Source organism: Pseudomonas putida, from assembly GCA_041879295.1.
Classification (GTDB): Bacteria; Pseudomonadota; Gammaproteobacteria; order Pseudomonadales; family Pseudomonadaceae; genus Aquipseudomonas; species Aquipseudomonas putida_Y.
In genome coordinates, this window is sequence record CP047152.1 from 1,371,267 (window position 1) to 1,832,639 (window position 461,373).

At 61.8% G+C, this 461,373-nt stretch carries 410 protein-coding genes, 10 tRNA genes, 2 other RNA genes and 2 pseudogenes (2 of these 424 running past the window's edge); 265 read left to right on the forward strand and 159 right to left on the reverse strand.

The window, feature by feature from the left end:
* The 4 genes from GST84_06330 to dctA form a co-directional block, all read left to right on the forward strand.
* Nucleotides 1–561 carry the 3' portion of an outer membrane beta-barrel protein gene (locus GST84_06330; GenBank protein ID XGB11997.1) on the forward strand. The gene continues 45 nt to the left of window position 1, outside the view, so 561 of the gene's 606 nt are visible here — the last part of the coding sequence; its start codon lies off the left edge, out of view; the stop codon is at nucleotides 559–561.
* A gap of 195 nt (nucleotides 562–756) precedes the next feature.
* Complete coding sequence (locus tag GST84_06335) at nucleotides 757–1,434, forward strand: response regulator (protein XGB11998.1); 678 nt, start codon at nucleotides 757–759, stop codon at nucleotides 1,432–1,434.
* Nucleotides 1,431–2,777, forward strand: a complete 1,347-nt coding sequence (locus GST84_06340; protein ID XGB11999.1) for a histidine kinase — start codon at nucleotides 1,431–1,433, stop codon at nucleotides 2,775–2,777. The genes GST84_06335 and GST84_06340 overlap by 4 nt, the downstream gene beginning before the upstream one ends.
* A 349-nt stretch (nucleotides 2,778–3,126) precedes the next feature.
* A complete protein-coding gene (dctA, locus tag GST84_06345; protein XGB12000.1) occupies nucleotides 3,127–4,449 on the forward strand; it encodes a C4-dicarboxylate transporter DctA in 1,323 nt (440 codons plus the stop codon).
* A 152-nt stretch (nucleotides 4,450–4,601) separates the two neighbouring features.
* Here the strand turns inward: dctA and tsaA are convergent, their stop codons facing one another.
* The 5 genes and pseudogenes from tsaA to GST84_06370 all read right to left on the reverse strand — a co-directional run bounded on the left by tsaA (nucleotide 4,602) and on the right by GST84_06370 (nucleotide 7,551).
* Entirely contained in the window at nucleotides 4,602–5,294 is a 693-nt protein-coding gene (gene tsaA / locus GST84_06350; GenBank protein XGB12001.1) for a tRNA (N6-threonylcarbamoyladenosine(37)-N6)-methyltransferase TrmO, read from the reverse strand.
* Nucleotides 5,295–5,300: 6 nt separating this feature from the next.
* Nucleotides 5,301–5,762 carry a DUF1456 family protein gene (locus GST84_06355; GenBank protein ID XGB12002.1) on the reverse strand — a complete coding sequence of 154 codons (462 nt, stop codon included), beginning with the start codon at nucleotides 5,760–5,762 and terminating at the stop codon, nucleotides 5,301–5,303.
* 49 nt (nucleotides 5,763–5,811) lie between these two features.
* The gene (locus tag GST84_06360; protein XGB12003.1) at nucleotides 5,812–6,522 is read right to left on the reverse strand and encodes an RNA-binding protein; all 711 of its coding nucleotides are present in this window, start codon (nucleotides 6,520–6,522) and stop codon (nucleotides 5,812–5,814) included.
* A gap of 119 nt (nucleotides 6,523–6,641) precedes the next feature.
* Nucleotides 6,642–7,097, reverse strand: coding sequence for a GNAT family N-acetyltransferase (locus GST84_06365; protein ID XGB12004.1), 456 nt, complete (start codon nucleotides 7,095–7,097; stop codon nucleotides 6,642–6,644).
* Nucleotides 7,098–7,443: 346 nt separating this feature from the next.
* Nucleotides 7,444–7,551 (reverse strand): annotated as a pseudogene (locus GST84_06370) (DUF2497 domain-containing protein).
* Between the two features lie 576 nt (nucleotides 7,552–8,127).
* Here GST84_06370 and GST84_06375 point away from each other — a divergent pair.
* The 3 genes from GST84_06375 to GST84_06385 are packed head-to-tail and all read left to right on the forward strand — an operon-like array spanning nucleotide 8,128 to nucleotide 11,393.
* Nucleotides 8,128–8,973: a hypothetical protein gene (locus GST84_06375; GenBank protein XGB12005.1), complete on the forward strand. Its 846-nt coding sequence runs from the start codon at nucleotides 8,128–8,130 to the stop codon at nucleotides 8,971–8,973.
* A complete protein-coding gene (locus tag GST84_06380) occupies nucleotides 8,970–10,589 on the forward strand; it encodes a hypothetical protein (GenBank protein XGB12006.1) in 1,620 nt (539 codons plus the stop codon). Before GST84_06375 ends, GST84_06380 begins: the two co-directional genes overlap by 4 nt.
* 54 nt (nucleotides 10,590–10,643) lie before the next feature.
* Nucleotides 10,644–11,393 carry a hypothetical protein gene (locus GST84_06385; protein ID XGB12007.1) on the forward strand — a complete coding sequence of 250 codons (750 nt, stop codon included), beginning with the start codon at nucleotides 10,644–10,646 and terminating at the stop codon, nucleotides 11,391–11,393.
* A 72-nt stretch (nucleotides 11,394–11,465) separates the two neighbouring features.
* Here the strand turns inward: GST84_06385 and rimO are convergent, their stop codons facing one another.
* On the reverse strand, nucleotides 11,466–12,797 hold the full coding sequence (gene rimO / locus GST84_06390) for a 30S ribosomal protein S12 methylthiotransferase RimO (GenBank protein ID XGB12008.1): 1,332 nt from the start codon (nucleotides 12,795–12,797) through the stop codon (nucleotides 11,466–11,468).
* Between the two features lie 235 nt (nucleotides 12,798–13,032).
* On the opposite strand from rimO, the gene GST84_06395 reads away from it, so the two are divergent.
* Entirely contained in the window at nucleotides 13,033–14,943 is a 1,911-nt protein-coding gene (locus GST84_06395; protein ID XGB12009.1) for a potassium transporter Kup, read from the forward strand.
* Between the two features lie 48 nt (nucleotides 14,944–14,991).
* Here GST84_06395 and GST84_06400 read toward each other — a convergent pair whose 3' ends face one another.
* The 5 genes from GST84_06400 to GST84_06420 all read right to left on the reverse strand — a co-directional run bounded on the left by GST84_06400 (nucleotide 14,992) and on the right by GST84_06420 (nucleotide 19,684).
* On the reverse strand, nucleotides 14,992–16,284 hold the full coding sequence (locus GST84_06400; GenBank protein ID XGB12010.1) for a virulence factor family protein: 1,293 nt from the start codon (nucleotides 16,282–16,284) through the stop codon (nucleotides 14,992–14,994).
* Entirely contained in the window at nucleotides 16,284–18,926 is a 2,643-nt protein-coding gene (gene mprF / locus GST84_06405; GenBank protein XGB12011.1) for a bifunctional lysylphosphatidylglycerol flippase/synthetase MprF, read from the reverse strand. Before mprF ends, GST84_06400 begins: the two co-directional genes overlap by 1 nt.
* 260 nt (nucleotides 18,927–19,186) lie before the next feature.
* Nucleotides 19,187–19,263 (reverse strand) — tRNA-Met (locus tag GST84_06410).
* A 134-nt stretch (nucleotides 19,264–19,397) separates the two neighbouring features.
* Nucleotides 19,398–19,474 (reverse strand) — tRNA-Met (locus tag GST84_06415).
* A gap of 133 nt (nucleotides 19,475–19,607) precedes the next feature.
* A tRNA-Met gene (locus GST84_06420) sits at nucleotides 19,608–19,684 on the reverse strand.
* A 215-nt stretch (nucleotides 19,685–19,899) separates the two neighbouring features.
* On the opposite strand from GST84_06420, the gene dinB reads away from it, so the two are divergent.
* Complete coding sequence (dinB, locus tag GST84_06425) at nucleotides 19,900–20,967, forward strand: DNA polymerase IV (GenBank protein XGB12012.1); 1,068 nt, start codon at nucleotides 19,900–19,902, stop codon at nucleotides 20,965–20,967.
* A 27-nt stretch (nucleotides 20,968–20,994) separates the two neighbouring features.
* On the opposite strand, the gene GST84_06430 is transcribed toward dinB, so the two are convergent.
* The 3 genes from GST84_06430 to GST84_06440 all read right to left on the reverse strand — a co-directional run bounded on the left by GST84_06430 (nucleotide 20,995) and on the right by GST84_06440 (nucleotide 25,125).
* Nucleotides 20,995–21,948, reverse strand: a complete 954-nt coding sequence (locus GST84_06430) for a hypothetical protein (GenBank protein XGB12013.1) — start codon at nucleotides 21,946–21,948, stop codon at nucleotides 20,995–20,997.
* Nucleotides 21,949–21,968: 20 nt separating this feature from the next.
* Nucleotides 21,969–23,684 (reverse strand): proline--tRNA ligase, encoded by a 1,716-nt coding sequence (locus GST84_06435; GenBank protein XGB12014.1) that lies wholly within the window; start codon nucleotides 23,682–23,684, stop codon nucleotides 21,969–21,971.
* Between the two features lie 160 nt (nucleotides 23,685–23,844).
* Nucleotides 23,845–25,125 carry an outer membrane porin, OprD family gene (locus GST84_06440; GenBank protein ID XGB12015.1) on the reverse strand — a complete coding sequence of 427 codons (1,281 nt, stop codon included), beginning with the start codon at nucleotides 25,123–25,125 and terminating at the stop codon, nucleotides 23,845–23,847.
* 690 nt (nucleotides 25,126–25,815) lie between these two features.
* On the opposite strand from GST84_06440, the gene GST84_06445 reads away from it, so the two are divergent.
* Complete coding sequence (locus tag GST84_06445) at nucleotides 25,816–26,235, forward strand: HIT domain-containing protein (GenBank protein XGB12016.1); 420 nt, start codon at nucleotides 25,816–25,818, stop codon at nucleotides 26,233–26,235.
* A gap of 1 nt (nucleotide 26,236) precedes the next feature.
* Nucleotides 26,237–26,443 carry a protein SlyX gene (locus GST84_06450; GenBank protein ID XGB12017.1) on the forward strand — a complete coding sequence of 69 codons (207 nt, stop codon included), beginning with the start codon at nucleotides 26,237–26,239 and terminating at the stop codon, nucleotides 26,441–26,443.
* Between the two features lie 110 nt (nucleotides 26,444–26,553).
* On the opposite strand, the gene GST84_06455 is transcribed toward GST84_06450, so the two are convergent.
* Entirely contained in the window at nucleotides 26,554–27,147 is a 594-nt protein-coding gene (locus GST84_06455) for a cold shock domain-containing protein (GenBank protein ID XGB12018.1), read from the reverse strand.
* A 281-nt stretch (nucleotides 27,148–27,428) separates the two neighbouring features.
* On the opposite strand from GST84_06455, the gene GST84_06460 reads away from it, so the two are divergent.
* From GST84_06460 to GST84_06545, 18 genes are all read left to right on the forward strand, one after another.
* Complete coding sequence (locus GST84_06460) at nucleotides 27,429–27,902, forward strand: DNA starvation/stationary phase protection protein (protein ID XGB12019.1); 474 nt, start codon at nucleotides 27,429–27,431, stop codon at nucleotides 27,900–27,902.
* A 211-nt stretch (nucleotides 27,903–28,113) separates the two neighbouring features.
* The gene (locus tag GST84_06465) at nucleotides 28,114–28,443 is read left to right on the forward strand and encodes an aryl-sulfate sulfotransferase (GenBank protein ID XGB12020.1); all 330 of its coding nucleotides are present in this window, start codon (nucleotides 28,114–28,116) and stop codon (nucleotides 28,441–28,443) included.
* A 92-nt stretch (nucleotides 28,444–28,535) separates the two neighbouring features.
* Nucleotides 28,536–28,757, forward strand: a complete 222-nt coding sequence (locus GST84_06470; GenBank protein XGB12021.1) for a zinc ribbon domain-containing protein — start codon at nucleotides 28,536–28,538, stop codon at nucleotides 28,755–28,757.
* A 93-nt stretch (nucleotides 28,758–28,850) separates the two neighbouring features.
* Nucleotides 28,851–30,626 carry an aspartate--tRNA ligase gene (gene aspS / locus GST84_06475; protein XGB12022.1) on the forward strand — a complete coding sequence of 592 codons (1,776 nt, stop codon included), beginning with the start codon at nucleotides 28,851–28,853 and terminating at the stop codon, nucleotides 30,624–30,626.
* 114 nt (nucleotides 30,627–30,740) lie between these two features.
* Nucleotides 30,741–31,487 (forward strand): YebC/PmpR family DNA-binding transcriptional regulator, encoded by a 747-nt coding sequence (locus tag GST84_06480; GenBank protein XGB12023.1) that lies wholly within the window; start codon nucleotides 30,741–30,743, stop codon nucleotides 31,485–31,487.
* Nucleotides 31,488–31,672: 185 nt separating this feature from the next.
* Complete coding sequence (gene ruvC, locus GST84_06485; GenBank protein ID XGB12024.1) at nucleotides 31,673–32,197, forward strand: crossover junction endodeoxyribonuclease RuvC; 525 nt, start codon at nucleotides 31,673–31,675, stop codon at nucleotides 32,195–32,197.
* A gap of 109 nt (nucleotides 32,198–32,306) precedes the next feature.
* Complete coding sequence (gene ruvA / locus GST84_06490; GenBank protein ID XGB12025.1) at nucleotides 32,307–32,924, forward strand: Holliday junction branch migration protein RuvA; 618 nt, start codon at nucleotides 32,307–32,309, stop codon at nucleotides 32,922–32,924.
* A complete protein-coding gene (ruvB, locus tag GST84_06495) occupies nucleotides 32,921–33,967 on the forward strand; it encodes a Holliday junction branch migration DNA helicase RuvB (protein XGB12026.1) in 1,047 nt (348 codons plus the stop codon). Before ruvA ends, ruvB begins: the two co-directional genes overlap by 4 nt.
* Before the next feature lie 125 nt (nucleotides 33,968–34,092).
* Nucleotides 34,093–34,545 (forward strand): tol-pal system-associated acyl-CoA thioesterase, encoded by a 453-nt coding sequence (gene ybgC / locus GST84_06500; GenBank protein ID XGB12027.1) that lies wholly within the window; start codon nucleotides 34,093–34,095, stop codon nucleotides 34,543–34,545.
* Between the two features lie 2 nt (nucleotides 34,546–34,547).
* Entirely contained in the window at nucleotides 34,548–35,243 is a 696-nt protein-coding gene (gene tolQ / locus GST84_06505; protein ID XGB12028.1) for a protein TolQ, read from the forward strand.
* Nucleotides 35,244–35,257: 14 nt separating this feature from the next.
* The gene (gene tolR, locus GST84_06510; protein XGB12029.1) at nucleotides 35,258–35,710 is read left to right on the forward strand and encodes a protein TolR; all 453 of its coding nucleotides are present in this window, start codon (nucleotides 35,258–35,260) and stop codon (nucleotides 35,708–35,710) included.
* On the forward strand, nucleotides 35,710–36,816 hold the full coding sequence (gene tolA / locus GST84_06515; protein XGB12030.1) for a cell envelope integrity protein TolA: 1,107 nt from the start codon (nucleotides 35,710–35,712) through the stop codon (nucleotides 36,814–36,816). Before tolR ends, tolA begins: the two co-directional genes overlap by 1 nt.
* Nucleotides 36,813–38,114 (forward strand): Tol-Pal system protein TolB, encoded by a 1,302-nt coding sequence (gene tolB / locus GST84_06520; GenBank protein XGB12031.1) that lies wholly within the window; start codon nucleotides 36,813–36,815, stop codon nucleotides 38,112–38,114. The genes tolA and tolB overlap by 4 nt, the downstream gene beginning before the upstream one ends.
* 54 nt (nucleotides 38,115–38,168) lie before the next feature.
* Nucleotides 38,169–38,669: a peptidoglycan-associated lipoprotein Pal gene (gene pal / locus GST84_06525; GenBank protein XGB12032.1), complete on the forward strand. Its 501-nt coding sequence runs from the start codon at nucleotides 38,169–38,171 to the stop codon at nucleotides 38,667–38,669.
* A gap of 6 nt (nucleotides 38,670–38,675) precedes the next feature.
* Nucleotides 38,676–39,482 (forward strand): tol-pal system protein YbgF, encoded by an 807-nt coding sequence (gene ybgF, locus GST84_06530; protein XGB12033.1) that lies wholly within the window; start codon nucleotides 38,676–38,678, stop codon nucleotides 39,480–39,482.
* 168 nt (nucleotides 39,483–39,650) lie between these two features.
* Nucleotides 39,651–40,298: a 7-carboxy-7-deazaguanine synthase QueE gene (gene queE / locus GST84_06535; protein ID XGB12034.1), complete on the forward strand. Its 648-nt coding sequence runs from the start codon at nucleotides 39,651–39,653 to the stop codon at nucleotides 40,296–40,298.
* A 17-nt stretch (nucleotides 40,299–40,315) separates the two neighbouring features.
* A complete protein-coding gene (queC, locus tag GST84_06540; GenBank protein XGB12035.1) occupies nucleotides 40,316–40,990 on the forward strand; it encodes a 7-cyano-7-deazaguanine synthase QueC in 675 nt (224 codons plus the stop codon).
* A gap of 60 nt (nucleotides 40,991–41,050) precedes the next feature.
* A tRNA-Lys gene (locus GST84_06545) sits at nucleotides 41,051–41,126 on the forward strand.
* A gap of 654 nt (nucleotides 41,127–41,780) precedes the next feature.
* Here GST84_06545 and GST84_06550 read toward each other — a convergent pair.
* From GST84_06550 to GST84_06565, 4 genes are all read right to left on the reverse strand, one after another.
* Nucleotides 41,781–42,146: a hypothetical protein gene (locus GST84_06550; GenBank protein XGB12036.1), complete on the reverse strand. Its 366-nt coding sequence runs from the start codon at nucleotides 42,144–42,146 to the stop codon at nucleotides 41,781–41,783.
* 1,351 nt (nucleotides 42,147–43,497) lie between these two features.
* Complete coding sequence (locus tag GST84_06555; GenBank protein XGB12037.1) at nucleotides 43,498–44,457, reverse strand: cation transporter; 960 nt, start codon at nucleotides 44,455–44,457, stop codon at nucleotides 43,498–43,500.
* A gap of 145 nt (nucleotides 44,458–44,602) precedes the next feature.
* Nucleotides 44,603–46,669, reverse strand: coding sequence for a HAMP domain-containing protein (locus GST84_06560; GenBank protein XGB12038.1), 2,067 nt, complete (start codon nucleotides 46,667–46,669; stop codon nucleotides 44,603–44,605).
* A 65-nt stretch (nucleotides 46,670–46,734) separates the two neighbouring features.
* Nucleotides 46,735–48,087 carry an amino acid permease gene (locus GST84_06565; protein ID XGB12039.1) on the reverse strand — a complete coding sequence of 451 codons (1,353 nt, stop codon included), beginning with the start codon at nucleotides 48,085–48,087 and terminating at the stop codon, nucleotides 46,735–46,737.
* Between the two features lie 446 nt (nucleotides 48,088–48,533).
* On the opposite strand from GST84_06565, the gene GST84_06570 reads away from it, so the two are divergent.
* The gene (locus GST84_06570; protein ID XGB12040.1) at nucleotides 48,534–50,042 is read left to right on the forward strand and encodes a DUF945 family protein; all 1,509 of its coding nucleotides are present in this window, start codon (nucleotides 48,534–48,536) and stop codon (nucleotides 50,040–50,042) included.
* Between the two features lie 274 nt (nucleotides 50,043–50,316).
* Complete coding sequence (gene nadA / locus GST84_06575) at nucleotides 50,317–51,375, forward strand: quinolinate synthase NadA (GenBank protein XGB12041.1); 1,059 nt, start codon at nucleotides 50,317–50,319, stop codon at nucleotides 51,373–51,375.
* Nucleotides 51,376–51,483: 108 nt separating this feature from the next.
* Here nadA and GST84_06580 read toward each other — a convergent pair whose 3' ends face one another.
* Nucleotides 51,484–52,920 (reverse strand): M48 family metalloprotease, encoded by a 1,437-nt coding sequence (locus GST84_06580; protein ID XGB12042.1) that lies wholly within the window; start codon nucleotides 52,918–52,920, stop codon nucleotides 51,484–51,486.
* Nucleotides 52,921–53,042: 122 nt separating this feature from the next.
* On the opposite strand from GST84_06580, the gene GST84_06585 reads away from it, so the two are divergent.
* Both GST84_06585 and GST84_06590 read left to right on the forward strand, forming a co-directional pair.
* Complete coding sequence (locus tag GST84_06585) at nucleotides 53,043–53,282, forward strand: sulfurtransferase TusA family protein (protein XGB12043.1); 240 nt, start codon at nucleotides 53,043–53,045, stop codon at nucleotides 53,280–53,282.
* Nucleotides 53,283–53,302: 20 nt separating this feature from the next.
* Nucleotides 53,303–54,373, forward strand: coding sequence for an AI-2E family transporter (locus GST84_06590; GenBank protein XGB12044.1), 1,071 nt, complete (start codon nucleotides 53,303–53,305; stop codon nucleotides 54,371–54,373).
* 117 nt (nucleotides 54,374–54,490) lie between these two features.
* On the opposite strand, the gene GST84_06595 is transcribed toward GST84_06590, so the two are convergent.
* Nucleotides 54,491–54,964 (reverse strand): redoxin domain-containing protein, encoded by a 474-nt coding sequence (locus GST84_06595; protein XGB12045.1) that lies wholly within the window; start codon nucleotides 54,962–54,964, stop codon nucleotides 54,491–54,493.
* An 11-nt stretch (nucleotides 54,965–54,975) separates the two neighbouring features.
* A complete protein-coding gene (locus tag GST84_06600; protein ID XGB12046.1) occupies nucleotides 54,976–55,536 on the reverse strand; it encodes a glycine cleavage system protein R in 561 nt (186 codons plus the stop codon).
* 259 nt (nucleotides 55,537–55,795) lie between these two features.
* Here GST84_06600 and GST84_06605 point away from each other — a divergent pair, with 259 nt between their 5' ends.
* From GST84_06605 to GST84_06625, 5 genes are all read left to right on the forward strand, one after another.
* Nucleotides 55,796–56,683 (forward strand): 4-hydroxy-tetrahydrodipicolinate synthase, encoded by an 888-nt coding sequence (locus GST84_06605; GenBank protein XGB12047.1) that lies wholly within the window; start codon nucleotides 55,796–55,798, stop codon nucleotides 56,681–56,683.
* A gap of 15 nt (nucleotides 56,684–56,698) precedes the next feature.
* A complete protein-coding gene (bamC, locus tag GST84_06610; GenBank protein XGB12048.1) occupies nucleotides 56,699–57,820 on the forward strand; it encodes an outer membrane protein assembly factor BamC in 1,122 nt (373 codons plus the stop codon).
* Nucleotides 57,821–58,579 carry an MBL fold metallo-hydrolase gene (locus GST84_06615; protein XGB12049.1) on the forward strand — a complete coding sequence of 253 codons (759 nt, stop codon included), beginning with the start codon at nucleotides 57,821–57,823 and terminating at the stop codon, nucleotides 58,577–58,579.
* Nucleotides 58,580–58,609: 30 nt separating this feature from the next.
* Entirely contained in the window at nucleotides 58,610–59,320 is a 711-nt protein-coding gene (purC, locus tag GST84_06620) for a phosphoribosylaminoimidazolesuccinocarboxamide synthase (protein ID XGB12050.1), read from the forward strand.
* Nucleotides 59,321–59,411: 91 nt separating this feature from the next.
* Nucleotides 59,412–59,501 (forward strand) — tRNA-Ser (locus GST84_06625).
* A 53-nt stretch (nucleotides 59,502–59,554) separates the two neighbouring features.
* Here GST84_06625 and GST84_06630 read toward each other — a convergent pair.
* The gene (locus tag GST84_06630; protein ID XGB12051.1) at nucleotides 59,555–59,827 is read right to left on the reverse strand and encodes a DUF3077 domain-containing protein; all 273 of its coding nucleotides are present in this window, start codon (nucleotides 59,825–59,827) and stop codon (nucleotides 59,555–59,557) included.
* A 136-nt stretch (nucleotides 59,828–59,963) separates the two neighbouring features.
* The gene (locus GST84_06635) at nucleotides 59,964–60,227 is read right to left on the reverse strand and encodes a hypothetical protein (protein XGB12052.1); all 264 of its coding nucleotides are present in this window, start codon (nucleotides 60,225–60,227) and stop codon (nucleotides 59,964–59,966) included.
* 640 nt (nucleotides 60,228–60,867) lie between these two features.
* Here GST84_06635 and GST84_06640 point away from each other — a divergent pair.
* The 3 genes from GST84_06640 to GST84_06650 are packed head-to-tail and all read left to right on the forward strand — an operon-like array spanning nucleotide 60,868 to nucleotide 64,836.
* Nucleotides 60,868–61,728, forward strand: a complete 861-nt coding sequence (locus tag GST84_06640) for an SH3 domain-containing protein (protein ID XGB12053.1) — start codon at nucleotides 60,868–60,870, stop codon at nucleotides 61,726–61,728.
* Nucleotides 61,729–61,736: 8 nt separating this feature from the next.
* The gene (locus GST84_06645) at nucleotides 61,737–63,617 is read left to right on the forward strand and encodes a hypothetical protein (GenBank protein ID XGB12054.1); all 1,881 of its coding nucleotides are present in this window, start codon (nucleotides 61,737–61,739) and stop codon (nucleotides 63,615–63,617) included.
* 10 nt (nucleotides 63,618–63,627) lie between these two features.
* On the forward strand, nucleotides 63,628–64,836 hold the full coding sequence (locus GST84_06650; GenBank protein XGB12055.1) for a hypothetical protein: 1,209 nt from the start codon (nucleotides 63,628–63,630) through the stop codon (nucleotides 64,834–64,836).
* 95 nt (nucleotides 64,837–64,931) lie between these two features.
* Here GST84_06650 and GST84_06655 read toward each other — a convergent pair whose 3' ends face one another.
* Nucleotides 64,932–65,549 (reverse strand): LysE family transporter, encoded by a 618-nt coding sequence (locus GST84_06655; GenBank protein XGB12056.1) that lies wholly within the window; start codon nucleotides 65,547–65,549, stop codon nucleotides 64,932–64,934.
* Between the two features lie 190 nt (nucleotides 65,550–65,739).
* Between GST84_06655 and GST84_06660 the strand changes: the two genes are divergently transcribed.
* A complete protein-coding gene (locus GST84_06660; GenBank protein ID XGB12057.1) occupies nucleotides 65,740–65,931 on the forward strand; it encodes a DUF4223 domain-containing protein in 192 nt (63 codons plus the stop codon).
* 328 nt (nucleotides 65,932–66,259) lie between these two features.
* Nucleotides 66,260–67,897, forward strand: a complete 1,638-nt coding sequence (gene mqo / locus GST84_06665; protein XGB12058.1) for a malate dehydrogenase (quinone) — start codon at nucleotides 66,260–66,262, stop codon at nucleotides 67,895–67,897.
* Between the two features lie 129 nt (nucleotides 67,898–68,026).
* Here mqo and GST84_06670 read toward each other — a convergent pair whose 3' ends face one another.
* A complete protein-coding gene (locus tag GST84_06670) occupies nucleotides 68,027–68,362 on the reverse strand; it encodes a helix-turn-helix domain-containing protein (protein ID XGB12059.1) in 336 nt (111 codons plus the stop codon).
* 49 nt (nucleotides 68,363–68,411) lie between these two features.
* On the opposite strand from GST84_06670, the gene GST84_06675 reads away from it, so the two are divergent.
* On the forward strand, nucleotides 68,412–69,503 hold the full coding sequence (locus GST84_06675; protein ID XGB12060.1) for an NADH:flavin oxidoreductase/NADH oxidase: 1,092 nt from the start codon (nucleotides 68,412–68,414) through the stop codon (nucleotides 69,501–69,503).
* Between the two features lie 123 nt (nucleotides 69,504–69,626).
* Here the strand turns inward: GST84_06675 and GST84_06680 are convergent, their stop codons facing one another.
* From GST84_06680 to GST84_06700, 5 genes are all read right to left on the reverse strand, one after another.
* Nucleotides 69,627–70,874 (reverse strand): FAD-dependent oxidoreductase, encoded by a 1,248-nt coding sequence (locus GST84_06680; protein ID XGB12061.1) that lies wholly within the window; start codon nucleotides 70,872–70,874, stop codon nucleotides 69,627–69,629.
* Nucleotides 70,875–70,876: 2 nt separating this feature from the next.
* Nucleotides 70,877–72,454, reverse strand: coding sequence for an aldehyde dehydrogenase family protein (locus GST84_06685; GenBank protein ID XGB12062.1), 1,578 nt, complete (start codon nucleotides 72,452–72,454; stop codon nucleotides 70,877–70,879).
* Between the two features lie 152 nt (nucleotides 72,455–72,606).
* Nucleotides 72,607–73,554: a dihydrodipicolinate synthase family protein gene (locus tag GST84_06690; GenBank protein ID XGB12063.1), complete on the reverse strand. Its 948-nt coding sequence runs from the start codon at nucleotides 73,552–73,554 to the stop codon at nucleotides 72,607–72,609.
* A gap of 41 nt (nucleotides 73,555–73,595) precedes the next feature.
* Nucleotides 73,596–74,522, reverse strand: a complete 927-nt coding sequence (locus GST84_06695; GenBank protein ID XGB12064.1) for a 4-hydroxyproline epimerase — start codon at nucleotides 74,520–74,522, stop codon at nucleotides 73,596–73,598.
* 23 nt (nucleotides 74,523–74,545) lie between these two features.
* Nucleotides 74,546–76,159, reverse strand: a complete 1,614-nt coding sequence (locus GST84_06700) for an amino acid permease (protein ID XGB12065.1) — start codon at nucleotides 76,157–76,159, stop codon at nucleotides 74,546–74,548.
* A gap of 377 nt (nucleotides 76,160–76,536) precedes the next feature.
* Between GST84_06700 and GST84_06705 the strand changes: the two genes are divergently transcribed.
* Nucleotides 76,537–77,319 carry a helix-turn-helix domain-containing protein gene (locus GST84_06705; protein ID XGB12066.1) on the forward strand — a complete coding sequence of 261 codons (783 nt, stop codon included), beginning with the start codon at nucleotides 76,537–76,539 and terminating at the stop codon, nucleotides 77,317–77,319.
* On the opposite strand, the gene GST84_06710 is transcribed toward GST84_06705, so the two are convergent.
* A complete protein-coding gene (locus tag GST84_06710) occupies nucleotides 77,307–78,194 on the reverse strand; it encodes a LysR family transcriptional regulator (GenBank protein XGB12067.1) in 888 nt (295 codons plus the stop codon). The genes GST84_06705 and GST84_06710 overlap by 13 nt on opposite strands.
* Nucleotides 78,195–78,335: 141 nt before the next feature.
* On the opposite strand from GST84_06710, the gene moaB reads away from it, so the two are divergent.
* The gene (gene moaB, locus GST84_06715; GenBank protein ID XGB12068.1) at nucleotides 78,336–78,875 is read left to right on the forward strand and encodes a molybdenum cofactor biosynthesis protein B; all 540 of its coding nucleotides are present in this window, start codon (nucleotides 78,336–78,338) and stop codon (nucleotides 78,873–78,875) included.
* A gap of 102 nt (nucleotides 78,876–78,977) precedes the next feature.
* Here moaB and GST84_06720 read toward each other — a convergent pair whose 3' ends face one another.
* A complete protein-coding gene (locus tag GST84_06720; protein XGB12069.1) occupies nucleotides 78,978–79,877 on the reverse strand; it encodes a bestrophin in 900 nt (299 codons plus the stop codon).
* Nucleotides 79,878–79,897: 20 nt separating this feature from the next.
* Nucleotides 79,898–80,902 carry a GTP 3',8-cyclase MoaA gene (gene moaA / locus GST84_06725; protein XGB12070.1) on the reverse strand — a complete coding sequence of 335 codons (1,005 nt, stop codon included), beginning with the start codon at nucleotides 80,900–80,902 and terminating at the stop codon, nucleotides 79,898–79,900.
* Between the two features lie 550 nt (nucleotides 80,903–81,452).
* On the opposite strand from moaA, the gene GST84_06730 reads away from it, so the two are divergent.
* Nucleotides 81,453–83,783 carry an FdhF/YdeP family oxidoreductase gene (locus tag GST84_06730; protein ID XGB12071.1) on the forward strand — a complete coding sequence of 777 codons (2,331 nt, stop codon included), beginning with the start codon at nucleotides 81,453–81,455 and terminating at the stop codon, nucleotides 83,781–83,783.
* 115 nt (nucleotides 83,784–83,898) lie between these two features.
* Here GST84_06730 and GST84_06735 read toward each other — a convergent pair whose 3' ends face one another.
* Nucleotides 83,899–84,360 carry a winged helix-turn-helix transcriptional regulator gene (locus tag GST84_06735; protein XGB12072.1) on the reverse strand — a complete coding sequence of 154 codons (462 nt, stop codon included), beginning with the start codon at nucleotides 84,358–84,360 and terminating at the stop codon, nucleotides 83,899–83,901.
* A gap of 92 nt (nucleotides 84,361–84,452) precedes the next feature.
* On the opposite strand from GST84_06735, the gene GST84_06740 reads away from it, so the two are divergent.
* Entirely contained in the window at nucleotides 84,453–85,634 is a 1,182-nt protein-coding gene (locus tag GST84_06740) for an aminotransferase class I/II-fold pyridoxal phosphate-dependent enzyme (GenBank protein ID XGB15717.1), read from the forward strand.
* A 104-nt stretch (nucleotides 85,635–85,738) separates the two neighbouring features.
* On the opposite strand, the gene GST84_06745 is transcribed toward GST84_06740, so the two are convergent.
* Nucleotides 85,739–85,975, reverse strand: coding sequence for a DUF465 domain-containing protein (locus GST84_06745; GenBank protein ID XGB12073.1), 237 nt, complete (start codon nucleotides 85,973–85,975; stop codon nucleotides 85,739–85,741).
* Between the two features lie 253 nt (nucleotides 85,976–86,228).
* Here GST84_06745 and GST84_06750 point away from each other — a divergent pair, with 253 nt between their 5' ends.
* The 7 genes from GST84_06750 to GST84_06780 all read left to right on the forward strand — a co-directional run bounded on the left by GST84_06750 (nucleotide 86,229) and on the right by GST84_06780 (nucleotide 92,534).
* Entirely contained in the window at nucleotides 86,229–87,866 is a 1,638-nt protein-coding gene (locus GST84_06750; protein XGB12074.1) for a phosphoethanolamine--lipid A transferase, read from the forward strand.
* Between the two features lie 207 nt (nucleotides 87,867–88,073).
* Nucleotides 88,074–89,207 carry a ribonuclease D gene (gene rnd / locus GST84_06755; GenBank protein XGB12075.1) on the forward strand — a complete coding sequence of 378 codons (1,134 nt, stop codon included), beginning with the start codon at nucleotides 88,074–88,076 and terminating at the stop codon, nucleotides 89,205–89,207.
* On the forward strand, nucleotides 89,204–89,497 hold the full coding sequence (locus GST84_06760; GenBank protein ID XGB12076.1) for a YcgL domain-containing protein: 294 nt from the start codon (nucleotides 89,204–89,206) through the stop codon (nucleotides 89,495–89,497). The genes rnd and GST84_06760 overlap by 4 nt, the downstream gene beginning before the upstream one ends.
* Before the next feature lie 2 nt (nucleotides 89,498–89,499).
* Entirely contained in the window at nucleotides 89,500–90,432 is a 933-nt protein-coding gene (locus tag GST84_06765; protein XGB12077.1) for a D-2-hydroxyacid dehydrogenase, read from the forward strand.
* Between the two features lie 181 nt (nucleotides 90,433–90,613).
* The gene (locus GST84_06770; protein ID XGB12078.1) at nucleotides 90,614–91,063 is read left to right on the forward strand and encodes a YcgN family cysteine cluster protein; all 450 of its coding nucleotides are present in this window, start codon (nucleotides 90,614–90,616) and stop codon (nucleotides 91,061–91,063) included.
* A 41-nt stretch (nucleotides 91,064–91,104) separates the two neighbouring features.
* Nucleotides 91,105–92,313, forward strand: a complete 1,209-nt coding sequence (locus GST84_06775) for a hypothetical protein (protein XGB12079.1) — start codon at nucleotides 91,105–91,107, stop codon at nucleotides 92,311–92,313.
* Nucleotides 92,314–92,315: 2 nt separating this feature from the next.
* Complete coding sequence (locus GST84_06780) at nucleotides 92,316–92,534, forward strand: aldehyde dehydrogenase family protein (GenBank protein ID XGB15718.1); 219 nt, start codon at nucleotides 92,316–92,318, stop codon at nucleotides 92,532–92,534.
* Between the two features lie 64 nt (nucleotides 92,535–92,598).
* Here GST84_06780 and GST84_06785 read toward each other — a convergent pair whose 3' ends face one another.
* Complete coding sequence (locus GST84_06785) at nucleotides 92,599–93,069, reverse strand: TrmH family RNA methyltransferase (GenBank protein XGB12080.1); 471 nt, start codon at nucleotides 93,067–93,069, stop codon at nucleotides 92,599–92,601.
* A gap of 72 nt (nucleotides 93,070–93,141) precedes the next feature.
* Nucleotides 93,142–93,513, reverse strand: a complete 372-nt coding sequence (locus GST84_06790) for an HNH nuclease family protein (protein ID XGB12081.1) — start codon at nucleotides 93,511–93,513, stop codon at nucleotides 93,142–93,144.
* A 132-nt stretch (nucleotides 93,514–93,645) separates the two neighbouring features.
* Here GST84_06790 and GST84_06795 point away from each other — a divergent pair, with 132 nt between their 5' ends.
* The gene (locus GST84_06795) at nucleotides 93,646–93,924 is read left to right on the forward strand and encodes a hypothetical protein (protein XGB12082.1); all 279 of its coding nucleotides are present in this window, start codon (nucleotides 93,646–93,648) and stop codon (nucleotides 93,922–93,924) included.
* Between the two features lie 181 nt (nucleotides 93,925–94,105).
* Here GST84_06795 and GST84_06800 read toward each other — a convergent pair whose 3' ends face one another.
* On the reverse strand, nucleotides 94,106–96,148 hold the full coding sequence (locus tag GST84_06800) for a prolyl oligopeptidase family serine peptidase (GenBank protein XGB12083.1): 2,043 nt from the start codon (nucleotides 96,146–96,148) through the stop codon (nucleotides 94,106–94,108).
* Nucleotides 96,149–96,235: 87 nt separating this feature from the next.
* Between GST84_06800 and GST84_06805 the strand changes: the two genes are divergently transcribed.
* The 3 genes from GST84_06805 to GST84_06815 are packed head-to-tail and all read left to right on the forward strand — an operon-like array spanning nucleotide 96,236 to nucleotide 98,053.
* Complete coding sequence (locus GST84_06805; GenBank protein ID XGB12084.1) at nucleotides 96,236–96,733, forward strand: MFS transporter; 498 nt, start codon at nucleotides 96,236–96,238, stop codon at nucleotides 96,731–96,733.
* Between the two features lie 14 nt (nucleotides 96,734–96,747).
* A complete protein-coding gene (locus tag GST84_06810; protein XGB12085.1) occupies nucleotides 96,748–97,521 on the forward strand; it encodes a class II glutamine amidotransferase in 774 nt (257 codons plus the stop codon).
* A gap of 10 nt (nucleotides 97,522–97,531) precedes the next feature.
* Nucleotides 97,532–98,053 (forward strand): DUF2937 family protein, encoded by a 522-nt coding sequence (locus GST84_06815; GenBank protein ID XGB12086.1) that lies wholly within the window; start codon nucleotides 97,532–97,534, stop codon nucleotides 98,051–98,053.
* Between the two features lie 122 nt (nucleotides 98,054–98,175).
* Here GST84_06815 and GST84_06820 read toward each other — a convergent pair whose 3' ends face one another.
* Nucleotides 98,176–99,087: a LysR family transcriptional regulator gene (locus tag GST84_06820; protein XGB12087.1), complete on the reverse strand. Its 912-nt coding sequence runs from the start codon at nucleotides 99,085–99,087 to the stop codon at nucleotides 98,176–98,178.
* Nucleotides 99,088–99,217: 130 nt separating this feature from the next.
* On the opposite strand from GST84_06820, the gene GST84_06825 reads away from it, so the two are divergent.
* Genes GST84_06825 through GST84_06840 form a run of 4 tightly spaced genes read left to right on the forward strand, consistent with a single transcriptional unit; the run spans nucleotide 99,218 to nucleotide 102,890 of the window.
* A complete protein-coding gene (locus tag GST84_06825; GenBank protein ID XGB12088.1) occupies nucleotides 99,218–100,504 on the forward strand; it encodes an MFS transporter in 1,287 nt (428 codons plus the stop codon).
* Nucleotides 100,505–100,513: 9 nt separating this feature from the next.
* Entirely contained in the window at nucleotides 100,514–101,290 is a 777-nt protein-coding gene (pxpA, locus tag GST84_06830) for a 5-oxoprolinase subunit PxpA (protein XGB12089.1), read from the forward strand.
* Nucleotides 101,290–101,976 carry a 5-oxoprolinase subunit PxpB gene (gene pxpB / locus GST84_06835; protein XGB12090.1) on the forward strand — a complete coding sequence of 229 codons (687 nt, stop codon included), beginning with the start codon at nucleotides 101,290–101,292 and terminating at the stop codon, nucleotides 101,974–101,976. Before pxpA ends, pxpB begins: the two co-directional genes overlap by 1 nt.
* Nucleotides 101,973–102,890, forward strand: coding sequence for a 5-oxoprolinase/urea amidolyase family protein (locus tag GST84_06840; protein ID XGB12091.1), 918 nt, complete (start codon nucleotides 101,973–101,975; stop codon nucleotides 102,888–102,890). Before pxpB ends, GST84_06840 begins: the two co-directional genes overlap by 4 nt.
* A gap of 118 nt (nucleotides 102,891–103,008) precedes the next feature.
* On the opposite strand, the gene GST84_06845 is transcribed toward GST84_06840, so the two are convergent.
* The 3 genes from GST84_06845 to GST84_06855 all read right to left on the reverse strand — a co-directional run bounded on the left by GST84_06845 (nucleotide 103,009) and on the right by GST84_06855 (nucleotide 106,239).
* The gene (locus GST84_06845; protein XGB12092.1) at nucleotides 103,009–104,187 is read right to left on the reverse strand and encodes a VWA domain-containing protein; all 1,179 of its coding nucleotides are present in this window, start codon (nucleotides 104,185–104,187) and stop codon (nucleotides 103,009–103,011) included.
* A gap of 13 nt (nucleotides 104,188–104,200) precedes the next feature.
* Nucleotides 104,201–105,046 carry an AAA family ATPase gene (locus tag GST84_06850; protein ID XGB12093.1) on the reverse strand — a complete coding sequence of 282 codons (846 nt, stop codon included), beginning with the start codon at nucleotides 105,044–105,046 and terminating at the stop codon, nucleotides 104,201–104,203.
* 119 nt (nucleotides 105,047–105,165) lie between these two features.
* Nucleotides 105,166–106,239, reverse strand: coding sequence for a DUF748 domain-containing protein (locus GST84_06855; GenBank protein XGB12094.1), 1,074 nt, complete (start codon nucleotides 106,237–106,239; stop codon nucleotides 105,166–105,168).
* Nucleotides 106,240–106,371: 132 nt separating this feature from the next.
* Between GST84_06855 and cysK the strand changes: the two genes are divergently transcribed.
* The 3 genes from cysK (at nucleotide 106,372) to GST84_06870 (ending at nucleotide 109,773) form a co-directional block, all read left to right on the forward strand.
* A complete protein-coding gene (gene cysK, locus GST84_06860) occupies nucleotides 106,372–107,346 on the forward strand; it encodes a cysteine synthase A (GenBank protein ID XGB12095.1) in 975 nt (324 codons plus the stop codon).
* A 173-nt stretch (nucleotides 107,347–107,519) separates the two neighbouring features.
* Nucleotides 107,520–108,455, forward strand: coding sequence for an aspartyl beta-hydroxylase (locus GST84_06865; protein ID XGB12096.1), 936 nt, complete (start codon nucleotides 107,520–107,522; stop codon nucleotides 108,453–108,455).
* A 436-nt stretch (nucleotides 108,456–108,891) separates the two neighbouring features.
* A complete protein-coding gene (locus GST84_06870) occupies nucleotides 108,892–109,773 on the forward strand; it encodes an EamA family transporter (protein XGB12097.1) in 882 nt (293 codons plus the stop codon).
* A 3-nt stretch (nucleotides 109,774–109,776) separates the two neighbouring features.
* On the opposite strand, the gene GST84_06875 is transcribed toward GST84_06870, so the two are convergent.
* Both GST84_06875 and GST84_06880 read right to left on the reverse strand, forming a co-directional pair.
* Nucleotides 109,777–110,235: a DUF4265 domain-containing protein gene (locus GST84_06875; GenBank protein XGB12098.1), complete on the reverse strand. Its 459-nt coding sequence runs from the start codon at nucleotides 110,233–110,235 to the stop codon at nucleotides 109,777–109,779.
* A gap of 13 nt (nucleotides 110,236–110,248) precedes the next feature.
* Nucleotides 110,249–111,124, reverse strand: coding sequence for an EamA family transporter (locus GST84_06880; protein XGB12099.1), 876 nt, complete (start codon nucleotides 111,122–111,124; stop codon nucleotides 110,249–110,251).
* Between the two features lie 204 nt (nucleotides 111,125–111,328).
* Here GST84_06880 and aceK point away from each other — a divergent pair, with 204 nt between their 5' ends.
* Complete coding sequence (aceK, locus tag GST84_06885; GenBank protein ID XGB12100.1) at nucleotides 111,329–113,044, forward strand: bifunctional isocitrate dehydrogenase kinase/phosphatase; 1,716 nt, start codon at nucleotides 111,329–111,331, stop codon at nucleotides 113,042–113,044.
* A gap of 19 nt (nucleotides 113,045–113,063) precedes the next feature.
* Here the strand turns inward: aceK and GST84_06890 are convergent, their stop codons facing one another.
* Nucleotides 113,064–113,924, reverse strand: a complete 861-nt coding sequence (locus tag GST84_06890) for a hypothetical protein (protein XGB12101.1) — start codon at nucleotides 113,922–113,924, stop codon at nucleotides 113,064–113,066.
* 130 nt (nucleotides 113,925–114,054) lie between these two features.
* On the opposite strand from GST84_06890, the gene GST84_06895 reads away from it, so the two are divergent.
* Nucleotides 114,055–114,891 (forward strand): GntR family transcriptional regulator, encoded by an 837-nt coding sequence (locus tag GST84_06895; protein ID XGB12102.1) that lies wholly within the window; start codon nucleotides 114,055–114,057, stop codon nucleotides 114,889–114,891.
* A gap of 5 nt (nucleotides 114,892–114,896) precedes the next feature.
* Here the strand turns inward: GST84_06895 and GST84_06900 are convergent, their stop codons facing one another.
* Nucleotides 114,897–115,277, reverse strand: coding sequence for a hypothetical protein (locus GST84_06900; GenBank protein ID XGB12103.1), 381 nt, complete (start codon nucleotides 115,275–115,277; stop codon nucleotides 114,897–114,899).
* A gap of 235 nt (nucleotides 115,278–115,512) precedes the next feature.
* On the opposite strand from GST84_06900, the gene GST84_06905 reads away from it, so the two are divergent.
* From GST84_06905 to GST84_06915, 3 genes are all read left to right on the forward strand, one after another.
* Nucleotides 115,513–115,692 carry a CsbD family protein gene (locus GST84_06905; GenBank protein XGB12104.1) on the forward strand — a complete coding sequence of 60 codons (180 nt, stop codon included), beginning with the start codon at nucleotides 115,513–115,515 and terminating at the stop codon, nucleotides 115,690–115,692.
* A gap of 157 nt (nucleotides 115,693–115,849) precedes the next feature.
* On the forward strand, nucleotides 115,850–116,806 hold the full coding sequence (locus GST84_06910) for a YihY family inner membrane protein (GenBank protein XGB12105.1): 957 nt from the start codon (nucleotides 115,850–115,852) through the stop codon (nucleotides 116,804–116,806).
* Nucleotides 116,806–117,342, forward strand: coding sequence for a peptide deformylase (locus GST84_06915; GenBank protein ID XGB12106.1), 537 nt, complete (start codon nucleotides 116,806–116,808; stop codon nucleotides 117,340–117,342). Before GST84_06910 ends, GST84_06915 begins: the two co-directional genes overlap by 1 nt.
* On the opposite strand, the gene GST84_06920 is transcribed toward GST84_06915, so the two are convergent.
* Nucleotides 117,297–117,701 carry a GNAT family N-acetyltransferase gene (locus tag GST84_06920; GenBank protein XGB12107.1) on the reverse strand — a complete coding sequence of 135 codons (405 nt, stop codon included), beginning with the start codon at nucleotides 117,699–117,701 and terminating at the stop codon, nucleotides 117,297–117,299. The genes GST84_06915 and GST84_06920 overlap by 46 nt on opposite strands.
* Nucleotides 117,702–118,019: 318 nt before the next feature.
* On the opposite strand from GST84_06920, the gene GST84_06925 reads away from it, so the two are divergent.
* From GST84_06925 to GST84_06945, 5 genes are all read left to right on the forward strand, one after another.
* Entirely contained in the window at nucleotides 118,020–118,277 is a 258-nt protein-coding gene (locus GST84_06925; GenBank protein ID XGB12108.1) for a DUF2790 domain-containing protein, read from the forward strand.
* Between the two features lie 410 nt (nucleotides 118,278–118,687).
* Nucleotides 118,688–119,113, forward strand: a complete 426-nt coding sequence (locus tag GST84_06930; GenBank protein ID XGB12109.1) for a DUF4440 domain-containing protein — start codon at nucleotides 118,688–118,690, stop codon at nucleotides 119,111–119,113.
* A 45-nt stretch (nucleotides 119,114–119,158) separates the two neighbouring features.
* Nucleotides 119,159–119,503 (forward strand): YciI family protein, encoded by a 345-nt coding sequence (locus GST84_06935; protein XGB12110.1) that lies wholly within the window; start codon nucleotides 119,159–119,161, stop codon nucleotides 119,501–119,503.
* Between the two features lie 21 nt (nucleotides 119,504–119,524).
* Entirely contained in the window at nucleotides 119,525–120,010 is a 486-nt protein-coding gene (locus GST84_06940) for a polyketide cyclase (protein XGB12111.1), read from the forward strand.
* Nucleotides 120,010–121,248 (forward strand): sigma-70 family RNA polymerase sigma factor, encoded by a 1,239-nt coding sequence (locus GST84_06945; protein XGB12112.1) that lies wholly within the window; start codon nucleotides 120,010–120,012, stop codon nucleotides 121,246–121,248. The genes GST84_06940 and GST84_06945 overlap by 1 nt, the downstream gene beginning before the upstream one ends.
* A 119-nt stretch (nucleotides 121,249–121,367) precedes the next feature.
* Here GST84_06945 and GST84_06950 read toward each other — a convergent pair whose 3' ends face one another.
* Both GST84_06950 and GST84_06955 read right to left on the reverse strand, forming a co-directional pair.
* Nucleotides 121,368–121,838 (reverse strand): 3-hydroxybutyryl-CoA dehydratase, encoded by a 471-nt coding sequence (locus GST84_06950; GenBank protein ID XGB12113.1) that lies wholly within the window; start codon nucleotides 121,836–121,838, stop codon nucleotides 121,368–121,370.
* 34 nt (nucleotides 121,839–121,872) lie between these two features.
* Nucleotides 121,873–122,817, reverse strand: coding sequence for an alpha/beta fold hydrolase (locus tag GST84_06955; protein ID XGB12114.1), 945 nt, complete (start codon nucleotides 122,815–122,817; stop codon nucleotides 121,873–121,875).
* Between the two features lie 218 nt (nucleotides 122,818–123,035).
* Between GST84_06955 and GST84_06960 the strand changes: the two genes are divergently transcribed.
* Together GST84_06960 and GST84_06965 are read left to right on the forward strand one after the other, a co-directional pair.
* Entirely contained in the window at nucleotides 123,036–124,724 is a 1,689-nt protein-coding gene (locus GST84_06960) for a long-chain-fatty-acid--CoA ligase (GenBank protein XGB12115.1), read from the forward strand.
* A 332-nt stretch (nucleotides 124,725–125,056) separates the two neighbouring features.
* The gene (locus GST84_06965; GenBank protein XGB12116.1) at nucleotides 125,057–126,754 is read left to right on the forward strand and encodes an AMP-binding protein; all 1,698 of its coding nucleotides are present in this window, start codon (nucleotides 125,057–125,059) and stop codon (nucleotides 126,752–126,754) included.
* A 286-nt stretch (nucleotides 126,755–127,040) separates the two neighbouring features.
* Here the strand turns inward: GST84_06965 and GST84_06970 are convergent, their stop codons facing one another.
* Nucleotides 127,041–128,348, reverse strand: a complete 1,308-nt coding sequence (locus GST84_06970; protein ID XGB12117.1) for an FAD-dependent oxidoreductase — start codon at nucleotides 128,346–128,348, stop codon at nucleotides 127,041–127,043.
* Between the two features lie 24 nt (nucleotides 128,349–128,372).
* Nucleotides 128,373–129,737, reverse strand: a complete 1,365-nt coding sequence (locus GST84_06975; GenBank protein ID XGB15719.1) for a glutamine synthetase — start codon at nucleotides 129,735–129,737, stop codon at nucleotides 128,373–128,375.
* 437 nt (nucleotides 129,738–130,174) lie between these two features.
* Here GST84_06975 and hrpA point away from each other — a divergent pair, with 437 nt between their 5' ends.
* Nucleotides 130,175–134,080, forward strand: coding sequence for an ATP-dependent RNA helicase HrpA (gene hrpA / locus GST84_06980; GenBank protein ID XGB12118.1), 3,906 nt, complete (start codon nucleotides 130,175–130,177; stop codon nucleotides 134,078–134,080).
* A gap of 174 nt (nucleotides 134,081–134,254) precedes the next feature.
* A complete protein-coding gene (locus tag GST84_06985; GenBank protein XGB12119.1) occupies nucleotides 134,255–135,376 on the forward strand; it encodes a beta-ketoacyl-ACP synthase III in 1,122 nt (373 codons plus the stop codon).
* Nucleotides 135,377–135,576: 200 nt separating this feature from the next.
* Here the strand turns inward: GST84_06985 and GST84_06990 are convergent, their stop codons facing one another.
* Nucleotides 135,577–136,821 (reverse strand): hypothetical protein, encoded by a 1,245-nt coding sequence (locus GST84_06990; protein XGB12120.1) that lies wholly within the window; start codon nucleotides 136,819–136,821, stop codon nucleotides 135,577–135,579.
* A gap of 262 nt (nucleotides 136,822–137,083) precedes the next feature.
* On the opposite strand from GST84_06990, the gene GST84_06995 reads away from it, so the two are divergent.
* A complete protein-coding gene (locus GST84_06995; GenBank protein ID XGB12121.1) occupies nucleotides 137,084–138,211 on the forward strand; it encodes a GNAT family N-acetyltransferase in 1,128 nt (375 codons plus the stop codon).
* Nucleotides 138,212–138,335: 124 nt separating this feature from the next.
* Here GST84_06995 and GST84_07000 read toward each other — a convergent pair whose 3' ends face one another.
* The 4 genes from GST84_07000 to GST84_07015 form a co-directional block, all read right to left on the reverse strand.
* Nucleotides 138,336–140,168 (reverse strand): ATP-binding cassette domain-containing protein, encoded by a 1,833-nt coding sequence (locus GST84_07000; GenBank protein ID XGB12122.1) that lies wholly within the window; start codon nucleotides 140,166–140,168, stop codon nucleotides 138,336–138,338.
* A gap of 62 nt (nucleotides 140,169–140,230) precedes the next feature.
* A complete protein-coding gene (locus tag GST84_07005) occupies nucleotides 140,231–140,788 on the reverse strand; it encodes a peptidylprolyl isomerase A (protein XGB12123.1) in 558 nt (185 codons plus the stop codon).
* Nucleotides 140,782–141,594, reverse strand: coding sequence for an alpha/beta fold hydrolase (locus tag GST84_07010; GenBank protein ID XGB12124.1), 813 nt, complete (start codon nucleotides 141,592–141,594; stop codon nucleotides 140,782–140,784). Before GST84_07010 ends, GST84_07005 begins: the two co-directional genes overlap by 7 nt.
* Nucleotides 141,595–141,607: 13 nt before the next feature.
* A complete protein-coding gene (locus GST84_07015; GenBank protein ID XGB12125.1) occupies nucleotides 141,608–142,531 on the reverse strand; it encodes a LysR family transcriptional regulator in 924 nt (307 codons plus the stop codon).
* Between the two features lie 48 nt (nucleotides 142,532–142,579).
* On the opposite strand from GST84_07015, the gene GST84_07020 reads away from it, so the two are divergent.
* From GST84_07020 to GST84_07030, 3 genes are all read left to right on the forward strand, one after another.
* Nucleotides 142,580–142,894 carry a 3-phosphoglycerate kinase gene (locus tag GST84_07020; GenBank protein XGB12126.1) on the forward strand — a complete coding sequence of 105 codons (315 nt, stop codon included), beginning with the start codon at nucleotides 142,580–142,582 and terminating at the stop codon, nucleotides 142,892–142,894.
* A gap of 109 nt (nucleotides 142,895–143,003) precedes the next feature.
* A complete protein-coding gene (locus tag GST84_07025) occupies nucleotides 143,004–143,603 on the forward strand; it encodes an FMN-dependent NADH-azoreductase (protein ID XGB12127.1) in 600 nt (199 codons plus the stop codon).
* A 285-nt stretch (nucleotides 143,604–143,888) separates the two neighbouring features.
* Entirely contained in the window at nucleotides 143,889–144,764 is an 876-nt protein-coding gene (locus GST84_07030; GenBank protein ID XGB12128.1) for an EamA family transporter, read from the forward strand.
* Nucleotides 144,765–144,805: 41 nt separating this feature from the next.
* Here GST84_07030 and GST84_07035 read toward each other — a convergent pair whose 3' ends face one another.
* Nucleotides 144,806–146,107, reverse strand: coding sequence for a mechanosensitive ion channel (locus GST84_07035; GenBank protein XGB12129.1), 1,302 nt, complete (start codon nucleotides 146,105–146,107; stop codon nucleotides 144,806–144,808).
* Nucleotides 146,108–146,210: 103 nt separating this feature from the next.
* On the opposite strand from GST84_07035, the gene GST84_07040 reads away from it, so the two are divergent.
* Nucleotides 146,211–147,572, forward strand: coding sequence for a DEAD/DEAH box helicase (locus GST84_07040; GenBank protein XGB12130.1), 1,362 nt, complete (start codon nucleotides 146,211–146,213; stop codon nucleotides 147,570–147,572).
* Between the two features lie 71 nt (nucleotides 147,573–147,643).
* Here GST84_07040 and GST84_07045 read toward each other — a convergent pair whose 3' ends face one another.
* Nucleotides 147,644–147,916: a hypothetical protein gene (locus GST84_07045; protein XGB12131.1), complete on the reverse strand. Its 273-nt coding sequence runs from the start codon at nucleotides 147,914–147,916 to the stop codon at nucleotides 147,644–147,646.
* Nucleotides 147,917–148,130: 214 nt separating this feature from the next.
* On the opposite strand from GST84_07045, the gene GST84_07050 reads away from it, so the two are divergent.
* The 4 genes from GST84_07050 (at nucleotide 148,131) to GST84_07065 (ending at nucleotide 150,145) form a co-directional block, all read left to right on the forward strand.
* Nucleotides 148,131–148,409, forward strand: a complete 279-nt coding sequence (locus GST84_07050) for a BrnT family toxin (GenBank protein XGB12132.1) — start codon at nucleotides 148,131–148,133, stop codon at nucleotides 148,407–148,409.
* Nucleotides 148,387–148,641: a 3-oxoacyl-ACP synthase gene (locus GST84_07055; GenBank protein ID XGB12133.1), complete on the forward strand. Its 255-nt coding sequence runs from the start codon at nucleotides 148,387–148,389 to the stop codon at nucleotides 148,639–148,641. Before GST84_07050 ends, GST84_07055 begins: the two co-directional genes overlap by 23 nt.
* Before the next feature lie 76 nt (nucleotides 148,642–148,717).
* Complete coding sequence (locus GST84_07060; protein XGB12134.1) at nucleotides 148,718–149,113, forward strand: transcriptional regulator; 396 nt, start codon at nucleotides 148,718–148,720, stop codon at nucleotides 149,111–149,113.
* A 105-nt stretch (nucleotides 149,114–149,218) separates the two neighbouring features.
* Nucleotides 149,219–150,145, forward strand: coding sequence for an EamA family transporter (locus tag GST84_07065; GenBank protein XGB12135.1), 927 nt, complete (start codon nucleotides 149,219–149,221; stop codon nucleotides 150,143–150,145).
* 52 nt (nucleotides 150,146–150,197) lie between these two features.
* Here the strand turns inward: GST84_07065 and GST84_07070 are convergent, their stop codons facing one another.
* Nucleotides 150,198–151,370 (reverse strand): YbfB/YjiJ family MFS transporter, encoded by a 1,173-nt coding sequence (locus tag GST84_07070; GenBank protein ID XGB12136.1) that lies wholly within the window; start codon nucleotides 151,368–151,370, stop codon nucleotides 150,198–150,200.
* 106 nt (nucleotides 151,371–151,476) lie between these two features.
* Here GST84_07070 and GST84_07075 point away from each other — a divergent pair, with 106 nt between their 5' ends.
* Nucleotides 151,477–152,370 carry a LysR family transcriptional regulator gene (locus GST84_07075; protein ID XGB12137.1) on the forward strand — a complete coding sequence of 298 codons (894 nt, stop codon included), beginning with the start codon at nucleotides 151,477–151,479 and terminating at the stop codon, nucleotides 152,368–152,370.
* Nucleotides 152,371–152,750: 380 nt separating this feature from the next.
* On the opposite strand, the gene GST84_07080 is transcribed toward GST84_07075, so the two are convergent.
* Nucleotides 152,751–154,130 carry a sodium:solute symporter gene (locus GST84_07080; protein ID XGB12138.1) on the reverse strand — a complete coding sequence of 460 codons (1,380 nt, stop codon included), beginning with the start codon at nucleotides 154,128–154,130 and terminating at the stop codon, nucleotides 152,751–152,753.
* Nucleotides 154,131–154,262: 132 nt separating this feature from the next.
* Nucleotides 154,263–155,213, reverse strand: coding sequence for an agmatinase (speB, locus tag GST84_07085; GenBank protein ID XGB12139.1), 951 nt, complete (start codon nucleotides 155,211–155,213; stop codon nucleotides 154,263–154,265).
* Nucleotides 155,214–155,437: 224 nt separating this feature from the next.
* On the opposite strand from speB, the gene GST84_07090 reads away from it, so the two are divergent.
* The 3 genes from GST84_07090 to GST84_07100 all read left to right on the forward strand — a co-directional run bounded on the left by GST84_07090 (nucleotide 155,438) and on the right by GST84_07100 (nucleotide 158,698).
* Complete coding sequence (locus tag GST84_07090; protein XGB12140.1) at nucleotides 155,438–156,331, forward strand: LysR family transcriptional regulator; 894 nt, start codon at nucleotides 155,438–155,440, stop codon at nucleotides 156,329–156,331.
* Between the two features lie 137 nt (nucleotides 156,332–156,468).
* Nucleotides 156,469–158,034, forward strand: a complete 1,566-nt coding sequence (locus tag GST84_07095) for a PAS domain-containing protein (protein ID XGB12141.1) — start codon at nucleotides 156,469–156,471, stop codon at nucleotides 158,032–158,034.
* 64 nt (nucleotides 158,035–158,098) lie between these two features.
* Entirely contained in the window at nucleotides 158,099–158,698 is a 600-nt protein-coding gene (locus GST84_07100) for a DTW domain-containing protein (protein ID XGB12142.1), read from the forward strand.
* A gap of 61 nt (nucleotides 158,699–158,759) precedes the next feature.
* Here the strand turns inward: GST84_07100 and GST84_07105 are convergent, their stop codons facing one another.
* The 3 genes from GST84_07105 to GST84_07115 form a co-directional block, all read right to left on the reverse strand.
* Complete coding sequence (locus tag GST84_07105; GenBank protein ID XGB12143.1) at nucleotides 158,760–160,118, reverse strand: TolC family outer membrane protein; 1,359 nt, start codon at nucleotides 160,116–160,118, stop codon at nucleotides 158,760–158,762.
* A 311-nt stretch (nucleotides 160,119–160,429) separates the two neighbouring features.
* On the reverse strand, nucleotides 160,430–160,795 hold the full coding sequence (locus GST84_07110) for a DUF454 family protein (protein ID XGB12144.1): 366 nt from the start codon (nucleotides 160,793–160,795) through the stop codon (nucleotides 160,430–160,432).
* A 7-nt stretch (nucleotides 160,796–160,802) separates the two neighbouring features.
* The gene (locus tag GST84_07115) at nucleotides 160,803–161,390 is read right to left on the reverse strand and encodes a UPF0149 family protein (protein XGB12145.1); all 588 of its coding nucleotides are present in this window, start codon (nucleotides 161,388–161,390) and stop codon (nucleotides 160,803–160,805) included.
* A 243-nt stretch (nucleotides 161,391–161,633) separates the two neighbouring features.
* Here GST84_07115 and recQ point away from each other — a divergent pair, with 243 nt between their 5' ends.
* Together recQ and GST84_07125 are read left to right on the forward strand one after the other, a co-directional pair.
* Nucleotides 161,634–163,781, forward strand: a complete 2,148-nt coding sequence (gene recQ, locus GST84_07120; GenBank protein XGB12146.1) for a DNA helicase RecQ — start codon at nucleotides 161,634–161,636, stop codon at nucleotides 163,779–163,781.
* Nucleotides 163,782–163,931: 150 nt separating this feature from the next.
* Nucleotides 163,932–164,369 carry a MarR family transcriptional regulator gene (locus GST84_07125; protein XGB12147.1) on the forward strand — a complete coding sequence of 146 codons (438 nt, stop codon included), beginning with the start codon at nucleotides 163,932–163,934 and terminating at the stop codon, nucleotides 164,367–164,369.
* Nucleotides 164,370–164,407: 38 nt separating this feature from the next.
* Here GST84_07125 and GST84_07130 read toward each other — a convergent pair whose 3' ends face one another.
* Nucleotides 164,408–166,594 (reverse strand): BamA/TamA family outer membrane protein, encoded by a 2,187-nt coding sequence (locus tag GST84_07130; protein XGB12148.1) that lies wholly within the window; start codon nucleotides 166,592–166,594, stop codon nucleotides 164,408–164,410.
* 67 nt (nucleotides 166,595–166,661) lie between these two features.
* Between GST84_07130 and GST84_07135 the strand changes: the two genes are divergently transcribed.
* The gene (locus GST84_07135; protein ID XGB12149.1) at nucleotides 166,662–166,943 is read left to right on the forward strand and encodes a SelT/SelW/SelH family protein; all 282 of its coding nucleotides are present in this window, start codon (nucleotides 166,662–166,664) and stop codon (nucleotides 166,941–166,943) included.
* Here GST84_07135 and GST84_07140 read toward each other — a convergent pair whose 3' ends face one another.
* Both GST84_07140 and GST84_07145 read right to left on the reverse strand, forming a co-directional pair.
* Entirely contained in the window at nucleotides 166,944–167,834 is an 891-nt protein-coding gene (locus GST84_07140) for an EamA family transporter (protein ID XGB12150.1), read from the reverse strand.
* A gap of 217 nt (nucleotides 167,835–168,051) precedes the next feature.
* Nucleotides 168,052–168,819 carry a helix-turn-helix domain-containing protein gene (locus GST84_07145; protein ID XGB12151.1) on the reverse strand — a complete coding sequence of 256 codons (768 nt, stop codon included), beginning with the start codon at nucleotides 168,817–168,819 and terminating at the stop codon, nucleotides 168,052–168,054.
* 127 nt (nucleotides 168,820–168,946) lie between these two features.
* Here GST84_07145 and GST84_07150 point away from each other — a divergent pair, with 127 nt between their 5' ends.
* The gene (locus GST84_07150) at nucleotides 168,947–169,744 is read left to right on the forward strand and encodes a UDP-2,3-diacylglucosamine diphosphatase (protein XGB12152.1); all 798 of its coding nucleotides are present in this window, start codon (nucleotides 168,947–168,949) and stop codon (nucleotides 169,742–169,744) included.
* 13 nt (nucleotides 169,745–169,757) lie between these two features.
* Here the strand turns inward: GST84_07150 and GST84_07155 are convergent, their stop codons facing one another.
* Nucleotides 169,758–170,069 (reverse strand): DUF962 domain-containing protein, encoded by a 312-nt coding sequence (locus tag GST84_07155; protein ID XGB12153.1) that lies wholly within the window; start codon nucleotides 170,067–170,069, stop codon nucleotides 169,758–169,760.
* Nucleotides 170,070–170,222: 153 nt separating this feature from the next.
* Here GST84_07155 and GST84_07160 point away from each other — a divergent pair, with 153 nt between their 5' ends.
* A complete protein-coding gene (locus tag GST84_07160) occupies nucleotides 170,223–171,284 on the forward strand; it encodes a helix-turn-helix domain-containing protein (GenBank protein XGB12154.1) in 1,062 nt (353 codons plus the stop codon).
* Here the strand turns inward: GST84_07160 and GST84_07165 are convergent.
* Entirely contained in the window at nucleotides 171,241–172,695 is a 1,455-nt protein-coding gene (locus GST84_07165) for a potassium transporter TrkH (protein ID XGB12155.1), read from the reverse strand. The two genes, GST84_07160 and GST84_07165, sit on opposite strands and share 44 nt — an antisense overlap.
* A 102-nt stretch (nucleotides 172,696–172,797) precedes the next feature.
* On the opposite strand from GST84_07165, the gene GST84_07170 reads away from it, so the two are divergent.
* Nucleotides 172,798–173,355: a nitroreductase gene (locus tag GST84_07170; GenBank protein ID XGB12156.1), complete on the forward strand. Its 558-nt coding sequence runs from the start codon at nucleotides 172,798–172,800 to the stop codon at nucleotides 173,353–173,355.
* A gap of 129 nt (nucleotides 173,356–173,484) precedes the next feature.
* On the opposite strand, the gene GST84_07175 is transcribed toward GST84_07170, so the two are convergent.
* The 5 genes from GST84_07175 to GST84_07195 form a co-directional block, all read right to left on the reverse strand.
* Entirely contained in the window at nucleotides 173,485–174,825 is a 1,341-nt protein-coding gene (locus GST84_07175; protein XGB12157.1) for a HAMP domain-containing protein, read from the reverse strand.
* 58 nt (nucleotides 174,826–174,883) lie between these two features.
* Nucleotides 174,884–175,300 (reverse strand): LTXXQ domain protein, encoded by a 417-nt coding sequence (locus tag GST84_07180; GenBank protein ID XGB12158.1) that lies wholly within the window; start codon nucleotides 175,298–175,300, stop codon nucleotides 174,884–174,886.
* Nucleotides 175,301–175,459: 159 nt separating this feature from the next.
* Entirely contained in the window at nucleotides 175,460–176,137 is a 678-nt protein-coding gene (locus GST84_07185; GenBank protein ID XGB12159.1) for a response regulator, read from the reverse strand.
* A gap of 143 nt (nucleotides 176,138–176,280) precedes the next feature.
* On the reverse strand, nucleotides 176,281–176,580 hold the full coding sequence (locus GST84_07190) for a YciI family protein (GenBank protein XGB12160.1): 300 nt from the start codon (nucleotides 176,578–176,580) through the stop codon (nucleotides 176,281–176,283).
* 1 nt (nucleotide 176,581) lies between these two features.
* Nucleotides 176,582–177,175, reverse strand: coding sequence for a septation protein A (locus GST84_07195; GenBank protein XGB12161.1), 594 nt, complete (start codon nucleotides 177,173–177,175; stop codon nucleotides 176,582–176,584).
* Between the two features lie 67 nt (nucleotides 177,176–177,242).
* Between GST84_07195 and GST84_07200 the strand changes: the two genes are divergently transcribed.
* From GST84_07200 to GST84_07225, 6 genes are all read left to right on the forward strand, one after another.
* Complete coding sequence (locus GST84_07200; GenBank protein XGB12162.1) at nucleotides 177,243–178,103, forward strand: PHP domain-containing protein; 861 nt, start codon at nucleotides 177,243–177,245, stop codon at nucleotides 178,101–178,103.
* A gap of 13 nt (nucleotides 178,104–178,116) precedes the next feature.
* Entirely contained in the window at nucleotides 178,117–178,746 is a 630-nt protein-coding gene (locus GST84_07205; GenBank protein ID XGB12163.1) for a threonylcarbamoyl-AMP synthase, read from the forward strand.
* Nucleotides 178,743–179,597, forward strand: coding sequence for a segregation/condensation protein A (locus GST84_07210; protein ID XGB12164.1), 855 nt, complete (start codon nucleotides 178,743–178,745; stop codon nucleotides 179,595–179,597). The genes GST84_07205 and GST84_07210 overlap by 4 nt, the downstream gene beginning before the upstream one ends.
* Nucleotides 179,584–180,351 carry an SMC-Scp complex subunit ScpB gene (gene scpB / locus GST84_07215; protein XGB12165.1) on the forward strand — a complete coding sequence of 256 codons (768 nt, stop codon included), beginning with the start codon at nucleotides 179,584–179,586 and terminating at the stop codon, nucleotides 180,349–180,351. Before GST84_07210 ends, scpB begins: the two co-directional genes overlap by 14 nt.
* Before the next feature lie 265 nt (nucleotides 180,352–180,616).
* On the forward strand, nucleotides 180,617–181,684 hold the full coding sequence (locus GST84_07220; GenBank protein ID XGB12166.1) for a pseudouridine synthase: 1,068 nt from the start codon (nucleotides 180,617–180,619) through the stop codon (nucleotides 181,682–181,684).
* A 654-nt stretch (nucleotides 181,685–182,338) separates the two neighbouring features.
* On the forward strand, nucleotides 182,339–183,742 hold the full coding sequence (locus GST84_07225; GenBank protein XGB15720.1) for an amino acid permease: 1,404 nt from the start codon (nucleotides 182,339–182,341) through the stop codon (nucleotides 183,740–183,742).
* Between the two features lie 138 nt (nucleotides 183,743–183,880).
* Here the strand turns inward: GST84_07225 and GST84_07230 are convergent, their stop codons facing one another.
* Nucleotides 183,881–184,765 (reverse strand): LysR family transcriptional regulator, encoded by an 885-nt coding sequence (locus GST84_07230; protein ID XGB12167.1) that lies wholly within the window; start codon nucleotides 184,763–184,765, stop codon nucleotides 183,881–183,883.
* A 152-nt stretch (nucleotides 184,766–184,917) separates the two neighbouring features.
* Between GST84_07230 and GST84_07235 the strand changes: the two genes are divergently transcribed.
* Nucleotides 184,918–187,938: an FAD-binding protein gene (locus GST84_07235; protein XGB12168.1), complete on the forward strand. Its 3,021-nt coding sequence runs from the start codon at nucleotides 184,918–184,920 to the stop codon at nucleotides 187,936–187,938.
* A gap of 98 nt (nucleotides 187,939–188,036) precedes the next feature.
* Here the strand turns inward: GST84_07235 and GST84_07240 are convergent, their stop codons facing one another.
* From GST84_07240 to GST84_07250, 3 genes are all read right to left on the reverse strand, one after another.
* Nucleotides 188,037–189,239, reverse strand: coding sequence for an MFS transporter (locus tag GST84_07240; GenBank protein ID XGB12169.1), 1,203 nt, complete (start codon nucleotides 189,237–189,239; stop codon nucleotides 188,037–188,039).
* A gap of 703 nt (nucleotides 189,240–189,942) precedes the next feature.
* Nucleotides 189,943–190,299: a 4a-hydroxytetrahydrobiopterin dehydratase gene (locus tag GST84_07245; GenBank protein XGB12170.1), complete on the reverse strand. Its 357-nt coding sequence runs from the start codon at nucleotides 190,297–190,299 to the stop codon at nucleotides 189,943–189,945.
* Nucleotides 190,300–190,338: 39 nt separating this feature from the next.
* Nucleotides 190,339–191,127: a phenylalanine 4-monooxygenase gene (locus GST84_07250; GenBank protein XGB12171.1), complete on the reverse strand. Its 789-nt coding sequence runs from the start codon at nucleotides 191,125–191,127 to the stop codon at nucleotides 190,339–190,341.
* Nucleotides 191,128–191,384: 257 nt separating this feature from the next.
* Here GST84_07250 and GST84_07255 point away from each other — a divergent pair, with 257 nt between their 5' ends.
* Entirely contained in the window at nucleotides 191,385–192,944 is a 1,560-nt protein-coding gene (locus tag GST84_07255; GenBank protein ID XGB12172.1) for a sigma-54-dependent phenylalanine hydroxylase transcriptional regulator PhhR, read from the forward strand.
* 154 nt (nucleotides 192,945–193,098) lie between these two features.
* On the opposite strand, the gene GST84_07260 is transcribed toward GST84_07255, so the two are convergent.
* Nucleotides 193,099–193,353, reverse strand: coding sequence for a DUF2790 domain-containing protein (locus GST84_07260; protein ID XGB12173.1), 255 nt, complete (start codon nucleotides 193,351–193,353; stop codon nucleotides 193,099–193,101).
* Nucleotides 193,354–193,750: 397 nt separating this feature from the next.
* Between GST84_07260 and acs the strand changes: the two genes are divergently transcribed.
* The 21 genes from acs (at nucleotide 193,751) to mgtE (ending at nucleotide 216,361) form a co-directional block, all read left to right on the forward strand.
* On the forward strand, nucleotides 193,751–195,712 hold the full coding sequence (gene acs, locus GST84_07265) for an acetate--CoA ligase (GenBank protein XGB12174.1): 1,962 nt from the start codon (nucleotides 193,751–193,753) through the stop codon (nucleotides 195,710–195,712).
* A gap of 535 nt (nucleotides 195,713–196,247) precedes the next feature.
* The gene (locus GST84_07270; protein ID XGB12175.1) at nucleotides 196,248–197,033 is read left to right on the forward strand and encodes a transporter substrate-binding domain-containing protein; all 786 of its coding nucleotides are present in this window, start codon (nucleotides 196,248–196,250) and stop codon (nucleotides 197,031–197,033) included.
* A gap of 88 nt (nucleotides 197,034–197,121) precedes the next feature.
* On the forward strand, nucleotides 197,122–197,811 hold the full coding sequence (locus tag GST84_07275) for an ABC transporter permease subunit (protein ID XGB12176.1): 690 nt from the start codon (nucleotides 197,122–197,124) through the stop codon (nucleotides 197,809–197,811).
* A complete protein-coding gene (locus tag GST84_07280; GenBank protein XGB12177.1) occupies nucleotides 197,808–198,506 on the forward strand; it encodes an ABC transporter permease subunit in 699 nt (232 codons plus the stop codon). The genes GST84_07275 and GST84_07280 overlap by 4 nt, the downstream gene beginning before the upstream one ends.
* A 22-nt stretch (nucleotides 198,507–198,528) precedes the next feature.
* Nucleotides 198,529–199,293: an ATP-binding cassette domain-containing protein gene (locus GST84_07285; protein ID XGB12178.1), complete on the forward strand. Its 765-nt coding sequence runs from the start codon at nucleotides 198,529–198,531 to the stop codon at nucleotides 199,291–199,293.
* A gap of 98 nt (nucleotides 199,294–199,391) precedes the next feature.
* A complete protein-coding gene (locus tag GST84_07290; protein ID XGB12179.1) occupies nucleotides 199,392–200,372 on the forward strand; it encodes a helix-turn-helix domain-containing protein in 981 nt (326 codons plus the stop codon).
* 1,234 nt (nucleotides 200,373–201,606) lie between these two features.
* On the forward strand, nucleotides 201,607–202,827 hold the full coding sequence (gene astC / locus GST84_07295; protein XGB12180.1) for an acetylornithine/succinylornithine family transaminase: 1,221 nt from the start codon (nucleotides 201,607–201,609) through the stop codon (nucleotides 202,825–202,827).
* Between the two features lie 147 nt (nucleotides 202,828–202,974).
* On the forward strand, nucleotides 202,975–203,994 hold the full coding sequence (gene aruF / locus GST84_07300; GenBank protein ID XGB12181.1) for an arginine/ornithine succinyltransferase subunit alpha: 1,020 nt from the start codon (nucleotides 202,975–202,977) through the stop codon (nucleotides 203,992–203,994).
* Nucleotides 203,995–204,072: 78 nt separating this feature from the next.
* Entirely contained in the window at nucleotides 204,073–205,101 is a 1,029-nt protein-coding gene (gene astA / locus GST84_07305; protein XGB12182.1) for an arginine N-succinyltransferase, read from the forward strand.
* Nucleotides 205,102–206,565, forward strand: coding sequence for a succinylglutamate-semialdehyde dehydrogenase (astD, locus tag GST84_07310; GenBank protein XGB12183.1), 1,464 nt, complete (start codon nucleotides 205,102–205,104; stop codon nucleotides 206,563–206,565).
* Nucleotides 206,566–206,587: 22 nt separating this feature from the next.
* Nucleotides 206,588–207,937 (forward strand): N-succinylarginine dihydrolase, encoded by a 1,350-nt coding sequence (astB, locus tag GST84_07315; GenBank protein XGB12184.1) that lies wholly within the window; start codon nucleotides 206,588–206,590, stop codon nucleotides 207,935–207,937.
* A 14-nt stretch (nucleotides 207,938–207,951) separates the two neighbouring features.
* Nucleotides 207,952–208,242, forward strand: a complete 291-nt coding sequence (locus tag GST84_07320) for a topoisomerase II (protein XGB12185.1) — start codon at nucleotides 207,952–207,954, stop codon at nucleotides 208,240–208,242.
* A gap of 10 nt (nucleotides 208,243–208,252) precedes the next feature.
* Nucleotides 208,253–209,260: a succinylglutamate desuccinylase gene (gene astE, locus GST84_07325; GenBank protein ID XGB15721.1), complete on the forward strand. Its 1,008-nt coding sequence runs from the start codon at nucleotides 208,253–208,255 to the stop codon at nucleotides 209,258–209,260.
* Nucleotides 209,261–209,560: 300 nt separating this feature from the next.
* Nucleotides 209,561–212,185: an alanine--tRNA ligase gene (alaS, locus tag GST84_07330; GenBank protein XGB12186.1), complete on the forward strand. Its 2,625-nt coding sequence runs from the start codon at nucleotides 209,561–209,563 to the stop codon at nucleotides 212,183–212,185.
* 102 nt (nucleotides 212,186–212,287) lie between these two features.
* Nucleotides 212,288–213,523 carry an aspartate kinase gene (locus tag GST84_07335; protein XGB12187.1) on the forward strand — a complete coding sequence of 412 codons (1,236 nt, stop codon included), beginning with the start codon at nucleotides 212,288–212,290 and terminating at the stop codon, nucleotides 213,521–213,523.
* Nucleotides 213,524–213,690: 167 nt separating this feature from the next.
* Nucleotides 213,691–213,879 (forward strand): carbon storage regulator CsrA, encoded by a 189-nt coding sequence (gene csrA, locus GST84_07340; GenBank protein XGB12188.1) that lies wholly within the window; start codon nucleotides 213,691–213,693, stop codon nucleotides 213,877–213,879.
* Between the two features lie 72 nt (nucleotides 213,880–213,951).
* A tRNA-Ser gene (locus GST84_07345) sits at nucleotides 213,952–214,042 on the forward strand.
* Nucleotides 214,043–214,148: 106 nt separating this feature from the next.
* Nucleotides 214,149–214,225 (forward strand) — tRNA-Arg (locus tag GST84_07350).
* Between the two features lie 71 nt (nucleotides 214,226–214,296).
* A tRNA-Arg gene (locus GST84_07355) sits at nucleotides 214,297–214,373 on the forward strand.
* 72 nt (nucleotides 214,374–214,445) lie between these two features.
* Nucleotides 214,446–214,522, forward strand: a tRNA-Arg gene (locus GST84_07360).
* 396 nt (nucleotides 214,523–214,918) lie between these two features.
* Complete coding sequence (mgtE, locus tag GST84_07365) at nucleotides 214,919–216,361, forward strand: magnesium transporter (GenBank protein ID XGB12189.1); 1,443 nt, start codon at nucleotides 214,919–214,921, stop codon at nucleotides 216,359–216,361.
* 106 nt (nucleotides 216,362–216,467) lie between these two features.
* Here the strand turns inward: mgtE and GST84_07370 are convergent, their stop codons facing one another.
* A complete protein-coding gene (locus tag GST84_07370; GenBank protein XGB12190.1) occupies nucleotides 216,468–216,794 on the reverse strand; it encodes an Arc family DNA-binding protein in 327 nt (108 codons plus the stop codon).
* A gap of 69 nt (nucleotides 216,795–216,863) precedes the next feature.
* Between GST84_07370 and GST84_07375 the strand changes: the two genes are divergently transcribed.
* From GST84_07375 to GST84_07385, 3 genes are all read left to right on the forward strand, one after another.
* Complete coding sequence (locus GST84_07375; protein ID XGB12191.1) at nucleotides 216,864–217,133, forward strand: hypothetical protein; 270 nt, start codon at nucleotides 216,864–216,866, stop codon at nucleotides 217,131–217,133.
* Nucleotides 217,134–217,138: 5 nt separating this feature from the next.
* On the forward strand, nucleotides 217,139–217,732 hold the full coding sequence (phnN, locus tag GST84_07380; GenBank protein XGB12192.1) for a phosphonate metabolism protein/1,5-bisphosphokinase (PRPP-forming) PhnN: 594 nt from the start codon (nucleotides 217,139–217,141) through the stop codon (nucleotides 217,730–217,732).
* Nucleotides 217,733–217,843: 111 nt separating this feature from the next.
* Nucleotides 217,844–217,920, forward strand: a tRNA-Arg gene (locus tag GST84_07385).
* Nucleotides 217,921–217,994: 74 nt separating this feature from the next.
* On the opposite strand, the gene GST84_07390 is transcribed toward GST84_07385, so the two are convergent.
* Complete coding sequence (locus GST84_07390) at nucleotides 217,995–218,522, reverse strand: hypothetical protein (GenBank protein ID XGB15722.1); 528 nt, start codon at nucleotides 218,520–218,522, stop codon at nucleotides 217,995–217,997.
* A 215-nt stretch (nucleotides 218,523–218,737) separates the two neighbouring features.
* Between GST84_07390 and GST84_07395 the strand changes: the two genes are divergently transcribed.
* The gene (locus GST84_07395) at nucleotides 218,738–219,736 is read left to right on the forward strand and encodes a diguanylate cyclase (protein XGB12193.1); all 999 of its coding nucleotides are present in this window, start codon (nucleotides 218,738–218,740) and stop codon (nucleotides 219,734–219,736) included.
* A 110-nt stretch (nucleotides 219,737–219,846) separates the two neighbouring features.
* Here GST84_07395 and lpdA read toward each other — a convergent pair whose 3' ends face one another.
* From lpdA to GST84_07415, 4 genes are read right to left on the reverse strand one after another with little or no spacing between them, the layout of a single operon-like run.
* On the reverse strand, nucleotides 219,847–221,226 hold the full coding sequence (lpdA, locus tag GST84_07400; protein ID XGB12194.1) for a dihydrolipoyl dehydrogenase: 1,380 nt from the start codon (nucleotides 221,224–221,226) through the stop codon (nucleotides 219,847–219,849).
* Between the two features lie 2 nt (nucleotides 221,227–221,228).
* Complete coding sequence (locus GST84_07405; GenBank protein XGB12195.1) at nucleotides 221,229–222,500, reverse strand: 2-oxo acid dehydrogenase subunit E2; 1,272 nt, start codon at nucleotides 222,498–222,500, stop codon at nucleotides 221,229–221,231.
* Entirely contained in the window at nucleotides 222,501–223,559 is a 1,059-nt protein-coding gene (locus GST84_07410) for an alpha-ketoacid dehydrogenase subunit beta (GenBank protein XGB12196.1), read from the reverse strand.
* 1 nt (nucleotide 223,560) lies between these two features.
* Entirely contained in the window at nucleotides 223,561–224,793 is a 1,233-nt protein-coding gene (locus GST84_07415) for a 3-methyl-2-oxobutanoate dehydrogenase (2-methylpropanoyl-transferring) subunit alpha (GenBank protein ID XGB12197.1), read from the reverse strand.
* 198 nt (nucleotides 224,794–224,991) lie between these two features.
* Here GST84_07415 and GST84_07420 point away from each other — a divergent pair, with 198 nt between their 5' ends.
* The 3 genes from GST84_07420 (at nucleotide 224,992) to GST84_07430 (ending at nucleotide 228,423) form a co-directional block, all read left to right on the forward strand.
* Nucleotides 224,992–225,477, forward strand: coding sequence for a winged helix-turn-helix transcriptional regulator (locus tag GST84_07420; protein XGB12198.1), 486 nt, complete (start codon nucleotides 224,992–224,994; stop codon nucleotides 225,475–225,477).
* 149 nt (nucleotides 225,478–225,626) lie between these two features.
* Nucleotides 225,627–226,949, forward strand: a complete 1,323-nt coding sequence (locus GST84_07425; protein XGB12199.1) for a glutamine synthetase — start codon at nucleotides 225,627–225,629, stop codon at nucleotides 226,947–226,949.
* A gap of 133 nt (nucleotides 226,950–227,082) precedes the next feature.
* On the forward strand, nucleotides 227,083–228,423 hold the full coding sequence (locus GST84_07430; GenBank protein XGB12200.1) for an MFS transporter: 1,341 nt from the start codon (nucleotides 227,083–227,085) through the stop codon (nucleotides 228,421–228,423).
* 93 nt (nucleotides 228,424–228,516) lie between these two features.
* Here the strand turns inward: GST84_07430 and GST84_07435 are convergent, their stop codons facing one another.
* From GST84_07435 to flgA, 4 genes are all read right to left on the reverse strand, one after another.
* Nucleotides 228,517–229,260 (reverse strand): pilus assembly protein PilZ, encoded by a 744-nt coding sequence (locus tag GST84_07435; protein XGB12201.1) that lies wholly within the window; start codon nucleotides 229,258–229,260, stop codon nucleotides 228,517–228,519.
* A 79-nt stretch (nucleotides 229,261–229,339) separates the two neighbouring features.
* A complete protein-coding gene (locus GST84_07440; protein ID XGB12202.1) occupies nucleotides 229,340–229,807 on the reverse strand; it encodes a flagellar protein FlgN in 468 nt (155 codons plus the stop codon).
* Between the two features lie 49 nt (nucleotides 229,808–229,856).
* The gene (gene flgM / locus GST84_07445) at nucleotides 229,857–230,171 is read right to left on the reverse strand and encodes a flagellar biosynthesis anti-sigma factor FlgM (GenBank protein ID XGB12203.1); all 315 of its coding nucleotides are present in this window, start codon (nucleotides 230,169–230,171) and stop codon (nucleotides 229,857–229,859) included.
* 164 nt (nucleotides 230,172–230,335) lie between these two features.
* Nucleotides 230,336–231,088, reverse strand: coding sequence for a flagellar basal body P-ring formation protein FlgA (gene flgA, locus GST84_07450; protein XGB12204.1), 753 nt, complete (start codon nucleotides 231,086–231,088; stop codon nucleotides 230,336–230,338).
* Between the two features lie 77 nt (nucleotides 231,089–231,165).
* Between flgA and GST84_07455 the strand changes: the two genes are divergently transcribed.
* From GST84_07455 to GST84_07765, 63 genes are all read left to right on the forward strand, one after another.
* Nucleotides 231,166–232,095: a response regulator gene (locus GST84_07455; protein ID XGB12205.1), complete on the forward strand. Its 930-nt coding sequence runs from the start codon at nucleotides 231,166–231,168 to the stop codon at nucleotides 232,093–232,095.
* A gap of 52 nt (nucleotides 232,096–232,147) precedes the next feature.
* Nucleotides 232,148–232,975, forward strand: coding sequence for a methyltransferase domain-containing protein (locus GST84_07460; protein ID XGB12206.1), 828 nt, complete (start codon nucleotides 232,148–232,150; stop codon nucleotides 232,973–232,975).
* Between the two features lie 489 nt (nucleotides 232,976–233,464).
* The gene (gene flgB, locus GST84_07465; protein ID XGB12207.1) at nucleotides 233,465–233,875 is read left to right on the forward strand and encodes a flagellar basal body rod protein FlgB; all 411 of its coding nucleotides are present in this window, start codon (nucleotides 233,465–233,467) and stop codon (nucleotides 233,873–233,875) included.
* A 2-nt stretch (nucleotides 233,876–233,877) separates the two neighbouring features.
* Nucleotides 233,878–234,321 carry a flagellar basal body rod protein FlgC gene (gene flgC / locus GST84_07470; protein XGB12208.1) on the forward strand — a complete coding sequence of 148 codons (444 nt, stop codon included), beginning with the start codon at nucleotides 233,878–233,880 and terminating at the stop codon, nucleotides 234,319–234,321.
* A 15-nt stretch (nucleotides 234,322–234,336) separates the two neighbouring features.
* A complete protein-coding gene (gene flgD, locus GST84_07475; GenBank protein ID XGB12209.1) occupies nucleotides 234,337–235,041 on the forward strand; it encodes a flagellar hook assembly protein FlgD in 705 nt (234 codons plus the stop codon).
* A 31-nt stretch (nucleotides 235,042–235,072) separates the two neighbouring features.
* Nucleotides 235,073–236,428, forward strand: a complete 1,356-nt coding sequence (locus tag GST84_07480) for a flagellar hook-basal body complex protein (protein XGB12210.1) — start codon at nucleotides 235,073–235,075, stop codon at nucleotides 236,426–236,428.
* A 70-nt stretch (nucleotides 236,429–236,498) separates the two neighbouring features.
* Nucleotides 236,499–236,684: a hypothetical protein gene (locus GST84_07485; protein XGB12211.1), complete on the forward strand. Its 186-nt coding sequence runs from the start codon at nucleotides 236,499–236,501 to the stop codon at nucleotides 236,682–236,684.
* 192 nt (nucleotides 236,685–236,876) lie between these two features.
* A complete protein-coding gene (locus tag GST84_07490; GenBank protein ID XGB12212.1) occupies nucleotides 236,877–237,617 on the forward strand; it encodes a flagellar hook-basal body complex protein in 741 nt (246 codons plus the stop codon).
* 48 nt (nucleotides 237,618–237,665) lie between these two features.
* Entirely contained in the window at nucleotides 237,666–238,451 is a 786-nt protein-coding gene (gene flgG / locus GST84_07495) for a flagellar basal-body rod protein FlgG (protein ID XGB12213.1), read from the forward strand.
* A 36-nt stretch (nucleotides 238,452–238,487) separates the two neighbouring features.
* Nucleotides 238,488–239,183 (forward strand): flagellar basal body L-ring protein FlgH, encoded by a 696-nt coding sequence (flgH, locus tag GST84_07500; GenBank protein ID XGB12214.1) that lies wholly within the window; start codon nucleotides 238,488–238,490, stop codon nucleotides 239,181–239,183.
* Between the two features lie 12 nt (nucleotides 239,184–239,195).
* Nucleotides 239,196–240,305, forward strand: a complete 1,110-nt coding sequence (flgI, locus tag GST84_07505; GenBank protein XGB12215.1) for a flagellar basal body P-ring protein FlgI — start codon at nucleotides 239,196–239,198, stop codon at nucleotides 240,303–240,305.
* A gap of 11 nt (nucleotides 240,306–240,316) precedes the next feature.
* Nucleotides 240,317–241,471, forward strand: coding sequence for a flagellar assembly peptidoglycan hydrolase FlgJ (flgJ, locus tag GST84_07510; protein XGB12216.1), 1,155 nt, complete (start codon nucleotides 240,317–240,319; stop codon nucleotides 241,469–241,471).
* Nucleotides 241,472–241,483: 12 nt separating this feature from the next.
* Nucleotides 241,484–243,514: a flagellar hook-associated protein FlgK gene (gene flgK / locus GST84_07515; protein ID XGB12217.1), complete on the forward strand. Its 2,031-nt coding sequence runs from the start codon at nucleotides 241,484–241,486 to the stop codon at nucleotides 243,512–243,514.
* 13 nt (nucleotides 243,515–243,527) lie between these two features.
* A complete protein-coding gene (locus GST84_07520; GenBank protein ID XGB12218.1) occupies nucleotides 243,528–245,111 on the forward strand; it encodes a flagellar hook-associated protein 3 in 1,584 nt (527 codons plus the stop codon).
* Nucleotides 245,112–245,188: 77 nt separating this feature from the next.
* Nucleotides 245,189–248,764 (forward strand): glycosyltransferase, encoded by a 3,576-nt coding sequence (locus tag GST84_07525; GenBank protein XGB12219.1) that lies wholly within the window; start codon nucleotides 245,189–245,191, stop codon nucleotides 248,762–248,764.
* A 140-nt stretch (nucleotides 248,765–248,904) separates the two neighbouring features.
* Nucleotides 248,905–251,556 carry a glycosyltransferase gene (locus GST84_07530; protein ID XGB15723.1) on the forward strand — a complete coding sequence of 884 codons (2,652 nt, stop codon included), beginning with the start codon at nucleotides 248,905–248,907 and terminating at the stop codon, nucleotides 251,554–251,556.
* 107 nt (nucleotides 251,557–251,663) lie between these two features.
* Nucleotides 251,664–252,362, forward strand: coding sequence for a hypothetical protein (locus GST84_07535; GenBank protein XGB12220.1), 699 nt, complete (start codon nucleotides 251,664–251,666; stop codon nucleotides 252,360–252,362).
* The gene (locus tag GST84_07540; protein ID XGB12221.1) at nucleotides 252,359–252,994 is read left to right on the forward strand and encodes a methyltransferase; all 636 of its coding nucleotides are present in this window, start codon (nucleotides 252,359–252,361) and stop codon (nucleotides 252,992–252,994) included. The genes GST84_07535 and GST84_07540 overlap by 4 nt, the downstream gene beginning before the upstream one ends.
* A gap of 36 nt (nucleotides 252,995–253,030) precedes the next feature.
* Nucleotides 253,031–253,798 (forward strand): hypothetical protein, encoded by a 768-nt coding sequence (locus GST84_07545; GenBank protein XGB12222.1) that lies wholly within the window; start codon nucleotides 253,031–253,033, stop codon nucleotides 253,796–253,798.
* Nucleotides 253,799–253,810: 12 nt separating this feature from the next.
* Nucleotides 253,811–255,190 carry an FAD-dependent oxidoreductase gene (locus tag GST84_07550; GenBank protein ID XGB12223.1) on the forward strand — a complete coding sequence of 460 codons (1,380 nt, stop codon included), beginning with the start codon at nucleotides 253,811–253,813 and terminating at the stop codon, nucleotides 255,188–255,190.
* Between the two features lie 8 nt (nucleotides 255,191–255,198).
* The gene (gene rffA / locus GST84_07555) at nucleotides 255,199–256,368 is read left to right on the forward strand and encodes a dTDP-4-amino-4,6-dideoxygalactose transaminase (protein ID XGB15724.1); all 1,170 of its coding nucleotides are present in this window, start codon (nucleotides 255,199–255,201) and stop codon (nucleotides 256,366–256,368) included.
* A gap of 44 nt (nucleotides 256,369–256,412) precedes the next feature.
* Nucleotides 256,413–259,955, forward strand: coding sequence for a glycosyltransferase (locus GST84_07560; protein ID XGB12224.1), 3,543 nt, complete (start codon nucleotides 256,413–256,415; stop codon nucleotides 259,953–259,955).
* A 247-nt stretch (nucleotides 259,956–260,202) separates the two neighbouring features.
* On the forward strand, nucleotides 260,203–261,138 hold the full coding sequence (locus GST84_07565) for a ketoacyl-ACP synthase III (protein ID XGB12225.1): 936 nt from the start codon (nucleotides 260,203–260,205) through the stop codon (nucleotides 261,136–261,138).
* A gap of 246 nt (nucleotides 261,139–261,384) precedes the next feature.
* A complete protein-coding gene (locus tag GST84_07570; GenBank protein ID XGB12226.1) occupies nucleotides 261,385–262,233 on the forward strand; it encodes a flagellin FliC in 849 nt (282 codons plus the stop codon).
* Between the two features lie 69 nt (nucleotides 262,234–262,302).
* Complete coding sequence (locus GST84_07575; protein ID XGB12227.1) at nucleotides 262,303–262,662, forward strand: flagellar biosynthesis protein FlaG; 360 nt, start codon at nucleotides 262,303–262,305, stop codon at nucleotides 262,660–262,662.
* A gap of 79 nt (nucleotides 262,663–262,741) precedes the next feature.
* Complete coding sequence (gene fliD / locus GST84_07580) at nucleotides 262,742–264,157, forward strand: flagellar filament capping protein FliD (GenBank protein ID XGB12228.1); 1,416 nt, start codon at nucleotides 262,742–262,744, stop codon at nucleotides 264,155–264,157.
* Between the two features lie 134 nt (nucleotides 264,158–264,291).
* Nucleotides 264,292–264,687, forward strand: coding sequence for a flagellar export chaperone FliS (fliS, locus tag GST84_07585; GenBank protein ID XGB12229.1), 396 nt, complete (start codon nucleotides 264,292–264,294; stop codon nucleotides 264,685–264,687).
* Between the two features lie 14 nt (nucleotides 264,688–264,701).
* The gene (locus GST84_07590) at nucleotides 264,702–264,998 is read left to right on the forward strand and encodes a flagellar protein FliT (protein XGB12230.1); all 297 of its coding nucleotides are present in this window, start codon (nucleotides 264,702–264,704) and stop codon (nucleotides 264,996–264,998) included.
* A gap of 169 nt (nucleotides 264,999–265,167) precedes the next feature.
* The gene (locus GST84_07595) at nucleotides 265,168–266,643 is read left to right on the forward strand and encodes an AAA domain-containing protein (GenBank protein XGB12231.1); all 1,476 of its coding nucleotides are present in this window, start codon (nucleotides 265,168–265,170) and stop codon (nucleotides 266,641–266,643) included.
* Nucleotides 266,644–267,483: 840 nt separating this feature from the next.
* Nucleotides 267,484–268,701 carry a PAS domain-containing protein gene (locus GST84_07600; GenBank protein XGB12232.1) on the forward strand — a complete coding sequence of 406 codons (1,218 nt, stop codon included), beginning with the start codon at nucleotides 267,484–267,486 and terminating at the stop codon, nucleotides 268,699–268,701.
* The gene (locus tag GST84_07605) at nucleotides 268,701–270,056 is read left to right on the forward strand and encodes a response regulator (GenBank protein XGB12233.1); all 1,356 of its coding nucleotides are present in this window, start codon (nucleotides 268,701–268,703) and stop codon (nucleotides 270,054–270,056) included. Before GST84_07600 ends, GST84_07605 begins: the two co-directional genes overlap by 1 nt.
* Nucleotides 270,057–270,289: 233 nt before the next feature.
* Entirely contained in the window at nucleotides 270,290–270,622 is a 333-nt protein-coding gene (gene fliE, locus GST84_07610) for a flagellar hook-basal body complex protein FliE (GenBank protein XGB12234.1), read from the forward strand.
* A gap of 15 nt (nucleotides 270,623–270,637) precedes the next feature.
* Nucleotides 270,638–272,416 carry a flagellar basal body M-ring protein FliF gene (gene fliF / locus GST84_07615; protein ID XGB12235.1) on the forward strand — a complete coding sequence of 593 codons (1,779 nt, stop codon included), beginning with the start codon at nucleotides 270,638–270,640 and terminating at the stop codon, nucleotides 272,414–272,416.
* A complete protein-coding gene (gene fliG, locus GST84_07620) occupies nucleotides 272,409–273,428 on the forward strand; it encodes a flagellar motor switch protein FliG (protein ID XGB12236.1) in 1,020 nt (339 codons plus the stop codon). Before fliF ends, fliG begins: the two co-directional genes overlap by 8 nt.
* A gap of 186 nt (nucleotides 273,429–273,614) precedes the next feature.
* On the forward strand, nucleotides 273,615–274,409 hold the full coding sequence (fliH, locus tag GST84_07625) for a flagellar assembly protein FliH (protein XGB12237.1): 795 nt from the start codon (nucleotides 273,615–273,617) through the stop codon (nucleotides 274,407–274,409).
* Entirely contained in the window at nucleotides 274,399–275,754 is a 1,356-nt protein-coding gene (fliI, locus tag GST84_07630) for a flagellar protein export ATPase FliI (protein ID XGB12238.1), read from the forward strand. Before fliH ends, fliI begins: the two co-directional genes overlap by 11 nt.
* A gap of 6 nt (nucleotides 275,755–275,760) precedes the next feature.
* The gene (gene fliJ, locus GST84_07635; protein ID XGB12239.1) at nucleotides 275,761–276,213 is read left to right on the forward strand and encodes a flagella biosynthesis chaperone FliJ; all 453 of its coding nucleotides are present in this window, start codon (nucleotides 275,761–275,763) and stop codon (nucleotides 276,211–276,213) included.
* A gap of 436 nt (nucleotides 276,214–276,649) precedes the next feature.
* Nucleotides 276,650–276,958: an STAS domain-containing protein gene (locus GST84_07640; GenBank protein ID XGB12240.1), complete on the forward strand. Its 309-nt coding sequence runs from the start codon at nucleotides 276,650–276,652 to the stop codon at nucleotides 276,956–276,958.
* A gap of 8 nt (nucleotides 276,959–276,966) precedes the next feature.
* The gene (locus GST84_07645) at nucleotides 276,967–278,658 is read left to right on the forward strand and encodes a SpoIIE family protein phosphatase (GenBank protein ID XGB12241.1); all 1,692 of its coding nucleotides are present in this window, start codon (nucleotides 276,967–276,969) and stop codon (nucleotides 278,656–278,658) included.
* 48 nt (nucleotides 278,659–278,706) lie between these two features.
* Nucleotides 278,707–279,054: an Hpt domain-containing protein gene (locus GST84_07650; protein XGB12242.1), complete on the forward strand. Its 348-nt coding sequence runs from the start codon at nucleotides 278,707–278,709 to the stop codon at nucleotides 279,052–279,054.
* Between the two features lie 70 nt (nucleotides 279,055–279,124).
* Nucleotides 279,125–280,393, forward strand: a complete 1,269-nt coding sequence (locus GST84_07655; GenBank protein XGB12243.1) for a flagellar hook-length control protein FliK — start codon at nucleotides 279,125–279,127, stop codon at nucleotides 280,391–280,393.
* 358 nt (nucleotides 280,394–280,751) lie between these two features.
* The gene (gene fliL / locus GST84_07660) at nucleotides 280,752–281,249 is read left to right on the forward strand and encodes a flagellar basal body-associated protein FliL (GenBank protein XGB12244.1); all 498 of its coding nucleotides are present in this window, start codon (nucleotides 280,752–280,754) and stop codon (nucleotides 281,247–281,249) included.
* A 9-nt stretch (nucleotides 281,250–281,258) separates the two neighbouring features.
* On the forward strand, nucleotides 281,259–282,227 hold the full coding sequence (gene fliM, locus GST84_07665) for a flagellar motor switch protein FliM (GenBank protein ID XGB12245.1): 969 nt from the start codon (nucleotides 281,259–281,261) through the stop codon (nucleotides 282,225–282,227).
* A gap of 47 nt (nucleotides 282,228–282,274) precedes the next feature.
* A complete protein-coding gene (fliN, locus tag GST84_07670) occupies nucleotides 282,275–282,739 on the forward strand; it encodes a flagellar motor switch protein FliN (GenBank protein XGB12246.1) in 465 nt (154 codons plus the stop codon).
* Complete coding sequence (gene fliO, locus GST84_07675; GenBank protein ID XGB12247.1) at nucleotides 282,740–283,186, forward strand: flagellar biosynthetic protein FliO; 447 nt, start codon at nucleotides 282,740–282,742, stop codon at nucleotides 283,184–283,186. It begins immediately after the preceding gene.
* A complete protein-coding gene (gene fliP, locus GST84_07680; protein ID XGB12248.1) occupies nucleotides 283,186–283,941 on the forward strand; it encodes a flagellar type III secretion system pore protein FliP in 756 nt (251 codons plus the stop codon). The genes fliO and fliP overlap by 1 nt, the downstream gene beginning before the upstream one ends.
* Nucleotides 283,942–283,962: 21 nt before the next feature.
* Nucleotides 283,963–284,232, forward strand: coding sequence for a flagellar biosynthesis protein FliQ (gene fliQ, locus GST84_07685; protein XGB12249.1), 270 nt, complete (start codon nucleotides 283,963–283,965; stop codon nucleotides 284,230–284,232).
* A 7-nt stretch (nucleotides 284,233–284,239) separates the two neighbouring features.
* Nucleotides 284,240–285,016 carry a flagellar type III secretion system protein FliR gene (fliR, locus tag GST84_07690; protein ID XGB12250.1) on the forward strand — a complete coding sequence of 259 codons (777 nt, stop codon included), beginning with the start codon at nucleotides 284,240–284,242 and terminating at the stop codon, nucleotides 285,014–285,016.
* 2 nt (nucleotides 285,017–285,018) lie between these two features.
* On the forward strand, nucleotides 285,019–286,161 hold the full coding sequence (gene flhB / locus GST84_07695; protein ID XGB12251.1) for a flagellar biosynthesis protein FlhB: 1,143 nt from the start codon (nucleotides 285,019–285,021) through the stop codon (nucleotides 286,159–286,161).
* A gap of 370 nt (nucleotides 286,162–286,531) precedes the next feature.
* A complete protein-coding gene (gene flhA / locus GST84_07700; GenBank protein XGB12252.1) occupies nucleotides 286,532–288,661 on the forward strand; it encodes a flagellar biosynthesis protein FlhA in 2,130 nt (709 codons plus the stop codon).
* A gap of 11 nt (nucleotides 288,662–288,672) precedes the next feature.
* Nucleotides 288,673–289,980 (forward strand): flagellar biosynthesis protein FlhF, encoded by a 1,308-nt coding sequence (gene flhF / locus GST84_07705; protein ID XGB12253.1) that lies wholly within the window; start codon nucleotides 288,673–288,675, stop codon nucleotides 289,978–289,980.
* 93 nt (nucleotides 289,981–290,073) lie between these two features.
* Nucleotides 290,074–290,907, forward strand: coding sequence for a P-loop NTPase (locus GST84_07710; GenBank protein ID XGB12254.1), 834 nt, complete (start codon nucleotides 290,074–290,076; stop codon nucleotides 290,905–290,907).
* Complete coding sequence (locus GST84_07715) at nucleotides 290,904–291,644, forward strand: FliA/WhiG family RNA polymerase sigma factor (GenBank protein ID XGB12255.1); 741 nt, start codon at nucleotides 290,904–290,906, stop codon at nucleotides 291,642–291,644. Before GST84_07710 ends, GST84_07715 begins: the two co-directional genes overlap by 4 nt.
* Before the next feature lie 95 nt (nucleotides 291,645–291,739).
* A complete protein-coding gene (locus GST84_07720; protein ID XGB12256.1) occupies nucleotides 291,740–292,126 on the forward strand; it encodes a response regulator in 387 nt (128 codons plus the stop codon).
* Between the two features lie 22 nt (nucleotides 292,127–292,148).
* Nucleotides 292,149–292,937, forward strand: coding sequence for a protein phosphatase (locus GST84_07725; GenBank protein XGB12257.1), 789 nt, complete (start codon nucleotides 292,149–292,151; stop codon nucleotides 292,935–292,937).
* 12 nt (nucleotides 292,938–292,949) lie between these two features.
* On the forward strand, nucleotides 292,950–295,187 hold the full coding sequence (locus GST84_07730; protein XGB12258.1) for a chemotaxis protein CheA: 2,238 nt from the start codon (nucleotides 292,950–292,952) through the stop codon (nucleotides 295,185–295,187).
* Nucleotides 295,188–295,233: 46 nt separating this feature from the next.
* Nucleotides 295,234–296,346: a chemotaxis-specific protein-glutamate methyltransferase CheB gene (gene cheB, locus GST84_07735; GenBank protein ID XGB12259.1), complete on the forward strand. Its 1,113-nt coding sequence runs from the start codon at nucleotides 295,234–295,236 to the stop codon at nucleotides 296,344–296,346.
* A complete protein-coding gene (locus GST84_07740; GenBank protein XGB12260.1) occupies nucleotides 296,346–297,086 on the forward strand; it encodes a flagellar motor protein in 741 nt (246 codons plus the stop codon). The genes cheB and GST84_07740 overlap by 1 nt, the downstream gene beginning before the upstream one ends.
* A gap of 3 nt (nucleotides 297,087–297,089) precedes the next feature.
* Entirely contained in the window at nucleotides 297,090–297,947 is an 858-nt protein-coding gene (motD, locus tag GST84_07745) for a flagellar motor protein MotD (protein XGB12261.1), read from the forward strand.
* Between the two features lie 223 nt (nucleotides 297,948–298,170).
* On the forward strand, nucleotides 298,171–298,959 hold the full coding sequence (locus GST84_07750) for an AAA family ATPase (protein ID XGB12262.1): 789 nt from the start codon (nucleotides 298,171–298,173) through the stop codon (nucleotides 298,957–298,959).
* Nucleotides 298,959–299,852: a chemotaxis protein CheW gene (locus GST84_07755; protein ID XGB12263.1), complete on the forward strand. Its 894-nt coding sequence runs from the start codon at nucleotides 298,959–298,961 to the stop codon at nucleotides 299,850–299,852. Before GST84_07750 ends, GST84_07755 begins: the two co-directional genes overlap by 1 nt.
* Before the next feature lie 41 nt (nucleotides 299,853–299,893).
* Nucleotides 299,894–300,373: a chemotaxis protein CheW gene (locus GST84_07760; protein ID XGB12264.1), complete on the forward strand. Its 480-nt coding sequence runs from the start codon at nucleotides 299,894–299,896 to the stop codon at nucleotides 300,371–300,373.
* A gap of 1 nt (nucleotide 300,374) precedes the next feature.
* The gene (locus GST84_07765; protein XGB12265.1) at nucleotides 300,375–300,770 is read left to right on the forward strand and encodes a DUF2802 domain-containing protein; all 396 of its coding nucleotides are present in this window, start codon (nucleotides 300,375–300,377) and stop codon (nucleotides 300,768–300,770) included.
* Nucleotides 300,771–300,879: 109 nt separating this feature from the next.
* Here GST84_07765 and GST84_07770 read toward each other — a convergent pair whose 3' ends face one another.
* The 3 genes from GST84_07770 to GST84_07780 form a co-directional block, all read right to left on the reverse strand.
* The gene (locus GST84_07770) at nucleotides 300,880–303,591 is read right to left on the reverse strand and encodes a mannosyltransferase (protein ID XGB12266.1); all 2,712 of its coding nucleotides are present in this window, start codon (nucleotides 303,589–303,591) and stop codon (nucleotides 300,880–300,882) included.
* Between the two features lie 67 nt (nucleotides 303,592–303,658).
* Nucleotides 303,659–303,997, reverse strand: a complete 339-nt coding sequence (locus tag GST84_07775) for a flagellar biosynthesis protein FlhB (GenBank protein ID XGB12267.1) — start codon at nucleotides 303,995–303,997, stop codon at nucleotides 303,659–303,661.
* A complete protein-coding gene (locus GST84_07780) occupies nucleotides 303,994–305,550 on the reverse strand; it encodes a flagellar hook-length control protein FliK (GenBank protein ID XGB12268.1) in 1,557 nt (518 codons plus the stop codon). Before GST84_07780 ends, GST84_07775 begins: the two co-directional genes overlap by 4 nt.
* A 267-nt stretch (nucleotides 305,551–305,817) precedes the next feature.
* Here GST84_07780 and ccmA point away from each other — a divergent pair, with 267 nt between their 5' ends.
* The 17 genes from ccmA to GST84_07865 all read left to right on the forward strand — a co-directional run bounded on the left by ccmA (nucleotide 305,818) and on the right by GST84_07865 (nucleotide 318,904).
* On the forward strand, nucleotides 305,818–306,450 hold the full coding sequence (ccmA, locus tag GST84_07785; protein ID XGB12269.1) for a cytochrome c biogenesis heme-transporting ATPase CcmA: 633 nt from the start codon (nucleotides 305,818–305,820) through the stop codon (nucleotides 306,448–306,450).
* Nucleotides 306,438–307,115: a heme exporter protein CcmB gene (gene ccmB, locus GST84_07790; protein ID XGB12270.1), complete on the forward strand. Its 678-nt coding sequence runs from the start codon at nucleotides 306,438–306,440 to the stop codon at nucleotides 307,113–307,115. Before ccmA ends, ccmB begins: the two co-directional genes overlap by 13 nt.
* Nucleotides 307,116–307,161: 46 nt before the next feature.
* A complete protein-coding gene (locus tag GST84_07795; protein XGB12271.1) occupies nucleotides 307,162–307,929 on the forward strand; it encodes a heme ABC transporter permease in 768 nt (255 codons plus the stop codon).
* Complete coding sequence (ccmD, locus tag GST84_07800; protein ID XGB12272.1) at nucleotides 307,926–308,102, forward strand: heme exporter protein CcmD; 177 nt, start codon at nucleotides 307,926–307,928, stop codon at nucleotides 308,100–308,102. Before GST84_07795 ends, ccmD begins: the two co-directional genes overlap by 4 nt.
* Nucleotides 308,099–308,554 (forward strand): cytochrome c maturation protein CcmE, encoded by a 456-nt coding sequence (gene ccmE, locus GST84_07805; GenBank protein XGB12273.1) that lies wholly within the window; start codon nucleotides 308,099–308,101, stop codon nucleotides 308,552–308,554. Before ccmD ends, ccmE begins: the two co-directional genes overlap by 4 nt.
* Complete coding sequence (locus GST84_07810; GenBank protein ID XGB12274.1) at nucleotides 308,551–310,539, forward strand: heme lyase CcmF/NrfE family subunit; 1,989 nt, start codon at nucleotides 308,551–308,553, stop codon at nucleotides 310,537–310,539. Before ccmE ends, GST84_07810 begins: the two co-directional genes overlap by 4 nt.
* Nucleotides 310,536–311,072: a DsbE family thiol:disulfide interchange protein gene (locus GST84_07815; protein ID XGB12275.1), complete on the forward strand. Its 537-nt coding sequence runs from the start codon at nucleotides 310,536–310,538 to the stop codon at nucleotides 311,070–311,072. Before GST84_07810 ends, GST84_07815 begins: the two co-directional genes overlap by 4 nt.
* Nucleotides 311,069–311,545 carry a cytochrome c-type biogenesis protein CcmH gene (locus tag GST84_07820; GenBank protein ID XGB12276.1) on the forward strand — a complete coding sequence of 159 codons (477 nt, stop codon included), beginning with the start codon at nucleotides 311,069–311,071 and terminating at the stop codon, nucleotides 311,543–311,545. Before GST84_07815 ends, GST84_07820 begins: the two co-directional genes overlap by 4 nt.
* Nucleotides 311,538–312,734, forward strand: a complete 1,197-nt coding sequence (ccmI, locus tag GST84_07825; protein ID XGB12277.1) for a c-type cytochrome biogenesis protein CcmI — start codon at nucleotides 311,538–311,540, stop codon at nucleotides 312,732–312,734. The genes GST84_07820 and ccmI overlap by 8 nt, the downstream gene beginning before the upstream one ends.
* A 12-nt stretch (nucleotides 312,735–312,746) precedes the next feature.
* Entirely contained in the window at nucleotides 312,747–313,163 is a 417-nt protein-coding gene (locus tag GST84_07830) for a hypothetical protein (protein ID XGB12278.1), read from the forward strand.
* A gap of 662 nt (nucleotides 313,164–313,825) precedes the next feature.
* Complete coding sequence (locus tag GST84_07835) at nucleotides 313,826–314,020, forward strand: hypothetical protein (GenBank protein XGB12279.1); 195 nt, start codon at nucleotides 313,826–313,828, stop codon at nucleotides 314,018–314,020.
* A 28-nt stretch (nucleotides 314,021–314,048) separates the two neighbouring features.
* Nucleotides 314,049–314,987 (forward strand): 2-hydroxyacid dehydrogenase, encoded by a 939-nt coding sequence (locus tag GST84_07840; GenBank protein XGB12280.1) that lies wholly within the window; start codon nucleotides 314,049–314,051, stop codon nucleotides 314,985–314,987.
* A 50-nt stretch (nucleotides 314,988–315,037) separates the two neighbouring features.
* The gene (locus GST84_07845; GenBank protein ID XGB12281.1) at nucleotides 315,038–315,826 is read left to right on the forward strand and encodes a PhzF family phenazine biosynthesis isomerase; all 789 of its coding nucleotides are present in this window, start codon (nucleotides 315,038–315,040) and stop codon (nucleotides 315,824–315,826) included.
* A gap of 67 nt (nucleotides 315,827–315,893) precedes the next feature.
* On the forward strand, nucleotides 315,894–316,301 hold the full coding sequence (locus GST84_07850; GenBank protein ID XGB12282.1) for a GFA family protein: 408 nt from the start codon (nucleotides 315,894–315,896) through the stop codon (nucleotides 316,299–316,301).
* Nucleotides 316,302–316,427: 126 nt separating this feature from the next.
* On the forward strand, nucleotides 316,428–316,766 hold the full coding sequence (locus tag GST84_07855) for an FKBP-type peptidyl-prolyl cis-trans isomerase (protein ID XGB12283.1): 339 nt from the start codon (nucleotides 316,428–316,430) through the stop codon (nucleotides 316,764–316,766).
* Between the two features lie 234 nt (nucleotides 316,767–317,000).
* The gene (locus GST84_07860) at nucleotides 317,001–317,663 is read left to right on the forward strand and encodes a histidine phosphatase family protein (GenBank protein ID XGB12284.1); all 663 of its coding nucleotides are present in this window, start codon (nucleotides 317,001–317,003) and stop codon (nucleotides 317,661–317,663) included.
* Nucleotides 317,664–317,707: 44 nt separating this feature from the next.
* Nucleotides 317,708–318,904, forward strand: coding sequence for an FAD-dependent oxidoreductase (locus tag GST84_07865; GenBank protein ID XGB12285.1), 1,197 nt, complete (start codon nucleotides 317,708–317,710; stop codon nucleotides 318,902–318,904).
* Between the two features lie 66 nt (nucleotides 318,905–318,970).
* Here the strand turns inward: GST84_07865 and GST84_07870 are convergent, their stop codons facing one another.
* From GST84_07870 to GST84_07885, 4 genes are all read right to left on the reverse strand, one after another.
* A complete protein-coding gene (locus GST84_07870) occupies nucleotides 318,971–320,299 on the reverse strand; it encodes an IS110 family transposase (protein XGB12286.1) in 1,329 nt (442 codons plus the stop codon).
* Between the two features lie 414 nt (nucleotides 320,300–320,713).
* Entirely contained in the window at nucleotides 320,714–321,442 is a 729-nt protein-coding gene (locus GST84_07875) for an Asp/Glu/hydantoin racemase (protein XGB12287.1), read from the reverse strand.
* Nucleotides 321,443–321,458: 16 nt separating this feature from the next.
* Nucleotides 321,459–322,991 (reverse strand): NCS1 family nucleobase:cation symporter-1, encoded by a 1,533-nt coding sequence (locus tag GST84_07880; protein XGB12288.1) that lies wholly within the window; start codon nucleotides 322,989–322,991, stop codon nucleotides 321,459–321,461.
* A gap of 496 nt (nucleotides 322,992–323,487) precedes the next feature.
* Nucleotides 323,488–323,925 carry an AsnC family transcriptional regulator gene (locus tag GST84_07885; GenBank protein ID XGB12289.1) on the reverse strand — a complete coding sequence of 146 codons (438 nt, stop codon included), beginning with the start codon at nucleotides 323,923–323,925 and terminating at the stop codon, nucleotides 323,488–323,490.
* A gap of 133 nt (nucleotides 323,926–324,058) precedes the next feature.
* Between GST84_07885 and GST84_07890 the strand changes: the two genes are divergently transcribed.
* Both GST84_07890 and GST84_07895 read left to right on the forward strand, forming a co-directional pair.
* The gene (locus GST84_07890) at nucleotides 324,059–324,982 is read left to right on the forward strand and encodes an EamA family transporter (GenBank protein ID XGB12290.1); all 924 of its coding nucleotides are present in this window, start codon (nucleotides 324,059–324,061) and stop codon (nucleotides 324,980–324,982) included.
* 1 nt (nucleotide 324,983) lies between these two features.
* The gene (locus GST84_07895) at nucleotides 324,984–325,940 is read left to right on the forward strand and encodes a methyltransferase (GenBank protein ID XGB12291.1); all 957 of its coding nucleotides are present in this window, start codon (nucleotides 324,984–324,986) and stop codon (nucleotides 325,938–325,940) included.
* Between the two features lie 13 nt (nucleotides 325,941–325,953).
* Here the strand turns inward: GST84_07895 and GST84_07900 are convergent, their stop codons facing one another.
* The 8 genes from GST84_07900 to gcl form a co-directional block, all read right to left on the reverse strand.
* The gene (locus GST84_07900) at nucleotides 325,954–326,952 is read right to left on the reverse strand and encodes a sulfate ABC transporter substrate-binding protein (GenBank protein ID XGB12292.1); all 999 of its coding nucleotides are present in this window, start codon (nucleotides 326,950–326,952) and stop codon (nucleotides 325,954–325,956) included.
* Between the two features lie 215 nt (nucleotides 326,953–327,167).
* Nucleotides 327,168–327,989 carry an ion transporter gene (locus GST84_07905; protein ID XGB12293.1) on the reverse strand — a complete coding sequence of 274 codons (822 nt, stop codon included), beginning with the start codon at nucleotides 327,987–327,989 and terminating at the stop codon, nucleotides 327,168–327,170.
* A gap of 45 nt (nucleotides 327,990–328,034) precedes the next feature.
* A complete protein-coding gene (locus tag GST84_07910) occupies nucleotides 328,035–328,907 on the reverse strand; it encodes an urea transporter (protein ID XGB12294.1) in 873 nt (290 codons plus the stop codon).
* Nucleotides 328,908–329,113: 206 nt separating this feature from the next.
* Nucleotides 329,114–330,529, reverse strand: coding sequence for a pyruvate kinase (pyk, locus tag GST84_07915; protein XGB12295.1), 1,416 nt, complete (start codon nucleotides 330,527–330,529; stop codon nucleotides 329,114–329,116).
* Complete coding sequence (locus GST84_07920; protein XGB12296.1) at nucleotides 330,526–331,800, reverse strand: DUF4147 domain-containing protein; 1,275 nt, start codon at nucleotides 331,798–331,800, stop codon at nucleotides 330,526–330,528. Before GST84_07920 ends, pyk begins: the two co-directional genes overlap by 4 nt.
* A gap of 223 nt (nucleotides 331,801–332,023) precedes the next feature.
* A complete protein-coding gene (locus tag GST84_07925) occupies nucleotides 332,024–332,917 on the reverse strand; it encodes a 2-hydroxy-3-oxopropionate reductase (protein ID XGB12297.1) in 894 nt (297 codons plus the stop codon).
* A 180-nt stretch (nucleotides 332,918–333,097) separates the two neighbouring features.
* Nucleotides 333,098–333,880 (reverse strand): hydroxypyruvate isomerase, encoded by a 783-nt coding sequence (hyi, locus tag GST84_07930; GenBank protein XGB12298.1) that lies wholly within the window; start codon nucleotides 333,878–333,880, stop codon nucleotides 333,098–333,100.
* 54 nt (nucleotides 333,881–333,934) lie between these two features.
* The gene (gene gcl / locus GST84_07935) at nucleotides 333,935–335,710 is read right to left on the reverse strand and encodes a glyoxylate carboligase (protein XGB12299.1); all 1,776 of its coding nucleotides are present in this window, start codon (nucleotides 335,708–335,710) and stop codon (nucleotides 333,935–333,937) included.
* 257 nt (nucleotides 335,711–335,967) lie between these two features.
* Here gcl and GST84_07940 point away from each other — a divergent pair, with 257 nt between their 5' ends.
* The gene (locus GST84_07940; protein XGB12300.1) at nucleotides 335,968–336,408 is read left to right on the forward strand and encodes a heme-binding protein; all 441 of its coding nucleotides are present in this window, start codon (nucleotides 335,968–335,970) and stop codon (nucleotides 336,406–336,408) included.
* A 122-nt stretch (nucleotides 336,409–336,530) separates the two neighbouring features.
* On the opposite strand, the gene GST84_07945 is transcribed toward GST84_07940, so the two are convergent.
* Nucleotides 336,531–337,142: a TetR family transcriptional regulator gene (locus tag GST84_07945; GenBank protein XGB12301.1), complete on the reverse strand. Its 612-nt coding sequence runs from the start codon at nucleotides 337,140–337,142 to the stop codon at nucleotides 336,531–336,533.
* A 132-nt stretch (nucleotides 337,143–337,274) separates the two neighbouring features.
* Between GST84_07945 and GST84_07950 the strand changes: the two genes are divergently transcribed.
* Entirely contained in the window at nucleotides 337,275–338,189 is a 915-nt protein-coding gene (locus GST84_07950; GenBank protein XGB12302.1) for a DUF808 family protein, read from the forward strand.
* 139 nt (nucleotides 338,190–338,328) lie between these two features.
* Here the strand turns inward: GST84_07950 and GST84_07955 are convergent, their stop codons facing one another.
* The 7 genes from GST84_07955 to puuE form a co-directional block, all read right to left on the reverse strand.
* Nucleotides 338,329–339,111 carry a hypothetical protein gene (locus tag GST84_07955; GenBank protein XGB12303.1) on the reverse strand — a complete coding sequence of 261 codons (783 nt, stop codon included), beginning with the start codon at nucleotides 339,109–339,111 and terminating at the stop codon, nucleotides 338,329–338,331.
* Between the two features lie 353 nt (nucleotides 339,112–339,464).
* Nucleotides 339,465–340,250 (reverse strand): hypothetical protein, encoded by a 786-nt coding sequence (locus tag GST84_07960; protein ID XGB12304.1) that lies wholly within the window; start codon nucleotides 340,248–340,250, stop codon nucleotides 339,465–339,467.
* A gap of 142 nt (nucleotides 340,251–340,392) precedes the next feature.
* Nucleotides 340,393–341,748 (reverse strand): purine permease, encoded by a 1,356-nt coding sequence (locus tag GST84_07965; protein XGB12305.1) that lies wholly within the window; start codon nucleotides 341,746–341,748, stop codon nucleotides 340,393–340,395.
* Nucleotides 341,749–341,932: 184 nt separating this feature from the next.
* Complete coding sequence (locus GST84_07970; GenBank protein ID XGB12306.1) at nucleotides 341,933–343,258, reverse strand: hypothetical protein; 1,326 nt, start codon at nucleotides 343,256–343,258, stop codon at nucleotides 341,933–341,935.
* A gap of 44 nt (nucleotides 343,259–343,302) precedes the next feature.
* Nucleotides 343,303–343,806 carry an ureidoglycolate lyase gene (locus GST84_07975; protein ID XGB12307.1) on the reverse strand — a complete coding sequence of 168 codons (504 nt, stop codon included), beginning with the start codon at nucleotides 343,804–343,806 and terminating at the stop codon, nucleotides 343,303–343,305.
* A gap of 49 nt (nucleotides 343,807–343,855) precedes the next feature.
* The gene (gene uraD, locus GST84_07980) at nucleotides 343,856–344,371 is read right to left on the reverse strand and encodes a 2-oxo-4-hydroxy-4-carboxy-5-ureidoimidazoline decarboxylase (GenBank protein ID XGB12308.1); all 516 of its coding nucleotides are present in this window, start codon (nucleotides 344,369–344,371) and stop codon (nucleotides 343,856–343,858) included.
* Nucleotides 344,371–345,297, reverse strand: coding sequence for an allantoinase PuuE (gene puuE / locus GST84_07985; GenBank protein XGB12309.1), 927 nt, complete (start codon nucleotides 345,295–345,297; stop codon nucleotides 344,371–344,373). Before puuE ends, uraD begins: the two co-directional genes overlap by 1 nt.
* Nucleotides 345,298–345,696: 399 nt before the next feature.
* Between puuE and uraH the strand changes: the two genes are divergently transcribed.
* Complete coding sequence (uraH, locus tag GST84_07990) at nucleotides 345,697–346,050, forward strand: hydroxyisourate hydrolase (GenBank protein ID XGB12310.1); 354 nt, start codon at nucleotides 345,697–345,699, stop codon at nucleotides 346,048–346,050.
* Between the two features lie 2,200 nt (nucleotides 346,051–348,250).
* Here the strand turns inward: uraH and GST84_07995 are convergent.
* Nucleotides 348,251–349,600, reverse strand: coding sequence for an NCS2 family permease (locus GST84_07995; protein XGB12311.1), 1,350 nt, complete (start codon nucleotides 349,598–349,600; stop codon nucleotides 348,251–348,253).
* A gap of 283 nt (nucleotides 349,601–349,883) precedes the next feature.
* On the opposite strand from GST84_07995, the gene GST84_08000 reads away from it, so the two are divergent.
* Both GST84_08000 and aqpZ read left to right on the forward strand, forming a co-directional pair.
* Entirely contained in the window at nucleotides 349,884–350,639 is a 756-nt protein-coding gene (locus tag GST84_08000; GenBank protein ID XGB12312.1) for an FCD domain-containing protein, read from the forward strand.
* A gap of 149 nt (nucleotides 350,640–350,788) precedes the next feature.
* On the forward strand, nucleotides 350,789–351,487 hold the full coding sequence (gene aqpZ, locus GST84_08005; GenBank protein ID XGB12313.1) for an aquaporin Z: 699 nt from the start codon (nucleotides 350,789–350,791) through the stop codon (nucleotides 351,485–351,487).
* Here aqpZ and guaD read toward each other — a convergent pair.
* The 4 genes from guaD to xdhA all read right to left on the reverse strand — a co-directional run bounded on the left by guaD (nucleotide 351,484) and on the right by xdhA (nucleotide 357,566).
* Complete coding sequence (gene guaD / locus GST84_08010; GenBank protein XGB12314.1) at nucleotides 351,484–352,788, reverse strand: guanine deaminase; 1,305 nt, start codon at nucleotides 352,786–352,788, stop codon at nucleotides 351,484–351,486. The two genes, aqpZ and guaD, sit on opposite strands and share 4 nt — an antisense overlap.
* A 10-nt stretch (nucleotides 352,789–352,798) precedes the next feature.
* Nucleotides 352,799–353,644, reverse strand: a complete 846-nt coding sequence (gene xdhC / locus GST84_08015) for a xanthine dehydrogenase accessory protein XdhC (GenBank protein XGB12315.1) — start codon at nucleotides 353,642–353,644, stop codon at nucleotides 352,799–352,801.
* 75 nt (nucleotides 353,645–353,719) lie between these two features.
* On the reverse strand, nucleotides 353,720–356,119 hold the full coding sequence (xdhB, locus tag GST84_08020; GenBank protein ID XGB12316.1) for a xanthine dehydrogenase molybdopterin binding subunit: 2,400 nt from the start codon (nucleotides 356,117–356,119) through the stop codon (nucleotides 353,720–353,722).
* Nucleotides 356,112–357,566, reverse strand: coding sequence for a xanthine dehydrogenase small subunit (xdhA, locus tag GST84_08025; protein XGB12317.1), 1,455 nt, complete (start codon nucleotides 357,564–357,566; stop codon nucleotides 356,112–356,114). The genes xdhB and xdhA overlap by 8 nt, the downstream gene beginning before the upstream one ends.
* 268 nt (nucleotides 357,567–357,834) lie before the next feature.
* Between xdhA and GST84_08030 the strand changes: the two genes are divergently transcribed.
* From GST84_08030 to GST84_08055, 6 genes are all read left to right on the forward strand, one after another.
* The gene (locus GST84_08030) at nucleotides 357,835–358,494 is read left to right on the forward strand and encodes a GntR family transcriptional regulator (GenBank protein XGB12318.1); all 660 of its coding nucleotides are present in this window, start codon (nucleotides 357,835–357,837) and stop codon (nucleotides 358,492–358,494) included.
* A 3-nt stretch (nucleotides 358,495–358,497) separates the two neighbouring features.
* Nucleotides 358,498–361,986: a chromosome segregation protein SMC gene (gene smc, locus GST84_08035; protein XGB12319.1), complete on the forward strand. Its 3,489-nt coding sequence runs from the start codon at nucleotides 358,498–358,500 to the stop codon at nucleotides 361,984–361,986.
* 205 nt (nucleotides 361,987–362,191) lie between these two features.
* On the forward strand, nucleotides 362,192–363,085 hold the full coding sequence (zipA, locus tag GST84_08040; protein XGB12320.1) for a cell division protein ZipA: 894 nt from the start codon (nucleotides 362,192–362,194) through the stop codon (nucleotides 363,083–363,085).
* 235 nt (nucleotides 363,086–363,320) lie between these two features.
* Nucleotides 363,321–365,651, forward strand: coding sequence for an NAD-dependent DNA ligase LigA (ligA, locus tag GST84_08045; GenBank protein XGB12321.1), 2,331 nt, complete (start codon nucleotides 363,321–363,323; stop codon nucleotides 365,649–365,651).
* Nucleotides 365,652–365,940: 289 nt separating this feature from the next.
* Nucleotides 365,941–366,037, forward strand: an RNA gene (gene ffs, locus GST84_08050) — signal recognition particle sRNA small type.
* A gap of 80 nt (nucleotides 366,038–366,117) precedes the next feature.
* Entirely contained in the window at nucleotides 366,118–367,593 is a 1,476-nt protein-coding gene (locus GST84_08055; GenBank protein XGB12322.1) for a tyrosine-type recombinase/integrase, read from the forward strand.
* A gap of 24 nt (nucleotides 367,594–367,617) precedes the next feature.
* On the opposite strand, the gene rnhA is transcribed toward GST84_08055, so the two are convergent.
* The 4 genes from rnhA to GST84_08075 form a co-directional block, all read right to left on the reverse strand.
* Nucleotides 367,618–368,100, reverse strand: a complete 483-nt coding sequence (rnhA, locus tag GST84_08060) for a ribonuclease HI (protein XGB12323.1) — start codon at nucleotides 368,098–368,100, stop codon at nucleotides 367,618–367,620.
* 146 nt (nucleotides 368,101–368,246) lie between these two features.
* A complete protein-coding gene (locus tag GST84_08065; protein ID XGB12324.1) occupies nucleotides 368,247–368,951 on the reverse strand; it encodes a phage antirepressor protein in 705 nt (234 codons plus the stop codon).
* 73 nt (nucleotides 368,952–369,024) lie between these two features.
* On the reverse strand, nucleotides 369,025–369,261 hold the full coding sequence (locus tag GST84_08070) for a hypothetical protein (protein ID XGB12325.1): 237 nt from the start codon (nucleotides 369,259–369,261) through the stop codon (nucleotides 369,025–369,027).
* A gap of 505 nt (nucleotides 369,262–369,766) precedes the next feature.
* On the reverse strand, nucleotides 369,767–370,486 hold the full coding sequence (locus GST84_08075) for a hypothetical protein (protein ID XGB15725.1): 720 nt from the start codon (nucleotides 370,484–370,486) through the stop codon (nucleotides 369,767–369,769).
* A 1,126-nt stretch (nucleotides 370,487–371,612) separates the two neighbouring features.
* Here GST84_08075 and GST84_08080 point away from each other — a divergent pair.
* Genes GST84_08080 through GST84_08090 form a run of 3 tightly spaced genes read left to right on the forward strand, consistent with a single transcriptional unit; the run spans nucleotide 371,613 to nucleotide 377,635 of the window.
* Nucleotides 371,613–373,175 (forward strand): N-6 DNA methylase, encoded by a 1,563-nt coding sequence (locus GST84_08080; protein ID XGB12326.1) that lies wholly within the window; start codon nucleotides 371,613–371,615, stop codon nucleotides 373,173–373,175.
* Nucleotides 373,172–374,437 carry a hypothetical protein gene (locus tag GST84_08085; protein ID XGB12327.1) on the forward strand — a complete coding sequence of 422 codons (1,266 nt, stop codon included), beginning with the start codon at nucleotides 373,172–373,174 and terminating at the stop codon, nucleotides 374,435–374,437. The genes GST84_08080 and GST84_08085 overlap by 4 nt, the downstream gene beginning before the upstream one ends.
* A gap of 15 nt (nucleotides 374,438–374,452) precedes the next feature.
* Nucleotides 374,453–377,635 carry an HsdR family type I site-specific deoxyribonuclease gene (locus tag GST84_08090; protein ID XGB12328.1) on the forward strand — a complete coding sequence of 1,061 codons (3,183 nt, stop codon included), beginning with the start codon at nucleotides 374,453–374,455 and terminating at the stop codon, nucleotides 377,633–377,635.
* Nucleotides 377,636–377,686: 51 nt separating this feature from the next.
* On the opposite strand, the gene GST84_08095 is transcribed toward GST84_08090, so the two are convergent.
* Nucleotides 377,687–378,271 carry a recombinase family protein gene (locus GST84_08095; GenBank protein XGB12329.1) on the reverse strand — a complete coding sequence of 195 codons (585 nt, stop codon included), beginning with the start codon at nucleotides 378,269–378,271 and terminating at the stop codon, nucleotides 377,687–377,689.
* 605 nt (nucleotides 378,272–378,876) lie between these two features.
* Between GST84_08095 and ffs (GST84_08100) the strand changes: the two genes are divergently transcribed.
* Nucleotides 378,877–378,973, forward strand: an RNA gene (gene ffs, locus GST84_08100) — signal recognition particle sRNA small type.
* Between the two features lie 272 nt (nucleotides 378,974–379,245).
* Entirely contained in the window at nucleotides 379,246–380,331 is a 1,086-nt protein-coding gene (locus GST84_08105; GenBank protein XGB12330.1) for a restriction endonuclease, read from the forward strand.
* A 432-nt stretch (nucleotides 380,332–380,763) separates the two neighbouring features.
* Here GST84_08105 and GST84_08110 read toward each other — a convergent pair whose 3' ends face one another.
* From GST84_08110 to GST84_08120, 3 genes are all read right to left on the reverse strand, one after another.
* Complete coding sequence (locus tag GST84_08110) at nucleotides 380,764–381,243, reverse strand: hypothetical protein (protein ID XGB15726.1); 480 nt, start codon at nucleotides 381,241–381,243, stop codon at nucleotides 380,764–380,766.
* Between the two features lie 223 nt (nucleotides 381,244–381,466).
* Nucleotides 381,467–381,892, reverse strand: a complete 426-nt coding sequence (locus GST84_08115; GenBank protein ID XGB12331.1) for a hypothetical protein — start codon at nucleotides 381,890–381,892, stop codon at nucleotides 381,467–381,469.
* Nucleotides 381,893–381,988: 96 nt separating this feature from the next.
* Nucleotides 381,989–382,399 (reverse strand): MerR family transcriptional regulator, encoded by a 411-nt coding sequence (locus GST84_08120; GenBank protein ID XGB12332.1) that lies wholly within the window; start codon nucleotides 382,397–382,399, stop codon nucleotides 381,989–381,991.
* An 82-nt stretch (nucleotides 382,400–382,481) separates the two neighbouring features.
* Between GST84_08120 and GST84_08125 the strand changes: the two genes are divergently transcribed.
* Both GST84_08125 and GST84_08130 read left to right on the forward strand, forming a co-directional pair.
* Nucleotides 382,482–382,970, forward strand: coding sequence for a DUF2938 family protein (locus tag GST84_08125; protein XGB12333.1), 489 nt, complete (start codon nucleotides 382,482–382,484; stop codon nucleotides 382,968–382,970).
* 447 nt (nucleotides 382,971–383,417) lie between these two features.
* Nucleotides 383,418–383,603, forward strand: coding sequence for a hypothetical protein (locus GST84_08130; GenBank protein ID XGB12334.1), 186 nt, complete (start codon nucleotides 383,418–383,420; stop codon nucleotides 383,601–383,603).
* 159 nt (nucleotides 383,604–383,762) lie between these two features.
* Here the strand turns inward: GST84_08130 and GST84_08135 are convergent, their stop codons facing one another.
* Together GST84_08135 and GST84_08140 are read right to left on the reverse strand one after the other, a co-directional pair.
* Nucleotides 383,763–385,091, reverse strand: coding sequence for an IS110 family transposase (locus tag GST84_08135; protein XGB12335.1), 1,329 nt, complete (start codon nucleotides 385,089–385,091; stop codon nucleotides 383,763–383,765).
* Nucleotides 385,092–385,509: 418 nt separating this feature from the next.
* On the reverse strand, nucleotides 385,510–386,316 hold the full coding sequence (locus tag GST84_08140) for a transporter substrate-binding domain-containing protein (GenBank protein ID XGB12336.1): 807 nt from the start codon (nucleotides 386,314–386,316) through the stop codon (nucleotides 385,510–385,512).
* Nucleotides 386,317–386,437: 121 nt separating this feature from the next.
* Between GST84_08140 and GST84_08145 the strand changes: the two genes are divergently transcribed.
* From GST84_08145 to recR, 3 genes are all read left to right on the forward strand, one after another.
* On the forward strand, nucleotides 386,438–388,513 hold the full coding sequence (locus GST84_08145; GenBank protein XGB12337.1) for a DNA polymerase III subunit gamma/tau: 2,076 nt from the start codon (nucleotides 386,438–386,440) through the stop codon (nucleotides 388,511–388,513).
* 63 nt (nucleotides 388,514–388,576) lie between these two features.
* A complete protein-coding gene (locus GST84_08150) occupies nucleotides 388,577–388,912 on the forward strand; it encodes a YbaB/EbfC family nucleoid-associated protein (protein XGB12338.1) in 336 nt (111 codons plus the stop codon).
* 304 nt (nucleotides 388,913–389,216) lie between these two features.
* Nucleotides 389,217–389,819 carry a recombination protein RecR gene (recR, locus tag GST84_08155; GenBank protein ID XGB12339.1) on the forward strand — a complete coding sequence of 201 codons (603 nt, stop codon included), beginning with the start codon at nucleotides 389,217–389,219 and terminating at the stop codon, nucleotides 389,817–389,819.
* Nucleotides 389,820–389,854: 35 nt separating this feature from the next.
* Here the strand turns inward: recR and GST84_08160 are convergent, their stop codons facing one another.
* The 16 genes from GST84_08160 to ccoN (GST84_08235) all read right to left on the reverse strand — a co-directional run bounded on the left by GST84_08160 (nucleotide 389,855) and on the right by ccoN (GST84_08235) (nucleotide 405,761).
* The gene (locus GST84_08160; protein XGB12340.1) at nucleotides 389,855–390,403 is read right to left on the reverse strand and encodes an adenine phosphoribosyltransferase; all 549 of its coding nucleotides are present in this window, start codon (nucleotides 390,401–390,403) and stop codon (nucleotides 389,855–389,857) included.
* Nucleotides 390,404–390,457: 54 nt separating this feature from the next.
* The gene (gene fnr, locus GST84_08165; GenBank protein XGB12341.1) at nucleotides 390,458–391,192 is read right to left on the reverse strand and encodes a fumarate/nitrate reduction transcriptional regulator Fnr; all 735 of its coding nucleotides are present in this window, start codon (nucleotides 391,190–391,192) and stop codon (nucleotides 390,458–390,460) included.
* Between the two features lie 185 nt (nucleotides 391,193–391,377).
* On the reverse strand, nucleotides 391,378–392,760 hold the full coding sequence (gene hemN / locus GST84_08170; GenBank protein XGB12342.1) for an oxygen-independent coproporphyrinogen III oxidase: 1,383 nt from the start codon (nucleotides 392,758–392,760) through the stop codon (nucleotides 391,378–391,380).
* A 105-nt stretch (nucleotides 392,761–392,865) separates the two neighbouring features.
* The gene (locus tag GST84_08175; GenBank protein ID XGB12343.1) at nucleotides 392,866–393,549 is read right to left on the reverse strand and encodes a sulfite exporter TauE/SafE family protein; all 684 of its coding nucleotides are present in this window, start codon (nucleotides 393,547–393,549) and stop codon (nucleotides 392,866–392,868) included.
* Entirely contained in the window at nucleotides 393,542–393,757 is a 216-nt protein-coding gene (ccoS, locus tag GST84_08180; GenBank protein ID XGB12344.1) for a cbb3-type cytochrome oxidase assembly protein CcoS, read from the reverse strand. The genes GST84_08175 and ccoS overlap by 8 nt, the downstream gene beginning before the upstream one ends.
* Nucleotides 393,736–396,177 (reverse strand): cadmium-translocating P-type ATPase, encoded by a 2,442-nt coding sequence (gene cadA / locus GST84_08185; protein ID XGB15727.1) that lies wholly within the window; start codon nucleotides 396,175–396,177, stop codon nucleotides 393,736–393,738. Before cadA ends, ccoS begins: the two co-directional genes overlap by 22 nt.
* 178 nt (nucleotides 396,178–396,355) lie before the next feature.
* Nucleotides 396,356–396,883, reverse strand: a complete 528-nt coding sequence (locus GST84_08190; protein XGB12345.1) for a hypothetical protein — start codon at nucleotides 396,881–396,883, stop codon at nucleotides 396,356–396,358.
* A 15-nt stretch (nucleotides 396,884–396,898) separates the two neighbouring features.
* Nucleotides 396,899–398,314 (reverse strand): cytochrome c oxidase accessory protein CcoG, encoded by a 1,416-nt coding sequence (ccoG, locus tag GST84_08195; protein ID XGB12346.1) that lies wholly within the window; start codon nucleotides 398,312–398,314, stop codon nucleotides 396,899–396,901.
* Between the two features lie 301 nt (nucleotides 398,315–398,615).
* Nucleotides 398,616–399,593, reverse strand: a complete 978-nt coding sequence (gene ccoP / locus GST84_08200) for a cytochrome-c oxidase, cbb3-type subunit III (GenBank protein ID XGB12347.1) — start codon at nucleotides 399,591–399,593, stop codon at nucleotides 398,616–398,618.
* Nucleotides 399,590–399,781, reverse strand: a complete 192-nt coding sequence (locus tag GST84_08205; GenBank protein XGB12348.1) for a CcoQ/FixQ family Cbb3-type cytochrome c oxidase assembly chaperone — start codon at nucleotides 399,779–399,781, stop codon at nucleotides 399,590–399,592. The genes ccoP (GST84_08200) and GST84_08205 overlap by 4 nt, the downstream gene beginning before the upstream one ends.
* Nucleotides 399,782–399,786: 5 nt before the next feature.
* On the reverse strand, nucleotides 399,787–400,395 hold the full coding sequence (gene ccoO, locus GST84_08210) for a cytochrome-c oxidase, cbb3-type subunit II (protein ID XGB12349.1): 609 nt from the start codon (nucleotides 400,393–400,395) through the stop codon (nucleotides 399,787–399,789).
* Entirely contained in the window at nucleotides 400,395–401,837 is a 1,443-nt protein-coding gene (ccoN, locus tag GST84_08215) for a cytochrome-c oxidase, cbb3-type subunit I (GenBank protein ID XGB12350.1), read from the reverse strand. The genes ccoO (GST84_08210) and ccoN (GST84_08215) overlap by 1 nt, the downstream gene beginning before the upstream one ends.
* Nucleotides 401,838–402,576: 739 nt before the next feature.
* Nucleotides 402,577–403,518: a cytochrome-c oxidase, cbb3-type subunit III gene (ccoP, locus tag GST84_08220; protein ID XGB12351.1), complete on the reverse strand. Its 942-nt coding sequence runs from the start codon at nucleotides 403,516–403,518 to the stop codon at nucleotides 402,577–402,579.
* Nucleotides 403,515–403,709, reverse strand: coding sequence for a CcoQ/FixQ family Cbb3-type cytochrome c oxidase assembly chaperone (locus tag GST84_08225; protein ID XGB12352.1), 195 nt, complete (start codon nucleotides 403,707–403,709; stop codon nucleotides 403,515–403,517). The genes ccoP (GST84_08220) and GST84_08225 overlap by 4 nt, the downstream gene beginning before the upstream one ends.
* 5 nt (nucleotides 403,710–403,714) lie before the next feature.
* Entirely contained in the window at nucleotides 403,715–404,323 is a 609-nt protein-coding gene (gene ccoO, locus GST84_08230) for a cytochrome-c oxidase, cbb3-type subunit II (protein XGB12353.1), read from the reverse strand.
* Nucleotides 404,324–404,336: 13 nt separating this feature from the next.
* Nucleotides 404,337–405,761 carry a cytochrome-c oxidase, cbb3-type subunit I gene (ccoN, locus tag GST84_08235; GenBank protein XGB12354.1) on the reverse strand — a complete coding sequence of 475 codons (1,425 nt, stop codon included), beginning with the start codon at nucleotides 405,759–405,761 and terminating at the stop codon, nucleotides 404,337–404,339.
* A gap of 50 nt (nucleotides 405,762–405,811) precedes the next feature.
* On the opposite strand from ccoN (GST84_08235), the gene GST84_08240 reads away from it, so the two are divergent.
* A complete protein-coding gene (locus tag GST84_08240) occupies nucleotides 405,812–406,504 on the forward strand; it encodes an alpha/beta hydrolase (GenBank protein ID XGB12355.1) in 693 nt (230 codons plus the stop codon).
* 113 nt (nucleotides 406,505–406,617) lie between these two features.
* Here the strand turns inward: GST84_08240 and GST84_08245 are convergent, their stop codons facing one another.
* A complete protein-coding gene (locus GST84_08245; protein ID XGB12356.1) occupies nucleotides 406,618–406,902 on the reverse strand; it encodes a DUF1255 family protein in 285 nt (94 codons plus the stop codon).
* Between the two features lie 74 nt (nucleotides 406,903–406,976).
* Entirely contained in the window at nucleotides 406,977–407,528 is a 552-nt protein-coding gene (locus GST84_08250) for an exonuclease (protein ID XGB12357.1), read from the reverse strand.
* A 171-nt stretch (nucleotides 407,529–407,699) separates the two neighbouring features.
* On the opposite strand from GST84_08250, the gene GST84_08255 reads away from it, so the two are divergent.
* Nucleotides 407,700–408,500: a transporter substrate-binding domain-containing protein gene (locus GST84_08255; protein ID XGB12358.1), complete on the forward strand. Its 801-nt coding sequence runs from the start codon at nucleotides 407,700–407,702 to the stop codon at nucleotides 408,498–408,500.
* 40 nt (nucleotides 408,501–408,540) lie between these two features.
* On the opposite strand, the gene GST84_08260 is transcribed toward GST84_08255, so the two are convergent.
* Nucleotides 408,541–409,071 (reverse strand): RNA polymerase factor sigma-70, encoded by a 531-nt coding sequence (locus GST84_08260; protein XGB12359.1) that lies wholly within the window; start codon nucleotides 409,069–409,071, stop codon nucleotides 408,541–408,543.
* 308 nt (nucleotides 409,072–409,379) lie between these two features.
* Between GST84_08260 and GST84_08265 the strand changes: the two genes are divergently transcribed.
* Together GST84_08265 and GST84_08270 are read left to right on the forward strand one after the other, a co-directional pair.
* On the forward strand, nucleotides 409,380–422,333 hold the full coding sequence (locus tag GST84_08265) for an amino acid adenylation domain-containing protein (protein ID XGB12360.1): 12,954 nt from the start codon (nucleotides 409,380–409,382) through the stop codon (nucleotides 422,331–422,333).
* 348 nt (nucleotides 422,334–422,681) lie between these two features.
* Nucleotides 422,682–423,686, forward strand: coding sequence for a hypothetical protein (locus GST84_08270; GenBank protein ID XGB15728.1), 1,005 nt, complete (start codon nucleotides 422,682–422,684; stop codon nucleotides 423,684–423,686).
* 109 nt (nucleotides 423,687–423,795) lie between these two features.
* Here GST84_08270 and dsbG read toward each other — a convergent pair whose 3' ends face one another.
* The 3 genes from dsbG to dsbD are packed head-to-tail and all read right to left on the reverse strand — an operon-like array spanning nucleotide 423,796 to nucleotide 427,107.
* The gene (gene dsbG / locus GST84_08275) at nucleotides 423,796–424,554 is read right to left on the reverse strand and encodes a thiol:disulfide interchange protein DsbG (GenBank protein ID XGB12361.1); all 759 of its coding nucleotides are present in this window, start codon (nucleotides 424,552–424,554) and stop codon (nucleotides 423,796–423,798) included.
* Nucleotide 424,555: 1 nt separating this feature from the next.
* Complete coding sequence (locus GST84_08280; GenBank protein XGB12362.1) at nucleotides 424,556–425,392, reverse strand: redoxin domain-containing protein; 837 nt, start codon at nucleotides 425,390–425,392, stop codon at nucleotides 424,556–424,558.
* Nucleotides 425,392–427,107, reverse strand: coding sequence for a protein-disulfide reductase DsbD (gene dsbD / locus GST84_08285; GenBank protein ID XGB12363.1), 1,716 nt, complete (start codon nucleotides 427,105–427,107; stop codon nucleotides 425,392–425,394). The genes GST84_08280 and dsbD overlap by 1 nt, the downstream gene beginning before the upstream one ends.
* A 571-nt stretch (nucleotides 427,108–427,678) precedes the next feature.
* On the opposite strand from dsbD, the gene GST84_08290 reads away from it, so the two are divergent.
* The 5 genes from GST84_08290 to GST84_08310 are packed head-to-tail and all read left to right on the forward strand — an operon-like array spanning nucleotide 427,679 to nucleotide 433,791.
* Entirely contained in the window at nucleotides 427,679–430,510 is a 2,832-nt protein-coding gene (locus tag GST84_08290; GenBank protein XGB12364.1) for a molybdopterin-dependent oxidoreductase, read from the forward strand.
* A complete protein-coding gene (locus GST84_08295; GenBank protein ID XGB12365.1) occupies nucleotides 430,503–431,039 on the forward strand; it encodes a 2Fe-2S iron-sulfur cluster binding domain-containing protein in 537 nt (178 codons plus the stop codon). The genes GST84_08290 and GST84_08295 overlap by 8 nt, the downstream gene beginning before the upstream one ends.
* Nucleotides 431,040–431,041: 2 nt before the next feature.
* A complete protein-coding gene (locus tag GST84_08300; protein ID XGB12366.1) occupies nucleotides 431,042–432,253 on the forward strand; it encodes a c-type cytochrome in 1,212 nt (403 codons plus the stop codon).
* Nucleotides 432,254–432,256: 3 nt separating this feature from the next.
* Entirely contained in the window at nucleotides 432,257–433,228 is a 972-nt protein-coding gene (locus GST84_08305) for an XdhC family protein (protein XGB12367.1), read from the forward strand.
* Nucleotides 433,225–433,791 carry an NTP transferase domain-containing protein gene (locus GST84_08310; GenBank protein XGB12368.1) on the forward strand — a complete coding sequence of 189 codons (567 nt, stop codon included), beginning with the start codon at nucleotides 433,225–433,227 and terminating at the stop codon, nucleotides 433,789–433,791. Before GST84_08305 ends, GST84_08310 begins: the two co-directional genes overlap by 4 nt.
* Nucleotides 433,792–433,807: 16 nt before the next feature.
* Here the strand turns inward: GST84_08310 and GST84_08315 are convergent, their stop codons facing one another.
* The 4 genes and pseudogenes from GST84_08315 to GST84_08330 form a co-directional block, all read right to left on the reverse strand.
* A complete protein-coding gene (locus tag GST84_08315) occupies nucleotides 433,808–434,434 on the reverse strand; it encodes a DUF1851 domain-containing protein (protein ID XGB12369.1) in 627 nt (208 codons plus the stop codon).
* A gap of 22 nt (nucleotides 434,435–434,456) precedes the next feature.
* A pseudogene (locus GST84_08320) lies at nucleotides 434,457–435,073 on the reverse strand (DUF1851 domain-containing protein).
* Nucleotides 435,074–435,126: 53 nt separating this feature from the next.
* Nucleotides 435,127–436,277 (reverse strand): IS3 family transposase gene (locus GST84_08325; protein ID XGB12370.1). Its coding sequence is split into 2 segments (ribosomal slippage): nucleotides 435,127–436,043 and nucleotides 436,043–436,277, totalling 1,152 coding nucleotides; the frame shifts between segments, so codons are not numbered across the junction.
* A gap of 22 nt (nucleotides 436,278–436,299) precedes the next feature.
* Entirely contained in the window at nucleotides 436,300–436,983 is a 684-nt protein-coding gene (locus GST84_08330; GenBank protein XGB12371.1) for a hypothetical protein, read from the reverse strand.
* 257 nt (nucleotides 436,984–437,240) lie between these two features.
* Between GST84_08330 and GST84_08335 the strand changes: the two genes are divergently transcribed.
* The 3 genes from GST84_08335 (at nucleotide 437,241) to GST84_08345 (ending at nucleotide 440,731) form a co-directional block, all read left to right on the forward strand.
* Complete coding sequence (locus GST84_08335; protein ID XGB12372.1) at nucleotides 437,241–437,924, forward strand: response regulator; 684 nt, start codon at nucleotides 437,241–437,243, stop codon at nucleotides 437,922–437,924.
* Nucleotides 437,921–439,252 carry a two-component sensor histidine kinase gene (locus tag GST84_08340; GenBank protein ID XGB12373.1) on the forward strand — a complete coding sequence of 444 codons (1,332 nt, stop codon included), beginning with the start codon at nucleotides 437,921–437,923 and terminating at the stop codon, nucleotides 439,250–439,252. Before GST84_08335 ends, GST84_08340 begins: the two co-directional genes overlap by 4 nt.
* An 87-nt stretch (nucleotides 439,253–439,339) precedes the next feature.
* Entirely contained in the window at nucleotides 439,340–440,731 is a 1,392-nt protein-coding gene (locus GST84_08345; protein XGB12374.1) for a diaminobutyrate--2-oxoglutarate transaminase family protein, read from the forward strand.
* Between the two features lie 74 nt (nucleotides 440,732–440,805).
* Here the strand turns inward: GST84_08345 and GST84_08350 are convergent, their stop codons facing one another.
* From GST84_08350 to GST84_08360, 3 genes are all read right to left on the reverse strand, one after another.
* On the reverse strand, nucleotides 440,806–441,927 hold the full coding sequence (locus tag GST84_08350) for a cupin (GenBank protein XGB12375.1): 1,122 nt from the start codon (nucleotides 441,925–441,927) through the stop codon (nucleotides 440,806–440,808).
* Between the two features lie 64 nt (nucleotides 441,928–441,991).
* Nucleotides 441,992–443,281, reverse strand: a complete 1,290-nt coding sequence (locus GST84_08355) for an aminotransferase class V-fold PLP-dependent enzyme (protein XGB12376.1) — start codon at nucleotides 443,279–443,281, stop codon at nucleotides 441,992–441,994.
* A 16-nt stretch (nucleotides 443,282–443,297) separates the two neighbouring features.
* On the reverse strand, nucleotides 443,298–444,644 hold the full coding sequence (locus GST84_08360; GenBank protein ID XGB12377.1) for a membrane dipeptidase: 1,347 nt from the start codon (nucleotides 444,642–444,644) through the stop codon (nucleotides 443,298–443,300).
* A 182-nt stretch (nucleotides 444,645–444,826) separates the two neighbouring features.
* Between GST84_08360 and GST84_08365 the strand changes: the two genes are divergently transcribed.
* The 4 genes from GST84_08365 (at nucleotide 444,827) to GST84_08380 (ending at nucleotide 449,097) form a co-directional block, all read left to right on the forward strand.
* Nucleotides 444,827–446,452, forward strand: a complete 1,626-nt coding sequence (locus GST84_08365) for a twin-arginine translocation signal domain-containing protein (GenBank protein XGB12378.1) — start codon at nucleotides 444,827–444,829, stop codon at nucleotides 446,450–446,452.
* A 122-nt stretch (nucleotides 446,453–446,574) separates the two neighbouring features.
* The gene (locus GST84_08370) at nucleotides 446,575–447,051 is read left to right on the forward strand and encodes a sigma-70 family RNA polymerase sigma factor (GenBank protein XGB12379.1); all 477 of its coding nucleotides are present in this window, start codon (nucleotides 446,575–446,577) and stop codon (nucleotides 447,049–447,051) included.
* Between the two features lie 168 nt (nucleotides 447,052–447,219).
* Nucleotides 447,220–447,699, forward strand: a complete 480-nt coding sequence (locus GST84_08375) for a histidine kinase (GenBank protein ID XGB12380.1) — start codon at nucleotides 447,220–447,222, stop codon at nucleotides 447,697–447,699.
* 72 nt (nucleotides 447,700–447,771) lie between these two features.
* Nucleotides 447,772–449,097, forward strand: a complete 1,326-nt coding sequence (locus GST84_08380; GenBank protein ID XGB12381.1) for an MFS transporter — start codon at nucleotides 447,772–447,774, stop codon at nucleotides 449,095–449,097.
* Nucleotides 449,098–449,788: 691 nt separating this feature from the next.
* Here GST84_08380 and GST84_08385 read toward each other — a convergent pair.
* Complete coding sequence (locus GST84_08385) at nucleotides 449,789–451,471, reverse strand: FAD-binding protein (GenBank protein XGB12382.1); 1,683 nt, start codon at nucleotides 451,469–451,471, stop codon at nucleotides 449,789–449,791.
* A 535-nt stretch (nucleotides 451,472–452,006) separates the two neighbouring features.
* On the opposite strand from GST84_08385, the gene GST84_08390 reads away from it, so the two are divergent.
* The 9 genes from GST84_08390 (at nucleotide 452,007) to GST84_08430 (ending at nucleotide 458,891) form a co-directional block, all read left to right on the forward strand.
* Complete coding sequence (locus tag GST84_08390) at nucleotides 452,007–452,756, forward strand: electron transfer flavoprotein subunit beta/FixA family protein (protein ID XGB12383.1); 750 nt, start codon at nucleotides 452,007–452,009, stop codon at nucleotides 452,754–452,756.
* Nucleotides 452,757–453,686, forward strand: coding sequence for an electron transfer flavoprotein subunit alpha/FixB family protein (locus GST84_08395; protein ID XGB12384.1), 930 nt, complete (start codon nucleotides 452,757–452,759; stop codon nucleotides 453,684–453,686).
* Between the two features lie 75 nt (nucleotides 453,687–453,761).
* Nucleotides 453,762–454,583 (forward strand): transporter substrate-binding domain-containing protein, encoded by an 822-nt coding sequence (locus GST84_08400; protein ID XGB12385.1) that lies wholly within the window; start codon nucleotides 453,762–453,764, stop codon nucleotides 454,581–454,583.
* Between the two features lie 9 nt (nucleotides 454,584–454,592).
* On the forward strand, nucleotides 454,593–454,946 hold the full coding sequence (locus GST84_08405) for a DUF4398 domain-containing protein (GenBank protein XGB12386.1): 354 nt from the start codon (nucleotides 454,593–454,595) through the stop codon (nucleotides 454,944–454,946).
* Nucleotides 454,943–455,755, forward strand: coding sequence for an OmpA family protein (locus GST84_08410; protein ID XGB12387.1), 813 nt, complete (start codon nucleotides 454,943–454,945; stop codon nucleotides 455,753–455,755). The genes GST84_08405 and GST84_08410 overlap by 4 nt, the downstream gene beginning before the upstream one ends.
* A gap of 170 nt (nucleotides 455,756–455,925) precedes the next feature.
* Nucleotides 455,926–457,368 carry an aminotransferase class I/II-fold pyridoxal phosphate-dependent enzyme gene (locus tag GST84_08415; GenBank protein XGB12388.1) on the forward strand — a complete coding sequence of 481 codons (1,443 nt, stop codon included), beginning with the start codon at nucleotides 455,926–455,928 and terminating at the stop codon, nucleotides 457,366–457,368.
* Between the two features lie 64 nt (nucleotides 457,369–457,432).
* A complete protein-coding gene (locus GST84_08420) occupies nucleotides 457,433–457,867 on the forward strand; it encodes a hypothetical protein (GenBank protein ID XGB12389.1) in 435 nt (144 codons plus the stop codon).
* Between the two features lie 130 nt (nucleotides 457,868–457,997).
* Nucleotides 457,998–458,252 carry a YkgJ family cysteine cluster protein gene (locus GST84_08425; GenBank protein ID XGB12390.1) on the forward strand — a complete coding sequence of 85 codons (255 nt, stop codon included), beginning with the start codon at nucleotides 457,998–458,000 and terminating at the stop codon, nucleotides 458,250–458,252.
* Nucleotides 458,253–458,285: 33 nt separating this feature from the next.
* Nucleotides 458,286–458,891: a hypothetical protein gene (locus GST84_08430; protein ID XGB15729.1), complete on the forward strand. Its 606-nt coding sequence runs from the start codon at nucleotides 458,286–458,288 to the stop codon at nucleotides 458,889–458,891.
* A gap of 218 nt (nucleotides 458,892–459,109) precedes the next feature.
* Here GST84_08430 and gltA read toward each other — a convergent pair whose 3' ends face one another.
* Complete coding sequence (gene gltA / locus GST84_08435; protein XGB12391.1) at nucleotides 459,110–460,399, reverse strand: citrate (Si)-synthase; 1,290 nt, start codon at nucleotides 460,397–460,399, stop codon at nucleotides 459,110–459,112.
* Nucleotides 460,400–460,763: 364 nt separating this feature from the next.
* Here gltA and sdhC point away from each other — a divergent pair, with 364 nt between their 5' ends.
* Together sdhC and sdhD are read left to right on the forward strand one after the other, a co-directional pair.
* On the forward strand, nucleotides 460,764–461,138 hold the full coding sequence (gene sdhC, locus GST84_08440) for a succinate dehydrogenase, cytochrome b556 subunit (GenBank protein XGB15730.1): 375 nt from the start codon (nucleotides 460,764–460,766) through the stop codon (nucleotides 461,136–461,138).
* Nucleotides 461,132–461,373: the 5' portion of a succinate dehydrogenase, hydrophobic membrane anchor protein gene (sdhD, locus tag GST84_08445; GenBank protein ID XGB12392.1), read on the forward strand. The gene runs 127 nt beyond the window's last position; only the first 242 of its 369 coding nucleotides appear in the window; the start codon lies at nucleotides 461,132–461,134; its stop codon lies off the right edge, out of view. The genes sdhC and sdhD overlap by 7 nt, the downstream gene beginning before the upstream one ends.

A 461,373-nucleotide genomic window follows, 5' to 3' on the forward strand; every position in this document is an offset into this window, starting at 1 on the left:
GCTGGCATCACCACCGCCCAGGCCGCGGACGACAACTTCGCCAGCCTCACCTACGGCCAGACCAGCGACAAAGTCCGCAAGTCCGGCCTGCTGCAACGTAACACCGACCACCTCAATGCCGACGGTATTATCGGCAAGGACGATACCTGGGGTGTGCGTCTGGGCAAGATCAACGACCAGGGCCGCTACTACATGACTTATGACAACGTCTCGGGTGACCACAGTGGCCTGAAGTTGCGCCAGGAAAACCTGCTGGGCAGCTACGATTTGTTTCTGCCGGTGGGCGATACCACCAAGCTGTTCGGTGGGGGCAGCCTGGGTGTGACCAAGCTCACCCAGGACTCGCCCGGCGCCAGCCGGGATACTGACTACGGTTATGCCTACGGTCTGCAGGCCGGTGTGATCCAGGACATCACCGACAAGGCCTCGGTCGAACTGGGCTACCGTTACCTGCGCACCAATGCCGCGACCGAGGTGGGCGCACATGGCGGGCCGAAGGACGGCACCCTGCGTCTGACCAGCAGCGCCCAGACCTACCTGGCTGCTTCATACAAGTTCTGACGGACGAGCCGCGTTATCCTGTACTGGCCTCTTCGCGGGCACGCCCGCTCCCACAGGCGCTGCACAAACCTCAGAAACCGTGCAGTGCCTTTGGCTTCACAGGTGCTGCACAAGTTTCAGAAACGGTGCGATTGCTGTGGGAGCGGGCGTGCCCGCGAAAGGGCCGGTACAGGCAATACACATAAGGAGCTGCACATGAAACTGCTGGTGGTCGAGGACGAAGCCCTGCTTCGCCATCACCTCTACACCCGCCTGGGCGAAAGCGGCCATGTGGTCGAGGCGGTCTCTGACGCCGAAGAAGCGCTGTACCAGACCGAGCAATACCACTTCGACCTTGCCATTATCGACCTGGGCCTGCCCGGTATCAGCGGCCTGGAGCTGATCACGCGCCTGCGCAGCCAGGACAAGACCTTCCCCATTCTCATCCTCACGGCCCGTGGCAACTGGCAAGACAAGGTCGAGGGCCTGGCCGCCGGTGCCGACGACTACCTGGTCAAGCCGTTCCAGTTCGAGGAGCTTGAAGCAAGGCTCAATGCCCTGTTACGCCGCTCCAGTGGTTTCATCCAGTCGACCATCACCGCTGGCCCCTTGGTACTTGACCTCAACCGCAAGCAGGCCACCCTCGACGAACAAGCTTTGGCCCTGACTGCCTACGAATACCGCATCCTCGAATACCTCATGCGCCATCACCAGCAGGTGGTGGCCAAGGATCGCCTGATGGAACAGTTGTACCCAGGTGACGAAGAGCGCGACCCCAATGTCATCGAAGTGCTGGTTGGCCGCCTGCGCCGCAAGCTTGAAGGCGAGCACGGCTTCAAGCCCATCGACACGGTGCGCGGCCTGGGCTACCTGTTCACTGAGCGCTGCCGATGATCCGCTCGCTGCGGGTGCGCCTGATGCTGGCCGCCGCAGTGTTGGCGCTGCTGTTCATGCTGGCGCTGCTGCCGGCTTTGCAGAAGGCCTTCAGCCTGGCTTTGCAGGAATCGATCGAGCAGCGGCTGGCCTCTGATGTAACCACACTGATTTCCGCTGCGCGTATCGAGCATGGCCGGTTGCAGATGCCGACACTGCTGCCGGACGAGCGCTACAACCTGCCCTACACAGGCCTGCTCGGCTATATCTTTGACCGCGACGGCAAACTGGTCTGGCAGTCGCGTGCCACCGCCGACCGGCACATCAACTACCAGCCGCGCTATGACGGGCGCGGCAACGAGTTCGACCGCATTCACCAGTCCGATGGCGAAGAGTTCTTCGTGTACGACGTCGAGATAAAGCTGCTGGGCGGGCAGAGCGCCGCCTACAGCATTGTCGCGCTGCAGCCCGTGAGCGAGTACAAGGCCACCCTCAATGGCCTGCGCGAAAAGCTCTACCTGGGGTTCGGCGCTGCATTGCTGGCGCTTATGGTGTTGTTGTGGGCAGGCTTGACCTGGGGGTTGCGCTCGTTGCGACGCCTCAGCCACGAACTGGATGAAGTGGAATCCGGTGCACGTGACGGCCTGAGCGGCGAGCACCCACGCGAGTTGCTGCGCCTGACCCGCTCGCTCAACCGTCTGTTGCGCAGTGAGCGTGAGCAGCGCACGCGCTACCGTGATTCGCTGGACGACCTGGCGCACAGCCTGAAGACGCCGCTGGCGGTGCTACAGGGCGTGGGTGAAAGCTTGCAGCAGCGCAGCGGCGAGCGCGAGCAGGCGCGGGTGCTGCAAAGCCAGATCGAACGCATGAGCCAGCAGATCGACTATCAGCTGCAACGCGCCAGCCTGCGCAAGAGTGGCCTGGTACGCCACAGCGTATTGCTGCGGCCGTTGCTCGACAGCCTGTGCAGCACCTTGGCAAAGGTTTACCGGGAAAAACGTGTGGACGTGGTGCTGGAGTTGCCGGCCGCGGCGCAGGTACCGATGGAGCAGGGCGCGTTGCTGGAAATGCTCGGTAACCTGCTGGAGAACGCCTACCGGCTGAGCCTGGGGCAAGTGCGGGTGAGCCTGGTGAAGGCGCCGGGGCATCTGACCTTGTGCATCGAGGACGACGGGCCGGGCGTGCCCGCCGACCAGCGTGAACGCATTCTGGAGCGTGGGGAGCGGCTGGACAGCCAGCACCCGGGGCAGGGCATCGGCTTGGCAGTGGTCAAGGATATCGTCGACAGCTATGACGCCGAGCTGAGCCTTGGCGATTCTCCGCTGGGAGGCGCCGCGTTCAGGATCACCTTCAACCTGGATTGACTCGTAGCCAGTGCCGCCCATTCGCAGGTAAATCCGCGAATGGGCGGCACTGGCAATTCATAATGGGCGGATTTCCGCCATTCCTCCCTGTACAAATTCCGCCACCGGGCGGAAATCCGCCAATCCGCCCTGGGAATATCGCCCTGTCGTTGGGCATTTATCCCTAGTAAATACGGGCCTTGCACCCTTCATGGGCATTTTGGCACCACCCTTGCTATTGATCCTCGCAGAGGCCTGCCCAGGCAGCTCGAACACAACGACAAATCCCTCCAAGTGCAGGAGGGTTAGCGATTCAGGTGCCCCCATCACCCTGGGAAGGGTGAACCGGCACACTTGAGGAAAATTAGCCATGACGACACGTCAGCCGCTGTACAAATCCCTGTATGTTCAGGTGTTGGTCGCCATCACCATCGGCATCCTGCTCGGCCACTACTACCCGGAAACGGGCGTTGCCCTCAAACCCTTGGGTGACGGCTTCGTCAAACTGATCAAGATGGTCATCGCCCCGATCATCTTCTGTACCGTGGTCAGCGGCATTGCCGGCATGCAGAGCATGAAGTCGGTCGGCAAAACCGGCGGCTACGCGTTGCTGTACTTTGAAATCGTCTCCACCATCGCGCTGATCATTGGCCTCGTCGTCGTCAACGTGGTCAAGCCAGGCGCTGGCATGCACATCGACGTCAGCACCCTGAATGCCAGCAGCGTGGCTGCCTACGCCGCCGCTGGCTCGCAGCAGACCACCGTCGGCTTCCTGCTTAACGTCATCCCCAATACGGTCGTCGGCGCGTTCGCCAACGGCGACATCCTGCAAGTGCTGATGTTCTCGGTGCTGTTCGGTTTCGCCCTGCACCGCCTGGGCAGCTACGGCAAGCCGGTACTGGACCTGATCGACCGCTTCGCCCATGTCATGTTCAACATCATCAACATGATCATGAAACTGGCACCGGTCGGCGCGTTTGGCGCCATGGCCTTCACCATCGGCCAGTACGGTGTCGGCTCGCTGGTGCAGCTGGGCTACCTGATGGCCTGCTTCTACATCACCTGCCTGCTGTTCGTGCTGGTGGTACTGGGCGGTATCTGCCGTGCCCACGGCTTCAGCGTGCTCAAGCTGATCCGCTACATCCGTGAAGAACTGCTGATCGTGCTGGGTACTTCGTCCTCGGAGTCGGCCCTGCCGCGCATGCTGGCCAAGATGGAGCGCCTGGGTGCCAAGAAATCGGTAGTCGGCCTGGTTATCCCTACCGGCTACTCGTTCAACCTGGACGGTACCTCGATCTACCTGACCATGGCTGCGGTGTTCATCGCTCAGGCCACTGACACCACCATGGACATCACTCACCAGATCACCCTGCTGCTGGTACTGCTGGTGGCTTCCAAGGGGGCTGCCGGCGTTACCGGTTCGGGCTTCATCGTGCTGGCCGCGACCCTGTCGGCTGTTGGCCACCTGCCGGTTGCCGGCCTGGCGCTGATCCTCGGCATCGACCGCTTCATGTCCGAAGCCCGCGCCCTGACCAACCTGGTGGGCAACGCCGTTGCCACTGTGGTGGTGGCCAAGTGGGTCAAGGAAATGGACGACGACAAGCTGGCTTCGGAATTGGCCTCCGGTGGTGCGCCGTTGATCGATACCCGCCCGACCGACGACCTGGGCGTGGCTGAAGGCCCGGCTCGTTGATAGCTAGTTGAAATGAGAAAGGCGACCCAAGGTCGCCTTTTTCGTGTCTGCGCGGTCCCTTGTGGGAGCAACTGTCTTGCTCAATTTCTAAAAGCTGGCGCGATCCCTGTGGGAGCGGGCTTGCCCGCGAACACGGGCGAAGCCCGTGGCCCTCAGCCCAGTACCACTTCCAGCACCCGGATGACGTCCGGCTGCGGGTAATGCCACCTTACTTGCACATCCCAGAACTTCACCCCGTACACCCGCTCAGCCGGTGGTATCTGGTAGGCCGGCCGTGGGTCCTGCGCCAGGCATTGCTCGATCAGTTCCACCAGCGGCTCGCTCAGGCGCAGCGCATGCTCGCGGGCCTGGAGCAGGGCGTTGTCGGCCCAGTGCACGGCAATTGCCACCGGCGCAGCATTGGCCATCTGGTTGCTGGCGCCAGCGATGCTGTCGGCATAAGGCACATACGGCTTGATATCCAGCACCGGCGTGCCGTCGAGCAGGTCGATCCCGGACAGCAGCAGGCGCCCGGGCTCCACGCCCTCCAGGCGTACCACCGACTGGCCGATGCCGTTGGGCCGGTGGGTTGCGCGCGTGGCGAACACCCCCATGCTCTTGTTGCCGCCCAGACGCGGTGGCCGCACTTTCAGACGCGGCTTTTCTTCCAGGGCCTGGTGGAACAGAAACAGCAGCCAGACATGGCTGACCTGCTCCAGGCCTTCGACCGCGTCACCTTGATCGAACGGCGGCAACAGTTCGAGTACGCCACGGGCGGCAGGTGCCAGCTGTGGCTGGCGCGGAATGGCAAACTTTTCCTTGAAACAGGAATGGACGATGCCGACCGGGACAACCGTATGCTGCATGGCCACTCAGCCGCGCACGCGCAGGGTCAGGCCCTTGAGGAAGTTGCGCAGCAACTGGTCGCCACACGGGCGGTAGTTGTCGTGGCCAGCCTTGCGGAACAGCGCGCTGAGCTCAGGTTTGCTGACCGGGAAGTTGACCGACTTGAGAATCGCGTGCAGGTCGTCTTCCTTGAGCTCAAAGGCCACACGCAGCTTCTTGAGGATCAGGTTGTTGGTTACCGGCAGCTCAATCGGCTGCTGCGGGCGGCTATCGTCCTTGCCTCGGCGGTAGATCACCAGGCCGTCAAGGAAGTGCGCCATCACCCGTTCCGGGCAGCGCACGAAGCCTTCCTCTTCTTCTTTTTTCAGGTAGGTGGCCAGCACCAGAGGATGCACTTCGAGGCCAGAGAGCCCAATGATCTCGGCCATCTTGGCGTCGTTCACCTTGAGCATGTAGCGCAGGCTGCGCAGGACGTCGTTGTGGTTCATTGCAGCAGAATCCTGTTCAGGTGCCGCGCGTTCCGGCGCGGCGTATTGCTTAAAAACGTTCGGAGGTAGCCAGGTAGCGCCATTGGCCCAAGGGCAACTTGCCCATCGACACACCCCCCAGGCGAATGCGTCGCATGCTTAAAAGCTCCAGACGCAGGTAGGCGCATAGCTCGGAAATCTGCCCTGGTTGTGGGTTTTTCAACACCATGCGCAAGTGTGTCTCGTTCTGCCAGCTGGCCTTGGCCTTAGGCAATTCGCGGTCATTGCGCATGGCCCCGCGCGCCAGGCGTTCCAGCGCCTGGGGGGTGGTCTCGCCGCGCACTTCAATGATGAACTCCTGCTCCAGGCGACGCAGGTCGGCTTCGATCTTGCGGGATACCCGCCAGTCTTGGGTAAACACCTGCAGGCCGCTGGCGCCACGCTCCAGCGGTGCCACACAGGCCTGCCGGGCAAAATGCCCGTGCAGGGCGCGCACGCCTTCGCGGTGGGCTTCGCTGAGGCTGCCCATGTTCATGCTGGCGCGGGCGTCTTCACTGTCCATGCCGGCTGGCTGGTTCAGCAGCAGGGTCACCGGCTCCAGGGTTTCGGCACGGGCGCCCGGCAGCAGCTCGACGCGCTGCTGCTCAACCTTGAACTGCGGCTGCTCAACCACCACGCCATCGACCGTTACCCAGCCTCCTTCAATGTACTGCTCGGCCTCGCGGCGGGAGCAGCCGAGCTGCTCGATGAGGCGTTTGGACAGGCGGACGGGTTCGGACATGGGGCAATTCGCAAGGCAGGGAAAGGCCTCCATTGTACCTGCCTGCAAGCGGTAGATGATGGGAATCTGTGTCAGATGCGCCATTTTGGACACATAGCGCGGCACATTCAGGCGCCGCCTCAAGGCACTGTGCGCATTAGCCTCATGTGCAGCAGAGGGTAGGGCTGGCCCAGGCCGTCGGTTTCCGAACGGCCGATGACCTCGAAACCTTCATGCAGGTAGAAGCCCAGCGCTCTCGGGTTCTGTTCGTTGACGTCAAGGTACTCGGCATTCAGTTCGCTGATTGCATAGCGCAGCAAGCGCTTGCCTACCCCTTGGCCGCGGTAGCCAGGTGCGACGAACAGCATGTCTATCCGCCCGTTGGCGACACCGGCGAAACCACAGATGCGCTGGCGGTCCTTGCAGCAGATCAGCATCACTGCGTCGAGATACCGGCGCAGCACATGCTCGCGCAGTAGCAGGATATAGCCCTCTGGCAGAAAGTCGTGGGTGGCACGTACCGAATCCTCCCACACTTGTACCAGCTCGCTGTAGTCGCTCAAGCGCGGGGTTTGCAGCGTCAGTAGCGCAGGCATGCCGGCGTTCCTCTGGGGCGATAGGGAAAACATAGCAGGCCAACCACCGGTCGGCTTGTTCGCTTGGCGCTTGAGACCTGGGGAGTGACGGTCTATTAATTAAGCGTGGGAAAAAATCCCACGTAAATATAAGTTCAATCTGAAACTGGATTCCTGACTGATTTGGCGTTCTCGTGGCGAAGACCTGGAGACGGACTATGCAAATCCACCTGCTGTTCAAGAAGGCGTTACTCGCGGCAGCTGTAGCTGGCGTGTTATCGATGTCCATTGCCTTGATCCCTGACTCGATTTCTCATGGCACCAGTGCTTACGCTAAAGATGGCGGCGGCGGCGGCGGCGGTGGCGGTCATGGGGGAGGCGGTGGTGGCCATGGTGGCGGTGGAAGTGGCGGCGGCGGTGGTCACGGTGGCGGCGGAAGTGGCGGCGGCGGTGGTCACGGTGGCGGCGGAAGTGGTGGAGGCGGTGGTCACGGTGGCGGCGGAAGTGGTGGAGGCGGTGGTCACGGTGGTGGTGGAAGTGGTGGCGGCGGTGGTCACGGTGGCGGCGGAAGTGGAAGTGGTGGCCACGGCAGCGGCGGTGACGGTGGTGGCCATGCCGGCAACAGTGGCAGTGGCCACGACGGCAATTCAAACGCTGGGCGCAGCAGCAACCATGCTGAAGCAGGTGACGATCATGGTAATCATGTCGGCGGTGAGCCTGGGGATGATCACGGTAATCATGTTGGTGGTGAACCTGGTGATGATCACGGCAACCATGTGGGTGGCGAACCGGGTGATGACCACGGTGTTCATGCCGGTGGCGAGGCCGGGGATGACAACAGCAGAAGCTGATTGGTACTGATCCGAAGTGGTCCATACAAAACCCAGCGGACGGGTTTTGTATGAGCAGGTTCTGGCCTGCCTGCCTTTGTCACGTCATTTCCAATGAGCGCTGACAGCTTTTTCCTCGCCCAAGCCGGGACATGATTGCGGTTTGCGTGGGATTTATTCCCTCGCCTTATACTGGGTGCCTCTGTCAAGGAATGCCCTCAATGCAATCGCCTGTTTTACCCCCGTCGATGCTGAGTGCGCTGCGGCGTGTCATGCGCCCGCTGGTGCGCCTGATGCTGCGCAAAGGGGTCACCTACACGATGTTCACCGACCTGCTCAAGGAGGTGTTCGTCGATGTAGCCCATCGCGAGTTTCGCCTGAACGACACTGCGCCAACCGACAGCCGTATCAGCCTGCTTACAGGCGTACATCGTAAAGATGTCCGGCGGCTGCGTAATGAGGGCGACACTGCACGTGCGACCCTGCCGGATAACATCACGCTAGGTGCACAGCTGGTCAATGTGTGGACCAACACCCCACCATTCTGCTCGGCGCCCGGCCAGGCGAGGGCGCTTGCACGGCTAGCCAGTGTGGGTGGCGATTGCTCATTCGATGCCCTGGTCGCCAGGGTCAGCACCGATATCCGCGGTCGGGTGGTGCTGGACGAATGGCTGCGCCTGGGCGTCGTGCGGCTCGATGAGCAGGATTGCGTGCACCTGGAAGCCCATGCATTCGTGCCACAGAAGGGTTTTGATGAAAAGGCTGCGTACTTCGGCCACAACCTGCATGACCATGCCTGTGCTGCGGTGCATAACCTCAGCGGCGAAGGCCAGCCGTTTTTTGAGCGTAGCGTGCACTACGATGCCTTGAGCCCGGCCAGCGTCGAGCATCTGCGTGACGTGGTAGCCAAGGATGGCATGCAGACACTACTTGCCTTCAGCCGACTTGCAGCTGAGTTGGAGAGTGTTGATGAGCCCGGTATCGAACAACGTCAGCGCATCACTGTCGGGCTTTATTTCTACACTGAAGCTACCGATTCCGATCCGTCGAAGACACCCGGGCCATGACACTTTTTGTGCGCTACCTCAGTGCTGTCACGTTTGCCCTGGTTTTCGGGTGGAACCTGATGGTCCCGGGCGAGGTGGCTGCAGCGCCGGTATGTGTCAGCCGTGACGAAGTGGGTATGGCCGGTGCCGCGAGTCTGCAGTTTCCCGGCGGCATGGGCGGCACCGGTGTGCGCAATGAAAATGGCGGCGTCGGTGGCACCGGTGCCCCAGTTCAGCAACGCCCTGGGGGTACAGGCGGCACAGGTGCAGTGGCGGATGGTGTGGACGGTACCAGTACGCCGATCCTGCGCCCGGGTGGTACTGGGGGTACAGGCATCGTCGGTACCATCACCGGCTTCGCCTCGATCTGCGTCAATGGCATGGAAGTGCACTATGGCAAGGACGTACCGGTGAGTGAAAACGGCGCACCTACCAGCAGTGGTCAGCTGGCGATCGGGCAGGTGGTGGCGGTGGAGGCATTCGCCACCCAGCGCGGCCTGCAAGCAGGGCGCATTTCGATCCTCAACGTCTTCGAAGGGCCATTGACGGCGCTGCCCAATGCCTCGGCCCCCCTGCGGGTCATGGGGCAACCTGTGCGGTTGGCCGCTGGCGCGCGGGTGGCTGAAGGGCTGCGCCCTGGTGAGCCCGTGAGGGTCAGCGGCCTGCGCGATGCCCGGGGAGAAGTAGTGGCCACCCGCATCGAACGGGCACCGGGGTTGAGGGAGGCCAGCGCCATCGGCGCGGTTGATCGCACTGGCAGCCTTCAAGGGTTGAAGTTGGGTACCCGTGTGGCGCCTGCTCGTGAATTGCTGGTGCGCGGCCAGTGGACCGGGCGCCAGCTTGAAGTGGCGCAAACCCGTCCAGACCCGAGCCTGCCTTTTGCTGGCCGTGTCCAGCAGGCGGTGGTTGAAGGGCTGGTGCAGCGCACACAAGCTCGGCAGTTGGTGGTCGCAGGTATCAATGTGACGTTGGGGCAGGGCACCGTAATTGTCGGCAGGCAGCCAACGGCGTTGGCGCTCGATCAACGTGTGCGGGTGAGCGGGGTGCTCAATGGTACTCATGAGCTGCGGGCAACCCGCGTGGAACTCCAGGACGACCGTGTAGACAATCCCGGCAGAAGCCAGTCGGGGCACGGTAGTGAGCATGACAAAAGCAGCTCCGGCGGTTCCAGCAGCGGTCATGGCGCAAGCGATGCGACCAACGATCGCGATGAAAGTAGTGATGATCACAGTGGGCGCAGCGCCGTCGACGGCTCCGGTAGCCATGGCAGCGTTGACAAGTCGGGAGCGTCGGCACACCGCGACACCTTGGAGCGGTCGGCCCGCAGCAACAGCGGAAGCTCCGATCGGGTTGAAAAGGTTGAAGTCGAAAAAACCGGGAAGGTTGAAAAAGTAGAGAAGGTCGAAAAGCCCGAGAAAGTCGAGAAAGTCGAGAAAGTCGAGAAAGTCGAGAAAGTCGAGAAAGTCGAGAAAGTCGAGAAAGTCGAGAAAGTCGAGAAGGTCGAAAAAGTCGAGAAGGTCGAAAAAGTCGAAAAAGTCGAAAAACCTGAACGGGTCGAAAAGGTCGAAAAGGTGGAGTTACCAGAGAGAGTTGAGAAGGTGGAAAAAGTCGAGCATCCAGAGCGATCCGGGCGTTAGCCAACTAGGCTGTGAAAATCCGACCATGCTTCCCGAAAGCGTACTGAGGTGCAAATGAGACCCTCGCTCGCTCTTTTCGCCTGTTTGCTCTCATGCACCTGTGTGTCGGTGCAGGCTGATACCTTCAGTGCCGCCATTGGCATGGACTATTCAAGTGGCGACTATGGCACCGGCACCACGTCGGAAATCTGGTATTTGCCAGTGGTCGGCAAGTATGAGAGCGGCCCCATGACTTACAAGGTTACCGTGCCCTGGTTGCGTATCACCAACCCCGAAGTCGGCCCCAATGGTGACCCCTTGCCCGGTGGTTGCCGAGACGTGGAGAGCGGGTTGGGTGACACGGTTGCCAGCGTCGCCTATGCATTGTTAGATGGTAGTGACGGCGGCCTGATGCTGGACCTGATCGGCAAGGTCAAATTCCCCACCGCCGACGAAGACCAGTGCCTGGGCACCGGACAGTACGACTACACCACCCAGGTCGACATCACCAAGGGCTTTGGCTCGGTCACCGGCTTCGCGACACTGGGTTGGAAGAAATTCGGCGACCCGCCCGATAGCGATTTCGACGACCCGGTATTTGCCAGCCTCGGTTTTGCCCTGCCGGTGGCGGTCGGTACTTCGGCCGGCGCCTCCTACGATTGGCGGCAGAAAGTGGTCTCGACCGGGGCGCAGATCAAGGAGCTTACCTTGTTCCTCACCCACAAGCTCAACCCGCAGTGGAAAGTCCAACTCTACGCAGTCAAAGGCTTCTCGGATGCCAGCCCGGATGCCGAGGGCGGCCTGATGCTGTTCCACACGTTCTGACAAAAAAGCCCCTGCACCGGTCATTCCCTAATGGAGAGCGCCGGGGCAGGGGCTTTGCAGGCTTCAGCCGTTTTAGATGGGTTCAGCCCACATGTCGTATTCGTCGGCATCCACTACACGGCAACGCACTTTGTCGCCTGGTTTGAAACCATGGTCGCCATCGATGAACACGCTGCCATCGATTTCCGGTGCATCGAAGAAGCTGCGGCCAACCGAGCCTTGTTCTTCAACTTCGTCGATCAGCACGTCGATTTCCTTGCCGATACGCAATTGCAGGCGGGCAGCACTGATGGCCTGCTGGTGGGCCATGAAGCGGTCCCAGCGCGACTGCTTGACGTCGTCCGGTACTTCTTCCAGGCCCAGGTCGTTGGCCGGGGCGCCTTCTACCGGCGAGTACTGGAAGCAGCCCACGCGGTCGAGCTGGGCTTCGGTCAGCCAGTCCAGCAGGTACTGGAAGTCTTCCTCGGTCTCGCCCGGGAAGCCGACGATGAAGGTGGAGCGGATCACCAGCTCAGGGCATTGCTCGCGCCAGTTCTTGATGCGTGCCAGGGTGCGGTCTTCGAAGGCAGGGCGCTTCATCGACTTGAGCACTTTCGGGCTGGCGTGCTGGAACGGGATGTCCAGGTACGGCAGGATCTTGCCGGCAGCCATCAGCGGGATCACGTCGTCAACGTTCGGGTAAGGGTACACATAGTGCAGGCGTACCCAGGCGCCCAGGCTGCTCAGCGCTTCGCACAGCTCGAGCATGCGGGTCTTGACCGGGCGGCCGTTCCAGAAGTCGGTCTTGTACTTGACGTCGACGCCGTAGGCGCTGGTGTCCTGGGAAATCACCAGGATCTCCTTGACCCCGGCCTTGACCAGGCGCTCGGCCTCACTCAGCACTTCACCCACCGGGCGGCTGACCAGCTTGCCGCGCATCGACGGGATGATGCAGAAGCTGCAGCTGTGGTTGCAGCCTTCGGAGATTTTCAGGTAGGCATAGTGGCGCGGGGTCAGCTTGACGCCCTGTGGCGGCACCAGGTCGATCAGCGGGTTGTGGTCCTGACGCGGTGGCACCACTTCGTGAACGGCGTTGACCACCTGCTCGTACTGCTGTGGGCCGGTGACCGACAGCACGCTTGGGTGCACGTCACGGATGTTGCCTTCCTCGACGCCCATGCAGCCGGTGACGATGACCTTGCCGTTTTCCTTGATTGCTTCGCCGATCACTTCCAGCGATTCGGCCTTGGCGCTGTCGATGAAGCCGCAGGTGTTGACCACCACCACGTCGGCGTCCTCGTAGGTGGGCACGACTTCATAGCCTTCCATGCGCAGCTGGGTCAGGATGCGTTCAGAGTCGACCAAGGCTTTTGGGCAACCCAGGCTTACGAAACCTACCTTGGGGGTGGCGGGCGTGGTGGACATGACTAACCTCGGTATTGAATGCAGGTCGCCCGGCCGGAATCGGGGACGAACTTGACGGGCGCTTTTGGCGCCTCTGATCAAAAAGTGCGCAATTCTAGCGAGCGCAAGGGCGCTTGACCAGCAGAAATACGACGAACGCTGCGCTATGCTTCGCGCCGTTGCGCCGGGGTGCCTTCAAGGGCCTGGCGGCAAAGTGATTACCAAGGGCCGTAAAGGCCGTTTGCGGGAGTGGTCGATGGTTCAGGCAAGCAGTCACGCTGAGGGCGGGCACGAGGGGAAGCAGGGGGCGTCGCGGTCGGTGGGCCTGCTCGTGGCGGCGGTCGGTGTGGTTTATGGCGATATCGGCACAAGTCCGTTGTACACCCTCAAGGAGGTCTTTACCGGCGGCTATGGGGTGTCGGTCAACCATGATGGCGTGCTGGGGATCCTGTCGCTGATCCTGTGGTCGCTGCTGTGGGTGGTGTCGTTCAAGTACGTGATGTTCATCTTGCGTGCTGATAACCAGGGTGAGGGCGGCACCATGGCGCTGACTGCACTGGCGCGGCGGGCCACGGCGGCCTACCCGCGGCTGCGCACGCTTATGGTGATCTGTGGCTTGATCGGCGCTTCGCTGTTCTATGGTGACAGTATGATCACCCCGGCGGTATCGGTGCTGTCGGCGGTGGAGGGCGTAGGCCTGGCCTTCGACGGTATCGACCACTGGGTAGTGCCAATTTCGCTGGTGGTGCTGGTGGCACTGTTCCTGGTGCAGCAGCACGGCACCGAGAAGATCGGCAAGCTGTTTGGTCCGATCATGGTGACTTGGTTCGTGGCGCTGGGCGCGCTGGGTGTGCATGGCATCTCGCAGAGCCCGGAAGTGCTCAAGGCGTTCAACCCGGGCTGGGCAGTCAACTTCTTCGTGGTGAACCCAGGCATCGGCGTGGCCATTCTTGGTGCGGTGGTGCTGGCGCTGACCGGTGCTGAGGCGCTGTACGCCGACATGGGGCACTTTGGCCGCAAGCCGATTGCCCGGGCCTGGTTCATCCTGGTGCTACCGGCGCTGCTGCTCAACTATTTTGGCCAGGGTGCACTGCTGCTGCAAAACCCGGAGGCGGCGCGCAACCCGTTCTACCTGCTGGCGCCGGACTGGGCGCTGCTGCCCTTGGTCGGGCTGGCCACCATGGCCACGGTTATCGCCTCGCAGGCGGTGATTTCCGGGGCCTTCTCCCTGACCCGTCAGGCCATCCAGCTGGGCTACATCCCACGTATGCACATTCAGCACACCTCAAGCGACGAGCAGGGGCAGATCTATATTGGTGCGGTGAACTGGACGCTGATGGCGGGCGTGGTGCTGTTGGTCATCGGCTTCGGGTCGTCGGGCGCTCTGGCGGCTGCCTATGGGGTTGCGGTCACCGGTACCATGCTGATGACCACCATTCTGGTATCCGCGGTGATGCTGCTGCTGTGGAAGTGGCCGCCGCTGCTCGCAGTGCCGATTCTGGTCGGCTTCCTGTTAGTCGACGGGCTGTTCTTCGCCGCCAACGTGCCGAAAATCGCCCAGGGCGGTGCCTTCCCGGTGTTGGCCGGCGGTGTGCTGTTCCTGCTGATGAGCACCTGGAAGCGCGGCAAGCAGATTCTGGTCGAGCGCATCGATGAAGGTGCGCTGCCGTTGCCATTGTTCATCAGCAGCATCCGCATTCAGCCACCGCACCGGGTCGAGGGTACGGCAGTGTTTCTGACTGCGCGCTCCGATGCCGTGCCGCATGCGCTGTTGCACAACATGCTGCACAACCAGGTGCTGCACAGCCAGGTGGTGTTGCTGACTGTGGTCAGCGAAGACCGGCCCCGGGTGCCGGAACATGAGCGTTTCGAGGTGGAAGCCTATGGCGACGGATTCTTCCGTGTGTTGCTGCACTTTGGGTTCATGGATGAGCCGGACGTGCCTGCCGCGTTGAAGCTGTGCCATCTGGATGGCCTGGACTTCACGCCGATGCGCACCACCTACTTCCTTAGTCGCGAGACGGTGATCGCGTCACGGCTGGAGGGGATGTCGCGCTGGCGGGGCAACCTGTTCGCGTTCTTGCTGAAGAATGCCAACGGCAACCTGCGCTTCTTCAACCTGCCGTTGAACCGGGTGATCGAGCTGGGGACGCAGGTCGAGATCTGAATTGGGTTATACGGTACTGTCAGGGCCGCAGAGCGGCCCTGATGCCTGTCAATTCTGCTCAGCTACGCGGGACTTGCCTTGGCGTGTCTCGATCTCGCCAATCAACCGCTTGGCGAGTGCCGGGTAGTTCTCGTCGAAGTGGTGCCCGCCAGGCAGTTTGAGGTGCTCACCTACTGCCGTGTTTTCCGTGCAACCGCTTTCGTCGGTTTCCTCTACGCCATACACGCAGACGACCTTGGATGCTGGCAGCTTGGCCATTTCCGGCCCGGTTGGCGCTTCCTGGCCTTCCTTGCCCAGCCAACCCTCGACCTCGATCTCGAAACTGCCACTGCGCGCAAAGGCCAACAGCATCACCGCGTCGATACGCTGTTGGTCCTCGACCGGCAGGCGGTTGTAGATTGCCGGCAGCACATCGGCGCCGAACGAATAGCCGGTCAATACGAAGCGCTTGGTACCCCACTTCTGCCGGTAGTGATGCATCAGCTCGGAAAGGTCGGCGGCGCTTTGTTCCGGGGTCTTGTGCTGCCAGTAGTAGCGTAGCGTGTCGATGCCTACCACCGGGTAACCCAGCTTGGCCATTTCCCCGGCCACGTCGCGGTCCAGGTCGCGCCAGCCGCCATCACCAGAAAGGAACAAGGTGACCGTGTCTGTCGTTTGCCCGGCCGGCACCTCGACCACCGGCATGGCCAGTGCGTTACCGTCATGGCCGACCAGGGCTTGGGTGAGTTGCGCCTTGAGCACTTGTGGCAAGTGGATGTCGTAGTCGCTGATGCTGGTTTCGGCGTTGGCCTGGTCGCGCACGAACGCGGCGCTGGCGTCATCCGGGTTGTCGTTCCAGGCGACGTTCCAGTGGCCATGGGCAGCCGATTTGGGCAGCGGTGCCTGGCAGCCAGGCTGTTCGAGGGTGAAGCCCACGGAAATGGCCCGCGCCTTGTCATTGTCCTGGCTGGCCAGCCAACGCCAGGCCTGAGCGGCACCGGGGCCGATACCTGCGACCAGGGTCGGTTTTCCTGGCAGTTGCGCCAGCGCCTGGTCCATGGCCTGTTGCTGCTTGCTGCAGTCATTAGGCGGCAGAATTACCTGCACCAGCTGGGCTTCACCGGCCTGGCTCAGGTCGAGCAGTTGCTTGCCCGTCAGTGCCTGGTCTTGTGGCACACCGATGGCCACCCGGACCTTGGGGTGCACACCAGGGGTAACAAGGGTGATGCTGGTGTCATTGATGCTCATTTGTTCCAGGCGTGCCTCGGGGGCCGGGCGCGTCCACAGCCAGAAGGCCAGCGCGCCACCCAAGGCGGCCAGCAGCAGGGGAACCAGCAGGTACAGCCAAAAGCGTCGGGTCATCAGCGTTTCACCAATCCAGTCAGGCCGCCTGCAATCAGGGCGGCGGTGTCGGCCAGTGCCACCAGCGGGTCGAGCCCGGCTGGCACGGCCATGTAGCGGGGTTCCCAGTCCGGCTGGAACTTGTCCTTGAAGCGTCGAAGCCCCTGGAAGTTGTAAAGCTGTTCACCACGGCGGAACACCAGTGAACCCAAGCGCTGGGTCAAGGGGGCGCCACGCCTTGGTTGCAGACCGGACAGCGGTACCATGCCCAGGCTGAAACGCCCGTAGTCATGGCTTTTGTAGTGCAGGATCAAGCCGATCATCATGAATTCCATGGTCAGCTTTGGCGCTTCGGGGTGCGCACGCATCAGGTCGAGGCTGGCCAGCTCGTTTCCATGGGTTTCCAGCAAGTTGGCGAAGGCTACCGGGCGGCCCTGGAAGCGAATCAGGGCTATGCGGAAGTGTTGCAGGTAGTCCGGGCTGAAGCGCCCCAGCGAAAAGCCTTTCTCGCGCACGCTCTTGCCGCCGAGCCAGGCATCGGAAATTTCCTTCAGCTCAGCCAGCGGAGCGTGGCCGGGCTCATGGATCTCAAGGCTCAGGCCATCGCGTCCGCCGCGGTTCCAGGTGTAGCGCAGGTCCTTCATCTCCTTGCCTTTGGCTTCAAGGTCGAAGCGGCGCAAGTCGACCCGGGCTTCTTCGCCCAGCTTCAATGCGGTCAGGCCGATGTCCATATAGAACGGCAGGTTCTCCGCGCGCACCTGGTAGAACACTGGCCGTGCGTTATGCAGGTCGCACAGGTCGCGGAACTGCCAGATCATCTCGGCGCGTTCCTGGGCCGGGCCTATCGGGTCATACAGCGCCACCAGGCTGCGGCCGCGCCGGGCGTACATGAGAAACGCATTATCACGCGGGTGGAACAGCAACGCCTTGTCGCCAGTCAGCGCCAAGCCACCGTCGGGCTGGTCGGAGGCCTGCAGGATACGGTTGGCGCGTTGCAGCTCTTCTTCATCGGGCAGGTGGATCACCGGCGGCGCCGTGCGCAGCAGCCACGTCAGTGCCACGGCAGCCAGTAGCAAGGCGCTGCCCATGGCGGCGCGCAGACCCCGTGGAGCGTCGGCATCCAGAGTGAACTGCCACCATAGCTGATGGCTGTAAGGCACATCCTGGTAGGCGAACAGCAGCAACCACACCGATGCGCCTACCGCACAGGCGCTGGCCACCAGGAACACCGGCGAGAAGGGTAGCTCCAGCAGGCGGCTGGGGCGATAGAACGAGCGGCGGAATAGAGCGAGCAGGGCAGCGGTGAAGGTCAGCAGGCAAGCCTCTTCCCAGTCAAAACCCTTCAACAGCGACAGCAGGGCGCCGACCAGCAACAGTACGGTGGTCAGTAGCCAGGCGGCGGACAGGCGCCGACGCAGGCCTTGGGCCAGTAGCAGGCATAGCACACCGATCAGGCTGGCGCCGAAATGAGAGGCATCGATCAGCCGGTGTGGCACCAGGAAGCCCATGTGCTCCAGACGCGTGTCTATCTCCGGCGTGGCGCCGGAAAACAGCAGCACCATGCCGGACAGGAACACCAGAATCGACAGGACCGGTGCGGCCAGACCCGAAGCGGCCTTGATGGCCTGTTGTGCAAACAGCAGGCGTCGGGCTTCATTGGCCAGCAGCAACACGCAGGCCAGCAGCAGTGGCAGTACCACATAGATCAGCCGGTACAGCAGCAAGGCAGCGGCCAGCGGTGCGGCACCGAGTTGGTCGGCAAAGGCCGCCAGCAGGATCGCTTCGAATACCCCGACGCCGCCCGGTACGTGGCTGAGCACGCCTGCAGCCAAGGCCAGCAGGTACACCAGCACAAAGGCGCCGAAAGGAGGGGCTTCTGGCAGCAACAGGTAGAGCACGGTGGCTGCCGCCGCCACATCCAGCGCGGTAATCAGCAGTTGCAGGGCCGCCAGGCGCGCATTGGGCAGGCGAAGTGTGCGCCGGCCCAGTTGAACGAGCAGGTTATCGGCCAGTGGTTGCTCGGCCAGGCGTCGGCGGTACAAGCCAATGACCAGCAAGGCAGACAGCACCAGCACGGCGCTGGCGACAGCGGCCAGCAGGCCGGGCGCCAACCCGAGTGCTGTCGAGGCCGCCGGCAGGTTGCTCAATGTCGCCAGAGCGGCTAGTGGCGGCAGCGCGCAGCCCAGTGACAGGCTGGCAAACACGGTCATGCGTGCGACCTCGCCAGCACCAAGGCCCAGGCGTGCGTACAGGCGATAGCGAACCGAGCCGCCAGAGAGCATCGACAGGCCGATGGCGTTGCCGATGGCAAAGGCGCTGAAACCGCCCAATATCAGGCTGCGTGCTGGCAGTTTCACGCCCGCATAGCGGCTGGCCGACCACTCGTAGCCCAGCAGGATCACAAAGCCGATCACCGTTGCCAGCAAGGCGCCCAGCAATGACTGGGTCGGCACGCTGAGCATCGCATCGTGCAAGGCATAGATGTCCAGCTCGTTCAGCAGGTGGCGGCAGGCAATCAAGGCCATCGTGAACAGTAGCAGGGTCACCATCAGGCCTATGGGCTGGCGGTAGCGACTTAGGCGTTCGAGCAAGGGCAGGCGCTGCACAGCACCGGGTAGCGCCGTAGCGAGTGGCACCGGAGGTTCGGGATTGTGCGAAGTCATGAGATGCCCCGGGCATGCTGCGCGAGGTGAAGGAGAGGTGCGGCCAAGTGAAAGTCCCTTAGGAAAACGTATCCAATGTTACTCCGGCCTCAGGCGTTTGCAGCTGCCTGGCACGGTTAAAGATAGTTCATCCTGGATACGGCATCTCAAGCCTGCGAGTTGGCATGAGGGTAGGGAAAATCGAGGCGACAAGAATCAGGAAGGTATAAAGCAACAAAACCCGCGCTGCTTTACACAGGCGGGGTTTGTTCTGACGAATATGGTTGCGGGAGCCGGATTTGAACCGACGACCTTCGGGTTATGAGCCCGACGAGCTACCAGGCTGCTCCATCCCGCGTCAGTGGGGCGGATTCTACAGTGTGCAGTTTGTATGTCAAGCGCTAGGCTTTGATTTATCGATGTTTTTTCGAAAACGCTTATCAGCAGGCAAAGAAAAAGGCCACTGTGTTAACAGTGGCCTTTTCTTGAATCTGGTTGCGGGAGCCGGATTTGAACCGACGACCTTCGGGTTATGAGCCCGACGAGCTACCAGGCTGCTCCATCCCGCGTCAGTGGGGCGAATTCTACAGCGTACAGTTTATATGTCAAGCGCTAGGCATTGATTTTTCGAGCTTTTTCGAAAAGGCTTTTTTGCGGGCAAAGAAAAAGGCCACTGCGTTAACAGTGGCCTTTTCTCGAATCTGGTTGCGGGAGCCGGATTTGAACCGACGACCTTCGGGTTATGAGCCCGACGAGCTACCAGGCTGCTCCATCCCGCGCCTGTGAGATCGAATTCTACGGATTTGCGCCCCGATGTCAAGCAATTGTTTTGGAAAAACCTTTTTTGTTCAAACCCTTAGCGCTTGATAACAGTATGCAGCTCAGGCACGGCGGGGCTTTCAGGCCGATTATCGTGTGGCCAGGCAGGTGAGCTGTTTCAGAGCAGGGCGCATGCGATACTATCTGTATGAATTTACAGTGCTGACGGTCGTCCATGTCCTTGCGCAAGATCATTCACGTCGACTGCGATTGTTTCTACGCTGCGATCGAGATGCGTGACGACCCGCGCCTGGCCGGTCGGCCCATGGCGGTGGGGGGCTCGCCCGACCATCGCGGGGTCATCGCCACCTGCAACTATGAAGCACGCGCCTATGGCGTGCGCTCGGCCATGTCGTCGCGGCATGCGCTGAAGCTCTGCCCCGATCTGTTGATCGTCAAGCCGCGCTTCGAGGCCTACCGCGAGGCTTCGCGGGAAATCCACACGATCTTTCGCGACTACACGGAGCTTATCGAGCCTTTGTCGCTGGACGAAGCCTATCTGGATGTCAGCGACAGCCAGTGGTATTCGGGCAGCGCCACGCGCATTGCCGAGGATATACGCCGGCGTGTTGCCCGCACCCTGCATATCACCGTGTCGGCTGGCGTGGCGCCTAACAAGTTTCTGGCCAAGATCGCCAGTGACTGGCGCAAACCCAACGGGCTGTTTGTGATTACCCCAAATGAAGTGGAAACGTTCGTTGCAGCCTTGCCGGTGGCCAGGTTGCATGGGGTGGGTAAGGTGACGGCCGACAAACTGACGCGGCTGGGCATCGAAACCTGCCTGCATTTGCGTGAGTGGTCACGGCTGGCATTGGTGCGCGAGTTCGGCAGTTTTGGCGAGCGGTTGTGGGGGCTGGCGCGGGGGATCGATGAGCGTGCGGTGCACAACGACAGCCGACGCCAGTCGGTGAGTGTTGAAAACACCTACGATACCGACCTGCCAGACCTGACCAGTTGCCTGGCGCGGCTGCCCGAATTGCTGGACAGCCTGAACGAACGCATCGCCCGTATGGACAGCAGTTACCGGCCAGACAAACCGTTCGTCAAGGTCAAGTTCCATGACTTCAGCCAGACCACCATGGAGCAGGCGGGCGCGGGCCGGGACCTGGAGAGTTATCGGCAATTGCTGGGGCAGGCATTCGCCCGTGGTGGCAAGCCGGTACGCTTGCTAGGGGTAGGGGTGCGGTTGCGTGACTTGCGGGGGGCGCATGAACAGCTGGAGCTGTTCCCGCCTAATAAATGAAAGGGGCTGCAATGCAGCCCCATTCTGTTAATGCACGCCCGGATCGGCCACCAACCGGCCAGTGGCCTTGGTCAGCGACTGCAAGAACTCCTGCTGCAGCTCCGGATCGTTGCGGGTCAGCTCGATCAGGCTCTGTTCCATTTCACTGGCTTCCTCTTCAAGGCCCAGCTCGGACAAGCGCTTGACCCGGTGCACCCACTGGCCGACATCATCATCTTCGAGGTCATCGAAGATCAGCTCATGGGCTTCAAGCAGCTTATTGCGCAGGGTAGCGCTGACCAGCAGGCTGGCATCGCCTCTTACCGCATTGTCCTCATCATGTACCTGCAGGTGCAAGGTGCCGACGTGGTTGAGGTTCTGCTCGGAAAACGGGCTGTCGAGCAGGTTCAGACGCAGCACGCCATTGCGGTCGGTGGTCAGCTCGTGGGTCATCTTGCCGGCCTTGACCTCGACCAGGCGCTCGCTCCAGGGCAGGCTGGTGGATTCCTCGCGCTTGCCTTTCTGCACTTCGCTGATCCCGGCCAGGTTTTGCTGGGCGCGGCCGTTGGAGGGCACGTTCATGAACGGGTTGAGCCCATCCACGCCATAACTGAGCCAGTCATGCGTGATGCTTTGCGGCAGGTTGCCCAGGGCGAAGACGTTGACCACATTGGCGCCGACACCCGCCACCACGGCCACTGCACCCAGCGGGATCTCGTAGATCTCACGCCAGGGTTGGTACGGCGTGTAGCGGTCATAGCGACGGGTCACTTCGAACTCGGTGACTTCGAAGCGCTTTTGCTCATGCACGCGCACACGTCGCTGCGGAAGCTCCATCACCTTCGGCTCACCGACATCGATCTGCAGGGTGTGCTCGAGCAGTTTGCGCTCGACGCGCTCCTCATGGTCGCTGCGCTGGGACATCTGGTTGGCGCAGCCGCTGAGGAGCAGGGTGCCGCATAGTGCGGCACCCCCCAGGGTAAAGGTACTTCGCTTGAACATGATCACTCGTGCATTGATTATCAGCGGCGAACGCGGGCCTGCAGGAAGGTCAGCACTTCATTGAGCGGCAACGTCTGGGCGTCTTGCTCGGTGCGGTGCTTGTACTCCAGGTTGCCTTCGGCCAGGCCGCGATCGCTGACGACGATGCGGTGTGGGATGCCGATCAGCTCCATGTCGGCAAACTTGATGCCTGGGCTGGTTTTCTTGTCGCGGTCGTCCAGCAGCACTTCATAGCCGGCGGCGGTCAGTTCTGCATACAGCTTGTCGGTTGCGTCGCGGACCACGTCGGTTTCGTAGCGCAGCGGTACGAGGGCAATCTGGAACGGAGCCAGGGCGTCATTCCAGATGATGCCTTTGTCGTCATAGCTCTGCTCGATGGCAGCAGCAACCACGCGGGATACGCCAATGCCGTAGCAACCCATCGACAGTACGACCGGCTTGCCGTTCTCGCCCAGCACCTGGCACTTCAGCGCCTCGCTGTACTTGGTGCCCAGCTGGAAGATGTGGCCCACTTCGATGCCGCGCTTGATAACCAGGGTGCCCTGGCCGTCAGGGCTTGGGTCGCCTTCGACCACGTTACGCAGGTCGGCGACTTGTGGAACCGGCAGATCGCGCTCCCAGTTGACGCCGAAGTAGTGCTTGTCGTCGATGTTGGCGCCAATGCCGAAGTCGCTCATCAGGGCAACCGAGCGGTCGATGATGATTTCCAGTGGCAGGTTGAGCGGGCCGAGCGAGCCGGCACCGGCGCCAATGGCTTCGCGCAGTTCGGCTTCGGTGGCCATGACCAGCGGGTCGGCAACCTGTTCCAGCTTGGTGGCCTTGATTTCGTTCAGTTCGTGGTCGCCACGGACGATCAGGGCAATCAGCTTGCCCTCTTCGGCGCCGCGCACGATCAGGGTCTTGACGGTCTTTTCGATCGGCAGGCCGTGGTTCTCCACCAACTGGGCGATGGTCTTGGCGTTCGGGGTGTCGACCAGGCGCAGCTCCTCGGTAGGCGCTGGACGCACGGTTTCACGCGGTATGGCTTCGGCTTTCTCGATGTTGGCGGCATAGTCGGAGCTGTCGCTGAAGATCACGTCATCTTCGCCGGACTCGGCCAGTACGTGGAACTCGTGCGAGTAGCTGCCACCGATCGAGCCGGTGTCGGCCTGCACAGGGCGGAAGTCCAGGCCCAGGCGGGTGAACACATTGGTGTACGCCTGGTGCATGCGATCGTAGGTTTCCTGCAGGGAAGCCTGGTCGGCATGGAACGAGTAGGCGTCCTTCATGATGAACTCGCGGCCACGCATCAGGCCGAAGCGCGGGCGGATCTCGTCACGGAACTTGGTCTGGATCTGGTACATGTTGAGCGGCAGCTGTTTATAGCTGGACAGCTCGTTACGGGCCAGGTCGGTGATCACTTCTTCGTGGGTAGGGCCGACGCAGAAGTCGCGCTGGTGGCGGTCTTTCACGCGCAGCAGTTCAGGGCCGTATTGCTCCCAGCGACCGGATTCCTGCCACAGTTCGGCGGGCTGGATGCTCGGCATCAACACTTCCAGGGCGCCGGCGGCGTTCATTTCCTCACGCACCACGGCTTCGACCTTGCGCATTACCCGCAAGCCCATCGGCAGCCAGGTGTACAGGCCGGAGGCCAGTTTGCGGATCATGCCGGCACGCAGCATGAGCTGATGGCTGATGACCACTGCGTCGGCAGGGGTTTCTTTCTGGGTGGCGAGCAAATATTGACTGGTGCGCATGGTTAGCCGTGTCGATTGCCTAAGACGTTGAAATAGCCCCGCATTGTACGGGGGGGAAACGAAGGCGTACAGGATGCCCCAGGGCGTGACACTTGTCAGCCAAGAAAAAGCCCGGCGTGATTGCCGGGCTTTTTCAGGTGCGGGGCACTGCAAGCCAGGCTTACAGGATGCTCAGCGGGTACTCCACGATCAGACGCAGTTCGTCGATCGACGAGGAGCCGTAGTACACACCGTCGCTGGAGCGGTAGGTGGCCTGACGAACGCGGAAGCTCAGGTCCTTGGCTGGGCCGCTTTGCATCACGTACTTGACGTCGATGTCGCGTTCCCATTCCTTGCCGCTGTCGGTGGTGCGGGTGGTGGCACCGGTACCGCGAACATAACGGGTCATGAAGGTCAGGCCAGGTACACCGAACTCGGCGAAGTTCAGGTCGTAGCGTGCTTGCCAGGATTTTTCGTCTTCGGCGTTGAAGTCGGAACGGGCAACGGAGTTGGCCAGGAAGACGGTACCGCCACCGTCCACGCCGTACGCGTAATCACCGTCGCCGCTGACTTTCTGGTAGGCCAGGGTGAAGGTGTGGGCGCCAATGTTGTAGGCGCCCGACAGGCTGGCTGCGATGTTGTCCAGCTCATTGGTGCCGTCGGACTTGCTTACCCATGCGCCGGTCAGGTTGTTGCCAATCGACTTGGTGTCATAGATGTTGAAGTCGAACACCAGGCCTTGCTTGTCGCTGATCGGCAGCGCCCAGTTGATGTTGCCGTACCACTTGCGGAAGTGATCTTCGATACGCGAGTAGTAGACGCTGGTGCTGAGGCTGTCGGTAATGGCATAGGTGCCACCAAAGACGTTGGCTTCAGTCAGGTTCAGGCTGTCGTGATAGGTCTGAGCCTGGGCGTTGAGCGCGGTGAAGTGACCGGCATGCAGGGTCAGGCCATCGATTTCGTTGCTGGTGATCAGGCCACCTTCAGCCACTTCCGGCAGCAGGCGGCTGTCGTCGGTAGCCAGTACTGGCAGGGCGGTGAACTGGTCGCCGAACTTGAGCACGGTGTTGGAAATGCGCATTTTCACTGCGCCGCCGCCTTCGGAGTACTCGTCTTGCGAACGGCCGTCGGAACCTGTCGGGAACAGGCCGGTGCCGGCGCGGCCTTTACCGCTGTCCAGCTTGAGGCCCAGCATGCCGATGGCGTCGACACCGAAGCCTACGGTGCCTTGGGTGAAGCCCGATTCGAAGGTGCCGAGGAAGCCAAGGCCGGTTTCTTCAACGCGGCTCTTGCCGCTATCGTTGTTACGGAAGTCACGGCTGAAATACAGCATGCGGGTCTTGACGTTCAGCTTGCTGTCTTCGATGAAACCTTTGGACTCGTCCTGTGCCGAGGCCATTGCCAACTGCGAGGTCCCTGCCGCAACGGCCAGGGCGATCATGCTCCACTTCATCACGCGCATCGTGATTTGCTCCTTTGGTTTTTAGGAAGAGTACCGCTGCGTCCAAGTCTTTTAGTTATATGGGGCAGCTCTTTCTTGTTATGTCGGCGAAAATGTATAGCACGCAGACTGTTGTTGGCGATATGGCTATAAGCACTCTTTGCGGAACTTTTTCGCCGTGTCGCTTTTAAGTATTTCCATGTCGCAAATCACGCCCCGTTTCAGGGGCCGTATAACCTCAGCGCTGTTCCTGGCACCGTAACGAATCTGTAACTGCCGATTCCGGTTGAGGAAACTCCCTGGTAACCCATGTCGCTGTTGTTATTTGTCGCGTTCACCTGCCACTGCAGATGTCGTGCCGACTTGGCGGGAAGGGGATGCAACAAGCGTGCTCAAAATTCGCAACACTTCATGAAATTTTCACAAAACCTGCTACCGAGGGTCGGAAAGTACCGTAAATGCGGGGCGAAGGCGGCTTGGGTGTTTTTTGGGATCGAGAATCATTAAAATTTAAAAACCTGCCATTAGAGTCAAGGTGTTACCGCAACTTGTTAATCCGGGGGCATTTGTGGGGTGGCAGGTGTGGGGAAGGCGGTCAGGCGGCCTCATTTTGGTGCGAAAAGTAGCGCTGTGTTACCGGGAATGTGCAAGGTATCCTTGCTGGCCTGTTTCCGCCTGACGCGGGATGGTATTGCCTGAAGGAGATATGCCGTGTTCGTCCTCGATTCGCGATTGCAGCAGGATTCGCTGGTGCTGGGGGAGTTTCCGCTGTGCCAGTTGCTGCTGAGCAAGGATGCCAATTACCCATGGTTCATCCTGGTGCCCAAGCGCGCGGGTATCAGTGAGCTGTTCGAGCTGGATGCGGCAGAGCAACAGCAGTTGTGGCAGGAAACCACCCTGTTGGCAGAAGCGCTGAAGGCCAGCTACGCAGCTGACAAGATGAACGTGGCTACCTTGGGTAACGTGGTCAGCCAGTTGCACATGCATGTGATCGTGCGCCAGCGCGACGACGCCGCGTGGCCGGCTCCGGTATGGGGCAAGTGTGCGCCTGTGGGTTACACCGATGATCAACTGCAGGCTGTTCGTCAGCGTCTGCGCGGGCTGCAGCTTGCTGGTTACCAAGAGGCCTGACATGACATTGGAAATGCGTATGGTCGAGCTGGAAACCCGTCAGGCGTTTCAGGATGACGCTATCCAGGCGCTGAATGACGTGGTGGTGGAGCAAGCGCGGGTGATCGAGCGGCTGCAATTGCAGATGGCCGAGCTGATCAAGCGTCATGAAGAGATGGTTGGCCAGTATGGCAGTGAAGGGGAAGAGGCGCCGCCTCCCCATTATTGATTTCTGCCAGGCTGCCATCGCCGGCAAACCAGCCCCCACAGGTATGATGCTGCTCTCAGGTGCAGCGCTGACCTTGCGGAGCCTGGCTTGCCGTTGATGGCGTCAGTCGGTCAGCGGCGGGTTACCGCAACTACGTCTTCGGCCTGCAGGCCCTTGTCGCGGTGCATCACCGAAAACTCCACGCGCTGGCCTTCGACCAGGATGCGGTGGCCCTCACCGCGGATGGCTCGAAAGTGCACGAAGATGTCATCACCCGAGTCGCGGGAGATGAAACCAAAGCCTTTCGATGTGTTGAACCATTTGACGGTGCCAGTATCACGGTTGCCGGCATCTTGTGCCGCGTGCTGGCTGCTGCGTGCCTTGCGTGGGCCGCGTGCAAAGCCCACGGCCAGATGCAGGGCCACGGCCAGTGCCGCGCAGACCAGGGCTGCCAGGTTGCCCATTTCCGGGCGGGCCAGTAGCGTCAGGGTCTGCAGCACGACGGCGACCACCAACAGGGCGCAGGCCAGATGCTGCAGTTGTTGTCGCGCGCCGCGATGATACAGTGGCACCACCGGCGCCAGCACCAGGTTGAGCAGGCCGAGCAGGGCCAGGTAGACCGCGTCAGGTTGTTGCAGGAAGGGTGTCGCATCGGTTTTCAGGCTGGGTATGAGCGATAGCAGCAAAGCTGCCACGCCCGTCACCAGATGGACGATCTTGAACATGGGGTTGGCTCACTGTTGATAAGGCCGATCACAGGAAGAGCTGGCAGCACGGTGCGCATGAGATATGGAGCGCGAACACGTGGCAGGCCAGCCTATGCACCCGGTAATGACAGTCCGCACGGGTGGCACAGTGCCTATTTAACAGTAAAGCCGCAGCCTACTCAAACCGCAGGCCGCCCAGTGGGCGATGTGTTGCGCCATGTCACATGCGGCATGCGGCAAGTGTTGCTACAGTGGTCGGCGCCCGCTTGAGTCTCAAGCCTTATGGAAAGGGGAGCTTCATGGCAATTGATATCGGTATCAGTGAAGAAGATCGCAAGTCCATCGTCGATGGGCTGTCCCGCCTGTTGTCGGATACCTACGTGCTGTATCTGAAAACCCATAACTTCCACTGGAACGTCACCGGTCCGTCGTTCCGCACCCTGCACCTGATGTTCGAAGAGCAGTACAACGAATTGGCGCTGGCAGTCGATTCGATCGCCGAGCGAATCCGTGCCCTGGGCTTCCCGGCACCGGGTTCGTATGCATTCTATGCACGGCACTCGTCGATCAAGGAGGAGGAAGGTGTCCCTCCGGCAGACGAGATGATCCGCCAGTTGGTCCAGGGGCAGGAGGCCGTGGTGCGCACTGCGCGCAGCATTTTCCCTGTGGTGGACAAGGTCAGTGACGAGCCGACCGCAGACCTGCTGACGCAGCGCATGCAGGTGCACGAGAAAACCGCCTGGATGCTGCGGGTGCTGCTCGACGACAAGTAACCGTTGCTCAAGGCGGAAAACTTGCGCAACCCCTGTGGGAGTGGGCGCGCCCGCGAACGCCGCCGCAGCCGGTGCCATCCAGCGCATCGCCTGCTCCCACAGGGTCCGCCTGGCAACCTGGTATTTGCAAAGGAACATTTTGCCGCTGCTTTAAGCTCGCCCGTCAGCGCTTCATAGGCCACCTGGTACCTGTGACGAGGAAGTGTGGCGCATGATGCAAGCGAGCAAACGTATGGCAGGCCAAGGCAGCTGGCCAGGAAAACAGTGCATCGATCCGTTCAAGGCGGACTTTGACATGCTGCAGACGCAGCCGGTGTCACGTTCCGTGCGGCTCAACGGCTTTTCTACCTGTTTGCGCCTGGAGGCTGTCTACTGGGGTATCCTGGAACGCATTGCCGCCGCCAACCGTTGTTCGGTCAGTGCCGTGTTGTCCTATGTGGACCGTGAAGTGCACCTGCGCCAGGGTGGAGTGCGCAACTTCAGCGGGCTGATCCGGGTCATCTGCGTGGCGTGGCTGCAGGACCCGCCGAGTGCTCGCTGATCGCCTGGCGGGCTGCGCAGTGCTTGCTAACCATATATAATCCCGCTTTTTGCTGCCCCGGCAGCCAGCGTTATGGTTGACGAGAGACACCCATGCCCCTTTATGACTATCAATGTGCGTCCTGCGAGCACCGCATGGAAGTGCTGCAGAAGATCAGCGCCGCGCCGCTGACCGATTGTCCGGCCTGTCAGGCACCGGCACTGAAAAAGCTGCTGTCGGTGCCAGGCTTTCGCCTGAGCGGTAACGGTTGGTACGAAACCGACTTCAAGACCGGGGCGAAAAAGAATCTGGCAGGCGGCGACAAGGCCGACTGAGTTGAATGCTGTGACCGGGTCTTGCAGTATTAGCCCTCCGGGCGGCCAAGGCCTCCACCGAATACACGAATCACGAGAAGCGAAACCACCATCATGATGCGCAGCCATTATTGCGGCCAACTGAACGAGAGCCTGGACGGCCAGGAAGTCACCCTTTGCGGCTGGGTCCATCGTCGCCGCGACCACGGCGGGGTGATCTTCCTCGACATCCGTGACCGCGAAGGCATGGCCCAGGTCGTGTTCGATCCGGATCGCGCCGAAACCTTCGCCGCCGCAGACCGTGTGCGCAGCGAATACGTCGTACAGATCACCGGCAAGGTCCGCAAGCGCCCTGAAGGTGCAGTGAATGCCAACATGGCCTCCGGTGCCATCGAGATCCTCGGCTACCAGCTGACTGTGCTCAACGAGGCGGAAACCCCGCCGTTCCCGCTGAACGAGTACTCTGACGTCGGCGAGGAAACCCGCCTGCGCTACCGCTTCATCGACCTGCGTCGCCCGGAAATGGCTGAAAAGCTGCGCCTGCGTTCGCGCATCACCAGCAGCATCCGTCGCTTCATGGACGACAACGGCTTCCTCGATGTCGAAACACCGATCCTCACCCGTGCCACTCCGGAAGGCGCGCGCGACTACCTGGTGCCAAGCCGTACCCATGCCGGTAGCTTCTTCGCCCTGCCGCAGTCGCCCCAGCTGTTCAAGCAGCTGCTGATGGTCGCCGGCTTCGACCGCTACTACCAGATTGCCAAGTGCTTCCGTGACGAAGACCTGCGTGCCGATCGCCAGCCGGAATTCACCCAGATCGACATCGAGACCAGTTTCCTCGATGAAAGCGAGATCATGGGCCTGACCGAAAGCATGATCCGCAAGCTGTTCAAAGAAGTGCTCGACCTGGAATTCGGCGAATTCCCGCACATGACCTTCGAAGAGGCCATGCGCCGCTACGGCTCCGACAAGCCAGACCTGCGTATTCCGCTGGAACTGGTCGACGTTGCCGACCAGTTGAAGGATGTCGACTTCAAAGTGTTCGCCGGCCCGGCCAACGATCCGAAGTGCCGCGTTACCGCCCTGCGTCTGCCAGGCGGCGCCAGCATGCCGCGCAGCAAAATCGACGAGTACACCAAGTTCGTCGGTATCTACGGTGCCAAGGGGCTGGCCTACATTAAGGTCAACGAGCGCGCCAAGGGTGTCGAAGGCCTGCAGTCGCCGATCGTCAAGAACATCCCTGAGGCCAACCTCAACAACATCCTCGATCGCGTTGGCGCCGTAGACGGCGACATCGTGTTCTTCGGTGCCGACAAGTTCAAGGTGGTCAGCGAAGCCCTGGGCGCGCTGCGTATTCGCCTGGGTCACGACTTCGAGCTGCTGACCTGCGAGTGGGCGCCGATGTGGGTTGTCGACTTCCCGATGTTCGAAGAGAACGAAGACGGCAGCTTCACTGCATTGCACCACCCGTTCACGGCGCCGAAGTGCACCCCGGAAGAGCTCGAAGCCAACCCGGCCAGCGCCCTGTCCCGTGCCTACGACATGGTCCTGAACGGTACCGAGCTGGGTGGCGGTTCGATCCGTATCCACCGTAAAGAGATGCAGCAGGCAGTATTCCGCCTGCTGGGTATCGAAGCAGAAGAACAGGAAGAGAAGTTTGGCTTCCTGCTCGACGCTCTGAAGTTCGGGGCACCGCCTCACGGTGGCCTGGCGTTCGGTCTGGACCGTCTGGTCATGCTGATGACTGGCGCCCAGTCGATCCGTGAAGTGATCGCGTTCCCGAAAACCCAGAGCGCCGCGTGCGTCATGACCCAGGCCCCAGGCATGGTCGACGCCAAGGCCCTGCGCGAGCTGCACATCCGACTGCGCGAACAGACCAAGGTCGAGTAAGCAGTCCCCGGGCGCATCCATATGGATGCGCCTTTGCGTTTCGACGCAGGTATTTTCCCGTCCCGCCCCGTCATGGGGCGGGGCTGTTTGTGATTCAAAGGATTCGGAGTCGATATGGCTGGTCATTCCAAGTGGGCGAACATCAAGCACCGCAAAGAGCGCCAGGATGCCAAGAGAGGCAAGGTCTTCACCAAGTGGATCCGTGAACTGACGGTCGCTGCCAAGCAGGGTGGCCCTGACCCGGCATCCAACCCGCGCCTGCGCCTGGCGTTGGACAAGGCCCTGGGCGCCAACATGAGCCGCGACATCATCGATCGCGCCGTAGCCCGTGGTGCTGGCACCAACGAAAGCGACAACGTCGAAGAGCTCAGCTACGAGGGTTACGGCCCGGGTGGCGTGGCGATCATGGTCGAAGCCATGACCGACAACCGCAACCGTACCGCTGCCGCCGTGCGTCATGCCTTCACCAAGTGTGGCGGCAACCTGGGTACTGACGGCTCGGTGGCTTACCTGTTCGAGCGCAAAGGCCAGATCAGCTTTGCCCCCGGCGTGGAAGAGGACGCGTTGATGGAGGCGGCGATGGAGGCCGATGCCGACGACGTGGTGGCCAATGACGACGGTTCGTTCGACGTATTCACTTCGTTCAACAGCTTCTATGCCGTGCGTAATGCCCTGGAAGAGGCTGGCTTCAAGGCCGCTGATGCAGAAATCGTCATGCAACCGACCACCAGTGCCGAGCTCGACCAGGACGGTGCCGAAAAGGTGCTCAAGTTGATCGACATGCTCGAAGACCTGGACGACGTGCAGAACGTCTATTCCAATGCTCAGATTTCCGACGAGATCATGGAAAACCTAGGCTAAGGTGATTTGGCATTTTGTGCCAACTCTGAGCGTTTGATAGCGCCTGTGCCGGCCCTTTCGCGGGTAAACCCGCTCCTACAGGTATTACGCCCATTTCAAATGTGGTGCAGTACCTGTAGGAGCGGGTTTACCCGCGAAAGGGCCGGCGCAGTTTGTAGAGATGCATCATTTTTTCGACGGGCTTTATGACTCTGATTCTAGGTATCGACCCTGGCTCGCGCATCACCGGCTATGGCGTGGTACGCCAGACCGCCCGTGGTTGCGAGTACGTGGCGTCGGGCTGCATCCGCACCGGCAGCGGTGAGCTGCACGAGCGGCTGCAGATTGTTTTTCGTGGTGTCAGTGAAATCATTGCCCAGCACGGCCCGGTGACCATGGGCATCGAACGGGTGTTCATGGCCCGCAACGCCGATTCGGCGCTCAAGCTTGGCCAGGCACGTGGCGCGGCTATCGTCGCCGCCGCCGAGGCTGGCCTGGAGATCGCCGAGTACAGCGCCACCCAGGTCAAGCAGGCCGTGGCCGGCACAGGTGGTGCCAACAAGGAGCAGGTGATGATGATGGTCATGCATCTGCTGAAATTGACGCAAAAACCGCAGATTGACGCTTCCGATGCCCTGGCCATCGCGCTGTGCCACGCCCACACCCGCTCCAGCCTGGTACCGCATGGCTTGACTACCGCGCGGCGACGCGGCGGGCGCTTGCGTCTGTAAGCGCTTCATGCGCTGATACACATTTTGTTCGGGTGATACGTTCACCTGCTGCATTTGCTGATAGGGTTGAGCGGTCTTTGACCGGCTCCCCGAGAGGAAGGATCGGAACGTGATTGGACGTTTGCGCGGCACCCTGGCGGAAAAACAACCGCCTCACCTGATTATCGACGTCAACGGCGTGGGTTACGAACTGGAAGTTCCCATGACCACGCTGTACCGTCTGCCCAAAGTGGGGGAAGCCGTCACGGTGCATACCCATCTGGTCGTGCGCGAAGATGCCCACTTGCTCTACGGCTTTGCCGAAAAACGCGAGCGCGAGCTGTTTCGCGAGCTGATCCGCCTGAACGGTGTAGGGCCGAAGCTGGCCCTGGCGCTGATGTCCGGGCTGGAAGTGGATGAACTGGTGCACTGCGTGCAGGCCCAGGACACCTCAGCCCTGGTGCGCGTGCCAGGCGTCGGCAAGAAAACCGCCGAGCGCTTGCTGGTCGAGCTCAAGGATCGATTCAAGGCCTGGGAAACCTCGCCGGCCATGTTCACCCTGGTCTCCGATGGGCCTTTACCGGTCGCCAGCGAGTCCAGTGCCGAGGCCGATGCAGTCAGTGCCCTGGTCTCGCTGGGCTACAAGCCACAGGAAGCCAGCAAGGCAATCGCCGCGATCAAGGACAAGGCCGGCCTGAGCAGTGAAGAGCTGATTCGCCGCAGCCTGAAAGGGATGATTACCAAGTGATCGAAGCCGACCGCCTGATTGCCGCCAGTGGCCGCGACCGCGAAGAAGTCCAGGACCGTGCGATTCGCCCCCTGAGCCTGGACGAGTACATCGGCCAGCCAGTGGTGCGAGAGCAGATGGCGCTGTTCATCCAGGCGGCCCGAGGCCGCGGCGAGTCGCTTGACCACACGCTGATCTTCGGCCCGCCCGGCCTGGGCAAGACCACCCTGGCCAACATCATCGCCCATGAAATGGGGGTGTCGGTGAAGAGCACTTCGGGGCCGATTCTCGAGCGCCCCGGGGACCTGGCAGCCATGCTGACCAACCTCGAGCCGCACGACGTGCTGTTCATCGATGAAATCCACCGGCTGTCACCTGTTGTCGAAGAGGTGCTGTACCCGGCCATGGAGGACTTCCAGCTCGACATCATGATCGGCGAAGGCCCGGCAGCCCGATCCATCAAGCTTGATCTGCCACCCTTCACCCTGGTGGGGGCTACTACCCGTGCCGGCATGCTGACCAACCCGCTGCGTGACCGCTTCGGTATCGTCCAGCGCCTGGAGTTCTACAACGACAAGGATCTGAGCACCATCGTCAGCCGCTCGGCCAACATCCTTGGCCTGGCCATCGAAGACCAGGGCGCCTACGAGATTGCCCGCCGTGCCCGTGGCACGCCGCGCATCGCCAACCGCCTGCTGCGCCGCGTGCGTGACTACGCCGAGGTGCGCGGCAAGGGCCAGATCACCAAGGCCGTGGCGGACATGGCGCTGAACCTGCTGGACGTCGACGAGCGTGGTTTCGACCACTCGGACCGTCGCCTGCTGCTGACCATGATCGAGAAGTTCGATGGTGGCCCGGTGGGCGTGGACAACCTGGCTGCAGCCATCAGCGAAGAGCGTCATACCATCGAAGATGTGCTTGAGCCGTACCTCATCCAGCAGGGCTACATCATGCGCACGCCGCGCGGCCGCGTGGTCACCCGGCATGCCTATCTGCACTTTGGGCTGAATATCCCCGGGCGCTTGGGGGAGGGGGGCGATTTTTCCGAGCCAGGCGATGAATGACAGATCAAAAGCGACTTTTTGTGGTCCTACCGCTGGCATGCCCTTGGCGCGCTGGCAATAAGACATTAATGAAGAAAAAACAGTTGCCACAGCGGATTGGCAAGCTGAGGAGTAAGCACTAGAGTATGCGCGCGCAAAATCAGCTCGAACCGTTCGCACATCGGTGTCGCGTCTATTACGAAGATACCGATGCGGGCGGCGTGGTGTATTACGTCAACTACCTGAAATTCATGGAGCGCGCGCGCACCGAACGCCTGCGGCACCTGGGTTTTTCCCAGTCGCAGCTGGCTGAAGACAACCTGCTGTTCGTGGTCCATTCCAGCGAAGCGCGCTATCACGCGCCGGCGCGGCTTGATGACGAATTGCGGGTGACCGCGCAAGTACTTGAACTCAATCGCGCCAGCCTGCGTTTCGTACAGCAGGTGTGGCGGGAAAAGGATGAAACGCTGCTTTGCGAAGGGCAGTTCCTGGTGGCCGCCGTGCGCGCCGACACTTTCAAACCCCGAGCCATACCGCCCCAGCTGCGCGACGCCTTTGCGGCGGACGGCTCGGGTAATCAATCGAATGCAGGAGAATAAGCGTGGAAGCTAACGTCGTCGACCATACCTCCATGTGGAGTCTGGTCAGCAATGCCAGCGTGGTGGTACAGCTGGTAATGCTGACCCTGGTGGCCGCCTCGGTCACCTCATGGATCATGATCTTCCAGCGCAGCACCATGCTGCGCGCCGGTCGTCGTGCGCTGGATGCCTTCGAAGAGCGCTTCTGGTCGGGCATCGACCTGTCCAAGCTGTACCGCCAGGCAGGCAGCAACCCAGACCCGGACTCCGGTGTGGAGCAGGTGTTCCGTGCCGGTTTCAAGGAGTTCTCGCGTCTGCGTCAACAGCCGGGCGTTGATCCTGACGCGGTCATGGAAGGCGTTGGCCGTGCCATGCGCGTTGCCATTTCGCGCGAGGAAGAAAAACTCGAGCAGAGCCTGCCGTTCCTGGCCACCGTCGGTTCGACCAGCCCGTATATCGGCCTGTTCGGCACTGTATGGGGCATCATGAACTCCTTCCGCGGCCTGGCCAGCGCCCAGCAGGCCACCCTGGCCACCGTTGCTCCGGGCATCGCCGAAGCACTGATCGCAACCGCCATCGGCCTGTTCGCGGCAATCCCGGCTGTTATTGCCTACAACCGTTTCGCCGCACGCAGTGAAGTGCTGATCGGCCGTTACTACACCTTCGCCGACGAGTTCCAGGCGATCCTGCACCGCAAAGTGCACACCAGCGAAGAGTAATCAGGTAGAAGCCCATGGCCCGAGTTCGCCACAAACGCAAGCCCGTCGCCGAGATGAACGTGGTGCCCTACATCGACGTGATGCTGGTGCTGCTGGTCATCTTCATGGTGACGGCGCCCATGCTCAACCAGGGCGTGAAGGTCGACCTGCCCAAGGTTTCCAGCGAAGCCTTGCCGCAGGACAACAACGTCCAGATCCTCACCATCTCCATCAAGGCCGATAAAACCTATTACTGGAACCTCGGCAGCGAAGTCGATACCGACAAGCAGATGGACAAAGCCATGACCTTGCCGGCCATGACCGACGCCGTCACCAAGATCATTGCTGCCGGCCGTGACCAGGGCAAGCAGACCCAGGTGTTCATTCGTGGCGACAAGGCTGTCGACTATGGCGCGGTCATGGGTGCCATGGGCGGGTTGCAGAAGGCCGGTGTCGGTAACGTTGGCCTGATTACCGAGGCGCCCTGATGCAACAGCGAGAGCCATCCGCCTCGGAAAGCTACTTCTGGCCCAGTGTCTGGGCCATCGGCCTGCATGTGCTGGTGTTCGCCCTGCTGTTCGTCAGTTTTGCCATGACGCCTGAGCTGCCGCCATCCAAGCCGATTGTTCAGGCTACCTTGTATCAGCTCAAGTCCAAGAGCCAGGCGACCACCCAGACCAATCAGAAGATTGCCGGGGAGGCGAAGAAAACCGCTTCGCGCCAGACCGAAGTTGAGCAATTGGAACAGAAGAAGGTCGAGCAAGAGGCCGTGAAGGCCGCGGAACAAAAGAAGGCCGACGCTGCTCAAAAGGCCGAAGAGGCTCGCGAGGCTGCTGAAGCGAAAAAAGCCGAGGCCGCTGAAGCCGCCAAGGCTGCCGAGGCAAAGAAAGCTGCCGAAGCCAAGAAAGCCGAAGAGGCGAAGAAAGCCGCCGAGAAGCAGCAGGCCGACATCGCCAAGAAGAAGGCCGAGGACGAAGCGAAGAAAAAAGCCGAAGAAGAGGCCAAGAAAGCGGCCGCTGAAGAGGCGAAGAAACAAGCCGCCGAGGACGCCAGGAAGAAGGCAGCCGAAGAGGCCAAGAAGAAAGCAGCCGAGGACGCCAAGAAGAAAGCGGCGGCCGAGGACGCGAAGAAGAAGGCAGCTGAAGAGGCCAAGAAAAAGGCCGCTGCAGACGCCCAGAAGAAAAAGGCACAGGAAGCGGCCCGCAAGGCGGCAGAAGACAAGAAAGCCCAGGCCCTGGCCGAGCTGTTGTCTGACACCACCGAGCGGCAGCAGGCGCTGGCTGACGAGCAGGGCGATCAGGTAGCTGGCGACTTCGACGACCTGATCCGTATGCGCGCGGCCGAGGGCTGGGCGCGTCCGCCTTCCGCGCGCAAGGGCATGACGGTGACCCTGCAGGTCAGCATGTTGCCGGACGGTACCATTACCAGTGTCAGCGTGGCCCGTTCCAGTGGTGACGGCCCGTACGACAGTTCGGCAGTGGCTGCGGTCAAGAACATTGGTCGTCTGACCGAGATGCAGGGTATGAAGCCGAGCGATTTCAACCGTTATCGTTCGTTCAAGATGACATTTACACCTGAGGATCTAGCGTTGTGATTAAACGTCTGAGAGGACTGCTGGTCATGCTGTGCTGCGTGGCAGGCATGGCCGTTGCAGAGGAAAAGAACATCCTGGTCACCAGCGGCAGCGATCGGGCTACCCCCATCGCGGTAGTGCCGTTCGGTCTGCAGGGCGGCAGCGTGCTGCCAGAGGACATTGCTGACATCATCGGCAACGACCTGCGCAACTCTGGCTACTACTCGCCAATCCCGCGGCAGAACATGATCAGCCAGCCGTCGCAGGCCAGCGAAGTGATCTTCCGTGACTGGAAAGCGCTGGGAGCCCAGTACGTGATGGTCGGTAGCATTGTGCCGTCGGGCGGTCGCCTGCAGGTGCAGTACGCGCTGTTCAACGTCGCCACCGAGCAGCAAGTGCTGACCGGCAGCGTAGCGGGCAGCACCGACCAGCTGCGCGACATGGCGCACTACATCGCCGACCAGTCGTTCGAGAAGCTCACCGGCATCAAAGGCGCGTTCTCGACGCGCATGTTGTACGTGACGGCCGAGCGTTTCTCCACCAACAACACCCGCTACACCCTTCAGCGTTCGGACTACGACGGTGCACGTGCGGTGACCCTGCTGCAATCGCGTGAGCCGATCCTGTCGCCGCGCTTTGCGCCGGATGGCAAACGTATCGCCTACGTTTCGTTCGAGCAGAAGCGCCCACGTATCTTCGTGCAGAACATCGATACTGGCCGCCGCGAGCAGGTCACCAACTTCGAAGGCCTGAACGGTGCGCCAGCCTGGTCGCCGGACGGTTCGCGCCTGGCGTTCGTGCTGTCCAAGGACGGCAACCCGGACATCTACGTGATGAATATGGCTTCGCGCCAGATCAGCCGTGTTACTGCAGGCCCGGGTATCAATACCGAGCCGTTCTGGGGCAAAGATGGCAATACCCTTTACTTCACTTCCGACCGTGGCGGCAAACCGCAGATCTATAAACAGTCGGTCAGTGGCGGTGGTGCCGAGCGTGTGACGTTCGTGGGTAACTACAATGCCAACCCGAAACTTTCGGCGGACGAAAAGACCTTGGTAATGATTCATCGCCAACAGGGCTTTACCAACTTCAAAGTGGCGGCCCAGGACTTGCAGCGCGGAAGTGTAAAGATTCTGTCTGAAACAAGTCTTGATGAGTCTCCCACTGTTGCGCCAAACGGCACCATGCTAATCTACGCCACCCGCCAGCAGGGCCGGGGAGTCTTGATGCTCGTGTCGCTTAATGGCCGCGTGAGGCTCCCACTTCCTACCGCTCAAGGCGAAGTCAGAGAACCGTCCTGGTCCCCTTACCTGAACTGATTGCGGCGTAATACATTTTGCTTAACACACTGGGGTTTCATTAGGAGTTTCACGATGGAAATGCTGAAGTTTGGTAAATTTGCTGCGCTGGCCCTGGCCATGGCCGTAGCTGTAGGTTGCTCCTCTAAGGGCGGTGACAACGCAGGCGAAGGCGCTGCTGTAGACCCTAACGCTGGCTACGGTGCCAACACTGGCGCTGTTGACGGCTCCCTGAGCGAAGAAGCCGCTCTGCGCGCAATCACCACCTTCTACTTCGAATACGACAGCTCGGACCTGAAACCAGAAGCCATGCGCGCTCTGGACGTTCACGCCAAGGACCTGAAAGCCAACGGCAACCGTGTTGTTCTGGAAGGTAACACCGACGAGCGCGGCACCCGCGAGTACAACATGGCTCTGGGTGAGCGTCGTGCCAAGGCCGTTCAGCGCTACCTGGTTCTGCAGGGCGTTTCCCCTGCTCAGCTGGAACTGGTTTCCTACGGCGAAGAGCGTCCAGTTGCTACCGGCAACGACGAGCAGTCCTGGGCTCAGAACCGTCGCGTAGAACTGCGTAAGTAAGTTCTTATGCGTATGTGCCGCCGTGTAGTAACCGTCCTCGCACTCAGCCTGCCGCTTGCGGCCTGGGCTGAGGTCCCTGTAGTAGATGACAACGCAGGCAGCTATCCGCCTGTGGGTTATGGCACGAGCGGCGCCTATGCCGGGTCAGGGGCTTCGGCCCCTGCCTCTGCACAGGGCCAGCTGTTCATGCAGCTGCAACAGATGCAGGATCAGCTTTCCCGCCAGCAAGGCATCATCGAAGAGCTGCAAAACGATGTGTCGCGCATGAAGCAGGAAAACCTGGAGCGTTACCAGGACCTGGACCGTCGCATCAACAGTGGCGCTGCGCCTGCCGCAACCCCTGACAATTCCTCCGGTGGTGGTGCGTCCAATGCCGCCCCCGATGCCGCAGCAGGTGCTGCTGCGCAACAACCGGCCGGCAGTAGCCAGCCCGGTGATCCGGCGAAAGAGAAGCTCTACTACGACGCTGCTTTCGACCTGATCAAACAGAAAGACTTCGACAAGGCCAGCCAGGCGTTCAACGCCTTCCTGCGCAAGTACCCCAACAGCCAGTACGCCGGTAATGCCCAATACTGGTTGGGTGAAGTGAACCTGGCCAAGGGCGACCTGCAAGGCGCCAGCCAGGCCTTTGCCCAGGTCAGCCAGAAGTACCCGAAGCACAGCAAGGTGCCTGATTCGCTGTACAAACTGGCTGATGTCGAGCGCCGTATGGGTCATACCGACAAGGTGAAGGGCATCCTGCAGCAGGTCATCACCCAGTACCCGGGCACCTCTGCTGCTCAACTGGCCCAGCGTGACCTGCAGAAGCTCTAGGCGTCGCCGCTGTACCGCTCGAAAGAAACCCGCGCCAGTCGCGGGTTTTTTCGTTAGAATCACTGCCCTTTTTTCTTAAACACGCTGCTGCGGATAACGCTATGTCGAGTCCGCAACAGTGCCTGACGGAGGCGGACAGCCTGTTTAGCTGTCACGCCCGTGGCGAGCATGCAAGACACATTACGCATCACCGAAGTCTTTTACTCTTTGCAGGGTGAGACGCGAACGGCCGGGCTGCCCACGGTTTTTGTGCGCCTCACCGGTTGCCCCCTGCGTTGCCAGTACTGCGACAGTGCCTATGCCTTTAGTGGCGGTACCGTGCGCACCCTTGATTCGATCCTTGAGCAGGTGGCCGGCTTCAAGCCGCGCTACGTCTGTGTCACCGGTGGCGAACCACTGGCGCAGCCCAACGCCTTGCCGTTGCTGCAGCGGCTGTGTGACGCCGGTTACGAGGTGTCGCTGGAGACCAGCGGTGCGCTGGATATTGCCGGCACCGACACCCGCGTCAGCCGTGTGGTCGACCTGAAAACCCCAGGTTCCGAAGAGTCGCACCGTAATCGCTACGAGAACATCGAGCAGCTGACGCGTAACGACCAGGTAAAGTTCGTCATCTGTTCCCGCGAGGACTATGACTGGGCGGTATCCAAGCTGATTCAGTACAACCTGGCTGAGCGTGCCGGTGAGGTGTTGTTCTCTCCCAGCCATCATCAGGTGAACGCCAGTGACCTGGCTGACTGGATCGTTGCCGACAACTTGCCCGTACGCTTCCAGCTGCAGTTGCACAAGCTGCTGTGGAACGACGAGCCCGGACGTTGATTGAGGAGCACGTATACATGACCGAAAAACGCGCAGTAATCCTGTTGTCCGGTGGCCTGGACTCAGCCACCGTGGTTGCCATGGCCAAAGCCGAAGGCTACAGCTGCTACACCATGAGCTTCGACTACGGGCAGCGTCATCGTGCCGAGCTGAACGCCGCTGCCCGCGTGGCCCGCGACCTGGGTGTGGTCGAGCACAAGGTCATTGGGCTGAACCTCGACGGCATCGGCGGTTCGGCATTGACCGACAGCAGCATCGACGTGCCGGAAGCCCCGGGTGAAGGCATTCCGGTCACTTACGTGCCGGCGCGCAATACTGTGTTCCTTTCGCTGGCCTTGGGTTGGGCAGAAGTACTGGAAGCGCGCGACATCTTCATTGGCGTCAATGCCGTGGATTACTCTGGCTACCCGGATTGCCGACCCGAGTTCGTCGAGGCCTTCGAGCGTATGGCCAACCTGGCGACCAAGGCTGGTGTAGAAGGGCAGGGCTTCCGCATCCAGGCGCCGCTGCAGAACATGAGCAAGGCTCAGATCGTGCAAGCTGGTATGGCTCGTGGTGTGGACTACAGCTTGACCGTTTCCTGCTACCAGGCCGACGATGACGGCCGTGCCTGTGGCAAATGCGACAGCTGCCGCCTGCGCGCCGATGGCTTCAAGGCAGCCGGTATCGAAGACCCGACGCGGTATTTTTGAACAAAGTTTGATGGGGTATTGATTTCTCGTTAGAAATCAGTATTATACGCGCCATCCAACGGGTCGTTAGCTCAGTTGGTAGAGCAGTTGGCTTTTAACCAATTGGTCGTAGGTTCGAATCCTACACGACCCACCATATGCAAAGCGGTTCGTGAGTACTAGAGAGGGAGGCTTGCATCAGCCAGTTTCTAGTCTTGCAGCCGTCTGAGGCGAACCTTAGGCTCGCTTCGTCGTGATGTAAATATGGAATAGCCCGCCTGTCATGGTGGGCTTTTTCGTGTCTGCCCTAGAAAAGTCAATGAGTTAGCGGGTTAGCGGGCTATCACGGCTATAGGTAACCGCGCGTCCGCATGGTCATAAATCGCACGCAGCCGAAACCATGGCGCCAGTTTCCTAGCACGATGACTTGGGATAGCTCTGCCTTGTTCGTCGAACTACGGGCGGATGGCTCGGCGCTCGCAGTGCTGGTTCAAGGGGAGGTGCGAGCGCTGTTGGGCGTGACTGTTTGACTTGCAGACGTTCGGGATGCCGGCGTCGTCTTTACGCCTGATGTCATCGATCTGAATAGCAGGGTGGGTGTGAAAAGCTCCTCTGGGGCAACAGGTCGCTGGAACAGCTTGCAGCGCCCCTTACTGCTCGACGCAGCGTTCTTGAGCAAGGAGTTCCACGAAGCGCGCGGCAATAAGGAATTTTGTACCTTTCTAACCAGGACTGAAGATGATTGGAGTTGGCCAGCTGGGACGAGGCCATCTATCTGGCCATCGTCCCGATAATGCCAGTCAATTATTTTTCAACGATCTGCATAATGGGAAATGGTAAGCGCAATGAGCAGCACGATTTGGATGGCTAACATGCTCACCAATAATCGTTTCATGTTGGGCGGGAAACGTTTAACTTCATTTAAGTCAATTAAGCCTCTGCGCAAAAAAATTGTCGGTATGGCAAGTACCATAGAGATCAATCCCGTACGCATGACTTTACCAAGCAAGCCTGCATGTTGGAATGTTTTTTTATTGCCAGTCACGAACTTACAATTTGTGAGAAACGACTCAAAGTCTTCAGTGTATCTATGCGCAATATAGCACTGCACGATCATCGCCAGATTCATGGGCGCAAGGATAAACAACGCAATTAATCCAGGGTCAACTTGATTCACTCCGATACCTCACGATATAAAAAATCACCCACCTTCTCGCCTCTCTCGCTCCCGAAGTCACCGGCGATTTTACCGCCTACTGTACCGCCTACCGCAGCACAAATCAGCGCTCTTGGGTCGCCTGTACTAAACCCCAGAACGACTGCACAAGCACCACCCCCCCTACCATACCCCCGAAGCTGCCGCCTCCCAGGCCACCTATCATAAAAACTCAGTCAGTGCAGTATATCTTCAACGGGCTTTGCCTACTTATAACTGGGACTGAAGGTGATTGGAGTTGGCCAGCTGGGACTGGGCTATCTATCTGGCCATCGTAACGATTAAGCTAATGTCACTCAGCTAAGCTTCAACTATATACATAATGGAAAATGGTTAGTGCGATTAGCAGCATGATTTGGATTGTTAACAGGCTCACCAATAACCGCTTCGTGTTGGGCGGGAAACGTTTAACTTCATTTAAGTCAATTAAGTTTCTACGCAAAAAAATTGTCGGCATCGCCAGCACCAGAGAGATCGATCCCGTGCGCATGACTTTGCCCAGTAAGCCTGCATGCTGGAATATTTTCTTATTTCCGGTCACGTACGTACAATTCGGAAGAAACGATTCAAAGTGCTCAGTATATTTGTGTGCGATGTAACAAAGCCCGATCATAGACAGAGTTATGGGGGCAAGTATCAACAGCGCAATCCATCCAGGGTCAACTGCATTCACTCTGAAACCTCACTATATAATAAATCACCCATCATCTCGCCTCCCCAGCTTCCGATGTCTCCGAATATTTTACCGCCTACTGCACCGCCTACCACAGCACAAACCAGCGCTCCAGGGCCGCCTGTACTAAATCCCAGAACGACTACACAAGCACCACCCCCTGCCATACCTCCCGCATACCCTCCGAGGCTGCCGCCTCCCAGGCCACCTATCAACGCCGAGCTTTCAACATATTTGGCGCGGCGGCACTGCTCCTCCCGGCCCATTGTGCAGGCTTTATGAATCGACAAGCCTGTGGCGGCCACATCCAGCGCAGTACCGATATACGTGCCTTTCTTGACCAGATTCGACGCTTTGGCAACACCAGATACCTTGTCTGCATAGCCGGCGATCTCGCTGTATGGAGGTAGCTGCGGGTCGAGATGCCCAATGCCTGCTTGACCTTCCCTTGGTTACGTGCATCGCTCATCGTCTTACCTCACGCGCAAGTCATCGGGGCTCGGCTGAGGAACGTTTTGAGCCTGGGGTTGATTGGTCGGACGCTGACCGCCGCCGCCAGACAGAGATACTTGCTCGATGCGATGTGGACGTTTCGTTTGCGCTACGGGTTTCGGAAAAAGGGCGCAGAGCGCCCACACATCACTCGGCCCATTCCGGGTCGCCAGTGAACACCACCGTCAGCCAACGGTCCGGCCCTTCACCGCCCACCGCGTCACCAATTTCGTTACGCCACGCATCCCATTCATCAATGGTCTTGGCCGCCATGGTCTTGGGCACGATGAAATACAGCTCAATTTCCCTCGAGCGCCCGACCTTGGCGACATAGGCGCGGTAAGACTGCAGGCCGTGGCGGGCGACGAAGGCCTTGGCCACTTCATCCACGTGCAGTTTGAGGTCGCCGGGGGTGACCAGGAAGATTTCAGACAGCGCCTGACGCACCACCGACATCGGCAACGGCACGATCACCAGGCACACCAGCGCCAGCACCGCCGGGTCGATGTACGGTGATACCCATTCCAGCGAAGTGCCCTGTACTGCATAGCCAAAGCAGAAGGCGATCAGCAGCGCGGCAGTGATGCTGGCTGACATCACCCAGCCCTTGACGTCCATGCGCACGAAGTCTGACTTCAGTTTGCGGTTGGCGCGTGCCTCGACGACGGCGATGCTCACGCAGGTGATCACCGTCAGCATTGCGTAGACCATGGCAATGCCGAACTCCAGGTGGCGCCCGCCTTGCAGCAGGCTGCTGACGGCGTTGATCAGCGCGTAGATTGCCACGCCGCTGAGCAGGATGCCGTTGAGTGCCAGTACCATGGGCTCCAGGTGCCAGAAACCCATGGTGAAGCGTTCGCGCAGCTTGCGCGACATCTGCACGCTGGTGGTGTGCGAAGTGATCAGCTTGACCACCACAAGCGACAGCCCGCTCATGCTGGCATCCACCAGCGAGTAGACGCCGTCGAAGATGATGGAGAACGAGCCGGAGGCCAGGCCGAAGGCGATGCCGATGGTGGCAATGAACAGGGTGGCGGCGATCGAGGTGCGTAAAAGCCCTTGTTCGCTGGTGATGTCGAAGAAGGTGGATCGGGTTGCGGTTTGCATGAGTAGTGCTCAGTAAAAACGACGATGCTGTTGTGTCTGCAAGGGCCTCTTCGCGGGCAAGCCCGCTCCCACAGGATCTGCACCAGCCTCGAAAGCCACTACGCCCCTGTGAGAGCGGGCTTGCCCGCGAAGAGGCCCTTGCAGGTCAGACGCGAAACTGCTCCATCAGCGCCTGCTGCTGGTTGGCCAGCCGGTTCAATGCCTGGCTGATACGTGCTGATTCGTCGGCCTGGCCAGCCAGTGACTCTGTCACATCGCGGATGCCGGCCACGTTGCGGTTCACTTCCTCAGCCACCGCGCTCTGCTCTTCCGCTGCCGAGGCAATTTGCAGGTTCATGTCACTGATGACCGCCACCGCCTCGCCAATGCGTTGCAGTGCTGGCAATGCCTGTTCCATGCGTGCGGCGCTGTCCTGGGCCTGGCGTTGGCCTGCATGCATGGCCCCGACAACGTCTTGGGTGCCTTGCTGAAGGCCTTCGATAACTTGGCGAATTTCCTCCACCGAAACCTGCGTGCGCTGGGCCAGGCCGCGCACCTCATCGGCAACCACGGCGAAGCCACGCCCGGCTTCGCCTGCGCGGGCCGCTTCGATGGCGGCATTCAGTGCCAGCAGGTTGGTTTGCTCGGCAATGGTGCGGATCACTTCAAGCACCGAGCCGATTTGTCCGCTGCGGTCTTCCAGTGCGCGCGCCTCGTCCATGGCAGTGTTCATGCCTGCGGCCAGGCGGTCGATGCCCTGGCGCGTGCTGTCGACCAATTGCAAGCCTTCCTGGCTGGCTTGATCCGCAGCACGTGCGGCCTGGGCCGCCTGCGAGGCGTTGTGGGCGACATCCAGGGCCGTGGCGCTCATTTCGTTGGCCGCTGTGGCCACCTGTTCGATTTCGCGATGCTGTTGCTGCATACCGTTGCTGGTCTGGCTGGCGATGGCCGCCGATTGGTCGGCGGTGTCGCGTGCCTCCTGCAGCGACCCTTTGACCTGGGCGATAATCGGTTGCAACTTGTCGAGGAAGCGGTTGAACCAGTTGGTGAGCTGGCCCAGTTCATCCTGGCGGGCGTAGTCCAGGCGGCGAGTAAGGTCGCCTTCGCCACTGGCAATGTCTTCCAGGCGTGCAGCCACGGCCAGGATTGGCCGGCTAACACCGCGAGCGGTCAGCCACACCAGCAGCAAACCCGCGATTGCCGTGCCAATGCCTATCAGCAGGCTGGTGAGGTTGGCGTTCTGGTTATGGGCATCAAGGCGCTGGTTGAGGGCGACGGCAGGCGCCTGCAGCACGCTTTCTGGCAGCTCCAGCAGAACCTGCCACGGGGCTGTGTCAGGGATTGGCGTGAAGGGGTGGGCCACCCGCAGCAGGCCGTCGGGTACTGCCTTGTCCATGGGCTTGCCGAGCGCGCTGTCGTCGCGACTGTTGCCCGCCAGCAGACCGGCGGCGGTAGCGATGCTCACCTGGCCCTGGCCGTCGAACAGATCGCGGCGGCCGTCCACGCTCAGTTGCTGCAGATTGGCCAGGCCGATGTCCAGGCCGACCACGCCGACTACCTTGCCGTGTTCCAGCAATGGCAGAGCGATGCTGGTCATCAGCACCTGACGGCCGTTGACCTCGTCGAGGTACGGTTCGAGCATGCAGGTTCTGGCGGTGTCCTGCGGACAGGTCAGCCAGCGGTTTTTCGCCGCGCCGTTGCTGCCAATGCTGTTGTCACCGAGCATCGTTTCCGGCATGGCTTCAAGTTCCAGGGTGCCGGGACTGGGTTGTGACCAGTACAGCGAGAAACGCCCGCTCTCATTGCTGCCCATGGCGTCCTGGCCGAGGTACTGGCTGTCCTGTTGGTCCAGGGCGTTGGGCTGGAACACCAGGTACAGGCCGATCACGTCCGGGTTGCCGGCGAGGCTGGCACGCGCCTGGCGGGTCAGTTCGGCGCGCAGGTCGCCACCACCCCGGGCCTTCAGCACTTGCACCAGGCGGGCAAAGCCATTGCCGTACTGGTAGGCATCCATGAAGTAGCGCTGGATACGCAAGGCCTGGGTTTCGGCTTGGGCCTGCAGGCGCTGGCGGGCGCTGTTTTCAAGCATGGCGGTGTTGGCCTGGTTGACCAGGGCAGCGCTGCGGTGCGCCTGGGTCAGCGAGGTGGCTACCAGCAAGGCGACAATGGCCAGCAGGCACAGCCCGGCGAGCAGGGTGATCTTCCATTGGATGGAGAGGCGACGCAGCGGCATGAGGCTTTCCTTATCGATCAAGTACAACGCCCGCGGTCAGGCGCGGGCGTTGTGGGCAGCAGGGGTCATTCGGCGACATAGTTGGGCGGTGCCGAGCGGAAGGCTTTGGTCAGCCAGCCCAGGTAGATCAGCCCGAGCGCAGCCCAGATGCCGCCGAACATCAGCGAATGTGCGTTCAGGTCCAGCCATAGCGAGACGATGATGCAGAAGCCGATGGTAGGCAGTATCAGGTACTTCAACTGGTTGCTCAGGCCTTTGCGATTGCCTTCACGCAGGTAGCAGTGGTTGATCACCGACAGGTTGACGAAGCTGAACGCAACCAGGGCGCCGAAGTTGATGATCGAGGTGGCAGTCACCAGGTCGAAGAAGATCGCCGACAGCGAAATGACGCCGACCACGGCAATGTTCAGCACGGGTGTCTTGTAACGCGAATGCAGGCGGGCGAAGACGCTGGCCGGGATCACGTTGTCGCGGCCCATTACATACAGCAGGCGCGACACGCTGGTTTGCGAGGCCAGGCCCGAGGCGATGGTGTTGATCACGGTGCAGGCGATGAAGATCGACTGGAATAGCTTGCCGCCAACGTACAGGGCGATTTCCGGCAGGGCCGCTTCCTGGTCGTGGAAACGGGCCATGGTCGGGAAGTAGGCCTGGATGAAATACGACACAGTGATGAACACCACGCCACCGATCAATGCGGTGAGGAAGATCGCCCGGGGGATGGTCTTGGCCGGATCGCGAGTTTCCTCGGACAGGCAGGTGACCGCGTCAAAGCCCAGGAACGAGAAGCACAGGATGGTCGCACCGGCGGCCAGGGCGCTGAACTGGGTCTGGCTGTCGGCGAACGGTATCAGGCTCCAGGTGGTACCCAGCCCTTCACCATGGTCCAGGCCACGCACGCACAGGTAAATGAATACGGCGATGATCGCCACCTGCACACCCACGAACAGCAGGTTGAAGTGCGCCACCAGGTTCACGCTGCGCATGTTGATCAGGCTGATCAGGGTGACGAAGCCGGCCACCCACATCCACTCCGGCACTTCCGGGAACATGGCTGAGAGGTAAAGCTTGGCCAGCAGTGCGTTGACCATTGGCAGCAGCAGGTAGTCCAGTAGTGAAGACCAGCCCACCAGGAAGCCCACGTGCGGGTTGATTGCGCGTTGGGTGTAGGTGTAGGCCGAGCCCGACTGCGGAAAGCGCTTTACCAGGGTGCCGTAGCTCACGGCGGTGAACAGGATGCCGGCCAGCGCCAGAATGTAGGCGCTGGGTACGTGGCCGGCGGTAATCCCGCTGACGATGCCGAAGGTGTCGAACACGGTCATCGGGGTCAGGTAGGCCAGGCCGATGATGATCACGTGCCAGAGGCGCAGGGTTTTGCGGAGTTGGCCGTGGCCGGAAGCGCTCTGGTCAGGCTGCATGCTGGCATGGCTCCTGCTGCTGGGCGTAAACGACGGGCACGGTGTATTGCGCATGCGGCAAGGGCGAGCGGGTGGGCTCCATGTTGTTCACCTTTTATGTTGGAGCGGCGGGAGGCGCGGGGGAGCGCGCAAAGTGGTGAAAATAAAAAACGATGGATAGGTGAGTGTCAAGTTAAACATGACAAGATGTTGCTGAATTGAAATATTTATCGATTAAATCCGGGTTTTGTTCGGTTTTTGCGCGTTTATTTGCGATTGTGATCAATTGGCGTGTTCGTAAAAATTAACGAATCCTGTGCTTGCCTTGTCTCGGTGTCAGACGTGTCCGAAAAATGGCATTTCTCGACCTGAGCCAGCACTCGGCCTAATCGGGGGTGGTACTCTTCGTTTTCTGCGTGGCCACTGGCCGCCTTCGAAGCCCTTACGGACAGCAATCGGTTCTATTCATGAAGAAAACAGTTGGCATCCTTTCCGGCCTGGCTATCGCCATTGCCGTCGCAACTACCGCAGGCGCCTGGTACACCGGCAAGCAGCTGCCGGCAGAGCTGGACAACGCGCTTGCCCGCAGTAACGCCGAACTCAGAAAGGCCCTGGTCAGCACCGGCGGTAGCATGAGCATCGAGCGCGTGTCGCTGGAGCAGCACCTCTTCAGCAGTACTGCCCAGTACCGGCTCAAGGCTCGCGACATCAACGTGGGTGAGGGTGAGGTGATCAATTTTGACGTGGGCGTGACCGACCAGATCGAGCACGGCCCGTTTCCCTGGTCCAGGGTCAGGGCGCTGAAGCTGATGCCGGTAATGGCGGTCAGCAACAGCACGCTGCAGAAGGATGAGGCCGTCGCGCCATGGTTCGCTGCTGCGGGTGGCAAGGCCCCGATCAGTGCGCAGACCAGCCTGGGTTACAGCGGCAGTGTGGTCAGCCAGGTTCAGCTGGCGCCGCTAAGGCTTGATGAAGCGGACGGCAACAGCCTGGATTTCTCGGGCATGCAGTTCGAAGCCAGCGGGGACAAGGAAGGCAAGGCCTCGACGTTCCACGGCCAGGCCGACAGTCTCGTGATTAAACGGGTGCAAGACGACCAGCCGCCGGCCACGTTCGAGCTCAAAGGGCTGAAGTTTGGCGGTAACCTCGCAGCCACCGCGCACGATGCCATTTATGTGGGTAACGTCGATCTGGCGTTGGCCGAAACCAAGGTCACACTTGGGCCGAAACAGCAGGTGCTGCTGATCAAGGGGCTGGAGCAGAAGGCCTTGCAAACCCTCGAGGGCACGGACACCGTGGGTGGCCGCGCGGAGTACAAGGTCGGCGACATCAGCTGGGATGGCCGCGCGGTAGGCAAGGCACAGATGGCGGTGAGCGTGACCTCGGTCAACGCCCCGGCGCTGCAGGCCTTGTCGAAGTGGTACCAGTCGCACTTGCCTGAGTTCGAGGCCGCCAGTGCGGCTGGTCAGCCGGTGCCGCAGATCCAGATGGACGATGCCGAAAAGGCCCGCTTCCAGGGTGACTTGCAGAAATTGCTGGCCGCCAAGCCCAAGCTGGCGGTGGAAAACTTGTCGTTCAAGACCGCCAATGGCGAGAGCCGCTTCAACCTGTCGATGGACCTCGCCGCGCCGGCCAGCTTCGACCTGCCGCCGGACCAGCTGAGCAAGCAGATCATCACTGAGGTGAAAGGCAAGCTGTCGCTGTCCAAGCCGATGATCGGTGACCTGGCGACCTTGCAAGCCTTGCTGGATGGCCAGACCGATGCCCAAGCCATTGCCATGCAGTCGAGCCAGGCGGGGGAGATGGTCGGCATGATGGCGCTGCAGAGCGGCATGGCCACCGTGCAGGGCGATGATGTGGTCAGCAGCCTGCACTATGCCGAGGGCATGGTCGATTTCAATGGCCGAAAAATGACCGTGGAAGAATTCGCCATGTTCATGGCGGCGCATCTGGCAGCCCTGTCGCCGCAGGGGTGATGGTTTCTCCTGTTGCGGCCTCTTCGCGGGTAAACCCGCTCCTACAAGGATTTCACTGTGTAGGAGCGGGTTTACCCGCGAAGAGGCCAGTACAGGCAACACAAAAACCCCTTTAGTAATCGCTGGATTGTCTGTAGCCTTCGGCCTCCGATAATAATCCGCGCCCGCAGAGGGCCGTGGCGGTCAGTGTGCCGTCCGGCACCCTTAGCCGATCTGCCAGGGCCGGGTGATACACTCGATTTGACGCGCAAGCGCGCCTGCAGGTCCAGCGATCATGACCCAGATTTCCGAACGCCTTTTGGTTCAGGCCCACCTCGACGCCAAGCAGCCCAACCCGCTGACAGCCGAGCAGGAGGCCGAATACCGTGCGGCCATCGCTGCCGAGCTCAAGGCCCAGAATGCCGTGCTGGTTGCCCACTATTACTGCGACCCGGTCATCCAGGCGCTGGCTGAAGAAACCGGCGGCTGTGTATCCGACTCTTTGGAAATGGCCCGTTTCGGCAAGAATCACCCTGCCGAAACGGTCATCGTGGCCGGTGTGCGCTTCATGGGCGAGACGGCAAAAATCCTCACCCCGGAAAAGCGCGTGCTAATGCCGACCCTGGAGGCCACCTGCTCGCTCGACCTGGGCTGCCCGGTAGAAGAGTTCTCGGCTTTCTGCGACCAGCACCCTGAACGCACCGTGGTGGTCTACGCCAACACGTCCGCAGCGGTGAAGGCACGCGCCGACTGGGTAGTGACTTCGAGCTGTGCGCTGGAAATTGTCGAAAGCCTGATGGACAACGGCGAAACCATCATCTGGGGCCCGGACCAGCACCTTGGCCGTTACATCCAGAAGCAGACTGGCGCCGACATGCTGCTGTGGGACGGTGCCTGCATCGTTCACGAAGAGTTCAAGTCGCGCCAGTTGGCCGACATGAAGGCACTGTACCCGGATGCTGCGATTCTGGTGCACCCCGAGTCGCCGGAAGCGGTGATCGAGTTGGCTGACGCGGTAGGTTCCACCAGCCAGCTGATCAAGGCTGCCCAGACCCTGCCGAACAAAACCTTCATCGTCGCCACTGACCGCGGCATCTTCTACAAGATGCAGCAGCTGTGCCCGGACAAGGAATTTGTCGAAGCTCCCACCGCCGGCAACGGCGCGGCATGCCGCAGCTGTGCGCATTGTCCGTGGATGGCGATGAACACCCTGGAGCGGGTGCTGGATTGCCTGCGTAACGGCACCAACGAAATTTTTGTCGACCCGGCGCTGGTGCCCAAGGCCATCAAGCCGCTTAACCGCATGCTGGACTTTACCCAGGCGGCGCGGCTGAAGCTGTCTGGTAATGCCTGACGCCAGACCGCGTCATACTCTTCGCGGGCTCACCCGCTCCCACAGATATTGCACCGTTTACCAAGGCGGTGGAGTAGCTGTGGGAGCGGGCGAGCCCGCGAATCGTCTTCAGCGCCCCATCATTTCCTGAACCATGCGCCGCTGCTCCATGATCTCGCGCTGGCGCTGGTCAATCTGTGAGGCCAGCGGGAAATTCCCACCCGCCCGGCGCTTGGCGTAATCCAGCTGCTGGATTGCCTGGTCAAAGTCGCCGACCAGTGTGAAGTACTCGGCCCGTGCCCGGTGCAAGCCGATGGTATTGCCCGACAAGCCCCGCACTTCAGCCATGTCGTACCACACATCCGGGTCATCCGGGCGGCTCTTGACCAGCTCGTTCAATACCTTCTCGGCCTCGGCCGGCTTGTTCTGTTTCACCAGCAGGTCGGCACGCACCTGTTTCAACGGATAGTTGCCCGGGTACAGCCCCTGCATCCGTTCGGCGCGCTGCTGGGCGTCGGCAAGACGGTTGTTGGTGATGTCCAGGTCGATTTGCGCCAGGTTGTAGGTGATGTCGTTGGGCGCCTTGGCCAGCAGCGGCTTGAGCATTTCACGCGCCTCGTTCAATTGCCCACCCTTGATCTGTGCCAAGGCCAGGCCATAACGTGCAGCGTCCAGCTTTGGGTCTTCGTCCAGTTGGGCACGGAAGCGTTTGGCGGCAAGCCCCGGTGTGCCTTCGTAGGTAAGTGCCACCCGGGCGCGGATCAGCTGGTAGCGCATGCTGTCTTCGATACCACCCTTGGGCGCCTGGTCGGCGCGGTTACGGGTGTCGGCAATACGTGATTCGGTCACCGGGTGGGTCAGCAGGAATTCCGGCGGTTTGGCGTCATACCGGTACTGGCGTGCCAGGCGCTCGAACATGGTCGGCATGTTGCGCGGGTCGTAGCCGGCCTTTTCCAGGTTCTGGATGCCAATGCGGTCGGCTTCCTGTTCGTTCTGGCGCGAGAAGCGCCGCTGCTCCTGGATGGCCGCTGCCTGGGTGCCGGCAATCATGCCGATGCCCGCATCGCCGGCGCCACCTGCGGCCAGCACGATGCCGGCCAGTAGCGCCGCCATCATCGGCAGCTGCATCCGCTGCTGGGCCTCGACACCACGCGCGAAATGGCGTTGCGACAAGTGCGCCAGTTCGTGGGCCAGTACCGAGGCATATTCGCCCTCGGTCTGGGCGTTGAGGAACAGACCACCGTTGACCCCGACAATGCCACCCGGGGCGGCGAAGGCGTTGAGCTCGCGGCTGTCGATCAGGATGAACTCCAGGCGCCGGTCCTGCAGCTGGCTGGTTTCGGCCAGCTTGTAAACGCTGGTTTCGACGTAGTCCTTGAGCTGAGGGTCGTTGAGCTGATTGACCTGGCCACGCAGCAGGCTGAGCCAGGCGCGGCCCAGTTGGTGCTCCTGTTGCGGCGAGACGATCGCAGAACTGGCATCACCCAGTGATGGCAGGTCGTCAGCATGGCCGGGAAGGGCCATCAGGCAGGCCAGCGTCAGCAGGGTAGGGCGCAGTAGATTCATGCATGAAGCTCGCGTCGGATCAAAGATACCTACTGTAGCGGGCTCACACGTTGACGACCAGTGGCGCTATCCTAGCCAGCCATGCCAAGAAGCAGCCTGGCGATGCCTTTGGAGACCCTGCGATGAGTAACACCCTGACCTGCGACGCCGAACTGGACGCCAGCGGGCTGAATTGTCCGTTGCCACTGCTCAAGGCCAAGATGGAACTCAATCGCCTGGCCAGTGGCGCTGTGCTCAAGGTAATCGCCACTGACGCAGGCTCCCAGCGCGACTTCCGCACTTTCGCCCAGTTGGCCGGTCATACCCTGCTGCATGAAACGGCCGAGGCCGGTACCTATACTTACTGGCTGCGCAAGGCCTGAGTCTTTTCCAAGGATCGTCAATGTTCAAAGTCTTTCGCGACTGGGTGCAGCGCTACTTCTCCGATGAGGAAGCGGTGGTGCTGGCGGTCCTGTTGTTCCTGGCGTTTACCGCAGTGCTCACCCTGGGCGGCATGCTCGCGCCGGTGCTGGCGGGCATGGTGCTGGCGTTTCTGATGCAGGGGCTGGTCAACGCCCTGGAGCGTGTGCGCGTACCTACACGGCTGGCGGTGATGCTTGTGTTCGCCTTGTTCATGGGCGCACTGGCGGTGTTCATGCTGGTGCTGGTACCGCTGCTGTGGCACCAGTTGATCACGCTGTTCAACGAGCTGCCGGGCATGCTCGGCAAGTGGCAGTCGTTGTTGTTGCTGCTGCCGGAGCGCTATCCGCACCTGGTGTCGGACGAGCAGGTATTGCACGCCATCGAGTCGGTGCGCGGTGAAATTGGCAAATTTGGTCAATGGGCGCTGACCTTCTCGCTGTCCAGCCTGCCACTGCTGGTCAACGCCATGATCTATCTGGTGCTGGTGCCGATTCTGGTGTTCTTCTTCCTGAAGGATCGCGAACTCATTGGCCGCTGGGTCAGCGGCTACCTGCCGCGCCAGCGCACCTTGTTGAGCCGGGTGGGCAGCGAGATGAACCGGCAGATCGCCAACTACATCCGTGGCAAGGGCATCGAGATCTTGATCTGCGGCATTGCCACTTACATTGCCTTCATCAGCCTGGGGCTCAACTACGCAGCGCTATTGGCGTTGCTGGTGGGGCTGTCGGTGGTGGTGCCTTACGTGGGCGCGGTGGTCGTGACTGTGCCGGTCACCTTGATTGCGCTGTTCCAGTGGGGCTGGGGCGACCAGTTCATCTACCTGATGACGGTGTACGCGATCATCCAGGCGCTGGATGGCAATGTGCTGGTGCCGCTGCTGTTCTCTGAAGCGGTGAGCCTGCACCCGGTGGCGATTATTTGTGCAGTGCTGCTGTTTGGCGGGCTATGGGGGTTCTGGGGGATATTTTTCGCCATCCCGCTGGCGACGCTGATCAAGGCCGTGCTGGATGCGTGGCCCAAGCAGGAGCCTAGCGTTTCACCGATGCTTTGAATGTCATTGGGGCCGCTCTGCGGCCCTTCGCGGGCACGCCCGCTCCCACTGGGCCCTGCACAATTCCTGTGGGAGCGAGCGTGCCCGCGAAGGGCTGCAAGGCAGCCCCATTCAATTTCAAGCCTTGTTCAAGGTCTGAGCAGCGGCCAGAACTGCATCCACATGCCCAGGCACCTTCACGCCACGCCATTCCTGGCGCAGCACACCGTCCTTGTCGATCAGGAAAGTGCTGCGGTCAACGCCCATGTACTCCTTGCCATACAGCTTCTTCAGCTTGATCACGTCGAACAGCTGGCACAGGGCCTCGTCCTTGTCGCTGATCAGCTCGAACGGGAAACCTTGCTTGGCCTTGAAGTTCTCGTGCGACTTGATGCCATCACGCGACACACCGAATACCACGGTGTTGGCCGCGGCGAAGGCGTCATGCTGGTCGCGGAAGCCCTGGCCCTCGGTGGTGCAGCCTGGGGTGCTGTCCTTGGGGTAGAAGTACACCACCACCTGCTGGCCCTTGAGTTCGGCAAGGCTGACGGTTTGCCCGCTGGTGGCCTGGGCCTGGAAGTCGGCGACAGGTTGGTCGAGTGCTACAGCCATGATCGGTTTCCTTACATTGGGTTCTGGGGACGCCATGGCTCGATCAGTGCGTCGAGGTTCAGGGCATCGGCAAAGTCCAGGAACTGGTCGCGTAGCCAGCTGATCTGCGTGCCGGCCGGCAGAATCACGGTGAACTGGGCGTTGAGCATGCTGCTACCGGTTTGCGGCGCCAGGTAGGTGTCGCAGGTCATGGCTTCCAGCTCGACGCGGTGGTCAAGGAAGAACTGGCACAGCTCGTTGATGATGTCCGGGCGGTAGGCAGCACTGACGTAGGCCACATATGGAAGGGCCTGCGGGCGCACTTCCTGGTCGGCGCTGCGGACCACGTCGAGCGTCAGGCCGTGTTTCTTGCCCAGGCCTGGCAGGGTGGATTCGAGACGTGCCAGGGCGTCCCAGCTGCCGCCCACCTGCAGCACCAGGGCGCTGGTCTCGCCGTGGCGGCTCAGGCGCGAGGTGACCACCGCGCAGCGGTTTTCGAAGGCAGCGCGGCTGAGGACGTTGGCCAGCTCCATGGGGTTCGGGCCCAGGGCACTGATGACAAGGAATTGTTCGCGGACGGTGGGGGTGGACATGCAGCATTCCTAAAGCGATGAGCGGTCGGCACAGGACGGGCAAAAGCCTCCTGTCGGCAGGGCCCGGGGCTCGCATGCGAGGTCTTGGACGCTGGCGGGGAGCAAGGTCGACGGCCCGGCGGGCCGCGCTGCACCGATCAAAGGGCCAAGGGTAGCGAAATAAGCCGCCGAGGGGAATGCTCCACCCGCCTGCTTCGCTTGTGCAAGGTCGATGCCCCCAGTACCATTACCGCTCTCTTTTTCCGGCAGGAGCAGTTACATGATTGCGGGCAGTATGGTGGCATTGGTCACACCCATGGATGCACAAGGGCGTGTTGACTGGGGCAGCCTCGACAAACTTGTAGACTTCCACCTGGAAAACGGCACCCATGCGATCGTCGCTGTCGGCACCACCGGTGAGTCGGCCACGCTGGATGTCGAAGAACACATCCTGGTCATCAAGCACGTGGTCGAGCGCGTCAAACGCAGCGCCAAACCGATTCCGGTCATCGCCGGCACCGGTGCCAACTCCACCGCCGAAGCCGTGCACCTGACCCAGAACGCCAAGAATGCTGGCGCCGACGCCTGCCTGCTGGTTGTGCCGTACTACAACAAGCCAACGCAAGAAGGCCTGTACCAGCACTTCAAGCACATTGCCGAAGCCGTCGACATCCCGCAGATCCTCTACAACGTTCCCGGCCGTACCTCCTGCGACATGCAGGCCGAGACCGTGATCCGCCTGTCGACCGTGCCGAACATCATCGGCATCAAGGAAGCCACGGGCGACCTGGCCCGCGCCAAGGCCATCCTCGATGGCGTCAGCAAGGACTTCATCGTCATGTCCGGCGACGATCCGACTGCCGTCGAGCTGATCCTGATGGGTGGCAAGGGCAACATCTCCGTCACCGCCAACGTCGCTCCGCGCGAAATGGCCGACCTGTGCGAGGCCGCCCTTGAGGGCAATGCCGAGAAGGCCCGCGCAATCAACGAAAAACTCATGCCGCTGCACAAAGACCTGTTCTGCGAGTCCAACCCGATCCCGGTGAAATGGGCGCTCGTCGAAATGGGCCTGATGCAAAAAGGTATTCGCCTGCCCCTGACCTGGCTGAGCGAAGGCTGCCACGAAAAAGTCCGTACTGCCTTGCGCCAGTCCGGCGTACTGGTTTAAGAGGAAGTACACCGCATGAAGCGACTGGCTGGTCTTTCCGCCCTTGCCCTGATTATCTCCAGCACCAGCGGGTGTGGCTGGCTGTGGGGCGAGGATGGCTATTTCCGCGACCGCGGCAGTGACTACCTGCAGGCGCACCCGACCGCGCCGATGCAACTGCCGCCGGACGCCAGCAACGTCAAGCGCCTTGACCCGCTGCTGCCGATTCCGCGTAACGTCGCTGACGATAACGTCGCGGGTGAGTTCGAAGTGCCTCGCCCGCAACCGCTGACTGGCGGTGCCGCCCAGGTTACCGACTACAGCCTGCAGCGCAGCGGCAGCAGCCGCTGGGTACTGGCCCAGCATTCGCCAGCCGAAGTGTGGCCGGTAGCCCGGCAGTTCTTCGAGGACAACGGCTTCCGCATTGCTGAAGAGCGCCCGCAGACAGGTGAGTTCAATACCACCTGGCAGCGTTTCGATGAGCTGTCGGCATCGCTTGGCCAGCGTCTGGCCAGCACTGCCAGCAGCGGTGACAGCGAGGTGCGTGTGCGTGTGCGCATGGAGCCTGGCGTGCAGCGCAACACCTCCGAGGTGTATGTGGTCAGCGTCGAGCGCCCGGCGGGCAGCACTGCCGATCCTGCGTTCCCGTCCACCTCCAGCAATATCGGCACCGATGCCCTGCTGGTCGACGAAATGCTTGCCAGCATGAACCGCAGCGCCGAGAAGGGTGGTTCGGTGTCGCTGCTGGCCGCGCGCGATTTCGACGCCCCAAGCCGCGTCAGCCTGAGTGAAGACGGCAGCGGCAACCCGGTGCTGTACCTGGGGTCTGACCTGGACCGCGCCTGGTCTGGCGTAGGCCGTGCCCTGGAGCAGGGTGGCGAATGGCGTGTTGAAGACATCAACCGCAGCCTGGGCCTGTACTACATCAACCTGTCCGAAAAGCCTGAAGACAAGCAGAACCAGCCTGGCTTCTTCAGCCGCCTGTTCGGCAGCGAGCCGACCAAGGAAGAGCGTGAAGCCCGTGCCGAGCGTTACCAGGTTCGCCTGAGCAAGGTGGGTGAGAGCGTGCAGGTCACGGTCGAGAAAAACATCAACACCGTGGCTCCGGCCGATGTCGCCCGCCGCGTGCTGAGCGCCATTCAGGACCACCTGGGCTAAGTGCGCTTCGCGGTACTCGGAAGCGGCAGCCAAGGGAACGGCACGCTGATCGCCAGTGGTGACACGTTCATCCTGGTCGATTGCGGCTTTTCCCTGCGCGAAACCGAGCGGCGCCTGGCGCTGCTCGGCGTGTCGGCGGCCCAGCTCAGTGCGGTACTGGTCACCCACGAACATGCCGACCACGTGCATGGGGTCGGCTTGCTGTCACGGCGCTACAATGTACCGGTCTACCTCAGCCAAGGGACCTTGCGCGGCATGCGCAAGCCGGTAGAGGTGGCCGGTTTTCTCGCTTGTGGCCAAAGCCTGCGCGTCGGCAGCCTGGAAGTAACCGCAGCGCGGGTCGAGCACGATGCTTACGAGCCATTGCAGTACGTGGTCAGCGATGGTCAGCGGCGTTTTGGCATGCTCACTGACCTGGGTTCGTACGACGCGCTGCTGTTGGAGCGTTACCAGGGCCTGGATGCACTGCTGATCGAGGCCAACCACTGCCGCGACCTGCTGGCACGCGGTCACTATCCGGCCTTTTTGAAGCAGCGGGTGGGTGGCATGCAAGGGCATTTGAACAACCACCAGGCCGCGCGCCTGGTGCACGAGTTGGGCTGGAACAACCTGCAACACCTGGTGCTGGCCCACCTCAGCAGCAAGAACAACCTGCCACACTTGGCCCGCCAGTGCTTCGTCGACACCCTTGGGTGCGACCCGGACTGGCTCCAGGTGGCGAATCAGGAACACGGGCTCGACTGGCGCGAAATCGCCTAGCCCAACACCTCAAGCAAGCGGAGCCCAATCATGGAAAAACGCGAAGAACTTTACCGCGGCAAGGCCAAATCGGTTTACAAGACCGACGACGCCGACCGCTTGATCCTGCTGTTCCGTAACGACACTTCGGCGTTCGACGGCAAGCGTATCGAACAACTCGACCGCAAAGGCATGGTGAACAACAAGTTCAACGCCTTCATCATGCAGAAACTGGAAGAAGCCGGCGTGCCGACCCAGTTCGACAAGCTGCTGGGCGACAACGAGTGCCTGGTGAAGAAGCTGGACATGATCCCGGTCGAGTGCGTGGTGCGTAACTACGCTGCCGGCAGCCTGGTCAAGCGCCTGGGCGTGGAGGAGGGCATCAAGCTGGAGCCGTCCACCTTCGAGCTGTTCCTGAAGAACGACGAAAAGGGCGACCCCTTCATCAACGAATCCCACGTTGTCGCGTTCGGCTGGGGCACCGCCGAGCAGCTGGTAGAAATGAAGAAGCTGTCGTTGAAGGTCAACGAAGTGCTGAGCAAGCTGTTCGATGACGCCGGCCTGCTGCTGGTCGACTTCAAGCTGGAGTTCGGCGTATTCCACGGCCAGATCGTGTTGGGCGACGAGTTCAGCCCGGACGGCTGCCGCCTGTGGGACAAAGAAACCCGTAAGAAGATGGACAAGGACCGCTTCCGTCAGGGCCTGGGCGACGTGATCGAAGCCTACGAAGAAGTTGCCAAGCGCCTGGGCGTGCCGCTGTAAGCGACGGGTTCACGCAAGCGCCTGATACCACGCGGTTTTTTTGAAAAAAAGGTTTGCGTTTTAAAAGAACGCTGGTATGATGCGCGGCATTGGAGAGATGCCGGAGTGGTCGAACGGGACGGATTCGAAATCCGTTGTACTGGCAACAGTACCTAGGGTTCAAATCCCTATCTCTCCGCCATACAAGATCAAGCCCCTGGAAGCGAAAGCTTTCGGGGGCTTTTTCGTTGCGGCTTACTTTTTCATCATCCCCAACTCAGCATCATCCAGCAGCGCCTTGGCCATTGCGCTCAGGTAATGCGAGGCCCAGATCAGTTTCTGGTCGCCGTCCATCAGGCCGGTGATGATCAGGTCGCGCACGTAACCCATCAGTTCGGAGGCCTGCTCGCGGGCGTCCTGGCAGGGGATGCCGGGCTCGATGCGGAACAGCGGGTGGGTGTTGTTTTCGCCTTGGTAGAAGCAGGTCTTGCCGACTGTGGTGGGTTCTGGTGTGTTGTCGGTGGGCATTGTTTTGTTTCCCTGGATTTTGGGTTGCCTGGGCTGGCCTCTTCGCGGGCTCGCCCGCTCCCACAGGTACTGTGCAGTGCGTGACGGCTGTGATGACCCTGTGGGAGCGGGCGTGCCCGCGAAGAGGCCTGACCTGCTAATGCAAGGTGTGAGGCTCTGTGGGTAAATGCGGCCGCATCTGCAACTGCATCAACGCCGACTCGACCAGCCCCTGTACCGCTTCCATTTCATGAATTACGGCCTGCATCACGATCGAGCTGTGGGCGGTAGGTTCGAGTTGCACGGATTGGCGGGCCACGGACAGGGCGCAGAGCACGTACTCTGAAGACTGGACCAGGGTGTCTTGCAGGATCTGGGTGGAATCGGGGGAGTAGGGCGGATCGGGGACTGTCTTGCGCATGTAAGCTCCTTGGGTAGTGGAGCCGCCTGGCAACGCTGTCAAACGAATGGAGGCAGCTATACATGGGTTGACAGACCGGTACCCAAGGACCCGGCGCACACGAATGTGCCCCATGCACAGCTGCCATTAAGCGCTGCAACGGAAACTTGAGTAGTCGGCCTGTCAAAGCCGGTCGCTGATTTCACAACGACGAGCCGAGACTAGAGCGCGACCGAATCCGTCGCAACCGTTTGAGCGGGTTGGAAGTATGTTTGGGAAACGCCCTACAAGGAAGGGGATAATTCTGAGTGCAAGTTGTAGGACGGATTTCTACCAATACATCAGACAGGCTTCCTGCAACATTTTGTCTTGAACTGCCAATGGCACCTTAGGCTACAATGCGGCGCTCTGATACGCCACTCACGCCCAGGCCACACGCCGTAATGACTACGCGCGCTGGGCGATGAACTCTTCCTGACATGGATTCGTTGGATGCTTTGCGCCGTACTGGTCTCCCCCTGCGCCCCTCGCTGGACGGCTGAATTGTCGTCTGCGGCCAGTGCTGCGCACTTTCTGAAAACCCCGCACAACTTTGAATGCTGCCGCCAACCATTGGCTGCGGTACGCGGCTGTGCGCCCCACCGAAAATGGAGTGCTCCACTTGCACAAGAAATTCGTCGCGTCCCTTCTGGCGGTCGCCATCGCCTCTACCACGGCCTGTGCACAGCTCGGTATCAGCAAAGAGCAAGCGGGCACCGTGATCGGTGGCCTGGCCGGTGTGGCCATCGGCTCGACCATGGGCAGTGGTAACGGCAAGATCGCCGCAGCCCTGATCGCGGGTGGCATCGGTGCCTACATGGGCAACCGTATCGGCCACATGCTGGACGAGAAGGACCAGCAGGCCCTGGCGCTGCGCACCCAGGAGGTGCTGAGCCAGCAGCAGACCACCGCCAGCGCCCAGCCGGTGACCTGGAAGTCCGACCATTCGGGTGCCACCGCGCAGATCGTGCCGGGCAAGGAATACACCAAGACCAAGCAGGTCGAGGTCAAGCGCGCGCCGAAGATCCAGGCGGTGCCGTCGATGAAGCTGATCAACGAGCCGTATGTGACCACCAGCGACAACCTCAATGTGCGCGCCGCGCCCAATCAGACTGGCGAGAAGGTCGGCAGCCTGAAGAACCACACCGAATTCACCGCCGTGGGCTCCACCGGTGACTGGATCCTGGTCGGGCGCAAGGGTGTGACCGTTGGCTATGTGCACAAGAACTACGTCGAGCCCAAGGCCCAGGCCGTGGCCAAGCGCGTGACCCCGGCGGTGAACCTGGACGAGCTGGACGTTGCTGCCAGCAAGGAAACCCAAGGCTTCGACCTGGACTCGGTGCAGTCGCTGCCGACCCAGACAGTTGCCGCCGAAGCGGCCTGCCGCCCTGTCACCGTCAGCCTGAAATCGCAAAGCGGCAAGACTGAGCAAGAGCAGAACACCTTCTGCAAACAAGCCAATGGCACCTGGGAACTGATCTGAGGAAATCCATGAAAAAGCACGCGCTCGCGCTGGCAGTGATCGGCGCTTGTGGTCTGGTACCGCAGGCGTTCGCCCATGAGCTGGCCTTTTCCAAGAAAGACAACATCAAGGTCGAAGTGCCTGGGGATGCCACCAGCTGGTGCAAGCCCCAGGTCGACCTGACCATCACCCGCCCGGCGTGGGACAACCAGGAGCTGCTGTCTGGCCTGCTGACCAAGCTGCCGTTCGTGTTCGCCAAGGACTGCTCCACTGCCAAGGTGAGCTGGAAGGCGGTCGATGCCAAGGGCAACCTGTACGCCAGCGGCTCGGGCAATGCCAGCAACCTGGGGCTGGTCACCCTGGCGGCCGCGCCTGCCGCAGTTTCCCCTGCGCCGGTTGCAGCACCTGCGCCAGTGCCGGCACCTGTGCAGCCAGAAGCACCGGTTGCTGCTGCAGCGGCTTCAGCCCCTGCTGCTGAGCCAGCCCCGGCGGTAGTTGAAGCCGCACCCGCGAAAGCAGAAGCTACCCCGGCTCCCGCGCCTGCCCCAGCCGTAGCTGCAGAACCGGCCCCTGCGCCGGCCGCCGAAGCCCCGGCACCAGCCCCTGTTGTGCCGCCTGTCCCGGCACCTGCCACAGCAGTAGCAGTAGCCCCCACCTCGGACTTCGGCCGCTCGGTGGTCCTGGAAAACCGCAACCTGATGCAGGTAACGGACGGCGCCGGCTGCAAATGGGTGCTCAGCAAGTCGATCATCGGCGATGGCGACACCCTGTCGTTCGGCACCACCCCGGCCATGCCGTGCCCGGCCTCCGGCTTTGGCGAAGGCAGCTTCGAAAAAATCAGCTGGAAGGCCGTGGGCACCTACCGGGGTGATAACTGGAACCGCGTCTACGCGCACCCGAGCGGCCTGATCTTCATCAAGAACCTCGAGCCTGCGGTGAAGAACAAGGCTGTTTCCTACCTCACCGCGCAAGCTGACCAAGCCGCGTTCCTGGTGGGCGAAATCCCCGGCCGGCAGATGAAGGTGTACCTGACCTTCAGCCGTTCCAGCTACGGCGTACTGCGCCCGTTCGGCAGCGACCCGTACTACGTGGTGGTCACCCCGGACGAGTCGTTTGCTCTGGACGCGGCCAAGTACAAGGAAGCCGCGCTGGAAATCTTCGACCTGATCAAGACCACCTCGCCGACCACCACTGATGTGGCCACCCTGTTCATCGTCAAGGACCTGTCGGCGATCTCGAACAACATCTGGGGCAATGACGCGCAGAAGATTACCCGCAACCGCATCGGCATCAACCGTCAGGGCCTGTTCTTCGATGTGCGCGAGGGTACGAACTGGGCGGTTCAGCGTGAGCAGCGGCGGGTGCGTGAAGAGCGTCAGCGCCAACAGGAACTGGCCCGCGTGCATACCCGCGTACTGGAGCGTTACCAGCAGTTGCAGGATGGCATGAGCGACTTCAAGGGGCGTGAAACCGAGGCGCTGGCACAAATGGCCGGCATCAAGGTGCGCTTCGCTTCGCCATTGGAGCAGCAAAACCCTGCGACCTCGGCCAGCGTGACGCCGATGATGGTGCACGTTACCGGCACGCAGGGCGACTTCTACACCATCGACTTCCCGAGCAAGGGCCGTCTGGTTGCGGACGAGGAATACAGCGAAGGCTGGTACGTGACCCAGGTGGCCAACGCCACGCCGTACTACCCGCTGGACGATGGCCGTGCCGTGCCTACCTACCGGGCCTACAGCGTGGGTGAGCCCGAGGCTTGCAAGCAGGACCACTGTGCCGACCGCGTGTCGTTCGGTGCCGTACTGGCCAAGGAATTCCCCAACGCCGGTATCGATTTCAGCTGGACCCCCGAGGTCTCCCAAAAGTACGTGAACGACTGGAACAGCGCTTCCGCGATGGTCCAGTGAGGCAAACACCATGATCAAACAGATGAACAAGAAGCAGCTGCTGATTGGCGGTGTGGCCGCGGCGGTGCTGGTGCTCGGCGGTGGCTATGCGATGGTCTCCAGCTCGGGTAAGAAGGCTGCGCTGGCCTACTACGACGACTTCAAGGAGCGCTATTTCCTTGAGGATGTACTGTCTGAGGGGGACATTTCCTACTCGGCGTTTTCCGGCAACCTGACCGTCGCCGAGCCTGAAATCCGTGTCACTGCGGCGCAGACCAACGGCGCCCAACAGTTCATGCGCGGCCTGTCAGGCTTGATGGAATCGGTCCGCGGCAGTTCGACGGAAGAAGGCCTGGCGGGTTGGGCCAAGTACCAGCTCAACGTCAGCCGTAATGTTGCCGGCATATACCTGAAAGCCGATGCGCTGAAGCTGTCTCACGACGGTGACAGCAAGGACGGTACCATTCACATCCAGCTGCTCGGCATGCAGATGGCCAACCCCTACGTTGCCAGCAAGGGCGCCGAAGTGGTTCTGGTGGCTGATGTCAGCGACGAGATCCAGCCACGTGCAGAGCTGACCGCCAATGGCCGGGCCACTGAGTCGGGGTTCGCCTGGGGGGCCAACATGGCGGTCCGCCAGCCGGTGACAGGCGCGTTTCTGGTCAGCAGTACGGGCGATTTTGGCACCACGGTTGACCTGGACTTCACCATCAAGCGCTCCAGTGACGGTGAAGGCTCGATGGCGTTTGTCGTGACCCACCGCAACGATGGCTCCAAGGTAGGTGAGATCGTGCGCAAGGCCGACTTCCAGTCGCTGCCGGAGCTGGACGATGTCGAAACCCAACTCAAGAGTGCGCTCAGTGCCATGCTGATTGGTGCATACAGCCCTTACACCGGTCAGTCGGTATTGGCCGAAACAGTGAGTGGTTTTGCGCGCAAGGCAAAGGTCGAGAACTACTCGGTGAGCTACAGCGGCTTCAAACCGCTGAAAGAGGCTTTCAGCGATTACCAGCAGCAAGTCCCCAAGGCGAAGTTCGCAGCTTTCTGCCAGGAGGTTGGGCTGTCGTCGTGGAGCAGTGACTTTGGCGCCAAGGCCAAGAACCACAGCGACTCGGAGTGCGCCATCGGGCAGAAGCTGGTCGAAGACGGCAGTTTCGAAGAGCAGTACACCTTCAAGGAAGGCAAGAGCCTGTTTGCAGCGTTATTCGTGAGCAAGGCGTATCAGCTGGAAACCAATTGATTGGGTAATGGCTGAGTGAGCAAGCCCCCGGGAACCCTGAGTTGCCGGGGGCTTTTTTTGCTGTCAGGTGTGCCCGGACCCTGTTGGGCTTGGGATCAGCGCATCGCCGCCAGTTTGATGCCGAATCCCACCAGGCAAGCCCCCGCCAGTCGCTCGAACATATTGGCAATTCGCGGGTTGGCGCGCATGCGCTCGGCCAGTTGATGGGTCAGCACCACGGCAATCAGCCCATACAGGAAGGTCACCACCGCCACTGTCGCCGCCATGAAACCGAACGTCACCAGCCCTTGGTGCTTCACCGGGTCGACGAACAGCGGGAAAAACGCCATGTAGAACATGATCGCCTTGGGGTTGAGCAGGGTGATCATCATGGTCTGGCGCAGGTACTGGCCGTTGTCCATGCGGCAGATGTGTGCTGCACCACCGGGTTTGCTCAGCAGCATGCGCAGGCCCAGGTAGGCCAGGTATGCAGCCCCCGCCCACTGCACCATATGAAAGGCGGCAGGGTAGGTGGCCAGCAGGGTGGCGACGCCGGCTACCGCCAGCCACAGCAGCACCTGGTCGCCCACGATTACGCCACAGGTCGCGGCCAGGCCTGCCTTGATACCGCCCTTGCCGGTGGCGGTGATCAGGGCGAAATTGCCCGGGCCGGGGATGGCCAGAAGAATGAGGAAGGCGATGACGAATGCGCCGTAGTCGGTGACGCCAAGCATGGTGAGTTCCTGTTGGGCATTGCGAAGGCAGTGCGCTGAACTATCGTCGCCAACGGCGCGCTTTTCAACCTGTTGTTGCACAGTTGCAAAGAACCTGTGCCAAGTGCGGCTTGGATCCAATGCCTGGAGTCTGTATGATTCCGCGGCCATCAGACGATGGTCGAAGATGATTCATTTAAAGGACTGAGTAATGAAAAAGCTGTTCAAGGCCACCGTTGCCGTTGCTGTCGTTTCGGGTGTTGCCCTGCTGTCGGGTTGCACTGGCCAGGTTTACAACCAACCGAAAAACTGCACCTACGACTACCTGTTCCACCCTTCGGTTTCCATCTCCAAGATCATCGGTGGCTGCGGCCCGATCGATAAACTGCCTCAGCAGCAGTAATCTTGGCGGTACCCTGATCGCGACGCTTGCGGCGTGATCCAAGACCCCCGGTCATGTACATGGTCGGGGGTTTTTGTTTTTTGGCGTGACATTCTGCCGCTGGGGCAACCGGTCGCCTTGACGCTCCGGCCTGCAATTTGTTTGTGCTGGCATTTCAGATACAATCGGAAAAACGATTCAGCCTTGTCGGTCAATTCGACTAAAGGCCGAGTCGTTTTCTGGTTCTCTGGCTGCTGAACAATGATCAACAACAAGCCTGCGCTGAAGAACACGCTATACCGGGGCCAGCCACAGGCCCTCACTCTGTTCTCCTGACTGGAAATGATCAATGTTCAAGAAAGCTGGCAAGACCTTGCTGGGTCTGGCGGTCGCTGCAAGCGTCATTCAAGCGCACGCTGCAGAAACCAAAAAAGTAGACGTGCTGCTGGTCGGCGGCGGCATCATGAGCTCCACCCTGGCCGTGTGGCTGCACGAGCTGGAGCCAAGCTGGTCGATGGAAATGGTCGAGCGCCTGGATGGCGTGGCCGAAGAAAGCTCCAACGGCTGGAACAACGCCGGTACCGGCCACTCCGCGCTGGCCGAGCTGAACTACACCCCGGAAGACAAAGACGGCAACGTCAACATCTCCAAGGCCATCGAAATCAACGAAGCCTTCCAGATCTCCCGCCAGTTCTGGTCGTGGCAGGTACGCCAGGGCGTACTGAAGAACCCGCACTCGTTCATCAACACCACACCGCACATGAGCTTCGTGTGGGGCGATGACAACATCAAGTTCCTCAAGAAACGTTACGACGCACTGCAGACCAGCCCGCTGTTCCGCCCGATGCAGTACTCCGAGGACCACGCGCAGATCGCCAAGTGGGTCCCGCTGATGATGGAAGGCCGCGACCCGAACCAGAAGCTGGCCGTGACCTGGACGCCAATCGGCACCGACGTCAACTTTGGCGAGATCACCCGTCAGTTCGTCGGCCACCTGCAGACCCAGAAAGGCTTCGACCTGAAGCTGTCCAGCGAAGTGCAGGACATCACCCGCAACAAGGACGGCTCCTGGCACGTCGAATACAAGAACCTGAAGGACGGCACCGAGTCGGCCACCGACGCCAAATTCCTGTTCATCGGTGCCGGCGGCGGCGCATTGAAGCTGCTGCAGAAGTCGGGTATTCCGGAAGCCAAGGAATACGCAGGCTTCCCGGTAGGCGGTTCGTTCCTGGTGACCGAGAACCCGACCGTGGCCATGCAGCACATGGCCAAGGCCTATGGTATCGCCTCGACCGGTGCACCACCCATGTCGGTCCCGCACCTGGACACCCGTGTGCTGGATGGCAAGCGCGTGATCCTGTTTGGCCCGTTCGCCACCTTCTCGACCAAGTTCCTGAAGAATGGCTCGTACCTGGACCTGCTGAGCAGCACCACCACCCACAACGTGTGGCCGATGACCAAAGTCGGTATCGACCAGTACCCACTGGTCGAGTACCTCGCTGGCCAGCTGATGCTGTCTGACGATGACCGCTTCGAAGCCCTGCGCACCTACTTCCCGAACGCCAAGAAAGAAGAATGGCGCCTGTGGCAGGCCGGCCAGCGCGTGCAAATCATCAAACGTGATGCCGAGAAGGGCGGCGTGCTGAAGCTGGGCACTGAAGTGGTGGCGTCCGAAGACCGCACCATCGCGGGCCTGCTGGGTGCCTCGCCGGGTGCTTCGACTGCTGCGCCGATCATGCTGCACGTGCTGGAAACGGTGTTCAAGGAGAAGGTCGCTACCCCAGAGTGGCAGGCCAAGATCAAGGAAATCGTGCCGAGCTACGGCACCAAGCTGAACGATTCGGCAGCGGCCACCCAGAAAGAGTGGAACTACACCGCTGAAGTGCTGCAGCTGGGGAAACCGCCGGTGATCGACGCCAGCGTTGAGTTCGGTGGCGCGGTGAGCGACCCGGTTGAGAGCAAGCCCGAGAACGACATGGCGCTGTAATCGGCCATTGTTGTGAAACTAGCCACGGGGGAGACCTCGTGGCTTTTTTTTGCCAAGCACAGCGCAACCCTCAGGCTTATCGCCATCCCTGTAGGAGCGGGTTCACCCGCGAAGAGGCCTGCACAGGTATCACTGCTGGCGCAGTATGCACTCCAGCAACCCCGGGAACCGCTTATCCAGCATCTCGCTACGCAGCGAATTCATATGGGTAGTCCCGACATTGCGGGTTTGCACCAACCCTGCATCACGCAACACACGGAAGTGATGGGACATGCTCGACTTCGGCCGACCTCCGTCCAGCTCGCCACAGCTGGCCTCGGCCACGCCGGCCAGGTGGCGGACGATTTCCAGGCGCACGGGGTCGCTGAGCGCATAGAGCAGGCGTTCAAGGATAAGGTCTTCGGGGTTGGGATGTTTATAGGCTCGCATGGTTGACATGATAACGGGGGTTTCATTAATTGCCATAGTTCGATTATGATCGAACAACAGTAATCAAATGACCCCGGAGTTTCCCATGTCCGCGCTATTCGAACCCTACACCCTCAAAGACGTCACCCTGCGAAACCGCATTGCCATTCCGCCGATGTGCCAATACATGGCCGAAGACGGCATGATCAACGACTGGCACCATGTGCACCTGGCCGGGCTGGCCCGTGGTGGTGCGGGCTTGCTGGTGGTCGAGGCCACTGCTGTGGCGCCGGAAGGGCGTATCACCCCCGGTTGCGCCGGTATCTGGAGCGATGCCCACGCTCAGGCGTTCGTACCGGTGGTGCAGGCCATCAAGGCTGCCGGTTCCGTGCCGGGTATCCAGATTGCCCACGCCGGGCGCAAGGCCAGCGCCAACCGCCCGTGGGAGGGTGATGATCACATTGCCGCCGACGACACGCGCGGCTGGGAGACCATTGCCCCGTCTGCCATTGCCTTTGGCGCGCACCTGCCGAAGGTGCCACGGGAAATGACGCTGGACGATATCGCCCGGGTCAAGCAGGACTTCGTCGATGCTGCCCGCCGTGCGCGTGATGCCGGCTTCGAGTGGATCGAACTGCACTTTGCCCATGGCTACCTGGGTCAGAGCTTCTTCTCTGAGCACTCCAACAAGCGCACCGATGCCTACGGTGGCAGCTTCGACAACCGCAGCCGCTTCCTGCTGGAAACACTGGCCGCCGTGCGCGAAGTGTGGCCGGAGAACCTGCCGCTGACCGCGCGCTTTGGTGTGTTGGAATATGATGGCCGCGATGAGCAGACCCTGGAAGAGTCGATCGAACTGGCCCGTCGCTTCAAGGCCGGTGGGCTCGACCTGCTGAGCGTGAGTGTCGGCTTCACCATTCCCGACACCAACATCCCCTGGGGGCCCGCGTTCATGGGGCCTATTGCCGAGCGCGTGCGCCGCGAGGCAAAGCTGCCCGTGACGTCGGCGTGGGGCTTTGGTACGCCGCAGTTGGCGGAGGCCGCATTGCAGGCCAACCAGCTGGATCTGGTTTCGGTAGGGCGCGCGCACCTGGCCGACCCGCACTGGGCTTACTTTGCGGCCAAGGAACTGGGGGTGGAAAAAGCCTCCTGGACCTTGCCGGCACCGTATGCGCACTGGCTCGAGCGTTACCGCTGAGGTTTGGAGGGGCTGCTTTGCAGCCCTTTCTCGGGCAAGCCCGTCCCCACAGAGACACCACAGGTTTCAGATGCTGCACCCTCTCTGTGGGAGCGGGCTTGCCCGCGAAGAGGCCGGTAAAGGCTAAAACCGATCCAGTCGGTATGCAGCCATCTCAGGCCCACCAGCCTGCTCAGCCAGCCGCCCCACCCATTCCGCCGTCACCGCCGCCTGAGTCAGCCCCAGGTGCTGATGCCCAAACGCCAACAGCACCCGCCCATCGCACACCCTGTCGATCACGGGCAGCGAGTCCGGCAACGAAGGCCTGAACCCCATCCACGGCGTTGCCCCTTCGACGCTCAAGTCGTGCCGGAACAACCCCTTGCTCAACCGGTGCAATTGCCAAGCCCGTTGCATGCTCGGCGGTGCCTGCAGCCCGGCAAACTCCACAGTGCCAGCCAGGCGCAAGCCATCGGCCATGGGCGTCATGATGAACTTGCGCTCAAGCGAGGTGACCGCAAACGGCAGGCGCTGGTGCTCACCTGGCAACATCAGATGGTAGCCGCGCTCTGTATCCAGCGGCACCCGTTTGCCTGTCAGCGCGGCGGTCAGTTTCGCAGAGTGGGCACCACAGCTGACAAGCACCTGGCGTGCATTGAGCATGCCTTGGTCGCTGGCAAGGCTCACGCCGGCACTGTGCAACTGCCCACCATCGACCTGCGCCTGGACAAAGCGCACCCCGCTGGCCTTGGCCGCTTCGAACAATTCGCACACCACCCGATAAGGGTCGATGAAGTGCCCGGTGCACGGAAAGAACAGTCCGCCCAACAGTGACGGGCTGAGTTGCGGCGCCGCTTCACGCACGGTTTCGGCCGACCAGAAGTCCACCGGCACCGCCTGCTGTTGCATGCGTGTGCGCAACGCCTCCAGTGTCTGGCGTGACTCAGGCTTCTCGAACACCAGCAACGAACCATCCTCTTGAAACAATTCGCTGCGCCCGATCGAGCCCAACAGCCGGTGCCAGGCGCCCAAGCTGCCTTCGTTCAACGTGCGGATGCCAGCCACGCTGCGCTGGAACGGCGCCTGGCGCAGGTTGAGCAGCAGCCGCGTGAACCACGGCATGGCCTTGGGCAGGTATTTCCAGTCCAGGCGCAGCGGGCCCATCGGGTCGAGCAGCATGCGAGGCAGGCGCTTGAGGATCGACAGGTCGGCAATCGGAAACACTTGCTCGGTTGCCAGGTGCCCGGCATTGCCGAAAGACGCGCCGAGGCCGGGTGCCTGGCGGTCGACCAGCATTACCCGATGGCCCTGGCGGGTCAGTTGCAGGGCACAGGTGACGCCGACAATGCCGGCGCCCACCACGGCGATATCGGTTTCAGCGGTTTCGACCATGCTCAGTCTTCCCGTTTACCATCAAGCAGGCGCCGCAGCTGCAGCGGGTTGCCGTGTTTCAACGCTTGCGGCAGCAGCGCATTGGGGAAGTCCTGGTAGCAAACCGGGCGCAGGAAACGCAGGATCGCCGCCGTGCCCACCGAGGTGGTGCGGGCATCGGAAGTGGCCGGGAACGGCCCGCCGTGGACCATGGCATCGCACACCTCGACGCCGGTCGGCCAGCCATTGACCAGAATGCGCCCGGCCTTACGCTCAAGGGTGGGTAGCAGGGCGCGAGCGCTGTCGATGTCGGCCTCGTCCAGTTGCAGGGTGGCGGTCAGCTGACCTTCCAGGTGTTCCGCTACCTGGCGGACCTGCTCATCGTCGGTGCAGGCAACGACCAGCGACGCTGCACCGAACACCTCAGCCTGCAACGCCGGGTCGGCGAGAAACGCTTCGGCCTGGGTCACGAACAACTGTGCCTGGCACTGGTTGGGGCCCTGATCGGTTTGGCCACTGGCGATGGTTTGGGCACAGGGGTTGTCTGCCAGGGCTGCGATACCGGCCTGGTAGGCACTGAAAATGCCGGGGGTGAGCATGGTTTGGGCGGCGGCCTGCTGCACGTACCCGGCGGCTGCAGTGATGAACCGCTGCAATGCCGGCCCCTGCCGGGCGATTACCAGGCCAGGGTTGGTGCAGAACTGGCCGGCGCCCTGGGTCAGCGAGGCGACGAAACCTTGTGCCAGTGCTTCGGCACGGGTTTGCAGGGCGGCGTCGAACAGGAACACCGGGTTGATCGAACTCATTTCGGCATACACCGGAATAGGCTCCGGGCGCGCCTGGGCGGCCTGGCACAGCGCTATGCCACCGCTGCGCGAACCGGTGAAACCAACGGCTTTGATACGTGGGTCGCTGACCAGGGCAATGCCCACTTCGCGGCCCGAGCCATAAAGCAGCGAGAACACACCCTCCGGTAAGCCGCACTGCTTCACCGCTTGCGCCACCGCCTGGCCGACCAGCTCGCTGGTGCCGGGGTGGGCACTGTGGGCCTTGACCACCACTGGGCAGCCAGCGGCCAGTGCCGACGCGGTGTCACCACCGGCCACCGAGAAGGCCAGCGGGAAATTGCTGGCGCCAAACACGGCGACTGGCCCCAGGGCCACCTGGCGCTGGCGCAGATCAGCGCGGTTGAGTGGCTGGCGCTGAGGCAGGGCGCTGTCGACCCGCACGTCCAGCCATTCGCCGGCCCGCACTACCCGGGCAAAGGTGCGTAGCTGGGTGCAGGTACGACCACGCTCGCCCTGAATGCGCGCCTTGGGCAGGCCGGTTTCGGCCACGGCGCGGTCGATCAGGGCATCGCCGATGGCCTCGATCTGTGTGGCGATGGCTTCAAGGAACTCTGCTCGTTGTTCGAGCGATGTTTCGCGGTAGGCGTCGAATGCCGCCCAGGCCAGGGCGCAGGCCTGGGCCACGTGTTCGCCTGTGCCGCCGAGGTAGGCCGGTTCCAACGTCTGACCGGTACTTGGGTCGATGGCACGGATGGCTTCGCGGCTGCCGGTTACCGGCCTCTGGCCGATCAGCAGGTTGCCTGTGAGGGGCATGTAGCCTCCTTGGAAATCTAATGCAGATGCATGGGGGGGATTACGACCCCTGTAGGAGCGGGTTCACCCGCGAACACCGGCGAAGCCGGTGCCATGCACCGGGTCGCCTGATTCGCGGGCACGCCCGCTCCCACAGGGAGAGCAGTGGCTGCTCAGGCGATGTTTTGCTCAGCCGACCAGCTGGCGTACCAGCTGCGGAACAGCGTGTACTGCTGTTCGGCATAGTTGCGCTGAGCGTCGGTCAGTACGTCGGTCTCGTTGAAGTGCAGGCTGTACTCGGTGTCGCCGTTCAGCACCATCAGGTGCTTGTAATACAACACCAGGTCGCAGCCTTCATCGAACGACGACAGCACCGCCAGCGCCGCTTCCAGCTCGCGCGCCAGGCGGCGGGCACGGGCGTCGCCTTTGGCCGCCTGTTTACTCAGGCTCACCAGTTGCAGCACTTCCCGCGGCAGGGCATTGCCGATGCCGGTGATGGCGCCGGTGGCGTTGCAATTGACGAAGCCATGCACCACTTGGGTGTCGACACCGACCATCAGGGTGACATCGTCATCCTTGGAGGTGATGTGTTCGGCGGCGTAGCGCAGGTCGGCGCCACCGCCGAACTCCTTGAAGCCGATCAGGTTGGGGAACTCGCTGCGCAGTTCGAAGAACAGGTCGGCGCGGGTGGCAAAGCCGTAGTAAGGGCTGTTGTAGATCACCGCCGGCAGTTTCGGCGCGGCAGCGAGGATGGCCGAGAAGTGGTGCTTCTGGGCGATCAGTGAAGCACCGCGGCTGAGCACGCGGGGGATGACCATCAGGCCGGCGGCGCCAACCTTGGCGGCGTGTGCAGCATGCGAAACCGCCTCACGGGTGTTCACCGCGCCGGTGCCGACAATGGTCGGGATACCGGCCGCCACCAGGCGCGCCACGCCTTCCTGGCGCTCGGCCTCGGTCAGCAGTGGCCAGTCACCCATCGAGCCGCAGTACACCACCGCGCTCATGCCGGCCTCGATCAGCTCGCGACCCTTGCGCACCAGGGCGTCGAAGTCCGGTTTGCGCTCGGCGGTGCAGGGGGTCATCAGGGCGGGCATGGTGCCGGTGAAGATGTTGTCATTCATTGTTGTCACTCCTGGCAATGTTCAGTCGGGAAAGGCCGGGGTCAGATGCCCCAGGCGAAAGGGTCCTGTTCGTCGATCAGCAGGGTGCTGTCGGCGGTCATGTAGGCGCGGCCGGTGATGAACGGACGAATGCGTTCGCCGTCGCGCGTGTAGCGGCCATGGAACTGGCTGCCGGTGATGCTGGCCTGCACCCAGGTCTGGCCTTCGGCAAGCTTGCCGTCGGCGGCCAGGCAGGCCAGCTTGGCGCTGGTGCCTGTGCCGCATGGGGAGCGGTCGTAGGCCTTGCCGGGGCACATCACGAAGTTGCGGCTGTCGGCGTCGAGGTCGTCGGCGAACAGCTCGATGTGGTCGATGGGGGCGCCGTTTTCGCCGGTGATGCCCTGGGCCTCCAGGGCCTTGAGCATGGCCCAGGTGTACTCGGTCAGCGCCTCGCGGTTATCCAGCGCAATGCGCTGGCCGTGTTCGGACACAAGGAAAAACCAGTTGCCGCCCCAGGCAATGTCGCCGCGCACCACGCCATGGCCGGGCACGTCCACCGCCACATGCTGGCGGTAGCGGTAGGAGGGCACGTTGGCGACGGTGATGGCGCCATCTTCATGCAAGGTGGCGCTGACCTGGCCGACCGGGGTGTCGATCTTGTGCTCACCCGGTGTGATCAGGCCCAGGTACTGCAACGAGGCGACCAGGCCGATGGTGCCGTGGCCGCACATGTTCAGGTAACCGGCGTTGTTGAAGAAGATCACTCCGCAGGTGGCGTCGGCCGACACTGGCGGGCAGTACAGCGCGCCAACCAGCACATCGTTGCCGCGTGGCTCCAGCAGGCAGGCGCGGCGCCACCGGTCGTGCAGTTCGCGCAGTTCGTCACGCTGTTCGGCCATGCTTCGGCCCCGCAGTTGCGGAAAGCCCTTCATCACCAGGCGGGTTGGTTCGCCACCCGTGTGGGAGTCGATGACGTGAATCTGTTTCATGGGCTTGTCCCTTGCTTAAAAGATCAGGAAGCGACGGCGACAGGGCGGCCGTTAATGGTTTCAGCGCAGGCTTCGCTTTCGTCGTCGCCTTCCAGACGCACCAGGTGGGCAGGCACACCCGTGGCGGCGCCCCAGTAGTAGATGCCCAGTGCGCAGGCCGCCACGACCACGGTGTCGAATGGGTGGCCGATGACGCCCAGGCCGCCGAAGCTGCCCAGCCACGACAGCAGGATGGTCACCGCGTAGAACCCGATCAGCCACGCCGACGAGCGAACTTGCTGGGCCAGCGACAGGTGCTGGGTGGGTACGAAACGGCTGCACAGCAGGTACAGCACGAACATCACGATCTGCAGGGCCAGCAGCCACGACACGGTGTTCCAGCCCGACCAGTACACGATCAGTGCAGCGATGATGAACGACAGCGGACCAAGCACGGCCATGCCCTTGACCCGGAACGGGCGCGGCATGTGTGGTGCATTGCGGCGCAGGGCGGCGACGCTGACCGGGGCCACGGCGTAGCTCAGCACCAGGGCGGCGGACACCACGTTGATCAGCGCTTCCCACGATGGGAACGGCAGGGTCCAGAATACCGACAAGCCAAACGTCAGCCACAGGGCCGGGCGCGGGATGCCGGATTCTGCATCGATGCGGGTGAAGTACTTGAAGAAGGTGCCGGTCTGCGCCCAGCCATAGATCACGCGTGGGGTGGCGTTCATGTAGATGTTGCCGCAGCCGCTTGGCGAGATCACTGCGTCGGCCACCACCAGGTAGGCGAGCCAGCCCACACCCAGGGCCAGGGCGATGTCACGGTAGGGCAGTGCCAGCTCCTTGGTCACGCTGGCCCAGCCGTTGGCCAGCATTTCGGTCGGCACGCTGCCAAGGAAAGCCAGTTGCAGCAGCGCGTAGATGGCGGTGGACAGCAGTACCGACAAGATCAGTGCAATGGGGATGGTGCGTTGCGGGTTCTTCACCTCGCTGGCCACCGAAATGATCGGCGTCAGGCCCAGGTAGGCGAAGATGATGCCACCGGCGGATACCGCCATTTCCACCCCGGACAGACCGAACGGGGCAAAGCCCTGGACCTCGAAGTTTTCCGGTTTGAAGAAGGTGAACAGCACGCCGATCACCAGCAGTGGCACGATGAACTTGAACACGCTGACCAGGTTGTTGGCCTTGGCGAAGGTTTTCACGCTGCGGTAGTTGAGAAAGAAGAACAGCCCCAGCAAGGCGAACTGCACCAGCCAGCCGAGCACGGTTGGGTCGCTGGAGCCGGCCTTGGTGAGCCCGGGAAACCAGGCGGCGGCGTATTGGCGTGAGGCGACCACCTCGATGGCGATCAGGCTGGAAAAGGCGATCAGGGTGATGAAGCCCATCAGGTAGCCCAGCAGCGGGCCGTGCGAGTACACCGGGTAGCGCACCACGCCACCGGCGCGGGGCAAGGCGGCGCCCAGCTCGCAGTAGACGATGCCCAGCAACAGTACGGCGAACCCGCCCAGGAACCAGGAGAGGATGCCGGCCGGGCCGGCGATGGCCGAGACATGGCTGGCGGCAAACAGCCAACCGGAGCCGAAGATGGCGCCTAGGCCGATGAAGGTGAGGTCCAGCAGTGATAACTGTTTTTTGAATTTGCCTGACATGGGTTCGCCTTTTTGTTGGTTATTGGATAGGCAGGTCTGATGTCACGAGATGCGGCTTTTTGGGCCGCGCTCTTGTAGGACTTGGGCGGCTTGCGTGGGGCATAGAGTGGACCGATCAGGGCGGCGGTTCTTGATGATTTTCTGCACAGGGAATGACGAAATCGGCACAGTTGCAGAAAAACAGTGGTAAGGCGCAAAGCGGGGGGATAGGCTCAAAGCCATACCGGATAAGGGTTTGAGAGATGCAGTGCTAGTGCCGGCCCTTTCGCGGGTGAACCCGCTCCTACAGGTACGGCGCAGAATTCGAAATCTGTGGGGGCCCTGTAGGAGCGGGTTCACCCGCGAAGAGGCCGGCCCAGCCAGCAGAGAACCGACAGATGACCGACGCCCCCCTGGCAACCCTCTACCAGTCCCTCGACCAGCACCGCCCCGCCACCCTTGAGGCCCTGCTCGCCGGAGTATCGCTGTTGTTGCCGATGCTCGACGCCATCCCCAACGCCGCAATCTTCATCAAGGATTCTGCTGCCCGCTATGCGTTGGCCAACAACACACTGGTCCAGCGCTGTGGCCTCAAGCGCCTGCAACCGCTGCTAGGCAAGACCAGCGCCGAGGTATTTCCGGCACAATTTGGCCCCGGCTATACCGAGCAGGATCGACGTGTTCTCAAGGAAGGCCTGGTGCTGGAGGACCAGTTGGAGCTGCACCTCTACGGCAGCCGTGAGCCCGGCTGGTGCCTGACCCACAAGCGCCCGCTGTACAACCCTGCCAGCGAAATCATCGGCCTGGTCGGCATCTCGGTCGACTTGCAGTCAGCCGCCGACAGCCACCCTGCCTATCAGCGGTTGGCGGCGGTTGACGAGCACATCCGCCGGCATTTTCATCAGCCGATCAGCATGGGCGAGCTGACCCGCATCGCTGGTATCTCCGTGGCTCAACTGGAACGCTACTGCAAGCGGGTGTTCCACCTCACGCCCCGGCAGATGATCCACAAGGCGCGCCTGGAGCATGCCCATCGCCTGCTGCATTCGGAGCTGCCGATCACTGAAGTGGCGATGCGCTGCGGCTACACCGATCACAGCGCCTTCAGCCGCCAGTTCAAGCAACTGACCGGCTTTACGCCGCGCCAGTATCGACAGGCTACCGCCGATCAGGTGGCCTGAAACAGCCCACGCGCCTCGGCAAAGCATTGCTCGGCAATCGCCGAGCGCGGCTCGCTGCGGCGCAGCAGCAGCCCGACCGGGCTAAGGATGGCGGCGTCGGCCACCGGCAGGATTCGCAGGTGCTCGCTGAGGTCTTCCAGGCCGCAGTCCAGTGGCATGATCGCGCAACATATGCCGGTGTTGATGGCCTGGATAAGCTGGAAGCTCGAGTCGCTCTCAAGCACCGCATTGGGTTCAAGACCACGGCTACGGAAGCTCAGGTCCAGAGACTGGCGGTAGTGCATGCCTTTGCTCAGCAGTCCCAGCGGAATATCGCCGAGCTCGTCCCAGCGCAACTGGTCGCTGGCGAACTGGAAGTGCCGCGTGTCGTGCAGCAGGCCCATGGTGGTGGTGCCGAGTTCGATCACTTCGAAGAAGCTGGTATTGACCTGGTCCAGGTAGCAGATACCCAGGTCGAGCTGGTTGCGGCTGAGGCCGTCGAGTACCTGTTCCGAACTCAGCGAGCTGAGCTGAAAGTGCAGTTCGGGGTATTTTTCGCGCAGGGGCAGCAGCAGGTGCATGGGGTTGAAACTGGCCAGCGGCACCGTGCCCAGGCGCAGGCTGCCGACCACCTGGCCACGACAACTGGCAGCCTCGGCCTGCAGGCCGTCGTGGGCAGCGAGCAGGGTGCGGGCCCAGGCCAGGATGCGCTCGCCGGCCTCGGTGAAACCTTCGAAGCGCTGGCCCCGCTTGACCAGCACCAGGTCCAGTTCGTCTTCCAGGTTGCGCAGGCGCATGGACAGCGTCGGCTGAGTGATATGGCACAGCGCCGCCGCCTGGCCGAAGTGGCGGGTCTGGTCGAGGGCGATGAGGAACTTGAGCTGCTTGATGTCCATGGAAGTGCCTGGCGTATGGTTATGCAGACCTTAACCCACGTCTGCGATAGATGTCATTGATCGGCCGGTACGTCATATCGATTGGACGCCTCTGGGGGTATGCCTCTAGCGTGGTGAAAATGCCCTTCAAGGAGCTTCACCGTGCGCGTCCAACTTGATGCGGTCTTCGTGCCGCTGAACATCGCCGTGCTGACTGTCAGCGACACCCGGACCTACGATAGCGATACTTCCGGCGCGCTACTGGCCAATCGCTCGGTCGAGGTCGGTCACCGGCTGGTGGCGCGAGCGCTGCTCAAGGACGACCTGTACAAGATCCGCGCTCAGGTGGCCAGCTGGATTGCCGATGAACAGGTGCAGGTGGTGCTGATCACCGGCGGTACCGGCTTTACCGGGCGCGACAGCACACCCGAAGCGGTCGAGTGCCTGCTGGACAAGCGTATCGATGGGTTTGGCGAGTTGTTCCGGGCATTGTCGATTCTCGATATTGGCAGCTCGACCGTGCAGAGCCGGGCGTTGGCCGGGTTGTCCAACCGCACATTGGTGTGCTGCCTGCCGGGCTCGACCGGGGCCTGCCGCACCGCCTGGGAAGGGATTCTGGCAGAGCAGCTGGATGCACGGCACCGGCCATGCAACTTCGTCAAACACCTGTTGCCGATCGAGGCCTGCGCAAGCCGGGGCTGAGGGTTATCCGGTGCAAGGTACAGCACAGGTTTCGGGCCCTCTGCTGTGCCTTGTAGGAGCGGGTTTACCCGCGAAGAGGCCAGAACAGGCAACCACCCACGGTCAGCTCAACACATACCCCACCGGCAACAAGGCCGGCGGCAACTGCTGTTCCCCCAATCCGGCCAGCACATCGCGCTCCACCGTGCGCACCATGGCATCGGTCGGCAGGTCGTTCTCATCGCGCCCGAACGGGTCTTCCAGCTCGTTGCCGATCGCATCCAGCCCGAAGAACGTGTACCCCACGATGGTGGTGAACAGTGGTGCCAGCCAGCCCAGCGGCTCGGCCAGGGCAAACGGCAGCAGCAGGCAGAAAATATAGATGGTACGGTGCAGCAGCAGCGTGTAGGGGAACGGCAAGGGCGTGCCCTTGATCCGCTCGCAGGTGGCCTGCACTTCGGTCAGGCCCACCAGGCGTTGTTCCAGCAGGTTGTAGCGCCATTCGCTGATCTGTTGCTGCGCGGCCAACCGTGAACAGTGTTCGCCGATTTCACGCAGGATACCGTCGCACACATTGTGCGGGCTGATCGCATCGGCCTGGGCCAGCCACGGTCTGGCAGCTGCCCGTTCGTCCTCGTTACGCAGCCGGGCATTGAGTGCATGAGCGAAGCCACACAAGTTGCGCAGCAGTTCGTTGCGCAGTGTTTCGTCGGCGATCACCATGCTTTCGCGCACGAACGAGCGAGTTTCTATAATCAGCTTGCCCCAGGCCTTGCGCCCCTCCCACCAACGGTCGTAGCACGCGTTGTTGCGAAAGCTCATGAAGATCGACAGCGACAGGCCCAGCAAGGTGAATGGCGTGGCGCTGACCGGGTAGAAATACGCTGGGAAATGCCGCTCGACCAGCACGATCAGCGCGGCCAGCAGTGTCACCGTCAGGCAGCGCAGGGCAATGCGTTTAACGATCGACCCCTTGAGGGTGAACAGCACGCGCAGCACATCGGGGGAGGGCGGGACGATCATGGAAGTCCTGAGACGGCTGCTCAGCCGCCGGTCATGTTCATGAAGCGCAGGATCTGCACATCGCCACCGACTTCGAAGTGATGGCGATAGGGCTTGAGGTGCAGCGAGTCGCGAATGGCCTTTTCCAGGCGTTCGGGGTTGCCAGGATGGGCGCGCAGCACGTGCTTGAGGTCTACCGAGTGTTCGTTGCCCAGGCACAACAGCAGGCGGCCTTCGACGGTAAGGCGTACGCGGTTGCAGGTGGCGCAGAAGTTGTGGCTGTGCGGTGAAATGAAGCCGACCCGGGTGTTTTTGGCTTCGGCCAGGCGCCAGTAGCGGGCCGGCCCCATGGACGATTCGGTCGATTCGATCAGCGTGAACTGCTCGGCCAGGCGTTCACGAACTTCATCGCTGGAGCAGAACGATTCGTCACGTTCATGCTCGCTTATCACCCCCAGCGGCATTTCCTCGATGAAGGTGATGTCCAGCTCGCGTTCGATGGCAAAGCGCACCAGATCGACCAGTTCATGGTCGTTACGGCCTTTGAGTACCACGCAGTTGAGCTTGGTGCGTTTGAAACCGGCCTGGCGTGCGGCGTCGATGCCGGCGATTACCTGGGCAAGGTCGCCGGTGCGGGTCAGTTGCTTGAAACGGTCGGCATCCAGGCTATCCAGGCTGATGTTCAGGCGTGTCACGCCGGCGTCGAACAGCGGCTGAGCCAGGCGTCCGAGTTGCGAGCCGTTGCTGGTCAGGCACAGCTCGTGCAGGCCGGGCAGGGCGGCGATGCGCCCACACAGGTCGACGATGCCCTGGCGTACCAGTGGCTCGCCACCCGTCAGGCGGATCTTGCGGGTGCCGAGGGCGACAAAGCGCTCGGCCACCTGGAACAGTTCTTCGAGACTGAGGATTTGCTGGCGCGGCAGAAACTGCATGTCTTCGGCCATGCAGTACACGCAACGGAAGTCACAGCGGTCGGTGACCGACATCCGCAGGTAGTCGATTTTCCGGTTGAAGCCGTCGATCAGGGCCCGGCTGTTCTGTTCCACGTTCGCACTCGAATCTCGAAGGGGTTGGGGCATGACTCCAAGCTATAACCTGGGGGCAGGGGCGTCAAATTGCTTTGTCCTACTGGTTGATCGATGGCCTCTATCACTCGGCTTGGCATTTTCAGCGCCAGTGAGATCGAGCGCCGCCCGCGCGGCGCATCGCGAGCTACGCTCGCTCCTACGTTTGTTTCGGGCCAATGATGCCTGGGGATTTGCGCGCGCACGCCTTGGTGCATGGCTCGATATCGCGTCGCACAAACCAGGCGATCGTGCACGCCTTGGCGCATGGCTCGCTCTCGCGTCGTACAAACCAGGCGGTCGCGCGCGCCTGTCACAGGCGTCACTGGCCCGAAACAAACGTAGGAGCGAGCGCAGCTCGCGATGCGCCGCGCGGGCGGCGCTCGATCTCACTGGCGCTGAAGATGGCACGGCAAGCACCAGGAAGCCCATGATCGAAACCGCTTATCACGCCGTAAGATCTTTCGATTGGACGCCCCCTCCCCACGCTCCATAGGCTGGAAAAAAGCATCGAAGCGTGAGGATTCATCGCATGAGCCAGGACGAACACATCAGGGACTACAAGGGCGCCGCCGCCGGCTGGGGGGCGCTGAAAAGCGTGACCAAGAGCTGGCTGGGCAGCGAAAATGCCTTCAAGAACCTGCGGGCCATGCTCAAGACCAACCAGAACGGCGGCTTCGACTGCCCCGGCTGTGCCTGGGGCGAGTCGCCGGAAAGCGACATGGTCAAGTTCTGCGAGAACGGCGCCAAGGCGGTCAACTGGGAAGCCACCGGCCGCTCGGTCGACCCGGCTTTCTTCGCCAAATACAGCGTCAGCGCGTTGAAGGAGCAGACCGACTACTGGCTCGAATACCAGGGCCGCCTCACCCACCCGATGCGTTACGACGCCGCCACCGACCACTATGTCGAAACCACCTGGCAGGAGGCCTTCGAGCTGGTCGCCAGGCACCTGCATGCGCTTCAGTCGCCAGATGAGGCCGAGTTCTACACCTCGGGCCGGGCCAGCAACGAGGCGGCGTTCCTCTACCAACTGTTCGTGCGCGCTTACGGCACCAACAACTTCCCTGATTGCTCGAACATGTGCCACGAAGCCAGCGGCGCGGGCATGTCGGAAACCCTCGGGGTGGGCAAGGGCACCGTGGTGTTCCACGACCTGGAACTGGCCGACGCGATCTTCGTCATTGGCCAGAACCCCGGCACCAACCACCCGCGCATGCTCGAACCCCTGCGGGAAGCGGTCAAGCGTGGTGCCCAGGTAGTCTGCTTCAACCCGCTGAAAGAGCGTGGCCTCGAGCGCTTCCAGCACCCGCAGCACCCGTTCGAAATGCTCAGCAACGGCTCCGAGCCGACCTCCAGTGCCTACTTCCGCCCGGCCTTGGGTGGGGACATGGCGGCAATGCGCGGCATTGCCAAATATTTGTTGCAATGGGAGCGCGAGGCGCAGGCCAAGGGCGAGCCGGCGGTGTTCGACCATGCCTTCATCGCCGAGCACACCAGCGGCGTCGACGATTACCTGGCGACGGTGGACGCCACGTCCTGGGAGCACATCGTCAAACAGTCGGGCTTGACCCTGGCCGAGATCGAGCTGGCCGCCCGCATGTATCGCAAGGCCGAACGGGTCATCATGTGTTGGGCCATGGGCGTCACCCAGCATCGCCATTCGGTGCCGACCGTGCAGGAAATCGTCAACCTGCAGCTGCTGCGCGGCAACGTCGGCAAACCCGGCGCAGGCCTGTCGCCGGTGCGTGGCCACAGCAACGTGCAGGGTGACCGTACCATGGGCATTGATGAGAAGCCGTCGGCGGCGCTACTCGATGCCATCGAACAACGTTTCCAGTTCAGTGTGCCGCGTACCCATGGGCACAACGCGGTGTTGGCGATCAAAGCCATGGAAGAGGGACGGGCCAAGGTGTTCATCGGCTTGGGCGGCAACTTTGCCCAAGCCACCCCGGACACCGCGCGCACCCACGCGGCGCTGCAGAACTGCGCGTTGACCGTGCAGATTTCCACCAAGCTCAACCGCTCGCACCTGGTCACCGGCCGCGATGCGCTGATCCTGCCGTGCCTGGGCCGTACCGAAATCGACCTGCAGGCCGAAGGGCCGCAAGGCGTGACTGTGGAGGACACCTTCAGCATGGTGCACATCTCCCACGGCCAGTTGCGCCCGCGCTCGCCGCATATGCGCTCGGAGCCCTGGATCATCGCCGGCATGGCCAAGGCTACGCTGGGTAACCAGCCGATAGACTGGGAGTTTGCGGTGGCCGACTACAGCCGTATTCGTCAGATGATCGCAGACGTTATCCCTGGTTTCGCCAGCTTCAATGAGCGCTTGCAGCAGCCGGGCGGTTTCCACCTGGGTAACACCGCCGCCGATCGCAACTTCCGAACGGCCACGGGCAAGGCCCGGTTCATGCCCCACGCGCTGCCCGAGGAGCTGGTCAATGCCAAGGTGCTGGCCCGGGGTGACAAACCCGACCTGATCCTGCAGACCCTGCGCTCGCACGACCAGTACAACACCACCCTGTATGGCCTGGACGACCGCTACCGTGGGGTGTTCGGCCTGCGTGAAGTGGTGTTCGTCAATGAGGCGGACATCCGTCGCCTGGGCTTCGAACCGGGTGAGCAGGTGGACCTTGTGTCGTTGTGGGAGGATGGCGTGGAGCGGCGGGTGTCGGGGTTCCGCCTGGTGGCGTATGACGTGCCGGAGGGGCAGGCGGCGGCGTATTACCCGGAAACCAACCCGTTGGTACCGCTGGAAAGCTATGGTGAGGGGACCTATACCCCGACCTCGAAATTCGTGGCGATCAAGGTCGTGAAAGCCAAGGCGGGGAACCGCATTGCGGCGGTGTTGGCCTCGGATTGATGGGGTGCCTGTACTGGCCCCTTCGCGGGTGAACCCGCTCCTACAGGACCCCACAGCGCTTGAGGTTGAGGTGACCCTGTGGGAGCGGGCGAGCCCGCGAAGAATCCAGCACCAGTCAGGCGCGATTCACCGGGTAAGCCGTGGTGTACTTCATCTGCTCCATGGCAAAACTGGAGGTGATGTTCGATAGCCCGTCGGTACGGGTAATCAGCTTTTTGTAAAACCGGTCATACGCCGCGATATCGCCCACCACCACCCGCAGCATGTAGTCCCAGTCGCCGGACATGCGGTAGCACTCCATCACTTCCTCGAACCCGGTGACGGTCGCGGCAAACTGCTCCAGCCAGGCGCTGTCGTGGCGCTGGGTCTTGAGCTGGACGAACACAGTAAGCCCCAGCCCCAGCCGTTCGGGGTCCAGCAGGGCGACACGGCCGAGTATGTAGCCGTCTTCTTCCAGGCGCTTGACCCGCTTCCAGCACGGTGTGGTGGACAGGTTGACGGCCTCGGCCAGGTCCTTCAGCGAGATCGAGGCATCACGCTGTAGCAGGGTAAGAATGTGCTGGTCGAAACTGTCCATATCGTGCGCTGGCCGTGCAGAAAAATATTTCACAGATTACCCCAAGGCCAGACGATTTGGGTTGTGCGATAGTTGCAGCTTTCATTCTGCCAATGGGCCTGACCATGTCCGACAAGCCGCGCAATTTCGCCACCCGTACCATTCACGCCGGCGAGCAGTTCAGCGTTGCCGATAACGCCATTTTCCCGGCCATCGTCACCGCCAGTTCGTTCACCAAGCGCAGCCTGGATGACAAGCCGGAATATTCCTATAGTCGCGTCGGCAACCCCACCCGGCATGCCTACGAAACCTGTGTCGCTGCCCTGGAAGAAGGCGTGGGCGCTGTGGCCTGCGCCTCGGGAGTCAATGCCACCGCAACCGTGCTTGAGCTGCTGCCCAAGGATGCCCACGTGGTGGTGATGAACGGCGTGTACGGTGGCACATTCCGCATCATGGAAGATTACCGCAGCCGCACCTCGGGGCTGACCACCACCTATGTCGATCTCAACGACCTTGAAGCCGTAGCGGCTGCGATCAAGCCGGAAACCCAGCTGATCTGGATCGAATCGCCGACCAACCCGTTGCTGCACCTGGTCGACATCAAGGCGGTATGCGACCTGGCCAGGGCGCGGGGAATTCTTACCTGTATCGACAACACGTTCTGCTCACCGTGGAACCAGCGCCCGATCACCTTGGGCGTGGACTTGGTGATGCACTCGGCCAGCAAGTACATCGGTGGCCACTCCGACCTCACCGGCGGTGTGGTGGTGGCAGCCAATGACGCGCTGCTGGCCCGCCTGCGCCGTATCAGCATGGCGATTGGTGCGGTGCAGGGGCCGTTCGACTGCTACCTGGCCCTGCGCGGCCTGAAAACCCTGGATGTGCGCATGGAGCGCCAGTGCGCCAATGCCCTGCAGGTGGCGCGCTTCCTGGAAGGCCACGCGCAGGTCGAGCAGGTCTATTACCCGGGGCTGGAAAGCCACCCACAGCATGAACTGTGCAAACGCCAGATGCGCAGTGGCGGGGCAGTGGTGGCGATGAAGGTCAAGGGCGACCGCGCCGCGCTCAACTGCCTGGTAGAGGCACTGCAGATTTTTGTGCTGGCTGACTCACTGGGCGGGGTGGAGAGCATGATCAACCATTCCTGGAGCATGTCGCACTGCTCGCTGAGCCCGGAGCAGAAAGGGGTGATGGGTATCAGCGAAAACCTGCTGCGGTTGTCGGTAGGTATCGAGGATTACCGTGACCTGGTCGAGGACCTGGATGGGGCGTTGAAAGCGCTGGTTGCTGTGTAAGGGCTGCTGGCCTCTTCGCGGTCAAGCCCGCTCCTGCAGGTGTCGTGTTTCAATGTAGGAGCGGGCTTGCCCGCGAAGAGGCCGGCGGATTCAATAGATGCCTGTCAGGATTTGGGCGGATGAATGATCCGTTCGATCTTGTCCTTGATCAGCAACCTTTCCTTGCGCAGGCGGTTGACGGCCTCGTCGTTGGTACCGTTGCCTTCGGCGGCGACCACCTCCTTGTCCTTGGCGTTGTACTCCTTGTGCAGTTTGTGCAGGTCCTGATCCTTGTCAATGAGCGCCTGGAATGCATCAGCGGTAACGTGCAGGTCAGCGAGCAGATCATGCGGAACTGGCATTTCTTCACCTCTGTCAGGGTTGTCGGTAAGGCTCTGATCACTGAGGATAGCTGTCTTTGCGCAGGCTTGTGGCCGCTGCCCAGGCTGAATGGCAGCTGAATGATTTTGAGATTATTTGTAAAAGACGCACCTTCACGAAATTGTTACCGTCTTTTTCACAAAAATTTGATGGCGCCCTTTCTAGAGTTCGCCCAACTTTCCCACGGTGCCTTCTGGCCTGGGGGTTGAAAATCACTCTTGATTGCGAACGCTGATGCTCAACTTCAAATCCCTGCGGACTGAATGGGTCACGCTGCTGGCCAGTCTTTACCTGCTGATCGGCTTCAACATGTTCCTCTGGGAGCACCTGCAAGCCGCGGTTCCTGCCGGCCTGTCGGGGTTGTGGCTAAGCCTGGCGTTTGCCATGCTGATGCTCTTCGCCTTCAATCTGATCCTCACGTTACTTGCTTTCCGATATGTATTGAAGCCGGTACTTATCGTGTTGTTCATGAGTGGCGCAGGCGTGGCTTACTTCATGAACCAGTACGGTGTACTTATTGATACCGGTATGTTTCGTAATATGGCCGAGACCAATATTGCGGAAGTGCGCGACTTGATGTCGTTCAAGTTTGCCGCATATATCCTGCTGCTGGGTGTGCTGCCTTCGGTGCTGCTGTGGAAGGCGAAGATCGCTTACCGCCCCTGGCACCGCGAGCTGCTGGGCAAGTTGGTGGTCAGTGGCGCCTGTGTAGTGACCATCGGCTCGGTCGCCTTGGTCAATTATCAGGGGCTGTCGTCGCTGTTTCGCAATCACCATGAACTGCGCCTGATGCTCACCCCCAGCAATATCGTCGGGGCTTCCATTGGTTATGTCAGCGAGCGTGTCGGTACGGCCTCGCGCCCGTTCCAGCATTATGGCGAAGATGCCAAGCGTGATGCGGCCTGGCAAAAACATGAGCGCAAGTCGCTGACCGTGCTGGTGGTCGGGGAAAGTGCCCGGGCAGACCATTTCGGCGTGCTGGGCTATGACCGCGATACCACGCCGAATCTCGCCAAGGAGCAGGGCCTGCTGGCGTTTTCCGACGTGCACTCGTGTGGTACGGAAACGGCGGTTTCGGTGCCTTGCATGTTCTCGGGCATGAAGCGCAGGGACTACGATGCCCGGGTAGCGAAAAACCGTGAAGGGCTGTTGGACATTCTCCAGCGTGCCGGCCTGGCCGTGCAGTGGCGTGACAACCAGTCGGGCTGCAAAGGCACCTGCGATCGCGTGCAGTTCATTGATGTCAGCAACCTCAAGGATCCGCAGCTGTGCGCCAATGGCGAATGCCATGACCAGATCCTGCTGCAAGGCCTGGACGCGCTGATCGACAACCTCGACAAGGACACCGTGCTGGTGCTGCACCAGATGGGTAGCCACGGCCCCGAGTACTTCAAGCGCTACCCCAGTGACGACGAGCGCTTCACCCCGGTGTGCCAAAGCAACGCGTTGAACCAGTGCAGCAAGGAGGAAATCATCAACGGGTACGACAACACCCTTGCTTACACCGACAAGGTGCTGGCCTCGCTGATCGATATCCTGCGCAGCAAGCAAGACAAGGTCGACACGGCGATGATCTACCTGTCCGACCACGGCGAGTCGCTGGGCGAGTACAACCTGTTCCTGCACGGTACGCCGTACGCCATCGCTCCCGAGCCGCAGAAGCATGTGCCGCTGCTGACCTGGTTCTCTGACAGCTACAAGGAGGACTTCGGCGTCGATACCGACTGCCTGGCCCGGCTCAGCGATGCCCCGCTGTCCCAGGACAACCTGTTCCACTCGATGCTTGGCTTGTTGCAGGTACACACCGAACTCTACCAGCAGTCGCTGGACATGTTCGCCAGTTGCCGGCCCTGGCTGGCGGCCAAGCGCTGAAGCCAGTCGCGTGTCATGCAAGCTTGCGCGGTCCCTGTGGGAGCGGGCAAGCCCGCGAACCCGGGCCAAGCCCGTGCCATACACCGTGTTGCCTTCTTCGCGGGCGCGCCCGCTCCCACAGGGTGGACTGCTCCCGAAAAGCTGGACAGTTTCACCAGCAGTGCCCGCGCCGTATATACTGCGCGCCAATGTTAGTGGGAGAGCCTTGTGGCCATCGAAATTCACTGGATCCGTGACGACCAGAGCCTGGCCGAACACTGCCGCGACTGGCACCAGTTGCCGTTCGTCGCCGTCGACACCGAATTCATGCGGGTCGACACCTTCTACCCGAAAGCCGGGCTGATTCAGATCGGCGACGGCCAACGCGCCTTCCTGATCGACCCGCTGCTGATCAGCAACTGGCAACCCTTGGCCGACCTGCTGGAAGACAGCGGTGTGGTCAAGGTGCTGCACGCCTGCAGCGAAGACCTTGAAGTGCTGCTGCGCCTGACCGGCAAGCTGCCTCAACCGCTGTTCGACACTCAGCTGGCCGCCGGTTACCTGAACCTGGGCTTCTCCATGGGCTATTCGCGCCTGGTGCAGGAAGTGCTGGGCATCGAATTGCCCAAAGGCGAAACCCGCTCTGACTGGCTGCAACGCCCGCTCTCGGAAACCCAGGTCAGCTACGCTGCCGAAGATGCCGTGCACCTGGCCGAGCTGTTCACCGTGCTGCGCCCGCGGCTGAGTGACGACAAGTACGCCTGGGTGCTGGAAGACGGCGCCGAGCTGGTGGCTGCGTTGCGCCGTGAAGTCGAGCCCGAAAGCCTGTATCGCGACGTCAAGCTGGCCTGGAAGCTGGCGCCTCAACAACTGGCAGTGCTGCGTGAGCTGTGCGCCTGGCGCGAGCGCGAGGCGCGCAACCGCGATGTCCCGCGCAATCGTATCCTCAAGGAGCACTCGCTGTGGCCCATGGCCAAGAGCCAGCCGAACAACCTGTCGGCCTTGGCCAAGATCGACGAGATGCACCCGCGCACCATTCGTCAGGACGGTGAGTTCCTCATCCAGCTGATCAAGCGCGCCGCCAGCCTGCCTGCCGAGCAATGGCCAGCGCCCTTGCCCGAGCCGCTGCCGATCGAGGCTGCCGGCCTCCTCAAGCAGTTGCGTGCCATCGGCCAGGCCGAAGGCGAGCGCCTGGGGATTGCGCCCGAGCTGATGCTGCGCAAGAAAGCCCTGGAGGCGCTGCTCAAGAGCGGTTACCCCAATGGCCCTTATCAACTGCCCGATTCGCTGCGCGGCTGGCGCCGTGAGCGCATGGGCCAGGCCCTGCTGGACAACCTGGCAGGTGCCGGAGAAACCCGATGAAACGCATTTGCTCGATCTACAAGAGCCCACGCAAGAACGAAATGTACCTGTACGTGCTCAAGGCTGACGGCCTGGAGCGCGTGCCTGAAGGCCTGCTGCCGTTTTTCGGCACCCCCGTTCACGCTTTCGACCTGGTGCTCAGCCCTGAGCGCAAGCTGGCCCGCGAGGACATCAGCAAGGTGCTGGAGAACCTCGAAAGCCAAGGTTACCACCTGCAGATGCCGCCGCTGGAAGATGAGTACATCGAGCACCTGCCCGAAGAGCTGCTGCGCCGTAACGACCCCGTCTGACCATGCGCGTACTGATTGCTGAGCATGACCATGCTCGATACGCCGAGCTTTTGCGCGCAGCCGCGCCTGAAGTGGAAGTTCTGACCAGCGGCGACTCTGCCGAACTCGCCCGCCAGGCACCGCAGTGCCCGGTGTGGCTGGGCCAGCCGGACTTGCTGGCAAGTCTGCTGCGCCAAGGCCATAAGCCTGCCTGGATGCAGTCGACCTGGGCCGGTATCACGCCGTTGTTGGCCGATGGCCTGCCGCGTGATTACCGCCTGAGCCGGGCAGTGGGTATCTTCGGGCAAGTGATGGCCGAGTACATGCTCACCTATATGCTAGGCCATGAGCGTGAGGTGCTTGCGCGCCTGGTCAGCCAGGTCGAGCGGCGTTGGGATGACCACCCGGGGCGCAGCCTGGAAGGGCGCAAGGTTCTCATTGTGGGTGTAGGTGACATTGGTCAGCGTGTGGCCGAGTTCCTGCAGCCGTTTGGTGTGGAGCTTTACGGGGTCGCCAGCAGCGCCCGTGAGCAGGCGCCGTTCGTCGAGGTGGCGGCGCTGGTCGACCTGCCGCGCATGGTCGGCCAGGTCGATTACGTGCTGAACCTGCTGCCCGATACCCCGGCGACTCATGATCTGTATGACGCAGCGCTGTTCAAGTGCTTCCAGCCCTCGGCCTTGTTCATCAACGCCGGCCGTGGTGTGGCGGTGGTCGATGCCGATCTGGTTGAGGCGCTGAAGGCGGGGCATCTGGCCGGTGCGGTAATCGATGTGTGCCGCCAGGAGCCGCTGCCCAAGCAACACCCGTTCTGGACCGCCTGGGGCTTGCTACTGACCGGGCACAGCTCGGCGCCCACCTCGCCGGCGGCGATGGTGCGTTTGTTTGTCGAGAACGTGCGGGCTTATGAAGCGGGGCAGGGGTTGCGGGGAGAAGTGGACTTCGACCGGGGTTATTGAAATGTATGGGCTGTGTCGAAGGTGTGCCATAGCGCCGAAGCCTGTTGCGCCTGGCTGCGATTGAACGGCACCACTGCGTGTCGGCGTGACTGACAAGCGGTCTGGCTTTGCCGAAGGCCAGGCTCTAGACTGGCGCCGCCGCGCGCTGTGGCCCCCAAGATGAATGCAGGAACCCCGTGTGATGATCGCTGAAAACGCGCCGTTCTGGCGGCGCAAGACCCTCGAACAACTCAGCCAGCAAGAGTGGGAGTCGCTGTGCGATGGCTGCGGCCTGTGCTGCCTGCAAAAGCTCGAGGACGAAGACGACAACAGCGTCTATTACACCCGCATCGCCTGCAAGTTGCTGGACCTGGATACGTGCCAGTGCAGTGACTACCCCAACCGCTTCGCCCAAGTGCCGGACTGCATCCAGCTTACCCCGGGCAAGGCCGACCAGTTCAAGTGGCTGCCAAGTACCTGTGGTTACCGTCTGGTCAGTGAGGGCAAGGACTTGCCGGCCTGGCATCACCTGGTCTGTGGCGATCGCCAACAGGTCCATGAACAGCGCATTTCACAGTCGGGGCGTATGCTCAGTGAACACGATGTGCACGAAGACGACTGGGAAGACCACCTGATCTTCCGCGCCAGCTGACCGGCGCGACCCGCTGCCCCGGGGAAACAAGGAGTTTCTGTATGCGTTGCCAGCTGTTGTTGCTGTTGGGCCTGATGGCCAGTTCGCCGGCCTGGGCGAAAAAGGTCGACCTCGACTACCAAGTGCGATTGCTGCCTGCCAGTGGCCAGGCTGAAGTGCGCGTTACATTGGCCGAAGGCAGCGTAGTGCGCAGCCTGGACTTCGACCTGAGCAAGGCCGGGGCTTACAGCGGCTTCCAGGCTGATGGGCAATGGCAACTGAAGGGGCAGCGTGGCATATGGCAGCCAGCGGCCGGCAAGACCAGCCTCAGCTACCGCGTGCAGCTGGACCAGAAGCTGGCCAGCGGCGCCTATTCATCACGCGTCACCCCGCACTGGGCACTGTTCCTCGGCGACCAGTTGATACCCCCTGCGCGCCTCGACCAGCAGGACGGTACCGAGTTGGTGGCGCGCCTGGCTTTCGACCTGCCCGAGGGCTGGAAGAGCATCGAAACGTCCTGGCCGCGCATTGGCAAGGGGAAGTTTCGCATCGACAACGTGTCGCGCCTGTTCGATCGCCCGACCGGCTGGATGCTTGCCGGCGACCTGGGCAGCCGCCGCGCTCGCCTGGGCGAGACCGAAGTGACCGTGGCCGCACCGGTGGGGCAGGGCATGCGGCGCATGGACAACCTGACCTTGCTCACATTCGTCTGGCCACAACTACAAGCTGTGTTCCCGCGTAACCCGCCCAAGCTGCTTTTGGTCGGGGCGCGTGACGGCATGTGGCGAGGGGCTATGGCTGCGCAGGGCTCGTTGTACCTGAACAGTGCCCGGCCCATGGTCAGCGAAAACGGCAATAGCCCGTTGCTGCGCGAACTGGTGCAACTGTTCGCGCAGATTCACGGGCGTGACGGCAGTGACTGGCTGGTAGAAAGCCTGACCGATTATTACGCCAACGAGTTGCTACGCCGCTCGGGCGGGATGAGTGACGACCGCTACCAGGTCTGGCAGGCGCGCCTGAGCAAGCAGGGCGCCAAGGTCAACCGGCTCAAGGGTGAGCGCGCCAGTCCGGCGCAGGTGGCCCGTGGCGTGATGCTGTTGCAGGCGTTGGACAAGGAAATCCGTATTCACACCCAGGCCAAACGTTCGTTGGACGATGTGGTGCGTGGGCTGATGCGCCTGCCCAGCGTCAGTACCGAAGACTTTGTGCAGATCAGCGAGAACGTACTGGGGCGGCGTTCCGATGTGCTGCAGAGCAAGGTGCTGCACTAGGTATCCCTGCGCCTGACAATCGGCAGGGCGGCATCGTCTGCAAGTCGCATTTCAAGCGTATCAAGTCGTACCTGGAATACACCGCCGAGCAGAAACTCAGCATTGTTCACGGGGCGAAACCGAGGATGGGGAGCGTGCAGCCAACCATCGTCGGCAACGTTGATCGCGACAACCCATGGTTTGTCGAGGCAATGTTCGGCCCGGTTTCGGTGCTGTTCTGACGGAGCTCAGCACTCGGTCGCCCTGTGTTGGCAGATCTGTCCTGCCGCCGCAGTGGCGGCCTTTTTATTTGAACTTGGGCCCCGAGCGGGTATTCAGCCCCTTGGCCAAGCGGTCGTACAGCACCACATTCACCGTTGCCGCCAGGTTCATGCAGCCCTCGGTTGGTATGTAGATTGTCTCCTCACACCAGCCCCGCACCTCTTCGCTCAACGAGCCATCCTCTGGTCCGAAGATGTAAATGGCACGGTCCGGATGGGTGTAGTCCGGCAATGGCCGCGCACCCTCCACCAGTTCCACCGCCACTGGCGTGCACCCCAGCGGGATAATGCGCTGCAGGTCGTCGATGCCGATCAGCGGGATGTCGTAGTGCACGCGCTTGGTGTCGGTGACGAAGTCACGCGCGCGCTCATAGCGTTTGCCCGTGTAGAACACCGAATTGACGCCATAGCAGCCCGCGGCGCGCATCACAGAGCCGACGTTTTCTGCCGACTTGGGGTTGAACAGGCCGATGCAGCTGTATCGTTTGTTTGCCACGTACCGGGGCCCTTCGCGAAAAAAAGCGCGATTATACGGGCTGCCCGGTAGCAGCGGGGGGCGAATCGATGGTCAGTCTTTCTTCAGCATGCCCGCCAACCCGGCAAACGGGTTGTGCGTAGCCTTGGCAATGCTCGGGGTGCTGGTGGAGCCTTCGCTGAAGTACTGCTGGTCGGTGTAGCGCGAGTGCTCGTTGTCGTGGCAGTACAGGCACAGCAGCTCCCAGTTGGAGCCGTCCTGAGGGTTGTTGTCGTGGTTGTGGTCACGGTGATGCACGGTCAGCTCGCTCAGGCGCTTGCCGGCGAATTCGCGGGCGCAGCGGCCGCACACGTGCGGGTACATTCTCAGGGCCTTGTCGCGGTAGCCCATTTCCTTGTCGCGCTTGGCATCGGCCAGGATGCGGTCGAGGCGCGCGGTAGCGGCGGCAGAAGAGGTGGAGCTCATGGTGTTTCCTTTGTTCTGATCAGGCAGGTGACGGTTATGCCGTTGAGTCTAGCGCGCTTGCAGGTCAGGCGGACAGGCGAAAGCGTTGATTTAGGCGTAGCCTGTAGCAAGGTTCCCGACAGGAGGTTGCTGATGTTTCACGCGATCCTCGCCGCGCTGTTGATGGCTGGCCTGCCTCTGGCAGAAGCTGCCAGCACGCCACCTCGACTCAATACGCCAGTGCCTGGTGCACCGGGTACGCCCACGCCCACGCCATACCCGCAGATAACTCCGAGTACACCGCCCAAGGTTTATGACAGTCAGCCGGGGGCGCCGTTGTTGCCGCCGATGCCAGTGCCCGGCCCGCCGAAGGACCAGCCATTGCCCGGGTTGCGGCCGGAGCCGCCGAAGCCGCCGGCCCAGAATGATTGAGCATGAGCGGCCCACGCCGTCATCATGTTGGAGCAACTGTCTTGCTCAATTTCTGAAGCTGGCGGGTGTGGGAGCGGGCTTGCCCGCGAACACGGGCGAAGCCCGTGCCATCCACCACGGTGTTGGCTTCGCGGGCTTGCCCGCTCCCACAGTCCAATCGCGCGGGTGCTCAAACCTGGGTTTAGGCAATACCTAGCTCGCCAAACACGAACGCATACTCCAGCGCCACATCTTTCAACCCTTGGTACCGCCCGCTCATCCCACCATGCCCAGCCCCCATCTCGGTCTTGAGCAGCAGCAGGTTGCTGTCGGTCTTGAGCGTGCGCAACTTCGCCACCCATTTGGCGGCTTCCCAATACTGCACGCGGCTGTCGTTGTAGCCCGCCACCACCAGCATCGCCGGGTAGGCCTGCACTTTCAGATTCTCATACGGCGCATAAGCCTTGATCCGTTCATACACCTCTGGTTCTTCAGGGTTGCCCCATTCGTCGTACTCGGTCACGGTCAGCGGCAGCTCCGGGTCGAGCATGGTGTTGAGCACGTCGACGAATGGCACCTCGGCAATGGCGCAGCGGAACAGTTCCGGGCGCAGGTTGAGCACCGCGCCGATCAGCAGGCCGCCAGCGCTGCCACCACTGATGGCCAGGCGGTCGGCGGCCGTCACGCCCTGGCTGATCAGGTGCTCGGCGCAGGCGATGAAGTCGCTGAAGGTGTTGTGCTTGTGCTCCTGCTTGCCGGCGCGGTACCAGGCCTCCCCCAGTTCACCGCCACCCCGCACATGGGCAATGGCAAAGGCCACGCCACGTTCCAGCAGGCTCAGGCGCGCATGTGAGAACCAAGGGTCGAGGCTTTCGCCATAGGCGCCATAGCCGTACAGGTACAGCGGCACGGTCTTGCCCAGGTCCTGGCGGCGGCGTACCAGGCTGATCGGCACCTGGGGGCCGTCCGCTGCGGTTGCCCACAGGCGCTCACTGACATAATCATCGGCATCGAATGCACCGAGCACCGGGGTTTGCTTGAGCACCACCTGGTCGCCCGTGGACAACGCCAGTTGGCGCACCTGGGCCGGGCGGTTGAGCGCTTCGTAGCGCAAGCGTATGCGAGTGCTGGCAAATTCCAGGCTGTCCTGCACGTACAGGCTGTAGGCGGCGTCTGGCAGCTCGACGCGGTAGGCCGGCAAACCTTGCGGGCGCACTTCGATGATCGGCAGGCCGCCTTCGCGCAGGCTCAGGGTCAGGGCGCCGCTGTTCAGGCTGAGGCCTTCGAGCATGACCGCGTCGCGGTGCGCCACCAGCACCTGCCACTGTTCGCGGCTTGGTACTGGCGCGACTGGCGCGTGGTAAAGGGCGAAGTTGATGCCATCCTGGTTGGTGCGGATGAACCAGCGCCACTCGCCGTCGAGCTGGCCATGGTCGGGGAAGTATTCGTGGCCTTCGACGCGCGGCGCCAGGCAGATGAACGGTGCCTGCGGGGTTTCGGCGTCCAGTACCCAGGCCTCGCTGGTGGTCTTGCTGTTCAGCAGCAGTACCAGCTGGCGCTCGGAACTGGTGCGGTAGCAGTGCAGGAAGAAACGCCCGTCCGGCTCTTCGAACACGGTTTGCGCGGCGTCAGTGCCCAAGGTGTGGCGACGCAGGCGCCATGGGCGGTGGGTGTCGTCAAGCTCAGCGAAGAATAGTGTCTGGCTGTCGTTGGCCCAGGTCAGGCTACCGTCGCAGTCGTCGAAGGGCAGGGTAGTGACACTGCCACTGGCCAGGTCTTTGACGTACAGGGTATAGATTTCGTCGCCGCTGGTGTCGAGGCTGTAGGCCAGCAGGCGGTGGTCGGGGCTGATGCTGAACGCGCCGAGGGAAAGGAAACCGCCGTTGGCCAGGACGTTGGGGTCGAGCAGCAGTTGCTCCTGGCGTTCATCGACGGTGTTCGAGTCATCGGCCGGGCGTGGGCAGCGGTAGTGACGCGGGTATTCGTCGCCGGCGGTGGTACGGGTGTAATACAGGTAGGGGCCCCAGGGCGCCGGCAGTGACAGGTCGGTCTCCAGGATGCGGCCCTTGATCTCTTCGAACAGTTGCTCACGCAACGGGGCCTGGTCGGCCAGGCAGGCTTCCTGGTAGGCGTTTTCAGCTTGCAGGTAGGCGAGGACCTCTGGGGTGTCGCGCTGTTGCAGCCAGGCATACGGGTCGTTTGCCTGGTTGGCTTGGGCAATCGGGGGTTGGGGCTTGGTTGGCATTGAAGATCTCTTGATTGGGGCAAACACTGTCTGCGCCCTGAAAAGTGTTTATCATAGGCAACTCTTTGCCTGGCTTGCACGAACACCATGACCGAGAACGACTACACCTTCGCCTGGGGCCTGTACGCAGTGGCCGCCTTAGGGTGCCTGCTGGTGGGCTTCAAGCTCACCGGCTGGATGTGGCGCTGGCTGCGCGAACCGCTACGGGTGGTGCTGGCGGTGCTGCTGCTGACCCCGACCATCGTCGATCCGGTCAAGGACAGCTTCGCCCCGGCAATCGCCATCACTGCGCTGGATGTTGCCTTCAAGGTCGGCAACAACGCCTGGCGCGCTGTGTCCGACTTCGTCATGTACGGCATGATCGCTTTCGGCCTGTACTTCCTCTTCGTCCTGCTGCGCTGGCCGCTTGAAAAGCGCGCGCACGCACGCCGTGAACAGGCCGAAGCCGCTGCCAAGCGTCAGCTGGCCGAGGATGATCAGCTCGGCGCCCAAGCGCCGCTGGCAGCCGAGCGCAGCGACCGTTACCGTGACGACTCGCCGCCAGCCGCTGCGCGTGGCGCAGGCCGGGTCGAACCACGCCTGTAAACGGAGACACTCCGATGTGCGAACTGCTGGGCATGAGTGCCAACGTCCCTACCGACATCGTTTTCAGCTTCACCGGCCTGATGCAGCGGGGCGGGCGTACCGGCCCGCACCGTGACGGCTGGGGGATAGGCTTTTACGAAGGCCGCGGGCTGCGCCTGTTCCAGGACCCGGCTGCGAGCAGCGAGTCGGAAGTGGCCAACCTCGTGCAGCGCTACCCGATCAAAAGCGAAGTGGTGATTGGTCATATCCGTCAGGCCAATGTCGGCAGGGTGTGCTTGTCCAATACCCACCCGTTCGTGCGGGAAATGTGGGGCCGTAACTGGTGCTTCGCGCACAACGGCCAGCTGGGTGACTTCAAGGGCCTGGCCAGTTTCTACCGGCCAGTGGGCGACACCGACAGCGAAGCGGCCTTCTGTGACCTGCTCAACCGCATCCGCAGCGCTTTCCCGGAACCGGTGCCGGTGGAACAGCTGCTGCCAGTGCTGGTCGAAGCCTGTGCCGGCTACCGTGGTCAGGGCGTATTCAACTGCATGCTCAGCGACGGCGACTGGCTGTTCTGCTTTTGCTCGACCAAGCTGGTGCACATTACCCGCCGTGCGCCATTTGGTGCCGCACGGTTAAAGGATGTCGACCTGATCGTCGATTTTCATACCGAAACCACCCCCAACGACGTGGTCACGGTGATTGCCACCGAGGCCCTGACCGAGAACGAGTCCTGGCACCGCTACGCACCGGGTCAGTGGGCCCTGTGGCGGCACGGCGAGTGCGTGGCGCACGGCCAGAGCTAAGGACGCCTGCATGTTCAGAAGTTACCTTCGATTGCTGTTGTTCACCTTCGGCCTGCTGGCCGGTATTCAGGTCCCGGGGCTGGTCAAGGACTATAGCCAGCGGGTCGAGGCGCACTTGTTCGAATCGCGCGAGGCGCTCGATGGGTTCCGGCAAACGGCCGAGCGCTTTTTCAAGGGCGACTTGCAGGCGCTGCTGCAGCACTACCGCAGCAGCGATGACCCGGTGTTCATCAGTGACGCCAACAGCATCGAAAGCCTGATGATCCGCAACGAACTGCTGGAAAATGAATGGCAGGTGCTGCAAGGGTCATGGGCCGAGCGTACCTGGCATGTGCTGGTGCAGGCCGACCCGCAGTTGCGCGAAGAAACCCTCAATGGCTACAGCTACCAGATTCTACTGGTGCCCGAGGCGATCGGCTGGGGGGTTGGTGCCGGTTTTGTGCTGGCGTTTGTGGTCGAAAGCCTGTTGCTGGGGATTGGCTGGCTGATCCTGGGCGGGCGGCGCAGGGTGGTGAAAGAGAGCTGGCGCTAAGTTCTGCTGTACCTGTACCGGCCCTTTCGCGGGCCTGCCCGCTCCCACAGGATTATCACAGGCCTGGCGGGAGTGGGAGCGGGCGAGCCCGCGAAAGGGCCGGTACAGGCAGAGACCGTCGTTCAGACCAGCACGATCCGCTGCCCACCCACATCCCGCGCATAACGCTCCAGCACCTGCCGGCAAACCCCAACCACCTCATCTACCAACGCCACCCCGGTCTGCCACGCCACCACCAGCTCCAGGCTCGGCGGCGGCCGCAACCCTTCCAGCAGCACCAGCTCGCCCCGGCCCAAGTCGGCATCCACCAGCGCCGGCGGTAGCGCGCCAATGCCAAAGCCGTCGCGCAACAGCCGGGTAATCGCCGCCACCGAGTTCACGCAATTCAACCGCGGCGCCTCTGCCCCCGCAGTCTGCAGCAAGCTCAGTACCTCCTGGTGCGGCCGTGAATTCTTCGAGAAGGTGATGATACGCTCGCGCCCAAGTTCGGCCAGCGACGCATAGTCCCGGTGCTGGTGGGCGCCTGCGGCTACCACCCAGCCCATTGGGTAGCGCGCCAGGTCGAGGCTGCGGATCGATTGCTCGCGTAGCAAGTCGGTCTGCAAAATCACGTCAAGAAAACCCTTCTGCAACTGCTCGCGCAAGTTCAGCGCGGTGTCGGCCACCAGTTCGATTTCCACCTGCGGGTATCGCTCGCTCAACTCCGCCACCAGTGCGCTCATCCAGGTGTGGATCACAGTATCCATCACCCCGATGCGAATGCGCCCGACCTTGGCCCGGTCGCTGTCCAGCGATTGCTTCATGGCCTTGGCGGTTTCCAGCATGCGTTCGGCGTATTCCAGTACCTTGCCGCCCTCCGGGGTCAGGCTGACGCCGCGGGAATCGCGCAGCAGCAGCTTCACGCCCAGGTCAGCCTCCAGTGCGGCAATACGGCTGGATACCGAAGCCTGGGTGGTGAACAGCTTTTCTGCCGTCAGGCGGAAGCTCTTGAGCCGGGCGACCCAGACGAAGGTTTCGAGGAAGCGAAGGTTCATGATCAGTTTTTCTTGTTCCAGACCGGCGGTTTTTTTCGTTGGACGCAGGCGAGGCGGCCTCTGAACAATGTCGCCCAGGCCGCGACGCTTTATGTCGCTCATAAAACAATACCAACAAGCCGAGGCATCCATGAACCCCACCGGCGTGCAGCAGCAGGTCAGTTCCTTCCGTTCGACCGGGCCTTTCGCCTGGTACCGCGACATCGACAAACAGCAACGACGTACTTTCTGGAGCTGCAAGATTGGCTATGGCCTGGACGGCATGGACACGCAGATGCTCAGTTTCGTCATCCCTACGCTGATCATGCTGTGGGGGCTCACTACCACCGAAGCCGGCTTGATCCACACCAGCACGCTGATCGCCTCCGCTGCAGGAGGCTGGGTGGCCGGTATCCTCTCCGACCGCATCGGCCGTGTGCGTACCCTGCAACTGACGGTGTTGTGGTTCGCCTTCTTCACCTTCCTGTGTGGCTTCGCTCAGAACTACGAGCAACTGCTGATTGCCCGAACCCTGATGGGCTTTGGCTTCGGTGGCGAGTGGACCGCCGGCGCGGTGTTGATCGGCGAGGTGATCCGTGCCCAGGACCGCGGCAAGGCGGTCGGCATGGTGCAGTCCGGTTGGGCAATTGGCTGGGGCCTCACGGCCATCCTCTATGCGCTGCTGTTCTCTTGGCTGCCGGCAGAGCAGGCCTGGCGTGCGTTGTTCCTGCTGGGGCTGGTACCGGCGGTTTTCGTGATCTTCGTTCGCCGCCTGGTCAAGGACCCTGAGGTGTATCGTAACGCCAAGGCAGTGGAAAACGCCGAGGCCCCTTCGCGCTTCTACGAAATCTTCGCGCCGGGCATGCTCTGGACCACCGTTCGGGCATCCCTGCTGACCACCGGCGCGCTCGGCGGTTACTACGCCATCACCTCGTGGCTGCCAACCTTCCTGAAGAACGAGCGCGGCCTGAGTGTGCTGGGCACGGGTGGCTATCTGGCCATGGTGATCGTCGGCTCGTACGTGGGCTATGTGGTCAGCGCTTATCTGTCCGACCTGCTGGGGCGCAAGAAGAACTTCATCCTGTTCGCCGTGGGCTCTTTCGTCATTGTGCTGTTGTACACGCAGATGCCGGTCAGCGATGGCGTGATGCTGTGGCTGGGCCTCCCGCTGGGCTTTTTCGCCTCGGGTATCTTCAGTGGCATGGGCGCGTTTCTGACCGAACTGTTCCCTACGCGCATTCGGGGTTCGGGGCAGGGCTTCTGCTACAACATCGGCAAGGTCATAGCCGCGCTGTTCCCGTTGATGATCGGCATGCTCGGCCAGAATGTTCCGCTGGGCCTGGGTATCGGCGTGTTTTCTGCGGTGTCCTACGGCATTGTGATCGTGGCGGCCTTGAGCTTGCCGGAAACCCGCGGCAAACAGCTGCAGGCGCGGTAAGGTAGGCATATGCACAACGACAAGGGAGACCGCGTGGTGGAACGCCTGCTACTCAATTGCGACATGGGTGAGAGTTTCGGCAGCTGGCGCATGGGCCTGGATGCCGAAGTCATGCCTTACATCGATTGCGCCAACATCGCCTGCGGTTACCATGCCGGCGACCCCGGTATCATGCGCCGCACCGTGGCGTTGGCGCTGGAGCACGGGGTGACTATCGGCGCTCATCCGGCCTACCCGGACCTGGTCGGCTTTGGCCGCCGTTCCATGGCCTGCAGCCCGGAAGAAATCCGCGACCTGCTGCATTACCAGATCGGTGCGCTGGATGGCATCTGCAAAGTGCTGGGTGGTCGCGTGGCCTATGTGAAGCCCCACGGCGCGCTGTACAACGACATGATGGCCGACCCGCTCAAGCTGCGTACCGTGCTGGAGGCCGTAGCGGCCTATGACAGCAACCTGCCGTTGATGCTGATGGCCACCGCCGACAACCGAGCCGCCCAGGTACTGGGCGATGAAGTTGGCGTACCGCTGTGGTTCGAGGCGTTCGCAGACCGCGCATACACCGCCAGCGGCCATCTGCTGTCGCGGCGGCTGCCGGGCGCGGTGCATCACGACCCGGCGCGGGTGGTGGAGCAGGCTGTGCGTCTGGCCCGAGGCGAAACGCTGTTGGCTGACGATGGCAGTGCCTTGCAGCTCGCCGCCCGCACCCTCTGCGTGCATGGCGACAACGACAGTTCGGTGGCTGCGGTGCGGCAGATTCGCCAGGCCCTCGATGGGCTGGAGGCGTGATGAAGCCGCGAATCGAAGTGGTCGCCATCGACAGCCTGATGGTACGCCTGTTCGACCGTATCGATGAGGCCAACATGCCATGGATGCTCGCCGCCAGCCGGCGCTTGAGCGCGGCGTTCGGCGAGCACTTGCTGGACCTGGTGCCGTCCTACACCACGCTGATGGTGCAGTCTGCCCTGCCGCCGGGCGAGGCGAGGGCGCGAATCGCTCAGGCGCTGGACGGCTTGCAGCCTGACACCGGCAGTAGCGGCCGCCGACACGAGATCCCGGTGTGGTACGACGCCAGTGTCGGCCCCGAGCTGCCTGTGCTGGCGGCCCGCAGCGGCTTGAGTGAAGCCGAGATTGTTCGCTTGCATTGCGAGCGTGATTACCCGGTGTTTGCCTTGGGCTTCGCACCTGGTTTCGGCTTCATGGGCCTGGTCGATGAGCGCCTGGCCAGCCCTCGTCTGAGTACCCCGCGCAAGCGCGTGGCGGCGGGCAGCGTGGGCATTGCCGAGCGTCAGACGGCGGCGTATCCGGCAGTATCGCCGGGTGGCTGGAACCTGATCGGGCGCACCCCGGTGCGGTTGTTCGACCGTGAGCGTGAGGGTTACAGCCTCTTGCAACCCGGTGACCGGGTGCGCTTTGTGCCGGTTTCGCGCAGTGAATTCCTGGCCATGGGTGGTGATGTGGAGGCGCAGGGATGAAGCAATTGAGGATCGAGGCCAGTACGCCGTTGTGCCAGTTACAGGATGCCGGGCGCTTTGGCGTGCGTCATTTGGGCGTGACCCAGGGCGGGGCGCTGGACTGGGTGGCGATGCACTGGGCCAACTGGCTGCTGGGCAACCCGTTGGGGGCGCCAGTGGTCGAGGTGGCGCTGGGTGGTTTTTGCGTGGTGGCCGAACAGGATTGCGTGCTGGCCCTGGCCGGTGCCGACCTGGATGCCAGGGTCGATGATCAGCCCTTGGCGCCATGGCGCAGCTTTGCCCTGGCCAAGGGCCAGCGCTTGACCCTGAAACAGCCAAAGCGGGGCGTCCGGGCGTACCTGGCGGCACCTGGCGGGTTTCAGGGCGAGGACGTGCTGGGCAGTTGTGCCACTGTGGTACGTGAAGCACTGGGTGGCATCGATGGCCAGGGTGCTGCGCTGGCTAAAGACCAGGCATTAGCTTTTACCGGTAGCAAAGCAACCCTGCGCGAAGTGCCGCAAGCGTTGTGCCCGCAGTTCGCCAAAAAGCCGGTGCTCGACCTGGTGATAGGCGCGCAGATCGGTGAATTCAGCGGTACCAGCCTGTTCGAAGCGTTCAACAGTGACTGGACGCTGGACAGGCGGGCCGACCGCATGGGCGTCCGCTTACTGGGACCGCAGCTGGTCTACCAGGGCGCGCCGATGATTTCTGAAGGGATTCCGCTCGGGGCTGTGCAGGTGCCACCGGACGGGCAGCCGATCGTGTTGCTCAATGACCGGCAGACCATTGGTGGGTACCCGCGGCTGGGCGCGCTGACGCCGCTGGCGCTGGCGCAACTGGCGCAATGCATGCCGGGGGCTTCTGTGCGGTTCAGGGCGGTGGTGCAGGACGAGGCCTGGCGGGAGCAGCAGCTTTACCTGGGGCGTTGGTTGTAAGGCTGCTGCCCTTTCGCGGGCTTGCCCGCTCCCACAGGGATCGCACTGCATTTGAGGGTTTTGAATGTGGGGGCCTGTGGGAGCGGGCGAGCCCGCGAAAGGGCCGGGACAGGCAACCTCACTTGGACAGGTAGCGCATCCCTTCCTCCAACCCTTGCAGGGTCAGCGGATACATCTTGTCCTCGATCAGGTCCCGCACCAGATGGGTCGACGCGGTGTATTCCCAGGCCTGCTTGGGGTAAGGGTTGATCCAGATGATTTTCTTGAATTTTTCCATGAAGCGCTGGATCCACACATACCCGGCTTCTTCGTTCCAATGCTCCACGCTGCCGCCTGGCTGGGTGATCTCGTAGGGCGCCATGGCCGCGTCACCGACGAACACCACCTTGTAGTCATCACCATACTTGTGCAGCAGGTCGAAGGTGGAAAAACGCTCTGACGTGCGGCGCAGGTTGTTCTTCCACACCGATTCATAAACGCAATTGTGGAAGTAGTAATACTCCAGGTGCTTGAACTCGGTCTTGCAGGCCGAGAACAGCTCTTCGCAGACTTTGACGTGCGCATCCATCGAGCCGCCAATGTCGAACAGCAACAGCAGCTTCACGGTGTTGCGCCGCTCAGGGCGCATCTGGATGTTCAGCAACCCGGCATCACGCGCGGTATGGTCGATGGTACCGTCAATGTCCAGCTCTTCGGCGGCGCCTTCGCGGGCGAACTTGCGCAGCCGGCGCAGGGCCAGCTTGATGTTGCGGGTGCCAAGCTCGACCTGGTCGTCGAGGTTCTTGTACTCGCGTTGGTCCCAGACTTTTACCGCCTTGCCCTGACGCTTGCCGGCGTCACCGACGCGGATACCCTCGGGGTTGAAACCGCCCGAGCCGAATGGGCTGGTGCCACCGGTACCAATCCACTTGTTGCCGCCAGCGTGGCGTTCCTTTTGCTCTTCGAGGCGTTTCTTGAAGGCCTCGATAAGCTTGTCCAGGCCGCCCAGCGACTGGATTTGCGCGCGCTCTTCATCGGTCAGCGAGCGCTCGAACTCTTTACGCAGCCAGTCTTCGGGGATCAGCGCCTCAATGTGCCGGTCGAGGTTTTCCAGGCCCTTGAAATAGGCTGCGAAGGCCCGGTCGAACTTGTCGAAGTGGCGTTCGTCCTTTACCAGGATGGCGCGGGCGAGGTAGTAGAACTCGTCCATGTCGGCAAACACCACGCGCTTTTGCAAGGCCTGGTGCAGGTCGAGCAGCTCACGCACCGAGACCGGCACCTTGGCCGCACGCATCTCATTGAACAGATTGAGCAGCATGGCCCTGCTCCTGTCAGCGGTTGCCGCGCCGGCTCATGAAGGCCAGGCGCTCGAGCAGTTGTACATCCTGCTCGTTTTTTACCAGCGCACCGGCCAGCGGCGGGATGGCCTTGGTCGGGTCGCGTTCGCGCAGCACCGCTTCACCGATATTGTCGGCCATCAGCAGCTTGAGCCAGTCGACCAGCTCGGAGGTGGACGGCTTTTTCTTCAGGCCCGGCACCTTGCGTACGTCGAAGAACACATCCAGCGCCTCACTGACCAGCGACTGGCTGATATTCGGGTAGTGCACGTCGACAATCTGCTGCAGGGTAGTGCGGTCGGGGAAGGCGATGTAGTGGAAGAAGCAGCGGCGCAGGAAGGCGTCCGGCAGCTCTTTTTCGTTGTTCGAGGTAATGATGATGATCGGACGCTGTCTGGCCTTGATGGTCTCGTCGATTTCGTAGACGTAGAACTCCATCTTGTCGAGTTCTTGCAGCAGGTCGTTAGGGAATTCGATATCGGCCTTGTCGATTTCGTCGATCAGCAGGATGACCCGCTCGTCGGCCTCGAAGGCCTCCCAGAGCTTGCCCTTTTTCAGGTAGTTGCGCACATCGTGCACCTTGTCCACGCCCAGCTGCGAATCACGCAGGCGGCTGACTGCGTCGTACTCGTAAAGCCCCTGGTGGGCCTTCGTGGTGGACTTGATGTGCCAGGTGATCAGGCGCGCCCCGAACGAAGCCGCCAACTGCTCGGCGAGCATGGTTTTGCCGGTGCCTGGTTCGCCCTTGACCAACAGCGGGCGTTCGAGGGTAATGGCCGCGTTTACCGCCAGTTTCAAGTCGTCTGTGGCGACGTAGTCGCGGGTGCCTTCGAACTTCATGGGGGCTGTCCTCTGCTTTAGCCTGTATTGGTCTTGATTTGTTAGCGACTATAACGCGGGGCCAGGCGACTGAAAACGCGGACCGGGTATTCAGTCCCTGAATGCCCCGTCACGCTGTCTCAGTCAGACTTCGGCGCTGGCTGCTCATAACGCGCATTGAATGCCTGGATAAACCCGTTACGGAGGATCTGCAAGAACGCTTCGAAGGCACTGATATCCTGTTGGCGCACACTGCCACTGAGTTCCACCCGGGTAGCGAACTGGTTTTTCGGCTGGTTCTTAAGCACCGTCTCGGTCGCACCCACCAAGGCCTCCCACACCGAGCGGAAGAAACCCTTGTCCTTTTCCTCGACGTCCTGTTGCCAGTCGAACACGTCGACATCGCGCAGCAGCGGTTTTATATAGCCGTTCAGCCGGCCGTTTTCTGCCTGGGCCTCGATGACCACGTCACCGTGCCCGGCATTGAAGTCGAATTTGCCGTAGGCGCTGGCAAAGTCATTCAGCTTGCGCAGCTCGATGCCGGTGGCGCGAAGCCTGAATTCGAAGTCATCGAAATCACTGAACGGGTCGAAGGTGGCACGGCTTTCTACCTTTGCATCCCCCGCGATCAACGCCGTACCTTCGAAACTGGCATCGCGACGGCCTTTCTGGTCGCGCACATTGGTCAAGTTGTGGATGCTGGCATTCAACCGGGTGGCCTTCAGGTCGACCGGTGGCTTGGAGTTGAAGTTACGGAACGTCAGCACGCCGTTGTCGATACGCACCTCGTTGAGGGTGATGGGCAGGAGTTTTTCCAGCTGTTGGCGCCAGTCGGTACCTTGACCGGTCTGCGATGCCTGTTTGCTACCACCGTCGACAAAGTTCAGTTCGGGGTGCACGAACGTCACCTCCGCTACCACTGCCTTGTCGTACCACAACGAACGCCAGCTCACCGAAAGGTCGATCAGTGGGGCCTCGAGAAGCGGTACGGGCACCTTGCCGGTGATCTTGACGATCCTCAGCCCATTGATCTGATAGGCGCCGCGCCACCAGGCCAGGTCCACATCGGCTACCTGGCCGCGGTAGTCACCCATGTCGGCCAGCTTGTTGTTGAGGTAGTCGCGCACCAGGTAGGGCAGGGCCAGGTGCAGCGCCACCAGCAGTGCGATCAGGCTGGCCAGGCCGACCAGCGGCCAGCGATAGCGGGCTTTCATGAGGCGGTCTCCAAGGCAGGATGTGCGGTTGACCGCACCGCGGCGGGCTGAGTTCGAACAGGCTTTACGGGCCACTGCCGCGGGCTTACCCTTGAGGCATTTCCCTGCTTTTTCATGCCAAGGACCCCTGCCATGAGCCGTATCTTTGCAGACAACGCCCACTCCATCGGTAACACGCCGCTGGTGCAGATCAACCGCATCGCCCCGCGCGGCGTGACCATCCTGGCCAAGATCGAAGGGCGCAACCCGGGTTATTCGGTCAAATGCCGCATTGGTGCGAACATGGTCTGGGACGCCGAGAGCAGCGGCAAGCTCAAGCCGGGCATGACCATCGTCGAGCCCACCTCGGGCAACACCGGTATCGGCCTGGCCTTCGTCGCCGCTGCCCGCGGCTACAAGCTGATGCTGACCATGCCCGCCTCGATGAGCCTGGAGCGCCGCAAGGTGCTCAAGGCACTAGGCGCCGAGCTGGTGTTGACCGATCCGGCCAAGGGCATGAAGGGCGCTATCGAGAAGGCCAACGAAATCGTCGCCTCCGACCCGGAGCAGTACTTCTTGCCGGGCCAGTTCGAAAACCCGGCCAACCCGGCCATTCACGAAAAAACCACTGGCCCGGAGATCTGGAACGACACTGACGGCGCAGTCGACGTGCTGGTGGCGGGCGTGGGCACTGGCGGCACCATCACCGGCGTGTCGCGTTACATCAAGCATACCCAGGGCAAGGCCATCCTGTCGGTGGCTGTGGAGCCCGTGGCATCGCCACTGATCAGCCAGACCCTGGCCGGTGAAGAACTCAAGCCCAGCCCGCACAAAATCCAGGGCATCGGCGCCGGCTTCGTGCCGAAAAACCTCGACCTGTCGATCGTCGACCAGGTGGAGACGGTGACCGACGAAGAGTCCAAGGCCATGGCTATTCGCCTGATGCAGGAAGAGGGCATCCTTTGCGGTATTTCCTGCGGTGCGGCAATGGCGGCGGCGGTGCGCCTGGCCGAAAAACCGGAAATGCAGGGTAAGACCATCGTCGTAATCCTGCCCGACTCGGGCGAGCGATATCTGTCGAGCATGCTGTTCAGCGACATGTTCAGCGAGCAGGAAAACCAACAGTAATCGGCCTTGCCGCTGATCCGGCGCAACAATCGGCGGCCTGGTTTATTGCAGAATCTTCATGAATGCGATCCCGCCCGGGTTGTTTTTACCGCGGCGGGATCGGTTTATGATGGCAGGATGATTTTCTGGAGAGCAGGCAGCGCAGCCCTGGCTCTTCCCCAAGGAGTGAAAGCATGACCTTTTCCTTTGCAGCCAAGGCGGGTGTCTTGCTGGTGTTTTTCGGCAGCGTGCTGTTCGTGCACCTGCGCGGCAAGGCCCGCCTGCCGGTGTTGCGCCAGTTCGTCAACCATTCGGCGCTGTTCGCCCCCTACAACGCGTTGATGTACCTGTTTTCCGGCGTGCCGTCCAAGCCCTATCTGGACCGTCAGCGCTTCCCGGAGCTGGACGTGCTGAAGGACAACTGGCAGGAAATCCGCGAAGAGGCCATGCGCCTGTTCGACGAAGGCTATATCCGTGCCGCCGAGAAAGATAACGACGCCGGCTTTGGTTCGTTCTTCAAGAAGGGCTGGAAGCGCTTTTACCTGAAGTGGTACGACAAACCGCTGCCTTCGGCGCAAACCCTGTGCCCGCGCACTGTCGAGCTGGTCAGCAGCATCCCCAATGTGAAGGGCGCAATGTTCGCCCTGCTGCCCGGCGGCAGCCACCTGAACCCGCACCGCGACCCGTTCGCAGGTTCGCTGCGTTATCACCTGGGGCTGTCCACGCCGAACTCCGACGCATGCCGCATCTACGTGGACGGTGAGCAGTACGCCTGGCGTGATGGCGAAGACGTGATGTTCGATGAAACCTATGTGCACTGGGTCAAGAACGAAACCGACGTAACCCGCGTGATCCTGTTCTGCGACATCGAGCGCCCGCTGAGTAGCCCGTTGATGACGCGTATCAACCGTAAGGTCAGTGCCTTCCTCGGCCGCGCCACCGCGCCGCAGAACACCGACGAAGAGCGCGTGGGTGGGATCAACCAGGCGTACGCCTGGAGCAAGCGCTTCAGCAACAAGATCAGCAGCCATGTGAAGCAGTTCAAGCGCGCCAACCCCAAGGCTTACCGTGTGCTGCGGCCGGTACTGGCGGTGGTGGTGGCGTATCTGCTGTATCGCTGGTTGTTCTGATTTTTGTAGTTTGTTCGGGCCTCTTCGCGGGGCCAAGCCCGCTTCCACAAGAGCATCACCCTCCTTGAAGGATGAGCAGAGCCTGTGAAAGCAGGCTTGTGCCGCGAAGAATCACTCGCTATATTCCAGAACATTCACTTCTTCAAAGACCGCTGTCATGCCTGCCATTCCTTCCACCACACGCTTTGCCATCGCGCCAGTCGCGGGCATGGTCGTGCGTGGTAGCCAGCAGCCGGTCATGATCTGTCACTCCCCACCACCTGTCAGTGGCGTCGTAGGCGGCGTAGCTCCGCCTCATTGCGTGGTTGTGCTGGGCTGATCGGCTTCGTGCCGCAACCCTTCGCACGCGCAACCTACTGAACACGGTCGGCCACTTCTCACGTCGAAGCGCACGCCGTCCGTTTGGCTTATCTGCCTACTAATCAGGTGGCAATTCATGTCTGTCTTTACCAAAGCGTCCGTGGCCTCTGCGGCCACTACCTGCCTGTTCGTCCTGCTGTGGAGCAGCGGGGCGATCGTCTCCAAACTTGGCCTGGCGCATGCCAGCCCGTTCGCCTTTCTGCTGTTGCGCTCGGCGCTGGCCCTGGCTGGCCTGTTGCTGATCGGCCCGTTGCTAGGGCTGCGCTGGCCGCGTACTCGCGGTAGCATTCTGCGCGCCCTGGGTACAGGCTGTGTGCTGCTCGGTGCCTATCAGATCTTCTATCTGTTGGCGCTTGATACCCATGTCACCCCTGGTGTCATGGCGACGGTGATGGGCGTCCAACCGATCCTCACCGTGGTGCTGATGGAGCGCCAGCGTTCCTGGAGCCGTTTGTTCGGCCTGGGTTTGGGGCTGGGCGGCTTGATCATGGTGGTCTACCAGGGCATCAACCTGGGCGGGGTATCGCTGGCGGGGATGCTGTTCGCCCTGCTGGCGCTGGTCAGCATGACCTTTGGCTCGATCCTGCAGAAGCGCATTACCGACAACCCCATGGGCACACTGCCGCTGCAGTACCTGGCCGGCTTTGCCATGTGCGCGCTGTTCGCACCTTTGCAACCGCTCCATGTCGAGTGGACCGGCGGCTTCGTCGGTGCGCTGCTGTGGATGGGCCTGGTGGTCTCGCTGCTGGCAACCTTGCTGCTGTACCGGCTGATCGCCAAGGGCAATCTGGTCAATGTCACCAGCCTGTTCTACCTGGTGCCGGCAGTGACTGCAGTGATGGACTTGCTGATCTTCGGTAATCGCCTGGCGCCGCTAAGCTTGCTGGGCATGGGGCTGATCGTTGTTGGGCTGCTGTTCGTGTTTCGCAAGCCCGCGGCGCGCCTGGCGGAAGCGTAGGCCCTAGCGGAATTCTTCGGGGATGGCGTGGCGCAACACGCCTTCCTCGAAGTCCAGCAGGCCGGCTTCGCGCTGGGTGAGCAGGTAGTAGAGCAGGGTGTCGAGCGAGCGTTGCGGCGGGACCTCGACCGCCAGCATCTTCACTGCTTGCTCGGTTTCACAGGCACAGCCGAAATCCAGCAATGCCGCACGTACCTGGTCGAGGGTTTCCGGAGGTTTGACGACCACCCGGAACACCGAGCTACCGCTGCTGTGGCGCAGTTCTGCGAACCAAGTTTCGCCTTCTTCCTCACGTGTGTCGATCACGTCGCCCGGGGCGATGCCATAGACATGGAAGGGGATGTTGTCGACGGCATAGCCGCCTTCTACGGCCTTGGCCCACAGCCCCTCGACCGAAGCCGGTGGGTAGCCGTTCTCGTCCTGTTCCAGGCGGAACAAAACCTTTTTGTACGCGCTGTTCATGCAGTACTCCGCTTCAGTTGCGCGCCGGGCGCAGCACCAGCCACAAGGCCAGGCCAATCAGCAGGCCGCCGTATAGGTGCGCCATCGACAATGGCTCATTCAGCAGCCATGCACCCCACAATACGCCGAATACCGGGATCAGGAACGTTACGGTGCTGGCTTTTACCGGGCCGATTTCCTCGAGCAGGCGGAAGTAAAGAATGTAGGCGAATGCCGTGCACAGCAGCCCCAGGCCCAGCAACGACAACCACACGTCCCAACCCCCCCAGCTGGCGGGCGGCTGGGAGAGTGCGCTCCAGCCGAACAGCGGGGTCAGCATCAGTGTGGCGCCGAGCATGCTACCCAGGGCGGAAAGACGGCTGTCCAGGCCGCTGATCCAGCGGCGGGCGAGGAACCCGGCAAAGCCGTAGCAGGTAGTGGCCGCCAGGCAGGCGAGGGCGCCTTGCAGCAGGGCCATGTCCAGTGCCACCGGGCCGGCGCCGCTGAGGATGCCGACGCCGAACAGGCCAAGGAAGATGCCGCAGAGTTTGGCCAGGGTCATTGGCTCGCGGAAGAACAGTACGCCGACCAGCACGCCCATCAACGGGGTGGTGGCGTTGAAGATCGCCGAATAGCCGGCCGGCAGCACCTGGGCCGCCACCGAGTAGAAGGTGGCGGGGATGCCGGAGTTGATCATGCCCAGCACCAGGCAGGCACCGAGCTTACCCTGGAAGTCCCAGCGCACCCGGGCGGCGGCGAGTAGCACGATCAGGCCCAGGCAGGCGATGGACACCCGGAAGAACGCGGTCGGCACCGTGCCCAGTTCGGGGGCGATGATGCGCATGAACAGGAAACTCGCTCCCCAGACGGCGGCAAGGGTCAGCAGGCGGGCTAGGGCGATGGGGCTCACAACGGTCTCCGAAGGCAAGGCAGGGGCGCGAGTGTACGCCAGGGGGCGGGGGGATTCTTGTGCTTTCTTGCTGTGTAATTCCTCTCGGGCTGCGGGGCTCTGGGCAAGGCAGGTGCAACTACAGCTCGGGGCTTCAATGGCAGTAACCCATGAAGCCAAGGGCGGCTAAGCTCTGTACTCAATCCCAGCTCCGAGGCCCCACGCATGTCCCAGCCCTGGCCCGCTGTCGAAATCGCCCGGATGATCCTCGCCGGCTTCGACGACTACCGCGATCATTTCCAGCGCATCACCCTCGGAGCCCGCAAACGCTTCGAGCAGGCGCACTGGCAGGACATTCAGCAGGCCGCCGCCGCCCGCATCAATCTCTATGAAGAGAAAGTCGCCGAAGTCAACGGCTGGCTGCGTCAGGCTTTTGCCACGGAGGTGCTGCTGGACGTGGAACAGTGGCCACTGGTGAAAAACGCCTATATCCACCTGATCGACCCACGGCTGGACGACGAGCTGGCAGAGACCTGGTACAACTCGCTGTTTTGCAGCCTGTTCAGCCATGACCAGATCAGCGACGGCTGCATGTTCATCCACACCACCCGGCCTTCCATGCGCGGCCGCGAGCGCGTCGCGCAAACCCGTACCTATCGGCTTGACGGCAGTCTCAGGAACTTGCTGCGCGCGGTGTTCGCCGATTACCCATTCGACATGCCCTATGGCGACCTGGAGGGCGACCTGACGCGGCTGGAAGAACAACTGCGCGAATGCCTGCCCGACTGGGTGTGCAAGGACCCGGCGCTGGCCGTGGAATTGTTTGTACCCGTGCTTTACCGCAACAAGGGGGCCTATCTGGTCGGCCGCCTGTACAACAGCGATGAACAGTGGCCGTTGGTGATTCCCTTGCTGCACCGCGAGGGCCACGGTATCGAGGCCGATGCATTGATCACCGACGAGGCCGAGGTGTCGATCATCTTTTCGTTCACCCGCTCTTACTTCATGGCCGATGTACCGGTGCCGGCCGAGTTCGTCAATTTCCTCAAGCGCATCCTTCCAGGCAAGCACATTGCCGAGCTATACACCTCGATCGGGTTCTACAAGCAGGGCAAGTCGGAGTTCTACCGCGCGCTGATCAACCACCTTGCCAGCAGTGATGACCGCTTTGTCATGGCGCCAGGGGTGCGGGGCATGGTCATGAGCGTGTTCACCTTGCCCGGCTTCAATACGGTGTTCAAGATCATCAAGGACCGCTTTTCGCCATCGAAAACCGTGGACCGCGCCACGGTGATCGACAAGTACCGGCTGGTGAAAAGCGTCGACCGGGTGGGCCGTATGGCCGACACCCAGGAGTTTGCCGATTTTCGCTTTCCGCGCAGCAAGTTCGAGCCGGATTGCCTGGCCGAGTTGCTGGAGGTGGCACCGTCGACGGTGGTGCTGGAGGGCGACACGGTGCTGATCCGCCACTGTTGGACCGAGCGGCGCATGACACCGTTGAACCTGTACCTGGAGCATGCCACCGAGGGCCAGGTGCTGGAGGCACTGGAGGACTACGGCCTGGCCATCAAGCAGCTGGCGGCGGCAAATATCTTCCCCGGCGACATGCTGCTGAAAAACTTTGGCGTGACCCGCCATGGCCGGGTCGTGTTCTACGACTATGACGAAATCAGCTTCCTGACCGAGGTGAATTTCCGCCACATTCCGCCACCGCGTTACCCGGAGGACGAAATGTCGGGCGAGCCGTGGTACTCGATAGGGCCGCATGATGTGTTCCCCGAAGAGTTTCCGCCGTTTCTGTTTGCCGATATGGGCCAGCGGCGGTTGTTCAGCCGCTTGCATGGGGAACTGTATGACGCGGACTACTGGAAGGGGCTGCAGGCGGCGATACGTGAAGGGAAAGTGATCGATGTATTTCCGTATCGGCGCAAAGCCCGGTGAGTCAGGTCGAGCAGGCCTGTCACTCCTTCAAACACTTCATCTCACTCAAATGGGAACGTACCTTGCCCAACCGTTCCTGCAGGAACCGCCGCTGCTGCGGAGTGCTTTGCTGCACCAGGTCCACCAGCAGGCTGCGCGCCTGCCGTTCGGTATTCTGATACGCCGCCCGGTACTCGGGTGTCCACAAACTCTCCTTGCGCTGCAACAAGGTCGCCAGGCGCGGCTCGAAGCTGGAGTCGTTGCGCTGGTTCATCGCCAAGAGCAATTGCTGCTGCCAGTGGGCGCGGTTGGCGATCCATTCACGGTTCTGGTCACCCAGCGCTTGAGACCAGGTCTGGATGCGTTGCTTCTGTACCGCAGTCAACTCGCCAAACCAGGGTGCCAGGCGTTTTTCCATGCGCTCGCTACGGCGGGCAATCTGCTTCGGCAAGGGCGTATCCACATACTGCTTCTGCCGCTCACTGATGTCTTCGCGGAAGGCCTCACGCATTTTCGCTACCTGGTCGTCGCTCATGCCACGCAGCAGTTCGGTGGCTGACGGGGTGATTTCCTCGGTCACCCGACCAATCGCTTCACGCACGTCGAGGGTGCTTTGTTGCAGGGCCTGGTCGGTCACCTGGCCGGCGGCGACCATGCCACGTAGCCGATCGAGCCAGTCGAGGTAGCCGGGCAGTTGAGTCTTGCAATGCCAGGCCAGGTGCTCGCGCAACCGATCGTCCAGCAGCGCCCTTTGCTCGCGGTTCATGTCCAGGTAGTCGCTCAGCGACCACGGCACCAGGCGGTCGAGGTTGCGATAGGCCAGGTCGATGCGGCTGCAGGCGGCCAAGGCCAGGGCGAAGCCGATGGCGATAAGCAGGGCTTTGGGCAGGCGTAGCGGCATGTGCTGTTCCTTCCTCAGGCTGGCCAGAAGGTAGATGCAAGTGCGGGCTGGCGGTTCCACTGCATGAGTGGTCGGGCCATGTGGTGGCTTCAGGTGTAGAATAGCCGCCTTGTCTTGAGGATCATCGGAAATGGCTCTGCTTGGGCGCTACAACAGTTTGCAAATCGTGAAACACGTGGACTTCGGTCTGTACCTGGACGGCGGCGCCGATGGCGAGATCCTGCTGCCCGGGCGCTACATCCCGAAAAACGCCGAGACCGAGGTCGATGACTGGTTGAACGTGTTCATCTACCTGGACAGCGAAGACCAGCTGATCGCCACCACCGAGAAGCCCAAGGTGCAGGTTGGCGAGTTTGCCAGCCTGAAGGTCAAGGACATCAACGGTGCCGGTATCTTCCTGGACTGGGGCCTGTCCAAGGACTTGCTGATGCCGTACTCGGAAGAGGCACGGCCGCTGAAGATTGGCGATTACTGCGTGGTGCACGTGTACCTCGACAAGCGTACCCGCCGGATCACTGCCACCTCGCGCCTGGACCGCTATCTCGATGTCACCCCGGCCGACTACAAGGTTGGTCAGCCGGTCGAGCTGCTGGTGGCCGGCGAAACGCCGATGGGCTTCAAGGCCATCATCAACAACCGCCACTGGGGCCTGATCCACAAGAACGAGGTGTTCAAGTTCTTGCGCTCGGGCATGCACGAGAAAGGCTTCATCAAGGAAATGCGCCAGGACGGCAAGATTTCACTGAGCCTGCAGCCGGTAGGCGCTGCCCTGGCGGACACCCTTCAAGAGCAGATCATGGCGCGCCTGGAAGCCGAAGGCGGGGTGTTGGGGGTGTGCGACAAGAGTGACCCTGCGCTGATCAGCAAACTGTTCAACGTCAGCAAGGGCAACTTCAAGAAGGCCATTGGCGGGTTGTTCAAGCAGGGCCTGATCGTCATCCATGACGATCGTATCGAGAAAGCCTGACCGCGTTACGGCTGTACGAAGTTGCGGAAGTCCAGCTGCTCGCCACCCGGACGGGTGTCGCGCAGCAGCGAGTCACGGTCGGCGCTGAGGGCCAGGCTGATGGTGGAGCGGCGCTTGCCAGGCTTGCGCACTTCCATCTGCTCCAGGTGAGCCTTGAGGAAATTGGTGGGTACCTTCAGGTGCTGCAGCTCATCGCTTTCTGGCGTGTGCAGCAGCAGGTTGACCCAGTCGGCCTGGCCTTTGCCCAGCAGTGCCACTGGCACTTCGAACCACCACAGGTTGCGTTTGTTGTCCAGGATGGCGAACAGCGTATTGCTGCTGGTCAGCACCGGGCGGGCCAGTGCTTCGTTGCGCCGGGCGATGGCGGCGGGTTTGTCGAGTTTCATGCAGGTTCCTGCGGGTTGACGCTATGAAGGCCTGCATTGTGAGGGGTGGCACGGGGCGGGGCAAGGTTTGTAACTGGCGGCGCATGTGCGAGCCTCTTCACCGGCTTGTGCGGTATTCGCCCGCAGTCTTACCGTCCGGCTTCTGACCGGGAAATCCGTTGAAACTCCTGGAGAAGGCGTTGGGTCCACCTAATGTCGACACGGTTCACGTGTCTCCATTTGCAGGAGTTTTGCCATGAGCGGTACTAAAGACAAAGCGAAAGGCTTGGCCAACGAAGCGATCGGCAACGTGAAACAGGGTGTTGGCAAGGTGACCGACAACGACAAGCTGCGCGGCGAAGGCAAGGCGCAGGAGTTGAAAGGCGAGGCGCAACAGATAAAGGGCAATGTGAAGGATGCGGTGAAGAAGCCTTGACTTGAGACGGCCTGTGCCGGCCTCTTCGCGGACGAACCCGCGAAGAGGCCGGCACTATACGTAAGCAAATTCTTCAACCACGGCCGGGAGCAGCACAGCACGGGCAGGGTCTATTAGACTTGTCTGTTGTAACGATCAAGCGGCGAAAGGAGACGCTATGATTTTCCCCGACCTGCGCGGCTTGCCCCTGCACCGCGTGCTGGTTCGCACCGTCAAGGAATTCCTCGACGACGAGATGTCCACCTATGCCTCAGCGCTGGCCTACCAGGCGCTGTTCTCGCTATTCCCCTTCCTGTTGTTCCTGATTGCCCTGATCGGTTTCCTGCACCTGCCGGACTTTTTCTCCTGGCTGCGTCTGCAATCGGAACTGGTATTGCCGCCCCAGGCGCTGGAGCAGGTGAATCCGGTGATCGACCAGTTGCAACAATCCAAGGGCGGGCTGCTGTCGGTGGGTATCGTGATCGCCCTGTGGACCGCCTCCGCTGGCGTGCGCCTGATGATGAGCGCCATGAACGCCGCCTACGATGTGCCCGAAGGTCGCCCGGTGTGGAAGCGTATCCCGCTTTCCATTTTCTACACCGTGGGCCTGGCTGGCATGCTGCTTGCGGCCGCAGCACTGATGGTACTGGGCCCCCAGGTGATGGAATGGATCGCCGCCCAGATCGGCATGCAGGAGTTCATCGTCACACTGTGGACCATCCTGCGCTGGCCGGTGATCATCATTCTGCTGATGGTGGCAGTGGCCCTGATCTATTACGTGATGCCTGATGTGAAACAACAGTTTCGCTTCATCACCCCAGGCTCGGTGCTGGCGGTGGTGGTGTGGATCGTGGCCTCACTGGGCTTTGCCTACTACGTGAAGACCTTTGCCGATTACAACGCCATGTACGGCAGCATTGGTGCAATCATCGTGCTGTTGCTGTATTTCTATATTTCGGCCGCCGTGTTGTTGCTCGGCGCCGAAATGAATGCGGTGATCGAGCACATGTCAGCCGAAGGCAAGAACCCGGGCGAGAAAGACTTCGACGAGGATAAGCCCAAGGAAACCTTGACTGTACTGGGTCACGAGCACCCGAACCCGAGCAAGCCTCATAGCGTCGAGCCGAACCCCTGATGATCCGTGACATTCTCAAGATGGGCGATGAACGCCTGCTGCGCATCGCACCGCCAGTGCCCGAGCACATGCTTGGCAGTGCCGAACTGCAGCAGTTGATCGACGACATGTTCGAAACCATGCGTCACGTAGGCGGTGTGGGCCTGGCTGCCCCGCAGATCGGCATCGACCTGCAGTTGGTGATCTTCGGCTTCGAGCGCAGCGAGCGATACCCCGATGCCGAGGCGGTGCCGCAGACCATTCTGCTGAATCCGGTCATCACCCCGACCTCCAGCGAGGTCGAGGACGGCTGGGAAGGTTGCCTGTCGGTGCCTGGCCTGCGCGGCGTGGTGCCGCGCTTCAAGCATATCGGCTACCAAGGCATCGACCCCCACGGCAACCCGATCAGCCGCTTTGCCGATGGCTTCCATGCACGGGTGGTGCAACACGAGTGCGACCACCTGATTGGCCGGCTATACCCCTCGCGCATCCAGGACTTCGCCAGGTTCGGCTACACCGATGTGTTGTTCCCCGGGCTCGAGGTCAGCGAGGACTGACCTCGCTGCAGGGCTACCAGGCGTTTGTTGCGCTGATAGCGTTGCAGGCGGCTAGCCAGGGCTTCTGGCAGTTGCTGGGCCAGGTCGAAGCCCAGGCGCTGGTAGAAGGGCGTTAGCTCGGGATGACAGAACAGCCAGACAGGCCCGCCAACTTGCACCAGCGCTGCCTCGACCAACCGCGCGGCCACCCCTTGGCTGCGTCGCTGCGGGTCGACGAACAGGCCGGTCAGCCAGAACCCCTCACTCACCGCACTCAAGCTCAGCCCGGCGATGATGCCAGGCGCCCGTGCTACCCACAGTTCGGCGTCGCTTGCAGCGCGCATGCGTGAGCTGTGCTGGCGGTAGAAGTGGTCCAGCAAACGGCGTTCTGTGTCCGAAAGCTTCGAACAGGACAATTGTTCAGAAATGGTGAGTCCTACCCTGAAACGTGGCCAGAGGCTCTGGCCTGATGATTTGCGGCCACGTTGTCGCAGATTGTTGCAAAACCGGCAAGGGTGAATATCCGACTCCGGGGTTCAACTATTGCTGGCCGGGAGTAGAATTTTGTTCATCCCCCCTGGCAGTACGAAGCGGGATCGGTACTTCGTGCCATCTAGACCATAGATGACAACTTCTCCGCGCCGGATACGGCAATAGAAGTCAATCGATCAGCTTGAACGCGCAAAAGGCAAAACCACATGAAACCATTACTGATTCTTGCATTGGTCGGTATGTCCTCGTTCGCCCTCGCCGATGAGGCCAAACCCGTTTCCAGCGAGCCTGTGGCTCAGCAGTACGACTATTCGATGAACCTGGACATCAAGCGGGTGATCAACCTGTCGACCATCCCCAATGTCTGCGAAGTGGTACCTGCGACCATGACCTATGAAGACCATCAGGGCCAGGTGCACACCATTCAGTACCGGGCCATGGGTGAAGGTTGCCAGCAGGGGTGATAGATAGGTAGTGCGATGAAAGTTGCTGCTGGCTTCCATGTGATCGCCGCGGCATTTTCACCGCCCGTGGGATCGAGCGCCGCCCGCGCGGCGCATCGCGAGCAAGCTCGCTCCTACATTTGTTTCGGGCCAGTTATTCCTGAGGCAGAAGCGCGCGGCCCTTTGGCGTCCTCCTCGATATCGGGTGGCGCAAACAAGGCGGTCGCGCGCGTAGGCACAGGCAATACTGGCCCGAAACAAATGTAGGAGCGAGCTTGCTCGCGATGCGCCGCGCGGGCGGCGCTCGATCTCTCAGCTGCCCCCCGTCAAAATATTCTCCTCCACTGTCGATTTCCCCTCCCTCAGTTCGACCATAAGTGAAGGCACGCACGCAGTGTGCCAAAACACCCTGTCCTGTCGGAGGACCCCCGATGAGCACCGCAGCCGAAACCGAAATCCGCCAATTGATCGAGCGCTGGATGCAAGCCGTGCGCGATCGCGACATCCCGGGCATCATCGCCCCCTACGCCGACGATATTGTCGCCTTCGATGCCATCCAGGCCCTGCAATTCAAAGGCAAGTCCGCCTACACGGCGCACTGGGAAATGTGCATGGGCATGTGCACCGGCCCCATGGTCTTCGAACTTGCCCAACTTACCGTGCACGCCGCTGGCGATCTGGCCCTGGCCCATTGGCTGAACCGCTGCGGCCCGGGCGATGACGAAAGCCAGTGCGGCTTCATGCGCGCCACGGTGGGCTATCGTCGTCAAGGCGGCCAGTGGCAGGTAATCCACGAACACTGGTCGGCGCCTTTCGACATGGAAACGCAAAAAGCCCTGTTCGATCTCAAGCCCTGAGCCGTTATCGCCAAACGCACTTAGCCAAATGCCCTGGAGGCGACCATGAAATACCTGTGCCTGGTCTATTGTGACGAGGGGCTGTTGCACAGCCTGCCCGACAGCCCGGAAGACGCCGAATGCATGGCCTACGCCGAAGCCATTCACGGTTCCGGGCGAATGCTGGCGGCCGAGGCGCTGAAGTCGGTGCAGACTGCTACCACGGTGCGCATGCGCAACGGGCATATGAGCCTGACTGATGGCCCGTTTGCCGAAACCAAGGAGCAACTGGCCGGCTTCTACCTGGTGGAGGCCCGCGACCTCAACGAAGCGCTGAGTATCGCCAAGGGCATCCCTGCCGCGCGGGTCGGCAGTGTCGAGGTGCGACCAGTGCGCGAGCTGCAACCCTGACCGCCAAGGAGAACAATCAGCATGAGCCTTGCACCCATTGCGCAAGCGCAACACGAGTTGTCCATCAGCCGCCTGATCGACGCACCACCGGCCAAGGTATTCCGCGCCTGGACCGAACCCCAGTGGCTGATGCAGTGGTGGGGGCCGCACGGCATGACCACCCCGGAATGTGAAATGCAGTTGTGGGCCGGTGGCCTGTTTCGCACTCTGATGCGGGCGCCGGATGGCAGCGAGTACCCGAACCAGGGCGTTTTTCTGGAAATTGCCGCGCCACGCAGGCTGGTGTTCACCGATGCCTTCGGCCCTGGTTGGGTACCGTCGAACAAGGCCTTCATGACCGCCGTGATCAGCTTTGACGAGGAACAGGGCAAAACCCGTTACACCGCCCGTGCCTGGCACTGGAATGCCACTGACTGCCAGGCTCATGAAGAAATGGGCTTCTACCAAGGCTGGGGAGAAAGCCTGGACCGTCTTGTGGATGTGGTGACCCAGCGGATGCCCGACTGATGACAGCACCGGCACAGGTGCGCGCCGAAGTCGAGGCCGTGTACCGGCAGGAGTCGCGGCGCATCCTGGCGACACTGATCCGCTTGCTGGGTGATTTCGACCTGGCCGAGGAGGCCATGCATGATGCCTTCTTCGTTGCCGTCGAACGCTGGCAACGCGACGGCATCCCCGCCAACCCGCGAGCGTGGCTGGTCTCTGTCGGGCGCTTCAAGGCCATCGATGCGCTGCGCCGGCGCGCCCGCTTCGACCGCTCCCAGGCTGACTTGAGCATGCTGCTGGAGGGCCAGGCGCAGGACCCCAGTGAAGAAGAACTGCTGGCGGATGACCGCCTGCGGCTGATCTTCACCTGTTGCCATCCGGCCCTGTCGCCCGACGCTCAGGTGCCATTGACCCTTCGCGAAGTCTGCGACCTGACCACCGAGCAGATCGCCCGCGCCTTTCTGCAAAGCCCGACAACCATCGCCCAGCGCATCGTGCGCGCCAAGGCCAAGATCCGTGACGCCGGCATACCGTACCAGGTACCAGAGCTGAATGAGCTGCCTGAGCGCCTGGAAAGCGTGTTGCGGGTGATCTACCTGGTGTTCAACGAGGGCTATTCGGCGTCATCGGGCGAGACCCTGCTGCAGCAGGCGCTGAGTGATGAAGCCATTCGCCTGGCGCGGTTGCTGGTGCAGTTGCTGCCCGACCCGGAGGCGGTCGGCCTGCTGGCGTTGATGTTGCTGCAGGCGTCCCGGCAGCGGGCGCGTATCGATGGCCAAGGCAATCTGGTGGTTCTGGAGCAGCAGGATCGTAGCCTGTGGGACCGGCAGTTCATTGCCGAAGGCTGTGAACTGGTGCGCCAGGCCCTGCAGAGCCGTGCATTCGGGGCCTATACCGTCCAGGCGGCGATTGCTGCTGTGCATGCCGAGGCGGCGACGGCTGAAGAAACCGACTGGGGGGAGATCGTCGGGCTGTATGACGTATTGCAGCGGTATTGGCCATCAGCGGTGGTGGAGCTGAACCGGGCGGTGGCGCTGGCGAAGCGGGATGGGCCGGAGGTTGGCTTGCGGGAAGTCGAAGGGATCCTGGCGCGGGGGGAGTTGCTGGACTATCACCTGGCACATGCGGCGCGCGCCGAGTTGCATTGCCAGCTGGGGCAGGTGGACGCGGCGCGTGCGGCCTGGCAGCAGGCGCTGGCCTTGACACGGCAGGCGCCAGAACGGCGGCATATCGAGCGGCGCTTGCAGGCTATCGAATGATGTGGGGTGTGCCGGCTCTTTGCGGGCCAGCCCATATCCCACAGGATGCCCGCTAAATCAACGAATTAGCGGGTTACCCAGGAGAGCAGCCTTGAAGTAGGTGCTGGCTGCATCACACTTCAGCTAGCCACAAAGTTCGGCGGCGACACCAGCTCGACGGTCTGCTGTTTGCGCGGTGCCAGGATCTCGGCTTCACCCGCGACCACCAGCTCGTCGTTCTGGTTGTACACGTTGGTGGCGATGCGCACCTTGAACTTGGGCAGCTTCTCGAGGATTTCCAGGCGCACGGTCAGGGTGTCGCCGATTTTCACCGGCTTCTGGAAGCTCATCTGCTGGCCCAGGTAGATGGTGCCAGGGCCAGGCAGTGTGCAGGCCACTGCAGCACTGATCAGCGCGCCGCTGAACATGCCGTGGGCAATACGTTCGCGGAACATGCTCTTGGCGGCGAACTCGGCATCCAGGTGAACCGGGTTGTGGTCACCGGACATCGCAGCGAACAGCTGGATGTCGCGTTCTTCAACGGACTTCTTGTACTCGGCCTTCTGGCCGACTTCGAGGGCTTCGTAAGGCGTGTTGGTGACCTGGGACATCGATGCTTCCTTAAGCGTTGGGCGAGGGCGGCTATCATTCGCTGCGTGCAGGGCGGCCAAGGGCCAGCGCCTGTTCAAGCCAGCCGAGAATGTCGGCGATGACCTCGCCACGGTTGGTTTCGTTGAGTACTTCATGCCGCGCCTCCGGATAGACGCGCAGCTGTACATGTCGATTACCGGTCGCGCGCAGGGCGTCGGCCAGGTGGGTGAGACGCTTGCCGGCACTGACCGGATCACATTCACCGCCGATCACCAGCATCGGCAGGTTGGGATCGATTTGCGCGAGGTTACCCGGCTGACTGATCTGCGCCAAGCCTTGTAGCAGGTCGAGCCACAACTGGTTGGTGCAGCGAAAGCCACATAACGGGTCGTTCACGTACTGATCGACCTCGTCCGGGTCGCGGCTGAGCCAGTCGAATGCGGTGCGGTTGGGCTTGAAGGCGTTGTTGAACGAACCGAAGGACAACCATTCGATCAGTGCACTCTTGCCCAGTGGCCCCTGGCGCCAGGACTCCAGCCGGGCAATCAGCCGCGCAAAGCGGTACAGCACGGCCGGTTGGTAGTTGGAGCCGCTGAAGATGGCCCCGTGCAGGCTGCCACTGTGATGCAGCAGGTAGGCCTGGGCGATGTAGCTGCCCATGCTGTGGCCGAACAGGAACAGCGGCGTGCACGGGTACTGCTGGCCGATGTGCTGGGCCACACATCCCAGGTCGTTGACTACGGCATTCCAGCCATGATGTCGGGCGAACAGGCCGAGGCTGCCCAGTTCGGCAGTGCGCCCGTGGCCACGCTGATCGGCTGCGAACAGGGCAAAGCCGGCCTCGCTCAGGGCTTGGCCCAGGCGCTGGTAGCGCCCGGCATGCTCGGCCATGCCATGGGCCAGCAGCACCACGGCCTTCACCGGTGTGGCCGGCAGCCATTGGTGTACGTACAGGCTGCAGTGCTCACTGGCGGGCAGCCAGAAGGCGTCGTGGGGCATGGCGGGTCCTTGTGCGCGCGGTTACCCGAACAGTGTATGCACAACCGGCCGGATTGCAGGAGGGGCACAAATAAGATTCACAATGTTAATGGCGGCACTTGGCGTATATGCCACCTTGGGCTTACCTGCTAACGTCGGATCAACGCCTTTTCGCCAGCAGGCGATCAGGTAAAGGACTAAAGGACGCAGTGCAGGTCCAGGCAGAGGAACAATAATAAATGCAAGCCGACTTCTGGAATGACAAGCGCCCGGCGGGCGTGCCTTCCACCATCGACATCAATGCCTACGCCTCGGTCGTCGAGGTGTTCGAACGCTCCTGCAAACGCTTTGCCGACCGCCCGGCGTTCAGCAACCTGGGCGTGACCCTCAGCTACGCGGAACTGGAGCGCCATTCGGCTGCCTTCGCTGCCTGGTTGCAGCAGCACACCGACCTCAAACCGGGTGAGCGCATCGCCGTGCAGATGCCCAACGTGCTGCAGTACCCCATCGCCGTATTTGGTGCCATGCGCGCCGGGCTGATCGTGGTCAACACCAATCCGCTGTACACCGAGCGCGAGATGCGCCACCAGTTCAAGGACAGCGGCGCGCGTGCGCTGGTGTACCTGAACATGTTCGGCAAGCGCGTGCAGGAGGTACTGCCTGATACCGGTATCGAATACCTGATCGAGGCAAAGATGGGCGACCTGCTGCCGACCGCCAAGGGCTGGCTGGTCAACACCGTGGTCGACAAGTTGAAGAAGATGGTGCCAGCTTACCAGTTGCCCCAGGCGGTGCCGTTCAAGCAGGTGCTGCGCGAGGGCCGCGGGCTGTCGCCCAAACCGGTGTCGCTGAACCTCGATGACATCGCTGTGCTGCAGTACACCGGCGGCACCACCGGCCTGGCCAAGGGCGCCATGCTCACCCATGGCAACCTGGTGGCCAACATGCTGCAGGTGCTGGCCTGCTTCTCGCAGCACGGCCCCGATGGGCAGAAGCTGCTGAAGGACGGCCAGGAGGTGATGATCGCGCCGCTGCCGCTGTATCACATCTATGCCTTCACCGCGAATTGCATGTGCATGATGGTGACCGGCAACCATAACGTGCTGATCACCAACCCGCGGGATATTCCCGGTTTCATCAAGGAGCTGGGCAAATGGCGTTTCTCGGCCTTGCTGGGCCTCAATACCCTGTTTGTCGCACTGATGGATCACCCGGGCTTCCGTCAGCTGGACTTCTCGGCACTGAAGGTCACCAACTCTGGTGGCACAGCGCTGGTCAAGGCGACTGCCGAGCGCTGGGAAGACCTTACCGGGTGCCGCATCGTTGAAGGCTACGGCCTGACAGAAACCTCGCCGGTAGCCAGCACCAACCCTTACGGCCAGCTGGCGCGTCTGGGGACGGTGGGTATCCCCGTGGCGGGTACTGCGTTCAAGGTCATCGATGATGACGGTAACGAACTGCCGCTGGGCGAGCGGGGCGAGCTTTGCATCAAAGGCCCGCAGGTCATGAAGGGTTACTGGCATCAGCCCGAGGCAACGGCCCAGGCACTGGATGCAGAAGGCTGGTTCAAGACCGGTGATATCGCGGTGATCGACCCGGACGGCTTCACCCGCATCGTCGACCGCAAGAAGGACATGATCATCGTCTCGGGCTTCAACGTGTACCCCAACGAAATCGAGGATGTGGTGATGGGGCATCCCAAGGTCGCCAACTGTGCGGCAATCGGCGTGCCGGACGAGCGCTCAGGCGAGGCGGTCAAGCTGTTCGTGGTACCGCGCGAGGGCGGGGTGAGCGTTGATGAGCTGAAGGCCTACTGCAAGGCCAACCTCACCGGCTACAAGGTCCCCAAGCACATTGTGCTGCGCGAGTCATTGCCGATGACGCCGGTGGGCAAGATTTTGCGGCGTGAGTTGCGCGACATAGCGTGATACCAGGATGGCTTCTTCGCGGGTAAATCCGCTCTTACACCGCCCGATGTAGGAGCGGGTTTACCCGCGAATGCCTCTAAACTGCTCTAAAAGGCTGTATACAGCCTTATCTGCGACATTTTGGATAATTACTCTAAAAATGACTTGTATTGTTCATTGAGTCATTTTTGTGACCGTAAGGCCTATTTTGGCCTCTAGGCGACCCCAGGCAAAGCTGTTACTCTCGGCCCGCTTCCAGATGATCCGGTTTGCAACGAACCGTCATCTCATATCAATAATAAGCGCATCGACGCGTGAATCGAACTTCGCTGTTGCTGAAGGAGTGGGCTTCCATGATCGAAAATTTTTGGAAGGATAAGTACCCAGCCGGGATTACGGCGGAAATCAATCCTGACGAATTCCCCAATATCCAGGCGGTACTCAAGCAATCCTGCCAACGCTTTGCCGACAAACCGGCCTTTAGCAACCTGGGCAAGACTATCACTTATGGCGAGTTGTATGCGTTGTCGGGGGCGTTTGCCGCCTGGCTGCAGCAGCATACCGACCTCAAGCCGGGTGACCGTATTGCCGTGCAATTGCCCAATGTCCTGCAATACCCGGTCGCGGTCTTCGGTGCCATGCGTGCCGGGCTGATCGTGGTCAACACCAACCCGCTGTACACCGCGCGGGAGATGGAACACCAATTCAACGACTCGGGTGCCAAGGCCCTGGTGTGCCTGGCCAACATGGCCCACCTGGCCGAAAAAGTGGTGCCCAAAACCCAGGTCAGGCACGTTATCGTCACCGAAGTGGCCGACCTGCTGCCGCCACTCAAGCGCCTGCTGATCAACAGCGTGATCAAGTACGTGAAGAAGATGGTGCCGGCCTACAACCTGCCGCAGGCCGTGCGTTTCAATGACGCCCTGGCGCTGGGCAAGGGCCAGCCAGTGACCGAGGCCAACCCGCAGGCCAACGACGTGGCGGTGCTGCAATACACCGGCGGTACCACCGGCGTGGCCAAGGGCGCCATGCTGACGCACCGCAACCTGGTGGCCAACATGCTGCAGTGCCGGGCACTGATGGGCGCCAACCTGCACGAAGGCTGCGAAATCCTCATCACCCCGCTGCCGCTGTACCACATTTATGCGTTTACCTTCCATTGCATGGCGATGATGCTGATCGGCAACCACAACGTGCTGATCAGCAACCCGCGAGACCTGCCGGCGATGGTCAAGGAACTGGGCAAGTGGAAGTTCAGCGGCTTTGTCGGTCTCAACACCCTGTTCGTTGCCCTGTGCAACAACGAGGCGTTCCGAGCCCTGGATTTCTCGGCGCTGAAAATCACCCTGTCGGGCGGCATGGCCTTGCAGCTAAGCGTGGCCGAGCGCTGGAAGGCCGTTACCGGTTGCGCCATCTGCGAAGGCTACGGTATGACCGAAACCAGCCCGGTGGCGGCGGTGAACCCGTCGGAAGCGAACCAGGTGGGTACTATCGGCATTCCGGTGCCGTCGACCCTGTGCAAGGTCATCGACGACGCCGGCAATGAGCTGCCGCTTGGCGAAGTGGGCGAGCTGTGCGTCAAGGGCCCGCAGGTGATGAAGGGCTACTGGCAGCGGGAAGACGCCACGGCCGAGATTCTCGACAGCGAAGGCTGGCTGAAGACCGGTGACATCGCCCTGATACAGGCGGATGGCTACATGCGTATCGTCGACCGCAAGAAAGACATGATTCTGGTCTCGGGCTTCAACGTGTACCCCAACGAGCTGGAGGACGTGTTGGCGGCCCTGCCGGGCGTGCTGCAGTGCGCGGCCATTGGTGTACCGGACGAGAAGTCGGGTGAAGTGATCAAGGTGTTCATCGTGGTCAAGCCGGGCATGACCGTGACCAAGGAACAGGTAATGGAGCACATGCGTGCCAACGTTACCGGTTACAAGGTACCGCGCTACATAGAGTTCCGCGATTCGCTGCCAACCACCAACGTGGGCAAGATCCTGCGCCGCGAACTGCGTGACGAAGAGCTCAAGAAGCAAGGCTTGAAGAAGATCGCCTGACCATAAACCTGCACGCTCAGTGTGGCAGCGGCCTCGTGTCGCGAAAGGGCCGCGACGCGGCCCTGGGATTTTGGCGGCGATGCGACAATGGTTGGGGGCGCTATGCGCCCCTTTCGCGACACAAGGCCCCACAATAAGATGCGGCGCCGTCTTCAGACATTGTGAGCCCTTGTAGGAGCGGGTTTACCCGCGAATACGGTAGTGGCGACAACGGTGAACGGCGGGTGGATATCGGTCAGCAGGGCCGGCCCTTTCGCGGGTAAACCCGCTCCTACATCCGCGCAACTCAGCGCAGCTTCTCGAGCATCTGGTAGTACCACATCCCCGCCGCCAGCAGCGGATTCCCCAGCAAGTCCCCCATCGGCACCCGCACATGCTTGCACTGGGCGAAGGTGTCGAACTTCTCCAGCGTCCCGGTCAACGCCTCGGCCATGATTTCACCCATGATGTGGCTGGTGGCAATGCCATGCCCCGAGTAACCCTGGCAGTACCACACGTTGTCCGACAGCTTGCCCAACTGCGGGATGCGGTTGACCACGATGCCCATGGCGCAGCTCCACTGGAACTCGATCGGCACCCCCTTCAATGCCGGGAAGGTGCGTTCGATGCAGGGGCGCAATTCGCCTTCGATGTCGCGTGAGTCCTTGCCCGAGTAGTTGGCGCCGCCGCCGAACAGCAGGCGCTTGTCGGCCGTCAGGCGGTAGTAGTCGAGGACGAAGCGGCAGTCGTACACCGCCAGGTCCTGGGGGTTGATCTGCTCGGCCAGTTCACCCAGCGGCGCGGTGGTGACGATACCGCCCATGGCTGGGAAGATCTTGCCCTTGAGCTGGCGCTTTTCCAGCTTGTGATACACATCACCGGCCAACATCACCTGGCGTGCCTCCACCCGGCCGTGGGCGGTAACCACCGCCGGGCGCGGGCCATGGACGATGTCCAGTACTTCGGAATTTTCGAATATCAGTGCACCCAGGCCATGTGCGGCACGGGCTTCGCCCAGGCACAGGTTGAGTGGGTGCAGGTGCAGGTTGCGCAGGTTCTTCAACGCGCCCAGATAAAGCGGGCTTTGCAGATGCTCCGCCACTGCAGAGCGGTCGAGCAGTTGCACCTGCTCGCCCATGCCGCGGCGCCGTGCTTCGGCCTCGAACGCACGCAGCTCGTTCATGTGCGAAGGCTTCATGGCTGCATGCAGGTGGCCACGCTTGAGGTCGCAATCGATGCCATAGCGCGCCACGCGCTGCTCGATCACCTGGTGCCCGCGCCAGCGCAAGTGCCAGATGAAATCGTCGACTTCGGCGCCCAGGTGGTTGCGCATCTGTGCGCGCATGGCTTCGTCGCCCGACAGGCTGCCGGTGACCTGGCCACCGTTGCGCCCGCTGGCGCCCCAGCCGATGCGGTTGGTTTCGACGATGGCGACCTTCAGGCCGCGCTCGGCCAGTTCCACTGCCGTGGCCACGCCCGTAAAGCCACCGCCGATGATCGCCACATCCACCTGTACTGTGCCCTTGAGTTGCGGGTACTCGCTGTGGTCGTTGAGGGTGGCGCTGTAATAGGACGGCGCGCGCTGCGCCGGGCCGTTGTTCAATGCTGCGTTCATGGGTGTTCCTTGTTATGTGGGGGCTCAGGCCTGGTGCAGGTACCAGCGCCAGTCCTGTTCGCTGACTTCGGCCATGAACTGGCGGTACTCGGCGCGCTTGACCTTCAGGTACACGCCAAGGAAGTCTTCGCCCAATGCTTCGCGGGCCCAATCGGAATGTTGCAGGGCGTCGAGGGCGGTCAGCCAGTCGGTGGGCAGGTGTTCGGTGGCCTGGGCATAGCCGTTGCCTTCAACGGGGGCGCCTGGGTCAAGCTGTTCGCGGATGCCCCGGTGGCTGGCAGCAAGGATCGCCGCTGCAGCCAGGTAAGGGTTGGCATCAGCGCCACAGATGCGGTGCTCCACATGCCGGCTGTTGGCCGGGCCACCCGGCACGCGCAGGCTCACGGTGCGGTTGTCCACGCCCCAGGTTGGCGCCAGTGGCGCATAGCTGTTGGCCTGGAAACGGCGGTACGAGTTGGCGTTGGGGCAGAACAGCAACAGCGAGTCGCGCAGGTGGCGCAGCATGCCGGCCACGGCCTGGCGCAGCAGCGGGGTGCCGGCCTTGTCTTCGCTGGCAAACAGGTTGTTGCCGTCGCTGTCGGCCAGGCTCAGGTGCATGTGCATGCCGGTGCCGGCCAGCTGGGCGAATGGCTTGGCCATGAAGCAGGCCTGCATGCCGTGGGCATGGGCCACACCTTTTACGAGGCGTTTGTAGCGCACCGCCTGGTCCATCGCCTGCAGCGCATCGCCATGCTCCAGGGTGATTTCCACCTGGCCGGGGGCGTACTCCGAAATGGCCGTGCGCGCCGGGATGCCTTGGGCCTTGCAGGCAGCGTACAGGTCGGCGAGGAACGGTTCGATCTGCTCCAGTTCGCGCAGGCCATAGACCTGGGTGCTGCGGGGGCGGCCGCCGTCGTTGTCCAGCGCCGGTTGTGGGCGGCCTTGGGCATCACGCTGCTGGTCAAGCAGGTAGAACTCCAGCTCGCAGGCCATCACCGGGTGATAACCGTCAGCCTTCAGCGCTTCGATGGTGCGCAGCAGCACATGGCGTGGGTCAGCGATGCTGGCGGGCAGGCCCTCCTTGGGGTGCATGCTCACCTGCACTGCGGCGGTGGGCACCCGGCGCCAGGGCAGGCGCACCAGGCTGCCGTCAAGCGGGTAGGCACGGCAGTCGATATCGCCGACGTCCCACACCAGGCCGGAGTTTTCCACGTCGTCGCCATTGAGGGTCAGGCCAAGGATGGTGCTGGGCAGTGGCCGGCCGGTCTGGTACACGGCCAGCAGTTCCTCGCGGTGCAACAGTTTGCCGCGTGGCACGCCGTTGGCGTCGAGGATGAACAGTTCAAACAGCTCGATATCGGGGTTGTCGGCCAGAAAACGGGTAGCCTGCTCTACAGGGGCAAAGTGCATGATCAATTCGCTCATGGGCGCGCAGGGCCACCGCGCAAGCAGGCGGCCCGGATGAGTCAAACGGCCAGAAGGTGGCCGGGTTTGGTCACAATGGCGTGAGCGAGGTGTCCGGTGGGCGCGCGTGACGGCAGTGCCACAAGGCCCAGAAGGCGAGGATGATGTGGACCAGCGGATTTTCCCCGGCACGCCTCCGGGCCTTCGGCAGCGAAGGGCGGGACGACGGTGGGGCGATGGGCTGGGCGGGAGTCATGCCTTTGATACTCACATGCGGCGTAAGGTTGATTAAAGCAGTGAATGGCAACCTTTACATCGCACTTGGCTAAACATTCGCCCGGGAGCGTGCAAGCAGCAGAGAATCTGCAAATCTGCGACAATCGCCCGACTTTCCGAATGCCGATCATGAAAAAGCAGGCTCACCTGCATCACTAAAAAGCCCCATGACTGACCACGCCATCGACAAACTGCTGCAAAACCTCGACCACGCCATGATTGCCGACCGCCATCGCCTGCGCCGGCAACTGCACGAACTGCGCAAGCGCCCCGACGAGGCGAAGCTGGCGCAGTGGGTGGAGAAGGTCCAGGCCTCCTGCGCTCAGGTCACCGCGCGTCAGCAGAGCGTGCCCACCGTACGCTACGACGACAACCTGCCCATCGCCGCCAAGCGTGACGAAATCAAGAAGGCCTTGGCCGAAAACCAGGTGTTGGTGATCGCCGGCGAAACCGGCTCTGGCAAGACGACCCAGTTGCCGAAGATCTGCCTTGAGCTTGGCCGTGGCAGCCATGGGTTGATCGCCCATACCCAGCCACGCAGGATCGCAGCGCGTAGCGTGGCAGCGCGGGTCGCCGAAGAGCTGGGCACGCCCTTGGGCGCGCTGGTCGGCTACCAGGTGCGTTTCGAAGACCAGAGCGATTCCAACACCTTGGTCAAGCTGATGACCGACGGCATCCTCCTGGCCGAAACCCAGCACGACCGCTTCCTTGAGCGCTACGACACGATCATCGTCGACGAAGCGCACGAGCGCAGCCTGAACATCGACTTCCTGCTCGGCTACCTGAAAACGTTGCTGCATCGCCGACCGGACCTGAAACTGATCATTACCTCGGCCACCATCGACCTGGAGCGCTTTTCCAGGCACTTCGACGGTGCGCCGATCATCGAGGTGTCCGGGCGCACCTTCCCGGTGGACACCTGGTACCGCCCGCTGACCAGCGAACAGGACGAAGAGGGCAACCAGATCGAGGACGACCTCACGGTCGACCAGGCCATCCTTGCCACCCTCGACGAGCTGGCGCAGCACGAACGCAGCGAAGGCAAGGGCCCGGGCGATGTGCTGATCTTTCTGCCGGGCGAGCGGGAAATCCGTGATGCCGCCGAGATCCTGCGCAAGGCGCAACTGCGCCATACCGAGATTTTGCCGCTGTACGCGCGCCTGTCGCCGGCCGAGCAGCAGCGTATCTTCCAACCGCACACCGGGCGCCGCGTGGTGCTGGCCACCAACGTCGCCGAAACCTCGCTGACCGTGCCGGGCATCCGCTATGTGATCGACACCGGTACTGCGCGCATCAGCCGCTACAGCTACCGCGCCAAGGTCCAGCGCCTGCCGATCGAGGCGGTGTCACAGGCCAGTGCCAACCAGCGAAAAGGCCGTTGCGGCCGGGTCGAGCCGGGCATTTGCGTGCGCCTCTACAGCGAAGAGGACTTCAACAGCCGGCCAGCGTTTACCGACCCGGAGATTCTGCGCACCAACCTGGCGGCGGTGATCCTGCAGATGTTGCACCTGCGCCTGGGCGCAATCGATGCCTTCCCGTTCATCGAGCCGCCAGATGGCAAAGCCATCAGCGACGGCTTCAACCTGTTGCAGGAGCTTTCGGCGGTCAACCGCGAGAACCAGCTGACGCCAATTGGCCGCCAGCTGGCGCGCTTGCCGATCGACCCGCGGCTGGGCCGCATGCTGCTTGAAGGCGCGCGCCTGGGCAGCCTGCAGGAAGTACTGATCGTCACCAGCGCGCTGTCGGTGCAGGACCCGCGTGAACGCCCTCCAGAACGCCAGCAGGCCGCCGATCAGGCGCACGCACAGTGGAAGGACGTGGACTCGGACTTCGCTGCGCTGGTCAACCTGTGGCGTGGTTTCGAGGAACAACGCCAGGCGCTGACCGCCAACCCGCTGCGCAACTGGTGCCGCAAGCAGTTCCTGAACTACTTGCGGCTGCGCGAGTGGCGCGATGCTCATCGTCAGTTGGCGCTGATTTGCCGCGACCTGCAACTGACGGTGAACAAGGAACCGACTGATTACCAGAAGCTGCACAAGGCGATCCTCAGCGGGCTGCTCAGCCAGATCGGCCAGAAGACCGAAGAGGGCGACTACCAGGGCGCCCGCCAGCGGCGCTTCTGGGTGCATCCGTCGTCGGGCCTGGGGCGCAAGCGCCCGCAGTGGGTCATGGCTGCCGAGCTGGTCGAAACCACCAAGCTGTATGCGCGCATGGTGGCCAAGATCGAGCCGGACTGGATCGAGCCGCTGGCTGGCCACCTGATCAAGAAAAACCATTTTGAGCCGCACTGGGAGAAGAAGCGCGGGCAGGTGGTGGCCTACGAGCAGATCACCCTCTACGGCCTGATCCTGGTCGGCCGCCGGCCAGTGCACTACGGCCCGATCGACCCGGCGACCTCGCGCGAGCTGTTTATCCGCGAAGGCCTGGTGGGGGGCGAAATCCAGTCGCGGGCCAAGTGCCTGGCGGCCAACAAGCGCCTGCTTGAAGAGCTGGACGAGCTGGAAGCCAAGGCTCGCCGGCGTGACATCCTGGCTGACGAAGAAACGCTGTACGCTTTCTACGAAGCGCGCCTGCCGGCAGAAATCCACCAGACGGCGACCTTCGACAGTTGGTACCGCATGGGCAGCCAGAAGGACGCCAACCTGCTGATCATGCGCGAGGAGGACGTGCTGGCCCGCGAGGCCAGCGAAGTGACCGCCGCACAGTACCCCGACAGTATGCAGGTGGGCGATTTGCGTCTGCCGCTGAGCTACCACTTCGAGCCCGGCCACCCCCGTGATGGTGTGACGGTGCGGGTGCCGGCGCCGCTGCTGCCGAGCCTGCCGGGCGAGCGCCTGGAGTGGCTGGTGCCGGGCCTGCTGGAGGCCAAGTGCGTGGCGCTGGTGCGCAACCTGCCCAAGGCCCTGCGCAAGAACTTCGTCCCGGTGCCAGACTTCGTCAAGGCTTCGCTGGCGCGCATGACCTTCGGCCAAGGGGCGCTGCCGCAGGCCCTGGGCCAGGAGCTGTTGCGCATGACCGGGGCACGTGTGTCGGACGAGGCCTGGGACGAGTCGGTCAACCAGGTCGAAGGCCACCTGCGCATGAACATCGAAGTGGTCGATGGTCAGGGCAAGTTCCTTGGCGAAGGCCGCGACCTGGCGGAACTGACCGCGCGCTTTGCTGCCGCCAGCCAGGCTGCCTTGGCCGTGCCGCGTGACGCCAAGGGTGAGCAGCCGGTGCAAGCCAAGGCCTTCAGCGAAGTGAAGCAGACCGCCCAGCAGAAGATCGCCGGCCTGTCGATGACCGTGTACCCGGCGCTGGTGGAAGACAACGGCACCGTGCGTGAAGGGCGCTTCTCGACCCAGGCCGAAGCCGAGTTTCAGCACCGCCGCGCATTGCAACGGCTGTTGCTGCAGCAGTTGGCCGAGCCGGCCAAGTTCCTGCGCGGCAAGCTGCCGGGGCTGACCGAGCTGGGCCTGCTGTACCGTGAAATGGGGCGGGTCGAGGCGCTGGTCGAAGACATTCTGCTGGCCAGCCTGGACAGTTGCATCCTTGAAGGCGAACAACCGTTGCCACGTGATGGCGCGGCCTTGGCCGCGCTGGCTGAACGCAAGCGCGGCAGCTGGGCCGAGCATGCCGAGCGCCTGGCAAGGCAGACCCTGGAAGTGCTGAAGCTGTGGCATGGTCTGCAAAAACGCTTCAAGGGCAAGATCGACCTGAGCCAAGCGGTGGCACTGAACGACATCAAGCAGCAGCTAGGCAACCTGGTGTACCCGGGCTTCGTCCGCGAAACGCCTGGGGTGTGGTTCAAGGAGTTGCCGCGTTACCTCAAGGCGGTTGAATTGCGTCTCGAAAAACTCGGCTCGCAAGTACAGAAGGACCGGGTGTGGAGCGGCGAGTTGGCCAATTTGTGGGCGCAGTACAAGGCCCGTGCCGACAAGCATGCCCGGGAAGGCAAGCGCGATGAGCAACTGGCGCTGTACCGCTGGTGGCTGGAAGAATATCGCGTGTCGCTGTTCGCCCAGCAGTTGGGGACCAAGGTACCGATTTCTGACAAGCGATTGAGCAAACAATGGAGTCAGGTGGAAGGCTAACCTTCATTATTTGTGGCAAACTTTGGGGCGTTTGGGGCCGCTTTGCGGCCCTTGGCGGGTAAGCCCGCCCCGCAGGGGTAAATGTACGCCCCTGAATTGGCACTAAAGTGCCATTAACCTGTCATATTCCCAGCCAGCGCCTTGTGGCGATGGCCTTTGACCAGAGGAACGACCGTGCATAACGTCGTGATCAGCGGCACCGGCCTGTACACCCCGGCCCAGAGCATTTCCAACGAAGAGCTGGTGGCTTCCTTCAACGCCTGGTCGCAGCAGTTCAACCAGGACAACGCTGCCGCCATCGAGCGCGGTGAAGTCGAGGCGGCGCCGCTCTCCGATGCGGCGTTTATCGAAAAGGCCTCGGGCATCAAAAGCCGCTTTGTCATGGACAAGGCCGGTATCCTCGACCCGCAGCGCATGAAGCCGCGCTTGCCCGAGCGCAGCAACGATGAACCGTCGGTGCTGTGTGAAATGGCCGTGGCCGCTGCCCGCCAGGCCCTGGAGCGCGCAGGCCGAACGGCGGCCGATGTCGACGGGGTGATCGTCGCCTGCTCCAACTTGCAGCGCCCGTACCCGGCCATCGCCATCGAAGTGCAACAGGCACTGGGTGTCCAGGGCTTTGCCTTCGACATGAACGTGGCCTGCTCGTCGGCCACCTTCGGTATCCAGACCGCCGCCAACAGCGTAGCGCTGGGCCAGGCGCGGGCAGTGCTGATGGTCAACCCCGAAGTGTGCACCGGTCACCTCAACTTCCGTGACCGTGACAGCCATTTCATATTTGGCGATGCTGCCACCGCCGTGTTGCTGGAGCGTGCCGACCAGGCCACTTCGGCGCACCAGTTCGATGTCGTCAGCAGCAAGCTTTGGACTGAGTTCTCCAACAACATCCGCAACAACTTCGGCTTCCTTAACCGTGCAGCGGAAGAGGGCGAAGGCGCTGCGGACAAGCTGTTCATCCAGGAAGGCCGCAAGGTGTTCCGCGAAGTATGCCCGAAGGTGGCCGAGCTGATCGGTGAGCACCTGGAGGAGAACGGGCTGCAGCCGAGCGACGTGAAGCGATTCTGGTTGCACCAGGCCAACCTCAGCATGAACCACCTGATCGTCAAGAAGCTGTTGGGGCGTGAAGTGGCCGAGGAAGATGCACCGGTGATTCTGGACCGTTACGCCAATACCAGCTCGGCGGGGTCGGTGATTGCGTTCCACCTGTACCAGGATGACCTGGCCAAGGGCTCGTTGGGCGTGTTGAGCTCGTTTGGTGCGGGGTATTCGATTGGTAGCGTGATTCTGCGCAAGCGCTGATTCATCAGGCGCTTGTTACGGCTTCTTCGCGGGCTCGCCCGCTCCCACAGGTACGGCACAGTGCTCAAGGTTTGTTGTGATCCTGTGGGAGCGGGGAAGCCCGCGAAGGGGCCGGCGCATTTCACACAGGCAAAAAGAAGCGGGAAACGCCGGATGGGGTCGGCGTTTCCCGCTTCAGGTGAAGCAGAGCAGGGTGTTGTTTAGAACTTGGCTTCCAGATCAACCTGCAGGGTGTCGACGTCAGCATTGCTGTTCGGCAGCTGCGACAGGTCGGTCTTGGCCATCAGGTAGGCAGCACCCAGGGAGAAGTTCTTGTCGATTTCGTAACCGACCTTGAACTTGTGGCCACGCGAACCTGTGAAGCCGTTGCCGAAGTCCGAATCGGTGAACAGGCTGACCACCGCGTTACGCTGCACATCGCGGTAGTTGTAGTCCAGGCTCCAGGCGCCCATTTTGGTTTTCAGGCCAGCCAGCCAGGCCTGATCTTCGCCATCGGTGCTCTCGGTGTTCTTCACGTACTGGCCATAGGCCGACAACGGAATGGCCAAGCCGGTGAAATCGATCTGGCCAAAGCCTTCCACCAGATTGAACTCGTTGGTGGTGTTGCCGAACGACTGCAGGATGGTTGCTTCCTTGTCGTTGTCGTAACCATAGATGCTGGCACCCACGGTGAGCTTGAGCACGTCGGCCGGCGCAAACTTGGCGCCCAACTGGCCGTGGTAAACCTGCGCATCGTGCTTGTACTGGACGCCGTCACCATCGACGTTGTCCTTCAGGGTGTACTGACCGGCGCTGGCAAAGACCTCGGCCCCGCCCAGGTCAGCCTTGTAAGTCGCAGCCACACCTTCCGGGTTGATGTCGCCATCCCAGATGATGTCGCCCATGCTCACCCAAGGCTGTTGCATCTTGCCGCCAATCAGGTGCAGGTTAGGGACTGCAGTCGGGTGCCAGTCAAGGTAGGCCAGGTCGACCCACAGCGACTTCTTGTCGAAGTAGTTGTCGAAGCTCTGGTTGGTCGAACGTCGGTCAGCGCTGCTGCCAGTGGCGATACGAACCCCGGCGTCGACCTGCGGGTTGATCTCGCTGTAGAAGCCGACACGGGCACGCACGCGCTGGCGGTCCTGGTTGCCGCTGCTGCTGTTCGGGTCGTCGACGTTGACGTCTTCGTAACGCAGGCGCACGTCACCCTTGATCTGGGTCTTGGCGGCCCATGCCACTTTTTGTTCGAAGGAGCTCATACGTTCGGACTGAGCTTTCTGGTCGGCCTTTTCCTTGGTTTCTTTTGCCAGGTCGCCCTGCAGTTCGTTGTACTGCGCCTGGTTGATCGAGCCATTGGCGCGGAGCATTTCGAGCAGCTTGGCGTCGACAGCAGCACTGGCCGGGGCACTCAGGGCCAGCATCATGCCGGTGAGGCTTACTCCGGTAAGTGTGGAAACAAGACGCATAAGGTTCTCCCTACTGAAAAAAATGGGGGAGGCTCAAGCGCCTGCCCCTGCGTTGGCATGTCTTCGGAAAGGGCCTGAGTAGACAGGTTCTGTGGATCCGGAAAACAGGCGCAAGTATTGCGGGGGTCAATGACAGATTAATGTCTGATTAGTGGCACTGTTGTTAAGTAATTGAGAATGAAGGGATCAACCCGGCTTTCGTCATTTGAGCGACGAGCCTTCCTTGGGGATACTGACGGTCTTCAGACAGCGAGCCGAAAACGTGACCAGCCTGTACAGCCTTGCCCATCTGCGTGATCTCCCGACAGCCACCTGGGATGCCCATGTGCCAGCCGGTCAACCCTTCCTGCGCCATGCTTTTCTCAGTGCAATGGAGGACAGCGGCAGCGTGGCGCGTAGCACTGGCTGGGCTCCCGAGCACCTGGTGCTGGAGCGTGACGGGCAGGTGCGGGCGCTGTTGCCCGCTTACCGCAAATGGCACTCGTTTGGCGAGTATGTGTTCGATCATGGTTGGGCCGACGCTTGTGAGCGGGCCGGTATCGCCTACTACCCCAAGCTGCTCGGCGCCGTGCCGTTCAGCCCGGTCAGTGGCCCGCGTTTGCTGGCTGCCGACCCAGCCGACGGCTTGCTGGTGCTACAGGCGCTACCGGAATACCTGGGTAAGGGTGGGTTGTCAGGGGCGCACATCAACTTCACCGACCCGCAGCTGGATGCGCAGATGGCTGGCTTGCCGGGGTGGATGGAGCGGTTGGGGTGCCAGTTTCATTGGCGCAATCACGGTTACCGCGACTTTCAGGACTTTCTCGACAGTCTTAGCTCGCGCAAGCGCAAGCAGATGCGCAAGGAACGCGAGCAGGTGGCGGGGCAAGGCATCGACTTTCGCTGGTATCGGGGCGACGAACTGGATGAAGCACAGTGGGACTTCGTCTTCCTGTGTTACGCCAACACCTATGCGGTACGCCGTCGGGCGCCTTACCTGACCCGCGAGTTTTTCAGCCTGCTGGCCGAACGCATGCCCGAGGCTGTGCGCGTGGTGATGGCCCGCCAGGGTGGGCGAGATGTGGCCATGGCCTTGAGCCTGGTGGGCGGTGACAGCCTGTTTGGCCGCTACTGGGGCTGCCTGGATGAGTTCGACCGGCTGCATTTCGAGACGTGTTTCTATCAGGGCATGGACTTTGCCATTGCCGAGGGTTACCAGCGTTTCGATGCCGGGGCGCAGGGGGAGCACAAGTTGATTCGCGGTTTCGAGCCGGTGTTGACGCGGTCGTGGCATTACCTGCTGCATCCGGGGTTGCGGCGGGCGGTGGAGGACTTTCTGCTGCAGGAACGGGAAGGGGTCAGGGGGTATGCCGAGGAGGCGCGGGGGATGTTGCCCTACCGCCGGGACTGAGCGTTTTGTGTTGCCTGTGCTGGCCTTTTCGCGGGCTTGCCCGCTCCCACAGGTATTGCACAGTTCTGAGGCCTGTGGTGATCTTGTGGGAGCGGGCGAGCCCGCGAAGAGGCTGGTGCAAGCGTCAATCGACCCCGACAAAGCCCCCGGTCTGGTGGTGCCACAACCGGGCATACAGCCCTTGCTGTTCCAGCAACTCACTGTGGCTGCCACTTTCGGCAATTCGTCCCTTGTCCAGCACTACCAACCGGTCCATACGGGCAATGGTGGAAAGCCGGTGGGCGATGGCAATCACCGTCTTGCCCTGCATCAGCGTCTCCAGGCTTTCCTGGATGGCAGCCTCCACCTCCGAGTCCAGCGCTGAAGTGGCCTCGTCCATGATCAGGATCGGCGCATTCTTCAACAGGACCCGGGCAATGGCGATACGCTGACGCTGACCGCCCGACAACTTGACCCCGCGCTCCCCCACATGGGCATCGAAGCCGGTACGCCCCTGGGCATCCGACAGTTGCGGGATGAACTCGTCGGCGCGGGCACGGCGCACGGCTTCGATCAACTCCGCCTCGCTGGCATCTGGGCGACCATACAGCAAGTTGTCGCGGATCGAACGGTGCAACAGCGAGGTGTCCTGGGTGATCATGCCGATCTGCGCACGCAAGCTGGCCTGGCTGACCTCGGCAATGTCCTGGCCGTCGATCAGGATGCGCCCACCCTGCACGTCGTACAGGCGTAACAGCAGGTTGACCAGGGTCGACTTGCCTGCCCCTGATGGGCCGATCAAGCCAATTTTCTCACCAGGGCGGATGTCCAGGTTGAGCCCTTCGATGACATTGGCAGCCTTGCCGTAATGGAAGTCGACGTCATCGAAACGCACCGCGCCGCGGCTGACCTTCAGTGCCGGCGCATTGGGCCTGTCGGTGACGGTGACCGGCTGGGCGATGGTCTGCAGGCCGTCCTGCACCATGCCGATGTTCTCGAAAATGCCGTTGACCACCCACATGATCCAGCCTGACATGTTGACGATGCGGATCACCAGGCCAGTGGCCAGGGCGATGGCGCCGACGGTGATCAGCGACTGGCTCCACAGCCACAGCGCCAGGCCCGTGGTGGTGGCCACCAGCAGGCCGTTGAGGGTGGTGATGACCACGTCCATGCTGGTGACCACCCGTGAGGCCAGCTGGGTTTTTTCGGTTTGTTCGCGGATTGCTTCGCGAGCGTATTGCTGTTCGTAGTCGGTGTGGGCGAACAGCTTGAGGGTGGCGATGTTGGTGTAGCCATCGACGATACGCCCCATGAGCTTGGAGCGGGCGTCGGAAGAAATCACCGAGCGTTCCTTCACCCTCGGCACGAAGTAGCAGAGCGCGGCGATGTAGCCGATGATCCACATCAGCAGCGGCAGCATCAGGCGCCAGTCGGCCTCGGCAAACAACACCAGCGACGTAATGGCGTAGATCAGCACATGCCATAACGCGTCCACGGCCTGCACGGCGGAGTCGCGCAGCGAGTTGCCGGTCTGCATGATGCGTTGAGCAATGCGCCCGGCAAAGTCGCTCTGGAAGAAGTTCAGGCTCTGCTTGAGCACGTAGGTATGGTTCTGCCAGCGGATTAGGCTGGTCATGCCAGGGTTGATGGTCTGGTGCACCAGCAGGTCATGCAGGCCGAAGAACACTGGCCGCAGCAGCAGGATCACCACCAGCATCCAGATCAGCTCGCCGCTGTGCTCGCTGAAGAAGTTGGCATTGGGCGTACCCTGGGCCAGGTCGATGATGCGGCTGAGGTAGCTGAACATCGCCACCTCGATCAGCGAGGCGAACAGGCCAACCACCAGCAGCGCGAGAAAAGCAGGCCATACCTGGCGCAGGTAGTACAGATAGAACGGCCACACCGTGCTCGGGGGGGCTTCGCTCGGTGCCGCGCGGAAAATATCGATCAGTCTTTCGAAACGACGGTACAGCATGGTCGACAACACTCCTGTTCGTCCGACCCTCAGGCGGTTTCACATCCTTGTGAAGCCTGCAGTCAGTCGATACGTTTGGCGGACTTGATATAGACCGGATCGGCCGGTACGTCGCGCATGCCTTTTTTGATGGTGGTGGGCGAGTTGACGATCTGGTCGACCACTTCCATGCCCTTGGTCACTTTGCCGAACACCGCATAACCGGCGTCGCGGCCCGGGTTGAGGAAGTCGTTGTCGGCGACGTTGATGAAGAACTGGCTGGTGGCTGAGTTCGGGTTGGACGTGCGCGCCATCGACAGGGTGCCGCGGGTGTTCTGCAGGCCGTTGCTGGCCTCGTTCTTGATTGGGTCGTTGGTGTTCTTCTGCACCATCTGGTCAGTGAAACCGCCGCCCTGGACCATGAACCCCGGGATCACGCGGTGGAAGATGGTGTTGTTGTAGAAGCCGCTGTCGACGTACTCCAGGAAGTTCTTGGTACTGATCGGTGCCTTCTCGGCGTTCAGCTCGATTTCGACCTGACCGAAGCTGGTGTCCAGCATGACGTGCGGGGTCTTGTCGGAAGCCATGACACTGGTGGCGAAGGCGACCGAGCAGGCGGTGAGCAGGAGTTTTTTCAGCATGGGCTCAAAGATCCTTGAGAGGTGGAAACGGCTGCGAGGAACTGCAGCAGGGTCTGGTTGAAGACCTCGGGTTGATCGAGGGGTGTAGCGTGCCGGGAATCGTCGACGACGACCAGCCTGGCGTTGGGTATTAGGGCGACGTAGCGCTCTTTGAGTTGTATCGGCGTGTAATCGTGGTCGGCGGCGATCACCAGAGTAGGGCAGTGGATCTGCCCGATGCGTTCCTGCACGCCCCAGTCGACGATAGCGTCGAAGCTCTTGAGGTAGGCGCGTTTGTCGTTGCGCGCCCAGCGCTGGGCCATCTTGTGCCGCAGGTCTGCTTGTTGTGGCTTGGGGAACAGCCGCTCGGCCAGCCCCTTGCCGACGGTTTCGACACTGAGGATGCGCGCCAGGCTCCAGCGCTTGAGCCACCACGCCCAGTCACTGCGGGTGCGGCGCTTGACCTCGGGGGCGCTGTTGACGATGCACAGGCTGCGCAACCATTGCGGGTGGTCGACGGCAAACTGGAAGCCGACCATGCCGCCCATGGACAGGCCGACGAAGTGCACCGGCCCTGTGTGCAAGTGTTCGAGCAGGGCCAGCAGGTCGGCACTGAAGGTGGCGATCTGGTAACCGTCAGAGGGCTTGTCGGAGCGACCGTGGCCGCGGATATCCATGAGGATCACCCGATAGTGGCGGCTGAGCACCGGCACCTGCAACTCCCAGTCCTGGCAGCTGGAGCCCAGGCCGTGCAGCAACACCAGGGGTTCGCCCTGGCCATATTCCTCGTAATGCAGCGTGCATCCTTCGTGTTCGAAATAGGCCATGGGCGCGGTCCTCTCAGGCTTGCGGGGGGGCTGCGAAGGGCACGTCCAGTGGCGCGGTGTCGAAATTGCGCAGCAGGTCGATGAGAATCTGCGTGGCCGGTCCCAGGGTCTTCTCTTTGCTCGAATAAAGGTAGAACAGTGGGTGGCGGCTGCCACCCTGATCCAGCGGCAATGGCTTGAGCACGCCTTCGCGCAGTTCACGCTCGATCATGTGACGAGGCAGCCACGCAAAGCCCAGGCCGCTGCTGACAAAGGTGGCGGCGGTGCCCAGGCTGCCGACGGTCCAGCGCTGCTCGGCGCCCAGCCAGCCTACGTCACGCGGTTGGGCGCGGCCGGAATCGCGGATCACCACCTGCAGCTGGCTTTCCAGGTCCTGGAAGGTCAGTTCACGTCCCAGGCGGTGCAGGCTGTGCTCGGGGTGGGCGACGGCGATGAACTCCACGGCGCTCAATTCGGCACCCAGGTAGCCGCCGATGCTGTAGCTGCTGATGGCCAGATCGGCGATGCCTTCGTGCATCACTTCCTCCACGCCAGACAGCACCTCTTCACGCAGGCGCACCCGGCAGCCGCGGCTTTGCGGCATGAACGCAGCCAGCGCGCGCACCAGGCGGGCACTGGGGTAGGCGGCATCGACCACCAGGCGCACCTCGGCTTCCCAGCCTTGTTCCATGTGGTGGGCCAGGTCTTCGAGCTGGCTGGCCTGTTTGACCAGGTGGCGCGAGCGGCGCAGCAGCACATTGCCGGCCTCGGTCAGCACCGCCTTGCGCCCATCGATGCGCAGCAGCGGCACGCCCAGTTGCTCCTGCATGCGGGCCACGGTGTAGCTGACCGATGACTGCGAGCGGTGCAAGGCCTCGGCGGCCTGGGCAAACCCGCCGTGATCGACCACTGCTTGCAGGGTTCGCCACTGGTCAAGGGTTACGCGCGGCGCTTTCATCTTTCGCTCCTGTTGTCCTAAGCTGCGCTCTTTCAAGGAGAGCGGCCCATGAAGAAATATTGTGCGGCAATACTGATGTGCCTGCCCCTCGGGGCCATGGCTTATCCCATCGATGTGGAGAAGGAGCTGACCGGGGTCAAGCTCGACTACACCGCCTATGACACGGCCTATGACATTGGCGCCATCACCCTCAACAACTATGGGCAGGTCCCGGCGGCGTGCAAGGTGACCTTTCGCAATGGCCCGGAGGCACCGCGGGTGCGCCGGGTGAACGTACCGGCAGGTAAAAGCGTCGATGTCACCGCCAAATTCAATCGGCAAATCATCAAACTGCGCATCGCCTTGAACTGCAGTGCGGAATAAACTGATTAATCGATAGATTGGACCCACTTTTTACGCTTTTTTATCGATAGGTCAAGCCTTAATCTCACCTCCATCGAATCGCACCCTTTTTTGCCGATGGAGGCACCCCATGTCCCGCGTACTGATCATCGAAAGCAGCGCCCGCCAGCAGGATTCCGTTTCCCGTCAGCTGACCAAAGATTTCATCCAGCAATGGCAGGCCGCCCACCCGGCCGATCAGATCACTGTGCGCGACCTGGCAGTAAGCCCGGTACCCCATCTGGACGCGAACCTGCTGGGTGGCTGGATGAAGCCTGAAGAACAGCGCACCGCCGCCGAACTGGAGGCCCTGGCCCGTTCCAACGAACTGACGGATGAATTGCTGGCGGCTGACGTGCTGGTGATGGCTGCGCCCATGTACAACTTCACCATCCCCAGCACCCTGAAAGCCTGGCTGGACCATGTGCTGCGTGCCGGCATCACCTTCAAGTACACCCCGACTGGCCCGCAAGGCCTGCTGACCGGCAAGCGCGCCATCGTCCTGACTGCCCGTGGCGGCATCCATGCTGGCGCCAGCAGTGACCACCAGGAACCGTACCTGCGCCAGGTGATGGCGTTCATCGGCATCCACGATGTCGACTTCATCCATGCCGAAGGCCTGAACATGAGCGGCGAGTTCCACGAGAAGGGCGTCAGCCAGGCCAAGGCCAAGCTGGCGGCGGTGGCCTGAGGTTTCACGAATTCCCAACCCTGACACCTGTTTTTGCTCCTTTGGGTGTACCTGCCCGGCTTGTATGGCCGGGCTTTTTTATGCCTGGGATTTTTAGGGCATCAGTGCCGGCCTCTTCGCGGGTAAACCCGCTCCTACAGGGCCTCCAGTCGCCGGAAGATATTGCAGGTCCCTGTGGGAGCGGGCGTGCCCGCGAAGAGGCCGGTACAGCCCCTACATTCCTCATGGTTGAACTCATTCGTCGCAACCCGCTAAGGTCGCGGCCTTGATTCACGAGAGACAACCATGGGCTACCTGATAATCGTCGCGCTGATCCAGGCGTTTTCCTTCAGCCTGATCGGCGAGTACCTGGCCGGGCACGTTGACAGCTATTTCGCAGTGCTCGCCAGGGTGCTGCTGGCCGGCCTGGTGTTCCTGCCGCTGACCCGCTGGCGCCAGGTCGAGCCACGCTTCATGCGTTCCATGCTGCTGATTGGCGCGCTGCAGTACGGCATCACCTATGTCTGCCTGTACCTGAGCTTCCGGGTGCTTACCGTACCGGAGGTGCTGCTGTTCACCATCCTCACGCCGCTACATGTGACCTTGATCGAAGATGCCCTGAACCGGCGCTTCAACGCTTGGGCGCTAGTGGCCGCGCTGGTCGCCGTGGCCGGTGCCGCCGTGATCCGCTTCGACAGCATCAGCGGCGAGTTCTTCATCGGCTTCCTGCTGCTGCAACTGGCCAACTTCACCTATGCTGCTGGCCAGGTGCTGTACCGCCACCTGGTCGCTCGCCACCCCAGTGACCTGCCACACTACGCCCGCTTCGGGTACTTTTACCTCGGCGCGTTGCTGGTGGTGCTGCCGGCCTTCTTGCTGTTCGGCAACACTCAGCACTTGCCGAGCACGGATGTGCAATGGCTGGTGCTGTTGTTCCTGGGGCTGTGCCCGACGGCGCTGGGGCTGTACTGGTGGAACAAAGGGGCATGCCTGGTTTCTGGCGGTACGCTGGCGGTCATGAACAACCTGCATGTGCCGGTAGGGCTGCTGCTGAACCTGTTGATCTGGAACCAGCACGAGCCGCTGGGGCGGCTGTTCATCGGCGGGGGGATCATCCTGGCGTCGGTGTGGCTGAGCCGCCTGGGTGGGCGCGCACAGGCGTCGCTGGCCGGCAAGGCCTGACGCGCCCGTTGATCCGGGGCTGCAGGGCAGCCCCGGCAATCTCAGGCCTCGCTCATATCTTCAATGCGACGCGGCATCGGCTCCGCCGCCGTACGCCCGGCCAACCCCACCCGCATGTCATTGCCACTCGGCTGCTGATACAGGCTCAGGCCAAACTCCGGCAACACCGCCAGCAGGTAGTCGAAGATATCGCCTTGAATCCGCTCGTACTCTTCCCACGCCGTGGTGGTAGTGAAGCAGTAAATCTCCAGCGGCACGCCTTCGGCCGTGGTCTGCATCTGCCGCACCATGCAGGTCATGTTCTTGTGCACGTTGGGGTGGTTCTGCAGGTAAGCCAGGGCAAAGGCACGGAAGGTACCGATATTGGTCAGCTTGCGGCGGTTGGCCGACAGCTCCGCCACCGGCCCCAGCGCCTCGTTCCAGCTCTGCAGTTCCTGGCGCTTTGCGGTCAGGTAGTCACCCAGCAGCCGCACCTGGCTCAGGCGCTGCTCTTCTTCGCGGGAGAGAAAGCGTACGCCGCCGGCGTCGATGAACAGGCTGCGCTTGATGCGTCGGCCACCGGACTGCTGCATGCCGCGGTAATTGCGGAATGACTCGCTCATCAGGCGCCAGGTGGGGATGGAAACGAGGGTCTTGTCGAAGTTCTGCACTTTCACCGTGTGCAAGGTGATGTCTACCACGTCGCCATCGGCGCCTACCTGCGGCATTTCGATCCAGTCACCCACATGCAGCATGTCGTTGCTGGTCAACTGCACGCTGGCGACGAATGACAGCAGGGTGTCCTTGTACACCAACAGCAGCACCGCCGACATCGCACCCAGGCCGGACAGCAGTAACAGCGGCGAGCGGTCGATCAGGGTGGCGACGATGACGATCGAGGCGAAGATCCACAACATCAACTTGGCCAGTTGCACGTAGCCCTTGATCGAGCGGGTGCGGGCGTGTTCGGTGCGGGCATAGATGTCGAGCAGGGCATCCAGCAGGCACGACAGCGCCATGGTCATGAACAGCAGGGTAAAGGCCAGGGCGACATTGCCGAGGAAGTGCTGGGCGGTGTCGGACAGCTCGGGCACCAGCTTCAGGCCGAATTGCAGCACCAGTGACGGGGTCGTTTGTGCCAGGCGGTGGAACACCTTGTTGTGGCGCAGGTCGTCCAGCCACTTCAGCGCATGCTGACGGGCCAACAGGCGCCCGCCTTGCAGTACCAGGAAGCGCGCCAAGCGGCCGACTATCAGGGAAATGAGCAGCAGTGCCGCCAGACCGATGGCGGCGTGCAGCATTGGATGTTGATCGAGGGTGCCCCACAGGTCGAGGGAATCACGCCAGATTTGTTGGATATCCATGGGCTTGCGTACAGTCTTGTTGCGAAACGAAGCTGTATTAGAGCGCGGATAGCGACAAAGTTGCCAAAAGAAATTCGGCTAAGGCGGCAGAAAACGTTACCCTATGCAACTGAATTTCCCGCACTTGTCTGAGGTTACCTCCGTGTTCTCCCAATTCGCCCTGCATGAACGCCTGCTTAAAGCCGTGGCCGAGCTTAAATTTGTCGAGCCAACCCCGGTGCAGGCCGCGGCCATCCCCCTGGCCCTGCAAGGGCGGGATCTGCGTGTGACTGCGCAGACCGGCAGCGGCAAGACGGCAGCCTTCGTACTGCCACTGCTCAACCGTCTGGTCGACCTCAGCGGCCCGCGTGTCGAGATTCGCGCGTTGATCCTGCTGCCGACCCGTGAACTGGCCCAGCAAACCCTCAAGCAGGTGCAGCTGTTCTCGCAGTTCACCTACATCAAGTCGGGCCTGGTGACTGGCGGCGAAGACTTCAAGGAACAGGCCGCCATGCTGCGCAAGGTGCCCGACGTGCTGATCGGCACCCCGGGTCGCCTGCTCGAGCAACTCAATGCCGGCAACCTCGACCTGTCCCACGTGCAGGTCCTGATTCTGGACGAAGCCGACCGCATGCTCGACATGGGCTTTGCCGAAGACATGGAGCGCCTGTGCAAGGAGTGCGAGAACCGCGAGCAGACCTTGCTGTTCTCGGCCACCACGGGTGGCGCAGCCCTGCGCGACATCATCGGCAAGGTGCTGAAAGACCCTGAGCACCTGATGCTCAACAGTGTCTCGCAACTGGCCGAAGGCACCCGCCAGCAGATCATCACCGCCGACCACGACCAGCATAAAGAGCAGATCGCGCAGTGGTTGCTGGCCAACGAAACCTTCGACAAGGCGATCATCTTCACCAACACCCGCGCCATGGCCGACCGTATCTACGGCCACCTGGTGGCCAAGGATGTGAAGGCTTTCGTGCTGCATGGCGAAAAGGACCAGAAGGACCGCAAGCTGGCCATCGAGCGTTTCAAGCAGGGCAGCTCCAAAGTGCTGGTGGCGACCGACGTAGCAGCCCGTGGCCTGGATATCGACGGCCTGGACCTGGTGATCAACTTCGACATGCCACGCAGCGGTGACGAGTACGTCCACCGTGTGGGCCGCACCGGCCGTGCCGGTGGTGAAGGCCTGGCGATCTCGCTGATCACCCACAACGACTGGAACCTGATGTCGAGCATCGAGCGCTACCTCAAGCAGCAGTTCGAGCGCCGGGTCATCAAGGAAGTGAAGGGTACCTACAACGGGCCGAAGAAAGTCAAAGCCTCGGGCAAGGCGGCCGGCAGCAAGAAGAAAAAGGTCGAGAAGAAAACTGGCGACAAGAAAGCTGCCGCCAAGCGCAAGCCTACTGCCAAGCCGAAGGCCAACGCGCCCCTGGCCAGTGCTGACGGCCTGGCACCGCTTAAGAAGCGCAAGCCTGCTGCTGAATAAGACTCACGCCGGCCCTTTGCAGAAGCGACGCAAACTCGCATCTGCGAAGGGCGTGCGCAGGCGACGAACGATCACTCCGCCTTTTTCTCTGCCTGCTTCAACTCCTTGATCCGCTGGTCGATCAGCTGACACTTGTCGGGCAAGTCCTTGCTCGCCGTCCCCAGATCCATCCCCTGGAGCTCATCATTGATCTCCTTGGCCTTTTGCGGGTTCTGCTCGGTCAACTGAGTGACCAGCCCGGCCAACTCCTCACGTTTTTGTGTTGCTTCTTCAGGTGTGCAGGCCCAAGCGGGCAGGGCGCAGAGCAGGGCAGTGGCACAGGCTATGGGCAGTAGCGGTTTCATCCTTTCAACCTCCGGCGGTGGTGATGCCCGGTGGAGGGCTGTGGGGGCAGGGAAGTTCAGGGCTTGCGACCGATGGAAGATTCTTTGGTGGTGGTAGTCCGTTTCTGAAACGCTCCCGTATCTCTCCAGCGCCGTTGAGCAGCACGCTACATCGCTCTAGTCTCGAAGGAAAAGAGGGGGTATTGTATGTACAGCTGTAAATACAGGTCGTCCCATGTTCTTTGAATGGGACGAAGGGAAAAACCAGAGCAATATCCGCAAGCACGGCATCGACTTTGCCGACGTTCCTGACATGTTCAATCATCCCATGCTGATCCGGCGTGATGAGGATGTGGAATGTGCTGAAGAACGTTGGGTCAGCCTAGGATGGCTAAAGGCGCTGATAGGTGTCGTCGTGTACACGGAGAGGCGGGGTGAGGTGATACGCATCATTTCTGCAAGAAAAGCCACCAAACGGGAGGCCAGGTACTATGACCAAATCATCGAGAACTGACTGGAGCCGCCTGGCCCGACAGGACGACAAGGATATCGACACATCAGATATCCCTGAACTGGACCAGGACTTTTTCCGCCAGGCCGAGCTGCGCGTTCCCGCCAAGCAGACGGTGACCATTCGACTGGACTCAGATGTCCTCGCCTGGTTCAAGGAGCAGGGTAGCGGCTACCAGACCCGGATCAATCAGTTGCTGCGCCAGTACATGCAAGCGCAACAACGCCAGCGCTAAGCGCTTCGGAACGCTTGGCAACCCTGGCAGGTCCCAACCTGTGTACCCCTTTCGTCCACAGCAGGAGCCCGTAGCCATGAGCATCACCTACGACTGGGACCTGATCGAACGCTTGCTGCACGAAGTGCAGAACGGCGCCGGTCACAGCTTCACGCCCCGCCCTTATGCCGAACAGCATGCTGCGGCATTGGCCGCCAAGGGTGAGCCGGTGGGTGACGTGGATCACCTGAAAACCCGTGCATGCGAGTATGAAAAGCTGCTATTCGAGCGCGGATTCATTGAATGCCGGCCTGAAGAGGACGGCGGCAATGGCGAAAACTTCGTCCTGACCGAACGCGGCTCGCGCTTGATGAGCCTTATCGACAGCAGCATCCCCGGCTTCGAGCACCCGCGCCAGGTGCTGGATGAGCAGGAGGATGCGCTGGACGAAACGACATTCGAACAGGTATCTGCGAAGGCACAGATTGCTTGAGGTCGTTTTAAGGCTGGCAAGTGCAGCGCTCGAAACCCGATAATCGGTAGCTCCTGAACGCTGCCGAGCCTTGCCCATGCCTACGATCACCCCAGAGGCCCGCTTATGAGCGCGGTCCGCAAGAACCCTGACGCCTTTGCCTTCCAGGTAATGCTGGGGCTTTGCCTGATCTGGGGTTGCCAGCAGGTACTGATCAAGACCGCTGCGGTCGACATTGCCCCGGTGATGCAGGCAGCACTGCGCAATGGCATTGCCGCTGTACTGGTAGGCCTGATGCTGTGCTGGCGGGGAGGCTGGGAGCAGGTCGGCAGCACTTGGCGCGCAGGGGTGGTGGCGGGCGGGCTGTTCGGGGTGGAGTTTCTGTTCATTGCCGAAGGACTGAAACTGACGTCGGCGGCGCACATGTCGGTATTCCTCTACACCGCGCCGGTATTTACCGCCTTGGGCCTGCATTTTCGGCTAGCCAGTGAACGCTTGCGGCTGCTGCAATGGCTGGGCATTCTGCTGGCCTTCGGCGGCATTGCCATGGCCTTTGCCGGTGGCACTTCGTTCGAGGACATGGACAGCCGCACCTTGCTGGGTGATGCCTTTGGCGTGATCGCCGGGCTGGCCTGGGGCGCGACTACGGTGGTGGTGCGTTGCTCACGGCTATCGGAGGCGCCGGCAACCTTGACCCTGTTCTATCAGCTGGCGGTCGGGTTTGCCGGGCTGCTGCTGATTGCCCTGGTCAGCGGGCAGATCGGCGCGGTGTCGCTGACGCCGCTGGCGATGGGCAGCGTGTTGTTCCAGGGGATTGTGGTCTCATTCATCAGCTACCTCACCTGGTTCTGGTTGCTGCGTAAGTACCTGGCGTCGAACCTCGCGGTGTTTTCCTTCATTACCCCGTTATTTGGGGTGACCTTTGGTGTATTGCTGCTGGATGAGCCGCTCAGTGCGAATTTCGTGGTCGGGGCGTTGATGGTGTTGCTGGGGGTGATCCTGGTAAGTGCCGAGCCTTGGGTGAAACAACAATTGCGGCGGTTGGTAGGGTGATGGATAGCCTGTACCGGCCCCTTCGCGGGCGGCCGGAACAGGCTACATCGACTCAGGATGCAACCTTGGCCTGACAGGCGCTTCCCTGCTGTGCATTACCGGGCAGTTGGACCAACACTCCAGCCACCACCAACCCGCCCGCCGCCAGCATCAATGCGGGTTGCAGCCCGCCGCTGTAATGGCTGCTGAGCGCGGCCAGCAGCGGCCCACTCAACTGCCCCAAGGCAAAGCACGCGGTCAGCAGCCCGGCATTGCGCTGTGTGGCATGTGGCGCCAACTCGCGCGAGCGTTGCATGACCAGTTGCATGCAGGCCAGGAACGGCCCGCCACACAGCGCAACACCCAGCGCCAGCCCGATCCCTCCACCCATCAGGCAGGCCAGCACACCCAGCCCTTGCAGCCACAGGGTGGCAGTCAGCCAGGCTGAAGTGTGGCCACCACGGCGCACGCTCACCAGCAAGACGCCCAGCGCCGCCGCCAGGCCAAACGCCGGCCAGAACAGGTCAGCCAGCCACTGCCCGCGAAACTGCTGATTGGCCATCTGTGACAGAAAGGTGGCCGGCAGGATGTAGCCCAAGCCATACAGGGCATACACCAACCCCAGGCGGCCAGTGCCGACACTGCGCGTCGGGCCTTGTTGCACTGGCGACTGAGCCGGTGCCGCTTGTAATGCCCGTGGCAACCACGGCCGCACGGCCAGCAGCATCACCAGGGCAGCCACGGCATAGATCAGCCACAGCGCTGCCGAGCCCAGCCCCTGTACATGTGCGGCCAGTGCCAGTAGCCCGGTCACGGCAATACCCAGGCCAGGCCCGGCGAATACCAGCGCTCCCAGGCGTTGGCGGTTGTGGGCATTGGCTACTTGCTGGCTGAGGCTGGTGATCATCACCAGCACCCAGGCGCTGGCTACGCCGGTGCCAAAGCGCAGCAGCAGGTGGCCCCAGAAGCCGTCGGCAGCCCATGAGGCCAGGGTCAGCAGCACACACAGCCACAGCCCCCCATGCAGGCGCAGGCGTACCTGGCCTGGCGAGCGGGCGAACATGGCGTCCACCGCACCCACGAAGTAGCCAAGGTAATTGGCCGCCGCGACCAGCCCGGCGACTGTCAGGTCGAACTGACCTTCGGCAATCAGTTGCGGCAGTTGCGGGGTGAGGGCGAAACGGCCGATGCCCATGGCCATCATCAGCGCCACGGCGCTGGCGAGCAGTTGAATGAATGGCGACATGACAGGTCTCCTGCGCGGATATAAGCGATGGATGGCAGGTTAGGACGGTTTGTTTTTCAATAAAATTGAATAATGATGATCAAGTTATTCTGTTTTGGAGAATGCTATGGAGTTCAGCCAACTGCGCATCTTTCAGGCCGTGGCCGAGGAAGGCTCGGTTACCCGCGCCGCAGAGCGTCTGCACCGGGTGCCATCAAACCTCTCCACGCGCCTGCGCCAGCTCGAGGAGCAGTTGGGCGTCGAACTGTTCCTGCGCGAACGCCAGCGCCTTCAGTTGTCGCCAGCAGGCAAGGTGCTGCTGGACTATGCCAACCGCATGTCAGCCTTGCGCGACGAAGCGCTGGCCGCCGTGCGTGGCGGTCAGCCGGCTGGTGACTTCGTACTGGGGACCATGTACAGCACGGCGGCGACCCACCTGCCGGGGTTGCTGGCGCGCTATCACCAGGCTTACCCGAAGGTGAACCTGCAAGTGCGTGCAGCACCCAGCGGCGAGTTGCTTGAGGGGCTGCTGAACCACACCCTGGATGCTGCTCTTGTGGACGGGCCACCGAGCCTTGCCGGGCTTGATGGCGTGCCGCTGTGCGATGAGCAACTGGTACTGATCACCAGCCCCGAGCACCTGGCGGTACGCACCGCCAAGGACGTGGCGGGCAAGGCGGTGTTCACCTTCCGCCAGGGCTGCTCATACCGCATGCGCCTGGAGGCCTGGTATGCCCATGCCCATACGCCGATGGGGCGGGTGATGGAGATCGAGTCATATCAAAGCATGTTGGCCTGTGTGATCGCGGGCGCGGGTGTGGCGATGATGGCCCAGTCGATGCTCGACAGCCTGCCTGGCCGTGACCGGGTGAGGGTGCACCCGCTGCAGGCTCCTTTCGATCAGGCGGTCACCTGGCTGATGTGGCGCCAGGGCATGCGCGGGGCTAATCTGCAGGCATGGATCGACCTGCAACAAAGCGAAACGATTAACCAGTCGTCGGAATCCACCGCCACGGCTTGATCCGCGTCAAAATGGCCCTTATCTGTAGGAACAGAGGAATGCGTAATACAGGACATCGGGCTATGATCTGTATGAAACATCGCAGGATTGATTTGCCGTGAGGCTGACCCGTCAAGGGGGCATTATGAATAAACCACTGTCAAACTGGCTCCACGACCTGGCCGTCGCCTTGGGGCTGATTCCACCACCCTTGCAGCCGGTGCCGATCCCGACTGATGAAGAGCAGCGCAAACGTCAATCGCGTCGTCGCTGATTAACGACAGAGGCCGCTGCACCCGAGTGTGTGCAGCGGCCTTTTTGTGCCTGTTGATTGTCTATTGCCTGTACTGGCTCTTTCGCGGGCAAGCCCGCTCCTACAAGTGAAAGGGCCGGTACAACGGTCAGGCCAGCTTCACCGCCGCCACCGACTTGCGCGACACCAGGCTCACCACTACAAAGCTCACCAGCCCTACTGCCAGGCTGTAGTAGATCGGCGTATTGGCCTCCAGCCCGTCCAGGAACATGAACAGCAGGGCGGTGGCAAAGCCCAGCGACATGCTGGCAATCGCGCCTGCGGTGGTCGCACGCTTCCAGAAGATCGCCCCGATCAGCGGGATCAGCATGCCGCCGACCAGCAGGTTATAAGCCAGGGTCAGGGCGTTGATCACATCATTCACCACCAGCGCGATGCCCAGCACCACCAGGCCAGTGAGCAGGGTGAACAGGCGGCTGGTACCCAGGCTCGACTGCTTGCCGCCACGCAGCTTGGGCAGCAGGTCTTCGGTCACGGTGGTCGAGGCAGCCAGCAGGCCGGCACTGGCGGTGGACATCATCGCCGCCAGGGCCGCGGCCATCAGCAGGCCACGGATGCCATCGGGCAGGGTGGTCTTGATCATCTCGGCAAAGGCGTTGTTCGGGTTGGCCAGGTCGGGCATCAGCACGTGCGCAGCCATGCCGATCGCAGCACAGGCCAGGCCATACAGCACGCAGTACACACCAGCGGTGGTACCGGCACGCTGACAGACCTTTTCGTCACGGGCGGTGAACACCCGTTGCCAGATGTCCTGGCCGATGAGGATGCCGAAGAAGTAGATCAGGAAGTAAGTGATGATGGTGTCCCAGCCAATGGTAGTCAGCTGGAAGCTGGCCGCTGGCAATTTGGCCACCAGGGTGTCCCAGCCACCGGCCTTGTACAGGCACACTGGCAGCAGGATGAACATCAGGCCGACGGTCTTGATCACGAACTGGACGATATCGGTCAGGGTCAGCGACCACATGCCACCGATGGTCGAGTACAGCACTACCACGCCGCCGCCGAGCATCAGAGAAGCCCAGAACGGCAGGTCCAGCAGCACCTGCAGGACGGTGGCCATGGCCAGGGTCGAGGTGACCCCAATCATCAGCGCGTAAGCCAGCATGATGACGGCGCTCGCCTGGCGTGCGGTGGGGTTGTAGCGTTGCTCCAGCACCTGAGTCACGGTGAAGATGCGCAGGCGCAGCAGCGGTTTGGCGAGGAACAGGTTGATGGCGATGATGCCCAGGCCAAGGGCTGCGCACAGCCAGAAGCCGGAAATGCCGTGGACGTAGCCCAGGCGCACGGTGCCGACGGTGGAGGCGCCACCGAGTACGGTGGTGGCCATGGTGCCCATGTACAGCACCGGGCCGAGATTGCGCCCGGCTACCAGGTAGTCTTCATGGGTTTTCGCGCGTCGCATGCCATACCAGCCAAGCCCTAGCATGCCAGCGGTGTAGATCATTACAACAATGATGTCCAAGGCCATTGGGGGTCTCCCGATTATCTTTATTATGGCGAGATCGACCGCGCGGGCGTTTGCACGGCGCCCGGCGGTCTTTTCTTGTGTTGGCGGGCCTCAGTGGCCCTCCCTCATGGCTCCTGCCGGGGTAGAGCGGTATTAGCGACGCACCACGCCAGGTAGCACGCAGAGCATCTCGAACAGCAGGTTGGCACCGAGCAGCGAGGTGTTGCCGGTGGTGTCGTAAGGCGGGGAGACTTCGACAAGGTCACAGCCGATCAGGTCCAGGCCGTGGCAGCCGCGAATGATCTCCATCGCCTGGATGGTGGTCAAGCCGCCGATTTCCGGGGTTCCGGTACCGGGCGCCCAGGCCGGGTCGATGCCATCGATGTCGAAAGACAGGTAAACCGGGCCACCGCCGACTTTTTCCCGCACTTCGGCCATCAGGGGCTCCAGCGACTTGTGCCAGCACTCTTCGGCCTGGACCACGCGGAAGCCCTGGCGACGGCTCCAGTTGAAGTCATCGGCGGTGTAGCCCTGGGCGCGCAGGCCGATCTGCACCACGCGCTCACAGTCCAGCAGGCCTTCTTCCACGGCGCGGCGGAAGGTGGTGCCGTGGGCGATTTTCTCGCCGAACATGTGGTCGTTGACGTCGGCGTGGGCATCGATGTGCACCAGACCGATCTTGCCGTGTTTTTTGTGCAGCGCACGCAGGATCGGCAGGGTGATGGTGTGATCGCCCCCCAGGGTCATGGGAATGACGTTGTGCTCGACGATCTCGTCATACGCTTCTTCAATGATGCGCACGGCGTCCAGCAGATTGAAGGTGTTGATTGCCACATCGCCGATATCGGCGACCGACAGCGAGTCGAACGGGGCGGCACCGGTAGCCATGTTGTACGGGCGGATCATCACCGATTCGGCGCGGATCTGCCGTGGGCCGAAGCGGGTGCCGGAGCGTAGCGAGGTACCGATATCCAGTGGCACGCCGATGAAGGCAGCATCCAGGCCTGCGGCGCTTTGCAGGTGGGGGAGGCGGAGCATGGTGGCGATGCCGCCGAAACGCGGCATTTCGTTGCCGCCCAGTGGTTGGTGGAGAGTCTTGTCCACGGTGGGCCTCATCAGTCGGTCGATTGTTGTGTTTGTTCGAACCTGTGCCGCCGCGCGCCATTCATGTGTGGTTTGCCGGCGGGCAGGGACATTTCGGCCAAGTCTGCTCAAGGTAGTGCCCGGGAAGAATCGCTACCGACAAATACTTAGTTCAGGATTTTCTGAACTAAAGGCGTGTGGAGCAGTTAGACTGCGCGCACATACCCTTGTGGAACCGTTGCACCATGGCCTCGACCTTGCCCGACCTGAAACTGCTGCGCATCTTCATCAGCGTGGTGCGCCACCAGGGCTTTGCCAACGCCCAGCGCGAGCTGAACCTGTCGACCTCGGCCATCAGTACCTACATGAGCCAGCTGGAGGGTGCTTTGGGTATCGTGCTGTGCCACCGTGGTCGGGGCGGCTTCAGCCTTACCAGCAAGGGCGAGCTGTTCCATCAGGAAACCCTGCGCCTGCTGGCCGAGCTGGACGGTTTCGAGCAGTATGCCGCCGCCCTCAAGGGTGAATTGCGTGGCACCCTCAACCTTGGGGTGATCGACTCCACTGTCGGTGACCGCGCCTTGCCGCTTGCCGAAGCCATCGGTGCCTACAGCCAGGAGCACCCAGCGGTGCACCTGCACCTGTCGGTGTCCAGCCCCTACGAGCTGCAACTGGGTGTGCAGGACAACCGCCTGGACCTGGCCATCGGCGCGTTTTCTTCGCGGATGAGCGGCTTGCTCTACCAGCCGTTGTACCGCGAACAGCACTGGCTGTACTGCAGCAGCCGCCACCCGTTGTATGCCGAGCGGCGCATCCCCGAGCAGGTGGTGACCCAGCAGCGCATGGTCGGGCGTGGTTACTGGAGCCAGGCCGAACTGGCCCGGCATGGCTTCAAGCACAGTGCAGCGACGGTTGAAAGCATGGAGGCGCAGCTGATCCTGATCCTTTCCGGGGCCTACATCGGCTACCTGCCCGAGCACTACGCCCAGGCCTGGGTCGACAAAGGTGATTTGCGCGTGCTGTCGCCGTCGACCTTTGGTTACCAGGCCCCGTTCTCGCTGATCATTCGTCGCGGTCGCAGCCGTGAACCGTTGATCCAGACCTTCCGTGACCTGCTGAAAAGCCAGCTCAACGTGGGCTGAGATGCGACGCATTCATGCATTCCGTCGGGAGGGGGTTAAATTCCGGTAAACGCTGGCCGCTAACCTGATAGCGCTCTGCTACATATCAACTTGCGCTGATGATTTCCCCTCATTTCATCCTGCAAGGATCGCCCAAGATGCGCATGAATTTGCCCGTCACTGAGCACGAAAGAACCTTCCCCGGCGATCAACGCCTTATTTCCACGACTGACCTCGACAGCCGAATCACCTACTGCAACGACGCCTTTGTAGCGATCAGCGGCTTTACCTACGACGAGCTGGTCGGCCAACCGCACAACCTGGTGCGCCACCCGGACATGCCGCCGGCAGTGTTTGGCCACATGTGGGAAACCATCAAACAGGGCAAACCCTGGATGGGCATAGTCAAGAACCGGGCGAAGAACGGCGATTACTACTGGGTAAGCGCCTACGTCACGGCGATATACGAACAGGGCCGGATCAGTGGCTACGAGTCGGTGCGCTCGGTGCCCACGCGCGAGCAGATCCGCCGTGCCGAGGCACTGTATGCGCGCTTGCGCGATGGCCGCGGGCCAGTGCCTTGGGCTGCCCGCCTGGGGCACGGCCTGGGCCATGGCTGGCCGCTGATCGGCGCCGGCCTGCTGTCGGCGGCGGGTTACCTTTGGCTGCCACCCTATGCCGCACTCGCGGTGCTGATGGCAAGTCTGCTGCTGGCGTGGTACTGGGTCGAGCATCGGCAGAACCAGGCCATTCGCCGCACGTTGGCTGAGCATCCCAGGGCTTTTACCAGTCCGTTGGTGGCGCTGACCTACAGCGACAACCCGGGCCTGCAGGGCCAGCTCGACCTGGCCATCATCAGCGAGGAAGCCCGCCTGCAAACGGCCCTGACCCGGCTGGTGGATGCCGGGGTCGGGGTAAAGTCGCGGGCGGCGCAATCTTCCGACCTGTCCGATGCCCAGGCGCAGATGCTCGACCGGCAGCGCAGCGAGACCGACCAATCCGCCACGGCTATCGCACAGATGGCGGCAACCATCCAGCAGGTCACCCACAACGTGCAAAGCACGGCACACGCGGCAGGTGATGCCGACCAGCTGGCGCAGCAGGGCAGCGAGCTGGCCCTGAAGAGCCTGCAAGCCATGGGCAGCATGAGCGATGCGGTCAATGACATTGGTCAGGCGGTCAACGCCTTGGCCGAGCAGACCCAGTCGATTGGCAGCGTGGTCGACGTGATCACTTCGATTGCCGAGCAGACCAACCTGCTGGCGCTTAACGCTGCCATTGAAGCGGCGCGCGCCGGTGAGCAAGGGCGTGGGTTCGCCGTAGTGGCTGATGAGGTGCGGTCGTTGGCGCAGCGTACCCGCGCTTCGACCGAAGAGATTCACCATATCATCGCCTCCTTGAGGGCCGGGGCGGAGCGAGCGGTCAGCACTGCTAGCCGGGGTGAGCAGATTTCCCGGGACAGTGTGCACAGTGTCGAGGCGGTGCAGGCGGCGCTGAGCGGGATTGCCCAGGCGGTCAGCCGCATCACCGGCATGAGCCAGCAGATGGCCACGGCATCGGAGCAGCAGACCCATGTGGCAGAAGACATCAACCAGCAGATCGTGAGGATTGCCCAACTGTGCGACCAGAGTGCCGGGCAAGCCAGGCAAGGCGCGGAAATCAGCCAGGACCTCGAGCGCATGGCGGAGTACCTGCACAGCCTGGCTGAAAGGTTCAACCGCTGAAATCACGGGGCCCGCAAAGCGGGCCCCGGTTATGTGGCAAACTGTCCCCGCCAAGGAGACCGCCATGCCCAGACCCCGCTGCGAGCGCTGCCAGCGCCCGCTCGACCATTGCCTATGCCCATTGATTCCCGCGCTCGATAGCCGTACCCGCGTGGTCCTGCTGCAGCACCCCAGTGAAACTGCCCACGCCCTGAACACGGCGCGTCTGGCTGCCCTTGGCCTGAACAATGCCGAGCTGCGGATTGGGGAGGTATTCGATGACCTACATGACCTGCTCGCCACCCCCGGATACCACCCGGTGCTGCTGTTCCCGGGCGATGACGCGCAGGAGCTGACAGCGTATGGCGAGGCGGGTGACAAACCTTTGTTGCTGATCGTACCCGACGGCACCTGGCGCAAGGCGCGCAAGCTGCTGTACCTGAACCCGTTGCTGGGGGGGCTGCCACGGGTGACGCTGGGGCAGGTGGCGGCTTCGCGCTATCGGTTGCGCAAAGCGCCGGAGGCGGGTGCAGTGTCGACGATCGAGGCGGTGGTCGGGGCGTTGAACACGTTGGAGCAACCGGCCTGCTTTGACGCACTGCTGGCGCCGTTCGAGGCGTTGATCGAGGGGCAGATCAGGGCCATGGGGGTAGAGACGTTTCAGCGTAATCATGGCCGCGAGTGAGGGTTGGGGCTGCTTTGCAGCCCATTCGCAGCACAAAGCGGCCCCGCTATCTCAAACCCGCTCAACGCATCTCAGGCAGACGCGCCTCTGTGCGTACTTCGGTAGTCGCCAGCGCCTCTGGCGGCAGCGAAATATGCTGTTTGCTCAGCAATTCACCCATGGTCGCCAGTACGCGGTAGCGTGAGAACTCTTCGGTATAACGCACCTCGGTGTAGCGGCGGTCGGCGTTGTACAGCTCGTTTTCACTGTCGAGTACGTCCAGCAGGGTGCGCTGGCCCAGGCCGAACTGGTCCTGGTAGGCCGCACGCACACGCTTGGTGGTCTCGGCGTATTCACGCGCAGTTGGCAGCTGCTTGCTGGCGTTGTTCATGGCGTTCCACGCCAGGCTCAGGTTCTCGGTCAACTCCCGCAGGGCGTTGTTGCGAATGTCCAGTGCCTGGTTGATCTTGTGCGCGTCGGACTGCAGGCGAGCCTTGTCGCTGCCGCCGCGGAACAGGTTGTAGTTCATCTCCACGCCAGCTTGCCAGTCGTTGTTGTTGTGGCCTTTTTCGCCGCCGGTGTTGTTGTTGGCACCAGTTGCCAGAATGGCGTCGAAGCGTGGGTAGAAGGTCGACTTGCCCACTTCGTACTGCTTCTCGGCGGCGTTGACGTCAGCCTGGGCAGACTTGATATACGGGTTGTTCTGACGCATGCCATCGCGGGCTTCTTCGAGGGTGCCTGGCACCTCGCCCTTGATGGTCTGCGGGCTTTCCAGCTCGTCCGGGGCACGGCCGATCACACTGAAGAAGTTGGCCTCGGCATCGGCCAGGTCGACTTCGGCGGTGTCCAGGTTGTTTTCTGCCAGGGCGCGACGGGCGCGGGACTGGTCGAGGTCGGCGGTGCTGCCGACGCCGCGCTCGTTGCGCAGGCCAATCTGGTCGTTGACGCGCAGGTGAGCTTGCAGGTTGTTCTTGGCCAAGGTCACCAGTTCACGGCGTTTTAGCACTTCCAGGTAGACCTCGACTGCACGCAGGGCGACATCCTGGGCGACGGCCTGGGTGTAATAGGCGCGGGAGGTAGAGACCGCCTCGGTGCGGCCCACTTCATTCGCGGTGTTGAAGCCGTCGAAGATCATCTGCCGCAGGCGCAGCTCGGACTGGGTGTAGTTGAGGGTTTCCTTGTTGTGATTACCCGCTGCACGGGTAGTGGCGTTGTCCGAGCGCTGGCGGCCGTAACCGGCAACCAGGTCCACGGAAGGGTAGTAGCCACCACGCGCGAACTTCACGTCTTCATCGGCCGACAGCTTGCTGTTACGGTTGGAGCTGACTTGTGGGTGGTAGTCCACGGCGCTTTGGACAGCCTCGGTAATCGACATCGCCTGTACGTTGGCACTCGCCAGGGCCAACAGTAAAGCACTGGTGATGGGGTTCAAAACGCGCATGGTACATCTCCCTGATCCTGGAATTGATCCTGCTGCTCGCCAAAAAAATGACGATAAACTTATCGCATATAGTGTTGCAGGTTTTTAACAACACAGCTAAGTACATTCAACGCGATAGATAAGAAGATTTATTCATATCAAATTGACATATAAGACTTTTATTGTCTAATAATTTTGCTTTAAGGGGCAGGGAATGGCGGTGCTGAATGCTATGAAAGCCAATGAGCACAAGGGTTGTGCGCGGTTCCAGAACTAATTCAGATAAAGAGGGCGCCCATTAGGCGAAAGCGATATTTGGCGACAAAATATTGTCACTTTGGCCTGTGCAGCGTTTTCAGGCTGAGAATGTACAGGGTGACCAGTACGGCACTGGTCAGCATGAAGGTACGTGCCCAGAATAGCGGGACCAGGTAGCACGACAGGCCAATGCTGGCCCACATCAGGCCGATGGCGTAGACCTTGCCCTTGAGGGGGATGCCTTCACCACTGAGGTAGTCACGGATCCATGGCCCCAGCTTGGGATGATGGACCAGCCAGTGGTGAAAGCGCGGCGAGCTGCGGGCAAAGCAGGCCGCCGCCAAAAGCAGGAAGGGGGTGGTGGGCAATACCGGCAGGAATATCCCCAGCACCCCCAGCGCGACGCTGAGCCAGCCGGTAGCCAGCAGCAGGTAGCGCACAGGTTGCTCAGTGGTGGCGTGGCTTGAGCAGCGCTGGTTTTTCGTCAGGGGCGTGCAGCAGCAGGAATAGAGCGCTCAGTGCTTCGGGGATCTGCACGATCATGTCATCCTGCAGGTTGGCGTTGCTGGCGATGTCGGCGAACTCTGGTTGCTCGTCGAACAATCCCGAACCCACCATGATCGGCAGCAGCATCTCGCTGACTTCTTCTTCGGCGTTTTCGAACCACGCCTCTTCCCGCAGGAACACGCCTTCCATGAAGCCGATGCACCAGCCGCGCAGGTCTGAATCGTCCGGCTCATCGGTCAGGTCGAGGTCGCATGGCAGGTCGAATTCTTCGTCGCTGGCCAACTGGCGGGCAATGTGCGCCTTGAGCGCTACCAGGGTGGCCTCGATCTCGGTGCGCTGGGCTTCGCTGGCGTAGTGCGGCTCTTCGGCGAACAGGGCGTCGATCCACTCGCGCTCGGGCACGTCCTCGGCGTTGATCGAAAGTGCGGTGAGGTAGCCGTGTGCGGCGACATAGTCCAGCGCTTCTTCGTGCAGCTCGTCGGCGTCGAGGAAGGCTTGCAGGCGGGTCAGTTGCTCGGCGAAGGACATTACAGGGCTACCTTGGGGAATAAACGATAACGAATTCTAGCACCTTGCAGCGGCAGCGGGGCAAAGGGAACGTCTATCGCCATGGTGCCTGTGCATCGCTGCGCTGCGGTATACTCCGCGATTTTTCATCCAGGGGCAGGTTTTGCCGGCTGCCTGGCAAAAACCGCTTACGCATTTGGCGTGTGCGGGGCGGGTTTTTCGTCCAGCCTTTATCCAGGATGGTACGGCGATTTGGAGTTGCACATGCTCGAACAGGCTCAGCGCGTTCTCAAGGACATCTTCGGCTACGACAGTTTCCGTGGGCGCCAGGCAGCGATCATCGAATGCGTGGCCAATGGCGGCGATGCCTTGGTGCTGATGCCCACCGGTGGCGGCAAATCGCTGTGTTTCCAGGTGCCGGGGCTGCTGCGCCCGGGCCTGACGGTGGTGGTATCGCCACTGATCGCGCTGATGGACGACCAGGTCGCCACCCTTGACGAGCTGGGTGTGTCTGCGGCCGCCCTGAACTCTACCCTGACGGCGGAGCAGCAGCGTGAACTGGCCGGGCGCCTGCGCCGTGGTGAAGTCAAGATGCTGTATCTGGCACCGGAACGCTTGGTGCAGCCGCGCATGCTCGACTTCCTGCGCGATCTGGACATCTCGCTGTTCGCCATTGACGAGGCCCACTGCGTATCGCAATGGGGTCACGATTTCCGCCCAGAGTACCTGCAGCTGGGCCAGCTGGCCGAACTGTTCCCGCATGTTCCGCGCATTGCGCTTACCGCTACCGCCGACATGCGGACCCGCGAGGAGATTGTCCAGCGCCTGCACCTGCAAGGCGCCGAGCGCTTCCTGTCGAGTTTCGACCGGCCCAACATCTTCTACCGCATCGTGCCCAAGGAGGCACCGCGCAAGCAACTGATGGCCTTTCTCGGCGAGCGCCGTGGCAACGCTGGCATCGTCTACTGCCTGTCGCGCAAGAAGGTCGACGAAACCGCCGCCTTCCTCTGTAGTCAGGGTTTCCCAGCGCTGCCTTACCACGCCGGCCTGGCCGCCGAGACGCGGGCGGCCAACCAGCATCGCTTCCTGAACGAGGAAGGGCTGATCATGGTTGCTACCATTGCTTTCGGCATGGGTATCGACAAGCCCAACGTGCGCTTCGTTGCCCACCTCGACCTGCCCAAATCGCTTGAGGCCTACTACCAGGAAACCGGCCGTGCCGGCCGTGACGGCCTGCCCTCCGATGCCTGGATGGCCTACGGGCTGCAGGACATGGTGATGCTCAAGCAGATGCTGCAGAACTCCGAAGGCGACGAGCGCCACAAACGTATAGAGCAGCACAAGCTGGATGCCATGCTGGCGCTGTGCGAAGAAACCCGCTGCCGCCGCCAGTCGCTGCTGGCCTACTTCGACGAGACCCTTGAACAACCGTGCGGGCATTGCGACAACTGTGTCGACAACATCCAGACCTGGGACGCTACCGAGCCGGCCCGCCAGGCGCTGTCGGCGGTGTTCCGCACCGGCCAGCGTTATGGTGTTGGCCACCTGGTCGATGTGCTGTTAGGCAAGGACACCGAGAAGGTGCGCAATTTCGGCCACGAGAAGTTGTCGGTATTTGGTGTTGGCAAAGGTCTGGCCGAGGTCGAGTGGCGCTCGCTGTTCCGGCAGCTGGTGGCGCGCGGGCTGGTCGATATCGACCTCGAAGGCTACGGCGGCCTGCGCCTGTCCGACAGCTGCCGGCCGCTGCTGCGCGGCGAGGTGACCTTGCAACTGCGCCGTGATCTCAAACCCCAGACCACAGCCAAAACCTCGTCGTCCGGTGGCGGCAGCCCGGCCAGCCAGCTGGTGCGTGCCGAAGAGCGCGATCTGTGGGAAGCGCTGCGTACCCTGCGTCGCAAGCTGGCCGAAGAACACAGTGTGCCACCCTACGTCATCTTCCCCGACTCGACACTGCTGGAGATGCTGCGCAGCCAGCCGGTCAGCCTCAGCGACATGGCCCAGGTCAGCGGTGTGGGGGCGCGCAAGCTGGAGCGCTACGGCCAGGCGTTCCTCGAAGTGCTGAACAACAGTGGTGGCACCGACGAGGCACCGAAAGTGGTGCTCGACCTGCGCCACGAACTGGTCAGCCTGGCCCGTGCCGGCATGACCCCGGCGCAGATCGCCGGGCAGCTCAACTGCAGCGAGAAGAACGTGTATAGCCTGCTGGCCGAGGCGCTGGGGCGCCAGGAGCTGAGTCTTGATCAGGCCATCGACCTGCCGGAAGACCTGATGCTGGAGGTGCAGGACGCCTTTCTTGATGGTGAGGGTGAACTGCCACCGGTGTCGGCCATTGCCCCCCAGTTCGGGGCGCGGGTACCGGAGGGCGTACTCTATTGCGTGCGGGCAGCACTGGCGGCGGAATTCGAATTGTAAACACCGGCAGGATCGAAGGCGCAAGCGCCATCTGCTGACCTTTGTCATGCTTTTTGACGATTATCGAGCGCGTAGACCAGGCCGAGCCTTGCCTCATGGGGCAGGGCATGGTTAGCTGCCTAATAATTAGATCTACTCAATGAGTTCCTTATGCCCCTGAACGACAACCAACACCGCTTTGGCATGCAACTGGCCCAGATGTCCCGAGGTTGGCGTGCCGAGCTGGACCGCCGCCTGGCCGGGCTCAACCTGTCCCAGGCGCGCTGGCTGGTGTTGCTGCACCTGGCCCGCTTCGAAGAAGCCCCGACCCAGCGTGAGCTGGCCCAGAGCGTAGGCGTCGAAGGCCCGACCCTGGCGCGTCTGCTTGACAGCCTGGAAGCGCAAGGACTGGTGCGGCGGCAGGCGGTACTGGAGGATCGGCGGGCGAAGAAGATTGTGCTGTGCCCGCCGGCCAAGCCGTTGATCGATCAGATCGAGACCATTGCCAACCAGCTGCGGGTAGAGCTGTTTACCGGCGTGGACGAGGCCGACTTGCAGACCTGTATGCGCGTGCATGCCAAGATCCTGGCCAACCTCGAAAAGTCCTGAGCTCACCCATCCATTCAGGTGCAGTGCAAACCCAAGCCTCAGAAGGTGTGCCCAAGGTTCAGGTACACCGCTTGTTCATGTGCAGTGTTGGCGCCATAGCTGAAATTCAGCGGCCCTAAAGGCGTCTCCAGCCCCAGGAAGATGCTCGCCGCATTGATGTACCCACTGTCGAACTCGTTGTCGTTGTTCCATGCCCGCCCACGCTCCAGCGAACCGCCAATGTATAACGGGAAGTCCAGCGGCACATAGGCCCGCGGCGTCAGCCGGCGGTAATAGACCATGCGCAACAGGCTTACGTTCTGCCCCGATACCGAGTCCTGGCGGAAGCCTGACAGCTGTCGCGCCCCGCCTATCACAAAGCTCGACGTCACCACTTCGGTATCGTCCAGCGTGCGCCCGTAGCCCCCACCCAGCACGAACGTGTTCGGCCCGATGCTGATGGCCTTGTCCAGGTTAAACAGCCACTGCCGGTAATCCTGGTCGGAGTCCAGCGACTTGTCGTATTTGCGCAAGGTCAGGCCGATGTCCTCGCCATGGTGCGGGAAATACACGTTATCGAGGGTGTCGAACGAGTACTTCAGTTCGTAGAAACCTTCGTTGAAACTGACTTTGGGCAAGTCCTGGTCGCCGATGCGCACTTCGGCTTCGCCCCAGGCTTTGCCCGCGCCCAGGCGCACTTCACCGCTGTTGCCGATCTGCCGGCCTACATTCAGGCCAAAGCCGTAGCGCTCCAGGCGATACTCGGCAACGGGGTCGTTGTCCAGGGTCGCTTCGATGTTCTGCGAGCCCAGGTCCAGGTACGGCGCGATGAAGTAGCGTGAGCCCACATCCAGGGGTTGGTAGAACTCACTGTACAGCTCTTGCTTATCGCCGATCTGGCCGCGGGTAAGCCATTCGGCGCCAAGGCTGTTGATGCCGTTGACCCGGTAGCTGGCGCCCAGGTTGAAAGCGCTGTCGCCACGCAGGTCATCGGACAGGTTCAGGCCCAGGCGCAGGTAGTCGGTGCCGCCGCGTCGTCCGCGGGCGTTGATCACCAGGGTGTTGTCGTTGCCCTTGTGCACCACGCGGTACTGCACCCTGTCGAAGTAGTCCAGGCCATACAGCGTACCCATGTCGGTCTGCAGGCGGTCCAGTTCCAGCGGTGCGTCGATCGGCTGGCGGATGTACGAGCGGATCACATCATCACTGACCTTGGAGTCGTTTTCGATCCGGATTGCGGTAATTACCGGCGTGCGCTGGCGCGGCGAGCGGGCCACGGCCAGGCTGGCGTCGCCCTCGAGCTGGCGCAGGGCGGCCAGGCGTGTGTCAAGCAGGCGAGTGGCGCGGTAACCGGCGTCGATCATGTCGCGGGCACGGCCGAAATCTGTCACGCCGAAGGCAGTCAGCGATGGCTGGATGAGAATGTCGTCGCGGTGCAGGCTGGCCAGTTGTTCTTCGGAGTTGCGGCGGGTCATCAAAGTGATCGACTGATTCAGCACGTCGACCACCGTCAGTAATTGTTTGCGATCGCGCAGCGGGGTGCCGATGTCGACCACGATGGCCAGGTCCACGCCCATTTCGCGGGCCACATCCACCGGAATGTTGTCGACCATACCGCCGTCCACCAGCAGGCGGCCGTCCAGTTCGACCGGGGCGAACACGGCGGGGATCGACATGCTGGCGCGGATTACCTGGGGCAGGTGACCACGGCGGAATACGACTTTTTCGCCACTGGCGATGTCGGTGGCCACGGCGCGGAAGGGAATGGGCAGCTTGTCGAAGTCGCGGGTGTCGGCGGTATGCGCCAGTTTGCTTTCCAGCAGCAGTGACAGGTTCTGGCCCTGGATCACACCCAGCGGCAGGCCCAGGCTGCCGTCGTCGCGAAAGCTGAGCTTCTGCTTGACCAGAAAGTCGCGGTCATCCTGCTTGCGCCGGAACGGCACATCCTCGCGCGGCGGTGCATCGGAGAGCGCCTGTTGCCAGTCAAGGGTGGTAGCGAGTTTTTCCAGCTCTTCGACACTGTAGCCCGAGGCGTACAGGCCGCCGACCACCGCGCCCATGCTGGTGCCGGCGATGGCGTCGATGCGCACACCCTGTTCCTCCAGCGCCTTGAGTACGCCGATGTGGGCCAGGCCACGGGCTGCACCGCCAGATAACACCAGGCCGACCTTGGGCCTGGCGGGTTCCGCAGCGATTGCCGTAAGCGAGGTAAGGGCGAGCAGAAAACAGAACAGCAAACGGCGCATCGTGAGTCTCAAACCGTGGGCGAAAGACCGCTAGTATAAGCGGCCCCTCACCTGGAGATGTTTCACCATGGCTGACAACAAGCCGGAAATCGTAATCACCTATTGCACCCAGTGCCAGTGGCTGTTGCGCGCTGCCTGGCTGGCTCAGGAACTGCTCAGCACCTTTGCCGACGACCTTGGCCGGGTAGCGCTGGAGCCGGGTACGGGGGGTATCTTCCGCATCACCTGCAATGGTGTGCAGATCTGGGAGCGCAAGGCCGACGGTGGTTTCCCCGAAGCGAAGGTACTGAAGCAGCGGGTGCGCGACCTGGTCGACCCGCAGCGTGGCCTTGGTCACAACGACCGCTGATCAGGCGCCCTCGGTGAGTGGTCGCTGCCTGGGCGGTTGCTCGGCCGCCAGACGGCTGGACAGCACGATGGCGAAGATGATCAGCGCGCCGCCCAGCAGCATGCGCACGGTGGGGGTTTCGGCGAAAACTGCCCAGGCCACGGCAATGCCGTAGACCGGCTCCATGCCGAACACGACGGCGGCGGTGCGCGCCTTGATCACCGCCAGGCTGGCAACGAACAGGCTGTGCGCCACTCCCGTGCAGAAGATGCCGAGCAGGGCGATCCACAGCCAGTCCAGGGTCGCAACGCTGGCCAGGCCGGGGGCGGCGAACGGCAGCAGGCACAGGCCTACCACCAGGTTCTGCCACAGGGCTGCCTGTACCGCAGGCAACCGGCCGGAGCCAGCCCGGTTGGTCAGTGACAGCAGCGAGAACAGCAGGCCCGAGAGCAGCGCCCAAAGCAGGCCGCCGGTGGCTTCGCTGGCCAGGTCGAATGCCGGCGTGACCAGTATCAGGCCGATGCTGACCAGCACGACCAATACGGCTTCGTTACGGCGGATACGCTCGCGGAACAGCAGGCTTTCGAGGATCACCGTAAAGGCCGGGAAGCTGGCGAAGCCGAGGGTGGCGATGGCTACGCCGCCCACTTTGACGGCGATGAAGAAGCTGACCCAATGGCCGGCCAGCAGCACGCCGCCGAGCAGCAGGCGGCGCGCGTCCTGGCTGCTCAGGCGTTGCCAGCCCGGGCCTGCCAGGCTGACGAACAGGGCCAGGGCGAGTACGGCGAAGGCAGCCCGACCGAAGACGATGATCGCCGGGCTGGCGCTGGCGGCCAGTTTGCCGAAAACGCCGGTAAGGCCGAAGAACAGCGCGCCAATGTGCAGGGCGCCGAGGGCGGTGCGGTGGTTCATGGTAGTCCTTGATGAAGATCTCTACAGGCAGTGCCGGCCCTTTCGCGGGTAAACCCGCTCCTACAGGTTGTGCCGGGCCTTTCGCGGGTAGACCCGCTCAGGTTGTGCACAACCTTCAGGGCCGCGCAAATCCTGTAGGAGCGGGTTTACCCGCGAAAGGGCCGGTAAAGGCAAAGTGTAAAGCCTCAGGCAAACACATTCTGTCGCAAGACTGTTGTCAGTTATCGCCAGACTCTCGCCGCAAAGCCAAAGGTGTACACCCGAACGCCCGCAGCATCGCCGCTGAAAAGGCACTTTGCGAGCTATACCCGACCTGCGCCGCTATCTCGCCCATCGGCAGCACGGTCTGCACGATTAGCCGCCGCGCCTTGAGCAAACGCCGCTGGCGAATGTAGTCCATCGGAGTCATCCCGCACTCAGTGGTAAAGCGCGCATGCAGCCGGGCACTGGACAGCCCGGCGATGCGCGCCAGGTCGGCAACCTGCAGCGGGTAGGCAGCATGCTGTTCGATATGCACATCGAAGGACGCATAGGGCAGGCGCTGGCTGGCGTGCACGCTGGCTGCCGCCGTGACGTTGAGGCTGGCCAGCAGCAGTGCCGCGCCTTGCCTGGCGATCAATGGGTCGTGTACAGGGCTGCTCGCCAGCCAGTCCACCAGTTGCTGCTGGCGTTCATCCAGGCCCAGGGCGATGGGGCGGTCGAGCAGGCGGCGGCTGGCATCGGCATGCTCACCCAAGTGCTCGTGCAGCCAAGGCTCCCCAGGCACATCAAGCACCAGGCAATCACTGCCGGCATCGCTGGCGCACGTGTGATGAGCACCCGCCGGGACCACCACCAGCCCCTGCCGATCGATCCCGGCACCATGCCCCTGGACCTCGAACTCCAGGCGGCCGCGCAGGCCGAACACCAATTGCGGGTGTTCGTGGCTGTGGGCGATCAGGCTGTCTCGGTAATGGCGCAGCGAGAGGATCGGGCCGGCGGTCATGGGGGCTTCCTCGCAGGGCGGGTGCCCATTGTGCCTCAATCCCTGCACGCCATCACTCGTCACTGTTTTGCCATGGCGCTGTCATGTACGCCTGCCAGTCTCCAGCAAACTGCGCCGGAGCCTGCCCATGACCCATGCCGAACTGTCCCGCCCCTCGCGCAAGCAACGCGTGCGTACCCTGTGGATCTCCGACGTGCACCTGGGTACCCGCGACTGCCAGGCCGAACACCTGTCGCAATTCCTCAAGGGCTACCAGGCTGACCGCGTCTACCTGGTGGGCGATATCATCGATGGCTGGAAACTGCGCGGCGGGATCTACTGGCCGCAAGCTCACACCAACGTGATCCGCCGGCTACTGACCATGAGCAAGCGCGGCACCGAGGTGATCTACGTCACCGGCAATCATGATGAATTCCTGCGCCGCTACTCAAAGCTGATTCTGGGCAACATTCAGCTGGTAGACGAGGCCGAGCACCTGACAGCCGATGGCCGCCGTCTGCTGGTGGTCCATGGCGATCAGTTCGATGTGATTACCCGTTACCACCGCTGGCTGGCGTTTCTGGGTGACCGCGCCTACGAATTCACCTTGGTGCTCAACCGCTGGCTCAACCACTGGCGTGCGCGGTATGGCTATGGTTACTGGTCGCTGTCTGCGTACCTCAAGCACAAGGTGAAAGGGGCGGTGAACTTCATCAGTGACTTCGAGAATGCCATTGCCCACGAGTGCACCCGTCGTGGTTTTCATGGGGTAGTGTGCGGGCATATTCATCATGCCGAGATCCGCAAGGTGGGTGAAGTGGACTACCTCAATTGCGGGGACTGGGTGGAGTCGTGCACGGCCCTGATCGAGCATTGGGATGGCAGCGTCGAACTGTATCGGCTGGCGGAAGCGCAGGCCGTGGCGGCGTTGCGCGAGCCGGCTTAGGGGCCTCAGATGCTTACAGCCTGAGCTTGCCCAGCAGGATATCCCGGAACATCACGAAATCCCCGGCCAGGCTGTACAGCGGATAGGTAAAGGTCGCTGGCCGATTCTTCTCGAAAAAGAAGTGCCCGACCCAGGCAAAGCCATAGCCGAACACCGGCACGGCCAGCAGCAGCAACCATTTACCACTGCCAATGGTGTAGGCCAGCAGCGCTATCACCAGGCTGGTGCCGACGAAGTGCAGGCGGCGGCAGGTGGGGTTGCTGTGCTCCCCCAGATAGTACGGATAGAACTCGGCAAAACTGCGAAACTGCGCTGTGCTGTTCATGGCAGTGCTCCGGAATTAATACTTCTGGACAAGATACACGGCGTGGAGCCTGATTCGAGTCTAGAGTGACTGACGGGGCCTACCAGTGACAATAGGCGCCAAATGAGTATCCTTGGGGTTCACCGCTGGAGCGGTTGGTAAAAGAAGCCTGTCATGAGCGAAAGAACAACGTCAGCCAGTTGGGCATCAGGGATCGTGAAGGCACTTGAACTGGAAGGGCTGGATTGCAGAGCCATGTTCAAGCAGTTGGGGCTGGACTTTGCCGCCCTCGATGACCCTGATGCACGTTTCCCTCAAGATTCCATGACCCGCCTCTGGCAACTGGCGGTGGAGCTGTCGGGCAATGAGGCCATCGGCCTGAACATGGCACGGGTGGTCCGCCCGGCGTCGTTTCATGTGGTGGGCTATGCGTTGATGTCCAGCCGCACCCTGGCCGAGGGCTTCGAGCGTCTGGTGCGTTACCAGCGCATCATCGCCGAAAGCTCCGATCTCAGTTTCGTCCTCGGCGCCGAGGGCTATTCGCTGATTCTGACCGTGCACGGCGACCACCTGCCGCCGACCCGGCACAGCGCCGAAGCGTCGCTGGCCTGTGCGCTGGCGCTGTGCAAATGGCTCAGTGGCCGGCCGGTCCAGCCGCGGCGGGTACTGGTGCAGGGGCCGCAGCCGAAGAATGTCGAGCCTTACAAGGTGGCGTTCCATTCACCGCTGGTGTTCGGCGCCCCACATGATGCGCTGGTGTTCGAGCGGGCCGACATGGAAGCGCCGCTGCCGACCGCCAACGAGGCCATGGCGGTGCTGCACGACCGGTTTGCCGGGGAGTACCTGGCACGCTTCTCCGAAAGCCGGGTCAGCCACCGCGTGCGCCAGGTGTTGTGCCGCATCCTGCCGCAGGGTGAGCCCAAGCGCGAAACCCTGGCCCAGGCCCTGCACCTGTCGCAGCGCACCTTGCAACGGCGGCTGCAGGAGGAAGGCACCAGCTTCCAGACCTTGCTTGACGACACCCGCCGTGAACTGGCCGAACAATACCTGGCCCAGCCGGGCATGACCTTGCTGGAAACCGCCTATCTGCTGGGCTTTGCCGACCCCAGCAACTTCTATCGTGCGTTCCGCCGCTGGTTCGATGCCACGCCCAGCGAGTACCGCGCCCGTCTGGGCGCGGAGGGCGAAGTGCTCAGTGACGCCAGAACGCCGGCATGCACAACACCAGCACCGTGATGATTTCCAGGCGACCCAGCAGCATGCCGGTCGCCAGAATCCATTTGGCTGCGTCAGGCAGCGTGGCGTAGTTGCCCGACGGGCCGATCACTTCACCCAGGCCCGGGCCTACACCCGAAACCGTGCCAGCCGCACCGGTCAGCGCGGTCATCCAGTCCACGCCCAGCAGCGACAGCAGCAGCGCCATGACACAGATGGTGATGGCGAAGAAGAACGAGAACGTCAGGATCGAACGCACGATGTCTTCGTCGAGGCGATGGCCGTTGTATTTCTGCTTGATCACCGCGCGCGGGTGAATCAGCTGGTTGAGGCTGGCCTTGAGCAGGATGTAGGCCACCTGGAAGCGGAAAATCTTGATACCGCCTGCGGTCGAGCCGGAACAGCCGCCAACGAAGCCCAGGTAGAAGAACAGCATCAGCGAGAAGTTGCCCCACAGGCTGTAGTCACCCAGAGAGAAGCCGGTGGTGGTGACCACCGAGGTCACGTTCAGCGCTACGTGGCGCAAGGCATCGAGCCAGTGCAGGTCGGTGCTGTACCAATACCAGGTCCCCAACACCAGCCAGGTGGCGACCAGCATGCCCAGCAAGCCTTGCACCTGCTGGTCGCGGATCAGCGCCTTGCGGTTGCCGCGCAGGGTGGCTACGTAAAGGGTGAACGGCAGGCTGCCCATGATCATCACCACCACTGCAACCCAGTGCACGGCCGGGATATCCCATTTCGCCAATGACTGGTCGGAGGTGGAGAAACCGCCGGTAGAGATTGCCGACATGGCGTGGTTTATTGCATCGAACGGGCTCATGCCCGCCCACCAGAAGGCCAGCGCGCCCAGTATCGAGAAGCCGACGTAAACCCCGACGATCGACTTGGCGACCATGTGCGAGCGCGGCATGACCTTTTCCGAGCGGTCGGACGATTCGGTCTGGAACAGGCGCATGCCGCCGATGCGCAGCAGCGGAAGGATCGCCACCGCCATGGCGATGAAGCCGATACCGCCGAGCCAGTGCAGCATCGAGCGCCACATGAGGATGCCCGGCGACATGTTGTCGAGCCCGCTGAGCACGGTGGCGCCGGTCGCGGTGATGCCTGACATGCTTTCGAAGAAGGCGTCGGTGTAGCTGATGTGCTGGGTCAGCAGGAACGGTAGCGCGGCGAACACGCACACCACCAGCCAGCTGCTGACGGTCAGCAGGTACATGTCGCGCGGGCGCAGGTGCACATGCTCGGGGCGCCCCTGCACCACCAGGGCCAGGCCGGCGATGAAGGTGATCAGGCTCGACCAGAGAAACGACGGCATGTCGCCGGTGCGCTCGAAGATCACCAGGGTCGCCATGGGCACGGCCATGCTCACGGCCAGCGTAATCAGGAAGATGCCGATGATGAAACCAATGATCCTTAAGGTCGGCAACGCCATGTGATCTGCTCAGACTCGAAACGGAAGGGCGCCATTCTACCTATGGGTCTGGTGATGTAAACGCTAGAATGGCCGCACATTCAACTGCCAGGAGGGTAGCCGATGGAGGCTCTCGACGCATTGCTCAACCGTGTTTCCGTGCCACGCCTGACCGACCCAGCGCCCAATGCCGCCCAGCGCGAGGCGCTGTTCCAGGCTGCCCTGCGCGCCCCGGACCACGGCCAGCTGCGGCCGTGGCGTTTTCTTACCATCGAAGGCCAGGGTCGCGAGAAGCTGGGCGAGTTGTTCGCCGAAGCCTTGCAGCACAAGGGCGATGCCAGCCAGGCAGCCTTGGACAAGGCCCGTGCCATGCCGCTGCGGGCGCCATTGTTGATCGTGGTGGTGGCCAGGTTGCAGGACCACTTCAAGGTGCCCAAGTCCGAGCAACGCCTGGCGGCGGGCTGTGCGGCGCACGGTATTCTGATTGCTGCGCACGCGCAGGGGATCGGCGCGGTGTGGCGTACCGGTGACATGGCTTTCGACGCCCATGTGCACAAGGGGTTGGGGTTGGCCGAGAACGAGGAGCTGATTGGCTACCTGTATGTCGGCACGCCGCTGACCGAGCCGCGTACGGCGCCGGTGCTGGCAACTGCCGATTTCGTCAGTGGCTGGGGTGAGTAGGGCTGCCTTGGGCTGATTCATGTATCAAGGCTTCTGGCCTCTTCGCAGGTATACCCGCTCCTGCAACAGCATCCACATCCCCTGTAGGAGCGGGTTTACCCGCGAAGAGGCCAGGCGCCGTTACACCCATCAACTGCCTGCCGCTTCAGCCAAGGGCAACTCCAGCCTGGCCACAAACCCACCCTGTGGATGATTCTCCAGCACCAGGCTACCGCCGTGGCGCTCCGCTGCCTTGCGCGCAATCGCCAGCCCCAGGCCATGCCCCGGCGCTGCCTGCCCCGGCGCGCGGAAGAACGGCTCGCCCAGTTGCGTCAGGTGCTCCGCTGCCGCCCCAGGCCCATGGTCACGTACGCTGATCACGATGCGGTCCTGCTCGCGTGCGGCGCTGACCTCGATCGGCTGGCCGACCGGGTTGAAGCGCAGGGCATTGCGCAGCAGGTTGTCCACGGCCCGCTCTATCAGCGTTGGCCAACCCTGCAAGCTCAACCCCGGCTGCGCCTCCAGGCGCACGTCCTGCTCCGGCGCGCTCAGCAGGGCGTCCTTGCGCACGCTGCCGAGCAAGGCATTGATGTCGACCGGTTCGGCATGAGCCTGTTCGGCATCAACTCGGGCCAGGGCGAGGATTTCGCTGATCAGGTCTTCGAGGCGGTCGCACTCGCGGGTCAGGCGTGGCCACAGCGCTTGTCGCTGCTCAGGCTCGGCGCGTTCGGCCAGGGCCAGGGCGATACGCAGCCTGGCCAGCGGCGAGCGCAGTTCGTGGGACACATCGCGTAGCAGTTGGCGCTGGCTGCCAATGGTGCTTTGCAGGCGTGCGCCCATCTTGTTGAAGTCCTTGGCCAGCACGCCAAACTCGTCGCGCCGCGCTGCCAGCCGTGCCAGGCTGTTCTGCTGATAGGTGGTCTGGCCCAGGTCGTGTACGGCGCTGCGCAGGCGGCTTAACGGACGGGTTATGGACAGCGTCACCAGCAGGCTGAACAGGGTCAGCACGACCAAGGCAATGCCCAGTGCGCTGAGAGGCCACAGCAGGCTTTCACGGTGCCAGGCATCCAGCGCCGGGTGGGGAATGCGATAGATCAGCAAGTAGGTTTCGCCGGTGTCGGGGCTGGTGTATTCCTCGGTCAGCCGGCGCCATGGCAAGCGCCGCTGGTCATTGTGCTGGCGCGCTTCGAAGGCTGCCGCACGGCGTGGGAAGGTACCCGGCACCACGGCCTCACCGCTATCGTCGAGCACCTGCACGTCGATCTTGTAGCGGTCCTTGCGTCGTTCCAGAAAGTGCTGGGCCGCCTCCAGGCCTTCCTGCTCATAGTGCTTGGTCCACTTGCTGGCCAGGGTATTCAGGCCCGGGTGGCGGCTGAGGATCCAGGCGTCCTGGTTGAGCATGTGCCCCAGCAGGATCGACAGGCCTGCGACCAGGGTGATGGCCAGCCAGAAACTGGCCAGGATGCGCCAGAACAGAGAACGCAAGTGCACCTCCTAAACGGGAAAAGCCCGGCCCGCAGTGATGCGGACCGGGCAGGGGGCGAACAGCTTACTGGGCCTTGGCGCCTTTTTCAGCTTTCCAGGCCTGGAACTCCTGCCACTCGGCTTTCTTGGCGGCGCGTTCCTTTTGCAGTTCATCGAACTTCTTCTGCTGGTCAGGCTTGAGCAGGTTGCGCACCGCGCTGTCGGTCTTGTCGCGGCTGGCTTTCAGCTCGTCCTTCATGGCCTTCTGGTCGGCGGCCGGCAGCTTGGACAGGTAGCGCTCGGTGATGTCGCGGCGTTGCTGCATCTGCTCGCCCATCAGCTTGCCAATCTGCTGGCGCTGCTCGCGGCTCAGGTCCAGTTGGTGGAAAGGCGCATCACCGCGATGATGCGGGCCGTCGTGGCGCGGGCCGCCGTCAGGCATGGCCATGGCCACGGTCGGCAGAGCGGCAGCGAACATCAGGGCGATAAGGGTCTTGCGCATGGTGTCTCTCCTTTCATAGGCCGGTGATTACCGGATGAGCACAGTCTAGGGAGATCACCGTCAAGCGCAGTCAGGGGAGGGTAAAGGCAACGTAAAGATGATTGGCCCGAGCAGGTAGGGCCTTGTGCCGCGAATGGAGCGCGCAGCGGCACCGGTGTTTTACAGGCAGTAGTAATAGCCACGGCTACGCAATGCCACGATGCGTGGCCGGCCATCGGCGTGTGGGCCGATCTTCTTGCGCAGGTTGCTGACATGCATGTCCAGGCTGCGGTCGTACAGGGTCAGTTTGCGGCCCAGGCCGATCTGCGCCAGCTCCTGTTTGTCCAGCGGCTCGCCGGGCTGACGCAGCAGCGCCTCAAGAACACGGCTTTCGGACAGGGTCAGGGTCATTTCGCGGCCATCGATGCTGACCACGCCGCGCGCAGGGCTGTAGACGAGGTCACCCAGCTCCATCTGGCTGGTCGTGGCGGTGGGGTGGCTGCGGCGCAGCACAGCGCGCAGGCGGGCAGTGAGCTCACGCGGGTCGCAGGGTTTGGCCAGGTAATCGTCGGCGCCCAGTTCCAGGCCGAGAATGCGGTCCAGCGGCTCGCCGCGGGCTGACAGCATCAGCACTGGCAGCTCGGCATGCTCGCTGCGCAGCTGCTTGAGAAGCTCCAGGCCACTGCCGTCGGGCAACATCACATCCAGTACCACGGCAGCAGGGGCATGCTCAGCCAGGGCCTGGCGTGCGCTCTGGCCATCATGGCAGGCACGCACGGAAAACCCTTCCTGGGTCAGCCAGCTGCCGAGCAGCTCGCACAGTTCCTGGTCATCATCAATCAGTAACAGCTCGCTCATGACTCACTCAATTCAACCAATGACGGCGGTGATTCGGCCCGCCAGTGGCAAAGATACCGCAGACTGATGACCTGAGTATAACTGCTGGTACCGCGCGGCCCTCTTCGGGTGTTTACCCGCGAAGAGGGCCGTGCCGTCTCAGGTCAGGGCAGTACTTGCTTGAACGGCTTGACCACAACCTTGTCGTATACGCCGGCAGCGATGTACGGGTCGGCATCGGCCCAGGTCTGCGCCGCCGCCAGCGACTCGAACTCGGCAACGATCAGGCTACCGCTGAAACCCGCTTCGCCCGGGTCGTTGCTGTCGATTGCCGGGTGCGGGCCGGCCAGCACCACGCGGCCTTCGGCCTTGAGCTGCTGCAGGCGGTCGATGTGCGCCGGGCGGGCAGCCAGGCGCTTTTCCAGGGAGTTTGCGACGTCGCTGGCGATAATGGCGTAGAGCATGTCAATCCTTGGGTTTGGAGGTAGAAGGGTCATCGTGCAGGTGGCGCGACAGGTACACGCCTTGCGCCACCAGGAAGATCACGGTCATGCCCAGGCTGCCGAACACCTTGAAGTCCACCCAGAAGTCCTGGAAGGTGAAGGCGACGAACAGGTTGGCCGCGCCGCAGAACAGGAAGAAAGCGATCCAGGCCAGGTTCAGGCGCGCCCAGATGGCGTCAGGCAGGGTCAGGGCGTGGCCCATGATGCGCTTGATCAACACCCGGTCGCCGATGAAGTGGCTGCCGGCAAAACCCAGGGCGAACAGCCAGTTCACGACGGGGGCCTTCCACTTGAGGAAGGTTTCGCTGTGGAAGGTCAGGGTCAGGCCACCGAACACCAGGCAGGCGATCAACGTCAGCCACTGGCCTTTTTCCAGCTTGCGCTGGCGCAGGAACAGAGCACCGTACACGACCAGCGAGCTGACGATCAGCATGGCTGTGGCGCTGTAGATGCCGCCAAAATCGAAGTGATGGCCGGCGACTTCCATGGGGCGCGGGTCGAGCTTGTAGACGATGAAGAACAGCAGCAGCGGGATGAAATCGATGAATTGTTTCACAATGGCAGCCAGAATCGGGATGTGACGGCATAATAACAAACATCGATTCCGGCGAAAGCGCTCCTCTATGAATGTTGATCTGCACTGTCACAGCACGGCCTCCGACGGCGCCCTGTCGCCTTCGGTACTGGTTGCCCGGGCTCATGAGCACGGGGTGCAAGCGCTGGCACTGACCGACCATGACACCCTCGAAGGCCTGGCCGAAGCGCGCCAGGCCTGCGCTGACCTGGGGATGCGCTGGGTCAGCGGGGTGGAGCTGTCTTGCACGTGGGGCGGCGCGACCATCCATGTGCTGGGCTATGACTTCCCGCTCGACGCACCGCCGTTGCTGGCGGCGATTCAAGCGTTGCACAACGGCCGCTGGCTGCGCGCCGAAGAAATCGACAAACGGCTGGCGGCCAAGGGCATGCCCGGCACGCTTGAAGGCGCGCGCGCCGTGCAACACGAACTGGGTGACAGCGGCAACGCCCCGGCGCGACCGCATTTTGCCGAGTATCTGGTGCGTGCCGGGCACGTCAAGGACCGTGGCGAAGCGTTTCGCAAGTGGCTGGGCGCCGGCAAGCTGGGCGACGTCAAGCAGCACTGGCCGACGCTCGACGAAACCGTTGCCACGCTGAGGCAGTCCAACGCTTGGGTGAGCCTGGCGCATCCCATGCACTACGACCTGACACGCAGCAAGCGCAGGCGGCTGATTGCCGACTATATTCAGGCAGGAGGGCAGGCGCTTGAAGTGGTCAACGGGATGATGCCTGCCGAGCAAGTGGGCACCATGTCCATCCTTGCCCGTGAGTTCGGCCTGCTGGCAAGCGCTGGCAGTGACTTCCACGGCCCCGGCACCTGGGGCGAGATCGGTGCCTATCGGCCTTTGCCCGAGGATCTGCCACCTTTGTGGCGTCGATTCAGCCATGAACAGCCTTTGGCGCTATGAACAGGAAGACTACGTGAGCCAATTTTTCCAGATTCATCCGGAGAACCCACAAGCGCGCCTGATAAAACAGGCCGTCGAGATCATCCGCAAGGGTGGCGTGGTGGTGTATCCGACGGATTCGGCCTATGCGCTGGGTTGCCAGATCGGCGACAAGTCGGCAATCGAGCGGGTACGGCGCCTGCGCGGGCTGGACAAGTCGCACAACTTCACCCTGATGTGCTGCGACATGTCGCAACTGGGGTTGTATGCCAAGGTCGACACCGGCACCTTCCGCTTGCTGAAGGCGCATGTGCCGGGGCCTTACACTTTCATCCTCAACGGTACGCGTGAAGTGCCGCGCCTGCTGTTGCACGATAAGCGTCGCACCATCGGGCTGCGTGTGCCGGACCACGCCATCACCCTTGCATTGCTGGCCGAGTTGGGCGAGCCACTGATGAGCGTAAGCCTGATCCTGCCGGGCGACAGCGAGCCGATGACCGACCCTTACGAGATTCGTGAACGGCTGGAGCACCATGTCGACCTGGTGATCGATGGCGGGTTCGGCGACCTCAAGGCGTCGACCATCATCGACCTCTCCGGTGAGGAACCGGAACTGATCCGCGAAGGTTGTGGCGACCCCACGCCATTCCTGGTCAACGCGTGAGCCAGCTGGAAGCGCTTGAGGCGTCGGCCGAACGGGCCGAGGAGCCTCGGCAACTGCAGCTGGCGCTGGTCTATGGCGAAGCCCTGACCGAGCTGCCGCTGGACCTGTACATTCCGCCGGACGCCCTTGAAGTCATCCTCGAAGCTTTCGAAGGCCCGCTGGACTTGCTGCTGTACCTGATCCGCAAACAGAACATCGACATCCTCGACATCCCTGTTGCCGAAATCACCCGGCAGTACATGGGCTATGTAGAACTGATGAAAAGCGTGCGCCTTGAGCTGGCCGCTGAATACCTGGTGATGGCTGCCATGCTGGCCGAGATCAAGTCGCGCATGCTGCTGCCGCGCTCCGCCGACGTCGAGGAGGAGGAGGGTGACCCACGCGCCGAGCTGATCCGCCGCCTGCAGGAGTACGAGCGTTTCAAGGCCGCCGCCGAGGGCATCGACGAATTGCCACGGGTCGGACGCGAGGTGGTGGTACCGCGCCTGGAAGCGCCGCAGGCCAAGGTACGCAAGCTGTTGCCTCAGGTCAGCCTGGAAGAGCTGCTGGTGTCCATGGCCGAGGTGATGCGCCGCAACGACCTGTTCGAAAGCCATCAGATCACCCGTGAGACCTTGTCCACCCGCGAGCGCATGAGCCAGGTGCTGGAGCGCCTCAAGGGCGGTGCCTTTGTGCCGTTCATCGCGCTGTTTGCTGCCGAGGAGGGCAAGCTCGGTGTGGTGGTTACCTTCATGGCCATACTCGAACTGGTGAAGGAATCGCTGATCGAACTTGTGCAGAATGAACCTTTCGCCGCCATCCACGTGCGGCTTCGCCCGGCGCCAGTTGAAGAACCCGATGAACCTGAATGAACCCCGCGACCTGGCGTCGCTGATCGAAGCCTTCTTGCTCGCTTCGGGCAAGCCGCAATCCCTGGAGCGCCTGTACGAGCTGTTCGAGGAGGCCGAGCGCCCTGAGCCCAAGGTGTTCAAGCGGGCCCTGGAGGTGCTGGGCAAGTCGTGCGATGGCCGTGCCTTCGAGCTCAAGGAGGTGGCCAGCGGCTATCGCCTGCAGATTCGCGAGGATTATGCCCCTTGGGTCGGGCGCCTGTGGGAAGAGCGCCCGCAGCGCTATTCGCGAGCGCTGCTTGAGACACTAGCCCTGATTGCCTACCGCCAGCCGATCACCCGTGGTGAAATCGAGGATGTGCGGGGCGTTGCGGTGAACAGCAATATCATCAAGACCATGATGGAGCGCGAGTGGATTCGCGTGGTCGGCTACCGCGAAGTGCCCGGGCGGCCGGCGATGTTCGCCACCACCAAGGCGTTTCTCGATCATTTCAACCTCAAGAGCCTTGAGGACCTGCCGGCCTTGGCCGAGCTGCGCGAAATGGAACCAGAGCCGCAACTCGACCCGGATGATGCGCCGGTGCCTGCGCACCTTCAGGCGTTGGCGGATGCCAGCCTTGGGGAGGAGGAGGTTGGTGAGCCGAGAGAGGAGACCAGCTTCCGTAGTCTGTTGGTGGAGCTGGATGCCATGGAAGATGGTTTGAAAACCGATTTTGATGATTTACGGGGAGAAGAGCCTGAGCCTCCGGTGGAGGAGGAGATCAAGGCGCAGCCCTGATTGATCTGTTGCCTGTGCTGGCCTCTTCGCGGGCACGCCCGTTCCCACAGGGGTATCACAGGTCCCGAAGGTTGCGCGTACCTGTAGGGGCGGGCGTGCCCGCGAAGTGGCCAGCACAAAGCCCATTGGGCAGAAAATCATGCCCAGCCCCACAAAACCCTCTACCCTCCAGTGCGTTCCCCTGATGAACCGCGTATGATGCGCGGCCTTTTGGCGCGTTCGTCGCCAGAACCCTGTTTTCATTCCTACACCGGGAGGTGCCCAGATGAGTGAGCAAGACCTGAAAGAAACCGAAATCACCCCGCCATCCGGCGAAAAGCTGCAGAAAGTGCTGGCGCGCATTGGCGTGGGCTCGCGGCGTGATGTCGAGGCCTGGATCAGCCAGGGTCGCATCAAGGTCAACGGCGTCGAGGCTACCCTTGGCCAGCGCGTCGACCTGCACGACGCCATCGCCGTGGACGGCAAGCTGATCAAGCGCGAGGAGGCCGCCGAGGCCACCCGTCGGGTGATCATGTACAACAAACCCGACGGCGAAATCTGCACCCGTGACGACCCGGAAGGGCGCCCGACCGTGTTCGACCGTTTGCCACGGCCAAAAGAAGGCCGCTGGATCAACATCGGCCGCCTCGACATCAACACCACTGGCTTGCTGTTGTTCACCACTGACGGTGAGTTGGCCAACCGCCTGATGCACCCGTCCTACGAGATGGACCGTGAGTACGCGGTACGTGTGCGTGGTGAGGTCGATGACGAGATGATCGAGCGCCTGAAAGCCGGCGTAATGCTGGAAGACGGCCCGGCCAAGTTCACCGATATCCAGAAGGCACCGGGTGGCGAAGGCTTCAACCACTGGTACCACTGCGTGGTGATGGAAGGTCGTAACCGTGAGGTGCGCCGCCTGTGGGAATCCCAGGGCATGGTGGTCAGCCGCCTGAAGCGTGTGCGTTTCGGCCCGGTGTTCCTCAATTCCGACCTGCCGATGGGCCGCTGGCGCGAAATGACCCAGGGCGAAATCGACATCCTCGCCGCCGAAGTAGGCCTGCAGCCGGTTGCGCTGCCAGCCATGAAGCTCAAGGCCAAGGACAAGATGGAGCGCCTGCAGCGCAAGTCGACCCGCCCGCTGGGCCGTGGTGAGCGCGTGCGCAACCTGCGCCCGGCCCACGAAGGTGCCGCGACTGGCGAACGTCCGGCGCGTCAGCCGCGTGAAGAAGCGCCGCGTAAAACCAACCGTGGCAGCACGGTGGCTGAGCGCCCAAGCGAGATGCGCAAGCATGCGGGCAAGCCTGAGGGTGACAAGCCGGCAGGCCGTGGTCGCGGCAAGCCGCGTGGCTGATAAGCCAGCGTGGTGATCAAGGAACCAGCCTTCGGGCTGGTTTTTTTATGCCTGCGGGAATGTGGCCAAACGGCCCAAGATATTGAACAAAAAGAATTTTCGGACGACTGGCAAGTTCTTGATCCGCCCTGTAAAGAAATCTGTACGAGCCTGGCCGTTTTCAGTCCATGTTTCAGATCAAGCCCGTTCGTGTAAACAAACCTTGCCGGCGCCTCTGTGCCAAAGCCGCCGTCATGGCGCCAGCCACCCTTGCCCAAACCCCCGTCCCCACGGTGTTATAGCCGCCATTGCCTTGTGCACGAGCCCGCCCACAGAGCCGGGCTGACAAAACAACAAATGGAGGCGCCATGTACGCCGATCACTCCGCCTTTGAAGGCCTGTACCACAGGAACGCTGCGTTTTTCCCCGAGGAGACGATGCAACGCGTTGACGCCTGCGCGTTTGCAGGGGTATACAGTGCGCCGCGTTTTACCTGTGACTCTCTTGCGTACCGCGCACTCTTGATCACGCCTGGTTGACCCGCTCCGGCGGCACCTGAGGTCAAGAAACCCAAGGTAACCACCTTGCCCATTCCGCTGCGCCACGAGCGCGGTGGGTCCGATTCCGTCACAGATAAAAACAATGCAGGTGACTTCGTTCATGAGTGGACAAAACATGCATTCAGGCGAGCTAAAGCGGGGCCTGAAGAACCGCCATATCCAGTTGATCGCCCTCGGCGGTGCGATTGGTACCGGCCTGTTCCTCGGCTCGGCAGGCGTGATGAAATCCGCCGGCCCGTCGATGATCCTTGGCTACGCCATCTGCGGCTTCATCGCCTTCATGATCATGCGCCAGCTGGGTGAAATGATCGTCGAAGAGCCGGTGGCCGGCTCGTTCAGCCATTTCGCCCACACCTACTGGGGTGGTTTCGCCGGCTTCCTGTCGGGCTGGAACTGCTGGGTGCTGTATATCCTGGTGGGTATGTCGGAGCTTTCGGCGGTCGGCAAGTATGTCCACTACTGGTGGCCGGAGATCCCCACCTGGGTCACGGCGGCAGCCTTCTTCGTGCTGATCAACGCCATCAACCTGATGAACGTGAAGTTCTTCGGTGAAGCCGAATTCTGGTTCGCCATCATCAAGGTGGTCGCCATCGTCAGCATGATCGGCCTGGGTGCCTACCTGCTGACCAGTGGCAGCGGCGGCCCTGAAGCCACCGTGGCCAACCTGTGGTCACACGGCGGCTTCTTCCCCAATGGTGTCAGCGGGCTGGTAATGGCCTTGGCTTTCATCATGTTTTCCTTTGGTGGCCTGGAAATGCTCGGCTTCACCGCCGCCGAGGCCGACAAGCCAAAGACCGTGATCCCCAAAGCGATCAACCAGGTCATCTACCGCATCCTGATCTTCTATGTCGGTGCCCTGGTGGTACTGCTGTCGCTGACCCCGTGGGACACCCTGGTCGCCAGCATCGACGCCTCGGGTGGCAGCTATGGCAGCAGCCCGTTCGTGCAAGTGTTCTCGCTGCTGGGCAGTGACGTGGCTGCCAACCTGCTGAACTTCGTGGTGCTGACTGCTGCGCTGTCGGTGTACAACAGCGGCACCTACTGCAACGCCCGCATGCTGCTGGGTATGGCCGAGCAGGGCGATGCCCCGGCGGCGCTGGCCAAGGTCGACAAGCGTGGTGTACCAGTGCGTTCGATCCTGGTGTCGGCAGCCGTGACCCTCGTTGCCGTGCTGCTGAACTACCTGATGCCGCAAAACGCGCTGGAACTGCTGATGTCGCTGGTCGTGGCCACCCTGGTCATCAACTGGGCGATGATCAGCTACTCGCACCTGAAGTTCCGTCAGCACCTTGACCGTACCGGCCAGAAGCCCCTGTTCAAGGCGCTGTGGTACCCGTACGGCAACTATGTGGTGCTGGCCTTCGTGGTGCTGATTCTCGGCATCATGCTGATGATCCCGGGCATCCAGGTGTCGGTGTATGCGATCCCGGTGTGGCTGCTTGCGATGTTCGTGGTGTACATGGTCAAGTCGCGTCGCCGGGTTGATGCGGGCGGTGCTGTTGAGACTGTGGCCAAGTAAGGCGCCATAGGCGGTATGTGAAAACCCGGAGTCAGGTGACTGGCTTCGGGTTTTTTGTTATCTGTGTGGGCCCTTTCGCGGGTGAACCCGCTCCTACAGGTACAGCGTTGCCCTCAAGTCAGGTGATCCCGCCAAAAATCAGATCTGCTTCAGCAACCAGCCTCTGAATGCCCGCAACGACGGCAGCGCCTCATTCCTCGGCGGGTAGATCAGGTAGTAACTGCGCTGGCTGGCAAACGCCACGCCCGGGCTGTACAGCTCTCCCTTGGCCAGTTCCTCCTCCACCAATATGCGCGGCACCAGCCCGATCCCGATCCCGGCACGTACCGCCTGGATCAGGTGCGAGGTCAGCTCGAAGCTAGGCCCCAGCCGCATCGCACGATGCGGCAAGCCATGATGGGAAAACCACTCGCCCCACGCATGCGGGTTGTTGGCCACATTCAGCAGCACCTCTTCGCTGATCCTGGCCGGGCTCCAGCCCTGGCTGTCGGCGCCGGCCTCTGGCGGCAAGATCACTACCAGTTCTTCGGCATGCAGGCGATGGCAGACAAGCCCCGGCAGGTCGTGGCTGGCCACACCGATGGCGGCATCGATTTCGCTGGTGTCGAAGTTGATGGTTTCAATGCGTGAATGAATGTGCACCAGCATGCCCGGGTGAGCGCTGTAGAACGCATGCAGCCTCGGCAACAGCCATTTCGAGCCGAATGTTGGCAGGGTAGCCAGGCGCAAGGTGCCCACCCCCGATTGATAGGCCAGTGCCTGCAAGGTAGCGCTGCGGATGCGCCCCAGTGCCTCGCTGAGCTCGCGCTGGTACAGGCGGCCGACATCGGTCAGTTGCACCTGGCGCCCCTCGCGACGGAACAGTGTCAGGCCCAACTGCTGCTCCAGGGCCTGTACCTGGCGGCTGACCGCGCTTTGGGTCAGCGACAGTTCGGCGGCGGCGCGGGTGTAGCTTTCATGCCGGGCGGCGGCCTCGAAAGCCAGCAGCAGTGACATGGATGGGGTCAGGTGGCGGTAATTCATTCATAAAAGTCATTGATAGCGGCAGGATTATCCGTTTGCCCCTGACGCGAAACTACAGGAACATTGGCCTATACGTCATCCCTGCATGCTTGAACCCATGCTGGAGCGACAGGTATCCCGTGATCTAGCCAATATCAAGAGGCCATCCTTCGATGATCGCCCAGCTGTCCACCGTTGCACCGAGCGCCAATTACCCCGAATTCCTCGAAGCCCTGCGCAACAGCGGCTTCCGTGGTCAGATCAGTGCCGACTACGCAACCCGCACGGTACTGGCCACCGACAACTCGATCTACCAGCGTTTGCCGCAGGCGGCGGTATTCCCGCTGGATGCCGACGATGTGGCACGGGTCGCCACGCTGATGGGCGAGCCGCGCTTCCAGCAGGTCAAGCTGACCCCGCGCGGTGGTGGCACCGGCACCAACGGCCAGTCGCTGACCGACGGTATCGTCGTCGACCTGTCGCGGCACATGAACAACATTCTCGAAATCAACGTGCAAGAGCGCTGGGTGCGGGTACAGGCCGGTACGGTCAAGGACCAGCTCAATGCTGCGCTCAAGCCGCACGGGCTGTTCTTCGCCCCTGAGCTGTCCACCTCCAACCGCGCCACGGTCGGCGGCATGATCAACACGGATGCCAGTGGCCAGGGCAGCTGCACCTACGGCAAAACCCGCGACCACGTGCTGGAGCTGCACAGCGTGCTGCTCGGTGGCGAACGCCTGCACAGCCTGCCGATCGACGATGCCGCGCTGGAGCAGGCCTGCGCCGCGCCGGGCCGGGTCGGTGAGGTGTACCGCATGGCCCGGGAAATTCAGGAAACCCAGGCCGAACTGATTGAAACCACCTTCCCCAAGCTCAACCGTTGCCTGACCGGCTACGACCTGGCGCACCTGCGCGACGAGCAGGGCCGCTTCAACCTCAACAGCGTGCTGTGCGGCGCCGAGGGCTCGCTGGGCTACGTGGTCGAAGCCAAGCTCAACGTGCTGCCGATTCCCAAGTATGCGGTGCTGGTCAACGTACGCTACACCAGCTTCATGGATGCGCTGCGCGATGCCAATGCGCTGATGGCGCACAAGCCGCTGTCGATCGAGACGGTCGACTCCAAGGTGCTGATGCTGGCGATGAAAGACATCGTCTGGCACAGCGTTGCCGAGTACTTCCCGGCGGACCCCGAGCGCCCCACGCTGGGCATCAACCTGGTGGAGTTCTGCGGCGACGAACCGGCCGAGGTCAACGCCAAGGTGCAGGCGTTCATCCAGCATCTGCAAAGCGACACTAGCGTCGAGCGCCTGGGCCACACCTTGGCCGAAGGCGCCGAGGCAGTCACCCGTGTCTATACCATGCGCAAGCGCTCGGTGGGCCTGCTGGGTAACGTCGAAGGCGAAGTGCGCCCGCAGCCGTTCGTGGAAGACACCGCGGTACCGCCAGAGCAATTGGCCGACTACATCGCCGATTTCCGCGCACTGCTCGATGGCTACGGCCTGGCCTATGGCATGTTTGGCCACGTCGATGCCGGCGTGCTGCATGTGCGCCCGGCACTGGACATGAAGGACCCGGCGCAGGCTGCGCTGGTCAAGCCGATTTCCGACGCCGTTGCCGCGCTGACCAAGCGTTATGGCGGCCTGTTGTGGGGTGAGCACGGCAAAGGCCTGCGCTCGGAATACGTGCCCGAGTACTTCGGCGAGCTGTATCCGGCCTTGCAGCGCCTGAAGGGCGCCTTTGACCCGCACAACCAGCTCAACCCGGGCAAGATCTGCACACCGCCGGGCAGCGCCGAGGGCCTGACCCCGGTCGATGGTGTGACCCTGCGCGGCGACCTTGACCGTACCATTGACGAGCGCGTTTGGCAGGACTTCCCCAGCGCCGTGCACTGCAACGGCAATGGCGCCTGTTACAACTATGACCCCAACGACGCCATGTGCCCGTCGTGGAAGGCTACCCGCGAACGCCAGCATTCGCCCAAGGGCCGCGCCTCGCTAATGCGCGAGTGGCTGCGCCTGCAGGGCGAGGCGAACATTGATGTGCTGGCTGCGGCGCGCAACAAGGTGTCGTGGCTCAAGGGCCTGCCGGCGCGTCTGCGCAACAACCGCGCGCGCAACCAGGGCCAGGAAGACTTCTCCCATGAAGTGTACGACGCCATGGCCGGCTGTCTGGCGTGCAAGTCGTGCGCCGGGCAGTGCCCGATCAAGGTCAATGTGCCGGACTTCCGCTCGCGCTTCCTCGAGCTGTACCACGGCCGCTACCAGCGCCCGCTGCGTGACTACCTGATCGGCTCGCTCGAGTTCACCATCCCCTACCTGGCGCACGCACCGGGGCTGTACAACGCGGTGATGGGCTCGAAGTGGGTGAGCCAACTGCTGGCCGACAAGGTAGGCATGGTCGACAGCCCGCTGATCAGCCGCTTCAACTTCCAGGCTACCCTGACCCGTTGCCGCGTTGGCATGGCCACGGTGCCGGCCTTGCGCGAGCTGACCCCGGCCCAGCGCGAACGCAGCATCGTGCTGGTGCAGGACGCCTTCACCCGCTACTTCGAAACGCCGCTGCTGTCGGCCTTCATCGACCTTGCCCACCGCCTGGGCCACCGGGTATTCCTGGCGCCGTACAGCGCCAACGGCAAGCCGTTGCACGTACAGGGTTTCCTTGGCGCGTTTGCCAAGGCAGCGATCCGCAACGCCACGCAGCTCAAGGCCCTGGCCGACTGCGGCGTGCCGCTGGTGGGGCTGGACCCGGCGATGACGCTGGTGTATCGCCAGGAGTATCAGAAAGTGCCAGGCCTGGAGGGTTGCCCGAAGGTGCTGCTGCCGCAGGAATGGCTGATGGATGTGCTGCCCGAGCAGGCGCCTGCCGCACCAGGCAGCTTCCGCCTGATGGCGCACTGCACCGAGAAGACCAACGTGCCGGCCAGCACCCGGCAGTGGGAGCAGGTGTTCGCCCGTCTAGGGCTGAAGCTGGTGACCGAGGCCACGGGTTGCTGCGGTATGTCCGGTACCTATGGGCACGAAGCTCGCAACCAGGAAACCTCTCGGGTCATATTCGAGCAGAGCTGGGCGACCAAACTGGACAAGGAAGGGGAGCCGCTGGCGACCGGTTACTCGTGCCGTAGCCAGGTCAAGCGCATGACCGAGCGGAAGATGCGTCACCCGCTTGAGGTGGTGTTGCAGTACGCTCAGCGCTAAGTTTCAGGGCCTTGGGGGCTGCTTTGCAGCCCTTCGCGGTACGGGGATCGTGCAAACCAGGCGGGCGGGGTTGCCCGCGAAGAGGCCGTCAGCGGCTTTCAGGCTTCTGTTGTACGGTCCCTGCCACGGCGCGCCTGGCGGTACAGATAGAGGCTCAACACCAACCCGCACGCTGCCGCAGCCGCCGCGAACAGAAACATCGAAGCAAAGCCGAACCCCGCCGCCACCGCACCGACCAATGGCCCGGTCACCCCCAGTGACAAGTCGATGAACAGCGAATAAGCCCCCACCGCCGCCCCGCGGTTAGCTGCCGACACTTGGTTCACTGCCTCCACGCCCAACGCCGGAAACACCAGCGAAAAACCAAACCCGCTCAGTGCAGCCCCCGCCAAGGCCAGTTCGGCGTTGGGTGCCAGCCACAGCATCAACAGCCCGAGCATTTCCACCGAAAGGCAGGCGATCGCCACCCTGAAGCCACCGATGCGATTGATCAGGTTGCCAAAGAGCAGTCGTGCGCTGATAAAACTGGCGCCGAACAGGCTCAGGGTCAGTGCCGCATTGGCCCAGCCACGGCTTGCGTAGTACAGGGTGATGAAGGTGGCGATGGTGCCAAAGCCAATCGAACCCAGGGCAAGCCCCGAGCCATGCGGAAATACCTTGCCCAGCACCCGCAGGAACGGCAGGCGTATACCGCTGACGATGGGGGCGGCTTGCTTGGGCCAGGCCAGCAGCAAACCGAGTACGCACAGCAGGATGATGCTCACACCCATGCTCCACAGCCCGAGGCCTTTGACCATCAGCACACCCAGTGGGGCGCCGATGGCCAGCGCACCATAGCTGGCGATGCCGTTCCAGGAGATGACCTTGGCCGTGTTTGCGGCACCCACCCGGCCAATGCCCCAGCCGATCGCGCCCGAGCCTACCAGGCTTTCGGCGCTGCCCAGCACCAGGCGGCCGACCAGCAGGCAAGCCAGGCTCAGCCAGGGCAGGTGAGTGAGGAAGGCGCAGGCCAGCATGAATACCCCGCTTAGCCCGCAACCGGCCAGGCCATACATGACCGCCTTCTTGCTGCCGTGGTTATCGATGATGCGGCTGGCGCCGGGGCGGCTGAGCAACGTCGCGAGGTACTGCACGCTGATCACCAGGCCGGCGACCACGGCACTGAAACCCAGGTCGTTGTGCACATAGCCGGGCAACACGGCCAGAGGGATGCCGATGTTCAGGTAGCCGATGAAGGTGAACAGGACGATGGAGACGACTTGCCCAGTGACGGCAAGGGGCGTGGGACTGCGTGCTGGCATTGGGGATCCGTTGCTGCGGTAAGAATGGCGGTGTGTGCCGCCATCTTAACCACAGCAAGGGTGTTTGCGGGCGCAGCTGTCAGCCTGTAGTCAGTTGGTGTAATCGAGCATCCAGGTCACACTGAACTCGGCTTGCGAGTAATCCAGCCGCAAGCGCGGCAGGACGAAGCCGGCCCATCGGGTGAACATGGACGAATGCAGCAGGGCGTCGAGCGCTTGAGCGGCTGGCGCATTTCTGCCTCTTTGCGGTAGGAGGCGCGAGTCTGTGTGGGGTAGGGGCGGGGCAGGTGGTAGTGGGTTGTTACGACGTTGATTTTAGACGGTGTGAAAACGTGATGACGGGGGTAGCCCGCAGGTCAGCCGTTTTCACACAGCCGGGGATGCGCAGTTATTCCTGGTCAGCGCTGGATTGATCGTCACCATCCTGCTCGGCGGCAGGTGCCGGTTCGGCGTGAACGGTCACGGATGGCTCTTCTGGGTTCAGGCTTGGGAAGGGAAGATTCGGGATTTCATGCATCTCGTCGTTCCTCGCAAGTGTGAGTGAAAAGTCTGCGCCAGGCGCGTTTGGAGCTTCAAAAAGCTGGGGCAGGATACACAAGTCTGGATGACAGTTTGGTTTTTTTCCTGGTCGCTTGTCGGTTTTGCGGGCGAACAACGCACAAATGCCCGATGAAAAAAGGGGCCGCTGGCCCCTTTCGGTTGATTACTTCCGGCCTTCAGCCGTTTCCGCCACCTTGTCAGTGCGTGCGCACATGATGAAGTCGTTGCGGTGCAGGCCTTTGATCGAGTGGCTCCACCAGGTCACGGTGACTTTGCCCCATTCAGTCAGCAGCCCTGGGTGGTGGCCTTCGGCCTCGGCGATTTCGCCCACGGCATTGGTGAACGCCAGGGCGTGCTTGAAGTTCTTGAACAGGAACACGCGCTCCAGCTCCATGTGGCCGTCACGTACTTCGATGTTCCAGTCCGGGATTTCGCGGATCAGCTCGGCCAGCTCTTCGTCGGTGACTTTCGGGGCATCGGCGCGGCAGGCTTCGCAATGGGCTTGGTTCAAGGCATTCATGAGGTGTTTTCCGGTTCGAGTTGTTATCGGCAAAGTCGCTCAGGCAGCGACTTTGGGTGGAAACTTCGGTGCATGCAGACCCAGCTGCATGGCTTTGTGGACCATGCCCATGATGTCTTCGTGGGCCAGGTCGAACAGGCGCTTCATGTTCGGCAGCACGAAATACACCGGTTGCAGAATGTCGATGCGGTAGGGCGTACGCATGGCCTCAATCGGGTCGAAGGCCTGGTGCTCAGGCTCGTCGGACAGACTGTAGACGGTCTCTTTCGGGGACGAGAGGATGCCACCACCATAGATTTTGCGGCCTTGCGCGGTTTCCATCAGGCCAAACTCGATGGTCATCCAGTACAAGCGCGCCAGGTACACACGTTGTTCCTTGGTCGCGGCCAGGCCGAGCTTGCCGTAGGTGTGGGTAAACTCGGCGAACCAAGGATTGGTCAGCAGCGGGCAGTGGCCGAATATCTCGTGGAAGATATCCGGCTCTTGCAGGTAGTCCAGCTCTTCCGGGGTGCGGATGAAGGTGGCGACCGGAAAGCGCTTGCTGGCCAGCAGCTCGAAGAAGGTCTGGAAGGGGATCAGCGCCGGTACCCGGGCAACCTGCCAGCCGGTGGTGGCGCCCAGCACCTTGTTGATCTCGCCCAGTTGCGGAATGCGGTCATGAGGCAACTTCAGCTGCTCGATGCCGTCCAGGTATTCCTGGCACGCACGGCCTTCGATCACTTTCAGCTGTCGGGTGATCAGGGTGTTCCACACCGCATGCTCTTGCTGCGGGTAATCGATAAAACCATGCGCATCGGGCTCGCGTGCCACGTATTGCGTCTGTTTCATGAGGCTCTCCTGGTGAGGGCTTTTCTTGTTATGTGCAGGACATGCCTAAAGGAATATCCCTTCACCAGCGGTTTTGCACGGGGGCGGGCTTCGGTCGCGAAGGATGCCGACGTGGGTTTTCGTAACGATAATTTTACAAAATCCGGCAAGTGTCGGAAAATTCGAGGCATCTGGCTGGTGGAAACCTTGTTTTTGTCAGCTTATCTTTACGACTTTTCTGCGCGGTGTTGAAAAACATCGGCGCTTCGAGAGCCCTCATGCGTATCAAAGTCCATTGCCAGAACCGCATTGGCATCCTGCGCGACATCCTCAATCTGCTGGTGGAGTACGGCATCAACGTGCTGCGTGGCGAGGTGGGCGGTGACCATGGCAACGCCATCTACCTGCATTGCCCGAACCTGATCAACCTGCAATTTCAGGCCCTGCGGCCGAAGTTCGAGGCGATTGCCGGGGTATTCGGCGTCAAGCGCGTGGGCCTGATGCCCAGTGAACGCCGGCACATGGAGCTGAATGCGTTGCTGGGGGCGCTGGACTTCCCGGTGTTGTCGATCGACATGGGCGGCAGCATCGTTGCCGCCAACCGTGCAGCCGCGCAGTTGCTTGGCGTGCGTGTTGATGAAGTGCCGGGCATGCCGCTGGCGCGCTATGTAGAAGACTTCGACTTACCGGAACTGGTTCGGGCCAACAAGTCGCGCATCAATGGCTTGCGCATCAAAGTCAAAGGTGATGTGTTCCTGGCCGATATCGCACCGCTGCAGTCCGAGCACGATGACAGCGAGGCGCTGGCCGGCGCGGTGCTTACCTTGCACCGCGCCGACCGGATCGGCGAGCGTATCTACAATGTGCGCAAGCAAGAGCTGCGCGGCTTCGACAGCATCTTCCAGAGCTCGCGTGTGATGGCTGCGGTGGTGCGTGAAGCGCGGCGCATGGCGCCGCTGGATGCGCCGTTGCTGATTGAGGGCGAAACCGGTACCGGCAAAGAGTTGCTGGCGCGTGCCTGCCACCTGGCCAGCCCGCGTGGCCAGTCGCCGCTGATGGCCCTCAACTGCGCCGGGCTGCCCGAATCGATGGCCGAGACCGAGCTGTTCGGTTACGGCCCTGGGGCATTTGAAGGGGCACGCGCCGAAGGCAAGCTGGGGCTGCTGGAGTTGACCGCTGGCGGCACGCTGTTCCTTGATGGGGTAGGGGAGATGAGCCCGCGCCTGCAGGTAAAGCTGCTGCGCTTTTTGCAGGACGGCTGCTTCCGTCGGGTAGGTAGCGATGAAGAGGTCTACCTGGATGTACGGGTGATTTGTGCAACCCAGGTGGATTTGTCCGAGTTATGTGCCCGTGGCGAGTTTCGCCAGGACCTGTATCACCGCCTCAACGTACTGTCGCTGCACATTCCGCCTTTGCGCGAGTGCATGGATGGCCTGGAGGGGTTGGTGCAGCATTTTCTTGATCAGGCCAGTCGGCAGATTGGTTGCGCCATGCCGCGCCTGGCGCCGGCGGCAATGGACAAACTTGGGCAGTATCACTGGCCGGGTAATGTAAGGCAGTTGGAAAACGTCTTGTTCCAGGCCGTTTCGTTATGTGACGGCGGCGTGGTTAAAAGCGAGCATATTCGTTTGCCGGATTATGGCGCGCGGCAACCGTTGGGCGAGTTTTCGCTGGAAGGGGACCTTTCACAAATTGTAGGGCGTTTTGAAAAGGCGGTGCTGGAAAGTTTGATGGGAGAGTTTCCCAGTAGTCGGGCTTTGGGAAAAAGACTGGGTGTTTCGCACACGACGATTGCCAACAAGTTAAGGGATTATTCCTTGGGCAAGTCGACTGATTAAATAGCTGTAAGTTAATAGCCTGTTAATCGGGTGGTGAATGCTTCGCGGGTGAACCCGCTCCTACAGGTACCGCGCCGCATTCATGGTGTGCGTGGTGTTCGTAGGCGCGGGTTCACCCGCGAAGGGGCCCACAGGGCCCACAATTCACAAGGTGTCAGCCGTTAGAGCAGCCGTTCCCCATCACACGGTATTCGAGAATGTGTCTCTGGCCCTTGGAGTCTTCATAGGTCATGCGGGCTGGCACGACTTCGCACACATTGGGCACTTCGCTCATGGAGATGACGCGGGCGATGTCCAGGTGCTGCGAGTAACTGTACTGTTCAACCGGAATCTGCTCGGCATCTTTTGCTTCACCGGCCATCGCCGCGCCGCAAAGACTGCCAAGTACCAATACCAGTAAAGCTTTCATTTTCTATTTACCTGTCTAAGGTCGTGAGGGGGCACGCGGCGCTTATGGCGCCACGAGTACAGCGAGTTTTAACTATCGGGATTAGAGGGAGATTAACGCTTGCCTTCGTGGGGGCTGTTACCAGTTGTTAATCGCCTAGCCGTTGCTGGCGAGATGAATTTTATGGCGGTGGCCAATGCTGAAACAGTGGGTGTTTTGATAAAGTGTTTTGACAGAATCTGTAACAATCCTGTGCCAAAGCCCCTCGTTTTTCTCCGAAGGGGCTGTAATGCCCGCGCCAGAGCGCTTTGCCGGAACGGGAGTACCAAATTACTACCAACGTCGAATGGCTTTTGTCGCTCTGGTACAGTTACAAACGGTTCCATACAAAAACAACTATTACACCGAGGTAACACAGATGAGTGCGGCTCCACTGTATCCCGTTCGTCCCGAGGTTGCGGCCACTACCCTGACCGACGAGGCCACCTACAAGGCCATGTACCAGCAATCGGTGATCAACCCGGACGGCTTCTGGCGCGAGCAGGCCCAGCGTATCGACTGGATCAAGCCGTTCACCAAGGTCAAGCAGACCTCCTTCGACGACCACCATGTCGATATCAAATGGTTCGCCGACGGCACTCTGAACGTTTCCTCCAACTGCCTGGACCGCCACCTTGAAGAGCGCGGTGACCAGGTGGCCATCATCTGGGAAGGTGACGACCCTTCCGAGCACCGCAACATCACCTACCGCGAGTTGCACGAGCAGGTCTGCAAGTTCGCCAACGCCCTGCGTGGCCAGGATGTGCACCGCGGTGACGTGGTCACCATCTATATGCCGATGATCCCTGAAGCTGTGGTCGCCATGCTGGCCTGTGCCCGTATTGGTGCGATTCACTCGGTGGTGTTTGGTGGCTTCTCGCCCGAGGCGCTGGCTGGTCGCATCATCGACTGCGAGTCCAAGGTGGTGATCACTGCCGATGAAGGCGTGCGTGGTGGTCGTCGTACCCCGCTCAAGGCCAACGTCGACCTGGCGCTGACCAACCCTGAAACCAGCAGCGTGCAGAAAATCATCGTGTGCAAGCGCACCGGTGGCGACATAGCCTGGCACCAGCATCGCGACATCTGGTACGAAGACCTGATGAAAGTGGCTTCCAGCCACTGCGCACCCAAAGAAATGGGTGCTGAAGAGGCGCTGTTCATCCTTTATACCTCCGGCTCCACCGGCAAGCCGAAGGGCGTGCTGCACACCACAGGCGGTTACCTGGTTTACGCCGCGCTGACCCATGAGCGCGTATTCGATTACCGCCCGGGCGAGGTGTACTGGTGCACCGCCGACGTCGGTTGGGTCACCGGCCACAGCTATATCGTCTACGGCCCGCTGGCCAACGGCGCCACCACCTTGCTGTTCGAGGGCGTGCCGAACTACCCGGACATTACCCGCGTATCGAAGATCGTCGACAAGCACAAGGTCAACATCCTCTACACAGCGCCAACTGCCATTCGCGCCATGATGGCTGAAGGGCAGGCAGCTGTTGAGGGCGCCGACGGTTCCAGCCTGCGCCTGCTGGGGTCGGTGGGTGAGCCGATCAACCCTGAGGCCTGGAACTGGTACTACAAGACCGTAGGCAAGGAACGTTGCCCGATCGTCGACACCTGGTGGCAGACCGAGACCGGCGGCATCCTGATCAGTCCGTTGCCTGGCGCCACGGGTCTCAAGCCGGGGTCGGCAACCCGTCCGTTCTTCGGGGTGGTGCCGGCACTGGTCGACAACCTGGGCAACTTGATCGACGGTGCTGCCGAAGGCAACCTGGTGATCCTTGATTCCTGGCCGGGTCAGTCGCGTTCGCTGTACGGCGACCACGATCGCTTCGTCGACACCTACTTCAAGACCTTCCGCGGCATGTACTTCACCGGCGACGGTGCGCGCCGTGACGAGGATGGTTACTACTGGATCACCGGCCGTGTGGATGACGTGCTCAACGTGTCCGGCCACCGCATGGGGACTGCCGAGATCGAAAGCGCCATGGTCGCGCACTCGAAGGTTGCCGAGGCTGCAGTGGTTGGCGTGCCGCATGACATCAAAGGGCAGGGCATCTATGTGTATGTCACCCTCAATGCTGGCATCGAGGCCAGTGAGCAATTGCGCCTGGAACTGAAGAACTGGGTGCGCAAGGAGATTGGACCGATTGCTTCGCCGGATGTGATCCAGTGGGCGCCGGGGCTGCCGAAGACCCGCTCGGGCAAGATCATGCGCCGCATCCTGCGCAAGATTGCCACCGGTGAATACGACGCGCTGGGCGATATCTCGACCTTGGCCGACCCGAGTGTGGTGCAGCACCTGATCGACACACACAAGGCGATGAGCCTGGCTTCGGCCTAACCCCTCCCCGGCAATACCCCCTGTAGGAGCGGGCTTGCCCGCGAATGCGTCAGTTCAGGCTAAGCTGTACCCTGACCTCACGCATTCGCGGGCAAGCCCGCTTTTTCATTGTTACCCGACAATCATCGGTAACTGTTCTGTCACCGGCCCCGCACAGGTTCGGGGCGCGAGGAAACAATTCCGGCCCGTTTCGGTGCGTCGGGGTCGCCATTTTGTGCATCGCGGCACGCTACACTTGCCGTCGTACAAGGCTTTGCCAATAATAGGCCCAGGAATTGCTAGGTCTATAGGTTCTATTTCTTGCGCCATTGCATATTCTGCACTGGCTGTCAACATCGCCCGCGGCGGTTTCAGGCGCTTCTATAAGTAGTTGTCGCTTTGAAGAAATATCGACTACCGGGCTGTCGTTAAAATGCCACTCACTCGCTCGTGGTATGCGGCCTTGGTCGAACCCTGCGCGGCTCGCGTTGTACTCATTCGCATATCGGGCAGCCGTTACCTGCCTTGTATTGCCCCGTACCGATGGAGTTACCTGATGAAGAAGCTCGCACTGCTTGGCGCCCTGGCGCTGTCTGTGTTTTCCCTGGTATCGCAGGCTGATGAAAAACCGCTGAAAATCGGTATCGAAGCTGCTTACCCACCCTTCGCCTTCAAGCAACCTGACGGCAGCATTGCCGGCTTTGACTACGATATCGGCAACGCCCTGTGCGAAGAGATGAAAACCAAGTGCACCTGGGTTGAACAGGAATTCGACGGCCTGATCCCGGCGCTGAAAGTGCGCAAGATCGACGCCATCCTGTCGTCCATGTCGATCACCGATGACCGCAAGAAGTCGGTCGACTTCACCAAGCGCTACTACCTGACTCCGGCGCGCCTGGTCATGAAGGACGGCACCACTGTCAGCGATAGCCTTGACGAACTGAAAGGCAAGAAGATCGGCGTGCAGCGCGGCTCCATTCACGACCGCTTCGCCAAGGAAGTGCTGGGTGCCAAAGGTGCCACCGTGGTGCCTTACGGTACCCAGAACGAAATCTACCTGGACGTCGCAGCTGGCCGCCTCGACGGCACCGTGGCTGATGCCACCCTGCTGGAAGACGGCTTCCTCAAGACGGACGCTGGCAAGGGGTTCGCGTTCGTAGGCCCTGCCTTCACCGACGCCAAGTACTTCGGTGACGGTATCGGTATCGCCGTACGCAAGGGTGACAAGGCCAATGTCGACCGCATCAACGCGGCTATCGACGCCATCCGTGCCAACGGCAAGTACAAAGAAATCGAGAGCAAGTACTTCAATTTCGACATCTACGGTCCAGACTCGAAGTAAGACGTCGGGTTTCACCTGTGCAATGGTGCAAACAGCAGAGGCTCTGGGGTTTGCACCATTTTTCATTCTCTAGGTCGAGGACCTCATCATGTTGAAAGGCTACGGGGCAGTCATCCTCGACGGGGCGTGGCTGACGCTACAGCTCGCCCTGTCGTCGATGGCCCTGGCCATCGTACTCGGCCTGATCGGTGTGGCGCTGCGTTTGTCGCCAGTGCGCTGGCTGGCCTGGCTGGGCGATCTGTATTCCACGGTGATCCGTGGTATTCCGGACCTGGTCCTGATCCTGCTGATCTTCTACGGCGGGCAGGACATCATCAACCGGGTGGCGCCGCTGGTCGGTTACGAAGACTACATCGACCTGAACCCGCTGGTTGCGGGTATCGGTACCCTGGGCTTCATTTTTGGCGCCTACCTCTCGGAGACCTTCCGCGGGGCCTTCCTGGGCATTCCCAAAGGCCAGGCCGAGGCGGGCGTGGCGTATGGCATGAGCCCTCGCCAAGTGTTCTTCCGCATCCAGGTGCCGCAAATGATTCGCCTGGCCATTCCGGGCTTCACCAACAACTGGCTGGTGCTGACCAAGGCGACTGCGCTGATTTCGGTCGTCGGCCTGCAGGACATGATGTTCAAGGCCAAGCAGGCGGCTGACGCCACCCGCGAACCCTTCACCTTCTTCCTGGCAGTGGCGGCGCTGTACCTGGTGTTGACCAGTGTCTCGCTGCTGGCTTTGAAGTATCTGGAGCGCCGCTACTCGGTGGGCGTCAAGGTGGCTGAACTATGATCTTCGACTACAACGTCGTCTGGGAAGCGCTGCCGATGTACTTCGGCGGCCTGCTGACCACCCTGAAGCTGCTGGCAATTTCGCTTTTCTTCGGCCTGCTGGCAGCCATTCCGCTGGGCCTGATGCGGGTATCCAGGCAGCCGGTGGTCAACCTTGCTGCATGGCTGTACACCTACGTCATCCGTGGCACGCCGATGCTGGTGCAGTTGTTCCTGATCTACTACGGCCTGGCCCAGTTCGAGGCGGTGCGCGAGAGTATCTTCTGGCCGTTGCTGTCCAGTGCCACCTTCTGCGCCTGCCTGGCGTTCGGCATCAATACCAGTGCCTATACCGCCGAAATCATTGCCGGCAGCCTCAAGGCCACGCCGCATGGCGAGATCGAGGCCGCCAAGGCCATGGGCATGTCGCGCATGAAAATGTACCGCCGCATCCTGCTGCCCTCGGCACTGCGTCGGGCGCTGCCGCAATACAGCAATGAAGTGATCATGATGCTGCAGACCACCAGCCTGGCGTCGATCGTTACCCTGATCGACATCACCGGTGCTGCGCGCACGGTCAATGCCCAGTATTACCTGCCTTTCGAGGCCTACATCACGGCGGGCGTGTTCTACCTGTGCCTGACCTTCATCCTGGTGCGCCTGTTCAAGATGGCCGAACGCCGCTGGCTCGGCTACCTGGCGCCGCGCAAGCACTGACCGCTTTGTGAGAATCGACAGCATGTACAAACTCGAAGTCCAAGACCTGCACAAGCGCTACGGCAGCCACGAAGTGCTCAAGGGTGTGTCGCTGGCGGCCAAGGCCGGCGACGTCATCAGCATCATCGGCTCCAGCGGTTCGGGCAAGTCGACCTTCCTGCGCTGCATCAACCTGCTGGAGCAGCCGCACGCCGGCAAGATCCTGCTCAACAACGAAGAGCTGAAACTGGTCGCCGGCAAGGATGGCGCGTTGAAGGCTGCCGACCCGCGTCAATTGCAGCGGATGCGCTCGCGCCTGTCGATGGTGTTCCAGCACTTCAACCTGTGGTCGCACATGACAGCGCTTGAGAACATCATCGAAGCGCCGGTGCACGTGCTGGGCGTGAACAAGAAGGACGCCCTGGAAAAGGCCGAGCACTACCTGGCCAAAGTCGGCGTCGCCCACCGCAAGGATGCCTTCCCCGGGCATATGTCGGGTGGTGAGCAACAACGTGTGGCAATTGCCCGCGCGCTGGCCATGGAGCCGGAGGTCATGCTGTTCGACGAGCCAACCTCGGCGCTCGACCCTGAGCTGGTGGGTGATGTGCTCAAGGTAATGCAGGCGCTGGCCCAGGAGGGGCGGACCATGGTGGTGGTGACCCATGAAATGGGCTTTGCCCGCGAGGTGTCCAACCAGTTGGTGTTCCTGCACAAGGGCCTGGTGGAAGAAACCGGCTGCCCGCGTGAAGTGCTGGCCAACCCGCAGTCGGAGCGCCTGAAGCAGTTCCTCTCCGGCAGCCTGAAGTAAAAGCTGCATTTTTGCACCAGAATAGGGCATGCTGCGCGGCGAGCGCAGCCTGACCCGGCGCACAGACTCGAACGACCTCAGGTTTCGGACCGTACCCTATGACCACCCAGCGAATCGGTTTTCTCATCTGGCCCAGCACCAGGCCCTTGACCCTGGCATTGGCCGAGGAAGTGTTGCTGGTGGCGCAGCGGGTGCATCCGGATGTGGTCTACGAGTTGGTCTTCCTGCAGGCCGAGCCTGCGCAGGAAGGCGCCTGGCGTCTGCCGGGCGAGCCGTGGCTCGGCCGTCTGGAGGGTTGCCACAAGCTATTTCTGCTGGCCGACGAGCCGCCAGCGGCAATGGGGGCTGCCTTCTCAACGGCGCTCAAGCAGCTGGCGCGCAGTGGCTGCCTGATCGGTGGCCTGTCGGCGGGGGTATATCCGCTGGCAATGTTGGGCCTGCTCGATGGTTACCGGGCAGCCGTGCACTGGCGCTGGCAGGATGACTTTGCCGAGCGCTTCCCCAAGGTCATCGCCACCAGCCACCTGTTCGACTGGGATCGCGACCGTCTGACTGCCTGCGGCGGTATGGCTGTGACCGACCTGCTGCTGGCGGTGCTGGCGCGCGATCACGGGGCTGAGCTGGCTGGGGCAGTGTCGGAAGAGCTGGTGGTGGAGCGCATCCGCGAGGGTGGCGAGCGTCAGCGTATCCCGCTGCAGAACCGCCTGGGTTCGAGTCATCCCAAGCTGACTCAGGCTGTGTTGCTGATGGAAGCCAACATCGAAGAGCCGCTGACCACCGACGAAATTGCCCAGCATGTGTGCGTATCGCGTCGGCAGTTGGAGCGTATCTTCAAGCAGTATCTGAACCGCGTTCCCAGCCAGTACTATCTGGAGTTGCGGTTGAACAAGGCGCGGCAGATGCTGATGCAGACCAGCAAGTCGATCATTCAGATCGGGCTGTCCTGTGGCTTCTCCTCGGGGCCGCATTTTTCCAGTGCCTACCGTAACTTCTTTGGCGCCACGCCGCGGGAAGACCGTAACCAGCGACGCAGCAGCAGCCCGTTCGAGTTGAGTTCGGCGCCGGCTGAAAAAGGCTGACATTTTGGGTGGGTTCGGGGTGTAGGCCTTGAGGTTGGTGGTGGGGCGCAAATCGAGCGCCGCCCGCGCGGCGCATCGCGAGCGAAGCTCGCTCCTACATTTGTTGCAACGTGGCCAGGCCTGTGAGGCCATGGTTGTCAGCCTTGTTTGTAAGGCTCAAGCCATGCACAAAGGCTGGCAACCATGGCGTAACAGGCTCGGCACTGAGTTGAGTTCGGCGCCGGCTGAAAAAGGCTGACATTTTGGGTGGGTTCGGGGTGTAGGTCTTGAGGTTGGTGGTGGGGCGCAAATCGAGCGCCGCCCGCGCGGCGCATCGCGAGCGAAGCTCGCTCCTACATTTGTTGCAACGTGGCCAGGCCTGTGAGGCCATGGTTGTCAGCCTTGTTTGTAAGGCTCAAGCCATGCACAAAGGCTGGCAACCATGGCGTAACAGGCTCGGCACTGAGTTGAGTTCGGCGCCGGCTGAAAAAGGCTGACATTTTGGGTGGGTTCGGGGTGTAGGCCTTGAGGTTGGTGGTGGGGCGCAAATCGAGCGCCGCCCGCGCGGCGCATCGCGAGCGAAGCTCGCTCCTACATTTGTTGCAACGTGGCCAGGCCTGTGAGGCCATGGTTGTCAGCCTTGTTTGTAAGGCTCAAGCCATGCACAAAGGCTGGCAACCATGGCGTAACAGGCTCGGCACTGAGTTGAGTTCGGCGCCGGCTGAAAAAGGCTGACATTTTGGGTGGGTTCGGGGTGTAGGTCTTGAGGTTGGTGGTGGGGCGCAAATCGAGCGCCGCCCGCGCGGCGCATCGCGAGCGAAGCTCGCTCCCACATTTGTTGCAACGTGGCCAGGCCTGTGAGGCCATGGTTGTCAGCCTTGTTTGTAAGGCTCAAGCCATGCACAAAGGCTGGCAACCATGGCGTAACAGGCCTGGCCACGTTGCAACAAATGTAGGAGCGAGCTTCGCTCGCGATGCGCCGCGCGGGCGGCGCTCGATCTCCCCGTCAACACATCAACATCGCCAAACATCCCGCCTCCCTCAATCCTGTGTGAACACCCGTTCACCCAGCCCCCTCTCTCCCGTACACTGCGCGATTGCGACAGTGTTTGTCGCATTGCCGAAAGCCTTGTCAAAACTGGGTTTTGCGCTGTAACAAGTTGTCGCTTGGCCGCAAGGACAGGCGCGGATCAGTCCTTACAATCCCCCCATCGCTCGCCACTTCCAGGCCAGCGTTCCTCTTCAGGAGACTCAGATGTCCGTTGAGCAAGCCCCGGTGCAACGTGCCGATTTCGACCAGGTGATGGTCCCCAACTATTCTCCGGCGGCCTTCATTCCTGTGCGAGGCGAGGGTTCCCGCGTCTGGGACCAGTCGGGTCGCGAGTTGATCGACTTTGCCGGCGGCATTGCGGTCAATGCCCTGGGCCACTGCCACCCGGCACTGGTCAAGGCCCTGACTGAACAGGCCAACACCCTCTGGCACGTTTCCAACGTGTTCACCAACGAGCCGGCCCTGCGCCTGGCCCACAAGCTGGTGGACGCCACCTTTGCCGACCGCGCGTTCTTCTGCAACTCCGGCGCCGAGGCCAACGAGGCCGCTTTCAAGCTGGCCCGTCGTGTGGCGCATGACCGCTTCGGTCCGCAAAAGCACGAAATCATCGCCACCGTGAACAGCTTCCACGGCCGCACCCTGTTTACCGTCAGCGTGGGTGGCCAGCCAAAGTACTCCGATGGCTTTGGCCCGAAGATCACCGGTATCAGCCATGTGCCGTACAACGACCTGGAAGCGTTGAAGGCACAGATTTCCGACAAGACCTGCGCCGTGGTGATCGAGCCGATCCAAGGCGAGAGCGGCGTGGTGCCGGCCGACAAGGCCTACCTGGAAGGCGCGCGCAAACTGTGTGACGAGCACAACGCTCTGCTGATCTTTGACGAAGTGCAGACTGGCGTGGGCCGTACCGGCTCGCTGTATGCCTACCAGCACTACGGCGTGACCCCGGACATTCTGACCAGTGCCAAGAGCCTGGGCGGCGGCTTCCCGATTGGTGCCATGCTGACCACCACCGAGCTGGCCAAGCACCTGGCCGTTGGCACCCACGGCACCACCTATGGCGGCAACCCGCTGGGCTGCGCCGTTGCCTGCGCGGTGCTGGATGTGGTCAACACCCCGGAAACCCTGGCCGGTATCAAGGCTAAGCACGAGCGCTTCAAAACCCGCCTGGAGCAGATCGGCCAGAAGTACAACCTGTTCAGCCAGGTGCGTGGCGTCGGCCTGCTGCTGGGCTGCGTCTTGACCGAGGCCTGGAAAGGCAAGGCCAAGGACGTGCTCAACGCTGCCGAGAAAGAAGGCGTGATGGTGCTGCAGGCCGGCCCGGACGTTGTCCGCTTCGCCCCAAGCCTGGTGGTTGAAGACGCCGATATCGACGCAGGCCTGGACCGCTTCGAGCGCGCTGTGGCCACACTGACCAAAGGCTGATCCGCCAACGGTCCTTTCGCCGGCCTCAGCCCAGCCTCGGCACGAGGCCGAGCCGGGCCGGCGATACCCGATTCCAGTGCAGGTGCCTGGGTGCCTGCCGTTTTTTCGTGCCGCTGTGAACGGCCCGTATTCCAAAGGAGTGACACCATGCTGGTGATGCGCCCCGCGCAAATGGCTGATCTGAACGACGTGCAGCGCATGGCTGCAGACAGCCCCATTGGTGTCACCTCGCTGCCGGACGACACCGCTCGTCTCGGCGACAAGATTGCCGCCTCCGAGACATCCTTCGCCGCCGAGGTCAGCTTCAACGGCGAAGAGAGTTATTTTTTCGTGCTCGAAGACAGCGAAACAGGCAAGTTGGCCGGTTGCTCAGCCATCGTCGCTTCGGCCGGCTACTCCGAGCCGTTCTACAGTTTTCGTAACGAAACATTCGTGCACGCCTCGCGCGAGCTGAAGATACACAACAAGATCCATGTGCTGTCGCTGTGTCACGATCTGACAGGCAACAGCCTGCTGACCAGCTTCTATGTAGCACCGGAGCTGGTGAACAGTGGCTGGGCCGAGCTCAATTCGCGCGGCCGACTGCTGTTCATGGCTGCGCACCCGGAGCGCTTCGCCGATTCGGTGGTAACCGAAATCGTCGGCTTCAGCGACGAGCAGGGTGAATCACCTTTCTGGGACGCCATCGGCCGCAATTTCTTCGACCTCAACTATGCCGACGCCGAGCGCCTGTGCGGCCTGAAGAGCCGTACCTTTCTCGCCGAGCTGATGCCGCATTACCCGATCTACGTGCCGTTGCTGCCAGACCTGGCGCAGGAAGCCATGGGCCAGGTACATCCGCGGGCACAGATCACCTTCGACATACTCATGCGCGAAGGCTTCGAGACCGAGCACTACATCGACATCTTCGACGGCGGCCCGACCCTGCATGCGCGCACCTCTGGCATCCGCTCGATCGCTCAGAGCCGGGTGGTCCCGGTGAAGATCGAAGAGGCCCCGGTCAAGGGGGGGCGCCCGTACCTGGTGTGCAACGGCCTGTTGCAGGACTACCGCGCGGTGTTGCTGGACCTGGACTGGGTGCCTGGCAAACCGGTCAGCCTGAGCGTGGCTGCAGCCGACGCGCTGGGCGTGGGCGAGGGCGCCAGCGTGCGCCTGGTCGCGGTTTGAGGTCTGGCAACAGACGTTTCGGGATTGATGCGTTAGCAGTGTTTTGCGCCGGCCGATGCCGCCGCACAAGGAGATAGCATGATCGTTCGTCCTGTACGCAGCAGCGATTTGCCTGCGTTGATCGAATTGGCACGCAGCACCGGCACCACCGGGCTGACCACGCTGCCGGCCAACGAAGAGCGCCTCGGGCACCGTGTTGGTTGGGCGGAAAAAAGCTTCCGTGGCGAAGCCGAGCGTGGTGACACCGATTACCTGTTCGTGCTGGAAAACGACGAAGGTCTGGTGGTGGGCATCAGTGCCATCGCCGGCGCCGTCGGCCTGCGTGAGCCTTGGTACAACTATCGGGTCGGCCTGACGGTCAGCGCCTCGCAGGAGCTGAAGATCTACCGCGAAATCCCGACGCTGTTCCTGGCCAACGACCTGACCGGAAACTCCGAGCTGTGCTCGCTGTTCCTGCGCAGCGACCACCGCTCGGGTCTCAATGGCCGTCTGCTGTCGCGCGCGCGCATGCTGTTCATTGCCGAGTTCCCGGAGCTGTTTGGCAAGAAGATCATTGCCGAAATGCGCGGCATGTCTGACGAGCAGGGCCGTTCGCCGTTCTGGGAAAGCCTGGGCCGGCATTTCTTCAAGATGGAGTTCAGCCAGGCCGACTACCTCACCGGCGTGGGCAACAAGTCGTTCATCGCTGAGCTGATGCCCAAGTTCCCGCTGTACACCTGCTTCCTGTCCGAGGCTGCGCGCAACGTGATCGGCCGTGTGCACAAAGACACCGAGCCGGCGCTGGCCATGCTTAAGCAGGAGGGCTTCAACTATCAGGGCTACGTCGACATCTTTGACGCCGGCCCGGCCATCGAGTGTGACACTGCCAAGATCCGCGCGGTGCGCGAGAGCCAGACCCTGGTGCTGGCGGTAGGTACGCCAGGCGACGACGCGACCCCTTTCATCATCCACAACCGCAAGCGCGACGACTGCCGTATCACTGCTGCACCTGCACGGTTGGCCGCCGGTACCCTGGTGGTCGACCCGTTGACCGCCAAGCGCCTGCGCATGGGCGTCGGCGACAATGTGCGCGCGGTGCCGCTGTCGGCCAGCCGGGAGGCCCAGTAAATGACCACGCATTACATCGCAGGCAATTGGCAGGCTGGCCAGGGTGAAACCCTGCAGTCGCTCAACCCGGTGACCCAGGCCGTGATCTGGCAAGGGCAGGGCGCTGACGCCAGCCAGGTCAGCGCTGCTGTGCAGGCGGCGCGGCAGGCCTTCCCGGCCTGGGCGCAGTTGAGCCTGGAGGCACGTATCGATGTGCTGGAGAAGTTTGCCGCGCAGTTGAAAGTGCATGCCGAAGCCATGGCCCAATGCATTGGCGAGGAAACCGGGAAGCCGCTGTGGGAATCTGCGACTGAAGTCACCAGCATGGTCAACAAGGTGGCGATTTCGGTACAGAGCTACCGCGAGCGTACCGGCGAAAAGAGTGGTCCGCTGGCCGATGCCACGGCTGTTTTGCGGCACAAGCCCCACGGTGTGGTGGCGGTGTTCGGCCCCTACAACTTCCCCGGGCACCTGCCCAATGGCCATATCGTGCCGGCGCTGCTGGCAGGCAACTGCGTGGTGTTCAAGCCCAGCGAGCTGACCCCCAAGGTTGCTGAGCTTACCGTCAACTGCTGGATTGCTGCCGGCCTGCCGGCGGGTGTGCTGAACCTGGTGCAGGGGGCACGCGAAACCGGTGTGGCGCTGGCCGCCAACCCAGGTATCGATGGTCTGTTCTTCACCGGCTCCAGCCGCACCGGCAACCTGCTGCATCAGCAGTTCGCAGGGCGTCCAGACAAGATCCTGGCCCTGGAAATGGGGGGTAACAACCCGCTCGTGGTGGACGAGGTCAAGGACCTCGACGCGGCGGTGTATACCATTATCCAGTCGGCGTTCATTTCCGCTGGCCAGCGCTGCACCTGCGCGCGGCGCCTGCTGGTACCGCAAGGCGCCTGGGGCGATGCGCTGATCGCGCGCTTGGTCGAGGTGTGCAAAACCATCACGGTGGGGGCGTTCGATGAGCAGCCGGCGCCTTTCATGGGCTCGGTGATTTCGCTGCAGGCGGCTCGGGCGCTGCTTGCGGCCCAGGCCGAACTGGCCGCCAAAGGTGGCGTGAAACTGCTGGAAATGACCCAGCCACAGGCCGATGCCGCACTGCTGACCCCGGGCATTGTCGATGTCACCGCCGTGGCTGACCGCCCGGACGAAGAGTTTTTCGGCCCGCTGCTGCAGGTGATCCGCTACGCCGACTTCGATGCTGCCATCGATGAAGCCAACAACACTCAGTATGGCCTGGCTGCCGGTTTGTTGTCCGATTCGCGCGCACGCTACCAGTACTTCTGGCTGCGCAGCCGCGCCGGCATCGTCAACTGGAACAAACAGCTGACGGGGGCTGCCAGCAGCGCACCGTTCGGCGGCGTGGGTGCCAGTGGCAACCATCGCGCCAGTGCCTATTACGCGGCCGACTACTGCGCTTACCCCGTGGCTTCGCTGGAGACCGCCAGCCTTGCCTTGCCGGCGACCCTGACGCCGGGCGTCACCCTATAACAACAGTCACGGAGCCTAGCCGATGAAATCCTATGAAGTGAATTTTGATGGCCTGGTGGGGCCTACCCACAACTATGGCGGCCTGTCTTACGGTAACGTGGCTTCGCAGAGCAACAGCCAGCAGGGGTCCAACCCGCGTGAGGCGGCGCGCCAGGGCCTGGCGAAGATGAAAGCGCTGGCCGACATGGGCTTCAAGCAGGGTGTTCTGGCGCCACAGGAACGCCCGGACGTGGCCGCGCTGCGCCGCCTGGGGTTCAGTGGCAGCGATGCCGAAGTCATCCAGCGCGCCGCCCGCGAGGCCATGCCGTTGCTAGTGGCCAGTTGCTCGGCCTCAAGCATGTGGGTGGCCAACGCCGCGACAGTCAGCCCGAGTGCCGACACGGCTGACGGTCGTGTGCACTTCACCGCCGCCAACCTCAACTGCAAATATCACCGCAGCATCGAGCACCCGACCACCAGCCGCGTGCTGGGCGCCATGTTCAACAACGAGAAGCACTTTGCCCATCACGCCGCGCTGCCTGCCGTGGCACAGTTCGGTGACGAGGGCGCGGCCAACCACACGCGCTTCTGCCGCGCCTATGGTGAGGCCGGTGTGGAGTTCTTTGTCTATGGTCGCAGCGCCTTCGACAGCCGTTACCCGGCGCCACAGAAGTATCCGGCCCGACAAACCCTGGAGGCCTCGCAGGCTGTGGCCCGGCTGCACGGCCTGAGCGATGACGGTGTGGTCTACGCTCAACAGAACCCGGCGGTGATCGACCAGGGTGTGTTCCACAATGATGTGATTTCGGTGGGTAACGGCGAAGTGCTGTTCTACCACGAGGACGCGTTTCTCGATACCGACGCGGTGCTTGGGCAGCTGCGAGCTAAACTGGCCAGCAAGGGTGGCAACTTCCAGGCCATCTGCGTGCCCAGAGCCGCGGTGGCGGTTGAGGACGCGGTGCGTTCCTACCTGTTCAACAGCCAGCTGCTGAGCCGCGACGATGGTTCCATGCTGTTGGTCGTGCCGGAAGAGTGCCGCAACAACGAGCGGGTCTGGGCTTATCTTGGCCAGTTGACCAGTCAGGGAGGCCCGGTGAAGGAGGTCAAGGTGTTCGACCTCAAGCAGAGCATGCAAAACGGCGGCGGCCCAGCCTGTCTGCGTTTGCGCGTAGCCTTGAAGGAATCGGAACTGGCGGCGGTCAACCAAGGCGTTATCATGACGGCCTCGCTGTATGACACGCTGCTGCAGTGGGTCGACAGGCACTACCGCGATCGCCTTGGCGAAGCAGACCTGGCTGACCCGCAACTGCTGGTGGAATGCCGTACGGCACTGGACGAATTGACCCAGATCCTGAAGTTGGGCTCGGTGTATCCGTTCCAACGCCAACCTTGAAGAGAGACTCTGTAATGACCGACGCCTTGCGCCTGATCCTCGAAGATGAAGACGGCACCCAGCTGGAAACTTCCTGCACCCGCTTTGCTGTGGTCTGGCAAGGCAAGGAAGTGTGGATTCAGCAGGATGGCCGTGGCCAGCTGCTGATCGGTGTGGATGTCGAGGAAGACGACACCGAGTATGCCAACTTGCTGCTGCGCCCGATGGCCACCAACCTGGTCAGCCTGCAGCTGGAAATGGAACCGGCAGAGCTTGGCGAAGACGACGATCACGTTCATGGCCCTGACTGCGGTCACCACCACTAAGGAAGTCCCTATGCTCGCCCTTGGCAAATTGCTTGAGCTGACCCTCACCGATCACGAACCGGCCGAGAAGACCCAAGTGACACCCAAGGGCGCGCGTTTGCGGTGGCTGGGGGAGGGCGCGCTCGAAGTGCGTCCGGCCGAAAGCGAAGATTGCGGGCTGGACTTACTGTTGTCCGCCGGCATTCATGGCAACGAAACAGCGCCGATCGAATTGCTCGAGCGGCTGCTGCATGGCGTGGCCAACGGCAAGATCAAACCCAGGGCACGGGTGCTGTTCCTGTTCGGCAACCCGGCGGCGATCCGCAAGGGCGAGCGCTTTATCGAGCAGGACATCAACCGTTTGTTCAATGGCCGCCATGAGCTTTCCAGCGGTTTCGAAGCATTGCGTGCTGCCGAGCTGGAGCAGTTCGCCCGGGTGTTCTTCAGCAAGCCGGAGCGCAGCCGCCTGCATTACGACCTGCATACTGCCATCCGCGGTTCGAAGATCGAGCAATTCGCCTTGTACCCTTATAAAGAAGGGCGCAAGCACTCCCGTCGCGAACTGGTGCGCCTGGCGGCGGCAGGTATGGAAGCGGTATTACTGCAAAGCAAGTCGTCCATCACCTTCAGTGCTTTCACCTATGAACAGCTCGAAGCTGAAGCCTTTACCCTGGAGTTGGGCAAGGCCCGTCCGTTCGGCCAGAACGAGCAGGTCAATCTCGACAAGCTCGAAGAGCGGCTGATTCGCATTATCGAAGCTACCGAGCCAGAGGAAGAAAGTTCGCTGGATGGCCTGCAATTGTTCAGGGTTTCCCGCGAAATCATCAAGCACAGTGACAGCTTCCACCTGCACTTGCCGGCGGACATCGAAAACTTCTCCGAGCTGAGCAAGGGTTACCTGCTGGCTGAAGACCTGGCCGAGATGCGCTGGGTGGTCGAGGAGGAGGGCGCACGCATCATCTTCCCTAACCCCAAAGTCAAGAATGGCTTGCGCGCCGGCATTCTGATCGTGCCGGATTCGGGGCAGCGGCTGGGCTGAGAGCGCTGTCGCCTGCAGGCGACAGGGTTTCGGATCCTATCCATGATGAAAACCTTTTAATTCACCGCCTGTTCCATTTTCCCTTCCCTTGAGCGGTAATTGGCTTGCCAGTGGCGAAACACAGGATTTAGCATCCGGTCATGTCGTTTTCGTTTGCATAGCCCGAAAAACCGTCCAAACGATGGCTTCTATCGTATAAACACACTGCATCGAGACTGCAGGACCGATATAATGCGGCCCTTTGCCGTCGTTTCGTCGACGCGTTTGCCCAACAGGGCCGCCGTTTCCGTGGAAGAACCTATGAAAAGCGCAGAAATCCGTGAAGCCTTCCTTCGCTTCTTCGAAGAGCAGGGACATACCCGAGTCGCCTCCAGTTCGCTGATCCCGAACAACGATCCGACCCTGCTGTTCACCAACGCAGGCATGAACCAGTTCAAGGACTGCTTCCTCGGTGCGGAGAAGCGCGCCTACACGCGTGCTGTCAGCAGCCAGAAGTGCGTGCGTGCCGGTGGCAAGCACAACGACCTGGAAAACGTCGGTTACACCGCGCGTCACCACACCTTCTTCGAAATGCTGGGCAACTTCAGCTTCGGCGATTATTTCAAGCGCGACGCCATTACCTTCGCCTGGACCTTCCTGACGTCCGAGCAGTGGCTGAACCTGCCCAAGGAAAAGCTCTGGGTCACCGTCTACGCCACTGACGACGAAGCCTACGACATCTGGACCAAGGAAGTCGGCGTGCCGGCCGAGCGCATGGTGCGCATCGGCGACAACAAGGGCGCCCCGTACGCCTCCGACAACTTCTGGACCATGGGCGATACCGGCCCGTGCGGCCCGTGCACCGAGATTTTCTACGATCACGGCGCGGATATCTGGGGCGGCCCACCCGGCTCGCCAGAAGAAGACGGTGACCGTTACATCGAGATCTGGAACAACGTTTTCATGCAGTTCAACCGCACCGCCGACGGCGTGTTGCACCCGCTGCCAGCGCCGTCGGTGGACACCGGCATGGGCCTGGAGCGCATCAGCGCCGTGCTGCAGCACGTGCATTCGAACTACGAGATCGACCTGTTCCAGAACCTGCTGGCTGCCGCAGCCAAGGCCATCGGTTGCAGCAATGATGGCCAGGCCTCGCTGAAAGTGGTCGCAGACCACATCCGTTCGTGCGGTTTCCTGATTGCCGACGGCGTGCTGCCGTCCAACGAAGGCCGTGGCTACGTGCTGCGCCGCATCATTCGCCGCGCTTGCCGTCACGGCAACAAGCTGGGCGCCAAGGGCAGCTTCTTCTACCAGATCGTTGCCGCACTGGCCGCTGAAATGGGCGAAGCCTTCCCGGAGCTGAAGAGCCAGCAAGCGCACATCGAGCGCGTGCTCAAGGCCGAAGAGGAGCAGTTCGCCAAAACCCTGGAGCAGGGCCTGCGCATCCTCGAGCAAGACCTGGCCCAGCTGAAAGGCGACGTGGTACCGGGCGACGTGGTGTTCAAGCTGTACGACACCTATGGCTTCCCGATGGACCTGACTGCCGACATCGCTCGTGAGCGTGAGCTGACTATCGACGAAGCCGGCTTCGAGCGTGAAATGGACGCCCAGCGTGAGCGTGCCCGTTCCGCCAGCGCCTTCGGCATGGATTACAACAGCCTGGTAAAAGTCGACAGCGCCACCGAGTTCCTCGGTTACGATGCCACTGAAGGCCAAGGCAAGATCATCGCCTTGTACAAGGACGGCCTGTCCGTCGACCAGCTGGGTGAAGGCGAGCAGGGCGTGGTCGTGCTCGACCGCACGCCGTTCTACGCCGAATCCGGCGGCCAGATTGGCGATACCGGCTTCCTGCAGGCTGGCGCTGCACGCTTTGACGTGCGCGACACCACCAAGACCGGCGGTGCCTTCCTGCACCACGGCGTGGTTGCCAGCGGCGCGCTGGTGATCGGTTCGCCAGTCGAGGCCAAGGTCGATGCAGAGGTGCAACACGCCACCTCGTTGAACCACTCCGCCACTCACCTGCTGCACGAAGCGCTGCGCCAGGTGCTGGGTGAGCATGTACAGCAGAAGGGCTCGCTGGTCGACAGCCAGCGCCTGCGTTTCGATTTCAGCCACTTCGAGGCGGTGAAACCAGAGCAGATCAAAGCGCTGGAAGACATCGTCAACCGTGAAGTGCGCAAGAACACTGCCGTTGAAACCGAACTGACCGACATCGAAACGGCCAAGGCCAAAGGCGCAATGGCGCTGTTCGGTGAGAAGTACGGCGACACCGTGCGTGTGTTGAGCATGGGCGGCGATTTTTCGGTGGAATTGTGCGGCGGTATTCACGCCAAGCGCACCGGTGACATCAGCCTGTTCAAGATCATCAGCGAAAGCGGCGTGGCCTCTGGCGTGCGCCGTATCGAAGCCGTAACCGGTGCCGCTGCGCTGGCCTACCTGAACGCTGCCGAGGAGCAGGTCAAGGAAGCCGCGCAACTGGTGAAAGGTAACCGCGACAACCTGATCGACAAGCTGTCGGCTGTGCTTGAGCGCAACCGCCAGCTGGAGAAGCAGCTGGAACAGCTGCAGGCCAAGGCCGCCAGCGCCGCCGGGGACGATCTCTCCAACGCGGCTGTTGAGGTCAAGGGTGCCAAGGTCCTCGCCGCCCGCCTGGATGGGCAGGACGGCAAGGCCCTGCTGGCGCTGGTCGATCAGTTGAAGAACAAGCTCGGCCACGCAGTGATCCTGCTGGGCAGCGAGCATGAGGGCAAGGTTGTGCTGGTGGCCGGCGTGACCAAGGACCTCTCCAGCCAACTCAAGGCTGGCGATCTGATGAAACAAGCCGCTGCGGCGGTGGGTGGCAAGGGCGGTGGCCGTCCGGACATGGCCCAGGGCGGTGGCGTCGACGTCGCAGCTCTGGACCAGGCCCTGGCGCTGGCCGTGCCATTCGCAGAGCAGGGACTTTGAGATGAAGGGGTGGATGGTCTAGTAGCCACACAGGCCACTCCCGTCCACTCCTTCATGTTGGATTGTTATTTGGGGCCCTGTATGGGCTGAGGCACCATTGAAATGGCGTTGATCGTACAGAAATTTGGCGGCACCTCTGTCGGTTCCATCGAGCGGATCGAGCAGGTAGCCGAAAAGGTCAAGAAACACCGTGAAGCGGGCGACGACCTGGTGGTTGTGCTGTCGGCCATGAGCGGTGAAACCAATCGTCTGATCGACCTGGCCAAGCAGATTACCGATCACCCGGTTCCTCGTGAGCTGGACGTGATCGTGTCGACCGGTGAGCAGGTCACCATTGCCCTACTGACCATGGCCTTGATCAAGCGTGGTGTGCCAGCGGTGTCCTACACCGGCAACCAGGTGCGTATTCTCACCGACAGCTCGCACAACAAGGCGCGCATTCTGCAAATCGACGACCAGAAGATTCGTGCCGACCTCAAGGAAGGCCGCGTGGTCGTGGTTGCAGGCTTCCAGGGCGTCGATGAGCACGGCAGCATCACTACCCTGGGGCGTGGTGGCTCTGATACCACTGGCGTGGCCCTGGCGGCGGCGCTGAAGGCTGATGAGTGCCAGATCTACACTGATGTCGATGGTGTCTACACCACCGACCCGCGTGTCGTGCCACAGGCTCGTCGCCTGGAGAAGATCACCTTCGAAGAAATGCTGGAAATGGCCAGCCTCGGCTCCAAGGTGCTGCAGATCCGTTCGGTGGAGTTCGCCGGCAAGTACAACGTTCCGCTGCGCGTGCTGCACAGCTTCAAGGAGGGTCCGGGTACCCTCATTACCATTGATGAAGAGGAATCCATGGAACAGCCGATCATTTCCGGTATCGCCTTCAACCGTGATGAAGCAAAGCTGACCATTCGCGGCGTGCCGGATACCCCGGGCGTGGCCTTCAAGATCCTCGGCCCGATCAGCGCTGCGAACATCGAAGTCGACATGATCGTGCAGAACGTTGCGCACGATAACACCACCGACTTCACCTTCACCGTGCACCGCAACGAGTACGAGAAGGCGCATAGCGTGCTGGAAAACACTGCACGCGAAATCGGTGCCCGTGAAGTGATCGGCGACACCAAGATCGCCAAGGTCTCGATCGTTGGCGTCGGCATGCGTTCACACGCCGGTGTTGCCAGCCGCATGTTCGAAGCCCTGGCCAAGGAGAGCATCAACATCCAGATGATCTCCACTTCCGAGATCAAGGTTTCGGTGGTGCTCGAAGAGAAGTATCTGGAGCTGGCCGTACGCGCGCTGCATACCGCGTTCGATCTGGATGCTCCTGCCCGACAGGGCGAGTAAGGCGCTGCCTGGAAGGGCGCGGCTTGCCGCGCCCTTCGCGTTTCTGCTCGCCGCGCAGGCCCTGTCCTGCCCTGTGCGGCGAGTAACCAGGGCCTTGGTCGTCGTCCGCGACCTTGTCCCGAAATCCAAGACTGTTACCCCTGAATGTTTTGCGTAAGGAGAAAGCTATGTTGATTCTGACTCGTCGGTGCGCCGAGAGCCTGATCATTGGAGACGGCGAGATCACCGTGACGGTGCTTGGCGTCAAAGGCAACCAGGTGCGTATTGGCGTGAGCGCCCCGAAAGAAGTGGCAGTTCACCGCGAGGAAATCTACCTGCGGATCAAGAAGGAGAAGGATGAAGAGCCAAGCCTTTAATTTTTTTGAAGTTTTTTTCAAAAAAAGGGTTGCAAAGGTGAAAGAGGTTCTTTAATATTCGCCTCGTGTTGCGGTGAGGTGGCCGAGTGGCCGAAGGCGCTCCCCTGCTAAGGGAGTATACCTCATAAGGGTATCGGGGGTTCGAATCCCCCCTTCACCGCCATTATTCGCTTAGGGCGCTGTAAACGGCAAGAACGCTAAGTAGTTGATTTTAAACGAAAAAGTTCTTGCAAAAATGTTTCAGCGACCTATAATGCGCGGCAAGACACGGACTCATAGCTCAGCTGGATAGAGTACTCGGCTACGAACCGAGCGGTCGGAGGTTCGAATCCTCCTGAGTCCGCCACTTTTGAAGTGGCTTTGCTTAAAAGCTGCTTCAAACAACCAGTGGTAATCTGGTCTAAAACTACCAATTGCGGACTCATAGCTCAGCTGGATAGAGTACTCGGCTACGAACCGAGCGGTCGCAGGTTCGAATCCTGCTGAGTCCGCCACTTTTTGAAGTGGTTCTGCTTGCAAAGCTACTTCAGTAAACCAGTGGTAATCTGGTCTAAAACTACCACCACGGACTCATAGCTCAGCTGGATAGAGTACTCGGCTACGAACCGAGCGGTCGCAGGTTCGAATCCTGCTGAGTCCGCCACACCCCATCAAAAAGCCCGCTCAATAGAGCGGGCTTTTTGTTTGTGCGCCAATGAATTCTTGATCATGTCGATCTACGCTCTTCTGTAATGATTGCGGTGTAGCTTGGAGCCGCTGTGCGGCCTCAAAAATCAAATGTGCTTTCTCATCCACAACAACCGTCGCACTGATAGCTTCGAGCGTTGTCCCAGCTTTATCACGCAAACGATTGTTCTGGCCAAAAATTTAAGCGATCTGACAGCTTTAGCAGTGTATGATTGCGCCCGTCAGCCCCGCCGGGGCTTGTGGAAAACCACCATGGACTTACCCAGTAGTTACTCGCTAACAAGATTCATACAGAAAGATCTGACCGATTGATTCCCTCGGCGTGCTCCGCTGCTGGGAGTGGAGTTCGCCTATGACTGAAGTAGAAGTTAAAAAAGCGCAAGAAAGCCTGCAGGATCGCCTGGCCCAGGTGGTCGAACTGCTGCAGCGTCAGCGTATGGTCGAAGACCTGACCCATCGCCAGGAAGGCGCGCACAACGACCTGGTGGAAAACCTGGTCCACCGTCAGAACCTCGTCGAGCTGCAGCGCAAGCTCGATGACCTGCACCCCGCCGACATCGCCTATATCCTCGAAGCCTTGCCCCTGGAAGATCGTCTGACGGTCTGGCAACTGGTGCGCTCGGAGCGCGATGGCGACATCCTGCTGGAAGTTTCCGATTCGGTTCGCCAGTCGCTGATCGCCGACATGGACGATCACGAGCTGCTGGCTGCCGCCAAGGAGATGGACGCCGACGAACTGGCCGACCTCGCCCCAGAGCTGCCGCGCGACGTTGTTCACGAGCTGATGGAAACCCTCGATGCCCAGCAACGCGAACGGGTGCGTTCGGCGCTGAGCTACGACGAGGAGCAGGTCGGTGCGTTGATGGACTTCGAGATGGTCACCATCCGCGAGGACGTCAGCCTGGAAGTGGTTCTGCGCTACCTGCGCCGCCTGAAAGAACTGCCGAACCACACCGACAAATTGTTCGTGGTCGATTACGACGGCATCCTCAAGGGGGTATTGCCGATCAAGCGCCTGCTGGTCAACGACCCGGAGAAAAAGGTCGCGGAGGTCATGGCGACCGACCCCGTCTCCTTCCAGCCCGAGGAAGATGCCTACGATGCAGCGCAGGCTTTCGAGCGTTATGACCTGGTATCCGCCCCGGTGGTGGACAAGAGCGAACGCCTGATCGGCCGTCTGACCATCGACGAAATGGTTGACCTGATCCGTGAGGAAAGCGAGAGCGAAGTCCTCAACATGGCGGGTCTGCGTGAAGAGGAAGATATTTTTGCCTCGGTCTGGCGTTCGTTCCGCAACCGTTGGGCGTGGCTGGCAATCAACCTGATTACCGCGTTCGTTGCTTCGCGAGTGATCGGGTTGTTCGAAGGTTCGATTGAAAAGCTGGTGGCGTTGGCTGCGTTGATGCCGATCGTTGCGGGTATTGGTGGCAACTCTGGTAACCAGACCATCACGATGATCGTCCGCGCCATGGCCCTGGATCAAGTATCGCCAGGCAATACCAGCCGCTTGATGCGTAAGGAGTTGGCTGTGTCGCTGATCAACGGCCTGGTGTGGGGCGGAGTGATTGGTGCGGTGGCTTTCTGGCTGTATGGCAGCTGGTCGCTGGGGGTGGTGATGACCGCAGCGATGACCTTGAACCTGTTACTGGCGGCGCTGATGGGCGTGCTGATCCCGATGACATTGGCCCGCTTGGGTCGCGACCCTGCGATGGGGGCGAGCGTGATGATCACTGCTGTGACTGACAGCGGTGGCTTCTTCATCTTCCTTGGGTTGGCTACGCTGTTCCTGCTGTAAGCCGATCCTCCCTGTGGGAGCAATCCCACAGGGGAATGCGATTGCTGCCAGTCAGTCGCCGACAAAAAAGCCAGCTTACGCTGGCTTTCTTGTGTTCGCGCAGGCCTCAGGAAGCGTCTGCGGCCATTTCCACATCGTGAGCGATGAGGGCGACCAGAGCGTTCTGCTGGCGGTGGGACAGTTGGCGGAAGCGCTGCAGCAACTCGCGCTCATGCAGGGACAGCTCTGGGCTGTCCAGACGCATGCTGAGCTCGTCACCCAGCGCGCCTTCCTGGATAAGGCTCTGTTCCAGGCGTGCGATGATCTCGGAGTTCATGCTGCGGTGGTGGTTGCGCGCTACCTCGGCAATGCGCTCACGCATTCCGTCTGGCAGGCGGACGACGAACTTGTCAGCGGTGCGGCTCGAATAAATAGCCTGTTTCATTGGGCGCATATAAATTGACCGGAGTTTGGTTCAGGGGAAGCGGTTCTCAAATTGGCCGCACGGGATGGAAGTACGACCGTGGCGACGACAAAATGTTCAACCGCCAGTGAAAAATGGATGCTCATCTTGCCTCAAGGTCGCCGTTTGCTTGGCGTCAATTATGTGACAAATAGTGAGCCGGATAAAGGCTTTATGCCAGTACCAATTATCAGAAATGAGCACTGGTTTGAAAAGTTTCACATGCTCTGGCTCGCCTGGCCGTCAGTCATTTGCCGTCAACAATTGGTAAAACCCAGAAAAATGCCCGGAAAAGCCCTAGAATGCGCCGGTTCCCTCCATAGAGCATAGTGGCTATGCAACATGACGCAAGCGACCGCCGATCAGGGACAGGCCGGTTGATATTTCTGGTTGGGCCGTCGGGTTCCGGGAAGGATTCCCTGATCGACGCTTCGCGTGAGCAACTGGCCGTCGCCGGGGTAGAAATAGCCCGCCGGGTCATCACCCGGTCGGCCGAAGCCAAAGGCGAAGCTGCCCAAGGGGTCACGCCCGAGCAGTTTGATACCTTGCGTGCGCAGGGTGCGTTTGCCATGCACTGGCGGGCCAATGGCCTGGACTATGGCATACCCCGGCAGGTGGACCAGTGGTTGGCGGCGGGGAGGCCGGTACTGGTGAATGGCTCGCGGGCTTATCTGGCAGAGGCCCGTCAGCGCTATCCGGACTTGCTGGTCGTGTTGGTCCAGGTCAAGCCTGAGGTGCTGCGCCAGCGCTTGCTGGCCCGGGGCCGGGAAACCACAGAAGAAGTGGAGCAGCGCCTGGCGCGCAGCGCACGCTTGCAGGCTGCAGCCGACCCGTCGGTGCATGTGCTGGATAATTCTTCCACGCTGGAGGCGGCGGTCGCTGCATTCTTTTCGCTGCTTCGCAATCAGGGCGTGCTACCGCGGGGATAGCAGCCGCAGAAAAGGATTACGCGAAAAAGCCCAGTTGAGGCATGACAAACGCCAGCATGCTGGTTAACATGCTGGCCATCCCGCTGTGCAGCGCTCGCTGCCGGTCGTAGCGTCTCAGTAGCTCAATTGGATAGAGCATCCCCCTCCTAAGGGGAAGGTTGCAGGTTCAATTCCTGCCTGGGACGCCATTCTTGTCATTCCGATAATTGTCTCCTTTGTCGCCGCCGCGCTGCTGTTAAAGCACCTTCGCTTGGCCAGCTCACTATATCGGGCTTGCTGCTTGTTGCGTTTCATCCTGGTCGCCATCCGCCTTGGCGACCTGCTCTTGCGCTTTCTCCTCCACCTTGCGCTCGATGTTTTCTTTCATGCGCTGGGCGATCAACTCGTCGACTTTTGCTTTCATTTCTGGTGGCAGGGCGTCGTACTCTTCTTCGGTCAGGCCTATCTCACGCAGCAGTTTTTCCTTGATCATCTCGCCAGGCGACTTGGACATGAAGTCGTGAAATTCCTCCCGGGCAGTCTTGGGTGGCAGTGGTTCTCCGATGATCGGCTCGTTGGTCGCAGAACCCAGGTTTTGCAGCATCACCTTGAGTTTGGCAAAAGCTTCTGCACGAGCATCCTCAGCGTTTTGCTGAGCGGTACTGCCTCCGTTCTGCTGTTGGCTCGCCGTGTTGGCGGTGGATATTGGCGTGCGGACAGGCGCAATCTGGGCCATTGCCTGCTCATCGTTGGCGTGCCGAGGCTGATGGAGCGTGGGCTGCCAGCTCACGCCGTTATGGGCAATTATCATGTTTCCTCCTTGGAAATCTCGTTGACAGCTTCCCAGCGCAAAAGCCATGCCAGCATTCTATCGGCCGAAATCAGGGCCTTGGCGCTATTTCCGATACGCGCGGGCGGGCATATGCTTGCCCGTGTCAGGCATGATCTTGCCGCCTGCGGCAATTACCACCACTGTCGGCAGCCCCTTGATCGGAGCGCAGTTGCTGGGCATCAGGGAGAGTGTCCATGAGTCAAGAAACCAGGCCGGTACCTGCCGGCTTCAGTGAACAGCAGTTGCACACCTTGTTCGATTTGATCAGCGATGGCATCTGGGACTGGAATGCCAATACTGGCTACGTTTATCGCAACCCGGGCTGGTACAGCATGCTGGGTTATGCCAGGCACTCCATGGCCAACTCGGTATTTACCTGGGAGAGCGTGATCCATCCTGAAGACTACCCACGGGTAATGGCGCATTTCGAGGCCTATATCAATCAGCGCAACGAGCGCTACTGCATTGAATACCGTTGCCGTTGTCAGGATGGCAGCTACATCTGGATCGAAGACAGCGGCTACATCATCGCGCATAACGAGGACGGTTCCGTGGCGCGCATGCTGGGTGCGCATCGCAATATCGACGCTGGCAAGCGCTTGGTGGCTCAACTGGAGCAGAAGAACCAGTCACTGGAGTTTCAGGTGGCCGAACGCACCCGCGAGTTGTCTCGGGTTAACCAGCAGTTGCAGCGGCAACTGGACGAAAACCGTGAACTGGCCGAACGCGATGCGTTGACCCGGGTCGCCAATCGTTACCGGCTGGAGAGCGCGTTGCACCTAGAGTGCCAGCGCGCCCAGCGCTTTCGCCAGCCGTTGTCGCTGATTGCCATGGATATGGATGATTTCAAACCGATCAACGACCGCTACGGTCACGCCCGTGGCGATTCGGCGTTGGTGCGGGTGGCCGAAAACCTGCGCACCTGCTTGCGCGAACTGGACCTGCTGGCGCGCTGGGGTGGCGACGAGTTCGTCATCGTGCTGCCGCAGACCGCATTGGGGGAGGCGCTGGAGGTGGCAGCGCGCTTGCGCCAGGTGCTCGAGCTAGTGGAGCCGGTGGGGGATTGTCGACTGACCATGAGCTATGGCGTGGTGCAACGGCTGGATGGGGAGGACCAGGACGCGCTGCTGGCGCGTGCCGACAAGGCGCTATACAGGGCCAAGCGGGCAGGCAAGAACGCAATTTCCGAGTAGCGCCCGCTCAGAGATGGCGCTGTTTTCTGGAGGTTTACATGGCCTGAATGAAAAAAGACCCGCAGCGCCTCTCGGCGCAGCGGGCCAAATCGGCCTCGGCCGCTTCAGTGTCAGATATGCAAGGCGTGACCCAGGGCGCGCAGCGCGGCTTCCTGTACCGCTTCACCCAGCGTGGGGTGGGCATGAATGGTGCCGGCCACATCTTCCAGGCACGCGCCCATCTCCAGCGATTGGGCAAACGCCGTGGACAATTCGGAAACCGCCACGCCAACTGCCTGCCAGCCCAGAATCAAGTGATTGTCGCGTCGCGCCACCACGCGCACGAAACCGCTTTTCGACTCCAGGCTCATGGCCCTGCCGTTGGCGGCAAACGGGAACTGCGCGACGATGCAGTCCAGGCCCTGCTGGCTGGCTTGTTCCGGGGTCTTGCCGACCACCACCAGCTCCGGGTCGGTGAAGCACACGGCGGCAATTGCAGTAGGCTCGAAGCGGCGGGTCTTGCCGGCGATGATTTCGGCGACCATCTCGCCCTGGGCCATGGCCCGGTGCGCCAGCATCGGCTCGCCAGCGACGTCGCCGATGGCCCAGACGTTGCGCATGCTGGTCTGGCAGTGCTCGTCGATGGCAATGGCGGCGCCGTTCATCTTCAGGTCCAGGCATTCCAGGTTGAAGCCTTGGGTGCGTGGCCGGCGGCCCACGGCCACCAGTACCTGGTCGGTCTCCAGGCGCAGTTGCCCGCCCTTGCCGTCGTTGGCCAGCAGGCAACCATTTTCGTAACCTTCAACGCTGTGGCCCAGGTGCAGGGCGATGCCCAGCTTCTTCAGCGACTCGGCCACCGGGGCGGTCAATTCGCTGTCGTAGGTCGGCAGGATGCGCTCACGCGCTTCCACCACACTGACCTGTGCACCCAGCTTGCGATAGGCAATGCCCAACTCCAGGCCAATGTAGCCACCCCCTACCACCACCAGATGTTGCGGCAGGGCTTTCGGTGCCAGGGCTTCGGTGGAGGAAATCACCGGGCCACCCAGCGGCAGCATCGGCAGTTCGACACTGCTGGAGCCGGTGGCCAGCAACAGGTGCTCACACTGGATGCGCTGGCCATCGACCTCGACCTGCTTGCCGTCGAGCACCTTGGCCCAGCCATGTACCACTTTTACCCCGTGCTTTTTCAGCAAGGCGGCAACACCGGTGGTCAGGCGGTCGACGATGCCGTCCTTCCAGGCCACGCTCTGGCCGATGTCCAGGCGCGGCGAGGCTACGCTGATACCCAGCTCGGACGCCCCGGCAAAACGCGAAGTCTGGTGGAACTGTTCGGCCACATGGATCAGTGCTTTGGACGGAATGCAGCCGATGTTCAGGCAGGTGCCGCCCAGCGCCTGGCCTTCTACCAGTACGGTGGGGATGCCCAGTTGCCCGGCGCGGATGGCAGCCACATAACCGCCGGGGCCGCCGCCGATGATCAGCAGGGTCGTTTGGATAGTCTGGTGCATGCTCACTCCACGAACAGGCAGGCGGGCTGTTCGAGCAGGCCGCGCACGGCCTGGATGAACAGGGCGGCGTCCATGCCATCGACCACGCGGTGGTCGAACGAACTGGACAGGTTCATCATCTTGCGCACGACGATCTGGCCGTCGATCACCACTGGCCGTTCGACCATGCGGTTGACCCCGACGATTGCCACTTCCGGGGTGTTGACCACCGGCGTGCTGACAATGCCACCCAAGGCGCCGAGGCTGGTCAGGGTGATGGTCGAGCCGGACAGCTCTTCGCGGCTGGCCTTGTTGTTGCGTGCAGCGTTGGCCAGGCGCGAAATTTCGCCGGCATTGGCCCACAGGCTGCCCGCTTCGGCGTGGCGCAGCACGGGTACCATCAGGCCGTTGTCACCTTGGGTGGCAATGCCCACATGCACCGCGCCATGGCGGGTGATGATCTGCGCTTCGTCGTCGTAGGTTGCGTTGATCTGCGGGAAGTCACGCAGCGCCACGACCAAGGCGCGCACCAGGAATGGCAGCAAGGTCAGCTTGCCGCGGCTGTCGCCGTGCTTGCTGTTGAGCTGCTGGCGCAGGGCTTCCAGGGCGGTGACGTCAATTTCTTCCACGTAGCTGAAGTGTGCGACGCGGCGCTTGGCGTCCTGCATGCGCTGGGCGATCTTGCGACGCAGGCCGATCACAGGCACCTGTTCGCTGTCAGTGCGCTTGGCATAGCCGTTCGGTGCCTGGCCGGCATTGCTTTGCGGCTTGCTCATGAAGGCGTCGAGGTCTTCGTGCAGAATACGCCCGGCCGGGCCGCTGCCATGCACATAACGCAGTTCGATACCGGCATCCAGGGCGCGTTTGCGCACGGCCGGCGAGGCCAGTGGCTTGTCGCCCGGCTGGCGCGGCACAATGGCCGCAGCTTCGTGATTGGCGGGCGCCTGGTGCGCGGCGGGTTTTACGTCTTTCTGCGGTTCCGGCTTGGCTGCAATCGGGGCCGCCTGGGCCTCTACCGGCTTTGGCTGAGGCACATCCACATGGTTGCCGCTGCCTTCCACTTCGATGCGGATCAGTTCGCTACCGACCGCCATCACTTCACCGGGCTGTCCACCCAAGGCCAGCACTGTACCGCTGACCGGCGAAGGGATTTCGACGGTGGCCTTGTCGGTCATGACGTCGGCCACCACCTGGTCCTCGGCGATGATATCGCCGACCTTGACGAACCATTCCACCAACTCGACCTGCGCGATGCCTTCGCCAATGTCCGGCATCTTGATGACGTGCGTGCCCATTCAGACCTCCATGACCTTTTTCAGTGCCGCACCTACCCGCGAAGGGCCGGGGAAGTAAGCCCATTCCTGTGCGTGGGGGTAGGGGGTGTCCCAGCCGGTGACGCGCTCGATCGGCGCCTCCAGGTGGTGGAAGCAGTGCTCCTGCACCAGCGCCACCAGTTCGGCACCGAAGCCGCAGGTGCGGGTGGCCTCGTGCACCACCACGCAACGGCCGGTCTTTTTCACCGACTCGACGATGGTGTCCAGGTCCAGCGGCCATAGGCTGCGCAGGTCGATCACTTCGGCATCGACGCCGCTTTCTTCGGCGGCCACCTGGGCCACGTACACCGTGGTGCCGTAGGTCAGCACAGTCACGTCACTGCCAGGGCGGGTAATGGCGGCCTTGTCCAGCGGTACGGTGTAATAGCCGTCGGGCACGGCGCTGTGCGGGTGCTTCGACCACGGTGTTACCGGGCGGTCGTGGTGGCCATCGAACGGGCCGTTGTACAGGCGTTTGGGCTCCAGGAAGATTACCGGGTCGTCGCATTCGATCGAGGCAATCAGCAGGCCTTTGGCGTCATATGGGTTGGACGGCATGACGGTGCGCAGACCGCACACCTGGGTGAACATCGCTTCCGGGCTCTGGCTGTGAGTCTGGCCGCCATAGATACCGCCGCCGCAAGGCATGCGCAGGGTCAGCGGGGCGATGAACTCGCCGGCCGAACGGTAACGCAGGCGGGCCAGCTCGGAGACGATCTGGTCGGAGGCCGGGTAGAAGTAGTCGGCGAACTGGATCTCCACCACCGGGCGCAGGCCATAGGCACCCATGCCCACGGCGGTACCGACGATGCCGCTCTCGGAGATGGGCGCATCGAACACGCGCGATTTGCCGTACTTGTTCTGCAGGCCTTCGGTGCAGCGGAACACGCCGCCGAAGTAACCGACGTCCTGGCCGTACACCACTACATTGTCGTCGCGCTCAAGCATGACATCCATGGCCGAGCGCAGGGCCTGGATCATGGTCATGGTAGTGGTGGCCATGGCGGTTTCCGGGTTTATGCTGTTGTTGTGGTCGTTCATCTCAAACCCCCAGTTCCTGGCGTTGACGGCGCAGGTGTTCGGGCATCTCCTTGTACACATCCTCGAACATCGAGGCGGCGCTCGGGATATGCCCGTTGGCCAGGGTGCCGTATTGCTCGGCTTCTTTCTGCGCAGCAATCACCGCAGCTTCGAGCTCGGCCGTGACGGCCTGGTGTTCTTCCTCGGACCAGTGGCCGATCTTGATCAGGTGCTGCTTCAGGCGGGCGATCGGGTCACCCAGCGGGAAGTGGCTCCAGTCATCGGCAGGGCGGTACTTGGAGGGGTCGTCCGACGTCGAGTGCGGGCCGGCACGGTAGGTGACCCACTCGATCAGGCTTGGGCCCAGGCCGCGTCGGGCGCGTTCGGCAGCCCAGCGCGAGGCGGCGTACACGGCGACGAAGTCGTTGCCGTCAACCCGCAGCGAAGCAATACCGCAACCCACGCCACGGCCGGCAAAGGTGGTCGACTCGCCACCGGCGATGGCCTGGAAAGTGGAAATGGCCCACTGGTTGTTGACCACGTTGAGGATGACCGGGGCGCGGTATACGTGGGCAAAGGTGAGGGCGGTGTGGAAGTCCGACTCGGCAGTAGCGCCGTCACCGATCCACGCCGAGGCGATCTTGGTATCGCCTTTGATCGCCGATGCCATGGCCCAGCCGACCGCCTGCACGAACTGGGTCGCCAGGTTGCCGCTGATGGTGAAGAAGCCGGCTTCGCGCACCGAGTACATGATCGGCAACTGGCGGCCTTTGAGTGGGTCGCGCTCGTTGGACAGCAGTTGGCAGATCATCTCGACCAGCGATACGTCGCGGGCCATCAGGATGCTTTGCTGGCGGTAGGTCGGGAAGCACATGTCAGTGCGGTTCAGCGCCAGCGCCTGGCCGCTGCCGATGGCTTCTTCGCCCAGGCTTTGCATGTAGAAGGACATCTTCTTCTGGCGCTGGGCAACCACCATGCGGCTGTCGAAGATCCGCGTCTTGAGCATGGCGCGCATGCCTTGGCGAAGGATCTGCGGGTCGATGTCCTCGGCCCACGGGCCTTGCGCGTCGCCTTGCTCGTCGAGCACGCGGACCAGGCTGCAGGACAGGTCGGCAGTGTCGGCAGCATCGACATCGATAGCAGGTTTACGGGCCTGACCTGCATCGGTGAGGCGCAGGTAGGAAAAATCGGTCTGGCAGCCTGGCCGGCCGGTGGGCTCGGGCACATGCAAACGCAGGGGGGCGTACTCGTTCATGCTTTTTACGCTCGCTCGGGTATTTGTTTTTGTGAGCTCTGAAGCGGCCGCCGCTGAGTACCGGCTTGTGACTGGTAAGTCAGCGTCACCTACATCTTAGTGGCCCGGCAGGAGAATTTTTCTCTCAAGTTGATTGCCTTTGCCGAGCGGGGCAGATAAACATTCCGCATAAACACAAAAAACCGGTGATTTTGTCTCATGCGCAAACTCGATCGTACCGATATCGGCATTCTCAACAGCCTGCAAGAGAACGCCCGCATCACCAATGCCGAGCTGGCACGCTCGGTGAACCTGTCGCCCACGCCTTGCTTCAACCGGGTGCGGGCCATGGAAGAGCTGGGGGTGATCCGCCAGCAGGTGACCTTGCTGTCGCCGGAGGTGCTGGGGCTGGATGTGAACGTGTTCATCCATGTCAGCCTGGAAAAACAGGTGGAGCAGTCGTTGCACCGCTTTGAAGAAGAGATCGCCGAGCGGCCCGAGGTGATGGAGTGCTACCTGATGACGGGTGACCCGGATTACCTGTTGCGGGTGCTATTGCCCAGCATCCAGGCGCTGGAGCGGTTTCTCGATTACCTGACGCGCTTGCCAGGGGTAGCCAATATTCGTTCAAGCTTTGCCCTGAAGCAGGTGCGCTACAAGACGGCGTTGCCGTTGCCGGCCAATGGCATGACTTTGCGGGAGTAGGGGGGGCGATGCCGGCACAAGGATCGCATCCACCTGTAGGAGCGGGTTCACCCGCGAAGAGGCCGGCACAGCCACCCAATAGGCTGCTTGATATTTTAAACACCCCCAGCCTATGTTGATGTCAGCCTACAACAACAAGGACAAGCGTCATGAGCACTGCTCAGCTCCAGGGCATCAATGAAATCGAATGCGTCACCCCCGACCTCAACGGCGTCCCGCGCGGCAAGGTGATGACCGCCGAAGGCTTCCTCGAAGGCCGTCGTCTGCAAATGGCCCGGGGAGTGCTGCTGCAGTGCATCATGGGCGGCTACCCACCGGCGAAGTTCTACGGCAGTGACGACGGCGACCTGGCACTGGTGGCCGAACCCGGTCAGGTGCACCGCCTGCCCTGGAGCAATGACGGCCGCGCCTTGGCCATCTGCGATGCCAATGAGCTGGATGGCCGGCCCTCGGCATTGTCCACCCGGGGCCAGCTGAAAGCCGTGAGAGCCCGCTATGCGGCACTGGGCCTGGTGCCGGTAGTGGCAACCGAGCTGGAGTTCTTCGTCTTTGCCCCCAACACTGACCCGCACCAACCGTTCCTGCCGCCGGTAGGCAGCGATGGCCGCCGCGAGCAGGGCCATTCGGCGTTCAGTGTCAGCTCCAACAACGGCCTGCGTCCGTTTTTCAAGGAGGTGTATCACTGTATGGCCGCGCTCGGCCTGCCACGTGACACTTTCATGCACGAAATGGGTGTCAGCCAGTTTGAGATCAACCTGCTGCACGGCGACCCGCTGCTGTTGGCCGACCAGACTTTCCTGTTCAAGCACCTGCTCAAGGAAGTGGCGCTCAAGCACGGGCTGACGGTGGTCTGCATGGCCAAGCCGCTGGCGCGTACGCCCGGCAGCTCCATGCACATTCACCAGAGCCTGGTCGAGGCCGGCAGCGGGCGCAACGTGTTCAGTGATGAGCAGGGCCTGCCGACAGACACCTTCCACCACTTCATCGGCGGGTTGCAGGCGTGCATGGCCGACTTCACTGCCCTGTTCGCGCCCAACGTCAACTCCTACCAGCGCCTGTGCCATCCCTACGCCTCGCCGAACAATGCGTGCTGGTCCGAGGACAATCGCGCCGCTGGCCTACGCATTCCGGCCAGTGCGCCGGTCGCGCGACGGGTGGAAAACCGCCTGCCAGGCGCCGATGCCAACCCTTACCTGGCCATTGCCGCCAGCCTGGCCGCCGGCCTGCACGGCATCGAGCAGCGCTTGCAGCCATCGCCGGCCATCCAGGGCGAATTCGAGGTGCCCGAGCACCTGAGCCTGCCGTGCACGCTGCACGCGGCCCTTGAAAGGCTCAAGCGCAGCACGCTGGCGCGGGAACTGTTCGGCAGCGAGTTCATCGAAGGCTACATCGCCAGCAAGACCCTTGAGCTGAGCGATTTTTTCGACGAGATCACGCCGTGGGAGCGCCGGGTCCTGGCGGCACAGGCCTGAGCGCGACATAACCTGCACCGGGCACGCCCCCGCAGTGCCAAATAGCTGTCGGGGGGGCCTGCGCCAGGCGGTTTTTGCCTTTATGCTGCTAGCACCCAAAACTGCCACCTGACCAGGGAGCTCCACGGGACGTATGCGAAATGTATGGAAGCCGTTTCAGTCGTTGTATTTCGCCGCGCTGATGATGTTGATCGGCTCGGGCCTGCTCAGCACCTACCTGGCCCTGCGCCTGGCGGCCGACCATGTCGACAGCCTGTGGGTGGGTGCGTTGATGGCGGCCAACTACTTTGGCCTGGCGGTTGGTGGCAAGGTTGGCCACCGGCTGATCGGGCGGGTAGGGCACATACGCGCCTATGCCACCTGTGCCGGTATCGTCGGCGCCGCGGTGCTCGGTCATGGCCTGACCAGCTGGCTGCCGGCCTGGGTAGGGCTGCGCATGATCGTCGGCCTGGGGATGATGTGCCAATACATGGTCATCGAGAGCTGGCTCAACGAGCAGGCCGATGTGAAACACCGGGGCGCGGTGTTCAGCGGTTACATGATTGCCTCGTACCTGGGGCTGGTGCTTGGCCAGTTGATTCTGGTGGTGCACCCGCAGCTCGGCCCTGAGCTGCTGATGCTGGTGGCGATGTGCTTTGCCCTGTGCCTGGTGCCCGTGGCGATGACCCGGCGTATTCACCCGGCGCCTTTGCGCCCGGCACCGATGGAGCCGAAATTCTTCATCAAACGCGTGCCGCAGTCGCTCAGTACGGTTTTGGGCTCGGGGCTGATTGTCGGCTCGTTCTACGGTCTGGCGCCTTTATATGCTTCAAGCCAGGGGATGAGTACCGAGCAGATCGGTCTGTTCATGGGTAGCTGCATTTTTGCCGGCCTGCTGGTGCAGTGGCCGCTGGGCTGGTTGTCTGACCGTTATGACCGGGCTGTGCTGATTCGTAGCGTGGCGGTGGGGCTGGCACTGGCTGCTGCGCCATTGGCGATACTGCCCAGTGTGCCGCTGGAGTTGCTGTTCGGTATCGGCTTCCTGATCTCGTTGCTGCAGTTCTGCCTGTACCCGCTGGCGGTTGCCTTTTCCAATGACCACGTGGAAAGCGAGCGCCGGGTATCGCTGACGGCGATGCTGTTGGTGACCTACGGTGTGGGTGCATGTGTCGGCCCGCTGGCGGCAGGGGTTTTGATGAAGGTATTGGGCGCGCAGATGCTGTATGCCTTCTTCGTATTCTTTGCCCTGGTGCTGGTCTGGCGCATTCGGCCGAAAGCGGTTACCGGCCTGCATCAGGTACAGGATGCACCGCTGGGCCACGTGGCGATGCCGGCGGCCGGTTCGCCGTTGTCGGCGGCGCTGGACCCGCGGGTGGATGAGCAGACCGTGCAGGACGTGATGCAGGCGCCTGTGGCGGCTGAAGACACCGAGGATGAAGAGAAGGGCGCGCAGCAACAGGCGCCTGAACCGGAAGAAGCCAGCAGGTCGGTGTAGGAGCGGGTTTACCCGCGAAGAGGCCAGCCCAGCGGAAACACAAATGAAAACGCCACCTCAGCAGGTGGCGTTTTCTGTTTTACCGACTGACGATCAATAATCGTCCTTGTCGAACCGCCGCGCCTCACGCTGCAGCTGGTACACAAAACTCTCGATCTTGCGTTGAGCCTGCCCGCTCAGGTTGTGGAAGCGCACGCCGGCAAAAGTGGTGTTGATGCGCTCTTCATAGTGCAGATGACGCAGCTCGACCATGGTATCCACCAGGCCCAGCGGGTTGCCCGCCTTGAAACGCTCATACACCTGGCCCAGTTGCAAGCGGTCTTCGACATTGCCTTCGAAGCGCAGTTTGCAGCCGGTGGCCGAGATATCCAGCAGCTTGCCTCGCAGGGCACCGTTGCCTTTGAGGTGGGCGCCGTCGAGGATGATGTCGACCAGCTGCGATAGCTTCAGTGCGGCGCGGAAGGCATTGCGGCGCTGGTGGTAGGTCATCTCTTGCGGCAGGGCGCCGCTGTAGCAGCGGTGGCCGTCGACCTCGCTGATTTTCAACTCGTGATCGCACTCCCAGGCGATGCGCACACCATCGTGGAAGCCTTCGACGCGGAAGTGCTCGCCGTTCTCGATGAATTTCTCGCCGTCACGGGGGATCATCTCGTCCAGTGCCAGGGTATTGCTTTCGCGGTCCACGCGCACCACATAGCTCTGGAAGCGCTGGCTGCGCTCATGGAAGGTAATGATCAGGGGGTCGTGGCTTTCCTGCAGCTGCCGCAAGTTGGCCGCAATCTCCAAGGGGGTGCTCAACACCTTGGGTGGTTGCGGAGCATCGGATTCATTGAACACAGCTTATCGTTCTCCAGGCAAAAGCGACACACGCAAGTAACGGCATTTTGCCACTATGTTCTGTGCCTTGATAGAAAAATCACACTTGGCTGAGCGCGCGTGGCTTGGCCAGGGGCGAGGTGCTGCCACGGCTGTCATAGAGCGAAGGCGAATCGCCGCCCTGAAGGATGCGGATCTGGTTGTTGGTGACGTGTTGCTGCACCTGGATGATCCGGCCATTGGTCTCGTTAAGCTGTTGGCAGGCTTGCATCAATTGGCTGATCACGTTGAGTTGTTGCAGGATCAATTCACCGTTGGGCGATTGTGCCGCCACAGCCTCCACTCCGGCGCGATCTGCGCTCAGGCCAAGGCTGGTAAGCAGGTTGTTGCGCCGCAGGCCTTGCTGCTCCAGCAACACGATCAAAGACTGCTTGCGAGCCAGAATATCTTCCAGCGGTGCCATATCGCGGCCATGCAGGGCTACAGACTCCTTTTTCAGAAGGTCGAGCAGTTCCTGCATCGGGGCAATGTCATCTTCGATCAGTTGCAGCAAGGTGGTGTCGTGCATGGCTAACTCTTGGCTTTTCTGGCGTCCGTGAAGTCAGCGCGCCGTACGGTCAGCGCTGGGCTTCGAAATCAAGCAGTTTGCTGGCGACCCGGCCGGCATCGACCTGGTAGCTGCCGTCGGCGATCGCCTGTTTCAACTGGGCCACGCGGGCGCTGTTGACCACCGGCTCGTCGCGCAGCTTGTCGCTGACCTTCTGCAACTGCTGGGCCTCCTGGCTGAGGTGTACCGCTTCTCCGCTGGCGCTGGTGGCGCTTGCCGCTTCCTGGCGAGCTGCCGGTTTTTCGGCGCTGCCGGACGCGGTGTTGCTGCGCACGCCGCCCGTGACGGACGGAGAGTTATTCATGCGACTGAAGTCGATGACCATGATCAGAAACCTCTGGGTATTTGGACGCTTGCCTTGTTTTCGGCCAACCCGATATAAACTTTAGGCACAAATGCGTTGCCGCCTGTCGGCAAGCCCGCGAACCCGTGTTCTGACACAGTTTAGGAAAAGCGGTTCCTCACTGCCAGCGTAATCTGGTGGCTGGCCTACATACTGACCTCGACCTGGCCGGGGCCGGTCACCCTGGCCTTGACCACGCGTTTGGAGTTGAGGTTGCGTACCCGGATCTGCTCGCTCAGGCCGCCCTTGCTCAGGGCTTCGCCCGGCATGCGCACGCTCAGGCCACCACTACGGGCAATGATCACCACATGATCACCCTTGCGCACCACCTCGGCCTGTTCCAGGTGTTGCGGTGTGAGCACCTGGTCGATCACCGTGGGGCGCAGCATCTTCATGCCCACCACCTGGTCCAGCTCGGTCAGAAAGCCCTGGCCCAGGGTGCCGACGTCGCGTTCGCGCAGGGCCACGTCACCTTCGCCGACCGTGTTGTCGCGCTTGAGCGGTCGGGTTACCACCACCACGTCGCGGAAAAGTCGTACGGTGGCCGGCACAAATACCGTCCACGGTGCTGCGCCGTTGCAGCGTATCCTTACCGTCACCCTGCCCAGTGGCTTGGCCGGGCTTTCCAGTGAGGCGTCCAGCTGCTGGCTGCACAACGGCATGCGCAGGCGTGGGTCCAGCGGGTTGACCTGGATTTCATAGCGCCCGGCAGTCTGGGTGGTGGACAGGTAATCTTCAACGGTGAATTCAAGAAACCCTTGGGTGACACCGATAAGCTGTTCAGGCAAGGTGAACGCGTCCGCTACCGTGCGAACGCCGGGCATCAGCAGGCACAGCGTGGCCAGCGGGCCAGTCAGCAGGCGTGTCAATCGTCGGGAAAATGTCGTTTTCGTGTGCATGACACTCAAAAAAGCAAAGCCCGTGCCGACTCGCTACCTGAGTGGCAACGAAAGGCTGAAACGTTAAGGAGTCTGGCATGGCGGGTGTTATGGATTCGGTCAACCAGCGCACGCAGCTGGTGGGGCAGAATCGCCTGGAATTGCTGCTGTTCCGCCTCAATGGCGAACAGCTTTACGGCATCAATGTGTTCAAGGTCAGGGAAGTACTGCAATGCCCTGCGCTGACCTTGCTGCCCAAGGCGCACCCTGTGGTGCGTGGCGTTGCCAATATTCGCGGGGCGACCATCCCGATCCTCGACTTGTCGATGGCCACCGGGTTGCGGCCGCTGCAGGAAGACACGCGCAACAGCTTCGTGATCATCACCGAGTACAACACCAAGACCCAAGGTTTCCTGGTGCATTCGGTGGAGCGCATCGTCAACATGAACTGGGAAGAGATCCATCCGCCACCCAAGGGTACTGGCCGTGATCACTACCTGACCGCGGTCACCCGGGTGGACAAACGCATGGTCGAGATCATCGACGTGGAGAAGGTGCTGGCCGAAGTGTCGCCGTCGTCCGAGTCGGTATCGGCCGGTGTGATCGATGCCGAGGTGCAGGACAAGGCGGTGTTGATGCGGGTGCTGACCGTCGACGACTCGTCGGTGGCGCGCAAGCAAGTCAGCCGTTGCCTGCAGACCGTAGGGGTCGAGGTGGTGGCGCTCAATGATGGCCGTCAGGCTCTGAACTACCTGCGTCAGCTGGTGGATGAGGGCAAAAAGCCGGAAGAAGAGTTCCTGATGATGATCTCGGACATTGAAATGCCGGAAATGGATGGCTATACGCTAACCGCGGAGATTCGCAGCGATCCGCGCATGCAAAAGTTGCACATCTGCCTGCATACTTCGCTTTCCGGGGTGTTCAACCAGGCAATGGTCAAAAAGGTCGGTGCCGATGACTTCCTGGCCAAGTTCAAGCCGGACGACCTGGCCCAACGGGTGGTCGACCGGATCAAAGCAGCGCATTGAAGCAGCCGGGGGCATGCCCCCTGGCACCAGTGATTGAAAAGAGGCGGCAGTAGTGTCTACGGGTAATTTGGATTTCGAACAGTTCCGGGTCTTCCTGGAGAAAGCCTGTGGCATCCTGCTGGGCGAGAATAAGCAGTATCTGGTTTCCAGCCGTCTCAACAAGCTGATGGAACAACAGGGCATCAAGAGCCTGGGTGAGCTGGTGCAGCGCATTCAGGCCCAGCCGCGCGGCGGCTTGCGCGAGCAGGTGGTCGATGCCATGACCACCAACGAGACCCTTTGGTTTCGCGACACCTATCCGTTCGAAGTGCTGAAGAACAAGGTGATCCCCGAATTCATCCGCAACAACCCCGGCCAGCGCCTGCGCATGTGGTCGGCGGCCTGTTCGTCGGGGCAGGAGCCGTATTCCATCTCGATGGCAATCGACGAGTTCGAGCGCAGCAACCTTGGCCAGTTGAAGATGGGGGCGCAGATCGTCGCCACCGATCTCTCCGGCACCATGCTGACCAACTGCAAGACCGGCGAATACGACAGCCTGGCGATTGCCCGCGGCTTGTCCCAGGAGCGCCTGCAGCGCTACTTCGACCCCAAGGGGCCGGGGCGCTGGGCGGTCAAGCCAGCGATTCGCAGCCGTGTCGAATTCCGCTCGTTCAACCTGCTCGACAGTTATGCCAGTCTGGGCAAGTTCGACATCGTGTTCTGCCGCAATGTGCTGATCTATTTCTCGGCGCAGGTGAAGAAGGACATTCTCTTGCGTATTCACAGTACCTTGAAGCCGGGTGGGTATCTGTTCCTCGGGGCTTCCGAAGCCCTGAACGGGCTGCCTGACCATTACCAGATGGTGCAGTGCAGTCCGGGGATCATCTACCAGGCCAAGTAAGGTATGCCTTGAAGGGGGGCGTTTGTGAGATCGAGCGCCGCCCGCGCGGTGCATCGCGAGCTGCGCTCGCTCCCACGTTTGTTTCGGGCCGGTATCCCTGTTGCAGACGCGCGCGACCGCCTTGTTTGTACTGCGCGATATCGAGCCATGCACCCAGGCGTTCGCGCGCAAATCCCACAGGAATAATTGGCCCGAAACAAACGTGGGAGCGAGCGCAGCTCGCGATGCGCCGCGCGGGCGGCGCTCGATCTCCCAGGCGAAACCCTTCTGTCGCCGAACAATGACGTCAATTTTTTGTTTTGCCGCTTTTGCCGCCCGGCAATTGCCGCTTTTGCGGCCCAAGGCGGAAGTCCTTTGCCGCTTTTCTGGCATCACTCTGACACCACCTCGCCCCGCAGGCCCGTATTTCCGGGCTTTTCGTTGGTTGGCACAGCCCTTGCTATACCTTGCTCAACGAAATTCCGGTCAACCTCTGAAGGTTTCCCTGACATGAGCATCAGCTTCGACAAGGCGCTTGGTATTCACGAAAAGGCTCTGGGCTTCCGCGCCCAACGCGCTGAAGTGCTGGCCAACAACATCGCCAACGCCGACACGCCCAACTACAAGGCGCGTGACATGGACTTCGCCTCGGTGCTCGCAGCCGAAAGCGACAAGCAGCAGAGCGGCGGCCGCTTCAGCCTTGATCGTACCAACAGCCGGCACATCGAGGCTGAGGGCCTGGCCATGGCTGATGAAACCCTCAAATACCGCACGCCGCTGCAGCCGTCGATCGACCAGAACACCGTGGATGCGCAGATCGAGCAATCGAACTACACGGAAAACGCGATTGGCTTCCAGGCCAGCTTTACCTTGCTCAACAGTAAATTCAAAGGGCTGGTTTCCGCCCTGCGGGGAGAATGACCATGTCCCTTTCCAGTGTCTTCAACATTGCCGGTAGCGGCATGAGTGCACAGAACACGCGCCTGAACACCGTGGCGTCCAACATCGCCAACGCCGAGACCGTGTCTTCGAGCATCGACCAGACGTATCGCGCCCGTCACCCGGTGTTCGCCACCACCTTCCAGAATGCGCAGGCCGGCAGTAGCCAGTCGCTGTTCGAAGACCAGGGCGAGGCAGGGCAGGGTGTGCAGGTAAAAGGCATCGTCGAAGACCAAAGCACTCTGGAAGCACGCTACGAGCCGAATCACCCGGCGGCGAACAAGGACGGCTACGTCTACTACCCGAATGTCAACGTGGTCGAGGAGATGGCTGACATGATCTCCGCCAGCCGCGCGTTTCAGACCAATGCCGAGCTGATGAACACGGCCAAGAGCATGATGCAGAAAGTGCTGACCCTGGGGCAGTGATAAGGAATTCAGAGCATGGCAATCGATACTAACGGTGTGAACCTCAATGACGTGCTGTCGGCGTCGGGTGTGGGCACTAGCACCAAGAAGACCACGGACACCGCATCCAAGACCGGCAACGATTCGCTCGGCAAAGATGCCTTTCTGCAGCTGCTGGTCACCCAGATGCAGCACCAGAACCCGCTGGACCCGCAGGACAACGGTGAGTTCGTTGCCCAGTTGGCACAGTTCAGCAGCCTCGAAGGTATTACCTCGCTGAACGAGTCGGTCAGTGCCATTACCGGCTCCATGGCCTCGTCCCAGGCCTTGCAGGCGTCGTCACTGGTTGGGCGTTCGGTGGTGGTGCAGAACGACAAGGCCGTGGTCGACACCGCCGAAAGCTTCAATGCGCAGTTCGTTGTGCCGCAAGCTATCGGCGAAGCGAAGATCACCATCAAGGACAAGGACGGCAACACCGTCAAGACCATCGAGTTGGGCGAGCAGAAAGCCGGTTACGCCGATTTCATCTGGGACGGTACCAACAACAGTGGCGAGAAAGTCGACCCTGGCACCTACACCTTCACCGCCAGCACCACGGTGGACGGCAAGTCGGTGCAGATGAGCACATTGCTGCCGGCCAAGGTGACAAGCGTCAGCTTCAGCGCCGCCGGCGAAATGGTGCTCAACCTTGCCGGTGTTGGCAAAGTGTCCCTCTCCGACGTGCAAACCATCGGTATCTAAGGCCCGCTAGTGCGGCAAAAGGAGCGAATTCATGTCTTTCAATATCGGCCTTAGCGGTCTGTACGCAGCAAACAAGCAGCTGGATGTCACCGGCAACAACATCGCCAACGTCAACACCACCGGCTTCAAGTCGTCGCGTGCCGAGTTCGCCGATGTCTACGCAGGCTCCAACCGCCTGGGTGTTGGCAAGAACCAGGTGGGTAACGGGGTGCGCCTGGCAGCCGTTTCCCAGCAGTTCACCCAGGGTGACGTCAACACCACCGGCAACGTGCTGGATATGGGGATTCAGGGGCAGGGCTTCTTCGTGCTGTCCGATAACGGCTCGCGTGTTTACACCCGTGCGGGTGCTTTCCAGGCCAGCAAGGACAACTTCGTGATTACCTCGGACGGCCTGCGCCTGCAGGGCTATGCCGCCGACTCGACTGGCAAGATCCAGAAGGGCGTGCTGACCGATCTGCAGATCGATACGTCTGCGCTGCAGCCAAAGGCAACATCGCTGATCGATCAGGGCATCAACCTGAATTCTTCGGCCGCCGACATCCCGCTGGAAGTCGACGATGGTAGTGGTGCGATGGTGCCGAACCTGCCGTTCGATCCTTCCGATCAGACGACGTACACCAAGTCGTTCCCGACCAAGGTCTACGACAGTCAGGGTAACGAGCACACCATGGAGCAGTTCTATCGCAAGACTGGCACCAATGAGTGGACCATGTACACCTTGGTAGACGGACGCAACCCGTTCGACCCGGCCTCCACTGTGCCGCTGACCGGCACCATCAGTTTCAACAGCGATGGTTCGGTCAGCAGCATGACTGCCGATAACACCGGGCACCCGGCGGGCGCTTCGTTCACGGTGAACAACAATACCTTCACCATGACTGGCTGGGTGCCGGCGGTGGAAGACTCTGCAGGTAACTGGGCGTCGAATGGCGCAGTTGGCAACGCCGATGGCATGCGCCTGGCGATGAACAGCACCTCCTCCTACAACACCGAGACCGCGCGCATGTCGCAGTCGCAGGACGGTTACGCGACCGGTATTCTGTCGAGCCTTAGCATCGACTCGACGGGCGTGCTGTTCGCCAGCTTCAGCAACCAGCAATCCCGCGCCATTGGTCAGGTAGCCCTGGCCAGCTTCGCCAACGAGCAGGGCCTGCAGCAGATCGGTGGTACCCGCTGGACGGAAACCTACACCTCCGGTATTCCGGGCATCGATGCGCCGAAGACCGGTACCCTGGGCAGCGTCGAGTCCAACGCGCTGGAAGGCTCGAACGTGAACCTGACGCAGGAGTTGGTCGAGCTGATCAAGGCGCAGAGCAACTACCAGGCGAACGCCAAGACGATCTCCACCGAAAGCACCATCATGCAGACCATCATTCAGATGGCCTGATGGTTTCTGGTTGAGTGTGTGGATGAACCCCTTTGTCGCGAAGGGGTTCGTCGTCTTTGCCGGAGGGGGCATGAAACGGCTTTTTGTCACATTGATCGCTACTTTTTGCCTGTACCAGGCCCATGCCGGTACCGCGCCCTGGTGGCGTTGGGAAAGCCAGGTGGATGGGCGACTGGTCTGCTCGCAATGGTCGCCAGGCGATGGCTGGAAGAAATTCGCCGGTCCCTACAGCAATGGTGGTTGTCGTGAGCCTTGAGGAGGCCGGTGCAGGTTTGCCGTCATCGGCAACCAGGCGCCGGATAACCGGCGTTCAACACACCGGCGGCACCTGCGAAAGCCCGTATTCACGGGCTTTTTCTCGATTTCGGAAAGTTGGTTCGGAACTTGCTTTAGAGCCAGTACAGCAACGGCGAGCGGCAAGCGATCGCCAGTGCAGCGGAGGATGACTGTGGACAAGATGCTTTACGTGGCCATGACCGGTGCCAGCCAGAATGCGCTGGCGCAGAAGGCGCACGCTAACAACCTGGCGAACATTTCCACCAACGGTTTCCAGCGAGACCTGGAGCAGGCGCGCTCGATGCCTGTGTTCGGTGACAGCTTTCCGGCGCGTGCCTTTGCCATGACCGAGCGCCCGGGCACCGACTTCAGTGAAGGCCCGATGGTGGAAACCGGCCGTGACCTGGATGTGACCGTAAGCGGTAACGGTTTTATCGCCGTGCAGGCGCCAGATGGCAGCGAAGCGTATGTGCGTACCGGTAGCCTGAACATCGATGCTCTCGGGGTGTTGCGTGCCGGCAACGGTATGCCTGTGCTTGGCAATGGCGGCCCCATTGCCATCCCGCCCGAGCAGAAGGTCGAAGTCGGCTCCGATGGCACCATCAGCATCCGCTCCATGGGCGAGGACCCGCGCGTGATGGCGGAGGTTGATCGCATCAAGCTGGTCAACCCCGACACCAAAGGCCTGACCAAAGGCCAGGACGGGCTGATTCACACCGCGTCCGGCCAACCCGCGGATGCTGACGTCAACGTGCGGGTGGTGTCAGGTTTCCTGCAGGGCAGCAACGTCAACGCTGTCGAAGAAATGACCTCTGTGCTGGCGCTGTCCCGCCAGTTCGAACTGCACGTCAAGATGATGAACGCGGCCAAGGAAGGCGACGAAGCCATGGCGCGTGTTTTGCAAATCGGCTAACCACATTTGAACGGGTGCCGTAAATCAGGCGCACGAGGAGAACACTAAATGCTTCCGGCTCTCTGGGTCGCTAAAACCGGCCTGTCCGCACAGGACACCAACCTGACGGTCATCTCCAACAACTTGGCCAACGTCTCAACCACCGGCTTCAAGCGTGATCGTGCCGAATTTCAGGACCTGCTGTACCAGATCAAGCGTCAGCCAGGCGCGCAGTCGACCCAGGACAGCGAGTTGCCGTCGGGCCTGCAGGTCGGTACCGGCGTGCGCATTGTCGGCACGCAGAAAAACTTCCAGACCGGCAGCTTGCAGACCACGGAAAACCCGTTGGACATGGCCGTCAATGGCCGTGGTTTCTTCCAGATCCTGCAACCTGACGGCACCGTTTCCTACACCCGCGACGGTACCTTCCACCTGAACTCCGACGGCCAGATCGTCAACGCCGATGGCCTGGCGCTGGAGCCTGCCATCGTGGTGCCGAACGACGCCCAGACCTTCACTGTCGGCCAGGACGGCACCGTGTCGATCACCACCGCCGGCAACCCGGCTGCGCAGGTTATCGGCAATATTCAGACCGCCGATTTCATCAACCCGGCTGGCTTGCAGGCGATGGGTAACAACCTGTTCCTGGAAACCGCTGCCAGTGGCGCACCCCAGGTCGGTACCCCGGGCCTGAACGGTTTTGGCACCACCCTGCAGCAGACGCTGGAGAACTCCAACGTCAGCACCGTGGAAGAGCTGGTGAACATGATCACCACCCAGCGTGCCTACGAGATGAACTCCAAAGTCATTTCCACGGCCGACAAGATGCTGTCGTTCGTTACTCAACAGCTCTAAACCCTGTCACTCAGCTGCGCCCGTGAGGTAAGTGTCATGAATCGTCTGTTGTCCGTTTTCGCCCTGGGGGGGGCGGTGTTGCTGGCAGGTTGCGTCGCGCCGACGCCCAGGCCCAACGACCCGTACTATGCGCCGGTGTTGCCGCGCACCCCATTGCCGGCAGCGGCCAACAACGGTTCGATCTACCAGGCCGGTTTCGAACAGAACCTGTACAGCGACCGCAAGGCGTTCCGGGTGGGTGACATCATTACCGTCACCCTCAACGAGAGAACCTCGGCCAGCAAGAACGCAGGTTCGCAGATCCAGAAGAACAGCAATGCCAACATCGGCCTGACGTCATTGTTCGGCACCACGCCGAACACCAACAACCCGTTTGGCAGTGGTGACCTGTCGCTGGAGGCCGGCTACAGCGGCGAGCGCGCCACCAAGGGTGACAGCAAGGCCACCCAGGGCAACACCCTGACCGGCTCGATTACCGTGACCGTAGCCGAAGTGCTCCCCAACGGCATCATCGCCGTGCGCGGCGAAAAGTGGCTGACCTTGAACACTGGTGAAGAGCTGGTGCGCATTGCCGGCATGGTCCGCGCTGACGATATCGCCACTGACAACACCGTGCCGTCCACTCGCGTGGCCGACGCGCGCATCACCTATTCCGGTACGGGCTCGTTCGCCGATGCCAGCCAGCCCGGGTGGCTGGACCGCTTCTTCATCAGCCCGCTTTGGCCTTTCTGAGTACGGATGACCATGTTCAACGTAAGGCAGCTGATTGCCGCAACCCTGCTTTTGTCCTGCGCCTTCGCTGCCCAGGCCGAGCGCCTGAAGGACATTGCCAGCATCTCTGGCGTACGCTCCAACCAGTTGATTGGTTACGGCCTGGTGGTGGGCCTCAATGGCACGGGTGACCAGACCACCCAGACACCGTTCACCCTGCAAACCTTCAACAACATGCTGTCGCAGTTCGGCATCAAGGTGCCGGCCGGTTCCGGCAACGTGCAGTTGAAGAACGTTGCCGCAGTGTCGGTGCATGCCGACCTGCCGCCGTTCGCCAAGCCGGGCCAGGTGGTGGACATTACCGTGTCTTCGATCGGTAACTCGAAGAGCCTGCGCGGCGGCAGCCTGTTGATGACCCCGCTCAAGGGTATCGACGGCAATGTCTACGCCATTGCCCAGGGCAACCTGGTCGTGGGCGGCTTTGACGCCGAGGGTCGTGATGGCTCGAAGATCACTGTCAACGTGCCGTCCGCCGGCCGTATTCCGGGTGGTGCCAGCGTCGAGCGTGCGGTGCCGAGCGGCTTCAACCAGGGCAATACCCTGACCCTGAACCTCAATCGCCCCGACTTCACGACCGCCAAGCGTATCGTGGACAAGGTCAACGACCTGCTCGGCCCTGGCGTGGCCCAGGCTTTGGACGGGGGTTCGGTGCGGGTCAGCGCGCCGATGGACCCAAGCCAGCGTGTGGATTATCTGTCGATCCTCGAAAACCTCGAAATCGACCCGGGCCAGGCGGTGGCCAAGGTCATCATCAACTCGCGTACCGGCACTATCGTCATCGGCCAGAACGTCAAGGTGTCGCCGGCGGCGGTAACCCACGGCAGCCTGACCGTGACCATTACCGAAGACCCGATCGTCAGCCAGCCCGGGCCGCTCTCCAACGGCCAGACCGCCGTGGTGCCACGTTCGCGGGTCAATGCCGAGCAGGAAGCCAAACCGATGTTCAAGTTCGGCCCGGGCACCACGCTGGATGAGATCGTCCGCGCGGTGAACCAGGTGGGCGCAGCGCCCGGCGACCTGATGGCGATCCTCGAAGCCCTGAAACAGGCCGGCGCCTTGCAGGCCGACCTGATCGTGATCTGAGGACGGTGCGGATGAACAGCAAAAGCCTGGTTTCCGGTGGTGCCGACAGCGGTGCCTACACCGACCTCAACCGCTTGAGTTCGCTCAAGCATGGCGATCGCGACAGTGACGCCAACGTGCGCAAGGTAGCCCAGGAGTTCGAATCGCTGTTCATCAGCGAAATGCTCAAGGCTTCGCGCAAGGCCAGTGATGTGCTGGCCGACGACAACCCGATGAACACTGAAACGGTGAAGCAGTACCGCGACATGTACGACCAGCAGTTGGCCGTGAGCATGTCCCGCGAGGGCGGTGGTATTGGCCTGCAGGATGTGCTGGTGCGCCAGCTGTCGAAGAAAAAGGCCGGCCAGGCCAGCACCAGCCCGTTTCCACGTATCGAGGGCAACGCCCCGGCGCTGTGGGGCAACAAGGTGGCCGAGCCCGTGCATGCCACCCAGTCGACCGCCACCCGCAACGACGTCGCTGCACTTAACTCGCGTCGTCTGGCGCTGCCGAGCAAGCTCACCGATCGCCTGCTGGCCGGTATCGTGCCGTCGGCGGCCACTGCAAATACCGCCACTGTGCCTGCCCGTGACGGCCAGCAAGTGGCCAAGGCCTTCGCTGTGCCGGACACCGGTCTGCGCATTGTCGGGCGCGCCGTGGCCCAGCCACCGCTGGCGCCGAAAAAAGCTTTTGCCGACAGCGACGAGTTCGTCGCCACCATGCTGCCGATGGCCGAGCAGGCGGCCAAACGCATTGGTATCGACCCACGCTACCTGGTGGCGCAGGCCGCCTTGGAAACCGGTTGGGGCAAGTCGGTCATGCGCAACACCGATGGCAGCAGCAGCCACAACCTGTTCGGCATCAAGGCGACCGGTAATTGGGAAGGCGGCGAGGCGCGGGCGATCACCAGCGAGTTCCGCGATGGCCAGTTCGTCAAGGAAACGGCGGCGTTCCGCTCCTACGATTCCTACCAGGACAGCTTCCACGATCTGGTCAGCCTGCTACAGAACAATTCGCGCTATCAAGATGCGGTGAAGGCCGCCGATAAACCGGAACAGTTCGTGCAAGAGTTGCAAAAGGCCGGGTACGCCACCGACCCGAATTACGCCAGCAAGATCTCGCAGATCGCAAGACAGATGAAGTCGTACGAGCACTACGCAATGCTCGATACCGCAACGAAACTTTAAGGGCATGGAACCATGGCGAGTCTGATCAACATTGGTATGTCGGGGCTTGGCGCCGCGCAATCGGGGATGTACACCCTCGGTAACAACATCGCCAACGCCGATGTCGAAAGCTACTCGCGCCAGCAGAACGTGCAGAAGACCAAGGGCGGCCAGCAGGTCGGCCAGGTGTTCATTGGCAGTGGTACCACCCTGGCGGATGTGCGCCGGGTTTACAACGCGTTCCTCGAGAACCAGCTGCGCAGCACCACCTCGCTGAGCAGCGATGCCAGCTCGTACCTGAACCAGATCACGCCGCTGGACACCGCCCTGTCGAGCAGCGACACCGGTATCACTGCTGCCCTGAAAAGCTTCTTCAGCGCCATGCAGGATGCTGCCGCCAAGCCGACCGAGGACGCCTCGCGCCAACTGCTGCTGACCAGCGCGCAGTCCCTGGCCAAGCGCTTCAACACCCTGTCGGCGCAGCTCAACCAGCAGAACAGCGACATCAACGCCAACATGGCGTCGATGGCTGATCAGGTGAATAACCTGACCAAGACCATCGCTGAGCTCAACGACCAGATTTCCCGCGTCAGCTCCATCTCCGGCCAGCCCAACGACCTGCTCGACCAGCGCGATGGTGCAGTGCGTGAGCTGAGCAAGTTGATTGGCACCGATGTGGTCGAGCGTGAAGGCAACTACGACATCTACCTGAAGAACGGCCAGGCCCTGGTACTGGGCAAGACGACCCAGACCTTGGGTGTGGAGCCGAGCGCGACCGACCCGACCCGCATGAGTCTTATCCTCAATCGCGGCTCGACCAAGATGGACATCACCAGCAGCGCCAGCGGTGGCGAGCTGGGCGGCTTGATCCGTTACCGCAAGGAAACCCTCGACCCCGCGCTCAACGAGCTGGGCCGCGTGGCCCTGGTGGTGGCGGATGCGATCAACAGCCAGCTGGCCCAAGGCATCGACAAGAACGGTGAGTTCGGTGCCACCCTGTTCGGTGACATCAACAGCGCCGCGGCCATCAGCCAGCGCAGTGTCGCCAAGACCGGCAACAGCGCCGGCTCCGGCAACCTCGACGTGACCATCAAGGACACCGGCAAGCTGAGCACCAGCGACTACCAGGTGACCTTCACCAGCGCCACTGGCTACAGCGTGCGCAAGTTGCCTGAAGGCACCGACATGGGCAGCTTCGACCTCACCGACACGCCGCCTCCGGTAATCGACGGTTTCACCCTGTCGCTCAATGGCGGTGGCCTCAGTGCTGGTGACAGCTTCAAGATCACCCCGACCCGCAATGCGGCCGCAGGAATCGATACTGTCCTGACCGACCCAAAGCGCCTGGCCTTGGCTTCGCCGCTGACCGCTACCAATGGATCGGGCAACAAAGGTACCGGCGTCATCACCCAGCCGACGCTGACCTCGGAAATGGACATCTATGACGCCGCCCAGCGTTCGCAACTGCAGACGGGCCTGAAGTATTCGACCCCGGTCAAACTGGTGTTTGGCGACGACACCAGCTCGCCCCAGGCCTACAAGATGTACGACGCCAAGGGCACCGAGATCGGCAGCGGCACCATCGTGCCGGGCCAGGAAAACAAGCTGCAACTGTCGGTGCCGATGGTTGATGGCAGCGGCAATCCGCTGGGTGGCAACTTCACCTTCGAGATGAGCGTTTCTGGTGCGCCGAAAAATGGCGACAGCTATACCGTCGCGCTGGCCGGCGCAGGCTCGGCGGACAACCGCAACGCCCAGTCGGTGATCGACCTGCAGACCAAGTCCACGGTCGAGGTGGGTGCCGACGGCAAGGGCATCAGCTTAACCGATGCCTACGCCAAGCTGGTCTCTAACGTTGGCGGCAAGGCCGGACAGGCACAAATGGACAGTGATGCGACCAACGCGCTGCACACCTCCGCGCTGGACAGCCGCAATGGCCTGTCGGGCGTGTCGATCGATGAAGAGACCGGCAATCTGATCAAGTTTCAGCAGTACTACACCGCGTCGTCGCAGATCATCAAGGCGGCCCAGGAAACCTTCGCCACCCTGATCAACAGTCTTTAAGGAGCCGTAGATCGTGAGCGTACGCATTTCTACTTCGCAGTTCTACAACACCAACAGTGCCAACTATCAGAGCAACTTTGCCAAGGCGGTGAAGACTCAGCAGGAAGCCAGCGATGGTATCCGCGTGCGCTCTGGCAAGGACGATCCGGTGGGCGCGGCGCGTTTGCTGCAGCTTGAGCAGCAGCAGAACATGCTCAAGCAATACAGCGGCAACATCGTCAATGTGCGCAACGCCCTGGGCACTGCCGAGAGCACCCTGAACTCCATTGGCACCATTCTGCAGCGCGTCAACGAGCTTGCGGTGAGCTCGGGTAACGGTACGTTCACCGACGCCGATCGCAAGGCCAATGCCGATGAACTGGCGTCGCTGGAAGACCAGTTGTTCTCGTTGATGAACAGCAAGGACGAGAACGGCAAGTACATTTTCTCTGGTTCCAAGGGCGATACCCCGCCTTACGCGCGCAATGCCGATGGTACCTATAGCTACCAAGGCGACCAGGGCAAGCTCAACCTGCAGGTCGGTGACATGCTTAGCCTGGCCGCCAACGAGACCGGCTACGATGCCTTCGAGCAGGCGCTGAACACCAGCCGCAGCCAGACCAGCCTGACCGCACCGGCCACCGACGATGGCCGCGTCAGCCTGTCCAACGGCCAGGTTTCCGGCAACAGCCTGTACAACGATCGCTTCCGCAGTGGCGAGCCGTACACCATCGAATTCCTCAGCAGCACCGAATACAAGATCACCGACGTCGACGGCAATGACGTTACGCTCGAGGCCGGTCAGGACGGCAAGTTCGACCCCAATGGCGATAACACCAGCATCAGCTTCCGCGGTGTCGATCTGCGCCTGGACATCACCTTCAAGGACGGCGACAAGGGTAATGAAGATGCCGCTATTGCAGGGCATACTTTCAGCCTGAGTTCCAAGGCCGATGAGGTTTCCGGCACCCGCAGCCCTGGCAATACCTCCGCCGAGCAGGTGACAAGCGCGACCATCTCCGATCAGGCTGCCTACAAGGCCGCTTTCCCGGGCGGTGGCGCGGTGCTCAAGTTCACCGGCAGCAGCACCTTCGAGCTGTACGCCACGCCGGTCACGGCTGACAGCCGCCCGGTGGCCTCGGGTACGCTGGGCGGGCCGGGCGGCACTACCGCCACTGCGGCAGGGGTCAGCTTCGAGCTGTCTGGCGCACCGAACGCGGGGGACTCGTTCGCGGTCAAGGTCGATACCCATCAGACCCAGAACATCCTCGACACCATCGGCAAGCTGCGTACCGCCCTGACCAGTCCAGTGGACAACGACCCGGTGGCCCGGCAGAACTTCCTCGCGTCACTGGATTCGGCCATTGGCAACATCGCCAGTGCCACCAACCAGGTGTCGTCGTCGGTCAGTGCGATCGGTGGCCGAGGCCAGGCGCTGGATGTGCAGGCCGAAACCAACGAGGCGCTGAGCACGGAGAACACCAAGACCCAGAGTTCGATTCGCGAAAGCGACCCGGCCGAAGTGATGCTGCGCCTGCAGATGCAGACCAACATGCTGCAAGCGTCGCTGCAGGCCTATGCCAAGGTCGCCAGCTTGTCGTTGGTCAACTACATCTGATTCCATCCCCTCTTGCGTCACCCGGCGTGTGCCAGCCCATTCGGCGCTGGTCACGCTACTTCTTCAAGGTCTTCGCCGTGAATCAACAGACCCTCGTCAGCATCGCCATACCCGCCTTCAACCCCGAGTTCTTCCGCGCCACCTTGCTTAGCGCGCTCAACCAGGATTACTCGGCACTGCAAGTGCTGGTCTGCGATGACAGCCGTGGCCCGGAGATCCAGCGTATCGTCGACGAGGTGGTGAGCGAGACCGGCAAGCCGGTGCGCTACGTGCGCAACCCACAAACCCTTGGCTTCGCCCGTAACCTGCTGGCGTGCCTGGAGCATGCTGAAGGGCCGCTGATCAAGTTTCTCTGTGACGACGACCGACTGTTCCCTGAATGTGTCGGCCTGCAGGCCGCGGTCATGGAGCAGCATGCCGATGTCAGCATGACCATCTGCCAGCGCATGCTGTGCGCGGCCGACGATGCTTTGCTACCGCCGCGCATGCTCAATGCTGTGATGTGCCCGGAGGATGCGGTAGTCAAGGGCAGCGACTTGCTCGAAGCGTTGGAGACAAACGCCCCCAACCTGTTCGGCGGCCTTAGCCATGCACTGATGCGCCGTGACCTGGTGGCCGAGTACCTGCCGGCGTTGGTGCAGGAGGGCAGTGGGTTTGTCGCGCGCCTGGACATGGCGCTGTACATTTGCCTCATGCGCCAAGGCAATCTGGGGCACCTGTCACGCTTCCTCAGCATGGAGCGCCTGCACCCTGCGCGCCTGAGTCACCAGGCAGGCATGACCTTGGCCTTCCCCATCGAGACCGACTGGATAAAGGCAATGCTGGCCGCGCGGGCAAGCGAGGCTGCACCGGCCAGTGGCTGGGTACGCTATCTGTCGCTGGAGCGTTACCACGGCGAGCAGGGCGCGCAGTGGGACGAGTACGAACTCAACCGCCTGTACGGGGCTCAGCAGGCCCGCCAGGCGCAACAGGTTGGTACCGACTGCCTGTCGTTTGACGAGTTGTATGCCCAGTGGCTGGAGTGTCGTGACCTGTCGGCTGCACAACTCAAGGCGTTGCCCAAGCGCTTCGAACAGTGGGCCCGGCAGCCGCGTATCGTCCCTGTGATCTGGGCCGAGGCGGGTGATGAACTGGCCCTTCGTGCGACCCTCGACAGCCTTGCGGCGCAGTCCTATGCGGCGGCCGGCACCTGGCTGCTGGCGCCTGCGACGCTGGAATTGGCAGGTCACCCGGTCGGGTTTGAGCGCATGCTCGTGCAGGGCAATGGCCTGGCCCAGGTGCAGGCGCGCCTGGCACGTGCAGGTGATGCCGACTGGATCCTGCTGTTGCGCGCTGGCGACCGCCTCGTGCCCCATGCTCTGGCGATCATGGGCGAGCGCATGGCACTTCGCGAGCGGGCCTGTATCTACGTCGACGAAGGTAGCCATGACGGGCTGCGCCCGACAACACCAATCTTCAAGCCAGATTTCAACCTCGACCTGATGCGCAGCCTGCCGTATGTAGGGCGCGTACTGGCATTCAACTGTGCCGCTCTGCGCGAGGTCGGCGGCTTCGACCCGGACTTCGATACCCTTGCACCCCACGACCTGCTCTGGCGCCTGGCGGAAAGCCAGGGCCTGCAGGTCATCGAGCACATAGACGAACTCCTGGTGCATTGCCAGTGGGACTTTGGCCAGTGGCTGCACGACCCGCGCTGCGTGCGGCAGGCGCCACGCGTGGTTCAGGCCCATTTGCGACGCCTGGGCGTCGATGCCGTGGTTGTCGGTGCCGAAGGCATATCGTTGTGCCAGGTGGCGTACCAGCACCCGGAGCAAGCCTTGGTCTCGATCCTGGTGACGCTCGGTGACGACCTGAGCACGGTAATGCGTTGTGTCGAGTCCCTGTTCGAACACACCCAGTATGGCCATTTCGAGGTGCTGCTGATTGCCTCGCCGGATACACCGACCGACCTGCGTCAATGGCTCCTGGCCATGCAGCGGCTTGGCAGCGATCAGCTACGTGTGATCGAGGTCGCCAGCGGCAGCCAGGTGGCGCAGTTGAATCAGGCCAGCGAGGCCGCCCGTGGCGATTACTTGCTGATGCTCGACAGCGCCTGCACCGCCTTCGACCGGCCATGGTTGGCGGAGTTGATGGCCCAGGCCCAGCGCCCGGAGGTCGGCGTGGTTGCGCCCAAGTTGTGTACCCGCACTGGCGAGGTGTTTGGCGCCGGGCTGGTTCTGGGGCTGCATGGCGGCGTCAGCAGCCCGTTCGTCGGCATGCCGGCTGACAGTGGCGGCTACATGCTCCGGCTCAATGCCGTGCAGAACTGGAGTGCGCTGAGCCTGGACTGCCTGCTGGTGCGCCGCGAGCTGTTCGCCACGCTGGGCGGTTTCGACGAGCAGGGACTCAAGGGCGGCCTACAGGACGCGGACCTCTGCCTGCGCATCCGCGAACAAGGCTATCTGGCGGTGTGGACACCCCATGCAGTGCTCGTTCGCTTCGCCTCCACTCGCGACGCGCGGACCGACAGCAAGCGCAAGGTGCTGGACAAGGACATCTTCCATGAACGCTGGTTGGACAAGGTTGCCCGTGACCCTGCCTACAACCGCAACCTGAGCCTGAAGATGGCGAGCTTCAACCTTGATGCCGGACAGCGTCGTGGCTGGGACCCGTTCATCAGCCGTGTGCTGCCGTCGGTGTTGGCGCTGCCGATCAACACCTCGGCGGTTGGTCACTACCGGGTGGCGCAGCCGTTCACCGAGCTGGAGCGCGCGGGCTGGATACAGGGGCGGCTTGATTTCAGTACACCCGAGATGATCGAGATCGAGCGTGAGAAGCCCGACGTGATGATCTTGCAGTGCCGCTACACGAGCAACTCGATCGATGAAATCACGCGCTTCAAGCGCCTGTCGAACGCCCGGCGCATCTACGAGATCGACGACTACATCATCGACGTGCCGAAAAAGAACGCCCATGCGCGGAACATGCCGGCCAACATGCGTGAGCTGGTCACCCAAGGTATTGCCCTGTGCGACCGGGTGGTTGTGTCGACCCAGCCGCTAGCCGATGCCTTGTCGGGCATGCACCACGATATCCGGGTAGTCCCCAACATGCTAGCCGCCCCCCTGTGGGCTGGGCTGGCCAGCGAGCGTCAGACTAGCGCGCGGCCGCGCGTGGGCTGGGCCGGGGGCACCAGCCACCGTGGCGATCTGGAGCTGTTGCTGGACGTCATCAAGGCCCTGGCCGACGAGGTCGACTGGGTGTTCTTCGGCATGTGCCCGGATGCGTTGCGGCCTTACGTGAAGGAATTTCACAAAGGCGTGCCCTTGGCGTTGTACCCGCAGAAGTTGGCCAACCTCAACCTCGACCTGGCACTGGCACCGCTCGAACAGAACCTGTTCAACGACTGCAAGAGCAACTTGCGCCTGCTTGAATATGGCGCGTGCGGCTTCCCGGTGATCTGCACCGATACCAAGGCCTATGACGGCTACCTGCCGTGCACACGGGTGCGCAACAACACGTCCGAACAGTGGCTGGATGCGATTCGCATGCACCTGGCCGACCCCCAGGCCAGCTACCGCCAGGGTGATGCCCTGCGCGAAGTGGTACTGCGTGACTACGTGCTGATGCCACAGCATCTGCAGCAGTGGGCCAACGCCTGGTTGGCGGACTGATTCATTTTTTGCGTTCGTTGCGAGCGGGCGCCCAACTCTCCCTTCAAAGGTGCTTTATGGTCGAAATCGCAAACGGATCGCGCAGTGACGTCACGGTACTGTTGCTTGGCCACGACCAAGCCGCTCATCGTGAACGGGCACTGCATTATTATCGTCAGGCTGGCATTGCCTGCCTGGCATTGGATGCGCTTGAAGGGCACAGCCCTGCGGCGTTGTGCAGTGCGCGCCTGGAGCAGGCGCTGCAGCAGGTGGCGACACCGCTGGTCAGTCTGACCCTGGATGCAGACTTCGTGCAGGCTCCGGCGCTGGACAGCGCTGCCGCCAGCCTGAGCGCCAACCCTGCGGCGCTGGCAGCCCAAGGCTACGCTTTGGGGTATGCCCCGGGCAACAGCCAGGTAGCCTATTACAAGATAGGCCATCCGTTCCCACTGCTGGAGGGCGAGAGCGTGCTGGCGCGCATGCGCGTGCATGCCCTGTCCAACCAGCCGGCCTGGCGCGCCGTGGTCAGGGTCGAAGGGATGCGTGCGGCACTTGCCAGTCTGCCCGAGGATCTGGATTTCGCCGGCTGGCGTGTGGCGCTGTCGTTGGCGTTGCTGGCTGAAGGGCAATTCATCCAGCTGGACCAGACCGACGTGATCTGTGAGCTGGCGCCGCGCAGTGTGTCGGCAGTTGCCCGGGAAGAACAGTTGGCGCGTACCGTACGCCTGTTGCGCGCATGGGATGCGCAACGCGCGGGTGTGTTCGCCGACGAATCCGCCTTCGTTGTGCTCAATCGCCTGGTGCGTGGCAGCTATGATGCAGGCGAGCCGCCGCTGCTGTTCACCTCTCGCTGGACCAGCGTGATTGCCGACCCGGACCGGCAGTTCGAACCCCGGCAGTATGTGGAGATGCCGTACTATCAGAACACCCTGTTCCAGCGCCTGACCGAGCTTGAATTCCTCTGTCATGCCTGGCCGACAGGGCGTGAGCACCGTCATGCGCTGGAGGGCACCTGGGTTCGTCAGCGGGAACTGCTCGAAGTGCACCCCAACGACACCACCGAGACTTTGCAGCAACGCTACTGGCAGGCGCTGGCGCTGGGCTTGTTTACCCGGGACGTCTGCCAACGCCTGCTCGCGACTCTCAAGGGCGAGGAGCATGCGGAAAAGGTGCGTGAGTTGAGTGCCTGGCTGGAGCACCTCGACGGCGTTCCCGGCCAGGATGTGCCTGGGTGGCTCGCGACCACCGGCTCGGGCCAGCTTTTACAGGCGCTGGCGGCGGCGACACCGACGGCGGCGGTGCGTCAGCGCGTGCTTGCGCAACTGGCCAAGCGGCCAGGCCCACAGATTGCCTTCATGGTGGTGGACCTCGAGGATGATGACCTTGCCTTGCAGGCGACTTTCGACAGTCTGCTGGCCACAGGTCTGCGCAATTTCAAACTGGTGGTGCTCAAGGCCGGTAAACCGCCAGCCATCACCACGGCGCGGGATACCTTGCATTTCATTCAGGTCGAGCCAAGTAACTGGGTGTCGCACCTGAATCAGGCTGTGCGCCAGGTGCAGAGCGAATGGCTGATGCTGTTGCAGGCGGGCGATGTGCTCGCCAACGGTGGCTTGTTACGCTTGCAGCTGGAGCTGAGCGAGTCGCCGGCCTGCGATGTGATCTGTGCCGATGAGGTGCAGCGTGATGCCGACGGCCGTCTGCTGGGCATCATGCGTCCCGGCAGCGATCTGGATGTGCTGCGCAGCCAGCCGGGCCTGATGTCTCGTCACTGGCTGCTGCGCCGACAGGTCGTGCTTGATCTGGGGGGCTTCGACAGCCGCCTCGGCCATGCGCTCGAGTACGACTTGCTGCTGCGTCTGGTGGAGGAGCGGGGTGTCGGCGGTATGGCTCACATGGATGAGTATCTGGTAATCGGCAGTCAGGCATCGGAATCGATGCCTGCCGAGGCGCTGGAAATTCTCGACCGCCACCTGAAGCGGCTGGGCTATCGGGGGCAGGCGAGCGAACAGGGTGCTGCCGGGTTGGTCATCGATTTTCGACACGGCTCGACGCCATTGGTCAGCGTATTGATGGTCTATGAGGGCAATCGATCCGCGCTTGAACGCAGCCTGACCAGTCTGTTCCAGCGCACTCGCTATCCCCGCTACGAAGTCGTGCTTGCCTGCGCTCAGGATCAACACGATTTGTTGTCCGAAGCGCTTCAGCCGTTCGCTGGCCGCGTACGTCTGGTGACTGCCGAGGCAGCGGAGAATCCGTTCAACCAGGCAGCCATGCAGGCGCGTGGTGAATACCTGGTGTTGCTGAGTGAACGCTGCCAGGTGGTCACCCCGGCCTGGATTGAGGCGCTGCTCAACCAGGCGCAACGGCCCGAGGTCGGGGTTGTCGGCGCGCGCCTGGTCGACAGTGATGGCGGTCTCGCCCATGCCGGATACGATTTGCTTGCCGGGCCGCGGGTGCACACGCCCTGGGCGGGGGTACCGGGCAGCCATGGTTGCTGGTCTGGCGTCGTGCGTGGCTGCCGAGCGGTATCGGGGGATTGCCTGATGGTGCGCGCAAGCGTGTTCGAACAGTGTGGTGGGATGCAGGCGGTGCTGGCGGCAGATGTCGACTTGTGCCTCACTGTGGCAGCTGCTGGCAGCCTCGTGGTGCTTGCACCGCAGGCGCAGTTGGCGATCGAGGGCCCTGCTGCTCTGGCTCCTGAGGCTGTTCAGCAATTGCTGGCGAAATGGCCTGGCGCCTTCACCCGCGAAGTTGCTACTGACGGCCAGGGGGGGCACGCCGAAGCCGCTTGGCTCGTCCCGTTCAAGTAGCTGGCGCGGGAATTGCAAAAGCCGGGCAGATGCCCGGTTTTTTTCGCCTGGCGGCAATTAATTGACAGGCTGACGCCTGGCTTCACGCGGTGTGAACGAGGTCGTGGATGCAAAAGAAAGTGGCTGTGTTGCAGTCCAATTACATTCCATGGAAAGGGTATTTCGACCTGATCGGCAGCGTCGACGCGTTCATTCTGTTCGACGATGTCCAGTACACGCGCCGAGACTGGCGTAATCGCAACAAGATAAAGACTGCACAGGGTGAGCACTGGCTGAGCATACCGGTGAGGAACAAGGGACGCTACGAGCAGTTGATCAACGAAGTGCAGGTCAGCGAGCCGGGTTGGGCGCAGGCGCACTGGAAAACCATTGAGATGAGCTACCGCCGCGCGGCTTGCTTCGAACAGATGGAGGGGCCGATCAGGGCACTCTTCGAGCAGGCCGCAGCGCTCACTCATCTTTCCCGTATCAACCATCTGTTCATCGCCGGTCTGTGTCCGCTGCTGAACATCTACACGCCGCTGTTTCGCGCCGAAGAGCTGGGGCAGGCAACCGGCAAGAACGAACGGCTGATCCAGTTATGCCAGGCCGTTGGTGGCACGCACTACCTGTCGGGGCCGGCAGCAAGCTGTTATCTGGACGAGGCCGCATTTGCTGCTGCCGGACTCGGTCTGTCGTACATGGACTATGCCGGCTACCCCGAGTACCCGCAGTTATACGGCGGTTTCCAGCACGCGCTGAGTGTCATCGACCTGTTGTTCAATACTGGCGCTGACGCGCCTGCCTTCCTGGAGCGGCGACCATGAGCACTACCATTCTGCGCGAAGTGGAACAGTACTACTCCTCGCGTATTCGCGAACATGGGGCCACCCCGGAAGGGGTTGACTGGAACGGTAGCGCTTCCCAACATCTGCGCTTTGAACAGCTGCTCAAGCTGGTCCCGCAGCAGGAGTGGCAGCAAGGTTTTAGCCTGGTCGATGTTGGTTGCGGCTACGGCGCATTGCTGGAGTGGTTGCGCGAACGCGGCGCGGCGGTGGACTACCACGGCTATGACCTGTCAGCCGAAATGATCGCGTCGGCCCGCGCCAGGCACGGGGCGGACCCGTCCACGAGCTTCGAGGTCGCTGAGCGGTCCAGCCGAACGGCGGACTACGCGGTGGCCAGCGGCATTTTTAACGTTTCACAGCAGACTCCGCGTGAAGCCTGGGAAAACTATATTGCCGAGGTGCTTCGCAGTATGGATGCCTGCTCTATCAAAGGCTTCGCGTTCAACTGCCTGACCAGTTACTCCGATGCGCCCTTCATGCGTGACTACCTGTATTACGGCGATCCGTGCTTTTACTTTGACCTGTGCAAAAGAACCTACTCCAGGCAGGTGGCACTCTTGCATGACTATGGCTTGTACGAATTCACCCTGCTCGTGCGCAAGGCCCCGTGACCTGCCATTCGACTTCCCTGTTTCCTGGAGACATCCATGCTCAAGAAAGGCTCTACTTCCGTCACCCAATCCAGCGACAGCCAGCTTGAAGCGCGTGAGCGCCTTTGGCAGTCCTTCGCCAACGCGCCGCTCGATGATGCCGAGAAAGAGCGCAATCTCGGCCTGTTCATCCGTTCGGCTTCCCTTGCGCGGATGTTGGCGATTTCCGACCTGTATCGCGAGATTGTCCCGCTGCCTGGTTCGGTGCTGGATTTCGGTACCTGGCGTGGTCAGAACGCGGTGCTATGCGAAAACCTGCGTGCCATCTTCGAGCCTTTCAACAAGCAGCGTCGGGTAGCGGCGTTCGATACCTTCGCCGGCTACAAGTCCCACGCCAGCGACAGCAAGGTCGACAACGAGCATTTCCAGGACGGTTGTTACGATACTGGCAGCGGCTATGCCGATTACCTGCGCCATTTGCTCGCTGTGCATGAAAGCATCAATGCGCTGCCGCAGGTTTCCAGCGGCCACCAGGTGGTCGAGGGCGACATCAAGGATACCTTGCCGCGTTTCATCGAGGAAAACCGCAATCTGCTTGTGGCGCTGGCCTTCTTCGACATGAACCTGGAAGGGCCGACCCGCTTTGCCCTGGAGCAGATTCTGCCGCGCTGCGTACCGGGTTCGCAGCTGGCGTTCTTCCAGTTGCAGCGTGACTTCCTGCCGGGCGAGGGCTACGCCTATGTGGCCGAAGTGCTGGGCAAGGTACGTCATGAGATCAAGCGCTCGCAGACATACCCGTCCCTGTGCATCGTCAAGTTGCTGTAAGGGGGGCGAGCCATGTTTCTAATCATTGGTAACGGTATGGTTGGCCTGGCGATCGCTGCAGGTCTTTCCCGTTCGGTACCGGCCGAGCGCATTACTGTGGTGGGCCCGATATCGCGACCCTACAGCGCGTCGATGGCCGCCGCCGCCATGCTCAACTCGTTCGCCGAACTTGAGCCGGGTGCACTGGACCAGCCGCGCGATCGCCTCAAGTTCGAACTCAGCCAGGCTTCCGCACGGCTGTGGGCGGCGTTCGTCGAAGAATTCGAAATCCCCGCCGAGCACTATCGGCTAGGCACCGTGCTGGTCAACAACAACGCTTCCAACGCGTTCGAAGACCAGGCCTTCGATGCCATTGCCGGCTATCTCGAAGAATTCGCGGAACCCCACGAGCGGATCGAGCCGACGCTAGAGCCTGCATACTCGCCGGCTTCGGGCTATCGCAGCCGCAACGCCTTGTTCCTACCTCGAGAGGGTGTGGTCAACCCGGACGGGGTAGTGCATGCCCTGCAGCAGACGTTGGCCAGGCGCGGCGTGCGTTTTGTCGAGGGGGTAGTGGAGTCGTTGGACAAGGTCGGCGGCCGCACCTGTGGCGCGCGCCTGGCCGATGGCCGTGTGCTGGCCGCAGAGCGCGTGGTGCTGGCCAATGGCAGCATGGCAACCCGGCTGTGGGCAGAGGACGACTGCATTCGGGTGATCAATGGCGTCGGCGCTACCGTGGTATTGAAAAACCAGAGTATCCAGGGCCGATACGTGCTTCGCACACCCAACCGTGGTGGCGCCTGTGGCATCTACCATGCGCCTTACCGGGACGATCTTTTCGTGGTCGGTGCGACAAACCTGATTACTACGGTTGACGAGCAGGTACCGCGCGCAGAGTCGGTGGCAGCACTGATCAATGGTGCGATCAATCAGGTCAATCAGATGCACCGCGCCAGTGGCTTCGTGCGGTACAACTTTGGCTATCGACCGGTGAGCCTCGATGGTTATCCGGTCATTGGTCAGCTAAACGACAATACGTTCATCGCAACCGGCACGCGGCGCGACGGCTACCATTTCGCGCCGTGGTTGGCGGACAACTTGGCAGCGCTGGTGCAGGGGCAGCTTCTTTCGCCACAGGCAAGCGCGTATTTCGCACACACCCGGCCACAGCGACGGGCAATGCTCGATCAGTCGGTCGAGGTGTGTTGTCGCAAATACGCAGCAGTCAAATGCTCGGCGCTTTCCCAGCATGGTTTCGACGCGGGACATACCGATGCCGACCAGGCGCTTGAGCAGTATTACTACCAGCGTGCCCGAGATTTCTTTACCCGTAATGGCATGGAGCAGGCAGTACAGGTCGAGTTTATCGATGCGCTGATCGGTGGCTACCTGCCACTGAGCGATTTCACCTGAGGCACGGGCTGGAGAATACGAACGTGAGCAAACAGGTAATACCCTTCAACAAACCTTTTGTCGTTGGCAAGGAGTTGTTCTACATCGCCCAAGCGGTGATGAACGGCGGCATCGCTGGCGACGGGCAGTTCACCCAGATGTGCCAGCAATGGCTGGAGGACAACCTGGGCTGCCCAAAAGCGCTGCTAGCCCATTCATGCACTGCAGCGCTGGAGATGGCGGCGATCCTTGCCGATGTCGGGCCGGGGGATGAGGTCATCATGCCGTCATTCACGTTCGTCTCCACCGCCAACGCCTTCGTGCTGCGTGGTGCAGTGCCGGTGTTCGTGGATATTCGTCCGGACAGCCTCAACCTTGATGAGCGTCTGGTCGAAGCCGCAATCACCGAGAAGACCAAGGCGGTCGTGGCCGTGCATTATGCGGGGCAGCCCTGTGACATGGATGCGCTGTTGCGTATCTGCAACCGTTACGGCCTGATGCTCATCGAGGACGCCGCCCAGGCAATTCTTGCCCGTGAGAAGACCAGGGCCCTGGGTACCATCGGCCACCTCGGCTGCCTGAGTTTCCATGAGACCAAGAACGTTATCAGTGGTGAGGGAGGGGCATTGCTGATCAATGACCCGAAACTGATCGAGCGCGCCGAGATCATCTGGCAGAAGGGTACCAACCGTAAGGCGTTTGCCCGCGGTGAAGTCAGCAAGTACACCTGGGTCGATGTCGGGTCTTCGTTCCTGCCCAGCGAGCTGACGGCCGCTTTCCTGTATGCCCAGCTGGAGCAGGGCGAAAGCATCAACGCTCATCGGCGTGGCCTGTACGAGGCTTATTACAACCAGCTGCAGGCACTGGAAGCCGATGGGTACTTCCAACTGCCGCGCACGCCAGGGGGGCGGCCAGCCAACGCGCACATCTTCTACCTGCTGATGCGCAACAACCACAAACGTAGTGAGCTGATCCGGTTCCTGCGCGAGCGGGATATTCACGCGGTGTTTCATTATGTACCGCTGCACGATTCGCCTGCCGGCCTTCGTTATTCGCGCAGCGTCGGAGAACTGCCGGTGACCTGTGATGTAGCCCAGCGTCTGGTGCGCTTGCCGCTGTATTCCGACATGAGCGCTCGCCAAGTCGCCCAAGTATGTGCCGCAGTCGCCCAATTCTTTGCCGAGTCCCGCGCTGTTTGAGGCCGGCTTGCCGTTGTATTTCCTGATTCTGGAGTTTCCAAGCGATGCCCAATTCTGCCCGGGTTGACGCCCAATCGCTCGACCAGGCGCTGATGCGCTTGCGCCTTATGTATGCCAAGCCGGAGCATCCGTATTACATACTGGCGCCGGACTACCGGGAAACCTCGTCGGGCGTCGCGTCCCTGCATTACCTCTGCCATGTGCTCAATCTGAACGGGCGCGAGGCATACATCTGCGGTGGCCAGGTGGTCAACCCGAACCTCAAGACGCCGCTACTGGACCCTCGGACCCAGAAGCGGCACCAGGATGAAGGTAAGGTACCCATCGCTGTCTATCCGGAAGTGGTGGTTGGCAATCCGCTTGGCTGCGATGTTGTGGCGCGTTTCCTGCTGAACTTCGAGGGTTTCCTGACCGGCCAAAGCATGCAGGCAGCGGGCAGTGACCTGTTGTTCTATTCCGGCGCCCTGATCGCCGCGCGGCATGGCTACCCGGACGGCGACCTGTTGTGCCTGCCGACCATCGATGTCGAGCTGTTCAGCGCGCCGGCACCGGGTAGCGCGCGTGAGGGCAAGTACCTTTACCAGAACCGCCACCCTCTGGAGCAGATCGACTACTCACAGTTGCCTGGCGATATCCGCCTGCTTAGCATGGCCAACGCCCTGTCGTTACCTGAACTGGCGGTGTTGCTGCGCAAGGCCGAAGTGCTCTACACCCATGAGTGGTCGATGACCTGCGTGATCGCCGTTCTGTGCGGCTGCCCGGTGATTTTCATTCCGGGGTACGGGATTGATCAGTCGTTTCTTGAAGCCAGCTTCATCGGCAGCCACGGCTTTGCGATGCTCGACCAGCCGCACGCGTTGGCGCGCGCCAGTGCCGGCCTCGAGGGTGCCCTGCAGCGCTACGTGGAAAAGACTGCACCGTTCTGGCAGCACCTTGAGGTGTTCATTGCCAAGACGCAGTTGGCGGCCCGTCGCGAGTCCGCCGGCAACCGTGCCGGCATGCTGAGATGGCTGCGCCAGCGGTACCCGTTGCCGCAACAGTTGCAATTGATGCAGGAGCGTCTGGCTGCACCCGGTGCGCCTTCGGTTGCCGTGCTGGTGCTGGATCATGGTGACCCCGCCGCCTTGGCGCGTACCCTGGGCAGCCTCGACGATGTGCTGTACCAACGCATCCAGGTGTGTGTTCTGGGCGCGCAGGAACCCCGCCGGCCGAACGTACAGTGGCTCTCGGCTGACACCCGGGCGCCGCTACCCTCCATCCATAGCGCGCTCGAAAACAGCCCGTGCGAGTGGTGCATGGTAGTCGATGCAGGCGTGCAGTTTACCGCCAGCGGCCTGCTGGTGGTGGCGCTCGATCTGGCGCAGGCCCCGGAAACCTGCCTGGCGGTATTTGCCGATGAGGCCGTTCGTGGCGCCGGTGACACTGTCGAAGGGCGCCTGCGCCCGGACCTCAACCTGGATATGTTGCTCGCCCATCCAGCCGCCTTGTCGCGGCACTGGTTGTATGACACGCGTGCGCTGCTGCATCAGGGCGGGTTCGACCCGGCATCAGGGCGCGCATTCGAGCTGGCATACCAGTTGCGCCTGATTGCCGATCATGGCCTTGGGGTAGTAGGCCATGTCAGCGAGCCGCTGTTGATCGCCAACCTGGAACAGCCACTGACCTGCGATGACGAACGCTCGGTCATCCAGGCACACCTGCTGGAGCGTGGCTATCCGCACGCACAGGTCCGGCCGACCACGCAGGCGCCGAATCGCTATGAAATCGACTATGGGCACCAGCAGCCGACTTCGGTGAGCATCCTGATCTATATCGATGGCGACCTGTCGCGGTTGCAGCGCTGCGTGGAGCAGTTGCTAGCCTATACCACGGCTATCGAGCATGAAGTGCTGCTGGTCGAGCCGGGCAATGACGACCAGCTGATGCTGCAGTGGCTGGAAATGCTGTGCCAGGTAGGCCAGGGACGGATCCATGTGCTGCGTTTCATGGCCGGACAGACACGCGCCGCCATGTGCAACGCCGCAGCGCAAGAAGCACAGGGCGAATTCCTGGTCTGGCTGGATGCAGTCGCCATGGTCAGTGACGGTGACTGGTTGCAGGCCTTGCTCAACCATGCGCAGCGTCCTGAGGTTGGAGCCGTGGGCGGCTTGATGTCGAGCGTCGACGGTGTGGTCCGGCAGGCTGGCCTGGTGCTCGGTCAGGGCGGAAGCGTGGGCCCGGCCTACACCGGGCGGGCGATTGGCGAGGAGGGTGAGCTGGCGGCGCTGATGATCGAGCGCAACGGCGTAGCAGTGGGTGATCATTGCCTGATGGTTCGGCGCGCAACCTTCCTCGACCTGGGTGGCTTCACTGTCGATCCGTTGCTGGAACCGTGGGTTGCAGTCGATCTGTGCCTGCGTTTGCAGCAGGCCGGCTACCTCAATGTCTGGACGCCACGCGCCAGGCTGCAGCTGGAAGCGGCAGCAGCCGCTGTGGTAAGCGCTGAACAGGAGGAGGCACTCTACGCTCGCTGGTTGCCGCAACTGGCCAGTGATCCCTCCTACAATACCAACCTGTCGCTCCTGGCCGGCCATAGTTATGCGCGACAGGATAATGGCCTGTGCTGGCGGCCGCTGCATGGTATCGTCCCGACGGTGCTGGCTTTTGCGGCGGACCAGCAAGCGGCCGGCCAGGCACGTGTGATACAGCCGCTCATGGCGTTGCGAAATACCGGCGCAATCGATGGCTCGGTGACCACTGGGGTGCTCACCCTGGTCGACATTCAGCGTTACGCGCCCTCGACCATCGTCCTGCAGCGCCCGCTGGCAGACGCTGGCCTGCTGACTTTGCGTCGTCTGCGCGCGTTCTCCGAGGCCTTCAAGGTGTATGACCTGGACGGCTATGTCGCAGAAATGGGGCTTGCTGCGGGCATGGGGGGCGAAGAGTTGCTGCAGCGCCTGAATTACGGCCTGATGCAGGCAGACAGGGTGGTCGTGGCCAGCCCGACGTTGGCAGAGATGCTGCTAGGGCAACATGACGACGTTCGCCTGCTCGAGAGTGCATTACCTGCCACCTGGGGGCAGCTGCAAGGCTTGCGTGGTGCGGCGACCAGGCCGCGTCTGGGCTGGATTGGCAACAAGGATGCGGGCCTGTTGGCCGAGGTCGTACCAGCCATGGCCCAGGAGGTCGACTGGGTGGTCCTGGGTGATTGCCCGCAGGCTTTGAGGCCGTATGTCAGCGAGCAGCATCCACCGGTCCCGTTCGAGCGCTTGGGCATTACGCTCGCCGCGCTGAATCTGGATTTGGCGCTGGTGCCCATGGCCGATACCCTGGGTAATGCGTGCTCGGCCGATCTGCGGGTGCTGCAGCACGCCGCTTGTGCTCATCCCGTCATCTGCAGTCGTGTGGCCGGTTTCGCTGGTGCAGGTAGCTTGCCGTTGTCGAAAGTAGATAACCAGCCGGCTGACTGGCTGCGCGCCATTCGTCTGCACCTGGAAGATCGTGACGCCTCGGCTGCGCTGGGTGATGCGCTGCAGAATGCCGTTCGCTCGAACTGGCTGCTCGAGGGGGAGCGCCTGGAAGCCTGGCGCCAGGCCTGGCTCGCCTGAGGTGCTGAGGTAAGGCCGGGAGCCCGCGCAATGTGGGTACCCGGCCGTGCTCGCGGGTCGCGGCTGCGCGCGAAGGCATTGATCTTGTCGAGCAATTGCCTGATCGTATACATAACCGTGACTTGGCAGTCGAAACGTGCATCTCTAAGCTATCGAGTCTGCGGGCAATCACGTCGTCTCGTCACGCGAGATCCTGACCCTGGCGCACAAGCCCGCGAATTTTCGCCATATCTATCGGGAAGCCACAATGATTGGCATCAAAAGCATCGCCAGTTTCGTACCTGTCGAAGGTGTCGACAATTACGCACAGGGCGCAAAATTTGGCAAAGATCAGGATTTTATCTTTGGCAAGATCGGTTCGACTTTCTTGCCGCGCAAGGGAACCACTCAGGAAACCTCTGATCTTTGCGTGGAAGCAGCGAAAAACTTGTTTGCTGCTAATCCTGAGCTCGATCCTGCATCCATTGATGCCGTGATAGTCGTCACCCAGAACGGTGACGGCGAAGGCTTGCCGCACACTGCTGCCATCGTTCAGCAAAAGCTCGGCCTGAGCACCCAGGTTGCAGCGTTTGATATCTCGCTGGGTTGCTCCGGCTACGTTTACGGTCTTTATGCCATGAAAGGCTTCATGGAGGCGACCGGGTTGAAAAACGGCCTGCTGATCACCGCCGACCCGTATTCGAAGATCGTCGACCCCGAAGATCGCAACACCACCATGCTGTTCGGCGATGCCGCCACCGCGACCTGGATGGGCGAGGATGCGGTCTGGCAGCTCGGCAAATCGCTGTTCGGCAGCGACGGTGCAGGTGCCGAGCACCTGCGCACGACCGACGGCAAGTTCTTCATGAATGGCCGTCAGGTCTACAACTTCGCCTTGGTCAAGGTGCCTGCGCACCTGCAACAATTGCTTGAGGCCAGCCAGCTGCGTGCCGAGGATATCGACCTGTACTGCCTGCATCAGGGCAGCGCGGCGATCGTCGATGCCGTGTCCGCGCGTTTTGACGAGGGCGCGCACAAGCAGAAATTCGTCAAGGACATGGTCGAGACCGGTAATACCGTGTCGTCGAGCATTCCGTTGCTGCTGGAAAAGCATGTGCTCAACTCGCAGCACCAACGCGTTGCACTCAGTGGCTTCGGCGTCGGCCTGTCCTGGGGCTCGGCGATCATCGAGCGCAACGGCTGACTGAGCGCCGGCTGAGCAAAGAAGCGCAGCCCGTCCCCGGGCTGCGCTTCTTTCATTTTTGGTGATGCTTTTCTGGCGTCAAACCCTTGATTTCATTGAGGTGGCCGGATGCCAGCAAAAAAAGTGAGAAATCACCCTAAAGCAAACTGCCCTGACGACGATAAATAGTACGAAGGTTCTCTGTGCCACACCCGGCGAATTGCCAAGGCCGGAAGCCGTAGTACCCAATCCAACGAGGAATTCGTCATGGCTTTGACTGTTAACACCAACACCACCTCTCTGGGCGTTCAGAAGAACCTGAACCGTGCTTCCGATGCGCTGAGCACCTCGATGACCCGTCTGTCCTCCGGCCTGAAAATCAACAGCGCCAAAGACGACGCCGCCGGCCTGCAGATCGCTACCCGCATGACCTCGCAGATCCGTGGTCAGACCATGGCTATCAAAAACGCCAACGACGGTATCTCCATCGCCCAGACCGCTGAAGGCGCGATGCAAGAGCAGACCAACATCCTGCAGCGTATGCGTGAACTGGCCGTTCAGTCCCGAAACGACTCGAACAGCACCAACGACCGCGTCGCTCTGGACAAAGAATTCCAGTCGATGGCTTCGGAACTGACCCGTATTGCCAACAGCACCCAGCTGAACGGCAAAAACCTGCTGGACGGTTCGGCTTCGGTCATGACCTTCCAGGTTGGCTCCAACACCGGTTCCGCCAACCAGATCACCATCGACCTGAGCGCCAAGTTCACCGCTTCGGACCTGGGCGTTACTTCCTCGATCAACATCCAGGGTTCCGACACCACCACCGCCGAAGCCAACTTCAGCGCTGCTGTTTCGGCCATCGACGCCGCTCTGCAAACCATCAACAGCAACCGTGCTGACTTGGGTGCCGCGCAGAACCGTCTGACCAGCACCATTAACAACCTGCAAAACATCAACGAAAACGCCGAAGCTGCTCGTGGTCGTGTACAGGATACCGACTTCGCTGCTGAAACTGCCCAGCTGACCAAGCAGCAGACTCTGCAGCAAGCTTCCACCTCGGTTCTGGCCCAGGCCAACCAGCTGCCATCGGCAGTACTGAAGCTGCTGGGCTAATCTGCCTGGTTGCTGGCGGGGAAGTGCTGGTAAGGCACTTCCCCGCCTTTTCATTGCGAGGTGGTGGGCATGGACATGAGCGTCAAGCTGAACCTGTCTTATCCGGCCGCACGTCCGGCCGAGCAGGTTGCCGAAAAACCGGTAGCCCGGTCGACGGAAAACGTAAAGCCCGAAGACGACAGGAAAGACCCAAAGGCGGAGCACGATGCCGACAAGGTCAAACATGCCGTTTCGGAGATCGAAAAGTTCCTGAAGGCATCGCAGCGCAATCTGGAATTTTCCACGGATGAAGAATCCGGCAAGATCGTGGTCAAGGTCATCGCTACCGACAGTGGTGAACTGATTCGCCAGTTGCCCTCGGAAGAGGCCCTGCGGATCGCTCACAGCCTGAGCGATGTCAAAAGTGTTCTGTTCGACGCCAAGGTATGATCGGCGGCGAACACCAAATGAAGTGATGCATGTCGGTCCCGCAGGAGCGGGCTGACGCGTTGATGAGAGGGACTACAGCATGGCAAGCCCGATTACTTCCAGTACAGGCCTGGGTTCTGGTCTCAACATTACCGAGATCGTGACCGCGTTGGTTAAAGCCGATACATCCGCCAAGCAGGCGCAGATCACTCGGCAAACCAGCAATAACACTGCGATGATTTCGGGTATTGGCTCGCTGCGCAGTGCCCTCACGGCATTCCAGGATGCCATGAAGGCGCTCAACGACAAGGATGCGCCGTCTTTCAACGCCTATGCAGCGACCTCGGCCAACGAGTCGGTGGTCAAGATCAAGTCGAGCAACTCAGCGGTAGCGGGTAGCTATGACATCGTGGTGGACAAGCTGGCCACCGGCTCGAAAGTGGCCAGTCAGCAGTTCAGTGGTGGTGCTACCAGCCCGATCACTGCTGGCCAGCTTACCATCAGCCAGAATGGCAAGACCTACAACCTGGATGTGCCCAGCGGCGCGACGCTGCAAAGTGTGCGCGACCAGATCAACAAGGAAATGAGTGCCAACGGCATTTCCGCCAACATCATCAACGAGGAAGGCGGCTCGCGCCTGGTGCTCGGCTCTACGACCACAGGGGCGGGGACTGACCTCTCCCTGAGCGGTATTGCCGAGCTGGCAATCGATGGCACCACGCAGATGTCCGGTACCGGTGCAGGCTTCATCACTGCCAAGGCTCAGGACGCCGAATTGACCATCGACGGCTTGAAGGTCAAGAGTGCCTCCAATACGCTCGATAGCGCCATCAGTGGCATGACCCTGGAGTTGACCGGGGTCAGCCCGAGGGCCAGCGGCGCTCCTGGTACGCCGACGGCGGTCACCGTTGCGGCGGACAACGATGGCCTGAAGAAGTCGGTCCAGAGCTTCGTCGATGCCTACAATACGCTGCAGAAGGCGATCACGTCGCTGACGTCGACCAGTCGTGACAGCGATGACAAGCTGGTGCTCGGCCCGCTCACCAACGACCCGACCACCCGCTCTCTGCTGGGTGATATTCGCAAGGTGCTGAGTGAGGTGGGGGCCGGCGACCAGCTGACCACGCTGAGCCAGTTGGGTATCAACACCCAGAAAGATGGCACGCTCGAATTCAACAGCAGCAAGTTCAGCTCAGCGATGAATGACAAGAAGCTTGGCCCGGAGGTGCAGGAGCTGTTCACCGGCACCGACGGCATCTTCGAGCGCATGAACAATGCCATCGATCCTTACAACAAGACCGATGGCAGCCTTGCCACGCGCAAGTCCAACCTCGACAAGGCGGTCTCGGAACTGGCCAACCAGCAGGCCGCGCTTGATCGCCGCACCGAGTCCCTGACCGAATCGCTGACCAAGAAGTACGTGGCCCTTGACGCCGCCCTGGGCAAGATGAAAGCCCAGGCCGACCAGATTACCTCGATCTTCGAAGCGATCAACGCCCAGGCCAAGAAATCCTGATCGGCTGAACATGCCAAAAGCCCGGCGGCGTCCGCGAGATGCCCCGGGCTTTTTGTTTTTCCCCTAAAGTTTTTTGACGTACAGGCGATACAGCAGGTACAAGCAAATTTTTACCGCAGCAACGAGGCAGATCCATGAACCCGATGTTGGCCCTTCGGCAGTACCAGAAAGTCAACGGCGCAGCGCAGACCTCCGAAGCCAGCCCGCACCGCCTGGTGCAGATGCTCATGCAGGGCGGCCTTGATCGCATGGCGCAGGCCAAGGGTGCCATTGCTCGCAACGACATCGCGCAGAGGGGCATCCTCATCGGCAAGGCCATCGACATCATCGGCGGCCTGCGTGAAGGCCTGGACCTGGAAAACCATGCTGAAAGCCTGGCCGAGCTGGACAGCTTGTACATGTATATGAGCCGTCGCTTGATCGAGGCCAACGTCAAAGGCGACCCGACCATCATCGACGAGGTCGCGCGCCTTCTGATCACTGTGAAGGAAGGTTGGGATGCAATCGGCGATCAGTCGTCGGCTTCCTGATAAAGGAGCATGACATGAGCGAAGTAATCGCCCGAATCGAACAGACCCGGGACATGCTGCTGGCAGCGCTGGCTGACCGCGACTGGGAAGCGGTGGGGGAGTTGGACCTGGAATGTCGCTTGCGCATCGGTGACATGGTGTCCGAAGCCAAAGGCAATGAGGCGGATGTCAGTGCCAGTCTCGAGCAATTGCTGGTCGTGTACCGCCAACTAATCGAGGTTGCAAGTGGTGAACGTCAATCCTTGGTCGATGAAATGACGAAAATCCGTCAGGCGAAGAACGCGGCAAAGGTATACCATTTGTTCACCTGACCACCGTTGTTGCAAAAAGCCGTGCGCCATTAATTTGACTGATCGGTGTTTTTTGACTTTACTAGTGGCTGTTTTCGAATTTCAGACGTCCGAACACTGACCATTCAGTCGGAATGATGTCGAGCACGCCCCCGCAGGGCGCCGATATGACTAGGGAAGTTGCTATTGCATGTGGCGTGAAACCAAGATTCTGCTGATCGATGACGACAGCGCGCGCCGCCGCGACCTTGCGGTGGTGCTGAACTTCCTCGGCGAAGAAAACCTCGCATGTGCCAGCCATGACTGGCAGCAGGTTGTTGAGCCATTGTCCTCGAGCCGCGAAGTGCTGTGCGTGCTCATCGGCACCGTGAATGCTCCGGGCAATCTGCTTGGCTTGCTTAAGACAGTGGCTACCTGGGATGAGTTCCTTCCGGTTCTGCTTTTAGGTGAAATTTCTTCTGCGGAGTTCCCGGAAGACCTTCGCCGTCGGGTGCTTTCCAACCTGGAAATGCCGCCAAGCTATAGCCAGTTGCTGGATTCGCTGCACCGTGCCCAGGTCTACCGCGAAATGTATGACCAGGCACGCGAGCGCGGTCGTCAGCGCGAGCCCAATCTGTTCCGCAGCCTGGTCGGCACCAGTCGTGCCATCCAGCACGTACGGCAGATGATGCAGCAAGTGGCGGATACCGACGCCAGCGTGCTGATCCTGGGCGAGTCGGGTACCGGCAAGGAAGTGGTGGCCCGCAACCTTCACTACCATTCCAAACGTCGCGAAGCGCCGTTCGTGCCAGTCAATTGTGGTGCGATCCCGGCCGAGCTGCTGGAAAGCGAACTCTTCGGCCACGAGAAGGGGGCCTTTACCGGGGCCATCACCAGCCGTGCCGGGCGTTTCGAGCTGGCCAACGGCGGTACCCTGTTCCTCGACGAAATCGGTGACATGCCGTTGCCAATGCAGGTCAAGCTGCTGCGTGTGCTGCAGGAACGTACCTTCGAGCGTGTGGGTAGCAACAAGACCCAGAGCATCGACGTGCGCATCATCGCTGCGACGCACAAGAACCTCGAAACCATGATCGAGGACGGCACGTTCCGTGAAGACCTGTACTACCGCCTGAATGTGTTCCCCATCGAAATGGCACCGCTGCGTGAGCGCGTGGAAGACATCCCGTTGTTGATGAACGAGCTGATTTCGCGCATGGAGCACGAGAAGCGTGGTTCCATTCGCTTCAATTCCGCCTCGATCATGTCGCTGTGTCGTCATGGCTGGCCGGGCAACGTGCGCGAGCTGGCCAACCTGGTCGAGCGCATGGCGATCATGCACCCGTACGGGGTCATTGGCGTGTCGGAATTGCCAAAGAAATTCCGCTACGTCGATGACGAAGACGAGCAGATGGTCGACAGCCTGCGCAGCGACCTTGAAGAGCGCGTGGCGATCAATGGCCACACACCAAACTTCAGCAACCACGCCATGCTGCCGCCCGAAGGCCTGGACCTCAAGGACTACCTGGGTAGCCTGGAGCAGGGGCTGATCCAGCAGGCCCTGGACGATGCCAACGGTATCGTTGCGCGCGCGGCTGAACGTTTGCGTATTCGCCGTACCACCCTGGTCGAGAAAATGCGCAAGTACGGCATGAGCCGCCAGGGCGGTGAGGAACAGGCGGAAGATTGATGTTTGGGCGGGGTGTTTGTCTCGGGTTTTGCGTTTGGGCGCAGATCGAGCGCCGCCCGCGCGGCGCATCGCGAGCTTTGCTCGCTCCTACGTTTGTTTCAGGCCAGTAACGCCTGTGACAGGCACGCGCGACCGCCTTGTTTGTACAACGTGATATTGCGCCATGCGCCAAGGCGTTCGCGCGCAAATGGCACAGGAATGATTGGCCCGAAACAAGCGTAGGAGCGAGCGCAGCTCGCGATGCTTGTTTGTACAACGTGATATTGCGCCATGCGCCAAGGCGTTCGCGCGCAAATGGCACAGGAATGATTGGCCCGAAACAAGCGTAGGAGCGAGCGCAGCTCGCGATGCTTGTTTGTACAAGGTGATATTGCGCCATGCGCCAAGGCGTTCGCGCGCAAATGGCACAGGAATGATTGGCCCGAAACAAGCGTAGGAGCGAGCGCAGCTCGCGATGCTTGTTTGTACAAGGTGATATTGCGCCATGCGCCAAGGCGTTCGCGCGCAAATGGCACAGGAATGATTGGCCCGAAACAAGCGTAGGAGCGAGCGCAGCTCGCGATGCTTGTTTGTACAAGGTGATATTGCGCCATGCGCCAAGGCGTTCGCGCGCAAATGGAACAGGAATGATTGGCCCGAAACAAACGTAGGAGCGAGCGCAGCTCGCGATGCGCCGCGCGGGCGGCGCTCGATCTCCCAGGCACAACCAATCTCAAGGCGAACACTTCTCAGCCTTGAAGCAATCCCACGTCAAACCCAAATCCCTATCTCCGGCACGGCTATTGCTACACCGCTGGCACCACACCGTTTTTATGACGGTCAGCCACGCGAGAGAGCAAGATGCCCCAGGCCGCCCACGTATCCCGAGCCCCCGATCAGCAGGGGCAAACCCCGGTCGCGCAGGACAGCGGCCAGGGTATCGCGCAAGCCTTTGCCCTGTTCAATCAGGTGTCCAGCCAGCTGAGCCAGTCCTACAGCCTGCTCGAAGCCCGGGTCAGTGAACTGAAGGGCGAGCTGGCGGTGGTCAGCGCCCAGCGCATCGAAGAACTGAGCGAAAAGGAACGCTTGGCCAACCGCCTGCAAAATCTGCTGGACTTGCTTCCCGGTGGGGTGATCGTGATCGATGGTCAAGGCCTGGTGCGCGAAGCCAACCCGGCCGCCTGCGAGTTGCTCGGCGAACCTCTGATCGGCCAATTGTGGCGCCAGGTGATCGCCCGTAGTTTTGCTCCGCGCAAGGACGACGGCCACGAAGTCTCGCTGCGCGACGGTCGCCGTCTGTCCATCGCCACCCGCTCGCTGGATGCCGAGCCTGGCCAGTTGGTGCTGCTCAACGACCTGACTGAAACCCGTCGCCTCCAGGATCAACTGGCTCGCCACGAGCGCCTGTCGTCCTTGGGGCGCATGGTTGCCTCGCTGGCCCACCAGATCCGCACACCGCTGTCGGCAGCCATGCTGTATGCCAGCCACCTGGCCGATAGCGAGCAAGCGCTGAGCGCGGAAACCCGCCTGCGTTTCGCAGCGACCTTGAAGGAACGCCTGCACGAACTGGAGCACCAGGTGCGCGACATGCTGGTGTTTGCCCGTGGCGAGTTGCCACTGGGGGATCGGGTGACCCCTAAAGCGCTGTTCCAGGCCCTGCAGCAGGCGGCCCAGGCGCATGTGCAGGGGCACGCCGTGCGCTGGCAGTGCGACAGCCATCTGGGTGAATTGCTGTGCAACCGCGACACCTTGGTCGGCGCTTTGCTCAACCTGATTGAAAATGCCCTGCAGGCCAGCGATGGCCCGGCACGGCTGAAGGTGCACCTGTATCGCCGCGAACGTAGCTTGCACCTGTGCATCAGCGATGCCGGCAGCGGCATCGATGCAGGCTTGCTCGGCCGTTTGGGCGAGCCGTTCCTCACCACCAAAGCCACCGGTACCGGCCTGGGCCTGGCCGTGGTCAAGGCGGTGGTGCGTGCGCATCAGGGTACGATCAACCTGCGCTCGAAAGTCGGCCGTGGTACCTGCGTGCGGGTAGAGTTGCCATTGATCGACGGGCAATTGGCGGAGGGGGTGTAATGGCAATCAAGGTGCTGCTGGTCGAGGATGACCGCGTATTGCGCCAGGCGCTGGGCGATACCCTGGAAATCGGCGGTTTCGCCTATCAGGCGGTGGGCAGTGCCGAAGAAGCGCTGGAGGCCTTGGTGGACGACGCTTTCAGCCTGGTGGTCAGTGACGTCAACATGCCCGGCATGGACGGGCACCAGTTGCTCAGCCAGCTGCGCCGCCAGCAACCACAGTTGCCGGTGCTGTTGATGACGGCGCATGCCGCTGTCGAACGTGCGGTCGAGGCCATGCGCCAAGGCGCCGCTGACTACCTGGTCAAGCCGTTCGAGCCCAAGGCGCTGCTCAGCCTCGTGGAGCAGCATGCCGCCGGGCGGGTCACCGGCGATGAGGGGCCGGTGGCCTGCGAGCCGGCCAGTCGCCAGTTGCTGGAACTGGCGGCCCGTGTGGCGCGCAGTGACTCGACCGTGCTGATTTCCGGCGAGTCCGGTACTGGCAAGGAAGTGCTGGCGCGCTACATTCACCAGCAGTCGCAGCGTGCCACGCAACCCTTCGTGGCCATCAACTGCGCGGCGATCCCCGACAACATGCTTGAGGCCACCCTGTTCGGCCACGAGAAGGGCGCCTTCACCGGCGCTATCGCTGCTCAGGCTGGCAAGTTCGAGCAGGCCGAAGGCGGTACTCTGCTGCTCGACGAAATCTCGGAAATGCCCATGGCCTTGCAGGCCAAGCTGCTGCGTGTGCTGCAGGAGCGCGAGGTGGAGCGGGTAGGCGGGCGCAAGCCGATCAGCCTGGATATTCGGGTGCTGGCCACCACCAACCGCGACCTGGCCGGCGAAGTGGCGGCCGGGCGCTTCCGCGAAGACCTGTACTACCGTCTATCAGTGTTCCCGCTGGCCTGGCGCCCGCTGCGTGAGCGGCCGGGCGATATCCTGCAGCTGGCTGAGCGCCTGCTGGCGCGGCATGTGGTCAAGATGAAGCATGCCCCGGTGCGTCTGTCGCCGCAGGCGCGGGCCTGCCTGCAGGCCTATGCCTGGCCGGGCAACGTTCGCGAGCTGGACAACGCTCTGCAGCGGGCGCTGATCCTGCAGCAGGGTGGAGTGATCGAGGCGGCGGATTTTTGTCTGGCGGGCGCCATTCCATTGTCAGATAGCATCGAGCCATCACCTGACGTGACGGCCGAAGCCGGCGGGCTGGGCGATGACATGCGTCGGCACGAGTACCAGATGATCATCGACACCCTGCGTGCTGAGCGCGGCCGCCGCAAAGAGGCGGCCGAACGCTTGGGCATCAGCCCGCGGACGTTGCGCTACAAGCTGGCACAGATGCGCGATGCCGGGTTTGACGTCGAGGCCAGTCTGTTCGGCTGACTGGCACCCAACTGAATGGTTGAGCACCACGGGGCCTCTATTGGAGCGGCAGGCCCGCGAAGAATCCGGCGCGGTGGCTGGCACCGGCTGCGCCGGTGTTCGCGGGCGTGCCCGCTCCCACGGCGCACGTTTCACATGGGATCTGATTGGCAAGGCTGGCACCTTTGTTGCTTTACGTAGGTCATTCGCCGCATGACTGTCAAAAAAATGCGGCCGCAGGAGAGAGAAGGGTCATGAGCCAAGGTGTTGAATTCAATCGTCTGATGTTGGACATGCGGGCCATGCAGGCCGATGCCATGTCGCTGCCCAAGGCAACCGCCGCCCCCGAGCTGGCGCCAGGGCAAAGTACCTTCGCCGACATGCTCGGCCAGGCCATCGGCAAGGTGCATGAGACGCAGCAGGCTTCGACCCAGCTGGCCAACGCGTTCGAAATCGGCAAGAGCGGCGTCGACCTGACTGACGTGATGATCGCTTCGCAAAAGGCCAGCGTGTCGATGCAAGCCTTGACCCAGGTACGCAACAAGCTGGTCCAGGCGTATCAGGACATCATGCAGATGCCGGTTTGAGGACGGATGTAACCCATGGCTGAAGCAGTCGTCGAAAACGCCCCCGCCAAGGCTGGCTCGCCAGCGGCCAAGCCGCCGCTGTTTGGCATGGCGTTTCTGGAAAATATCTCGCAGATGCCCATGCTGCGCCAGATCGGCCTCTTGGTCGGCCTGGCGGCCAGCGTGGCCATCGGCTTTGCCGTGGTGTTGTGGTCGCAACAACCCGATTACCGTCCGTTGTACGGCAGCCTGTCGGGCATGGACACCAAGCAGGTCATGGACACCCTGGCCGCTGCTGACATCCCCTATAACGTGGAGCCCAACTCGGGGGCCCTGCTGGTCAAGGCCGACGACCTCTCCCGTGCGCGCCTGAAACTGGCAGCCGCCGGTGTGGCGCCGAGCGACGGCAATGTCGGCTTCGAGCTGCTCGACAAGGAGCAGGGCCTGGGCACCAGCCAGTTCATGGAAGCCACCCGTTACCGCCGCAGCCTGGAAGGCGAACTGGCCCGTACCATTTCCAGCCTCAACAACGTCAAGGGCGCGCGCGTGCACCTGGCCATTCCGAAAAGCTCGGTGTTCGTGCGTGATGAACGCAAGCCCAGCGCCTCGGTACTGGTCGAGCTGTACCCAGGCCGCGCGCTGGAAGCCGGGCAGGTGATGGCGATTGTCAACCTGGTCGCCACCAGCGTGCCGGAACTGGACAAATCCCAGGTCACCGTCGTCGACCAGAAGGGCAACCTGCTGTCCGATCAGATTCAGGATTCCGCGCTGACCCAGGCCGGGAAGCAGTTCGACTACAGCCGCCGGGTGGAAAGCATGCTCACCCAGCGCGTGCACAATATCCTGCAGCCGGTGCTGGGCAACGATCGCTACAAGGCTGAAGTGTCCGCCGACCTTGACTTCAGCGCGGTCGAGTCCACCTCCGAACAGTTCAATCCCGACCAGCCGGCGTTGCGCAGCGAGCAGTCGGTTGACGAGCAACGTGCCAGCAGCCAAGGTCCGCAAGGCGTGCCTGGCGCACTGAGCAACCAGCCGCCAGGCGCCGCTTCGGCACCGCAGACCACCGGTGGCGCGGCTACCCCGGCTGCTGCCATTCAGCCTGGCCAGCCGCTGGTGGATGCCAATGGCCAGCAGATCATGGACCCGGCCACCGGCCAGCCGATGCTCGCGCCATACCCGTCAGATAAACGTCAGCAAAGCACCAAGAACTTCGAGCTGGACCGTTCCATCAGCCACACTCGCCAGCAGCAGGGGCGCATGACCCGCCTGTCGGTAGCGGTGGTGGTGGACGACCAGGTCAAGGTCGACCCGGCCACTGGCGATGCCACTCGAGCGCCATGGGGCGCGGAGGACTTGGCGCGCTTTACCCGCCTGGTGCAGGACGCCGTCGGCTTCGATGCCAGCCGTGGCGACAGCGTGACGGTGATCAACGTGCCGTTCGCCGCCGACCGTGGCGAGGAAATCGCCGACATCGCCTTCTACCAGCAGCCGTGGTTCTGGGATATCGTCAAGCAGGTGCTGGGCGTGGTGTTCATCCTGGTGCTGGTGTTCGGTGTGCTGCGGCCGGTGCTGAACAACATTACCGGGGGCGGCAAGCAGGCTGCCCCGGACAGCGACATGGAGCTGGGCGGCATGATGGGTCTGGATGGCGAACTGGCCAACGACCGCGTCAGTCTGGGTGGCCCGACAAGCATTCTGCTGCCTAGCCCGAGCGAGGGTTACGAGGCACAGCTCAACGCAATCAAAGGCCTGGTGGCCGAAGACCCGGGCCGCGTTGCCCAGGTCGTGAAAGAGTGGATCAACGCCGATGAGTGATAACCGAGCCGTTACCGCCAAGCTGAGCCGCGTCGACAAGGCGGCGATCCTCCTGCTTTCGCTGGGCGAGACCGACGCCGCCCAGGTGCTGCGGCACATGGGGCCCAAAGAAGTGCAACGGGTGGGTGTGGCCATGGCGCAGATGGGCAATGTGCACCGTGACCAGGTCGAACAGGTGATGAGCGAGTTCGTCGAAATCGTCGGCGACCAGACCAGCCTGGGCGTGGGCTCCGATGCCTATATCCGCAAGATGCTCAACCAGGCCCTGGGCGAGGACAAGGCCAACGGCCTGGTCGACCGCATCCTGCTCGGTGGCAACACCAGCGGCCTGGACAGCCTCAAGTGGATGGAGCCGCGCGCCGTTGCCGACGTGATCCGCTACGAGCACCCACAGATCCAGGCCATCGTCGTCGCCTACCTCGACCCCGACCAGGCCGGTGAAGTGCTGAGCAATTTCGACCACAAGGTGCGCCTTGACATCGTCTTGCGCGTGTCATCGCTGAACACCGTACAGCCGGCGGCGCTGAAGGAGCTGAACCAGATCCTCGAGAAGCAGTTCTCGGGCAACTCCAATGCCGCCCGCACCACCTTGGGTGGTATCAAGCGTGCTGCCGACATCATGAACTTCCTCGACAGCTCGGTGGAAGGTGCACTGATGGACGCGATCCGCGAAATCGACAGCGACCTGTCGGAGCAGATCGAAGACTTGATGTTCGTCTTCAACAACCTGGCCGATGTCGACGACCGGGGCATCCAGGCGCTGTTGCGCGAAGTGTCCTCCGACGTGTTGGTGGTGTCGCTCAAGGGCGCCGACGAGCGGGTCAAGGACAAGATCTTCAAGAACATGTCCAAACGTGCTTCGGAGCTGCTGCGCGACGACCTGGAGGCCAAAGGGCCGGTACGGGTCAGCGACGTGGAAACCGCGCAGAAAGAAATCCTCACCATTGCCCGGCGTATGGCCGAGGCCGGCGAGATCGTCCTCGGCGGCAAGGGCGCCGAGGAAATGATCTGATCTTATAACGGCGGCAAGCCCGCCGTTGACCCTGTGGGAGCGGGCTGGCCCGCGAAGCAGGCGCTGCGGTGGATGGCACGGGCTTTGCCCGTGTTCGCGGGCAAGCCCGTTCCCACAGCGTGCACGTCAGTTCAATCTTATTGAGCGAGTGTGCGTTGGCTGAACATGGATTGAGTACCTGAAAACATGTCCACCAAAGAACACCACCCCAGCGACCTGATCCGCGCCCGCGACCTCGAGGGCGTGGACGTGTGGACGCTGCCAAGCTTCGACCCGGAACCCGAGCCAGAGCCCGAGCCAGAGGCGGAGCCCGAGGTCATCGCGGAAGAAGTCGAGGAAGTGCCGCTGGAAGAAGTCCAGCCACTGACTCTGGAAGAGCTCGAGGCCATCCGGCAGGAGGCCTACAACGAGGGCTTCGCCACCGGTGAGCGCGAGGGCTTCCACAGCACCCAGCTCAAGGTTCGCCAGGAGGCCGAAGAGGCCCTGAAGGCCAAGCTGGACAGCCTCGAACTGCTGATGGCCAACCTGATGGAGCCGATCGCCGAGCAGGACACGCAGATCGAGAAAAGCCTGGTGCACCTGGTGGCGCACATGGCTCGCCAGGTGATTGGCCGCGAGCTGCGCAACGATTCCAGTCAGATCACTCAGGTGCTGCGCGAAGCGCTCAAGCTGCTGCCCATGGGCGCGGACAATATCCGCATCCACCTCAACCCGCAGGATTTCGAGCTGGCCAAGGCCCTGCGCGAACGCCATGAGGAGAACTGGCGGCTGCTGGAAGACAGCGCATTGCTGCCGGGTGGTTGCCGCATCGAGACGGCCCACAGCCGTATCGATGCCACCATGGAAACGCGTATTGAAAAAGCGGTGGCGCAGTTGTTCGACCAGTTGCACGACCATTCCCTGCACCCGGCGGCGCCAGACATGGCGATAGACCTGGGCGCGCCGGTCGAGCGTGCCGTGGACAACCCCGATGCACCTTGAACGTACCAGTTTCGGCAAGCGCCTGGGCACCTACGCCGAGGCCATCGCGCTGCCGTCCCAGCCCATCGTCGAAGGCCGCTTGCTGCGTATGGTCGGCCTCACCCTGGAAGCCGAAGGCCTGCGCGCTGCAGTGGGCAGCCGCTGCCTGGTGATCAACGATGACAGTTATCACCCGGTGCAGGTTGAGGCCGAAGTCATGGGCTTTGCCGGGCCCAAGGTGTTTCTGATGCCGGTGGGCAGCATCGTCGGTATTGCTCCGGGGGCACGCGTAGTTCCGCTGGATGACAGCGGCCGCTTGCCGATGGGCATGAGCATGCTGGGCCGGGTGCTCGACGGCGCCGGCCGTGCGCTAGATGGCAAGGGCGGGATGAAGGCCGAGGACTGGGTGCCGATGGATGGTCCGGTGATCAACCCGCTCAACCGCGACCCTATCAGCAAGCCGTTGGATGTGGGCATTCGCAGTATCAACGGCCTGCTTACCGTCGGCCGTGGCCAGCGGCTAGGCCTGTTTGCCGGTACCGGGGTGGGTAAATCGGTGCTGCTGGGCATGATGACCCGCTTCACCGAAGCCGAAATCATCGTGGTCGGTCTGATCGGTGAGCGGGGGCGCGAGGTGAAGGAGTTCATTGAGCACATCCTCGGTGAAGAGGGCCTCAAGCGCTCGGTGGTGGTGGCGTCGCCGGCAGACGACGCGCCGCTGATGCGCCTGCGTGCCGCCATGTATTGCACTCGCATTGCCGAGTACTTCCGCGACAAAGGCAAGAATGTGCTCTTGCTGATGGACTCCTTGACCCGCTTCGCCCAGGCTCAGCGGGAGATTGCCCTGGCCATCGGCGAGCCGCCAGCCACCCGGGGCTACCCGCCATCGGTGTTTGCCAAACTGCCCAAACTGGTGGAGCGGGCAGGCAATGGCGAACCCGGCGGTGGTTCGATCACTGCGTTCTATACCGTGTTGTCCGAAGGCGACGACCAGCAAGACCCGATCGCCGACTCGGCGCGGGGCGTGCTCGACGGCCACTTTGTGCTGTCGCGTCGGTTGGCTGAGGAGGGCCATTACCCGGCCATCGACATCGAAGCCTCGATCAGCCGGGTCATGCCCCAAGTGGTCGATGCCGACCACTTGCGCCAGGCGCAGAAGTTCAAGCAACTGTGGTCGCGTCTGTCACAAAGCCGCGACCTGATCAGCGTGGGTGCCTATGTGGCCGGCGGTGATCCGGAGACCGACCTGGCCATTGCGTTGCAATCGAAGCTGGTTGAGTTCCTGCGTCAGGGCCTGCGCGAGGACGTGGGCATGGCGCAGAGCCGCGAGCAGCTGGGGGCGATTTTCACGCCCCCGGCAGGTTGATAAGCCATGGCGCAGCCTGGACGTGCCGCGCGCCTGGCGCCGGTGGTGGACATGGCCGAAGAGGCCGAGCGCAAGGCCGCTCAGCGTCTTGGCCATTTTCAGCAGCAGGTGGCCACGGCCCAGGCCAAGCTGGCCGAGCTGGAGCGCTTTCGCGAGGATTACCAGCTGCAGTGGATCAACCGCGGCGGGCAAGGGGTCAATGGTAGCTGGCTGGTCAATTACCAGCGTTTTCTCGGGCAGCTGGAAACGGCCATGACCCAGCAGCGTCAGAGCCTGGTCTGGCACCAGAACAACCTCAATAATGCACGTGGTACCTGGCAGCAGGCCTATGCCCGGGTGGAGGGTTTGCGCAAGCTGGTGCAGCGCTACCAGGACGAGGCCCGGCGTGCTGAAGACAAGCGTGAGCAGCACTTGCTGGATGAGCTGTCGCAGCGTTTGCCGCGGCAGAGCCATTTGTAGGTGTTTGACGTAGCGTTTGCCGCGGCAAGAGCCATTTGTAGGTGTTTGACGTAGCGTTTGCCGCGGCAAGAGCCATTTGTAAGTGTTTGTCGCAGGTCTTGCAGTGTCTGTGAGATCGAGCGCCGCCCGCGCGGCGCATCGCGAGCTGCGCTCGCTCCTACGTTTGTTTCGGGCCAGTCACGCCTGTTGCAGGCGCGCGCGACCGCCTTGTTTGTACGACGTGATAATGCGCCATGCGCCAAGGCGTTCGCGCGCAAATCCCATAGGAATAACTGGCCCGAAACAAATGTAGGAGCGAGCGCAGCTCGCGATGCGCCGCGCGGGCGGCGCTCGATCTCATGAGCACCGCAGGCCCCATGCTGAACACTTGCCACCCCTACCATCGCCTGCTAAACCTTAAACAGTTGCATCCGCCATCATCGAAGGAATCGCTAGCATGGCAGTCGAGACTGATTTTTCGCAGGACGGGAAAAAGCTGACCATCAAGATCAAAGGGCGCTTCGATTTCGGCAAGCACCAAGAGTTCCGCGACGCCTACGAGCGCCAGCCCAAGCGGCCGGATTCGGTCGTCGTCGACCTGAAGGACACCACCTACCTCGACAGCTCTGCGCTTGGCATGCTGCTGTTGCTGCGCGACCACGCGGGCGGTGACGAGTCGGATGTGCGGGTAGTGCATGCCAGCTCCGACGTGCGCAAGATTCTCGCCATCTCCAATTTCGAAAAACTCTTCGATATCAGTAGTTGAGCGCCGACATGCCGGCCGAACAGGCGCTGACCGTGCTGGTCGCCGAAGACAGTGCTGTCGATCGCCTTCTGCTTGCGCAGATCGTGCGCCGCCAGGGTCATCAGGTATTCACCGCAGAGAACGGCGAGCAAGCGGTAGCGCTGTTCATCGAGCGGCGCCCTCAGCTGGTGCTGCTGGACGCCCTGATGCCGGTCATGGATGGCTTCGAGGCGGCGCGGCAGATCAAGGCATTGGCTGGCGAAGCGCTGGTGCCGATCATTTTCCTGACGTCGCTGAATGAAGAAGAAGGCCTGGTGCGTTGCCTTGAGGCGGGTGGCGATGATTTCATGGCCAAGCCCTACAGCGCGGTGATCCTCGCTGCCAAGATTCGCGCCATGGACCGTCTGCGCCGGTTGCAGGCTACCGTGTTGGCGCAGCGCGATCAGATCACACGGCATCACCATCATCTGCTTAACGAGCAGCGGGTGGCCAAGGCGGTGTTCGACAAAGTGGCCCACTCTGGATGCCTTTCTGCGCCCAACATTCGCTACCTGCAATCGCCTTACGCGCTGTTCAATGGCGACCTGATGCTGGCGGCATTTACCCCGGCCGGCGACATGCGTGTGCTGCTCGGCGATTTCACCGGTCACGGCCTGCCGGCAGCGGTCGGCGCCATGCCGATGGCTGAGGTGTTCTACGGCATGACCGCCAAGGGCTGCAGCATGACGCAGATCCTGCGCGAGATGAATGCCAAGCTCAAGCGCATCCTGCCGGTAGACATGTTCTGCTGTGCGCTGCTGCTCAACCTCAGCATGCAGCGCGGCTTGGTGGAGGTCTGGAATGGCGGCATGCCCGATGGCTATCGCCTGTCGGTGGATGGCCAGGTGCTGTCGGCACTGAGTTCGCGGCACCTGCCGCTGGGCATCCTGGCCGCTGAGCGTTTCGATGACAGCACTGAGGTGTTGCCGCTGGCACCGGGCGAGCGCCTGTTGCTGCTGTCAGACGGTGTGCTCGATACCGCCGACGAACACGAACGCCTGTTTGGCGTGCATCGCCTGCGTGCCGTGCTGGCCGAAAACCGCGACCCTGTGCAGTTGTTCGATGAACTGATGTTGGCCCTGGAACGTTTTGGTGGGCAGCCACGAGATGACATCAGCTTGTGCGATATTCGCATGTTCACTGCCGATGAGCGGGTGCCGGCACCGATGATCTACTCTGACAGTGGCCGCTCCAGCCCGCTGGACTGGTCGCTGGGCTTCGAGGTGCGCGGCGAAAGCCTGAAGCGCTTCAACCCTGTGCCGTACCTGGTGCAGTTGTTGCAGGAAATTCACAGCCTGCGCGCGCGTATCGGCAACCTGCACAGTGTGCTTAGCGAGTTGTATTCCAATGCGCTGGAGCATGGTGTGCTGGGCCTGGACTCACAGCTCAAGCGCGATGTGCAAGGCTTTACCGACTACTATCAGGAGCGCGCCCGGCGCCTGGGCTCGCTGACCGAAGGCTTTGTAAGCATTGATTTCAAGGTTGAACCGCATGACGGCGGTGGGCGCCTGATAATTGAGGTGCGCGACAGCGGTGCCGGCTTCGACGTGCAGCGGGTACTTGCGCGGCCTTCGCTGGGTCAGGGGCTGAGCGGTCGCGGTCTGAATCTGGTTCGGCAGCTGGCCAGTGAGGCGCGCTGGAGTGAGGGCGGGCGTTGCGCGCATGTGGAGTTCGTATGGTGAGCCACTGGTTGGCTCGGGCATAATCTGGCTTGATCAAGGAGTGAACAAGTGACTGACATGCATATTGACCACAAGGTACTCAGTGACCTGCGTGAGGTCATGGAAGATGGCTACCTGCAGTTGGTGCAGACTTTTCTCGATGACTCAGAACGGCGTCTTGGGCAGTTGCACGCGGCCAAAAGCGCCGAGGAGCTTGGTGCAGCGGCTCACAGTTTCAAGGGTAGCAGCAGCAACATGGGCGCTGTGGCCTTGGCCAGCCTGTGTCAGCAGCTCGAAGAGCGCGCGCGGCGGCCCCCTTTGTACGGTATTGAAGACTTGATCAGCCGCATCGACATGGAATTCGTCGTGGTGCGGCACTTTTACCGTGGTGAGCAGCAGCGTATTTCCGCAGGCTGATAAGCGAGTTGGCGCGAGTCTTGCGTGTCTCTGCCAGGATGATTTCTGTTTCTGGCGCGGAGACCGCTCGATGCCTGTCGCACCCAACCCTTTGTTGCAAGCCAATGCCATTGCCAAAACCTCGCGTTCGGCCACCGTGCAGGCGGACAAACCGCTTCAGGCGCTGGGCGACAAGGGCGATGCTTTTGGCCAGATGATGGCCAGGCAGGGTCGCGACAAGGTTGCCGGGCAGGATGACAAGGGCGTTCAGGCCAAGCCCAAGGACAAGCCTGATGCGGCAACGGGCGGCAAGAAAGACCCGGCTGGCAACGCTGCAGTTGCCGAGGACGGCAAAAAGTTGCCAGAGGATGATTCGGCCCAGGCCGATACGAGTGTGCATGATGCCAGCCTGGTGGCCGGTCAGGTCACTGATGCCCAGCCCGGCGCGCAACTGATCCAGGCGCAGGCCGAGGCGGTGGCGCCAGTGCTGCAGGCGGCCACGGCGCAAACCCAGGTCGCCGCCGCACTGCCTGAAGAGGCATCTGCCGAGGAGGCCTTCGACCCGGATGCCGACCCCCTGGCCAACCTGCCGACCTTGCGCCTGGCGCTGGAGCACAGTGCCCAGGCCAAGGGTGGCACCTCGGCTCATGCCCTTGATGCTGCCCAGGCTCAGGCCGAGGATGGGCGGGCAGCCGTCAATACCTTGGCGAATCTGGTCGAGAATACCGAGGGCGAAAGCGCCGAATCCGGTGACAAGGCCTTTGGTGCCTTGCTTGAAGACGGCCTGAAGGACACCAAGAGCGCCAGCAGCGACACCCGGATCGATGATTTTGCCAACCGCCTGGCCAGCCTGACCCAGGCGGCCACCGCCAAGACCGCCAACGCCGTCCCGGCCAATGCGAGTCCGCTACACCAGCCATTGCCAATGAACCAGAATGCTTGGGCCGAGGGCCTGGTCAACCGGGTCATGTACTTGTCCAGCCAGAACCTCAAGTCGGCTGATATCCAGCTGGAGCCGGCAGAGCTCGGTCGCCTCGATATTCGCGTCAATGTTGCGGCGGACCAGGCTACCCAGGTCACCTTCATCAGCGGCCACGCCGGCGTACGTGATGCCCTCGACAGCCAGTTGCACCGCCTGCGAGAACTGTTTGCCCAGCAGGGACTGGCGCAGCCGGATGTCAACGTGGCTGACCAGTCGCGCGGGCAGCAACAGCAGCAGCAGGGGCAGGCGCAGGGCAGCAGCCTGTCCGGAGTGGCGGCGCGCCGTGCCGAGCAGGGCGGAACCGAGGCGGTCGATAGCACCCGGCCTTTGGAGCAGCAGGTGGTTGTCGGCGACAGTGCGGTCGATTATTACGCCTGATGTCTGGTGCATGGCGTTGTTTTTTGGGGGGGCAGTGAGATCGAGCGCCGCCCGCGCGGCGCATCGCGAGCTGCGCTCGCTCCTACGTTTGTTTCAGGCCAGTCATGCCTGTGACAGGCGCGCGCGACCGTCTTGTTGATACGACGTGATATCTCGGCCTACGCCAAGGCGTTCGCGCGCAAATCCCATGGGAATAATTGGCCCGAAACAAACGTAGGAGCGAGCGCAGCTCGCGATGCGCCGCGCGGGCGGCGCTCGATCTCGCAAGCGCAAAATCCCTCAAGCCAAATTCTGGCATAACACTTGCTCAAGCCAAGCCATCCTCCCTTGAACCCCCGATGGACGACGGATTATTGGCATGGCGAAGAGCGAAGCAGTCAAAGACCCCGCCACTAAAGGCAAACTCAAACTGATCCTGCTGGCCGTCGTAGGCCTGTTGCTGGCGATCGGCCTTTCGGTGGGCGCTACCTGGTTCATCATGCACAAGAGCGAGCCGGCTCCTGCTACCGAGGCAGCGGCCAGCAACGTCAAGCCAGCGGCGATCTACGAAGCGCTGACCCCGGCCTTCGTGGTCAACTTCAACCAGAACGGCCGTCAGCGCTACATGCAGTTGAGCATCACCCTGCAGGCGCGTAACCAGGCCGACCTGGATGCGCTCAAGGTGCACATGCCGGTGATCCGCAACAACCTGGTGATGATGTTCTCCGGGCAAGGGTTCGACACCCTTGCCAGCAGCCCGGTAGGGCAGGAGATGTTGCGCCAGAAGGCCACCGCGGTGGTCCAGGAAGTGGCGCAGAAGGAAGTCGGCAAGCCGGTCGTTGACCAGTTGCTGTTCACCAATTTCGTATTGCAGTAGGAGTCCGCAATGGCCGTACAGGACCTGCTGTCCCAGGATGAAATTGATGCCCTGTTGCACGGCGTCGACGACGGTCTGGTGCAGACCGAGAGTGCATCCGAGCCTGGCAGCATCAAAAGCTACGACCTGACCAGCCAGGATCGGATCGTACGGGGTCGCATGCCGACCCTGGAAATGATCAACGAGCGCTTCGCCCGCTACACCCGTATCAGCATGTTCAACCTGCTACGCCGCTCCGCAGACGTGGCCGTGGGTGGCGTGCAGGTAATGAAGTTTGGCGAATACGTGCATTCGCTGTACGTGCCAACCAGCCTCAACCTGGTCAAGATCAAGCCGCTACGCGGCACCTCGCTGTTCATCCTTGACGCCAAGCTGGTGTTCAAGCTGGTGGACAACTTCTTTGGGGGCGATGGCCGCCACGCCAAGATCGAGGGGCGTGAGTTCACCCCGACCGAACTGCGCGTGGTGCGCATGGTGCTGGACCAGTGTTTCGTCGACCTCAAGGAAGCCTGGCAGGCGATCATGCCGGTCACCTTCGAGTACATGAACTCCGAGGTCAACCCGGCCATGGCCAACATTGTCGGCCCCAGCGAGGCGGTGGTGGTGTCCACCTTCCACATCGAACTGGACGGCGGTGGCGGCGATCTGCACGTGACCATGCCGTACTCGATGATCGAGCCGGTGCGGGAAATGCTCGATGCCGGTTTCCAGTCGGACCTGGACGACCAGGACGAGCGCTGGGTCAAGGCCCTGCGCGAGGACGTGCTTGACGTGGCCGTGCCAATGAGCGCAACGGTCGCCCGGCGCCAGCTGAAGCTGCGCGACATCTTGCACATGCAGCCGGGTGACGTGATCCCGGTCGAGCTGCCCGAGCACCTGGTGCTGCGCGCTAACGGGGTGCCCGCGTTCAAGGCGCGGCTGGGCTCGCACAAGGGCAACCTTGCCCTGCAGATCATCGACCCGATCGAACGCCGCTGACGGTGTGCCGGTCGCTTACAACGAATTGAATGCCTGTCGAGGAAATCATGGCTAACGAAAACGAGATCACCTCCCCAGAGGACCAGGCACTGGCCGATGAGTGGGCCGCAGCGTTGGAAGAAACCGGTTCAGCCGGGCAGGCCGACATCGATGCACTGCTGGGCGGGGACACCGGCAGCAGCGGCCCTGGCCGCCTGCCGATGGAAGAATTCGCCAGCTCGCCCAAGCCGAACGAAAATGTCAGCCTCGAAGGCCCGAACCTGGACGTGATCCTGGACATCCCGGTGAACATTTCCATGGAGGTGGGCAGCACCGAGATCAACATCCGCAACCTGCTGCAGCTCAACCAAGGCTCGGTGATCGAGCTCGACCGCCTGGCCGGCGAGCCGCTCGACGTGCTGGTCAACGGCACGCTGATCGCCCATGGCGAAGTGGTTGTGGTCAACGAAAAGTTTGGCATCCGCCTGACCGACGTGATCAGCCCCAGCGAACGTATCAAGAAGCTGCGCTGAGTGAAGGGCACGATGCGCGCCATCGCCGCAGTTGCGGCGCTGTTCGCCAGCCACGTCTGCATGGCCGCGGCCACGCCAGCGGCCACCCCGGCGGCTCAACCTGGCAGTCTCGGCGGGCAGCTGGCGCAGATGGTCCTGGGCCTGCTGCTGGTGGTGGGCCTGATCTTCTTCCTGGCCTGGCTGCTGCGGCGCCTGCAGAGCACCGCAGTGAAGGGTGGGCAGGTGATCGAGATCGTCGGCAGCCGTGCCATCGGCCCGCGTGACCGCCTGCTGCTGGTGCAGGTGGGCAAGGAGCAGATCCTGATCGGCCATACCCCCGGCAGTATCGAGGCGCTGCACGTACTGGCCGAACCCGTGGAAGTGCCGGCAAGCGTCCGTCAGGCGACGCCGGAGTTTGCCCAGCGGCTGATGGAGCTGATGGGCAAGGACCCTAAGGACAACAAGTGATGAGCGGCGCGCTGCGTACGTTGTTGACTCTGGCGCTGCTGCTGGCAGCGCCGCTGGCCCTGGCGGCCGACCCGCTGTCGATTCCGGCCATTACCCTGTCCAACACCCCGGACGGGCAGCAGGAATATTCGGTCAGCCTGCAAATCCTGCTGATCATGACCGCGCTGAGCTTCATCCCGGCGTTCGTCATCCTGATGACCAGCTTTACCCGCATCATCATCGTGTTCTCGATCCTGCGCCAGGCCCTGGGCCTGCAGCAGACACCGTCCAACCAGCTGTTGACCGGCATGGCGCTGTTCCTGACCATGTTCATCATGGCCCCGGTGTTCGATCGGGTGAACCAGGACGCGCTGCAGCCGTACCTGAAGGAGCAGATGACTGCCCAGCAGGCTATCGACAAGGCCCAGGGGCCGCTCAAGGACTTCATGTTGGCGCAAACCCGGCAAAGCGACCTTGACCTGTTCATGCGCTTGTCCAAGCGTACCGACATCGCTGGCCCCGACCAGGTGCCGCTGACCATCCTGGTGCCGGCGTTCGTCACCTCCGAGCTGAAGACCGCGTTCCAGATCGGTTTCATGATCTTTATCCCGTTCCTGATCATCGACATGGTCGTGGCCAGTGTGCTGATGGCCATGGGTATGATGATGCTGTCGCCGCTGATCATCTCGCTGCCGTTCAAGATCATGCTGTTCGTGCTGGTGGATGGTTGGGCGCTGATCATGGGCACCCTGGCCAGCAGTTTCGGCGGCGTCTGACGCCGTCAAGGAGAGCCGCCGATGACACCTGAAGTCGCTGTCGACCTGTTTCGTGATGCGTTATGGCTGACCACCCTGATGGTCGCCATACTGGTAGTGCCGAGCCTGCTGGTGGGTTTGGTGGTGGCGATGTTCCAGGCCGCCACGCAGATCAACGAACAGACGCTGAGCTTTTTGCCGCGCCTGCTGGTGATGCTGGTCACACTGATCGTCGCCGGGCCGTGGCTGGTGCAGAAGTTCATGGAGTACTTCGTCAGTCTCTACACCAGCATCCCGCAGTTGATCGGTTGACGCGCCGATGCTGGAACTGACCGATACGCAGATCGGCACCTGGGTCGCCACCTTCATCTTGCCGTTGTTCCGGGTGACGGCGGTGCTGATGACTATGCCGATCTTTGGCACCCGCATGCTGCCGGCGCGGGTGCGATTGTATGTGGCGGTGGCTATCACCGTGGTGATCGTCCCGGCTCTGCCACCCTTGCCCGAGTTCGCCCCGTTGAGCCTGCGCGGCCTGCTGCTGTGTGCCGAGCAGGTCATCGTCGGGGCCTTGTTCGGATTGTCATTGCAGTTGTTGTTCCAGGCTTTCGTGATCGCTGGCCAGGTCGTCGCGGTGCAGATGGGCATGGCGTTCGCATCGATGGTCGACCCGGCCAACGGCGTCAACGTCGCGGTTATCAGTCAGTTCATGACCATGTTGGTAAGCGTGCTGTTCCTGCTGATGAACGGCCATCTGGTAGCGTTCGAGGTGCTGACCGAAAGCTTCACCACCTTGCCGGTGGGCAATGCGTTGGTGGTCAATCAGTTCTGGGAGCTGGCGGGGCGCCTCGGCTGGGTGTTCGGTGCCGGTCTCCTGCTGATCCTGCCGGCAATTGCCGCACTGTTGGTGGTGAATATCGCCTTTGGCGTAATGACGCGTGCCGCGCCGCAGCTGAACATTTTCTCCATTGGTTTTCCGCTGACCCTGGTCATGGGCATGTTCATTTTTTGGGTCGGGCTTGCCGATATACTTTCCCATTACCAGGCATTGGCCAGCGAAGCGCTGCAATGGCTGCGTGAACTGGCGAGGGCGCGCTGAACATGGCGGAAAGCGAAAGCGGTCAGGACAAGACAGAGGAGCCCACCGACAAGCGCAAGCGCGATGCTCGCGAGAAAGGCGAGATCGCGCGTTCCAAGGAGCTGAACACGGTGGCGGTGACCTTGGCCGGTGCCGGTGGCCTGTTGGCGTTTGGCGGCCACCTGGCCGAGACGCTGCTGGCGATCATGCGCATGAACTTCAGCCTGACCCGCGACTTCATCGTCGATGAGCGCGCCATGGGGGCTTTCCTGCTGGCCTCGGGCAAGATGGCCATCTGGGCGGTGCAGCCGATATTGATCCTGTTGTTCGTGATTTCCTTCGTCGCGCCGATAGTCCTGGGCGGTTTCCTGTTTTCCGGCAGCCTGCTGCAGCCCAAATTCAGCCGCATGAATCCCTTGTCGGGGATCAAGCGCATGTTCTCGATGAATGCCCTGACCGAACTCTTGAAAGCATTCGCGAAATTTCTCGTGATTCTGGTCGTGGCGGTAGTGGTGCTGGTCAATGATCGTCAGGCGCTTCTCGCCATCGCCAATGAGCCGTTGGAGCAGGCGATCATCCATAGCCTGCAGGTGGTGGGCTGGAGTGCGTTGTGGATGTCGGCCGGGCTGCTGTTGATTGCGGCGGCCGACGTGCCGTTCCAGTTGTGGCAGGCGCACAACAAGCTGAAGATGACCAAGCAGGAGGTGCGTGACGAGTACAAGGACACCGAAGGTAAACCCGAGGTCAAGCAGCGTATCCGCCAACTGCAGCGCGAGGTTTCGCAGCGGCGCATGATGGCGGCGGTGCCGGATGCCGACGTGATCATCACCAACCCGACGCATTATGCGGTGGCTTTGCAGTACGACCCGGAGAAGGGTGGGGTGGCCCCACTGTTGCTGGCCAAGGGGACTGACTTCATTGCCTTGAAGATCCGCGAGATTGGCGTGGAGCACAAGATCCAGATCCTCGAATCGCCAGCGCTGGCGCGGGCGATTTATTACTCCACCGAAATTGAGCAGGAAATCCCTGCTGGCTTGTACCTGGCGGTGGCCCAGGTGTTGGCGTATGTGTTCCAGATTCGGCAGTACCGGGCTGGCAAGGGCAAGCGGCCAGAGCCGCTGAAGGACGACCTGCCGATCCCGCCGGATTTGCGGCGTGACAGTTGATGTGTCCGGCGTAGGTTTTTTGGTGCCGGTGAGATAGAGCGCCGCCCGCGCGGCGCATCGCGAGCTGCGCTCGCTCCTACGTTTGTTTCAGGCCAGTCATGCCTGTGACAGGCGCGCGCGACCGCCTTGTTGGTACGACGTAATATCTCGGCATACGCCAAGGCGTTCGCGCGCGAATCCCACAGAAATAATTGGCCCGAAACAAACGTAGGAGCGAGCGCAGCTCGCGATGCGCCGCGCGGGCGGCGCTCTATCTCACCGACACCAAAAAACCACGGCGAACGCCCAAACCAAAAAGTTGGAAGGCTTCTTGCAGAGCCACGCCCAGGCGCCCCCTGGGCGTCAAAGTTTTGCATCAAGAGGACTCGCGGTGGATCGCACTCAGTTAATCAGCAACGCCCGTAACAACCTGGCCGGGCTCGGCCGGGGCAACCTGGGTGTGCCGCTGCTGCTGCTGGTGATGTTGGCAATGATGATGTTGCCGATACCGCCGTTCCTGCTCGACGTGTTCTTCACCTTCAACATCGCCCTGTCGATCGTGGTGCTGCTGGTGTGTGTATACGCCCTGCGCCCGCTCGACTTTGCCGCGTTCCCCACCATCCTGCTGGTGGCCACTTTGTTGCGCCTGGCTCTGAACGTGGCGTCCACCCGTGTGGTCATGCTGCATGGCCAGGAGGGCCACGGCGCTGCCGGTAAAGTGATCCAGGCCTTCGGTGAGGTGGTGATCGGCGGTAACTACGTGGTCGGTGCAGTCGTGTTCGCCATCCTCATGATCATCAACTTCGTGGTGGTGACCAAGGGGGCCGGGCGTATCTCGGAAGTGAGTGCGCGTTTCACCCTCGACGCCATGCCCGGCAAGCAGATGGCCATCGACGCCGACCTCAATGCCGGCCTGATCGATCAGGCCCAGGCCAAGCACCGCCGTGCCGAGGTGGCGCAGGAGGCCGAGTTCTACGGTTCGATGGACGGTGCCAGCAAGTTCGTGCGCGGTGATGCCATCGCCGGCTTGCTGATCCTGTTCATCAACCTGATCGGCGGCATATTGATCGGCATGATGCAGCACGGCATGAGTTTCACGGAGGCCGGCAAGGTGTACGCCTTGCTGACCATCGGTGACGGTTTGGTGGCGCAATTGCCATCACTGCTGCTGTCCACCGCCGCCGCGATCATGGTGACCCGCGCGTCGGGCTCCGAGGACATGGGCAAGCTGATCAATCGGCAGATGTTCGATTCGCCCAAGGCCCTGGCAGTGTCTGGCGGGTTGATGATTGTCATGGGGCTGGTGCCGGGCATGCCGCACGTGGCATTCCTCAGTCTCGGCCTGCTGGCCGGTGGGGGCGCCTACCTGGTGTGGAAGAAACAGCAGCAGGCCAAGGTCAAAGCCCTGGAAGAGGCGCAGCGCCAGCAGGACCTGCTGCCCTCGCCACAGCGCGCGCTGGAAACCAAGGAACTGGGTTGGGATGACGTCACCCCCATCGACATGATCGGCCTGGAGGTTGGCTATCGGCTGATCCCGCTGGTCGATCGCAACCAAGGCGGCCAGCTGCTGGCGCGGATCAAGGGCGTGCGCAAGAAGCTGTCGCAGGACCTGGGCTTCCTGATGCCCACCGTGCACATTCGTGACAACCTCGACCTGCAACCCAGCGCCTATCGCCTGACCCTGATGGGGGTGATTCTGGCCGAGGCGGAGATCTATCCGGACCGCGAACTGGCAATCAACCCGGGGCAGGTGTTCGGCACCCTGAACGGTATTGCCGCGCGCGATCCGGCGTTTGGCCTGGAGGCGGTGTGGATCGATGTTGGCCAGCGTTCCCAGGCGCAGTCGCTGGGCTACACCGTGGTCGATGCCAGCACCGTGGTGGCCACCCACCTCAACCAGATCCTGCAGAAACATTGCCACGAGCTGATCGGTCACGAAGAGGTTCAGCAACTGCTGCAAGTACTTGCCAAGGCATCGCCTAAACTTGCAGAAGAGCTGGTGCCGGGTGTCATTTCCTTGTCGGGGCTGCTCAAGGTGCTGCAAGCACTGTTGTCTGAACAGGTGCCAGTGCGCGATATTCGCAGTATTGCCGAGGCCATCGCGAACAACGCTGGCAAGAGTCAAGATACCGCCGCACTGGTGGCGGCAGTGCGCGTCGGATTGTGTCGTGCCATCGTGCAAAGCATTGTCGGCGTTGAGTCGGAGCTGCCAGTGATTACCCTGGAGCCAAGGTTGGAACAGATTTTGCTGAATAGTCTGCAAAGGGCCGGGCAGGGTCAGGAAGATGGTGTTCTTCTGGAACCTAGCATGGCCGAGAAGCTGCAACGTTCGCTGATCGAGGCGGCCCAGCGCCAGGAAATGCAGGGTCAGCCGGCCATCCTTTTGGTCGCCGGCCCGATACGCGCCATGTTGTCGCGTTTCGGTCGCCTGGCTGTACCGAATTTGCATGTTCTGGCGTATCAGGAAATACCTGACAACAAGCAAGTCACCATCGTTGCCACCGTGGGCCCTAACGGCTGAGGTAGGGGATAATGCAAGTTAAGCGATTTTTCGCCGCCGATATGCGTCAGGCCATGAAGCTGGTCCGTGACGAGCTGGGCGCCGATGCCGCGATCATTGGCAACCGTCGCATTGCCGGTGGTGTCGAACTGACGGCCGCGCTGGACTACAAGCTGTCCGCCCTGGCCCCGCGTGTGCCCAACGCCGAGCTGGAAGAAGAACTGCGCAAGACCCATACGCGCATTGCCAGTGCCCAGGCCGAGCTGGACCACCGTCAGGACAGCAGCGACAACAACCGTCAATTGTTCGCCGGGCAATCTTTGACCGCTGCCGAACCGTTGATCGAGCCGCATGTCGAGGCCCCCGAGGCTGCTGCCGCACCGGCTGCTGCACCGGTTGATCCGCGCCTGTTCGATGCCATGCGTTCCGAGCTGTCGGGCCTGCGCGAGTTGCTGGAAGTGCAACTCGGTTCGCTGGCCTGGAATCAGCTGCAGGGCAGCAAGCCGCAGCAGGCCAACATTTGGCGCCGCCTGCAACGCATCGGCCTGTCGGGGCCGATCGCCCGCGAGCTGCTGGACCTGACCGCCGAGATCGAAGAGCCGCGCCAGGCCTGGCGCATGCTGCTGGCTCACTTGGCGCGGATGATCGAAATACCTGAAATCGAGCCGATCGAAGAGGGCGGCGTGATCGCCGTGGTCGGCCCGGCGGGTATGGGCAAGACCACCACCCTGGCCAAGCTGGCCGCGCGCTACGTGCTCAAGTACGGCGCGCAGAATCTGGCGCTGGTGAGCATGGACAGCTTCCGTATCGGCGCCCAGGAGCAGCTCAAGACCCTGGGCCGCATCCTCAACGTGCCGGTGACGTACGTCGACCCGGGCCAGTCGCTGGCAGCAGCGCTGGAGCCTCTGCTGCGCAAGCGCGTGGTGCTGATCGATACTGCCGGCCTGCAGGCCAGCGACCCTGCGCTGCGCATGCAACTGGAAACCTTGGCCGGGCGTGGCATTGCCGCGAAGAACTATCTGGTGCTGGCCACCACCAGCCAGAAGCAGGTGCTGACCGCCGCCTACCACAGCTACAAACGCTGTGGCCTGGCCGGCTGCATCCTGACCAAGCTCGATGAAACGGCAAGCCTTGGCGATGTGTTGAGTCTTGCCATCAGTCATGAACTGCCAGTGGCCTATCTTACCGATGGGCCACGCATTCCTGACGACTTGCACTTGCCGCGGGGCCACCAGTTGGTTTCGCGCGCGGTGAATGTGCAGCAGCAGGACGAGCCCAGCGAAGAGGCCATGGCCGACATGTTCGCTGATCTCTATCACAACCCACGGCGAGCGGGTTGACCATGAAGCGTGTGCAAAGTAGCTATGCCAAGGGGCACGCAGAATTGCCCTACGTGTGGCCTGAGTCCCAGCGAGACAAGGTAAAGAACAGACATGGGTAGCATGCATCCCGTACAGGTGATCGCCGTGACCGGCGGCAAAGGTGGCGTCGGCAAGACTAACGTTTCAGTGAACTTGTCCCTGGCGCTGGCCGAGCTTGGCCGCAGGGTCATGCTGCTGGACGCCGACCTGGGCCTGGCCAATGTCGACGTGTTGCTGGGCCTTGCCCCCAAACGTACTCTCGCCGATGTCATTGAAGGGCGTTGCGAACTGCGTGACGTGATGCTGCAGGGCCCTGGCGGTGTGCGCATCGTGCCGGCAGCCTCGGGCACCCAGAGCATGGTGCACCTGGCCCCAGCCCAGCACGCCGGGCTGATCCAGGCGTTCAGCGAGATCGGCGACAACCTCGATGTGTTGGTGATCGATACCGCTGCGGGTATCGGTGACTCGGTGGTCAGCTTCGTTCGCGCCGCCCAGGAAGTGCTGTTGGTGGTGTGTGATGAACCTACCTCGATTACCGATGCCTACGCGTTGATCAAGCTGCTCAATCGTGACTACGGCATGAACCGTTTCCGTGTGTTGGCCAACATGGCGCAGAGCCCGCAGGAAGGGCGCAACCTGTTTGCCAAGCTGACCAAGGTCACCGACCGCTTCCTTGACGTTGCCCTGCAATACGTGGGTGCCGTGCCGTACGACGAGTGCGTGCGCAAGGCGGTACAGAAGCAGCGTGCCGTCTACGAAGCCTTCCCTCGCTCCAAGTGTGCGCTGGCTTTCAAGGCGATTGCCCAGAAGGTCGATAGCTGGCCGCTACCGGCCAACCCGCGCGGCCATCTGGAGTTCTTTGTCGAGCGCTTGGTGCAACCCACCAGCGCGGGACCCGTGCTATGAACGCCAGCGGTTTCAAGATGTACAGCCGGGCGTCGAAGGACGCCCAGTACGAGCTGATCGAACGCTACGCCCCGCTGGTCAAGCGCATCGCCTACCACCTGCTGGCGCGCTTGCCGGCCAATGTGCAGGTCGAAGACCTGATCCAGGCGGGCATGATCGGGCTGCTGGAAGTGGCTAACAAATACGACGCCAGCAAGGGCGCCAGCTTTGAAACCTATGCTGGCATCCGCATCCGCGGGGCCATGCTGGACGAAGTGCGCAAAGGTGACTGGGCGCCGCGTTCGGTACACCGAAACACCCGTATGGTCAGTGACGCGATGCGTGCGGTTGAAGCCAGAACAGGCCGTGACGCTAAAGATCATGAAGTTGCTGCCGAACTCCAATTGAGTCTCGATGATTACTACGGGATCTTGAACGATACCCTGGGCAGCCGCCTGTTCAGCTTCGACGACCTGTTGCAGGACGGTGAGCACGAAGGGCTGCATGAGGATGGCGCCAGTGGCCAGGTCGAACCTGCGCGGGGGCTGGAAGAGGACCGCTTCCAGGCTGCCCTGACCGAGGCTATCGCCAACCTGCCGGAGCGTGAGCGCCTGGTGCTGGCGCTGTACTACGACGAAGAGCTGAATCTCAAGGAAATCGGTGAGGTGCTTGGTGTCAGCGAGTCGCGGGTCAGCCAGTTGCACAGCCAGTGTGCCGCGCGCCTGCGTAGCCGCCTGGGGGAATGGCGGGCGCGTTGAGCCCGCTGTCGTTGCAGTCGTTTTCCACGTTGTACCGAATTGAATGAGTGCGTGCTCGGTAGGCCGAGCGCGTTTGAGACTGCTTGGAGGTCTAATTGGACAAGAACATGAAAATCCTCATCGTTGACGACTTTTCGACGATGCGGCGGATCATCAAGAACCTGTTGCGTGACCTGGGTTTCACCAACACCGAGGAAGCCGATGACGGCACCACGGCGTTGCCAATGCTGGAGAACGGTCACTACGACTTCCTGGTAACCGACTGGAACATGCCGGGCATGTCCGGCATCGACCTGCTGCGTAAAGTGCGTGCCAGTGACAAGCTGAAAAGCATGCCGGTACTGATGGTGACTGCTGAAGCCAAGCGCGACCAGATCATTGAAGCGGCCCAGGCCGGCGTCAATGGTTATGTGGTCAAGCCGTTCACCGCTCAGGTGCTCAAAGAGAAGATCGAGAAGATCTTCGAACGCGTCAACGGCTGAGTCACGTTACGGGGGGCGCGTCATGGATTCATCACAAACGTCTTTGGGCGAGTTCGAATCGACCCTGAAGAAGCATGCCCAGGAGTTGGTCGAAAGCCTGGAACGGGGCCGTTTCGGCGAGGCGGTGCAGCTGATTCACGAGCTGAACCAGACCCGCGACCGCGGCCTGTATCAGGAAGTCGGCAAGCTGACTCGCGAGCTGCACAGTGCCATCGTCAGTTTCCAGATCGACCCCACCATGCCGCAGGCAGAAGAGGTGTCGCAGATTACCGACGCCACCGAGCGCCTGTCCTATGTGGTCAAGCTCACCGAGGGCGCGGCCAACCGCACCATGGATCTGGTCGAGGAAAGCACGCCGGTGCTCAATGAACTGGCCAGCGAGGCCAAGGCCCTGAGTACCGACTGGCAGCGTTTCATGCGCCGCGAAGTGGCTGCGCCGGAATTTCGTGATCTGGTCAAGCGAGTCGACAGTTTCCTGACGCACAGCGCCGAGGGTAACCGAAAGGTTGCCGGGCACCTCAATGACATTTTGCTGGCCCAGGACTATCAGGACCTGACCGGCCAGGTGATCAAACGCGTCACCACACTGGTGACCGAGGTGGAGAGCAATCTGCTCAAGCTGGTGCTGATGGCCAGCCAGGTCGACCGCTTTGCCGGTATAAACCATGATCACGATCAATTGCGTGCAGAAAAAGATCGAGAAAAACATCCGACTCGGGGTGAAGGTCCGCAGATTCATGCCGATAAGCGTGAAGACGTCGTGTCCGGTCAGGACGATGTCGATGATCTGCTGTCCAGCCTTGGTTTTTAAGGAGCACGTTTGATGAGCTTCGGCGCCGATGAAGAAATCCTCCAGGATTTCCTGGTAGAAGCCGGCGAAATTCTTGAGCAATTGTCCGAGCAACTGGTCGAGCTGGAAAGCCGACCTGACGATGCCGACCTGCTCAATGCGATCTTTCGCGGTTTCCACACTGTAAAAGGGGGCGCCGGCTTCCTTCAGCTGAACGAGCTGGTGGAGTGCTGCCATATCGCCGAGAACGTGTTCGACGTCCTGCGCAAAGGTGAGCGCCGGGTCGATGCGGAACTGATGGATGTGGTGCTCGAGGCACTGGATACAGTGAACAGCATGTTTGGCCAGGTGCGCGAGCGTTCCGAAGTGACGCCGGCCACCCCCGAGCTGCTGGCGGCGTTGGCGCGCCTGGCCGAACCTGGCGGAGCCGAAGCTGTTGCAGCGCCGGCACCGGTTGCCGACGTGGCGGTTGCGGCATCGGCCGATGCCGACGAGCAGCACCAGGACATCACTGACAGCGAGTTCGAGCAGTTGCTCGATTCGCTCGATGCGGTCAAGGCGCAAGCAGCGGCCGACGAGCAGATGCAGGGCGAGACCGTCAGCGGTGCTGGTGATGAAATCACCGACGCCGAGTTCGAGTCGCTGCTCGACCAGTTGCACGGCAAGGGCCAGTTCAGTGTCGAGGTTGCGGCGCCGCCGGTTGCCGTCAGCAGCGAAGCGACCAGTGATGAAATCACCGACGCCGAATTCGAATCGCTGCTCGACCAACTGCATGGCAAGGGCACCTTCCAGGTCGATGCCTTGCCAGCCACCCAGGCGCCAGCGCCTGCCGTGCCAGACAGCAGCGCAAACAGCGATGAAATCAGCGAGCACGAATTCGAAGCCCTGCTGGACCAGTTGCACGGCAAGGGCAAGTTCGGTGGCGATGTTGCCGCTGTAGAAGCCCCGGCTGCTGTCCAGGCGCAAGCGCCGGCTGCCGCCAAGGCCGAAAGCCAGCCGGTGGCCAAGCCAGCCGCCGCACCAGCGCCTTCGCCGGCCAGCAAACCTGCCGCGGCGCCTCGCGCGCCGGCCCCGGCCGCCGAAAAGCATGCTGCCAGCGAAGCAGAAACCACGGTGCGCGTCGATACCGCGCGCCTGGACGAGATCATGAACATGGTCGGCGAACTGGTGCTGGTGCGTAACCGCTTGGTGCGCCTGGGCCTGAACAGCGGCGATGAGGCCATGTCCAAGGCCGTGTCCAACCTCGACGTGGTCACCGCTGACCTGCAGACCGCGGTGATGAAAACCCGCATGCAGCCGATCAAGAAAGTCTTTGGCCGCTTCCCGCGCCTGGTCCGTGACCTGGCGCGCCAGCTGAAGAAAGAGATCAACCTGGAGCTGGTCGGCGAAGAGACCGACCTTGACAAGAACCTCGTAGAAGCCTTGGCCGACCCGTTGGTGCACTTGGTGCGCAATGCTGTCGACCACGGTATCGAGATGCCCGACGAGCGTGAAGCTTCTGGCAAGGCGCGTACCGGCCGCGTAGTACTGTCGGCCGAACAGGAAGGTGACCACATCCTGCTGTCGATCTCGGACGACGGCAAGGGCATGGACCCCAACATCCTGCGCGCCAAGGCGGTGGAAAAGGGCCTGATGGACAAGGACGCTGCCGAGCGCCTGAGCGAGTCGGACTGCTACAACCTGATCTTCGCCCCGGGCTTCTCGACCAAGACCGAGATTTCCGATGTGTCCGGGCGTGGCGTGGGCATGGACGTGGTGAAAACCAAGATCTCCCAGCTCAACGGCTCGATCAACATTTTCTCGGCCAAGGGCCAGGGCTCCAAGATCGTCATCAAGGTGCCGCTGACCCTGGCAATCATGCCCACCCTGATGGTGATGCTGGGCAACCAGGCGTTTGCCTTCCCGCTGGTCAACGTCAACGAGATCTTCCACCTCGACCTGTCGCGCACCAACGTGGTCGACGGGCAGGAAGTGGTGATCGTGCGCGACAAGGCGCTGCCACTGTTCTACCTCAAGCGCTGGCTGGTCCAGGGCCAGGTGCACGAAGAGCAGCACGAGGGCCACGTGGTGATTCTGTCGGTCGGCACCCAGCGCATCGGCTTTGTCGTCGACCAACTGGTTGGCCAGGAAGAAGTAGTCATCAAGCCGCTGGGCAAGATGCTGCAGGGCACCCCGGGCATGTCCGGGGCCACCATCACTGGCGACGGTCGCATCGCGTTGATTCTCGACGTCCCGAGCATGCTCAAGCGTTACGCCGCGCGGCGTATTTGATTTCGGTGGCGCGCCCTGGCGGGTTGCGCCGCCTAATGGAGTGTTTATGGCAGTCAAGGTCCTGGTGGTGGATGATTCTGGTTTCTTCCGCCGCCGTGTCTCGGAAATCCTCTCAGCGGATCCAACGATCCAGGTCGTGGGGACCGCGACCAACGGCAAGGAAGCAATCGACCAGGCGCTGGCGCTCAAGCCCGATGTGATCACCATGGACTACGAAATGCCCATGATGGATGGCATCACCGCAGTGCGGCACATCATGCAGCGCTGCCCGACGCCCGTGTTGATGTTCTCGTCGCTTACCCATGAAGGCGCCCGTGTCACCCTCGACGCGCTGGATGCCGGCGCCGTGGACTACCTGCCGAAAAACTTCGAGGACATCTCGCGCAACCCTGACAAGGTCAAGCAGCTGCTGTGCGAGAAGGTACACACCATTTCGCGCAGCAACCGCCGGATCGGCAGCTATGCCAGAACGGCGCCGGTCGCCGCGCCAGCGCCCGCCAGCACCTTCACCAGCCAGGCGCAGGCACGCCCGGCTGCGCCTGCCCGTGCAGCGGCCCCGACAGCGGCAGCCTCGCAGTCGCCGGCAACCAAGCGCAAACCCTACAAACTGGTGGCCATCGGTACCTCCACGGGGGGGCCGGTGGCACTGCAGCGGGTACTGACCCAACTGCCGGCCAATTTCCCGGCGCCGATCGTGTTGATCCAGCACATGCCGGCGGCCTTCACAAAAGCGTTTGCCGAACGCCTGGACAAGCTGTGCCGCATCAGCGTCAAGGAGGCCGAGGACGGCGACATGCTGCGCCCGGGCCTGGCCCTGCTGGCCCCCGGCGGCAAGCAGATGATGATCGATGGCCGTGGTACGGTGAAGATCCTGCCCGGCGACGAGCGCCTGAACTACAAACCCTGCGTGGACATCACCTTCGGTTCGGCGGCCAAGTCTTATGGTGACAAGGTATTGTCGGTAGTGCTTACCGGCATGGGCGCCGATGGCCGTGAAGGCGCGCGCCTGCTCAAGCAGGGTGGCAGCACGGTGTGGGCCCAGGATGAAGCCAGCTGCGTGATTTATGGCATGCCCATGGCCATCGTCAAGGCCAACCTGGCTGATGCCGTGTACAGCCTGGACGAAATTGGCAAGCACCTGGTGGAGGCGTGCGTCTGATGGACGTCCTCAGCCTGATCGGTTTGATCCTGGCTTTCGTTGCCATCGTCGGTGGCAACTTTCTTGAAGGCGGTCATGTCGGTGCTCTGGTCAATGGCCCGGCGGCTCTGATCGTGCTGGGTGGTACCCTGGCGGCGGCGTTGTTGCAGTCGCCGCTGTCGTCGTTCAAGCGCGCCTTGCAGATTTTACGTTGGATCCTGTTTCCACCGCGGGTCGACCTGGCGGGCGGTATCGACCGCGTGGTGAACTGGAGCCTGACCGCTCGCAAAGAAGGCTTGCTGGGCCTGGAAGGGGTAGCTGACAGCGAGCCCGACCCGTATGCGCGCAAGGGCCTGCAACTGCTGGTGGACGGCGCAGAGCCGGAAGCCATCCGCAGCATCCTCGAGGTCGACTTCCTTACCCAGGAAGGCCGTGACATCCAGGCAGCCAAGGTATTCGAAAGCATGGGCGGCTATGCGCCGACCATCGGCATCATCGGTGCGGTCATGGGCCTTATCCACGTGATGGGCAATCTGGCCGACCCGTCGCAACTGGGCAATGGCATTGCCGTGGCCTTTGTCGCCACCATTTACGGTGTGGCCAGTGCCAACCTTGTGCTATTGCCGGTTGCCAGCAAGCTCAAGGCCATCGTCATGCGCCAGTCGCGCTACCGCGAAATGCTGCTCGAAGGCCTGCTGTCGATTGCCGAAGGTGAAAACCCGCGCTCGATCGAGCTGAAGCTGCAAGGCTTCATGGAGTAACCCATGCGTCGCCGTCGTCATACCGAGGAACACGAAAACCACGAGCGCTGGCTGGTGTCGTACGCCGACTTCATCACGTTGCTGTTCGCCTTTTTCGTCGTGATGTATTCGATTTCCTCGATCAACGAGGGCAAGTACAAAGTTATTTCCCAGGCCTTGCTCGGGGTATTCAACGACCCCGAGCGCAGCATGAAGCCGATCCCGATTGGCGATGAGCAGCCGCTGAGCGTGCGCCCGGCCGAACCGCTGGTCAAAGACAGCGAGCAGACCGAAGCGGGCCTGGCGGCGACCAATGCCGACCCGTTGAAAACCATCAGCAATGACGTGCGCGATGCCTTTGGCGACCTGATCAAAAGCGACCAGATGACTGTGCGCGGCAACGAACTGTGGATCGAGATCGAGCTCAATTCGTCGCTGCTGTTTGGCAGTGGTGATGCGATGCCCAGTGACAAGGCATTTGCGATCATCGAGAAGGTGGCCAACATCCTCAAGCCGTTCGCCAACCCGGTGCACGTCGAAGGCTTCACCGACAACCTGCCGATCCGCACCGCGCAGTACCCCACCAACTGGGAGTTGTCCTCGGCGCGCGCGGCCAGCATCGTGCGCCTGCTGGCCATGGAGGGTGTCAACCCGGCACGCATGGCCTCGGTGGGCTACGGCGAGTACCAGCCGGTGGCCAGCAATGATACCGCCGAAGGGCGCGCACGCAACCGTCGGGTTGTGCTGGTGATTTCCCGTAACCTGGAAGTGCGCCGCAGCCTGACAGGCTCGGGCAGTGCCAATGCCACACCGGATGCCGCGTTACGCAGGGCTGGCACACAAAGTGCACCAGCAACGCCAGCAACGGTGGTGGGGCAGTGATTCGTCAATTCCCCGTCGCTGATATGAACACGATTTTGAATGTGCCGCCGTACCCTGTGGGAGCGGGCGTGCCCGCGAAGCCAGAGACTCGGTGAATGGCGCCGGCTGCGCCGGTGTTCGCGGTCCTGCACGCTCACACTGAGGGGCGTGCAAGCTTTGAAGTTTTGCGCATGACAGTTGTATCTACAGTGTCCCTGCCAAATCAATAGATAGAGTTTGCTTGATGAGAGTCTGGGCAGTAGCCAATCAAAAAGGTGGCGTCGGCAAGACCACCACTACCATTGCCCTGGCCGGCCTGCTGGCCGAGGCCGGCAAGCGCGTGGTCGTCGTCGACCTCGACCCGCACGGCTCGATGACCAGCTACTTCGGGCACAACCCGGATGCCTTGGAGCACAGCTGCTACGACCTGTTCCTGCACAAGGGTGCGGTGCCCGAAGGTTTGCCCGGGCAATTGCTGCTGCCCACCAGCGATGAGCGCATTTCGCTGTTGCCGTCGAGTACCGCGCTGGCGGTGCTGGAGCGCCAGTCACCAGGACAGAATGGCCTGGGTCTGGTAATCGCCAAGAGTCTGGCGCAGCTGTGGCAGGATTTCGACTATGCCCTGATCGACAGCCCACCCTTGCTGGGGGTGCTGATGGTCAATGCCCTGGCCGCCAGCCAGCAGCTGGTGATCCCGGTGCAAACCGAATTCCTTGCGGTGAAGGGCCTGGAGCGCATGGTTGGCACCTTGGCCATGGTCAACCGCTCGCGCAAGCAGGCGCTGCCGTACCAGATCGTGCCGACCCTGTTCGACCGTCGTACCCAGGCGTCGCTGGGCACCCTCAAGCTGCTGCGTGATGCCTATGGGCAGCATGTATGGCAGGGCTACATCCCGGTGGATACGCGCTTGCGCGATGCCAGTCGCAAGGGCGTCACGCCCTCGCAGTTCGACAGCAAGAGCCGCGGGTTGATCGCCTACAGGGCGCTGCTCAAGCACCTGCTCACCTACAAGAACGCAGTGCAGGTGGCCTGATGACTCAAACTCGGCAAACCAGCACCCGGCCCCAGATGGCCCTGCAATCGTACCTGGACGGCTTGCTGCAGGAGGCCACCGAGGCCGAAGACCTGAGCGAGCCGCCAGCAGTGACGGATGAATTCGCCGAGGCGGTGCGTGAGGAGCAGGCACGCGATGCCCGGCAATCGGCCCGGCCTGAGCCCGCCGTGGCTGCCGCCAGCCTGGCCCCGCGGCCGTTCGCCGAGCCCCGGCTGGCGGTACTGCCGAGCCTGATGCCGGTGGAAGCCCCGGTGGTGACGGTGGTCGAGCAGGAGATCGTGGCCGAAGCCAGCATTCCGGTACTGGTCGAAGAGCAAACCGTGGAACCGGCTGTGCCGCTGGTCGATGTGCATCTGCCGGCGCCCAACCTGCCCGTACCGCCGGCCACTGTCGACGGTCGTCCGGCATGGGCGGCCGAGCCATTCGAATGCCTGCTGTTCGACGTTGCCGGCTTGACCCTGGCGGTGCCGTTGGTGTGCCTGGGCTCGATCTACACCCTGGCTGGCCAGGAGCTGACGCCACTGTTCGGGCAGCCCGACTGGTTCCTCGGCATCCTGACCTGCCAGGCTGGCAACCTGAAGGTGCTGGACACTGCGCGTTGGGTAATGCCTGACCGCTACCGCGATGATTTTCGCCAGGGCCTGCAATACGTGATTTCGGTGCAGGGCTACGAATGGGGGCTGGCGGTGCATCAGGTCAGCCGCTCGCTGCGCCTGGACCCGTCGGAGATCAAGTGGCGCAGCCAGCGTGGCCAGCGCCCGTGGCTGGCCGGCACGGTAATCGAACACATGTGTGCACTGCTCGACGTCGCCGCACTGGCCGAGCTGATCGCCAGCGGCGCGGTCAAGCAGATGCACGCGAAACAGAAATGACACAGAACATACCGCCAACGGCGGATTTTGAGGGTAGGGGAATGAAAAAGTCGTCTGCACAAGGTTCCGAAGATCCGATCCTGCAGTGGGTTACCTTCCGTCTGGACAACGAGTCCTACGGCATCAATGTGATGCAGGTGCAGGAAGTACTGCGCTACACCGAGATCGCCCCGGTGCCGGGTGCGCCGAGCTACGTGCTGGGCATCATCAACTTGCGCGGTAACGTGGTGACGGTGATCGACACGCGTCAGCGTTTTGGCCTGATGCCGACCGAAGTGACCGACAACACCCGTATCGTCATCATCGAAGCCGACAAGCAAGTGGTCGGCATTCTGGTCGACAGCGTGGCCGAAGTGGTTTACCTGCGCCAGTCCGAAATCGAGACCGCGCCGAACGTGGGTAACGAAGAGTCGGCCAAGTTCATTCAGGGCGTGTGCAACAAGAATGGCGAGCTGCTGATCCTGGTCGAACTGGACAAGATGATGACCGAGGAAGAGTGGTCCGAGCTGGAGAACATCTGAGTTGATCCTGCAGGTTGCTGTCATCTTCCTGGCACTGGCATGGGCGCTGAGCCTGTGGTTTTTCCTCAACTACAGCAAGCGCCAGCGCGAGCTGGCTGCGCAGCAGGCGGAGGGCGATGCGCTGCGTGACCAGCGTATCAAGGACTTGGCCAAGCGTCTGGATGACTACCAGAACGTTACCGTACGTATGGGTGAGGCCATCCATGAGCTGCGTGAGGCGGTGGCCACCCTGCCAGACCGGCTGGAGCGCCTGGAACAGCGCGACCCGAGCAACGTTACCTTTAGCCAGGCGGCCAAGCTGGTGGGGATGGGGGCGAGTATCGATGAGTTGACCCAGAGCTGCGGCCTGACCCAGGCCGAGGCGGAGTTGATGAGCAAGGTTTACCGGGCTCCTTGACTGGGGCTGGCAGGTAGCCTCGGCAGCAGGTTCGTCCCCTGGGAAACCGAGCGTCGCCCACGCGCCGCTCGATCTGAAGGTGCCGCCGTGCCCGTTCAGTACCCGCTGTTCAGTTGCGAACCCAGGAATGGTTGCCGCCGACGCCGGCGAATCGGTTCAGGGGCAGCAGTTGCCTCAGGGCTGTATTGGCTTGCGAAGGGTTGATGAATGGATAGCTGTTGACGCGTGGCATGGTGTGCAGGTTTATGATCTGGCGCAGGGTCCGCAACCCGGGTAGATGGCGATCGACCACTTCGGTGAGCAGCGCCGGCCCGGTGAGGTAGCTGAGCGTATTGGCATAGCGGTAGAAACCGCTCGGGTCCTGTTCCAGGCTCGGCCGGCTATCGTAGAAGTCTGCATGGGTCTGGTAACGTGCGAGCATTTCATCAGAGATCGCATCCAGCAGCGGGTTGCCGGGGTGGCTACCAATGAGGCTGGTGTTGTACAGGCAATTCATGCTCATTTTCTCGTTGGACATTGGCGGTGGCAGCAGCAGCCCATCGGGTGGGGTGCGCAGTTCGACCTGATCGATCGTTTCGCCCTTGCCGTCCGGCAGCAGGAAATCGTCTACGTCCATGTATAGCCCACCCTCATGGTGCAGCATTCGGTAGCGCAGCACATCCGTCGCCGACGCGTAATTGGTGGCGATGCCACCGTTGCCATCCAGTGCTGCATCGTACTGTGCGTAATAGCGGCTTTGGCGGAAGGCCCGGAAGAAACCTTGCTCTTCAAGCGGCAATACCCGCAGCCCTGGCGCCCGCGCTGCCAACAGGCTTGCGTTCTGTTCGTAGGCGGTAGGCGAAGCCTTCGACAAAAACAGGCGCATGCTGTATTCACTGTCGCTCAGGCGCGCGGCGTTGGCGGCAATGTTGGCCAGCAATGGCTCGCTAATGACTTTGTCGCCGACCCAGAGGCTGGAGATAAGTTTGGGGATGGGGGCGCTGTCCGGGGCCGGTGTTGGGATGGTTACTGGCAGTGGCAGGTCCACACCCAACGCGCGCAAGGTGCGGGTGCGCATGGCGTCGGTGACAGGGCGCTGCCTGTCGAGCGCCACAAGGTCACGGCTGCCAGGTACCGCGATGTAGGCTTGCGGCTCGACCTCGTTGACGGATTCCTTGATGATGAATGCGTCGTGCTCCAGGTCATAGACCACGCGTGCATTGTAGGTTTCGATGCTGCATTCCAGGTCGTCCAGTTCGCCATCGTAGTGCGGCAAGCGTATCACCGCGCCGGCAACAGCCGGGTCACCTTCGTCAAGTGGTGTAATCGGCTGGTGGTTGTGGAAGTACTCTGCGCCTTCTGGCTCGGGAAGCCGTGGTGGACTGGTCGGGCTCAACGGATAGCCGAGTTGCCCGTTGACCTCGCGCGGCATGACAAAACCATCGCTTTTGAACTCGAACAGGGCCTTGATGCCTGCGCTGCCCTCCGTTGCCAGCGGTACGGCGTTGAACAGCCCCCAGGCGATGTCGCCAACCCCATCCTGTTTGGCTTTCAGGCTGTGGCCATTGATCACCTGATCCAGGCCCAGGCCCAACTGGGCAATACCTCCGAGCGCCAGCAGTGGCGCCAGCCCCGGCACCACCAGGCACAGTGGCGCCAGCAGGTTGAGCGTGTTGGTGAGGTAGCCTCGCCATCTGGCTTTGGTAACCTGGCTATCGGTGGTGATGACAAAATCGGCATCGTCGTAGCTGCGCTGGCGCTGGCGCTCGGTCAAGGCTGCGAACATATCCCCGGTCAGTTTGGGGTTGTATTTGCCAGGTTTGTAATTCACGTAGGTTCTGGGAGGCCAGACGCCATCATCGTTGAAATAACCGTGTTCCGGCGGCAGGCGGTGCCGGTCCGGGTAGTCGCCAAGGCCCTCTAGCGCGGTGTCCAGGCCGCTGAAATCAAGGCCCTGAGGGCGGTCGGCGAGCCTGAAGTGTTGTTTGAGTGCTTCGCGTCGGGCGGGGTCCTTGCACTGCTCGCCTACCCAGTCCTTGAGCAGGTTCTCGCTGGCGAATTCGAGCAAGGGCGAGCTGTTGCCTGGCATGTACAGCAGGGTCAGATCGCTGTGGGGGGCATTGATGTACAGCAGGTCGGTGGCCGCATAGCCATAGATGCTCAGCGTGCTGACCCGTATCTTGAAGCGCTGCGGCATCATGCCGGCGGCTTGCCATGCCAGCTCCCTGGCGGCATCGCTCAGGCGCCCCTGGCTGACCTGGGCGTTGCAGGCGGCGATGAAATTGAGCTTGCTGGCCAGGCGGTGACTGTCCTGGTGCTCCTGCCAGTAAGCGTCGAGCATGGCTTTGAACGGCTGGTGAAAGTCCAGCGCTTCGATGAACCGCTGGAAGGCTTCAGCCGGAACCTGAATGTGGGTCGAGGCATCGTAACGGGCAGGGGACGATCGCTGGAACAGGCCGTTGTACACTTCGAAGGCTGCGCCCTGATGGCCAAAGCCCAGCGCTGGCAGGCGATCGACCAGCCTCAATGGCCCTTGGGGGAAGGTGCCTGCCCAAGGGTTGGCGAACAACGCCCCGATGAGGTTGTTATCGGACTCCCCTTGCCAGTTGCCCAGCAGCGCCTGGGTCATGCTCTGGGTCTGCTGGACCGCTGCCACATACCCTTGGTCATCCGGCCGGTAGTGCAGGGTGACCACCTCGACGCGATCGGGGTCGATATCCACACCTTGCCCGGCAAGCCACTGTCGGATCAAGCGATTCGCTTCGCGGTCCGGGCGTGGGATGTTGGCCAGATGGTCTACTACGAATTGCACACCTTGGGCGTTGATTCTGCTGTCGATCATGACGGTCACCTTGTACGTGGGAGGCCGACAAGGTTGGGCGCATGGTGGGAGAGGGGGTGGTAGATAGTTACCGGCCAGTGCCGGGCAGCAGGGGCAATGGCGGGGTGATATCGTGCTCTTCCGGAGGCGCATCGTCGAAACCGGCGGGTACCTTGCCGCGCAGTTGCCAGGCGAAGGCGATGATCTCGGCAATGGTCAGGTACAGCGCCTCGGGTATTTGATCGCCCAGCTCCAGCCGTGCCAGCAGGCGTACCAGCTCGGCGTTTTCGTAGATCGGCACTTCGTGTTCGCGGGCGAGTGCAAGAATGGCCTCGGCCAGTTCCTCGTCGCCCTTGGCGGTGAGGGTCGGTGCCTGATGGCCGTCGTAGTTCAGCGCTATGGCTTGGCGTGGCGTCGTGTCGCTCATGCGGTTTCATCCACCCAGCGTTGTTCCATACGTGTGCGTGGCCCCTGCGGCGGAATGCCCGGGTAGCACTCCAGGTCGCCGACTTCCAGGCCCCGGGCCAGCAGGCGCTCGCGCAGCTCGCCAAGCTGGGTTTCGATCAACCGCGCGGTCTGCTCGCGCTCCGCCCATAACTGCCCGCTCAGGCGGCCCTCGCTCAGTTGCGCCTGTACTTGCATGGGGCCGAGCGGGGACAGGTCGAAGGCCAGCTCGATGCGCCACAGGGCTTGCCGAGGGTCTTGGGCTTTGTATTGGCGGTCGGCTTGTTGTTCCGGGGATTCTTCGCGTTGCAGTTTGACTTGCAGTGGGATGAAGTCCTGGCCGTGACGGATCGGCACTTCGGTTTGCCAGGTGGTCTGCAGGTTGCCGTTTTCCAGCGTGCCGGTTTGTTGCAGGCTGCTCATGGCGTGGCTCTGCAAGCGTGAAACGGCAGCAGCAGCCAGGCGCAGCAACTGTTGCAGGTCGCCCTCGTCCTCCAGGGCCTTTAGCAGTCGCGACGGTAACGGGAAAGCTCCCGGCTGCGGCTTGGGGCTGACCCGCTCGAGCATGCCCAGTGCGCTGCGCGCCAGTGCCGGCATGGTCACGGCCAGGCTGGCGGGGTTGAGATTGGTGGCGCCCGCCGCAAGGGCGGGAGCCTGGTCCATCAGCCGCAACAAATGCGCCTTGAGGTCGGTGGCGACGCTGGCGGTGGATCCACTCAGCAGCTTCGCCTCGAGAAAGCCGCCGCTGTTGTTCAGGGCCTGGGCCACTGCCTTGGCGTCGCCCAGTTGTCGGGCGTCCGGCAAGCCGGCCAGCAGGCGTTCGGCACTGGCGCGCAGGTCGCCATCGACGCTTGGGTCGCGGGTGAGTTGTTGCAGGGCGTTGAGCAGGCCTGGCAGCGAGGCTTGGCGGTTTTGTTGGGTCAGCAGCTGTTGGGCAATGCTGAGTTGGTCCTGCCTGCCGCTGAGCGGCACGAAGCGCAATGACTGATCGCCCTGCACCAGGGCGCTGAGCAGGCTGCCAATGGCCAGCGGGCGCGGGCTGTCGATGCTCAGTGTGGCACCGACCTGGGCACTGTTGAGCAAGCTGACCAGCGCCCGGTACACGGCCGGTTGGCCGGGTGCCTGGGCCAGCGGCTGGTTGGTCAGGACCTTGCCTTGCAGCAAGGTGCCGACCGGCACCTTGCTGGTGTCCAGCTGGGTGAGGGTGGACACCTGGCTGGCGCTGGCCTGTTGCAACATGATCGCCAGGCGATTGCTTTCGGTCTGGCTGACGGTGATCTGGCTGCCTTGGGGCAGCGGCTGGCTGGCGTTGGCCTGCAGCTGGGTCTGTGCGCCGTTGGCCTGCATCAGCCGTAGCACCAGCTGAAAGTCCTGGCCCGTCTGGCGCAACGATACAACCTCGGCTTGCGCGGTTTCGCCGGGGGCCAGCAGACCGGGCTGCGCCTGGGTCAGGCGCAGCAGTTCGCCGGTCATGCCTGCCTTCATGGTTTGGCTGCTGATCGCGTTTTGTGCGCCGAGACTATTGATTTCAGTCATGATTGTATACAACCTGTCGAGCCCGGCCTCTTGGCAGCGCGGCGGCGCGTGTAATAATGCCGAGCGCCCGTGGTTGCCAGTATAACGGCAGCGCGCGGGGCGACTTGAGACACAAGGGTTCTGGAGCGGTGTTTGCTGCTTCGCGGGTGAACCCGCTCCTACAGGGTTTTGTGCAGTATCCGAATACTGCGCCGAACCTGTAGGAGCGGGTTTACCCGCGAAACAGGCGACGCTGCTCCAAAGCCCTACTGAAGATAAGGCGAAACCGTGACCCTTCACCTCCAAGCCGCGGGCCTGGCCTGCGAGCGCGACTGGCGCCTGCTGTTCGAGCAGCTCGATTTCGAGCTGGGCGCCGGCGACATGCTGCAGATCAGTGGCCCAAACGGCAGTGGCAAGACCAGCCTGTTGCGCCTGCTGGCCGGGCTGATGCAGCCGACGGCCGGGCAGATTCTGCTGGGTGGCAAGCCACTGGCCGAGCAGCGACATGCATTGGCCAGTGCCCTGTTGTGGATTGGCCACGCCGCCGGCATCAAGGACTTGCTCACCGCCGAGGAAAACCTCACTTGGCTGTGCGCCCTGCACCAGCCGGCTAGCCGCGAGGCGATCTGGGCGGCGCTGGAGGCAGTCGGCCTGCGCGGTTTCGAAGACGTCCCCTGCCATACCCTGTCAGCCGGTCAGCAGCGCCGCGTGGCCTTGGCCCGGCTGCACCTGGCTTGCCCGCCCCTCTGGATTCTCGACGAGCCGTTCACCGCGCTCGACAAGCAGGGCGTGGCGCAGCTCGAAGCGCACCTGGCAGCCCACTGCGAGCAGGGCGGCACGGTGGTGCTGACGACTCACCACACACTGGAACGCAAGCCCTCCGGTTACCGTGAACTGAACCTGGGGCAATGGGCTGCATGAGCGTATTCATTTTGTTGCTGCGCCGCGAAGCGCGCCTGCTGTGCCGTCGCCCGGCCGAACTGGCCAACCCGTTGGTGTTCTTCGCCATCGTCGTGGCCATGTTCCCGCTGGCGGTCGGCCCGGAAAGCCAATTGTTGCAAACCTTGTCGCCCGGCCTGGTCTGGGTGGCAGCGTTGCTGGCAGTGTTGTTGTCGCTGGACGGTCTGTTCCGCAGCGATTTCGAAGACGGCTCGCTGGAGCAATGGGTGCTGTCGCCGCACCCACTGGCGCTGCTGGTGCTGGCCAAGGTGCTGGCGCACTGGATCTTTTCCGGGCTGGCGCTGGTATTGTTGGCGCCACTGCTGGCACTGATGCTGGGGCTGCCAAGCCATTGCCTGCCGGTGCTGCTCGGTTCGTTGCTGCTGGGTACGCCGGTATTGAGCTTGCTGGGCGCGGTGGGCGCGGCGCTGACAGTCGGCCTTAAACGCGGAGGTTTGTTACTGGCGTTGCTGATTCTGCCGTTGTATATCCCTGTATTGATCCTGGGCAGTGGTGCGTTGCAGGCGGCGTTGCAAAATATGCCGGCAACCGGCCATCTGCTCTGGCTCGCCAGCTTGACGGCCCTGGCCGTTACCCTGGCACCCTTTGCGATAGCGGCCGGCCTGAAGATCAGCGTCGGCGAATAACGAGTCCCGGGCTCTCAAGCCCGGCAAATACCCTGGATGTACCCTGATGAAAATAAGCTGGACGTGGTTCCACAAGCTGGGCTCCCCGAAATGGTTCTATGCCATCAGTGGCCGCATGCTGCCGTGGCTGGCCGGTGCTGCCGTGCTCCTGCTGCTGGTCGGTATCACCTGGGGCCTGGCCTTTGCCCCCCAGGACTACCAGCAAGGCAACAGCTTCCGCATCATCTATATCCATGTGCCAGCGGCGATGCTGGCGCAGTCCTGCTATGTGCTGCTGGCGGTGGCCGGGGTGGTGGGGCTGGTGTGGAAGATGAAACTGGCCGACGTCGCCCTGCAATGTGCTGCGCCCATTGGCGCCTGGATGACCGCCGTGGCGCTGGTTACCGGCGCCATCTGGGGCAAGCCGACCTGGGGCAGCTGGTGGGTATGGGATGCCCGCCTTACGTCCATGCTCATCCTGCTGTTCCTGTACTTCGGCATTATTGCGCTGGGCCAGGCAATCAGTAATCGTGACAGTGCGGCCAAGGCCTGTGCGGTGCTTGCGATTGTCGGCGTGGTGAATATCCCGATCATCAAGTATTCGGTGGAGTGGTGGAACACCCTGCACCAGGGCGCCACCTTCACCCTTACCGAAAAGCCGGCGATGCCGGCCGAAATGTGGCTGCCGCTGTTGTGCACGGCGCTGGGTTTCTACTGCTTTTTCGGTGCGGTGCTGTTGCTGCGTATGCGCCTTGAAGTGCTCAAGCGCGAAGCACGTGCCAGTTGGGTCAGGGACGAAGTATTGAACAGCCTGGGGCGGAGGCCCGCACAATGAGCTTTGCCACTTTCGGTGACTTTCTCGCCATGGGCCACCATGGGCTGTACGTGTGGTCGGCCTATGGCATCTGCCTGGTGGTGCTGGCACTGAATGTCGCCTCGCCATTGCTGGCTCGTCGTCGCTATTTGCAAGAAGAGGCGCGCCGTTTGCGCCGGGAGGACAACCAGTGAATCCGCAGCGCAAGAAACGCCTGTTGCTCATCGTCGGCCTGTTGGTCGGCGTCGGGGTTGCCGTCGGCTTTGCCTTGAGCGCATTGCAGCAGAACATCAACCTGTTCTATACACCAACCCAGATCGCCAACGGCGAAGCGCCGTTGGACACGCGCATTCGCGCTGGCGGCATGGTCGAGAAAGGCTCGGTACAGCGCTCGGCCGACTCGCTGGACGTGCGTTTCGTGGTTACCGACTTCAACAAGTCGGTACCCATCACCTACCGCGGCATCCTCCCCGATCTGTTCCGCGAAGGGCAGGGCATCGTCGCCCTTGGCAAGCTCAATGCCGAAGGGGTGGTGGTAGCCGATGAAGTGCTGGCCAAGCATGATGAGAAATACATGCCGCCCGAGGTCACCAAGGCGTTGAAGGAAAGCGGCCAGGCCGCTACCGGCGCAGAGGCCAAGCCATGAACGCAGCGCTGATAATCCCCGAACTGGGCCAGTTGGCGATGATTCTGGCCATCTGCTTTGCCGTCGTGCAGGCCAGTGTGCCGCTGCTGGGCGCGTGGCGTGGCGACAGCCTGTGGATGAGCCTGGCGCGGCCGGCAGCCTGGGGGCAGTTTGCCTTCCTGGTGTTTGCCTTTGCCTGCCTGACCCATGCCTTCATGACAGACAATTTCTCGGTCGCCTATGTGGCCAGCAACTCCAACAGCGCCTTGCCCTGGTACTACAAGTTCAGTGCGGTGTGGGGCGCCCATGAGGGTTCGTTGCTGCTTTGGGCGCTGATCCTCGGCGGCTGGACCTTTGCCGTGTCGGTGTTCTCGCGGCAGTTGCCGCAGGTGATGCTGGCCCGCGTACTGGCGGTAATGGGCATGATCAGCGTGGGCTTCCTGAGCTTCCTGATCATTACTTCCAACCCGTTCCAGCGCCTGCTGCCGCAGGTGCCGACCGATGGTCGCGACCTCAACCCGCTGTTGCAGGACTTTGGCCTGATCGTGCATCCACCGATGCTGTACATGGGCTACGTGGGCTTCTCGGTGGCCTTCGCCTTCGCCATCGCCGCCTTGCTTGGCGGCCGGCTGGACGCGGCCTGGGCGCGCTGGTCGCGGCCGTGGACCATCGTTGCATGGGCGTTCCTTGGTGTCGGTATCACCTTGGGTTCGTGGTGGGCCTACTACGAACTGGGCTGGGGTGGCTGGTGGTTCTGGGACCCGGTGGAAAACGCCTCGTTCATGCCTTGGCTGGTGGGCACCGCACTGATCCATTCGTTGGCGGTGACCGAGAAACGCGGGGTGTTCAAGAGCTGGACCGTGCTGCTGGCAATTGCCGCATTCTCGCTGAGCCTGCTGGGTACCTTCCTGGTGCGTTCCGGCGTGCTGACCTCGGTGCATGCGTTTGCCGCCGACCCGTCACGCGGCATTTTCATCCTGTTTTTCCTGCTGTTCGTGGTCGGCGGGTCGCTCACGCTGTTCGCCCTGCGCGCACCGGTGGTCAAGAGCCAGGTCGGTTTCGCCCTGTGGTCCCGTGAAACGCTGCTCCTGGCCAATAACCTGGTGCTGGTGGTGGCGGCTTCGATGATTCTGCTCGGTACCCTGTACCCGCTGGTGCTCGATGCCCTGACCGGTGCCAAGCTGTCGGTCGGCCCGCCCTACTTCGACGCCTTGTTCCTGCCACTGATGGCGCTGCTGATGGTGGTGATGAGCGTGGGCGTGGTGGTGCGCTGGAAGGACACCCCGGGCAAATGGCTGGCCAGCATGATGACCCCGGTGTTGATCGGCAGTGCCATCCTTGCCCCGGTTGCCGGCTTTATCGTCGACGACTTCGATTGGCCAACACTGACGGCCTTCGCCCTGGCTGCCTGGGTAGTACTTGGCGGGCTGCGTGACATTTTCGACAAGACCCGCCACAAGGGCCTGGTCAAAGGCCTGCCGGGCCTGGGGCGCAGCTACTGGGGCATGCAACTGGCGCACCTGGGCCTGGCGGTGTGCGCGCTGGGCGTGGTGCTGTCCAGCAACAACAGCGCCGAACGCGACCTGCGCATGGCGCCGGGCGAAAGCGTGGAACTGGGTGGCTACCACTTCCTGTTCCAGGGCGCCAAGCACTTCGAGGGGCCGAATTTCATCTCTGACAAGGGCACCGTCGTGGTCAGCCGCGAGGGTCGTGAAGTGACCACACTGCACCCGGAGAAGCGCCTGTACACCGTGCAACAGTCGATGATGACCGAAGCGGGCATCGACGCCGGCTTTACCCGAGACCTGTACGTTGCGCTTGGTGAGCCACTGGAGAATGGCGCCTGGGCTGTGCGCGTACATATTAAGCCTTACGTCCGCTGGATCTGGCTGGGCGGTCTGTTGACCGGCCTGGGCGGGTTGCTGGCGGCCCTCGACCGGCGCTACCGCGTCAAGGTCAAGACCCGGGTGCGTGATGTCCTGGGCGTGTCTGGAGCAGCTGCATGAAGCGTTGGATCATGGTAGTGCCCCTTGCAGTGTTCCTGCTGGTGGCGGTGTTCCTCTACAAGGGGCTTTTCCTCAAGCCCGACGAGCTGCCTTCGGCAATGATCGGTAAACCGTTCCCGGCGTTTTCCCTGGCTTCGACACAGGGGGACCGTACCCTGACTCAGGCTGACTTGCAGGGCCGCCCGGCACTGGTCAACGTGTGGGCCACCTGGTGTCCGTCGTGCAAGGTCGAGCACCCGTACCTGAACCAGCTGGCACAGCAGGGTGTGGTGATCCATGGCGTCAACTACAAGGATGACAACGCCGCCGCGCAGAAGTGGTTGGCCGAGTTCCACAACCCCTACCAGCTGGATATTCGTGACGAGCAGGGCAGCCTGGGCCTGGACCTTGGGGTGTATGGGGCGCCGGAAACCTTCCTTATAGACGCCAAGGGCATCATCCGCTACAAGCACGTGGGCATCGTTGATGCCACGGTCTGGCGTGAACAGCTGGCGCCGTTGTACCAGGGCCTGATCGACGAGGCCAAGCCATGAAGCGCTGGCTGGCAGCTGCAGTGCTGGGCATGAGCCTGGCCGGTGTGGCCAAGGCGGCTATCGACACCTACCAGTTTCGCGACGAGGCCGAGCGCGAGCGTTACCAACAGTTGACCAAGGAACTGCGCTGCCCCAAGTGCCAGAACCAGGATATTGCCGACTCCAACGCGCCGATTGCTGCCGACCTGCGCCGGGAGATCTTCCGCATGCTCGGCGAAGGCCAGAGCAACCAGCAGATCATCGACTTCATGGTCGACCGCTACGGCGACTTCGTGCGTTACAAGCCGGCGCTCAGCGCGCGTACCTGGCTGCTGTGGTTTGGCCCGGGGATCTTGCTGGTCGGTGGCTTCGTGGTGCTGGCGGTGATCGTTCGCCGGCGCCGTGGCACGGCCGCGCAAGGCGCCGATGAGTTGTCTGCCGAAGAACGCGAGCGTCTCGCCAAACTGCTGGAAAAAGAACAGACCCATGATTGAATTCTGGCTTAGCGCGGGCCTGCTGCTGCTCGCTGCCCTCAGCTTTTTGCTGCTCCCGATCCTGCGTGGCCGCCGTCGCCAGCAGGAAGAAGACCGCACGGCCCTGAACGTGGCCCTTTACCAGGAACGCATCGCTGAACTGGCGACCCAGCAAGCCGCCGGTGTGCTCGATGAGGCGCAGATGGCCAAGGGCCGGGACGAGGCTGCCCGCGAGTTGCTGGCCGATACCGAAGGCGCCGAGGCCCCGCGCCAGGGGCATTTGGGCAAGGCCCTGCCGCTGCTGGCGGCAATGCTGGTACCGCTGATGGCGCTGGGGCTGTACCTGCATTTTGGCGCGGCCGACAAGGTGGCGCTGACCCAGGAATTTGCCGAGGCACCCAAGTCGATGGAAGAAATGACCACGCGCCTTGAGCGCGTGGTGCAGGCCCAGCCGGATTCGGCCGAGGCCATGTATTTCCTCGGCCGGGCCTACATGGCCGAGCAGCGTCCGGCCGATGCCGCGCGTACGTTCGAACGGGCCGTGGCCCTGGCTGGGCGCCAGCCCGAGCTGCTGGGGCAGTGGGCCCAGGCCCTGTACTTTGCCGCCAACAAGCAGTGGAGCCCGCAATTGCAGGCGCTGACTGACGAAGCGCTGAAGGCGGACCCCAACGAGGTGACCAGCCTGGGCCTGCGCGGTATTGCTGCGTTTGAAGGCGAGCGTTATCAGGAAGCCATCGACTACTGGAAGCGCTTGCTGGCGCAGTTGCCAGAAGGTGATACATCGCGTGCTGCCCTGCAGGGCGGTATCGACCGCGCCGCCGAGCGCCTGGGTGGCGCGCCAGCGCAGGCTACCGAACCTGCACCTGTGGCGGCTCGCCTGAAAGTGCGTGTGGAGCTGGCGGATGCTTTGAAGGACAAGGTCAAGCCGGACGACACGGTGTTTATCTTCGCTCGCGCCAGCAATGGCCCGCCGATGCCACTGGCGGCCAAGCGGGTGACCGTGGCGCAGTTGCCGATCGAGGTGGAGTTGTCTGATGCTGATGCGATGATGCCGCAGATGAAACTGTCGCAATTTGCCGAAGTCCAACTGGTTGCACGTGTTTCACGCGCGGGTCAGCCTACCCAGGGTGAATGGATTGGCCGGGGTGCTCCGTTGCCTAGCGCCACCCGGGCTACCCAGCGCCTGACCATCGACACTCCAGACCAGTAAGAGAGCAATGCCATGCATAGCACCGTCCGCCTGACCCTGATTACCCTGGCCTTGGGTTTGTCTGCGTGTACGGTGCACGAGCCGTACGAGCAGCCCGCGCCACCTATCGAGCGTGTGCCGCCGTCGGGGCCGGTGGTCAAGCCCTTGCCGGGCGGGCAGCCTTCCACTCAGCCGAGCAAGCCGGCAGCGATACCCAAGCCCATGCCACGTACCTCGGCCAGCTTTGCGCCACCGCCTGGTGGGGCAAGCCACTGGGATCCCAGGCTGGGTGTATATGTGTTGGAGAAGCAGCCCAATACCTTCTACCGGCAGCGTACCTACTATCGGTTCGATAACGGCTGGAGCTGGTCGTTGAGCCCGAATGGGCCTTGGCAGGAAACTGACAGCAGCGGTGTACCAGGTGGGTTAGGGCGGGCGTTCGCACAGTAACGCTGTTTCTGTATTTACTTCTGCTTCTGCTTCTGCTTCTGCTTTTGCTTTTGCTTGTAAGCGCGCGATAGTTCAGGCGACGCAGATTGCGACTTCAGGAGGCCGAGCGCAGGGCTTGCGGAGGGAGGTGACGGGCATGGATGCCCGTCAAGCGCTGGGCCCCAGGATGGGGCCTGCAGCGCGGTCCTCCCGGGAGCAAGACCGTAGCGAGGGAACCCCGGAGCGTAGCGCAGGGGCCGGATGATGGGAGCGCAGCGTTTTTTGGTTACTTTTTGTCGCGTTTGACAAAAAGTGACCCGCCGTAAGGGCGGAAAGGTGACTATGCGCCACCTGCGTGAATGAATACCTACTCGATGTGGATGCCCACATCCAAGAAGCAAGAAGCAAGAAGCAAGAAGCAAGAAGCAAGAAGCAAGAAGCAAGAAGCGAACTCGTCTGTTTTGACTCAGCGAACAGTCCATTCGCGATGGCGACACGGACTCACCTTTTCGCCCTTACGGCGAGTCACTTTTTGTCAAACGCGACAAAAAGTAACCAAAAAACGCTGCGCTCCCATCATCCGGCCCCTGCGCTGCGCTCCGGGGTCCCCTCACTCCGGCCTTGCTCCCGGCAGGACCGCGCCGAAGGCCCCATCCTGGGGCCTCAGCGCTTGACGGGCATCCATGCCCGTCACCTGCCTCCGCAAGGCCTGCGTTCGGCCTCCTGAAGTCGCGAAGATCAAGATCAAGATCAAGATCAAGATCAAGATCAAGATCAACAGCAACAGCAACAGCAACAGCAACAGCAACGCAGCAACAGCACAGTACAGTTTTGCCTTGTTATTTCCATTGACTGTACCGGTCGGTGACTCCGCATAATGACGCCTCGAATTTACCCGGAGGTGGCATGCGCAAGACAGTCCTGGTACTGGTGGAAACCGTCGACGATTACCTGCCCATGCTGGAACAGGCCGGTTACCACCTGATCCGTGCCCCTTCGCCGCAACTGCGCGCCGATGCCATTCATCGCCACGCCGAAGAAATCGATGCGGTGCTCACCCGTGGTCCGCTGGGGCTATCCGCCGCCGAAATTGACGCATTACCCAGATTGCAGATCATCTGCGTGATCGGCGCCGGCTACGAGCAGGTCGACCTTGCCGCCGCCGACGCCCGCGGCATAACCGTCACCAATGGCGCCGGGGCCAACGCCGCAGCCGTCGCCGACCACACCCTGGCCCTGCTGCTGGCGCTGTTGCGCGACATCCCCCGTGCCGATGCCAGCACGCGGCGCGGTGAATGGAACCGGGTGATCAGCCCCTCGGTGAGTGGCAAACGCCTGGGCATTCTCGGCCTTGGCGCAGTGGGCCTGGCAATCGCCAAGCGGGCTCACTTGGGCTTCGACATGCGCGTCAGCTACCACAGCCGCACACCACGCCAGGGTGTGCCCTATACCTGGTACGACAGCCCCCGACAGTTGGCTGAAACCGTCGACATCCTGGTGGTTGCCACCCCCGGTGGTGCCAACACCCGGCATCTGGTCGATGCCCAAGTGCTTCAGGCTCTGGGGGCTGAGGGCTATCTGGTGAACATCGCCCGTGCCAGTGTGGTCGACACGCAAGCCCTGATTGCCGCATTGCAGCGTGGCCAGCTGGCTGGCGCCGCGCTGGATGTATTCGATGACGAGCCGGCAGTGCCCGATGCACTCAAGGCCTTGCCCAACACCGTGCTCACACCCCACGTGGCTGGCCAATCGCCAGAAGCCGCGCGCGACACGGTGGCCTTGGTGCTGCGCAACCTGCAGGCGTTCTTTGCCGGTGAGCCAGTTTTGACCCCGGTACGCCCGTAACCTTTTCCAGATATCTGCCCGGCAGCGCCCGGACAACAAGGAGTTTGTTCATGCAACTCGAAATATTCCAGGTCGATGCCTTTTCCACTGAACCGTTCGGTGGCAACCCTGCCGCAGTGATCCCGCTGGAAAGCTGGCTGCCGGACGATGTGCTGCAGCGCATTGCCGAAGAAAACAACCTGTCAGAAACAGCCTACTTCGTGCGCAACGGCGAAACGTTCGACTTGCGTTGGTTCACCCCCGCCGTGGAAGTCGACCTGTGCGGCCACGCTACTTTGGCTTCGGCCTATGTGTTGTTCGAGCAACTAGGGGAGCAGGCGCAAGTGCTGCGCTTCAACACCCGCAGTGGCGAGTTGCGCGTCAGCCGTGGCACTGATGGCCTGCTGGCCATGGACTTCCCGGCCAAGCAACCCGTAGCGGTGGACATGCCGGCGGGCCTGCTGCAGGCGCTGGGCTTGAGCCAGGCACAGGTGGTGTACCGTAGCGACGATTATGTGGTGGTGATCGACGACGCCTTGCTGCTCGATACGTTGAAACCAGACTTTGTTGCACTGTCGGCCTTCGACGTCCGTGGCATTGCCGTGACCGCGGCAGGGCGTGGCTTTGACTTCGTCACCCGCTGGTTCGGCCCGCGGGTTGGTGTGAATGAGGACCCGGTAACCGGCTCGGCGCACACTTCGCTGGCGCCGGTATGGGCCCAGAAGCTAGGCAAGAAGGTGCTGAGCTGCGAGCAGGGCGGGGCACGCAAAGGGCAATTGCAGTGTGAAGTGCCGGGCAATGGCCGCGTAATCATCAGTGGGCGGGCGGCGTTGTACCTGCGGGGCACTGTGTACATCTAGCATGGCGTGCGATGCGCTGCGGGGGGTCTATAATTGCTGGCCCATCTTTCCGTTCAAGGAGCCACCCATGGCCCTGGAAAAACACGGCACCTGCCTGTGCGGCGACACGCGGCTGACGGTCACCGTCGACAACACCCATATCAGCGCTTGTCATTGCAGCATGTGCCGCAAGTGGACCGGCGGCCCGCTGCTGGTGGTGCACTGCAGCAAGCCTCCGCTGATCGAAGGGCGTGCGCCCAGCGTCTACGACTCATCCGACTGGGCCCAGCGTGCTTTCTGTGGCCGCTGTGGTACGCACCTGTACTACCGGCTCAAGGCCAACGACTTCCATGCCGTGCCGGTCGGCCTGCTCGATGGCGACCACGCCTGGGATTTCGACCTGCAGATTTTCGTTGAACAGAAACCCGCGTGGTACTGCTTCGCCAACCAGACCAAGGAGCTGTCCGGCCAAGAGGTGTTCGAGCAGAACAGCTGATTCAACGTCATGTCTGTTCGGGGGTATTCCGTTGGCGAATGCCTCCATACAATTCTGCGTGAACTTGCCAAACCGGTGCATTCCTGAGAAAAGGGCGGTTTTGTTTTTCAGCGTTGGAGTGTACCCGTGAGCCAAGAACTGCAGATCATCGACCTGGTCGAGGGCGACGGCAAAGCCGCCGTCAAAGGCGCCCTGATCACCACCCAGTACACCGGCTGGCTGGCCGATGGCAGCGAGTTCGACTCGTCATGGTCGCGCGGTAAGCCGTTCCAGTGCGTGATCGGCACTGGCAGGGTAATCAAAGGCTGGGACCAGGGCCTGATGGGCATGCGCGTTGGCGGCAAGCGCAAGCTGCTGGTACCGGCGCACCTGGGCTATGGCGAACGCAGCGTAGGGGCGATCCCGCCGAATTCGGACCTGACCTTCGAGATCGAACTGCTGGAAGTGCTCACGCGGGATGATTGAGTGGGCACGTTGCAACCCGAGGTTCTTGCACCTTACACAATTGCGCAACACCCAGCCCCTAATCTAGGCCTTGCCTAGGGAACGGCATCCACCTCCAGGGAGGAACCAAACGGGTTCGGGGCACTCTGACCCTGACGCGTTGCCAGGGATGGCATTCACTACACGGGCGCCCTGCAATTGGCCGGGTGATGTGGCGGGTAAACCCGATTTTCTCTGCCACACGAGCCTGCCTTGATGAAGTTGCCAACATTCTTCCGCCGTCGCCGCCACTTGCTGCTGAGCCTGGTGCTCACAGCCTTCGCCGTACCATTGGCGCTGGAGGCTGTCGAAAGCCGGGCACGACCGGTGGATGGCACCCAGACCCTGGTATTTCTGCGTCATGGCGAGAAGCCGGGCGAGGGGCTCGGGCAGTTGAACTGCCAAGGCCTCAACCGTGCGCTGGACCTGGCCACTGTACTGCCCGAGCGCTTCGGCAAGGCCGACTACGTGTTTGCCGCCAACCCCACACGGCATGTCGAGGAAGGCAGCCGGGACGAAAGCTACAGCTACATCCGCCCATTGATGACCATCACCCCCAGTGCCATCCGCCTCGGCTTGCCGGTGAATATCGACTACGGCGCCAACGACACTGCTGAACTGGCCGATGAGTTGCTGAGCGACAAGTACCGCAATGCGACCATCTACACTGCCTGGTCCCACGGCTACCTGCCGGAACTGATCAACACCGTGGCCGGCAAGGCCTTGGGGGAGGAGCGGGTGGTCACCGAGGACTGGAGCGGCGAAGACTTCGACACGCTCTATGTACTGACCCTGACCTGGCAAAACGGCAAAGCCAGCCTGCTGAGCCGTAATGTGCGCCAGGGCCTGAATGACGGTGCGCATAGCTGCCCGACCTGATCCGCTGGTACTGTTTGGCAAGGAAGCCGGAACAGGGAAGGGCGATGAAACAGCGGGTAACGGTAATCGGTGGCGGAGTGGTGGGCCTGGCAACGGCTTACGCGCTGGTTCGGGAGGGGCGATCGGTTGATCTGATCGAGGCCCGCGACAACCTGGCGTCGGCCACCAGCTTTGCCAATGGCGGACAATTGTCTTATCGCTACGTGGCGCCGCTGGCTGATGCCGGAGTGCCGTGGCAGGCGCTGGGCTGGCTGTTGCAGGGCGAGTCGCCATTGCGGTTGCGCTTGCGCATGGACCCGGCCCAGTGGCGCTGGCTGCTGGCATTCACCCTGGCTTGCCGGCGTAGCGTCAATCGCCGTAATGCCGGGCAATTACTTGAGCTGGCGCTTTACAGTCAGGCCGTTCTGGCGCAATGGCGCGAGGAGCACAACCTGGGGGATTTTGCCTGGCGGCGCAATGGCAAGCTGGTGGCATTTCGCAGTGAACGGGCCTTTGCTCAAGGCCGGGAACAGTTGACGGACCCGACCAGTCAGCAGGTGCTGGCGGCTGCCGAGCTGCGCGGGCTGGAGCCTGCCCTGGATGGCGTACCGTTTGTGGGCGGTGTGTTCACGGCAGGCGAAGAGGTTGGCGATTGCCACTTGTTTTGCTTGCGGCTGGAGGCGCTGTTGCGCGCGTCGGGGCAGTGCCGTTTCCTGCTTGGCCGGCCAGTGACGCAATTGGTTCAGCGCCAGGGCCAGGTCGTGGCACTGCAACTGGGCGATCAGCAACTGGACGTGGAGCAGTTGGTGCTGTGTGCCGGGCATCGCGGCCCAGGCTTGGCATTACCGGGAGTGCAGATACCGGTTTACCCGCTGAAGGGCTACAGCCTGACCGCGCCGATCAGCGCCGGGCACCTGCCCCCTGAGGTGAGCCTTACCGACTATGAGCGCAAGATCGTCTATGCACGCCTGGGGCAGCAGCTGCGGGTAGCGGCGATGGTGGACATTGTCGGGTTCGATGAGTCGGTGGACATGCGCCGTTTGCAGAGCATGCGGCGGCTGGCGCTGGAGACGTTGCCAAGGGCGGCGGATTATGGCCAGGCGGTGGAGTGGGCGGGGATGCGGCCGGCGACACCGACCGGGGTGCCGATCATGGGTGGGACGGTGTACCGCAACCTGTGGCTGAACCTGGGGCATGGCGCATTGGGGTTTACATTGGCGTGCGGCAGTGCGCAGCGCCTGGTCAAGATGATGGGTTGTTAGTTACGGCCTCTTCGCGGGCACGCCCGCTCTCATCAAACAAAATACAACCCACTGTTTTCTAAGCACTCAAGCGGCCACCAGCTGATACCCCAGTTTCCGGGCTTTGCGGAGCAAAGCCCGGACCTGCCGGTCCTGGCTTCTGGTTTCGAACTCCTCAAGACCTTTTTCAACATAAGCCTGCTTCTTGGTTAAAAGGTTGTACACCAGACGTGCCAACTGATGCGCAGTGGCCTTGATGGCGCAGCTGGTATCCATTCGAGTCAGTCTGGCTCGGTGCGATGCACCAATGAAACCCTTGTCGTTACGGGCATTGGATGCAGCCTGCTTGAGTGCTTGAGCTGCTCGATTGACTATTTTTGGCCCACCACTTGCCAGTCGATGACCGCCGGAGATTCGAGTAGGGGGAGCCAGTCCCAACCAAGAGCAGAAGTGCTGTGAGGACGGGAAGCGTGATAGATCTGTACCGATCTCCCCTGCCAGCACTAATGCAGTGTCCACCCCAATGGTTGGAATTGCGGTTAGGTCCACGCCAAGAACTTTCCACAATGTCTGATGCAGTTCAGTCTGTTGGGCACTGTTTCGGTGCGGGCTCCGTAAAGGCTTATTGGATGGCTCTGGCTTGTTTTGCAGCACCGGCAACTGCTCTAACGCGGCTTTTATGGCGTCGTCACAATCAGCAATTTGCTGCTCCAGGAAGTCATAGGCAGCCAATTCCTGAGTTAGCGCATGCAAATGCTCGCGCCGCCAATTGCCATGAAGACTCCGAGCGACAGCCTCCTTGCCTGCCTTGATGCGGCGGTCGGTCAGTTCAGCCAGTTGCACTGGGTCCCGTTCACCTGCGCAGATGGCTCGCAAAATCTTCATGCCAGTTACGCCGGAAATATCACTGATGACATTGGCCAGCTGGATGTTCATTTGGCTCATGGCCTTTTGCATCCGGTTCAGCGTCTGCGCCTGGTCTTTCACTTTGGAAGCACGCTGCCTGACCAATGACCGGACGCAGCAGGTCAGATCATCGGGGCGGAATGCGCCTCTGAGCAGTCCATGAGTCATCAGCTGCCAAATCCACTGGCAATCCAGCACATCTGATTTACGGCCCGTGATTTGCCGAGTTGCTCTGGCATTGACGAGATAAACCTCAAAACCGCGCTCGCTGAGAATCTCGTAAATTGGAATCCAATAAACCCCCGTGGATTCCATGGCAACGACCTTGATCCCCAGGCTTTCAAGCCAGTTAGCCATCTTGAGCAGGTCGTCAGTAAAGGACGTGAACGACTGGACGGGATTTTCGTGCCGGGGATCGACCGCCACGAAATGCTCTCGACCACCGACATCGATCGCTGCGCAATCGGGATGGACGACGGTAAAGCGTTGCTTGGAAGGCTTGCGCGCCATGATGAATCCTCGCAGGATAAAGGGCGCGCGGGGCACACGGTGGCGAAAGGGTTCACTCTCTCATACGTGGTCACAGCTGAATCAGCTGATGCCTACAGGGACTTCACGCCGATACCGTGCGGATCACTCTCCCACGCGGGTGTGCGGACACACACCAGTGCTGGCTACGATCTCTGTCCCGCGCACACGAACCCTAACAAAGCAAAAGGCGGCTGGCCCTACCGGGCCAACCGCCTTTTCTTTTTCAAAATGTCAGCGTCGCTGCGGATCTAAAGCCGTACACCTCATGTTTGCTGCGCGACAGCGCAGCCCGGAAGGGCTGGGTGATCTCCCACAGGGACCCCACGGTATTCAGGCTTGTGGTGGTCCTGTAGCGGCTTTAGCCGCGAAGAGGCCGGTACAGGCGAAGGCTGTCTAGCGGCCGAAGCGCATCGGCCAGCCCACCACTTTCTTCGTCCGTGGCGTCGCATAGGTGCGCACTTTGGACGTGCTCAAACCCATGCGCACCAGCGATTCGGCAATGGTCACCGCTGCACTCACACCATCCACCACCGGCACGCCGGTGCGTTGGCGAATCTGCTCGTCCAGCCCGGCCATGCCGCCACAACCCAGGCAGATCACCTCGGCCTTGTCGTCACGCACGGCGCGTTCGGCCTGCCCGACAATCGCCTCCACGGCCCGCAGCGGGTCGGCTTCCAGTTCCAGCACCGCCAGCCCGCTGGCTCGCACCGAGGCACAGCGGTCATACAGGCCCGAGAGCTTCAGGCGGTCCTCGATCAGTGGCACGGTGCGGTCCAGCGTGGTTACTACGGAATAGGCGTGGCCCAGGTACATTGCCGTGCTGGCGGCGGCGTCGGTAATGTCCACCACAGGCACGTTGAGCAGTTCCTGCAGGCCTTCGCGGCCATGTTCGCCATAACCGGCCTGGATCACGGCATCGTAGGGCCCTTCAAAGGCCAGGACCCGGTCCATCACCGCGATGGCCGCCAGGTAGCTCTCGAAGTTGCCCTCCACCGATTCGGCGCCGAACCAGGGCGTGAGGCCGACGATTTCGGTGCCGGGTGCGGCCACCGCACGGGCCTGCTCGGCAATGGCGTGGGTAATGGCTTCGGTGGTGTTGACGTTGGCGATCAGAATACGCATGGGCAGTCCTCCTTGATTAATGGCCGCTGTGGTCGACGGCGATGCACTCGCCGCTGACGTCGTGGTAGTGGCGGTTACGTGGCGCGATCAGCAGGTACAGGGCGGCGGCGATGCCGGCACCGATCAGCCAGGAGAACGGCGCGATACCCTGGAAGTTGGGCACCAGGGCCAGCACGATGGCCAGCAGTGCGGCCGGCACGAAGGCGGCCACGGCGCGCAGGTTGATGCCCTTGCTGTAGTGATAGGCACCGGCCGGGTGCTCGGTATACAGCTCTGGCACGTTGATGCAGCCTTTGCGCAGCAACCAGTAGTCGGACATGATCACGCCGTACAGCGGGCCGAGCAGGGCGCCCAGGCCCGACAGGAAGTACACGATCACCAGCGGGCTGTTGTACAGGTTCCACGGCAGGATCAGCACCGCCAGGGTGGCACTGATCAGCCCGGCACGGCGGAAGTTCAGGTGGCGCGGCGCCAGGTTGCTGAGTACGAAGGCCGGGGCGACGAAGTTGGCCATGATGTTCACCGCCACGGTGACGATCAGGAAGGCCAGGCAGCCGAGCACCAGGAATGGCGTGCTGGGTATGGCGGCGACGATCTGCGTCGGGCTGTCGATGATGTGGCCGTTGATCTGGAACTGCGCGCCGCACAGCACCACGGTGATCACGGCGAACACCAGGATGTTCACCGGCAGGCCCCAGAAGTTGCCGACGCGGATGGTCTTGCGGCAAGGCGAGGAGCGGGCGAAGTCACAGAAGTTCAGCACCAGGGTGCCGTAGATCGCCAGCCACAGTGCGCCGCCGGCAAAGATGTTGCGCCACATCTCGTAGCCGGTCAGCGGGGTAGCCACCGACCAGGCAATGCGCGCGTCGGCCTTGAAGTACATGAACACCGCCAGGGCGGCGACGGTCAGCAGGATCACCGGCCCGGCAAAGGCCTCGTAACGGCGCACCATCTCCATGCCGTAGGCCAGGATCACCAGTTGTACCAGCCAGATCGACACGAAACACACCCAGCCCAGGCTCGACAGGCCGAGGATGCTGTCGTGGTCGTAGGCTGCCAGTTGCGGCCACACGGCGGTGAGCAGCACCCGCAGCACCACCGATGCCAGGTAGGTCTGGATGCCGAACCAGGCGATGGCGATGACGGCACGGATCAGCGCCGGTATCTGCGCGCCGTGGATGCCGAAGGCAATGCGGCTGATGACTGGAAACGGCACCCCGGTTTTTTGACCCATGTAACCCGACAGGTTCATGAAGAAGTACACCAGTGCCGCGCCGATGGCCAGCGACAACAGAATTTGCCAGCCACCCAGGCCGAGGGCGAACAAGCCCATGGCGAACGAATAGTTGGCGATATTGTGCACATCGTTTGTCCACAGCGCGAAGATGCTGTAGCCGCCCCAGCGACGGCCTTCCATTCGGGTTGGCGCCAGGTCGCGGTTATGCAGGCGCGGGCTGAGAACAAGGTCCGGCTGGTGACCGGCAAGCGTGGAACTCGGGTGTGTGCTGGCGACGGATTGTTCAGGGGCAAGGTCGAGGCTGCTACTCATTCCGGCGGGCTCCTGATGCACATGGACTGCGATGAGCGGGCATGCGCACGGGCTCGCCATCTCGTCGGTGCAGCGTTGGCATCACAGGGTTATGGGCGCGGCGGCCGACATTGGGTCGGCGTCGCGGATTCTTGTGTATCTATGTTTTGTTTAAGTTGTATACAAAACACGAACACACAAAAGCGAGTTCCATGCCAAGGGAAGCGCAGGTTTCAATAGGTGATCATTTCGAACTTATCTTGTTCAAAGGTAAGTTAATGAAATACAGAGAATATAAGTTGACCAAATGAACAAGTTATATTTTTTGAAAGATTGATTAGTTGATCATTTGGTCAAAATAACGGGTGGAAAGTGTGTAACGAATTGGGGCGCCACTGAAGAAAGTGCACACAAAAATGGCACCTATGGTTACGTTTTTGTGTACAAAAAATAGTCAGCTTTTCCTGTGCTGGCCTCTTCGCGGGCACGCCTGCGAGGAGGCCAGTACAGGGGCCAATCAATCCATTGGCGGCAACCGCCGCTTGACCGGGGTCTTCTTGATGATCGCGGTATTGGTCTCAGCCAGCACATTCATGAGGTCGAGCAGCGTGTCCAGCTGCTCCATCGAGCGCACATGCAGTCGGGCGACGAAGCAGTCTTCGCCAATGACCTTGTCGCATTCGGTGAACTCAGGGATGGCAATGATCTGGCGCTCCACTTCTTGCAGCTTCCCCGGTAGCGGACGGATGCGCACGATCGCCTGCAACTGGTAGCCAAAGGCGCGCGGGTCGACCTCCACGGTGTAGCCGCGCAGCACGCCACGCTCTTCCAGCCGGCGCAGGCGCTCGCTGACGCTGGGTGCGGACAGCCCGCTGACCTGCGCCAGCGCCTTGAGCGAGCGGCGCGAGTCCTCCATCAGTGCGTTGATCAATAATTGGTCAATGGCATCGGTCATGCTCACCTCATCAGGTAATTCGTGTTATTTGCCTTGATAGTAAAGGCAGACCCACGAATATGCCTTGGTTATCCGCTGGATGGCCAGCCTGCAGCCTTTGCATACTGTTGCCATTATCAAAGGGAGGTTTGAGATGGACAGTTCATTGCGCCGTGGCTCGCTGGAGATGGTCGCCGCCATGCTGATTTCCGGGACCATTGGCTGGTTCGTGCTGGTGTCCGGCCAGCCGGTGCTGGATGTGGTGTTCTGGCGCTGCGTGTTCGGTGCCGTGACCTTGCTGGCGATTTGCGCCGCGTTTGGCTTTCTGCGCCCAGGTGTAATCAGCCGCACGGCATTTTTGCTGGCGATTGCCAGTGGGGTGGCCATTGTCGGCAACTGGCTGCTTTTGTTTGCCTCGTACGCGCGGGCGTCGATTGCCATCGGCACGGCGGTTTACAACGTGCAGCCATTCATTCTGGTGGGGCTGGCGGCGCTGTTTCTGGGCGAAAAGATCACCTTGGCCAAGGTGACCTGGCTGAGTGTGGCGTTCCTAGGCATGCTGGCCATCGTCAGTGCCCATGGCGCTGGGCAAAGTAATGGCGAGGACTATCTGCTGGGGGTTGCCCTGGCGCTGGGGGCGGCATTCCTGTATGCAATCGCGGCGTTGATCATCAAGCGCCTGAGTGGCACGCCCCCGCACCTGATAGCGCTGATTCAGGTAACCACGGGTGTATTGCTGCTGGCGCCGTGGGTCACGCTTGGCGGGTTGCCGGTTGAAATGCCGGCGTTGGCCAGCTTGTTGACACTGGGGATGGTGCACACCGGCCTGATGTATGTGCTGTTGTACAGCGCCATCCAGCGTTTGCCCACGGCGTTGACCGGTGCGCTGTCGTTCATTTACCCGATTGCGGCAATTCTGGTGGACTGGGTGGCGTTCGGGCACCGCCTGGCGCCGCTGCAGTGGCTGGGGGTGGGGTTGATCCTGCTGGCGGCGGCGGGGATGCAGCAGGGGTGGTGGTTCCGCTCGGCGCGGCATCCTGTAGGCGCGGGTTTACCCGCGAAGAGGCCCGCAAGGTAGAATGCCGCTTTTTGCCAGCCTGCGATCCGCCATGACCTCGCCCATCGACACCCTTGAGCAACACCTGCTTGCCGCCCTTGACCCTGCCCCACAGGAAACCCGCCGCCTGTTTCACGGTCGCGGCCGCTGCTGGCCGGGCCTGGAGCAGGTCACCGTCGACTGGCTGCAGGGCGTGCTGTCGGTCGCCTTGTTCCGTGAGCCGGCCGAGGGCCAGCTGGCCGAACTGGAAACCATGCTGCGCAGCTTGGCCGAGCGCCCGCAGTGGACCGGTCAGGCAGTCATCATCCAGCACCGCTACCTGCCCGACAGCCCGGGCCAATGGCTGCTGGGCGAGCCGTGCCAGCAACGCGAAGTGATCGAGGACGGCCTGACCTACCTGCTGGATTTGGGCGTGCGGCAAAACAATGGCCTGTTCCTCGACATGCGCTATGGCCGCCGCTGGGTGCGCGAGCAGGCCGCGGGCAAGCGCGTGCTGAACCTTTTTGCTTATACCTGCGGCTTTTCCGTGGCAGCGATTGCCGGTGGTGCCGAGCAGGTGGTGAACCTGGACATGGCCAAATCGGCCCTGTCGCGAGGCCGGGACAATCACCGCCTCAATGGCCACGATGCATCACGGGTGGCGTACCTGGGGCATGAACTGTTCAAGTCGTGGGGCAAGGTGCGCAAGTACGGGCCTTATGACCTGATCATCATCGACCCGCCTACCTTCCAGCGTGGCAGCTTTGTGCTGACCCAGGATTACGCAAAGATCTTGCGGCGTTTGCCTGAGTTGTTGAGCGAAGGCGGGACGGTGCTGGCGTGTGTCAACGACCCGGGGATCGGGTCTGAGTTTCTGATCGAAGGCATGGCAGCGCAGGCGCCTTCGCTGGCTTATGTCGAGCGTCTGGAAAACCCGCCGGAGTTTCCGGACGTTGACCCGGCGGGGGGGCTGAAGGCCTTGGTGTTCCGCCGGGTTTGATGTTGCTTGTGCGTTACTGACCGGTATAGATCTGGTCAAACACCCCACCATCATTGAAGTGGGTCTTCTGCACGGTACGCCAGTCACCGAAGGTTTTCTCCACCGACAGGAAGTCCACTTTCGGGAAGCGGTCGGTGTACTTGGCCAGTACCGTTGCATCACGCGGGCGCAGGTAGTTGTTGGCGGCGATCTCCTGGGCTGCTGGTGACCACAGGTACTTCAGGTATTCCTCGGCCACGGCCTGGGTCCCCTTCCTGGCCACCACCTTGTCGACCACCGTCACCGGAGGCTCGGCTTCGGCCGATACGCTTGGGTAGACCACTTCGAACTGGTCGCGGCCAAACTCGCGGGCGATCATCTCGGCTTCGTTCTCGAAGGTGACCAGCACGTCACCGATCTGGTTGGTCATGAACGTGGTGGTGGCGGCACGGCCACCGGTGTCCAGCACGGGTGCCTGCTTGAACAGCTTGCCGACGAAGTCGCGGGCTTTGCTTTCATCGCCGCCTTGCTTGAGTACGTAGCCCCAGGCCGACAGGTAGGTATAGCGGCCATTACCCGAGGTTTTCGGGTTGGGTACGATCACCTGCACACCGTCCTTGAGCAGGTCGGGCCAGTCTTTCAGGGCTTTCGGGTTGCCCTTGCGCACGATGAACACAGTGGCCGAGGTGAATGGCGCGCTGTTGTTCGGCAGGCGGGTTACCCAGTTGTCGGGCACCAGCTTGCCCTTGTCTGCCAGGGCGTTGATGTCGGTGGCCATGTTCATGGTGATGACATCGGCCGGCAGACCATCGATCACCGCACGCGCCTGCTTGCTCGAGCCGCCGAAGGACATCTGCACGTTGACCTTCTCGTTGTGTTCGGCTTCCCAGTGCTTCTGGAAGGCCGGGTTGTAGTCCTTGTAGAAGTCGCGCATCACGTCGTAGGAAACGTTGAGCAGGGTGGGGGCGGCCTGGGCGAGGTTACCCAAGGCCAGGCCTGCGGCGAGCAGCGAGGCGGTGAAGAGCTTTTTCACGATGCTTCCTTGTTCTTGAAGGGTGTTGGGGCAGATTGCCAGCGACTATAGCGGGTGGCTTTATACGGGTTAAAGAACAAAAAATGCTTTGGTTATGCTTCTGCCCGTACCGGCCTCTTCGCGGGCATGCCCGCTCCCAGGCACGGTGTAATGCTCGGGCCTGTGGTAATCCTGTGGGAGCGGGCGCGCCCGCGAAAGGGCCTGTACAGGCACCGTCATTGCTTGGGAAACAACCCATTCCCACAGCGACAACAGAACGCCGCCCCATGTTCGTGGGTCTTCTTGTGGCAGGTCGGGCAATCATGCTGCAACTGCTCCCCGCGCATGGCATTGGCCAGCTCTGCCGTGAAGATACCGGTCGGCACGGCAATGATCGAATAACCGGTGATCATCACCAGCGACGAAAGCACCTGCCCCAGCGGAGTCTTCGGCACGATGTCGCCAAAGCCCACGGTGGTCAGGGTAACGATGGCCCAGTAGATGCCTTTGGGGATGCTGGTAAAGCCATGCTCAGGCCCTTCGATCACGTACATCAGCGTGCCGAACACGGTCACCAGCGTCGATACCGTCACCAGGAACACGATGATCTTCTGTTTGCTGCCGCGCAGCGCCTCCATCAGGTAATGAGCCTGCTTGAGGTACGGGCTGAGCTTGAGTACACGGAAGATCCGCAGCATCCGTATCACACGAATGATCAACAGGTACTGGGCGTCGCTGTAGTACAGCGCGAGGATCCCCGGCACGACCGCCAGTAAATCGACCAGGCCATAGAAACTGAAGGCATAGCGCAGCGGCTTGGGCGAGCAGTACAGGCGGGTGATGTATTCGGCCAGGAATATCGCGGTAAAGCCCCACTCGATGCCAGCCAGCAGGCCGGCGTAGCCTTGGTGTACTTCGTCGATGCTGTCGAGGATCACCGTGACCAGGCTGGCCAGGATGATCAGTAGCAGGATCTTGTCGAAGCGGCGACCGGCTACGGTGTCGGTCTGGAAAACGATGACGAAGAGCCGCTCGCGCAGACTCGCTGGGTTGTTCATTGGCTCGTTCCACAAAAGCGATGGGCTGAGCCTAGGGGTTGCGTTTCAGCTGTGCAAGCGGCTGGCGTTGCGCTGCCTGGGTTGTGCCAGGTAGCTGCCCAAGTGCATCAGCCAACAGGCGGCAACGAAGGGGGCGGTCAGGGCAGGCAGCGGCAACAGCTTGAACAGCGGTTGCAGCAGCAGGGCCAGGGCTACTGCCAGCAACGTCACCCATGGTTTTTCGCCCTGGCGGCTAAACGCCAAGGCTGCCAGCGCGGCGTTGAAGCCGCAAAGGCCTAACCATGCGGCCTGTGCCTGATCGGCGAGCAGGGCCACGCCGCCACCAATGGCCGAACCGATCACCGCCCACAACGCCGCATAGGGGTTGGCGATGAACATGCCGACGATGATCAGCAACCCGGCCAAGGGCTGGTCGAGCAGGAAGATCTGGCCCACGCCGCGGGCCAACGCATACAGCGGGTCGGCTTCGACGAAGCCGCTGGGCGAGGGGCTGGCGACCAGCAATGTGGCCCAGCCCAGCAATACGAAAGGGGAGGTGTAGGCAATCAGCAACTTGCCGCCACGCTTGCGCCACTGGTGGGTGATGATGCTGGACAGGCCGCCGGCGGCGATGATCAGTGGCGGCAGGATCGCCGACCAAGGCAGCACCGCGCTGATCAGGATGCCGATCAGCACGCCGTTGTAGCAGTACAGCCCCGCTTGGCGGTCGGCACGGTCATAGCCGCGTGCCTGGGCGGTGAGCAGGCCGGCCAGGGCGCCAAGCAGCGCGCCGCCGACCAGGTTGGGCGCCGTCAGCAGGATGGCCAGCAGGCAGCAAAGGCCGCACAGGGGGGTGCGCAGCAGCAGCACCTGGCTGAAGCCGTTGAGTAGCGCCGTGGCCCAGTCGGGGCACGGGTTGACGAAATTTTTGGTGTACATGGGGCAGTCAGTGAGGTTGATGGGGGAGCGGTGGGCCTCTTTGAGCCTCGATTTTCCGCGGTCGGGTAGTTCGGTATTCGGAGAGCGCTTTGCCCTCCAATCGCGATACAAGGCCGCTTCCACAGGGATCGCATTCCCTTGTGCCAGCGCCGCCCTGTGGAAACGGCCTTGTGTCGCGAAAGGGACGCAACGCGCCCCCGGCAATCTCAGATCAAAGTCTCGATCCGCAGCGTATTAGTCGATCCCGGCTTGCCGAAAGGTACACCGGCCGTGATCAGCAGCGTGTCGCCACGGCTGGCCATGCCTTGCGCCTGGGCAATCTCCAGGGCGGTGGAAACCACCTCGTCGACTTGACGCAGGCGGTCGTTGACCACCGAATGCACGCCCCAGGCCACGCTGAGGCGGCGCGCGGTGTTCAGGTTCGGCGTCAGGTTGAGGATCGGTGCCCGTGGCCGCTCACGTGCCGCGCGCAGGGTCGATGCACCCGACTCGCTGTAGTTGACCAGCACTGCCACCGGCAGGATGCCGCTGATACGGCGGATGGCGCAGCTGATGGCATCCGACACGGTCGCTTCGGCCTTTGGCCGGCCGACGTCGAGCTGGGCCTGGTAGTCCGGGCCGTTCTCAACCTGGCGGATGATCTTGCTCATCATCTGCACGGCTTCGAGCGGGTAGTCACCCGAGGCGGTTTCGGCCGACAGCATTACTGCATCGGCACCTTCGGCCACAGCGTTTGCCACGTCGGTGACTTCGGCACGGGTTGGCGCTGGCGAGAAACGCATCGACTCGAGCATCTGCGTGGCCACCACAACCGGCTTGCCCAGCTGGCGGCAGGTGCCGATGATGCGCTTCTGGATCTGCGGCACGCTTTCGGCCGGCACTTCCACGCCCAGGTCACCACGGGCCACCATGATCGCGTCTGCCAGTTCGGCGATGGCTTGCAGCTGTTCGACTGCCGATGGCTTCTCGATCTTGGCCATCAGGTAGGCGCGGTCGCCAATCAGCTGGCGCGCTTCAACGATGTCTTCAGGGCGCTGGACGAACGACAGGGCTACCCAGTCCACACCCAGCTCCAGGCCAAAGGCCAGGTCGCGGCGGTCTTTTTCGGTGAGCGGGGAGAGGTCGAGCACCGCTTGCGGTACGTTGACGCCCTTGCGGTCGGAAAGCTCGCCACCATTCAGCACCTCGGTGTCGATGGCGTCGCTGTGCTTGGCGGTAACGCGCAGGCGCAGCTTGCCGTCGTCCAGCAGCAGGTCCATGCCGGGCTCAAGGGCGGCGATGATTTCGGGGTGCGGCAGGTTGACCCGGCGGCTGTCGCCCGGGGTCTTGTCCAGGTCCAGGCGCAGGGCCTGGCCGCGTTGCAGCTGCACTTTGCCTTCGGCAAAGCGGCCAACGCGCAGCTTCGGCCCTTGCAGGTCCATGAGGATACCCAGCGGGTAGTTCAGTTGCTGCTCGACTTCGCGGATCCACTGGTAGCGCAGGGCGTGGTCGGCATGCTCGCCATGGCTGAAGTTGAGGCGGAAGATGTTCACCCCGGCTTCGACCAGCTGGCGGATATCGTCGATGCCGTTGATCGCAGGGCCAAGGGTGGCGAGGATCTTTACTTTTTTATCTGGCGTCATGATTGGGCAGTCTCGAGGATCAGGATGGCGCGGAAGTCGTTGACGTTGGTGCGAGTCGGTTCGGTGACGATCAGCGCATCCAGCGCGGCGAAGTAGCCGTAGCCGTTGTTGTTGTCCAATTCGTCGCTGGCCGACAGGCCCAACGCTTCGGCGCGGTCGTAGCTGGCAGGGGTCATGAAGGCACCGGCGTTATCTTCCGAGCCATCGATGCCGTCGGTGTCACCGGCCAGGGCGTATACGCCCGGCAGGCCTTTCAGGCTTTCGGTGAGGCTGAGCAGGAACTCGGCGTTACGCCCGCCACGGCCATTGCCGCGCACGGTCACGGTGGTTTCGCCACCCGACAGGATCACGCAGGGCGCCTTGAGCGGCTGGCCGTGCTGAACGATTTGTCGGGCGATACCGGCATGCACCTTGGCCACTTCGCGCGATTCGCCTTCGAGGTCGCCGAGGATCAGCGGGCTGAAACCGGCCTGACGGGCTTTGACGGCGGCTGCTTCGAGCGACTGCTGGGGTTTGGCGATCAACTGGAAGTGGCTGCGGGCCAAGGCCGGGTCGTCGGCCTTGACGGTTTCCGAGGCCGGGTTGTTCAGCCAGTCGATGACCGCTTTGGGCGCTTCGATGTTGTAGCGTTTGAGGATGGCAAGGGCGTCGGCCGAGGTGCTCGGGTCGGCCACGGTGGGGCCGGAGGCGATTACCGTGGCGAGATCGCCCGGTACATCGGAAATGGCATAGGTGTAGACCGTGGCCGGCCAGCAGGCCTTGGCCAGGCGCCCGCCCTTGATCGCCGAGAGGTGCTTGCGCACGCAATTCATCTCGCCGATGGTGGCACCGGATTTCAGCAGCGCCTTGTTGATCTGCTGCTTGTCGGCCAAGGTCAGGCCTTCGGCAGGCAGGGCCAGCAGCGCCGAGCCACCGCCAGACAGCAGGAAGATTACGCGGTCGTCTTCGTTGAGGTTGCTGACCAGTTCCAGCACGCGCTTGGCCACCGCCAGGCCGGCAGCGTCCGGGACCGGGTGGGCGGCTTCGACCACCTCGATCTTCTGGCAGTTGGCGCCGTGGCCGTAACGGGTCACGACCAGGCCGGAGACTTCGCCCTGCCAGCTTTTCTCGACCACTTCGGCCATGGCGGCTGCGGCCTTGCCGGCGCCGATGACGATAACCCGACCGCTGCGATCGGCGGGCAGGTAGGGTTCGAGGACTTGACGGGGGTGGGCGGCGGCGATGGCTGTGTCGAACAGCTCGCGGAGAAGTTTTTGCGGATCGACCGACATGGCAGGCTCCCAATTATTGTTGTTCTACAGAATCAAAAACGCCCCTGGAACTGCCTCCGTGCAGGCCGAACCAGGGGCGGGTGTTGCTCGGTATCGCTGGCTGATCTGTGGTCGCAGGTCAGGCGGCGTTAGCTTCATCGCGAGCTACGTTCGTTCCTACGGGCTTTGCGCTGATCCAGTAGGTGCGAGCGTAGCTGGCGATGAGGCTGGTAAGGCTTACACGTTATTTATCGCCGCGGATCGAGAAGTTGGCCATGTGCTCCAGGCCTTTGATCAGCGCCGAGTGGTCCCAGTTGCCGCCGCCCAGGGCCTGGCAGGTGTTGAACACTTGCTGGGCATTGGAGGTATTGGGCAGGTTGATGCCCAGTTCCTTGGCGCCTTGCAGGGCCAGGTTCAGGTCCTTCTGGTGCAGGTTGATGCGGAAGCCTGGGTCGAAGGTGCCCTTGATCATGCGCTCGGCGTGCACTTCGAGGATTTTCGACGAGGCGAAGCCGCCCATCAGTGCTTCACGCACCTTGGCCGGGTCTGCACCGTTCTTGGCGGCGAACAGCAATGCTTCGCTGACGGCCTGGATGTTCAGGGCGACAATGATCTGGTTGGCGACCTTGGCGGTCTGACCGTCACCGTTGCCACCGACGCGGGTGATGTTCTTGCCCATGGCTTCGAACAGCGGCAGGGTGCGCTCGAAGGCGTTCGGGCAGCCACCGACCATGATGCTCAGGGTCGCAGCCTTGGCACCGACTTCACCACCGGATACAGGAGCGTCCAGGTAGGCGGCACCGGTAGCCTTGATCTTCTCGGCGAAGGCTTTGGTGGCGGTTGGCGAGATCGAGCTCATGTCGATCACCACCTTGTTCGGGCCAACGCCTTCGGCCACGCCGTTTTCACCGAACAGGACGCTTTCGACCTGCGGGGTGTCGGGGACCATGACGATGATGAATTCGGCTTCCTGGGCAACTTCTTTCGGGTTGGCCAGGGCCACTGCACCGGCAGCGATCAGGTCGGCTGGCGCGGCATCGTGGTGGGTGGAAATGAACAGGCTGTGACCTGCCTTCTGCAGGTTCTGGGCCATGGGCTTGCCCATGATGCCGGTGCCGATGAAACCGATTTTAGCCATGAGAGATTACCTCGTTGTATTTGTTGAATCTCGATGGAGCAGGCTGCACAGGCCCGTTGTTGGACACAGAATTCTGTGGGAGCGGGTTTACCCGCGAAAGCGGCAGTGAAGCCAACGTCGCATTCGCGGGTAAACCCGCTCCTACAGGGTCAGGCATGTGTCACAGGACCTCGATCAGCCTCAGATTGCGTTGTGGGTTTTCAGCCAGCCCAGGCCCGCTTCGGTAGTGGTCTTGGGCTTGTACTCCGCGCCCACCCAGCCCTGGTAGCCAATGCGGTCCAGGTGCTCGAACAGGAAGCGGTAGTTGATCTCGCCGGTACCTGGTTCGTTGCGGCCTGGGTTGTCGGCCAGCTGGATGTGGTTGATCACTTTCAGGTTGGCTTCCATGGTGCGAGCCAGGTCACCTTCCATGATCTGCATGTGGTAGATGTCGTACTGCAGGAACAGGTTGTCGCTGCCCACCTCGGCCTGGATTTCCAGCGCCTGTTGGGTGGTGTTCAGGTAGAAACCGGGGATATCGCGGGTGTTGATCATTTCCATGACCAGGCGAATGCCGGCGGCCTTGAGTTTGTCAGCGGCGTAGCGCAGGTTCTCGACAAAGGTCTTGCGCACGGTGGCGCAGTCCGGGCCTTGTGGGCGAATACCGGCCAGGGCGTTGACCTGGGTGTTGCCCAGGACCTTGGCGTATTCGATGGCTTTGTCGACACCGGCGCGGAATTCTTCGATGCGGTCGGGGTGGCAGGTGATGCCGCGCTCACCTTTGGCCCAGTCGCCGGCCGGCAGGTTGAACAGCACCTGGGTCAGGCCGTTGGCCTCCAGCTGCTGCTTGATTTCAGCCGCGCTGAAGTCATAGGGGAAGAGGTATTCGACGCCGCTGAAACCAGCGTCGGCGGCAGCCTTGAAGCGGGCCAGGAAGTCCTGTTCGGTGAACAGCATGGACAGGTTGGCAGCGAAGCGAGGCATGAGTTGTCTCCTTGCGATGAAGGCCCCCAGGGCGTGCCTGGGGGCGTCAGGCGATCAGTCCAGCAGCGAGATGGCGGTTGGCGCGTCGTTGCCGACCAGGGCCAGGTCTTCGAACTCGTTGACCGCGTTGATCTCGGTGCCCATGGAAATGTTGGTCACACGCTCGAGAATCACTTCAACCACCACCGGCACGCGGAACTCTTCGGCCATCTTCTGTGCCTTGATCAGGGCAGGGGCGATTTCTGCTGGCTCGAACACACGGATGGCCTTGCAACCCAGGCCTTCGACCACAGCGACGTGATCGACACCGTAGGTGGCAGCGTCGGTCGAGTTGATGTTCTCGAACGCCAGTTGTACACAGTAATCCATGTCGAAGCCACGCTGCGCCTGGCGGATCAGGCCCAGGTAGGCGTTGTTCACCAGTACGTGGACGTACGGCAGGTTGAACTGCGCACCTACCGCCAGTTCTTCGATCATGAACTGGAAGTCGTAGTCACCCGACAGCGCGACAACCTTGCGCTTGGGATCGGCTTTGACCACGCCCAGCGCGGCAGGGATGGTCCAGCCCAGCGGGCCGGCCTGGCCGCAGTTGATCCAGTGGCGAGGCTTGTACACATGCAGGAACTGTGCGCCGGCAATCTGCGACAGACCGATGGTGCTGACGTAGCAGGTGTCCTTGCCGAATACCTGGTTCATTTCTTCGTAGACGCGCTGCGGCTTGACCGGCACGTTGTCGAAGTGGGTCTTGCGCTGCAGGCTCGACTTGCGCTCCTGGCACTCTTCCAGCCAGGCCTTGCGGCATTTGAGCTTACCGGCGGCTTTCCACTCGCGGGCCACTTCCAGGAACACGTCCAGTGCCTTGCCAGCATCGGAAACAATGCCCAGGTCCGGGGTAAACACGCGGCCGATCTGGGTCGGTTCGATGTCGACGTGTACGAACTTGCGGCCTTCGGTGTAGACATCGACGGAACCGGTGTGGCGGTTGGCCCAGCGGTTACCGATACCGAATACCAGGTCGGACTTCAGCAGGGTTGCGTTGCCATAGCGGTGCGAGGTCTGCAGGCCGACCATACCAACCATCTGTGCGTGGTCGTCCGGGATGGTGCCCCAGCCCATCAGGGTCGGGATTACCGGTACGCCGGTCAGTTCGGCGAATTCGACCAGCTTGTCGCTGGCGTCGGCGTTGATGATGCCGCCACCGGCTACCAGCAGTGGGCGCTCGGCGTCATTGAGCAGGGCCAGGGCTTTTTCGGCCTGTACGCGAGTGGCGGACGGCTTGTGCACGGGCAGCGGTTCGTAGGCGTCGATGTCGAATTCGATTTCGGCCATCTGCACGTCGAACGGCAGGTCGATCAGCACCGGGCCTGGGCGGCCGGTACGCATTTCGTAAAAGGCCTTCTGGAAGGCGTAAGGCACCTGGCCTGGCTCCAGAACGGTGGTCGCCCACTTGGTCACCGGCTTGACGATGTTGGTGATGTCGATAGCCTGGAAGTCTTCCTTGTGCAGGCGGGCACGTGGCGCCTGGCCAGTGATGCACAGAATCGGGATGGAGTCGGCCGAGGCACTGTACAGGCCGGTGACCATGTCGGTGCCGGCAGGGCCGGACGTGCCGATGCACACACCGATGTTGCCCGGGTTGGCGCGGGTGTAGCCCTCGGCCATGTGCGAGGCACCTTCGACGTGACGAGCGAGGACGTGATCGATGCCACCGACTTTCTTCAGGGCCGAATACAACGGGTTGATGGCAGCCCCCGGGATGCCGAACGCGGTATCTACACCTTCACGGCGCATGACCAGAACGGCTGCATCGATTGCTCTCATTTTGCTCATGGTTTGTGCCTCATCGATTTTGTAATTGTATACAACTTGCTTTGCGACAGAGTGTATTCACGCCTGGCGGCTCAGGTCAATGGGTTTTCATCGACTAAGCTGGCTTTCGTCAGAGCGCCCGCGAAAACGAGGGTTTGCGCCATCGCATACGATCGTTTCAAAATATTGTATACAAAAATATCTCTCGTTGTGTTCTATTTGTTCGATCGGTTTTCAACTGCCCTCAGGGCTTCTCACAACAAGAAGAGGACCTTTCCATGAACGTTCTGAACCTGAAAGTCGCTGTCAGCCTGGTGAATGCCGCGCTGGTGGCGGGCCGCAAGATCAATGCCGCGCCACTGACCGTGGCGGTGCTGGATGCCGGCGGGCACCTGCTGGCGCTGCAGCGTGAGGATGGCGCCAGCCTGATTCGTCCTGAGGTGGCCACTGGCAAAGCCTGGGGCGCGATTGCCCTGGGCAAGGGGTCGCGCTTGCTGGCGCTGGATGCGCAGCAGCGGCCGGCTTTTTTTGCCGCGCTGAACGGCATGGGTGAGCGGCCGGTGGTGCCGGCGCCAGGTGGGGTGCTGATTCGTGATCAGGACGGCAAGGTGCTGGGTGCCGTGGGGATCAGCGGTGATACCTCGGATATCGACGAGCAGTGTGCGATCAGTGCGATCGAGGAGGTGGGGTTGCGGGCAGATGCCGGGGTAGCGGCCTAAATCTCTATTGCCTGTTCTGGCCCATTCGCGGACGAGCCCGCTCCCACAGTGACCCCACTACCTTCAGGCATGTGGTGATCCTGTGGGAGCGGGCTTGCCCGCGAATGGCCCTTCGGGATGGTTCAGGCTGCCTCAGGCTCACAACCTTTCAAGACCATACGAATGATGGTTTCGGCTGCCGCGTCATAATCACTGTCGGCCAGCTTGGCCTTGCCGGTCACCGCAGAAATCTGCCAGTCGAAGTCCGCATAGGTCTGGGTCGCCGCCCAGATGCTGAACATCAGGTGGTGCGCGTCCACATGGGCGATCTGACCGCGGTCGATCCAGCGCTGGATGCACTCGATGTTGTGTCGGGCCTGCTCGTTCAACTGCTCTACCTGGTTCGCTGACAGGTGCGGCGCGCCATGCATGATCTCGCTGGCGAACACCTTGGACGCATGGGGCAGGTCACGCGAAATGCGAATCTTCGAACGAATGTACGAACTCAGCACTTCCTTCGGGTCGCCGTCTGCATTGAACGGCGTGGATGCCTGCATGATCGGTGCGATGATGCTTTCCAGGACCTCACGGTAAAGGTTGTCCTTGGACTTGAAGTAGTAATACACGTTCGGCTTGGGCAGGCCGGCCTTGGCCGCGATATCGCTGGTCTTGGTGGCGGCGAAGCCCTTGTCGGCGAATTCCTCGCTGGCCGCGCGCAGGATCAATTCCTTGTTGCGCTCGCGAATGGTGCTCATGGTCAGGGATCTTCCTCGTGTCTGGCCACCTCTAAGAGGGATCGGGCATGGTAGCACCGGCCTCGACGGGCGCTCAAGGCAGCGGCTTTGGGCTAGAATCCGGCACATTGACTTATTTGGATACAAGCAAACATGGCAGGAAGCAGTCTACTGGTACTGATCGACGACATCGCCACGCTGTTGGATGACGTCTCGCTAATGACCAAAGTCGCGGCGAAAAAGACAGCGGGTGTGCTGGGTGACGACCTGGCGCTGAATGCTCAGCAGGTCACCGGCGTGCGTGCCGATCGCGAACTTCCGGTCGTCTGGGCGGTGGCCAAGGGGTCGTTCGTCAACAAGGCGATCTTGGTACCGGCCGCGTTGCTGATCAGTGCGTTCATACCCTGGGCGGTTACGCCGTTGTTGATGTTGGGTGGCGCGTTCCTGTGCTTCGAGGGTTTCGAGAAGCTGGCGCACAAGTTCTTGCACAGCAAGGAAGAGGATGAGGCACAGCACGCGGCGCGCAAGGAGGCCGTTGCCAATGCCAACGTTGATCTGGTGGCTTTTGAAAAAGCCAAGATCAAGGGGGCAGTGCGTACCGACTTCATTCTGTCGGCGGAAATCATCGCCATTACCTTGGGGATCGTGGCTGACTCGCCGCTGACCCAGCAGATCATCGTGCTGTCGGGCATTGCGGTGGTGATGACCATTGGTGTGTATGGGTTGGTAGGCGGGATCGTCAAGCTTGACGACCTTGGGCTGTGGATGGCCCGCAAAACCTCCAGGCTGACTCAGGCAGTGGGTAACGGCATCCTGCGGGCGGCGCCGTACATGATGAAAAGCCTGTCGGTGATTGGTACTGCGGCGATGTTCCTGGTAGGCGGTGGGATCCTGGTGCATGGCATCGAGCCGCTGCATCATGCCATCGAGGCGTTCAGCGAAGGGCGTGGCGGGGCATTGACCGGTGCGTTGCTCAACGGCGGGGTCGGAGTCATCGCAGGTGCTGTGGTGCTGGCGGTGGTAAGCGTTGCGGGGAAATTGTGGCGGGCGGTTCGGCCAGCCAATTGAGGCGTGTGACCGGGGCTTTGCCCCGGTTCGCGGGTGAACCCGCTCCGACCAGATACCGCGTTTGCCTTGAACACGGCGCGCCCTCTGTAGGAGCGGGTTTACCCGCGAATGGGCCGCAGCGCGGCCCCGAGCGATCAGTTCAGAAGTGAACCTTGACCAGGAAGCTCATGGTGTTCTGGTCGGTAGTGAAAGCATCGCTGTCCTTGATGCCGTACTTGTTCTTCCAGTAGTCGTACTCCACACCCACATACAGCTGCTTTTCGCCCAGGTGCAGCGCCTTGCCCAGGTCGTACTTGATCTGCGGGTTGAAGTGCAGGTTGGCCTGGTAGGTGCCGCGGCGGTTCTCGTCGTTGTCCACCACCCAGTCCATGAAGCCGTCGATCAGCACGTCGGAATCACCGACCGGAATGGTGTAGGACCACACCGGGGTGATCTGCCACACGTTGTCGCCAGCGCGGCTGCCGTCGGTGGTGCGGTTGTAGAAGTTCAGCTGGAAGTAGTCGAAGCCCGGAATGGCCAGGTCGAAGCCCGGACCGATCAGGTAAGACTCGGTGTCACCCTCGCCAAACTCGTAGGTCATCGCCAGCAGCACGTCCTTGACCGGGCCGAATTCCAGTTTCTGATCGAAGATCTTGCCGAACGACAGGCGTGGGCTGAACTCGCCATAGTAGGTGTTGGGGCCGTTGCTGGCGTCCTTCTTGCCTTGGTAGAAGATCTTGTCGACGAAGAAGAAGTTATCGCCGTACTTCCACGCGTCGGCGTGCTCGAAGGTGAATGTTTGCTGGGTCTCGGGGTTGACCTTGAAGTTCTTGCCCCACAGGTAGGTCAGGCTGTTGTTCTGCCATTGCAGCAGGTCGCCGCCGAAGGTGGTGCCGCAGGCCAGCAGGCCGCCGGCGAGGATCAGGCTCTTGATAGTACGCATTGCGAGTGTCGCTCCCTTGATTGATCTGTTGTCAGCGCTCGGTGTCGGCGCTTTTTTTGTCTTTTGAGTCAGCTTTTTTCGATAGGCCACAGCTGTTTGGCAAGGGTTGGGCCAACTTTTCCGGGTTGGCAAAACCTTCCTGCTCGACTTCGTTCTGAACGGATGAAAAGGGTCTTTCAGGCTGGCAACACGTTGGCCAACCGCCCGAATTCATTGACTGAGCGGTCAGTAAACGCAGGCAGAATCCGTTCTGCCCTGATCGAGGGGGCGCGCAGATTACTGGCTTGCGCGCCGCGCCTCAAGTGCTCCGTCCTGGAGCGGAGTGGATCAAACCTGTGCGTTTGGTCAGCTTATCAGAAGTGGACCTTGACCAGCGCGCTGGCGACGCTCTGGTTACTTTCCAGGTTGCCGCGGCTGTCAATGCCGTACTTGTCTTTCCAGTAGCTGTATTCAAAGCCGACGTAGAGCTGCTTGGCGCCCAGGTTCAGCGCCTTGCCCAGGTCGTATTTGACCTGCGGGTTGAAGTGCAGGTTGGCGTGATAGGTGCCACGGCGGGTCTGGTCGTTGTCGGTAACCCAGTCCATGTAACCGTCGATCAGAATGTCTGACCGCCCCACGGGGATGGTGTACGACCAGCCGGGGGTAATCTGCCAGACGTTGTCACCGGGGCGGCTGCCTTCGGTGTTACGCACGTAGAAATTGAGGGTGAAATAGTTGAAGCCGGGGATGTTCAAGTCGAAGCCGGGGCCGATCAGGTAGGCCTCGTTGTCGCCTTCACCGCGCTCGTAGGTCATGGCCAGCAGCACGTCCTTGATCGGGCCGAAGGCAAGCTTGCGGTCGAAGATCTTGCCCAATGACAGGCGTGGGCTGAACTCGCCGTAGTAGGTGGTCACACCTTTGCCGGGGTCGGCCTTGCCGTTGTAGAAGATCTTGTCGACGAACATGAAGGTGTCGCCGTACTTCCATTTGTTGGCGTGCTCGAAGGTGATGGTCTGCTGGATATCAGGGTTGACCTTGAAGTCCTTGCCGTACAGGTAGGTCAGGCTTTCGCCGTGCCATTGCAGCCATTCGCCTGCGTGCGAGGGTAGGGTGGCCAGCAGGCTGCTGCCCAACAACAGGGACGTGGTGATGCGCTTCATGTTGTGATTCCCGGACTTATTGTTTTTGTTGGCGGTTTTTTTTTGGCGCGCAGGCGCCCCGGGCGACCCATTCCGGCGGGTCGACGGCGTAGCGGTTACTGCAGAGGTGAATGAGGGGCGGCAATGCACCGCCCCCCTTGGCTCAATGCTGGTGACAGACGTCGTTGTGCATTGCGCGGTCGGCACCGCCAAGGATGTTGAACAGTACGTTCAACACCAGGGCACTGACCGTGGCCATGGCGATACCGCTGTGGGTGATGGGTTCCATCCACTGTGGCATCTGGGCAAAGAACTCCGGACGCACCACGGGGATCAACCCGAAGCCGACGCTCACGGCAACCAGCAGCTGGTTGCGGCGGTCGCCGATGTCCGCCTCCTGAAGAATCTTGATCCCGGTGGCAGTGACCATGCCGAACATGGCGATGGACGCGCCGCCCAGTACCGCAGGCGGGATCGAGGCAATCAGGAAGGCCGCTTTGGGCAGCAGGCTGAGCAGGATCAGCAGTGCACCGGCCACGATGGTGACATAGCGGCAGCGCACCCCGGTCATTTGCACCAGGCCGATGTTCTGGGCGAACGAGGAGTGGGTGAAGGTGTTGAAGAAGCCTGCAATGAACGACGCACCGGCATCGCACAGCAGGCCGCGACGCAGCATGCCAGGGGTTACTTCACGATCAGTCACCTTGCCCAAGGCCAGGAACATGCCGGTGGACTCGACGAAGATGATCACCACTACCAGGCACATGGACAGGATCGGCGCCAGGCTGAAGGTCGGCATGCCGAAGTGCAGCGGGGTGACCACCTGCAACCACGGTGCTTCATTCAGGCCCGACAGGTCGACCATGCCGATGGAGCCGGCCAGGATGTAGCCAAGGCCCATGCCCACCAGTACCGACACATTGACCCAGAAACCGCGCATGAAGCGGTTGATCAGCAGGATCACGGCCAGTACCAGGCCGGCCACCAGCAGGTAGATCGGCGAGCCGAACGTTTGAGCGTCCTGGCCGCCACCGGCCCAGTTGACTGCCACCGGGAACAGCGACAGGCCAATCGAGGTGATCACCGTACCAGTGACCAACGGTGGGAAGAAGCGGACAACCTTAGACATGAACGGCGCGATCAGCATGCCGAAGAACCCGGCAGCGATGGTCGCACCGAAGATCCCCTGCAGGCCCACGCCGGGCATGCCGGCCATGGCCACCATGCTGCCGACGGCGGCGAAACTGGCACCCATCATCACCGGCATGCGGATGCCCACCGGGCCGATACCGAACGACTGGATGATGGTAGCGACGCCAGCGACAAGCAGGTCGGCGTTGATCAGGAAAGCGACTTCTTCACGGGACAACCCGGCGGCCTGGCCGATGATCAACGGCACGGCGATCGCGCCACCGTACATCAGCAGAACGTGTTGCAGGCCAACCAGGAACAGTTGGAACAGGGGCAAGGGTTCTCGCGGCGGCGCAATGGGGATATACGCCTTGCGTGACTCGGACATGCAGCACCTCGAGTTTTGTTTTTATTCTCGGATCCAAGCGGCAGGCCTCATGCCTGCGCGCTCGATGCTTGCTTGTTGCGTTACACATGAAGCCTGAGGCCGGGGCTACCGGCCTCTTCGCGGGCAAGCCCGCTCCTACAGGGAATGGTGATTCCCTGAGGGCGGGTTGCCTGGCGAGGTGCTGTCAGTTGACCTGGGCGCCTTTGGCGATCCATTCACCGACGAGCTTGCGCTCTTCGGTGGTCATCTGGGTGATGTTGCCCAGCGGCATGATCTGGCTGGCAACCGCTTGCGCCTGAATGCGCGCGGCCTGGGCCTGGATCTGCTGCGGAGTGTCGAACATCACGCCGGCAGGAGCGGCGCTGAACAGTGGGCTGGTCGGCTTGGACGAGTGGCACACTGTGCAGCGTTCCTGGATGACATTGTGGATCTTGTCGAAGTCGCCACCGGCCTGGGCAGCGGCCTGGGCGGGAGCTTGTGCTGGTGCGGTGGGTGCTTCGGCAGCCTTTGCAGCGTCCTCGGCGCGCTGCTCGGCAGCGGTCTTGCCGCCTACCGCAGTTGCCGGCAGCGGCTGGTACTCGATCTTCGCTGCTGCTTGCTCAGGGCTTACGGCCATCGGTTTCGGGCCGGTAACGTAAGCCAGGCAGATCATCGCCAGAGCGCCGACGGGCAGGGTCCAGGCGTACTTGTTGCTGTCGTGGCGGGTGTTGAAGTAGTGGCGGATCAGAACCGCGGCTACTGCGATACCGGCCAGGATCAGCCAGTTGTACTGGCTACCGTAGGTGCTCGGGAAATGGTTGCTGATCATGATGAACAGCACCGGCAGGGTGAAGTAGTTGTTGTGACGCGAGCGCAGCAGGCCCTTGGCCGGCAGTACCGGGTCGGGCGTCTGGTTGTTCTCGATCGCCGCCACCAGCTGGCGTTGGGCCGGCATGATGATGCGGAACACGTTACCGACCATGATGGTGCCGATGATCGCGCCGGTGTGCAGGTATGCACCACGGCCGCTGAACACCAGGCTGAAGCCCCAGCAGGCCGCGATGATCAGCACGAACAGCACACCACCGAGCAGCGCTGGCTTCTTGCCCAGGGGCGAGTCGCACAGGAAGTCGTAGATGAACCAGCCAGCGATCAGCGAACCGATACCGATGGCCACGCCTTCGGCACCGCTCAGGGTGCTGCCAGGCGCCAGCAGGTACAGGGCCGGGTTCCAGTAGAACACCACGCACAGCAGGGCGATACCGGACATCCAGGTGAAGTAGGCTTCCCATTTGAACCAATGCAGGTTCTCGGGCATTTTCGGTGGGGCGAGCTTGTATTTCTCCAGGTGGTAGATACCACCGCCGTGAATCGCCCAGAGATCACCCGACAACCCATCGCGCGGGTTGCTTCGGTTCAGGTGGTTCTCCAGCCAGACGAAGTAGAACGATGCACCGATCCAGGCGACGCCGGTGATCATGTGAACCCAGCGAATGCTCAGGTTCAGCCATTCGTGAAGGTGTGCTTCCACAGTATGTACCTCTGCCAGTCACCGAGAAGATGACTGACCTTTTCTTATTGGTGGGGATTGAGGATCAGCATCTGTTCCTCGGTGAAGTAATGCTCATCGCAGTTGTTGCCAGAACCACTGCGATCAACCACCAGGAAATCATCCCGCTTTTCGATCGTCAGCACCGGGTGGTGCCAGACGCCGCGATGGTAATTAACGCCCTGCCTGCCATTACTGCGGAAGGCTCGGACCAAGCCTGATACAGGTGCATCGCCAACCGGCGCGACCACGATCAGAAAGGGGTTGCCGAGCAGCGGGATGAAAGCCTGGCTGCCCAGCGGATGGCGTTCCAGCATGCGCACGGTCAGCGGCATGTCCTGCGCGTCGGCGCGGAAGATGCTGATGATCGCCTTGTCTTCAGGCTCGGCGGTTTCGACCGTGGCGAGCTTGTGAAAGCGCATGGTCGAGCCGTTGTTGATCATGAAGTGGTCGCTGCCGTCGGTTTCGATCACGTCTCCGAACTGGGCGAAGGCTTCTTTGGTCAAGGGCTCGATCATCAGGGTGCGCATGCGGTTATCTCTTCTATTGTTCGTTTTCTGAATAAGGTTCGGCTGTTGCTTACAGCTGCAGCAGGCGGAACAGGGCGATCTGGTTGATCTGCGTCAGGGCTTCCTTGAATTCGGCATTGGCATCGTTGTGGATGCGCTTTTCAAAGGCGGCGAGAATCTGGTGCCGGTTGCTGCCCTTCACCGCCATGATGAACGGGAACTGGAACTTGGCTTTGTAGGCATCGTTCAGCTCGGTGAAGCGGGCGAACTCCTCGGCGGTGCACTGGTGAATGCCGGCGCCGGCCTGTTCGTTGGTGCTCGATTCTGTCAGCTCGCCCTGGATGGCTGCCTTGCCGGCCAGGTCCGGGTGAGCGTTGATCAGCGCCAGCTGGTCGGCGTGGTTGGCGCTGAGCAGGATGTCGCTCATGCGCTGGTGCAGTGCCTCGATCTCGTCCAGCTCGCCCAGTTGGCCCAGGTCATAGGCTTTTTCGGCAACCCACGGCGAGTGCTCGTAGATATCGGCGAAGGCCTTGACGAAGGCGTCACGGTCCAGGGCGGATGGTTTGAGGGTATTGAAGGCGGTCATCAGGCGTTCTCTTTCTTGTACGGGTGGGTGGTGTGCCAGTGGCGGGCGATATCCACGCGACGGGCGAACCAGACCTGGTCATGACTTTTTGCGTAATCGACGAAGCGCTTGAGTGCTGCCAGGCGTGCCGGGCGGCCGACCAGGCGGCAGTGCAGGCCGATGGAAAGCATTTTCGGTGCTTCGGCGCCTTCGGCGTACAGCACATCAAAGGCGTCTTTCAGGTACTGGAAGAACTGCTCGCCGCAGTTGAAGCCCTGTACCTGGGTGAAGCGCATGTCGTTGGTGTCCAGGGTGTAGGGGATCACCAGGTGCGGCTTGCCAGTGGGGTTGTTTGGCTCCCAGTAGGGCAGGTCGTCGTCGTAGGTGTCGCTGTCATAGAGGAAACCACCTTCCTCCATCACCAGGCGGCGGGTGTTCGGGCCGGTACGGCCGGTGTACCAGCCCAGCGGGCGCTCGCCAGTGAGTTCGGTGAGGATACGGATGGCTTCGAGCATGTGCTCGCGCTCTTGGGCCTCGTCCATGTTCTGGTAGTCGATCCAGCGGTAGCCGTGGCTGCAGATCTCGTGGCCGGCTTCGACCATGGCGCGGATCACGTCGGGGTGGCGCTGGGCGGCCATGGCCACGGCGAAGATGGTGAGTGGTACGCCGCTGTCCTTGAACAGCTTCAGCAGGCGCCATACACCGGCACGGCTGCCGTATTCATACAGCGACTCCATGCTCATGTTGCGCTGGCCCTGCAGTGGCTGGGCAGCGACCATCTCGGACAGGAAGGCTTCGGATTCCTTGTCACCGTGCAGGATGTTGCGCTCGCCACCTTCTTCGTAATTGAGGACGAAAGACAGCGCAATGCGGGCGTTACCCGGCCATTGCGGGTGAGGAGGGTTGTTGCCGTAACCGATCAGGTCGCGAGGGTAATCAGCGCTCACTGCAGTCTTCCTTCTTGTGCGTTAGTGCGGGGGGTGGGCGGGCCGCGTCGGTATGTCGCACCACCGGATGGGCTGATTGTATACAACTTCTGAAATCTTTTGTAAGCCTGTTTTTCCGCATTTCTTCCCTTTTGTCGCCTGACAGCGACCTGGAAATACAGTGCAAGAAACCTGCCTGTTTGGTCAGCTAATGAAGTTGGCATCGTTATGGTGCGTGTATTTGCGACCGATGGGTCGTTTATGGGCAGCAAATGGAGGCTGTGACGGAGGGGGATAAAAAATTGTGTACAATCTTGAGGCGGAATGTCTTAATAACGTCATTCCCGCCTGCCGCAGGCGCTATGCTGGTGCGATGGCTGAGTATTTTTTGCCCACAGATTGAACAAGAGGCGACACGCAATGGGACGTTTGACCACACACGTACTGGATGCCGCGCATGGCTGCCCGGGTAGCTCGATCAAGGTCGAGCTGTATCGCGTCGAAGGCCAGCAGCTGGAGCTGGTGAACACCGCCCTGACCAACAGCGATGGCCGCGTCGACGCGCCGCTGTTGCAGGGGGAAGATTACCGTACGGGTGTTTACCAGCTGCAGTTCAGCGCTGGTGATTACTACCGCGCCCGTGGCGTGCAACTGCCGGCCCAGGCGTTTCTGGATGTTGTTGTGCTGCGTTTTGGCATCGACGAGTCGCAGGAGCACTACCATGTGCCGCTGCTGATTTCGCCGTACAGCTATTCGACCTATCGTGGAAGCTAGTTGGTCGCTAGAAGAATCTTCGTAGGTCCTTTGGCCCGCTCTCACACTGGCGGGCTTTTTTTCGTCTGCAGGAAAGTGGTGTGTGATGTGGGGGCGCTCGATCTCCCAGGCGACGTACCTCTACCGCCATACCTTCAAGGCCACACCGCCCGGCATGACGTTGCGTAATGGCCGGGTGTGTTTGCCGTGGGTTTCAGGGGGTGGCAGAAATCGAGCGCCGCCCGCGCGGCGCATCGCGAGCTGCGCTCGCTCCTACGTTTGTTTCTGGCCAGTAACGCCTGTGGCAGGCGCGCGCGACCGCCTTGTTTGTACGGCGCGATATCGAGCCATGCGCCAAGGCGTTCGCGCGCAAATCCCACAGGAATGATTGGCCCGAAACAAACGTAGGAGCGAGCGCAGCTCGCGATGCGCCGCGCGGGCGGCGCTCGGTCTCCCAGGCGACGCACCTCTACCGCCATACAGGCGGCGCTCGATCTCCCAGGCGACGTACCTCTACCGCCATACGTTCAAGGCCACACCGCCCGGCATGACGTTGCGCAATGGCCGGGTGTGTTTGCCGTGGGTTTCAGGGGGTGGCAGAAATCGAGCGCCGCCCGCGCGGCGCATCGCGAGCTGCGCTCGCTCCTACGTTTGTTTCTGGCCAGTAACGCCTGTGACAGGCGCGCGCGACCGCCTTGTTTGTACGACGCGATATCGAGCCATGCGCCAAGGCGTACGCGCGCAAATCCCACAGGAATGATTGGCCCGAAACAAACGTAGGAGCGAGCGCAGCTCGCGATGCGCCGCGCGGGCGGCGCTCGATCTCCCAGGCGACGCACCTCTACCGCCATACAAACGGCGCTCGATCTCCCAGGCGACGTACCTCTACCGCCATACCTTCAAGGCCACACCGCCTGGCATGACGTTGCGCAATGGCCGGGTGTGTTTGCCGTGGGTTTTAGGGGGTGGCAGAAATCGAGCGCCGCCCGCGCGGCGCATCGCGAGCTTTGCTCGCTCCTACGTTTGTTTCGGGCCAGTAACGCCTGTGGCAGGCGCGCGCGACCGCCTTGTTTGTACGACGCAATATCGCGCCAAGCGCCAAGGCGTTCGCGCACAAATCCCACAGGAATGATTGGCCCGAAACAAACGTAGGAGCGAGCGCAGCTCGCGATGCGCCGCGCGGGCGGCGCTCGATCTCCCAGGCGACGCACCTCTACCGCCATACCTTCAAGGCCGCACCGCCCGGCATGACGTTGCGCAATGGCCGGGTGTGTTTGCCGTGGGTTTTAGGGGGTGGCAGAAATCGAGCGCCGCCCGCGCGGCGCATCGCGAGCTTTGCTCGCTCCTACGTTTGTTTCGGGCCAGTAACGCCTGTGACAGACGCGCGCGACCGCCTTGTTTGTACGACGCGATATCGCGCCAAGCGCCAAGGCGTTCGCGCACAAATCCCACAGGAATGATTGGCCCGAAACAAACGTAGGAGCGAGCGCAGCTCGCGATGCGCCGCGCGGGCGGCGCTCGGTCTCCCAGGCGACGTACCTCTACCGCCATACCTTCAAGGCCACACCGCCTGGCATGACGTTGCGCAATGGCCGGGTGTGTTTGCCGTGGGTTTCAGGGGGTGGCAGAAATCGAGCGCCGCCCGCGCGGCGCATCGCGAGCTGCGCTCGCTCCTACGTTTGTTTCTGGCCAGTGACGCCTGTGGCAGGCGCGCGCGACCGCCGTGTTTGTACGACGCGATATCGAGCCATGCGCCAAGGCGTACGCGCGCAAATCCCACAGGAATGATTGGCCCGAAACAAACGTAGGAGCGAGCGCAGCTCGCGATGCGCCGCGCGGGCGGCGCTCGATCTCCCAGGCGACGTACCTCTACCGCCATACAAACGGCGCTCGATCTCCCAGGCGACGCACCTCTACCGCCATACAGGCGGCGCTGATCTCTCAGGCGACGTACCTCTACCGCCATACAAACGGCGCTCGATCTCCCAGGCGACGTACCTCTACCGCCATACCTTCAAGGCCACACCGCCCGGCATGACGTTGCGTAATGGCCGGGTGTGTTTGCCGTGGGTTTCAGGGGGTGGCAGAAATCGAGCGCCGCCCGCGCGGCGCATCGCGAGCTGCGCTCGCTCCTACGTTTGTTTCTGGCCAGTAACGCCTGTGGCAGGCGCGCGCGACCGCCTTGTTTGTACGACGCGATATCGAGCCAGGCTACCGGTGCTCAGAGGAACACGAACTTGGCAATGAAGATCGCGCACAGCACCCACAGGCTGGCCGAGATTTCCTTGTACTTGCCGGTGCCCGCCTTCAATGCCACATAGCTGATGAAGCCCAGGGCAATACCATCGGCGACCGAGAACGTAAGCGGCATCATGATCACCGTGACGATCGCCGGAATGCTGTCGGTGGCCTCATCCCAATGGATATGCGCCATGCTACCCATCATCAGCATTGCAACGTAGATCAGTGCACCGGCTGTCGCGTAGGCAGGAATCATCCCGGCCAGCGGCGCGAAGAACATCGCGGCGATGAACAGCAGGCCTACCACCACAGCCGTCAGGCCGGTTCGGCCACCTGCGGCAACCCCCGCAGCACTCTCCACATAGCTGGTCACCGGCGGTACACCTACCACCGCGCCGAACACACTCGAGGCACTGTCAGCCTTCAACGCCTTCGACAGGTTCTCGATACGCCCGTCCGGCGCCACCAGGTTGGCTCGTTGCGCGACGCCCATCAGCGTGCCGGCAGTGTCGAACATGTGCACGAAGAGGAACGCCAGCACCACGCTGATCATGCTGACGTTGAACACGCCAGCCACGTCCATGGCCATCCAGGTGGGCGCCAGGCTCGGCGGCATCGACATCACCCCGCCAAACTTGACCAGGCCCAGGCCCCAGCCGGCGACGGTGACACCGATGATGCTGATCAGGATCGCGCCGAAGACCCGCTTGTAGCTGAGGATGGCGATCAGCAGGAAGCACACGGCTGCCAACAGCGGCCCCGGTTCATGCAGCGAGCCCAGCTTGATCAGGGTGGCAGGGCTGTCGACGATGATGCCTGCGGTCTTCAGGCCGATCAGCCCGAGAAACAATCCGACGCCGGCCCCCATGGCATGGCGCAGGCTGACCGGGATGCTGTTGAGCAGCCATTCGCGCACTTTCGACAAGGTCAGGAACATGAACAGCACGCCCGAGACGAATACCGCCCCCAGCGCCGTTTCCCAGTTGTAGCCCATGGTGCCGACAACGGTGTAGGTAAAGAAGGCATTGAGCCCCATGCCTGGCGCCAGGCCTACCGGCCAGTTGGCGTACAGGCCCATCAGCAGGCAGCCCAGCGCAGCGGCGATGCAGGTGGCGACAAAAGCGGCACCATGGTCGATGCCGGCGTCGGCCATGATGTTGGGGTTGACGAAGATGATGTAGGCCATGGTGATGAAGGTGGTCACCCCGGCGATCATTTCGGTTCTGACGGTGCTGCCGTGTTGCTTGAGTTTGAAAATCCGCTCCAGCCAGCTCGTTTCGAGCGGTGGGGCGAGATCCAGCGTAGGGGCTTCGGATTTGCGGCTTTCCACAGCGGGTACTCCTCAAGTCTTTCTTGTTGTTATGGAGCCAGTTTCCTGCGCAATGCACTTGGCGGCTCCGCGAGGGAAGGCAGACGTCTGACCGTTTTGTTGACTCAAGGGTCAAGAAGTTGCTCGATGGATTATCCTTTTGTGTACAAAGAATGCAAATAATGTTTTATGTTTTGTATGCGCAATGCATCGTACAACGGCTATATAGGTAAAACGCCCCCTGCGGAATCGCCTCAGCCTGTGTACAATGGCGCCATACTTTCTCTTCGTGCCTCGAGAGCCCATGAACGAACAGCTGCAACCTCTGAAAAAACCTGCACGAGTCGGCAAGGCCGGCCGCAGCGGTACCCAGGACGACATCGTCTACGCGCATATTTTCGAGGCCATCCTCGAGCAGCGTCTGGCTCCGGGCACCAAGTTGAGCGAGGAAGCGCTGGGCGAGATCTTTGGCGTCAGCCGCACCATCATCCGCCGCGCCTTGTCGCGCCTGGCCCACGAAAGCGTGGTGCTGCTGCGGCCGAACCGCGGCGCGGTGGTGGCCAGCCCGACCGTGGAAGAGGCGCGCCAGGTGTTCTTCTCGCGGCGCATGGTCGAACGCGCCATCACCGAGCTGGCGGTGCAGCATGCTACCCTCGACCAGCTCAACGAGCTGCGGCAGATGGTGCGTGAGGAGCGCGACAGCTTCTCGCGCGGTGACCGGGGTGCCGGCATCCGCCTTTCCGGTGAGTTCCACCTCAAGCTGGCCGAAGCGGCGGGCAATGCACCGCTGGTGAGTTTCCAGCGCAGCCTGGTCTCGCAGACTTCGCTGATCATTGCCCAGTACGAAAGCGGCAACCGCTCGCACTGCTCTTACGATGAGCACATGCAGCTTATCGATGCCATCGAGGCGCGCGATGCCGAGCAGGCCGTGAGCCTGATGATGCATCACATGGACCACATCGACAGCAAGCTGAACCTGGACGAGGAGAGCGCCTCGGACGATTTGCATGCGGTGTTCTCGCATCTGTTGAAAAAGCCCAAGGTTTCCGTCAAGGGTTGATCGTTTGCTGGTGTGATCGAGGGGCTGCACGGCAGCCCCCAGCCACTACTGGCCATAACCCAAAGGTCTGCTAAATTCTTGTGAGCAAACCTTCATCAAGCAGTTGGGCTTGCGCATTCGTTGCGTTCAACTTCTTGAGGAACGGATTCATGAGCATGTCCCTGGGTAAACGCATGGGGGCCGAACTGATCGGCACCTTCTGGCTGGTCCTTGGTGGCTGTGGCAGTGCGGTACTCGCAGCCAGTTCCCCTCTCGGCATCGGTGTGCTCGGTGTCGCCTTCGCCTTCGGCCTCACCGTACTGACCATGGCCTTCGCCATCGGCCATATCTCGGGCTGCCATCTAAACCCTGCCGTGTCGTTCGGGCTGGTGGTAGGCGGGCGCTTCCCTGCCAAAGAGCTGCTGCCTTATGTGATCGCCCAGGTGATCGGTGCCATCCTGGCGGCCGGGGTGATCTACCTCATCGCCAGCGGCAAGGCCGGGTTCGAGTTGTCTTCTGGGTTGGCTTCAAACGGCTACGCCGACCACTCGCCCGGTGGCTATACGCTGGGTGCGGGCTTTGTCAGTGAAGTGGTGATGACCGCCATGTTCCTGGTGGTGATCATGGGTGCGACCGACTCTCGCGCACCGGCAGGTTTTGCACCCATCGCCATCGGTCTGGCCCTTACCCTGATCCACCTGATCTCGATCCCGATCACCAATACTTCGGTCAACCCCGCGCGTAGCACGGGGCCGGCCTTGTTCGTCGGTGGCTGGGCCCTGCAGCAGCTGTGGCTGTTCTGGGTGGCGCCGCTGATCGGTGCTGCAATCGGCGGCGCGCTGTATCGGGGCCTGGCGAAAGAACCTTAGCGCTGGTGAACGCAGCGGCCGGCGGCGTAGGTTTCACGCACGGTACGGTCATCGCCCAGGGTGGTGAGCACGAACAAGGTTTCTTCGATGCTGTTGGACTGCTGGATGCGGTAGTCCAGCAGTGGCGTGGCCTTGTAGTCCAGCACCACGAAGTCGGCATCGTTGCCCGGGCGCAGGCTGCCGATACGGTCCTCCAGGCGTAGCGCGCGAGCGCCGCCGAGGGTGGCCAGGTATAGCGATTTGTACGGGTGCAGGCGCGCGCCTTGCAGCTGCATCACCTTGTATGCCTCGTTCAGGGTGTTAAGCAGAGAGAAGCTGGTGCCGGCGCCAACGTCGGTACCCAGGCCCACGTTGACCTTGAACCGCTCGGCCTGGGGCAGGTTGAACAGGCCGCTGCCGAGGAACAGGTTGGAGGTGGGGCAGAAGGCCACGGCCGAGCCGGTTTCGGCCAGGCGCTGGCACTCTTCGTCGCACAGGTGCACGCCGTGGGCAAACACCGAGCGCTCGCCCAGCAGCTCGAAGTGATCGTAGACGTCCAGATAACCCTTCTGCTCGGGGAACAGCGACTTGACCCAGTCGATTTCCTTGAGGTTTTCCGACAGGTGCGTGTGCATGTACACGCCCGGGTGCTCCTTGAGCAATTGGCCGGCCAGGGTCAATTGCTCCGGCGTGCTGGTTGGGGCGAAGCGCGGAGTCACTGCATAGTGCAGGCGGCCTTTGCCGTGCCAGCGCTCGATCAGTGCCTTGCTTTCGGCATAGCCGGACTCGGCGGTGTCGGTCAGGTAGTCCGGCGCGTTGCGATCCATCATTACCTTGCCGGCGATCAGGCGCAGGTCCAGGCGTTCAGCCTCTTCGAACAGGGCATTCACCGACTCCGGGTGCACGCTGCCGAATACCAGCGCAGTGGTGGTGCCGTTACGCAGCAGTTCTTTGAGGAAGATCTTCGCCACCTGGTCGGCGTGGTCTTTGTCGGCGAACTGCTTTTCGCAAGGGAAGGTGTAGGTGTTCAGCCAGTCCAGCAACTGCTCGCCGTACGAGCCGATCATGCCGGTCTGCGGGAAGTGGATGTGGGTATCGATGAAGCCCGGGGTGATCAGCGCGTCCTGGTAGTGCTCGACCGGGATGCCGGCATCCAGCGTCGGCAGCAGTTCACTGGCGTGCCCAACGGCGCTGATGCGGCCATCGTCGACCACCAGCAGGCCGTCTTCGTAGTATTCATGGGAAGCCTCCAGGCCCACCTCGGCCGGGTCGGCAATGCTGTGCAGGATGGCGGCACGGTAGGCTTTGCGGGTAACGGTCATAACACACTCGTCAAATGGCTTGGCTGCGGCGGGAGGGCGGCAGCAATTGGGCAATGGGGCCGGCATTGGCGGCAGCGTCGTGCTGGCCGAAGCAGGCGTTGTAAGTGGCAATGATTTCACCGGCGATAGACACGGCGATCTCGATGGGCAGCTTGCCCTTGACCTCGGTCAGGCCCATGGGGCAGCGCATGCGGGCCATGACGGCCTCGTCGAAACCTCGCTCGCGCAGGCGGTGCTCGAACTTGACCCGTTTGGTCTTCGAGCCGATCAGGCCGAACCAGGTGAAATCATTGCGCTTGAGAATGGCGGCGGTCAGTTCCAGGTCGAGCTGGTGGTTGTGGGTCATGACGATGCAGTAGCTGCCGGGCGGCAGGTCCGCGACTTCGTCGACCGGTTCCTCACTGACGACCTTGGTCACCCCCTTGGGGATGAGTTCGGGGAATTCCTGTTCACGCGAGTCAATCCAGCGCACCCGGCAGGGGAGCGCGGCGAGCAAGGGTACCAGAGCCCTGCCGACATGGCCCGCGCCGAACACGGCGATCTGCGCCTGCACAGCGGCCATCGGCTCGAACAGCAGCACGGTGGCGCCGCCGCAACACTGGCCCAGGCTGGCGCCGAGGCTGAAGCGCTCCAGGTGCGGGGTGGTGCGCTGCTCTTCGAGCATTTGTCGGGCGATGTGCAAGGCTTTGTATTCGAGGTGCCCACCGCCGATGGTGTCGAACAGGCCGCTGGCGCTGACCACCATCTTTGAGCCGGCATTGCGCGGTGTCGAGCCGCGTTCCTCGATGATGGTCACCAGCACGCAGGCTTCGCCACGTGACTGGTGGTCGGCGAGGGCGTTGATCCATTGGTGCATGATGCAACCTCTCTAAGCCATGCTGCCGACCCTGGTAGGAGCGGTTTTACCCGCACCTGCCAGGGCCTTGCGTTGTCAGGGGGTGATGGTTTCCAGTTCCAGTTCGCGCGACTGTGTTTCAGCCACTGCCTTGCGCATCTGCTCGCAGCCCCACAGCACCCGCTCAGGTGTAGCTGGCGCATCCACCTGCGGCTGCACGCGGTAGTCGGCGAGGCTGGCCACGGCATCCTTGATTGCACACCAGGCAGCGATGCCGAGCATGAACGGTGGCTCGCCCACGGCCTTGGAGTGGAACACGGTGTCTTCCGGGTTTTTGCGGTTCTCCACCAGTTTCACCCGCAAGTCCAGTGGCATGTCGGCCACGGCCGGGATCTTGTAGCTGGCCGGGCCGTTGGTCATCAGCTTGCCTTTGGCGTTCCACACCAGCTCTTCGGTAGTCAGCCAGCCCATGCCCTGGATGAAACCGCCCTCTACCTGGCCGATGTCGATCGCAGGGTTCAGCGAATCGCCCACGTCGTGCAGGATGTCGGCGCGCAACATCTTGTATTCGCCGGTCAGCGTATCGACGATCACTTCCACGCAGGCAGCGCCAAAGGCGAAGTAGTAGAACGGCCGGCCGCGTGCCTGGCTGCGGTCGTAGAAGATTTTCGGCGTGCGGTAGAACCCGGTGCTGGACAGCGACACCTGAGCGAAGTAAGCCTGCTGCACCAGTTGCTCGAAGCTGACGATCTGGTCGCGCACGCGCACATGGCCGTTACGGAACTCGACGTCTTCCTCGGTCACCTGATAGTGCCGTGCGGCAAACTCGGTCAGGCGGCGCTTGAGGATTTCAGCCGCGTTCTGCGCCGCCTTGCCGTTAAGGTCGGCGCCGCTGGACGCAGCCGTAGGCGAGGTGTTGGGTACCTTGTCGGTGTTGGTGGCGGTAATCTGGATGCGGCTGAAGTCCACCTGGAAGATCTGCGCTACCACCTGGGCTACCTTGGTGTTCAGGCCCTGGCCCATCTCGGTGCCGCCGTGGTTCAGGTGAATGCTGCCGTCGGTGTAAATATGGATCAGTGCACCGGCCTGGTTGAGGAAGGTGGCGGTGAACGAAATGCCGAACTTGACTGGTGTCAGTGCCAGGCCTTTCTTCAGGATCGGGCTGTTGGCGTTGAAGCGGCGGATCGACTCGCGGCGTTCTGCATAGTCGCTGCTGGCTTCCAGTTCGGCGGTCATCTCTTCGAGCATGTTGTGCTCGACGGTCTGGTAGTAGTGGGTGACGTTGCGTTCGGTCTTGCCGTAATAGTTGGCCTTGCGCACGGCCAGCGGGTCACGGCCCAGATGGCGGGCGATATGGTCCATCACCTGCTCGATGGCAACCATACCCTGCGGGCCGCCAAAGCCGCGGTAGGCGGTGTTGGAGGCGGTGTTGGTCTTGCAGCGGTGGCCGTGGACGGTGGCATCGCCCAGGTAGTAAGCGTTGTCGGAGTGGAACATGGCGCGGTCGACGATCGAACCGGACAGGTCGGGCGAATAGCCGCAGTTGCCGGCCAGGTCGAAATTGATGCCGTGCAGCCGGCCGTTGTCGTCGAAGCCCACGTTATACTCGACGTAGAACGGGTGGCGCTTGCCGGTCATGGTCATGTCTTCGACCCGCGGCAGGCGCATCTTGGTTGGTTGGCCGGTCAGGCGCGCAACTACCGCGCACAGGCATGCCGGACTGGCGGCCTGGGTTTCCTTGCCGCCAAAACCGCCACCCATGCGGCGCATGTCCAGCACCACCTTGTTCATCGGCACGTCGAGCACTTCGGCGACCAGTTTCTGCACTTCGGTGGGGTTCTGCGTGGAGCAGTAGACGATCATGCCGCCGTCTTCGGTAGGCATTACCGAGGAAATCTGCGTTTCCAGGTAGAAGTGCTCCTGGCCGCCGATGTGCAGGGTGCCCTGAATGCGGTGCGGGGCGCTGGCCAGGGCGGCAGCCGAATCGCCGCGCTGGTGGGTGTGGCTATCGAGCACGAAGTGCTTCTTGTGCAGCGCCTCGACCACGTCCAGCACCGGTTCCAGGTCTTCGTACTCGACGATGGCGGCCATGGCCGCTTTACGTGCGGTTTCAAGATCGCGGGCAGCGACAGCGAGCACCGGCTGGCCGAAGAACTCGACCTTGTCGATGGCCAGAAGCGGGTCGCCGGCCACCACCGGGCCGATGTCCTTCAGGCCGGGGATGTCTTCGTGGGTGATGGCAATGCGCACGCCCTCGAAGGCGTAGCACGGCGTGGTATCGATGCGCAGGATACGCGCATGGGCGCGGTCGGCGGTGCGGGCATAGACGTGCAACTGGTTGGGGAATTCCAGGCGGTCGTCGATGTACACAGCCTCGCCGGATACATGCTTGTCGGCGCTGTCGTGCTTGACGCTACGGCCCACCCCGGTGGTCAGGTCCTGGCTGAACAGTTCGGCCATCTCGGCCTGGCTTTTGGCTACGTGATGGTTAGACATAAGCGGTCACCCGGGTTTCGATGTGCGGTGTTTGCTGTTCGATGAAATACTTGCGCAGCAGGTTCTGCGCGGTCAGCAGGCGGTATTCCTTGCTGGCGCGGAAGTCGCTGAGCGGGGTGAAGTCTTCGGCCAGGGCCTGGCAGGCGCGCTCGATGGCAGCCTGGTCCCATGGCTTGCCACGTAGCGCCGCCTCACAGGCGCGGGCGCGTTTGGGGATCGCCGCCATGCCGCCGAAGGCGATGCGTACACCGCTGACTACGCCGTCTTCGATGCTGAGGTTGAACGCCCCGCACACGGCGGAGATATCATCGTCCAGGCGTTTGGACACTTTATAGGCGCGGAACGCCCAGTCGCTGGTGGCGCGCGGCACAATGATCTTCTCGATGAACTCGCTGTCCTGTCGGGCAGTGATGCGGTAATCGATGAAGTAGTCTTCCAGTGGCATCACCCGCTGGCGCTCGCCCTGGCGCAGGACGACCTGTGCATCCAGCGCGATCAGCAAGGGTGGCGAGTCGCCGATCGGCGAGGCGTTGCCGATGTTGCCGCCGAGGGTGCCCTGGTTGCGGATCTGCAGCGAGGCGAAGCGGTGAAGCAGTGCCCCGAAGTCAGGGTACTCTTCGTTCAGCGCGGTGTAGCAGTCAGTCAGCGGCGTGGCGGCGCCGATTTCCAGGTGGCTGGCGGTTTTCTCGATGCGCTTGAGCTCCGCCACATGGCCGACGTAGATCATCACGGGCAAGGTCTTGTGGAACTGGGTGACTTCCAGCGCCAGGTCGGTCCCCCCCGCGAGCAGGCGCGCTTCAGGGTGCGAGCTGTACAGGTCGGCCAGGTCGGAGACGGTCAGCGGCACCAGACAGCGCTTGTCGCCGCTGTTCAGCTCGCCGGTCTGGGTCGGGGCAATGGCCTTGAGGCGGCTGATGGTTTGCGCCTGCTGGCTATCGAACTGGTCGCGGCAGGGCTGGCGGCAGCTCTGCTCGGCGGCGTCGAGGATCGGCCGGTAACCGGTGCAGCGGCACAGGTTACCAGCCAGGGCTTCCTGGGCCTGGTGCAGGTCGGGGCCGCTGCTGTTCTTTTGCAGGGCAAACAGTGACATGACGAAGCCGGGCGTGCAGAAGCCGCATTGCGATCCGTGGCAGTCTGCCATCGCTTGTTGAACGCTGTGCAGTTGGCCCTGTTGTTTGAGACCCTCGACGCTGATCAGTTGCTTGCCGTGCAGCGACGACACAAAGGTCAGGCACGAATTGAGGCTGCGGTAGCGCAGGCTGTCGTTGCCTTGGTCGTCCTGGCTCAGTTCGCCGACCACCACGGTGCACGCACCGCAGTCTCCACTGGCGCAGCCCTCCTTGGTGCCGGTTTTGCCCAGGTGCTCGCGCAGGTACTGCAGCACCGTCATGTTTGGGTCCAGGGCGTGCTCACTACGCAGCTCCTGGTTGACGAGAAACTGGATCACGGGGATGGCCTCGCAATGGTTTTATTGTTGTTGGGCGGACTCTAAGCAAGACCTGTCTAGCAGGTCAATATTTTTCTGACCCAAAGGTCAAGAAATTGCACATGTCCATGCCCAGCCGAACACACTGCCTCTATTCCAAGCATAGATCGCGCCGGGCGCGTGGCTGTCTGACAGGTCAAATAAACCACCTGGCCCCTCTGCGCGACTACCGCCCAAGTACGCTACAATTCGCCCCTTGTGCCCAGTTCAATGATTTTGAAGGAAAACCATGACGTTCAAGGCCCCGGACAGCCTCTCCGAGCAGATTGCCGATTACCTGGCCGAACGCATCATTCGCGGCGAGCTGGCGCCAGGCGAACGTATCCAGGAGCAGAAGGTTACCCAGGCGCTCAACGTCAGCCGCGGCTCGGTGCGTGAGGCACTGCTGATCCTCGAACGCCGCCATCTGGTGGCGATCCTGCCGCGCCGGGGTGCCCATGTGACCGTGCTGGACGAGCGCAGCGTTCGCAGCCTGTGCTCGCTGATGGGCGAGTTCTACATCCTGCTGGGCAATGCGGTTGCGCAAAAGTGGCGCACCGAAGCCGACCTGCGCCCGTTTCTGGAGATCCAGCAGCGGCTGCAGCGTGCCCATGACCAGCTCGACATCAAGACCTTCGTCGCCGACAGTTTTGCGGTCATGCGTGCGGCCTACCCGTTCGCCGACAACCCGTTCCTGCAGGAAACCGTGGAAAACCTGCAGCCGGCCATGAGCCGTGCCTATTACCTGTCGCTGGACCAGCGCCAGGCCAACATGAGCGACTATCTCGACCTGTTCGCCCGCCTGCTCGAAGCCGTGGTCTCCCGCGACCTGCCGCGCATTCGTGAGGTGCTCACCGCCTATGGCCAGCGCAGCTGCGAACTGGTGCTGGCGGCACTGGCCAGAGGCTGACCGATGCGCCTGAAGTGCATTCGCCTGGCCGGGTTCAAGTCGTTCGTCGACCCGACCACGGTCAACTTCCCCAGCAACATGGCGGCCGTGGTCGGCCCAAACGGCTGCGGCAAGTCCAATATCATCGACGCGGTGCGTTGGGTGATGGGCGAGAGTTCGGCGAAGAACCTGCGCGGCGAGTCGATGACCGACGTCATCTTCAACGGCTCCAGTGGCCGCAAGCCGGTCAGCCAGGCCAGTATCGAGCTGGTGTTCGACAACAGCGAAACCACTCTGGTCGGCGAGTATGCCGCCTACGCCGAGATATCGATCCGCCGCAAGGTTACCCGCGACGGGCAGAATAGCTATTACCTCAACGGCACCAAATGCCGCCGGCGTGACATCACCGATATCTTCCTCGGGACGGGGCTGGGGCCGCGCAGTTACTCGATCATCGAGCAGGGCATGATCTCCAAGCTGATCGAGGCCAAGCCCGAGGAGCTGCGCAACTTCATCGAGGAAGCGGCTGGCATTTCCAAATACAAGGAGCGCCGCCGCGAAACCGAGAACCGCATCCGTCGCACTCAGGAAAACCTGGCGCGCCTGACCGACCTGCGCGAAGAGCTCGAACGCCAGCTGGAGCGTCTGCATCGCCAGGCCCAGGCCGCCGAGAAGTACCGTGAGTACAAGGCTCAGGAGCGCCAGATGAAAGCGCGCCTGTCTGCCTTGCGCTGGCGAGGCCTGGACGAACAAGTCCGCCAGCGCGAGTCGGTGATCGGCGATCAGGGCGTTTCTCACGAGGCGCTGGTGGCCGAGCAGCGCAATGCCGATGCCAGCATCGAACGCCTGCGCGACGGTCATCACGAACTGTCCGAACGTTTCAATCAGGTGCAGGGCCGTTTCTACTCGGTGGCCGGTGACATCGCCCGGGTCGAGCAGAGCATTCAGCACGGCCAGCAGCGCCTGCGGCAGTTGCAGGACGACTTCAAGGAAGCCGAGCGCACACGCCTGGAAACCGAATCGCACCTGGGACACGACCGCACCTTGCTGGCGACCCTGGGCGAAGAGCTGGCCATGCTCGAACCCGAGCAGGAAATGACCCTGGCGGCTGCCGAGGAAGCCGCTGCCGCGCTTGAAGAGGCCGAACTGGGCATGCACGGCTGGCAGGAGCAGTGGGACAGCTTCAACAGCAGTTCCGCCGAACCGCGCCGTCAGGCCGAAGTGCAGCAGGCGCGATTGCAGCAGCTGGAAGCCAGCCTTGAGCGCCAGACCGAGCGCCAGCGCAAGTTGGTCGAGGAGCGCGAACAACTGGGCAGCGACCCCCAGGATGCTGCCATGCTCGAACAGGTCGAGCAGTTGGCCAGCAGCGAAATGCTGCTGGAAGAACTGCAGCTCTGCGAAGAGCAGGTGATCGAGCGCCTGGAAAACGCACGCGAGCAACTGCAGCAGGCCACCCAGGCGCAACAGCAGGCACAGGGCGACCTGCAGCGCCTGGGCGGGCGCCTGGCCTCGCTTGAAGCCTTGCAGCAGGCCGCCCTGGAGCCGGGCGCAGGTGCTGCGCAATGGCTGCACGGCCAAGGGCTGGAGCAACAGCCGCGGCTGGCCGAAGGCTTGCGGGTGGAGCCGGGTTGGGAGCTGGCGGTAGAGACCGTGCTTGGTGCCGATCTGCAGGCCGTGCTGGTGGACGATTTCAACGACCTCGATTTTGCCGGCCTGGAGCAGGGTGAACTGCGCTTGCTGCTGGCCGTCAGCGCGGGGGCGACGTCGCCCGGCAGCTTGCTGGAGAAGGTCGAGGGCCGTATCGACCTGGCGCCCTGGCTGGGCCAGGTCAGGCCTGTGGAAGACCTGGCCCAGGCACTGGAGCAGCGCGGGTCGCTCGGCGAAGGGCAGAGCCTGGTCAGCCGCGATGGCTATTGGGTCGGCCGGCACTTCCTGCGGGTGCGCCGGGGTGGCGAGGCCGAAGGCGGCGTGCTGGCGCGTGGCCAGGAAATCGAACGCCTGGGCCAGGAGCAACTGGAACAGGAAGCGGCGCTGGAACAGCTCGATCAACAGTTGCAGGCCCTGCGCGAGCAGCAACTGGACCTGGAGGAGCAGCGCGAACAGTTGCGCCGCCGCACACAGGATGAAAACCGCCTGCACGGCGAGCTGAAGGCCAGTCTTTCGGCCAGCCGCGCGCGCGCCGAGCAGGTCGAGCTGCGCCGCCGCCGCCTGCACGAAGAGCTGGGCGAGCTGGAAGAACAGCGCGCCCTGGAACACGAGCAACTGGGCGAAGCACGCCTGCTGCTACAAGAGGCTCTGGAGCTCATGGCCCAGGACACCGAGCAGCGCGAACAGTTGATGGCCCGCCGCGATACCCTGCGCGAAAGCCTCGATCGGGTGCGTCAGGAGGCTAGGCAGCACAAGGACCACGCTCACCAGCTGGCGGTGCGCCTGGGGTCGCTGCGTGCCCAGTACGATTCTACCCGCCAGGCGCTGGAGCGCCTGGAGCTGCAAGCTGCGCGCCTGACCGAGCGCCAGGAGCAACTGAGCCTGAACCTGGAGGAGGGGGAAGCCCCGCAGGAAGAACTGCGCCTGAAGCTGGAGGAACTGCTGGAGCGGCGCATGAGTGTGGACGAGGAAATGCGCCTGGCTCGCCTGCACATGGACGAAGCCGACCGCGAACTGCGCGATGCCGAAAAGCGCCGCACCCAGGCCGAGCAGCAGGCCCAGTTGCTGCGCGGTCAACTGGAGCAACTGCGCCTGGAGTGCCAGGGCCTGGATGTGCGGCGCAAGACCCTGCAAGAGCAGTTGCTGGCCGACGGTTATGACCTGCAAGGCGTGCTCGCCACCCTGGAAGCCGAGGCCAGCGAGCAGGGTACCGAACAGGAGCTGGAGCAGCTTGAGGCGCGCATCCAGCGCCTGGGGGCGATCAACCTGGCGGCCATCGAAGAATACGAGCAGCAGTCCGAGCGCAAACGTTACCTGGACGCCCAGGACGCCGACCTGGTCGAAGCGCTGGAAACCCTCGAAAACGTCATCCGCAAAATCGACAAGGAGACCCGCAACCGCTTCAAGGATACCTTTGATCAGATAAATGCCGGATTACAGGCACTTTTCCCAAAAGTTTTCGGTGGTGGCAGCGCTTATCTGGAACTGACGGGCGAAGATCTACTCGATACAGGGGTGACGATCATGGCGCGCCCCCCGGGCAAGAAGAACAGCACCATCCATTTGCTGTCCGGCGGCGAGAAGGCACTGACCGCTTTGGCGCTGGTGTTTGCCATCTTCAAGTTGAACCCCGCACCGTTCTGCATGCTCGACGAGGTCGATGCGCCGCTGGACGATGCCAACGTCGGGCGCTACGCGCGTCTGGTCAAGGAAATGAGTGAAAGCGTGCAGTTCATCTACATCACCCATAACAAGATTGCGATGGAGATGGCGGATCAATTGATGGGGGTGACCATGCATGAACCGGGTTGTTCACGCCTTGTTGCGGTTGATGTGGAGGCGGCCATGGCCATGGTCGACGCTTGATGTACGACGATAGGGGCACATTCTGTAGCGAAATGCCCCCGCCATGTGCGACAGACGGTGTAAAGTTGTCTTTGGTCGTGCTAGCTTAATGTCACTCGTTTTTTGCGTGGGTAAAACGCCTGTCAGAACATAGAGTTGGCGCCACGTGTTAAAGGGCTTTGAACCCTTTGTTTTCAAGCATATTTTTATAGAGGCACGGGATTACATGGAAATCGGTCTGCGCGAGTGGCTGATCGTTATCGGCATCATTGTTATTGCCGGGATTCTTTTCGACGGCTGGCGCCGCATGCGCGGCGGGAAAGGCAAGTTGAAATTCCGTCTGGATCGTAGTTATTCCAACCTGCCGGACGAAGAGGGTGGCAGTGCCGAGGTGCTCGGCCCGCCGAGGGTGCTCGATACCCACAAGGAGCCTGAGCTGGACGAAAGCGACCTGCCTTCGCTCAGCGCGTCTTCGCGTGATCGCGAGCGTGAGCCCAAGCCGGTCAAGGCCAGTAAGCGCGGCAAGCGTGCCAGTGCGGCTGCCGATATGCAGCAGGGTGACCTGAACCTGAGCGCCGAGCAACGCGAGCCCGACCTGTTTGCTGACAGCGATGACGACTTTGCCGCCGACAACAACCGTAGCAGCGGCGCAGCGCCTGCCAGCAGCAGCGTCAAGGAGTTGCCACCCGCTGAAGAGGTGCTGGTCATCAGCGTGATCTCCCGCGACGAGGGTGGCTTCAAGGGCCCGGCGTTGCTGCAGAACATCCTGGAAAGCGGCTTGCGCTTCGGCGAAATGGACATCTTCCACCGTCACGAGAGCATGGCCGGTCACGGCGAGGTGCTGTTCTCCATGGCCAACGCAGTCAAGCCTGGCGTGTTCGACCTGGACGACATCGACCACTTCAGCACCCGCGCTGTGAGCTTCTTCCTCGGTTTGCCGGGCCCGCGTCATCCGAAGCAGGCCTTCGATGTGATGGTTGCCGCAGCACGCAAGCTGGCCCACGAACTGAACGGTGAGCTCAAGGATGACCAGCGCAGCGTACTGACTGCCCAGACCATCGAGCACTATCGCCAGCGTATCGTCGAGTTCGAGCGCCGCGCGCTGACCCAGAAACGCTGACAGATCCAGACGAAAGAGCAGCCTGAGGGCGTGCTGGCCGGTTCGGGCATCATCGTTGCCTGTGCCAGCTTCTTCGCGGGTAAACCCGCTCCTGCAGGTGCATCACCGCCCTAGAGGCATTTGATGCCCTTGTAGGAGCGGGTTTACCCGCGAAGAGGCCGGCACAGGCAACGACTCCCTAGAACCCCACGCACCACCCCAAGCTGCTCTTTTGCTTTGCAAGAGAAGACAATCCATGACCGCCGAATCCCGTATCCTCGAACTGCGTGCCGAGCTCGACCAGCACAACTATCGCTACTACGTGCTCGACGAGCCCAGCGTGCCCGATGCTGAATACGACCGCCTGTTCAACGAGCTCAAGGCGCTGGAAGCCGAACACCCGCACCTGGTAACCCCTGACTCGCCCACCCAGCGCGTTGGCGGCGCTGCCTTGGCGGCGTTCAGCCAAGTGCGCCACGAAGTGCCCATGCTCAGCCTGGGCAATGCCTTCGAAGAAGCCGACCTGCGTGAGTTCGGCCGCCGTGTGGTAGAAGGTCTCGACCAGCCCGGCGCGGTCGACTACAGCTGCGAACCCAAACTCGATGGCCTGGCCGTGAGCCTGCTGTACCGTGACGGCCAGCTGGTGCAGGGTGCCACCCGTGGCGACGGCACCACTGGCGAAGACATCAGTGCCAACGTACGCACTGTGCGCAACATCCCGCTCAAGTTGCAGGGTAAGGGCTGGCCGGCAGTGCTGGAGGTGCGCGGCGAGGTGTACATGAGCAAGGCCGGCTTCGACCGGCTCAATGCCGCCCAGGCCGAGGCCGGTGGCAAGACCTTCGCCAACCCGCGCAACGCTGCCGCTGGCAGCTTGCGCCAGCTGGATTCGAAAATTACCGCCAGCCGCCCGCTGGAATTCTGCTGTTATGGCGTCGGCCAGGTGTCCGAGAGCATAGGCGACAGCCACATCGGTATCCTCGAGCAACTCAAGGTCTGGGGCCTGCCGATCAGCCGCGAGCTCAAGCATGCTGCGGGCATCGAAGAGTGCCTGGCCTACTACCGTGACATTGGCGAGCGGCGTAACAGCCTGCCTTATGAGATCGACGGGGTAGTGTTCAAGGTCAACAGCCTGGCCGCTCAACGCGAGCTGGGCTTCCGCGCCCGTGAGCCACGCTGGGCGATTGCCCACAAGTTCCCGGCCATGGAAGAGCTGACCGAGGTGCTGGATGTTGAGTTCCAGGTTGGTCGTACGGGTGCAGTCACGCCTGTGGCGCGCCTGAAGCCGGTCAAGGTGGCCGGTGTGACCGTGTCCAACGCCACCTTGCACAACATGGACGAAATCGCCCGCCTGGGCCTGCGCATTGGCGATACGGTGATCATTCGTCGTGCCGGTGATGTGATCCCGCAGGTGATGCAGGTGGTGCTTGAGCGTCGTCCGGTAGACGCCCGCCCGGTAGAGGTGCCAAGCGCATGCCCGGTCTGTGGCTCGCAGGTCGAGCGTACCCGGCTGGTAAAGCGCAGCAAAGGCAAGGAAACCACCAGCGAAGGCGCGGTGTACCGCTGTGTCGGCCGCCTGGCCTGCGGCGCCCAGCTCAAGCAAGCGATCATTCACTATGTATCGCGCCGCGCTATGGACATCGACGGCCTGGGCGAGAAGAGCGTCGAGCAGTTGGTGGATGAGGGCCTGATCGGCTCGCCGGCTGACCTGTACAAGCTGCAGTTCGAGCAGATCGTCGGCCTTGAAGGCTTCGCCGAGGTGTCCAGCAGGAAGTTGCTCGATGCCATTGAAGCAAGCAAACGCCCGAGCCTGGCGCGTTTCATCTACGCCCTGGGCATTCCTGATGTAGGCGAAGAGACCGCCAAGGTGCTGGCCCGCTCGCTGGGTAGCCTGGCCCGCGTGCAGCAGGCGCTGCCGCAGGTGCTCACCTACCTGCCGGACATCGGCCTGGAGGTTGCCTACGAGATCCACAACTTCTTTGAAGACGAGCACAACCAGAAGGTTATCCAGCAACTGCTCGACAGCGGTATGCAGTTGCAGGACGAAGGCGAGCTGGCTGCCGAGTTCGCTGCCAGCACTACCCTGGCCGGGATGATCGCCAAGCTCGACATCGCCTCTGTCGGCCCTACCGGCGCCGAGAAGCTGGTGGCCAGGCTCGACAGCCTGGACAAGATCATTGCCGCCGACGGCATCGACCTGCGCCAGGCCCTGGCGGCTAAGCAGGCTGACGCGGTGCGCGAGTTCTTCAAGGATGAAGCGAACCAGAAGCTGGCCCGGGACATCGAGGCACAGCTGCTGGCGTTCGGCATGCACTGGGGCTGTGAGAAGAAGGTAGCCGAAGGCTTGCCGCTGGCCGGGCAGACTTGGGTCTTGACCGGGACGCTAGAGCGTATGAGCCGGGACATTGCCAAGGACAAATTGGAAAGCCTGGGGGCCAAGGTAGCCGGTTCCGTTTCGGGCAAGACCCACTGCGTGGTGGCAGGGCCTGGGGCAGGCTCCAAGCTGGCCAAGGCTGCTGAGCTGGGTGTGAAGGTGCTGGATGAAGATGCCTTCGTTACCTTCCTGGCTGAGCAGGGCATAGCGGTCTAGGCATCCGCGGCCCTGTGGGAGCGGGCGTGCCCGCGAACACCGGCGTAGCTGGTGCCATCCATCGCGGCGCCTGCTTCGCGGGCAAGCCCGCTCCCACAGGGTGGACTGCTTGCGACATTCAAGCGGTGCCTGTGGGGAGGGTTTACCCGCGAGAGGCCCGTCCAGGCCGTCTCGACTCTGACAAGTCATTGAGAAATGATGACTTTTTCTCGCCCCGGAGGTTGTATCTGCTCGCAAGACCGGTACAATGGCGCCACTCGCTGCTCAGCGAGGCATGTAGTGGTGGCCCCATCGGTCCCCCCGCATTGATTACCCGTTAACCTGGTCAGGCCCGGAAGGGAGCAGCCATAGCGGGAACATCGAGTGCCGGGGTGTGGCTGGTGGGGCCGCCTCCATTACTGTAAATTATTGATTTCTAACGGTTTTTTGCTCCGAGACACGCAAGTGATCCAAGGAGTGATCCACCGTGTCAGCCTTACCTTCCTACCTCTGGTTGTCCCGACACTCGATCTTCTATTTCAGGATCGTGGTGCCCGAAGTCCTGCGTCCGTTGTTTCCTTGCGCTGAAATCCGTCGCTCCCTGCAGACCCGCTGCAAGCGCGAAGCCTTGATCCGTGGCCGTGAGTTGCTCCTGCAGGTTCAGCGCCTATACACCGAAGCCTTTCAAGGTGTTCGGCCTTGCCTTGATGCCTTGCGTGGTGGCTGGGAGGCTGGAGGCAAGCGAGTCGCCAGTTGGGCCTCATGGCTCCGTCAGCAGCAGTTGGTCGAGATGGCGGCTGCTGGAGTGCCCCCACAGGGACAGCCCGGAGCGAATGGCGAGGTGGGGCAAGGTAGAGCGGCGGAAGGCTCTCAGAAGCTCCGCAGAGCCTCTACAAGAGCCTCCTCAGGTCAGGGCATGGGGTTAGTACCAGATTCGCCCAGTACGTCTCCTCGCTTCTCCAAGGTGGTCGAGGAGTGCTTGGGGCAGCAGGAGCATGAAGGCGTCTCGACCAAGACCATCGACGACAAGCGATCCGTTGCATCCCTACTGGTGCGGATCATCGGTGACATGCCCATTGACCTGATCACTCGCCAGGATGCCAGGAAGTTCCGCGAGACAGCCCTCAAGCTGCCCCCGCGTCTCAATCAGCTCCCCGAAGGCCAGTCCTTGGAGGAGATCATCAAGACGGCAACCAGCACGATCAGCCTCACTACGTTCAACAACTACGTGAAGAACCTGACGACCTTTTTCTCCTATGCCATCCGTGAGGGCTACTGCGAGCGCAACCCGTTCGATGGGCTTCGAGTCAGAAAGCGCGGCAAGGTCAGCGAGGAGCGCAGCGTCTTCAGCGAGGACGATCTGCGCCGTCTGTTCTCGAAGCAGGTTTACGCATCAGCCAACTCAGCTCAGCCGCACAAGTACTGGCTACCGTTGCTCGGCCTGTACACCGGGGCGAGACTCAATGAGCTATGCCAGCTCTATCTGGATGACGTGGTCAGCATCAATGGTATCGACTGCCTACACATCCGAGCGACCAGACCCGATCAGAAGCTGAAAACCGTCACCTCGGAAAGGCTCGTGCCGATCCACTCGAAGTTGAAAGCGCTGGGGTTCCTTGAGTTTGTCCAAGCACAGCGGGAGGCTGGCCACCAACGTCTTTTCGCGGAGCTGACCTTGCACAAGTCGCATGGCTACGCTGCCGCTCCCTCCAAGTGGTTCACTCGGGTTCGTGACCAGTTGGGCTTCCGTGATGGGGCAGAGCGAAAAGACTTCCACAGCTTCCGCCACACGCTTGCTGATCACCTGAAGCAGAAGGGAATAGTCGAATCGCTGGTTGGCGGCATTCTTGGCCACCAAAGCGGCGGGATCACCTTCAGTCGATACGGGAAGGACTTTAGGCCGGAGGTGCTGGCTCCGGTGGTTGAGGCAGTGGAGTTTGATGCTGTTGAGTGGCTTCGATGATAGGCGATAGTGGAGAGCGGCAGATCAAGGCCCGTACCGCTCGATGCGTTCACCCAGAGCCGCTCTCTGAGCCAGGGCATCAGCCCTTTCATTCTCGGGATGACCGCTATGGCCACGCACCCACTTGAAGTGAATCGTGTGCTCGGACAGTAGCTGATCGAGGAGCTGCCAGAGGTCAGCATTGGCCACCGGCTTTCTGTCAGCGGTGCGCCAGCCATTCTGCTTCCACTTGGCCAGCCAAGAGGTGCAGCCGTTCCTGACGTAGGTGCTGTCAGTCACTACCTCCACCATCGAACCAGGGGGCTTCAGGGCTTGTAGCCCCGTGATGACCGCAGTCAGCTCGGCCCGGTTGTTGGTCTGCTGATCGCCCTCAAGCGGCCCTGCGATCTCCATTGTGCGCCCTTCAGGGTTTCGCAGAATGGCCGCCCAGCCTCCACGAGCTTGGGGTTTACCGTTGTTGAGGCAAGCACCATCGGTGAATATCTGAATGATGCATTGATGTTGCATGGATGTGGTATTCCTCTTAGTTCTGCCGCTTGTGGTCGCCACCGCCTACGCCCACCAGCGCCTACCACAGAGGGCAGCGCAGACGGACACAAGCGGCAGGACTAAACGGGCTGGTGGTAGTTGAAGTGCAGTGGCGAAACTGCAGGTCATGCAGCGAATCCCTTCTTCATGGTCAGCTTTCCTTCTAAATAGAGCTGGACGATCAGTTTTTTACCCTCTGCAGTAGGAATGATCTGGTAGTAAGGCTGGACTGGTGGATGTGCTTTCAGCTTCTCGACGAACAGCGTGTCCCGGTACCTGGCATACACCCGGTACTGATTGGTTCTCTTGGTGCGGTACAGGTAGCCCATGTCAGCCAGATCACCCTTGACGGCCATCGTGTTGACTCCTTCCAGGGTACGCACGAAGGTGGTCAGGGACTCCTGACGCAGCGCCACGCAGTTGTCGAAGACGACAGCCTTCGGTGCCATCTCCTTGTTCTCCAGGGCGAGCTGCTCGTTCTTCTCTGCCAGCTCGGCAGCCAGACGCAGGGCTTCCGGCAGCGACTGCGGGACACGGAAGGCATCGCCCTTGGCTTGCTCCTCCAGTTCATGCAGACGGTCGATGACCTTGGCGCGGAGCGGGATGCTGTAGCCGGTCAGTAGGATCTCGACCTCGCGGCGCGGTAGGCGGTACTCCTCCTGCTTTCGATTGCGGGTATCGAGGTAGATGCATCCAAAACTGGATGGATCTTTTCCCAGCTCGGAGAGCATGTTTTCGATGTCTCGCTTCACATGGAAATGCTGCTTCCCGGTCAGCTCTGCGATCTCGCGGCTGCTCATGGTTACCGGCTTGTTGGTCAGTGCGTTCATGTTCTGTCCTCCAGAAAAGACGAAGCCCGCTCAATGGCGGGCTATGGGTGTTCGTTGGTAGTGAGGGGGTTGTTTACTGACCGATCAGGGCTTTGAGGCTCTCGACGGTCTCCCTGGCTTCGTCGATTTCTGCAATCAGCAGCAGGTTGCGCTCTTCCAGTCGGTTGGTCTGCTCGGCGTTGCAGAAAATCTGTTCGTTGTTGCAGCTGATCTCCACATCGTTGTCGGCGATCTGTTGTTCGAGCACGTCGATAGTCTTCTGGATCAGTTCATGTTTGATGGACAAAGAGCGGATTTTCGAATTGATCATGAGTTTTTCCTCACAGTTGTCGTGGGTCTTGAAACAGAAACCCCCGGCAGCGCGGGGCGTACCGGGGGTGGGTCTTCCATACCTGTGTGGTAATCCGTCGGTAGGGTCTTCCATACCTGTGTGGTAATTGGGTCAGATGTACTGGTTAGACTGGATTTCCTGATGTTCTGTTCAGTTGGCTGCGGCTCTTCGTAAAAGCCGGAGCACCGGAAGGTTCATCTGCTGGGCTGCTTTCCACCTGCGTTTGTCTGCGGCCAGGATCTCGCTCAGCAGGGGATGTTGGGCGGTGCATCCGGCAGTCGTAGCCAAGCCCGAAGCTCTCCGACTCCTGGCCTTCCTCACTTCGCTGGCGATGTTCTTCATGAGCGAGACCCTTCTGTGATTCTCTGCTTGGATCGAGCTACCAGTTTGAAGTCGGTTTGCCAGACGATGCACAGCAGGTACACCAGGGGAACCAAGGGCCAGAGCAGCAGGGCGCCCAAGAAGATCAATTCAGGTAGACGCATCAGGCTACCTCCGCTTGGGTCTTGATGTAGTCGCTCGGGTCGACGCTGTTTCCGTAGGAGTGGTTCAGTACTGCCTCGGTCTGCGGCAGTGTCATGCCACCAGCCAACATGGTCAGGGCGGCGTCATAGGCTCGGCTGTACTGATTGACGTCATCGGCAGTGAGCGAGTCCCGAATGGGGCGGCCTACCTTGGCTCGCCATTCGCTGGCGGACAGTCCGGTCATAACGCGGCATACGAGCGACATCAGGCGCGTTTTCATCTCCATGGCTTCCTGCCTGACGAGGCTCCTTGGCAGCTCTCCAGACTTAGCCTTCTCGCCAGCGATGACGAACGCCTGATGAGCGACCTGATTGTCGATACTTGTGAGCATGGAGCCCCTGATCGGGGTATAGCGGATGAGCTTGAAGGCGAGCTCTTCCATGTCGAGGAAGTAGTGCCGCACCTCGCGCCCTTCTGGGGTTTGTGTGCTCATGGCCAAATGCGCCGCGCAGTTACGGCTGAGAATGTAGTCGGTGCGGGGCTTTCGCGATGATGGCGTGCTCTTCTTTACCACCTCCGAATAATGCCCGAACTCGTCCATTATTCTTGCTGCGCCGCGAGAGACCCATTTGTCGAAACGGGCTTCGGGTCTGCCTATTTTCTCCCAGAGCCTCCGAGCATCAATACACGGCTCTGTTCTGCTCTCGACGAATGGCAGTATCCGGCGAACCCGGATCATCCTCTCGGCCTGTTCGTCGGTGAAGCCAAGAGTCTGCATGACGTGCTTCGGACAATCAGCCGGGGTGTAGTTGAAGGACTTGCCAGTTCGTTTGCTTTTCATGGCGTAGATGTTCCTTTTTGTTCAGCCGTCAGAGTCCCTTCCATCCATGCCACCAGCTCCCATCTACAAGGGAAACACGGACGGCTCGGACGGCTGGACAAAACGGGCTGGGTTTGAAGGGGGATCTGCAAGGGATGCAGGGTTGATGCTTGGTGACTTGCTCAGGAGTTCCCCGGTTCCTGGATGCCATCCATGGGCCAAAGCCTGGGCAGCAGTGGTTGCCTAGGTCGTTACTGTGCTGAGGCCAGGGCTGATGGATGGCAGAGGCGAATGGGGAAACTCCTGGGCGGAGTCATCTGGAGGTACATAAAGATGAGCGAGCGGTGGACTGACAGAGAGGCCTGAGCTTCCTGACAACCACTGACGGGGATGATCACTGCATCAAGAGCAACTTGCGGTGCAGCTTGAAGAGCATCTACCAGTGTCCCCGCAAGACAGGCTTGATGCTGTCTCATTGCTTCGTTCTTCATTGATGGATTGATGGTAATGACCATGGATGAAGGACAGCTCAAAGACACTCATAGAGTGGCTTCGCCATCCACCGCTACACCCCGCAAGTCATCGCAGGTAGCCAGCCTCGACTGGGTGCCATCACCTCCCAGCCAGCTATGTCAGGTTCGTCATCACCCGTGACTGCTGGCCGATTGGTCGGGGCAGTGAGAGGGGCTGTACGCCTGAAGCTCAAAGTAGCAGTAGGTACTCGGCGGTCGCCTCGCTGGGCTGTTTCCTTTCCCTGGCTCAATCAGTCCCTCCGGCTGTTTGCCAGAGCTGCTGATCGAGCGTCATGGTTGGGGATCGAGCGTGCGAGATTACGCGTTCTTTCCTCCATAACTGTGTGTTAATCGATCATCGCCGAACGTGCTGCGATCTTGCTGATATAGCGTTTGTGGCAAGTCGGCTGCTTTTCTCTGGTAGTAGAGCGCGTGATGGCACTCTGGTCTGCTCCGGTTATAGCCATGCGTTTGATCGGCTCTCGTATGTAGTAAGCTCTCGGCATTTCTGTATTACTGCGTGGAGATGTGCCTTGGTCACTGGAGATGTAGAGAAGCGTTTGTGGGCTGTAGCTGACCAACTATGGGCCAACACAGGGCTGAGGCCGGGGGAGTTCTCGGTGCCTGTTCTGGGGCTGATCTTCCTGCGTTATGCGGAGAAGATGTACGCCGCTGCTGAAGAGAAGCTGGGGCCGATTGGTTCTGGTGGTCGCCGCAAGGTCAGCAAAGATGACTATCTGGCCGAGGGCGTGATCTTTCAGCCAGAGAAGGCCCGCTTCTCCTATCTGCAGACCCTCACCGAGGGCGATGTCATCGGGTTGGCGATCAACGAAGCCATGAAGGCCGTTGAGGAGGAGAACGTCGACCTCAAGGGCGCTCTGCCTCGCAACTACGTCCAGCTTGGCAACAAGGTGCTGCTGGAGCTGATCAAGCTGCTTGGCCCGGTGGATCTCAGTGGGGACGCTTTCGGCAAAGTCTATGAGTACTTCCTGGGCAACTTCGCGCTGAAGGAAGGCCAAAAGGGCGGTGTCTTCTATACCCCAGAGTCCATCGTAAAGCTGATCGTCGAGATCATCGAGCCGTTCCACGGGCGGATCTTCGACCCGGCTTGTGGTTCGGGCGGTATGTTCGCCCAGTCGGCTGACTTCGTTAAGCGTCACCACAAGACGGCGATGGAAGAAATCTCCATCTTCGGCACCGAGAAAGAGCAGGTCACGGTCAATCTGAACAAGATGAACCTGGCTGTGCATGGCCTGTCGGGTGATGTGCGTATCGCCAACACCTACTACGAAGACCCGCATGAGGCCGTTACTCGTGATGGCGGGCGCTTCGATTTCGTTATGGCCAATCCGCCGTTCAACGTATCGGGTGTCGATAAGGAGCGTCTTGAGGGGGATCTGCGGTTCCCGTTCGGTGTACCGAAGACCGACAACGCCAACTACCTCTGGATCCAGCTCTTTTACGCATCGCTAAACAAGAATGGCCGTGCTGGTTTCGTAATGGCGAACTCGGCAGGTGATGCAAGAGGCAGCGAGCAGGTGATTCGGCAGAAGCTCATCGAGAGCGGTGCAGTCGATGTGATCGTTTCGGTCGGCTCGAACTTCTTCTACACCGTGACCCTGCCTTGCACGCTGTGGTTCTTTGACCGGGCGAAGGAGCGCGATGCAGAGAGAGCAGACAAGGTTCTGTTTATTGACGCTCGCCACATCTACCGGCAGATCGACCGGGCACACCGTGACTTCAAGCCTGAACAGATCGAGTTTCTCGCCAACATCGTGCGCCTGTATCGAGGTGAGGCTCCAGAGCTAGACCAGGGAAGTGCTGAGTTGCTCGCTGAAAGAGGACTGGGCAAGGGCTACGTGGATGTGCCGGGTTTATGCAAGGTTGCTTCTCGCGAGCTGATTGAGTCTCAGGGCTGGTCGCTGAACCCTGGGCGATACGTGGGTGCTGCTGCAAGAGAAGTGGAAGATGTGGACTTCACTGAGCGATTAGAGGAGTTGGCTGAAGAACTGGAGGTTCTGAATGCTGAGTCACGAGAACTCGAGTTGAGAATTGCAGATAACATTGCAGTGATCTTCGATGGAGCATCCGCATGACTGTAGGTGCTTCTTGGAAGGAGGTTACTCTAGAGGATCATGTTGATTTAGTAGTGGGGTACGCGTTTAAAAGCTCTGGCTATACAGACGACGAAAGCGATGTGCGTCTCCTGCGTGGCGACAATGTTGCTCAGGGAGAGCTGCGTTGGGATAAGGCTAAAAGATGGCCTGTCGCTGATTACCAGAGATACGAGGCGTTTCATCTTAGGGAGGGGGACATAATACTCGCAATGGATCGACCTTGGATCAGTGCGGGCCTAAAGTATGCCAGGGTTAAGCGCAAGGATACTCCCTCACTCCTTGTTCAGCGAGTTGCGCGTCTTCGTGGTACTGAAAGTCTTAAGACGGATTACCTACGCTGCGTTATCGGTAGCGCTGATTTTACCGACTATGTTCTCTCAATTCTGACTGGCGTAAACATCCCGCATATAAGCGCAAAGGATATTAAGCGGTTTAGATTTTTGCTGCCTCCAGTGGCGACTCAGGAAAGGATCTCAAGGGTTATAACTAGTTACGACGATCTCATCGAAAACAACACGCGCCGCATCGAGATCCTCGAAGAAATGGCGCGGCGGTTGTACGAGGAGTGGTTCGTTCAGTTTCGCTTTCCGGGGCACGAGGGTGTGAAGTTCAAGGAGAGTGAGCTTGGGCTGATTCCTGAAGACTGGAAGGTGTCAACTCTTGATGAGTTTGGTGAAATCATCACTGGCAAAACACCTAGCAAGAATAATTCAGAGTTTTTTGGTGGGGTCGTTCCTTTTATTAAACTCCCTGACATGCATGGCAATACTTTCATAATTGAAACCTCCGAAAGGCTTTCGGAGGAAGGGGTGAGCTCTCAAAAAACGAAAACCATACCGCCTGGCTCCATATGCGTTAGCTGTATCGGCACTGCTGGGGTGGTGGTTATTACTTCGGAGCCCTCTCAGACTAATCAACAGATAAACTCTATTGTTCCTCGCGCTCCAGGCTTGCGGGAGTTTTTGTTTTTTTCAGCTACGGCGCTGAAGGAAAAAATAAACAACTATGGAGCTACGGGCGCGACAATGACTAACCTTAGTCGCGGAAAGTTCGCTTCTCTGCAAGTTGTTGAGCCAAAAGAGGATTTGCTGTGCGGTTACAACAAGTTAGCAGCTCCGTTGTTTGATAAGATCCTTTGTTTGCAAAAAGCTAACCGTAACCTCCGAGCCCAGCGAGACCTGCTCCTTCCCAAGCTAATCTCCGGTGAGATCGACGTATCCGATATCCCCATGCCGACCTAAAAGGAGTTCAGGCGCATGAGTCCAGCAGCACCACATTCGCACGACTATTCCGAGGACACGCTGGTCGAGCAGCCAGCCATCGCGCTGTTCGAGTCTCTCGGCTGGGAAACTGGGAACCTCTACGCAGAGTGGACAGGTAGTTCCTCCAGCGAAGGACGCCAGACCCAGCAGGATGTGGTGCTGGAGGATCGTCTGCGGGCCGCACTCAGCAAGCTCAACCCTGATCTGCCTAGCGAGGCCATCAATCTGGTGGTCGAGGAGTTGGCCCGAGATCGCTCCAAGCTGCTGCCGGTGAACGCCAATCAGCAGGTCTATCGGCTGCTGAAGGATGGGGTGCCTGTCCCTGTCACCGATGAGCACGGGCATAACACGCTTAAGGTGGCCAAGGTCATCGACTGGGGCAATGTCGAGGAGAACGACTTCTTCCTCGCCTCCCAGTTCTGGGTGAAAGGGGATTACCACACCCGGCGCACCGACCTGCTGGGTTTCGTGAACGGTATTCCGCTGTTGTTCCTTGAGCTGAAGGCAACGCACAAGACGCTCAAGGCCGCCTACGACGACAACCTCACCGACTACCGGACTGTCATCCCGCAGCTCTTCACCTATAACGGCGCACTGATGCTGTCTAACGGTTCTCAGACGGTGGTGGGTAGTACCTTCTCGCCGTGGGAGCATTTGTTCGAGTGGAAGCGGATCAACGATGAGGGTGAGAAGGGCGTTGTCTCCCTGGAGACGGCCATCAGAGGCATCGGTGAGCCTTCCAGGCTGCTGGATATCGTCGAGAACTTCACCGTGTTCGAGGATGTGGCTGGGGGCGTGATCAAGAAGATCGCCAAGAATCACCAGTACCTGGGCGTCAATAAGGCCATCGCTGAGGTCTGGCGCACCAAGGATCGGCCCAAGGATCAGGCCGGGCGGCTTGGCGTCTTCTGGCACACCCAAGGCTCAGGCAAGTCTCTGTCGATGGTCTTCTTCGCTCAGAAGATCCTTCGCAAGATCCCAGGCAACTGGACGTTCGTGATCGTCACCGACCGCAACGAACTGGACGAGCAAATCTACAAGACCTTCGCTGCCACAGGCGCGGTGGGTGAGGTCGAGGCTCATGCCACCAGCGGCGCTCACCTCAAGCAGTTGCTCAGTGAAGACCACCGCTACGTCTTCACGTTGATCCAGAAGTTCGGCACGAAGAAAGGCGAGGTCTACCCGCAGCTCTCTGACCGCCAGGACATCATCGTCATCACCGACGAAGCTCACCGTTCCCAGTACGACACGCTGGCCATGAACATGAGGACGGCACTCCCCAATGCCGCCTTCCTGGGCTTCACCGGGACGCCACTGATGGCTGGTGAGGAGAAGACCAAAGAGGTCTTCGGTGACTACATCTCGGTCTATGACTTCGGCCAGTCCATCGCTGACGGTGCCACGGTTCCCCTGTATTACGAGAACCGCATTCCCGAGATGCAGCTCATCAATGAGAACCTCAACGAGGACATGGCGGCGCTACTCGAAGAGGCCGAGCTGGACGAGGAGCAGGAGCGCAAGGTTGAGCAGGTCTTCGCCCGTGAGTACCACCTGATCACCCGAGAGGATCGCCTTGAAGCCATCGCCAAGGATCTGGTGAACCATTTCGTTGGTCGTGGTTACCAGGGCAAGGCCATGCTGGTGTGCATCGACAAGGCCACCGCCGTCCGCATGTACAACAAGGTTCAGGATCACTGGAAGACGTATCTGGCTGACCTGAAAGCTCAACTTGCAAAGGCTCCCAAGGAGCAGCAAGAAGAGTTGCGGCACAAGATCCAGGTGATGACATCGACCGACATGGCGGTGGTCGTCTCCCAAGGTCAGAACGAGGTGAAGGAGCTAGCCGATAAAGGGCTGGATATCCTCCCGCACCGTAAGCGCATGAATGAAGAGAACCTGGGCGAGAAGTTCAAGGACTCGAAGGATCCGCTGCGGTTGGTCTTCGTGTGCGCCATGTGGATCACCGGCTTTGATGTGCCGTCTTGCTCGACCATCTACCTCGACAAACCGATGAAGAACCACACCCTGATGCAGACCATCGCTCGGGCCAACCGGAAGTATCCGGGCAAGGAGGCGGGGCTGATCGTCGACTATGTGGGGGTCTTCCGTAAGCTGCAGGAAGCCTTGGCGATCTACGGTGGGGCTTCTTCTGGTGAAGGCAGTGAGGGTGAGCCAATCAAGAACAAGGCCGAGCTGGTCGAGTACTTGAAGCACCTGCTTGCCAGGGGGATCTCGTTCTTGTCTGAGCACGGTGTGAATGCCCAGGCCATCAAGGATGCTCAAGGCTTCGAGAAGGTGGCCAAACTGGATGATGCGGTTGAGCAACTCATTGCCAATGAGGAAACCAAGAACAGCTTCATGAGCCAGGCCCGGATTGTGTCTCGGGTTTACAGGGCGATTCTTCCCGATCCTGATGCCAATGAGCTTGCTGCTGACGCTGTGCTGATCTCCGTGATTGCTCAGAAGATCAAGGCACTTGCCCCTCCCGTCGACATCTCCGAGGTGATGCAGCAGGTCGAGGAATTGCTGGATCGCTCCATCGCTCCGGTGCCTTACATCATCAAGGAAGACGACGATCAGCCACTGCATGACCTTAGCCAGATCGACTTCGAGAAGCTCAAGGAGAAGTTCAATCAGGGACGCAAACGCACCGAGGCCGAGAAGCTCCGGGCCTTGCTGAGCATGAAACTGGAAACCATGCTGACCGAGAACCCCACTCGCAAGGACTTCATGGAGAAGTTCCAGAAGCTGATCGACGCCTACAACTCTGGCAGCCTGAACATCGAGGTGTTCTTCAAGGAGCTGGTGGATCTGACTGCTGATCTGCAGGTCGAGGATCAACGAGCTATCCGCGAGAACCTCTCCGAGGAAGAGCTGGCTCTGTTCGACATCCTGACCAAGCCAGTACCTGAGCTTGCGGAGAAGGAAAAGGCGCAGGTGAAGAAGGTCTGCAAGGAGCTTCTGGAGACCCTGAAGGCCGAGAAGCTGGTGCTCGACTGGCGCAAGAAAGACAGAGCCAGGAGTGATGTGCGGCGCACTCTGGAGATCGTCTTCGACCGGGGCTTGCCTGAGAGCTACGACGAGGGGATCTACAACGAGAAGTGCGAGCTGGCCTTCCACCACATCTTCACGAGCTACTACGGGGCTGGTGAGAGCGTGTACTCGGCCATGCGGTAACGGTGCTTTGGGGGAGCAAAAAATAATGCACCCCCAAACACGCAACCTCGCCTATACGGCTGCCCCCTGTGGCACTCGAAGCACCCTGCAAGCCCGCTTCACGGCAGCCGTTGAAATCCCCCAGTGCTTAGCCGTATCCGCAATGCTAGCCTCGTTCTCCTTCCTCCAGATGGCTACGGCCTGATCATCGATTACCTTCGGCGCCCCCAGCTTCTTGCCCAGCGCCCTGGCTTGCTCGATCCCGGCCATCTGACGTGCCTTGATATTGGCCCGCTCCAGTTCCGCCACGGCAGCCAGCATGGTGAGCATGGCTTTGCCTACCGGGCTGGATAGGTCGAAGCCTTCGCGCATCGAGACCACAGTAACGCCCTTGGCCTTAAGAGCTTCCACTGTCTCCAGCACGTCGATGGTGTCTCTGCCTAGGCGGTCGATGGCGGCCACGACAACCGTGTCTCCCTTCCTGGCGTAGGCATGGAGTGCCTTGAAGCCCTCCCGTTGCAGTGCCTTGGTGGCCCCGCTGGTGGCCTCATCGGAGAACCACTCGTTCACATTGAAGCGTTGGCTGATGGCGTGTCGCTGTGCCTCGGTGGTTTGGCCGTCGGTGCTGACTCGGACGTAGGCAATGGTGGCGGTCATGGCTGATAGCTCCTTGAACGCTAGGTGGATCACAAAGCTGGCTCAAGATGCTATTGGATGGATCATTGAAAATCAACAGTTCTGATCCAGTCGAAGGCTGCAGCGTTTCGTCTGGCTCAAGCTGCGCTCAAGCTGGCTCGGAAGGTACACCTTCTGATCCACTCCCTTAGTACGCACGGGAACCCATCTCGCGGTCTTGCGGGCTGGTCTGTCCTTCCATCGAGACGCTCTGGCCAGAGCGCGGTACTCGTTCACATGGAAGTGAGATCGAGGCCCGTGGGGGTCGTCGTGCCCCGGCTCACCCTCGCTGTCGACAGGGAAGCCTGAGCATCGTGTTTGATCGGGGAGGGGTGCCCTGTTTTTTCAGGCGAGGAGGGGTGGGTACCGGGGGGAATCGAGTGGGACGGCTCGATGGATAGGGGCTCGCATTTTTTGCAAAAAATGGCCGGTGGGGTGTGGCCAAGTGATCCAAAAGGGATCCAGAAGTGATCCGAAACGGTGATCCAAAGCGCTCCCAAAGGCTCATGCCAGCGCTATAGAATGTGGTCTCCGATTGATAGTCGTGCGACGAGCAGAAAACGCTAGAAGTCAGGAATGGCGAGGCTTTCAGGCCTTCCCGCATTGATTACCCGTTAACCTGGTCAGGCCCGGAAGGGAGCAGCCATAGCGGGAACATCGAGTGCCGGGGTGTGGCTGGTGGGGCCGCCTCCATTACGCAAGTCCTTAATCTAAAGGTCTTTTCTAGCTCAAAACCTCGAAGTGGACCAGTGCCGTAGTACACCTAAGTGGTGGGCTGTGCTTAGCATTCTGGCGTCGTCATCTTGCCTCTCCAATACCCTCTCTGGTTAAGCTAATCTCGGCGCTATCTTGTCATTCGCTCATGTGGCGTATTCCCCTTGGCTCTTGCAGTGATTTGCAATTGCCAGTACGGCGGCTGTGCTACTAGGATTAGGCATCTGAGCGAGGAGCGAGACATGGAATTCGTAGAGCGACTGAACGCGTTATCAGCCAAAATCCGCCAGCAGGGTCCTGCTATCCAGACAGAAGAGGCGACCAAGATTGCCTTTGTCATGCCCTTCATCAACTCCGTCCTAGGCTATGATGTCTTCGATCCCTCTGAGGTTACGCCAGAGTACGTCTGCGACGTGGGGACGAAGAAGGGCGAGAAGATCGACTACGCCATCATGAAGAACGGCGAGATTCAGATCCTGATCGAGTGCAAGAAGATTGGTGAGCCGCTGCATATCAATCACGCGAGCCAGCTCTTCCGGTATTTCCACGTCACCACCGCACGTATCTCTATCCTTACCAATGGCCAGGTCTACCGATTCTTCACCGACCTTGATGCCCCTAATAAGATGGATGAGAAGCCATTCTTGGAGCTGGACCTTCTCGATTTGGACGAGCACGCCCTTCCAGAGCTTCAGAAGCTAACCAAGTCTGCTTTCGATGTTGACTCGATCATCAGTGCTGCTGGAGAACTGAAGTACGTTGGCCAAATCAAGAAAGAAATGGCTTCGCAGTTCAGTCAGCCTAGTGACGAGTTTGTGAAGTTCTTCGCTACTCGGGTCTACGACGGGATCATTACCCAGAAGGTGAGAGAGCAATTCACCGCCTTGACTAGGAAGGCGGCAATCCAGTTCCTAGGAGATCAGATTAATGACAGGCTGAAGTCAGCTATGAGCGGTGCGGTCGAGCCGTCTTATGCGATGATGGCTGTTCAAGCGGCAACGGAGCCTGAGTCTGCTGAGGAAACCGGCGACGACGACCGTATTCAGACTACTCTTGAAGAGCTTGAGGGCTTCCACATCGTCAAGGCAATTGTGCGGGCGGTTGTGGATGCAAAACGGATCGTTCACCGTGATACGCAAAGTTACTTCGGAATTTTGCTGGACGATAATAATCGTAAACCGATTTGCCGGTTGCACTTCAATCGCACTCAGAAGTACATAGGAATCTTCGATGCTGAAAAGAACGAAACCCGCCATCCAATTGCATCTGTGGATGATATCTACGGATTTGCGGAGCAGTTGAAGGGTGCTATTTCGCTGTACGAGTAAGTTTCGGTTGCCGGCGGGCACCGATCTATTAGTTTTCGAGCGGTGCTCTCGCCATAATTTCTGAGGCGGTACTGTTAGATGGTATTCGCCTAATTTCCTGCTCGCTCGCTCCACCAACGATGTTGCGAGAAACAGAGCAGCTCGATGTCTCGTAATAGGAGGGGTATGCGAAGGGGATGCCGGTTGGGGAGCAGATGCTTCGGGAGTCTAAGATTTAGGTAGTAAACGGATTGGCGGCGGACGATGTAAGCCATGAAATGTCACCGGAGTGGACCAGTAAAGTGGAACAATTCTGGTTACACCCCGAGTCTGAGCATTCTTGCTGGATATCCGCACGGTTGAATGGCCAGCCTCCTCATCAGCTTGAAACCCATGCCCCATAAGGCATGCACTCAGGAGGCACGCTATCGCTCAGCCAAACGAACGTCCGCCTTATTGCTTCAAAGAGACTTGCTTGGCCTCAGGGTTGAACGCTTTGAGACGCTTCATCAGTGTGCTGATATTAGTGCGAGCCGAACCCTCATTGGCCAGGCGAAGACGCTTGATTCCGATAAGTGAGTCACCCATCCCGGCGGTATATGGCGTCCGAATGATTTCTCGGAAGATGACGGCGTTTGAACTTGATTCGGTCAGTGTATATTCAGCCTCGCAGGTGACTTCGAAATCCACGCCAAAAATGGGCTGGTCGACGCGTAGCAGGTTGGCGCGCAGGGTATAGGCGGTGGGGCCTTCGCCTAGCAAGCCGGCACTCGCAAGTGATTGCTTGAGGGCTGCGCCAAAGTCGGGGCCGTCAATTTCCGAAGTCCAGAGAGGATTGGTGCTGTCTCCGCCATTAACCTCGGTTACCTGGATGTTGCGGTGCAGGCGTTGATCATAGAGTTGCGCATCGGTTTGATCTGATATTACGGACATTCCGGAGATCTGGGCAGGTGAAGCGCACCCTGTGCAAAGCGCAATAAATGCCGAGGCTAGAAACAGACGGAAGTAGTTCACTCGAATAATCCTTGATGGTATGTCAGTCACATGAGACAGAAGCCATGCGTCGTGTATGGCCTCAGTAGTTTCAACGTCCGCGCTGAGTGGCATCATCGGAACGTGTATTCCTTATGCCGAGCGTTGCACTGATCGGTAGCCCTTACAGGTTGTACTTGTCATCGATCCTGCGTTTGTCGAGCGTGTATCGCTTGAGGTCGATCGCGTCAGACTCCAGCTTGGCATCTAGCTCGTCCATGTCATGCTTTTTAAGCGTTGCAACGTGCGCTTTGGTGGCTTGGTAGTTGATGAGCTCTGCAGCGTCATGCCCGCTCACTGGGTCCCAGAGAATGGAAAGAGGCCAGAACAGCAGGTTCACTACGCCAAAACCGTATGCGCGGCCATAGAACGAACCTCCACCCGGAAGCAAGCCGAGGCCGGCAGCAAGTCCAGGGCTCTTTTCTTCAACCGCGAGGTTTTGGGCGCGGTAGCTGGCAAGCTCCAACTCTTGGGCCGAATTAAGGCCAGTAGCGCAACCAGTGGTCAGCGTTATCAGGGCGGCAGCGGTCAGATTTCTAATTGTGGACATACAACGGTTCCTAAGTGTAAGTGCTGTTCTCGCGCGGCAGGGCGTCGAGGTGCGCAACTTTACACTGAATAGTGGCGTATTAGAATCATTTGGCCATCATATCGCTAGGGTGATGCAGGCTTTTTTCTTCCCAAGCCCTGCCGCCGACAGCTTCATCAGCCGCTGAAATTTCGGGCATGCCAGATGATCTTTCTCAGGGCATTGAGCTGCATGGCGCAACCCCTTGCTCATGGCCTGCAAGCGCCTGATCCGCGCGTCAAGTTCGTCTGCCTTGGCATTCAGCATCTGCCGGTCGACCTGCAGGTCCACCAACATCGCCCCCACTTCATCCAACGAAAACCCCGCAGCCTGCCCCAGGGCGATCAGCGCCAGCCTGTCCGCCACATCGGCTGCAAACTGTCGTCGCTGGCCGCGCCCGGCCAGGGACTTGAGCAAGCCTTTCTTCTCGTAGTAGCGGAGTGTCGATGCAGGTACGCCTGTGCGTTTGGCGACGTCGGCAATGTCCATTTCGGGCCCTTGACTTGAAGTTGACTTCAACTTCTATGCTGCGCGGCATGGGTAAGGACCGTCAACTTTCGAGGGCTTGTTTATGACGTTTACTGCTATGTTTTTAGCTGCGTTGCCGATTGGCATCGGCGCCACAGTAGTGATGGACCTGTGGGGGCTGCTGCTGAGGCGGTTGGGTGTGGCAACGCTGAACTTTGCCATGGTCGGGCGTTGGGCGGGGCACCTGCTAGGTGGGCGTGCTTCGCACCAAGCGATTGCCAAAGCGGAACCGGTGCGAAATGAGTTGGCGTGGGGATGGGTGATTCACTACGCCACCGGCGTGCTTTTCGCGATGCTGCTGCTTGTGATCGTGGGGGAGGGCTGGTTGCGATCGCCTACTGTTTTACCTGCGGTAGTTGTGGGTATGGGTACAGTCGTGGCGCCGCTGTGCTTCATGCAGCCGGCCATGGGGGCAGGGTTCTTTGCGTCCAGAACGCCGACACCTGCGCGGAACTGCCTGAAGAGCCTGGTCACGCATTTTGTGTTTGGTGTGGGGTTGTTCTTGAGTGCGTATTTACGGGCTTTGCTGTGAAGACAGGGATCCCGATTACAGTAAGCACATGATCAGAGTGTCTGCTTTTAAAATAGGTCTGATAGCAGTCTAGGAAAGCTCCTACGCGTCAGGCAGGCATAGCGAATTATCCTACGTGTTCCTTCGACTCCCGTCTGATTGTTCCGGTCAACCTCGCCCACTAGGCTTTCGCGGTCGCTGTCAGTTCAGCGATCGGGTGTGGAAGCCTGGGTGGTTTGGTGGCTGTCGATATGACGGTTGTGCGTGGGAGGCCTTCGGGCCTGCCAGGTTTGCCATACCCCTGGTCTTCCACCCCGCGTACAACTGTCACCCTAAGTGTGGAGGCGAAAGGGTGCTCTCAGCCCGGTATGGTGAACTCATGAAAAAACGGGTCCCCGATGCCCCCACGTCTTCGATCTTCCCCAAGGCAAATCCCTTTCCCGCGCGATCAGCAAAGGCATCGACCCGATGGGGTTCGCGTTGATGAATGTTTCCCACTACCTGATGTTCGCCTACAGTGATAGCCGGCGGGCGCTTGAGCGCATTCAGGACGAAGAAGCCAGGCAGTTATTGGAGCATGGGTTGCGGGCCATGCAGATTGCCTGGGGGCAGGCGGATGCTGTCAGCTTGGCGTTTGAACGTAAAGGCCGGTGACATTGAGTTTGTGATAGAGATTGTGAGTGTGCCGCTCAACGCTGTGGGAGCGGGCATGCCCGCGAAGAATATAACGCGGTGGATGGCACCGGCTATGCCGGTGTTCGCGGGCAAGCCCGCTCTCATCAAACAAAATACAACCCACTGTTTTCTAAGCACTCAAGCGGCCACCAGCTGATACCCCAGTTTCCGGGCTTTGCGGAGCAAAGCCCGGACCTGCCGGTCCTGGCTTCTGGTTTCGAACTCCTCAAGACCTTTTTCAACATAAGCCTGCTTCTTGGTTAAAAGGTTGTACACCAGACGTGCCAACTGATGCGCAGTGGCCTTGATGGCGCAGCTGGTATCCATTCGAGTCAGTCTGGCTCGGTGCGATGCACCAATGAAACCCTTGTCGTTACGGGCATTGGATGCAGCCTGCTTGAGTGCTTGAGCTGCTCGATTGACTATTTTTGGCCCACCACTTGCCAGTCGATGACCGCCGGAGATTCGAGTAGGGGGAGCCAGTCCCAACCAAGAGCAGAAGTGCTGTGAGGACGGGAAGCGTGATAGATCTGTACCGATCTCCCCTGTCAGCACTAATGCAGTGTCCACCCCAATGGTTGGAATTGCGGTTAGGTCCACGCCAAGAACTTTCCACAATGTCTGATGCAGTTCAGTCTGTTGGGCACCGTTTCGGTGCGGGCTCCGTAAAGGCTTATTGGATGGCTCTGGCTTGTTTTGCAGCACCGGCAACTGCTCTAACGCGGCTTTTATGGCGTCGTCACAATCAGCAATTTGCTGCTCCAGGAAGTCATAGGCAGCCAATTCCTGAGTTAGCGCATGCAAATGCTCGCGCCGCCAATTGCCATGAAGACTCCGAGCGACAGCCTCCTTGCCTGCCTTGATGCGGCGGTCGGTCAGTTCAGCCAGTTGCACTGGGTCCCGTTCACCTGCGCAGATGGCTCGCAAAATCTTCATGCCAGTTACGCCGGAAATATCACTGATGACATTGGCCAGCTGGATGTTCATTTGGCTCATGGCCTTTTGCATCCGGTTCAGCGTCTGCGCCTGGTCTTTCACTTTGGAAGCACGCTGCCTGACCAATGACCGGACGCAGCAGGTCAGATCATCGGGGCGGAATGCGCCTCTGAGCAGTCCATGAGTCATCAGCTGCCAAATCCACTGGCAATCCAGCACATCTGATTTACGGCCCGTGATTTGCCGAGTTGCTCTGGCATTGACGAGATAAACCTCAAAACCGCGCTCGCTGAGAATCTCGTAAATTGGAATCCAATAAACCCCCGTGGATTCCATGGCAACGACCTTGATCCCCAGGCTTTCAAGCCAGTTAGCCATCTTGAGCAGGTCGTCAGTAAAGGACGTGAACGACTGGACGGGATTTTCGTGCCGGGGATCGACCGCCACGAAATGCTCTCGACCACCGACATCGATCGCTGCGCAATCGGGATGGACGACGGTAAAGCGTTGCTTGGAAGGCTTGCGCGCCATGATGAATCCTCGCAGGATAAAGGGCGCGCGGGGCACACGGTGGCGAAAGGGTTCACTCTCTCATACGTGGTCACAGCTGAATCAGCTGATGCCTACAGGGACTTCACGCCGATACCGTGCGGATCACTCTCCCACGCGGGTGTGCGGACACACACCAGTGCTGGCTACGATCTCTGTCCCGCGCACACGAACCCTAACAAAGCAAAAGGCGGCTGGCCCTACCGGGCCAACCGCCTTTTCTTTTTCAAAATGTCAGCGTCGCTGCGGATCTAAAGCCGTACACCTCATGTTTGCTGCGCGACAGCGCAGCCCGGAAGGGCTGGGTGATCTCCCACAGGGATCGCGCCAGCTTTTAGAAATTGAGCAAGACAGTTGCTCCCACAGTGTTTGCGCAAGCGTTCGCGAAATGAGCAGGGCGTTAGTTGCGCTGGCTGTGTGCCGGCATTTTGCTGGGTATTTCGGGCCGGGCCACAGACATACTCTCCGGCTCGCCCGTCCCTCCATGCCGCTGCAAAATCCGCTCGATCTCCCCCGACTGCTTCATTCTTGCCAGCGCCCGCAATAGCCCTTGAGTCGGTATCGCCGGATCGTTGCGCACCATGCACCCCAAATCCTGTTCGTCCAGCACTGCCAGCGCTTGCAATTGCTGCTCCGCTGGCAACCCTTGGTTGAACCACTGCAACGACAACTGGTTGCTCACCGCATGGCGATACCGGCCTGCCTGCAGCTTTTGCAGCACCAGCAACTGGCTGCGGCTGTCCTCACGGTGCAGCTGGCCGTGGTCCAGCAGCGGTTGCAGGGTTGAATAGGTGTAGCCAAGCACCGTGCCGATCGCCTGGGGTGGCAGTTGCTCCGGGGATATCGGGTTGCTGTCGCCGGCGCGGCCAACCAGTACGTCGCGCTGATGAATCAGCGGGATACTCCACACAAAATCCCTTGGATGGTCGTTGAGCCATTGGGAACTGACGTAGCAACGCACATCAATATCGCCGCTGCTCATGGCCTCCTCCAGGCGCAAGCGGGCCATGACGTGGAACTCGGGGCGAGCGCCCACTTGCCTGGCAACGGCTTGCATCAGGTCGTAAAGCAATCCCTCCACTGGCTGATCGCCTTCGATGCGTACCAGCGGCATGCTCCAGCTCTCGACGACGGAAAAGCGCAGCACCGGCTGGTCAGCCAGGCTGTTTGTAGACCACAGCAGTAAAAGGGCCAGCAGTCTTCGCAAAGGCAATCCTCCCTGGACAATGCGCCATTCCAAGCTTAGACGAGTTGCGCAGGGTGCAATTTTGCCCCCGCTCCGCTAGCATTAGCGATCTTCCGCTCGATCAGGCTACGATGGTTTTTCGATGAGTTATCAGGTTCTTGCACGAAAATGGCGTCCGCGCTCGTTCCGCGAAATGGTCGGCCAGACCCATGTGCTCAAGGCCTTGATCAATGCCTTGGACAACCAGCGCCTGCACCATGCCTACCTGTTCACCGGTACCCGCGGCGTGGGCAAGACGACCATCGCCCGTATTATCGCAAAGTGCCTGAACTGTGAAACCGGCATCACCTCCACGCCCTGTGGCACCTGTTCGGTGTGCCGTGAGATCGACGAAGGCCGTTTCGTCGACCTGATCGAGATCGACGCCGCCAGCCGTACCAAGGTAGAGGACACTCGCGAACTGCTCGATAACGTGCAGTACGCCCCCAGCCGTGGGCGCTTCAAGGTCTACCTGATCGACGAAGTGCACATGCTCTCGACCCACTCGTTCAACGCCTTGCTCAAGACGCTGGAAGAGCCGCCGCCCTACGTCAAGTTCATCCTCGCCACCACCGACCCGCAGAAGCTGCCGGCCACCATCCTGTCGCGCTGCCTGCAGTTCTCGTTGAAGAACATGAGCCCGGAGCGGGTGGTGGAGCACCTCAGTCACGTACTGGCCGCCGAGAACGTGCCGTTCGAGGAAGATGCCCTGTGGCTGCTGGGCCGTGCGGCCGATGGCTCCATGCGTGATGCCATGAGTCTGACCGACCAGGCCATCGCCTTTGGTGAAGGCAAGGTACTGGCCGCCGATGTGCGTGCCATGTTGGGTAGCCTCGACCATGGCCAGGTGTATGGCGTCTTGCAGGCACTGCTCGAAGGCGATGCCAGGGCTTTGCTGGAGGCCGTGCGTAACCTGGCCGAGCAAGGGCCGGACTGGTCGGGTGTTCTGGCCGAAATGCTCAATGTGCTGCACCGTGTAGCCATTGCCCAGGCGCTGCCCGAAGCGGTAGACAACGGCCAGGGTGATCGCGAGCGGGTATTGGCGCTGGCATCGGCGCTGCCGGCCGAGGATGTGCAGTTCTATTATCAGATGGGCCTGATTGGCCGTCGTGACCTGCCCCTTGCGCCGGACCCGCGCGGTGGCTTCGAGATGGTGCTGCTGCGCATGCTGGCGTTCCGCCCGGCAGACACGGACGACGCGCCGAAGCCGGTGCTAAAGCCAGCGGGGATCAGCCAGGCCACAGCTGATCCTGCAGGGCAGGTGGCAGCCGCGGCGCCGGTCGCGCTTTCATCGCCTGTTGCGGCTGTGCCGGCGGAGCCTGTAGCGCAAGCCCCGCAGCTGGAGGTGCCTGCACCCGCGACGGCTGATCATGAACCGGAGGCCGAGGCAGATGTTGAGCTGAAGGCCGAAGCCGAGGCCATCTCCGTACCTGAGCCTGTTGCCGAAGTGGTCGACCTGCCGTGGGAAGAGCCTGCCGTTGCACCCGCGCCGTTAGCGGCCGAACCCGCGCCTGAACCGGCACCTGCGCCCGAGCCTGTTGCCCCGGTGGCGCCCCCACAGGCCGCCCCGGCACACGACGAGCCGCCTTTCGACCCGTCTGCCTACGCTGCCGTGGGGATGGACCGGGACGATGAGCCACCGTTGGACGAAGACTATTACGGCGGCGAAAGCGATCCGGCAGGTTTCAGCTACCTGGACGAGTTGGCCGAACATGTTCAGGAAGACGTGTCCAAACCGGCTGCCGAACCGTTGCCGGCAGCCAAACCGGCCACCGGCCTGGCCTTGCAATGGCTGGAATTATTCCCACAGTTGCCTGTGTCAGGGATGACAGGCAACATCGCGGCAAACTGTACACTGATTGCCGCCGATGGCGACGACTGGCTGCTGCATCTGGACCCGGGCCAGGGGGCACTGTTCAACGCGACCCAGCAGCGGCGCCTGAACGAAGCGCTCAACCAGCACCTGGGGCGCACGCTGAACCTGCGGATCGAGCTGATCCTGCCCGAGCAGGAAACCCCGGCTCAGGCCGCAGCGCGCAAGCGTGCCGAGCGCCAGCAGGATGCAGTTGCTTCGATCGAGCAGGATCCGTTGATCCAGCAGATGATCAAGTTGTTCGGCGCCAAGGTGCGGCAGGATACTATTGAGCCTGTAGAAGCCCTGGTCAGCCAGGGCCAGTAACGGATAACCATGCGGCCGGCCCGGTGCCGGGCCGCATCACATGACCCAATCGAGGTATACCCCATGATGAAAGGTGGCATGGCCGGCCTGATGAAGCAGGCCCAGCAGATGCAGGAAAAAATGCAGAAGATGCAGGAAGAACTGGCCAACGCCGAAGTCACCGGTCAGTCCGGTGGCGGGCTGGTGAGCGTGGTGATGACCGGTCGTCACGACGTCAAGCGCGTCAGCATCGACCAGAGCCTGATGTCGACTGATGAAGATGACAAGGAAGTACTGGAAGACCTCATTGCCGCTGCGCTGAACGACGCAGTGCGCAAGGTTGAGCAAAGCAGCCAGGAAAAGATGGGCGGCATGACCGCCGGCATGCAGCTGCCGCCAGGCTTCAAGATGCCGTTCTAAGGGCATTGCGATACGCAAAACCGCCGCTGATATCAGCGGCGTTTTTTTTACGTAGATTTCAACCCAGGCGCGGTCTGCTTTTTTATGTCGGGTACAACTGTTGTGCTCGAACTTTGAAATTTTTGCACGATCACTATGGGGGCGGGCATGCCCGCTCCCACAGTGATCACACTGGCTTTCCAGTTTTGTGCAAGGCAATTGCGCTCATATAACTGCAGGCCGCGTAGACTTGGGGTGACCTGATTTGACGCCACCGCCCTCGCTGGGTATAAACCGCCTCTTATTGAATTGTCAGGCCTTTCCCATGAGCTTCAGCCCCCTCATCCGCCAACTGATCGACGGCCTGCGCATCTTGCCAGGTGTCGGTCAGAAAACCGCCCAGCGCATGGCCCTGCAACTGCTCGAGCGCGACCGCAGCGGTGGGCTGCGCCTGGCTCAGGCCTTGACCCAGGCCATGGATGGGGTGGGCCACTGCCGTCAGTGTCGCACCCTCACCGAGCAGGAGCTGTGCCCGCAGTGCGCCGACCCGCGCCGTGACGACACCCAGCTGTGCGTGGTCGAGGGGCCGACCGATGTGTATGCGGTGGAGCAGACGGGCTACCGTGGCCGTTACTTCGTGCTCAAGGGGCACCTGTCGCCGCTGGATGGCCTGGGGCCTGAGGCGATCGGTATTCCGCAGCTGATGGCGCGGATCGAAGAGCAGGGCACCTTTACCGAGGTGATCCTGGCGACCAACCCGACGGTGGAAGGCGAAGCGACGGCGCATTACATTGCCCAGTTGCTGAGCGAGAAAGGGCTGGTAGCGTCGCGGATTGCCCATGGTGTGCCCCTGGGCGGTGAGCTGGAGATGGTGGACGGCGGTACCCTGGCCCATGCCTTTGCAGGGCGCCGGCCCATTTCGCTCTGATTCATTGGGGCTGCAAAGCAGCCCCAAAAGCCCACTCAGTACTCGCTGAGGGAAAACTCGGTCAGGCAGAAGGTAGGCACCCCGGCCGCCTGCAACCGACGCGAGCCGTCCAGTTCCGGCAGGTCGATGATCGCCGCCGCCTCGAACACCTGCGCCCCGGTACGACGCACCAGGTTGGCCGCCGCCAGCAGGGTCCCGCCAGTTGCTATCAAGTCATCGAAGATCAACACCGAATCGCCTTCGCACAGGCTGTCGGCATGCACTTCCAGGAAGGCCTCGCCGTACTCGGTCTGGTAACCCTCGCTCAGCACGTCGGCCGGCAGCTTGCCCTGCTTGCGGAACAGGATCAGCGGCTTGTTCAGCTGGTGGGCGATGATCGAGCCGATCAGGAAGCCCCGCGCGTCCATGGCGCCGATGTGGCTGAATTCAGCCTCGACATAGCGCTCGATGAACTGGTCGGCCACATAGCGCAGCCCGCGTGGCGACTGGAATAACGGGGTAATGTCGCGGAAGATCACACCCGGTTTTGGGAAGTCCACTACCGGGCGGATCAGGGCTTTGAGGTCGAAGGCGTCGCTGTGCATTGTTGCGGGTATCCTGGGAAAACGAATGCCCAAGTATACCCGCTAAACGTGGCCTCAGGCCTCGATTGCACCACCGGCCAGCGCGCACAGCTGGATCGGGTCGAGAATGTGCACTTCCTTGCCCTCGGCGCGCAGCAGGCCGTTCTGCTGGAAGCGGGTGAACACCCGCGACACGGTTTCTACGGCCAGGCCAAGGTAGTTGCCGATTTCGTTGCGCGACATGCTCAGGCGGAACTGATTGGCCGAATAGCCGCGGGCGCGGAAGCGCGCCGACAGGTTGACCAGGAAGGTGGCAATGCGCTCGTCGGCGGTCTTTTTCGACAGCAGCAACATCATTTGCTGGTCGTCGCGGATTTCGCGGCTCATTACCCGCATCAGCTGGCGACGCAGCTGCGGCAGTTGCACCGAAAGCTCGTCAAGCCGCTCGAAGGGGATTTCACACACCGAAGTGGTTTCCTGGGCCTGGGCCGATACCGGGTAGGCCTCGGTATCCATGCCCGACAGGCCGACCAGTTCGCTGGGCAGGTGGAAGCCCGTGATCTGCTCTTCGCCGCTGTCGCTGAGGCTGAAGGTTTTCAGGGCCCCGGAACGTACTGCGTAGACCGAGCCAAAACTGTCACCCTGGCGGAACAGAAACTCGCCTTTCTTGAGCGGTCGCCCGCGTTTGACGATTTCATCCAGTGCGTCCATGTCTTCCAGGTTCAGCGAAAGAGGCAGGCACAGGGGGGCCAGGCTGCAATCCTTGCAATGGGCCTGGTTGTGTGGGCGCAGTTTGACTGGCTCGGACATTTGAATCGATCCTTGTGGGAAAGCACACATAAGTCGTAAGGGTAACTCACGACACAGGGTGTAGGCCAGTGTGCGCGGTGATGGTGCGCGCTGGCGAAACCCCGGCAGGTGGCCTGCCGGGAGTCCTTGTGTGCTCATAGTGTGCCTGACAAGGAAGCTTGTCCATGCGGTGAACGCCTTGTTTTTCAGATCACTCGCGAGAAACGCTGGCGGTTGTGCATTGCCAGATACGCGTCGAACACCATGCATACCGAGCGCGCCAGCAGCCGGCCGGCCGGCAGGATGCGAATACCCTTGTCGTCCAGGCTGATCAGGCCGTCGCGCTGCAAGGTCAGCAGCTCGGGCCAGAGGTCGTTGAAGTAACCGCGAAAATCAAGGGTGAAGGCCTGTTCGATGGGTTCGAAATCCAGCTCGAAATGGCAGATCAGCTGCTGGATCACCGCCCGGCGTATACGGTCGTCGTGGTTGCACAGCAAGCCGCGCTGGGTGGCCAGCTGGGCGTTGGACAGGCTGTCCTGGTAGGTGCTGAGGTCACTGCTGTTCTGGCAGTACAGGTCGCCGATCTGGCTGATCGCCGACACGCCCAGGCCAATCAGGTCGCAGTGCCCGTGGGTGGTGTAGCCCTGGAAGTTGCGCTGCAAGGTGCCTTCTTCCTGGGCAATGGCCAGTTCGTCGTCGGGCAGGGCGAAGTGGTCCATGCCGATGTAGCGGTAACCGGCGGCGGTCAGTTGGTCGATGGTGGCGTGCAGCATCTCCAACTTGGCGGCGGCGCTGGGCAGGTCGTTGCTGTCGATGCGCCGTTGCGGCATGAAACGCTCTGGAAGGTGGGCATAGTTGAACACCGACAGGCGGTCGGGCTGCAGGCGGATCACCTCTTCGACGGTGCGGGCGAAGCCTTCCGGGGTTTGCTTGGGCAGGCCGTAGATCAGGTCGAGGTTGACCGAGCGAAACTGTAGCGTGCGGGCAGCCTCGATCAGGGTGCGGGTCTGCTCCAGGCTCTGCAGGCGGTTGATCGCCCGTTGTACGGCCGGGTCAAGGTCCTGCACACCCAGGCTGACGCGGTTGAAGCCCAGTTCGCGAAGCAGGCCCATGGTCGACCAGTCGGCTTCGCGAGGGTCGATCTCGATGCCGTAGTCGCCGGAATCGTCGTCCAGCAGGTGGAAGTGCTGGCGCAGGGTGGCCATCAGTTGGCGCAGTTCCACATGGCTGAGGAAGGTTGGTGTGCCTCCGCCAAAATGCAGCTGTTCAACACGTTGTTTAGGGTCCAGGTGGCAGGCGATCAACTGGATTTCCTGCTCCAGGCGCTGCAGGTAGGGCGCGGCGCGCGCGCGGTCCTTGGTGATGACCTTGTTGCAGGCGCAGTAGTAGCAGATGTTGGCGCAGAACGGCACATGCACGTACAGCGACAGCGGGCGCACGGCCCGTCGGCTCTCGCGCAGGGCGTTGAGCAGGTCGAACGAACCCACCTCGCTGTGCAGTTGCACGGCGGTTGGGTAAGAGGTGTAGCGTGGCCCGGCGAGATCGTAGCGGCGGATCAGGTCGGTATCCCAACGTAGTTCGTCGAGCATGAGGGTAGTCCCCGGAAAGAGCAGCAGTGCACCGGAGTCTATGGCCGTCTGTAGGAAACTGTGTTGATTTGTATCAAGGGCATTGGGGCTGCCTTGCAGCCCCCGTCAATGCCCCATCAGCCAGTGCTGGTGTGGGCCCGGCAGGGTCCAGACACCGAATAGCATCACCAGCACACCGCCCGCCACGCGCACGCTGCGTCGCCGCAACAGGGCGTTTACCCGTTCGGCAGCCAGCCCGGTTGCCAGCAACACCGGCCAGGTGCCCACCCCGAACGCGAGCATCAACACCGCGCTGTACCCGGCGTTGCCCTGGCTGGCCGCCCACAGCAGGGTGCTGTAAACCAAACCGCACGGCAGCCAGCCCCACAAGGCGCCCAGCAGCAACGCCCGGGGCAGGCTGGACACTGGCAGCAAGCGCGACGCCAGCGGCTGAATATGCCGCCACAACCCGCGGCCAAGTGCCTCGATACGGGTCAGCCCGCTCCACCAGCCGGCCAGGTACAGGCCCATGGCAATCAGCAGCAGCGCCGCAGCCACCCGCAGCGCCAGCGCTGCCGGGCTGCTGGCCACGGCCCAGCCTGCCAGGCCCAGCAACAGGCCGGCGCAGGCATAGCTGAAAATGCGCCCCAGGTTATACGCCAGCAACAGGCGCAGACGCTTGCCGCGTTGTTCGGGGGGGATGGCCAAGGTCAGTGCGCCCATCAGGCCACCGCACATGCCCAGGCAGTGACCGCCACCCAGCAGGCCAAGGACCAGTGCCGAGCCCAGCAGCGGAAGCAGGTCAGGCACGGGGAGGTGGTTCCTTGTCGGTGTCGGCCGGGGCGTCGTCAGGCTTCACGGCCGCCTGGTGGCGCGGGTCCTGATCGTCGAACAGGATGCTGTGGGCGGGGCCTTCAAGGTCGTCGTACTGGCCGCTGTCTACCGCCCAGAAGAAGATGTACACGGCCACGCCGACCAGCAGCAGGGCTGCCGGAATCATGACATAGAGGGCGGGCATGGCGACTTCCTCCCGGGTAAAGGGGCTTCGTGGGGCAGCGGGCCAGAGGCCACGGGCATACGGGTCAGGCGCAGGGCATTGAGCACCACGATCAGCGAGCTGACCGACATGCCGATGGCGGCCCACACCGGCGTGATCCAGCCGAGCGCGGCAAACGGCAACATCAGGCCATTATACAGGGTCGCCCACAGCAGGTTCTCGAGGATGTTGCGCCGCGTTCGACGGGCCAGGTCGAAGGCCTGCACCAGCGCCTGCAGGCGGTTGGACAGCAGTACGGCATCGGCGCTGGTCTTGGCAAGGTCGGTGGCGCTACCCATCGCGATGCTGATGTCGGCGGCGGCCAGCACCGGCACATCGTTGACACCGTCGCCGAGCATCAGCACTTTGCGCCCCTGTGCCTGCAGGGCTTTCAGCCGGTCAAGCTTGTCGTCTGGCCGCAGGCCGCCAATGGCCTGGTCGATGCCCAGTTGTGCGGCCACTTCGGCAACCATTGGCGAGCTGTCGCCCGATAGCAGCAGCGTGCGCCAGCCACGTGCCTTGCAGGCAGCGAGCAGGGCCGGGGCATCGTCGCGCAGACGGTCGTCCAGGCCAAACCAGGCCAATGGCCCCTGGCGGTCGCCCAGCAGCAGCCATTGGCCGCGCGGCTCTGGCACGGCGGGGATTTGCGCGCCGCTCAAGGCGCAGACGAAGGTGGCCTGGCCAATGCGCAGGCGCTGCCCGTCCACCAGCCCTTCCAGGCCGAGGCCAGGTATGGTCTGCACATCATCGGCAGGCGTGGCGGTACGACCGAAGGCGCGGGCGATGGGGTGCTCGGAGCGGTTTTCCAGCGCGGCGGCAAGGGCCAGGCAGCGGTCGGCTGCCTGGCTGCCGAGCGGGCGAATGCTGCGCAAGGCCAGGCGGCCCTCGGTCAGTGTGCCGGTCTTGTCGAAGATTACTGTGTCGATCTGGTTCAGGCCTTCCAGCACATGGCCGCGGGTCACCAGCAGGCCGAGCTTGTGCAAGGTGCCGGTGGCGGCCGTAAGCGCAGTTGGCGTGGCCAGCGACAGCGCACAGGGGCAGGTTGCCACCAGCATCGCCAGCACGATCCAGAACGCCCGCGTCGGGTCCAGGTGCCACCACCACAGGCCGATGGCAACGGCGGCCAGCAGCGAAAACAGCAGGAACCACTGCGAGGCGCGGTCGGCAATTTCCGCCAGGCGCGGTTTTTCGGTCTGGGCGCGCTCCAGCAGGCGGACGATGGCCGATAACCGTGAATCGTGACCGAGGGCTTCGACTTCCACGTTAAGGGTGCTTTCGACGTTCAACGTGCCGCCGGTGACCCGTTCGCCTACTTGGCGGGGCTGTGGCAGGTATTCGCCGGTCAGCAGTGATTCGTCGACGCTGGAGCGGCCTTCTACGATACGCCCGTCGGCCGGGATTACTGCGCCTGGCAGCACTTGCACGGTGTCACCGCAGTGCAGTTCGCCAAGGAGGATGCGCTCGCTGCGGCCGAAGGCGTCCAGGCGCAGGCACGAGGCCGGCAGCAGGTTGACCAGCTGCGCAGTGGCCGCAGCCGTGCGTTCTCGGGCTCGGCGTTCCAGGTAGCGGCCGGTGAGGAGAAACAGGGCGAACATGCCCACGGTGTCGAAATACAGCTCGCCGCTGCCCGTGATGGCCGTCCAGATGCCAGCACCGAAGGCAAGGCCAATGGCCAGCGACACTGAAACGTCCATGGTCAGGTGGCGGGTGCGCAGGTCGCGTGCCGCGCCTTTGAAGAATGGCGCGCAGCTGTAGAACACGATGGGGATGGTGAGGAACAGCGCAACCCAGCGCAGAATGGTGTGCAGTTCGGGCGACAGGTCGATGTTGAACTCCGGCCAGGTTGCCATGGTTGCCATCATTGCCTGGAACCACAGCAGCCCGGCCACGCCCAGGCGGCGCAAGGCGCTACGGTTTTCCCGGGCCAGCTGCTCGGTGGCCTTGTCGGGCTGATAGGGGTGGGCGGCGTAGCCGATCTGTCGCAGCTCGGCGAGCAGGCGCGACAGCGGTAGCTGCTGGTCATCCCAGTTCAGCAACAGGCGGTGATTGGACAGGTTCAGGCGCGCTTCGGCGACACCGGGCAGGTTGCGCAAGTGCTTTTCGATCAGCCACCCGCAGGCAGCGCAACTGATGCCTTCGACCAGCAGGGTGGTTTCGGCCAGCTCGCCCTGGTGGCGGACGAAGGTTTGTTGCACGTCACTGCGGTCGTAAAGGGCCAGCTCGTCCTGCAACTGCCTGGGCAGGGCTTCGGGGTTGGCGCTAGCGTCACTGCGGTGCTGGTAGTAGTGCTCCAGGCCTCCAGCGACGATCGACTCGGCCACCGCCTGGCAACCTGGGCAGCAGAACTGCCGGGGCTGGCCGAGGACCACGGCGGTGAAGCGGCTGCCGGCGGGGACGGGCAGGGCGCAGTGGTAGCAGGGGTGGGTTGGGTCATTGCGTCATTGCCTTACAGATCGGCCGGCCTGAATCGAAACCTGTAGGAGCGGGCTTGCCCGCGAATGCGTCAGGCCTGAAAACAACGTTGCCTGAGCTATCGCATTCGCGGGCAAGCCCGCTCCTACACAGGGAGAAGTGGTACGACTATTGGTGTTCGGCGCCTTGCAGTGCTTCATCACCCAGCTGCAAGGTCACACCATGCGCCACTTTTTCCTCTTCGAACAAGCGCCACACCTGGCCCCCTTCGCTACCCAGCAGTTCGACAAAGCGGCGCCCGTCGACCTTGTCTTCCAGCTGCCCCACATAGCGCCCTGCTTCTACCCGGCTTAGCAGCACCTTGCGGTCTTTCTCTGGCTGGGTTGGCGAAATCAGGTTCAGATCCAGGCTTTGCGGGTCGCTGTTACCGGTCAGACGCAGGTCCACTTCGCCAGTCAGCTCATCGAGGTGCACACTGGCCTTCAAGCCTAGCTTCTGCGCCAGCAATTCACGGTCCAGTGAGCGGTTGATGCCTTTGCCGGCCTCGTAGTAGTTGTCGTTCACCAGGTTGTCCGGGTTATGCACAGCGATGCTGACCATGGTCAGGCTCAGGCACACCGAGGTGGTGAGGATGCCGATGATGATCCAGGGCCAGAGGTGCTTGTACCAGGGGCTGGCGGCGGTGGCGGCAGGCATTGTGCGTTATCTCTCTTAGCGGATCTGTGGGCCGATGAAACGGCTCTTGGCTTCAACCTGGGCGTCACTGTCGTCGGCGCTCTTGAGGATGAAGGTGATTTCGTTGGTGGTCGATGGCAGTTTCTCGGGGGCAACCGACAGCTGCACGGGAAGGCTGACGATATCACCGGCTGCCACGCGGATTTCGCGTTGGCCTTCGAGCTTGAGGTCCGGCAGGCCGGCCGCGTCCAGCACGTAGACGTGATCGCGCTGGTCCTTGTTCATCACCTTCAGGCTGTACACGTTCTCGATCCGGCCCTGGGCGTTTTCGCGGTACAGCACACGGTCTTTGCTGACGTCGAAGCCGACCAGCGAACGGGTGGCGAAGGCCGTCGCCAGCCCGATCATCATCACCAGCAGTACCACGGCATAGCCGATCAGGCGCGGGCGCAGCATGTGGGTCTTCTGTCCGGACAGGTTGTGTTCGGTGGTGTAGCTGATCAGGCCTTTGGGGTAGTTCATCTTGTCCATGATGCTGTCGCAGGCATCGATACAGGCGGCGCAGCCAATGCACTCGATCTGCAGGCCGTCACGGATATCGATGCCGGTAGGGCAGACCTGCACGCACATGGTGCAGTCGATGCAGTCGCCCAGGCCTTGGGCCTTGTAGTCAGCGTCCTTTTTTCGTGGCCCGCGGGTTTCGCCACGGCGTGGGTCGTAGGACACGATCAGCGTGTCTTTGTCGAACATCACGCTCTGGAAGCGTGCATAGGGGCACATGTACACGCACACCTGTTCGCGCAGCCAGCCGGCGTTGCCGTAAGTGGCGAGGGTGAAAAAGCCGACCCAGAAGTACGCCCAGCCATCGGCCTGGCCGGTGAAGAATTCAATCACCAGTTCACGGATCGGCGAGAAGTAGCCGACGAAGGTCATGCCGGTGACAAAGCCGATCAGCAGCCACAGGCTGTGCTTGGCGAATTTGCGCAGGAACTTGTTGCCGCTCATGGGGGCTTTGTCGAGCTTCATGCGCTGGTTGCGATCACCCTCGGTGACCTTTTCGCACCACATGAAAATCCAGGTCCACACGCTTTGCGGACAGGTATAGCCGCACCACACCCGGCCGGCGAACACCGTGATGAAGAACAGGCCGAAGGCGGCGACGATGAGAATGCCCGAGAGCAGGATGAAGTCTTGCGGCCAGATGGTAGCGCCGAAGATGTAGAACTTGCGTTCGGGCAGGTTCCACCACACAGCCTGGTGACCACCCCAGTTCAGCCACACGGTGCCGAAGTACAGCAGGAACAGTGCGGCACCCCCGACCATGCGCAGGCGACGGAACAGGCCGGTGAAGGCGCGGGTGTAGATCTTTTCCCGGGAAGCGTAGAGGTCGACGGAATCCTTCCCTTTGCTGGCAGGCGGGGTGACATCATGTACCGGAATTTGCTTGCTCATCATCAAGTCCCACGGCAGTGGAGAAACGCCGCGGCCTGTGCGTGCGGGCCGCAGTCTCGCGCAATCTGCTAGCGCTCTGCGGTCCATGATACGCCGCTGAGGGCGGTATGGGATCGCACTGCGACCTTTAGTCGCGTTGGGTTCGTGGTATGAAACGTGTTATGGCGGGTGTCAATTGATCCAGGTCATCAGCCTGCCAGAAATGCGGTGGCTGTAAGGGCCTCTTCGCGGGCAAGCCCGCTCCTACATAGACCGCGATCGCTGTAGGAGCGGGTTTACCCGCGAAGAGGCCAGGCCTGCCTTACTCAGCCTTGGCCGGTTCAGCCTGGTGCGACAGGCTGTAAACATAAGCCGCCAGCAAGTGCACCTTGTCGTTGCCCTGCAGCTGTTCCTGGGCCGGCATCTGCCCCTGGCGGCCATAACGAATGGTCTGCTGCAGCTGGGCAAAGCTCGAACCGTAGATGAACGCCTGCGGGTGGGTCAGGTTCGGTGCGCCCATGGCGGGTGTACCTTTGCCTTCCGGCCCGTGGCAGGCCACGCAGTTGGCAGCAAAGATCTTCTGCCCGTTCTCGACATCGGCTTTCGCGCCCTCAGGCAATGTGCGGCCATCGAGTTTGCTGACCACGAATGCAGCCACATCGGCCACGCCCTGGTCACCGATTACTTCGGCCCAGGCCGGCATCACGCCATGGCGCCCGCCCATGATGGTGGTCTTGATGGTTTCCGGCTCGCCGCCCCAGCGCCAGTCATTGTCGGTGAGGTTGGGGAAGCCGAAGGCGCCCTTGGCGTCGGAACCGTGGCACACCGAGCAGTTGGAGGCGAACAGCCGCGCGCCCATTTTCAATGCCTGCGGGTCCTTGGCCACATCCACGATGGGCATGGCCGCGAACTTGGCGAAGATCGGCCCGAAGCGGGCGTCGGCCTTGGCCATTTCCTTTTCCCACTCGTGCACGCCGGTCCAGCCCGGCTGGCCGTTGGAAAACTCGGTCTGCTTGTCGTTATCCAGGTACGAATAGCCCGGCAGGATGCCTTTCCAGTTGCCCAGGCCCGGGTACAGCACCAGGTAGCCGAGGGCGAAGATGATGGTGCCGACGAACAGCCAGAACCACCATTTCGGCAGCGGGTTGTCGTACTCCTCGATGCCATCGAAGGCATGCCCGACGGTTTCGTCGGTAACCTCTTCGCGCTGGCCCTTGCGGGTCGACAGCAGCAGCCAGGTCAACGAGAAGATGGTGCCCAGGGTCAGGACGGTAACGTACAGACTCCAGAAGGTTGTCATTGTTGTTTGCTCCCAGAAGCTTTTGCTTGCTCGACGTGCCGGGTGGCCTCGGGGTCATCCGCGAAGGGCAGTTGGGTCGCTTCGTCGAAGTCCTTTTTACGCCGTGGGTTGAACACCCACAGCGCCAGGCCCACGAAGGCCACCATCACCACGACGGTGCCCAGGCCGCGAATCATCCCGATATCCATCAGTGTCACCGTTTGCTTTTGATGATGGTGCCAAGACCCTGCAGGTACGCGACGATGGCGTCCATTTCGGTCTTGCCCTTGACCGCGTCACGAGCGCCGGCAATGTCGGCGTCGGTGTACGGGGTGCCGAGTGTGCGCAGCACTTCCATCTTCTTCGCGGTGTCTTTGCCGTCGAGCTTGTTCTCGACCAGCCACGGGTAGGACGGCATCTTCGATTCCGGTACCACGTTGCGCGGGTTGTACAGGTGCGCACGGTGCCAGTCATCGGAGTAGCGGCCACCGACGCGGGCCAGGTCCGGCCCGGTGCGCTTGGAACCCCACAGGAACGGATGGTCCCACACGCTCTCACCGGCTACCGAGTAGTGGCCGTAACGCTCGGTTTCGGCACGGAACGGGCGGATCATCTGCGAGTGGCAGCCCACGCAGCCTTCGCGGATGTAAATATCGCGGCCTTCCAGCTCCAGCGCGGTGCGCGGCTTCATGCCCTCGACCGGCTTGTTGGTGACGTCCTGGAAAAACAGCGGGACGATCTGGGTCAGGCCACCGACGCTCACGGCGATGACCATGAAGAAGGCCAGCAGGCCTATGTTCTTCTCGACGGCTTCATGCTTCATCAGTGCGCTCCCACAACGACGATCTTGGCGGCCTCTTCAGCCTGTGCCGGGTTGGCGGCACGTACGGTACGGAATACGTTGTAGGCCATCAGCAGCATGCCGCTGGCGAAGAACGCACCGCCCAGGGCGCGGACGATGTAGCCAGGGTGGCTGGCCTGCAGGGCTTCGACGAAGGAGTAGGTGAGGGTGCCGTCATCGTTGATGGCGCGCCACATCAGGCCTTGGGTAATGCCGTTGACCCACATCGAGGCGATGTACAGCACGGTGCCGATGGTGGCCAGCCAGAAGTGCGCGTTGATCAGGCCAATGCTGTGCATCTGCTCGCGGCCGTAGAGTTTCGGGATCATGTGGTACACGGCGCCGATCGAGATCATTGCCACCCAGCCGAGGGCGCCGGCGTGGACGTGGCCAATGGTCCAGTCGGTGTAGTGCGACAGTGAGTTCACGGTCTTGATGGCCATCATCGGGCCTTCGAAGGTGGACATACCGTAGAACGCCAGCGACACCACCAGGAAGCGCAGGATCGGGTCGGTGCGCAGTTTGTGCCAGGCGCCCGACAGGGTCATCATGCCGTTGATCATGCCGCCCCAGCTTGGCGCCAGCAGGATGATAGACATCACCATGCCCAGCGACTGCGCCCAGTCAGGCAGGGCGGTGTAGTGCAGGTGGTGCGGGCCAGCCCAGATGTACAGGGTGATCAGCGCCCAGAAGTGCACGATCGACAAGCGATACGAGTAGATTGGCCGCTCGGCCTGCTTGGGCACGAAGTAGTACATCATCCCCAGGAAACCGGTGGTGAGGAAGAAGCCCACGGCGTTGTGGCCATACCACCACTGGATCATCGCGTCGGTGGCGCCGGAGTAGGCCGAGTACGACTTGAACAGGCTCACCGGCAGCGAGATGTGGTTGACGATGTGCAGCATCGCGGTCACCACGATGAAGGCGCCGTAGAACCAGTTGCCGACATAGATGTGCTTGGTCTTGCGCTTGACGATGGTGCCGAAGAACACCAGGCCGTAGGTAACCCAGACGATAGCCAGCAGGATCGCCAGCGGCCACTCGAGCTCGGCGTATTCCTTGGTGGTGGTGTAGCCCATCGGCAGGGTGATCAGCGCGCCGACGATGACGGCTTGCCAACCCCAGAAGGTGAAGGCGGCCATGCTGTCGGAGATCAGCCGGGTCTGGCAGGTGCGCTGCACCACGTAGTAGCTGGTGCCGAACAGCGCACAGCCCCCGAAGGCGAAGATCACCAGGTTGGTGTGCAGCGGGCGCAGGCGGCCGAAGCTGGTCCAGGGAAGGTCCAGGTTCAGCTGCGGCCACACCAGCTGCGAGGCGATGAAGACGCCGAGGCCCATGCCAAGGATCCCCCAGACCACCGTCATGATGGCGAACTGGCGGACGACCTTATAGTTATAAGCAGTCGGACTGATTGCTGTGCTCATTCTAAGGTTCCACGGTTTTGATGTTCTTGTTGGTCGAAAAATCGGCGCCAGTATTGATAACCAGCAAGGTTACCGCAACGCAACTTTGGTACGCCGACCCGTGTCCAGGCCCGTTCACTGATGTCCCGCAGGGATCGGGTCTTGGCGATTGTACACAAATAAATATTTGTAATGTGTACCGTTTTTCACCTTTTTCTGATCGATCGGTCAAGCTTTTTTTGGGGCGGCGACAGGCCATGCACCGCGTCTGCATCGCTCCTTTCGCAGCGATGCCCATTGAGGCAACAAGCTTAGTTGTGTTCGGTGGGGGTGCAAGGGAAGCGGGCTGAGGGGGGATGTAAGGGTTGAGTGTTGTGGTGGGGCGGGGGGGAAAGGGTTGAGTGTTGTGGTGGGGCGGGGGTGTAAGGGTTGAGTGTTGTGGTGGGGCGGGGGGGGAAAGGGTTGAGTGTTGTGGTGGGGCAGAGATCGAGCGCCGCCCGCGCGGCGCATCGCGAGCTGCGCTCGCTCCTACGTTTGTTTCGGGCCAATCATTCCTGTGGGATTTGCGCGCGAACGCCTTGGCGCATGTCGCGATTTCGCGTGGTACGGGCCAGGCGGTCGCGCGCGCCTGGCACAGGAGGGACTGGCCCGAAACAAACGTAGGAGCGAGCGCAGCTCGCGATGCGCCGCGCGGGCGGCGCTCGATCTCACAGGCGCCAAATCCCTTTCTCTAACAGGCGCCAAATCCCTTTCGGCGAACTCACTGTGCAGTCACAGTCTCGGCCGAACCCTCCCGCGACAGGCTATACACATAAGCCGCCAGCAAGTGCACCTTGTCATTGCCCTGGATCTCGGCCTGCGCCGGCATTTGCCCCTGACGACCATAACGAATGGTCTGCTGCAGCTGGGCAAAGCTCGAACCGTAGATGAACGCCTGCGGGTGGGTCAGGTTCGGTGCGCCCATGGCGGGCGTGCCTTTGCCTTCCGGGCCGTGGCAGGCCACGCAGTTGGCAGCAAAGATCTTCTGCCCGTTCTCGACGTCGGCCTTCGCGCCCTCAGGCAATGTGCGGCCATCGAGTTTGCTGACCACGAATGCAGCCACATCGGCCACGCCCTGGTCACCGATCACTTCGGCCCAGGCCGGCATCACGCCATGGCGCCCGCCCATGATGGTGGTCTTGATGGTTTCCGGATCGCCACCCCAGCGCCAGTCACTGTCGGTGAGGTTGGGGAAACCAAAGGCGCCCTTGGCATCGGAACCGTGGCACACCGAGCAGTTTGAGGCAAACAGGCGACTGCCCATTTTCAGCGCCTGCGGATCCTTTGCCACTTCTTCCACGGGCATGGCGGCGTATTTGGCGAAGATCGGACCGAACCTGGCATCGGCCTTGTCCATTTCCTTCTGCCATTCGTTGGCGCCGGTCCAGCCATTTTCATAGCCCGGCAGGATGCCTTTCCAGTTGCCCAGGCCCGGGTAGAGGATCAAATAGCCGACCGAGAACACCAAGGTGCCAACGAACAGCCAGAACCACCACTTGGGCAGCGGGTTGTCGTACTCCTCGATGCCGTCGAAGCTATGGCCCATGGTCTCGTCAGTGGTGTTGTTGCTCTGGCCCTTGCGCGTGGCGAGCAGCAGCCAGGTCAGGCCAATCAGGCTACCGATGGTCAGTACGCTGATGTACGTACTCCAGAACGTGGTCATTGCCCGTTACTCCTTTTTGCAGCAGGCTCCTGCCCGGCAGGGGGCAGGCGGTCGTCGACGAAGGGCAGCAGGCGCGCTTCGGCGAAATCACGGTCGCGGCGGCGGTTGAAGACCCACAGGGTGAGGCCGATGAAGGCAATCATCACCACCAGGGTGCCCAACCCGCGGATCATGCCGATGTCCATTTCCATCGCACTCACCTCTTGTTCTTGATCGCGGTGCCGAGCACCTGCAGGTAGGCGACCAGCGCATCCATCTCGGTCTTGCCCTTGACCGCTTCGCGGGCGCCGGCAATGTCGTCGTCGGTGTACGGCACGCCCAGGGTGCGCAGGGTGCGCATCTTGACGTCGGTGTGGCTGTTGTCGACCTGCTGGGCAACCAGCCACGGGTAGGATGGCATCTTCGACTCCGGCACCACGTTGCGCGGGTTGTACAGGTGCGCACGGTGCCAGTCGTCCGAGTAGCGGCCACCGACCCGGGCCAGGTCCGGCCCGGTGCGCTTGGAACCCCACAGGAACGGGTGGTCCCACACGCTTTCACCGGCCACCGAGTAGTGGCCGTAACGCTCGGTTTCGGCGCGGAACGGGCGGATCATCTGCGAGTGGCAGCCCACGCAGCCTTCGCGGATGTAGACATCGCGGCCTTCCAGTTGCAGCGCGGTATAGGGCTTCATGCCCTCCACCGGTTTGTTGGTGACGTCCTGGAAGAACAGCGGGACGATCTGGGTCAGGCCGCCGATGCTGACGGCAAATACCATCAGCAGGGCCATCAGGCCGACGTTTTTCTCGATGACTTCATGTTTCATCAGGCGTTTCTCCTCAAGCCAACTGGGCGTTCGCAGGGGCGACGTCAAGCGCTGGCGAACGCACGGTGCGCCAGGTGTTCCAGGCCATCAGGAACATGCCGCTGAGGAAGATCGCGCCGCCGACGAAGCGCACGACAAAGCCTGGGTGGCTGGCCACCAAAGTTTCCACGAACGAGTAGGTCAGCGTGCCGTCGCTGTTGACCGCGCGCCACATCAGGCCCTGGGCGATGCCGTTGACCCACATCGAGGCGATGTACAGTACGGTACCGATGGTGGCCAGCCAGAAGTGCGCATTGATCAGGCCGAGGCTGTACATGCGTTCTTTGCCGAACACTTTGGGGATGGTGTGGTATAGCGCGCCGATCGAGATCATCGCTACCCAGCCGAGAGCGCCGGCGTGGACGTGGCCGATGGTCCAGTCGGTGTAGTGGGACAGGGCGTTGACCGTCTTGATGGCCATCATTGGCCCTTCGAAGGTGGACATGCCGTAGAACGCCAGCGACACCACCAGAAAGCGCAGGATCGGATCGCTGCGCAGTTTGTGCCAGGCGCCCGACAGGGTCATCATGCCGTTGATCATGCCGCCCCAGCTGGGTGCCAGCAGGATCAGCGACATCACCATGCCCAGCGACTGCGCCCAGTCGGGCAGGGCGGTGTAATGCAGGTGGTGAGGGCCGGCCCAGATGTACAGGGTGATCAGCGCCCAGAAGTGCACGATCGACAAGCGATACGAATACACTGGCCGTTCGGCCTGCTTGGGCACGTAGTAGTACATCATCCCCAGGAAGCCTGCGGTCAGGAAGAAGCCCACCGCGTTATGGCCGTACCACCACTGCACCATGGCATCGGTGGCGCCAGCGTAGACCGAGTAGGATTTGGTCAGGCTGACCGGCAGCTCCAGGTTGTTGACGATGTGCAGCAGCGCCACGGTCAGGATGAAGGCGCCGAAGAACCAGTTGCCGACGTAGATGTGTTTGGTGTTGCGCTTCATCAGCGTGCCAAAGAACACGATGGCGTAGCCCACCCAGACGATGGTGATCAGAATGTCGATCGGCCATTCCAGTTCGGCGTATTCCTTGGAGCTGGTGTAGCCCAGCGGCAGGCTGATGGCCGCCAGCAGGATAACCAGTTGCCAGCCCCAGAACGTGAACGCGGCCAGGCCCGGTGCGAACAGGGTGGTCTGGCAGGTGCGTTGCACCGAATAATAGGAGGTGGCGAACAGTGCGCAGCCGCCGAACGCGAAGATCACCGCATTGGTATGCAGGGGGCGCAGGCGGCCGAAGCTGGTCCAGGGGAGGTCGAAGTTGAGGGACGGCCAGGCGAGCTGGGCGGCGATGAAGACGCCGAGCCCCATCCCGACGATTCCCCACACCACCGTCATGATGGCGAATTGGCGGACCACCTTGTAGTTATAGGCGGTACTGCTGGTTGTGTTCATGTATGGGTTCCCATCCACGGTTATTTGGCAGGCTTTACAGCGAGGCAAGCATGATTAATGGGCAAAGTGCCGGTATTGACGGGGATCAATGGGCGAAGGTCGCAAATGTCCCAGGCTTGCGCTGCGATCCTCCGCCGGTTGAAGGTAAAGAGGGCTACAAGGGGTGCCTGATCCTGGCCCATGGCGCGGGCGCGCCGATGGACAGCGGGTTCATGGACGAAATGGCGCAAAGGCTTGCGGCTCTTGGGGTAGCGGTAGTGCGCTTCGAGTTCCCGTACATGGCCGAGCGCAGGGTTACCGGTGGCAAGCGGCCGCCTAACCCGCAGAAGGTGTTGCTTGAATGCTGGCGCGAGGTGTACCGGCAAGTGCGACCTTTGGTCGCGGGCAAGCTGGCCGTGGGTGGCAAGTCCATGGGGGGGCGCATGGCGAGCCTGCTGGCCGACGAACTGGGCGCGGATGCGCTGGTGTGCCTGGGTTATCCATTCTATGCGGTGGGTAAACCCGAGAAGCCACGGGTAGAGCACTTGGCCGAGTTGAAGACACCGACGTTGATCGTGCAGGGCGAGCGGGATGCGCTGGGTAACCGCGAGGCGGTGGCGGGGTATGCGTTGTCGCCGGCGATCGAGGTGAGCTGGCTAGTGGCGGGGGACCATGACCTGAAGCCGTTGAAGGCTTCGGGGTTCAGCCATGAGCAGCATTTGCAGGCGGCGGCTGAACGTGTTGCTGATTTCCTGAAGGATTAGTGCTGGATTCTTCGCGGGTAAACCCGCTCCCACAGGATGGTCACAGGGTCCGAGGACGGTGATACGCCTGAGGGAGCGGGTTCACTCGCGAAGAGGCCGGCACAGGCCGACGCTTAGTCGCGGTACTCGCACAGGTAGGCCGTATCCACCGCCACTTTCAGCTGGAACTTGCTGTCGGCGGCAACATTGAACTTGTCGCCTGCCTTGAAGGTTTCCCAGTTGTCGCTACCTGGCAGTTTCACGGTCAGCGCGCCCGATACCACATGCATGATCTCGCGCTTGGCAGTGCCGAATTCGTATTCGCCCGGAGCCATGACGCCGACAGTGGCCGGGCCTTCTTCGCCCGAGAATGCGATCGACTTGACGGTGCCGTTGAAGTACTCGTTGACCTGGAACATGGGCGACTCCTGAAAAGAGGTGATGAAAAAGGGCTGGCCAGTATGCCCAAGCCCACAGGCCTCGTCATCTGCTTTCAGGGGCTGTTGGCGGGCAGGGTCAACGGTAATAGCCGCGCCGTGTTGCGCGCATCTTCCAGGGCCCTGTGCTGTTGCCCGCAAAAGTGCATGCCGGCCAGTTGCAGGGCGCCGTTCAGGCCGGTGGGGCGCTGCAGATGGCGGGCCTTGGCAAAGCGTTGCTTGAGGTTGATGTGCGGCAATGTGCGCAGCAGGCTGTCGAGGCTGTGCTGCTGCCACTCCTGGTGCAATTGCTGGCGGTCGTAGTCGCCCCAGCTGACCCAGGCCTGAAGCTGCCCGCGGTGGTGCCCCAGCCAGCGCTCGAAGCTTGCCCACACCTCGCGAAACGGCGCGGCGTTGTCCACGTCGGCCTGGCTGATGTGGGTCAGCTCACGGCAGAACGGGGTAAGCTGCGGCCGCCGCCGTGGCTTTACAAAACGCTGGAAATGGTCGACCTCGCGGCCTTCGCGGGTAACCAGGCTTGCGCCAATTTCAATGACTTCCATCTCTGTGACCGGCCACCCACCATCGTCGGTGGTGGCTTCCAGGTCGATCACCAACCAATGGCCCATACCAGGCTCCCTTGCAGATCCTGCTAGAGCGTAGCCAATGTCTGGGCATACGGCATCCTATGGCATTTTGCCGCCTGCTTTGGCACAAAGAGCAGACGCCAGTAGTTGTGCCGCCCCTGGAAAACGCCTAGCTTAGGCGCATACAGGCATAAACCGTGATGAGTGTCCGTCTTGACTCCAGTGCCCGGCCTCAAGGCCTTGTCCACCCTGATGCTGCTGGCCGTGTTCTGGTTGGCGGCACCGGTATGGGCTGGCGAAGCGGTCGAAGTGAAGATTGGCGCGGCCCATTTCCCGCCTTACACGGTGCGCCCCGAGCAAGGCGCCGATACCGGTTTGCTGCCGCAGTTGGTCAATGCACTCAACCGGGCGCAGCAGCACTATCACTTCGTTCTTGTGCCTACGTCTATCCAGCGGCGCTTCGGTGACTTCCAGCAGGGCCGCACCGACATGGCAATTTTCGAGAACCCACAATGGGGCTGGGAGCAAATTGCTCATCAGGCCGTGGACATGGGCCTGGAAGATGCCGAAGTGTTCGTTGCCCGTCAGGCAAATGGCAATGATCCACATTACTTCGATGACCTGCGCGGTAAACGCCTGGCATTGTTCAACGGCTACCACTACGCGTTCGCCGGCTTCAACGCTGACCCGAATTACCTGCGCAAGACATACAACGCGACCCTGACCTATTCCCACGACAGCAACCTGCTGATGGTGCAGGCCGGCCGCGCCGATATCGCCCTGGTCACGCGCTCCTACCTCAGCGATTTCCTGGCACGCAACCCGGCGAGCAGGGCTCAGCTGGTGCCTTCGCAGCGCATTGACCAGGTCTATCACCACTACGCCTTGCTGCGCCCAGAGGCGCCTATTGACGAGCAGTCGTTCGCTGCCCTGCTGCGTGGCCTGCGTGACAGTGGTGAGCTGGCGCGGATCTTCGACCCCTACCGCATCACAGTCAGCACGCGCAGGCCTTGATTCCCGCCCGATGGCATCGTAGATGTTGTCGAAGAGTAACTCAGGCTTGCCGGTTGGCGGTCTTGCGGCAATGCACCAATGCATCGCGAATCATGAAGTTGACCAAGGTCGGTGACACCCCCAGTTCCTTCGCAATGTCCTTCTGCGGTACGCCATGCAGGCGGTACATCTCGAACGCATAGCGGGTACGTTGCGGCAGCTCGTTCAGCGCCTGGGCAATGTCGTCCAGTGCGGCAAGGTTGATATGGGTCGCTTCGGGCGAGGCATTCTGGATAACCACATTCAGGCCTTCCTCCTCGCTGCCGGAGTACTTCAGCTCCATTGTCTGCTTGCGGTAGTGGTCGATCGCAAGGTTGCGCACGATCTGGAACAGGTAGCTCAGCTGCGCCTTGAATGACGAGGTGATCTGCGGGGCAGCACCGAGCCGGAAGAAGGCGTCCTGCACCACATCCTCGGCGCGGGAGCGGCAGCCAGTGATGCGGGCAGCGATCTTGACCAGGATGTTGCGGTTGTCGACGAAGGCCTGCAGTAATGGTGAATCGCACTTACTTGTGGATAGTTGTTCCGCCATGGAAATCACCTTGTCACAGAGAGGAAAGGAGGCACCCAAAGCTGGGAAGCTTCCTACGACGTGCGACAAATTATGTAGAATGATAATGATTGTCAAATGCGAAACTAAATTATTATTGCGTGTTGCTGTCCCAAGGGGGCATGCCCCCAGGTATGCCTCCAGCCTTCACGCAGCCCCACACCCTCGCCCCCGCTAATTTCTGCCCCCGTCCATCCGTTCCCCTGTGTACATCCCCGGTCGCCGCTCGCTGCCCGCCGCTGTTCGCGGCGCAGTCGGCACGCCCTAACAGACACTGGCAGGAACACCCCATGACGGACGCCTTCGAACTCCCGCTCTCGCTGGTCCAGGCCCTGGCGCAACGCGCCGCGCAGACCCCGGACAGGATTGCTCTGCGCTTTCTCTCCGACGCCCCCGGCGAGCAGGCCGTGCTCAGCTACCGGGACCTCGACCAGCGTGCGCGCACCATCGCCGCTGCCTTGCAGGCGCGTGCCAGCTTCGGTGACCGTGCCGTGTTGCTGTTCCCCAGCGGGCCGGATTACGTGGCGGCGTTCTTCGGTTGCCTGTACGCAGGCGTGATCGCGGTGCCGGCTTACCCGCCGGAGTCCGCGCGCCAGCATCATCAGGAGCGTTTGCTGTCGATCATCGCCGACGCCGGGCCGCGCCTGCTGCTGACCGTGGCGGCGCTGCACGACCACCTGCAAGGCCTGGAGGTGCTTGCGGCAGACGACACGCCCGAGTTGCTGGCCGTGGACGGCCTGGACCCGGCGCTGGCCGCGACCTGGCGTGAGCCCGCACTCAAGGGCGAGGACATCGCCTTCCTGCAGTACACCTCCGGTTCCACCGCGCTGCCCAAGGGCGTGCAGGTCAGCCATGGCAACCTGGTGGCCAACGAGCAACTGATCCGCCAAGGCTTCGGCATCGACCTCAATCCCGACGACGTGATCGTCAGCTGGTTGCCGCTATACCACGACATGGGGCTGATCGGCGGCCTGTTGCAGCCGATCTTCAGCGGTGTGCCCTGCGTGCTGATGTCGCCAGGGTTCTTCCTGGCCCGGCCGCTGCGTTGGTTGCAGGCCATCAGCGACTACGGTGGCACCATCAGCGGCGGGCCCGACTTTGCCTACCGCCTGTGCAGCGAGCGGGTGAGCGAGGCTTCGCTGGCCGGGCTCGACCTGAGCCGCTGGCGCGTAGCCTATTCGGGCTCCGAGCCAATCCGCCAGGACAGCCTGGCCACCTTTGCCGACAAGTTCCAGGCCTGCGGTTTCGACCCGCACAGCTTCTTCGCCAGTTATGGCCTGGCCGAAGCCACCTTGTTCGTCAGCGGCAGCCGCCGTGGACAGGGTATCCCCGCGCTTGAGCTGGATGCCAAAGCCTTCGCCGCCAACCGCGCCGAACCCGGCACTGGCAGCGTGCTGATGAGTTGCGGCTTCCCGCAGCCGGGGCACGCGATACGCATCGTCGAGCCGCAACAACTGCAAGTGCTGGGCGACAACCAGGTGGGGGAAATTTGGGCAGGCGGCCCGAGCATCGCCCTGGGCTACTGGCGCAACCCAGAAGCCAGCGCTCGCACCTTCGTCGAAATGGATGGCCAGACCTGGCTGCGTACCGGCGACCTGGGCTTCATGCGTGAAGGCGAGGTATTCGTCACCGGGCGCCTGAAAGACATGCTGATCGTGCGTGGGCAGAACCTTTACCCGCAAGACCTGGAGAAAACCCTCGAACGTGAAGTGCAGGTGCTGCGTAAAGGCCGGGTGGCGGTGTTCGCCGTCGAGCATCAAGGCGAGGAGGGCATCGGTGTCGCGGTGGAGGTCAGCCGCAACGTGCAAAAGGCACTCAAGCCCCAGGACCTGATCAAGACCCTCCGGCAGGTCATCGCCGATGCCTGCCGGCAGGCCCCCGCCGTGGTCCTGTTGCTGAACCCCGGCGCGCTGCCGAAGACCTCCAGCGGCAAGTTGCAACGCGCTGCCTGCCGCCTGCGCATGGACGATGGCAGCCTCGACTGCTATGCCCGTTTCCCTGAGGCAAGCGAAGCCGGTGCCGGTGCAACCGCTGGCGATGAGCTGCAAGCACGCATCGCGGGTGTGTGGCGCGAGATCCTCAAGGTAGAGGCGGTGGTCGCGGACGACCACTTCCTGTTGCTGGGCGGTAACTCCATCGCCGCCACCCAGGCGACAGCGCGCCTGGCCGATGAGTTGGGTATCGACCTGAGCCTGCGCATGCTGTTCGAGGCGCCGGTACTGGCCGACTACAGCAAGGCCGTGGCACAGGTCATCGCCGATGGCGCCGCAGGCACCGCAGCCATCACCACGCTGGAGCGCGCCCAGGCGTTGCCCCAGTCGCTGGCGCAAAACCGCTTGTGGCTGCTTTGGCAGTTGGATCCGCAATCAGCGGCCTACAACATTCCCGCCGGCTTGCACCTGCGCGGCGAGCTGGATGTCGACGCTCTAAAAGTGGCCTTCCAGGCACTGGTGGCGCGCCATGAATCGCTGCGTACCGTGTTCAGCGAAGAGAATGGCCAGGCGCTGCAGCGTATCCTGCCGCAACAACCGTTCAGCCTGCACCGCCTGGACCTTGAAGGGCACTCGCCCGAGCAGGTTGCCGCGCAGCGTGAAACCGAGGCCCGCCAGCCGTTCGACCTCTCCCAGGGCCCGTTGCTGCGGGTGACCCTGGCGCGGCTGGACGATGAAGACCATCAACTGTGGGTGACTTTGCACCACATCGTCGCTGATGGCTGGTCGCTGAACATCCTCCTCGATGAGTTCGCCAAACTGTATGCCGCCCACTGCCAGGGCCTGGAGGCCAACCTGGCGCCGCTGCCCCTGGGTTACGCCGACTACGGCAGTTGGCAGCGGCAATGGCTGGCTGAAGGCGAAGCCGAGCGGCAGCTGCAGTATTGGCAGGCGCGCCTGGGCGATGAACTGCCGGTGCTCGACCTGTGCACCGATCATCCACGTGCCAGCCAGCGCGACCATCGCGCCGCCCGTTTCAGCCTCAAGGTGCCGGCCATGCTTACTGAAGCGCTCAAGGGCCTTGCCCGCGAGCAGCAGGCCAGCCTGTTCATGGTCCTGCTGGCAGGTTGGCAGGCGCTGCTGCACCGCTACAGCGGCCAGCCCGATATCCGCGTCGGTGTGCCCAATGCCAACCGCCCGCGTATGGAAACTCAGGGCTTGGTCGGTTTTTTCATCAATACCCAGGTGCTGCGCGCGCAATTCGATGGCCGTCTGTCGTTCGCACAGTTGCTGGCCCAGGTCCGTCAAGCCACCCTGGAAGCCCAGGCCAACCAGGACCTGCCATTCGAGCAGTTGGTCGAAGCCTTGCCAGAGGCCCGTGAGCAAGGTCTGTTCCAGGTCATGTTCAACCACCAGCAACGCGACCTGTCAGCCCTGCGGCGTCTGCCGGGGCTGTTGGCCGAAGAGCTGCCGTGGCACAGCCGTGAAGCCAAGTTCGACTTGCAGTTGCACAGTGAGGAAGACCATCTGGGCCGCCTGAGCCTGGCCCTCGACTACGCCGCGGAGCTGTTCGAAGCCAGCACCGTCGAACGTCTGGCCCATCACCTGCTGGTCCTGCTGGAACAGGCGTGTGCCGCGCCGCAGCAGGCGCTGGGAGAGGTGCAATTGCTGGATGAGCACGGCCGTGCGCAGCTGCTGGGTTGGGGCCAGGCAGAGGCCGCCGCAGCGCAGCACCTGTTGGTCGAACAACTCAATGAGCAGGCACGCCTGACGCCGCAACGCACCGCCCTGATCTGGGACGGCGGCAGCCTGGATTACGCCGGGCTGCACCAGCAAGCCAACCGGCTGGCGCACTACCTGCGTGACAAAGGCGTCGGCCCCGATACCTGTGTGGCCATTGCCATCGAGCGCTCGCCGCAATTGCTGGTTGGCCTGCTAGCCATTCTCAAGGCTGGCGGTGCCTACGTGCCGCTGGATGTCGATTACCCTGCCGAACGCCTGGCCTACATGCTGGCCGACTGCGACGCCCGTTTGCTACTGAGCCACAGCAGCCTGCTGGGCAAGCTGCCGCAGGTCGACGGTGTCAGCGCCATTGCCCTCGACCAGTTGCACCTGGACAGCTGGCCCAGCCATGCCCCCGGCCTGCACCTGCACGGCGACAACCTGGCCTACGTTATCTATACCTCCGGCTCCACCGGGCAGCCCAAGGGCGTAGGCAATACCCATGCGGCGCTGGCCGAGCGCCTGCAGTGGATGCAGGCGACCTATGTGCTGAATGACAGCGACGTGCTGATGCAGAAGGCGCCGATCAGTTTCGACGTCTCGGTGTGGGAATGCTTCTGGCCGTTGGTCACCGGCTGCAAGCTGGTGCTCGCTGGCCCTGGTGAACACCGCGACCCACAGCGTATCGCTGCCCTGGTGCAGGCCCATGGGGTGACCACGCTGCACTTTGTACCGCCGCTGTTGCAGGTGTTCGTCCAGGAGCCGCAGGCAGGTGCCTGCAGTAGCTTGCGCCGGGTGTTCTCGGGTGGCGAAGCGTTGTCCGCCACGCTGCGTGACCGCGTGCTGCAGGTGCTGCCGCAGGTGCAGTTGCACAACCGGTACGGCCCGACCGAAACCGCCATCAACGTCACCCACTGGCACTGCCAGGTGGCGGACGGTGAGCGCTCGCCCATCGGCCGCCCGCTGGGCAATGTGCTGTGCCGCGTGCTGGACGATGAGCTGGAACTGAGCGCCCCCGGTGTGCCGGGCGAACTGTACCTCGGTGGCGCGGGCCTGGCCCGGGGTTACCTGGGCCGCCCCGGCCTCACTGCCGAGCGCTTCGTACCCCAGGCCGACGGCAATGGTCAGCGTCTGTACCGCAGTGGCGATCGCGCCCGCTGGCAGGTTCAGCTGGAGGCCCTGGAATACCTTGGCCGCCTCGACCAGCAGGTAAAGGTGCGTGGTTTTCGCGTCGAGCCAGAGGAAGTTCAGGCCTGCCTGCTGGCACAGGCGGGTGTGGAACAGGCGCTGGTGCTGATACACAAGGACGCCGTTGGCGCGCAACTGGTCGGCTATTACAGTGGCAGCGCCCAGCCTGCCGAGGTGCTGGCCGTGCTGGCTGAGCAATTGCCAGCCTACATGGTGCCGGCGCAACTCATCCCTTTGGCACAGATGCCCCTGGGCCCCAGCGGCAAGGTCGACCGCAAGGCACTGCCTGCTCCAGTGTGGCAGCAGCGTGAGCATGTCGAGCCACGAACCGAGCTGCAACAACAGGTCGCGGCCATCTGGCGCGACGTGTTGAATTTGCCGCGCATTGGCCTGCAGGACGACTTCTTCGCCCTCGGTGGTCACTCGTTGCTGGCGACTCAGATCGTTTCGCGCACCCGCCAGGCCTGCGATGTCGAGCTGCCGCTCAAGGCCCTGTTCGAAGCCAGCGAATTGGGCGCCTTCTGTGCCGAGATCGCCCACTTGCGCGCGGCCGGCGAGCGCAATCTGCAAGGTGCAATCGCCCGTGTCGACCGCCGTCAGGCGGTGCCGCTGTCGTACTCGCAGCAGCGAATGTGGTTCCTCTGGCAGATGGAGCCGGATAGCCCGGCGTACAACGTCGGCGGCATGGCACGCCTGCGCGGCACCCTGCATATAGACGCTTTCGAGCGTGCGCTGCAGGCGCTGATCGTGCGCCACGAAACCTTGCGCACCACGTTCCCCAGCATCGACGGGGTGCCGTACCAGTGTGTGGCTGAAGACAGTGGCCTGCATCTCGACTGGCAAGACTTCAGTGCGTTGTCAGTCGATGCCCGCCAGCAACGTTTGCAACAACTGGCCGACGACCAGGCGCACCAGCCATTCGACCTGGAGCGTGGTCCGCTGCTGCGCGCCTGCCTGGTCAAGGCCGATGAGCGCGAGCACTTCTTCGTGCTGACGCTGCACCACATCGTCACCGAAGGCTGGGCCATGGACATCTTCGCCCGCGAGCTGGGTGAGCTGTACGAAGCCTTTGTCGATGACCGCGAATCGCCACTGGCGCCGCTGCCGGTGCAGTACCTGGACTACAGCGTGTGGCAACGGCAATGGCTGGAAAGCGGCGAGGGCGCGCGCCAGTTGGCCTACTGGAAGGCTCGCCTGGGCGATGAACACCCGGTATTGGCCTTGCCCGCCGACCGCCCGCGGCCGGCTGTGCAAAGCCACCGTGGCGAGCTGTACCGCTTCGACCTCGACCCGGCCCTGGTCGCCCGCGTGCATGCCTTCAACAGCCAGCGCGGCCTCACTCTGTTCATGACCATGACCGCTACCCTGGCCGCCTTGCTGCACCGCTACAGCGGCCAGCGCGACCTGCGCATCGGCGCGCCGGTGGCTAACCGCATCCGTCCGGAAAGCGAAGGGCTGATCGGCGCCTTCCTCAATACCCAGGTGCTGCGCTGCGAGCTGGACGGGCAGATGACCGCCGCGCAGTTGTTGGAGCAGATGCGTCAGGCCGCCATCGAAGGCCAGTCGCACCAGGACCTGCCGTTCGACCAGTTGGTGGAGGCCTTGCAGCCGCCGCGCAGCAGCGCCTACAACCCACTGTTCCAGGTGATGTGCAACGTGCAGCGCTGGGCTTTCCAGCAAAGCCGCAGCTTGGCCGGCATGCAGGTGGATTACCTGGTCAATGACGCCAGCGCCACCAAGTTCGACCTGTACCTGGAGGTGACCGACCTCGACGGTCGTCTGGGTTGCTGCCTGACCTACAGCCGCGACCTGTTCGACGAGCCGCGCATCGCGCGCATGGCCGAGCATTGGCAGCAACTGCTGGTCGGCCTGCTGGACAACCCGCAACAGCGCCTGTGCGAGCTGCCGATGCTGAGCAGCGCCGAGCAGCAGGTGCTGGTGGGCCAGTTGCAGGGCAAGCACGATTTCGACCTCGACCAGACCTTGCACGGCCTGTTCGCCGCCCAGGCCGCGCGTACGCCACAGGCTGGTGCGTTGACCTTTGCCGGCCAGCACATGACCTATGCCGAACTCGACCAACAGGCCAACCGCCTGGCCCGCGCCCTGCGCGAGCGTGGTGTCGGCCCGCAGGTGCGCGTGGGCCTGGCCCTGGAGCGATCGCTGGAAATGGTGGTTGGCCTGCTGGCCATCCTCAAGGCCGGCGGCGCTTATGTACCGCTCGACCCCGAGTACCCGCTCGACCGCCTGCGCTACATGATCGAAGACAGCCGCATCGGCTTGCTGCTGAGTCAGCGCGCGTTGCTGCAAGCCGTGGGCGAGCTGCCTGAAGGCGTGGCCAGCTGGAGCCTGGAAGACGATGCCGCCAGCCTGGCGGCCTACAGCGATGCGCCGCTGGACAACCTCAGCCTGCCGCAGCACCAGGCTTACCTGATCTACACCTCAGGCTCCACCGGCAAACCCAAGGGCGTGGTGGTCAGCCATGGCGAGTTCGCCATGCACTGCCAGGCGGTGATCGCCGCATTCGGCATGCGCAGCGATGACTGCGAACTGCATTTCTATTCGATCAATTTCGACGCTGCCAGCGAGCGCCTGTGGGCGCCGCTGCTGTGTGGCGCCCGTGTGGTGCTGCGCGCCCAAGGGCAGTGGGGTGCCGAGGAAATCTGCCAACTGGTGCGTGAGCAGCAGGTAAGCATCCTCGGTTTCACCCCTAGCTACGGCAGCCAACTGGCCCAGTACCTGGGTGGGCAGGGCGAACAGTTGCCGGTGCGCTTGGTGATCACCGGCGGCGAAGCGCTGACCGGCGAGCACCTGCAACGCATCCGCCAGGCCTTCGTGCCACAGCTGTTCTTCAATGCCTACGGCCCGACCGAAACCGTGGTCATGCCGCTGGCTTGCCAGGCGCCAGAGGCCTTGCCAGCAGACCTTGGCAGCGTACCGATAGGCCGCGTCATCGGTAGCCGTACGGCCTACATCCTCGACGAGGATCTGGCTTTGTTGCCGCAAGGCGGCATTGGCGAGCTGTATGTCGGCGGTGCCGGCCTGGCGCAGGGTTACCATGACCGTCCAGGCCTCACTGCCGAGCGCTTTGTCGCCGACCCGTTCAGTGCCGAAGGCGGGCGCCTGTACCGTACCGGCGACCTGGTACGCCTGGGTACTGATGGCCTGGTGGAGTATCTCGGCCGTGCTGATCAGCAGGTAAAGATCCGCGGCTTCCGCATCGAGCTGGGTGAAATCGAGAGCCGCCTTCAGGCCCACGACGATGTCGACGAGGCCGTCGTGCAGGCGCTGGACTTGCCGGGCGGCAAGCAGTTGGTGGGCTACTTGGTGTGCAGGCAGGCCACCGGCGGTAGCGAGGCGCAAAACCTGCTGCGCGAAGCGGTGAAAGCCGATGCCCGCCAGCATCTGCCCGATTACATGGTGCCTGCGCACCTGGTGCTGCTCGACAGCCTGCCGCTGATGGGCAACGGCAAACTCGACCGCCGTGCGCTGCCGCTGCCGGACCTTGAGCAGGCGCGGCAGCAATACCAGGCCCCTGGCAATGAGGTGGAAGCACAGCTGGCGCAGATCTGGCGCGATGTGCTCAACGTTGCCCGGGTCGGCGTGCAGGACAATTTCTTCGAGCTGGGGGGCGACTCGATCCTGTCGATCCAGGTGGTCAGCCGCGCCCGGCAGGCCGGCTTGCAATTCACCCCGCGCGATCTGTTCCAGCATCAGACCATCCAGACCCTGGCGGCTGTGGTTCAGCTCAGCGAAGCCGTGAGCACGGTCGAGCAGGGCCTGCGCCAGGGGCAGGCCGGGCTGACGCCGATCCAGCACTGGTTCTTCGACAGTGACGTGCCAAAGCCGCAACACTGGAACCAGGCGGTGCTGCTGGAGCCGCGCCAACCCTTGGATGAGGCCACCCTAGAACAGGCGTTGGCTGCGCTGGTGCAGCACCATGACAGCCTGCGCCTGCGCTTCAGCGACGCCCAGGGCCGCTGGCAGGCCCAGTACGCGCAGCCTGGCGCCGAGCAACTGCTGTGGGGCGCCACTGTCGCCGATTTCAATGATTGTCAGGCACTTTACACCGACGTGCAGCGCAGCCTGGACCTGCAACAGGGGCCGCTGCTGCGCGCCTTGCTGGTGCGTGACGGGCAGGGCACTCAGCGGTTGCTGCTGGCGATTCATCATCTGGTGGTTGATGGCGTGTCCTGGCGGGTGCTGCTGGAAGACCTGCAGGCGCTGTACCGTGGCCAGCCTCTGCCGGCCAAGACCCACGCCGTCAGCGACTGGGCCGCGCGCCTGGTCAGCTACGCCGGCAGCGATTCGCTGCGTGACGAACTGGCCTGGTGGCAAGGCCAGCTGGGCGGTGTGCGTCGCGAATTGCCGTGCGACCATCCGCAGGGCGGCAATTTGCATCGCGACGCTCAAACCCTGGCCATCGGCCTGGACGTGGAGCAGACCCGACAGCTGTTGCAACTGGCCCCGGCGGCTTACCACACCCAGGTCAACGACCTGCTGTTGACCGCACTGGCGCGGGCCTTGTGCCGCTGGAGCGGCGATGAAGAAGTGCTGGTGCAGCTCGAAGGCCATGGCCGTGACGGGTTGTTCGAAGACATGGACCTGACCCGCAGCGTCGGCTGGTTCACCAATGCCTACCCACTGAGCCTGCGTCCGCTGCCAGGTGAAGACGACGCGGCGCGGGCCGGTTCGATCAAGCGCATCAAGGAACAACTGCGCCATGTACCGCACAAGGGCCTGGGCTACGGCGTACTGCGCTACCTGGCGGATGCCGCCGGGCGCGAGCAGATGGCGGCCTTGCCGCAGGCGCGCATCACCTTCAACTACCTGGGCCAGTTCGACCAGCAGTTCGACAGTGCGGCCTTGTTCCAGCCCCTGGAAGCCCCGGCCGGGTTGGCGCATGATCTCGATGCGCCGTTGCCCAACTGGTTGAGCGTCGATGGCCAGGTGTATGGCGGTGCTCTGCAACTGCGCTGGACCTTCAGCGCCGAGCGCTACGACCAGAAGACTATCGCGGGTCTGGCTGAGGGCTATCGTCAGGAGCTGCTGGCGCTGGTCGCGCATTGTCTGGCCGATGGCAATGGCAGCTTCACCCCATCGGACTTCCCGCTGGCGCACCTGACTCAGGAGCAGATCGACGCATTGCCGGTCCCGGCCGCGCAGATCGAGGACGTTTACCCGCTGACGCCGATGCAGGAAGGCATGCTGTTGCACACCCTGCTGGAGCCGGGCACTGGCCTCTACTACATGCAGGACCGCTACCGCATCAACAGCGCGCTCGACCCCGAGCGTTTCGCCCAGGCCTGGCAGGCCGTGCTGGCGCGCCACGAAGCGTTGCGCGCCTCGTTCAGCTGGAACAGCGGCGAGGCGATGCTGCAGATCATCCACAAGCCGGGCAACCTGGCGGTGGACTACCAGGACTGGCGCGGCCTGGCCGACGATGCCCAGGAGCAGCGCCTGCAGGCCCTGCACAAGCAGGAGCGCGAGGCCGGCTTTGCCTTGCTCAGCGAGGCACCGTTCCATCTGCGCCTGGTGCGCGTGGCCGATGAACGCTACTGGTTCATGATGAGCAACCACCACATCCTTATCGATGCCTGGTGCCGCTCGCTGTTGATGAACGATTTCTTCGAGGTCTACCAGGCCCTTGGCGAAGGCCGTCAGGCCCAACTGCCGGTGCCGCCGCGTTACCGCGATTACATCGGTTGGCTGCAGCGCCAGGGCCTGGACGACGCACGCGCCTGGTGGCAGGCCAACCTGGCCGGCTTCGAACGTGCCACAGCCATCCCGAGCGACCGCCCGCTGCGCCATGACCACGCCGGTAGCGGCATGGTCGTCGGCGATTGTTATACCCGCCTTGAGGTGAATGATGGCGTGCGTCTGCGCGAGCTGGCCCAGGCCCATCAGCTCACCGTCAACACTTTCGCCCAGGCGGCCTGGGCCCTGGTGCTGTCGCGCTACAGCGGCGACCGCGACGTGGCCTTTGGCGTAACCGTGGCCGGGCGCCCGGTGAGCATGCCGCAGATGCAGCGCACCGTCGGCCTGTTCATCAACAGCGTGGCCCTGCGCGTGCAGTTGCCCGCGGCGGGTGAGCGTTGCAGCGTACGCCAGTGGCTGCAGGGCCTGCTGCAAAGCAACATGGAGCTGCGCGAGTACGAATACCTGCCGCTGGTGGCGATCCAGGCGTGCAGCGAGTTGCCCAAGGGCCAGCCGCTGTTCGACAGCCTGTTCGTGTTCGAGAATGCGCCGGTTGAAACCGCCGTGCTCGATCACGCCCAGCACCTGAACGCCAGCTCCGACTCGGGCCGTACCCACACCAACTTCCCGCTGACGGCGGTGTGTTACCCGGGTGATGACCTGGGCCTGCACCTGTCGTTTGACCAGCGCTACTTCGACTACCCGACCGTCGAGCGCCTGCTGGCCGAATTCAAGCGCCTGCTGCTGGCGCTGGTACAAGGCTTTGAAGGGGAGGTGAGCGAGCTACCGCTGTCGAGCGCCCAGGAGCAAGGCTTCCTGCTGGAGGACTGCAACCGGACCGAGCGGGTTTATCCACTTGAACAGAGCTACATCGCGCAGTTCGAAGCGCAGGTCGTGGCGCATCCACAGCGTACCGTGGCCCGCTGCCTGGAGGCATCCTATGACTACGCCAGGCTGAACCTGGCGGCCAACCGCCTGGGCCATGCGTTGGTGGCTGCCGGAGTCTGCGTGGACCAGCCAGTGGCACTGCTTGCCGAACGTGGGTTGCCGCTGCTGGGCATGATTGTCGGCAGCTTCAAGGCCGGCGCCGGCTACCTGCCGCTGGACCCGGGCCTGCCGGCGGCGCGCCTGCAAAGCATCATCCAGCTCAGCCGCACGCCAGTGTTGGTGTGCAGCGCGGCCTGCGCCGAGCAGGGACGGCAGTTGCTCGGTGAGCTGGAGGCTGCGCTGCGGCCGCAACTGCTGGTCTGGGAAGACGTCCAGGCCAACCCGATCGCAAGCCACAACCCGGGTATCCACAGTGGCCCGGACAACCTCGCCTACGTGATCTACACCTCAGGCTCGACCGGTCTGCCGAAAGGGGTGATGGTCGAGCAGCGCGGCATGCTCAACAATCAGCTGAGCAAGGTGCCTTACCTGGCGCTGAGCGAGCAGGACGTGATCGCCCAGACCGCCTCGCAAAGCTTCGACATCTCGGTCTGGCAGTTCCTGGCTGCGCCGCTGTTCGGCGCCAAGGTAGAGATCGTGCCAAATGCCATCGCCCACGACCCGCAAGGCCTGCTGGCGCACGTGCAGGCCACCGGCATCACCGTGCTGGAGAGCGTGCCGTCCCTGATCCAGGGCATGCTGGCCAGCGACCACCAGGCCCTCGACGGCCTACGCTGGATGCTGCCGACCGGCGAGGCCATGTCACCGGAGCTGGCGGCGCAGTGGCTGCAGCGCTACCCGCAGATCGGCCTGGTCAATGCCTATGGCCCGGCGGAGTGCTCGGATGACGTGGCGTTCTTCCGCGTCGATTCCGCCTCGACCCAAGGCAGCTACCTGCCCATCGGTACGCCAACGGACAACAACCGCCTGTACCTGTTCGGCGAGGAACAGAAGCTGGTGCCGCTGGGGGCGGTGGGCGAACTGTGCGTGGCGGGTACGGGTGTAGGCCGTGGCTACGTCGGTGACCCGGTGCGCACGGCACTGGCGTTCATTCCTCACCCTTACGGGGCACCGGGAGAGCGCCTGTACCGTACCGGTGACCTGGCGCGGCAACGCCCGGACGGCGTGCTGGAATATGTCGGGCGCATCGACCACCAGGTGAAGATTCGCGGCTATCGCATTGAGCTGGGCGAAATCGAGGCCCGGCTGCATGAGCAAGCGGAAATTCGCGATGCCGCCGTGGCGGTGCAGGAGGGCGTGAACGGCAAGTATCTGGTTGGCTACCTGGTGGCGCACCAAGGCGTCAGTGCCGATGCCGCGTTGCTGGAGCAGGTCAAGCAACGACTGCGTGCCGAGTTGCCGGAGTACATGGTGCCGTTGCATTGGGGCTGGTTCGACAGCTTGCCGCACAACGCCAACGGCAAGCTCGACCGCAAGGCCCTGCCAGCCATCGACATCGGCGTGCAGCATAGCCAGGCCTATCAGGCGCCACGTAACGACCTGGAGGATGTGTTGGCGGGCATCTGGGCCGATGTGCTCAAAGCCGAGCGGGTGGGGGTGTACGACAACTTCTTCGAGCTGGGCGGCCATTCATTGCTGGCCACGCAGATCGCTTCGCGGGTGCAGAAGCAGCTACAGCTGAGCGTGCCGCTGCGGGCGATGTTCGAGTGCAGCACGGTGGAGGCGTTGGCCGAGTATGTACAGGGGCTGCAGGGCAGTGCGCTGGATGATGACAAGGTCGACCGGCTCAGTGACCTGATGGCGGAGCTGGAGGGGCTGTGATGGGCAGGGGCGCTTGGCGCCCCTTTCAATGGTCACGGTACTAAGACTATGTGAGAAGAGACGTCGCGATCACCGCATAGAACAAGCCAGTGAGACCATGCCGGCAGTCACTGGTTTTTCCGCCAGAGAGGAGGAAGCGCAGCGGTGTCACGTTGGCGTCGCAGAGCATGTGGATTTTGGTTGTCAGGCCACTACGACTGGGTTCTAGAGCGTAATCGGCAGGCTCATCAGGCGGCCTTTTTCGAGCGCCAGGTGACGAACTGCTGCCCGATCTCAGGAAAATTGAAAGTCATTCACGGTTTACCTACCATTTTTACCAGTTCCCCCTATCTTTGCGAGGGATTCAATATGGGTAACCGCGTATCCTATTTACTCCGGAGATATGGAGCTACCAGCATGGAAAGTTCATCAAACTCGTCTTTCTTCTATCAGGGGAGGTCCCTTGTTTCGATGATGCAGGGGAACCAGCTTCGCTCCGTTTTTCGGACGCCTGATATGCCCTTGGCCGAGCAACGAGTCGATGGTGGTGAGGCATACCATCTGTTCTCGACAGACGGCAAGGCCTCGGTGCTGTCAGTGCAGGAAACTGATAAAGGGGAACAGCACGCATACTCTGTATACGGCCACGATCCGAAATTACCGTCAACGCTTACGTTACTAGGCTTCAATGGCGAAGCTTTCACTCTGGTTTCGGGTTGCTATGCACTAGGCAATGGCTATCGATCATTCAATCCCACTTTGATGCGGTTCACCTCGCCTGATAGGCTGAGCCCGTTTGGAAAGGGAGGGGTAAATGCGTACTGTTATTGCAGTTGCGATCCTGTCAATAATGTGGACCCCAGCGGCCGGATGATGCGCAGGATAAGCCCTGTTTTGATACCGAAGCCGGTCAGTATCATAATTCCCAAGTCGGTCATTACAATCAATTCCATAAATGAGCCTGATATATTCTCTAAAGTCATCAGTTATCTAGACCTGCGTAGTGCGGCGGCACTTTCAAGGGTCAATAAACATGTTTACAGTATGACCAGGGCGGCCTTTTCTAAGATGGAGGTTTCGCTGAGTGATCCTGAAAAATTGCTCGCTGCCTCGCAAAAGGGTACCGTCGGGCCGGGTGTTGGCCAATCCTATGAACTTTTGGTAAAAAGGCCAGATATAAAACTTCCTCCCCAGTCAAAGCATGATGGTGCGAGGGAGCAACTTATACGAGATATTGATGCCGCCAGAAAATTTCGCGCGGCTCAACGAAGCAGGTTATCTTCGTTCGACTCGTCGTCGGGATCAGACTCCGAGGATGAGCTCCAACGCATTAGTCAAGGAATACGCAAAGCGATGAATGGCCCGCAGTTGTAGGAGCAACCGCGGGTTTGGTCGGGATGCCTGTATCGATGAGTCTGTGGTTGAGGATTCAACCGCGAATAGGTCCGTACACGTTCAGACACTCTCCCCGACGATCTTACAGTCAGCGCTTGCCCAGAATCTTCCCAAGCATCTCCGGCCGTGGTGCCCCTTGCTGGCTTTGCAGGTTGCCTTGCTCATCCTGATAGAAAATGGCTGGGGTCGCCTGCAACCCCATCTCTTCCATCAACGCCATGTTCGCCGCCAGCTTCTGTTGCACAGCCTCTGGCACCTGTTCCAGCGCCTTCAGGGTGCTGGCCTTGCCGGCCTTCTCGTGCTGTTGCAGTGCCTTGGCCGGGTCTTTCGCCGCCAGCAGCGCCGCCGACTTGCCCGGGCTGTCTTCGCGGATGATGCCGACCATGATATGGCGCAACTGCACCTTGCCCGACTCCACCCAGGGCCGCGCCTGTTCCCAGAACATGTTGCAGTACGGGCAGTTCGGGTCGCTGAACAGGTACACCTTGCGCGGCGCATCGGCCTTGCCGTCGGCGATCCACGCGGTCTTTTCCATTTTCGCCCAGATTTCCTTGCTCATCGGCGCGTATACCAGCTTTTGCAGCGGCTCGGCGCTCAGGTCCTTGCCCTGTTCGTCGAACAGGCTGCCGACCAGCACGTGCTTGCCGTCGGCGGTCAGGTAGAGGGCCAGGGCGTTGTTCTGGTACTCGGCGGCATAACCGCGCAGGCCGTTGGGCGCATCGAAGCTGCCCTTGATCACGGCGCCCTTGGCTTGCAGTTGCTGAACCGCCTTGGGCAGTTCTTCGGCCTGCAGGGCAGGGGAGGCCAGCAGGGCCAGGGACAGGGGCAGCAGTGCAGTCAATCGCATGTCAGTTTCCTTGTGCGGCAGGGGCGGGCGCAATGGCCCGGTCGAAAGGTTCCAGGGCGTGGCGCAGGCTGGCCCGGGACAGTTCGCCCAGGTGGCTGCCGACCAGACGCCCGTTGGCGTCGTAGAACAGGGTGGTGGGCAAGGCCATGGAGCCGACGCGCTGGGCCAGCAGGCCGGTGCCGTCGAACAGCACGTGTGTCAGGCTCAGGCCGGTGGTGGCGAGGAAGGTGCTGACGTTTTCCGGGGTCTCTCCCTGATTGACGAACAGGAAGGTCACGTGCGGGTAAGCGCTTTGTGCCTGTTGCAGCACGGGCATCTCACGCCGACACGGTGGGCACCAGGTGGCCCAGATGTTGATGACCAGCGGCTTGCCGCGGTAGCTGTGCAATGCCACGGCCTGGCCGTCGGCGTTGCGCAGGCTCAGGTCGGGCAGCTCGGTGCCTTTGCTGTAGAGGTGGCCGCCGAGGCTGGCCAGGCCCCAGAACAGTGCCCCGCTGAACAGCGCCCAGCCTAGCGGGCGGCGCAGGCCGGGGTGGCGCCAGCCCTGCCACAGGGCTCCGAGCACGATGCCGGCAAGGCCCGACCAGAACAGGAAGCCGCCATCGCGAATGTCGATGATTTGCAGCGGGTCGTCCTGATACATCGGCCAGTAGGCCAGCACGAAGCCGGCGCGGGCACACAGCAGGCCGATCAGGAACAGGTTGAACAGCGCCGATTCCGGGCTCTCGCCGCCACGTCGGGCAACCCACCAGCCGACAATGCTGGCAATCACCAGGGCGGTGAGCATCAGCAGGTGGTTGAGGGCCATGGTCAGGGGCCCGAGTGTTATGGTCAGCATCAGCCTTGGCTCCTGGTCTGGGCCCAGTGTTGCTGGAACGCTGCTGCATCAACTTCACCGGTGATGCGCCGCGCGCGTCGTTCTTCGCCTTCCGGGCCGATCCAGATGATGCTAGGCGGGCCGGGTACCTGGTAGCGCTGCAGCAGGGCCTTGCTGGCCGGGCTGTCGGCGGTCACGTCCAGGCGCAGCAGGTGCACGTTGGCCAGGCCGGCCTGCACGTCGCTGCGGGCGAACACCTGTTTTTCCATGACCTTGCACGACACGCACCAATCGGCATAGTAGTCGAGCATCACCCACTGGCCGCGGGCTTTGGCCGCATCCAGCTCACGTTGCAGGTCTTCGGGGCGGCTGACGGTGACGAAACTGTCTTCGGCATGCAGGCCAGCGGCCGCTGTGCTGTCCCCCCCCGTGAACGGGCGTAGCGGCTGCCAGAGGTCGTCGCCGCCGGCTGCCGCACCGACCAGCAACAGGCCGCCCCACAGGGCGCCCAACAGCGGTACGGCGCGCAACGCCGGCAGGCGCTGCAGGCCCGGCCAGGCGGCCCAGGCCAGGGCGATCAGCCAGGCGCCGCTCAGTGCCAGCAGCAAGGTAGCGGGCAGCAGGCTGCGCACGGTGTACAGCGCCATGGCCAGGAACACGAAGCCGAACACACCCTTGACCCGGTTCATCCATGCACCTGGGCGCGGCAGATAACGGTTGCCCAGGGTTACCAGCAACAGCATCGGCACGCCCATGCCCAGGCCGAGGCTGAACAGCACCAAGGCCCCTTGCAGCACGTCGCCGCTCTGGGCGATGTACAGCAGTGCGCCGGCCAGTGGTGCGGTCATGCACGGACCGAGCAGCAGGCCAGACAACGCGCCCAGCAACGCCGCGCCATACAGGTTGCCGCCACGGGTACCTTGCCCGGCGCGGTCCAGGCGGTCGCGCACGACGGCGGGTAATTGCAGTTCAAAGGCACCGAACATCGGCAGCGCCAGCAACACGAACAGGCCCGCCAGGCTGCCCAGCAGCCAGGGTTGCTGCAGCCAGGCCTGAAGGCTGGCGCCCAGCAGCGCGGCAACCACACCCAGGGCGGCGTACACCAGCGCCATGCTCAGCACATACACCCCCGCCAGCAGCCAGCCGCGCCGGGCACTGGCGCCATTGCCCAGCACCAGCCCGGCAAGGATCGGCAGCATCGGCAGCGAGCAGGGGGTGAAGGCCAGCAGGAGTCCAAGGCCGAAGAACGCCAGCAGGCTCCAGGCCAGGTGGCCTTGCTGAAGGTTACTGGCCAAGGCCTGGTCGCTGGCTTGCTCGGCGCCTGGCGCCACACTGCCGCCCAGGTCGATCAGCGTGGTTTGCGGGGGGTAGCACAGGCCGGCGTCGGCGCAGCCCTGCCAGCCCAGGCGCAATTGGCCCTGGGCAGTGGCCGGCAGCAGCAGTTCGAGCTGGTCGCGGTACACCGCGCTGTCACCGAAGAACTCGTCATGGTGGTTGAGCGCTGGCGGCAGCTGCGGGTGTTGCTCTGCAGGCAGGCCGTCGAACTTCAGGCGCTTCTGGTACAGGTAGTACCCCTGCTTGATCTGGAAGTACAGGCGCATCTGGCCGTCGGCCTGGCGGTCGTGGGTGAGCACGAAGGCTTGGTCAACCGGCAGGAAGTCTGGTTTCACGTCGAACGGGTTGGCTTGCAACGGGCCGGCCAGTAGTAGTGTGAGGAAGAGCAGGAGAACGCGCATGTCTTCGCCTTGGCAAATCGGGGAATGGGGCCATGCTGGCTGGGGTTGATTAAATGAAGGTTAACGCTGGTTTTTGGGCTGGGAGAGCATAAGGGCTTACAGGGGTTCGTCGCGGCATTTTCAGCGCCTGGGGGATCGAGCGCCGCCCGCGCGGCGCATCGCGAGCTGCGCTCGCTCCTACGTTTGTTTCGGGCCAGTTATTTCTGTGAAATTTGCGCGCGTACGCCTTGGCGCATGGCGCGATATCGCGTCGTACAAACAAAGCGGTCGCGCGCGCCTGTAACAGGCGTTACTGGCCAAAAACAAACGTAGGAGCGAGCGCAGCTCGCGATGCGCCGCGCGGGCGGCGCTCGATCCCCCAGGCGCTGAAAACCCCAGGCGCTGCCCCCCCAGGCGAACACCTACCAGCCCCCCCCAATCCCGCCCGTCACCCCAGACACACCGCGACATATTGTCGGCTTGACTTTGCCTATGCCCACCCAATTGCTGTAAAGTTGACGCACGAGTCAGCTTTCCCGCCAGTACTAGAATCAAAAACAGGGCAGACCCCCTGCTGCCCAGAGGATCCAACATGTCCAACCGTGATATTTCCCGGCGCGCTTTTTTGCAAGGCGGCCTGATCGCTGGTGTCGGTGTGACCATGGCGCCATTAGGCAGCCAGGCATTCGCCGCGCTGATGGAGGAGCGCGTCACCACTTCGCCGCAGAAGTGGATGAACCATGATGGCAAGGCGCGTTTCCGTAACGATGCCTTGTCCAAGGTCTGCGGCGACAAGGTGTTCGCCCGCGACATCCGCGCCAAGGACATGCCCGGGTGGCCCGCGCAGCAGGGCCATGCGCTGCTGCTCAAGGCCACCACGGTTGATCGTATCTATGCCGGGCATGACCTCAGCCTGCTCGGCACCGACCTGCAGCCGGACCGCATCGTCACTGCCGCCGACCTCGAACAGGACGGCATTGCCTGGCCCGAGGCCCATTCGCCCGACCCGCTGCTGCCGCCCGGCAAGGTGCCGATGTTCATCGGCCACCCGGTGGCGATCCTGATCTGGCACGACTTCGAGCGCTTCCGCCAGGCCAAGCGCAAGCTGCAGTTCAATCAGCAGGCGATCCGTTACGGTGCCCAGGCGCCGCTGTACCAGCGCGACCCTTATGGCAGCTTCCGCTTCGTGCGGGTGGGCGGCGCCACGCCGTTCGACGACGATGAGTTCTCCAGCCTGAAGAACTCCATGCTGTTCCCCACCATTCTCAACCGCAAGCCGGTGTGGTCGAAGCAGCCCAACCAGCACGGCGACCTGACCGAGCAGGGGGTGTTCTACGCCAAGCGCATGGCCGAGCAGCTGGACAACCCGCCCGAGGACTGGCTGGTGTTCGACGAGCGCTACAAGACGCCGTCCATCGAACCTGCCGCGCTGGAGCCGGACAACGGCAACGGCTGGTACGACCCGGCCACGGGCACGCTGCACTTCGTGGTCGCCACCCAGTGCCCGTTCGAAGTGGCGCAGGAATGCGTGCACATGATCAAGCCGTCGCGCTTCGCCCTGAACACGCTGAACATGCACCCGGGCTACACCGTGGGCTATGGCTCAAAAGACAACAATATCTTCGTCTTCTATGCCGCGGTGGCCGCGCTGTACGGCGCCGGCGTGCCGATCCGCCTGGCCAACGACCGCTACGAGCAGTTCCAGAGCGGCATCAAGCGCCATGCCTTCGATATCCGCTACCAGCTGGCGGTGGACAAGAAGGACAACAGCTTCAAGATCTTCCGCGCCGACATGAGCTGCGACGGCGGCGGGCGCATCAACTACAGCCCGTCGGTGGCAGCCGTAGGCGCCACTGCAGCGCAGTCGATCTACTACATGCCGCAGAACGACCTGTCGGTTACTGCCTACTATTCCCGCGGTGTCGAGGCCGGCTCCATGCGCGGTTATGGCACCCTGCAGAGCATGGCAGCCACCGAGATGATGGTGGATGAGATCGCCGGCCGCCTGGGGGTCGATGCCATCGCCCTGCGCCGCGCCAACGCGCTGAAATCGGGCATGAAGAACACCCAGGGCGCGGTGCCGGCGGGCGCGCTGCGGCTTTACGAGATCCTCGACAAGGCCGCTGTGCATGAATGGTGGCGCGACCGCGACGCACGCAAGCGGCAGATGGACGCGCAGGATCAGGACCACTGGTACGGGGTGGGCTTTGCCATTTGCCAGAAGGACTTCGGCACGGGCTCCGAAGCACCGATGGCCAGCATCGAATTCAGCCGCGACGGGCGTATCAGCCTGCGCCACATCGGCACCGAGCTGGGTACCGGCATGTCCACCTCCCAGGCTTTGGTGGTCAGCGATTTCCTTGGCCGCTCGGCCGACGAGGTAAAGACGGCAGTCACCGAATGGCCTGAGCTGCAACTGAGCACCAGCGGCAACCCGTACCTGATCAGCCAGCCTGAGCAGGACGCCGCGCTGCGCAACCCGCGCTGGGTCGGCAAGCTGGCGTCGCCATCGTCGGCGACCAACTCGGCCTTCTACTTCAGCCATGCCACCCGCGAAGCGGCGCGTGTGCTGTTCAACCATGGCCTGTGGCCGGCGGCCATGGCGATCTGGAGCCAGGGCCCATATGGCGGCCAGGCCAACCCACTGGTGGTGCGCCGCGAAAATGCGGTGTGGGTCAACGGAGAGCTGACCGGTAACGGTCTGCAGCCGATTCCGTTCGCCCAGCTCGCACAGAAGGCCCACGACATGGGCTTGGTCACCGGCGCCAGTGTGCACGGTTTCAACCGCTGGAGCTGGGCCGAGGCCGACTTCGTCATCGACGGCGTGCGTGAGCGTTTACCGCTCGACGCGGTGGCGGTGAAATACGGCGATGGGGCGGTCAATGCCAAGAAGGCGCAGATGAACAGCCATGGCTACCACCTGCTCGACCGGCAGAATGCGGCCTACCCCGACACCCAGTTGAACAATGCCATGGTCACCTACTACAGCCCGGTGGCGACCATCGTCGAGGTCAAGGTCAACAAAGGCACCTTGGAGACGCAGGTGCTCAACCACCACAGTTGGGTCGAGTGTGGCCGGGTGCTGGTGCCGGAACTGGTCAAGGGCCAGCTCGAAGGCGGTATCGCCATGGGCATTGGTCATGCACTGACCGAAGAAATGCCGTTGTACGAGGGTGGGCCCGGGGAGGGCGACTGGAACTTCAACCGCTACCGCCTGCCGCATGCGCGCGATGTGGCGGTGTGGCAGCAGACCAGCGAAATCCTCCCGCCGCTGTCACCGACCGACCCCTCCAAGGGCATCGCCGAAGTGGTGATGATCCCGGTCGTCGGTGCCATCGGCAATGCCGTCGCGCATGCCATCGGCAAGCGCGTGCGCGATCTCCCCATCACCCCAGCCCGTATCAAGGAGGCCCTCAATGGCTAACCGTCCACTGCAACTGACGCTCAATGGCCAACCGGTCGGGCCGGTCGAGGTCCCTGCGGACCTGGCGATGATCGACTACCTGCACGAACACCAGAACCTCACCGGCTCGCGCCTGGGCTGCGGCCAGGGCATCTGCCACGCCTGCGTGGTGATCGTCGACAACCCCGACGGCACCAGCGAAGAAGTGCGCACCTGCATCACCGGTGCGCATTACTTCGAAGGCAAGAAGGTTCGCACCATCGAAGGCCATGCCAAAAAAGACGAGGCCGGCAACCTGACGCTCAACCCGATCCAGCAGAAGTTCGTCGACCTGTTCGCCTTCCAGTGCAGCTACTGCGCACCAGGCTTCGTCAACGCCGCTACCGTGCTGGTGGAAACGGCCCAGCGCCAGCCGCTGAAGAAGAGCGAAGTGGAAGACCGCATCGAGGCCAGCCTCGGTCACCACATCTGCCGCTGCACAGGCTATGTGCGTTACTACGATGCCACCCGCAAGGTGCTCAATGATCTCGGCCTGGTCAAGGAGGGTTGAACATGGGCTTCGTACGTAGCGCTTCGGCGTTGGTCCTCGGGCTGGCTGCCAGTTCGTTTGCCCTGGCGGCCGATGATGCGCAGGTCAAGCGCGGTGAATACCTGGCCCGCGCGGCCGACTGCATGGCCTGCCATACTGCTGAAGGCGGCGCGCCGTATGCGGGTGGCCTGCCTATCCATTCGCCGTTCGGCACCATTTATGGCAGCAATATCACCCCGGACAAACAGTACGGCATCGGCAACTACAGCGCCGACGAGTTCTTCGCAGCAGTCACCGAGGGCAAGCGCAAGGACGGCGCCAACCTCTATCCTGCGATGCCTTACACCTCGTACCACCTGATCAAGCGTGAAGATTCGGACGCGATCCTCGCCTACCTGATGACCATACCGCCGATCAACCGCCCGGCACCGCAGACCGCGCTGCGCTTCCCGTTCAACGTGCGCATGGGCCTCAGCGGCTGGAACATGCTGTATGGCAAGAGCGTGCAACTGCAGCCGACCGAGGGCAAAAGCCCGGCCTGGCAGCGCGGCCAGTACATGGTCGAGGTCATGGGCCATTGTGGCGAATGCCATACCCCGCGCAACCCGATCGGTGCGCTGCAGCAGGACCAGCGCCTGAGCGGCGGCCTGTTGGGTGGCTACCTGGCGCCAAGCCTGTTGGCCCAGGACCTGGCCGAGCGCGGCTGGACCCAGCCGGACCTGACCACCTTCCTCAAGCACGGCATCAGCGCCCAGGGCAGCATGTTCAACGAGATGTACCCGGTGGTGCACCACAGCACCCAGCACCTGGAAGATGCAGACCTTGCGGCCATGGCCACCTACCTGCTGGGCGACCAGCCGCCGCCGGCCAAGGCTATCGAGACTGTTGCCCTGGAGCAGATGAGCGACAGTGCCAAGCGGGGCCACCAGCAGTACCTGAACGTCTGCGCCGGCTGCCATGGGGTCGACGGCGAGGGCAAACCGCACATCGCCGTGGCCATGCGCGGCAACACCGTGCTGCGCCAGGCCGATTCGCGCAATCTGGTCAAGGTGATCCTCGAGGGCATCCGTGAACAGCAGTTCACCGGCTTCGAGCGCATGCAGCCGATGCCGGGCTTTGCCGACAAGCTGGATGACCAACAGGTGACGGATATGGTCAACTACCTGCGCCAGGCCTGGGGTGGATTGCCCGGTGACCTGAACGTACAGCAGCTCGCCGAGCTGAAGGCGGAGTAAAGCGTGCAGCATCTCGATCTACAGGTGGTCCGTCAGGCTTTGCAGTGGTCCTGCAACGGCCAGCGCGTATGGTTGTGCACGGTGCTCGCCACCTACGGCTCGGCGCCGCGTGCACCGGGTTCGCTGCTGGCGGTGAACGCCAGCGGCCAGTGGCTGGGCTCGCTGTCCGGTGGCTGCGTCGAAGACGACTTTCTCGAGCGTGTGGCCCTGGGTGAGTTTCCGGAGCCGGTTGCCATCGTGCGTTATGGCGACGGCAGCGACCCGCGTTCGCGCGTGCGCCTGCCGTGTGGCGGTGTGCTGGAAGTACTGGTGGAGAACCTGCCGGTTGAATGCGAGGTGCAGGCGCATCTGCGTGAGCTGGAACGTGCGCTGCTGGGCCAGCGCCGGGTACTGCGTGAGGTGAGCCTGCCAACGGGTACCCGCCAGCTGCTCGATGACCATAGTCAGGGGCCACGGGTCGAACGGGAAAATGCCCAGGTGCGCTTGCGTGTCGGCGCCGCCCAGCGGCTGCTGCTGGCCGGCTATTCCAGCGTGGCGCATTTTTGTGCCGAATTTGGCAGGGGGCTGGGTTTTGAGGTCATCCTTTGCGAGCCGCGTGATGAAGTGCTCGACGGCGTCGTGCTGAATGGCATAGAGGTACGCCGCGAGCTACCGTCGGAATTCATCGCCAACGGCGGATGCCATGCCGATACGGCAGTGGTGGCATTGACCCATGATCCAAAAATCGATGACCTGGCCATGCTTGAAGCCGTGCGTACCGAAGCGTTCTACATCGGCGTGATGGGCTCCAAGGCCACCTCCGACAAGCGTCGCGAACGCCTGCAGCGAATTGGTGGCCTGGGCTACGACGAGCTGGCGCGCATCCATGCGCCGATTGGCCTGAACCTGGGCAGCAAGACCCCGGCCGAGATCGCCCTGGCGGTACTGGCCGATATCCTTCGTGCGCGCAACGGCATCGAGCGGGCGGCACTGTGAGCGTGGTTGCGTTGGTATTGGCGGCAGGCAGCAGTGTGCGTTTCGGCTCTGACAAGCGCCGTTCGCTGCTGGCTGACGGTCGAAGCTTGCTGGTACACAGCGTAGAGAGCGCCTGCGCAGTGTTCGATGATGTGCGGGTGGTGTTGCGTGAAGGGGAGCGAGGCGTGGACCTGGGGTTGCCAGCGCGGTGCCGGGTGGTCTCCAGTCCGGATTTCACATTGGGCATGGGCCATAGCCTGGCGGCCGGTGCCGCTTCGCTGGCTGACAGCGAGGCACAGGCAGTAGCGATTCTGTTGGGTGATATGCCCTGGGTGGCGTCCGCGACCCTGGATTTGCTTGCTCGCGAGGCCAGTGGGTCAACGATAGTCCTGCCGTGTCATGCCGGACGACAGGGCCATCCGGTGTTGTTCGGGCGCGATTTCTGGCCGGCGCTTGCCCGGCTGAAGGGTGATGAAGGGGCGCGTTCGGTGGTCAAGGCCAACCCGGCGGTTTGCGTCAGGCTAGAGGTGCAGGATGCCGGTGTGTTGCAGGATGTCGATAGGCCGGATGCGGTGCGCCCTTGAATGCGTTCGTCAAAGGCTATTCATCTTCTTCGCCAGTGAGTTCATAGGGTTCGAGTTCGCTCAGTTGGGAAAGCAGCACCAGATGCTCCACTGCCTTCAGCTTTTCAAGACGCTCAAGGCTGTCTGGGCCTCCCAGCATCAAGGCGGGGACAAAGCCATACATTTCGTCTGAGCCCAGGGTGCCGAGCCGTTCCCTGGCAGGTTCGAACAGGTCGTCGAAGTAGACGCACTCGGTCATCAGCCACATGAGCAAACCGTGCATCTTGTTGTCCCGTTCTTCGTCGCCTGAGCTGTGAGCGCCATCGAGGTAACGGGAATGGTAGGTCGCGATGGTCAGCACCGAACCGGTTTTCTCACCCCATAGGTACAGGTCGCCAAAAGCGCTGCGGGCGATGAGGTGATAAGTGTCGCATGCTTCGAAGTGCGTACCTGCCAACCAAGAGGCCACTACACCCTGGTATTCCTGAGGATTTACAAGCCAGAACAAGCCGCCGCCGTAGCCGCACCAGCCGTGGTCTTGCCAGTATTCAAGGAGGCGATTGGGGAGTTTGCCTTGGTAATGATCGACAGCGGCAGGTGGTACGGGTTGCTGGCCGATGGGTTCGCCGAAGGTTTCCAGGAAAATGCTGAAGATGACATCCATTCGTTTAGGTCCTTTTGTGTGCTCAGAAGTCAGAGAAGCTGTAGGGTTCGAGTTTGGTGATTTGAGACAGCAAAATCAAATGCTCTATTGCTTTAAGTTTTTCTAGGTTTTTGAGGTCGGGGCGCCCTCCCAGCATCAATGCAGGAACAAATGCATATATCTCATCTTCTTTCAAGATGCCCAGCTTTTTTTTCGCGGGCTCAAAAAGGCTTTCAAAGTCGTTGTGTTCTTTTTTTCTTGATAGAAAGAAGCTTTGGACCTCTCTGGTTGCTTCCGTTTCAGTGAGTGTGCAGTTTTCACCTGTGTAACGGGACAGAAGACTTGTGATTTTTACTGAAAAGCCACTGTTCTCTCCCCAAAGATACAGGTCGCCGAAAGCGCTTCTGGCAATCAAGTGGTAAGTGTCCCGGTTTTCAAGGAGGGTGCCCTCGGTCCAGGATGAGACAACGCCCTCATAGTCCTGTGGATTAACCAGCCAGAATATACCTTCGCCAAAACCACACCATCCATGCTCTTTCCAGTATGCAAGTAACAACTCTGGAAGTTTTCCGTTATAGCGATCAATGCTGGAGGGGGCACCTCTCGACGGGAAAAAGGCGCGCCTATATTGTCAAGGAATATGGAGAATACCTCATCCATTTGCGATGCCTCTTGTCGTTAGCACTTATGAAGTCTGAATCGCCCCTGGTTTTCTAGACACTCTCCAAGCTCAGGAAATAGCGTTTCTCATACTCTACTGGAGACAGCTGCATAGCACTGCTGTGTCGGCGTTTAGGGTTATAGAACATCTCGATGTAATCGAAAATATCACTTCGGGCTTCTTCACGGGTTGTGTAGATCTTTCGTCGGATTCGCTCTCGCTTCAAAAGCTGGAAAAAGCTCTCGGCTACGGCATTGTCGTGGCAGTTTCCCCGCCGGCTCATGCTGCTGATTACATTGTTGGCCTTCAAAAAGCTTTTCCAATCCGAGCTACTGAACTGACTACCTTGATCTGAGTGAATCATAACTTGCTGCTGAGGCTTGCGTCGCCAAACAGCCATCAACATCGCGTCGATAGCCAGGTCGCTGCACATCCTTGGCTTCATTGACCAACCAATTACTTGGCGTGAGAACAAATCCAGCACTACCGCGAGGTAGAGCCACCCTTCATAGGTGCGGATGTAAGTGATATCTGTCACCCAGACCTTGTTCGGCTCACTTACCTTGAACTGCCGCGCGAGGTGGTTGGGCGAGGCCACTGTTGGTTTTCCACCATAGAACCCTGGACGCCGCCGATAGCCCGTTTGAGAACGCAGCCCCTCCGCCTGCATCAAGCGCCTGACTCGATTTCGGCCGCATTCCTCTCCCAGCTCACGCAGGTCATCGTGAATTTTGCGGTAGCCGTATACACCTCCGCTTTCCAGCCAAGCGTGTTTGATCAAGCCAAGCAGACGTTGATCTTCTTTTGCTCGGGCAGATTGAGGCTCGGCCAGCCAGGCGTAATAGCCGCTGGGGTGCACCTTGAGGGTTTGGCAAAGGCGCCGCACCGGGTAATCAGTCGAGTGCTTCTTGATGAAGGCGTACTTCAGCCGCACTCCTTGGCAAAGTACGCGGCGGCCTTTTTTAAGATGTCTCGCTCTTCCGTCACGCGCTTGAGTTCAGCGCGTAGCTTGCGCAGTTCGGCCTGCTGATCGTCGTCTTGCTGACGCTGCTCTTGGGGCTTGCTGTAGACCTTGATCCAGGCGTAAAGACTGTGCACGGACATGCCCAGGCGCTGGGCGACATCGGCGACAGGTTTGCCTTTCTCGGTCACTTGCTTGACCGCTTCGATCTTGAATTCTTCGGGGTAACGCTGACGACTCATGGCACCTCCTATTTGGGCCTCATTATGAGGCTTGGAGGTGTCTACGAAACCAGGGGCGATTCAGTCTTACATTCATGTAAGTCGAGTGGGTGCCGAATTTCGGCGATTTTTCCGCGGCCTCTTTGATGCTGGCTAGTCTATTTCGCCATTGAGCACCAATGCTGGAGTTGACCCAGAACGGGCCGGTACCTTCATTGCCGCAGGTGCCTTCCCAGGCGAAGCGGATGCCATCGACGTAGTACTCGTCGATATGCGGCAAGCCTTCGACGAAGAACTCGGCAATGGAGGCCAGCCCCCGCGCACCGAGGATCCAGCCGCTGACTTTGAGGCCTATGGCCGCGCCCGCGCCGGCAAACGGAATGGTTCCGGCGCCGCCAGTGAATGCGCCAACCCCCGCGCCAAGCAGGCCGCCGGTAACGGTGCTGCCGATGACGATCATCGCCATCTGCTGCACGACCCTCAGCAGTTCGTCGATGATGCTGTTGATGTCGAGGTCGGCGAAGCGCTGGCGTAGCATGTTCGCCGCCTGCCATTCGGCGTGGTAGAAGGCTGTGCGGACAGCTTCGATCCGGCGCAGGTTGAGGCCCAGTGAGGCGACTTCTTCATTGAGGCCGGTGCGGAACTGGCCACCGCTTGGGTAGCCCACCATGGCGATGACACGTGACTCGATCTCGTGCCAGGAGGGCACGAGGTAATCCAGGTACATGAGGTGTCTCCCTGACAGCGCGTGCAGGGGGAAATCCCATCATGGATTCGGATCAGAGGTTTCTGGGTCAGTTGTAGGAAAGGGCGACTTCGTTTCTGTTGTGTTCGAGAAGCTCGGGAATTGGGGTTGAGGCTGCGAGGGGAAGGGTGGCGACCCGCACGGCGCTCGATCTCCCCCAACCCTCCCCAAAAGGTCCATAATCCCCCCTTAATCCGCCCAAGGTGCAATACCAGCCACACCACACCGGGAGCCCCACCATGCACGTTCTGCTCTGCGAGGACGACGACCTGATCGCCGCCGGCATCTGCGCCGGTCTCACCGCCCAGGGCCTGACCGTGGACCGTGTGGGCAACGCCGCCGATGCGCGGGCAATGCTGCAGGCCGCGCAGTTCGACGTGATGATCCTCGACCTCGGCCTGCCCGACGAAGACGGCCTCAAGCTGCTGCGCCGCCTGCGCGAAAAAGGCGAGACCCTGCCGGTACTGGTGCTCACCGCCCGCGATGCCGTCACCGATCGTGTCGATGGCTTGCAGGCCGGTGCCGACGATTACCTGCTCAAGCCCTTCGATCTGCGCGAGCTGGCCGCACGCCTGCATACCTTGCTGCGGCGGGTGGCCGGGCGGGCGGTGAACGTAATCGAGCACGGCCCGCTGCGCTATGACCCGAGCAGCTGCGAGGCGACCCTGGCCGGCCAGCATGTCGACCTGTCCCGCCGCGAGCAGGCCCTGCTTCAGGCGCTGCTGCAGAACCCCGGGCGAGTGCTGTCCAGCGAGCAACTGAAAGACTGCGTGTACGGCTTCAGCGACGAAGTCGAGAGCAACGCCCTGAACGTGCACATCCACCACCTGCGCCGCAAGCTGGGTAACGGCATTGTCGAGACCGTGCGTGGCCTGGGCTACCGGCTGGGTCCGGCGCAGGCACCGCAAGAGGCTGCATCATGAGCCTGCGGGTACGCCTGAGCCTGATCCTCGGCAGTGCCTTCGTGATCATCTGGGCACTGGCCGCCGCGTGGATGCTGCGAGACCTGCGCCAGCAGATGATGTTTTCCCTCGACCAGCGCCTGGTGGCGTCGGCGCGTATGGTCGCCGGGCTGATCGACCAGTTGCCGCAGCCGCTGACCGCCAAGGGCGGGGAGGCGCATATTTCCGCCGACCAGTTCAGCGTACCGGATGGCATGGCCTGCCAGGTCACCTCGCTGCGTGGCGAGATCCTTGCCAGCAACCACAAGCACGATGGCGCCATGGACGACGAGCGCAGTGGGTTCCGTGACCAGACCATCGACGATGCGCTTTGGCGCACCTTCACCTACAACCACGGCGATGTGCGCATCACCACGGCCGACCGGCACATGGAGCGCGAGGCGCTGAACCAGTCGATTCTGCTGGCGGCATCGGCGCCGGTACTGATGGCCCTGCTCGGCAGCCTGGGGCTGTTGTGGATCGGCCTTGGCAAGGGCCTGGAGCCGCTCAACCGCATGCGTGATGCCTTGCGCCGCCGGCGTGCAGACAGTGTCGAACCGCTGCAGGTGGCGGGCATGCCCAGCGAGTTGCAGCCGTTGCTGGAAACCCAGAACCAGCTGTTCCGGCGCATTGCTCAGACCCTCGAGCGTGAGCGGCGCCTGACCGATGATGCCGCGCATGAACTGCGCAGCCCGCTGACCGCGATCAAGACCCACCTGCAGGTGGCACGCATGACCGACGGTGCGGTGCGCGAGCAGGCGCTGGAGCATGCCGAGCAGGGCACCGACCGCATGCACCGCACGCTGGAGCAGTTGCTGATGCTGGCGCGGGTGGAAGGCAGCCTGTCATTCGAGGACGGCGTGCAGTGCAGTGCCGAGCAGGTGGCCCATCAGGCGGTGCAGGACGCCGGAGGGGGTGACAATCGCCGTATCGTGCTGCGTTTGCCTGAAGAATCCACGCAGATCTACCTGGGCATGCCCGCTCCGTTGGCGGTGGCAGCGCTGCGCAACCTGCTGGACAACGCCTTGCGTCATGGCGGCGATGAAGCCGTAGAGCTGGACGTGCAGATGGCGGACGGCCAGGTGGGCTTCATGGTGCGCGACCACGGGCCAGGGATTGCCGAAGCGGACCTTGAGCACCTGACCGAGCGCTTCTGGCGTAATGGGCAGAGTGGTGGTTGCGGATTGGGGCTGGCGATTGTGCAGGCGATCGTGCAGCGGTGTGCCGGCAGCCTGCGCTTTGACAGCCGTAGTGACGGCTTGCGGGTCTTCTTGCAGGTACCGGCGCGTCCTGGGCACAGACAGAAATAAAATCCAGTAACAACCGCTAAATCCTCCCCGCACTCAAGCGTTTCCAAAGCGATAACCGCCCATCCGCTTGCTTGCGAGGATTCACCCATGTCCACCGCTTCCAGCCTTGCCCGGGTTGTTCCGGCCAGCGTGCCGCAACCTTTGTACGAATTCACCGATTCGCCTTTGCTACAACGCCAGCAACAGCAAGAGTCCAACGCCCGCAGCTACCCGCGGCGCATCCCGCTGGCGCTAAAGCGCGCCCGGGGCATTCATGTCGAAGATGTCGAAGGCCGCCAGTTCATCGACTGCCTGGCTGGCGCTGGCACCTTGGCGCTGGGGCATAATCACCCGGTAGTGATCGAGGCAATCCAGCGCGTGCTGGCTGACGAACTGCCGCTGCATACACTCGATCTGACCACACCGGTCAAGGACCGTTTCGTCCAGGACCTGTTCGGCATCCTGCCCGAGGCGCTGCGTCGCGAGGCCAAGGTGCAGTTCTGCGGCCCGACCGGTACCGACGCCGTTGAAGCGGCGCTCAAACTGGTGCGTGGCGCAACCGGGCGCAGCACCGTGCTGGCCTTTCATGGCGCCTACCATGGCATGAGCCAGGGCGCGCTGAGTCTGATGGGCAGCCTTGGCCCCAAGCAGCCACTGGGGGCGTTGCTGAGCAGCGGTGTGCAGTTCATGCCGTACCCCTACGATTACCGCTGCCCGTTCGGCCTGGGCGGTGAAGCCGGGGTCAAGGCCAACCTGCATTACCTGGAAAACCTGCTGCTCGACCCGGAAAGCGGTGTGCCGCTGCCCGCTGCCGTGATCCTCGAAGTGGTGCAGGGTGAGGGCGGGGTCATTCCGGCCGACATCGAATGGCTCAAGGGCGTGCGGCGCATTACCGAGCAGGCGGGCGTGGCGTTGATCGTTGACGAGATCCAGAGCGGCTTTGCCCGTACCGGGCGCATGTTTGCCTTCGAGCACGCCGGTATCGTGCCCGATGTGGTCACCTTGTCCAAAGCCATCGGTGGCAGCCTGCCGCTGGCGGTAGTGGTCTATCGCGACTGGCTGGACACCTGGAAGCCGGGTGCGCATGCCGGTACCTTCCGTGGCAACCAGATGGCCATGGCGGCCGGCTCTGCGGTGATCAACTATCTGGTCGAGCATCGCCTGGCCGAGCATGCCGAAGCCATGGGCCTGCGCCTGCGCCAGCACCTGCAGCAATTGCAACGTGACTATCCGCAGTTGGGTGATGTACGCGGGCGTGGCTTGATGCTTGGGGTCGAACTGGTCGCGCCGCAGGGCGAACGGGATGCGTTGGGGTACCCGCAGGCCAACCATGAGCTGGCGGCCACGGTGCAGCGCGAATGCCTCAAGCGCGGGTTGATTCTGGAGCTGGGCGGGCGGCATGGCGCGGTGGTGCGCTTCCTGCCGCCGTTGATCATCAGCGCTGAACAGATCGATGACGTGGCTCAGCGCTTTGCAGAGGCGTTGATCGCGGCAGTCTGAACCTTTGTCGGGGCCGCCTCGCGGCCCATCGCCTGCGCCAATGGCCCATCAAGACCAGGTTGCCGTCACGCCGGTTACCAGCCGCGTCCGGAGTCTACCCAGAAGTTCACGGACAGCGACGTGGACACTGACTCTACCTGGTGGAACCAGCCCTCGGGCAGGAACAGCAAGTCGCCGGCCTGCAACACCACACGCAGGAAGGGCACCTCACGGGCTTCGGGGAAACGCTCGTAGTCGGGGGCGTCGGGGTTGAAATCACAGCCGTCCAGGCCGCCCTTCGGGCTGGTTGACCAGGTGCCCAGTGCGGCGCGATGGTGCGGTGCTGCCAGGATGAACGATTTCTGCCCCCAGACCTGGGCGAACAGGTTGTCGGTATCATCCCGGTGCAGCGGTGTAAGCGTGCCTTTGGGGCCGATCCAGATACGCGGTGGAATGAAGCGCTGGCGTTCGAAGTAGTCCGGGTAGCGGATCAGGGCCTGGAGCTTTTCCGGCACGATATTGTTGCCCATATAGGCGGGGGGCTCGCCAGGCTTGACCGGCTGGTCCAGCGACGCGATGAAATCAGCCATGGAAGTGGCGCGAAAGTCGCGATCAGTGGAGAAGGTCTTCTTCACATAATCACCATGCCGGGTAATGCCCTGTAGCTCGGCAAAGTGTGCCAGCGAGGCGTCGCGGCCCATGGTGAACAGCGGCCAATCGCCAAGGGCGTCGCTCAGCACCACTGGCAAGCCCGTTGCCAGGTGCTCTCGATCGAAGCGCGACGGTGGCATTTCGGCCCGTGACAGGCGTCGTACAGCATGCAGCAAAGGTTGGGCTGCCGAGATGTGTTCGCTGTGACGTGCTGGCGTGGGATAGCGCTGGTTCATCGCTGCCTTGCTGGCTGTCGCGCCTTGCCGCGCGCTGCTGATGACCTGCGGCAGCAAGGTTGCCAGGCCCATGTTGCCGGTAATTTTCAGGCGTGCACTGGCGAACAGTTCCTCGACGTCGACAGTGCCCGCCATGATGCCGAGGAAGTCTTCTTCGGCCACCTCGAGGGTGACGTCCGGCGTGTCATGCCGGCCACGCCCGGTGCACGTGTTGTCGCATACCTCGGACCAGTAGCTGAGTCCCTGGCCGAAGTCGAACTGGAACACGCCTTCGATGCCGACGGCATGGGCATTGACGAACAGTTTTTCGAGTATGCGCTGAAGGTCCACGGTAAGCCTCGTCGGTTGTCGTTGTGCAGGGTTGGCATGGGCGCGTGTGGCCGCGCCCGGGTTGTCAGGCGCGCAGGCGTTGGCGCAGTACTTCGACCAAGCGGTCGATTTCCGCTTCGGTATTCAGCAAACCCGGCGCAGTGCGCACCACTGGCCCGGCATCGCGCGACACGGCGTCGACGATGATGCGTTGGCTAGTCAGGTACCTGGCCAGCTCGTCGGCATCCTGGCCTTTGCCGCGAAAGAAGGTGAAGCCCGCCGAATGGGTGATGCTGCGCGGCGTCACCAGTTCGATGGCAGGCAGGCTTTCCAGCTGTTGCTTCAGGTAGTCGTTGAGAGCGTGGATGCGTGCCTGCACGGCAGCCTTGCCGGTTTGCAGGTGCAGTTCGAACGCCTTGCCCAGGGCCCAGCGGTGCTCGAAGGCGTGGTAGCCGCCCGGGCTCATGATGGTGGCGAAGTCTTCGTTTTCCGAGAAGGTGGCGATGCTCGGTTGCAGTTGCCCCAGTGCCGAGGATGCGGCGCAGATGATGCCTGTCCCCCGGGGACCGAACATCCACTTGTGGGTCCCGGAGATGAAGTAGTCGCAGTTCAGGTCGGCGAAGCGCATGTCCTCGACGCCAAGCCCGTGAACTCCGTCGATCACATACAGGATATGGTCGCGTTCGTCCCTGTTCTGATTGATCTCGCGTACGAGTGCACCGATTTCGCCAACCGGCAGTTTCACCCCGCTGCCCGAATGTACCCAGGTCATGCCCAGCACGCGTGTTTGCGGGGAAATGGCGGCACGCAAGGTCCCCAGCACCTGGTCGGTGCTCACCTGCCAGGGTTGCTCGAACAGGCGCAGCCTGCGTACCGGGTTGCCATCGCGGGCGCTGCGGTAGTTCATGGTTTGCCGTGCGGCGGAATGCTCGTGCACCGTGGTCAGGATTTCCTGGCCGGGTGCCAGCTTGATGCCGCCATAAATCAAACCCAGGCCCTCGGTAGTGCTGCCCGTCAGGGCAATCTGGCGTGGCGCCACCTCCAGGTAGCGTGCCGCCCATTGGCGTACCTCAGCCTCGTGCTTCCACTCCGACTGGGCATCCCAGTCGACCATCAGCGCCGGGTGACGGTCGAAACGTGCACGCAGGGCCTCGATGGCTTCGCGTACCGGTCTTGGATGAGAGGTGATCAGGAAGTTGGCGAAGTGCGCATAGTTCGGGTCGAGCTCGAACAGGCGGCGAAAATCGGCCCATCTTCGGTTGCCGGCGCTCGGTATCGGCGTGGCGGCCTCGGCACCGGGTAGCAGATGGCCGGCGAGCGGCAGGCCGGCAGCGAGGAGGCCAGCCCGTTTGAGAAAGTTGCGGCGGTCGTTCATAAAGGTGCCCAATGGCTTAGCGCAGTGAAGTGTCGGTACCGCGGGCGGCGTGCTGCACTTGTTCCCAGACGCGCAGGAAATTGCCGCCCCAAAGCTTGGCGATATCGGCTTCGGAGTAGCCGCGGGTAATGAGTTCGGCCGTTACGTTGCGTGCCTCGCTGGCGTCGTGCCAGCCATCGATGCCGCCGCCTTCGTTGAAGTCCGAACTGATGCCTACGTGATCGATGCCGATCTTGCGCACGGTGTAGTCGATGGCATCGCCATAGTCCTTCAGGGTCGCGGGCGGCTCTTGTTCGAGGATGGCATAGAGCTCGTTGGCATATTGTCCGACCTTCTGCTCGGGCCAGCCGGCGATGACCGGGTCGCCAGGCATCAGCGCATAGTTCAGGTCAGCCAGTGGCGGCAGGGCGTAGCGGGCGCGCAAGGTATTGAGCTTTTCCTGGGTCTGTGCGCTGAGCGGCTTGAGGTAGCTGGAGAACGCGACCAGTTGCACGACCCCGCCGCCTTCCTTGATCAACTGCATTTCCTTGTCGGACAGGTTGCGGTTGATATCGACCATGGCCCGTGGTGCCGAGTGCGACGCCACCACCGGAGTACGGCTGAGCTGAATGACCTGGTTCAGCGCCTTGCTGGACATCTGCGAGACATCGATGATCACGCCCAGGTCATTGAGCCGCTGTACGGCGCGCTTGCCGATGGGGGACAGACCCTCCAGCGCATCGACAGTGTCATTGAAGAACGGCAAGGGGCGAGATGAGTCGGCCCAGCTATTGTTGCCGACGTAGCTGAAGCCGAACATACGCACCCCGCGTGCCGCCCAGCGGTCGAGCTGGTCGATATCGTCCCCCAGCGCATACGCATTGAGCATGCTCAGGAACACCGCGAACTTGCCTTCGCCGTGCAAGCGCCGCATGTCCTGCGGGGTGTAGGCGATGGCGACACGTTCGGGGAAGTCGCGCACCATCGCGGTGATGGCGTTGTAGCGCACCTCCTGGGTGTGGCGGGCGGCCTCGACGAAACCTGGCGTGGGGCGATGCGGGCTGTTTGCGCCCGTCCAGGATTCGGGCCAGGCAAAGATGGTCAGCGCCGCGCCAGACAACCGCCCTTGGGCAGCCTTGGCCAGGTCGAAGCGGCCCGGCCCGTCCTTGTCGGCTTCGCTGCCTTCGTTGCCGAAGTCCAACGGCAAGGTGACATGGCTGTCGAACGAGATGATGCGCTCCTGTAAGTCGTTGGCTTGACGAACGACCTCCCGGGGGTAGCCGCCAGGGGCCGCGAAATGGTACCAGGCAGCCAGACCGGCACCCGCGGCGGCTGCCGCAGCCAGGCTGATGTACAGGGCTTTTTTCCAGCGTGGTGTCGTCATCTTGGTCTCAGTAGGTTCGCCGTCGAGGGAGGGCACAGAGGCCGCCGCTACCTGGGGTGAACGAGTCGACACAGAGGAAATTTAGCCGGCCCGGCCGAGGCGTTAAATTTCTGCGCAGGTACAACGTTCTAGCCTTGGACGGGCCGTGCTCCATGGCCGCTATGAACGCACAGGTAGTTGCAATGACGATTTCTCGACGCGGGTTCATCGCCGCTGTGGCATTGACGGGCGTGGCGGTGCCCGGTGCGCTGTATGTGCAGCGCCAGCGGGATGCCGAGGCGTTTCCGGAAACGCCTGGCGAGGCTGTTGTCGAGTTGGCCGATACCCGCCTGCAACAGCTGGGCGACATCCTGCGGGGCATCTGGCGCTGGACTGCACATGGCAAGGATGCCCAACTGCTGGGTATGCCCGACGGGGAGCTGGAACTGTTTCTGGATGTCGCCAGCAATGGCCGGGGGCTGCGAGGTTACCTGGACACCGCCGATCGCTTGCGCAGTGAGCAGGAACCACGTTATCGGGTCATGGGTGACTTGCTGACGGACAAGCCCGGGACGTTGCGCTGGCGGCTGTTTTCAACCGAGCCCGGTGCAGGGCGTGCGCGCTATGAATGCCATGTGGTGCTCGATGAGGTCTGGGGCGCCTATGGCAATGCCGGGCCGGCAACGCTCAATGGTCGTATCTCGGCCCTGGACCGCGCCCTGTCTCTGCCTGTTCTGGACAATGGCTTCCTGGCCTTGAAGCGGCCTTTCCCGGAGGCTCGCGAACGTACGCCGCTGTCGCCACAGTTGCTGGCTTGGCTCATTTCGCCGGAGCACCGGCTGTTTCACCAGTTATGGCACGCATCGCGGGACAAGTGGCACAAGCTGGAAGAGGACAAGCAATCCGCCCTGCGTGGTCTGGGCTGGCAACCCGGGCCGCGGGGCCAGGAGCGTGATGCGCGTGGCAGGCACAAGGATCGCAACGGTTCCGGAGAAGACTTCCTGTTCATGCACCGGCACATGCTCGGCAGTGCCAGGGCCCTGCAGGACCTGCCCTCGTGGACGCGGTTCCCGCTGCCTCAGCCGGAGCTCGAGCGTGACCGCGTCGGTTTCGCCCGTTACTTCGACAACTACGACGGCAATGCCTTGCCACCGACCTGGCTGGCCCATGACGACCAGGAGTACACCCAGTGGGTACGCGACATCAAAAGCCCGGATACCTTCCATGGCAACTTTCAGGTCTGGGAGTCGCGGTACAGTGATCCGGAATATCTGAGCAAGCTGACCTTGGGGCAGTTCGGCTCAGAGCTGGAACTGGGCCTGCATGACTGGTTGCACATGCGGTGGGCGGCGGTGCCGCGCGACCCGTCCAACGGTATGCCGGTGCCCGCAGCACGTACCCCGGGGGATTTTGCTGAGCGCTGGTTTGAAGCACGTAACGATTTTCTTGGCGACCCGTTCTCGTCACATGTAAACCCGGTGTTCTGGCATTTTCATGGGTGGATCGACGACCGAGTCGACGACTGGTTCCGCGCCCACGAGCGGGTTCACCCGGGCGAGATCCGCCGCTTGCAGGTGAATGGTGTGCCCTGGTTCGCACCCGGGCGTTGGGTAGAGGTGGCTGACCCGTGGCTAGGTCCCGATACCCATGGCTGTTCCACGGTGCCGGGCCTGCGACCTGGTCGAAGCGTCGAGATGGACCCGGAAACCATGAAGCTGGCGTTGCGCATCATTTATGGCAATGAAGACCTCTTTGCCCGGCTGCGACCACGGGTGCCGCAGCGCCCCTGGTATGCCCGCAATCTCAAGGTCGTGCGGGCATCGGGCTGACAGTGGGCCTAGCGCAGGTGTGCGTTGCTGAGAATCATTATATTTTGTAAGATCGCACGCTGATATCACTCAGTTCTGCATCTGCCCCGTCGTGGGTGTGCAGGACGATTCCAGGTGTGTTTGTGGAACGTTACTATCGTGAATTGGTGAGTTTCCTGTCCGCGCGCCTGGGTAACCGTCAGGCGGCAGAGGATGTTGCCCACGATGCCTACCTGCGGGTACTGGAGCGAACGGACAACGGGCAGATCGAGCATCCGCGCGCTTTCCTTTACCGTATCGCCCTGAACCTGGTGGTCGACCGCCATCGTCGCCATCTGGTGCGTCAGGCCGAACCGCTGGAGATACTTGACAGTGATGAGGGCTGTCATGTGCCGGCGCTGGCGCAGGAACTGCAGCTCAACCAGCGCCTGGCCCTCATGCAGCGGGCACTGGACGAACTGAGCGGCCCCTGCCGCGAATGCTTCCTGCTGCGCAAGATCGAAGGCCTGTCCCATCTGCAGATCGCCGAGCGGCTGGGCATTTCGCGTAGCCTGGTGGAAAAGCACATCGTCAATGCCATGAAGCACTGCCGGGTGCGCATGCGGCAATGGGAATCCTGATTGCCAGGTTAAAGGCAAATGCAAATTCCGTCAGTCAATCACTTGATTTATGCGGCTTTCCCGACTTCTATCAGATAAGACCGTTGCCGTACATGGCCTTGGCAGTAGCCGTTACTGGCGCAGTATGGTCATGGAGCGTGCCCATTACCTAATGGCCCAGGTCCGACCATGGCAAACAAGACTCTGCGCATTCTCATCGCCGATGCACACCCGTGCCAGCGCCTGCAGCTGGAACGGTTGCTCAATGGTTTGGGCTATTACCGGATAGCCCCAGTGGATAGCTTCGAGGAGCTGCAGCGCCTGGTGCAGTGCGCCTTGCAGCCCTTCCACCTGTTGCTGGGCAATATCGAGCTGGCCAGCCATTGCGGAGTAGACCTGGAACGCTTCTGCCGCGTCAGCACACAGATCCAGCACGCCCTGCTTTACCATTCCAGCCAGTTGAAAGTGCCAGCAGTGCCGCAGACCGAGCGCCAGGCGGTCAGCCTGAGCCTGCCACAGGTGCCCGATAACGAGGCGCTGGAGACGTTCATGGCAATCATCGACGCACCGATGCTGGTCGGCAAGCTACCGCTGCCGAGCACCCTGGCGGCCAGTACAGCGCGGCCACGACCGCGAGCCAACTTCGCGCATACGGTGTTCAACCGCTAGCGGTGCCGCAGGCGGGGCAATGGGGCAGCTATTTGTTATGCTCTTGCCCTTTGCCGATCTGCGGACCCTGCCATGACTGCCATCGATACCGCTCGCCCGCCCCGGTTCAGCCGCGGCGACCATCGGACCCTGGGCCTGGCGGCGCTGGGTGGCGCGCTGGAAATCTACGACTTCATCATTTTCGTGTTCTTCGCGCTGACCCTCAGCCAACTGTTCTTCCCTCCCGAGATGCCCGAATGGCTACGCCTGCTGCAAAGCTTCGGCATTTTCGTCACCGGCTATCTGGCGCGGCCGCTGGGCGGCATCCTGATGGCGCACTTTGCCGACCATCTGGGGCGCAAGCGGGTCTTCAGCCTGAGCATCCTGATGATGGCATTGCCGTGCCTGTTGATCGGGGTGATGCCGACCTATGCCGACATCGGCTATGCCGCCCCGCTGATACTCTTGGCCTTGCGCATCCTCCAGGGTGCTGCCGTAGGCGGTGAAGTGCCAAGCGCCTGGACGTTCGTTGCCGAGCACGCGCCCAGCGGGCGGCGCGGCTATGCCTTGGGCTTTCTGCAGGCCGGGCTGACCTTCGGCTACCTGCTGGGGGCGCTGACCGCAACCTTGCTGGCGCAACTGTTCACCCCGCAGGAAATCCTCGATTACGCCTGGCGCTACCCGTTCCTGTTGGGTGGGGTGTTCGGTGTAATTGGTGTGTGGCTACGCCGTTGGCTCAGTGAAACACCGGTGTTTCTCGCCCTGCGCGCGCGCCAGGAGCAACCTGTGGCATTTCCGCTGCGGCGAGTGCTGGGCGAGCACCGCCGGGCGTTGATCCCTGCCGCGTTGCTGACCTGTGTGCTGACCTCGGCGGTGGTGGTGCTGGTGGTGATCACCCCGACAGTGATGCAGCAGCGCTTCGGCATGAGTGCCGGGCACACCTTCGCCCTCAGCAGTGTGGGCATCGTCTTCCTCAACATTGGCTGCGTGCTGGCCGGGCTGCTGGTCGACCGTGTGGGTGCCTGGCGCGCGCTGATGCTGTATAGCCTGTTGCTTCCGCTGGGTATCGGCACGTTGTACGCCAGCCTGGTGGGGCAGTGGGGCATGACCTGGCTGGCCTATGCGCTGGCGGGGTTGAGTTGTGGCGTGGTGGGGGTGGTGCCCTCGGTAATGGTAGGGCTGTTCCCGGCGCAAATCCGTGTATCGGGCATTTCCTTCACCTACAACGTGGCCTACGCAGTGTGGGCCAGTACCACGCCGCTGGCACTGATTGCGCTGATGCCGTGGAGCCCATGGGTGTGTGTCGGGTTTTGTCTGATCATGGGCGCGGTGGGGCTGCTGACGGCCTTGTATTTCGGGCGTCGTGAGCCATTGGTGTTTGCTGCGGAGCCGATGCCGGTCATGTGTGGCGACAAATGAGCAGGTGCATGTCTTGGGTTGTGTAGCAAGGCTTGCACCGAGCGCCGCCCGCGCGGCGCATCGCGAGCAAGCTCGCTCCTACATTTGTTCCGGGCCAATTATGCCTGTGGGATTTGCGCGCGAACGCCCTGGCGCATGGCTCGATATCGCGTCGTACAAACAAGGCGGTCGCGCGCGCCTGGCACAGGATGGACTGGCTCGAAACAGATGTAGGAGCGAGCTTGCTCGCGATGCGCTCCTACATTTGTTCCGGGCCAATTATGCCTGTGGGATTTGCGCGCGAACGCCCTGGCGCATGGCTCGATATCGCGTTGTACAAACAAGGCGGTCGCGCGCGCCTGGCACAGGATGGACTGGCTCGAAACAGATGTAGGAGCGAGCTTGCTCGCGATGCGCTCCTACATTTGTTCCGGGCCAATTATGCCTGTGGGATTTGCGCGCGAACGCCCTGGTGCATGGCTCGATATCGCGTCGTACAAACAAGGCGGTCGCGCGCGCCTGGCACAGGATGGACTGGCTCGAACAGATGTAGGAGCGAGCTTGCTCGCGATGCGCCGCGCGGGCGGCGCTCGATCTGATAGGCGCTGAACCTCTCACGGCGAACACCTCGTAGGTCCAGACGCATACTCACAACAAAAAGCCCCCGGCCCATGAGGACCGGGGGCTTTTTGTTGCCGCAAGGGCAGGGGCCTTACATGTTCGGGTAGTTCGGCCCGCCAGCGCCTTCAGGGGTGACCCAGGTGATGTTCTGGGCCGGGTCCTTGATGTCGCAGGTCTTGCAGTGCACGCAGTTTTGCGCGTTGATCTGGAAACGCTTGTTGCCGTCTTCCTGGGTGACCACTTCGTACACGCCTGCCGGGCAGTAACGCTGGGCAGGCTCGTCGTACAGCGGCAGGTTGCTGGCGATCGGTACGCTCGGATCGGTCAGCTTCAGGTGGCAGGGTTGTTCCTCTTCGTGGTTGGTGCTGGAGAGGAATACCGAGCTGAGCTTGTCGAAGCTGAGCTTGCCGTCCGGTTTCGGGTAGTCGATCTTTTTCGAGTCGGCGGCCAGCTTGAGGCAGGCATAGTCCGGCTTGGTGTCGTGCAGGGTGAACGGCAGTTTGCCACCGAACCAGTTCTGGTCGACATAGTTGAACGCCGCGCCCAACAGCGGGCCGAACTTGTGCATGGCCGGGCCGAAGTTGCGGCTGGCGAACAGTTCTTCGTGCAGCCAGCTGGCCTTGAAGGCGCTGACATAGCTGTTCAATTGATCGCCGCCTTCGCCACCGGCGATCAATGCGTCGGCCACTGCTTCGGCGGCGAGCATGCCGGACTTCATCGCGGTATGGCTGCCCTTGATCTTGGCCACGTTCATGGTGCCCAGGTCGCAACCGATCAGCGCGCCACCATTGAAGACCATTTTCGGCAGCGAGTTGATGCCGCCCTTGGCCAAGGCGCGGGCGCCGTAGCTGATGCGCTTGCCGCCTTCGAGGTACTGGCTGATCACCGGGTGGTGCTTGAGGCGCTGGAACTCGTCGAACGGCGACAGGTATGGGTTGGCGTAGGACAGGTCAACGATCAGGCCGACCACCACCTGGTTGTTTTCCAGGTGATAAAGGAACGAGCCACCGGTGTTTTCCTTGGCCACCACGTCCAGCGGCCAGCCGGCGGTGTGCACCACCAGGCCCTGTTCGTGCTTGGCCGGGTCGATTTCCCAGATTTCCTTCAGGCCGATGCCGTAGTGCTGGACGTCGGACTCGCTGTCGAGGTTGAAGCGCTTGATCAGCTGTTTGCCGATATGGCCACGGCAGCCTTCGGCGAACAGGGTGTACTTGGCGCGCAGTTCCATACCTGGGGTGTACAGGCCGTCCTTGGGGTTGCCCTCCCGGTCGACACCAAGGTCGCCGGTAACGATGCCGCGGACCACGCCGTTGTCGTCGAACAGCGCTTCCTGGGCGGCGAAGCCCGGGTAGATCTCCACACCGAGGTTCTCGGCCTGCTGGGCCAGCCAGCGGCACAGGTTGCCCAGCGAGATGATGTAGTTGCCATGGTTGTGCATGGTCTTGGGTACGAACAGGTCAGGCACCTTGGTCGCGCTGCCGGCATCCTTGAGCACGTAGATGTCGTCGCGCTTCACTTCGGTATTGAGCGGTGCGCCGAGTTCTTTCCAGTCGGGGAACAGCTCGTTCAGGGCGCGAGGCTCGAACACCGCGCCAGAGAGGATGTGGGCGCCGACTTCAGAGCCTTTCTCCACCACGCAGACGCTGATTTCGCTACCGGCTTCGGCGGCCTTCTGCTTCAGGCGGCAGGCGGCGGACAGGCCCGCCGGGCCGGCGCCGACGATGACCACGTCGAATTCCATGTATTCGCGTTCCACTGGTTCTCTCCTACTCATCAAGGCTCGTGCTGTTGCTTTGTCTTATGGGTGCGGGGCATTCGCAGCGGTTCTACGCAACGGCGGAACTGTAGCTGGGCAAATGACGGACTACACCGTTTTGTCTTGGCCGCGCATTATATCTACACCACTTGGCGGGTCCAATACAAACGTTTGTTTGAATTTGCCGCAGGCCAGTAAAATCACAGGAACGCGGCTGGAGGGTGACCGATTTGCCGTATTGACCGGAATGGGTGTTACGGTCAAGATACGAGCGGTTTTACGTTCGCCGTAGGCTTGCAGCCGGGCGCAGGTACACCTCTAAAGACCAGGTGTGGAGCAGGGTTTTGCGGGCTTAGGCCGGTTTGTAGTGGAGTTTACACGCCACGACAGAAAATGACCCGCGAGGATTTGTCGCAAGAGTCCGAACAAGACTGTTCGGTCACTGTGAAATTGCTGCCTCCCGATACGTTTTTAGAGGTGCCCTTGTACCCACGCGCATCGCAGGGCTCTGCCCCAGGCGACTATCTATTCACCGGAGAGTAACGAGGAATCCATGAAGGTTCTTGTAGCTGTCAAACGAGTGGTCGACTACAACGTCAAGGTTCGCGTCAAAGCGGACAACTCCGGCGTCGACCTTGCTAACGTCAAGATGTCCATGAACCCCTTCTGCGAAATCGCCGTGGAAGAAGCCGTACGCCTGAAAGAAAAAGGCGTTGCGACCGAGATCGTCGTCGTTTCCGTCGGCCCGACCACTGCCCAGGAGCAGCTGCGTACTGCCCTGGCTCTGGGTGCCGACCGTGCCATCCTGGTAGAAGCCGCTGACGAACTGAACTCCCTGGCTGTGGCCAAGGCGCTGAAGGCCGTTGTCGACAAGGAGCAGCCGCAGCTGGTCATCCTCGGCAAGCAGGCCATCGACAGTGACAACAACCAGACCGGCCAGATGCTGGCTGCGTTGACAGGCTTCGCCCAGGGTACCTTCGCGTCCAAGGTCGAAGTCGCTGGCGACAAGCTGAATGTCACCCGTGAAATCGATGGCGGCCTGCAGACCGTTGCACTGAACCTGCCAGCCATCGTCACCACCGACCTGCGCCTGAACGAGCCACGCTACGCGTCGCTGCCGAACATCATGAAGGCCAAGAAGAAGCCGCTGGAGACTGTTACTCCAGACGCGCTGGGCGTTTCCCTCGCCTCCACCAACAAGACCGTGAAGGTTGAAGCCCCGGCTGCCCGCAGCGCTGGCATCAAGGTCAAATCGGTGGCCGAACTGGTCGAGAAGCTGAAGAACGAAGCGAAGGTAATCTAAATGACTATCCTGGTTGTCGCTGAATACGAGAACGGTGCCGTAGCCCCGGCCACCCTGAACACTGTCGCCGCAGCCGCCAAGATCGGTGGTGATGTGCACGTGCTGGTCGCAGGCCAGAACGTCGGTGGCGTTGCCGAATCTGCTGCCAAGATCGCTGGCGTGGCCAAGGTGCTGGTTGCCGACAACGCGGCCTACGCCCACGTGCTGCCGGAAAACGTCGCGCCGCTGATCGTCGAGCTGGCCAAGGGTTACAGCCACGTGCTGGCCCCGGCTACCACCAACGGCAAGAACATCCTGCCGCGTGTGGCCGCGCTGCTGGACGTGGACCAGATCTCCGAGATCATCTCGGTCGAGTCCGCCGACACCTTCAAGCGCCCGATCTACGCGGGTAACGCCATCGCCACCGTGCAATCGAGCGCGGCCATCAAGGTGATCACCGTGCGTACCACCGGCTTCGACGCCGTGGCCGCCGAAGGTGGTTCTGCTGCCGTCGAAGCTGTTGGCGCTGCACACAGCGCCGGCATTTCGGCTTTCGTTGGCGAAGAACTGGCCAAGTCCGACCGCCCAGAGCTCACCGCTGCCAAAATCGTCGTTTCCGGCGGCCGTGGCATGGGCAACGGTGACAACTTCAAGCACCTGTACAGCCTGGCCGACAAGCTCGGCGCGGCTGTCGGTGCCTCGCGCGCCGCAGTCGACGCAGGCTTCGTGCCGAACGACATGCAGGTCGGCCAGACCGGCAAGATCGTTGCGCCACAGCTGTACATCGCCGTCGGTATCTCCGGCGCGATCCAGCACCTGGCCGGCATGAAAGACTCCAAAGTGATCGTTGCGATCAACAAGGACGAAGAAGCGCCGATCTTCCAGGTGGCCGACTACGGCCTGGTCGCTGACCTGTTCGAAGCGGTTCCAGAGCTGGAAAAGCTGGTCTGATCCGGCTGCTTCACTTATAAAGAACCCGGCCCTCGCTTTGAGGGTCGGGTTTTTTTATGGGTTGAGGAGTGAGGCATGACGTTGCGCGGAACGGGCAGGGTGCTGGCATGCGTGGCGCTGTTGCTGCCGCCACTGGCGATGGCGGCAGGCAAATGCGAGCGCCTGGTGGCGACCGGCAGCCCTGATGCGCCGCCCTATTCCTGGCAAGACCCGAAAGACCCAAGGCACCTGATCGGCGCCAACGTCGACCTGTTGCGCCAGGTGGCCGGCGAGCTGGGTGTGAAGGTCGAGGTGCTGAGTGCCGGTCGCCGTGACCAGGCGCTGGAAGAGGTGCGCAGTGGGCGCATGGACCTGCTGCTCGACACCCCTATGCAGGTGGAGCAACTGACCGCGCTGGACTACATCCATCCGCCGTTGCAGCTCAATGAGTACCTGGTGTGGACCCGCCATGATGCAGCGGTGATCTTTGATGGCCCGGCCGATCTGACCAGATACCAGGGCAGCTTGTCCGACCGTGCGCGCCTGACCCCGGCCTTTACTGCGTTTGCCAAGGCCCAGCTCAAGCTGGTGCCGGCGCAGAACCTGACCCAGGCGTTCCAGAAACTGGTACTCGGCCAGGTGGACTATGTGCTGGCTGGACGTTACTCCGGTATGGCCATGGCCCAGAGCCTGGGCATGAGCAATGACCTGATAGCCCGCGGCTTGCCGGTGGACAGGCCGGGCCTGTACCTGGCGCTGTCGCATAACTCGGCGTGCAATGACAGCTGGTTGCGTGGGCAATTGGCAAAAAAACTGACAGAATTGCCGATCTCTGGTGCATCCGAAGCTGTGCTGCAACGTAATCTCGAGCGCTGGAAAGCGCAGTTGCAGGTGCCGGCGGACGCCCCCAAACACTAGGAAGATTGCGTGAGAACCCAACCACTAATCCTTGCCCTGGCCGTGCTCGGCCTGGCTGGCTGCGCCAATGATCCGGCCCCTGACGAGCAGATGCGCATTTCCGAACAAGCACTGGACCAGGCCAAGGCCGTCGGCGCCACCGGGCAGGTCGAAGCGCTGAAACTGGCTGAAGACAAGCTGGCCCGCGCCAAGGCCAACATGCTCACCCAGGACTACCGCGATGCGCGCATGCGCGCCGAGCAAGCCGAGCTGGATGCGCGCCTGGCCGAGGCCCAGGTGCTGAACCAGAAGAGCGAAGAGCAGCTGCAGGTGCTGCAGTCGCGGGTCAAGCGCTTGCGCAAGCAACTGGAGGTGCAGCCATGATCCGTCGTACGCCTTTGGCTGCACTGGTACTGTTGGCGCTGACGGCAGGTTTGCAAGGTTGCGCCAGCCAGCGCAGCAGTGCCGCGCTGGATGAGGCCACTGTCGCCTTCCAGGGGGTCAAAGATGATTCCGACGTGCTGCGCAGCGCGCCGCGCGACGTGATTCGCGCAGGCGAATCGCTGGCTCGCGCCGAGCGCTTGTCCAGCTACATCGGCACCGGTTCTGATGTGCGGCATTATGCTTACCTCAGTCAGCGCTACAGCGAGATTGCCCGCGAACATGCCAAGCTGGCGCTGAACCAGGAACGCCAGGCCAAGCTCGACCTGGAGCGCCAGCGCCTGCAGCTGGCTTTGCGTGAGGCCAAGCTGGCCAGCGTGCAGCAGCAGGGACAGTGGGTCGAATCGCAGATTGCCGCGTTGGCTTCGGAGCAGGCCGACCGTGGCCTGGTGATGACCTTGGGCGATGTGCTGTTCGATACCGGCAGTGCCGACCTGAAGAACTCGGCCAGCCGGACTGTGCTCAAGCTGGTGCAGTTCCTGCAGCTCAACCCGCGCCGGGTAGTGCGTATCGAGGGCTATACCGACAGCACGGGCGCGGGCGAGGACAACCTTAAGCTGTCGCGCGACCGGGCGCAGTCCGTGGCCGACATGCTGGTGGACCTGGGCATCGACGAAAAACGCCTGCAGGTTGAAGGCTATGGCGACCAGTACCCGATCGAGGCCAATGCTTCGGAGCGGGGCAGGGCGCAGAACCGTCGGGTGGAGATCGTATTCTCCGATGACAAGGGGCGGCTCGCGCCAGCGCGCTGAGTCTTGTGGAAAGGGCCGCTTTGCGGCCCGCTTTATGTCGGTTTAATCGTTTCGATAGCTGTCACGCTGTTGTATTGTCGACTATGTTGCAATCTGTCCCAGTACACTTTGCAACTGTTACGGTATCCTCTACCGTCTGTGACCTGTACAAGAACAACGAGCATGTCGACATGACCAACCTGCTGCTGTACCAGCGTATCGCCCAGCAACTGGCCGATGATATCCGTCGCGGTGTCTACCAGCCAGGCGAGCGGGTACCCTCCGTGCGCAAGATGAGCGCCCAGCTCAATGTCAGCCATGCCACGGTGCTGCAGGCCTATGCCAATCTTGAGGACCAAGGGCTTATCCGGGCGCGGCCGCAGTCTGGCTATTACGTTCACCAAACCCCTGCCTTGACTGCGCAAACCCCGGACATCGCCCGGGTGGAGCGCCCCGGCCTGGTCACGCGTGCCAGCATCATCCAGCAGGTGCTGACTGAGGCGCGTCGCGATGGTGTGTTCCCGTTTGGTGCTGCAGTGCCGCATGTCGACTACCTGCCAGTGCGCGCCTTGCATCAGCAAATCGCCAAGGTAACGCGCTTCCATAGTCCGCGCGCCTTCAGCTACATGTTCAGCCCCGGTTTCGAGCCGCTGCGCAGGCAGATCGCCATACGCATGCGCGATGCCGGCGTGCTGGTCGACCCGCGCGAAGTGATCGTGACCCATGGGTGTGTCGACGCCCTGCAGATGTCGCTGCGGGTGCTGACCCGCCCAGGTGACTTGATCGCCGCCGAGTCGCCGACCTATTACGGCTTGCTGCAGCTGGCGGACCTGCTGGGCTTGAAAGTGATCGAAATCCCCAGTGACCCGTCCACCGGTATCAGCCTCGAAGCCTTGCAACTGGCGGCTAACCAGTGGTCGATCAAGGCGTTGGTGCTGACTGCGCGCTTGAGCAATCCACTTGGTGGCACTGTTCCGGAGGAACGGCAAAAGCAATTGCTGCGCCTGGCCTCGGACTTCGATATCCAGATCATCGAGGATGACATCTACGGTGAGCTGATGTTCGAGCAGGGCAAGACCAAGGCGCTGAAGGCGTTCGACCGGCTGGATCGGGTCATCTACTGTTCAAGCTTCTCCAAGACTTTGTCCCCCGGCGTGCGTGTGGGCTGGATGATCGCCGGGCGTTACCAGGATGAGATTCAGCGCCTGCAGACTTTTACCACCCACTCGGCCTGCAGCGTGACGCAGATGGGGGTGGCAGCCTACCTGGAAAATGGCGGCTACGACCGGCATCTGCGCTACATACGTCAGGAGTATCGCAAGAACCTCAGTGCCTATCAGTTGGCGGTACAGCAGCATTTCCCCGAGGGCACCCAGATGACCCGGCCGACAGGTGGCTTCATCCTTTGGGTAAGCCTGCCGGGTCGGGTCAATACCCAGGAGCTGCATGTGCGTGCGCTGGAGCAGGGCATCAGCATTGCACCGGGGCTAATATTCAGTAACACAGAGCAGTTCAACCACTGTGTCCGGCTCAATTGTGGCATTCCATGGAATAAAGAGGCCGAGCGGGCTGTGATTACGCTGGGTTTGCTGGCCCAACAGTTGTGCAGAGAGACGGCGGTCACGCTTTTGTAAGGCTTGCAAGCTGCCTGTGGAACAGGGAGCATACGCATTTTTCCTGCCAGTCTGTCCATTTGCCATGAATGCTTTGCGCCGCTTTGTTCTGATCGTGTGCCTTCTGTCGTTGTGCTGCCCGGTCGTCCCCACCTTGGCTGCGCAGCCGGTACCCCAGGCTCAGGCTGCTCCGGGTAAGCAGGTGCCAAGAAAGGCGACAGCCAAGCCCGCGCACAAGCCGCTCAGCAAAGCGGTCGCCAAGCCATTACCCAAGACTAAGCTGGACCTGAGCCTGCCAGTTGATATGGTCAACAACCTTGAGCCGAATGTGGGCACACCTTCGCCAATCCAACGGCGCAAGCCTTTGTTGCCACCCATGTTCACAGAAAAGCCAGAGACCAATGACAGCCCGTTCCAGCTCAATGGTCGGCTGATCAACAACGAGATGCAGCTGCAACTGCGCAATGACAGCCGTCATGACGTGGAGGGGGCTGCCATCGACTTCGAGTATCGCCAATAGGTAGGAACTGACTGCAGGGTCACGGCAGATTTCATCGTGCCAGTAATTTCAAACGGCTGTTTGAGCGGTTACTATCCAGGGACGTTCGTCCCGTTCTGTTCCAAGGGAGTCCTGATTTTGGTGAATAGCCATGAAATGCCGTGAAGGCTGTGGTGCCTGCTGCATCGCCCCGTCCATCACTTCTGCGATGCCGCGAATGCCCAATGGCAAGCCGGCTGGTGAGCGCTGCCTGCACCTGACGGCCGCCAACCTGTGCGACCTGTTCGGCAAGCCTGAGCGGCCGGCGGTGTGTGGTGGTTTCAAGGCGGATGCCGAGGTGTGCGGCAGTGATCGTGACGAGGCAATCAGGATTCTTGGCTGGTGGGAGCAGATGACGGCGGCGTGACAGGCTGGATCTTCGACAACAAGGATAAACATGATGAGATCGTTCAAGCGTATTGCACTGTTGTGTGGCGTGGGTGTTCTGCTGTCGCCTGTGGCCTGGGCTGAAAACTGGCAAGTGGCCAAGAACGAGGACGGGATCAAGGTATCCCTCAGCGAAGTGGCCGGTTCCAAGTACAAGGCCTATCAGGGTGTTACCGTGATCAAGGCGCCGTTGGCCAAGGTGCAGGCGTTGCAGGAAGATGTGGTGGGTGCCTGCGCATGGATTCATGAGTGCAAGTTGCAGAAATTGCTCAAGCAAGAAGGTGACCAGACATGGACCTACACCCAGTTCAATACACCCTGGCCGGTGACGCCGCGTGATTCGGTTTTGCATGTGACCACGGTCAAGGAGGCGGACGGCAGCCTGGTGCGAAACCTGAAGGAAGAGCCGACCTATTTGCCGGAAGAGAAGGGCTTTGTGCGGGTGGCCAAGGTTGAGGGCTTCTGGAAGCTGGTGCCCAAGGGCGACAGCACGGAGGTGACCTACCAGGTGCACACCGAGCCGGGCGGCAGCGTGCCGGCAATGGTGGCCAACAAGTTCGTGGTGGATGCGCCGTTCAATACCCTGAAAGAGCTGCGTGAGCGGGCTGAGAAAAACTGAGGTTTAACGCGGCGCGCGGTTCTCTGTGGTAGCGGCCATGCGTCGCGAATGGGCGCGCGCAGCGGCCCCGGAGTCTTAGGATTAGCGCAATATTGCTTGGGCTGCTTTGCAGCCCTTTCGCGACGCAGGGCCGCTCCGCAAAGGCCGAACTGCGACCAGCAGGTTTACAATAAAAAAGGCTGCCCGAGGGCAGCCTTTTTGCGTTCGGCTATCAAAGCTTACTTGCGGTCCTTCAGGGCAACGAGGTCGCGCTTTTGCTCGCCGGTGTACAGCTGGCGCGGACGGCCGATCTTGTACGGGCTGGAGAGCATTTCTTTCCAGTGCGAGATCCAGCCCACGGTACGTGCCAGGGCGAAGATCACGGTGAACATGCTGGTTGGAATGCCGATTGCCTTGAGGATGATCCCCGAGTAGAAGTCGACGTTCGGGTACAGCGAGCGCTCGATGAAATACGGATCGGTGAGGGCGATCTCTTCCAGGCGCATGGCCAGTTCCAGCTGCGGGTCGTTCTTGATGCCCAGTTCGCGCAGGACTTCGTCGCAGGTCTGCTTCATCACGGTGGCGCGCGGGTCGCGGTTCTTGTACACGCGGTGACCGAAGCCCATCAGCTTGAACGGGTCGTTCTTGTCCTTGGCCTTGGCGATGAATTTGTCGATGTTCGAAACATCACCGATTTCATCGAGCATGGTCAGTACGGCTTCGTTCGCACCGCCGTGGGCCGGGCCCCACAGTGCGGCGATACCGGCGGCGATACAGGCGAACGGGTTGGCACCCGACGAGCCGGCCAGACGAACGGTGGAAGTGGAGGCGTTCTGCTCGTGGTCGGCGTGGAGGATGAAGATCCGGTCCATTGCCTTGGCCAGCACCGGGCTGATCGGTTTGATCTCGCACGGGGTGTTGAACATCATGTGCAGGAAGTTTTCCGCGTACGACAGGTCGTTGCGCGGGTACATCATCGGCTGGCCCATGGAGTACTTGTAAACCATCGCAGCCAGGGTCGGCATCTTGGCGACCAGGCGCACCGCGGAGATTTCGCGGTGTTGCGGGTTATTGATGTCCAGGGAGTCGTGATAGAACGCCGACAGGGCGCCGACTACGCCGCACATCACCGCCATCGGGTGAGCGTCGCGGCGGAAGCCGTTGAAGAAGGTCTTCAACTGCTCGTGAACCATGGTGTGGTTCTTGACGGTGCTGACGAACTGGGCCTTCTGCTCGGCATTCGGCAGTTCGCCATTGAGCAGCAGGTAGCAGGTTTCGAGGTAGTCGGACTGTTCGGCGAGTTGCTCGATCGGGTAGCCGCGGTGCAGCAGGATACCTTTGTCGCCGTCAATATAGGTGATCTTCGACTCGCACGAGGCAGTCGCCATGAAACCTGGGTCGAAGGTGAAGTGACCAGTGGCCCCTAACCCGCGGACGTCGATTACATCAGGACCAACGGTGCCGGTTAAAATGGGCAGCTCGACGGGGGCAGCGCCCTCGATGACCAACTGCGCTTTTTTGTCAGCCATGTGGCCTCCTATTAATGCTTGAAATCATCAGACAGACCCCCCACGCAGGGCCCGCACCACTATAGAGGGATAAATTCAGATGTCAATTTGCCTAAAGGCTTGTTGAATCAAGCATTCAAGCCTGATTTTTCCCGAAATTCTCGCCCATTTACGCCTTTTGTTCATTAAAGGCAATGCGCTATTTGGGCTACCCCGTCACGTTGTCATAAGCAGCCTAACTGTCTATACTCGGCACCCGACCGCCAGGGGCTTGCAAGCCCGAACTGCTGGGGGTCGCCGTTCCCTGGGTGGTGGGTACCTGACCAGTACACTTACCAACAACTTTGCCCTGATTCGCTAGGGGCTCTTCAGTGTGAAAAAAGCCGTGAAAAGCCAACGACCTGTAAACCTAGACCTAAGGACCATCAAGCTCCCCGTCACTGCGTACACGTCCATCCTGCACCGTATCTCCGGCGTCATCCTGTTCATCGGCCTTGCCATCATGCTTTATGCACTGGGCAAGTCGCTGGGTTCCGAGGAAGGCTTCGGTGAGGTGAAGGCGTGTCTGACCAGCCCGCTGGCCAAGTTCGTGACCTGGGGTCTGTTGTCCGCCCTGCTTTATCACCTCGTGGCAGGTGTTCGACACCTGATCATGGACATGGGTATCGGTGAGACGCTGGAAGGCGGCAAGCTGGGCTCGAAAATCGTGATCGTCATCTCCGTGGTGCTGATCGTTCTGGTGGGAGTTTGGGTATGGTAACCAATGTCACGAACCTGTCGCGTTCGGGCCTCTATGACTGGATGGCGCAGCGCGTTTCTGCGGTCGTTCTCGCGGCTTACTTCCTCTTCCTGATCGGCTACGTGGTCGCCCACCCAGGCATCGACTACACCCAGTGGCATGGTCTGTTCTCCAACAACGCGATGCGGATCTTCAGTCTGCTGGCCCTCGTTGCCCTGGGCGCTCACGCCTGGGTCGGCATGTGGACCATTGCAAC

Coding starts and splice junctions, on each gene's coding strand:
- GST84_07190 (XGB12160.1), bottom strand. CDS start 176,580: ATGCTCTACGCCATTATCGCCAGCGACGTCGCAAACTCCCTGGAAAAG.
- flgI (XGB12215.1), top strand. CDS start 239,196: ATGTTCAACGTAAGGCAGCTGATTGCCGCAACCCTGCTTTTGTCCTGC.
- GST84_06915 (XGB12106.1), top strand. CDS start 116,806: ATGATCCGTGACATTCTCAAGATGGGCGATGAACGCCTGCTGCGCATC.
- dsbG (XGB12361.1), bottom strand. CDS start 424,554: ATGCGATTGACTGCACTGCTGCCCCTGTCCCTGGCCCTGCTGGCCTCC.
- GST84_06950 (XGB12113.1), bottom strand. CDS start 121,838: ATGTCCCAGGTCACCAACACGCCTTACGAAGCCCTCGAAGTCGGCCAG.
- cheB (XGB12259.1), top strand. CDS start 295,234: ATGGCAGTCAAGGTCCTGGTGGTGGATGATTCTGGTTTCTTCCGCCGC.
- GST84_07020 (XGB12126.1), top strand. CDS start 142,580: ATGAAGAAATATTGTGCGGCAATACTGATGTGCCTGCCCCTCGGGGCC.
- GST84_07820 (XGB12276.1), top strand. CDS start 311,069: ATGAAGCGCTGGCTGGCAGCTGCAGTGCTGGGCATGAGCCTGGCCGGT.
- GST84_06595 (XGB12045.1), bottom strand. CDS start 54,964: ATGGCTGTAGCACTCGACCAACCTGTCGCCGACTTCCAGGCCCAGGCC.
- GST84_07115 (XGB12145.1), bottom strand. CDS start 161,390: ATGTCCTTCGCCGAGCAACTGACCCGCCTGCAAGCCTTCCTCGACGCC.
- GST84_07105 (XGB12143.1), bottom strand. CDS start 160,118: ATGCGCGTTTTGAACCCCATCACCAGTGCTTTACTGTTGGCCCTGGCG.
- GST84_07100 (XGB12142.1), top strand. CDS start 158,099: ATGCCCAGACCCCGCTGCGAGCGCTGCCAGCGCCCGCTCGACCATTGC.
- GST84_07040 (XGB12130.1), top strand. CDS start 146,211: ATGCAACTGAATTTCCCGCACTTGTCTGAGGTTACCTCCGTGTTCTCC.
- GST84_07030 (XGB12128.1), top strand. CDS start 143,889: ATGGGCTACCTGATAATCGTCGCGCTGATCCAGGCGTTTTCCTTCAGC.
- pyk (XGB12295.1), bottom strand. CDS start 330,529: ATGACGCCAGATAAAAAAGTAAAGATCCTCGCCACCCTTGGCCCTGCG.
- GST84_06480 (XGB12023.1), top strand. CDS start 30,741: ATGGCTGGTCATTCCAAGTGGGCGAACATCAAGCACCGCAAAGAGCGC.
- GST84_07550 (XGB12223.1), top strand. CDS start 253,811: ATGTTTCTAATCATTGGTAACGGTATGGTTGGCCTGGCGATCGCTGCA.
- motD (XGB12261.1), top strand. CDS start 297,090: ATGCGTCGCCGTCGTCATACCGAGGAACACGAAAACCACGAGCGCTGG.
- GST84_08265 (XGB12360.1), top strand. CDS start 409,380: ATGACGGACGCCTTCGAACTCCCGCTCTCGCTGGTCCAGGCCCTGGCG.
- GST84_06355 (XGB12002.1), bottom strand. CDS start 5,762: ATGAACCACAACGACGTCCTGCGCAGCCTGCGCTACATGCTCAAGGTG.
- GST84_06940 (XGB12111.1), top strand. CDS start 119,525: ATGAGCCTTGCACCCATTGCGCAAGCGCAACACGAGTTGTCCATCAGC.
- GST84_08150 (XGB12338.1), top strand. CDS start 388,577: ATGATGAAAGGTGGCATGGCCGGCCTGATGAAGCAGGCCCAGCAGATG.
- ccmB (XGB12270.1), top strand. CDS start 306,438: ATGGGCTGCATGAGCGTATTCATTTTGTTGCTGCGCCGCGAAGCGCGC.
- GST84_06890 (XGB12101.1), bottom strand. CDS start 113,924: ATGCCGCTACGCCTGCCCAAAGCCCTGCTTATCGCCATCGGCTTCGCC.
- flgK (XGB12217.1), top strand. CDS start 241,484: ATGGCGAGTCTGATCAACATTGGTATGTCGGGGCTTGGCGCCGCGCAA.
- astD (XGB12183.1), top strand. CDS start 205,102: ATGACCACGCATTACATCGCAGGCAATTGGCAGGCTGGCCAGGGTGAA.
- GST84_07405 (XGB12195.1), bottom strand. CDS start 222,500: ATGGGCACGCACGTCATCAAGATGCCGGACATTGGCGAAGGCATCGCG.
- GST84_07275 (XGB12176.1), top strand. CDS start 197,122: ATGTTGAAAGGCTACGGGGCAGTCATCCTCGACGGGGCGTGGCTGACG.
- GST84_07750 (XGB12262.1), top strand. CDS start 298,171: ATGAGAGTCTGGGCAGTAGCCAATCAAAAAGGTGGCGTCGGCAAGACC.
- GST84_06775 (XGB12079.1), top strand. CDS start 91,105: ATGCGTTGCCAGCTGTTGTTGCTGTTGGGCCTGATGGCCAGTTCGCCG.
- pxpA (XGB12089.1), top strand. CDS start 100,514: ATGCACAACGACAAGGGAGACCGCGTGGTGGAACGCCTGCTACTCAAT.
- GST84_07150 (XGB12152.1), top strand. CDS start 168,947: ATGACCCATGCCGAACTGTCCCGCCCCTCGCGCAAGCAACGCGTGCGT.
- fliE (XGB12234.1), top strand. CDS start 270,290: ATGAGCCAAGGTGTTGAATTCAATCGTCTGATGTTGGACATGCGGGCC.
- GST84_06740 (XGB15717.1), top strand. CDS start 84,453: ATGGGCCTGACCATGTCCGACAAGCCGCGCAATTTCGCCACCCGTACC.
- GST84_08250 (XGB12357.1), bottom strand. CDS start 407,528: ATGGGCCATTGGTTGGTGATCGACCTGGAAGCCACCACCGACGATGGT.
- GST84_06360 (XGB12003.1), bottom strand. CDS start 6,522: ATGTCCGAACCCGTCCGCCTGTCCAAACGCCTCATCGAGCAGCTCGGC.
- GST84_06770 (XGB12078.1), top strand. CDS start 90,614: ATGATCGCTGAAAACGCGCCGTTCTGGCGGCGCAAGACCCTCGAACAA.
- GST84_06585 (XGB12043.1), top strand. CDS start 53,043: ATGAGTAACACCCTGACCTGCGACGCCGAACTGGACGCCAGCGGGCTG.
- GST84_06400 (XGB12010.1), bottom strand. CDS start 16,284: ATGACCCGACGCTTTTGGCTGTACCTGCTGGTTCCCCTGCTGCTGGCC.
- scpB (XGB12165.1), top strand. CDS start 179,584: ATGAACCTGAATGAACCCCGCGACCTGGCGTCGCTGATCGAAGCCTTC.
- GST84_07795 (XGB12271.1), top strand. CDS start 307,162: ATGAAAATAAGCTGGACGTGGTTCCACAAGCTGGGCTCCCCGAAATGG.
- fliG (XGB12236.1), top strand. CDS start 272,409: ATGAGTGATAACCGAGCCGTTACCGCCAAGCTGAGCCGCGTCGACAAG.
- GST84_07180 (XGB12158.1), bottom strand. CDS start 175,300: ATGCGCAAGACCCTTATCGCCCTGATGTTCGCTGCCGCTCTGCCGACC.
- phnN (XGB12192.1), top strand. CDS start 217,139: ATGCAACATGACGCAAGCGACCGCCGATCAGGGACAGGCCGGTTGATA.
- GST84_07920 (XGB12296.1), bottom strand. CDS start 331,800: ATGTCGGTCGATCCGCAAAAACTTCTCCGCGAGCTGTTCGACACAGCC.
- GST84_06975 (XGB15719.1), bottom strand. CDS start 129,737: ATGCACTTTGCCCCTGTAGAGCAGGCTACCCGTTTTCTGGCCGACAAC.
- GST84_07245 (XGB12170.1), bottom strand. CDS start 190,299: ATGAATGCCTTGAACCAAGCCCATTGCGAAGCCTGCCGCGCCGATGCC.
- GST84_07740 (XGB12260.1), top strand. CDS start 296,346: ATGGACGTCCTCAGCCTGATCGGTTTGATCCTGGCTTTCGTTGCCATC.
- GST84_06765 (XGB12077.1), top strand. CDS start 89,500: ATGCGCGTACTGATTGCTGAGCATGACCATGCTCGATACGCCGAGCTT.
- GST84_06930 (XGB12109.1), top strand. CDS start 118,688: ATGAGCACCGCAGCCGAAACCGAAATCCGCCAATTGATCGAGCGCTGG.
- GST84_06905 (XGB12104.1), top strand. CDS start 115,513: ATGAGCGGTACTAAAGACAAAGCGAAAGGCTTGGCCAACGAAGCGATC.
- GST84_07870 (XGB12286.1), bottom strand. CDS start 320,299: ATGGCGCGCAAGCCTTCCAAGCAACGCTTTACCGTCGTCCATCCCGAT.
- fliL (XGB12244.1), top strand. CDS start 280,752: ATGGCGAAGAGCGAAGCAGTCAAAGACCCCGCCACTAAAGGCAAACTC.
- GST84_07090 (XGB12140.1), top strand. CDS start 155,438: ATGGCCTCGACCTTGCCCGACCTGAAACTGCTGCGCATCTTCATCAGC.
- GST84_07270 (XGB12175.1), top strand. CDS start 196,248: ATGAAGAAGCTCGCACTGCTTGGCGCCCTGGCGCTGTCTGTGTTTTCC.
- GST84_06750 (XGB12074.1), top strand. CDS start 86,229: ATGCTCAACTTCAAATCCCTGCGGACTGAATGGGTCACGCTGCTGGCC.
- ccoO (XGB12349.1), bottom strand. CDS start 400,395: ATGAAGCATGAAGCCGTCGAGAAGAACATAGGCCTGCTGGCCTTCTTC.
- flgG (XGB12213.1), top strand. CDS start 237,666: ATGCTTCCGGCTCTCTGGGTCGCTAAAACCGGCCTGTCCGCACAGGAC.
- GST84_07595 (XGB12231.1), top strand. CDS start 265,168: ATGTGGCGTGAAACCAAGATTCTGCTGATCGATGACGACAGCGCGCGC.
- GST84_07940 (XGB12300.1), top strand. CDS start 335,968: ATGAACGTTCTGAACCTGAAAGTCGCTGTCAGCCTGGTGAATGCCGCG.
- GST84_07815 (XGB12275.1), top strand. CDS start 310,536: ATGAAGCGTTGGATCATGGTAGTGCCCCTTGCAGTGTTCCTGCTGGTG.
- rimO (XGB12008.1), bottom strand. CDS start 12,797: ATGTCCACCACGCCCGCCACCCCCAAGGTAGGTTTCGTAAGCCTGGGT.
- GST84_06935 (XGB12110.1), top strand. CDS start 119,159: ATGAAATACCTGTGCCTGGTCTATTGTGACGAGGGGCTGTTGCACAGC.
- GST84_07005 (XGB12123.1), bottom strand. CDS start 140,788: ATGCTGAAAAAACTCCTGCTCACCGCCTGCTCGGTCGCCTTCGCCACC.
- hrpA (XGB12118.1), top strand. CDS start 130,175: ATGACTGACCACGCCATCGACAAACTGCTGCAAAACCTCGACCACGCC.
- GST84_07095 (XGB12141.1), top strand. CDS start 156,469: ATGCGCATGAATTTGCCCGTCACTGAGCACGAAAGAACCTTCCCCGGC.
- tolA (XGB12030.1), top strand. CDS start 35,710: ATGCAACAGCGAGAGCCATCCGCCTCGGAAAGCTACTTCTGGCCCAGT.
- acs (XGB12174.1), top strand. CDS start 193,751: ATGAGTGCGGCTCCACTGTATCCCGTTCGTCCCGAGGTTGCGGCCACT.
- GST84_06800 (XGB12083.1), bottom strand. CDS start 96,148: ATGCCAACCAAGCCCCAACCCCCGATTGCCCAAGCCAACCAGGCAAAC.
- GST84_08380 (XGB12381.1), top strand. CDS start 447,772: ATGACTGCCATCGATACCGCTCGCCCGCCCCGGTTCAGCCGCGGCGAC.
- xdhB (XGB12316.1), bottom strand. CDS start 356,119: ATGTCTAACCATCACGTAGCCAAAAGCCAGGCCGAGATGGCCGAACTG.
- GST84_07955 (XGB12303.1), bottom strand. CDS start 339,111: ATGCGTACTATCAAGAGCCTGATCCTCGCCGGCGGCCTGCTGGCCTGC.
- GST84_08075 (XGB15725.1), bottom strand. CDS start 370,486: ATGATCCGGGTTCGCCGGATACTGCCATTCGTCGAGAGCAGAACAGAG.
- GST84_06395 (XGB12009.1), top strand. CDS start 13,033: ATGGTTCAGGCAAGCAGTCACGCTGAGGGCGGGCACGAGGGGAAGCAG.
- GST84_07370 (XGB12190.1), bottom strand. CDS start 216,794: ATGCGCCCAATGAAACAGGCTATTTATTCGAGCCGCACCGCTGACAAG.
- GST84_07065 (XGB12135.1), top strand. CDS start 149,219: ATGAGCGCGGTCCGCAAGAACCCTGACGCCTTTGCCTTCCAGGTAATG.
- GST84_06730 (XGB12071.1), top strand. CDS start 81,453: ATGAGCCAGGACGAACACATCAGGGACTACAAGGGCGCCGCCGCCGGC.
- lpdA (XGB12194.1), bottom strand. CDS start 221,226: ATGCACCAGACTATCCAAACGACCCTGCTGATCATCGGCGGCGGCCCC.
- GST84_08115 (XGB12331.1), bottom strand. CDS start 381,892: ATGTCCACAATTAGAAATCTGACCGCTGCCGCCCTGATAACGCTGACC.
- GST84_06590 (XGB12044.1), top strand. CDS start 53,303: ATGTTCAAAGTCTTTCGCGACTGGGTGCAGCGCTACTTCTCCGATGAG.
- astC (XGB12180.1), top strand. CDS start 201,607: ATGTCCGTTGAGCAAGCCCCGGTGCAACGTGCCGATTTCGACCAGGTG.
- GST84_07240 (XGB12169.1), bottom strand. CDS start 189,239: ATGCCAGCACGCAGTCCCACGCCCCTTGCCGTCACTGGGCAAGTCGTC.
- GST84_06605 (XGB12047.1), top strand. CDS start 55,796: ATGATTGCGGGCAGTATGGTGGCATTGGTCACACCCATGGATGCACAA.
- ccoS (XGB12344.1), bottom strand. CDS start 393,757: ATGCCCGCCCTCTATGTCATGATTCCGGCAGCCCTGCTGCTGGTCGGC.
- GST84_08120 (XGB12332.1), bottom strand. CDS start 382,399: ATGGACATTGCCGACGTCGCCAAACGCACAGGCGTACCTGCATCGACA.
- ccmI (XGB12277.1), top strand. CDS start 311,538: ATGATTGAATTCTGGCTTAGCGCGGGCCTGCTGCTGCTCGCTGCCCTC.
- flgM (XGB12203.1), bottom strand. CDS start 230,171: ATGGTCATCGACTTCAGTCGCATGAATAACTCTCCGTCCGTCACGGGC.
- GST84_06895 (XGB12102.1), top strand. CDS start 114,055: ATGGCTCTGCTTGGGCGCTACAACAGTTTGCAAATCGTGAAACACGTG.
- GST84_06690 (XGB12063.1), bottom strand. CDS start 73,554: ATGAATGACAACATCTTCACCGGCACCATGCCCGCCCTGATGACCCCC.
- zipA (XGB12320.1), top strand. CDS start 362,192: ATGGAAATCGGTCTGCGCGAGTGGCTGATCGTTATCGGCATCATTGTT.
- GST84_07910 (XGB12294.1), bottom strand. CDS start 328,907: ATGTACACCAAAAATTTCGTCAACCCGTGCCCCGACTGGGCCACGGCG.
- GST84_08130 (XGB12334.1), top strand. CDS start 383,418: ATGGGGTTCGCGTTGATGAATGTTTCCCACTACCTGATGTTCGCCTAC.
- GST84_06435 (XGB12014.1), bottom strand. CDS start 23,684: ATGCGCACCAGTCAATATTTGCTCGCCACCCAGAAAGAAACCCCTGCC.
- GST84_06660 (XGB12057.1), top strand. CDS start 65,740: ATGAAAAAGCTGTTCAAGGCCACCGTTGCCGTTGCTGTCGTTTCGGGT.
- GST84_07655 (XGB12243.1), top strand. CDS start 279,125: ATGCCTGTCGCACCCAACCCTTTGTTGCAAGCCAATGCCATTGCCAAA.
- GST84_07730 (XGB12258.1), top strand. CDS start 292,950: ATGAGCTTCGGCGCCGATGAAGAAATCCTCCAGGATTTCCTGGTAGAA.
- GST84_06630 (XGB12051.1), bottom strand. CDS start 59,827: ATGCCCACCGACAACACACCAGAACCCACCACAGTCGGCAAGACCTGC.
- GST84_08065 (XGB12324.1), bottom strand. CDS start 368,951: ATGAACGCACTGACCAACAAGCCGGTAACCATGAGCAGCCGCGAGATC.
- GST84_07780 (XGB12268.1), bottom strand. CDS start 305,550: ATGACTGAAATCAATAGTCTCGGCGCACAAAACGCGATCAGCAGCCAA.
- GST84_08335 (XGB12372.1), top strand. CDS start 437,241: ATGCACGTTCTGCTCTGCGAGGACGACGACCTGATCGCCGCCGGCATC.
- smc (XGB12319.1), top strand. CDS start 358,498: ATGCGCCTGAAGTGCATTCGCCTGGCCGGGTTCAAGTCGTTCGTCGAC.
- flhF (XGB12253.1), top strand. CDS start 288,673: ATGCAAGTTAAGCGATTTTTCGCCGCCGATATGCGTCAGGCCATGAAG.
- GST84_06760 (XGB12076.1), top strand. CDS start 89,204: ATGAAACGCATTTGCTCGATCTACAAGAGCCCACGCAAGAACGAAATG.
- astB (XGB12184.1), top strand. CDS start 206,588: ATGAAATCCTATGAAGTGAATTTTGATGGCCTGGTGGGGCCTACCCAC.
- GST84_07840 (XGB12280.1), top strand. CDS start 314,049: ATGCGCAAGACAGTCCTGGTACTGGTGGAAACCGTCGACGATTACCTG.
- GST84_07255 (XGB12172.1), top strand. CDS start 191,385: ATGCGTATCAAAGTCCATTGCCAGAACCGCATTGGCATCCTGCGCGAC.
- ccoO (XGB12353.1), bottom strand. CDS start 404,323: ATGAAACATGAAGTCATCGAGAAAAACGTCGGCCTGATGGCCCTGCTG.
- GST84_07950 (XGB12302.1), top strand. CDS start 337,275: ATGGCAGGAAGCAGTCTACTGGTACTGATCGACGACATCGCCACGCTG.
- GST84_07570 (XGB12226.1), top strand. CDS start 261,385: ATGGCTTTGACTGTTAACACCAACACCACCTCTCTGGGCGTTCAGAAG.
- GST84_07290 (XGB12179.1), top strand. CDS start 199,392: ATGACCACCCAGCGAATCGGTTTTCTCATCTGGCCCAGCACCAGGCCC.
- fliP (XGB12248.1), top strand. CDS start 283,186: ATGAGCGGCGCGCTGCGTACGTTGTTGACTCTGGCGCTGCTGCTGGCA.
- GST84_08340 (XGB12373.1), top strand. CDS start 437,921: ATGAGCCTGCGGGTACGCCTGAGCCTGATCCTCGGCAGTGCCTTCGTG.
- GST84_08260 (XGB12359.1), bottom strand. CDS start 409,071: ATGGCGGAACAACTATCCACAAGTAAGTGCGATTCACCATTACTGCAG.
- GST84_06645 (XGB12054.1), top strand. CDS start 61,737: ATGAAAAAGCACGCGCTCGCGCTGGCAGTGATCGGCGCTTGTGGTCTG.
- GST84_06460 (XGB12019.1), top strand. CDS start 27,429: ATGGCAATTGATATCGGTATCAGTGAAGAAGATCGCAAGTCCATCGTC.
- GST84_07480 (XGB12210.1), top strand. CDS start 235,073: ATGTCTTTCAATATCGGCCTTAGCGGTCTGTACGCAGCAAACAAGCAG.
- GST84_08225 (XGB12352.1), bottom strand. CDS start 403,709: ATGGAAATGGACATCGGCATGATCCGCGGGTTGGGCACCCTGGTGGTG.
- GST84_07965 (XGB12305.1), bottom strand. CDS start 341,748: ATGTCCGAGTCACGCAAGGCGTATATCCCCATTGCGCCGCCGCGAGAA.
- GST84_08315 (XGB12369.1), bottom strand. CDS start 434,434: ATGGATGTCATCTTCAGCATTTTCCTGGAAACCTTCGGCGAACCCATC.
- GST84_07320 (XGB12185.1), top strand. CDS start 207,952: ATGACCGACGCCTTGCGCCTGATCCTCGAAGATGAAGACGGCACCCAG.
- flgJ (XGB12216.1), top strand. CDS start 240,317: ATGAACAGCAAAAGCCTGGTTTCCGGTGGTGCCGACAGCGGTGCCTAC.
- GST84_06580 (XGB12042.1), bottom strand. CDS start 52,920: ATGAATCTACTGCGCCCTACCCTGCTGACGCTGGCCTGCCTGATGGCC.
- GST84_07200 (XGB12162.1), top strand. CDS start 177,243: ATGAATGTTGATCTGCACTGTCACAGCACGGCCTCCGACGGCGCCCTG.
- GST84_06810 (XGB12085.1), top strand. CDS start 96,748: ATGTGCGAACTGCTGGGCATGAGTGCCAACGTCCCTACCGACATCGTT.
- GST84_08105 (XGB12330.1), top strand. CDS start 379,246: ATGGAATTCGTAGAGCGACTGAACGCGTTATCAGCCAAAATCCGCCAG.
- GST84_07865 (XGB12285.1), top strand. CDS start 317,708: ATGAAACAGCGGGTAACGGTAATCGGTGGCGGAGTGGTGGGCCTGGCA.
- GST84_07055 (XGB12133.1), top strand. CDS start 148,387: ATGACCAAATCATCGAGAACTGACTGGAGCCGCCTGGCCCGACAGGAC.
- GST84_08000 (XGB12312.1), top strand. CDS start 349,884: ATGAACGAACAGCTGCAACCTCTGAAAAAACCTGCACGAGTCGGCAAG.
- GST84_07420 (XGB12198.1), top strand. CDS start 224,992: ATGCGCAAACTCGATCGTACCGATATCGGCATTCTCAACAGCCTGCAA.
- GST84_07185 (XGB12159.1), bottom strand. CDS start 176,137: ATGAGCGAGCTGTTACTGATTGATGATGACCAGGAACTGTGCGAGCTG.
- tsaA (XGB12001.1), bottom strand. CDS start 5,294: ATGCAGCATACGGTTGTCCCGGTCGGCATCGTCCATTCCTGTTTCAAG.
- GST84_06970 (XGB12117.1), bottom strand. CDS start 128,348: ATGAACGCAGCATTGAACAACGGCCCGGCGCAGCGCGCGCCGTCCTAT.
- dctA (XGB12000.1), top strand. CDS start 3,127: ATGACGACACGTCAGCCGCTGTACAAATCCCTGTATGTTCAGGTGTTG.
- aqpZ (XGB12313.1), top strand. CDS start 350,789: ATGAGCATGTCCCTGGGTAAACGCATGGGGGCCGAACTGATCGGCACC.
- ccoN (XGB12350.1), bottom strand. CDS start 401,837: ATGAGCACAGCAATCAGTCCGACTGCTTATAACTATAAGGTCGTCCGC.
- GST84_06365 (XGB12004.1), bottom strand. CDS start 7,097: ATGCCTGCGCTACTGACGCTGCAAACCCCGCGCTTGAGCGACTACAGC.
- GST84_06705 (XGB12066.1), top strand. CDS start 76,537: ATGACCGACGCCCCCCTGGCAACCCTCTACCAGTCCCTCGACCAGCAC.
- GST84_06795 (XGB12082.1), top strand. CDS start 93,646: ATGTTTCACGCGATCCTCGCCGCGCTGTTGATGGCTGGCCTGCCTCTG.
- GST84_07015 (XGB12125.1), bottom strand. CDS start 142,531: ATGAAAGCGCCGCGCGTAACCCTTGACCAGTGGCGAACCCTGCAAGCA.
- csrA (XGB12188.1), top strand. CDS start 213,691: ATGTTGATTCTGACTCGTCGGTGCGCCGAGAGCCTGATCATTGGAGAC.
- GST84_07070 (XGB12136.1), bottom strand. CDS start 151,370: ATGTCGCCATTCATTCAACTGCTCGCCAGCGCCGTGGCGCTGATGATG.
- GST84_07145 (XGB12151.1), bottom strand. CDS start 168,819: ATGACCGCCGGCCCGATCCTCTCGCTGCGCCATTACCGAGACAGCCTG.
- GST84_06670 (XGB12059.1), bottom strand. CDS start 68,362: ATGGCAATTAATGAAACCCCCGTTATCATGTCAACCATGCGAGCCTAT.
- GST84_07640 (XGB12240.1), top strand. CDS start 276,650: ATGGCAGTCGAGACTGATTTTTCGCAGGACGGGAAAAAGCTGACCATC.
- fliN (XGB12246.1), top strand. CDS start 282,275: ATGGCTAACGAAAACGAGATCACCTCCCCAGAGGACCAGGCACTGGCC.
- GST84_08360 (XGB12377.1), bottom strand. CDS start 444,644: ATGACGACACCACGCTGGAAAAAAGCCCTGTACATCAGCCTGGCTGCG.
- GST84_06335 (XGB11998.1), top strand. CDS start 757: ATGAAACTGCTGGTGGTCGAGGACGAAGCCCTGCTTCGCCATCACCTC.
- GST84_07125 (XGB12147.1), top strand. CDS start 163,932: ATGCCCCTGAACGACAACCAACACCGCTTTGGCATGCAACTGGCCCAG.
- GST84_06680 (XGB12061.1), bottom strand. CDS start 70,874: ATGGTCGAAACCGCTGAAACCGATATCGCCGTGGTGGGCGCCGGCATT.
- GST84_07430 (XGB12200.1), top strand. CDS start 227,083: ATGCGAAATGTATGGAAGCCGTTTCAGTCGTTGTATTTCGCCGCGCTG.
- fliD (XGB12228.1), top strand. CDS start 262,742: ATGGCAAGCCCGATTACTTCCAGTACAGGCCTGGGTTCTGGTCTCAAC.
- aceK (XGB12100.1), top strand. CDS start 111,329: ATGTCCCAGCCCTGGCCCGCTGTCGAAATCGCCCGGATGATCCTCGCC.
- GST84_07945 (XGB12301.1), bottom strand. CDS start 337,142: ATGAGCACCATTCGCGAGCGCAACAAGGAATTGATCCTGCGCGCGGCC.
- GST84_08135 (XGB12335.1), bottom strand. CDS start 385,091: ATGGCGCGCAAGCCTTCCAAGCAACGCTTTACCGTCGTCCATCCCGAT.
- GST84_07075 (XGB12137.1), top strand. CDS start 151,477: ATGGAGTTCAGCCAACTGCGCATCTTTCAGGCCGTGGCCGAGGAAGGC.
- nadA (XGB12041.1), top strand. CDS start 50,317: ATGACCCAGATTTCCGAACGCCTTTTGGTTCAGGCCCACCTCGACGCC.
- dsbD (XGB12363.1), bottom strand. CDS start 427,107: ATGCGCGTTCTCCTGCTCTTCCTCACACTACTACTGGCCGGCCCGTTG.
- fliJ (XGB12239.1), top strand. CDS start 275,761: ATGGCGCAGCCTGGACGTGCCGCGCGCCTGGCGCCGGTGGTGGACATG.
- GST84_07725 (XGB12257.1), top strand. CDS start 292,149: ATGGATTCATCACAAACGTCTTTGGGCGAGTTCGAATCGACCCTGAAG.
- bamC (XGB12048.1), top strand. CDS start 56,699: ATGAAGCGACTGGCTGGTCTTTCCGCCCTTGCCCTGATTATCTCCAGC.
- GST84_06455 (XGB12018.1), bottom strand. CDS start 27,147: ATGTTCAAGATCGTCCATCTGGTGACGGGCGTGGCAGCTTTGCTGCTA.
- GST84_07845 (XGB12281.1), top strand. CDS start 315,038: ATGCAACTCGAAATATTCCAGGTCGATGCCTTTTCCACTGAACCGTTC.
- GST84_07960 (XGB12304.1), bottom strand. CDS start 340,250: ATGAAGCGCATCACCACGTCCCTGTTGTTGGGCAGCAGCCTGCTGGCC.
- GST84_07535 (XGB12220.1), top strand. CDS start 251,664: ATGCAAAAGAAAGTGGCTGTGTTGCAGTCCAATTACATTCCATGGAAA.
- GST84_07410 (XGB12196.1), bottom strand. CDS start 223,559: ATGAACGACCACAACAACAGCATAAACCCGGAAACCGCCATGGCCACC.
- GST84_07860 (XGB12284.1), top strand. CDS start 317,001: ATGAAGTTGCCAACATTCTTCCGCCGTCGCCGCCACTTGCTGCTGAGC.
- mqo (XGB12058.1), top strand. CDS start 66,260: ATGTTCAAGAAAGCTGGCAAGACCTTGCTGGGTCTGGCGGTCGCTGCA.
- fliH (XGB12237.1), top strand. CDS start 273,615: ATGTCCACCAAAGAACACCACCCCAGCGACCTGATCCGCGCCCGCGAC.
- GST84_06955 (XGB12114.1), bottom strand. CDS start 122,817: ATGCCCCACGACGCCTTCTGGCTGCCCGCCAGTGAGCACTGCAGCCTG.
- GST84_06465 (XGB12020.1), top strand. CDS start 28,114: ATGATGCAAGCGAGCAAACGTATGGCAGGCCAAGGCAGCTGGCCAGGA.
- GST84_07225 (XGB15720.1), top strand. CDS start 182,339: ATGCATTCAGGCGAGCTAAAGCGGGGCCTGAAGAACCGCCATATCCAG.
- GST84_08205 (XGB12348.1), bottom strand. CDS start 399,781: ATGGATATCGGGATGATTCGCGGCCTGGGCACCGTCGTGGTGATGGTG.
- astA (XGB12182.1), top strand. CDS start 204,073: ATGATCGTTCGTCCTGTACGCAGCAGCGATTTGCCTGCGTTGATCGAA.
- GST84_07455 (XGB12205.1), top strand. CDS start 231,166: ATGGCGGGTGTTATGGATTCGGTCAACCAGCGCACGCAGCTGGTGGGG.
- GST84_07080 (XGB12138.1), bottom strand. CDS start 154,130: ATGGCCTTGGACATCATTGTTGTAATGATCTACACCGCTGGCATGCTA.
- ccoG (XGB12346.1), bottom strand. CDS start 398,314: ATGAGCAAGCAAATTCCGGTACATGATGTCACCCCGCCTGCCAGCAAA.
- GST84_08385 (XGB12382.1), bottom strand. CDS start 451,471: ATGAGTAGGAGAGAACCAGTGGAACGCGAATACATGGAATTCGACGTG.
- GST84_08425 (XGB12390.1), top strand. CDS start 457,998: ATGAAATGCCGTGAAGGCTGTGGTGCCTGCTGCATCGCCCCGTCCATC.
- pxpB (XGB12090.1), top strand. CDS start 101,290: ATGAAGCCGCGAATCGAAGTGGTCGCCATCGACAGCCTGATGGTACGC.
- GST84_08090 (XGB12328.1), top strand. CDS start 374,453: ATGAGTCCAGCAGCACCACATTCGCACGACTATTCCGAGGACACGCTG.
- rnhA (XGB12323.1), bottom strand. CDS start 368,100: ATGCAACATCAATGCATCATTCAGATATTCACCGATGGTGCTTGCCTC.
- GST84_07605 (XGB12233.1), top strand. CDS start 268,701: ATGGCAATCAAGGTGCTGCTGGTCGAGGATGACCGCGTATTGCGCCAG.
- GST84_07130 (XGB12148.1), bottom strand. CDS start 166,594: ATGCGCCGTTTGCTGTTCTGTTTTCTGCTCGCCCTTACCTCGCTTACG.
- ccoP (XGB12347.1), bottom strand. CDS start 399,593: ATGACAACCTTCTGGAGTCTGTACGTTACCGTCCTGACCCTGGGCACC.
- GST84_07390 (XGB15722.1), bottom strand. CDS start 218,522: ATGATAATTGCCCATAACGGCGTGAGCTGGCAGCCCACGCTCCATCAG.
- GST84_06650 (XGB12055.1), top strand. CDS start 63,628: ATGATCAAACAGATGAACAAGAAGCAGCTGCTGATTGGCGGTGTGGCC.
- GST84_08280 (XGB12362.1), bottom strand. CDS start 425,392: ATGCTGACCATAACACTCGGGCCCCTGACCATGGCCCTCAACCACCTG.
- aspS (XGB12022.1), top strand. CDS start 28,851: ATGATGCGCAGCCATTATTGCGGCCAACTGAACGAGAGCCTGGACGGC.
- GST84_08375 (XGB12380.1), top strand. CDS start 447,220: ATGGCAAACAAGACTCTGCGCATTCTCATCGCCGATGCACACCCGTGC.
- fliR (XGB12250.1), top strand. CDS start 284,240: ATGCTGGAACTGACCGATACGCAGATCGGCACCTGGGTCGCCACCTTC.
- GST84_07260 (XGB12173.1), bottom strand. CDS start 193,353: ATGAAAGCTTTACTGGTATTGGTACTTGGCAGTCTTTGCGGCGCGGCG.
- GST84_08190 (XGB12345.1), bottom strand. CDS start 396,883: ATGCCTGCCGCCACCGCCGCCAGCCCCTGGTACAAGCACCTCTGGCCC.
- GST84_08300 (XGB12366.1), top strand. CDS start 431,042: ATGGGCTTCGTACGTAGCGCTTCGGCGTTGGTCCTCGGGCTGGCTGCC.
- GST84_07875 (XGB12287.1), bottom strand. CDS start 321,442: ATGCGTATTCTGATCGCCAACGTCAACACCACCGAAGCCATTACCCAC.
- GST84_07010 (XGB12124.1), bottom strand. CDS start 141,594: ATGGCCTATTTCGAACACGAAGGATGCACGCTGCATTACGAGGAATAT.
- GST84_06720 (XGB12069.1), bottom strand. CDS start 79,877: ATGATCGTCCCGCCCTCCCCCGATGTGCTGCGCGTGCTGTTCACCCTC.
- GST84_08355 (XGB12376.1), bottom strand. CDS start 443,281: ATGAACGACCGCCGCAACTTTCTCAAACGGGCTGGCCTCCTCGCTGCC.
- gcl (XGB12299.1), bottom strand. CDS start 335,710: ATGAGCAAAATGAGAGCAATCGATGCAGCCGTTCTGGTCATGCGCCGT.
- GST84_06865 (XGB12096.1), top strand. CDS start 107,520: ATGACCTTTTCCTTTGCAGCCAAGGCGGGTGTCTTGCTGGTGTTTTTC.
- GST84_07485 (XGB12211.1), top strand. CDS start 236,499: ATGAAACGGCTTTTTGTCACATTGATCGCTACTTTTTGCCTGTACCAG.
- GST84_08330 (XGB12371.1), bottom strand. CDS start 436,983: ATGTACCTGGATTACCTCGTGCCCTCCTGGCACGAGATCGAGTCACGT.
- xdhC (XGB12315.1), bottom strand. CDS start 353,644: ATGCACCAATGGATCAACGCCCTCGCCGACCACCAGTCACGTGGCGAA.
- GST84_06965 (XGB12116.1), top strand. CDS start 125,057: ATGATCGAAAATTTTTGGAAGGATAAGTACCCAGCCGGGATTACGGCG.
- GST84_07285 (XGB12178.1), top strand. CDS start 198,529: ATGTACAAACTCGAAGTCCAAGACCTGCACAAGCGCTACGGCAGCCAC.
- GST84_07710 (XGB12254.1), top strand. CDS start 290,074: ATGGGTAGCATGCATCCCGTACAGGTGATCGCCGTGACCGGCGGCAAA.
- GST84_08070 (XGB12325.1), bottom strand. CDS start 369,261: ATGATCAATTCGAAAATCCGCTCTTTGTCCATCAAACATGAACTGATC.
- GST84_06845 (XGB12092.1), bottom strand. CDS start 104,187: ATGCTGCTCAATCTGTTCAATGAGATGCGTGCGGCCAAGGTGCCGGTC.
- GST84_06655 (XGB12056.1), bottom strand. CDS start 65,549: ATGCTTGGCGTCACCGACTACGGCGCATTCGTCATCGCCTTCCTCATT.
- GST84_07415 (XGB12197.1), bottom strand. CDS start 224,793: ATGAACGAGTACGCCCCCCTGCGTTTGCATGTGCCCGAGCCCACCGGC.
- GST84_06450 (XGB12017.1), top strand. CDS start 26,237: ATGACATTGGAAATGCGTATGGTCGAGCTGGAAACCCGTCAGGCGTTT.
- GST84_08110 (XGB15726.1), bottom strand. CDS start 381,243: ATGTCCGTAATATCAGATCAAACCGATGCGCAACTCTATGATCAACGC.
- fliI (XGB12238.1), top strand. CDS start 274,399: ATGCACCTTGAACGTACCAGTTTCGGCAAGCGCCTGGGCACCTACGCC.
- GST84_07140 (XGB12150.1), bottom strand. CDS start 167,834: ATGAACCACCGCACCGCCCTCGGCGCCCTGCACATTGGCGCGCTGTTC.
- GST84_06900 (XGB12103.1), bottom strand. CDS start 115,277: ATGAAACTCGACAAACCCGCCGCCATCGCCCGGCGCAACGAAGCACTG.
- GST84_06600 (XGB12046.1), bottom strand. CDS start 55,536: ATGTCCACCCCCACCGTCCGCGAACAATTCCTTGTCATCAGTGCCCTG.
- GST84_07280 (XGB12177.1), top strand. CDS start 197,808: ATGATCTTCGACTACAACGTCGTCTGGGAAGCGCTGCCGATGTACTTC.
- GST84_06735 (XGB12072.1), bottom strand. CDS start 84,360: ATGGACAGTTTCGACCAGCACATTCTTACCCTGCTACAGCGTGATGCC.
- GST84_07895 (XGB12291.1), top strand. CDS start 324,984: ATGCCGCTTTTTGCCAGCCTGCGATCCGCCATGACCTCGCCCATCGAC.
- purC (XGB12050.1), top strand. CDS start 58,610: ATGGAAAAACGCGAAGAACTTTACCGCGGCAAGGCCAAATCGGTTTAC.
- GST84_08145 (XGB12337.1), top strand. CDS start 386,438: ATGAGTTATCAGGTTCTTGCACGAAAATGGCGTCCGCGCTCGTTCCGC.
- GST84_07600 (XGB12232.1), top strand. CDS start 267,484: ATGCCCCAGGCCGCCCACGTATCCCGAGCCCCCGATCAGCAGGGGCAA.
- GST84_06820 (XGB12087.1), bottom strand. CDS start 99,087: ATGAACCTTCGCTTCCTCGAAACCTTCGTCTGGGTCGCCCGGCTCAAG.
- GST84_07135 (XGB12149.1), top strand. CDS start 166,662: ATGGCTGACAACAAGCCGGAAATCGTAATCACCTATTGCACCCAGTGC.
- GST84_07760 (XGB12264.1), top strand. CDS start 299,894: ATGAAAAAGTCGTCTGCACAAGGTTCCGAAGATCCGATCCTGCAGTGG.
- hyi (XGB12298.1), bottom strand. CDS start 333,880: ATGCCTCGCTTCGCTGCCAACCTGTCCATGCTGTTCACCGAACAGGAC.
- GST84_07590 (XGB12230.1), top strand. CDS start 264,702: ATGAGCGAAGTAATCGCCCGAATCGAACAGACCCGGGACATGCTGCTG.
- guaD (XGB12314.1), bottom strand. CDS start 352,788: ATGACCGTTACCCGCAAAGCCTACCGTGCCGCCATCCTGCACAGCATT.
- GST84_08365 (XGB12378.1), top strand. CDS start 444,827: ATGACGATTTCTCGACGCGGGTTCATCGCCGCTGTGGCATTGACGGGC.
- GST84_06990 (XGB12120.1), bottom strand. CDS start 136,821: ATGCGTCTTGTTTCCACACTTACCGGAGTAAGCCTCACCGGCATGATG.
- GST84_07835 (XGB12279.1), top strand. CDS start 313,826: ATGCCCGTCACCTGCCTCCGCAAGGCCTGCGTTCGGCCTCCTGAAGTC.
- aruF (XGB12181.1), top strand. CDS start 202,975: ATGCTGGTGATGCGCCCCGCGCAAATGGCTGATCTGAACGACGTGCAG.
- GST84_07880 (XGB12288.1), bottom strand. CDS start 322,991: ATGAGTAGCAGCCTCGACCTTGCCCCTGAACAATCCGTCGCCAGCACA.
- queC (XGB12035.1), top strand. CDS start 40,316: ATGACCGAAAAACGCGCAGTAATCCTGTTGTCCGGTGGCCTGGACTCA.
- uraD (XGB12308.1), bottom strand. CDS start 344,371: ATGACCGCCTTCAATACCCTCAAACCATCCGCCCTGGACCGTGACGCC.
- GST84_06635 (XGB12052.1), bottom strand. CDS start 60,227: ATGCGCAAGACAGTCCCCGATCCGCCCTACTCCCCCGATTCCACCCAG.
- GST84_07060 (XGB12134.1), top strand. CDS start 148,718: ATGAGCATCACCTACGACTGGGACCTGATCGAACGCTTGCTGCACGAA.
- ccmD (XGB12272.1), top strand. CDS start 307,926: ATGAGCTTTGCCACTTTCGGTGACTTTCTCGCCATGGGCCACCATGGG.
- GST84_07755 (XGB12263.1), top strand. CDS start 298,959: ATGACTCAAACTCGGCAAACCAGCACCCGGCCCCAGATGGCCCTGCAA.
- GST84_07425 (XGB12199.1), top strand. CDS start 225,627: ATGAGCACTGCTCAGCTCCAGGGCATCAATGAAATCGAATGCGTCACC.
- GST84_06375 (XGB12005.1), top strand. CDS start 8,128: ATGCAATCGCCTGTTTTACCCCCGTCGATGCTGAGTGCGCTGCGGCGT.
- recQ (XGB12146.1), top strand. CDS start 161,634: ATGCTCGAACAGGCTCAGCGCGTTCTCAAGGACATCTTCGGCTACGAC.
- GST84_06340 (XGB11999.1), top strand. CDS start 1,431: ATGATCCGCTCGCTGCGGGTGCGCCTGATGCTGGCCGCCGCAGTGTTG.
- GST84_07025 (XGB12127.1), top strand. CDS start 143,004: ATGTCCCGCGTACTGATCATCGAAAGCAGCGCCCGCCAGCAGGATTCC.
- GST84_06910 (XGB12105.1), top strand. CDS start 115,850: ATGATTTTCCCCGACCTGCGCGGCTTGCCCCTGCACCGCGTGCTGGTT.
- GST84_07715 (XGB12255.1), top strand. CDS start 290,904: ATGAACGCCAGCGGTTTCAAGATGTACAGCCGGGCGTCGAAGGACGCC.
- GST84_08125 (XGB12333.1), top strand. CDS start 382,482: ATGACGTTTACTGCTATGTTTTTAGCTGCGTTGCCGATTGGCATCGGC.
- GST84_07220 (XGB12166.1), top strand. CDS start 180,617: ATGAGTGAGCAAGACCTGAAAGAAACCGAAATCACCCCGCCATCCGGC.
- GST84_06825 (XGB12088.1), top strand. CDS start 99,218: ATGAACCCCACCGGCGTGCAGCAGCAGGTCAGTTCCTTCCGTTCGACC.
- ybgF (XGB12033.1), top strand. CDS start 38,676: ATGCGTATGTGCCGCCGTGTAGTAACCGTCCTCGCACTCAGCCTGCCG.
- cysK (XGB12095.1), top strand. CDS start 106,372: ATGAGCCGTATCTTTGCAGACAACGCCCACTCCATCGGTAACACGCCG.
- GST84_06560 (XGB12038.1), bottom strand. CDS start 46,669: ATGCCGCTGCGTCGCCTCTCCATCCAATGGAAGATCACCCTGCTCGCC.
- dinB (XGB12012.1), top strand. CDS start 19,900: ATGTCCTTGCGCAAGATCATTCACGTCGACTGCGATTGTTTCTACGCT.
- GST84_08420 (XGB12389.1), top strand. CDS start 457,433: ATGAATGCTTTGCGCCGCTTTGTTCTGATCGTGTGCCTTCTGTCGTTG.
- GST84_06850 (XGB12093.1), bottom strand. CDS start 105,046: ATGAAGTTCGAAGGCACCCGCGACTACGTCGCCACAGACGACTTGAAA.
- queE (XGB12034.1), top strand. CDS start 39,651: ATGCAAGACACATTACGCATCACCGAAGTCTTTTACTCTTTGCAGGGT.
- fliF (XGB12235.1), top strand. CDS start 270,638: ATGGCTGAAGCAGTCGTCGAAAACGCCCCCGCCAAGGCTGGCTCGCCA.
- GST84_07925 (XGB12297.1), bottom strand. CDS start 332,917: ATGGCTAAAATCGGTTTCATCGGCACCGGCATCATGGGCAAGCCCATG.
- GST84_08160 (XGB12340.1), bottom strand. CDS start 390,403: ATGCACAGCGACGCCTTCGACCTCAAAGCCCTGATCCGCCCGGTAGTG.
- GST84_07230 (XGB12167.1), bottom strand. CDS start 184,765: ATGAATTACCGCCACCTGACCCCATCCATGTCACTGCTGCTGGCTTTC.
- ccoN (XGB12354.1), bottom strand. CDS start 405,761: ATGAACACAACCAGCAGTACCGCCTATAACTACAAGGTGGTCCGCCAA.
- GST84_07050 (XGB12132.1), top strand. CDS start 148,131: ATGTTCTTTGAATGGGACGAAGGGAAAAACCAGAGCAATATCCGCAAG.
- GST84_06960 (XGB12115.1), top strand. CDS start 123,036: ATGCAAGCCGACTTCTGGAATGACAAGCGCCCGGCGGGCGTGCCTTCC.
- GST84_08270 (XGB15728.1), top strand. CDS start 422,682: ATGGGTAACCGCGTATCCTATTTACTCCGGAGATATGGAGCTACCAGC.
- GST84_07885 (XGB12289.1), bottom strand. CDS start 323,925: ATGACCGATGCCATTGACCAATTATTGATCAACGCACTGATGGAGGAC.
- GST84_07545 (XGB12222.1), top strand. CDS start 253,031: ATGCTCAAGAAAGGCTCTACTTCCGTCACCCAATCCAGCGACAGCCAG.
- GST84_06675 (XGB12060.1), top strand. CDS start 68,412: ATGTCCGCGCTATTCGAACCCTACACCCTCAAAGACGTCACCCTGCGA.
- GST84_07250 (XGB12171.1), bottom strand. CDS start 191,127: ATGAAACAGACGCAATACGTGGCACGCGAGCCCGATGCGCATGGTTTT.
- GST84_08400 (XGB12385.1), top strand. CDS start 453,762: ATGACGTTGCGCGGAACGGGCAGGGTGCTGGCATGCGTGGCGCTGTTG.
- GST84_07775 (XGB12267.1), bottom strand. CDS start 303,997: ATGAGCGACACGACGCCACGCCAAGCCATAGCGCTGAACTACGACGGC.
- GST84_06815 (XGB12086.1), top strand. CDS start 97,532: ATGTTCAGAAGTTACCTTCGATTGCTGTTGTTCACCTTCGGCCTGCTG.
- mgtE (XGB12189.1), top strand. CDS start 214,919: ATGACTGAAGTAGAAGTTAAAAAAGCGCAAGAAAGCCTGCAGGATCGC.
- GST84_08240 (XGB12355.1), top strand. CDS start 405,812: ATGATTAATGGGCAAAGTGCCGGTATTGACGGGGATCAATGGGCGAAG.
- GST84_06685 (XGB12062.1), bottom strand. CDS start 72,454: ATGCCCCTCACAGGCAACCTGCTGATCGGCCAGAGGCCGGTAACCGGC.
- flgA (XGB12204.1), bottom strand. CDS start 231,088: ATGCACACGAAAACGACATTTTCCCGACGATTGACACGCCTGCTGACT.
- GST84_07000 (XGB12122.1), bottom strand. CDS start 140,168: ATGCTGTACCGTCGTTTCGAAAGACTGATCGATATTTTCCGCGCGGCA.
- GST84_08085 (XGB12327.1), top strand. CDS start 373,172: ATGACTGTAGGTGCTTCTTGGAAGGAGGTTACTCTAGAGGATCATGTT.
- GST84_08290 (XGB12364.1), top strand. CDS start 427,679: ATGTCCAACCGTGATATTTCCCGGCGCGCTTTTTTGCAAGGCGGCCTG.
- GST84_07560 (XGB12224.1), top strand. CDS start 256,413: ATGCCCAATTCTGCCCGGGTTGACGCCCAATCGCTCGACCAGGCGCTG.
- GST84_07170 (XGB12156.1), top strand. CDS start 172,798: ATGGAGGCTCTCGACGCATTGCTCAACCGTGTTTCCGTGCCACGCCTG.
- GST84_07810 (XGB12274.1), top strand. CDS start 308,551: ATGAACGCAGCGCTGATAATCCCCGAACTGGGCCAGTTGGCGATGATT.
- GST84_06385 (XGB12007.1), top strand. CDS start 10,644: ATGAGACCCTCGCTCGCTCTTTTCGCCTGTTTGCTCTCATGCACCTGT.
- GST84_06470 (XGB12021.1), top strand. CDS start 28,536: ATGCCCCTTTATGACTATCAATGTGCGTCCTGCGAGCACCGCATGGAA.
- GST84_06945 (XGB12112.1), top strand. CDS start 120,010: ATGACAGCACCGGCACAGGTGCGCGCCGAAGTCGAGGCCGTGTACCGG.
- GST84_07850 (XGB12282.1), top strand. CDS start 315,894: ATGGCCCTGGAAAAACACGGCACCTGCCTGTGCGGCGACACGCGGCTG.
- GST84_07165 (XGB12155.1), bottom strand. CDS start 172,695: ATGGCGTTGCCGACCTTAAGGATCATTGGTTTCATCATCGGCATCTTC.
- GST84_06695 (XGB12064.1), bottom strand. CDS start 74,522: ATGAAACAGATTCACGTCATCGACTCCCACACGGGTGGCGAACCAACC.
- GST84_06570 (XGB12040.1), top strand. CDS start 48,534: ATGAAGAAAACAGTTGGCATCCTTTCCGGCCTGGCTATCGCCATTGCC.
- GST84_07395 (XGB12193.1), top strand. CDS start 218,738: ATGAGTCAAGAAACCAGGCCGGTACCTGCCGGCTTCAGTGAACAGCAG.
- GST84_08410 (XGB12387.1), top strand. CDS start 454,943: ATGATCCGTCGTACGCCTTTGGCTGCACTGGTACTGTTGGCGCTGACG.
- GST84_07770 (XGB12266.1), bottom strand. CDS start 303,591: ATGATCGACAGCAGAATCAACGCCCAAGGTGTGCAATTCGTAGTAGAC.
- fliM (XGB12245.1), top strand. CDS start 281,259: ATGGCCGTACAGGACCTGCTGTCCCAGGATGAAATTGATGCCCTGTTG.
- GST84_06805 (XGB12084.1), top strand. CDS start 96,236: ATGACCGAGAACGACTACACCTTCGCCTGGGGCCTGTACGCAGTGGCC.
- ruvC (XGB12024.1), top strand. CDS start 31,673: ATGACTCTGATTCTAGGTATCGACCCTGGCTCGCGCATCACCGGCTAT.
- tolR (XGB12029.1), top strand. CDS start 35,258: ATGGCCCGAGTTCGCCACAAACGCAAGCCCGTCGCCGAGATGAACGTG.
- GST84_07565 (XGB12225.1), top strand. CDS start 260,203: ATGATTGGCATCAAAAGCATCGCCAGTTTCGTACCTGTCGAAGGTGTC.
- GST84_06745 (XGB12073.1), bottom strand. CDS start 85,975: ATGCCAGTTCCGCATGATCTGCTCGCTGACCTGCACGTTACCGCTGAT.
- GST84_07335 (XGB12187.1), top strand. CDS start 212,288: ATGGCGTTGATCGTACAGAAATTTGGCGGCACCTCTGTCGGTTCCATC.
- GST84_07155 (XGB12153.1), bottom strand. CDS start 170,069: ATGAACAGCACAGCGCAGTTTCGCAGTTTTGCCGAGTTCTATCCGTAC.
- GST84_08030 (XGB12318.1), top strand. CDS start 357,835: ATGACGTTCAAGGCCCCGGACAGCCTCTCCGAGCAGATTGCCGATTAC.
- GST84_08415 (XGB12388.1), top strand. CDS start 455,926: ATGACCAACCTGCTGCTGTACCAGCGTATCGCCCAGCAACTGGCCGAT.
- fliS (XGB12229.1), top strand. CDS start 264,292: ATGAACCCGATGTTGGCCCTTCGGCAGTACCAGAAAGTCAACGGCGCA.
- GST84_08345 (XGB12374.1), top strand. CDS start 439,340: ATGTCCACCGCTTCCAGCCTTGCCCGGGTTGTTCCGGCCAGCGTGCCG.
- recR (XGB12339.1), top strand. CDS start 389,217: ATGAGCTTCAGCCCCCTCATCCGCCAACTGATCGACGGCCTGCGCATC.
- GST84_08395 (XGB12384.1), top strand. CDS start 452,757: ATGACTATCCTGGTTGTCGCTGAATACGAGAACGGTGCCGTAGCCCCG.
- ybgC (XGB12027.1), top strand. CDS start 34,093: ATGCGCGCGCAAAATCAGCTCGAACCGTTCGCACATCGGTGTCGCGTC.
- ccoP (XGB12351.1), bottom strand. CDS start 403,518: ATGACCACGTTCTGGAGTACGTACATCAGCGTACTGACCATCGGTAGC.
- GST84_06565 (XGB12039.1), bottom strand. CDS start 48,087: ATGCAGCCTGACCAGAGCGCTTCCGGCCACGGCCAACTCCGCAAAACC.
- GST84_06380 (XGB12006.1), top strand. CDS start 8,970: ATGACACTTTTTGTGCGCTACCTCAGTGCTGTCACGTTTGCCCTGGTT.
- GST84_06555 (XGB12037.1), bottom strand. CDS start 44,457: ATGCAAACCGCAACCCGATCCACCTTCTTCGACATCACCAGCGAACAA.
- flgD (XGB12209.1), top strand. CDS start 234,337: ATGGCAATCGATACTAACGGTGTGAACCTCAATGACGTGCTGTCGGCG.
- GST84_07235 (XGB12168.1), top strand. CDS start 184,918: ATGATCGCCCAGCTGTCCACCGTTGCACCGAGCGCCAATTACCCCGAA.
- gltA (XGB12391.1), bottom strand. CDS start 460,399: ATGGCTGACAAAAAAGCGCAGTTGGTCATCGAGGGCGCTGCCCCCGTC.
- alaS (XGB12186.1), top strand. CDS start 209,561: ATGAAAAGCGCAGAAATCCGTGAAGCCTTCCTTCGCTTCTTCGAAGAG.
- GST84_07905 (XGB12293.1), bottom strand. CDS start 327,989: ATGAACAACCCAGCGAGTCTGCGCGAGCGGCTCTTCGTCATCGTTTTC.
- flgC (XGB12208.1), top strand. CDS start 233,878: ATGTCCCTTTCCAGTGTCTTCAACATTGCCGGTAGCGGCATGAGTGCA.
- GST84_06440 (XGB12015.1), bottom strand. CDS start 25,125: ATGCGCGTGATGAAGTGGAGCATGATCGCCCTGGCCGTTGCGGCAGGG.
- GST84_07160 (XGB12154.1), top strand. CDS start 170,223: ATGAGCGAAAGAACAACGTCAGCCAGTTGGGCATCAGGGATCGTGAAG.
- flgH (XGB12214.1), top strand. CDS start 238,488: ATGAATCGTCTGTTGTCCGTTTTCGCCCTGGGGGGGGCGGTGTTGCTG.
- GST84_06790 (XGB12081.1), bottom strand. CDS start 93,513: ATGAGCTCCACCTCTTCTGCCGCCGCTACCGCGCGCCTCGACCGCATC.
- flgB (XGB12207.1), top strand. CDS start 233,465: ATGAGCATCAGCTTCGACAAGGCGCTTGGTATTCACGAAAAGGCTCTG.
- hemN (XGB12342.1), bottom strand. CDS start 392,760: ATGCTCGACGAACTACGTTGGGATACCGACCTGATCCGCCGCTACGAT.
- mprF (XGB12011.1), bottom strand. CDS start 18,926: ATGACTTCGCACAATCCCGAACCTCCGGTGCCACTCGCTACGGCGCTA.
- GST84_07035 (XGB12129.1), bottom strand. CDS start 146,107: ATGGATATCCAACAAATCTGGCGTGATTCCCTCGACCTGTGGGGCACC.
- GST84_07975 (XGB12307.1), bottom strand. CDS start 343,806: ATGCGCACCCTGATGATCGAGCCCTTGACCAAAGAAGCCTTCGCCCAG.
- GST84_07440 (XGB12202.1), bottom strand. CDS start 229,807: ATGCACGACACCACCTTGCTGCAACTGATCGAAGATGACATTGCCCCG.
- pal (XGB12032.1), top strand. CDS start 38,169: ATGGAAATGCTGAAGTTTGGTAAATTTGCTGCGCTGGCCCTGGCCATG.
- GST84_06855 (XGB12094.1), bottom strand. CDS start 106,239: ATGAAAGCCCGCTATCGCTGGCCGCTGGTCGGCCTGGCCAGCCTGATC.
- GST84_06710 (XGB12067.1), bottom strand. CDS start 78,194: ATGGACATCAAGCAGCTCAAGTTCCTCATCGCCCTCGACCAGACCCGC.
- GST84_07645 (XGB12241.1), top strand. CDS start 276,967: ATGCCGGCCGAACAGGCGCTGACCGTGCTGGTCGCCGAAGACAGTGCT.
- fnr (XGB12341.1), bottom strand. CDS start 391,192: ATGTCCGAGCCAGTCAAACTGCGCCCACACAACCAGGCCCATTGCAAG.
- GST84_06870 (XGB12097.1), top strand. CDS start 108,892: ATGTCTGTCTTTACCAAAGCGTCCGTGGCCTCTGCGGCCACTACCTGC.
- GST84_07575 (XGB12227.1), top strand. CDS start 262,303: ATGGACATGAGCGTCAAGCTGAACCTGTCTTATCCGGCCGCACGTCCG.
- GST84_08245 (XGB12356.1), bottom strand. CDS start 406,902: ATGTTCCAGGTCAACGAGTACTTCAACGGCACCGTCAAGTCGATCGCA.
- GST84_06840 (XGB12091.1), top strand. CDS start 101,973: ATGAAGCAATTGAGGATCGAGGCCAGTACGCCGTTGTGCCAGTTACAG.
- astE (XGB15721.1), top strand. CDS start 208,253: ATGCTCGCCCTTGGCAAATTGCTTGAGCTGACCCTCACCGATCACGAA.
- uraH (XGB12310.1), top strand. CDS start 345,697: ATGGGACGTTTGACCACACACGTACTGGATGCCGCGCATGGCTGCCCG.
- GST84_07890 (XGB12290.1), top strand. CDS start 324,059: ATGGACAGTTCATTGCGCCGTGGCTCGCTGGAGATGGTCGCCGCCATG.
- GST84_08390 (XGB12383.1), top strand. CDS start 452,007: ATGAAGGTTCTTGTAGCTGTCAAACGAGTGGTCGACTACAACGTCAAG.
- flhB (XGB12251.1), top strand. CDS start 285,019: ATGGCGGAAAGCGAAAGCGGTCAGGACAAGACAGAGGAGCCCACCGAC.
- GST84_08430 (XGB15729.1), top strand. CDS start 458,286: ATGAGATCGTTCAAGCGTATTGCACTGTTGTGTGGCGTGGGTGTTCTG.
- GST84_08095 (XGB12329.1), bottom strand. CDS start 378,271: ATGACCGCCACCATTGCCTACGTCCGAGTCAGCACCGACGGCCAAACC.
- GST84_06700 (XGB12065.1), bottom strand. CDS start 76,159: ATGTCAGGCAAATTCAAAAAACAGTTATCACTGCTGGACCTCACCTTC.
- GST84_07045 (XGB12131.1), bottom strand. CDS start 147,916: ATGAAACCGCTACTGCCCATAGCCTGTGCCACTGCCCTGCTCTGCGCC.
- fliQ (XGB12249.1), top strand. CDS start 283,963: ATGACACCTGAAGTCGCTGTCGACCTGTTTCGTGATGCGTTATGGCTG.
- GST84_08295 (XGB12365.1), top strand. CDS start 430,503: ATGGCTAACCGTCCACTGCAACTGACGCTCAATGGCCAACCGGTCGGG.
- GST84_07540 (XGB12221.1), top strand. CDS start 252,359: ATGAGCACTACCATTCTGCGCGAAGTGGAACAGTACTACTCCTCGCGT.
- GST84_07830 (XGB12278.1), top strand. CDS start 312,747: ATGCATAGCACCGTCCGCCTGACCCTGATTACCCTGGCCTTGGGTTTG.
- ligA (XGB12321.1), top strand. CDS start 363,321: ATGACCGCCGAATCCCGTATCCTCGAACTGCGTGCCGAGCTCGACCAG.
- GST84_06430 (XGB12013.1), bottom strand. CDS start 21,948: ATGTTCAAGCGAAGTACCTTTACCCTGGGGGGTGCCGCACTATGCGGC.
- GST84_06875 (XGB12098.1), bottom strand. CDS start 110,235: ATGAACAGCGCGTACAAAAAGGTTTTGTTCCGCCTGGAACAGGACGAG.
- GST84_06925 (XGB12108.1), top strand. CDS start 118,020: ATGAAACCATTACTGATTCTTGCATTGGTCGGTATGTCCTCGTTCGCC.